A 368017-nucleotide genomic window follows, 5' to 3' on the forward strand; every position below is an offset into this window, starting at 1 on the left:
AACTAATCCATCGCGTTTATGCCTGTGTCCAAAGGAGGGAAAAATATAAAGATTTTTATTTCCCCGTTGTTGTTTGAATCATAGAAATCGGTCCGATTACAATGGGATTTTTGCCCAAGCATTGGCTGAATGGAGCATTGATCGCTCCGGCAACCCGGTTTCAGAAAGCCTCGCGGCCTGAATCGGCTCAGGGATTTGTGCCCATAGCCAAGCGGTGGGTCGTTGACCGGTCCGCCGGTGCGGGAGCATTGCATGGACTAAGCGCACGGGCGCCCCCGTTCTTCCGGCGCATCGTCAAAGACTATGATTATACGCTATCATCTTCGGCGAGTTGGCTATATTTAGCCAATATTCAGATCATGCTACAACGCATTTGACTATTTCACCAAACATAATTTCACCAAACATAATTTCCCAACATGTTCTTAAGAAATGTAGGAAACTATTTGCCAAGTATCCTTTTACGGTGACTTAGTCCCCACTCAGTCAGGTTATGGATAATTGTCTTTAGCGTTAGGCCGTGTTCTGTCAGTTCATACTCTACTGTGATCGGCTGTGTGTCTAAAACGGTTCGCTTGACCAACTGGTTTATTTCCAGTTCTTTCAATTCCTTGCTTAGCATCTTGTTAGAAATGCCAGCTACGTCAGTCAAAATGGCTGAAAATCGTCTTTTGTTGTAGTAGCAAAGAGACGATATGATCGAAATCTTCCATTTTCCACTCAGCACGTCCATAGAGTCTTGGACCGCCAACATTTCCTTTTTATGGTTTTGGCCTTCACGGGGTTCGCACGGCATAAGTTACTTGGTTACGATTAGATTACTGTTACTTTCATTCACAAAGTAACTAAAATAAACCATGTGCCGTTAGATTTGCAACGAACAAAATGATAAAAAGATGAATTTTTTAGAAAAAAATGTAGTGATCACTGGCGGTAGTACAGGAATAGGCTTTGCCGCTGCCAAAGCCTTTATCAATGCCGGTGCGCATGTTTGGATAACCGGTAGAAGTCAGGAAAAACTAAAGGCAGCCGCTGCACAGATCAATAGCTCTCAATTAACAACAGTCGTTGCCGACACCTCCAACCTGGCCGGAATCGCCGTTCTGGAAAAGGCCGTAGCCGAGAGCGGCAAACCCATCCATGTTCTTCTTCTTAATGCCGCCATTGGGGTCTTTGCTCCTATTGAATATGCGACAGAAGTAGATTTCGATTCCATGTTCAATACCAACGTTAAGGGCCCTTATTTTACATTGCAAAAGTTCCTTCCGCATCTGGCCGATGGTGCCTCTGTGCTATTCACGTCTTCCGCAGCGGCAACCGCATCAAATCTTAATTCGAGCTTATATTCTTCTACTAAAGGGGCATTGAATAAAATTGCTCAGACAGCAGCCAATGAGCTTGCCGGAAGACACATACGCGTCAATATTGTGAGTCCGGGAGCAACCGAAACCGAAGGGTTAAAAAATCTATTGCCTGAAGAAGCATTAGGTTATTTAGCCTCCCTAACGGCACTACAACGATTAGGTCGTCCTGATGAAATCGCAAAAACAGTGCTGTTTCTTGCTTCTGATGATGCTAGCTTTATAACCGGTACAGAGCTACTAGTTGACGGCGGCTATACTACTTATGTGTATAAATAAATCATTATTGTGGTATACCCAAGGTAAACAGAGAAGCTGTAAAAAAATCAAGATGCAAGGGGCTTGATAGTCTCGCTAGCACACCTGCTGACAGGAGGAGTAGAGCCATATAGTATAAGTAAAGAGCGGCCATGACTCGCCTGAAACTAGTTCCTTGCGCTAATTCAGGTGGCATATCTTTGGCAGCATCTAAATAAGCTCCCTACTGTAAATCATTCAGGAAGTGCTTAAGATTGACCATTACTAAGTTGTTCTACATGTGCCATTCGGTTAGTTAAAGCCTCTGCTCTTAGGCTAGCTACTCATATATGATTCGTCTGATCAAACGTCCTATTTAAAAAGCAAACTCGTCAACGCTCATGCGTCTCAGATGGGGGCGTTTTATAAGACTTTGACTGTCAACGGCTACCCGTTGTATACGTGTTGAATCCTGATTAGTTTTTCAGGCTAACCGGCAATTTCTGACAAGCATCAACGCTATTCAGCAGATCCATTCGTGTTTTAACCACAAACTGAAATTGACGATAAAGCCCACTCCCTCCCGTGAAGTTGTGGTGAGCCGCGAACGGGTCGCTGACTTCAAGAAGTAGATAGGGAAGTATGAATAGAATCTAAGGGCTGGAAAGAGTCCCCGATTGCGAATGATACAACCTGAAAAGAGAAAGGCCGGGCTGAAAATCATTTTCGGCTCGGCCTTTCTCTTTTCAGGTTGACTATGGATCTTTTCCACCTCGTCGGCAAATGGTTTGAACCGGGCACTGCACAGGTCAATTTTACGATCTCAAGCAAACAACATCGCCCCTATGAACACACTTGTCAAAACGGTTCTTTTACTGGCTAGTATCGCCCAGGTTCGACTCACCGCTTCGGCACAAACGTACCGCAACAGCATCGGGCTGTCTGTGGGCACATTCCGGCTTCACTCACTGGATGAGCAGGCCTCTCCGCTTCGGTATGCCGGTCTGGTTAGACCCCTGTTTGGGCTTTCCTACCGGCATCATTCCGAAAATTCACGCGTCAATGTGCGGCTGTCCGGTGGAGCGGGTACCATGAACCCCGATCGTTTCGGCGCTCGGACGTACAAAACAAAGTTCGGCGACGGTACTCCCTATACGTACCAGATTTCGTCAGAATTGTACCACATAAATCTCGAGGTGGATTACCTCCGTCGCGTTGGCCCGGCGGAACCAACCCGGTTTACTACCTGGGTAGGCGGTTCGTTTCAGGAGTCGCTACTGTATGCTGATGAAGTAGCTAATTTCCCCTGGGTCGTCAATACCGCTACGCTGTCGCCAGTTGTCCAGACTGATTATATGTTTGTCACCAATCATAGCCTGACGGTACGGATAGATATGGCTGTTGTGGGCATAATCACCCGCGCCATTTGGGCCAGCTTCCCTAAGTCCAACAGGAATAATAATGTTATCGCCTATTTTAAGCAGGGTACGCATCCCGCCACAGTGAGTAAGCTGGGCAATGTGAACGTTCAGGTTGGGTATACGTATCGCATCAGCCCACGGTTTAGTATGGGCGCCACCTACCGTGCCCGTTACCTGTCCTATCCGGACCCTCGCCCGATTCGCGCCTTAACCAGTTCTGTTTCCCTGGAGGGCGAAGTCCATTTTTAAGCAACCATCCATACGACCACGAACCATACGATCATGAAAAATTGCCGTACATTCTTCCTTTTGTTGTGGGTTAGCGCCCTGTTCACTGCCTGCTCCAACCGACTAATCGGTCCCGAGCTACCCAATACGCCCGTCACCAATTTCGACCACCTGTGGGGTGAATATGATAAACTATATGGGGCTTTTGAGCCCAAAAAGATCGACTGGAACACCCTCTATCAAACCTACCGGCCGCAGGTGAACCCGCAGACGACCGATGCTGAACTCTACCGGGTATTGGTGGCGCTTCTCAATCACCTCGATGATAACCACGTTTACCTGCGACCAACAGCCAATACGCAGCTACCCTGGTACGATGGGGGTATTCTGGGACGCACCCAGGTAACGGATTATGATGGCACCGTGGTAAAACAATACCTGACCGAAAGCCGAACCATTAGCCGTGAATTTGTCTGCGGCAAATTGGCCCACAAGGTGGGTTATGTGCTGCTGAAAGGCTTTGACCAGAATATGGATACGTATGAGAAAACAATGGATTCGGTACTAACCTACCTGCAGGATACCAGGGGCTTAGTGATTGATCTGCGGGAGAATGGGGGTGGCGAAGACCGGGTCGGGCAATACATCGCGAATCGATTTGCAACGGAACGTCATCTGTCCTTCAGCGCCCGCTTACGCAACGGTCCCCGGCATAGTGATTTTGGGCCTGAACTGCGCTTTTACACCGAGCCAGTCGGCTCGTTTCAATACACCAAACCAATCGTTGTACTCACCAACCGAACGACCTACAGCACGGGTGAAACATTCATGCTGGCCATGCTTCAGAACAAAACCGTGACGCAGGTAGGCGACGTCACGGGCGGTGCTTTTTCGGATGCGGTGACGCGTGATTTACCCAACGGCTGGAGTTTCCGGGCCCCCATTGCCGATGTACGCGACGCCAATGGCCGTAATCTCGAAGGGATCGGTATTGTGCCTAAAGTGGTCGTTCATAACAAGCCCGAAGAACTGAAGGTGGGCCACGACCGGACGCTGGAAACAGCCCTGGACTTGCTCCGCTAAGCGTACTCACGTATATTGGTTTTACAGAACGTACCCATATGATTCGTTTAAACGACCGATGGTTCCGGTTGGCCGGTATCCCGGTGATTGCTTTGCTGGGTGACTGGATTTTCTACGACCAAATTAACCGGCAGCATGGCCTTTCCTTTTGGCTCGACTATGGCGTTAGTTTAGTTGAAGTGTCGCTGCTGTGGACCATCAGTCGGTACGGTATTTACCGGTCGCGAAAGCGGTATCCAACCTTGAGCCAGACCCAGCAACGGGTTGTTTTTCAAGTCGTGTGGTTTATTCTCATCACCGGCCTGTTCCGACTGATCACGTCAACGATATACGATGTGACCATGATCTGGGGCTACCACTATACCCCCTTGCGTTATCTGTATAATATGGCTGTGGGTATCTTCTGCGTCATTCCAGTGGCGGCTATTTACGAAGGCCTGTATCTCTACCGACAGTGGCGGGTAACCTATGTTGAAGCCGAAAAACTAAAGAAAATCACGCTGCAAACCCAGCTCGAATCCCTTCGGGAACAGGTCAAACCGCACTTTCTGTTTAACAGCCTCAACACCCTGCAGGGGTTGGTGATGGAGGACGAGAAAGACCAGGCCGTCACCTTCATCATCAACCTCTCGCAGGTGTATCGCTACTTGTTACAGAGTAATGAACAATTGGTTATTCCGCTGGCGAAAGAACTGGAGTTTATACGGGCCTATGTCGATCTGCTCAAAACCCGCTTCGAAAAAGGGTTGATGTTGCAGATCGACATTGCCCCAGCTCTGCTGGCCTACCATCTTCCCCCGCTGACCATGCAGATGCTGGTTGAAAACGCCGTCAAACACAACCGGGTGTCTTCCCGTCAGCCGCTTACGATTCGGATTTATACGGATGCGGCTCAGAATGTTGTTGTCGTTAATACCCGGCAACCCAAACAATCCGCCGTGACCTCGAACCGAATGGGGCTGACTAATATTGCGGCCAAATACCGACTGTTGAATCAGGCCGATATTATTATCCACCAAACCGAGACCACGTTTCAGGTTTCCGTTCCACTTCTTAAAACGACACCGGCATGAACGTACTGATTGTCGAAGATGAAGCGGTTGCCGCCCGCCAGTTGAAAGCCATGCTGAGCCGGGCAGGCGACGATATTGTGGTCTTGACGGTAGTAGACAGCATCGAAACAACGGTTGCCTATCTGCGCCAGTCGCCCCGTCCCGACCTGATCTTGCTGGACATCGAACTATCCGATGGACAGAGTTTTGACATCTTTAGCCAGGTCACGGTAACCAGTCCCATTATTTTCACGACCGCTTACGACGAGTATGCCCGGCGGGCTTTCGAAGTAAACAGTGTGGATTATCTGCTCAAACCCATTGAGGAAGCATCCCTGACAAAAGCCCTGAATAAGTTCCGGCAGTTACGCCAAACGTATGGCGGCACTCAACCAAACCAAGGTAGCGGCACCAGCAGTCTACAGATACCCATTGAAGAACTGGTTCGCCAGATCAATCAGTACCAGCACCCGACAAACTTCTTCCGGGATCGATTTCTGGTACACATGGGTCAGCGATTAGTCCCCCTGGAGGTGGCGGAAGTGGCTTATTTTTTCTCGGCCAATAAATTAACCTATCTCAAAACGCAGTCTGACAAGCAGTACGCTATCGATTATTCGCTCGATGAACTGGAAAATTCGCTCGACCCCCGCCAGTTTTATCGCGCCAATCGGCAATTTATTGTCAGTCATAAGGCCGTGCAGAAAGTACATTTCTATTTCACCAGTAAACTGAAAGTAGATCTCAGTCCATCGTCCGAGGAGGCTGTCATTATCAGTCGGGAAAAGGCCATGGCGTTTCGTCGCTGGTTAGGAGAATAGGCCGGCAAGGGGCGGGTACACCGAAGCTTCGTGGGACGTATAGCAGCTGAGAGTTATTATCGAAACCCGCCTACTGGTGAATGGTTCCAAGAGCGTATTGTACAGTAAATGCAAAGGTATTACAGAGGCTGGTCCGTCCGGTAAGCCCTAGGAGTCAGGCCAGTCTGGTGCCGGAAGTATTTTGTAAAATTAGTTGGCTCGTTGAATGCCAGTGTGCAGGCTATCTGTGCAATCGTTAAATCGGTCTGTAGCCGTAAGGATTTAGCTTCGGCCACTAGGCGACTATCTATCCAATCCGAAACACTTTTCCCTGTTTCTTTCTTGACAACGTCTCCCAAATAGTTAGGATGTACGGCTAATAAGTGTGCAATTTCTTTCAATGTATAGATGGTGGTAACCTTACCATCAAGCACATCCCGAAAATAATCGTCTAACTATTTTCTAAACTTACTAACCAGCGACGAATACTCCCTATTTCGCCACTATCTGGAACGGTCTCTTCTAAAAGCGGCTTGATTCGATAATGAGTTGCCATCATCAAATTATTGATAGCCGGATATTTATAAGGGAGGGAGTGCGTATATTCCTGCTGCATCAAAGCAAAGCGAATTTCCAATTCATGCGCTTGCTCGAGGGAAAGTTTTATAGGAGTGATTGATTCTGCAACCAGAAACAGGACAGCGATTAAACATTGATTGTTCAGCCATACCTTTGACCGTTTTACTAAGAGATAAGATGAACCGCCCGTCTTCTCATCTAGTTTATTTCCAATCGGAGGGCGAAAGGAAGGCCCTAAAATTGACCCTTCAGTCAGCTGATCAGGAAGGCAAGTAATGAGCTGACCGCTTCCGATGACCTGATGGGCAGCCTAATTGACAAAGAATAGACAAAAATAGGGAGCTTTGGATGTACATAGGTCATTCTATTTGTCTACTTTTCATAAAACTATGAATTAACTCCTTTTCGCATGGACGCCAATGACTCGCCGGAATTGCTCCAGGCTGTCTTAGCCAATTCACTGACCAACATCTATGCCGCCAAAGCCCTGCGCCACCCTGAGTCGGGCCGCACTGTCGACTTTCAGATTATACTGGCTAATCCCACGTTCATCGACCGGAGTGGGTTCACCGGCACTCAATTACGCAGTCAGACATTATTGACGCTCTATCCGGATTTAGCCCATTCAACCCTGCTGGAACGGTTTATAGAAGTCGTGCAAACGCGACAGCCTTTTCGGGGTGAAGAATATTTCCCCAACCGAACTGCTTCATTTTGGTATGATCTATCCCTGAGTCCGTTCGGAGATGGTCTGGTGGTCAACTTTCTGGACATAACGGCCCGCCACCAGGCTCAGCAACTCATTCAGGAGCAGGCCCGCCAACTGCAGGCGACCCTCGATGGGTCACTCAGCAGCATTCTGGCTCTGACGGCCATCCGTAACGCCGAGGGCGTTATTGTTGATTTCCAGATCGATAAGGCCAATCAGGCTGTCGAACGTAGCTTAGGCAAAACCCCCGCCGAGCTGGAAGGCCGCACGCTGCTGAGCGTGTATCCTGGTAACGTGGGAAGTGGTTTTTTTGCCCTCTACGCCAAAGCGGCTGACACTGGGGAGCTACAACAAGCCACTCAGCACTACACCGACGTGAATGGGTATGAGGGCTGGTTCGAGGCCTCGGCCGTACGGTATGCCCCCGATAAACTGGTCCTCACCTTTATGAACGTGACTGACTACAAGCAAACCGAAGCTCTGGTGCGTCAGCAGGCCAATCTGGTCCAAAGCATCCTGAATGGGACGATGGATACGGTCACGACTTATGAGGCCGTTCGGGATGCGACCCACCAAATTGTCGATTTCCGCTTCACGATGGCCAATCAGGCAGCCTTAGCGGTGGTGCAGTTGTCGGCTGAGGAATTATATGCCAAAACCCTGCTGGAGGTGAGCCCCGACTTGGTCAACAGCGACGTCTTTGATCACTATGTCAGCGTAGTGGCGACGGGTAAACCGGTAACCTTGGAGCGGCATCGGCAGGATCGCTGGTTTTTAGTCAATGTGGTCGGCTTTGGGCCGGATGGTCTGCTGACCTCCTCGGTTGACATCACGTCTTTGAAGCAGGCCCAGCGTCAAATTGAGACGCTCAATCAGGAGCTTCAGCGCCGGAATGCCAGTCTGGATCAATTTGCCGCCGTGGCCAGCCACGATCTACAGGAGCCACTCCGCAAAATCAAGTCGTTCGGTGATATTCTCCTGGACCAGTATGCCTCCGGTCTTGGGGATGGAGCAGGCTTGCTTCAGCGGATGCAATCAGCCGCCGATCGCATGCAAACGCTCATCCGGTCCTTACTGACGTATTCCCGCTTGTCGCAGGCCCAGCCCATCGACGCCCAGCCCATCGACCTCAACTGGCTGGTTGGCGAAGTGATCAGTGACCTGGAAGTAGTCATTAAGGAAAAAGGGGCCATGTTGGAACTGGATTCCTTACCGATCCTGGCCGGTGATGCGCTTCAGCTACGACAGGTATTTCAGAATTTACTGAGCAATGCGGTCAAGTTTACTAAACCGGGCCGCCTACCCCACGTTCTTTTGACAGCCCGACTCCTAAACAGCAACGAGTTAGGGGAGGATCTTGCCTTAACGCCAGGTCTGTATTGGCAGGTTACGGTAGCTGACAATGGCATAGGTTTCGCGGATACCTATCGTCAGCAAATCTTCGGAGCCTTTGAGCGGCTCCATAGTAAAACCAGTCGGTATGCGGGCACGGGTATGGGTTTGGCGATCGTGCATCAGGTGATGGCGAATCACCGGGGGGGCGTGACGGCTCACGCGGTGGAGGATGAAGGGGCTACGTTTACGCTCTATTTTCCGGTTGAGGCCAATTAACTTCGCTTCCTCCCGGCGTAGGTGACTGATTGAGCCGCGGTGGCTGGTCCCGCCGTTGCGGGACCACTTGACAGATCGTAAAAAGTTAGTGTCTCGTAAAAACGCTCCCAACGCGAAATATTCTTATCCTGATTAACTCAAGGAATTTGATAGTGCTTTGATACCGAACAGGAAAGCGGTGCCGACAAACCCCAGCACCGCTTTATCGTATCCCAATGGCGTTGACCCACCTATGGACTCAGAATCCGGGATAACTTCTATTTTATTGATTAAGGCATCTTCTTAGAGTGAACTTGTCAACAAACAAACTTGGACGTTTCACCAAACCACGCCTGGCCAGCCAAAAGTACCTTTGCTCTATAAAGTTCAACATCTTATAGACATGAAAAAAACAGTTTTAGTAACGGGCGCTTCGGCAGGAATTGGCAAAGCAACAGCTATATATTTAGCACAAAACGGCTACACGGTGTATGGGGCGGCACGCAGGATGGAAAAAATGCAAGACCTGAAACCCTATGGCATTAGGCCCATTGCCCTGGACATTACTAAAGAGGAAAGTATCGAAGGGTGTATCAGCCAGATTTTGAACGAAGCAGGCAGCATCGATATTTTGGTAAACAATGCCGGTTTTGGCGCGTATGGCTCGATTGAAGATGTTTCTATGGCAGACGCACGGTATCAACTGGAAGTAAATGTCGTGGGTGCCATGCGGGTGACCCAACTGGTTTTGCCCAACATGCGGGAAAATAAATACGGCAAGATTGTCAACATTTCCTCGGTGGGGGGTAAGATTGTTTTCCCATTAGGGGGTTGGTATCACGCCACCAAGTTTGCGCTGGAAGCCCTGAGCGACAGTCTGCGCAATGAAGTGAGGGAATTTGGCGTTGACGTCATCGTGGTTGAGCCAGGGGCTACCAAATCGGAATGGGGGCCTATTGCTACAGATAGTTTGCTTAACGTATCGGGCTATACCGCCTACAAAGGCTTAGCTGCTAAAACCCACAACGTATTTACCCAATTATCCCAGAATATTGCGGAACCCATCGTGATAGCCAAACTGATTAAAAGGGGAATAGAAGCCATCCATCCCAAAACAAGATACACGACTAACCAACTGGCCTCTACGGTTTTGCTGTTCTTACGAAAGATTTTATCCGATAAGCTGATGGATCGATTAATTATGAGTCAACTCAACTAGTAACCCATGGAAAGCAACCTCATTCTTCAACATAATATCCTGTATTCACGTGGGTATCAAAAAGTACAAAGTAGCGAACATTACTTTCCCGACCACGCTTTGGGCATCATGCTATCTGGAGAATCGTCTTATTTTTCAAACGAAGGGACCTTTGTCATGAAAGAAGGAACCATAGCCTTAATGCGTAGAAATCAGTTATTCAAAAAGTTGAAAAAACCGGGTCCAACGGGTGAACCGCCTACATTAATCAGCGTATTTCTGGACCAAAACGCCTTACACCGGTACGCTACCGACAATACTATCGTTCAACAAAGTGCGTATAAAGGCAACGCGATGATTGACCTAACCGGCAATATTTTTTTGAAAGGCTTTTTTGACTCCTTGTTGCCCTATAGAGATCATCCAAAAAAACTTACAACAAGGATGGCAGCCCTTAAAACGGCTGAAGCCATTGAGTTACTGCTGCAAACCGGGGATGTGTTCCAGCCTTTTTTGTTTGATTTTCAGGAACCGTATAAGATCGATTTGGAGACGTACATGAACCATCATTATCAATATAACATTCCCCTATCCTCGTTTGCCAAACTCACGGGCCGTAGCCTTTCCACCTTTAAGCGGGATTTTACAAAGATCTTTACAACAAGCCCCGAAAAGTGGTTACAGACAAAGCGTTTGGAGCAGGCTCACTATCTGATTTCAACGAAAGGACTACGTCCCTCAGTGGTGTATCTGGAAGTTGGTTTTGAAAATCTGTCGCATTTTTCAACGGCCTTTAAAAAAATGTTTGGCGTAAACGCTTCGGATTTGTCAAACAATACAGACGTTACAATCTAGGCTGTGAGTTGAGAGTCCATAGGATACTCCCTGGAGTTGCCATTCAGTAGAAGCTAATCGGCCAACAAACGTTCAAGCCAGAAACGGATAGACCTTTTCCTCAAACAGGTGTTTTAAGCCCCAATCCTTCATGGCATAAATAATCGGCGTTAACGTATCGGCATAGGGTTCGGTTGTATAGCTAATCATAATCGGATAATCCCTTACGATGGTTTGCCTGATGAGTTTATGCGCTTTGATTTGGTTGGCCAATACTCTCGGCGTACTACCCGGAACACTCTCCTGAATTCCAAACCGCCGTTCAAGAATTTGAAACAGTAATGCAAAAAAAAGCCGCCATTTTGCTGGAAGAGTTCCTTGAAAGGATCAAAGATCTTGTATCGCCGAATGATGAATCGATCAAAAGTTTTTGCAACAGTTTAATGAGACTATTAATTATAAGACCAATAAATGGAAAAACAGGATACTGATATTGGGTTGAATTCGTATGTTAGAACTACAATTTCACATACAATAAATAAGTAGTGAACTTAACTAATCCATTTTTGAACAAGCATCCGCAGAGCATGGCTGTTTCCCAGGAAATGGCCGACAGGCTTTTCGCCAGCTTTGATCATTATCTGCCGCTTGACGCAGCAGAAAGAGCAGACCTGGCTACCAGGGTTTCCGAGCGAAAAATTAAACGCAGGCAATTCATCCTTCAGGAAAATGACATTTGCAGGCACTACACGTTTGTTGCTGAAGGCTGTTTTAAAAAATTCCAGGTAGATCAAAAGGGAACGGAGCATAACCTGCAATTTGCCGCTGAAAACGACTGGATTATGGAAATCGACAGTTTTTATAATGAAAAGCCGAGCCGTGTTTACATCGAGGCCATGGAGCCGTCGATTATTTTACAGATCAATAAAGCCGATCTGTTTGCGCTTTTTACCAGCAATCCAAAGTTTGACCGGAACTTCAGGGTGATCGTGGAGAACCGGTTTGTTGAACAGGAGAACCGTATCCTGCAAGCCATCAGTTCCTCTGCCGAGGAACGATATCGGTCTTTTTTGACCCAATACGCTAAATTAGCGCTACGTCTACCGAATACTCAAATTGCTTCGTATTTGGGCATTACACCTGAGTTTTTAAGTAAAATGCGCAGACAGCTGGCAAAAAGATAACGCGACCCTTAATGTAGATTAAGGGTATTTCTTAACCTGGGTTATAGGTGCTGCCGTTCATTTTCCAGCAACTTTGCATCGCTATGGAAACTATCAAAAAACGCAGAGAAGAGTTTGAACAGCTGGGCAAACTTTATCCTAAAGCGGCATCTGTTAACGTTCAGCAGGCCCTTATAAACGGTGTAAACTGCTATTGGTTTATCCCTGAAAATCCAGTTGCAAACAAGATTATTATTCACCTGCACGGGGGCGTATATGCCGTGGGCTCCATCCGTTCACACGAAAGCCTGGTAAGCCATATCGCGCAGAAGCTGAATACGACTGTGGTATTTGTTGAGTATGCCCTGTCACCCGAACGACCTTACCCGGCAGCTATTAATGATGTTTTCGCCGTCTATACCGCACTGTTGAAAGAGTATTCAGGCTATAAGATCGGTTTTATCGGCGACAGTGCTGGTGGCGGTTTGATCGTTTCAACCGTAGGTGACCTGCTGAAACAATATTTACCCCTGCCCTATGCGGTAGCGATGATTTCCCCGTGGATTAGCCTGCAGGACGATAACCCTTCACAGGAAACCAACCGGGCCAAAGACCCCATCCTCAGCAAGGAATATTTGCAAAGAGCGGCCAAAGATTATGTCGGTCATTTTCCTGTTGAGGCAGTAAGCCCCGATAAGGTAATCATAAGCGAATTTCCTCCTGTACTGCTCGCAGTTGGGAGCAATGAGATCCTACTAGACGATAGTATGAACTTTTATGAGGCTGTTAAAGGAATGCAGCCTGATTCCATCTTAACGATATATGAAGACCAGAACCACGTGTGGCCGCTGGCTAATATCAACAGCGAGGCATCAAGAAAATTGCTCGCGAAGATGGAAAATTTCTTCAACAACAAATAACAGCAGTAAAAGCGATAGCGAGCGAAATAAGGGATACTACTGCTTAAACGCACTCTCCCGGTCATCATTTAAAACTTGGGTCCTCATCACCAGTATCTGATGTCCTCCAACTTTACTCCATTGCATTAGCTGATTTTGGTGCACAGCCTGGCCACAACCTAATTGACGTGGCTGTTGCAAAAGTCCGGGCCAGGGACAGAAGGTCGACAAGGCGTTTAGTGTGTATGAAAGCCTGATTTCTACCTGATTGATAGTGAAATTCATCATCGGGGCCAGGCATATGCCTACCTATGCATCCTGGGCATAGAATCGCCTGCTTTCTGGGATCGCCCCCAGGTATAGTCCGCCGGTAAGCCCACAGGAATAAGCAGTTTTTACAAAAGCCTTTGCCAATCGTTATCCTGGCAAAGGCTTTTATATCGTATGCCGATGGCTATCCATCTGGTGATACCTGTTCTCCCAGAATTAGCTTTTTTATTACTTGGTGCGTGTAAAGGTCTGGGCTGACCTGGCTTCTCAGGTTTTGCTATCCTTAAAAAAGCCTCTCAATCCAACTAAACATGGGTTTCAAGAAACGTGTCTATCCTAGGACACCTATAGGATGCCTGAAAGGGCATTTTTGTTTTCTAAATTTGTCCACGTAGCAACGCCCGACTACCGATGAACACAGTGGCATACTACGTGCCAAAAGTCAATCAAAACTGCGCCAGAAATGGTAGTTTACCGCTAAGCCAACAATAATGATAGCCTCCCACCCTCCCTGTTCAATAGTTGTACTTTTCATAAGTATCGTCTATAAATGAAACGATTTTTTAAGCATGAGCGAAAAATCAGCAGGATGAATCAGTTCCAACAATTGCCAATCCTAATTTTCGGGTATACCTACCTGTCTATCGCGATTAACCGCACAGGTGACGGCACAATTTTTTTAGAATCGTTGAGTTGCTTTTTTAGTCAGTAGAAGCGATTAGGTAGTCTCATTAAGAATATGCTACCAGGGGTTCTTCTCGTTGATAAATGGCAGAACACGCCAGCTTAGGGGCCTTCTCTACCTTTATTACAACCAACCTATGAATGATTCGCTTTACCAGGCAGCTCAACAGCTGCGTCAGCATATTAATCAGTTTAGTACGCTATCTGATGAAGAATGGATGGCGCTGGAGCCCCATTTGTCTATTGTCCACCTGAAAAAACATCAACTTATGGCCACCCAAGGGGTGGTGGCTGATCAGGTCGCCTTTGTGCTGGAAGGCGTATTTCGACAATTTTACGCCAAAGACGGCGAAGACTGGACCACCTACTTTTTCTTTGACCAGCAATTGATGGCCGCTTATATGAGTTGCGTCACTGGCCGGCCATCGCCGGTTACGATTGAAGCCCTCACTGAGGCAACCTGTCTGGTCTTTCCCTACGCCGTCATAAAATCGCTGTTCGGTCAATATATGGGTTGGCAGACATTCGGCCGACTCCTTGCCGAATACCTAATGGTCGCTTTGGAAGAGCGGATGGCGGGCCTGTTGCTGCTTAGCCCCGAAGAACGCTACATGGCCCTGCTGGAAGGCGATCAGCGGCACATCCTCCAACGAGTACCCCACCACTACATTGCCAACTACCTGGGCATCACACCGGTCAGCATGAGTCGAATTCGGAACCGAATCACGCCTAAATAAAGGATTCTCTACCTGAATGCGGGGTGATCTGTTCAGGCATTAAAAAATGCCCTCCGACTCGTTCTTATCTTTTGTTATCGTTTTGGCCGGACGGGGTCCGGTAGCTTTGTTGCACATTAACATACAAAGCTATGCAGACGACAAAAGAAGTTATCCAGACAACATTCGTTAGCCAAGAAGTCGTGCTACCCGCCAAGGTGGACCCCAGCGGACTCCTTATTCGAAACAACGTACTAAACACTCCCGCAGCTGGCCAGGTGATCGTTCGGGTGGAAGCCAGTGGTATCTCCTTTGCCGAGCAGGCCATGCGCCGTGACCGCTATCCGGGCCAGCCCGCCTTCCCCTTTGTGCCGGGTTACGATCTGGTCGGCACCGTGGCCGCCATTGGGCCGGGCGTTGATGCCTCATGGATGGGCAAACGGGTGGCGGCCCTGACCAAAACCGGGGGCTGGGCCAGCTATGCCCTGCGCTCGGCCGATGAGCTGTTGCCCGTGCCGGATGAAATTGATCCGGCTGATGCGGAAGCCCTGGTTGTCAATGGGCTCACGGCCTGGCAGATGTTGCATCGTAAAGCCCAGCTTCGACCCGGTCAAACCATCGTCGTGCATGGAGCGAACGGTGGTGTAGGCACGATATTGGTACAACTGGCCCTGCACGCTGGGGTACGGGTGATCGGCCTGGCTTCGGGTCGGCATCACGCCACCCTGCAACAACAAGGTGTTGAGCCCGTGGATTATAGGGATCCTGCCTGGGCCGGGCAGATTCGGCAACTGGCGCCGGATGGGGTCGATGCCGTCTTCGATAATGTGGGTGGTGGCGGCCTTACGCACTCCTTTGGCTTACTCAAACGGGGCGGAGTGCTGGTTAGTTACGCTATTGCTTCAGCGATGCAGAAGCCGGGATCAATGTTACCGAAATTTATCCGCCTGATCGCCCAACTTACCTGGTGGAACCTGCTGCCCAATGGTCGTCGGGCCATCTTCTATGATGTCATGGCGGGTCGGGGTAGCCAGGCGTTTCAACGCCGGTTACAGGATGATTTTGCTGAACTAATGAGCTTGCTGCTCAGTGGCGTGCTCACCCCCCGGATTGCCGCGCGCTTTTCGCTGGATCACATTCAGCAAGCCATGGAACTGGCCGAATCCCGAACGGTATACGGGAAAGTGATCCTCACCCCAGCCCATGCCTAACTCACCTGAAACAGAAGAAGCCATGGAAAACGCATCGAAATACCATATTTTGATTACTGGCGGCAACGGCCTGGTCGGTAAGCCGTTAACGCAGGCCCTGCTCGCTGAGGGGTACCAGGTCAGCCACCTAAGCCGTACTCCCTCCATCATTCCGGGCGTTACAACCTACGGCTGGGACGTAGTGAAACAACAGATTGATGCGCGTTGCCTGGATGGGGTCGATACGATCATTCATCTGGCGGGGGCAGACATTGCCGGGGAGGCCTGGACACCTACCCGCAAGCAGGAGATTAGCCGCAGCCGCACCGAATCGATCCGGCTCCTTTACCGCTTGATGGGCGAACAGCCGCATGGCGTCAAATCGGTCATCTCCGCATCGGGCATCGCTTTCTACGGGGACCGATCCGATGAAATCCTGACCGAGCAAAGCCAGCCATCCCCCGATTTTCTGGGCACGGTTTGCCAGGAATGGGAGGATGCCGTGGGCGAAGGAGAAAGCCTGGGACTGCGTGTGGTTACATTTCGTACCGGAGTCGTACTCACTCAGGAGGGTGGAGCGTTGGCTTCGTTGGCGCCGATGATCCAATCGGGCTTTGGGGCGTCTCTGGGTAGCGGTCGCCAGTGGGTTCCCTGGATACACCTGCAGGATGTGGTGGGACTATATTGCCTGGCGGTTCGGGACAGCTCACTCACTGGGGTATTCAACCAAACGGCGCCGGGTCTGCTCACCAATCGACATTTTGTGGAAGCCCAGGCCCGGCACTTCCACAAACCGCTGTGGATGCCGTCCATTCCCGCTTTCATGCTAAAATTGATGATGGGGGAGCAAAGTGCGTTTGTGCTCAATAGCGCCAGAGCTGTACCATCCGAACGGCTTCTGCAAGAATATCGCTATCAGTATCCAACCCTTGATAAAGCACTGAACGCCATTTATGCGTAAGGCTCGACCATCCAGGATTTAAAACAGAATCTGTTAGACATCCCCCCTAAAAACCGCTTTTGCCGCTTCTTTTTCCCCGTATGAACCGCTTCGTTCTCTGTTCGTATTCTACTTCTTCTATTTGTTCCCGTAGCGCAACCAGCACCGGAGCAGCCGTTGCCAATTGACCACCCTATGGAGCAGGCAGTAGCTAACGTCAAGGGCGTGCCTGGTAATGCCAATTGGGAAAACAAAGGTGATTATGACATGGATGTGAACTTTGACCCGATTTCCTGTCGGCTTTCCGGCACGGTACGTATCGACTATGTCAAAAACAGTCCCGATACTCTGAAAACGATCTTGTTCAAGCTCTATCTAAACCTGTATACGGGCAACGCGATGCAGAATATCCAAATCGCCACGGCAGACTTGAGTAATAGTGTTCAAATCAATGCCCTAACAGTGGATAACTGGACCATCGACAGCACCCCGTGGCGGATCAGCGGGAGCAATATGTATGTGAGAGGCTACCCCGACTCTGAACAAAGGCTCGTTTAATCGAACGGGCCGAATTACGGAAGGAGCTTATTTTACGGCCTATTTCTTCCCGAGAATTGCGATTTACGATGACGTCGATGGCTGGAATGAATACCCCTATCTGGGAAAGGAAGAGTTTTATAAGGATTATAGCGACTTCAGGGTCAGGATTACCGTGCCGGGCACGTACCAGGTGTGAGCAAAGGGGGATCTAAAAAATACAGCCGAGGTGTATGAACCTGCGTTTGCCAAGAAAATCAGCCAGGCGGAACGGCAGGATGGCGAAATCGACATCATTACGACCGAAGACCTCAAACCCGGTCGCATCACGCAGGCCCGCCCGACGAATTCCTGGCAGTTTGAGGCCATCAACGTGACCAACTTTGCCTTTGTGGTTAGTACTACCTATGCATGGAAGGCGAATAACCTGGTCGTCGATCCACAGACCCAACGACGGACCAGGGTTGACGCCGTCTTCAACCCTGACCAAAAAACGTACGAATCGGTCGTCGGCTATGCCTGTAAAATGGTAATCCTTTTCGGCCACCTCCTTCCTACTCGGCCATCGTTCAGAAAAACGTCCTGTTTAGGATCTTGTGTACAAGTTTTAATGACTTACAATTAGTCGTATACGCTATTCTGATCCTGAATATATCAGTACGAAATTTCGACGTGGGCATGAAAGGTTCTTTCATCAGTCAAATGCGTAATGATATACTGGGCCAGGTCGGCACGGGAAATTTTTGAGGGACTTTTGATCGGTTCATTGATAGTCGTTCGGTAGTGTCCCGTAAAATTTTTGTCTGTAAGTTGGGGCGGACGAATTACTGTCCATTTCAGGGCCGATTTTCGTAACACGGCTTCCATCTGCAGCATGTCCGCGTAAAGATGACGAAGTAGGGGCTGTAGGATGTAGTTGGTCACCAATTTGATCAGCGAAGAACTCCGGGGCGGCACCTCGATACCAACGGAGGATAGACACACCAGGCGAGTAACACCGGCCGCGTTCATAGCTTGAATGATGTTAGTAATGCCCTGAGAATAACCCGTTGTAGGTTTCCATTTATGAGTACCCAAACAGGAGACAAGGGCCTCAGCTCCCTGAAAAGCCGACTCAAAACCAGCGGGTTGCAATACATCCCCCTGAAAAATGGTCAGATGAGGATGGTGCAGCGGAAACGCAGTTGGACTGCGAACCACTGCAGTCACCTGATGACCACCTTGTAAGGCTTGTTCAACAACCTGTTTACCAGTGCCACCGGTTGCTCCAAACACGATAAGTTTCATAATCCTGATTGTTGATTGGTTTTACGTCCATAGTAGATGAACAGCCCGATAAGTGGCAGGCGTAAACCGACGTGCGACCAGTAACACCACACCAGCTGCCATCGTTACAAAGGCATGGATAAGAAGCAGTCGGTTTAAGTTCATTAGGATTTTGCAGATTTGCTTTCACCGAATCACCTGAATCTGGGCCACGTCATAGAGCCTTATCCAATCCCGTTTTAAAATGGCATAGATATATTCATCCTCAAACTCGCCTTGCTCATTAATACCCGATTCACGCGAGATCCCCTCAAATTCAAAACCAGCCGTTTTCTCAATGGAGCGTTTCGAGAACCCATTCGAGACCAAACAACCCGTAGCGACACGGTTTAGGCCCAGCAACTCGAAAGCCATGTAAAACAGGTGGGGTTTACTACGTGGGGTGATGCCCCGGCCCCGCATGTGGGTAAATAGATCAGCCCCTGTCGACCCATTCCACTCGTCGGGTCTACTATCTACATTCAACAAAGTCATCCCGGCCAGTTCGTTGTCCAGCAGCACGTAGAAGCCATAGTTAGTTCGCCTACCGTTCTCGTATTGGGGCAGATAATGTCGTAAAAGCTCCTGTAGCATATCGCGCGAGTCGGGATATCCCTGAAACAGGTTGCATACGTCCGCCAGATTGTCTTCCTCAATCAGGTGGAGGGTGATCGAGTCGGAATATAGGGCTTTGATCATGAGGTGAGCCATTCAATGCGATTCGGAACGTTGCCAGTAATGCTCCCAGGGGACCAGCGTCCAGGGGTGCAGTTCGTAGGAAAAGATGGCCTGTACAACGGCGGGGTCGGTGTTGACCAGTCGTCTGGCCTGAGCTTCGTCGGGAGCTTCCAGTACCAGAGCAGCTCCGGTATCATCGCCAAAAGGACCAGCTAAACGAAGATAGCCCTGTTTGTAGAGGTCAAGAAGGTAACGGCCATGTTCAGGGATTGGTTGAGCCGCTGCGGGTTCTCCAGCTTTCCAGGCCAGACCCGGTTGGTAAACGACTAAAAAAATTTGATTCATGGTTTATCTATTTTCAGTCCAGTTGATCCAGTTTTTCCTGAATCGTTTGCCGATCTGTGACCGTCTTCGCCAGGGCATACGCCTGTTGAAAGGCGGCTTTAGCCTGCCGGGTGTCCGTTTCCCGAAGTAATTCGCCCACAAGTGTCCAGTACAGATGGTTTCTGTCCAGCCGTAGGTTGGCTGCGGCCACCAGAGCCGCTTCCGCTCCGCTCACTTTATAGAGGGCGTAGGTGCGGTTGAGGGCTGCGCTGGGTGAATTATTTACCACTAAAAGCTGATTGTAAAGAGCTAATATAGCCATCCACTTCTCCGAAGAATCGTCTTTTACGCAGTGCCAGGAGGCAATGCGGGCTTCCAGATGATAGGTACTCAGTTCGTCGCCGTGCAGGGATTGGGCTAAATAGCGAAATCCCTGCCGAATCAACGTAGTATCCCACAATGCTTCGTTTTGCTGTTCGTAGAGGAGCAGCGAGCCGTCGCCAGCCTGTCGGGCTTCAAACCGGGAGGCATGGAAACACATCAGCGCCAGCAGGGCATTGGTTTTAGGCAGGTTAGTCTGCTCATACTCGGTCAGCATCACACATAGCCGCAAGGCTTCCAGGCACAGGTCTTTCTGTAAAGTGCGGTTCTGTGTTTTCGAATAATAGCCTTCATTGAATAGTAAATAAATGACGCGCAACACCGAATCCAAGCGGTGGATTAAGGCCGCTTCCGGAGGGAGTTCCATCGTTACGTTAAGCCGCCGTAGTTTCTCTTTGGCTCGAAATAGCCGTTTGTTGATCGTTTCTTTATTGGTCAGGAACGCTTCGGCAATTTCGTCGATACCCAGTCCGCACAGGATACGGAGTGCCAGGCCAATCTGGGCTTCATCGGCAATGAGGGGTGTACAAATGGCAAACAGCATCTGTAGTTGACTATCCCGAATGGTTTGGGCCGAAAAATCCAGATCGATCCACTCCTTATCCACATCGGTTTGACGGGCTATTAGTTCGGGCATAATTTTGTCAATCAGCCGTTTATGCCTTCTAAACTGATACCGCGTTTTTTGTTTGGCTACGGCATAAAGCCAGGCCGTTGGATTGGGCGGCATACCGCGAACGCCCCAGGTTTCGACGGCCAGCAAAAATGTCTCGCTGACGAGGTCTTCAGCCAGTTCAATATGTTGCAAACCAAACTGCCTGCTGATAACGGCCACCATCCGGGCAAATTCCTGCTGAAACAGGTGCCTGAGCGATTCCCGTTCATGTTCCATGTCGGCATTTAGTTGAGGATACGCCGAATTTCAACGCTGCCCTGCCGGTCCAGTACCGGACAACCGTGCGCCAGGGCGGTGGCTTCTTCCAGGCTATCGGCTCGAACGACAAGGAAACTGCCCAGCCGCTCTTTGATCTCTACAAACGGGCCATCGGTAATGACCCCATCGGCACGCAGGACGTTGCCCTCCGTGGTCAGTTGAATTCCTCCACTGACTAATTTCCCCTGAGCAGCCAGCCCCCCCGCCCAGGCCTGCCAACGCTGCGTGATCGCTTCCAGTTCGGCGGGCGACATGGTATTGCGGTCAAGGGTGGACTGGCGAAATAATAAAACGAATTCGCTCATGATGGATATCGGTTTTGTACGGACTAAACGCGCTCGGCCTGCTGGCGACGGATGTCGCACAACTGATCAGAATGGATGTTCAGGCCAATATTGGTCAGGTTATACAAGTGTTCGCTGGCAATCAGATACACAATCTCGCAAATCTCCCGCTCCGAAAAAAACGTTAATAAACGGGCAAAGGTAGCGGGGGCAATCTCTCTGTCTTTCGTCAATTCGGTGGCGTAGTCGAGTGCAGCCCGGTCCGATTCAGTGAAAAGGGGACTGGTCGAATAGTGGTTCAGCGCATCGAACTTCGCTTCGTTCATCGACCGGGCAATCACCGCCGACCGACTGGCATCTATGCAAAACAGGCAGACGTTTAGTTGGGATACCCACACCCGAATAAGCATGGTTATTTCGGGGGCAAGTTGTAATTTCTTGTCTAGGGCGGGCAATTTTCCGTAGAACATACCAAAGGCATCGGGCAGGCGGGCCGAGTGAACTTTTAGGGGCATCAGTACTTTCCCTACCTGTCGTTTGGTAAAAAAATAAGCCAGCTTCATGCCGAATCCGCTGGGTTTTTCGATGGGTGTTAGAAAGGTATCCATTTGTTTTGATCAATTAGTTGGTAGCCCTTTAGGATTAGCACTGGGTGAATTGGACAACGGGACCTGCTATGTTTTCTCTTAGTCATGACGTCGATTGGCGGGTCTTAGCGCCCAGGAGCCGATGACCAGCAGGCCGAACAGAAGCGGCCAGACAAACTGGCCCAGGTTATCGCCCACCACTACGTGTGATACGAATGCCCCACTAAAAAGAATTGCCAAACCCGCATACGCCCATTCTTTTAACAGGCGGAAGCCGGGCAGGAGAACAACCACGACAGCGATCAGCTTGCAGGCTCCCAGGATAGGGCCTAAATACAGCGGATAGCCCAGATGGCCCAGAACGCCGTCTACGTAGCCCTTGTTGAGAAGATTAAAATCCCAAAGTGCCCCATAGATCAACTCAAAACTAATTAATACTGTGACAATCCAGTAGGCAGTTTGTTGGGCACGATTGGCTGGGCTCCTTTTATTCTCTGACAACCCGTAGGCAGGGTGTATTACGTCTAACTCTTTAATTTTCAACTCCATATTTTCCGATAATTTTGGTTTTCAACAGCCTAATGCGTGAGAAATCGAAAATTGGACAGACACGGGTAGTTTTTTTTGGATCAATGGCCTGGCCACAACCACCGACCGTATAGGACAAACCCGCACAGCATGAAAACCAGTCCGTTGAAGGCTACCGCTTTAAACTCACCCCGGCGGTAATGGATAACCCCGGCGGGCAGCATAATCAGGCCCAGACAAGATGCGCTTACGGAAGTCAGTACGGGCCAGTAATTGAGTAGTACGGGTAAAATCAGCCCCAATACGCCGGCCAGTTCGGAAATGCCGATGAACCGGATTAACGGCAAGGGCAGACTTTCTACGCCTGTTTGGCCCATTGCTACTAACTTCTGTTCGGACTGCGTCGACTTCATCAGGCCGGAGTAGAGGAAGACCGATGCCAGAAAAACCTGAATAAGCCAAAGCAGTGCGTTCATGGCCGGGGTAGCGTTAGGTAGGTTTGTCGACTGATCACAGGTGAACCGGACAGCACAAAAGCACTCCCGCTCATAGCCAGGGCCACGCAGAGACTGGTCCATTCCGGTTCACTATGCGGGTTGGTTACCACACGGGGGCCGTGGAGCAGCAATACCCACAACAAAAACATCAGCCCCAGCCCGGCCGTAGCCAGTGGTCGTTGTCGATCCAGAAAAATACTGGCAGTGGTTCCGATGAAGGCCACCCCCACGAAATAGGACCAGAACAGCGGGACCGGTATCCAGCCCGGAATGAGCGTAGCAATGTAGGACGCGTACACAAAATGGAGCACCCCGAATACCGCCAGCGAACTGGCAAATAACCATCGCCCATACCGGGTCAGGTTACCAACGTTGATTGGCGCTGCCCCCCTTCCCCAACTCACCATCGGCAAAGCCCCGCCACTCAGGGCCAGGCATTCGAACAGAGCAGTCCATTCGCCCCCGTTCGTGGGAGCCGCCACCAGGAGAGGCAAATGGACCGCTAGTACGAACAGGCCAAACAACCCACTGACGACCAGGGCCGCTAGCCGCATTTTTTGGTGCAAAAGCAAACCGGCTCCCGCTATCAGCAGGATACCACCCGTCAAGTACACCAGCACTAACCGCCCCGGCAGAGCCATTGGGACGGGCAACAGTCCCACCGGAAAATTAGCGTTGATCAGGTGTTCTGCCCCGAGGATAATGAGGGCGGTGGCATACAGCAGTCGACCCAGAGTAGTTATTAAGTTCATCGTATTTCTGATATAAAAAGTCTCCAGTACGTATTAAATCAGCCGTTTTAATAAAAAGTCTATCTGATAAAGTTGCCCTCCGCGACGAATCAGTAACCTGATAGGTTTACCCGCTCCCGCCCTGAAGAGCTGGGTCAGCGTGCTTAACCTTAGCGTTTGATTCAGGTAATTGTTCACCCCGATTAATTCGTCACCAACCCGCAAGCCGGCCCGTTCAGCAGGTGAATTGGCCATGATCAGATTTATGAAGTAGCGGTGAAAATCCTGCCCCCCTGCCCGTAGTTCCAGTCCGCTCATGTCGTGCTCAAAGGGTTCGCGCAGCAACCGGTTGACGGGTTTAAGTACGAAGTAGTGTTCGGGGTAATTGAACGTGACCCGAAACCGGCGCAACAACTCGCAACCGATGCTGCCCTGCCGTGCAGGCAACTCAGCTACTTTTTGATTGTACGTTGACCGGTCGGGGAAGGAAGCCAGTACGTTCGTCAACTCAGACCGGCCCAGCCGGACGCGGTCCAGTCGGCCCAGTTCGCCGGTAATAAAGCCATTTAGTCCCCGCCCCAGTTCAACCTGCAACACCTTATTGGGTATCGGTATAGACACCGCTTGCTGGAACCGGTCGAGCAGTAACGCCTGGCCTGCCCCCGTGTCAAGCACAACCCGTAACGGCACAAAGGCGGTACCGTCAAACACCGACAAGGCGTTGGTGAACGCTTTCCGGTCTGTGATGAACAAGGGATAGCGATCTCCTTTCCGGCGTCGATAGTGATAGTGTTGGGGTTGTATGCAGGTGATCTCCTGGCGTTGGAAGTCAATCGTAACCACCAGATTGGCAAATAGTTCGTAGCCCAGGATGCCGTGAATGGGGACGCCCGCGTTTTCCGACAGGCGCATCAGATCCTCAGTCAAGTAAACAAGGGTATGATGGTTGTCCTGCAATCCATTCAGGTATATCTTATTCCCAATAGTTATCGAGGCCATTATGGAGTTACCCTCACCGACTCCAGTCAGTTTGATCTGACGAACGACCGGTCTGAGTGGTTGCGCTATCCCCTTTGCATTAGTGATGATGGTGTAAGACACCCCCGTATCGACGATGAACCGCAGGCTATCCGATTCATTGACTCGGGCCGATATGATGATCAAGTTTGACCGGAACTCGAAGGGGATAACCGTGCGGGTCCGGTCACCGGTCAAAACGAAGCCATAGGTATCATCGCGGACAAGGTGCGGATGAAAACCGGCCCGCGCCCCCGCACTCATCAGTAAAAATAGCCAAAACAGTCGTCTTTTCATGGCAAACGAATGGCCGACGCAACCTGATCAATCGGTCAATGGGCCGAAGTTTAGCAGCCGATAGCCAACCAAGCAAGTCCATACGATACTCGTCGAGATTAGACCGACAGACAGCTGCCCAAGAGCCTCCCGGGGCGTTTGTCGCAACGAGCAGGGTGTCTGTCGGCTATCATCCGCCGTTGGTCGGATAGGGTAAGTAACGACGACAGAACGGGCGGGAAAATTGTCGAACTTTTGTTAAGTTTAAGGATACTTTCTTCGTGCCATGCCCCTACTGCAACCGTTGGTGTACCGAAAAATAGCGATCCATGTAGGCGCCTGGTTGAGCTATGGGCTGTTGCAGGTGGTGGCCATCGACCAGTTTGAACACCAGTACGTAGCCCATCTACTAGCTACTCTTGCGCAACTCCCTGCGCAACTTCTGTTTACCTACCTGACCCTGTACTGGCTCATTCCAACATATTTACTAACTGGGCAGTTGGTTCGCTTTGGCGTGCTAACTGGAGTAGCACTTCTGCTGGGGGGCTTACTCTACTGGGAAGGCACGTTTTACCTCTTCCTAACCCCTTTTGCCCCCGAGCGACTGGTGGGGGAAAGTCCCACCAGCCTGGGAAGCATCGTGCTTTGCGCGTTTTACCTGCTCTGCACCAGCAGTATTCTGATCGGTTTTTTTATGACTCGCTTCGCCTTTCAGCAGCAGCAGCTCAACCAGCAGTTAGTGATTGCTCAGCAGGTCGTTGAACTCAAATCCCTTAAGGACCAGATCAATCCCCATTTTTTGTTCAACACGCTCAACAACCTCTACGGACTGACAAGCCAAAATCCCGATAAAGCGGGTGAGGTTGTCCTGCGGCTTTCTGAGCTGATGCAGTATATGCTCTACGAGGGCAATCTGGCTACTGTGCCACTCCAGAAAGAAATTACGTACCTGGAAAATTACCTGGCCCTAGAGCGGATTCGGTACGGGCCCGATCTGCACCTGTCGTTTCAGGTAAACGGTCCCACCGAACGGGTGATGCTGGCCCCGCTGTTACTGCTGCCCTTCGTCGAGAATGCGTTCAAACACGGCTTAAGCCGTCAGTTGGGCGATGCCTGGCTCCAGATTCAGCTGGCCGTTACGGCACAGGAGCTGACGTTCAAGGTAGAAAATAGCCAGCCTGAATTGCCGGATACAGCTTCAAAGGTAGGTATCGGGCTACCCAATGTCGCCAAACGGCTAGACCTGTTGTATCCCGGCAGGCACCGGTTGCGGCAACTAAGTGGTACCGATTCATTTCTGACTACATTGACAATTACGTTGATACCCAGTGATTTGACAGTTCCTCAAGGCTATGAAGACGCGATGCCTGTTAGTCGATGACGAGCCGATTGCGCTCGATATTCTGACCGCCTACGTTCGGCAGATGCCCGTGCTCGAACTGGTGGGCCGGTGTCCGTCGGCGGTGGAAGCGTTTGGCAGGCTGCAAGCCAACTCCGTCGATTTGCTTTTTCTCGACATTCAGATGCCCCAGCTTTCGGGCCTGGAACTGCTACGTACGCTGCCCCATCCGCCCAAAACCATCATCACGTCGGCCTACCGGGAGTACGCTCTGGATGGGTACGAACTGAACGTAGTGGATTACCTTATTAAGCCGGTGGCTTTTGAGCGATTTGTGCGGGCAGTAGGCAAAGTGGTGTCATTTCCTCAACCCAAAATGCCCGACAGTAGTCCACCCATCCCTGAAGAACCGTATCTGTTTGTGCGGGAGGATCGTCGTTTGGTACGTATTGACGTACCGGATATTATCTCTCTGGAAAGTTTGCGGGACTACGTCAAAATCAGCACCTCTACCCAAACGGTTACAACCCGGCAGACGATTGGCTACTTTGAGGAACTACTGCCTGCCAACCAGTTTATTCGTATTCACCGTTCGTTTATCGTGGCCATCGCCAAAATCAGGGCTATTACCGACACGCAGATTGAGGTGCCGGGCCAGATACTGCCCATTGGCCGACATTACAAACAAGCTGTGTTTGGGCAGTTGCAGCTACGAGGGGGCGGTTGAATTGAAGTACCGCTGACAGATCCTCAAAAATACACTCCCTTACTTTCGTCTATGGACCCAGAAAATACCGTGCCGACGCAATTTTTAGTTCTCTTTCGCGAACCCGATGGCCGTTTGAATAAAGCTGAACCGGCGTTTGCCCGGCAGCACCAGCAGGATTGGAAACTTGGCTTATCCGGTGGGGGCAACGGGGCAACCTGGGATGTGGTCGGTCGTCTATATGTTCCTGCCTCATTTTTGGCGGGTGCGTTTATCCCGAAATCCGTGAAACAGCAGTTTCTGCCTTTTAACACCACATCCTTTTAGTAAACAGATATGCCCGCTACTACGACCCTCACCGATTCCCAACGCCGAACGGCCATTTTAGTAGTAGTTGTAGCCACCTGTGCTGTCAGTTACGGGGTGGCTGCCATCAGTTCGGCTCTGTTGTATATTGTCGCTTTGCCGGGAATTTTCGGGTACGGGTTCTGGTATGCTACGTACCTGCGAAATCCGACCAGACCGGCTGTTGTTTTACCTCCGTTCATGCTATCGGTAGCAGCTTTCCATTTTCATCTAGTGGAAGAATACCGGGGTGGCTACCCATTGGCCATCAGTCGGATTTTCAACTTTGCCTGGACGGATTTTGCCTTTTTCGCCACAGTCTGTGTGTTGTCAGGCGTATTGCTGATTGTCTGTATCGGCTTATATTACCAAAAACCACTGTCGGGTTTTCTGGCCATTTTGTTTCTGGTGACCCGACTGGCCGAAATCGCTCTGTTCATTTTCCCTTACGTTCGGCCCGCACTCCAGCCTGACAATCCGAATCCCATTGCGCAGTCCATACACGGTATGTTGCTTTCGAATATGCCCAGCTACTATTATTCGGCCACGCAACACTACTATTTTCCGGGTATGTATACTTTCTTGCTAGTGTTACTGCCTGCCGTTTATACGCTATACCGCATCTGGGCGGTCGATAAGAGGGAGACTCATGTTCACCGGCCGCCGTTTAACTAAACCTACAAATACGTATGAAAACACAATCGTTTCACCGGGCTCAAATTCCCAATCCGGCTCTGACCCCATTCAGCCAGTTGATCGGCGATTGGGAAACCGCAGCCACCCATCCTGCTTTTCCAGGTAAGACCGTAAAGGGTCGTTCATCCTTTAACTGGATGGAAGGGGGCGCTTTCCTGATCTGGTATTCAGCGATGGATGAGGAGCAATTTCCTGATGGGATCGCCATATTCAGCAGTGACGATGCGACGGGAGACTATTTTATGTCCTACTTCGATGAGCGGAAAGTGTCCAGAAAGTATGAGGTCTCCGTCGACGATAACGTAGTGAAATGGTGGCGGAATGCGCCTGGTTTTTCGCAACGATACCACTGGACCATCACTGATGACGGGAATACCATCGTTGGGAAAGGAGAATTATGCCAGGACGGCACCACTTGGGAGAACGATTTAGACCTGACCTTTACACGCCTAAAGTGATGGCGATTGGGCTATAACGAGTTTGGCTTAGTCAAAATCAGGTTGAACAGGAAGTACAGGGTTAGTTGGCAGCCAGAATGTATAGATACTAACCAAAGTCGATCAGGAACTATCCGACTCGCAAAAGGTAGGAATGACGCCAGTACCCTGAGTCGTGAGTATAACTAGCGATGTAGGTGCCATCAAGGCACTATTACGAGATGGGGAGACAACCAGGCTGATACCCAGCGCCTAATTGACCTGATCAGTACTCGTCACAAAATTCTTCTTCCCTCCCCTACTTTCGTTCACAAAAACGTCCTATTGATCTCAGGACACGATATTCAGCTTAAGCAATCAATTTTCGTCACCGAGAGACTTATTTTTCTTCACCTTTGCCCCATTCAGACTACCCAGCTTATAGCTGAACGTTGCCCGAACGCTGGCGTTATAGATGTATTGCCGGAAATCCTGATCAAACTGAGCCGAATTCAGGACCGATGTAAAGCCCATTCCCCGGGTGAGAAAATTCTCGGCAGCGAGTCCTAAACTGCCTCGCTTATTACTAAAATCCTTTCGCGCACCCAGCGAATACTGAGCAAAGCCAATTCGGTAGCCTTGCAGATTAATATCCTTACCCCGGTATCCGATATTGGCCTGAACGGCCCAGCCTTTATCGAGTTGCAGTTGCGTATCCATCCGACCGCCCCAGCGGAAACCCTGGTTGCTGACCAGGGTCGACAGACCGTTGACGTCCAGCGTTAATCCCTGAATAAAGCGGTACATCACGTCTATGTTGCCATTTACACTCCACCGGGGCGTAATGTTGACCGTGGCAAATACATTAGAACCATAATTATATTCTTTCCCCAGATTCGTAACGCGCGTGACAACCGCCCCCACCAACGTGTCCGACCGTTGACTGATCGATTGAATATCATCCGTGTTGAGCCGGGTATAGAGCGTAACGTTCAGATACGTTTTCTTTACCTGTGTACTATAGCCCGCTTCAATCCGATCAACGGTTTCGGGTTTTAAATACGGATTGCCGATCCGAATATTAAGGGGATTGACTGTATTGAAATTGGGATTCAGATCGTCGATGAACGGACGTCGGATGCGCCGGGTATAAGCCAGTTTCACCGTAGTGCTTTCCCCAACTTTCTTGGACAGATTGATGCTGGGTAATAGTCGTCCGTAATCGGGAATTGAGATTGGACCTTGTCCACCAGTTGTCGACCCTCCAGTCCGGGCATGAATGCTGGTATACTCATACCGCAGGCCCGTCATAATGGAAAATTTACTACGTGTCGTGAACGTAGTTGATACGTAAGCGGCCGCAATGTTCTGATCATACGTCAACGAGCCAGACGGACGGCTGTCATCAGTGGCGAAGGCTGAGGTAGGACTAGCCAGCAGATACTGGTAGAGGCTGGTTACCTGACGAAGTGTGTTTTTGCCACCGAATTCCAGCTGAAAGCGCTGACTGACCGGCAGTTGATAGTCGGCCTGGAGAATAAACTCTTTATTCGTCGCATCGTTCAGGTTTCGCTGCCGGGATTTGATCAAACCCACGGTATCCAGTTGATTCGCATCGAAATTGTTGGTCAGCGTATTCTGGCTGTATTGAGTCGACAGGCTAAACTCTTTCTTAGGCCCATCACCCGTACCTGAGTATGTATGCAGGTAGTCAACGTTGACATCAATTGAATTGGATAAATTTTGGCTATACACATCCCGTTTTGAGGGAACAGCAATAGGTTCATTGGATAGGAGGGTTGTCGCCTGGTGTTGATCCATATTTAAGTTCCGAATCCCCAGCCGCACGCCAGCCGTCAGGGATTGGTTTTTCGCCAGATCATAATCCAGCCCCAGCGCATACTGCGCAAATATCCCTTTGTCGAAGGCATCGATATGTTGATTGGTCCGAACCGGTGTGGCTCCCGATGCCAGATAGGTCGTTTGGTTTAAGTCCGATGCCGATGGATTAAAAATAACACGGCCATTTCCATTGAGGTTAAGCCCTAAGTTGCCTTTTCGGAAACTACCATTCAGGCCCAGGGTTGCATTGCGATTACCCAGACCGCTGTCCACATCGAGATGCAGTCCCTGAAGCGTATTCTTTTTGGTAATGATATTGATAATGCCACCGCTCCCTTCCGAATCATATTTGGCCGAGGGAGACGTGATGACCTCCACCGTTTTGATAAGATCGGCGGGGATTTGTCGTAAGGCATCCGCCAGATTACCGGCCAGGATGGACGACGGCTTGTTGTTAATCAAAACCCGGACGCTGGAACTTCCCTGTAGCGTTACGTTCCCCAGCAGGTCAACCGAGAGCATGGGCACTTTTTTGAGAATATCAGTGGCATCACCGCCTTTAGCCGCCAGGTCGCTATCGGCATTATAAACCAGTCGGTCTACTTTGTCTTCCACCAGGGCTTTCTTGCCCGCCACCGTCACTTCATTCAGCGTGCGGGTGCTGGCACTGAGCCGGATAACCCCCATATCTTTGGTCTGACCTTTCGTCAGCACGACGTTGTCAACCGTTTTGGCGGTGTAGCCCAAAAAGGAAATCATTAATCTATACGTACCGGGGGCCGCTAGTCTAAGGCTAAATTTCCCTTTATCATCCGCGACGGTCCCATCGACGAGTTTATTGGTGAGCGTACTGTAAACCGCAATGTTGGCAAATTCTACGGCTTTGGTCAAGGTGGAATCGACTACGTAGCCCGAAATTTTGGCGTTGCCTTTCGGGGCTATCTCACCAGTTCCCAGGGTGGTTGAGGTTGACTGACTGGTTTGGCCTGACGATTGCGCGTCGGGAGTGCCAACCGGTAGTTGTGCCAGCGTTATACCTGTAGTCAGTAAATAAAGAATGCCAGTAGTTTTAAACCACATAACGTGAGAGTGAAAATCGAATGGTACCAGATCGTACAAACTTGCCTCTGGTTCCTGATGAATTGAAAACAAACGTTCCTAATGCCTTTTATTATTGGGTGAATGACCGAAAAGATAGGTTGACCAAAAAAAGTCGTACCTACCTATCTGTGCAGATGGAGTAAGCCACGGCATGAGTGAACAGTTTTTTTACTGAATAAACGGACCTGCTTTCTGATAACTACCCTCTCTCTCCCATTTCACTGCCTTCCCACCTGTCTTTAGCCGGGCCATGGTGACTTTGGCAGCCGCTACTACATCGATCGCGACCAGGACACCGGCCGATTTGAGACCGACTGCCTAGGTAGTCAGGGTGAGGGAAGCAACGTGGTCGACGTGACTAGAATCAGGGCACTTATTGATTAAGTACACATTTGTTTTACTGGTTTAGTTGACGCATCAAAAGTACACCCGCATTCTGAAGCAACTTTGAAGTTTCAGCAGTTGGTAGCCTGTCTTTAGAAGTTTACCTAAAACAGGTGCCGATGCATTGACGCGGCCTAATCGCATTTCACCTTCATTCCATATTAGGCGATAGTTTCCCTGATTAGGGCAAAGCCCAGATGGGCAGATTGAACGAGTGCCTGATTGCGAATAAATCGCCGAAAAAGCTGATCTTCTGAAATGGTCAATCTGAACCAGTTGAGTGCTACCTATCAGTTTCAAATTAATCAGGACGTATTTGCCGACTGGGTTATTTTCGAACATCTCCATCGGGTACTTAAGCCCTTTCTGGTTCAACCAGCTGACTGGACGAATTCGGAAAGTCAGTTTCCCTGAATTTGATTTTTTATTACCACCCAAAGCGGCTAACTGAGTATGATGTGAGTAGTGATTATTTCAAGAAATCCCCTATATAACCATTTGATTTACAATGATATACATATGGTTATTGCTAAATATAGCCTCTTGCTCCGTAATCAGTTTATCGTTCTGGCAACCACTTATTTTTAATCATTATATATAGGTTCATACTTGCCACACTCTATAATTACTCAACGTAAAGATGGATAAATACTCAATCGTTTATTACTCTCTGTATTTGTATGACTCGCTATGCGTTTCTGAAATCGATGGGCTTTAGGGGGGCTGCGCTGATGGCGGCCTTAACGTCCTGCGTTCGGCCAGAGGACACCGTCGTGGATGCCTTGACGATTCCGGGCACTATGGCTACGTCACCGACAACCAGCACGGCAACATCAGGCACAACAACATCGCCGACAACAACTACCACCGCGAGTGGAGTCGACTTAAGTAAAATCACGAATCGGCTGTTGACTATTGATTTGACAGCTTCGTCAGCATCGGCGCTAAAAACGGCTGGTGGTTATCTGGTGCAGAGCGGCATCGTGGTCGCTCAGACAAGCGCAGGTATCTACGTAGCGGTAACCCAAACGTGCAGCCATGAGCCTAAAAAGGCCATTATTTTCAACAAAACCGAGTTTTACTGTACGGTACACGGTGCTCGGTATGACTTGACGGGCAAAGGTAAAAACAGCTTTGGCAGCAAGGGTATCGCTGTTTATAAGGTCGCTACCGACGGCAAAACACTCGTCGTTTACAATTAATAAAATCAACTATACAGCCAACGAATCAGACGTATCATGAAACTCCTGTTAGTATCCTTTCTCCTCAGTCTGTTGATTACCGCCCCTAACTGGGAGCTTAATTTTGATCGGGCAAAAGCCGAAGCCGCTCAGACGCACAAACTCATTTTGCTGAATTTTTCTGGATCAGACTGGTGCGGCCCCTGCATAAAACTCAAAAAAGATATATTCGAGTCGGCGGAGTTTGGTCAGTTCGCCACCGATCACCTGGTGCTGGTGCGGGCCGATTTTCCGCGTAAGTCAAAAAATCAGCTAGATGCCAGCCAGACGGCGCATAATGAAGCTTTAGCGGAGAAATATAACCAACAGGGGAAGTTCCCGTTCACGGTATTGCTCGATGCCAACGGGCGCGTATTGAAATCCTGGGATGGTTATCCCCAATCGCTCACGGTTGCATCGATGGTCGGGGACATTCAGGCGATGGGATCGTCGGCCAAATGAACCAGCCTCCTCGCATCCATCAGCGGGTACAACGGCTCATGGGTAACCGGTTCGAGCTAAGCGTCGTCAGCCCGGATGCCGACTGGGCAAACGATTGTATTACTGACGCTATTGCCGAAATCAGCCGTATCGAAGGGCTACTCACTACGTATAGCGACGATAGTCAGACCAACCAAATTAATGCCAATGCAGGAATTCGCCCCGTGCCGGTTGACGAAGAAGTGTTTGCGCTGATTGAGCGGTCGTTGCGATTGTCGGCGCTGACGCAGGGAGCGTTTGACATTACATATGGCTCGATTGACAAACGACTCTGGAATTTTGATACGACGCTCACCGCGTTACCCGATCCAAAAACGGCCCGGCAACTGGTTCGGCTGATCAATTACCGGAACGTAGTGCTCGATGCCAAGCAACGCACTGTTTTCCTCAGGGAGCGGGGAATGCGCATTGGATTCGGGGGAATTGGAAAAGGTTATGCTGCCGAACAGGCCAAACGGGTCCTGCGCCAGCGAGGGGTAGAAAGCGGCATTGTCAATGCGGCTGGCGACCTGACTACCTGGGGAACGCAACCCAACGGCCAGCCCTGGACCATTGGTATTGCCGATCCCGATCAGGCAAAACAGCAGGCATTTTCGTATCTGGTTATCAGCGATATGGCCGTAGCTACGTCCGGTAGTTACGAAAAATACGCGCTGATTAATGGCAAACGATACGCTCATACGATTGACCCTAAAACGGGTTACCCCGTATCGGGCATAAAAAGCGTAACCATTATTGCCCCAAATGCTGAACTGGCCGATGCGTTGGCAACACCCGTACTGGTTATGGGCGTTCGGGTGGGACTGAATTTGATCAACCAAATGCGGCAGATTGCCTGCATCATTATTGATGATAACGACGCACTGTACACGTCAGACAACATCCGGATTAAGGCATCTGCTGAAGCCTGATTACTTGTATAAACCTAAGCATCATGAATAGACAAATCACTCAAAAGGCGCTGCTGGTGGGCCTGCTTGTACTCGGCCTGTCGGGTTGCGTAACGGTCAAAGAATATCAGAAAAACCGCATTAACGACGCCGAAATGGAACTTTCAGCCCGAAAGTCGGAAAAGTTTGAGCAGAATTTCTATCTCTATCGGGAAGGCGCTGCCGGAGCCAACGGGGGGAAAAGTGGGGGCGGTTGCGGCTGTAATTAAGGACCCTGAACAATGAAAAAAATCTGTATATCAGTTGGCGTATTGCTTAGTTTGCTGCGGGCAGGCTATGGTCAATCGGTATCCCAGCCTGCCTATGAGTCCCGAAAACTCAAAGTGGAAGAGGTAAACATCGTGTCGAGTTATTACCAGCAGGACGGCAACAATTCTGCCGTGACCGGAGGCATCGGTTCTGAACAGTTAACTGATTTTGCCCAATCGATCGATCTGGTGCTCAAAACCACCAATCGTCGGAATCGTGAGCATACGCTGGCGTTTGATCTGAATATCGACCACTATACATCGGCCTCATCGGATCAGATAGACCCGCTGACGGTTTCGTCGGCTTCGCGCAGTGATACGCATATTTACCCGTCGGTGTCCTGGAATGTGCACAACCCGGATCAACGGACCACACGCGGCATTTCCCTGTCCTATTCGACGGAGTATGATTATAAGTCGTATGGGCTTAATCTCAATTTTGCGAAAGCATCGGCCGATAATAACCGGGAAATAAGTTTGAAAGCGGGAGCCTTCTTCGATACGTGGAAAGTCATTCTACCCGCCGAACTCCGGCCTGAAGGCTATGGGTCCGGTGCCCACGGCGACCGGGATCCGGTTGATTATAAGCCACGTAACTCCTATAATGTCGGCCTTTCAATATCACAGGTGATCAATAAACGGTTACAAGCCTTCCTGACCATAGAACCGGCGTTTCAGCAGGGATTGCTCAGTACGCCTTTCCACCGAATGTATTTTCAGGATGGGGCCGAAACTGTAGAGCGTTTACCGGGAAGCCGTCTGAAGTTACCTATTGGATTCCGACTACACTACTTCATGGGTGACCGGGTTATTATTCGAGCGTTCTATCGCTATTACATCGACAACTGGGGGATGCAGGCGCATACGGTCAACCTCGAAACGCCCATCAAACTAACTTCATTTGTATCGGTGAGCCCGTTCTACCGATTTAGCCACCAAACAGCCGTCCGGTATTTTGCCGCCTATGGCCAGCATCGCTCAACCGATCAATATTATACCAGCGATTATGACATTTCGGGATTCAATAGCCAATTTATAGGAACAGGTCTCCGGCTAGCCCCGCCCGGTGGCCTGCTGGGCATTGGGCCCTGGCAGAGCGTCGAACTACGCTATGGCCACTACGTTCGCAGCACGGGGATGGTCGCTAACAGCATAACCTTATTAGCCAAGCTAAAATAAACACATAGTCTCGCTCCGGCGTAGCGGCCGTTGCAGTTATATCGAATTGCCAACGAGTGCGCTCAGGCCTCACAGCCAGTACGATCTATTGTGGTGGTGCTGAGACTGCGAGGCCTGGGTAAATGTAAGCCACAAGTACCGGGTAGAACCGCGCTTTCGGACCCTATACGTCATCCTCTACTTTCGAAAGTCCGGGATTTGTTTTAGCTACGTAGTATACTGGACCGGCTAATAAAGCACCCAGCGTTTTCATTGCAGCCGGGCGTGTTGCATTTTCAAATAATAGCAAATTATCTTTAGCCATCGTAGCTATGATTTCAGGTCCATCTATACTATTTGGTTAGCTGAACCTATCGAAATTATTGACGCAATTGATTCCGTGAGTTAGCCATAATACGAGTATACCTTTATGTGTTGAACAAATCCTGTACCCGATAAGGATTCACTACGTTATCTTTAGAGACTCCTCACGTACCGAACGTATGTAAGTATAAATCAGGGTGAATTGCCGTTTCTTGCTCCCCAGACCATTTTTCTTATGCTACCCTCAATCAACGACTTAAATCAGACCGACCGTGTACTGCATAGTCTGGCCCAACTGATTGCCCTGACTGGAACAAACCAATTGGCGGCTCAGCCTGATGACAGCCAGGCAAATATGATGTGGAATAGTGAGCAAACCCGATTGGAGGGTCAACCTTTCGAGTACATAAGTCAACGGATTAGACTAGTCATTGACTTGCCGACTTTTAGCCTACAGTTTCTCGATGCAAACGATAATCTGTTAGCCACATTTGGGGTCGAAAACAAAACACCAATAGAAACCACGGCCTGGTGGCAGACCGTGATCCATGACTGGGGATTCAATCCGACAAAACCGCTGAATTATCAATTGGATACAGCCCCTATCCCACTGGAGACACAATACACTCATCCGGCAGGACTTAACACCTGGGCAGACTGGCGGACAGTGGCGAATCAGACGCTGGCGAGACTCAATAAGATAAGTGGCCAGACGAGCAGCATACGCATCTGGCCACACCATTTCGATACGGGGATTTATTATTCGATCGCTGATGAATTAGGCCAAGAGCGAGCCGCTATCTGGGCAGGTTATGCCATTGCCGACCGGGTAAGCCCTGAACCTTATTTTTATCTCTCCGGCTACAATCGCCAGCACCCCATTGATTTCTCTAAAGCGATTAAGCTATCGACAGGTTATTGGCTGGCAGGGGCTGAGTGGCAGGGAGCTTGCCTGCCGGTTTCCCAAATTATCGAACCGGAACAGATTACCCGGTTTTTAACTGAGAGTTACACGTGGCTCGCTATCAATGCTACCTTCACCACCGCTATCACTCCCAATGGTGGTATTGATGCTTAAGGTAAAATACTTCAACTTACCCTACCAGTTGAGGCTGGACAATCGACCGGCCTCAGCGAAAAGGCCTCCACAAATAGGATCATAATGAATTGTCCAAACGTAAATCCTGTGTAATTACTTATATTTATTAGTATAGAATTTTTAATTCTTGTTAACTGCTTATTAACTTTAACATATCATCGTAAAACTGCTTTATTTTTTGCTTACTTATTGAATGATATGATTTTCCCACCTAATGAGCATGAGCGATTAGAAGCTTTACGTCGGTATCAAATTCTAGACACGCTACCTGAAAAGGCATTTGATAGGTTAACCGAGTTGGCATCTCTGATTTGCCAAGTACCCATTTCCATGGTTTCGTTGATCGATCAGCATCGGCAATGGTTTAAGTCTAAGGTGGGACTTGACATGAAAGAAACGAGCCGGGATATCGCTTTTTGCCGATATGCTATTCTGGATAGCAACATATTCGAAGTAGAAGACACCACGCAGGATAGTCGATTCCGCGACAATCCGTTAGTTCTGTCAGATCCTCATGTCCGGTTTTACGCCGGCTATCCGCTAACTGACCCCGACGGGTATGCCTTAGGTACACTTTGCGTACTGGACCGTACAGCCCGAAAACTGACCGAAAGCCAGCAACAGTCGTTAAAACTACTGGGTGATATGGCAACGGACCTGATTGTTGAACATCGGCAGAAACAGGAACTAAACTACTTCGAAGATCTCTTTACGCTATCAAATGATTTAATCTTTGTTGCGGGAAGCGACGGGTTCCTAAAAAAAATAAATCCGGCTTTTCACCAGATACTTGGGTGGGATGAAGCCTATTTGTTACGTACGCCCTTTTTCGAGTTGGTCCACCCTGATGATTTACAAGCGACCAAGCTTGAAATTAAGCACTTAGCTGACGGCAAATCATGTGTTAATTTTACTCACCGCTTTCGGTCCCAGAATGGCACTTACCGACATCTTCAATGGGTAGCAACACCCGAACCCACAACGGGCTATTTATTTGCTATTGCCAGAGATGTTACTGATGAAAAGGAAAAGGAAATCCTGCTATATCAGTCGGAAACCAAGTTCCGCTCATTCTTTGAAAACTCTCAGGGACTTATGTGTACGCATGATCTGGAGGGAACACTCATGTCCGTGAATACGTCTGGCGCTCATGCCCTGGGCTACCAGCCGGAAGAGCTTATTGGGCATCGTTTACATGAGATCACTCCTCAACCGCTGCATGAAGAACTCGACGCTTATTTGCAAACGATTCAGAAAACCGGCAGAGCCAATGGGCTTATGCAAACACGCCACAAAGATGGCTCACTGCATATCTGGTTATTCGCCAACATACTGGAAAAGGAACTAACGGGTACATCTTATATCATTGGTAATGCCATCGACATCACTAAGCGCCACCAGCTGGAGGTCGATTTAATGAGGACCAAGCAAATGCTGGAACAAACCAATGAGGTTGCCAGAATTGGGACATGGGAGGTGGATATTATCCGGCAAACCGTATACTGGTCGGCCGTTACTAAAGCTATTCATGAAGTGCCGACCGACTTCGTGCCTACGCTTGAAACAGGTCTGTCTTATTTTAAAGGAATTAACCATAAACGGCTTGTTGAGGCTTTAGACCAGGCCATCAATCAGGGGAAGGCCTACGATTTAGAGCTGGAGATAATTACAGCGGCCAACCGGCCAACCTGGGTTCGCATTGTAGGAACGCCTAAATTTGAATCAGGAGCCTGCATACGTTTATATGGCACCTTCCAGGATATTCACGAGAGGAAAACTGCGGAACAGGCATTACTTAATGAAAAACTCAGGCTCGCGGCTTTTGTGGAACATGCCCCGGCGGCTGTGGCCATGTTTGACCGAACTGTGTCTTATTTGGCCGTTAGCCGTCGCTGGCTGGAAGTTTATGACCTATCCGAGAGCGTAATCGGTTTATCTCATTATGAGGTTTTCCCTACGTTATCCACTAGCTGGAAAGCTATCTTTGACCGTTGCATTAACGGGGCCGTTGAGAAAAACGATGAGTACGTATGGCGGCCAGAGGGATGGGATCATGACCAACATTTATGCTGGGAAGTGCGGCCCTGGTATCAGTTCGACGGGTCTATTGGGGGTATCATGATGTTTACTCAGGATATTACAGAGTCCTGTCGGCAACGGGATGAATTGAAAAAAGCCAAACTACAGGCCGAACAGGCTAGCATTACAAAATCAGAATTTCTGGCCAATATGAGCCATGAAATCAGAACGCCTTTAAACGGAGTCATTGGCTTTACTGACTTGGTACTAAAAACCTCCCTCACTGAAACCCAGCATCAGTATCTGTCTATTGTCGACCAATCAGCCAATGCTTTGTTAAGCACGATCAATGACATTCTGGATTTTTCTAAAATAGAAGCCGGTAAACTGGATTTGACGGTTGAAAAAGTGGATCTATACGAAATCAGTAGCCAGGCCGCTGATATTATTACGTATCAGGCTCAGAATAAAAGCCTGGAAGTGTTGCTTAATCTACCGACAGATTTACCCCGCTTTGTCTATCTCGATTCGGTACGCTTAAAGCAGATTCTGGTCAACCTGCTGGGTAATGCCGTAAAGTTCACCGAGAAAGGAGAAATTGAGCTAAAAATCCAGGCCTTAACCGATACGGCCCAGGAGTATGTCACTTTTCGGTTTGAGGTGCGGGATACGGGAATTGGCATTAAACCTGAGATGCAGGAACGTATTTTTGAGGCCTTCTCTCAGGAAGATGCATCTACGACTAAAAAATACGGTGGAACGGGTCTGGGACTAACAATTTCCAATAAGATATTGGACTTGATGGGTAGTCGCCTGGAGTTGTCCAGTACGGTTGGTAAAGGGAGTTGCTTCTCCTTCGACATCAGACTTAAAACGGAGCCAGGCGATCCTATCAGCTGGCATGATTTAGACCAGATCCGGAACGTACTGATTGTGGATGACAACACGAACAACCGCCTTATTTTACGGCAAATGTTCGCCCTTAAACAGATTGCCGTTGAGGAGGCCAGTAATGGATTTGAGGCCCTGCAATTAGTAAGCCAGACCAAACATTTTGATTTAATCCTGATGGATTATCACATGCCCTTTATGGATGGCCTGGAAACGATTGGAAAAATCCGGACTAATTTCCCGCCATCCGAGCGTGAACAATTCATTATTCTCCTGCACAGTTCATCGGACGACGAGCGAATCAGTACCGCTTGTGAGGCCCTGGGCATTGACCATCATCTGGTGAAACCGTTAAAGATGGTTGATTTATACCGGGCCTTATCCCGCCTGGGGCGTCAGACGAATAAGCCACTGCCAGTGATAGACAGCGAGCTGGCCCTGGTCGGCTCCAGGTCCGTTAATATACTGCTGGTGGAGGACAACATGATAAACCAGCTACTTGCCAAAACCATAGTTTCCAGAATAGTCCCAAATGCCCAGATTACAGAAGCCGTCAATGGGCAGGAAGCTGTGCAGGCTTACATACGGCAACGACCAGACTTGATTCTGATGGATATTCAAATGCCAGTTATGAATGGGTATGAGGCCACACAACAGATCCGGGAGATAGAATCAGACCTCCACATTCCAATCATCGCCTTAACGGCAGGTACTGTAAAAGGGGAACGGGAGAAGTGTCTGGCGGCCGGTATGGATGATTTTATTACGAAACCAATTATTGAAGAATCGATCGCGGCCTTGTTTCAGAAGTGGTTAGGGCCTTCATTACCTGGTAAGCAAGCGGACGCTGATTCTGGCGAGCCGGATAGTCATTTTGACCCTCAGGTGCTTAAAAGTATTGCCGGTGATGATCTGGAGATTATTCGTGAGCTACTGGATGCAGCGGAGGAAGAGCTAAGAAATTCGTCATCTATTCTCTTTTCTGAGGAAGAAAAGATGAATGTAACAGGTTTAAAGGTCGCTGGCCATAAACTTCGCGGAACCGCGCTGAGTGCCGGTATGGCCGATTTGGCTCAGCTAGCTTACAAACTGGAATATATGGAAGGTTATGACGATGATGGGATACATAACTTGTCACATCAAATTCAATCGGAAATTCAACTCGTCCTTTCTTTACTAGCTGAATGCTAACCGACTGCTCTTTTCCCTCGTCGTTGTAGTGCTATCGCTTCTTTATGAAAGTTATCAAAACCAAAATGGGCTTTAACTATTTAAGCCAGTAATTGTCAATGAATAAATTCTACTTCTATTCTGTAAAAGAGCCACCCCTGATTTAAGGAGTGGCTCTTTTACTATTTATTTTTCGGAGTCTGTTGCTCAAAGGCAGTGTTATTACCCCGACCTGGTTTCACGGCATCGTACCCGGCAATTGCGCCGCCAATACGTACCTCATCGTAATAAATGACCTTCTCGGCGTAGGTATCCTTACCCATCCAGCAGTAAAGACCACACTTCCAGTAGGGTTTATTGATTTGTGGATAGCCAATGTTAATGTTCTGCTCATTCATGATTTGTACTCCATCCTGCCAAACCTGTAGCTGTCCCGAATTTCCATCCGGCGCCCATTTGATATGCACCACATAATCAACCCAGCGGTCAAATGAAGCTAACCCCAGATCCACTCGTTTGCTGCTGGTAGGCGACTGTAGGAGTTTGACAATCGGTTTGCTCGAAGCTGCATAATATAGATACAGATGATTAGACTGGACTTCGATACATAGAGGAGGTACAGTATCTGAAAAGCCGGGATCGGGCACTCCATGCCACTGACTGACGATAGCGATTTGATCATCATTGGCCATCGACGACGAAGGCATGTAAGAGCTGTACCCGTACCAACGCTCGGTTTCGCCAACTGGCAAGGGAACAGTCGATAGTTCGGAATGCAGCATTTGATTGGTGCCATCCATCTGGCTTGGCTTCCAGCTAATGCGAATTGCATGTTTCCCAACCCGCTTCTGTTCTGAGGAAATGTAACCCGCCGTTTTTGTCCAAAATTGGGCTTTCCAGAAGGAAGCAACCCAATTACCCTCGAAACCGTCTATATCTAAAAGAGAAGCGTCTTCACGAGCGGATGCCTGGGCTAGGCTTTCAGGGGTAATTGTATCCGACTTTGTACAACTACTTAAGCTTACTACAGCCGATATAAGAATTGATAACACAACAAATCGAAGATATTGGTAGGTAGTAGCGGGATAAGTCTTCTTTCTTTCAAAATGTTTATTGAAAGCTACTGGAGGAGAGGTTAAAATAGTCACGTAGGTACATCAGTTTTATAATTTAGACTGATTAGCCTACATACTGTCACATCACCTCTTGCCAGATAAATCCAATTATATGAAAAAATTTCTCCTATAAATAGTTGATAATCTGGGGTATATAAATTACCGAATACAATTAACTCAAATTAATCCTATTCTACTAGTTACTGATATGTATATTTCAAACATAATTTATTTACTTATCAACTTTTACATATATAAAATATAGCGCTCATTTATTAATCATATATATTTTGTTTTCCCTTTTGAGAGACACTTATAACTTACAATTGGTCACTTTATATGTATCAAGGAATTGTTTAATTTTCTTATAATTTTAATCTGTTTTTAATACACCTCCAATGCTGCCAAGGCCTTTCTAATGCGTAAAGTGCTAGGTAGAACACCTAGCACTTTAGCTCTTGCCAACTCGTAGTTGAAGAAAACAGGTAGCATGTTATTGACGTCGATAGGTCGGCATCAATGTAAAAAGTATAAGTACACAACCAAGCACCATTGGCAAGTGGAAGGCTACGTAGCGTAACGAGTGTAGGACAAGGTCTGCCGAATTAATTAAATGCAGATAACTCCAAGCCAAAGTTAAGAACAGAGAAAGCCCCAACTTGGTAAGTTCTTTCCAGTCGGATGAACCCACCAGTTGATCCGTCTAAAGATCAACGTTTATTTGGTCAGCCCTAATTCCCCATCTCCATCAACCTCAGTTACTAAAAATTCTTGTTAAGATCCTTTTGTTTACTTATAATTATTTTTGTAAATAAAATATTTACTATAATCTTTTTAAACTAACTATACAATGCTATATTTGTGTTAGTCGATACGTCAATAATCATCATGTAGCTGTGTAGTTAACACATTTCAAAATAGGTATCTCTTAAGCCGGAAGCCAATGTCAACCTTATGAAAACTTAAAAGAATCTATAGTCAGTAAGTAAATAACCCGCTGGTAACCAATCTATAACTTGCATGCGTTTATTGAAAAAATTTACGAAAGTACAACTTGTAGTAACCTTATTAATACTGCAGCTAACTGTTGGATGTACCTCGTCACGTCGGTTGATATACTTTCAGGGCCCTCCATTGGCAACTGATACGTTAAAAACAGCGAGTCGATTTGTACCAGTCATACAGCCAGGAGACATTATATCTGTGCGGGTGAGTAGCTTAAGTCCGGAAGCAACTACGTTTTTCAACCCGATGGCAACCTCCCTCCTTCCATCGGACCGGTTGTTGACACCATCTACGATAAGCTCTCTACCCGAACTGTCTGGCTATCTGGTCGATCCGGCCGGTTCTATCGAGTTACCACTTATCGGTAAAATTTCAATAGGTGGATTAACTACGGCTCAGGCAGCTGATCGTATTCGTGGGCAGCTGAAGGAATACCTAAAAGAACCAACGGTAAACGTCCGAAATCAGAACTTCCGGGTTTCGGTCATGGGGGAAGTGGCTCATCCCTCCCTATTCACGATTCCGAATGAGCGAATTACACTGTTAGAAGCCCTGAGCCTTGCTGGTGACATCACCATCTATGGCCGACGTGACAATGTGCTGCTTATCCGCGAGGAGAACGGGCAACAAAGCTTCATCAGACTCGATCTTACATCACGGGATCTGTTTCATTCACCCTACTACTATTTACATCCTAATGATGTCCTATATATCGAACCTGGCAAGGCCCGTGTGGCCAATGCCGACCGAACGTATCAACTTCTACCAATTGCCCTAAGTGCTTTATCCTTTTTAGCTATCATATTCAGTCGCTTCTAACTAGTATACATATGTCTGAAAATGTTTATTCTTACACGCCTTATCAGGCTTATAGTGCTGAACAACCCAATCTACGGGTAATAATGCTTCGCTACCTGAAGCATTGGAAATGGTTCGTTTTATCATTGCTATTAACTATTGCTGGTGCCTATGTTTACTTAATGTACCAGACGCCCATCTATAAAATTCAGGCGAGTCTCCTGATCAAGGATGATAAAAAGGGGCTGGATGGCGAGAATATTCTGAAAGAGATGGACATTCTCAAGCCTAAAAAAACGGTTGAGAACGAAATTGAAGTCGTCCAATCCTATACCTTAATGGACAAGGTCGTTGAACATCTCAATCTTGATGTTCAGTATTTTAATTCAACGCCTACCATTGACAAAGAGATATATAGCGCAGTGCCAATCCGTTTGGTTGTGGAGCAGCCAACATCGGCGATCTATGAAGATAAACTTTTGCTTACGTTTATCGATGGTCAGCACATACGTATCAACAATCAAGCTTACCCAGTAAACCAGGCAATTAACACGCCATACGGCCGGTTACGGGTTATTACCCGGCAACCGCTAACAGCAGCGATCGAGCCAATCAAAGTTAAGGTATCGCCCCGAACAGAAACGGTGAATGGCTTTCTAAAGCATCTGACTGTAGAAACCACCAGTAAAGCCTCGACAGTACTGGAGATAACACTCGAAGAAGCGGTACCGGCCAAGGGGGAAGCTTTGCTGAAACAACTTATTGACGAATACAACCAGGCTGCCGTGGTCGATAAAAATCTGGTAGCAGCCACGACACTGGAGTTTATCGAAGAGCGGCTTAAACTCATTTCAGGTGAGTTGACAACGGTTGAAAAAGACGTTGAGCAGTACAAGACAAAGCAGGGAATAACGGACCTAGGCCTGCAGGCCCAATCATTTCTCGAAACGGTACAGGCCAATGATGCGCAGCTTAATCAGGTGAACATCCAGCTGAGTATGCTGAATGATATTGAAAAATACGTCAATACCAAAACCACTACCCGGGGTACCGTACCCGCTACCCTTAATTTGACTGATCCGGTTCTGATGGGCCTATTAACGAAAGTATCTGAGCTGGAACTTCAACGGGATGCCATGACAGGTGTGACGTCAGAGCGAAATCCGATCTTTCAATCGCTCAACAGTCAGATCAAACTGACTAAAGAGAGTATAGCGGAGAACATACAGACGATAAAACAACAGCTAAATAGTACACGTAGCCAACTGAGCATGACGAATCGTCGGCTTGAGGGAATGGTTCGTACGGTTCCCCACAAAGAGCGGGCGCTGCTGAATATCACCCGGCAACAGGCTATAAAAAACAACCTGTATACGTATCTGTTACAAAAGCGAGAAGAAACAGCGCTGTCATATGCATCTACGTTACCCGACAGCCGTATTATTGATATACCGCGCCACGATGCTAATCCGATCAAACCAGTTCGCAAAATGACCTTTGTGTTGTTTGGTCTTTTTGGCTTGCTGCTACCAATTGGCGCTATGGCTACCCGCGATGCCCTGAATAACCGGGTTCGTCGGCGGTCTGACGTGGAAGATGTGTCAAAGGTCCCTATTTTGGGGGAAGTCGTTCAGTCCAGTGGATCAAAAGCGCTGGTGGTGGTATCACGTAGCCGCACGGTCATTGCTGAACAGATTCGGGCGTTACGTACGAATCTGCAGTTTCTGCGAAGTAATCCGACAGGTAGCCAGGTCCTGTTGTTTACGTCGAGCATTAGTGGCGAAGGCAAGTCATTTATGTCGCTGAACCTAGGAGCCAGCCTTGCTTTAGTCGATCACCCGACGGTAATTCTGGAAATGGATCTGCGGAAACCGAAGCTGCACTCGTCACTGGGCATGCGCAATGGCATAGGCATCAGCAATTACCTGATTGGAGAAGCCACCATTGATGAGATTCTGCAGCCGATTGAGGGGTTTGATAATTACTTCCTGATCAGTAGCGGTCCCTTGCCACCGAATCCGTCTGAATTGCTCACGGGCCCTTATCTGCCTAAGCTACTGCTTGAACTACGGGAGCGCTTTTCATACGTCATTATCGACTCGCCCCCCATCGGGCTGGTCACGGATGCGCAAATCATTGCTCCTTTTGCCGACGCAACACTCTTTATGGTTCGCCATGATCTGACACCCAAGCTGTGCCTCAAAATGGTCGATACACTCTATAAAGAACACCGTTTCCAGAATCTGAATGTTATTCTGAACGCGGTTGCCGACGGTGAATCGTACTACTATAGCTATAACTATGGTGGCTATTACAATGATGCAGAAAAACCTGCCCGAGTAATTCGCAAGTAAGGCTTGACCAGAATTGTTCCCCGTAACCTCATTGTGGTAAATCAAGAGAAGCAAAACCTAGAATTCTTATGCTTAGTAATGCCTCACTCTCCAACACCAGATCGTACATAGATGAGCCAACCCAAACCTTCACAACCACCCTTTCGTATAAAGGGTGGTTAAGAAAACGGTTGTTTGACATCGTCTTCTCCTTGCTAATTAGCTTATGCATATTACTGTGGCTGATTCCGCTACTGGGCCTTGCAATAAAGTTAAATTCGCCGGGACCGATACTGTTTGTGCAATTACGCACTGGCCGCAATGGTCGACAGTTCCGGTGTTTTAAACTCCGGACGATGATCATGCGCCAGGACGTAGTATTTCAGCAAGCTACAAAAGACGACCCACGTGTCACAAAACTGGGGAGGTTGCTGCGTAGGACCAACCTGGATGAACTACCTCAGTTTATGAATGTACTGATGGGGCATATGAGTCTGGTTGGGCCACGTCCGCACCCCATCCCATTAGATGCCCAACATTGGCATACGATGCCAAACTATACGGAACGATATAGCGTGAAGCCAGGTATAACTGGGCTGGCTCAGGTGCGCGGTTGCCGGGGCGAAACCGATACACTTATGAAAATGGCGCACCGCGTTCGCCTGGACCGCTGGTATATCGCTAACCGTTCATTCGGACTTGATCTTAAAATCTGCTGGTGGACGATAGCCAAGATGCTGCAAGGCGACGATAAAGCTCACTGACAAGTACCTTCACCTATGATTACCGCCATAAGAAATCGATTCGTTAATTTTTTCATTAACGGTCATGAGCGAACGCTTACTGCGAAGAAGAACATTGCCATGTCCTTTCTGGTAAAAGGGGGTAGTATACTCATATCCTTGTCGCTGGTTCCACTGACAATTAACTACGTTACACCAGCTCAGTATGGCATTTGGCTCACGATAAGTTCTATCATTGGCTGGTTAAACTTTTTCGATATTGGACTGGGCAATGGCTTACGAAACAATCTGGCTTACTCGCTCGCAACTGGGAAAATTGACGAAGCTAAATCATACATCAGTACGACTTACGTAGCCCTGGCAGTAGTTTCCAGCCTGCTCTTTTGCTTACTTTTCATTATAAATCCTTTCGTTAACTGGCATCTGGTACTCAATATACCAGTAAATGAACTGACAAATATTCAAGCCATTACGCTTATTGTCATCGGTTGTTTTTGCATCCAGTTTGTTGTTCAGACGATAACAATAGTATTGACGGCTACGCATCAATCGGCAAAAGCTTCATTGATCTCCTTATTAAGTCAGTTTGTTGTTTTAATTATAATTTTTATCCTATCAAGGCATCAGACCGGAAGTCTGTTAACATTAGTTACCGTACTAGCAGGTGTTCCACTTTTAACACTGCTTGTAGCTACAATATATTTGTATCGGCATTCACTTAATTACATCGCGCCAACCTTAAAAAAAGTAGATCTTAAGATGGCAAAAGGCCTGCTCAAAACGGGAGGTGTTTTCTTTGCCATACAGATCGGCGCATTGGTATTATTCCAAACGGACAATATAATAATTACGCAGGTATTGGGCCCAGCACATGTAACGACGTTCAATATTTCGTATAAATTATTCTCAGTCATTACAATGGGCTTTACCATCATTGTAACGCCCCTTTGGAGTGCATTTACCGACGCCTATGCGAAAAAGGACTTTGAGTGGATTAATGCTTGTTTACAGAGAATGAAGAAAATCTGGCTTGGTTTTACTATTGCAACAGTATGCCTGCTTTTTCTATCTCCTCAAATTTATACGATCTGGATTGGCACTAGAATTCCAGTCCCGATAAGCCTTTCGGTAGCTATGGCAGTTTACGTCGTCGCTTATACGTGGCAGACAATGCACGTATTCCTTCTTAATGGGACAGGAAAGGTTCGATTACAATTAATACTGGTTACGCTAAGCGCCTTATTAAATATACCGCTGGCCATATTCCTAGGTAAATTATATGGACTACCGGGTATAATTAGCGCCAATACAATTTTCTTTATTGGCATGGGAATCACCTTCTCAATTCAGTGCAGCCTGATTACGAAACAGACAGCTACTAAAATTTGGGCACAATGAACTTTATAAAAAATTTATACAATTTCATAAAGCACCTTTCTCAACAGACTAAAATAGACTGGAGCTATAACTTACAGATAGAAAGAGAGTGCTATATAGATAAAGGAACTAGAGTTAACGGAAGTCATAATTTTTTCCGAGCAAAGATAGGTTTCGGGTCCTTGATTGGGAAGAACGCTAATATTTCCTACACAACTATTGGTAAATTTTGCTCAATCGGTCCAAACTTCCTATGTGGGTGGGGTATTCATCCAACCAATGGCATTTCAACAAATGCATCGTTTTATTCAACTGCAAAACAAAACGGATTCACTTATAGTAAAAGCGATAAAATAGAAGAGCGAGAGCCAATAAAAATCGGAAATGATGTGTTTATTGGCGCTAACGTAACAGTATTGGATGGAATAACAATAGGTGATGGAGCCGTGATAGGTGCTGGTGCTATTGTAAGCAAAGATATCCCACCATATGCAATTGCTGTTGGCGCTCCAATTAAGGTAATAAAATACCGTTTCACGCCAGAAATAATTGAGGAATTGCTATCTATTCAATGGTGGGATAAAAATGAAGAAACGTTAAGAAAAGTAGAAAAACATTTTTGGGAAGTAGATCTATTCTTAGAAGAAATGCGCGAAAAGGTATAAAGGCATTTTAAGAAAAGAGTTTCCAATAATATTTTTTTTATAATAGATATCATCTTGAGCAATAATTTAACCAAGCTAATCGAGCAGAAATATCATGAGTCTCATTAAAAATCGACCTGCAGACATTGTTTTGGCATTTTCACTAATTGCTGTATCTACCATCCCATTTTTCAAAAGCCCGATTGGTGTTTTTTTGACAATAGTATGTATAATTTATTTAAGTAAAAATCTATTGGATACTATAAAAATAGAAACATCTTCCTTTCTACTGATTATATTTATTTTAGAAATTTATCATGCCACAACTTTCAGAAATTATGAAGGCTGGGTCGTTAGACAAATTTTACTTTTTTTCTTCATAAGTATATTTACTATTTATTATTTGAAATTAAACTTTTTAAATATTTATATTAGAATAATGTATTCAATAACCCTAATCAGCTTTGCTTTCTATTTTATTTATCTAATCAGTCCAAGTATTGTAATTGGTTTTGCAAAGAGTATGCCATCACTATTTACGAAAAATTTTATAATTTATGATGACACGTATGAAAGGGTTAATCCAATAATATACAACTTTGATCATAACTTTTACAAGGGTAGAAACAATGGTCCATTTTGGGAACCTACAGTTTTTGCTTCTTTGCTTCTTATTGGACAAATATTTAATTTATTACTAAACAAATTTATTTTTAATAAAATTGGCATTGTATTTTCTATAGGAATTTTAACAACACTATCGACAACTGTCTTTATTGCCTATTTCATCCTGCTAGTAAGCTACTTTTTAATGGATAGTAGATTTAAAACAGTGTATAAAACTATCCTTCTTTTTATTAGCATTTTTATTGGATCATTTTTATTTGCAAATTTATCTTTCCTCGAAGAAAAAATTAATACTGAATTTTCGGAGATCGACAGTAATATTGACAAACGAGGTGACTCTCGTATGGCAAGCGCTTTATTAGATTTAAGTGAAGTAACTCAAGAAGATATATTTCTTCTTCTAGGAAAAGGTAGTGCTAAGTATTCTAGAATTGGTGGAACGGATAAGGATGCTTTACGAAACTGTGGTGTAACTGCGTTACTTGTGGAATGGGGAATTCCGTTTTTTCTACTTTATGTAGGACTATTATTTTATTCGTTTTATACATTAACTAAGTATTACCAAATAAATGTACTATTTTCATTCACATTTACTTTTATCATTTTACTAATGTCTTTTAGTGAAGTATTCCTAGACTTACCTTTATTTCACGCTCTAATCTTTATTGGATTAATGATGAAAAGGTATTATAAGGACAAGCATTATATACCAACCAACTATGTAGTAAGATCAGAAATTGACATTCAACATCAATTTTACAATAAACAGTTGAGTCAATAAGATTTAACACAGTTATGTTATAATTTCTTTTATAAAAACATTTTATAATACTGGAATGACTTCTGCAACAAACATACCTATGTCTGCAAAACTCCCCAAAGTTTCGATCATAACACCTTCTTTTAATCAGGGTCAGTTCATCGAGGCTACTATCCAGTCGGTATTAAACCAGACCTATCCGAATATTGAATATATAGTGGTTGATGGTGGTTCGACAGATCAAACTATGTCGATTGTAAATCAATACAAGAGTCAGATTGATATTATTATTCATGAGAAAGATAAAGGTCAGTCTGATGCTATTAATAAAGGTTTTAAACTAGCCACGGGAGAATTGGTTGGCTGGCTTAATTCCGACGACGTATTATATCCCGAGTGTGTCGCTGAGATCGTAAAGCTGTATCAGGAAAAACCGGATGGTTCGATTTATTATATTCCTCTGCAAAACGGCATTAATGCTACCGGCAAAGTTCACAATCTGGCTACCCGAAAAATTCCAGACAAGAAGTATCTGCTGAATGAAGACTTTAGTATCATACAGCCCTCCTCGTTCTATACCAGGAAGCATGTGATACAGGTGGGGTTTCTGGATGCCAAAATCCACTATTGCATGGATTTAGACCTGTGGCTACGTCTGCTGAACCTTGCCCCAATCTATTACTCCACGGTTGGCGTTCCTCTATCAGGTTTTCGAAACTGGGAACTCAGCAAGACAACAACCGGAGCCGACAAATTCCTGAAGGAAATTAAGAAAACGCTACTAAAACACGGCGCATCGGCCTATTCTCGCAACATGCGTCGAATTCAGGTTGGCCTGTTTAAGATACATCTCAAACGCTTTCTACGCTACAACCATGCAGGTAAATCTATACTATCATAAAGCCATTACTCCGCCCCATCTGAACCAGGTTTTTACGGGTTTCAAGGCTTTACAGGATTTGGGGCTGATCCAGCTTAAACTGATCCAAACCAGGGATTCGGTTTTTGCCGATCCAACGCTGCCTATCACACGAGCCTGTATTGATGGTCAGGTCAATGTTATTTACGATACGCTTGATGGTTATCGGTTCGACCATAGCTGTTCCCCGCAAGACAATGTAAAATTACTGGACAAGGTGCTGGATACCTGCGACTTTTATTTCAAGCGATCTTTTTCCAATACGTTAAATAGCTCGCTTAAGAACTCGAATATTTATAAACTCGGTTTAAACATTAAGCTTCACAACGAACTATACAGCGAACTCTTACACACAAAAGCGCTGTCTAAAGATTTTGTCAAGCTGGCTGTCGGCCACAACCGCACGCTTGCTTCGCTGTTGAATCAGGAATATTATAAAGATCACCTGTTTAGAAATCTTTATTCGCTGCCCCTGCTGAAAAATGATTATTTCTACACAAACTCCATCCTGTTTCTGACCCGCTCGCGAGACCCACATGGTCAGGCACTACCACAGGACCTGATCGACGAGCGATACGCGATGAATGAATTCCGGGCAGCCTGCATCCGGGCTTGCCGAAAAGAGTTTGGTTCATTTTTCGTTGGTGGGTTTGCGGATTCTGCCTTCAATCGGTCAACCTATCCGGATCTGATCGTTCCAAAATCGCTGACGCACCAGTCGAATTACTTCAAGCTCATGCGGGCATCCTCCATCTGTGTAGCAACGAATGGATTGCATGATTCCATTGGATGGAAGGTTGCGGAGTATGTTTCTCATGCAAAAGCTATTATTTCTGAGCCATTGAAGTATGAGCTGCCGGGTGGTTTTTCTGAACCGACCAATTACCTCACGTTTGATTCGGTTGATTCGCTGCTGAACAGACTTACTGATCTACGGGATAATCAGGCTGACATCGTCGCTATGATGAAGAACAATTACACCTACTATCAAAATTGGGTAAGGCCCGATAGTATGATTTTGAATTCTTTAATGAAAGCCACCCTACGGAAGTCTGCCCTGATCGATGTATTATGAAAATTGTTCATATCAATTTCACGCTGGAAACGGGTGGAATCGAAACGATGCTGGTGGATATTCTCAATGAGCAATGTCCACATGCTGAACTGCATTTTGTGCTGATCAATAATCAATTTGACCCTGGCCTGCTGGCACGTATTGATCCACGGGTTAAGGTCTGGCAGATAGGCAGGCCAACAGGTAGCCGAAACCCAGTGTATATTGCCCGGCTTAATGCTCTGTTACTCTGGTTACGTCCAACGGTGGTGCATTGCCATAATCACCAGATCGGCCGATTGTTATGGCAGCATACCGGACAACGCTGCCTGACCATTCACGATGTTCAGGTATCGGTCGACAACTTGGGGCGATATGATAAATTGTTTGCTATTTCTAACGTTGTTCAACAGGATATCCAGGCACGAAGCGGGTTAACTGCTCAGCGGATTTATAATGGTATCAAGACGGATGGTATAAGCAGTAAGACGGCGTACAAAAGCGACAAAACGTTTCGTATTGTTCAGATAAGCCGTCTTCAGCATGGTAAAAAAGGGCAGCATATTTTGCTCGAAGCTTTACAAAAACTAATTTATCGCGACAAGCTGACCCATATACGGGTCGAATTTGTGGGCGAGGGCGACTCACTGGCCTATCTTCAACAACTTACGCAGGATTGGCACTTGACGGACTACGTTACGTTCTCAGGCTTGAAAACGCGGGCGACGTTGTATAAAGAACTGAAGGATTATCATCTTCTGGTTCAACCCTCATTGTATGAAGGCTTTGGGTTAACTGTAGCCGAAGGCATGGCAGCGGGGGTCCCTGTGCTGGTCTCAAACATCGACGGCCCGATGGAACTCATTGACGGTGAGCTGTATGGCTACTCGTTTCCGGTAGGAGACGCCGTAGAATTAGCCCAGGCAATTCGAAAATTGGTGCTGGGATATGAATCTGCCGTGGTCCGCGCAAAAGCCACGGATGCCAGGCAGCGCATCCGGACAATTTTTGATGTACGCTACACCGCCAGACAATACCTAACCAGCTATTAACAAAGCTACCTATGCTATGATGATACGTACAACTCTTCCTAAAAATGACGACGTACTGGTATCCCGTAAAATTGCTGAACAAGTATTAAGCGTTGGACCAGATCACGTTAATTTTCGGGGTGGCATTGGTGGGGTGATGAATGTGTATGCCCGCCATTTCTCGGTTTATAAATGCATTACAACCCACAAGCCAACCACTCACAAGCGGCAATTGATTTCATTTTTCCTGAAACAGTACGGGCAATTTGTCAAAACCCTGCAGCAGGATAGTACAATTCAGATTGTTCATATACAGGCCTCTTCGCACGGCAGTTTTTACCGAAAGTTAGTCTTGTTTCTGACAGCTAAGTATGGCTTTGGCAAGCAGGTTATCTACCACATGCACGGGTCAAGATTTGAAGGGTTTTATCATAATAGTGATCCCATCAGTAAATTCCTGATCCGGTATCTGGTTGAACATGCCGACTTAGTTATTGGCCTGTCCGATTACTGGCGCGACTTTTTCAGTCAGAACTTTCGGGTACGTCGGCTGGAAGTACTTGGGAATGTCATTCATCGGCTCGATTTAGAAAAGAGCTACCCACCCAAATCGAATGATGGCTTGCTTAAGGTACTTTTTTTAGGAGCTATAGGCCAGCGTAAGGGCATATTTGACCTGCTAGATATGCTCCGTGACCATCGCGACGTATTTGAAGGACGGTTATTGTTGCGGATTGGAGGGAATGGCGAAACGGAACGACTGTTAACGTACATAGCCGACCATAAGCTGGAGAGCCTGGTACAATTTGAGGGATGGGTATCAGGTGAAAAAAAACATGAGCTCCTCAGTAGTAGCGACGTATATATATTACCGTCGTACCACGAAGGTTTGCCCATCTCCATTTTGGAAGCTATGAATTATCAACTGCCTGTAATTGCAACACCCGTGGGAGGCACAGCAGAAGCTGTTCAGGAAGGTGTCAATGGATTTCTGGTTACGCCCGGCGACAAAGACGCTCTTTATGATCGCTTGCTTCAGTTTGTGGCTCAACCCGATTTAGTTATAACAATGGGAGCGGCTTCGGGTCAGTTGGTCCGTCGCTATTTACCCGATGCTATTTTCGCTCAATTGAGCGACATCTACGAATCTATGCTGGCGAAATCGGCCTAATTAATCTCTTTATCAGTATGCAAACTGCCAAAAATTCACTTATAGACACAAGGTATGTCCCAGCTTTAGATGGTTTCCGGGGTATAGCTATTATGGCCGTTGTTATCAGTCATTATGGCCTTGGGCATCTGATTCCTGGCGGCTTTGGGGTGACCTTATTTTTCTTCATCAGCGGCTATTTGATTACCCGTCTGCTGATTGCTGAATATCAAAAAGAGCAGCGAATCGACCTTGGTCGCTTTTACCTCCGGCGCGTATTGCGGCTTTATCCGGCATTAATTTTTATGGTCGTGCTGGCAATTGGCTTCACCGTGTATATGGGGTGTGGTTTTCAACGGGGTGCCGTCCTCTCAACCCTATTTTACTACCGTAATTATTACATGCTCTATGGAGGCAGCACCGCGCTTTTCAATTGCAGCCGTATTTTCGATATAACCTGGTCACTTGCTATTGAAGAACACTTTTACCTGTTTTTTCCACTCCTGTTTATGGGCCTCTTCCCCCGGCCTAAGCTGCTGGCTTTTGTTATGGCAGCTAGTATTGTGGGCGTACTCTTGTGGAGACTGTATCTGGTAGCCACTGAAGGCTTGACAGAGTTGACGATTTATCGAATCTACCACCTTACCGATACCCGGCTCGATGCCATTATGTTTGGCTGCCTGACCAGCCTGATTCTGCACCTCGACCGGGCCGGTATATACCTGCGTCGAGTGAGCCATCCAGTTGTATTTACCGGAGCGGTTGGTCTGCTATTTTTCACCTTTCTTTACCGCGATGGCGCCTTCCGCGAGACCTGGCGTTACTCCCTGCAAGCGCTTGCGCTGAGTGGAATTATCCCCGCAGTACTCTATGCGAAACCCTATGCAAGGTTTAAGGCGATACTCAGCCGACCCAGCCTTGTCACTATTGGAAAGTTAAGTTACTCACTCTATCTGTTCCACTGGATTGGGGTTAGTGTAGCCGAGAATCTGGTCGGTGGCGAGCGGTTGACGGTGCCCTGGTTATTGACTGCCGTACCACTCGGATTGGTTCTTAGCCTGATCAGTTATCAATACGTTGAAAAACCCACGGCCGGTCTTCGCAAACGCTTTGGGTCAACCGTCGAAACAATCCAGACCAATGAAGACTCGGCCCCAAAGTCTTCCAGGCAAACGGCCATCAGTTAATCAGATTCGGTACAGTCTACCAAACGAGTCAATATCAGATCACCCGTTCAGACGCAATCATTATAGCTATTCTAGGATTCAATGCCCTTTTACCATCATGACGCCGTATTTTAATCTGCAATTACCTACCGGATAAAAGCGGGGTTATACCTGTCTCGTGACTCACATAACCATAGCCTCATGATGAATCAGTATCTGCGAAATATCGCTCGTTTATTGCGTGATATCCGCCACTTGCCCACGACACTTTATTTCAATTTTCATTATTTCCCGTTTAAGACTGCGATACGTCTTCCGGTTATGGTATCGGCGAATGTACGCTTGCTACGTACTCAGGGACGCGTTGAACTTAGTTCTCCTGTTACTCATCGAATGATACGTATTGGCTTTGGCAGTGTCGGCATCTTTGATCGCAATGGATCAAAATCTATATGGGAAGTAACGGGTACGGTTCAATTCAAAGGACGAGCCGATATTGGTCATGGCTCTAAAATATGTGTACTGGATGGTCATCTCAGCTTGGGCAATAATTTTAAGATTACGGCTGAGAGCCAATTAGTTTGCAACAAATCTATTGAGTTTGGCGATGATTGTCTGTTGTCGTGGCAGGTACTAGTAATGGATACCGACTTCCACAAGGTTTATGATACGGATGGGCGTCGCCTGAACGAAGATCGGTCAATACACATTGGCAAAAAAAATTGGATCGGTTGTCGGGCAATGGTTTTGAAGGGGGTTACCATACCCGACAATTGTGTCGTGGCGGCCGGTAGCACAGTAACCCGATCGGTAAAAACAGGGGATGCTATCCTGGCCGGATCATCGGCCGATATTATCAGAGTGGGTATTCAGTGGCAACCATAGAGTAATAAAATATGAAATAAATATAATATTAATTAGAACTTTTTAATGAATTAACTACCTGTCCATTTGCACTTTACGATATTTTAGCTATTATATAAAGTAACCTTTAGTCCTTTATGGTACATGTAGCCTATAGATAATAAAATACCTGAAACCAAGACCGCGTTTTTTGTTAACCAACTGGTTTTGTAGATTTGACAAGATTATGTAGGTATGAACGCATGGAAACGACTTCAGCAGGTGTTTTTCTCATCGGCTGGCAACGGTCCCGAATCTATCAGTGAGGCTTGTTTTTGGCAGGCAGATATGCACTCTCATTTACTTCCTGGAGTTGATGATGGCGTTCATGACTCCAGTCAGGCACTGGCTTGTCTACAGCAGCTATCGAATTGGGGGATGAAGCGTGTTATAACCACACCCCATGTCAGTCGGGATTGGTACCCCAATGATACGGCTACACTTCGGGCGGGACAGGCCAGCCTGCAAACGCTGGCCGACACTAACGATGTGCCGATCCGAGTCGACGTAGCGGCTGAGTATATGCTTGACGAGTTCTTCCCCCGTTTACTGGATACTGACGATCTGCTATCTTTTGGGGCGGAGCGATATCTGCTTATCGAAACAGGCTGGGTGGCACCTCCGCAACAATTTGATACGATGCTATTCCGTATTCAAACCCGTGGGTATATACCCGTACTGGCGCACCCAGAACGCTATACCTATTATCATAGCGACGAAGAAGCGCTCTCCCGGTTGCATGATGCTGGCTGCTTATTTCAGCTTAACTGGCTTTCACTGGTTGGCCGTTATGGCGAAAAGGTTCAGACACAGGCCCGCCTGCTACTTAAAAACAACTGGGTTGATTTTATAGGCAGTGACTTACACCGCCCTAATGACTTGTCAGCCCTTAGCTCCTTATTTACTCTTCCTGAATATAATTTACTACGTTCTCAACCGCTCCGAAACATGTCCCTGTTAGACGAACAATAAGTAGTCAAGTTGGCTTGCGGTCAAATTAGCCCTCACGCTTATTTATATACGTGATCAGTTACAGTTAGTGTATAGTCCAGCAGATCGTATACCGGCTACCATCTTAGTTTACTCCTGTTCGCCAACGGATAGCCTCAAACCGACTGGTTGAAAACGTTTATGCTGATTCTTTTGTCGATTAATGAACACGTAAGTATGGATCAAGCCACTAGCCAAATACCTGCTACGACGTCTTCTTCCGTTACTCCTGCTTAATAATTGACTTGGCGAATACCCATCATGTGATACCATTCAGCATCAAAATTTCCTTTGTTAAGAGCAACTGATTTCCCGAGACTATTTATCGATACAACCAACCTCTAAGTTATCAAAATATCTAGTTTATAAATAAAAAGATATTAAATAGTAACCATTTGCTTTGGGTTTATTCTGTAAATAAACGTACATGGGCAAGTCCAATAGCAAATTAATTTAAAAATAAGGAAATCTTATAATACTATACCCTTGTAAATCTGACAGTTAAACTCATATGTTACTTTTTTTTAAAATATTTAATATTTTATTTACTGATAAAATAAAAAGTATCTATATATTTGAAATATATTAATTGACGCTCTTTAGAAGCTACATTAATGCCCTGTATGTATTAGCATACAGTAAAAGCTGCATATTATTTATTAAATGCCCCCACGGTTATATTTCTATAGCTAGCTATCAAGTGTGGGTGATTTTATTCATTCTGTAAAACCTTTTATATAATTCATTTGCACATGAAAACTACAAACCGAAAACTCAGTTTGCTGGCTTACGGATTATGCCTGGCTGCTGTCCTGTACAACTGTAAATCGAAGGAGGTAGACCCACCAGGTTCAGGCGTATACACCTTTCCGGCACTCGACAAAGTAAAAATGCCTGATCAAAAGGTGTCAACTCCGGCTGCCGTTTCAGTTACTGCTGCAACCGTAACCTCCTCAACGCTGGCATCCGCCGTTAGCGCTGGATTAAAGAATATTGCGGCTACTGGACAGGTCCCCACCGTCGTACTGGATGCCTCAGCGAATGTAGGGAAAGCGATCCCGGCCGACAAAGCAGCCGCCATAATAGCTGCGTTTACACCCGATGTTATTAATAATCTGGTTAGCAAAGGTGAAATGCCAGCAAGCCTGAAGGCTGATGTAACTGCCGCAGCGGCAAATCCATTATTGCAAGGGTATATGCCAGCTTATACCTTACCAAAGGTGAATGGCAAACCGGTTGGCGGACGAATTGGAGCGACGGTTGCCGCAGCTTTATCACCCAATTCGGTTACCGACCTGGATGCCTGTAAAAAGGCCGCCAATGATGCCTATACAGCAGCGGTAGCAAGTTATGATGCGGTAAAAGCCACTCAGATAGCGTCAGTCAATACGGCATACACGCAAAATGAGGTGGCTGCCAATGCCGAAGTAGCAGGTTGTCAAAGTGGGATACCCGCCAAGTACAACGCGTTGATTGCATCGGCCAAAAGTGATTTCGATGCTGTTATTGCCGCTCTGGCGGCAAGCAGATCTGTTCTGGGCGAACAGGTTTATGCGCAGCAACTAGTACTGGCTTATGTGACGTTCGGTCAAATCGTGACGGTGTATAATACATTGATTGTTGCTGAAACCAGCGCCTGCACACTCACCAAAGATGCTAAAATATCGGCAGCTCAGGCAGCACGTGATGGCGACTTGAACACAATCAATGCCAATTATACGGCAACAGTAAGTGCAGCTGCGAAAGCACGTGATCAGGAAATCGCCAGCTGTCACAACCAGGGTAACGGAGGTTGATTAAGTAAGTGGTAGCCAGAGTTTTTCACTTCGGTGGTCGGTGGATAACCTATACGTTACCGATCCTGCCATCGAAGTGAATTCTCCAGGCTTCGCCGGGTTCTGGACGGGCGATGGATGTGACCAGGAGCTGCGCACCGAAATGTATCCCTTATGGCTCAACTATACTTCAGCAACTACATCAGGAACTTGGGTCGATGGCTGGTTATTGCCCTGCTTTTGGCAGGCATTAGCCCATTGGTACAGGCTCAGGTAAATATAGCGGGGAAACCAGGGCTGATTTATATTCCGTCGGCCCGTGTACTCGATGATGGTACGTTCTGGGCGGGCTGTAACTACAATCCGATCAGCTACGCTTTCCGCTTCAATAAGACTAATTCGGAAAGTATATACTTTGTCAATCTGTCGTTATTACCCCGCCTTGAGATCAACCTCAGTTTGTTACGGCCAAATGGTCCCGTTCCCTTTGGGGCCAGAGGAATTGGAGATCGGCAACTCGATCTGAAGTACGTTTTCTTAACCGAACGTAGTCGTCGTCCCGCTGTCGCCTTAATTGTATCGGCTCCATTCGGCATTGACAATTCACTGGAAACATACGCGCTTGTTGCCACTAAATCTATTACGCTGACGACTGATTTACAGGTCGAAGTTACGGGTGGCATGGGCAGTCCGTACTATATCTATCGGGATGAGAAGAATGACCAGAATTCGGGCATCTTTTCAAACTTCACCTGGCGCGACAAACGGGAGAAACCGTACTACTACCTGGCGGGTCCTTTTGGCGGACTGGTTCTCCGCTATAAAACGAAAGGTGGGTTATTGGCTGAGTGGGATTCGCAGCACCTGAACGTAGGCGCTTATACGACGCTCTGGAAACACTGGACCATCCAGGGCGGATTGATCAATGGAAATCAGGTGACACTGGGGACCTCCTACTCATTTTCACTGCATTAACGAATACAGTCTGTTGCATACCTATGGAATCAATTAGACTTTCTCACCTAACCGTTCTACTGGGCATTTTGCTTATCAGTTCGGGTACTGTGCCTTGTTTGGGTCAGCCCGCCAGCAAACGACTGGCTGACTTTGAGAACCTCCATATTGACAGTACTGACCATCGGCAAATTTATTACGAACAGCGTTTATACCGTAACCCACTAAAGGGCATGCTGAAGTTAAATGAGCTACTTACTACGTCAACAGATGCCGAATTTGTACCTCTTTTTCAAGGTGTACCGATGGCCCGCTACCGGGTAACTCCCAAGGTTTCGACGAAGCTCATCTCCCGAACAGAACGCCTGGAACTGCAAAAAACGGTTCCTTTTAGCCGGGCCAGGTATAAGCTCGATTTCCGAATACAACCTGAATTTATGGCCAATTTTGGCTACCGTGAAAAACCACTACAAAGTAAAACTAACCTATTACTACAAAGTCAATTCTATATCCGCCGTGGGCTGGTCCTGAACTGGGGCATTCTGTTCCCTCTAGTCAACGATTTAGACGCACAGGAACTTAACATTCGACCGGCTCCTGTTTTTCTAAACCAGTTTGTAGCGCTCGATCAGCAGAATTACGTGAGCGCTTCGGCAGGGCTGTTTTATACGGATCGATATGGGCTGAATGTCCAATATCGGCACAGTGACCTTACCAAACCCTGGTCTTTTGGTATCGAAACGGGGCTTACAGGGGCGTACTACTTCCCGAAAGGCGGCTTTACCTACTCGCGCCCCAGTGAACTGCTTCTGTTAGCTGACGTCGCTTATCGATTGCCCGTACATGCCATTACGCTTAAAGTATCAGGTGGGCAATACCTCTATCAGGATCGGGGGGTGCGCGTTGATTTCGTCCGCCAGTTTACCAACGTCGAGATTGGTTTCTATGCCATGAAAACGGGTAATGGTTCGACCGGTGGGTTCAATTTTGCCATACCCATTCCACCCGGACGTATTGCGCAAACACAACACGTACGACTCCGCAGTACCGAAGAATTCCGCTGGGAGTATTCGTATACCCGAGGCTATGAGATTGGCTTGCGCTATAAAGTAGGCTATCAGCTAGATGCGCTGTTACGTCAGTATCACCAGAGCTATTTAAATAGTCAACCTATCCATAACTGAACATAATGTCCAAGAATTATACCTGGCTCTACAACCGCTTACGGTCCATGTCGCTTCCGGAAATGATTTTTCGGACGAGGCAGTTTGTGCAAAAAAAGACGGAGCGATCTCGCATGGGCTGGCAGCCAACAGTTCACCTCGCGCGGTTGCCGGACCCCATTCTTCCGTTCGATCCGACCCAGACGCCTGCGGTTACCTTCGCAACCGAGCAGCCGATTTTCCGGCATACAATCGACATAAATCAGCCGATCGACTGGCACCTCGATGTCAGCACGGGGCTGCGGTTCCCAAAGACCTACGCCAAAGATGCCGACGTTCGGAGCGGGCGGAATGGAAGTGCCAAATATGTCTGGGAAATTAACCGGCTACTTTTTCTACCACAATTAGCGATACAACACCGGCAAACGGGCGACAGAAAATTTTTGACGCAGTTTGTCGCCATGAGCCGCTCGTGGTTTGCCGAAAACCCGTACCTGACGGGCGTGAACTGGTACAGTAATATTGAGGTCAATATCCGGTTGATCAACTGGTTTATCAGCTGGAATATTCTAGATGTGTCGGCGCTGGCCGAAACGGACCCCAATTTTAAGTCTTTCGTTGAGTTGCAATGGTTGCCCGTCATCTATCAGCATTGTGTCTACAGCCATAAGAATCCGTCACTGTATTCGTCGGCCAATAATCACCTGGTCTCGGAATATGCCGGGCTATTCATAGCCGCTTCGTTCTGGGAATTCCCGGAATCGGCTACCTGGCGAGCCTATGGAAAATCGGGATTGGAACGCGAGATGTTGAGGCAACACAGCCGCAACGGCGTCAACCGGGAGGAAGCAGCTGAATACATTCAGTTTATCACTGACTTTTTCCTGATTTCATACGTAGTAGGTGAACGAACGGGCAACCCGTTTTCGCTGGCATATGAGGGCCACCTGATAAAGGTATTACGCTACATTGCGCAGTTTCTGGATTGCCAGGGCACATTTCCACGGTATGGAGACGAAGACGACGGCCGGGTGTTGCTTCTTGATGATTGCCACCCGCATAATAATTTCAACTCGTTACTCCGGTCCGGAGCGATCCTGGCGCGCGATCCCTTAATGAAGCAACGGTCGGCGGAATGGGGCAAACCACCGCGCTTTGACCTGAAGAATTACGTGCTTTTCGGGCAAGCCGGACAGGCGATTTTTGAGTCTATTCCAACTCAATATGACCTCCTGGGAAGCACCTTTTATAAAGATGAGGGGCATTTTATTTTTCGGAAACAGGAGATCGATGACAGCCACGACCAGCTTCGCGAAATCTACATCCATGCAGATGCAGCTCCGCTGGGATTTCTGTCGATTGCCGCCCACGGGCATGCTGACGCACTGTCTTTTTTGATGCACGTTGATGGACAGGTATTCCTGGCCGATCCTGGCACCTATTCCTACCAGACTGACCCCGAGTGGCGAAACTATTTCGTCAGTACCCGCGCCCATAATACCGTGTGTATCGATGGCCAGAACCAGGCGCACCAGGCAGGGGCCTTGCTGTGGCTCGATCATTACGAAACGCAGACACTTTCGGCCCACACAACCAGCGAGTTTGATCAGTTAAGTGCCGTTCACAATGGGTACAAATCCCTGAACTGCCGACACCAGCGTACGTTTCTTTTTGACCGGACGATCGATACATTACAGCTCACAGACATCGTCGAGAATTATGGAAAGCAAAGCCGCCTGGTAGAGGTGCTGTTTCACTTCGGCCCTAATGTCCAGATCAACGCCACCAGCCCTAATACGTTTATCCTGACGCATCCCGCTACGACCCGAGAAGTTGGTCTTACGGTGGCCCCCGGGCTGCACACGGAAGTCGTGACAGGGCAAATTGAACCGTCACGGCTGGGCTGGTACTCAGATGGATTCTACCAGTTACAACCCACTACCACTCTTCGGGCATTTATGACGATCGAACCCGGCCAGCTTGTCACGCTTGCTCATCAGGTAATGGTTTACTCTATTTCCTCGCCTGCTATTCAGGCGCTCAATCAGCCAACGCATCAATTCGTAACTCTGTCTAATCACTCAAAACTTCATATAAGCTAATGAATATCAGCATCTTCGGTCTAGGCTATGTCGGTTGTGTAAGTTTGGGCTGTCTGGCTCAAAATGGTCACCATGTTGTGGGAGTTGATGTCAATCCAACCAAAATCGACCAGATTAACAACGGACGGGCAACCATTGTTGAAAAAGACATAGACACCATTATTGCGATTCAGCATGATTTGGGTCGCATTCGGGCAACGGCGGATTATAAGGAGGCTATCCTCAACACAGATCTGTCAATTATTGCGGTCGGTACGCCCACTACGCCACAGGGTCATCTGAACCTCAACTACATTCTGAAAGTAGCTGAACATTTTGGTGACGTGCTGCGCGAAAAAGTGGAGCTCTACCCCGATTCCTTTCACGTGATCGCCCTCCGGTCAACGGTAATGCCCGGCACTTGTGAGAAGATTGCGTCTATGATTGAAGCCCGGTCCGGGCTGACAGCCAACGTTGATTTTGCGTTGGTCAGCAATCCGGAATTCCTACGCGAAGGCACGGCCGTTCACGACTACTACCACCCGCCCCTGACACTGATTGGAGCCCAGTCTGAGCGGGCTGCCAGCGCCATACGCAGCTTATACGACGAATTACCAGCGGAAGTAGTTATTGCTGACATCCGTACTGCCGAAATTATGAAGTACGTGAACAATACGTATCACGCGCTCAAGATTTCGTTCGCCAACGAAGTCGGTAACATCTGCTCATCACTGGGTATCGACTCACATCAGGTGATGGATATTTTTTGCAAAGACAAGCAGCTTAACATTTCTAATTATTATTTCAAGCCCGGCTTCGCATACGGTGGTTCATGCCTTCCAAAAGACCTAAAAGGCCTGCAAACCCTCGCCCACGATCTGTATCTGCAGGTGCCGTTGATCAACAGCATTCATCGCACCAACGAAATTCAGATGCAACGTAGCATTAGCGTTCTGATGAAATATACCCGTCATAATATTGGCTTCCTGGGCATCGGTTTCAAGGCTGGTACTGACGACCTGCGCAACAGTCCGGCCGTCGAAATGGCCGAGACATTACTGGGTAAAGGGTTCGCTCTGAGCATTTATGACCGGAATGTGCACACATCGGAGTTAACAGGAACCAACAAAGAGTACATAGATCAGCATATTCCGCACCTTTCGCGGCTGTTAGTTAAAGATGCCAGCGCCCTGGTTAGCTGGGCCGACGTACTGGTTGTCTCGACCAAAGAGCCCGAATTCATTGACCTGTTGAGCAAAGTGACGGGCAAAATTATTGTGGACCTGGTGCGTCTGCCCATCGAGATGAATCCTACGAATGAGTATATCGGCATCAACTGGTCACTCGATGCGGTTAAATCCTCTAAGCAACTCTCATTCTGATACTTATTCATGACTACAGAACGATACAACCATATTGCGGGTAAACACATACTGGTCATTGTCGAAAACCTGCCGGTCCCATTTGACCGTCGGGTTTGGCAGGAAGCTACTACGCTACGCGAAGCCGGAGCCGACGTGAGCATTATCTGTCCTCAAATGAAAGGATACACAACCCCCTTTGAGCAACTCGACGGTATCGATATTTATCGCCATCCCCTACCGGTTGAGGCCACAGGTGCCCTGGGTTATTTAGTCGAGTATGGCACGTCCATTTTCTGGTGGTACTGGTATGCGATTAAAATCTTCGCGAAAAAACGATTCCATGTCATTCATGGCTGTAACCCGCCCGACCTGATTTTTACGGTGGCCTTACCATTCAAATTGTTTGGCGTGAAATACGTGTTCGACCATCACGATATTAACCCCGAATTTTATCTGGCTAAATTTGGTAAGAAAGACTTTTTCTACCGGCTTATGCTCCTGTTTGAACGGCTCACGTTCATGACGGCGGACTTCAGCATCGCGACGAACGAATCTTACAAGGAAATTGCCATCCGTCGGGGAAAAATGCATCCAGACAACGTAACGGTGGTACGGAGTGGCCCCAAACTCGACCGGCTTAAACTTGGTCCTGGTGATGCCAAGTACAAGAAAGGCCGAGCCTATTTGATTGGCTATTTGGGTACGATTAGTGAGTCTGAAGGGATTGATTTGCTGCTTATGAGCATCCAGCGACTTATTGCCGTTCGCCAGGATGTGCAGGTTGCTATCATTGGGGGCGGTACTGGACAGGCCGAGATGAAGGCGTTATCTGAAAAGCTTGGGTTAGCCGACTATGTTGACTTCTATGGCCGTGTGTCGGACGAACTGATGGTCGATATACTCAATACAACGGATGTCTGCGTAAATCCTGACAAGCCGAGTGAAATGAATAATCTCTCGACGATGAACAAGATTATGGAGTACATGGCCCTGAAGAAACCAATCGTTCAGTTTAACCTGAAAGAAGGCCGATTTTCGGCGCAGAAAGCCTCACTTTACGCCATCCCAAACAACCTGGATGACTTTGCCAATAAAATAAGATACCTCCTGGATCACGAAGCCATCCGCCTTGAAATGGGCAAGTTCGGCTACAAGCGGGTCCTTAACGAACTCTCCTGGACGTATGAGCGCGGCAAGTTGCTGGGGTTATATGACCGCATTCTCGCGACAGTCAGTCAGGGTGTACCGACCGTTTCGGAACCCGTAACGATGGCAATGGACTAATCCGAAAACGAGTAGTCATTTCATAGAGGAAAGCCGCGCCTGCTGACAGGCGCGGCTTTCCTGTTTCTTACGGATTCTTGACGCGCTTCCCGCTTGCTTTGGCTATGCTTATTCATGCATTCGAGCAGTACCGTCACTAAGGCCGGGCCTAACAGTATCGTAGCTGGCCGAGTGACCACCGATCCGAACTTCGTCGTAGTAGATAACTTTTTCGACGTACTTCGACTTACCTGTCCAGCAATAAAGACCACATTTCCAATAGGGTTTGTGCTGCTCAGAATAGCCAATGGTAATGCCTGTTTCATTGACAATCAGTATACCGTTCTGCCATAGCTGAAGTTGACCAGTCGTACCCATTGGGTCCCAGTTGACATGAACTACGTAATCAACCCATTGATCGAACCGAGCCTTTCCAAGGTTAAGTACCTTCTGACTGGTGGGGTGTTGCAGGAACGTAGTAATCGGCTTATTCGAGGCACGATATACGAGTTGTAAGGTATTGGCTGGTTCTACAGAAATAGCCATTGCCGGCACAGTATGGGCTCCGCCTTCATCCGGAAAACCGTGCCATTGACTAATAATCACGGTTTGGCTGTCATTCTCCATTGAAGACGAGGGCATGTATGAACTATAGCCATACCAACGCTCCGTTTCTCCAATAGGCAACGGTGACGTTAATAACTCAGCATGGAGGGTTGAATTGGTTCCGTCGTACTGACTTGGCTTCCAGGCAAAACGCATAGCCTGTTTGCCTGCACGGTGGACATCACTGGTGAGTAATCCAGCGGTAGGCGTTCGTAACTCGGCATGCCAGAACGTCGCTATTTGCTTTCCTTCAAACCCATCACTAGCTAAAACGCCTGAGTCTTCCCGAGCTACCAGTTGACTTTCACTCGTAACGTAAGGACTTGTTTTTGATAAGTAATAAGTGCTTAAAACTATACAGAAACTCAACAGTGGCAGTCTGAAAAACATAGGTATATATACAGATTTTTCAGGAAACGTATTTGACTCTTTATGGCTATAAACGGCTTTAGCTGATTGGTTAAAGATAATAATTGGCCTATTAAAATAAGTTACCTTTATGAAATTATATAAAACTTATAGTAAATTTTATTTACAAACTAGGCACAATTAACTATATTTACTGAGGTTGCTGATTAAGAATCAATTACTTATGTCGACAACGTTCTTTAAGTTAGAAAAAGTTATCTTTTTCAAATTCGTATTCTTCACTGGGCTACTATCGATCCTATTAGTAAAGTGTTCGCAATTCAACAAGCCGGGTCTAACGCTATCTACTGTCAGTAACTTTGAGGCAGATGATCAGGGGTGGCGTATCAGCGAAAATTCAGAAAATACAGTGCCTGAGTATAGTGCCAGCGGAGGCAATCCGGATGGTTATATCTACACCACGGACCGATTATCCAATGCCTGGTATTTTGTCGCATCGACTCGCTTCGCTAACGAAGTTAAAAAGGGATATGGAAAAACTCTTTACTTCGATCTGAAGCAATCGGCAACGGACGCTCAGTACGACGCAGATGATGTTATTCTGACCGATGGTACGATTGTCCTTACGTTCAATACAGCGTATAATCCATCCACTACGTGGACACACTATTCCATTAAATTAGATGAATTGAGTGGGTGGAAAAAAGGGGCTTTAGAAGCTACCAGAGCAGACATTCAGGCAGTTCTGCAAAATCTGACGGAACTAAAGATACGCGGGGAATTCAGAGCTGGAGCCGATACAGGTGGATTAGATAATGCCATTATCGAATAAGCCTTACCTGTTTGAATAAATACATAAACCTTGAGGTCTGATTAGCTTAAAAGGATCGAAAGCTACGTCTAAAACTCAGCCTTCGATCCTTCTAGGGTCTTTTTCGCTCTCCTGAATGGTTTATACGTCCGTCTGTACTTACTACGTCATGCGCTATTCGAAATAATTAAGCACCTGATGACCACTATCGGCCAGCAGCTGGTCACGACGGAATAAATTAATGTCAGCGGTCATCATGTCCTTAACAAGCGCAGGAAGGTCGTATTTCGGTTTCCAGTTCAGCTTTGTCATCGCCTTAGTTGGATCACCCAACAGCAGGTCCACTTCCGTCGGACGGAAATAACGAGGGTCAACGCATACCACTTCTTTGCCCACCTCAACCTGAAAAGCGGGATTCGTTGAGCTAACGACGGTTCCTACTTCCGAAACACCTTCTCCCGTAAACGCTAGCTCAACGCCAATCTCAGCGAAGGCCATCCGGACAAAATCCCGCACGCTGGTTGTCACGCCCGTAGCAATAACAAAATCTTCAGGCTTGTCCTGTTGCAAAATCAGATACATAGCTTCCACATAATCCTTGGCATGGCCCCAGTCGCGCAGGGAGTCGAGATTACCCAGATATACCTTATCCTGAAAACCCAGGCCAATACGTGATACGGCACGCGTAATTTTGCGCGTCACAAACGTTTCGCCACGAAGTGGTGACTCGTGGTTAAATAAAATCCCGTTGCAGGCAAACATATTATACGCTTCCCGGTAGTTGACCGTAATCCAGTACCCATAAAGTTTGGCTACGGCATAGGGCGACCGCGGATAGAATGGTGTTGTTTCTGACTGCGCATGGCCCTGAACACCCCCATAAAGTTCCGATGTCGATGCCTGATAGATACGGGTTTTTTCGGTCAGACCCAGCAGCCGGACAGCTTCCAGAATACGCAGTGTGCCGATCCCGTCTACCTGCGCGGTATACTCCGGTTCATCGAAGCTCACCCGTACGTGCGACATAGCTCCGAGATTATAAATTTCGTCGGGCTGTACTTCCTGAATAACACGAATGATATTGGTCGAGTCAGACAAATCGCCATAATGGAGCTTAAAATGTACGTGTTTTTCGTGGACGTCCTCGTACAGATGGTCAATACGTTGTGTATTGAAAAGCGAACTCCGGCGTTTGATACCGTGCACCTCGTATCCTTTTTCTAATAGCAATTCAGCCAAATAGGCTCCGTCTTGCCCGGTAACTCCGGTAATTAATGCTTTTTTCATAGATAGTTAATCAGTCAGTATTCAGAAAATAGGTGCTGTTCTAAAGTCTGTTAATGGGGCTCAGACGTTTCAGTATGGGGCGTGTGTAAGAATTTTTTACCTGCTTGTTTGTAATTAATAAGCGACCGGAACATGCCAAAAATAAGCGAAGGCAGTACCGCAAAATCACGGCCCTTTATTTTATGATACAGGGACGCGGGAACCGATATGATTAAGCTACCTAGCAACAAGCCCAGTAGCCCCAGCGCGAAGAATTGAAAGGACGCAGTACCCAACAGGCTTACCACAGCCAGTAGGCCCAAAACTGCCAGAAGAATCATCCGGGGGAGCAGCAACGATTTAATTAACGTATTAAACGCCTGCCAGTTACCCTTGAACAGTTGCTGAATGCCAATTTTGAAATAGGCTTTAATAAAATATAATTGAGCGGCAACCCACCGGGTACGCTGCCGTTGGAATACGGCAATGTTTTGCACTTTTTCATCCAGTATGACAGCGTCCTGCAAATAGCCAATTTTAATACCAGCCACCACTAATAGCATTTCAAGTTCTTTATCGTAGCCGCCCACCGTTTGAATCTGATTTAAGGATCGCTTCATTAGAGCGGGTTCAAACGCCATGCCTGAACCAATCAATGAGGCTGACAAACCCAGTGCCCGCTGCCCTGCCCGAAAAAGGTTATTGTTGATTTCTTCGTTTATAGCGTCGAAAACCGCCACGCTCGTATTCGTATTTTTAGCCGTTCGATGCCCCTGAACGGCCCGCCACCCCTGCCCAAATGCCTGATTGATCCGCATTAGAAAATCTGGCGCCATGTGATTGTCAGCATCAGAAATCAATACAATATCATAGGTATTATCCGGGAGTGTATTGAGGGCGTATAAGACGGATTTCTGAACGGTTGACTGCTCAAACTGAACGGGTAAGACCTTGATAGGATACTGAGAAAGCTTTAGTAAGGTTTCGGGTTGAAATGAATCTGCGACTACAATAAGGTCATATAGATTTGCGGGGTAGCTCTGTTGTAAATTAGTCACTATAGAGCCTAGAATTACACCATCTTCTTTATAAGCTGGAATCAACACGGCAATACGTCGTAACGGATCTGTAGCCGTTGTGATCGGTGCGTCATCAGCCTTCCCGAGACGGCCTGCCACAGCTGATACAAATAGGTAGAAAACATTAAAGGTTAGATAACCTGCCAGCAGCAGACAAGCACCAAATAGTAAAAAAGACATTATATATACGAAGCTTGCTAAAAGGTAGTAATAATTGAAGCAAAATAACATATAAAATTAAAAATCTAAACAAATCGGGCTCTTTTAATATATACTTATTAACTATTTTTAAATAAATAGTAATCTTTGCACAAATCAACTCAACCCATTGCTGTATGAAACTACTTATATTTTCTACTTACGTCTGCCTAGTGATAATTACTGGAGTACTGCCAGCCAATTGGCTTACTCTATCACCCAGTAATTCAATCTACCTCACTGACCGTACCCAACTAACTCGTCAGACAACCGCAATATTACCGGGCCACCTGGAAGCGGAGAGTTACTCCGCCATGCAGGGGGTGCAAATCGAGGCTGGCACCGATACCGACGCTAGCCCTATCATAAGCCAGATCGATGATGGGGACTGGATGGACTACGCCCTCAACGTCCCCCAGGAAGGCGCTTACAGCTTCCGCTTCCGGGTGGCCAACAGCTATAGTGATGGAGCCAGAATTGAGCTGCGCCAGGCTAACGGTACGGTGCTGGCCAGTGTGGAGGTACCCCGCACGGGGGGCTGGCAGAGCTGGGCGACCATTGGCACCACCGCCCGCTTGCAAGCGGGCAACCAGACCCTGCGCATCCAGGTGGTCAAAGGGGGCTGGAACTTCAACTGGTTCGAGGCCGCTGCGAGTCGCCCCCTGACGGGTCGCATCGAAGCGGAAAGCTATGATGTGGCCACTGACGTGCGACCCGAGCCGACTACCGATGAGGGGGGTGGGCAGAACATGGGCTACATCGATGATGGGGACTGGATGGACTACAACGTGAGTGTAGCCAGTGCCGGGTTGTACACTTTCCGGTTCCGGGTAGCCAACCAGTATGGCAACGGGCGGATCGAGATTCGCTCGGAGTCGGGGGGGGTGCTGGGCAGTGTGGATGTGCCCCAGACGGGGGGCTGGCAGGCCTGGACCACCATCAGCACCACGGCTACACTGACGGCGGGCAGCCAGGTGCTACGTCTCTTTGCCCTGCGCGGCACCTTCAACTTCAACTGGTTCGACGCGACCAAGAACGTAATACTGCCACCACCAACATTACCGGGCCACCTAGAAGCGGAGAGCTACTCCGCCATGCAGGGAGTACAAATCGAGGCTGGCACCGATACCGACGCTAGCCCTATCATAAGCCAGATCGATGATGGGGACTGGATGGACTACGCCCTCAACGTCCCCCAGGAAGGCGCTTACAGCTTCCGCTTCCGGGTGGCCAACAGCTATAGTGATGGAGCCAGAATTGAGCTGCGCCAGGCTAACGGTACGGTGCTGGCCAGTGTGGAGGTACCCCGCACGGGGGGCTGGCAGAGCTGGGCGACCATTGGCACCACCGCCCGCTTGCAAGCGGGCAACCAGACCCTGCGCATCCAGGTGGTCAAAGGGGGCTGGAACTTCAACTGGTTCGAGGCCGCTGCGAGTCGCCCCCTGACGGGTCGCATCGAAGCGGAAAGCTATGATGTGGCCACTGACGTGCGACCCGAGCCGACTACCGATGAGGGGGGTGGGCAGAACATGGGCTACATCGATGATGGGGACTGGATGGACTACAACGTGAGTGTAGCCAGTGCCGGGTTGTACACTTTCCGGTTCCGGGTAGCCAACCAGTATGGCAACGGGCGGATCGAGATTCGCTCGGAGTCGGGGGGGGTGCTGGGCAGTGTGGATGTGCCCCAGACGGGGGGCTGGCAGGCCTGGACCACCATCAGCACCACGGCTACACTGACGGCGGGCAGCCAGGTGCTACGTCTCTTTGCCCTGCGCGGCACCTTCAACTTCAATTGGTTCGACGTCACCCCCGGCGGTATTGTGCTAAGTCCGGCCGTTATTTCTTTAGCGGAACTGCCGGATAAAACCACCGACGATGGCGACTTTAGCCTGGTGGCAACCAGTACCAATATCAGTACGCCTATTACGTTTACCTCCTCGAATCCATCGGTGGTGACCGTATCTAACAGCACTGGTTCGTGGAAAGCCACCATCGTTGGTACCGGCACAACAACGATCACCGCATCACAAGGCGCTTCAGCTTCATTTCTGGCGGCTGCCGACGTAGCCCGCACACAGGTGGTTCGCGCGTCGCCGGCATCGGTCATTTCGGCTGATAAGAAAATCCCCATTGACCCGAAACGCTGGTACCAGCTTAACAACGTAAGTAACGGGCTGGACGGGCTATTTGATGGTATCACCAACGTAACGGTTGAAACGGGCTGGGGCAAAGTATTACCCCAGTATGATGCCTATTACCCACTGCTGACAGGTGAGTCGATGACGATTGAAGGGTTGCGGTTCTACGACTTTGTCGGGGATTTCAGCGCCAACCCCATGACCTTGTCGATCATCACCGAGCAGTGGGAGCGTATTCCGATTGCTACCTTCAAGGGTAAGTTATATACGGCCTGGGTAGGGCCGTATCCGGATCGGTCGATCGCGGGAAATGCTCAGTATAAACTGGACCAGCCTATTACCAACGCCCGGTATCTGGTCATTAATTCGTATGGGGCTTTCCCGACGGAGATGGAACTATACGGCGCTTACACACCCTCCAGTCAGACCTTCACGCCTACCCCGGCCAAAGCCGTGAAGCTTAAAGACATGCTGGGGGTGAACGCCTACGAATGGAATTTTGAAGATGGCAATTCGCCCTGGCAGATCAATGAGTCCAAAATGAACGTCGTCAAAAGTTTTGGCGGCATTCGTCACTATATGGACTGGCATAAACTGGAATCGGAGGAAGGTAGCTACACCTACAATCCAACCATGAGTGGGGGATGGAATTACGACGCCATTTATGAGCGCTGTAAAGCCGAAGGCATTGAGGTACTGGCCTGCTTGAAAACCATTCCCGACTGGATGGTCAATACGTATCCGCCCGCCGATCGTGACTCCGAAAACACCCCACTACGGTACGGTAAAGACTTTACGGATCCGAATTCCTACCTGGAGCAGGCGAAAGTAGCCTTCCAGTACATGGCTCGCTATGGTAGCAACACAACCGTGAACCCCGCCTTATTGAGCGTACATTCAACTCCCCGCTGGCCAGGCGACAATCCGAACACGATAAAAATTGGCCTGGGTCTGATTAAATACATCGAATGCGACAACGAACGGGACAAGTGGTGGAAAGGCCGCAAAGCGTACCAGACGGCTCGCGAGTATGCCGCTAACCTGTCTGCGTTTTACGACGGTCACAAAAACAGCATGGGGCCCGGTGTAGGCGTTAAAAATGCGGATCCATCGGCGCAGGTAGTGGTTGGTGGGCTGGCGTCAGCATCGAGCGGGTCAGACTACCTGAAAGGGATGGTTGACTGGTGCAAACAGTATCGGGGCTACAAGCCGGACGGCACCGTTAATCTATGCTGGGATGTCGTTAATTATCACATGTATTCCGATAATACATCGTCGTCGCAGAGCGGGACCTCCACGCGGGGAGCGGCTCCGGAGGTAACCCCCATCAATCGGGTTGCAAATGACTTCCGACAAACGGCCCACCGGCAGTCGTACGATATGCCCGTCTGGATTACTGAGGCAGGCTACGATGTTAACCAGGGTAGCCCGTTACGCGCCATTCCAATTGGTAATAAATCAGCGCTGGAAACCCAGGGCGACTGGATTCTGCGCACGTCGCTTTTATACGCTCGATTGGGTATTGAAAAGCTATTCTTCTACCAACTCTACGACGACAATTCAACCGGTGGTATGTTCGGTACGTCGGGGTTGGCAAATGGGGATAATATGACTCGCCGTCCGGCCGCTGATTATCTGTATCAAACCAAAAAACTTTTCGGAGAATACATCTACAAAGAAACGCTCAACCAGGATCCTATCGTGGATCGCTACGAACGAAACGGTACGTCGGCGTACATGCTGGTCGTACCCGATGAAATTGGTCGTACGGCCACCTACACGCTGGACCTGGGCAATGCCACACAAGCCCGGATTTATCGGCCTAAAGTCGGCAGCAATGATATGGAGTTGGAACTGGTCAACACCAATCAGGGTAAAGTACAAGTCACGGCAACCGAGACACCCCTGTTTGTAGTCGCGGGGAATATTGCACCAAATGCACGGCAGGCAGCGGGGTTAACAGACGTAAAAAGCCTGGCCGAGGCCGTTCAGGTGTACCCTAACCCAACGGCCGACTTTATTACCGTTCAGGCAGAACGGACCTCGGAGGCTCCGATTAAAGTTAGTGTTTTTGACGCTGGCCTCAGCCACATGCATCAGCAGGTAAAGATTCTTAAAACAAACAACCAGTTTTCAGGCCGGATTGATCTGTCCCGATTACCTGCTGGCACCTATATCCTGGAAATAAAACAGGCTGGCGAACGGGTCGTCCGAAAAATCCTAAAGTCAAACTAACAGTTCGCCTGGGCTACTTTGTGCCTATAATGCCTGGGGGTACGACCTGATCAGTTACAGCTAGTCAGGTCGAACCCCCAGGTATTATAGGCACATACTTTTGTATTCAAACTACCTCAATCACCTTCTCTAGTTAACTTTATAAATTATTCGCTAATAAATATTTAATTTTTATTTACCAGATATAATATTAATAAATATTACACTATCTTTATATATACAATGTTGAGCATGAATATAGACTAGTTTACCAAAGCACATAAACTATAGAGTCGATAAGAAATTTATTTATAAAGCTACTTTCGGCTAAGTTGATACTCTCGTGTGAAGGCTATTGGAATAATCCCTGAAAAATGCTTCGGCTAAATGAGCACAAGCCCTGGTCAAGCCTAAAAATTAACCTGAATTTCTTAGAAATACGACTTGAACCCGATGAAAATTATGTCAGCATCCATTGTTCAGATAGGCTGTTGACGAGAAGCAACAGAATCAGAATTTAACAAATTTATTTACTAAATTACCCTAACCTACCGAATAGTAAATTTTATGTTGACATGAAATCTGGTTTTAGTTTCTTTCCGTTTGTATCATCTGTTAACATGTTTGATGTTGACTATTATCAAGAACTTAATGTTCTCAGTCTTCTGAATATTGCCATTTTTAATCGATTGTGTATGGCTGTTAATGGCACAAAAGCCCACCAATGCCGTATTGCTTTGCGCCCGCTCTTCGTGTCAACTTACCTACGTCATTTACTTATTCAGCATAAGCCTAATAGCTAATCATTTCCATCAAGCTTCTAGCTTATAGACTTCTTTACCTTAATTTTTTTATGAAAACACTTTACCACGTATTGATCGCCGAAGACGATCCATTTATACGCAAAATTCTACGTCAAACGCTAAAAGATGACTTTGAGGTCATCACGAAGGAGAATGGTATAGAAGCCTTATCCTGGCTGGAAGATGGAAACCCAGTCGATATTATTCTGTCCGACATCCAGATGCCGTATATGGATGGGAAAGACCTCCTCGGCATGTTGCGGGTAAGCCCGGTATTCCAGAAAATACCGCTGATTATTCTATCATCATTTTCCGACAGCGACACCCGGATCAAATTTTTTAAGTTGGGAGCTGACGACTATATCGTTAAGCCTTTCAGCCCAATTGAAGTTAAAGCCAAGATTATCAGCGTATTGCGCCGAACTAAAGCAGATAACCCCGGAATATCTTAACCCCATCCCTAATTAAATTTCTCGTGGTCATGCAGGAAGTGATAGTGGATAGCCAACCGTTTCGTATTCTTTACGTTGAGCAGGACGACCAGCGCGTTCAGGCCTTTCAACAAGCATTTCAATCGATAATCGATGTAATTAATGTTCCCGATGTACGATCAGCTCTGGCGCATCTGGATGGACAGAATCCAGTTGATCTGGTACTGTATAATGACTCGCTGGATAGTACTGTCTTTTTAAAGAGTCTGGGAACAAGACGTAATCTGGGCAGCTTACCGGTTCTACTGTTGACGGATCGGACAGGCATTGATCTGACGGCTGATCCATTTCATGGGCATGTCATTGATGCATTCTCGCATGATTACTCCAAAGATGATCTTCGCGTTCGGTTAAATTACCTGATCCGGAAAAAGGAATACGAACAAAAAGGCCATATCAGCTCTAAATCGGCTTCCATCCGTATTCCTATTGGCAAACGCCTGTTCGACATTGGCCTTTCCTTATTAATTCTAATAATGATATCGCCTATACTGCTGGTTGTTGCCATACTGGTAAAGCTCGACTCGAAAGGGCCTGTTTTTTACAGTTCCAAACGCGTCGGTACGGGTTTCAAAATATTCGACATGTACAAGTTCCGCACCATGCGGACGGACGCCGACCAGCTACTAGCCAGTATGGCCTCTCAGAACATGTATAACAAAGTCAGCGCCGAAAAACCGGCCGACGACCGGTGCGAAGATTGCCAGTTAGCGGGTTTGGTCTGTCAGCAGCCCTTGTTTATGGACAACAAACAGGTTTGCGAACGGCTTCATCTGCGCGAACAAAAGGCGAAGGCTATGTTCACCAAGTTTAAGGAAGACCCGCGCGTGACCCGTTTAGGCAAAGTGCTACGAAACACCAGTGTTGACGAACTCCCTCAGCTATTTAACATCCTACGGGGCGATATGTCCTTCGTTGGCAATCGGCCATTGCCGCTCTACGAAGCCGAAAAACTGACGACAACCGGCTATGGACGCCGGTTTGCTGCACCCGCCGGCCTGACGGGGCTTTGGCAGGTTACCAAGCGCGGGAAGACCAAAGTGTCGGATCAGGAGCGCATCCAGCTCGATGTGCTGTATGCCAAGAGCTACTCCTTCCGTACCGACATGCTCATTCTTCTGAAAACACTTAAAGCAGTATGGCAGAAGGAGAACGTATAGATACGATGCCCCTGATCTCACTGATTACCATCAACTACAACCAGGCGGTGGTGACGTGTGATCTGCTGGAGTCGACCCGAACCCTGACCTATCCACGATACGAAATAATCGTGGTTGACAACGGCTCGCGGGAAGACCCAACCGAACTCATCCGACGGGGCAATTATCCGAACGTAACGGTAGTGGTCAGCCCCGAAAATCTGGGCTTTTCGGGTGGCAACAACCTGGGGATTCAGCATGCCCGGGGCGACTATTACTTTCTCCTGAATAACGACACCATTGTCACCCCGAATTTGCTGGAACAATTGCTGGCTCCGTTTTATCAGGATTCGACGATTGGGGTAACCTGCCCCAAGATTCGGTATTTCGATGAGCCTACCATTATTCAGTATGCGGGCTATCATCCCCTGAATCAATATACGGGCCAGACCTGGGCCATAGGCTTAAAGGAACCTGACCAGGGCCAGTACGACCAGCCGGGTCCAACTTTTTTTGCCCACGGCGCGGCAATGCTGGTTAGCCGGGCGGTGCTGAACCGGGCCGGTTCGCTCGACGATAGTTTTTTTCTGTATTACGAAGAGCTGGACTGGTCGGCGCGAATCCGGCGGGCAGGCTTTCAAATTTATTACCAGGCCAAAGCTCTGATTTACCATCGGGAATCGATGAGTGTTGGCAAAGCGAATGCCCTGAAAGTCTACTATCATACGCGCAATCGCCTGTGGTTCATGCGACGGAACGTAGCGGGTTTACCCTTACGGATTTTTTACCTGTATTATTTTGGACTGGCGTTGCCAAAAGCACTGCTCCAGTATACCCTGCACTGGCAACCCACCTACCTGAAAGCGGTAAAAGACGCCATTGTCTGGAATTTAACACATACCAGTAAGCAACCAGCTCCATCGGAATCGCCCGTGGAAATGGCTGTTTGATCGAGCTTTATCAAGACAGAACGGATGGAATTACTGCTACTTATCAGTATTGGACTTGTACTTTACACTTACCTCGGTTATGGCCTGGTGGTGTGGGGGCTTATCCAGCTACGACCCAAACGGCCAGCCGTGGCCGATATATCGGATGAGTTTACGCCAGACGTAACCCTGATCGTACCAGCCTACAACGAAGCCGATTGCCTGCCTGCCAAAGTAGCCAACTCCCTCGGGCAGCTATACCCCCGCGAACGAATTCAATACCTGTTTGTAACCGAAGGATCGACCGACGGTTCGGATGATTACTTACACACGCACTACGGCGATTCGATTGATGTGCTGGGCGGTACCGAACGGCGCGGTAAAGTAGCGGCTATGAATCGGGCCATGCAGCAGATCCAAACGCCAATCGTCATTTTCACCGATGCCAATACGCAACTAAATCCACAAGCGGTCCGGAATATCGTTCGGCATTTCCGCGACCCACAGGTGGGGGCGGTAGCTGGCGAGAAACGAATTCAAACCACCAACGCCGAATCGGCAGCCGGATCGGGTGAAGGGCTTTACTGGAAATATGAATCTCAGCTCAAGCGGTGGGATGCCGAATTACAAACCATTGTCGGAGCGGCCGGGGAGCTATTCGCCGTTCGGACCCACTTGTACGAGCCAGTGTCTACCGATACCATCCTCGACGATTTCATGATTTCACTGCTGATTGCCGGTCAGGGCTATCGGGTGGCCTATGAGCCGGAAGCCTATGCGCTGGAACGGCCATCGTTTTCGATCCTGGACGAGCAAAAGCGTAAAATCCGGATTGCCGCGGGTGGTTTCCAGTCGATGGCTCGCCTGACCGGTTTGCTCAACCCATTCCGTCATGGCTGGCTCACGTTCGAGTATGTGTCACACCGGGTTATGCGGTGGGCCGTCACCCCCCTTTGCCTGCCCCTGATTTTGCTGCTCAACACCGGGCTGGTCTTCCGTGACGGCTGGGCTTCCGGCTGGGGACTGCTTCTGATGGGGCAAATTCTGTTTTACGGAGCGGCCTGGCTCGGCTACATTCTCGAAAAGCGTCAGCTACGCTGGAAAGCCGTTTTTGTTCCGTTCTATTTCACGTTCATGAACGTCTGTGCGCTGGCGGGGCTGGTTCGCTACCTACGCGGTAATCAGTCGGGAACCTGGGAAAAAGCACGACGGGCCGATGCTGTCGACGCAGCCATTTAACTGTTTTTGTCTGGTACTGACTCGTTATGGCACAATCGACTTATTTACTGACGAACCAACCCTCGAACCGATTCTGGCTCTATAGCCTGGCAGGTGGCCTATACGCCATTGGCGCAGGCTACCTGATCAGTAAACTGGGTGGCACGGGAGCCATACTGTCCATCCTGGCCCCTGTGGTGCTAACAATGCTGATCATGGTATTGCTCGATCCCCGGTTTGGCCTGTTTCTTTATTTACAGCTTAGTTTTGTTGTTGGCTTTGTTCGCTTTGTCCAGATCGATGTTCCGGTCGGGTTATTAATCGACGGGCTGTTAGCGTTAACGCTGCTGAGTCTGTTCATAAATGGCCAGCGGATGGCCTGGCACCGACTGCGCAACCCGGCCTTCATCCTGATTGTCATCTGGTTTCTATATACAATCATCGAGCTGTTCAACCCTGAAGCTCCCTACCAACCCGCCTGGTTTTATCATGTGCGCCCGTTTTCTCTGCACTGGTTTATGGCGGCCTGCATTGCTCTTGTAGCGCCTATTACCCGAAGAGACATCAGCATCATGGTCAACTCCTGGCTAGCCTGGTCGTTTCTGGCCGCGCTCTGGGCCTTCAAACAGCAATATATTGGTCTGGCACCGGCCGAAGTAGTGTGGCTCAACAGCGGTTTCAATGCCAAAACGCACCTGCTCTTTGGCCAGCTCCGGTGTTTTTCGTTCTACTCCGATGCGGCCCAGTTTGGGGCCGAAATGGCGGGGGTTACGGTAGTGGCGGTTATCCGGGTTTTTGAAGAGAAAAAGCTGCTTTACAAGCTGGGCTTTCTGTTTCTGGCACTGGTCTACTTCTGGGGCTATGCCGTTTCAGGAACGCGCAGTGCTCTTTTTGTAATGCTTGCTGGTTTTCCCTTCTACCTACTCCTGAAACGGGATTTCCTGAAGCTTCTCATCGGTATGGTCCTGGCAGTTCCTCTGGTGCTGCTGCTGCTCTACACCAGCGTTGGCAGTTCCAACTACCAGGTGCAGCGCATGCGGTCGGCCCTGACGCCCATGAACGATCCCTCGTTCCTGTTGCGCCTACAAAATCAGGAGAAATTGGCCTTGTACCTGAAAGACCTGCCGTTTGGTGCAGGCATCGGTACGTCGGCGGATGCGGGGTCACGGTTTACACCCCAGCACTGGGCAGCCCAGATTCCACCCGATAGCTGGTACGTTGAGGTTTGGATTGAGGCTGGCCGCGTCGGCCTTACCCTATATATCCTGATGTTGCTGGGTCTGATAGGCATTGGTGTTTATCGTGTCTGGCAGTTGAAAGACCCCTGGGTGATCAAAATCATGTATGCGTTTCTGGCGGAATTCGTGGGCATCGCCGTAATGGGATATTCGAACCCGGTGTTGAGTCAGTTCCCGACAACAAGCGTCGTTTTCATCAGCACGCTGTTGATTGCGACCTGTTACCGGTGGGATGTCAATCCGGCCACTTCAGCGCTACCAACGGAACAAAAACGATTAGCCCACGGCCCGCTATGAACCAATTTGACAGCATCATCTGCATCACGCAAACGCCCTGGAAAGGTGACTTCCAGAAGGCTGCCGTTCAGCTCATGACCGAGTTGTCGGCCCGGAACCGCGTGCTGTATGTCGATTATTTATATACACTCAAGGATTTAGCCCAGGGTATGGGCGGCCGGGGAGACATACCCGTCCGGGACATAATGCGGCTGCAAAACCCCTTAACCACTCTAAAAACGGAGCAGGGCGGTGGGGAGCTATTCGTCTGGACACCCCCCATCATGCTACCTGTCAACTGGCTATCGAACGAGTCGCACGACCGGTTGCTCCAGTGGAACATTAGCCGACTGGTTAGTAAGCTGCGGGGCGTCATGCGCAAACTAGACATGCATCGGCCGTTGATTATCAATGCCTATAATCCTGTCATTGGCTTGCCCTTACTAGGCAAGCTGAATGAGTGCGCAACGATTTATTATTGTTTCGATGAAATCACAACGGCGGGGGACTGGATGAGCCGTCATGGCACGCGCTACGAAGAGGCCTTCCTCCGGCGCGTCGATGCCGTAGTCACCACATCGGAAACCTTACGTCAGGACAAATCGACGGTACAGCCTCAAACCTTCTGCGTAAAGAACGGGGCCAATTTTGAGCTATTCAACCTGGCCCGTCAACTGGCGCAGCAGCAACCTCCCGTTAAACCAGTCGTTGGTTACCTCGGCTCGGCAGACAACCGGATCAATATTGACATCATGGAGTATTGTGCCCGAACGATGTCCGACGTTGAGTTTCAGTTTATTGGCGAGGTTCATGAACTTGACTTGCCCGCCCGTTTGGCACCTTATCAGAACGTAACGTTTATTCCGCCCCATCAGCCGAACGACCTCCCTCCCCTGCTGGCCAAGCTGAGCGTGGGCATCATTCCATTTGTCTGTAACCGGCATACGTATACCATTTACCCGCTCAAAATCAATGAGTATCTGGCGGCCGGGCTCCCCGTGGTGTCGACTCCATTTTCGATACTGGACGATTTTGATGGCATCATCGAGCTGGCCGATACCCCGGAACGGTTCGCTCAGGCACTCCGTCGTGCCCTGGCCGACACGACTCCTGCACGCATTCAGCAGCGGGTCGACACAGCACAGGGCAACTCGTGGGAACAGCGGGCCCGCGAGTTCGAGGCCGTCATCCAGAAAGTACCCAAAGCCTGGCGACAGGAACAGCCAGCCTAATCGATCAATTTTCAATCTACAAACCGTAATGACTTCTTTCAGGAAACAGGAACACATGAAACAGCATCCATTTAACCGACTTATCCGCTTTAGCCAGCAGTTTCTGCCGGGGTTACTGCTGCTGGTTGCCATACACACATATGGGCAGGGCGCCCTTCCTCAGCAAGCTCCCGCGGCCAAACCAGTGGTAACAACCACGACTACCGTAGGTCTGGATAGTATGATTTTCGACTTTAACCGGGACATCGCCGTTCAGTTAATCCCGTTTGAGGACATCTACCAAATGGCCCTTAAGTATTCATCAGTCGTGAAATTTGAGGGTGGTATTGCCAGCGCTCAGCAAGCTGCTTATCAGCTATCGAAGCTACAGATTCTGCAAAACATGTCAGGCTTTGCCAATTACTCGACGGGTAATCAGGCCATTCTGTCAACAGGATCAGCTATTAACGATCAGTTAGGCCAGATTTCGAACGGATATCGGGCTGGGGTCAACATAGGCATCAGCCTGCACGATTTATTCGGGCGACCTCAGCAAATCCGCCTGGCCAGAGCCAATTATGAATCAGCGCTGGAACGGCAACGCACCTCCCAAATCGGACTCAAGAAGGAGTTATTCAACCTGTATCAGGACCTGCAACTGTCCCAGCGGATTTTACAGATACGCCTGCGCGATGAACAGGTCGCGCTCACCGCTTTCCGGATTGCCGAAGTCGAGCTGCAAAAAGGAAAAATCACGCCCGAAGCGCACGCTTTCAACAGCAGCCGCTATGCCAATACCCAGTCGTCGGTTGAGGAGTCCAAGTCGGAGTTTACCAAAAATATTTATGCCCTTGAATTGCTCGTTGGTGTACCCATTTATCAATTGAAACGCAACTAACCCTATGACACTCCAAGGACTTGGTCGGCTTCTGAAACAGCACCTCATTTGGTTTATCCTGTTTCCATGCCTGGCAGCAGGAACGGTCTATTATTTCATGCGCAATGAAGCGAAGGTATACAAAGCCAAAGCAACGCTATATACTGGCATTACGTCTGGCTACTCCATCCGATCGGCCGAAGTAGGCTCTAACGTGGATTTTTCGGCCATTAGCAATGCGTTCGACAATATCCTGACAACGCTCACCTCTAACCAGACACTCTACCAGGTGGGCGTCAAGATGTTGAGTGACCATTTACAGTTGACTAAACCTACAGCAGAACAGCTCTCGTCAGCCAGCTTTCAGCAGCTACAGCAGGCTGTTCCGGCCAGTTTACGCCAGTCGTTGATCCGGCCGGGCGACCCCGACTACACCCGCCGTCGGATAGACAGCCTCGCCCAGAGCAAAACGGACAATCCGATCAAAGCTCTGTTGCTTAATCCGAACTCCTATTATTCGGCGGACTACATCAGTAAAAAGCTGAAAGCCAGCCGGAAAAACGCCAGCGACATGCTGGATATTGAATATGAAGCGGGCGATCCGGCCGTGACACAGCAGACGCTGACGCTGGCGATCAACGAGTTAAACGAACGATACACATCGCTCAAACGAGGTGAGACCAACCCGGTCATCAAGTATTACCAGGATAAAGAGAAAGCGGCCAAGCGGCAACTCGACAACGCCGAAGCGAAACTGCGGGCGTTTAACGTACAGCACAATGTGCTCAATTTTGAGGACGAACTGAAAACCCGTTCGGCAACCCGTGATGCCCTGATAGCGGAATACAACACGGAGGTAATGCGCAATCAGGCGGCTAAAGCAGCGATGAATGCCCTGAACCAGCGGATGACTCAAGGCGGAAGCCTGCTCAAAATCAACACGGCCTTAACCGATAAGCAGGCGGAATTGACAGCCGCTGAAACGCAATTGATCAACGCCCGGACCAATGGACAGCCCCAGGCATCACTAGATCAGTACCAGGCAAAAATCAATAAAGCGTCAGCAGAACTCCAGCAGATTGCCCAGAATTACTTTGCCGCCGATAACTCCGCAGATGCGATTCCAAAAGCAAAGCTGATCAACGAATGGCTGGCCAAAGTACTGGAGTTCGAAGAATCCGGCGCCCGGATGGGCGTAGTGAAAAAACGCCTGGACGACTACCAGACCGAATCGACAAGCTTCCCCCCGCTGGAGTCTGAACAACGGCAGCTGACCCGTGAAATGACCGTGGCCGAAAAAGATTACCTGAGTCTGATACAGTCGCTGAACCAGGCCAACACACATCGGCAGGATATCGCCATCGACGGAGCTATGTCCGTACTGGACCCGCCCAATTTCCCATATGCAGCCCAGCCGTCCAAACGCATGCTGTTCACGCTGATTGGGGCGGGCGTTGGCCTGGTCATAGCCCTGCTGCTGGCAGCCATACGTTTCTGGGCCGATAAGCGGATCAATTCGCTGGAGGAGGCCGAGCAACGTATTGGTCGCCCGGTTACGGCGCTGTTTCCAACGGTTAAAAAATTCGCCGTCAATTCCCGCCCCAGCCGGGCTGCGGTCAGTATGTTCGAGCAACTGGGCAATGCCATCAACATTGACATCGAACAGCAACCGACGCCTACCCGCCCACCCCTCATTACGTTGTTCAGCATACGGTCGGAGCAGGGAAAAACCTGGTTTGCGCACGGCCTGATCCGGCTGTATGCGGAGTCGGGGGAACAGATAGCCTATTTTTATCCGCAAAAGGCAGAATCCGATCGAAAGTTTGAGCAGGATGGTATAACCTTTTTTCCGTACGAGTTACAGCCAAACTTTATGAACGTACGGGAGCCAGAAGATTTACTCCCATCCGAACACAGCCTGGCAATCAGCACATTCAATAAAATTATCCTGGAGCTCCCCGCCCTTATCGGCAGTCCGATTCCATTACATCTGGTTAACCGAAGCGCCGTTTCGCTCATGATTCTGACGGTTAGCACCGTCTGGAGCCGTCGGGATAGCCAGTTGTTTGAACTGTATGCCAAAGCCGCCAGGCATCCAATTCTGGTTGCGCTGAATAAGGTTGATGGAAGCGATACGGACGGACCAACCCTTAAAGATGTTGAACAGGGTGTGATTCGAACCAAGCGCTATGCCGAACCGAACGAGGTGACACACCGTGTAGGTGCCAATGAAACGATTCTTGATCAACAGACGAAATGAGTCATAAGCAACAGGCCGTAAGCGGTGGCAAGTGGATAAGTATGTCCACGGCGATTTCCACACTGTTTCAGTTTGGCCAGGTAGCTATTCTGGCCAGACTGCTGGAGCCGTCGGCTTTTGGTATCGTCAGCGTCAGTGCGCTGCTGATTGCGTTTTTCAGCATTTTCGCGAATCTGGGCTTCTCGAATTCCATCATCTATAAACAGGAAGAAGACCAGCAGGTACTCTCAACCATTTACCTGTTGAATCTGGCACTGGGTCTGTTTATCGGGGTAGCCCTCTTTTTTAGCTGGCCGCTCGTGGTGGCGTATTATAAAGAACCCCGGCTGGAAAAGGTCATCAAGTTCTCGTCGCTGTACTTTGTCATCGTCTACTTCGGGCAGATCTACTATTTTCTGTTGCAGAAAGAACTCCGCTTCAAGGCCATAGCCAGTATTGATATCACCGGAGCCGCTATTGGTACGGGCGTTACCATCTTACTGGCGTTCAATGGGTTCGCGGAGTTATCCCTGATTTTTGGTCAACTGGCGCAGCAGAGCGTAAAATCGGCGCTTCAGGTGGTGTTGGGGGCGTCGTTGTTTTCACCGAAACTGACATTTGACCTGAGCCTTATTAAAGAGCACCTACAGTTTGGGCTCTACAATGTGGGCGACGGTATTGTTGGGTTCATCCAGGCCAATTCCGATAACATCCTGGTCGGCGGCATGCTGGGCGTAAAACAACTGGGCTATTATACCCTGGCGTCTCAACTGGCGGTTTTCCCCATCACGCGGCTCAACCCGGTTATTTTACAGGTAGCCTACCCTATTCTGGCCAAGTTCAAAGGCGATAACAACGAACTTAAAAAATCGTACCTCACCATTCTGGACTTGCTCAGCTACATCAATTTACCCCTGCTGGCCGGGCTGTTCATCACGGCCGACAGTGTTGTTCCGCTATTCTACGGTCCCGGCTGGGAGCCCACCATTCCACTCATTCGCATCTTCGTATTTGTCAGCATTTTCACCTTTCTGAGTAACCCCCTGTTCACTCTGGCCTTTTCGAAAGGCAAGCCCAAACTGCTGTTTTTATTAAACGTAGTGACGCTTTTCATCAAGATACCTCTCGTTTACCTGTTCGCCCGTTACTGGGGCGTTACGGGTATTGCCATGGCTTTTCTGGTGGCGACGCTGGCCAATCTACTCATCAATTTCCGGGTTGTCCGGTCGCTGATTGGCCCGTTTGTGGGTGAGTTTGCGCAGAATATTCTGAAGCCGATTCTCTTCTGCCTGGTCATGGTAGGTGCGATTGCCCTATACAAATCGTATGCCGATTCGGTCAGTGTTTTCAATACATCGACGCAGGTACTCATTGGCGGGCTGATTTACATTGGCCTCACACTCCGGTATAAATTATCCTTTGCTGAACTCAAAACGATGGGAAAAGCAGCCTGATGTTTTTCCCGATCAATGCCTTATGCAACAGCTAATCCTAAAATCACTGTACGTAGTAGCCCGGCTGCGATACCCGAAACTCCGCAAGGATCTGGGTTATTTCGTGCGGGACAACTATTACTGTAAGCTGGTTCAGGGCCGTCATATAGTTCAGGATTATATCCTGAAAAAGAAATACAAGGTGATCAGCTATCATGGTGAGTTTGACCAGGAACTGCGCTACGTACTTCCCTTTGCCTACTGGCATCATCTGAATGGCACGCTCCTGAAAACGATCGGGGCTCAACATACGAAGGAGTTCTACTTTTTCAGCCCCGATCATGAGGAACGCTTTCAGCAGCGCGTCTGGCGGGAATCTTACACGCACTATGATGTGCCGAACATGACGCACAGCAACTCCTACAGTTTCCGGAACTGGACGCAGGTGCCCTATAAAGCGCATTTTCAAAACAACATGTTCGTCTACGCCAAGCCGATACTGATTATCGCCAACAAGTACAACGTCGAGTGGGATCAGCCGCCCATCAATTTCCTGGACATCCCCACACTCGACCAGATCATCAGGACGTATGGCGCCAAGTATCAGATCATTTACAACCGTCCGCTACCGAGTCAGATTGTACAGGATAACAGCGAAACCATGCAGTTGAACGAGCATGCCTGGCTACGGAAAAACCATCCTGACGTCGTGCTGATGGACGATCTGTATGCCCGTTTTTATCCGCAGATCGTCAACAATTATAATCACCTGCAACTGATGGTCTATGCCAACTGCGACCATTTTATTTCGATGCATGGCGGCACAGCCGCGCTGGCAAGCTGTTTCGGCGGAACGAATATCATTCTGTCGAATCCAAACTGGGGAATGGAACATCATTTCAATGAATACCAAACCTTGTTTCCCAAGCTCTCAGGCGCTACGATTCTGCATGCCCGCGACCGGGACGAGGTTCTTACGCACCTGAACAACTACTATTAATAGCCTCAACCAGTATGATTATCAGCAGAATAACCAGTGGCTTAGGAAATCAGCTTTTTCAGTATGCCGTTGCCCGGCATCTCGCCCTGAAAAACAAGACGGCTTTGTACCTGGATCTGAGCTATTACAAGTACCAATACGACACTGATACGCCCCGCGCGTTTAAGCTCGGACATTTTTCGGTGCCCTACCGCATTCTTCAGCAATCGCCGGTCGAGTACCTGTCCAAAGCCACCAAGCTGCTGCCCAATCGGAGTTTGCCACCCTTCTTCCTGTTTCTGAAAGAAAAACACTTTCACTTCGATGAGCAGGTGCTGGCAGCCCGTGGCCAGTGTATTACACTGGATGGATTCTGGCAATCAGAGGCTTACTTCCGGGAAAACGCAGATACCATTCGGCGTGAATTGATGCTGACCGGTGCGCCAAGTCCTGAGTTCGAGGCCTACCAACAACAGATTCGTGACGCATCAATGCCGGTTTCGGTGCATGTTCGGCGGGGCGACTACGTCAATCATCCGGAATTCAGCCAGACGTTCGGGTTTGTTGGCCTCGATTATTACAAGCAAGCCATTCGTCAGGTGACCAGCCTGCTCGAAAGTCCGCAGTTCTATGTCTTCAGCGACGATCAAGCCTGGGTACGGCAGAATTTACCATTACCCGACAATACGGTTTTTGTGCAGAATACAGGGCCAGACAGCGACGTTGCCGATCTGGTGCTGATGAGTCGGTGCCGGCATCATATCATCGCCAACAGTTCTTTTAGCTGGTGGGGGGCCTGGCTTAATCCTAACCCGGACAAAGCGGTGATCACCCCTAAACATTGGTATAAAAACAAACCTGACTGGAACACGAAAGACCTGCTTCCATCAACCTGGCTCGCCCTGTGACCACTGGCCGTATGGGCCGATTCAACCGCTGATGCACCATGACGAAAGTATTTATTGATCACCAGAAATTCACGACGCAAAAGTACGGCGGTATCAGTCGCTACTTTGCCAACATCATCCAGGGCATTAAGCGTACCGATACCATGACGTATCAGTTAGGGGTGCTGCACGCCAAGAATCACTATATCCAGAATGAACCGCTGCTTATGAAAGGTAATCTCAGCGATCGGGTGCTGAACCGGAACGAACGCTACGATTATCTGCTGAATGAGTTCTACTGCAAACGTCTGCTGGAAAAAGCGGATTTCGATGTATTTCATCCCACCTACTACGATCCTTATTTTATCAAGCCGCTCCGGAAACCGCTGGTAATCACCATTCATGACATGACCTATGAGCGGTTGCCGGAATATTTCTGGGCGCAGGACCCGCTCACGCAGCAAAAGCGGCTGAACATCGACCGGGCGGATTCCATCATTACGATCTCCAACACCACCCGGAAGGATTTGCTCAATTTTTTTAACGTAGATCCTAAAAAAGTCTCTGTTATCTACCATGGCATTGATATAGAGTCGCCCCTGCAAACGGCACCCGTAGCCAACCTGCCTGAGCAATACGTACTGTTCGTGGGAGACCGCAGCGGCTACAAGAATTTTTACCTGTTTCTGAACGCGTTTCGGCAACTGGCTCCCCGCTTTCCAGACCTGCATGTGGTGCTGGCTGGTGGTGGCAAACTGGAAATTGCCGATCGGGAATTCATTCAGCGCCTGGGCCTGACCGATCGGGTACGGCACATCAACGCGACCGACGAGCAATTGAATTTCCTGTATCAGAACACGCAGCTGTTTGTTTATCCGTCTCTGTACGAGGGGTTTGGGCTGCCCATTCTGGAAGCCTTCAAAGCAAAGAGCCCGATGCTCCTCAGCGACACCGAATGTTTCCGGGAGGTAGCCGCCGATGCAGCCGCGTATTTTAAACCCACCGATATGGATGATCTAATTGACAAGCTCGAAGCTACGCTCACCAATAGTGTCCTGAAAGCGGAGTTGGTGCAGAAGGGAACAAAGCGGCTGGCAGATTTTGCGCTTCAGAAATCCATCGATCAGACATTAGCTATTTATAAATCGTTGGCCTGATTTACGCCTGACACTATGAGATTTCGAGCAGTTGATTCATTCCGGGGTATGGCGGCCATTATGGTCATTTTATTCCATATGCAGCACCTGAGCCCGCTGGCGGGAAATGCGTTTGTGGCGAAAAGCGACATTTTTGTCGATTTCTTTTTCGTGCTGTCCGGTTTTGTGATGACCCACAGCAATTTCAAAAAAATCACAAATCTGGCCAGTATCAAACCTTTTGTCGTCAAACGATTCAACCGGTTATACCCGCTGCATCTGTTCACCCTGCTGCTGGTGTTGCTGTTCGAGATGGTCCGCTTCGGGATTGATCGATACGTAGTGCGGTTAACGAATTCCATATTCGGTGACGACAAAACATTTCTGTCGTTTCTGGCCAACCTGACCCTGACTCAGTCGCTGGACCTGTTTGACCGCGTCACCTGGAACGGCCCCAGCTGGAGTATCAGCGTTGAGTTTTATACCTACATCGTCTGGGCACTTTGCCTGGTTCTGTTTCGCAAAAATCTGCTCCTTTTCTGCGGGATCAGTTTCAGCCTGCTGGCCTGGTTCATCATACGTCATAATGGAAGCATCATCTACAATTATGATTACGGATTTGTCCGATGCCTGTATAGCTTTCTGATTGGCATGGTGGCCTATCGCCAGATGCGGCTGTTACCGAGTGGGTTAAGTTATCGGCAGAGTTCGTTCGTGGAAGTGCTGTTGCTGGGGCTGACGCTGGTTTCGATCTATTCCTTCACCCATGCCGAAAGCTGGCTGATGCCTCTTCTGTTTGCACTTGTCATCATGGTATTTTCTCAGGAGAAAGGAGCCATATCTACCTTTCTGGCGGCAGATCGGCTGTCTTTTTTGGGAAGGCTCTCGTATTCATACTACCTCAATCATACGGTTGTGCTGGCGGTGATGGACATAGCCCTGTTTAAGCTGGTCAAGCTGCCGCATACAGAAACGGGCAACCTGATTTACATCTTCGTTTGCCTGGCTTGCGTTCACCTGCTGTCCGTTTTCACCTACCGATACATCGAGCTGATTCTCCAACCCGCTTCGTCCAGCCATACCAGACCGGCCTTTGCAACTGGAGCGACGGTTCACCCTCAACCTTTAGCGCATTCCCGATATGAACATTCTGAAAGTCCCCGACTGGATTAGTGATTTCAGCTATCCATATGCTACGTTCAATGATATACCAAAATCGGTTTTCAGCACCATAAACCGTGATCTGAAACGCGTTCAACACCCAAATCCGCTGGTCAGCATTGTCATTCCGGCCTGGAACGAGGAGGTCAACGTGCTGCGTAGTATTGCGTCGCTGGCACGAATGAAAACGGATATTCCGTTCGAGATTCTGGTCGTCAACAATAACTCAACTGACCAGATGCAGGAGACGCTGGACAGCCTGCTGGTTCGGAGTGTGTTTCAACCCATTCAGGGGTGGGGCCCTGCCCGGCAAATGGGGCTGGAACAGGCACGGGGCGAGTATATCCTGACAGCCGATGCCGACTGCCTGTACCCTCCCGACTGGGTCAATGAGATGATGGCGGTGTTACGTCAGCCAGGGGTTGTCTTCGTCTATGGACGGTATTCGTTTATTCCATCGCCGGGTTTTTCGCGCTGGAAATTAGCCATGCTCGAAACGTTGAAAGATGCTATTGCGGAGGTTCGCCACCTGAAACGACCACACCTGAACGCCTACGGCATGAGTACGGGCTATGTTCGGGCGGATGCACTGAAGGTGGGGTATGTGATGCACAAAATTCGGGGTGAAGATGGTCGGCTGTGCTTCGATCTCATGCAGTACGGTACCGTGAAGCAAGTAAAAGCCGATAATGCCCGCGTCTGGACAGGCACCCGAACGCTGGCCAAAGATGGCAGCTTTTCGAGAACGCTCTTCCTAAAAATAGGGCTTGAGCTTCGTCGGCTGAAAGGCATGTTTGTTTCCCAACCACCCCACGACACAAAAACATCACTGAACCCTTAAGCCAGATCATACCCAGCGCCCTTTTTATAGCCTGAACTAAATCTCAGTTATGCCCCTTCGTCAACGCAAATCGGTTTCTTATCATTGGTTCTGCTACCTGTTCTTACTGGTACTGGCAATCAATACCGTATGCCCGGCGCAGTGCCTTGACGGATCGATCATCTGCGAAACGTTTGGGGCTGGATCACGCGGGCCGCTGCCTCAGGGGCAAACCAACTTTTTGTACCGGGTGCCACCCTGCCCCGCCGATGGAGAATATAATTTGACCGATACGGTGCCCGGCTGTGGCGGCAACGGCTGGCACGAACTCCGCCAGGATCATACCCCTAATGATGCGCGGGGGAATATGCTGGTGGTCAACGCATCTTATCAACCGAGCGAATTCTACAGCCAGAAAGCAACCGGTTTGTGCCCCGGCGTTACGTATGAATTTTCACTCTGGGTGCTGAATTTAAACCGGGAGCTGAAGGGCGGTGAATGTGACGGCTACAACCTGCGTAATCCCATTATTGCCATGCGGGTTGAACAGGCCGACGGTACCCTGATTACCGAAGTTGTTCAGCCAGCGGTTCCCCGTACGACATCACCCGTATGGGTTTCCCTGTCTATGCAGTTTGCGATCCAGACCAATAGCAATGATGTGGTGGTCAAGCTGATCAATAAAGGGCTGGGTGGCTGCGGCAACGATCTGGTTATCGATGACATTGCGTTTCGGCCTGTTCATCCGGCCTTAACCATTCAGTTTGTCAACTCGCCGGGCTCCGAACTAACCGTATGTGCTGATACCCGCCTGACCCTCAGCATTGGCAAAGCCGTTGGGTACCCTAACCCGGTTTACCTCTGGCAACAGAGCCGGGACAACATAAACTGGACTCCGGCCCCCGGCGCAGGGCAAGCAACCTACACCATTAACCCGGTTCTGGCAGGGCGTACCTATTATCGACTGCGGAACGCCCAGCCCATCAACGTAGCAGCTGTTGGCCGGGCGCAGTGTTCGGCCGAATCAAACGTCCTGGTTGTTAATGGCACACCCGACGCGCCATTCAGCCTGGGCGACGACCTTACATTTTGCGAGGACGCTTCCCATACGTTTCAGGTGCCCAACACACTGCCGCCAGGGACAACCTTTGTCTGGTCAGATCAAAGCAGCAGCCGTCAGCTAACCGTCAGCCTAGCCGGCACTTACTGGCTGGAAACCAGTTTAAACGGATGCACCTACCGCGATTCGGTGGAGGCTCTAACCCGAAACTGCCATCCGGAAGATATTTACGTACCCGAAGCCTTTTCGCCCAATAACGACACGGTGAACGATAAACTAGTCGTCTTTCACTCGGGCACATTCATTGACTATACCTTTCAGGTTTTCGATCGCTGGGGGAGTGTAATTTTTTTAAGCCGCCAGCCCGATCTGCACTGGGATGGTATGTATAAAGATTACCCTTGTTCAGAAGGGATATACGCCTGGACAATTCAGTACACTATTGCCAGCCCGGTGAACAAAGAGAATCATTTCGCCCGAAACGGCCAGGTTATGCTCATTCGGTAGGTAATCGTGCTATTTATTTTCCAAGTCATTAAATACAGTAACCATGAAGCCTATTACATGCAGCGTATTGGTCGCCACCTATAACCGCCCGGTTGCCCTGGAACGGTGTCTGCTAAGCCTGTTTGAACAAAGGCATCTGCCAACGGAAATCATTATCTGCGACGATGGATCGGGCGAACCAACCCGCCAGCTCATCGACCGCATGATGCCCATGAGCCCGGTACCGATGCACCATGTATGGCAACCCGATGATGGTTTTCAGTTGGCCCGCATTCGTAACATGGGCATGGCAGCGGCCAAGGGAACTTATATCATTCAAATAGACGGCGACGTAATCTTACATCCAGACTTTGTTGGAGATCATCTCCACCACGCCCGACCTGGGTTTTTCTTTTCAGGAACGCAGTACCACTTATCTCCTGAAACTACCCAGCGGCTTTTGGACGATTCAAGCCTATCTCTTTCCGATGCGCTACGTCAGATCAGCTGGTACCAGCCCCGACCAACGTCGATTAAAACGGCACTCCGTCAGTCCAGTTGGAACTGGAGTCGTCTTCGGATACTGCCGCTTCAGAAACTCATAGCCCAATTGTATCATTGGGATACGCACTATCACTACGTATCAGGCTGTAGTATGGGCTTCTGGTTTCAGGACCTGATCGAGGTTAATGGCTACGACGAGGAATTTACGGGCTGGGGCTGGGAGGACACCGATATTGCCCTGCGCCTGATGAACCTGGGCCGCCGATTACGGTTTATCCGCCTTGGTGCCATCCAGTATCACCTCTATCATCCTCAGGCGTCGCGTGGTCAGGAGCAGGCGAATCAGGAAAGAGCCATCCATACCATCCAGCAAAAATTAGTTGCCTGTGAGCATGGGTTGCAGCAACACTTTCAGCTTCAATCCCCGAACGAGTAAGCAAGTAGCTAAAATTGATTCCAGCCTACTTCTCAAATCTTATGCAACAAAATTACCACTTCCCTGAGGTCACCCTGTTAATCACCCACTATAACCGGAGTGCTTCGCTAGAGAATCTACTGAGAACTTACCAACGGTTGACGTGTCAGTTTGGTGACATTGTCGTATCAGACGACTGTAGCGCAGAGGTGCATCTCAATTACCTGAAAAAATTACAGAAAGAGTTTCCTTTTCGGCTCATTACGACTCCCGTGAATAAGGGGTTAGGAAATAACATCAATAAGGGGCAAGATGCGGTTACTACACCCTACACCCTGTATGTACAGGAAGATTTTGAACCTGCCCCCGAATTCCCCGCCCGGCTTGCCGAGTCGGTAGCTATAATAAAAGAGCGCTCTGATCTGGACATTATCCGCTTTTATGCTTACCTGCGGTATCCCTATTTGAAGCCTTTCAACAAGTATTTCTCGGAAATGTATTTCCCGGCCTGGGCGACGAATTATAATAAATTACACTATTACAGTGATCACCCTCACCTCCGGCGCAGCTCTTTTTTTGAGCGATTTGGCCGTTACGTAGAAGGAATAAAATCGGACCAGACGGAATATCGTATGTGTGTTTCCTTTATTCAAAATAAAGGAAAAGGATTATTCTACAACGACTATCAGCATCTGTTTTATCAAAAAAACAGCGAGGAGGAACCTAGTACTGTCAATCGCCAAAACTGGTCGACAACCACAAATCCTGTATTGGCTTTCGTGCGTTTTTTCTATAGGCAAATTAAATTCAATTACGACATTTACAGTAAACGACTACAGAAAACGCAGTAGTTTATAGCATGTGAATAAGCTATTATCCAATAGTTATCAATCTAGTTACCATATATCTCAACGAAACGCTAATTGCTAGACATAGGCTATTCACATTTTTATTTTTCAGGAAAGTTTTATGAAACACCGATTTGAAGTGCTTGATATTTTCAGGGGTATTTTTGCCTCTATGGTCGTATTTTTTCATCTGTCGGCATTTTCCGATACACCTATTCTCAACAACGAATTTATTTATAACTCTTTTATGTTCGTTGACTTCTTTTTCGTTCTAAGTGGCTTCGTAATTGCTTATAACTATCAGAGCATCTCCTCTTTTGATCAACTCAAGACCTTCTTAACGAAAAGATTGGTACGAGTTTATCCACTGCACCTGGTCATGCTTTTGATCTTCCTTGTCATAGAAGCGTCAAAGCATACGGCTTCTGCGTATGTTCACGTAAATAAGCTGGAGAATGCCAATAATAATATTTATAGTTTTTTTACCAATCTCTTCCTGATAAACTCTATACAGTTATTCAATATACACGATGTTAGCTGGAACATCCCGAGCTGGTCGATTAGTGCTGAAATGATTTCTTATATTGTTTTTGGCATAACATTAGTACTCCTTAGCCGATATAAATTACAAAGCAATAAGGGTATTTTCTTTCTCATAATCATTGTATTATGTGTACTGTTATTAGTTAATATAACCCATACGTTTAGAATTGATTACTCGTATAGTTACGGTTTTTTAAGAGGAATAATTGGTTTCTTTTCAGGAGCAATTTGTTATTCTGTTTTTTCAAATTCATATAATACAGTTAAGTCAATAAAAAAGAGCACCTTCGATATTGCCGAGATAGGCATATTACTTATTCTATTCCTAATGACTTGTTATGGCGCTTTTTTAAATAACATAAGCCTTATTTATGAAATACCTTTTTTTATGGCCATATACATTTTCTCTTTCGAAAAAGGAGCCATTTCTATTTTACTAAGAAAATCGATCTTCTTAAAACGCGTGGGCATGTATAGCTACTCCATCTATATGACGCACGCCCTATTGCTGAGTTTGTTCAATATAGTTTTTATACGAATTTTAAAATTCTCGCCTGCTTCTTACTCTTATTTATTTATTTTAAATTATTACCTCATTTACAAAGTATCACAGTGGACGTATGCAAACGTAGAGATGCGTTTTAAAATTAAAAAGCGGAGTATAGAACCTGTTACCTACTGATAGTTATTTTCAAATTATATACACCCGCAGTATCAAGCCATTATTTAGTATGAATTGATCTACCTATCCGTGTTGATTAATAGCTGACTCGCCTAATTGAACATGTTGAGATGAATAAAAATAAACGCATTCCCTTGATGATCGCCACGGGTTTACTGATTACAGTACTCATTGGTATAAACGCACGTCAGACACTTAAACAATTAATCAAAATGAACAACTGGGTAGTGCATACCCATTTGGTACTTAACAAGACGCAGCATTTATTAGCACTGCTCACTAATCTGGATAATGACTTAAGAGCCTATTTGCTAAGCAACAACTCTTATTTCAAAAAGGATTTCGATCGTAGCAGTCAGGAAATGAAAAGGGAACTCAAATTGCTACAGGCCCTGACAATTGATAATCCCATTCAAAAAAAACGGATACAATCACTGGATAAACTTCTAGAGACAAAGCTTACCCGCAGCCAATCGTTGTTTGATACAGGATTTGTAAAGAACGGGACAGCCCGACTTGATTCAATCGAACAGCTTTTAAGTTTAAGCCGACAATTCGATCAAGTGCTCAAGGCAACCGATAGCTATGAAAATGTACTGCTCGAAACACGTACTGCTCAGAGCAAACGATCGGCCGAGTATGCTACAATCAGCAATCTGATAGGTGCTATTACAGCCTTAGCCATGATCCTATGGGCTATGTATCTGATTAGCCAGGCGTTACGAAATAGTAATAGAATGAACCAAAAACTATCTGAAAGTGAACAACAATTGAAAACATTGCTGGAAGCAGTCCCAGTCCCCGTTGTTATCGTCGACCGATATGGCAAGTTTTATTTGGCAAACGGAGCGGCTACCCAGTTATTTGGTAGCCAGAAAGAGTTCGACTCATACCCACAAATGATGAACTCGGTTATGTACTACCGATTCCCGGATGGTGAACCATATCCCATTGAGCAAAGGCCTACGTACCGTGCCTTACAGGGCGAAGCGTCCAGAGTCGATGACATTGAAATTCGTATGAATGGTAAGGTGATCCAGCTACTTTGCTCATCATCACCCGTTTATAATGCAGATGGGGCTTTAGAATACGTAGTTACATCGAGCATTGACATTAGTGAACGCGTCCAGTCGCAACAACGATTGCAGGAAGCAAAAGAAATAGCGGAAAAAGCCGTGAAGCTTAAAGAGAATTTTTTAGCTAACATGAGCCATGAAATCCGTACGCCCCTGAATGCCATGCTTGGCTTTTCTGAATTACTGGGGACAACAGTCCTTGATAATGAGCAGAAAGAGTTTATTGGGCTTATAAGAACAGCAGGTAAAAATCTGCTGACTATCATTAATGACATTCTTGATATATCCAAGATTGAAGCAGGCATGATACGTCTGGAGTCCATTCCGTTCAGCATTCAACTGCTCACAGGTTCTATAAAGACAATGTTTCAGCCAACAGCAGCCGATAAAAATTTGCAGCTAACCGTTGAAACAGACCCCAACCTTCCACCGGTTTTTCTGGGAGATCCAACACGACTAACTCAAATTTTACTTAATCTGCTCAGTAATGCCATTAAGTTCACGAAAAAAGGGGGTGTAGCATTACGTGTCGAGAAAGGCGAATCAACAACCGAATCTGTTCGTGTTCGTATTATCATTCAGGATACGGGGATTGGCATTGAGCCCGATGCATTACCTCACATTTTCGAGCGCTTCCAGCAGGCCAACGATTTCACTACCAGATACTATGGTGGCACGGGCCTTGGGCTAAACATCGTCAAATCCCTAACTGAGTTACAGGGCGGCTCAATCATCGTAGATAGTACCGTGGGGGAAGGTTCGCGGTTTACGATTGAGATTCCGTACTCCATCGCCAAAGAACAGGTTAACCTTGATCAAAGTCGACGCGCTTCAGGAAAAAAAGCCGACGAACGGGACGTACGTGTTTTAGTAGTAGAGGACAACCTGATGAATCAAAAACTGGTACTTCAGGTACTAAAGCGGTTAGGATACCAGGCAAAAGTCGCTGATGATGGACAAAAAGCACTTGACATGATTCAGGAAACTGCCTTTGATGTGATCCTGATGGATATTCAAATGCCTATTATGGACGGATACGAAACGACTCGCCAAATCCGATCTAAGTTTAACAAAACCGTTCCTATCATTGCCATGACAGCGCATGCCCTGGCCAGTGAACAGGAAGAATGCCTCAAGGCAGGCATGAATGATTTCCTTTCCAAACCCTTCAAGATGGAAGAACTCCAGCAATTGATACGTAAGTACCTGCCAGTTAACAATTCGGTTGAACTAGCAACGACCATGACTGAGCCAACCGCCCAGCCCTCAAGTAACTTCTCGGCCGAGTTACTGCTGGAAGCGGTAGGAAACGATCTGGATCTAGCCATTGAGTTACTGGATATATATGTGAGCCAGACGCCCGAGGAGATCGAAAAATTACAACTGGCTCTAGATCAACAGGATACCGTAACCGTAGGCAGGTTAATTCACACGCAGAAGGTTCACACTAAAATGCTCGGCATGAGCAGAGCTACCCAATTAATTCTGGACACAGAAGCACTTGTGAGACAAAACGGAGCTATTAAGGACATCCTCCCGCTTATGAAACAGTATATAATAGAAGTAAAAGCGGTCTTACCTCATATCACCCTTTATTTAGAGTCAATGCAGACGGCTCGCTAAACTCGATTTATCGCTTTCTTTCAAGCATACACCTTACAGGGAGCCTAATTTCCATGCTCCATTTTCGTGAATATACACTTCCGGATGCCGCACCCTTCCTTTTTTATAGAGGTCCTGCATAGCCCGACACTCGCCATACACATCCCCGAACGGCTGGTGTATCAGGTATATATCCAGATAGTCCAGTTGCAGCTTTTGAAGAGAGGTCTCGAAGGCTTTCTTCGTACCCTGGTAGCCATCAGATTGAATCCAGAGCTTGGTCGTGATAAATAACTCGTCTCTGGGCAAGCTACTTTTTTTGATGGCCTGCCCCACGGCGGCCTCATTGCCATACGAAGCCGCTGTATCAATTAACCGATTAGCCAATGGCGATGGCATTCAATACGCTATGTTCACATTCGGCCAGATCGGGAACCTGGAAAACACCAAATCCCAGAAGGGGCATTTCTACCCCATTGTTCAGCATTACGTGTTGCATAGGTACTTTACGTTGACAGAGCAAAGGTCTTCTCATTTACTGGCCTGACTGGTATACAGATTACGGGGATTACAACCAATATTCCTGATTAGGCTAGACGCATCAGGCACGGTGTCAGGAAAGCGTTAATTTTGAGATAGATAACCAATAGTGCTATGGACCCTCTGCGACGGTTTGATACAATCAGTGATTACAACGTATTCAATAAGCATGAAACGCTTCACCCGCTGGTCAGTGTCATCGACTTTTCGAAGGCCAATCCGAGAAAAGGCTCAGGCATGTATTTTGGCTTTTATGCCATATTGTTAAAAGACGTAAAATGCGGAGATATGGTGTATGGCCGCCATATCTATGATTATCAGGAAGGCACTCTGGTTTTTCTGGCACCGGGCCAGATAGCTGGTCTGAACAGCCATGGCGATACGTATCAGCCCAAAGGACATGGCCTGGTTTTTCATTCGGATCTGATCCACGGCACTGCCCTGGGCCGACATATTCAGGATTACACGTTCTTCAGGTATCAATCGAACGAAGCCCTGCACTTGTCCAAACGAGAGCGGGAAATTGTGTTGGATTCCTTCTCAAAAATTCACTACGAACTGGAACACGCCATCGACAAGCACAGCAGGCGATTGATCGTGTCTACAATCGAGCTGTTCCTGAATTACTGTACCCGTTTTCACGACCGCCAGTTCATCACCCGGAACCATGTGCATGAGGGAATTTTAGAGCGGTTCGAACAGTTGCTGAACGCGTATTATCAAACCGATAAACCGCAACTTCCAGGATTGCCTTTGGTAGCCTACTGTGCCAGTGAATTGAACTTATCGGCCAACTATTTTGGCGATCTGATTAAAAAGAAAACCGGCAAAACGGCACAGGAATACATCCAATCAAAAGTGATTGACGTGGCCAAAGAGCAACTATTTGACCATAGCAAATCGGTTAGTCAGGTAGCGTATAACCTGGGTTTTAGGTACCCCCAGCATTTTATCCGGTTGTTCAAGCAACGAGTTGGCCAATCGCCCAATGAGTACCGCCGGACCGCCGAAGCAGCAAAAAGCCGTTGAACAATAGATCTATCAGCTTACTCAGGCTGACGCTCGCTTGAAAAACACCCCCGTCCGCGCGGTTGTTTGACTTGCCAGTCTCCGTTCCTGGCAGTGGGAAGTTCCAGCGGATACGTACCATTACAGAGTTATGACTCAGAACCAACGCTATCAACCTTAAGGCACCTAACCTATGACTATGCACATTAGACAAGAAACGCCGGCCGACTACATGGCGGTCTCGGCCCTGATTCAAGCCGCCTATCGCGAGGTCCCCTACAGTGACAAGAAAGAACAGCTGATGGTGGAGCGACTCCGCCGATCCAGTGCCTTTATCCCTCAGCTGTCGCTGGTGGCCCAAGCTGATACGGGCGAGTTGGTAGGTCATATCCTGATGACCAAGCTCCATATCCAACACCAGCACCAACGGTACCCAGGACTGGCTTTAGCTCCCCTGTCGATACCACCAGCCTATCAAAATCAGGGCATTGGCAGTCAACTGATTCGGTCCAGTCACGCCATCGCCCAAGCGCTGGGTTATGACTATAGCGTTGTCTTAGGCCATGCTACGTATTACCCTAAATTTGGCTATGAACAGCTTAGTCAGTATGCCATTGAGTTGCCGATTCAGGTGGCGGATGAAAACAGCATGATTATGGCATTACAGGAAAACGGCTTGGCGGGCGTACGGGGTAAGGTTGTCTACGCAACTGAATTTTTCAGCTAGCCATCGACGCGACGTCGGTGGCTTGCGCAGGGATGCCGGGTAGTCATGCGCTTTCATCCAGTCAACTCGGAGTCGGCGAAGACTATACCAGGTAGAATTTTCCAACATCGCAGAAGGCAGTCTTTACAAACCTATACGTATAGTTTGCTTCGATTTAATCAGTAAAAAAAGGTAGTAAAATCCGTAATCTGTATACCCACTATTATCCCTATAAACCAGATCTTTGTAAAGACACCATCCGGGCTAAACTGACTGATAGTGACGCTGGCGACAGTGAAACCGCTTAATCTCATCGACTAAACCTTATATACCCGTGGCAAAATTTAGCTTAAAAATTAACGAAAAAATCAGACAGGTAGACGCCGACCCATCGACGCCCATGCTTTGGGTACTCCGTGATCACCTGGACTTATCCGGCACTAAATATGGCTGTGGTATCGCCCAGTGCGGAGCCTGCACCGTTCATCTGGATGGCACGGCAGTACGTTCCTGTCAGTTGCCCGTTTCGGTCGTTGGTAAGCAGTCCATCACCACCATCGAAGGGCTGTCTGCCAACGGTGACCACCCTGTGCAAAAAGCCTGGCTGGAACATGACGTAGCGCAGTGCGGCTACTGTCAGTCGGGGCAAATGATGAGCGCGGCTTCGTTGCTAAAGACTAATCCGAAACCCACCGACGCTGATATTGATGCGGCTATGAGTGGCAATATTTGCCGGTGTGGCACGTACCTACGCATTAGAGAAGCTATTAAATCAGCCGCCAGGAAGTAATACCCGGACTCCAACCCGTAAAAAACCTTAACCATGAATACGAATAAAACTACCTATAACAGGCGATCTTTCTTGAAGGCTTCATTGCTTTCAGGCGGTGGCCTACTGCTCAGTGTTAGCTGGTTGTCGAGCTTTGCTTCGGCCGATAAAATGCGGGCGCTGAACTTGCCTGAGCAGTGGGCCCAACTCAACGGCTATATTCAGATTACACCCGACAATGTGGTTAAACTCATCTGCCCAAACCCCGAATTTGGCCAGAATGTGATGACGTCACTGCCAATGATGCTGGCCGAGGAGTTAGATGCCGACTGGAAAAACGTGGTCGTTGAGATGGGGCCGCATGACAACGCAAAATTAGGGCCACAGTTTACCGGTGGAAGTAATTCGATACGGATGTACTGGAAACCACTCCGGGAAGCCGGGGCAGCCGCCCGACAAATGCTGCGCGAGGCAGCCGCCCAAACATGGAATGTGCCTGTTGAGGAAGTGACGACCAAGGGAGGCTTGTTGCATCATTCGAGTGGTAAATCGGCGAAGTATGGCGAAATGGCTAGCAAAGCCGCCACCGTTGCTGTGCCGAAAGGCATGAAACTGAAAACCCCGAAAGAGTTTACGATCGTACGGAAATCGAAGAAAAATGTAGAGGGGCAAAAAATAATCACGGGCAAACCACTTTTTGGCTTGGACTACCGGGCTGAGGGTATGCTGATTGCCATGATTCAACATCCGCCCGCCTTTGGCATGAAGCTCAAATCGTTCGATGCTTCGCAAACCCTCAAAATGCCGGGCATCACCGATGTCTTCAGCCTGAAATTATACGAAGATGGCTTCGAACAGGGCGGTTTCGATACCCGTACCTTCAACGATCTACTGGTCGTAGTAGGCAAAACAACCTGGGAGGTTATGAATGCCCGCAAAAAGCTCGTGGCCCAGTGGGAGCCGACCGGCGACATCAAGGATACTATGGGCGGTCGGGGTGGCAAAAAAGAAGTTACAGTTCCGGGCGGGCTGGAAAGTACCACTGCCCAGCTTGAGAAAATGCAGGAAATGGCAAAAAAGCCTGCGCAGCAGTTGCGGAAAGACGGCGACCCCGAAACGGCATTCAAAAATGCGGCTCAGATTATCGAACGCACCTACAATGCCCCTTTTCTGGCCCACAATTGCATGGAACCGATGAACTTCTTCGCCCATGTGACGGATGAAAAGGCCCTATTGGTTGGCCCTTTGCAGGCACCAGGGTGGATCGAACCGACGCTGTCGAAGCTATTAAATCTTCCTGCCGACAGGATTGAGATTCAGATGACACGGATGGGTGGAGGCTTTGGTCGTCGGGCGTATGGCCATTATCTCAGCGAAGCGGCTCTGATCTCGAAGAAAGCCAAAGCGCCAATCAAATTGATTTACACCCGCGAAGACGACATGACCTATGGCATTTATCGCCCGATGTACACCGCTACGTATCGGGCTGCTTTAGATGCCAATAAAAATCTGATCGGTTTCCATGTAAAAGGGGGCGGCATACCGGAGCATGCCATACATGCCAACCGATTCCCGGCTGGAGCGGTTGAGAATTACCTGGCTGAAGGTTGGGAGATTCCATCCAATATAACCATTGGTGCCTTTCGGGCCCCGCGTTCAAACTTTAATGCAGCCGCCGAGCAATCCTTCCTAGACGAAGTGGCCGAGGCTATGGGGAAAGACCCCATTGAGTTTAGACTGGAGCTTTTGAAACGGGCAAAAGAAAATCCGGTGGGAAAAAATAATGAGTATGACGCCGACCGGTATGCGGGTGTGCTCACATTGGTTCACGACAAATCGAGCTGGAATAAGCCGGGCAGTGAGACGTACCATCGCGGGGTTGCCGCTTATTTCTGCCATAACTCGTATGCAGCGCACGTAGTCGACATGGTGACCCGTGATGGTCAACCGTATGTAGAGCGGGTATTCAGTGCTATAGACTGTGGTATTGTGATCAACCCCGATTCGGCCAGAAATATGGTGCAGGGGGCCGTTGTCGACGGGATCGGTAATGCATTCTACGGAGCTCTGACACACAAAAATGGAGCGCCCGAGCAAACCAACTTTAATAACTACCGGATCATTCGACATAACGAGGCCCCAAAAACAATTGAGGTCCACTTTGTCGAAAACGACCTCGACCCGACCGGCTTAGGCGAGCCTCCATTCCCGCCTGTGTTTGGCGCGGTGGCCAATGCGTTGTACAAAACCACCGGCAAACGGCACTACAACCAGCCGTTTAAACCTGATCTGGATAAGCGGATTTAGGCCTAATCTACCTTGGCAAGTTTTGTTACGTCAGTCGTCTGGTACGTACCTAAATCTACAAAAAAGTGTGCGGTCTTTTGGACAACCGGCTCCCGATAATCCCTTTGCAGGGCAAGCGGAAGCCCGACCTGAATTATATTCCATTGGCCACCGTCTACTGAAAAGATGAACCTCGCTTTACCTCAACACCAGATGAGTACGAGATAAGATCATGACAAGCGATGACTCCCTAGTAATCGCCTACGTCAACGCTTTTTTACGGTATAGCAGGCGATTACTAGGGAGTTATATCAGGTTGTATCCAGACAGTATGGTTACCGATCTAAGGCATTCATAAATCGCTCCGGGTAGCGGGTTCCCGAAGCGATTCCTACTGGCATAATCGCTCCAATGCTTTGCAAATCCTCCTGGGTGAATGTTACCTGTTCGGCCGCTATATTTTCCTCAAGATGGATGATGCGTTTGGAGCCGGGGATAGTAATAATATCGTCGCCCTGGGCGAGCACCCAGGCAAGCGCCAACTGAGCGGGCGTGCAGCCTTTTTCGGTGGACAGCCATTTAATTTTTTCGACTAGCTCCAGATTTTTGTAAAAATTCTCTCCCTGGTAGCGGGGCATGTTGACACGACTATCTTTGAGGTCTGTCGGCGTTTTAATGTCTCCGCTCAGAAAGCCTCGACTTAACGGGGCGTAGGCTACCAGCCCGATCCCTAACTCCCGAATGGTTGGCAGAATTTCAGCTTCAATATCGCGGCTCCAGAGCGAATACTCGATCTGCAAGGCGGTGATAGAATGGACAGTAGCCGCCTTACGAATCGAGTCGACCGACGCTTCTGAGAGGCCGATATAACGAATCAATCCCTTCTGCACTAAATCGGCTAGTGCGCCGACTATTTCTTCAATAGGAATAGCCGGATCCACCCGCGCAGGCGTGTAGAGATCGATATAGTCCGTTTCAAGACGGCGCAGACTATAAAAAACCGCGTTGCGAAGATAATCCGGATGGCCGCTAACCGGACCTGGACCTATAGCCCCGTTCAGTCCGGGCGCGTATAACTGCCCCGTTTTTACCGATAGAAAGGCTTTGTCACGCTTGTTTTTGATGGCCCGGGCAATTAGCTCCTCGTTGTGGCCAACAGCATAATAATCGGCCGTGTCCAGGAAGTTGTGTTCCCGTTCGAGGGCTCTTTCAATAGTGGCGATGGCTTCTTTTTCGTCGGATTGCCCGTAAGCTCCCGACATGCCCATGCAGCCTAATCCGATGGCCGATACCAGCGGGCCGTTGGTTCCTAGTTTTCTGTTCATCATCTTGATTATTAGTGAGAACAAAGGTCTGGGGAACAGCAGGGAATGAGCTGGACAAAACGTATTAGTTCCCTGACAAATCCTGCACGAAGGTGGCTATTGTTTGCCCCGTTACTTTTTTGAACAAACGGGAGAAGTAGTCAGGATCGTTGAAACCCAAATCGTAGGCTAGTTCCTTAATGGAGCTTTCTGCATAATACAGACGGCGTTTGGCCTCCAGAATGAGCCGGTTGGTGATGAACTCTTTGGGGGAAAGGCCGGAGTAATGCTTAACAATAGTATATAAACTGTTGGTGTTGAGCGCGAGTTTTTGGGCAATGTCGTTGACCGTTGTATGATCGGTGAGGTTGTCTTCGACGAAGAGTTTGAACCGGATGTAGGTAGAAAGTTTGTCATCGGCGGGACGTTTGTCGGTGGAAAAATAAGCCATGTTGATTTCGGTTAACAGGCTATTGAGGTGAGCTAGGATGAGTTCAGGCTCCGTGTCGGCCACACTTAATACGTTGAGCAACAGCTCGAAGATGGATTTGACTCTGGCAGCTGCCGATGGGGTAAACTGTATTTTTTGATTATTGAACGGGTTGACAAGGAAAGGATATTGTCTGGGTAGCAAGGAGAGGCAGTTTTCATCAAAACCCAGCTTGACATAGTTAGTACCTTCTTTCGTAGCTGGTAACCGATGAATCTGGTGAGGTAAAACAAAAAGGAACTCGTTGGCCCCTATATCAAACTGCTCAAGATCGACCCCGTGATGGGTGTGGCCTTCCAGCATAAATAGAAAAAAATAGTACGGCTTGCGGTGAGTAAGGCCATATTGTTGAGCAATTTCAGGTGGGAGATGACCGAACGTAGGCGAAATAATGCGGATGGCGAGTTTGTTGTTTTGTCTGTTATGAGTAAGCAGTGGGTCAATATTTTGCATTGGGCAAAAATAATGAAAATAAGTAGGGCTTGCCGAGCGACCACGACGTGATCTCACGTACAATTCTGTATTTGACTAGTAAATTCAACCGGAGCCCTTCTTGCTTTTCTGGGTAAAGAGTCGGTGAAAATCCGGACTTTCGGTATTCATCCATTTATCCCAAAACGTAAAGTAGAGACCAAAGTTATAGCGGAACTGACTGTGGTGCAGGCTATGGTGGGTAGCTCCAATTAACCAGCGGCCCAGCCAGTGTCGATCAAACGCATGCGGATATATTTCCGTATTTAAATGATTGATTGCCCCGGAAAAGGTCATGATGATCAGAATAAGACCAACAGCCGTACTATGCAAGGGTAATACAAAGGTCAACGCTGGAATGACCAGCGCTTGTAGCGTACTCTCAAGCGGGTGAAACGAAAAGGCCGTCCAGGGGGAAGTCGTCAGGCTATCATGATGAACTTTATGGACCCACCGATAGACGCCAGGGCGGTGCATCCACCGATGAAGCCAGTAGTAATAGGTTTCATGGATGAGTAAAACCAAACCGATGCTGATGGGATACCAAACTAATCCATAGGCATGGATGTCGGTGTAAATTTTCGTGTACCCGTGCTGATAAGCCACCATAACGACTGAGGCTATAGCCGTAAAAATTAGGGAGGTCAGCACCGACCAGCCAATCTCACGCCAATGCTGACCAGTTTTAACAGGACGCACCTGAATAGCCTGGTGAGTCTGCCGGGCATTCTTATCTCTCGAGAAGAGCCACCAGAAGGCCAGTGAGAACAGGACGTAACGCCCAAAAATGGCTATAAAAAACAAGAGCGCTGTCAAGCCTAGGTTAAACCAGGAGGTAATCTGAATCATGGTACGTTGATCAATCAGAGGCTGTAACCAGGGTTATCCTGTTAATGTTGAGACAAATTGCCCAACGGTTACGCTTTTCAACATTGGTGAACCTGGTTTCTTATTTTTATAATGTCAGTAACTCATTTTGTTGAGTAGGTTCGCATCAACCAGAGAGCTATCCAACTACTACGTCTAATGGTTTTTTGAAGGACTACGTTCATCGTGTTATCTGATATTTCCGGCAAAAAATAAACTTCCCTTTCTTTCCCTGGCTGCCCTTCCATAAGTCGAGCCATGCCGTCTACCAGGCTCCGGCTATCTATGTAAACGCTACGTAAACGAGTTTTTAGAGAAAGGACCACTGCCTCACATCCGATAGCCATATAGCTTGTATCGATGTTGTCCTAGAGTCAACGCAAACAAATAAACTTGACAATCGACGTATGGAAACAATGGATGATTTTTTTGAGCACACCATTCAGGATATGTATTCTGCTGAAAAACAGGCGCTGGAAGCGATGCCCCAACTCGTTGAACGAGTCCAAAGCGATCAGCTTCGGCAGGCGATGCAGGTCCATCAACGGGAATCGGAAAGCCAGTTAACCCGCCTGGAACAGATTGCCAAGCAGTTAGGTATTGACCCCGATGGGGAGACTTGTATGGCCATGCAAGGGCTTGTTGAAGAAGCTCAGGACTTACTGGATCAATTAGAAGATGGCCCCCTGGCAGATGCTGCCATCATTGGCGCTGCTCAGAAGATGGAACACTATGAGATTGCCAGTTATGGTACGGCGCGAACCCTAGCCCTGCAAACCGGCCTCGAGCAGATTGCCAATTTACTGGAGACCACCTTGAGAGAAGAGAAAGCGGCCGATCAGAAACTCACTTACATTGCGATGAGTTCGGTCAACCTCAAAGCCGCTCAACTGCAGTAGTCTTCGCCAAACCCGACTACAATCTGCTTTTTTATACCTATAAGAGGTGGTGACAACTACGTCACCACCTCTTATAGGTTAAACGTGTTTATCATTTGTTGAGACGAATACGTCTTTTGAGAAACAGGCCCATTGCCTCACAGGAAACAGCTTTTTCCAAACTATAGGCAAGTGGAGCAGGTTGCGTTGATGGACAAGTGTTCCAGACTTCTTAACTAGACCATAAGGTTATGATTTTAAAGATGGACCGGCTTCCTATTGAGCTGCCCGTACCCAAGAACCCATCGGCTAACGATGCTGCAGCCATTCAGGAACTACTAGGAGGTAAATTCGGCGAGATGTCAACGCTGATGAACTACACCTTTCAATCTTTTAACTTTCGGGGTCGGAAGAAGATTCGTCCCTTTTACGATGTAATCGCCAGTATTGCAGGCGAAGAATACGGCCATATCGAGGTGGTATCTTACGCCATTAATCTGCTCCTGACAGGTGTAACCAAACGGGGATTCGATCCCGTTACAGCCCCGTTGGCCGATGCCGCTAATGCCCGCAATACGTATCATTATATTGCCAGTGGACAAGGATCCTTACCTGTCGACTCGATGGGTAATTTCTGGAGTGGACAGAATGTATTTAGCAGCGGCAATTTGAAACTGGATCTGCTCCACAATTTCTTTCTGGAATGCGGTGCGCGGGGCAACAAAATGCGTGCTTACGAAATGGTATCAGACCCAACGGCTCGCACAATGGTAGGTTATTTGCTGGTACGTGGTGGATTACACATTGTAGCTTATGCTAAAGCGCTGGAAAAACTCACCGGTGTAGAAGTCACTAAACTTCTACCAATTCCGGATTTAAGTAATAATGCTTTTCCCGAAGCCAGGAAGTTTATGGATCAAAAGCTGCATTTGCAGCTGTACACCTTTAGCCAGGATGATTACAAGCAGGCAGGCCTTATCTGGAATGGTCCCCATCCCGATGACGGACAGGAATGCGTAGTAATCGAGGGAGCCATTCCCGGCTATCCGGTTCCTGATTTAGAGGAAGAGCCTCAACTTAATGCCCCGGGCGCTGATGATTTTGATCCCCAGGTATTTGCTGATATGGCAAAGAAAATGGGCATTAAATACGAGTATTAAGCCTACTATATTTATTTAGGGCATTGGTTTATAGCCGTGTTACGGCTATAAACCAATGCCCTATTATCATCTGCCGATATATAACGGGAGGACTCTTAAAAAAAGAATCTTTCCTGTTATATATCGGCAGATGGCTTTATAAAGGCTTGCTTCCGATTCCTTTCAGGTACAGCTGTGAATGGCCCTGAAACAATATTCGAAAGCCAAAACGCAAGCGAAAAATCATTTGATTCCTGAATCTGTATACAGCACCTATACATGCACCAGGTAATCCGTCAGCAGTTTCCACTGGATTTTTTGGTAAAATAGCCAGCCTGTCTCTGCAATGAATGTGTTGATAAGAGCGCGCTCTCCGGCCTGCGGCTGTTGGTTGTTAATCGCTTCCTGCTGGCCAATTTCAAAGGCGCTCAGGGTACACCCCACTAATTCGACCCGAAATGTGCTGCGAGCCTGCTGATTGAAAAAGTGTTCAATCTGGTCCGGCTTGTTGGCCAATGGATCCGGGCAGGGCTGAACCGTGAATTCTGCTCGTTTTTTGTCTATGGATTTATGGGTAACCCGTACCCAATTTCCTGGCGCTGGACCGGGCAATATAATTTTAACAAAATCGTCTACATCGACTGGTCTATCCAGTTTGGCTTTACCAGCCGAATCGTAGAGCGCAAAGTCTGCCGAAATGCTGGAAAGAGCCGACCAGCCGTTCACATTCAGTAGTTTATCAACAGAGCGGGCAAAGGCTTCTTCGGCCACCAATTCGTTCGGGAACGTAGCGTGACTGGCATACGTCATATCTTTGGTAGCCTCACCCTGAATTACTTTCGTTTCGTGTTGAAGCTGATCAACAATCGTCTTAAGTTTCATACATACAGGGATTTAGTAGCACTATTACGCCCGTCTCTCTACAGGGTTGATTTTCTCTTGTTTCGATTTACCAGAACTACCAGTGCGGTGGTGACAGCAACCCCGATTAGTACGTTTTTGGCCAAGCCCATGCGATTATACTTCCAGTCCGCTTTCCAGCCCTTTTCAGCGAAAATATTCGGTATATGTCCTTGTCGCAGATCATCTACGATCCCCTCCACTACGTTAATCCGATCAGCCAGCAGTAAGGGGAGCCAGTGGCCATATTCCGACTCCGACGATTTGAAGGCGTACCGGCGGATGGCACCGCTCAGGCCGGAAGGTGGTGCAGACGTACCAAAAACGGCAGTAAGATTTGGCCGCTCGTTGGATTTAAGTATTTCCACGGTTACTTCCTGAAGCGGGGGCCTTTCCCAGTTAATCCGCTGGTGATCGTCGCCCGTATAGTTTTTCATTGGGTAAGTGGGCTCATTTTTCGGGTCAGCGTCTATTCCCCACCCATTTATATGCGAATACTCGTTTGGAATCTGTTCCATGATTTGACAGTTTATTTTCTGGCGGAAGGGGGAATAAGAATAGGTTTGATACAATTGTCCAGCTTAGCCGAAAAAATATGGTAGGCATCGGCAACTTCTTCTAAAGGCACCCGATGCGTAATGATGGCCTTGGGATCAAGACGGCCAGCCTGTATATGGTCGATCAGTCGGGGTAGCAGCCGTTTAACCGACGCCTGATTGGCCCGAATAGTGATACCTTTATTCACTACGTTGCCAATGGGTACCAGATTATCAGTGGGCCCATACACGCCTACAATTGACACGATACCGCCTTTTTTAACCGAGTTTATCGCCCAGTGAAGCGCGGTGGCCGAGCCTGCCTGTAGTAATAGTTTCTTTCCCGTAATGGTTTGTAAAGGACTGCCGGAGGCATCTCCACCTACAGCATCAATACAAACGTCCGCGCCAAACCAGTCAGTCGTTTTCTTGATAAATAAAACGGGATCTTCCATTGACCGGAAGTTATAGGCTTCACAATGAGCATAGTTTCGGACGAAGTCAAGCCGATACTCCAGGTGGTCAATAACAATGACCCGGCCAGCACCAAACAACCAGGCACACTTGGCAGCCATAATACCCACGGGCCCAGCGCCGAACACTACGACCGTATCACCCGGCTTAATTCCGCCCATCTCGGCAGCCTGATAGCCTGTCGGTACTACGTCGGTTAACAGAACGGCATCATCATGATCCATCCAGTCCGGAATAATTGTTGGCCCTACATCAGCATAAGGCACACGCACAAATTCAGCTTGCCCGCCATCATAGCCACCGGCTGTGTGTGAGTACCCAAAGATACCACCCACGGCTGTAGCCTGCGGATTTGATTCATGGCAATTGCCAAAAAGGCCCTGCTTACAAAAAGCACAGGTTCCACAAGCGACGTTGAAGGGAACGATGACATTATCACCCACCGCCAGTTTCTGAACCGATGAGCCAATCTCTTCGACGACGCCGATAAACTCGTGGCCAAACGTCATGCCTACCCGAGTATCGGGAACAAGCCCATGATAGAGGTGCAGGTCCGACCCACAGATGCAGGAACGGGTGACCCGAACAATCGCGTCACCGGGGTGAAGTATTTCTGGATAAGGCTTGTGGGCGGCCCGAACTCGAAACGGCCCCCGGTAATTCATAGCAAGCATAGGCTCTAACTTTTAGTTGATTTTGTCGTTAGGAAACTTAGTGGTTACCCGTTTTTTCGGAGGAACGATCACCTGTTTCAGTCTCGTCCTTCCAGTCACCATCTTCCGATTTGGATAACCCTGGTGCAGCTAATCACGGCGACTAGCCTTGTATTTCATCCGCCGAACTGAACTCCTCAGGCGAGGGTTCGTTACGTTCAAACTCTATTCCTCCTTACGTAGCGCATCAGCTATCTCATTAATAAGGCAACGGTACTTTGGCTATAGCTGTACTGCGTTCCTGTTCTCACCGGGCTATGGATCTTCACGTAGCGGAAAGAGACGATACTCCTTTACCGATAAGTACTGATTGACACGGGCGTAAGGTTGTCGGAATTAGTATTGACCAGTCAAGAAAATTAAATCAGCCATCAACTACTTAGCTGAGTTGTCAGTTATTATTACGGTCATCTACCTTTCTTAAGGCTGCCAGCGCTGTTTTAATAACGTGTATGATCAAGCCATCTTAACGATGAACCCGTCTTTTACTACACTCTTATGAAACCTATTTTCTCTGATCTGCCCCAGTCTTTGTCGGCTATCGTTTCCTACTTATTTGCGCAACGGGAAACAATTTTAAATAACTGGCGGACCACTTGCCAGGCCGACCCAACCCTGGATATAGGTTTGTCGCTTAGCCGGGAAGAATTCAATAATCTTCTACCGCTTATTTTAGATATTCTTGAAGCACGTTTGCTGGGAAAGGAACCGGGCATTGATCCTGCCATTACAGCCCAGGCGCACGGCCTACACCGTTGGCAAAAATCCTTTGATCTCCTAAACACAATGCGGGAGCTGTCCCATTTAACCCAAGTGCTGTATAATGAACTGGCGGTATTTCAAGGGCTTTTTCCTCAGACGGAGACTACGCTCTTGCTTCAGGTACATCAACAGGTTGCCCGGGTGATGCAGGAAACCATGGAAGGCAGCATTTCTAAATTTGATGAGTTACAACGGCTGGAAGCTGTTCAGCGGGCAACAATGCTGCAGCAAGCCCTTGCCCAAATGACCGAATTATCGCAGGATCGGGTGAATCTACTACGAACATCCACCCACGATTTGCAGGGTGGCCTGGGCATCATCAACGGAGCAGCTTATATGTTGAAACTGGAAGGATTGAGCGAAGAGCAACGGGAGCAATATTTAGGGATGCTCAGCCGAAATCTGGCCAGTGTGGAAGTTATGTTAACGGAATTAATGGACTTATCCCGAATTGAAGCAGGTGAAGAAAGGCTTCAGATCCAACCCGTTGATGTGGCTCTTTTACTGAACGAACTTGTAGAAAGTGGGCAGACACTGGCCCGTGAGCGCCGGTTAGTGCTTCGAGCCAATGGCCCCGCTTCGCTATCCGTTGAAACCGATCCGATCAAATTACAACGGATTGTGCAAAACCTACTCCTGAATGCGTTGAAGTATACCCCAGCCGGCTTTATATCCATTTCCTGGTCGTTAGAGAACGAAGCCCGTTGGCTAGTCAGTATTCAGGATTCGGGGCCAGGCTTACCGTCCAATTTAACGGGCGTCTTAGGCGATCAGCTCAGGCCTACCGTTGAAGCAACCAGCGTACTGGCCGCTGACGCGGGCGAACCGGTAGCTGTTTTACCAGAACATGTGCCGACTATTCCGGACAGCGCTGAACTGAAAGAGATTGCTCAACATACGCGGCAGGGCGAAGGGATAGGCCTGCAAATCGTCAAGCGGTTATGCGAATTGTTAAAGGCGAGTCTTGAAATAGAAAGCATTACCGGTCGCGGTACGTTGTTCCGAATCCGTTTCCCGCTTCATTACAACCACTAAGCAAATTTTAGAAGCCTGATGCCCAGTTGTTGGTGGAAACAAATTGTGCTGAATCGCGACCAAGTCAACGAACGCCGAGTTAACAGCAGGCACAAAGTTGGTCAGTAAACTTGAGACCTAGTAAGGGGGCCGTTTCCTCATTCGCCGGGGGTAAGTAACGATAAATTCGGGACTGCCTGGTTGAGCTTATACATACCTACCAATAAGGCCTGGCCTTAACCAGGCAGGACCAACAAAACTCAACGTTTTCGACTATGAGCGATATTTTAAACGGGATTTCGGCACTTCCTTTGCAAGCAAGCCGAACTCAATCTGTACTTACTAAAAAATCAACTCAACTAGTAAACAACGACCCATTTAAGAAAGTAGAGTCATTACGCCCTGAATTCGATCATATACTTTGTTTTGCCCATCTGCGCTGGAACTTTGTTTATCAGCGTCCACAGCATTTGCTGAGCCGGGCCGCTCGTCAGTGTAAAGTCTGGTACGTAGAAGAACCAATCTGGCAGGATACGCTTCGTCTGGAGATCCGGTCGGTATCCGAAAACCTGTGTGTTGTGGTGCCCCACCTGCCCCGGGACATCGACGAACAAACCGCCATTCGATTACAACGGCAGCTGGTCAACCAACTAATTGACCAACAGCAGATCACCAACTATATCACCTGGTACTATACGCCGATGGCCTTTCCGTTTACGGAGCACCTTCGCCCATCGTTGGTTCTGTATGATTGCATGGATGAATTATCAGCCTTTTTGGGGGCTTCACCCCAACTTATTGAACAGGAACAACGGCTGTTGAACCGAGCAGACGTTGTGTTTACCGGCGGGTACAGCCTGTATGAGGCAAAGCAGAAGCGTCATCCAAACGTTTATGCCTTTCCAAGTTGCATCGATTATGACCACTTTGCTCAAGCTCGCTTGTGCTCCTCTGACGCAGGTTATGATAATCCCGCCGATCAGGTAGCGATTCAGGGCCCCAAAATCGGCTACAGCGGGGTTGTTGATGAACGACTCAATTTGGCCTTACTGAATGAACTGGCGAAACAACGACCCGAATGGCAGTTTATCCTATTGGGACCGATTGTCAAAATAGACCCTGCTACGTTGCCTGAAAGCCCAAATCTGCATTTCCTGGGCATGAAAAATTACAAAGAATTGCCCGCTTATTTTAGCCATTGGGATGTAGCCATGATGCCATTTGCTATCAACGAGGCAACGCGGTTTATCAGTCCAACCAAAACACCGGAGTATCTAGCGGCTGGCTTGCCCGTTGTATCTACACCCATTCGAGATGTCGTGCGGACTTACGGTAGTTGGGATCGGGTCGTTATTGCCGATTCTGTATCAGCCTTCCAGCAGGGCATCGAGTCGGCGTTGCGAAAACCACTGGGCAGCGATAACGTAGCACTGGACCTGTTTTTACGGAAACAATCCTGGGATCTGACCTGGCGGCATATGGGACGTATTCTCAGCCAACAGGTTGTTCCTGTAACTGTATAACCATGAAGCTGGTTGTAATTTGGCCGTATCGTCAGTCAATCCCGGCGTTTGCTTCAATCAGGGCCATACGCACGAAGTATAGGGTAACGTAAGCCACGATGAAAAGCAACGTACAAATTGGCACCTGTGGCCTGGGTGGCTCGAAAGCTGCGTATGCAGCGCTATTTTCCTGCGTCGAAATCCAGCAAACCTTTTATCAACCGCCCCAGCTTGCTACCCTGGACCGTTGGCGACGTGAGATGCCGCCTGACTTCGAGTTCACGCTAAAAGCCTGGCAACTCATTACGCATCCGGCAAAAAGTCCGACCTATAACCGGCTGAAACGGACCCTTTCGGAACCTGAGCGGGCAGCAGCTGGCTATTTCAAACCGACTACCCTTGTTGACGAAGCCTGGCAATTCATGTTGGCGTGTGCTCAGGCGCTGGGCGCTAAAACGGTACTGTTTCAGTCCCCGGCCAGCTTTACCCAGACGCCTGAGCATATTCAAAATCTGGTTCAGTTCTTCTCCCGCATTGAGCGAAAGGGCTTAGCCTGTTGCTGGGAGCCTCGCGGCCCATGGGATAAATCTTTGATAAAGGCATTATGTGAGGATCTTCACCTGTGGCATGTGGTTGATCCGTTTACCACCGCGACCGTAACCCCGGAACACGTTTACTTCCGGCTTCACGGGCGGCAGGGGTGGCGTTATCAATATGAGCCAGCCGAATTAGCGGAGTTAACGGAGTTATTGCCAGTCAATAAACCTGCGTACGTTTTCTTTAACAACATACACATGCGTCAGGATGCGCTGGTCTTTAAGCAGTTACTGGCAGAAACGTACCCTATCTGAAACAGCAGGTATTTATTTGGGCGTATACGTTAGCTGAACAACTACCCCCTGGTTACCGTCCTGATTGGATCGACGCCAGCCAAGGGCCAATGGCAGGTGCTTGTGCAGATAGACTTCTACTCCCAGCACCAGTTGCCCATATTCATGTGTACCAGTGGCCCAATCGCCCAGCAGGTGTACTTTTTCGTACCATATGCCGGCGTCAATTCCCAAATGCATACCCACCGTCGAGCCCTCGGCCAGATACCGCTGATTGCCTGCGTATGCCCCAATGACGGCCTGGTAGTGCTCATCGTCAAAACTGCCACCCACGTTCGCATAGCCCCATCCCTCCCAGGAACTATGTCCTGTTGGAAACAAATTTATTCCGGTCTGACCACCCAGGCCCAGGTGCAGGGCATCTGTCAGTTCAAACGTCTTCTGCGCATTGATCAGCAGTAAAGGCGCATAGGGCATCTGAATGGTTGTATCATTGCGTAGCCAACTGTGCTGCTCACGCTGATAATCTACATTGTAGAGATTAAATCCAACTTCCCAGTTTCGGCCCAGTCCAAAATCAACGGTTGTTGATGAACGTAGTTGTTCACCATTGATATCGACTTGCTGTTGAGCCAGTATTTTATGTTTTGGGGTTATATCAGATGAGGGTACACTAAAAATGGTTTGCTGAGCCAGCGTCTGTAGGCTCCAGGTGACCAAACCAAGAAGTAGATACAGGTTTTTCACGTTGATAAGTGATGAATGAGCCTTGATTACTCCCCCGTCTCGGCATGCGAAGCATCAACCGGTTTAGATTCAGGTGAGCCTTTCTGGCGCAGGTAGATAGACAGTACTACAATGGAAAGAACCGACAGAAATTCACTTTGCCAGTTTTGTAGCGATTGAAACCAAAATTCACTGGTTCCCAGAAATTGCCAAAGGCTAAGCATCTCGCTTTCCCCTTTCAACGCCTGTTCAGTGTTATACTGCTTAACACCCCCAAGCGCGTGCAGCCAAAAGGAAAGTCCGAACAGTAAAAAATAAGCGATACTAAGCGAGTTCTGGTACAGTTTCAATACCCAGCCACCTCGACGAACGGGCCAGGGAGCACCCTTTCGGGCTGGCGAGGGTATACGATCGACTTCTTCGGGTTTATCCAGGCTTTTGGATTCAGAAGACCCTTTCTGATAAAGGGATACCGTGAGGAGTACGTACAGGCCCATTTGTAAAAACTCACTTTCCCAATTTTCAAAAACAGCTTCGATGCAATGACCACTGGTGAGGTAATCCCCCAACGTGAGGGGCGCCCGCCCGTAATCACTTAGCTCATTGTTAAATTCATGCCATCCAACAATGATCTGACCCGCTAAGGTTAGCAGCGTAATGAAGGTAAACAGGAGCGAGAGCCCGTTTTCACGCAGGAACTTCTTCATTCGATACGTAGGTATGCAATTACGAAAAGACTAAACCCTACTTGCCATTGATCAATGATAAGTAGGGTCAGCAACTTTTTCCGTCGTCTTGATAGATCAGCCCACAATCACATCCTGGAGCGAACCCGCTCCAACTAATTTTTTGTATAAGGTTAAGGCCTGGGCCACTACCTGATCCATATTATAGTATCGATACGTACCTAGCCGCCCCACGAAATGAACGCCAGACTGCTGGTCGGCTAACTGCTTGTACTGGCGATACAGTTCTGCATTTTCGGGACGTGGCACAGGATAATAAGGGTCTCCCTCATCCTGCGGATACTCGAAAGTCAGGCTGGTTTTAGGATGCTCCTGACCGGTTAACTTCTTATATTCTGTAATACGTGTATATGCATGATCATTCGGATAGTTTACAACCGATACGGGTTGATAATCCGTCACATCCATCGTCTGATGATCGAATCGTAAAGAACGATACGGAAGTTTGCCATAGCAGAAGTCGAAATACTCATCGACTGGACCAGTATAAATTAGTTCATCAAACGAAAGCTGGTCTTTTACCTGCTTGAAGTCGGTGCTGAGCAATTGATGGATGTTAGGATGAGCCACCATTTTTTCGAACATCTTCGTATAGCCGTGAAGTGGCATAAACTGAAATTCGTCCGTAAAATAACGGTCATCCTGGTTGGTGCGGGTCGGAATCCGTGAGGTAACCATTTTATCCAGTTCCGATGGGTCGACACCCCACTGTTTGCGGGTATAACCCCGGAAAAACTTTTCGTACAAATCGCGGCCTACCTGACTCACGACCACATCCTCAGACGTACGAATATCATCGACGGATTCCCCTACGGTCTTGAAATAGTCGGCCAGCTCCTCGGAAGTAAAATTATAGCCGTATAATTTATTAACGGTATCAAGATTGATGGGAATAGGCAGCAATTGCCCATCCACCGATGCCAGTACCCGATGTTCATAGGGCCGCCACTCGGTAAACTGCGACAGATAAGTAAATATATCGGGGGAGTTTGTATGGAAAATATGCGGGCCGTACTGATGGATTAAAATACCATCCTCATTGAGGCAATCATAGGCGTTACCGCCGATGTGAGGACGTTTGTCGATCAATAGAACTGTTTTTCCCGACTGAGTAGCCAAGCGTTCGGCTAATACACTTCCGGCAAAACCGGCTCCAACAATGGCATAATCGTAGTGCATAAATGGGTACTAGTGTGTAAATGTTTTTTTGTACTGAGTATAACTAATTAAACCGACGTGTAAGTCATATCCTAACCATAATGATGAGGGAACGGTCCTTTTCATCGCTAATCAGTCATGAGACATTATTCCGTATGTCTGTTCAACTTAATTAAACAATCAAAGGGGCCAGCCGGTTAATTTAAATCGGCTTTTTTCACCTGAAGCGATTAGTTTATTTCATCTGCCTACCCGAACTGGCGTTTCTTCTGCTTAGCTAAGTCATAACCACTGGTTATTGCTATTATTCATTCGTTGTGGTTTGACAATCCATTCATTTGACGTCTTTTACACCTATGAATAAAAATGGACCGGTTATCATCATCGAAGATGACCTCGACGACCAGTTATTATTAGAGTTGGTTTTCAAGAAACTAGGGTATCTAAACAAAGTTATTTATTTTCTGGATGGGCACCAAGCACTGGATTACTTAGATAATACGGCTGAAGTTCCGTTTCTGATTTTATCGGATATTAATATGCCGAAGTTGAATGGGTTTGCCCTACGGGATAAAATTCATATGGACGCCCGGCTAAAAGTGAAGTGCATCCCCTATCTCTTCTTTTCCACAGCAGTCAGTCAGCAGATGGTGATCGATGCCTACAGTTTATCCGTACAGGGCTTTTTTGTCAAGCAAGCCACAATGGATGAATTAGAAAAAACCATTGTTGTGATTATGGAATACTGGAAGCGGTGCGCGGCCCCAAATAATTTTTAGCGCAATCCTCATTCCGGTAAAACGGCTCATAAAAGTAACAGAAGCCTGATTGCGACAAAGATTTACCGTTAGAGTTAGTCTAAAAATATAAAAAAGGGAGTTCTGACTACTTAGCCAGAACTCCCTTTTTTATTAAGCTAACTACTTATGCACGACCTTCTACGTAATTCGCAGGTACGTAATAAGTTTTTTAGGCACTGACAACGAATGGCCCGGCAATCGCCAACACCTTTTCCTTGGTCAGAGGTTCATCAAACGATTCGCGAACGATTTTCTCTGTCGTCATTTCAGGGTTGCCTTCCCGCTGAACAATTTTTGGGGTTACCAGCGAGATTAAATCGACAGCATCATGCTGATACAGCAGGTTTTCCCCTTCATATACGGCCGCTGGCGCACCTCCCGTCTCCTGTTCTGAAGTCCATACCCGTAACCCACGGATCAGTCGGACATCAGCCGCATGGCGAGCTTCGACGGAATGGATCTTCAGGGCTGACAGCAAGACATCCCGATTTCCTTTCAGCCGGGGAGCCTGCCCCTTGTAAGCCCGTACGCCCAGGTCTTCGAAGGCTTGAGATAACGTCAGAAAGGTTGCATAATCAGATAGGGCACCGGGATATTTTCCACCCGCGGTGAAATCGAAAGCTGGTTTAGCGATGGCCTGGCCACCCAGCGCTGACTTGAGGAAGTCAACGTGCTGTTTCTCGTGTTCGCCTATTTTCATAAATACATTCCGATCACTACCCGGAATCAGACCGGGTTGATCAAGACCCCTTGCGTAGAACTCGGCTTCCAGATATTCGAGCAGGAGGGCAAAGTTAAGCACATCCACTACGTCGCCATCAGCCGCAAACGCTTTGTTAAGCGTGGTAGTCAGTAGGGCACTCGTACCAACAGCCGCAAAGGCCGTTGTTTTTAATAATTTCCGCCGTGAAAACTCCACCCGTTCGTAGGCTTCAGCGTCGCTTTTTTCTATGTCTGATAAAATGTTAAACAAGTTCATACGAAGGCTGAGTTAGTATTTGGGAAGATTAGCAACACTGATTTTTTGTTTGATATAAGGCTGGGCTTTCTTAACGACCTCCTCTGGCGTTAAAGCCCAATCGCGTCCCTGAGGGTCGATCAATTCATGACCCAGCGAGAAGTATGACTTTGGCTGAAGCATGTAGCGGGCCAGTGTAGCATGTCGGGCTTCAATAGAAACCAGTTTTCCAGCTATCTTCAGGAGTTCCAGATCTTCAATCAGCGGACCCGTTCCATTGAAAGCAGCGATACCTACGTCCTCAAATTGCTGAGCCGCATCAAATACGGAATTGCGGTCGGAAAAGCTGATTCCACTGAAATCGAAGTCCAGCATCGGAATGCCATTGCCGTCTAACACAGCCTTGAAAAATTCGCGGTGGACCAGTTCATGGTCATGTAGTTCGGCAATGACCTTACGATCCTGCTGGCTAATCCCGTTGGCCTTTTCGAGTGCGGTGGCATAAAAAGCCGTCTCTAGCTGATCCAGGGCGTAAGCCAGGTTCGAGATGCCGAGGTCACCTGAGCCTAAATCAATAGTCCCATCGGGCAGAATTGAGGCCCCCGCCCGCGCGCCGGCATGCCCGGTGTTCGGATTGACCAAATCATCGGTTGGCCGAGTACACGAGGCAAGAAAGGCGGCTGTTGAGGCCGACAATAAACCAAGCTGGCGCATAAACATTCGGCGTTCAACCGAGGGGATCGCTGGCATACTTGGGCCACTGTTTTTGGATTGTACTTCGTTGAGTTGTTTCATTTCAGAAACTGGTTTATTGGGTAGAAATTAATTGTTTTCGGGATATAACAAAGGACCTTTTTCTTTGGATTGAAATGTGAGAATATGGTCCGATATTTACAAAAAGCCAATAAGGGTTACCTTTTCTTTCGCTAAAAAACCCAGCGCTTTCAGACTAAAAAAGTCTTATCTACAAAACAGCCCGCGTCTAAGTAGATGCGGGCTGTTCACGAAATTATCTATAGCTCATAAATTATTCATGCTTATCAAACCGGAATCTGCCGTTGATTGAAGATTAGGATTTCTATTGTTAGGAAGTGGCCCGTTTGTAGGCAGTGAAACAGGGTGGCCGGTCATATATAAATTGGTATCGGTAGAAAGGGTTTGTCTGGTATAGGTAAATCTTTTCCTGTCCATCACTCAGTAGCGTAAAACAATGGTCACGATTTGGTAACATTAAATTAACATTAAACGACAGTAGATATGCTCTCTTTGCAGCGGTAAATTTTACATGCCTGCTGTATGAAAAAACATCTTCTTCAAACTATCTTATTGCTGCTTTTTGCCTGTCTGGTTATTGAAAAAACAAGCGCACAAACGACACAGGCCTCCATTTCGGGGGTTATTTCCGATAACAAAAAGTCGCCACTGCCGGGCGCAACCGTTCAGGTACGTAACGAATCAACGGGTTTTACAACCGGAACAGTGACCAATGTCCAGGGGGAATATCTGTTCAAAGAATTGCCGCTGGGCGGGCCATACACCGTCCGCGTTACATTTGTTGGCTACGGCGACCAAAAAAGAACGGGCTATACACTCAACCAGGGTGATGCCGTCCGGGTAAGCCTCAGCATGGAGGAGAGCGGTCAATCGCTCGAAGTGGTGCAGGTGGTGGCATCCGGGCTTAAAAATAAGACGGAATACCTGGGAGCGGCTACGACCATATCAGCGCGTTCCATTGCCGCATTACCAGTCAATGGCCGGAATTTCACTTCCCTGACTGACCTATCGCCGTTGAGCCGGGGCACTAACCTGTCCGGACAGCTTGGTTCATCAACGAATTTTACCATCGACGGTACAACCGCCAAGAATCCAACATCGGCGGGTGCAACGACCAGTCGTAGTGGAGCCCCTTACTCAATTTCCATTGAGGCCGTACGGGAATTTAAAGTGGTTACCAACCAGTATGATGTGATTTACGGACGTAGCGGTGGTGGTACCATCAGCGCCGTGACCAAATCAGGAACGAACAAATTGACGGGTAGTATTTTTAATTACACCCGCGCCAATTGGTTATCCAGTAAGTACGATATCCGGGGCAACGAACGCAAGGTTCCGTTTTCGACCAACCAGTTCGGCTTTTCACTGGGTGGCCCGATCATCAAAGACAAACTCCACTTTTTTGTCGTCTGGGATCACCAGCAGGATTCGCGTCCGTTGATTATTGCCGACGTTCAGACGCCCGCCGACGAAAGCCGGTTTCTGGTGACCAGAGCCACCCTCGACCGGTTTGTGAACATTGCCCAGACCAAATATGGTACGGCCAACACACCTCAGTACGGCACGTTCAGCAAAGTCCGCCCTACGGATGCTGGTTTTGCCCGTATTGACTGGCAGATAAACGAGAAAAACCTGCTGACCGTCCGCGACAACTACACCAACGACCGCAACAAACTGGGACTGGCCGATAATACCAACATCAATATCTACGAGTCGTACGGGAACGATTTCAACATCGACAACAGCCTGCTGGCTACGTTGCGTACCTCGCTCAATTCCAAGTTTACGAATGAATTAAAAGTCCAGCATTTATATACGTATCAGAAAAGCGCCCCCGGCGATCAGCTACCGGCAGCCAACATTCCCCGGAACATCGTTGAGAACGTAGCGTCAACCATCGACGGGGTCAGTCGGGCAACTAATATTCAGATGGGTGGTCATCGTTTTGCGCAGGAAGGGTTCACTAACAACGTAATCCAGTTGGTTGACAACCTGTACTACAACACCAACAAAGCGCAGTATACATTTGGTATCGACCTGATGTATACCCACGCCAAATCACTCTATGGCAGTGAAGTGAACGGCCGTTTCCACTACAGAGAGAGTACGGTTGGTACAACCAATTTTACGGCTCTGGATAACTTTGAGCGGCTGCAACCGTACCGGTATTTCCGGGAAGTGCCTCTGGTAGCCGATCCAACGGTTGTTGGTAATACGCTCAACGCCGGTTTATACGGCCAGATGAGTACGAAGCTGGCTCCAGGACTGGACATGACCGCCGGTTTGCGCTTCGATTATGCCGTGTATCCGAAAGCCGAATTCAATCAGGTAGTCTTTGATGACCTGAAACTGCGCACCGACAATCAGCTTAAATCTTTCGTGGCCCAGCCCCGGTTGCAGTTAACCTTGGATGTCAACGAAGAGCACAAAGACTTCATCCGTTTTGGAGCCGGTGTCTTTGCGTCTGACATCAACAACTACGTCATCATCAATAACCTGACCTTCGACGGAAAACATTACGGAACAGTAGACGTACGCGGGGCGGACGTACCCACGCCGGATTTTGCCGCTTACCGGACCAACTACGCCAGCATTCCTTCTCTGGCGGCCCTCCAGCTACCTACCATCAACATGACCGGGGCCGATGCACGGACGCCAGTAATCTATAAAGCTAACCTGTCTTATACGCACTATTTGTCTGATAAGCTGAAAGTTAGCCTGACCGGGTATGCATCATTGGCCCGCCACAACTACACGTATGTTGACCGAAATATTGTTGCCGAGCCACTTTTCCGGTTAGCCAATGAAGATAACCGGGGCGTGTATGTACCGCTGAACTCAATGCCTTCTACCGGCGTAGGTGACTGGCAATTAGGCCGGGTAAGTCAGCGGCTGGGCCGGGTGTTGGAGTTGGGTAGTCAGGGCAAAGTCAACCAGTTTGCGGTTGTGCTCGATGGAACGTATCAGTATTTCCGGGATGGTGAAATCTCGGCCAGCTACACCTGGAATGATGCTAAAGACAATACGTCCTTCAATGGTAACGTAGCCAACACAGCCACGCTGGTGCAATTGGTGAAAGATGATCCGCGCGACCTGAGCCGGATGTCATACTCCGACAACCAGTTCCGAAATAAGCTGGTTATTTATGGTACGTTGCCTTCCTTCTACGGCATTTCAGTAGGGTTCCGGTATTCGGGCATTGGCGGTACGCGGTATTCACTGCTGTCGGGCGCCAATAACAATGGCGACTTTGTGACAAACAATGATCTAGCCTACGTTTTCAACAGAAACAATCCCGAAACGGCCGCCAATATACGGACCGGTTTACAGACTTTACTGGATAGTCCGACAGCCAGTCAGAGCCTTAAAGATTACATCAGCGCGTCTTCAGGCAAGATTGCCGAACGAAACGGTGGTATCAATGGGTTCTACGGTGTTTTCGATCTTCGGGCCAACAAGCGGTTCCAGATAAACAGAAAACGGCAATATCTCGACATATCGGTGGATGCCTTTAACGTGGCTAACCTGCTAAACCGAAACAAAGGAACGAACCTATCATTGGGGAACCAGACATTGTATGCGCTGGGGATTCCGGCCTCGGGGGGCAATGCGGCTGTCCCCGCATTTAGCCAGGCAACCCAGCAATTTAATTACCGTGTAAATGCGACTGGAGTGGTTACACCGTCGGGCGATCCGTTCCAGATTCAGCTTGGCGCTCGCTTCGGATTCTAAGCAGTAAACCCGCTGGTTAATGTCTTCGCGAAGTAACGTAAGCCCGTCTGATTAGATGGGCTTACGTTTTTTTGTTTCTGGCGCAGGAGGGGCCGCCGACGCAGTTCGCCCCTTACTATAGATAAATCTCGAAAACGAATACGTTTGATAACGATTTCTTAACAGCCCGAAAGAAAGGAGACCATTACTTTTGCCACTGAACCAATTGTCGTTTTTATGCGCTTCATCGCTGTTTTTAATCAACTCCAAACCACAACCAGCTTCGGGTTTGACAACCTGTCTGATGCCGTTGATTTTCTGTGCTGGGGCCACGAAGATCAGGAATTGATCCCTCAGGGCGTCTATGATGCTCTAACCGATCAGGCAATGCCTTACCTGCATGCTGGCCGCCGGATAGGCGATTTTAGCACAGCCGCCATTCGCACTATTGCGACCAATTATTTAACGAGTATCCGTCAATGGCTTGGCTTTCCGGGACCTAGTGATGGGTAATGTTAGCCGCTCTTATCAGGTTTTGCAGGAACGATTGATACCTCCGAATTAAGGCTACAAGGAGAGGCATAACTGATAATAAGGTAGCTGACGTCTATTTTGGTAAAAATGGTTTGTTTGACTCGAATCTACCTAACTATATACGTATCGTATAGTAGCTGACGTTCGGCGGACAACTAACTGACGTAGCCGTTGTAAAGGATAAACGTAGCATTGTGTAAGCAATTCCTAAAGGTCTTTTCGTAGCCACGTTGGAGGGAAGAACGCTTCATCTTTACCATCGGGAAACTACCGACAGTAAAGACCTCACGTGAAAAGCCGACTGGCAACGTCCGGTGGCAATAAAGACTTGACTTTACTAGTCCCGAACGTTTACGAGCATATGATTACGCTGACACAGAAGCGTCTGTATCTCTGGCTGTCTTTTTCGATTTTTTAGGATCAAGAGCCGCTTTATGGCCTGGCTTGTGTTTCTTTTCTTCTTTGTTAATAAGTTTTACTAGTTTCTTCGCCAGCTTCTTCGCCGACTTCTCAATAGTTTTTTTGAACTTCTTCGACTGCTCGGTGGCTTCGCCTAGTTTAGCTTCAACAGCGGTTGTAATATCCTGAGCAAGTGCCTTTTTTTTAGCTTTCATTCTGAAGTTTTGTTAGTGATGGGCAACGAGAAAAAAATCTACAAAGAAATACGAAAGAAAAGGCACAAACAAAAGGGTAATGTTAAGTTTATGTTATCATTTCGGCAATTTCTGATGCATCCATTATCAAATCGTTGAGAAGTAAGCTTCCTAAAAATAGGTTCGTTTTTCAGAAACAAACAGAATTCAGTCGGCTTGCATCAGCGAATTTTCTCCCTGAGAAAGGCAATTAATTAACCTTACCATAATTATCACGTAACATACTAGTATGGGCTACTCGCTACCTTTACAGCACACCACTCATGGTATGTATGCGCTTCATCGCCGTTTTTTATCAACAACGTAGCATCTACGGCATGGGGTTCGAGTCAGTAATTGATGCCAACGATTTTCTGTTCCGGGGCTACGAAGATAATGACCTGGTTCCTTGTGGAATCTACGACATCGTGACGGATAAGGTGACGCATTAGGAGCCTATTGGTCAACTCATTGATAATGGCAATCTTGGAAACAATCGGTCAGTTTGCCATTAAATACATGAAGCAAATTTACCAACATGTGTCTTTGCATGAGCGGTGAACATATTGCGTCGTGACTAGTTAAGGGATAGCACGTCTAGTAGTAAGAGGTTAAATGATTGATTTATACACCAACCAATGAGTTTGAACGAGCATGGGACTTGTGATGAAAGTGACAGTTGAAAATATAGCCAGGTTATGGTTTGGGGCAGATACACCCATTCGGCAATATAAAATTGCGATGAATCCGCAACTTTGGGCAGCCTGCCAGCGGGTAAACCAGGTTTTCATTGCCCCATCGGGCGCGTTAAATCGGGAGCAATATCGGAAATCGGATAAGAGTGCGTTTGCCAGAGCGGTTCAGGAGGAATTACAGTCTAGAAAGCTTTCAGTTGAAGACATTTATGAATTGGCTTAATTAACTGCTCATGGCGGTTATCCCTTAGGCGCAGCTTTATATACTTTTTATAATAAGTACTTTATCGACAGTATTCCGACAGCACCCTACAGTTGTTTATCCAATTCGTTGGGTGTCATTAAAAACAAAAATGCCAACTTCTGAAGTTGGCATTTTTGTTTTTGACTCGATACATAAGTTGCTACGTGTCGTTGGTGATCAGACAACAGTTGAAACCTTAATATAGCCTTAATAAACAAGGGCAATAGATGACACACGGGTAATATGGGATGATTTAGCTTTATGGTGTCAATATAAACGTCCTCTTTTACCATGAATAGATCCGTTTTCCCGGCTCGTTTGACCATCCTTGGTGCCCTTGTCAGTGGATTAGTCGTTACAGCCTGCCAGGACCATCTTCTGCCGTCCATTCAGTATCCGGGCTTTGCCGAAGCGAGCGACCCGAAGGTATTAGCGACCTCCCCTAACGGTACAGTTATCTATAATGGTGGGTTTGGGTCGGCCATTGCAGCTGATCCCACTGACCCAAACGTGTTTTATTTACTAACTGATCGAGGACCGAATGCCGCTGGATCGGTGGCAAATTCGATCATTTTCGGAAAAGCTGACTTTACGCCCCAAGTCGGTAAATTCCGGGTAGTTGGAGACAAGCTGGTTCTGGAACAGACTATCTTACTTAAAAATGCCGCTGGACAGCCATTGACCGGCTTGCCTAATCCCATCGGGCAAGGCAACACAGGTGAAATTGCGCTTGATTTGCAGGGTCAGACGATTGCCCCAAACGCCGATGGGCTAGATTCGGAAGGTTTGGTCATAGCGCCCGATGGTACGTTCTGGATCAGCGATGAATATGGTCCTCATATTGCCCATTTCGATGCGACCGGCAAAACCATTGAACGTATCAATCCATTTGGCTCCGGTACCGGCGGACGTACATTGCCCAAAGTGCTGGCCCGCCGTCGCCCAAACCGGGGGATGGAAGGGTTAACGATGACGCCTGACGGAAAAACCCTGGTTGGGTTGATGCAATCACCGATGTACAATCCCTCTTCAGCAGCGACAACGGGCTCTACCGTACTCCGTGTGCTGACATTCGATATTGCGACTGGTGCCACGAAACAGTATGCCTACCTCATGGAAAATGCAAGCCTGACAGGATGTAGTGACGTAGCAGCCATTACAAACACAACCTTTTTAGCGCTGGAGCGTGATGGTGATTATGGCGGAAATACTACCAAACCAGCGACCTTCAAACGCATCTACAAATTTGATCTTGCCGGAGCAACCGATATTTCGGATGCCACGAATGGTGACGGTGGCAGGCTTTTCAATGGCCTAACCGTAGAACAACTTAAAGATAAAGCTGGCCTACAGGCTGCTGGCGTTGTTCCGGTTACCAAGACGCTGGTATTTGATCTATTAAAGGACATTTCGCCGGTCTATCCGCACGATAAAGCCGAAGGGGTTGCGTTGCTTGGAGCAAATCGCCTGGCCATTTCCAACGATGATGATTTTGGGGTAGTGGATAATGGACAAAATGGGTTCATGGCGAAGATTTTACCCGCTACGGGCAAGGTTGACCTGAACCGGATTTATTTCGTTACGTTGCCAACGCCCTTGAAATAAGGGAAAACAAGTTAGCATGGCTACTCTGGAGGCTGATAAAATCGACCACGTCAGAAAGCAGTGAATAGTTAGTCTATAGATACCGCTAACCGGGCGAGCTCTTAAAAGGCTCGCCCGATTTCTTTATATAATGATAAGTGCTTACTGCGTTAATTCGTGACGCTCTACGGCCTCGGGACCAGCAATGATTATCCTGGTAAGATTACTCGATAATTCGATTCTTTTTTAGTTGCAGTCAGTGCTGTAATTCTTGAATAACTTTATTGTTAATTTACCTGTCAAGATGCCCGTCAGTTCAGAAACTGACAGAGTAGGTTAAAAATAGTACGGCACGAAAATTCAGGTTACAGTGAAACTCATGAAAAAATTCCTCATGCTTACCGGCCTTTTGCTGATGCAGGTCGTGCTTTGGGCGCAGCAGCCGTTCACGAATGGTCGGTTAAAAGTATCAGATAACAAACGATACCTGGTTCATCAGAACGATACGCCGTTTTTCTGGATGGGTGATACCGCCTGGGAACTGTTTCACCGACTTAACCGCGAAGAAGCCGATCAATACCTCAAACGTCGGGCTGAACAGGGATTTACGGTCGTCCAGGCGGTGGCACTTGCTGAATTCGATGGTCTCAAAGAACCGAATCCGTATGGAGATACACCCCTCCTGAACAACGACCCCACTACACCTAACGAAGCCTATTTCAAGCATGTTGATTACATTATCGATAAGGCAGCCCAGTACGGTATTGTCATTGGTTTTCTACCGACCTGGGGCGATAAAGTCTTCAAAAGTACGTGGGGTCAAGGACCCGAAATCTTTACCGTTGCCAATGCGAAAGTATACGGACGCTACGTGGGCGATCGCTATAAAAACCGGGAGAACATCGTCTGGATTCTGGGGGGCGATCGCAATCCGCGCGATGGTTCGCAGGACGTAGCAATTTGGCGCGCGATGGCCGCCGGTATTCAGGAGGGGGTTGGAGGAGCCAGTAAGGCACTGATAACGTATCACCCGCAACCTAACGGTCTCGACGGGGGCGCATCGAAATGGTTTCAGGCCGATGACTGGTTTGCCTTCAACATGCACCAGAATGGCCATTGCCGTTTTACGCCCATGTACGACTATATCAGCGTGTCGTACAATCGTCAGCCGATCAAGCCTACGATGGACGCCGAACCGATTTATGAAGACCACCCGGTTTGTTTTAATGTCAAAGATCTGGGCACATCCAATGCCTACGACGTACGATTGTATGCTTACCTGGACCTGTTTGCGGGGGCTCACGGCCACACCTACGGCTGTCACGATATCTGGCAGATGTACAGTACGAAACGGCCATCGGTCAACGGTCCCCACATGTATTGGCAGGAAGCGATGGATTTACCTGGTGCCAATCAGATGACATATGTCAGGCGATTGATGACCGCTCGCCCGCAGCTTGAGCGTGTCCCCGACCAGTCTTTAATTGCTGAAAACAACCTGAGTGCGGCCGAACGGGTTCAGGCTAGTCGTGGCAAAGATTATGCCTTCGTTTATTCGGCTGTAGGCAAGCCATTTACGGTAAATCCGGGCAAAATCTCCGGCAAAACTATTACTGCTACGTGGTTCGATCCGCGAACGGGCAAAACTAAATCAGCGGGTATGTTCAACAACCAGAAACCGCAACAATTTACTCCTCCCTCGAAAGGCTACGGCCAGGATTGGGTGCTGGTGCTGGACGATGCCGCAAAGAATTACCCGGCTTTATAAACGTAATTGAACCGGCGGTCACAATCGAGGAAAAAGGACGCTCATGTACAGTAGATTTCTTCACCTTGCCGTCATTACCAGTGATGAATCAGTAAACGTAACGTAGTAACCTGAATCGCTTCTTCGCCATGACGCTTCAATCTAATCGCCGGAATTTTATAAAGCAAAGCAGTGCGGCTGCGCTTAGTCTGGCCATGTTCCCCAGCCTGAAACGCAAGGTTGCCCCCAGCGATCGCCTGCGCGTCGCCCATATTGGCCTGAATGGCATGGGAACGAACCACCTGAACTGGTTTGCGAAGTTACCCGATGTGGAAGTTGTTGGGTTGTGTGATCTGGACGAAACCCATCTGAGCAAAGCCTTAAACACATTACAGACGTTACAGCCCGACACCAAGGCTAAAACCTATGCCGATTTCCGGCATCTGCTCGACCGGAAGGATATTGACGCCATCACCTGCGCCACGCCCGACCACTGGCACGCGCAGGTAGCCATCATGGCCTTTCAGGCGGGGAAAGATGTGTATGGCGAGAAACCACTCTCCTACAGCGTTCGGGAAGGGCAGAAAATGCTCAAAGCGCTAAATCGCTACGACCGTATTTTCCAGTTAGGCACCCAAATTCACGCGGGCGACAACTATCACCGCGTCGTCGAGATTATCCAGTCTGGAGCGATCGGTAAGGTGCATACGGTTCGGCTCTGGAAAACGGGATTTCCACCTGTGCTTGGCCCAGCCAATTACCAGACGCCACCTGCTACGTTGAACTGGGATATGTGGCAGGGGCCAGCTCCGGCGTCACTTTACACGCCCGAACGCTGCCATTTCACCTATCGCTATTTTCTGGATTATTCGGGCGGGGTGTTTCAGGATTTCTGGTGCCACATTGCCGACGTAGTGTGGTGGTCTATTAACCCGACGGGCCTGAAACGTATAAGCGCAAAAGGAGAAGCACCCGGAGGCATTGGCGATGCCCCGAAATGGATCGACATCGATTACGAATTCGAGGGACTAAACCTACACTGGACTAGCACACCACCGAACGTACCGGGTGCCGAAAAACGGGGTATCGGTGCTTATTTTGAAGGCGACAAAGGCACACTTCTCTGCGATTATAACACCCGTGAGATCACAATCAATGGCGTGGTTATGAACGACATTGCCGAAATACCGATTACCCTCGAACGCTCGCCGGGTCATCAGCAGAATTTTGTAAACGCCGTAAAATCGCGTAAGCAACCAGAATCAAATCTGGCTTACGCCCGCCAGATGACTATGCCCATGCACCTCGGTTTAATTTCTTACCGACTGGGTAAGCCACTGGAATGGAATGCCCACAAAGAAAAATTCAGGCACAATTCCGACGCCAACGCCTTGTTATCAAGGGAATACCGAAAAGGCTGGGATTTGATATGAGTTACAGTATACGGTATACGGTGACTGACGCGAAATCAACTTAGGCGTCAGCCACCGTATACCGTATACCGATTCAATACTTTATCATAAACTCACTCAAATTAGTCTCTGCGTCGATAGCCAGTTTTTTACGAAGTCGGTAGCGCTTCAACTCCACGCTTCGATGAGTAATGTTCAGCAATTGAGCAATCTCTTTTGTTGACAGATTCATGCGCAGGTAAGCAGCTAGTTTAAGGTCGCCCTGGCTAAGATCAGGGTAGTTTTCGATGAGGTGTTTCAAAAACTGTTCGTGTACTTTATTAAAGTTGGCTTCAAACAGTTTCCAATCCTGCTCGCTCGAAATGTTGGTATCAATCAGAACATTAATTCGCTGAAAAGCATCGCCGGATATGCCATTTCCGGCACGGACTTTCACCCGGCTTAACTCGTCTTTTAGCTGCATCAACAGCTCATTTTTCTGAATGAGCGACATGGTTGAATTAGCCAGTTCCTCCGATTTTTGGATCAGGCCCTGCTCCAGTTGTTCTTTTTGCAGCAGGATAATTTCCCGCTGACTCTCCTCCTCCTGATGACGCAATTTTTCTTCCAGTTTTTCGCGTATCTGGTTTTGCTGGGAAGCCACCCGCCTGAGATGGTACCGGTACAGGAGATTACACACATACCCCAATAAAGCCACATACAGTAACCTGCTCCAGACAGTCCAATACCAGGGCGGACGTACGTCAAACGTTAGTAAACTTTCGGCCGGGCACAGGTTTGACCTTAGGTGAAACACATAGTGGCCGGGAGGCAGGTTATTAAACTCCTTCTGATGAATGGCCGCATACGGCGACCAGCTACGCATACTGTTTTCGAGCCAGTAACTATACTTAACTGGTCGAGTATAATAAGGCGTAGCAAATGTGATCACTAGGTTGTCCTGCCGATGCGAGAAAACGAGCCCCGGTGTCGCCCGCCAAAATGTGTAATTGACTACCGGATCATCAACAACGGTTACGGTCCGAATTAAGGGTTGACGTACGGATCCCCTTACAAGGTGAGAAAGCTCCATACGAGGCAACAGGGCGAAGCCATTTTCGCGGCAAAGTGCTACGTAGTTTGTATCGAGCGACACAATATTTTCGTATTCTTCCACCCATTGGGCTTTCACCGGAATATCATTCGATAGTCGTTTGTCTGATGCCGAGAAGGCCAGGGAACCATCCTGACGGAGCAGAAATAAAGACGTATCAGTCAACGGAAAAAGCTTCCGGACACCCGTTCCAAGCCACCCATACAGTGACTCCGCAGCGATAAACTGGTCGGCAGATGCTTTGTAGATGAGCACGCCCTTCGGCGACGTTACCAGAATGCGGTGCTGAATTTGGCAAAGGTCAGCCGTAGCCCCTCTGAAATCAGCGTCATTATATGTTTTGCTGGTTTCTATCCTCCGCAAATCGGCCGACAAACGGAGCCGTTGCAAGCCTTGGTTTGGAGCTTTATTAACCCAGATCGTACCGGCCTCGTCTTCCTCCAATTGGCGAACCGGGGCCGAAAAACCATCGACCGTATGCGAAAACACCCATTGACCACGAGCATCTTTCTGGTAAATACACAACTTGGTATATGTCCCCTGAATAAGTCGATCCGGGTGACTCTTTAAGCGACGTATTACCCAGCCGCCCGTAATGCTGCTTAGTAAATGGGCCTGGCTGCCCTCTATTCGAAAGGTACCTTTGTTATGTCCGCACAAGAGTTGATTATCAATAACTTCCAGATCCCAAACCTGGCCCTGTGTACCGGGAACCAGTTGAAACGGAATCTCATCCTCACGCAACGGTTTATAATAAACGCCCTGATTCGTCCCTAAGTACAGATTATCACCATAGCGGGCGATCGTGTATACGGTGCCTAATTCACCGTCTGTATCCGTAAAATAGCGAGCTGGCGAGTTAAGATTGAGCAGGTCAATTCCTTTATCCAGGCCAAGCCAGAGATTGCCGTCCATGTCCCGTAACATGGCCAGGACTGTATTATTCTGTAGCCCATTTTTCTGGTTGATACGATAGCGAATCTGTCCATCGGCGGCTGTAATTATCACGCCATCCAGTAGCGTACCGAAAGCGTATAGATCTGGACTAATTTGCAGTCCCCGGTTAAGTCGATTCTGCTGCATAAGGCTATTCAACTGCGTATTGAATGGGTAGAACCGTAGGCCATCATAGCGATAAATAGCCCGTTCTGTCCCGATCAGGCATTCGTCATGATCAGCGGGCAATATGGTATTTACGGTTTCATGGCTAAGGAATTCACTGCCTTTTACCAGCACGTATTGATCGTTCTGTAGCTCATAAAGTCCTTTGTCAATTACCTCCAGCATCAGGCGGTTATGAACCTGATGGACAAACAGAACCGTACCAGGCGGCTGTAGTAACTGCATTTTTCCATTCTGGAACCGATAAATGAAGGCGAAGGATTGAAACAGGACGCCCTGTGGCGTAATCAGGATATTCCAGACTTCTTCATTCAGGAACGTTTTTTCCTGAATCAGGGGAGTCAGCGAGTGATACGTTAGCTCGCCAGTCGACCCCGGAGCCCAATACCCAAACTCGCCCAGTGCACCCGTATAAATTTTACCCGCCTGATCGATAGCCACCGAACGTACTTTTTGCTTATGAGGCAACTCATATACCTTCCAGCTACTTCCATCAAATTCCAGTAATCCTTTGGAATTAGCGAAGTACATGAAACGGGTTTTGGGATGCTGGGCAACACTCCAGTTCTGGTTGTAGGCTCCGTATGTCTGGCGGGTATACTGAATCAGTTCAGGTCGGCAGAAACCGTAAGGCGATTGCGCTATACACAGCGGATTAGCCCCACCGAAAAGCAGTAAGACGATGATAACCCACCCACAGCGGCCCATTCCCTTCTGCGCTCTACTATTTTTCATAAAATCAGTCCCACAGAGGTATGATGTGCTAAAAAACATCAAATACAGCTTAGAATAGCCAGTATGATGTGGTATTGATGTACCTCGATTTTAGGAGCCAAGTTAGCACTAACCTACTTTTGTGCAAAAAAATAATAGAAAGTTACTGAAACAACAATGACAAGTGGCAAGACTATTTCTTGAAAAGCTAGTCTCAGTAAAGATTTTATCCCGATGACTTATGATCAACTTTTCACTCCGTCGGAAAACAAAGCGACTTTCGCAACTGCTGGCCGGACTACTGCTCATCTCGTTCTTTAGTCCGGCAATCGCTGGCCTGGCCCCAATTCGGGTAACCGGTAAGGTGACAGATGGCACTACTACAGGTATACCCGGCGTCACCGTGCAAGTAAAAGGTACCAACACAGGTACCGTAACCGACGCAACAGGTATCTACATTATTCAGGCTGATGAGAACGCAACATTAGTCTTCTCAAGCATTGGTTTCACGAAAGTGGAACTGGCAATAAGTGGCCGAACAACCGTTAATGTCACGTTACAGGAAGACACAAAATCGTTGACGGAAGTCGTTGTGGTAGGCTACGGTACGCAACGCAAGTCCGATGTAACAGGCGCAACTGTCACGATCAAAGGCGATGAGTTAGTAAAACAGCCCGTTCTGACAGCGACCCAGGCGTTACAGGGTAAGGCCGCTGGTGTACAGATTATCAGCAGTGGTCAGCCAGGTAGTTCGCCGGTGGTCCGAATTCGGGGGACAGGCAGTGCGCTGGGTGGTACGGCGGCCCTTTTTGTTGTAGACGGTGTGTTGACGGATGATATCTCGAACATCAATACGGCTGATATTGTCAATGTAGACGTATTGAAAGACGCGTCGGCAACGGCGATTTATGGATCTCGCGGGGCTAATGGGGTTATCATCATCACCACCAAGCGCGGTACGATTGGCAAAATGACCGTGAACTATTCGGGCAATGCGGGCTTCCGAATTCCCTCCTACATTGTGCCGATGGCCAATGCTACCGAATACGCCAACTACGTCAGTGCAGCCAGCGGAAATCCCGTCAGTGCGGGCGCTACATCGACCGACTGGTACAAGCAGATTCTCCGGAATGGATTCCAGCAAAATCATGGCTTGTCAATAAACGGAGGCACCGACAAATCGACGTACTACCTCAGCGCTGGTTATTATACAGATCAGGGTCTTGTCATCGACAACTTGTACAAACGCTTTTCGGTCCGGGCTAATAACGACTTTACGTTCAATAAGCACGTTAAAGCGGGAATATCTGCCTCCTATGCCAACGGCGATAATCAGATTGCCAACTTAGGTTCGGCCTACAACAATGCGTACCGGGCAGCGCCAATCATCGACTCAAAAGTGAACGGCAAGTATGGTAATACGTCTGCCTACCAGAACGTGGGCAATCCGTTGCTGGATATTGAGAAGAACAATAACAAAGTGCTGGACAACCGCTTGCTGGGATCGGCTTATCTCGAAATCAAACCGCTTGAATGGCTAACCTTCCGGAGTAATCTTGGGGGCGACTGGGTGAATCTGAACAGCCGGGAGTATAATTATCAATTCAATAACGATACCACTACGTTCATTAACGCGGGTGGAAATCAGCGCAATCCCAATAGTAATCTGAAATTTATCAACACGCGAACGTTTCACTGGACCTGGGATAATCTCATTACGTTCAACAAGAAGTTCGATAAACACAACTTAACCGTGCTGGTAGGGACAACCGCCGAAAAATACACGCTGACCAGCTTTACGGCCTATCGGAAAGATGTTCCGGCTGCACAGAATCTGTGGTATATCAATACCGGCAACGCCAATACATCGACCAACGATGGGTCTGGCGATCAGTATAATCGCAACTCCTACATAGGTCGTCTGAATTACAATTTCAACGATAAATACCTCTTCACGGCAACTATTCGGGCGGACGGTTCATCACGCTTTCCGGCGCAAAATCGCTGGGGGTATTTCCCCTCCCTGGGTGCAGGTTGGTTGATCACGAACGAGGATTTCATGGCCAATCAGCATGTTTTCGATATGCTGAAACTACGGGCCAGTTGGGGCAAGGTCGGCAACGACCGGATTCCAACCGATGCCTATACGGTAACGGTAGCGCCTAATTTACCCTATCCGTTTGGGGGTGGCGTGGCTACGCCCGGCAGCGCCATTACCCAGATCAAAGACCCTAACATCAAATGGGAAACGACCGAAGAAGCTGACTTAGGTGTTGAGTTCACCGCCTTGAACGGCAAGCTTTCGGGCGAACTTAACTACTACAACAAGAAATCCCGCGATCTGCTGATCAACGTAAAAGTGCCTTCCGTAACGGGCGATGCCGATGGTGTCGTACTGACCAATGCGGCTTCCATTCAGAATCAAGGCTTGGAATTTACGCTTAACTGGCGGGGAAAAATCACGAACAACCTGTCGTACCGAATTGGTGGCAACGCTACGTTGAACCAGAACAAGGTCATCGGACTCAACGGAGGACAACCCATTCTCGATGGGGGTATCGGGGGAAATCAACAATACACCACCCGAACCGATAACGGCCAGCCCGTTGGTAGTTTCTACGTACTACAGGTGCTCGGCGTTTTCCAGAATGATGCTGACGTAGCCAATTATAAGAATGCAACCGGGCAAATTATTCAACCCTCGGCGGCTCCTGGCGATTTCAAATATCAGGACACCAATGGTGATGGCAAAATTGACGATAACGATCGGGTTTTTGCTGGTTCTTACCAGCCTAAAGCCTATTTCGGTCTGAATCTGGGGCTGACCTACAAAAGCTTTGATCTTAGTGTCGATTTGTACGGCAACGTAGGAAACCAGATCTATAACGGCAAAAAAGCATTCCGCCAGAGTGTGCAGGATAACGTCGAAAAGTCGATGGCGTATAATCGCTGGACACCTTCCAACGGCTCACAAACGCAACCGAAAGCCAATGGCGGTAGCTTATTGGCTTCTACTTACTTTGTGGAATCGGGAAATTTTGCCCGCGTCAATAACATATCGCTGGGTTACCGTGTACCCGATTCGGCCGTCAAGAAAGTAGGGCTTAGTAACGTTCGGGTCTTCGTAACGGGTCAGAATTTATTCACCATCAAGAAATACAGCGGATTCACCGCCGAACTGCCGGGCTTCGTAACCACCAGCAGTGCGGGGATCGTATCGAATGGCAGCCCCACCACACAAGGAATTGAATTAAACGCGTATCCGACGCCCAGCACGCTGGCGGTTGGACTAAACGTGGGCTTCTAACCAAACTCAACAGACTCAGATGAAACGGCATACATTATTATTTCTTGGCACAGGCTTTGGCGCTTTCTTACTGGCGGCATCCTGCCAGAAAAGCTTTCTGGATGTGCCCCTGCAAGGACAATCCACTACGGCAACTGACCCGAATCTGGCGGTAACGCTGGTAACCGGCGTTTATAACAGCCTGTACAATAGTGAACCGTTTGGCGGAGAAGGGGGCGATGTTCACAGCATTAGTTTTATTGCCGCCACGAATATCATATCCGACGATGCTGACAAAGGCAGTTTTGACGGCGATCAGACGGCCCTGAAAGACATTGACAATTTCACAACGACACCGACCAACAATTTTGTCGCGGCCCTCTGGAACGGCTATTACAGTGGTATTTCCCGAGCGAATCAGGCGTTGGCGGCTTTAGCTACGTCTTCTATCGATGCAGCTACGAAAACTCAGTTGACGGCTGAAGTTCGGTTCATTCGTGGCTACTACTACTTCAATCTGGTACGTTTTTTCGGTAAAGTACCCAAAGTAGTCCGGGTGCCGAAGGATGCGCAGGATGCGAACACCGACCCTGCCTTCCAGACGCGCGCTCCGGTCGATACGATCTATAATGTCATTACGCAGGACCTCCAGTTTGCGGCTAACAACTTACCGCTTCGGGCACAATCGGCGGTGGGTCATGCCAATAAAGGGGCTGCTCAGGCGCTGTTAGCCAAAACGTATATGTACCGCAAAAACTGGCAGCAGGTACAGGCGCTTACACAGGAAGTTATCAATTCGGGCCAGTATTCGCTGGTGCCCGATTATACGACCATCTGGCGCTACGTAGGGAACAACAATGCTGAATCCATTTTTGAAACCCAAAGTGGTACGTTCAACAATGGCGATATAGCCGTTGGTAGCTACTCGACCTGGCAAGGTCCGCGCGTGGGCGGCAAAGGCGGCTGGACTGACCTGGGCTTTGGCTTCGACACACCCAGCCAGGACCTGGTAAATGCTTACGAACCCGGCGATAAGCGCAAAAGCTCCACGATTATCATCATCGACACCAGCCCGAAGCACGTTGGAACGGTATTGTACGATGGGTTCAGGATACCCAGCGCCGACTCGGTACAGAATCTTTACTATAACTACAAAGCCTACTACAGCGAGAATAAAAATGTAGAACCCTATCTAGGCAACCGCGACAAGAAGCAGAAAAACGTGCATTTGCTACGTTACGCCGACGTGTTGCTGATGAACGCTGAAGCCAACAACGAACTCGGCCAGACGGCAGTGGCAGTCACTAACCTGAACATGATACGTACCCGAGCGGGTCTGGCCGCTACGAAGGCGGCTTCTCAGGCGGATGTACGTACCGCCATCTGGAAGGAACGCCGGATAGAACTGGCGATGGAGCACGACCGCTTCTTCGACTTAGTACGTACCGGCCGGGCGGCTCAGGTGATGCAGGCAGCCGGCAAGAATTTCGTAGCGGGCAAAAACGAATTGTTACCTGTACCGAGCTTACAAATCCAATTAAGCGGTGGCCAACTGGACCAGAACAGTGGGTATTAGTTGGTTTTACCCCACCCTTGACCTCTAATCTTGTAGGAGTTTCACGTGGATGAGACAAAGTCAGTTGTTGGAAGAAATTTTCACCCCTAAATCCTCTAAAGGGGACTTTATCTAAACACGAGCAAAGTCCCCTTTAGGGGATTTAGGGGTGAAACAGCCAGCACAACAAAACCTAAAAAGCATTTCCAATTACCAAGTTAATACCAATTCAAATTTCAATTACAAAACCAATTTATCATGAAAACGAGACAAATCTCAGCGTGGGTACTAGCCGGTGTGGTAATGAGCACTGTGTTTACATCCTGCTCCAAAAGCGATGACAACACGGCAACTTTACCTCCTATCGGAGGGTATAATAGTTCTAACGACGTAGCGTCAACTAATTTGTTAGCACATTGGACGTTTGAAGGAACTCAAAACGAACTAATTTCTAGCACAGCTCCCTCTAAGACGTATGGTACTGTTAGCTATACTACGAGCTTGACAGCAGGTGCGGGGCAAGCACTTAATGTTACTTCCGGAGCAGTCGTATATCCTGAAATTGCCAAACTTAACACAGCTGGCGCATTAGGAAGTTACACATTAAGTATGTGGGTAAATGTCAAAAATAATGGTAAAAGCAATGGGTTTACGTCATTTTTCGGCCTTTTCCCTATGGCAAAAAAAGATGCTTTTGGGAATTTAAGTGCTGGTGCAGAAACGGGCCAGTTTGCTCCAAGTGCTGCTGCCGATACATTGGTTTTGAAGGCTAACTACAGCTCTTTGCTCGCAGATGGCAGCTTTAATGGTCAGGACAACAGACCTGATCCAAGAGGAAAACCTCCGGTTGGCGTATTTAAAGGGGCAGGCGTATGGAGCCACTTTGTTATACGATTTGACCCAAGTACACATCTGCTACAGATATTCGCCAACGGACAATCTATAGGAGCATATAATGATAGAGGTGTTAATACAGTCGCACTCAATATGATGACTCCATGTCAGGCCATAATTGGAAGTTTGGCAGGCTCAGAAGTTGGCTTTACAAATGCTGGTCCTCTGCCATCCTATACTTCATTAGGCACATTCGCTATCGATAACATAAGAGTTTACAACAAAGCCTTATCCGATGGAGACATTGGTTCGCTATATCAACTTGAATCAGCAGGACGCTAAGTAACGCAAACGTGAGTAATAGGGGCTGTTGAACTTCAGGGATGCAGCCCCTATTTACTGCCTATTGATTTTTTTAGCCTTAGTCCAGCGTCTATTTATCCATCTTTTATGAACTCAACGAACATAGTAGTAAGTTTACTGGGGCTATTTTTCTGTCTGTCGTGCAAGACGGCGAAACAAGATCCCGAACCGGTCGAACTGTTTAATTACAAATCGGTGCAGGTGAATGGTCAAACATCCGCGAGCTTGAGCTTTCGGGATGTATCGTCGGTGCCCGCAATCAGGTTGGCGTTTAGCGTTCCCATCAGCCAGGAATCTGCAAAAACCACAATACAGTTGACCGAAAAAGCGACAGCCAAACCTGTTTCGCTTTCGTATGCGTTTGGCCCTGGCGATACTACCATTACCCTCACTCCTCAAAGTTCATTAAAATCACTCACGGCTTATACCGTTATCGTCCCGCCCACACTGACCTCGCAACGTAGCACGACATTTAACGCCAATCTGACGGTTAGCATCGTTACGTCGCTCGACAGCACCGACAAGTTTTCGCGTATTAGCGACTCGCTCCTGCTCGATCTGGCGCAGAAACAGACATTTAAATACTTCTGGGACTTTGGCCATCCCACGTCGGGTATGGCCCGCGAACGTAATTCATCGGGTGATGTCGTTACGTCCGGTGGCACTGGTTTTGGCATTATGGCCATTGTAACGGCGGTTAACCGCAACTTCATTACGCGACAGGATGGTCTGGCTCGTTTGAACAAAATAGCTAATTTCCTGAATACGAATGCAATGCGTTATCATGGGGCTTTCCCGCACTGGCTCAATGGAGCTACGGGCGCGACCGTTCCATTCAGCACGAAAGATGACGGCGCCGATCTGGTCGAAACGTCGTATTTGATGCAGGGTTTATTGACCGCCCGCCAGTATTTCAATAGTTCAACCAGCGCCGATGAAATTGCGCTTCGGAAAACGATCAATGCCCTTTGGGACGGTGTCGAATGGAACTGGTTTACCAAGAGCGGTGCCGAAACAAATCTGTACTGGCACTGGTCGCCGAACTATAACTGGGACATGAACATGCCCATTCGGGGCTGGAACGAAGCGCTCATTACGTATGTGCTGGCCGCTTCGTCGAACACAAGCTCGATTTCAAAAACGGTTTATGATGTTAGCTGGGCGCAGAACGGCAAAATGGCCAATGGGAACAGCTACTACGGCATCAAACTCCCGCTCGGTCCAGCCTACGGCGGACCACTTTTCTTCTCACAATACTCGTTTCTGGGCATCAATCCGCACGACTTAAAAGATGCATACGCCGATTACTGGCAGCAGAATACAGCCCATTCGCAGATAAATTATACGTACTGCAAAACCAATCCAAAGCAATTCAGCGGGTATAGTCAAAATTGCTGGGGACTAACGGCCAGCGATGAACAAAACGGCTACTCAGCCCACGAACCCAACAACGATAACGGCACCATTTCGCCTACCGCGGCACTGGCGTCGATGCCTTACACGCCTACTGAGTCGATGCAGGCGCTACGTTTCTTCTATTACAAACTGGGTGATAAAATCTGGAAAGATCAGGGCTTTGTCGATGCGTTTAACCTGTCGAACATATGGTTTGCGGATTCCTTTCTGGCCATCGACCAGGGGCCAATTATCGTCATGATCGAAAACCAGCGGTCGCAACTGCTCTGGAAATTATTCATGAGCTGCCCTGAAGTGAAAAAAGGAATGAAAAACCTGGGGTTCCAAAGCCCGAACCTGAATTAAATTTTAAACACGGAGACCACAGAGATTTTCACGGAGGAAACAGAAAACGCCGTGATATCAGTCAAAATCTCCGTTTCCTCTGTGTTTTGAACCCCTATGAAAACCGTACTTTTACTTCTCCTGACGCTGACTGTTGCATTCGCCCAACCGAAACCATACACCTTTACCAAATCAGACAACGCGTTTCTGGACAGCTTGCAACACGATACGTTCAAGTTCTTCTGGGAGACGGCCAATCCCGAGAATGGTCTGGTTCCCGATCGGGCGCCTACGCCCGCGTTCGCCAGCATTGCCGCGGTAGGATTTGGCTTAACGTCCTATCTGGTTGGCGTCGAGCGAGGCTACATCACACGAGCACAAGCCGCTGACCGCACGCTGAAAACGCTACGTTTCTTTGCGCAGGCACCCCAATCCGACAAGCCAACGGGCGTAACAGGCTATAAAGGTTTTTTCTATCATTTTCTGGACATGAAAACTGGAGAACGGTTCAAACAGGTGGAGTTATCGACGATTGACACCGCTTTGCTGCTTGGCGGCATCCTGAGCGCCCAAACGTATTTCGACAAGAATACACCAGCCGAAACCGAAATCCGACAGTTGGCCGAGCAGATTTATGAACGTGTCGACTGGACATGGATTCAGAATCATAGGCCTTTTGTATCAATGGGTTGGCATCCTGAAAAAGGCTTTATCCCTGCCGACTGGAAAGGTTACAATGAAGCGATGCTCCTCTACGTACTGGCACTTGGTTCGCCCACGCATCCGGTTAGTGCCGATGTATGGCCTGCCTGGACCAAGAGCTATGATTGGGCTACGTTTCAGGGTCAACAACACGTAAATTTCGATCCTCTTTTCGGGCATCAATACTCGCATGTCTGGATTGATTTCCGGGGTATAAAGGATGGTTATATGCAGAAAAAAGGCCTTGATTACGCCGAAAATTCACGCCGTGCTACTTATGCCAATCGGGCGTACTGCATGGAAAATCCAGCGAAGTGGCAGGATTATGGCCCTACTATTTGGGGACTTACGGCCTGCGATGGTCCCAAAGACACGACAGTTTCGGGTAAGACTTTTTTCTCCTATCGGGCACGAGGTGCGGCTATTCAGCAGATTGTCGATGATGGCACGATTGCACCCACGGCAGCCGGTGGCTCGATCGCTTTCGCACCAGAAATTTGCCTGCCTGCCTTACAAGCCATGAAAGCGAAGTATGGCCGCAAGCTATACGGTGAATACGGCTTCCGTGATGCCTTCAATCCAACGTATCGGTATCCATCTTCATTTGCCAATGGCTCAACAGCCAACGGATGGTTCGATATAGATTACCTTGGCATCGACCAGGGACCAATCCTGTTGATGACCGAAAATGCCCGAACGAATTTCGTCTGGAACCTAATGAAGCGTAATCCACATATTCGCAAGGGATTGGAGCGAGCGGGGTTTAGGGGCGGGTGGTTGAAATAGGGATTTGTATCATTTTTGTCATGCTGACCCAAGAAGCATCTTCAGATGAGTCTAATTATCCATTTACCGCACCGGCGACCGGCGGCCCGGCGAAGATGCTTTCTATCGTCAGCATGACAAAAAACAACCCAATCAATGCGTTTTGTTCTTAAGAACAATCAACGGCAAATGTGTGTCCCATGTTGGTTCCAGACCTTTCTGAATGATGAACGTCTTTGAAAAGTTACCAAGAACTATGTCCATGTCGCCGTCCTGATCAATGTCATTCACGTCCATGCAAATCCACCTCCCATACGTACTGACGGGCAACGCGTGTGGCTGAAATTGCAAGGGCTTTTGCTGCTCGAAATAAAGACAACTCTCGGCCGCGTTACGTTGAAAATCAGCGAAGAAAGCAATGGTGGCAATGTCTAAATCGCCATCCTGATCGAAATCGGTAGCAATGGCTTTGGTGCAACCGTTGATGGGGTAGAAATACGCCTGTTTGTACCGAAAGTTGCCTTCGTTGAGGTAGATATAGACGCCATGATACGGCTTTATTATTTTCGAATAATCGCTATTGTCGCCACAGGTGTACAGAATATCCAACAGGCCATCTTTGTTAAAATCAACGAGTTGAAAGCTGGTTGAGCCATAAACGGATGGAAAATGGAGTACATTACGTTCCTGGAATCCGCCTTTCTGATCGTTCAGAAACAGCCAGATCCCTTCGTCAGCATGGGCGAACAGAACCATCAGATCGGGCCAGCCATCGGCGTTGAAATCACTCACTGTAGCCTGACTCGCTCCGGCAACCTCCTTGATGGGCAGTTTGGTGAACTCATGATTGGGCTGTTGTTTCAGCCAGTAGAGTCCACCCACCAGATGCCCAAATCCGCACACAACCCAATCGGTTAGCCCATCTTTGTTGAAATCGGCGCTCACCGACTGAAGCGGACGGGGCAATTTAGTAGCTAACGTAGTCGAATCTGTGCCTTTTTTACCCGTTACATCCAGCGCTATCAACTCCCCTTTCGAGATGTCGGCGGCACGCATGGTGCCCAGGCAGGTGAACAACCCCTGTTCTTCTCCCCGACTGTCGCGAAAAAAGCTAGCATTGACAGCCGCTGACGTTAGCTGTTTGAACAGCGTTGGTTGCAGCCTTTGATCCCATTGCGTCAGGTCGCTACGTAGCGCATCGCTCGAGTAAAGCTGGTGGCCAATAGTATCCATCGCTACCAGCGTCGTCATGGCCGTTTGGCTCGTGTCACGATACGGTTTCTCAAGTGAAAAAATAGCCCAGTCATTTGCAGCCGACTCTGGCTTTTCGGCAGATTTTAGGCTTTCAGGGGCCAGTGTCTGATAATAAGCGATTAATTTCTGCCAGTTATCATAGGAGATAGTAGCCTTCGTTCCCGCGTAGTATTGACCACCCGGATAGACTTCCAGCCCCAGATTGGGTGCCATCGCGGGCAAAACATGCTTCACCCAGGTTCCTTTGTCCAACAACTCAGGCGATGGCACGAGGTGACAAGTAGCGCAATGTTGTTGTGCCAGTTGCTTCCCTTCAGCAAGAACCGGATCGTTCGACGCAGCATCATTGCCAGAGTGACAACTAGTAAATACAATGCATAAGGCTGTGAATGTCAACAGCCAAGGGTAGAATTTAAAAAAAAAGAGTTTTGGAAAAATCACTACGTTCAGGTAGGAGAAAGAGGATTGTTTTTGTCATTCCAACGGCAGGAGGAATCTTCGGTAGAGGAAAAAAAATATCCATTTACTGAAGATTCCTCCTGTGTCGGAATGACGGAAAATTGCGACTTTATTAATCTAGAAGAAGGTTTTTACTGCCGATCGCCAACCAAGTTCAGCATGAACGCATATTCCAGCGCGATTTCTTTCAGCGCCTGGAATCGGCCCGATGCGCCACCATGGCCGGCTTCCATGTTGGTGTGAAGCAATAACTGGTTGTTGTCCGTTTTCATGGCCCGCAGTTTGGCAACCCATTTGGCAGGCTCCCAATACTGCACCTGCGAATCGTGCAGTCCCGTCGTTACCAGTAAGTTTGGGTAGGCTTTTTTCTCGACATTGTCGTAGGGTGAGTAGGACAGCATGTAGTCGTAATATTCCTTGTTTTTTGGATTGCCCCACTCTTCAAATTCGCCGGTTGTGAGTGGGATGCTTTCGTCGAGCATCGTCGTAACTACGTCTACAAAGGGAACAGCCGCGACCACACCCCGGTACAGTTGCGGAGCCTGGTTGATAACGGCACCCATCAGCAAACCACCCGCGCTACCGCCCATCGCGAAGAGCTTGCTGGTGCTGGTGTACTTGTTTTTGATCAGGTATTCCGATACGTCTACGAAGTCGTTGAAGGTATTTTTCTTCTTCAGCATTTTGCCATCTTCGTACCACCGGCGGCCCATTTCCTGCCCACCCCGAATGTGGGCAATGGCGAAAATAAATCCCCGGTCCAGCAGGCTCAGGCGGGTTGAACTAAAACCCGGATCGGTCGAATAGCCGTACGAACCATAGGAGTATTGCAGCAATGGAGCCGAACCGTCTTTCTTCGTGCCTTTGCGATACACCAGCGAAACCGGGATTTTTACGCCATCACGGGCGATAGCATACGTCCGTTCCGATACATAGTTATTCTTGTCGAAGCCCCCCAAAATTTCCTGCTGTTTCTTCAGCGTTTTCTCCTTCGTATCCATGTTGTAGTCGAAGGTAGAACTAGGCGTGGTCAGCGACGAATAGCTGTAACGTAGTACGTTGGTGTTGAAATCAGGATTGTAACCGATGCCCGCTACGTAGGCTGGTTCACCAAAATTCAGATATTCGTCGGCTTTGGTTTTCTGGTTGATGACCCGAATGTTCGTCAGACCCGCTTTGCGCTCACCCAACACGAGGTGATTGACAAACACATCCATATTGGCCAGGTAAACATCCGGACGATGAGCAATAACTTCTTTCCAGGCAGTCCGCTCAGCGGTTTTTCCTTCCGGCACTTCCATTAAGCGGAAGTTTTCGGCCTTCCAGTTCGTGCGAACATAGAACTTGTCCTTGTAATGAACAATGTCGTACTCATGCCCTTTTTCGCGGGGCAGAAAAACCTTGAACTCACCCGTTGGCTGACTGGCATCCAATAACCGGTATTCCGTAGCTACGCCGTTATGATCAACACCGATCTCGATATATTTCTTTGATTTAGAACGGCTCAGTCCCATATAGAACTGATTATCCTTTTCTTCATAAACCAGTACGTCGGTTGCAGTAGGGCTATCCAATACATGCCGATAGACCTGATACCCAAGCAACGTTTGCGGGTCTTTCTTGATGTAGAATAGTGTCTTGTTGTCGGTTGCCCAGGCAAAACTCCCTGCTTCGGTGTCTTTAATAACTTCAGGATAAATCTTGCCGGTTTTCAGGTTTTTGATACGTAGTGTATAGAGTCGACGGCTGACGGTATCTTCCGCAAAAATGGCCAGTTCGTCATTATCCGACACTTCATAACCACCAAGCTGGTAGTAGTTATGGCCTTTCGCCAGCGCATTCCCGTCGAACATGATTTCTTCGGTGCCTTGCAGCGAGCCTTTCTTGCGACAATAAATGGGATACTCGCCCCCAGTTACGTAGCGGGTGTAGTAATAGTAATTGCCTTCTTTGTAAGGCACCGATTCATCCTGTTGCTTGATGCGTCCTTTCATCTCATCAAAGAGCTTGGTCTGCAAGTCTTTAACGGGCGCTAAAACCTGATCGAGGTAGGCATTTTCGGCGTTTAGATACTTGATGACCTCCGGGTTTTCACGCTCGTTGAGGTAGTAATAATTATCTATCCGTGTGTGCCCATTCGTGACCAGTTCTTTCGGTTTAACGGCGGCCTTCGGTGGAGTCAGTACGGGAGTTTGTGCCTGAGTCATACTATGCAGGGGAAGTAAAATAAAAAGCGTAAACCATGTTCGTTTCATAGTGGTCTGTTGATGGTTGTTTTGATAGATTGTGTAAAAATAAGATTTTCTTTAACCGCAACGACAGCCCAGCGCAAAGACGCAAAGATTTCGCAAAGGGCGCGGGTAGGCCGTTAAATTCTTTGCGTTCTTTGCGAAACCGTTACGCCTTTGTGGGTAAAACATACATGCTCGAACTTGTTGTTGCTCATTATACTGAAAACCTGAACTGGTTACGAAACCTACCAACTGGCCTGCAGAAAACCGTATACGACAAAAGTCCGGAAGGATTGACAGAATGGGAAGCCATTCCGCTGCCAAACATAGGGCGTGAAGCCCACACGTATCTGCATCATATCGTTAGTCGCTACGATTCACTAGCGGAGTGGACAATCTTCTGTCAGGGCAAACCCTTCGACCATGCGTACGATTTCAAGAAAACCCTACGTGAATTTGTCACAGAACCCTTGTTGCATTGCGCCGGGTTTAAACCCGGCGCAATGCAACAAGGGTTCTGCTGGCTTGGGCACCTGATTGATACTGACGATAAGCAAGGGCACCGCCTTTTCCAGCCGTGGAGTAAAAATGAGGATGGGCGTGGGCTCGACATGCAAGGTTTCCACCGGGCGCTTTTCGACACCGACGGACCAGAACTTTACACATTCGTTTTAGGGGCTCAATTTGCTATTCACCGCAACGTAATATGCCACAATCCAGTATCCTTTTATGAACGTGCCTTGGCCGTATCAACATCCTTTCCAGATGCCGCTCACTGTTTTGAACGTAGTTGGGATAAGATTTTCGGGATCGTCGGGCTTGATCCCGATTGGCTTGCCGGACGACTTATGATCCAACTAAAACCAATGAAGCCTAAGCTACCGTATGTATCGTCAACGTTAGATCAAATTCCTTAATTTTTCCCGATAGAATCGAACGCTTTTACCCATTAATGCGTCTAATCTTCGGCATCGAAATTTACGGCCATTTTTGTATCTTTAGCGAGGAACTCTACCACCCATATTATGGCCCGAACATTTTACGTGCCCCGTTTCCGGCTCGTGCTGTTCTGTATCGGCACTGCCGGTTGTTTAACTGCTTTCAATCCCGACAAATTTTCCCTCCAAAAGGCCTTCTCCCGTATCAACAAGGAGGTAAGTGAACACAGTCGTGCTTACGAAACGCTGGCCGATGCCTCCGAGCGGGTCGGTCACCGGCTAACAGGTAGCCCTAACGGTAGTCGGGCAGAAGCCTATGCATTTGATTTGCTGTCATCATATGGCTACAAAGACGTACGCTTTGCGCCGTTTGAGGTTGAAGCCTGGGCGCGCGACACGGTTACGCTGTCGGTGGTACCTTACCGGAGCGACAATTTCCGTGACGTACCAGTTGTAGCGCTGGCCCACTCTCCCATCGAAGCGCACATACAGGGTGAAATTGTTGATGTAGGCAATGGCCTTGAAGGCGATTTTGCTGCTGTAAAAAATAAGCTAAAGGGTAAAGTCGCTTTAGTCAATATTGGGCTGGCCGCGCCAACAAAAGGAGCCCGGAATTTACATCGTTCCGAAAAAACTGCGCTAGCCATTCAGTACGGGGCCACTGGTGTTATAATGGTCAATCTGGTACCCGGCAACGTTTTGCTCACCGGTACTGCGTCCGTAACAGGCAAACTCATACCGATTCCATCCGTTTGTATTTCTCTTGAAAGCGGTCAGGCATTACGTTCCTGGATTCAGGAAGAACACAGCCCGCTTCATGCGGTTATCGACATGACCAATACGAGCCGCAAAATTCGCGCGCGCAACGTAGTGGTTACGTTAAATGGCTCGCAATATCCCGACGAAAAAATTATCGTTGGTGGCCATCTCGATTCCTGGGATCTAGCGACGGGCGCTATCGATAATGGGATTGGCTCCTTCGCTATTATGGACATTGCCCGAACATTCAAAGCCCTGAAGCTCAAACCTAAGCGTACGATCGAATTTGTTCTGTTTATGGGCGAAGAGCAAGGATTACTAGGCTCTAAGGCGATGGTTGAAGAGCTGAAACAGACCGGGCAACTGGATAAAGTGCGGTACATGATGAACCTCGACATGACCAATGACCCCACGGGGCTAAATGCCTTTGGCCGGTCTGACATCGTGCCGTTTTTGAACACCGTTGGCGAAACGATGAAAGAAGTAGAACCCACCTTTGCCAATCAGATGCAGAATCAGGCTGGGCTACATTCCGACCACCAACCGTTTATGCTTGAGGGCGTTCCGGTGGTAGGCATGAACGGTCATCTGACCAAAGACGTGCTTGATTGCTACCACGCCAACTGCGACCGGATCAACCTTGTCAATGCCGATCAGTTGAAAAATACTGTCCGGTACTCGACCATGCTGCTGTATGCCCTTGCCGACGCCGACGACATTCCCACCCGTCGCCAGACCGACACACAAACCCGCGATTATCTGGTGACGCAGGGCCTGCGTACCTCTCTACAGATTGCCAATGAGTGGCGATGGAAAGAATAAAAATAGAAGAATCACATTTTTGTACCGTTCAAAAATCTTTCTCACAAGGATTAAAGATTTCGTCGTTATCGGGACTGGAAATAATGTTTTCGTTTCTTTGTAATTACATCGCATTCTCACCTTGTCATGGCAAAAAATACCTTTCGAGAACCCGAACGGATCGCCAAACAGAAAAAGCAACGACGTAAAATCCGTCTGGCATCGTGGCTCAATGAGTTCATTGGTTTAGATCGGCTATTTGGCGAAGACAACAGTTGGCCGATCCGCCACATTGACCGCATTTTGTGGGTTACATTCCTGATGATTGTATACATTGGCCTGAATCACAATGCCGAACGGTTGGTCCGGCGAATTCAGCGCACCAAATTGCAGGTAGACGAATTACGATCTCAGGCAACGGTTCTACAGGCAGACTTTAACAAGAGCGGCAAACAATCCGAAATCAGCCGGCGCGTGGCAGCTCTTGGCCTTGCTGAAAGCCAAACTCCACCCCACAAAATAGTTGTCAAGTCAAATGAACATTAAGCAGGACATCATTCAACGGGCAAATCACGTCTTCTACGTGGTCATTGTGCTGGCTATCTGTGTTATTGTGCGGCTTGTATCTCTGCAGTATTTTCAGAAAGATTTAAAGGGCGAATACTGGCGCGAACGGGTAGCGTCAACCCTCATCCAACGCGATACGATTCGGGCCATGCGTGGCAACATTTATGGGACTGAGGAAAAACTGCTGGCCACCTCGCTTCCGACCTACGTAGTTGGCCTGGACCCAACTATGGCTAAGCCCGACTATTTTAATAACAAGGTCGATTCGCTGGGCAAATTACTGTCTCGTATTTACAAAGACCGTTCTGCCAGAGACTATGAGGATCTTATTCGCGATGCCCGCGCCCGCAAACGTCGCTACGTATTGTTGAACCGTCGGCGCGTCACGTTTCAGGAACGTCAGGAAATGCTTAAATGGCCATTTTTTCGGTCGTCGCCAAAAGTGGCCGCTCGCGGGGGTGTGCTACGTCCCTACTATGAGCGGTATCATCCGTTCGACCGGATGGCTGAACGTACCATTGGGAACCTCGATGCTAAAACGGGCCGGGGTTTAATTGGACTCGAAGCTAGTTTTCAGCCCGAGTTAGCCGGCAAAAACGCGGTTGGTCTGGTCGAAGTACTGGCGGGGGGAATACGCAAGCCTGTCAACGATGGCCCGGATATGAAGCCCGAGCCGGGTATGGATCTGTATACAACCATTAACGTCGACTATCAGGATATAGCTGAGTCAGCGCTGCACGAAGCCCTTGTCAAATATAAAGCAGACAAAGGCTGTGTGATCGTGATGGAAGTAGCGACGGGCGAAATCAGGGCCATGGCAAACCTGACCAGACGCGGGGATCAATACGTTGAGAACTTCAATCATGCCCTGGCAGGACGTACTGACCCAGGTTCTACGTTCAAACTAGCCACGATGATGGCGTTGATGGAAGAGAAAGCCATTTCCCTAAATCAGATGGTCGCGACGGGTCAACATTCTGTCACGTATAATGGCCTTAGAATTACGGATTCAAACGGGGGCGGGTCGGGCACTATAACAGCCCGTCAGGTCTTCGAGAAGTCGTCAAACATCGGCACCCATATGCTGATGCGCACCTATTTCTACAGTCGTCCTGATCTGTATTGCCAGTATTTGCGCCAGTTTCACTTGACCGAACCAACGGGTATCCACATGAAAGGGGAAGCCCGGCCGATTATCCGTAATCCCGACATGAAAGGATGGAGCAAAGTTTCATTAACCTCTATGTCATATGGCTACGAAATGCAGATTACCCCCCTGCAGATGCTCACGTTTTATAATGCCGTAGCCAATAACGGGCACTGGGTCCGCCCCATGATCGTTAAGCAAATCCGACGTGGCAAGGAGATTCTTGAAGACAACCAGCCATACGTATCACCTACTCTTATCTGTTCCAGCGAAACGATACGCAAAGCGCAGGAACTGTTGCGGGGTGTGGTTGAACACGGAACAGCCAAACATATTAATAATCCGCATTACGGTATTTCGGGGAAAACGGGAACAGCGCAGAAAATTATTGGTGGCCTCTATCAGACGGGTCGATATTATACATCTTTTATTGGCTACTTCCCGGCTGATAAACCTAAGTATAGTGTGATTGCGGTCGTAGATAATCCCCACCAGGGCGAGAACACGGGCACGTTATACGCCGGTGCCGTATCAGCACCCGTGTTTAAAGCGGTGGCCGATCGGATTGTCGCTTCCGACATTCGCATGCACGCTCCCATCCAGCCGAATACGTCTCAACCCCAATCGTCAACGGCGGGGTTGCTGGCGGGTTATGCCGACGATCTGCACACAATTAGCTCAGCCCTGCACATACGGAATGAACCATCGACTGAAGGCTGGGTGGAAGCTACGCCAAGCGGCCGCTGGAAATCTCGTCCAACCCGCACCGACCAAGTACCCGATGTCCGGGGGCTATCGCTTCGTGATGCACTGTTCCTGCTCGAAAATCATGGGTATAAGGTGCTGACTGAGGGTCGTGGTAAGGTGAAAGAGCAATCGCTTGAGCCCGGAACAGGACCAGACAAAACGACTGGCAAGCGGATAACGCTAACGTTGGGATAATACGTACCAAGCTGCGTCTAATTCTCAGCAAACGAAACCCGTAGCGTGACAAGTCTGGTAGGCGAGAACGCATGATGGAAGCAGGTCTTATAAAAAATTAGGCAATACCGCGCCCAATCTGTTTTTTTGCGGGCCACAACGAACTGGCCGTTTGTTAAACACGAATGCAACTCAAAGACCTCTTCTATAAAATCCCCCTGCTGGCTACGTCTGGCAGCATGGAAACCGACGTAACGAGCCTGACGATGGATTCGCGAAAAGTTGGTCCCGGTAGTTTATTTATTGCCATTCGTGGGACCGTTTCCGACGGCCATTCGTTCATCGAAACGGCGGTGCAAAAAGGAGCTTCGGCTATTTTGTGCGAAGAATTTCCAGATGGTCTTGATCAGTCAACGAATACGGTTGCTTACATTCGGGTGCAGGATTCGGCCCGATCGATGGGGTTAGCAGCCGCTAATTTTTACGGTCAGCCTTCCCAGAAACTTAAGCTTGTTGGTGTAACAGGTACGAACGGTAAAACATCGGTCGCTACGTTACTTTTCCGGCTATTCCGGGCATTGGGCTATCGGTGCGGACTACTATCGACGGTTCAGAATCAGATTGACGACGAAGTCATTCCCGCTACACACACTACGCCCGACGTTATTACTACCAATCAACTGCTCACAAAAATGCGGGCACATGGTTGCACACATGTATTCATGGAAGTGAGTTCGCACGCCGTGGTGCAGGAGCGTATTGCAGGCTTGACATTTACGGGTGGGATTTTCACGAACATCACGCACGACCATCTCGATTTCCACGGTACGTTCGATAAATACATACGGGCGAAAAAAGGCTTTTTTGATCAATTACCATCATCCGCCTTTGCCTTAACGAACGTAGATGATAAACGGGGATTGGTGATGCTCCAGAATACCGCTGCCCGTAAGGAGACGTACTCCCTGCAAACGCTGGCTACTTTCAAGGGGAAAATCATTGCCGACAGCCTGTTTGGGTTGAATATGTTCGTGAACGACCACGAGGTCTGGTTTAAACTGATCGGTCGCTTCAATGCCTACAATATCCTGAGTGTGTATGGAACAGCCATGCTACTCGGCGAAGACTCAGCGGACGTATTAACGTTGCTATCTGGCCTTACGCCCCCACCCGGCCGCTTCGAACAGGTCGTTTCCGATAATAAAATTGTGGGCATTGTCGATTACGCCCATACGCCCGATGCGCTTCAGAACGTACTGGAAACTATAAATGGCCTGCGCCAGACCGACGAGCAGGATTATTTGCCGCAGGTTATTACGGTGGTGGGATGCGGAGGAAACCGTGATGCGGCCAAGCGCCCTATTATGGCCGATATTGCCTGCCGCTTTAGTAACCGCGTCATCCTGACCTCCGATAATCCCCGCAACGAAGATCCGATGGAGATTCTGGCGCAAATGCAGGCTGGCGTTTCGCCCGTTGACGTCAAAAAAACGGTAACCATTGAAGATCGTCACGAAGCCATTCGACAAGCGGTTGCTGTAGCCCGTCCGCACGATATAATTCTTATTGCGGGAAAAGGTCACGAAACGTATCAGGAGATTAAAGGAATCAAATACGATTTCGACGACCGGGCGGTATTGCGGGAAGCTTTCGCAGAACGCGGAAATCAGTAACTTTGGCACCTACAAAGAGCGAAAGAGTGGAGGAGCGCCTGTAAACCGCTATTGCTTTCCGCTCTTTCACTCTTTCGCTCTTTCGCTCTTTAAAAATGCTCTATTACCTCTTTCATTTTCTTGACGAACGTTACAATTTCCCCGGTGCCGGGGTTTTCCAATATATTTCGTTTCGGGCCCTCGGAGCTGTTATAACCTCCCTGCTAATTGCCGCTATTTTTGGGCGACGTATCATTGATACGCTTCGAAATCTTCAGATTGGCGAATCCATTCGGGATCTTGGTCTGGAAGGTCAGATGCAGAAACGCGGAACGCCAACGATGGGTGGTTTCATCATTTTAGCTTCCCTGCTCATCCCAGCGCTGTTGTTTGCCAAATTATCCAATGTATATGTCATACTCGCGCTCGTATCAACCGTTTGGACGGGCCTGATTGGCTTTTTAGACGACTACATAAAAGTCTTCAAAAAGAATAAAGAAGGGCTACAGGGTAAATTCAAAGTGGTTGGTCAGGTTGGGCTTGGCCTGATTGTAGGGCTGACTCTGTCGTTCAACGACTACGTTAAAATCCGGAAATACGCGCCCAGACTATTGAATACGTCTAACGTACCGGACGTCTATGCAGACATTAAGTCGACCCTGACAACGGTACCATTTGTTAAGAATAATGAGTTCGATTATAGCTCACTGCTGTTCGGTTTCGTCCCAGACAGCTACACTTGGATTATTTACGTACTGATCTGCATATTCATCATCACGGCCGTTTCGAATGGAGCGAACATTACCGACGGTATCGATGGACTTGCCGCTGGCACATCCGTTATCATTGGGCTAACCATTGGGGTATTGGCCTATCTGTCAGGCAACAAAGTCTTCTCGCAGTATTTGAACATTATGTACATCCCGAATTCGGGAGAGCTGGTAATTTTCTGTGCAGCTTTTGTTGGTGCCTGCGTTGGGTTTTTGTGGTATAACTCCTACCCTGCCCAGGTTTTTATGGGAGATACAGGTAGTTTGATGCTGGGTGGCGTCATTGCCGTACTATTTCTGGCCATCCGCAAAGAGCTAATGATTCCCATTATTTGCGGCATTTTTCTGGTAGAACTGGTGTCGGTGATCATGCAGGTCAGCTACTTCAAATACACCAAACGTAAGTATGGGGAGGGCAGGCGAATCTTCCTGATGTCACCCTTGCACCACCATTTTCAGAAGAAAGGATACCACGAAGCTAAGCTGGTAACACGCTTCTGGATTGTCGGCATTATGCTGGCAGTAATGGCGCTGGCCACACTGAAGTTACGGTAAGCGTGATTTCTCATTATCCCCTTGTTTTTCAGCCTAATACCTCGTATATTTGCACTCCCGTTTCAGGACGGACCTGTTTTCTATGCAGGTAAGTATTTATAAATCAAACAATTAGTCTCCATAACAGTGAATACGCTCAGTTACAAAACCATCTCTGCCAACAAAGAAACGGCGCAGAAGGAATGGATTGTGGTTGACGCTCAGGGTGAGGTACTTGGTCGGCTGGCCAGTCAAATCGCACGCCTGATTCGCGGCAAACACAAAACCAACTTCACTCCGCACGTTGACTGCGGAGATAACGTGATCGTCATCAATGCCGAAAAGGTTCGCCTGACCGGTGCCAAGATGACCGACAAAGTCTACGTCCGCCATACGGGTTATCCCGGTGGTCAACGGTTCGCATCGCCCCGGTTGCTGCTTGAGAAACACCCCGAGCGCATTATCGAACACGCCGTAAAAGGTATGTTGCCGAAAAATCGGCTCGGTCGGCGGTTGTACACCAACCTGTATGTTTACGCTGGTGAGCAACACCCGCACGAGGCTCAGCAACCCACAGCAGTTAAATTCTAAGTCATAATGGATCGTATTAATACCATTGGCCGCCGTAAAACTGCCATTTCCCGCATCTACATGTCGGCGGGCAGCGGAGCCATCTCGGTGAACGGAAAAGATTACAAACAATATTTTCCTACCGAAGTCCTGCAAATCATTTTGAACCAACCCTTTGCCACCGTAAATGGTGTTGGTGGTTACGACGTTAAAGTTAACGTTCGTGGTGGCGGTGTGGCTGGTCAGGCTGAAGCTACGCGGATGGCGATTGCCCGTGCGCTGGTTGAAATGAACGCCGATTTCCGTCCAGCACTCAAGAAAGAAGGGTTCCTGACACGAGATTCGCGTATGGTTGAGCGTAAGAAATACGGTCGTCGGAAGGCTCGTCGTCGGTTCCAGTTCTCGAAACGTTAACAGTAAAGTTGTAAGCGACCAAGTAGTAAGTTCTAAGTATCTGATTCACTTACTACTTTATCACTTAGCACTTACCCCTAATTAGTCCAGACTGCCCTTAGATGATGCCGACGGGCGGTGCTGCGTATTTTTTAAAACATTCATTTTTCATTACGAAAATGGCACAAATCGAATATAAAGACCTCTTAGACGCTGGTGTGCACTTTGGCCACCTTACGCGCAAGTGGGACCCCCGGATGGCTCCGTACATCTTTATGGAGAAGAACGGCATCCATATTATTGACCTCAACAAAACGGTTGCTGCACTGGACGAAGCAGCGAATGCTATCAAAGGCATCGTTCGCTCGGGCCGGAAAGTGATGTTTGTGGCCACGAAGAAACAGGCTCAGGAAATCGTTTCGGAAGAAGCGCGTCGCCTGAAAATGCCTTACGTAACAGACCGCTGGCAGGGCGGTATGTTAACGAACTTCGCTACGATTCGCAAGTCACTGAAAAAAATGCAAACGCTGGACAAAATGCTGAAAGACGAGGAGACCGTCAAGAGCATTGCCAAGCGGGAGCGTTTAACCCGTAGCCGTGATAAAGAAAAACTGGAACGCGTATTGGGCGGCATTGCCGATCTGACACGTTTGCCAGCCGCTTTGTTCGTCGTTGACGTGAAGCGTGAGCACATTGCTGTTGCCGAGGCACATCGGCTGGGCATTCCCGTATTTGCCATGTGCGATACGAACTCGAACCCGGAAGAAGTTGATTTCGCCATCCCAGCTAATGATGATGCTTATAAGTCGATTTCGCTGATTACGCTTGCCATTGGTAAGGCCATTGAAGAAGGTCTGATGGAGCGGAAGCAGGATAAAGACGATCAACGCATACAGGAAGAAGAAGAGGCCAAGCGCAACGAAGATCTGGCGCAGGCTAAGGCGGAAGGCGCAAGCGCTGCCCAATCTGAAGCAGATGTAGCACCTGCTGCTGTGGCGGAAGACGAAACCGAAGCATAAAATAGAGTTGTAAGGTTGCATAGTTATATAGTTGCTTAACTTATTTCAGCGTATAACTCAATAACTGTAGAACTTTACAACTCAAGGAAATAGCCCGTAGCCAGCCGCTATGGGCTATTCCGTTTCAGAGTGCAATTCACTGATTACCAATTAATTTTTGGCGTTTAAATCGATAAACACCCTTTTATTATGGCAATTACTGCTGCTGACGTAAATAAACTTCGGCAAGAGACCGGAGCTGGTATGATGGACTGTAAAAAAGCCCTTACCGAAGCCGACGGCGATTTTGAAAAAGCAAAAGAAATCCTGCGGAAGCAGGGTCAAAAAATAGCCGACAAACGGGCTGACAATACAACGGCCGAAGGTATTGTACTAGCTCATGTTAGCCCTGATGGCAAAAGCGGTAAGGTTATTGCCCTGGCTTGCGAAACCGAACCTGTTTCGAAAGTTGCTGATTTCCAAAATCTGGCCATGACCATCTTGAGCACAGCCGTTGCCACCGATGCAACAGACAAAGCTGGTCTGCTGGCTACGCCACAGGCTGACGGGCGCTCACTTCAGGATCATATTACAGACCTTATGGGCAAAATCGGTGAGAAAGTTGACGTATCGTCGTTTGAAACCGTTTCTGCAGATAAAGTGGTCTCCTATGTTCACTCGAATGGCAAACTAGGTGTATTGGTTGGTCTGGCGAATACGAATGGTACTGATGTAACAGAAGTAGGTAAAGACATTGCGATGCAGATTGCCGCCATGAAACCTGTCGCTTTAGATAAAGATGGCGTTGACGCGACGATCGTAGAACGTGAAATCGAAATTGGTAAGGAACAGGCTCGCCAGGAAGGCAAACCAGAAGCAATGCTCGAACGGATTGCGATGGGTAAGCTTAACAAATTCTATAAAGACAATACGTTGTTGAATCAGGAGTTTGTAAAAGACAATTCGTTGACGATTGCTCAACTGCTTGAAAAAACCAGCAAAGGTTTAACTGTGTCTGCCTTCAAGCGCGTATCAATTGGTTGATTGACATTACATATTGTTATTGAAATACCTGGCTCAAAAGGCTGGGTATTTTCATTTTCGACCTACCTACAAATTAGTAAGCACCCTCTACTGTGTTACTTTTCCAGCTCTTATTGGTCTAACTAGCTACACCCTATAGAATGGAGCCTTTTTCGGATGAGGAGTTAGTTCGACTGTATGTCGAGACCCAACGTAATATCTATTTTGAGCGTCTGTATGAACGGTATTGTGATAAGGTTTATCGGAAATGCCTGTCGTTCACTAAAGATCCTGTTCGTGCAGAAGATTTAACACACGACATTTTTTTAAAGCTAGTGGTAAAACTCAGTAGTTTTCGAGAGCAGGCTAAGTTTTCTACTTGGCTATACTCAATTACTTACAATTACTGCACGGATCAATTACGGTCACACAATTTGCGTCGGGAAGTATATGTGGACGAAGGATGGGAGCGGCTGGACGTTGGTACTGACGATGGATTAGCTGAAATGGCGGAGATGGAAGCTCAACAATTGGAACGGGCACTGCATCAGCTTGCGCCTGACGAACAAACGATGCTGCTAATGAAATATCAGGATGATATTAGCATTCGTGATATCGCTCAGTTGAATGGCTTGACTGAGAGTGCCGTGAAAATGCGACTCAAACGTTCTCGCGACAAACTCCGCAAATACTACGTGGAAAGCGCTTTGTTTTGGTTATTACTCGCGGTTAAGGCTGCATTGGCTTTTCGCTGGCCTTTCCGTTGATTGAATTCTCTTAAAGAACTACTATGGAAACTGTGAACCCATTTAAAGAACTTGAGCCAGATGATGTTTGCCCTCCTCATTTGAAAGCTGAGCTAGTATCCGAAATTGATCTCATCAGAAACGCTATAACTATCATAGACCTCTACGTAGGCGATCTGTTCGGACTGGCCTCCGTGCTGGTCAATCCAGACTAAGTCACCTCCGAAGAACCAAACCTTCCCTCATGAAACAACTCCCCAATCTAGCAGAAGTAGTACGTAATACATTTCAAAACTTAATTAACCAGTTTGTCGAATTTGTACCCCGTATATTTGGGGCAATGCTCATACTGTTAATTGGTATTGGCATTGCCCGACTGACGGCTTTTATTATCCAGCGGATTCTGGGCCGGGTAGGTTTCGACAAAATTGGTAATCGGCTGAATGAAATCAACATTATAAAGCAGCTTAAGACTGAAATTAAGCTGAGCGAAATCATCGCTAAAGTCCTTTATTACTACATTCTTTTGATGTTTATTACGGCTGCCACGGAGACTCTGGGGGTAGCCGCTATCACTGAAATGGTGTCGTCGCTGGTAAATTTTATTCCCAAGCTGATTGTAGCCGCTATTATGTTACAGGTGGGCGTATTATTGGCCGATGCATTACGCGGAGCGGTACTTAGCCTATGTCAATCATTCAATATTGCTTCCGGTCGATTGCTAAGCATGATTGTCTTTATTTTCTTCCTGATCATCACAGTTATCAGTGCGTTAGGTCAAGCAGGAATAAATACAGAACTACTTGAGTCAAGTTTCAACCTTATTATCGGTGGAGTCATTTTTGCATTTGCTATTGGTTACGGGATTGCTTCCCGAGACATAATGGCCAATATCCTATCGTCCTTTTATACTAAAAATAAATATAAAGAAGGTCAGACAATTCAGATCGAGGACACAACGGGTGAAATCATAAAAATTGACACGTTATCATTAACACTACGGACCGGCGCCACAACGACTGTAATTCCACTACAAGCGTTACAGACAAAAAAGGTAGAGGTGTTTGAGAATCCAGTTGCTTCGTAATTTCGTCGCCGACTACACTCAAATACTCATGAAAATAAGCATACTGTGCTTTATAGCAAGCTGTCTCTCCTTAAGCAGTGCCATAGGGCAGGATTCCACCAGAGTTACGACAAATTTTAAAGATACAATATCGGTAAAGCCTGATACGTCTTACTGGCAGCGATCTTTCTCGGGAGGGGTTAGCTTTAACCAGACTTCCTTTAGCAACTGGTCGGGTGGAGGAGTTAATTCGATGGCATTGGGAGGAGTTATTGCCGCCCGTGCCTTATACGAAAAAGGAAAAACCTCCTGGGATAATACGGCTGACTTACAGCTAGGCTATGTCAGCCAGTTAGGTACGTCGCGAAAATCGGCCGATCAGATTATCATAATTTCGGTATTTGGACACAAAATTGCCTCTAAATGGGACCTATTTATCTCAGGAACATTCAACACATTTTTTGCCCCTGGCTATCGCTACGATAAACTGCCTGCTGACCAAACACGCCTGCGTGTATCTAACTTCTTTTCACCGGCTCAGTTGACATTATCCGCGGGTATAGCCTATAAACCTAACGACTGGTTCTCGCTACGTATGAGCCCAATCGCACCACGCGTTACATTTCTGTCGGATCAGCGTGTACGGGTAAGTGTAAATTCTGCGGGCATCTACGTCCCTGACCCTACCGCGACTGTTTATGGCGTTGCACAGGGCCAAAGTACCAGAACTGAGTGGTTGGCCTTTCAATTGCAAACGGTAATAAATCGAAACCTGACCGACAATATATCGTTGAATGCCCGGTATCAACTTTTCACGGAGTATTCACATCTGGATAACATCAACCACAGGCTTGATCTTCTGCTGACAGCTAAAATAAATCGCTATCTGAACACTACGTTCGGGTTAATTGCTCTGTACAATAAAGACTTCAGTTCGTCTTTACAAATTCAGCAAACGCTGGCCATTGGGTTGGTCTATAATCTCAGTTCCTTTAAGAAAAAAGTCGATCCACTAAAAGCAACAGATCCATTACCTGGAAGATTTTAAGTAGTTTACCGCATGATATAGCTTATTTGCGCTTGATAAGCAATTATTTATCTACTCTAAACTACGCAATCCATGTTAAGTGAATTTCGCACATTCATTGCTCAAGGCAATGTTCTTGACTTGGCCGTTGGTGTTATCATTGGCGCGGCTTTCGGTAAAATTACGGCCTCTCTGGTTGAAGACATTATCAATCCGATCCTGGGTTTAGTGCTTGGTGGTGTTGATTTCAGTCAATTAAAACTTGTTCTTAAAGAAGCTGTAGGTACAGCCCCCGAAGTAGCTATTCGGTATGGTAACTTTTTGAATACGGTCATCCAGTTTTTAATCATTGCCTGGGTCGTTTTCCTTATTGTTAAAGTGGCCAACCGCGCTCGTTTATCAAGCTCCCTGGCAGCGAAACAATAAACTGAATCTAGAAAAATAAATGAAAAGCCCTGGTCTATAGCCGGGGCTTCTGTATTTATGCGTTATTTTGCCATAGTAAATTTTTATTATGTCAGTTAAGAAAATAGTCGTTCTTGGCGGGGGCGAAAGCGGTGTAGGAGCAGCGTTGCTGGCTCAGGCGAAAGGCTTTGATGTTTTTCTATCGGATAAAAGTGCGCTGAAAGACAGGTATCGAATTACACTCCAAACTGCCGGGATTCGGTTTGAAGAAGGCCAACACACTGAAGATCAAATTTTAAGAGCAACCGAAGTTATTAAAAGTCCCGGCATTCCGGCCACAGCGCCACTAGTACAAAAGCTTCGAGCGCAGGGAACGCCCATTATTTCGGAAATCGAATTTGCGGCCCGCTATACTAAAGCCAAACTTATTGGTATAACCGGAAGTAACGGCAAAACGACCACTACGTTACTCATCTATCACCTACTCAAAACAGCGGGCTTTAATGTTGGATTGGCAGGCAACATTGGTGATAGTTTTGCCGAACAGGTTATCAACGACACGTTCGATTATTATGTACTGGAACTAAGCAGTTTTCAGTTAGACGGTATGTATGATACGCATCTCGACGTAATGATCCTGCTCAATATCACACCCGATCATCTTGATCGCTACGGATATGATTTCCGGAACTATATAGCGTCTAAGTTTCGAATCTTGCAGAATGCTCATCCTGATGATCAATTTATTTATTTCGCCGAAAGCCAACCTATTCTGGACGAGTTAGCCAAACGGCAACCCATTGTTGATCGCCTGCCCATTTCATTGCAAACGAGCGTAGCGCCCGGTGGCTACTTAGCCGATGGTCAACTAATCACTCAGTATAAAGAGCACTCTTTTGCCATCGCACAGGCAGAAACGCCCCTCCGTGGTCCTCACAACGCCATTAACATGCTGGCGGCAATCTTGGCAGCACAGGCTGTAGGTATAATGAAAGAGGCCATTGAGACCGGGCTGAAAACCTTTCAGAATGCAGCCCATCGGCTTGAGCCAGCCGGAATAATCAACGGTATTACGTTCATTAACGACTCGAAAGCGACCAACGTTGACTCTGTTTTTTATGCGCTGGCGAGTATGGATGCCCCAACAATCTGGATCGCTGGCGGTCAGGATAAAGGCAACGATTATCACCAGCTTGATGAATTAGTACGCCAGAAAGTAAAAGCATTGATTTGCCTTGGTGTAGATAATCACAAATTAGTAGATTATTTCGGCGGTAAGGTTTCCGCTATTTATGAAACGCAGCTGATTACGGATGCGATAGCGAAAGGACTTGAATGGGGCCAATCCGGTGATGTCGTGCTATTATCACCTGCCTGTGCGAGTTTCGATTTATTTAAAAATTACGAAGACCGGGGCAATCAGTTTAAAGCTGCAGTAAAAAAATTAATGGTGGATGACAAATGATAAATGCTTGCGGGCCAAATCATCTATCATTCATAACTCATCATTTATCAGTAGAAACCATGGTTTTACGCGAGTGGATTCGTACGCATCTTAAAGGTGACCGCCAGATCTGGTGGATTGTCCTCTATCTGTCCATTATGAGCGTGTTGGTCGTTTATAGTGCGACCGGTACCAAGGCCTTTCGGGAACTCGATGGCAACACCGAAGTCTTTCTGCTCAAACATGGCTCACTATTGCTGATTGGAATCGCCTGTACCTATTTCGCGCATAAAATTAATTACGTCTACTACGCCCGCTTGTCGAAATATGGCCTGTGGTTGTCTGTTCCCTTATTATTATGGGCCTTTTTCAAAGGAGCAACCTTAAACGACGCATCACGCTGGGTAACAATTCCCATTATTAACCAGACATTTCAGCCATCAGATTTGGCCAAACTAGCGCTTATTTCCAATCTGGCAGCCATGTTAGCCAAACGTCAGCGCTTCATGAGTGACCCCAGTGTGTTATTTAACCTGATCATCTGGATTGCGCTTATCTGCTCGCTTATTATCCTGTCCAATACATCAACAGCACTGTTGCTGGGCGCAACCTGCTTTCTATTAATGTACATTGGCCGGGTACCGGTGCGGTATTTAGGCTATATGATTGCGGCCTGTATTCTATTTGGCGGAATAGCCTTAGCCGTTGGTCAACGCCTGGAAACAGCCGTCAACCGAGTTGCTATTTTTACTAAGTCAGATACGCTCCCTTACCAAGTGGAACAGTCATACATAGCTCTAGCCAATGGAGGGATAACGGGCCAGGGACCCGGCAACAGTCACCAGCGTAATACGTTACCAAATCCATTTTCGGACTTCATCTACGCCATCATCGTGGAAGAGTACGGTCTACTACTGGGTGGTATTCCAGTCGTACTTGCCTACATATGGTTTTTGTGGCGAGGCATGAAAACACTTCAGAAAGCCACCCGGCCTTTCGGTGGATTACTGTCGGCGGGATTAACCTTTAGCATTGTGTTTCAGGCTTTTGCCAGCATTTGCGTAGCTATTGGTTTAGCACCCGTAACAGGGCAACCATTGCCGTTATTAAGTATGGGAGGGACATCCCTCATATTCACAGGTTTAGCTATCGGCATTGTGTTGAGTGTGAGCCGCGACGAAGCCGACGAAAGCAAAATTTAAGTATGAAAGTTATCATCAGCGGGGGCGGAACCGGCGGACATATTTACCCGGCGATAGCGATCGCCAATGAGCTGAAAGCCATTGATCCAGCTACGGAAATTTTATTTGTTGGGGCCGAGGGTAAAATGGAGATGGAAAAAGTACCTCGTGCTGGCTATACCATTGTCGGGTTGCCGGTTGTTGGTATAAGACGCGAACTGACCCTGGCTAATTTGGGCTTCCCGATCAAATTAGGCCGGAGTTTACTACGTGCCCGGCAAATTGTTCGCGACTTCCAACCCGACGCAGCCGTCGGTGTAGGAGGGTACGCCAGCGGCCCATTATTACTGGCCGCTTCACTAAAGGGTATTCCCACCCTGATTCAGGAACAGAACTCTTATGCTGGTCTGACCAACAAAGTATTAGCTCGTTGGGCGAAGCGCGTTTGTGTAGCCTATCCCGGGATGGAGCAATTTTTTCCCGCCGATAAAATTAAATTAACGGGCAATCCGGTACGTAACGATATCCAACTGGCTGACCAGCAGACAGCGTCTGGCCGATTATTATTTGGGTTAGAAGCGAGCCGCCCTACCCTTTTGATTATTGGCGGTAGTCAGGGAGCTCGAACCATTAATGAGAGTATAGAAACTGGTTTACAGCGTTTTGTAGATGCAGGCATTCAGGTGGTCTGGCAAACGGGACCGGGTTTTAGTGAACGGGCTAAAGCAGCAGTAGCGGCTGTCGGTTCGCCTTTGATTAAGGCCTATGACTTTATTTACGATATGGATAAAGCCTATGCCGTTGCTGACGTAGTGGTGTCGCGGGCTGGTGCTTTGTCAGTTTCCGAATTGTGTTTAGTGGGGCGCCCGGCCATTCTGGTCCCTTTCCCAGCAGCGGCTGAAGATCATCAAACTAAAAACGCTATGAGCCTGGTAGAGCATAACGCTGCGTTGCTGGTCAATGATCGCGCTGCTCGCGAAGAACTCATTACGTCTGCCCTGAGCTTACTAAACAACCCAACGCAACAGCAACAATTACGCACCCAGATAAAGACACTGGCAAAGCCAAATGCAGCCCGCGATATTGCCGACGAAGTAATCAAATTAACAAAATAATGGGGAGCGGAGAAATGTACGTTTCTCCCTTTCCTGCCTCAAGTAATGACATTAGATCAATTCAAATACATTTATTTTCTCGGTATCGGTGGTATCGGCATGAGTGCGCTAGCTCGTTGGTTCCAAGTAAACGGGTATGACGTAGCGGGATACGACAAAACTCAAACGGCCCTTACAAATTCGTTGCAAGCTGAAGGTATGGCTATTCATTTTTCCGAAGATGTTGACCTTATACCAGCCCGCTTTCGGGAAAATCCAGCCGAAACCTTGGTGATTTATACACCGGCCGTTCCGAAAACGCATGCTGAATATATTTACTTCGTCGAAAATAGATTCACGCTTCAGAAACGCTCGCAGGTGTTAGGCTTGCTGGCAGGCCAGATGACCACCATTGGGGTAGCGGGTACACACGGCAAAACCACTACGTCGTCGATGGTTGCTCATATCCTGCGCGATGCGGGGGTCAACTGCGCGGCTTTCCTGGGAGGCATTACAAATAACTACGGCACGAATTTCCTGCTCAACGAACCTGCCGACGATCTACGGTCGGTGGTATGCGTGGTAGAGGCCGACGAATTTGACCGTTCATTTCTGACCTTGTTTCCAACATTCGCCATCGTGACCTCAACCGATGCCGATCATCTGGATATTTACGGAGCCCATGAGGCCGTACTGGAATCGTTTGGAATTTTCGTTAGCCAAATTGAATCAGACGGTGTACTGTTTATGAAAAAAGGATTATCGCTGGCGGATAAAACAAAAGCCACTGTTCGACAGTATTCATTACAGGAAGGTGAGTATCACAGCCAAAACCTGCGAATCGAACAAGCGTCCTTCATATTTGATATTGTACATCCAAAAGGCGTTATTGCAGATATTAATCTGATCGTACCTGGTTTTCACAACGTTGAAAATGCGGTTGCGGCTGGAGCAGTAGCCCTGCAAGTGGGCGTATCGCCAGAAGCCGTTCGGTCGGCACTGGCCAGTTACCGAGGTGTTCGGCGACGGTTTGAGTACGTACTTAAAACAGATTCTGCTATCCTTATTGACGACTACGCTCACCATCCGGCTGAAGTGCAGGCATTTTTATCGTCAGTTAAGGCCTTATATCCCGATCGAGAATTAACCGCCATTTTCCAACCGCACCTGTTCAGTCGAACACGCGATTTTGCCGCGGGTTTTGCCGAAAGTCTGTCCTTGGCCGATACTGTTATTCTGTTGGATATTTATCCGGCCCGTGAGCTACCTATGGAAGGTGTTACGTCGGATTTGATATTTCGGGACATACAATCGAAAACTAAAATAAAATGCACCAAAGCCGAATTACCCGACGTTGTGCAACAAATGCGACCCTCTTTGCTTGTAACCATTGGTGCAGGAGATATAGATCAACTGTTGCCAACATTAAAAAACATCGTTGAATACCAATAGATAAAAATATCTGGAAAACAATTAAGCTTATTTACAGATGTTTTCTACCTTTAAATCATCCAAAAAGTGGTTGCTTACAATCGGGGGACTTTTGAGCTTATTTGGGCTTATTGCTTTCACCGAAATCAGGCATGGACAGAAGCACGTTCGGGCCGTTATTATTCGGCTCGATCAGATTGATGGACATCAATTTCTGACGCGCCGGGACGTAATGGGCTACTTAACCAATGGAGGTGCCGATCCAATTATTGGAAAAGACTACAAAGAAGTCGATTTCCGACAGTTGGAGAAAAGATTGCAAACCCATGGATTGGTAAAAAGATGCCAGGTATCGCGTGACTTGACGGGGGACTTGCTCGTCGTGATTGAACAACCTCGTCCGCTGGCCCGATTAATGGTGGTTAGTGATGGGGTTCGAGCCGTATCTGGACAGTACGTAAGTGAGGAAGGGCATTTTTTTCCGATTTCGATGAATTATTCAGCCCGGGTGCCAATTCTGACAGGAAATTACTTTCGTCAGAATCGTTCGCTGGTTAGTGAGCGTAACCGGCCATTGTTAGATTTGCTAAAACGAATTCATGATGATCCGTTCTGGCGGGCACAAATTACTGAATTATCGGTAGATGAGCAGGGCGAAGTAATTATGTGGCCACAGATGGGCAATCACCAAATTGAGTTTGGACCGCCTACTGATCTGGACGCAAAGTTTAAGAAGCTGAAATTAGTTTACACGGACGTTTTACCGGCTAAAGGATGGGATCGTTATAGCCGAGTGAGCGTTCAATACCGAAACCAATTAGTTTGCGAATGACAACAACGGGCATGGACGAGAAAATAGTAGTGGGTCTGGACATTGGTAGCACTAAAGTGTGTGCAGTAGCTGGACGGTTGATTCGTAACAATAAAGAACAGGAAACACTCGAAGTACTGGGTGTGGGCGAAACGACACTAACCGACGGCGTAGCTAAAGGCTCGGTCGTGAATGTCAATAATACGGTGAACGCTATTCGGCGTGCAGTAGCAGAGGCTTCCAATCAATCGAACCTGAACATTCACTTAGTCAATGTCAGTTTTAGCGGTGCCCATGTAACATCGGTTAAGTCCAGTGGTAGTATTACGCGTTCTTCATCGGGCGACGAGATCCAGACCGAAGATATAGACCATCTGCTGAATGACATGTACCGCACTTCGATACCGGCCGACAAGGAGATTATCCATGTTTTGCCAATGGACTTCGTGGTCGATACAGAGACAAATGTAAACCAGCCTGTTGGTCGTAACGGCGTTAAACTGGGCGCCGATTTTCAACTGATTACGGCTCAGGCGAACGCAGCCCGAAACATTCGTAAGTGTATTACGCGCAACAATTTGGCGCAGGACACGATGATGTTGTCGGCGCTGGCTTCCGGATTGGCCGTACTGACGGACGAAGAAAAATACGCGGGTGTCGCTCTGGTAGATATTGGCGGTGGAACCACCGAAATGGCCATTTACTACCGGAATGTACTACGTCATGTTGCGGTCTTCCCCTGGGCAGGCAATAGCCTGACATCCGATATTCAGGCAGGGTGTAAAATCCTGCCCAATCAGGCAGAGCAACTCAAGAAAAAATTTGGCAGTGCCAATCCTACCGAATACAATCTCAACGAGGTTGTAGCCGTGCCTGGATTGAGTAACCGAAAACCCAAAGACGTTCTGCTAAAAAATGTGGCCCTCATTATCGAAGATCGGCTACGTGAAATTGCGGCACTGGTGCAGGCTGAAATCATTCGCTCTGGCTACGATGGCAAATTGCTGGGCGGTCTTGTACTGACGGGCGGTTCAGCCTTGATTCCAGGCGTAGAGCACATTTTTGGTCGCGTAACGGGTGTTGAAGAAGTGCGCGTTGGATTTCCTGAACATCTGGAACCTAACGGCCGTGCCGATTTAGTTGGTGATCCTGCTTATGCAACGGCCGTTGGGCTGGTATGGGCTGGCTACAAGACAATTGACAATCGTATCTCGTTCATAAGTGATCCAAATCGGGCTATTTATGATGAACAGCCTGTTACTACGCCGGTTCGGCCATCTTATGGGAATCCAAATCCTCCGATCGGCACGGCCAAACCGCCTGTTTCAAAACCACCGGTAGAACAACCGAAAGAAGCCGAAGAAGGGCAACTTATGAAATGGTTCCGTAAGTTGACGCAACCAATACGGGGGAACGAAACCGATCCATATTGATGATTGTAACAAACCGGCAGGATACCGGTTTGCTGATAAATATACAGTTTTGTAACACAAAAAGACACCACATACCGACACGATGAATAGTCAGGGCTATAGATTCGAAATACCAGACGATAATCCGATCATAATAAAGGTTGTCGGCGTTGGCGGCATGGGCGGCAATGCCGTTAAACACATGCACGAACTCAAAATGCAGGATGTGAGTTTTGCTGTTTGCAATACTGATCGTCAGGCACTTATGAGCAATCCCGTACCCACTAAGTTACAGTTGGGTGATGGCTTAGGGGCTGGTACTGAAGCGAAAGCTGGCGAAGATGCTGCACGTGCCAGCATCGAAGAAATCCGTAATCTATTAGCTCCGCCTACCAAAATGGTTTTCATTACGGCAGGTATGGGCGGTGGTACGGGTACAGGAGCAGCTCCCGTAGTTGCGGAAATGGCTCGGGAGATGGGACTGCTGACAGTTGCTGTTGTCACAGCCCCATACTGGTATGAAGGAACCGACAAAAAAGAACAGGCGCGAGAAGGTATCGAAAAGCTTAAGAAAAGCTGTGATACCGTCCTTGTTGTTTTAAATGATAAGCTGGCCGAATTATACAGTGAACTGACATGGACAGAAGCTTACGCCCATGCCGACGACGTACTGGCCAATGCTGTAAAAAGCATTGCCGAAATTATTACGACGCAGGGGGATATCAACGCTGACTTTGCCGACGTAAAGAAAGTTCTCGAAGGTGCAGGCCAGTCGGTAATGGGATCAGCAGAAGCCGCCGGTGAAGACCGGGCCATACGGGCTATTGAGGCCGCTCTGAATTCGCCACTGCTCAATGACCACGACATTCGGGGGGCCAAGCGTATTCTGCTGACTATTTCGTCAAGTAAAGCATATGCCATGCGTCTGAAAGAGCAAATGGCTATTTCAGAACACGTTGCCAAGAAAATTCAGAATGAAGCCCGAATGTTTAAATTCGGGGCGATCACCGATGAAGCGTTAGGCGAAAGTTTGCGGGTAACGATTATTGCAGCCGGTTTTGACGGTACGAATCCAGCTATTCTGGAACCAACAGAAGTCATTACTGAACCCGAGCCAGCAGAGCAGCCACAAGACGTGGTGACTGAAGAAGAGCCAGCAGGCGAATTAGTACTTGTTGATGAGAGTGGTGATGAAATTGCCCCGGAACCAACGGGCGTTAGTGTCAAAAACGACGATAAGCAGACACCAACCAGCTATAACGGTACGACGATCATTCGGCCTGAACAACCTGGCACAACGCTGCCTTTACGGGATCAGGAAAACGACGTACTGCTGCTGGATGAAGAAGAACGTCCCAGCGATGCCGAGTTGATCAAACGGACGGTTGAAGCCTTCGTTAAAGGTCAATATCTGGCCGCCGACATTGACCGACCAACGTTTGAGCGAAATAAAACGATGCTCTATACCCTGCCCTTGTTGTCGGAACAGGAGTTCGTACGTTCGAAGCTAAACGATTGATCAGAGTACGGGCACACTATAAATACTGGCAGAGATTCATACGAATCTCTGCCAGTATTTATAGCTATGAAACCAACCTATACCGATGCAAAAAATACGCTTCTGGCTTTGAAACAACCCGAACGGGCTGCGGCATTAGCGCGTTTTTTCAAGACAGGGGAAGGGCAATACGGAGAAGGTGATCAGTTTATAGGCCTTTCCATGCCACAACTACGTAAAGTTGCGAAGCAATTCCAGCATTTACCCATAGACGAAGCGGAGAAGCTAGTGCAAGATCCCTATCACGAATGCCGTATGGCAGGACTGTTAATCTGGGTTGGGCAAAACCAAAAAGCAGGATTAGCTCAAAAAGCGTTAATTCTTGAACGCTATTTAGCCAACCGTCAATACATTAATAACTGGGATTTAGTAGATGTTACTTGTCCACATATACTGGGAAAACACGTAGCAAAAGGGGATCGCTCAATTCTCTATGACCTCGCCCATGAAGACCATCTCTGGAGCCAGCGAATGGCTGTTGTCTCAACGCTGGCCTTGATTCGATTGGGGCAGTTCAGCGATACGTTTTTGATCGCAGAAATTCTGTTACCCCACAAACACGATCTTATCCACAAAGCTATTGGCTGGATGTTACGTGAAGTCGGTAAGCGCAACGCCGATGCATTGGACGAGTTTTTACACGATAACATTCAACAGATGCCACGTACAGCCCTCCGTTACGCCATCGAGCGCTTCAACCCATCCCGCCGACGCTATTATCTGGATTTATAAACATTGACTGGGCGCACAACGCGGTGCAGACAGTAATCGTTGATGGTGGAACCGTATAAGGTTATAAAGCCTTGCTACCGCGAAAAAGCCGGGTAACTTATAAAAAAGTTACCCGGCTTTTTCGCGGTAGTAGTCTGATACTATCGCATCATTTTATTCATCTTACCCGATGCCTGCATTGTATTCATTTTCTTCATCATCTTGCGCATCTCATCGAACTGTTTCAGCAAATTATTCACTTGCTGAATATTCGTGCCACTACCGGCGGCAATACGTTTTTTCCGGCTACCGTCAATGATATCAGGACGCTGACGTTCTTTAGGCGTCATAGAGCTAATGATGGCTTCGATCGGCTTAAAGGACTCGTTATCAATATCCAAGTCTTTAATCATTTTGCCCATTCCCGGAATCATCCCCAGCAGGTCTTTAACATTACCCATCTTCTTGATCTGCTGCAACTGCGACAGGAAGTCATCGAAGTCGAACTGATTCTTGCGCATCTTGGCATTAATACGCTTGGCTTCGTCCTCGTCAAAAGCTTGTTGTGCCCGCTCTACCAGCGAAATTACGTCGCCCATGCCCAGGATTCGGCTGGCCATGCGGTCGGGATAGAATACGTCGAGCGCTTCCATCTTCTCACCCGTGCTAATAAACTTGATTGGTTTATTAACGACGGTTTTGATTGAAAGAGCCGCTCCACCACGGGCATCACCATCAAGCTTGGTTAATACTACCCCATCAAAATTAAGCCGTTCGTTAAACGTCTTGGCTGTATTGACCGCATCCTGACCTGTCATTGAGTCGACAACGAACAACGTTTCCGTAGGCGAGATTGCCCGTTTAACGGCTTCAATTTCCTGCATCATGGCTTCGTCTACCGCTAAACGGCCGGCGGTATCCACAATGACGATTTTCTTACCGGTTTTGCGCGCCTGCGCAATAGCATTGAGTGCAATCTCAACGGCATTTTTATTTTCCGGTTCTGCGTATACATCCACACCAACCTGCTCACCCAATACCTTCAGCTGGTCAATGGCAGCTGGGCGATAAATGTCGGCGGCAACGAGTAATACGTTACGTCCCTGTTTTTTCAGGTATGCTGCCAGTTTACCCGAGAACGTCGTTTTACCAGACCCCTGCAATCCCGCAATCAGTAGGACGGCCGGCTCGCCTTTTATATTAATACCCTGCGCTTCGCCACCCATCAACTCGGTCAGTTCCTCCTGCACAATCTTGACAAATAGCTGGCCCGGCTCAACCGAAATTAGCACTTTACGGTCGAGTGCTTTATCGCGGATACGATCGGTAATGTCTTTTGCAACTTTGTAGTTAACGTCGGCGTCGGTAAGGGCACGACGCACCTCCTTAATCGTGGCGGCAACGTTAATTTCAGTAATGCGGCCCTGCCCCTTTAGGGTCTTGATAGCCTTATTAAGTTTATCCTGAAGATTCTCGAACATAGTCTTTTACAAACGATCTGGCAAAGATAACAGTTTCCCGTGGGCGTTAACGCACAGAATTACAGGAGAACTTAGTTAAGAGCTTATTTTGACTTACCAATCCTTATTAAAGTATATAGAAACAATTTATCATTTTTTTATTTATATCTTTATACTCCATTTTCAAAATAACCTAATAATCGTTCTGCCACTACTGTGCTTAACAATATGATTGAGGCATAAACGTTAAGAGTACCGTATAATCTTTCAAAAAATCATCACATCAACTGACGCTTTGTGCGAAAATTTTTGCTCAGCAAAATATTTCAATACAATTATATATTTCAATAATACTAATTTGCGTTATCTTCCGACAAGTGGTTCATGTATCAATGAAAAGATGATAATGAAGCTCTAGACTGACTCTTTATAAACTACTCATGAGAAATACGCCGATCAATAAAGCTATGGGCTTTCTAGCCCCTTCGTTACTGGCTACCGGTCTATTCGTGTCATCAGCAACCACGGCAATGCCATTGCAGAATACGGTTCCTACGGCGTCAAAATCTGGTCAGGAAGTAAGCGTACCGTCGAAAACAGCTGCTGGTAGTTTGGCAAAAAACCCAGCATTAGCGCGTAATACAACGGCCAAGCCTGAGCCTGTAGTCGTAGCTACGTCGGCAACCCCAAAAACTCAGGACAAGAAGACAATTAGCCGGTGCTGGAAACGTCTAATGAACATGGTCCGGGAAATAAACCATGCGCATACCAGTAAAACCAAATAAAGTATAGAAGAGATTCAAGCAGCTTGTCAAACAGCCTTCATTGGCTCTTCGGCTTTCGAGGTGGATTCCCGCCGTGGAATGTAGTGCCGAAAAAAGCTGCTGACTTTCATTTGCAGCACGCCAAATACGGCTTCTTTAAAAATCTTGGATGACATTTTAGAGACGCCTTTCGTGCGGTCAGTAAAAATAATGGGCACTTCGCGAATACGAAAACCGTATTTCCAGCACGTGAACTTCATTTCGATCTGGAAGGCGTAACCGACGAATTTTATGGGATTATGCAAGATAACTTCCAGTACTTCAGCCCGGTAGCAAATGAATCCCGCCGTTGGGTCCATAATGGACATCCCCGTAATAAACCGAACGTATACACCTGCAAAGTACGACATCAGTACGCGGCTCATTGGCCAGTTTACTACGTTAACCCCCTTGATATAGCGTGAGCCAACAGCAACATCGGCCCGAGTAGCGCCTTCGTCTGCACAGGCATGATAAAGTTTAATTAAGTCCTCAGGATTATGGGAGAAATCGGCATCCATTTCGAACAGAAACTGATAACCACGCGACAAAGCCCATTTGAACCCGTCAATGTAGGCCGTCCCCAAGCCCAGTTTCCCGCGTCGTTCGAGCAGATTAAGTCGCAAAGAAGGCCCGTTGGGCGGGAATTCTTCCTGTAAATCACGGACGCGCTGAGCAGTACCGTCGGGAGAGCCGTCGTCTACGATAAGAATATCAAATGGCTCCGGCAGGCTAAACGTCTTTCGGATTATCGCTTCGATATTCTCAATTTCATTGTATGTAGGAATAACGACTAAGCGCTCTTTCACAGATACTATAAAGGTTAACAAGGGGAGTTGTTGATATAACTATAAACCCCTCAATTTCTGCACAAAATAATCATTAAAAATTGTTAATTCCTGCTTTACCTACTAATTGCTCAGCCAGCTCGCGGGCTTTACGAATACAGTCAGACAATGAAATGCCTCCGTACCAGTTGGCGCACACATATAAATTGTCGGTTTCTGCAACCTTAACCGGCTGTCTAACAGCCACGATAGCTGCATCATACTGAGGAATTGCCCGCTCCCATCGCTGAATAGCGCGAAAAACGGGCGCATTAGCCTTAATCCCGAAGCTGTTTACTAACTCCTGATGTACATTGCGAAAAATAATATCGTCGGGCAGTCGGGCATTATCAGGATTCATTTGTCCACCAACCATCGTGGTCAGTAACACTTCGTCTTCAGGACAACGCCCGTCGAACACCGAACTACTCCAGATATGACCGCTGGAAAAACGCTTTTCACTTTTCGGATTTAATCCCCCAAACCCATCCAGGGGATGCCGCACATCAGCCCGCTTATACACTGAATGAATAGCAGTCATGGGTGGATATGTGATTTGACGTAGCGCCTTTGCGAAGGTAGGATAATTAGGCTCCACCAGATGGCTCGATACCTCAGTGCCAGTAGTTAACACCAGCGTATCAACTACTTGCGTACCAGTTACCGTTTCAACCTGCCAGCCGTCAGTAGTTTTAACGATACGTTTAACCGGACTACTAAGCGACAGGTTTTTGAGTTTGGCAGCTAACGCATTAGGCAACATCTGCATACCATCCCGAAAACTAAAGGATTGCCGACGGCCCGTTTTCGATTGGTTTTTTATCAGGCCACGTAGCACTGAACCATATTCTTTCTCATACTCAAGCAATGATGGGAACGTCTCAGAAACAAGTAGTTGCTCAGGGTCACCCGCATAAATACCGGCGACAAACGGCCCTAGAGCTGAATCGACGATCTCATCCGAAAACCGACGCCGAAAAAACTGTGCCAGCGTTTCGTTTTCGGGTGACACCGTTTTGTTGTTACGTTCCTGAAAGATGGCCCATTTGGTCTTCCAGCTAAAAAAACTACCAAACAACAAGGAAGGTGGCCCGGACGGTAACTGCTGATACTGTCCATTCCGGAAAATGTAACGGACTTTACTCACCGGTTTGCTAAATGTCAGGTCAGGGGTTAGGCCCAGTTCATCGAGCCAAAGCAATAAATCAGCATCGCCAAGTAACGAATTTGGACCCAATTCGCGCAGGTAGCTTCCTCCTTCAACCACTTCCCGGCGAGACTGAATGTAACCTCCTGCCTGATCGGCGGCTTCCCAAATATGGTAATCAACACCGCGTTTTTGTAATTCGTAGGCTAGTGTTAGGCCGGAAATTCCCGCACCGATAATACCGATTGTCATGATTTCTTCGGTTGCTTCGATTTTGTCGTATCAGCCCGTTGCTTTAGCCGCTCGGTAATTTGCTTGTACATGGCTTCCATATCGCTCGGATGCGATGAGTAGAAAATATAACTTTTCCGGTACACTGCCGTATCCACACCAAACTTTCGAAATATCTGACTTTCCAGATGCTTGTAGGCAATGTTCGACGAGTCAAGTGAACCCAAACTCAAGCGGCTAACCTGCGATTCTGCGATGTGGACTTCTGTCAGAATATCGACCATCTTGTCTTGAGCAATCAGGTTATCCGGTCGTTCATCTTCTGGAGCCGTGCAGGCTGCCATCAGCCAGCTACCTACCAGCAGAGTCCACAGATGAGATTGAAATCGGTTCCGGCGCATACGTTTAAATGATAGCTTTGTAAGCTAATCCCTGTTGGCAAAGTTCGGGATTGATTGTTAAAATAGTATAACGCCTGTTTCGTATGGACGAGTTCTTGGCTAAGCTCCGTAATTTCGATATTCGCATACGAAAGGCCGTCAACTCGCAGATGCGTGGTAGTTTTCGTTCTATATTCAAAGGAACGGGCCTGGAATTCAGCGACTTGCGCACGTATCAATACGGCGATGATGTGCGAGCTATTGATTGGAACGTATCATCGAAAGGCCACGGCACGTTCGTAAAAGTATTCCGGGAAGAGAAAGATCAGACGGTTTTCTTCGTAGTAGACGTTAGCGCATCGCAGCAGGTTGGGCCGCGCCATCGTGACAAACTGGACGCGACAAAAGAAGTATGTGGTGTATTGGCGCTCTCAGCCATCCGTGAAGCCAACTACGTAGGTATGTATTGCTTCTCGGATCAGAAGGAGCGTTACCTGAAACCAGCCAACGGCTTGAAAACAGGGTATCAGTTGATTATGAATCTCTATAAACTGCAGCCCGAATCAACCCGGACAAGCATTGCCGACGCCTTACTGTTTACGCTTAACGTACTCAAACGCCGAAGTGTGGTGATTCTGCTTTCTGATTTCATTGACCTGAGCTACGAACACAATCTTAAGGCCCTGGCGAAAAAACATGATTTGGTCGTTATTCATCTGTATGATCAGCGAGAGGTGAAATTGCCTAAGTTGGGGATTATTCCCGTACATGATACCGAGACTGGCCGAACTGTTTGGGTCAATACATCTTCGGCCTCGTTTCGGAAGGGGCTACACGATACGTTCCACCAGAACCAGACCCGGTTGGAGCGACTTTGCAAGCAGTTTAATGCGAGTTACATTGCGCTGGATTCGCAGGAAGATTTTGTACCGAAACTCGTTGAATTGTTTAGGGTGAGAAAGTATCAATGAAGGTAGTCTGCGCTTATATCCTTACTGGCTTTTTGCTTTTGACCGGTGCAGGCTGGGCGCAACCGATCCGTCAACCCCAGCAAATACAGTCTTCGCTACGGCAAGCTCCATTGCGGCAAGCTCCATTGCGGCAAGCTCCATTGTGGGGATATTTTCTGACAGATAGCATCGAGATTGGCCGCCCCTTTCAGTATGCGCTGACGTATCGACATTCACCGATACTCGACGTTTTATTTCCCGATACAGCCCGAAATTTCGCTCCATACAAGGTGCAGAACGTAGCCGTTTTTGCTACGCAGACGACGGGTAGCGGCTATAACGCAGTCAGTCGCGATAGTGCCGTTTATACGCTGGTTTCATTCGAGACAGATTCAATTCAGTTACTACGTGTACCCATCCGGATTATCAACGATGCCGACTGCACGGTTCAATGGACAGGTATTGACACCGTGTTTCTACACTCGAAACTCCCACCAATACGTAGCATAATAACCAGTTCTCAGTCGCTTACACTAGATACCGAAACCGATTTGGCTCCCTTACAACAACAATTCAATTACTCAGTGCTGGCAACTGGCTTACTCATGATTAGTCTGGTGGCACTACTTCTCTACGGATTGTTTGGCCGGGCGATCAGGCGGTTATGGCGATTGCACCAGCTCAACAGGCGACACACCCGCTTCCTGCGCGACTACAATCGGCTTAGCCAGCGACTCAATTCGTTTACGGCGGCAGAAACGGCCAACCAGGCGGTTGTGCTGTGGAAAACGTATTTAGAAAAGCTTGATTTTCAGCCCTATACGTCGCTAACAACACCCGAAATAGCCGAGCGTATGAATAACGAACGCATTGCCGATGCGCTACGTGAAGCCGATCGGATGATTTATGGTGGCACATTTTCCCCACAATCGCAGCTTGCTTTGCAGGCGCTGAGTGACGTAGCTACGCAAACCTACCACGATCGAAGGACCCGATTACAGGGCTTGGTTGATCAGAACGTAGCGAATACCCAGGAACCCGATTCAGCCGAACACTCATCTTACTCCTGATCGAATGGAACCCTGGTATTCACTTCATTGGTTTAGCCCGGCGCAGTGGCAGCAATATCACATTGCGAATCCGCTGGCCCTGTCGTTAATTCCAGCGATTCTATTGCTGTTTTCAATCCGTTATTACCTTCACCGCAACGCAACGCAACGCTTAAATATGTCGCTGGGACAACTCAACTTGCCCCGCGCTCGCGACAAGGAAATTCGTGTTCAGACGACCCGCTCGCTACTAAGCTCACTACGTTATCTCCTACCACTCAGTGTGTTCGCTGGTGTTGCCTTGGTACTGGTTGCGCTGGCCCGACCACAGATTGTGCGCGAACAACGCGATGAGCAGTCGGAAGGCATTGATATTATGATGGCTATCGACGTATCGGAATCCATGAGCGATACCGATTTGCCGCCCACTCGTCTGGCAGCGGCTCGCCGGGTGGCGCAAACGTTTGTCAATGGTCGCCAGAACGACCGGATTGGCTTAGTCGTTTTCGCAGGAGAAGCCTTTTCGCTTTGTCCGCTTACCACCGATTATGATTTAGTAAAACAGTACCTCAACGACCTCAATGACCGAATGATTCGGACTTCCGGTACGGCAATTGGCGATGCGCTGGCGCGATGCATTAATCGGATGCGCGACCAATCTAATTCACCCACCGATACAACCCGGCAGGAGGCTGCACAAGGGGATCAGGCACGTAGTAAAGTTATTATTCTGTTGAGCGACGGCGACAACACGGCCGGTAATATTGACCCGACTACAGCCGCCCGCCTGGCCAAAATTTTTAACATTCGAATCTATACGATCGCCGTTGGTCGACTCAATGCGTCGACATCACGAGCCGGTACGGTCGACGAAGGCATTCTGAAAACCATTGCTACCATCGGCAACGGCAGTTTTTTCCGGGCAACCGATACCCGACGACTACGGGCCGTATTTGCCCAAATTAGTAAGCTAGAAAAATCACCCGTTCGCGTTCGGGTTTACGAGGATGTGCAGGACTATTATCGAATTTATCTCTACTGGGCAATCTCCTTTCTGTTGTTTGCCCTATTTTTAAAAAATACAATTTTTGGAAACGTATTGGAAGATTGATAAAAGAAGAAAAAGGGAATAAAGGTGCAAAGGCGAGTAGGTAATGTTTTACATTTTCTCCTTTGCACCCCTTTCTCCCTCCACCCTTTTCCCCTAAAAAAATGCTACGTTCTTATTATAACGCCGACGTTATTGAAGCGGGGCTGGATGAAGTCGGGCGGGGCTGTCTGGCCGGGCCCGTTGTAGCCGCAGCAGTTATTCTACCGACCAACTACACACATCCGGTCCTTAATGACTCGAAGCAACTTTCTCATCGTCAGCGGGAAATACTAAAAAAAGACATTGAGCGCGATGCACTGGCATGGGCCGTAGCCGAAGTTTCGCATGAAGACATTGACCGGATTAATATTCTGAAAGCCAGTTTTCTGGCGATGCATCGGGCCGTAGATGCACTAATCATCAAGCCAGAGCACTTACTGGTAGACGGCAATCGGTTTGTGCCGTACCCCATGATTCCGCATACCTGCATAATTAAAGGCGATGCCAATTTCCTTTCCATTGCCGCAGCATCGGTGCTGGCCAAAACGTACCGCGACGATCTGATGGAGCGACTCGGCCAGGAATTTCCGGTCTATGGCTGGGCAAAGAATGTGGGCTATCCAACACCAATCCACCGGGCGGCCATCCGGGAATTTGGCCCGACGAAATATCATCGAATGAGTTTTCGATTGGTATAGAAAGCCGTGTCACGGCTCCAAACTGTGGCACAGCTTTCTATACCAATCGCGATACCTACTTCAGCCAGAAATTATCTTCCTGCGCTATGTCGGCGGAATATACTTTCGCCTTCACAATCTGGCCATCTTCTACCGTGTAAACGTCGATGTTATCCACATCCAGCATACCGCCGTTAGGCTGAACCGCTTTCCAGTGAACCAGGCAGGCGACACTGTTTCCATTAGCCGTGAGCACTTTAATATCGGTTAAGGCCAGTGAATTCTCGGAGGCAGCAAACATTCCGCCAACCATTTGAAAGACCTCGCCACTCGATTTTTTTGTACCAGAAAAGCGGTTGTTTCCGGGTTGGCTCCACTCAATATTCGGGTGAATAAGCGACCCTAGCTTTACCTGATTTCCCTGTTGAACGGCGGTTAAAAATTCACTGACGACTTGCATTGATTGCGTTTCCATAGTTTTCGTTTTTACTTGTCTAGTAATTTCCTGACGTACTGATTTTCTTGGATTTTCATTGGCTGGCTGAGGAACTGCTGAATGGCTCAGCGCTAGTAGTAAGGCGATGGCAATGGTTTTCATGGCGTTTTTTTTGACAAAGGTATCGGCAGTAGACCGGCTGCATTTTACCTTCGGACGCCAACTCATTACCACTTCACGACACAGAAAAGACTCAATTTTATATTTCGATACCTTTGCCCTATGCAAGACTATCAGCGACTTCTGGTGCTCAATCTGCTGGCCTACGCTACGCAGAAAAACATCTCCGTAGAGCAGTTGTGTACCCTTTCGGGTATCGAGTTAAATGCATTGAAAAAAGGCAAGAATCTGTCCCTGACCGATAAGCAAATGGCTGATCTCTGGCTCAACGCTACTCATCTGAGCCATGATTCTTTGTTTGGTTTACACTTCGGCGAGACATTACAAGTAGCTGCCCTCGGGGTCGTAGGAGAACTCATCCGGCATAGCCGAACCATTGGCGAAGCGTTGACGCACGCGGTTGCATTTGCTCATTTGATCACGGACATATTCATCATGGACGTAATACAAGCGGATACCTCGTTTTTCATTCGTTTCACCCCCGATGCAAGTCGACAAAAAGATTCGCCCTTATTATTCCGGCAGATGATGGATTTTTTTGTGGCTTTCACCTTACACGAAGTCGATGGGCTGGTGCTCGAAAAGATTCAGCCAACGCGTCTCAGTATGCCGCACGTGAGTGCTAATCTACCTGAATACGAACGTGTCCTTCGATGCCATTCGATTCAGGAAGCTGACTATTACGAACTTGTATTTGATGAATCGTATTGGGATGAGCCAATCCTGATGGCGAATTATGAACTGCAAAGCGTGCTGTTACAAAAAGTAAGTGCGATGGACATGGCTTTCGGCACGCGAAAGAAAATGAGTGAACGGATCGGGAGCCTTCTTCTGGTCAACGCGTATCTGGGTATTCCTACGCTGGAGTCTATTGCCGCGAACCTGAACACAAGCGCTCGCAGCCTGCAACGTAAGCTTCAGGAAGAAGGCGTAACATATCAGCAGTTGTCGGATTCGACCCGAAAATCGTTGGCCCTACATTATTTAGAGTCAGGGCAATACCCCGTAAAAGAAGTGTCGTACATCCTTGGCTACAATGAGTTGAGTGCTTTCAATCGGGCGTTCAGGCGCTGGACGGGCACGACGCCCGTCAGTTACCAGAAAAGAATGACGAATGAATGAGACATGCAAAAACAGCCTAAACGCTACGTTCCAGGCATTGAGAGCAACGTACTTTTCGGCTGATTTGAGGTAATCTGAGGAGTTTTCGAGATTTTTCTGCTTTGAAAAGGTGACGAATCTCCATGCATGATCCCGAATCAGGACTATATTCTTCAGGTACGTGGCCTAACCAAAACCTTCGCGGGTATAAAGGCGCTGAACAACGTTCAGATGAACCTCAGCAAAGGCGAGGTTCATGCGCTCATGGGCGAAAACGGTGCCGGAAAATCGACGTTTATGAAGATTTTGTCCGGTCTTGAAACCCCTGATTCTGGCGAAATAATCCTCAATGGAAAACGATTAACGAATACGACTGTCAGGGAAGCGCAACGAAACGGCATTTCGATGATCCATCAGGAAATTCTCGCCGTTCCCGAACTAACCGTCGCGCAGAATATCTTCCTGGGTCGCGAGCCTAAAGGCTGGTTTTCGGGCTGGCTCGACGACCGGCGTCTCAATCAAGAGGCCGAAAATCTGCTGAAACATATGGGGCCCACGATTAACGTACGCGCCCAAATGAAGGACCTGAGCGTAGCCGAACAGCAGATGGTCGAAATCGCAAAAGCGATTTCGAATAATGCGCAGGTGCTGATTATGGATGAGCCTACATCGGCGCTGTCGCACAAAGAAGTCGCCGTTCTTTTCACCCTCATTGACGACCTGAAGAAGAAGGGGGTAGCCATCATTTACATCTCCCACAAAATGGAGGAGATCAGCCAACTTGCCGATACGATCACCGTGCTGAGAGATGGAAATTATATTGGTACGTATCCAACGGCTGAACTGGATACGCCTTCGTTGATTACCCTGATGGTTGGCCGCGAAATTGACAATCTTTTTCCGGATTCAGCGACGGAGGTGGGAAACGCAGTGATCACCGTAAAAAACCTTAGTCGGAAAGATGTCTTTACTAACATCAGTTTCACGGTTCACGAAGGCGAAATTCTGGGGATAGGCGGCCTGATGGGGGCCGGAAGAACCGAACTGGCCCGCGCTATTTTTGGTCTGGAGCAGCCGGATAGTGGCGAAATTTCTATCAACGGTCAACTCGCTACCATTACATCTCCCCAGGAGGCCATTCGTCTGGGCATTGGCTATGTTAGCGAAGATCGAAAAGGATGGGGGTTTATTCCCGACCTGTCGATCAGGCATAACCTTACCCTGGCGAGCCTGCCTGCTCACGCTAAAGGGGTATTTGTTGATGCCAAACGCGAGACCGATTCAGCCCATCGAATGATACGTGACTTACGTATCAAAACTACTGGACCGGATCAGAAAGTGTCGAACCTGAGCGGAGGCAATCAGCAAAAAGTCATTATTGGAAAAGTGCTTCTGGCGGCACCATCGCTTATTATTTTCGATGAACCGACGCGGGGCATCGACGTGGGGGCAAAGGTTGAAATCTATAAACTTATTCGGCAATTAGCCGCTGATGGCGTAGCCATTATTGTTATCTCGTCAGAACTTCCTGAACTGCTGGGCCTCAGCGATCAAATTCTGGTACTGGAAAAGGGCAAACAAACGGCCCTGCTCAGTAAGGAAGAGGCTTCGCCAGAAACGATATTACGGTATGCCATGCCAAATTAAGAACAACCCACCCGTTTTTACGATAGATGAAAAACACGACTAATCCGTATTTCGATTTGGCTGGAGGCTCACCGAACCTGCGTATCAGTGGTTTTGGCAGGTTTGGGATTTTTGTGGCTTTTGGCCTGATTTGTCTCGCACTGTCGCTCATTACGCCCAATTTCCTGACTTGGTCGAACCTGACGATCGTCGTCACCCAGGTGTCAATCAATGCGTTACTTGCCTTTGGCGTTACGTTCGTAATTATAACAGGCGGCATTGATCTTTCGCTAGGGTCGATGGTGGCCGTGGCGGGCGTAGTGGCGGCTTCGTTTGCCCATCCTGATGCATACCCAGTAGTCGTACCTGTTTTTATGGGCTTACTGGCCGGTGTAGCGATGGGCGCGTTCAATGGGTTTGTCATTACCCGAAGCAACGTACCGCCGTTCATCGTTACGTTAGGTACGATGACAATAGGCCGGGGTCTGGCCTTGATTCTGAGTAAAGGTCGTCCTATTTCAAACTTATCCGACTCCTTCAATTTTATTGGTGGCGGACAGTTATTGGGTATACCAATGCCCATTTTCATTCTGATTATCTTCTTCATTGTCTGCGCTATTCTGCTCAACAAAACCGTATTAGGGCGGTATATGTATGCCATTGGTGGTAATGAACAGGCCGCAAGAGCTTCAGGAATTCCGCTGAACAAAATAAAGATGGTCGTTTACACACTCTGCGGAGGGCTGGCCGGGCTGGCCGGTATTTTGCTCACCTCCCGCATCACAACCGGTCAGCCAAATGCCGGAGCCGGTTTTGAACTTGACGCCATTGCGGCTGCCATTATCGGTGGAACCAGTACGTCGGGTGGAACCGGCACCATGGCGGGTGCCTTGATTGGTGCCCTGCTGATTGGCGTCATTAGCAATGGCCTCGATTTACTGAACGTAACGTCCTACTACCAGCAAGTTGTGATGGGGGCTATCATCATCGGCGCCGTCGTGCTGGACAGTCTCAATCACAAAAAATAAGTGGATTACCTACAGCTTAGCACTTATTTACTCACTGTTCTTTATCTCATTCACTCTTTATTTTTAAATGAAACTACTACGTCGAATCGGAATTACGTTTCTGTCTTCCAGTCTACTGGTCGCCTGTTCTCAATCAACCTCTTCGGATAAAAGTCAGGAAGGTGAAAAGGTCATTGTGGGCGCAACGATGCTCAGCATGCAGAATGAATTCATCGTCAATGTCCACGATGAAATGGAGAAAAAAGCACAGGAACTAGGGGTTGAGTTGATCACCGTCGATGCCGAACGGTCGGCACTTAAGCAGATCGAGCAGGTTGAAAGCTTTATTGCTCAGAAAGTGGATGTCATCATCATGAATCCCTGCGAAGTGGAAGCCAGCTCACCTGCCGTTACCAAAGCTCTTGCCGCAAAAATCCCCATTATTAACGTCAACTCCGAAACGAGTACCAAACCGTCGGCGTTTGTGGGGTCTGATGACGTAGAATCGGCAAAAATCGCGCTGAAATTCATTGCCGATAAGTTAGGTGGTAAAGGCAATATCCTGATGATGCAGGGCTACATGGGACAGGCTGCCCAGATCAAACGAGAGCAGGGGGCAAAGGACGTCCTAAAAAACTATCCGGGCCTTAAAATTATTGCCCAGCAGACCGCCGAATGGGATCGCGCCAAGGCAATGTCGCTGATGGAAAACTGGATTCAGTCTTATGGATCACAAATTAACGCCGTCTTTGCGCAAAATGACGAAATGGGACTCGGCGCGGTGAAAGCCCTGACGGCTGCTGGTTTGAAGAATAAAGTGATCGTTGTGAGTATTGACGCCATTCCCGACGCGTTACAAGCCGTAAAAAAAGGAGAGCTGGACGCCACGGTTTTCCAGAATGCTCAGCAACAGGGCGCACAAGCCATCGAGACGGCGGTTAAACTAGCCAAAGGCCAACCCTATAATAAAGAAACACTTATCCCGTTTCAACTCGTCACGAAAGAGAATCTGGCCAAGTTTCAGTAGGGAATCTGAACTTTGTTGAGACTAATCTCTGACTAGCCTGATAATTCCCGGTCGGAGACCGGATAACGCGATGGCGTAGTCCGGAGACTACGCCAAGCGTAAATCACATTAGGACTCTACTAACTCCCTTACCTGTTCCCGCAGTCGGTCCGTTGGGCGGAAGCGTTCGCCATACGTATCAGCCAGCCGGTCGAGGGTTTTCACGAACGTAGCGACACCAACGAAATCGACAAAGGATAAGGCCCCGCCCGTGTAAGCCGGAAAACCCCAGCCCAGAATTGAGCCTAAGTTGGCATCCAGTTTGGTACGCACCACATTCTCCTCAAAGCAACGGACGGCTTCAATCGCCTGCCGATAGAGCAAGCGCGTTTTCACCTCATCGAGGCTGGGTTGCTGGTCGGCACGGGGAAACAAGTCCTGTAAACCGGCCCACAGTTTCTTGCTCCGGTCATCGGCGTAGTCATAAAAGCCGGCTTTGGTTTTCTTTGCGAGCCGCCCTAAGTCAACAAATTGTTTCGCCACCTGATAGCTCGTATCGTCATCACGTAGCACGCCCTCTTTGATACCCTGAGCCGCGATTTTATAGACCAGATCAAGCGCTACTTCGTCCGTAACAGCTATCGGGCCGACTGGCATTCCAGCATCTTTACCACCGTTTTCGATCAATACCGGATTAACACCATCTTTCAATAACTCCATCCCCTCGCCCGAATACGTACCAAAGCAACGGGAGGTATAAAAACCACGAGCATCGTTGACAACGATGGGCGTCTTACGGATTTTGCGCGTATAATCCATGGCCACGGCCAGCGCATAATCGGAGGTTTGCTTCCCCACAATGATCTCCACCAGCATCATCTTGTCCACCGGCGAAAAGAAGTGGATACCGATGAAATTTTCGGGTTTGGCTGATGCTTCAGCAAGTCCGCTAATGGGCAAGGTAGACGTATTGGAACCGAAAACGCGAAGACCGTCTGCCCCCAGCATGGGTTCGGCTTCCTGGGTAACCTGCGCTTTGAGTTCCTGGTTTTCAAAGACCGCTTCGATAATAAGGTCACAACCATTCAGGTCCGCTACGTCGGCTGTAGGCTTAATCAGGGCTAGAACAGCATCCACTTTTTGCGAATCAACGTTACCCCGTTCGACACCTTTTTGGAGCAATCCCCGCGCGTAGTCTTTTCCTTTTTCGGCCGCTTCGATTGATATATCTTTCAGAATAACCTCGATACCGGCCTGCGCTGATACGTAGGCAATGCCCGCACCCATCATGCCCGCGCCCAGTACACCGAGTTTTTTAACATCGGTTTTCGGTACGTCTTTCGGGCGGCTTGCGCCTTTGTTGGCTTCATTCAATCCCAGAAACATCGTCTGGATGAGATTTTTAGCCACTTTCGACGTAGCAACTTTCACAAAATGACGCGCTTCAATGGTCAATGCCCGGTCGATATTGACTTGTAAACCTTCATAGACGCAGGACATAATCTCCAGCGGAGCCGGGTAGTTGCCTTTGGTTTTATCCATCAGCAGGGCCGTGCCAGCCGCAAATAGTTGTGCGCCCACCGGGCTCTGAACAGCACCACCGGGCACCTTAAAATTATCTTTTCCAACAATTTTCCCCGTTTTACGGTCGATTTCATCCCAGGGTTTAATGGGTTTGGGATTCGCTTCGATCCAGGAACGCGCTTTCTGGATCATCTCGGCCGGACTCTCGGCGATGTCGTCAATCATGCCCAGGGTTTTAGCTTCCTGAACGCCTACTTTTTTCCCTTCGACCAGAAGCTGTAGTGCGGCCTGAATACCAATCATACGCGGAAGCCGCTGCGTTCCACCCGCGCCGGGAAGCAAGCCAATCGTCACCTCGACCAGGCCTATGAGCGTTTTGGGATTATTGAGCGCCACACGATAATGACAGGCTAAACAGATCTCGTAGCCGCCACCGAGGGCCGTTCCGTTCATAGCCGCAACTGTCGGCTTACCTGACGTTTCGATACTGCGGAAAATCCGGTTCAACTCCGATGAGACGTTCAGCATCTCGGTTGGCTCTTTATCATTATTGCGAAGAATCATTTTCAGATCCGCCCCCGCCACAAATTCGGGCCTGGCCGACGTAATGATAATTCCCTTTACCGACTCATCAGCAAAGGCTTGCTGCAAAGCGGCTTCAAACTGTGGTATCGATTCGTCGTTGAGGACGTTCATTGGAGACGAAGTCATTTCCCAGGAAATGATCGCTACGTTTTGATCAACCGTGTAGTTTATCATGTGTGAGTTTACGGTTTACAGTTTTCGGTTTACAGTTGGCTGACGCGTCTTGTTGCTTGCGTCAGCCAACTGTAAACCGAAAACTGTAAACCCTTTTTAGTTGATCCGTTCGAAAATCGTTGCGATACCCATACCACCACCAATGCAGAGCGTCGAGAGGCCAAACTGCTTGCCACTACGTTCCAATTCATCGATCAACGTAGCGGAGATGATAGCGCCCGTTGCGCCCAGCGGATGGCCTAATGCAATGGCTCCACCGTTGACATTCAGTTTACCATGATCCACACCTAACTCCTCCATGAATAATAGGGGGATGGCAGCGAAGGCTTCGTTCACTTCAAATAAATCGATGTCGCTGATGCTCATACCCGCCCGTTTGAGGACTTTACGCGTGGCTGGAATGGGCCCTGTGAGCATGATTGTTGGTTCAGAGCCCACAACAGCAAAAGCTTTGATCCGTGCCCGGGGTTTCAGGCCGGATTGCGCACCAAATGAAGCACTGCCAACCAGAACTCCGGCAGCACCATCTACGATCTGCGATGAATTTCCAGCATGGTGAACATGGTTGATTTTATCAAATTGAGCGTATTTAAGCAGCGCCAGCGCATCTAAACCCATTTGTCCCATAGCCTCGAAAGCTGGTTTCAGTTTGCTCAGACTTTCGATAGTAGTACCCGACCGGACGCCTTCATCCCGGTCGAGGACGGTGAGGCCAATCTCGTCTTTTAGCGGAATGAGTGTTTTATGGAATCGTTTATCCGCCTGTGCTGCCACCGCCCGGCGGTAAGATTCAGCCGCGAAAGCATCGACGTCAGTACGTGAATACCCGTATTTTGTGGCAATTAAATCAGCCGAAATGCCTTGTGGCACAATGTTATGCCGGGCAATAATCTGGGGATTCATGAAAATAGCGCCCCCATCTGACCCCATTGGTACCCGCGACATAGACTCCACGCCCCCCGCCACAATCGCATCGACTTGCCCCGACATAACATAGGCGGCTGCCATGTTAATCGCTTCAAGGCCAGATGAGCAGAATCGGTTGAGTTGTACACCAGCCACCGATTCGTCATAGCCTGCTTCGAGGGCGGCTGTGCGGGCAATGTCGGCCCCCTGCTCACCAATCGGTGTCACGCACCCCATGATCACATCATCAACCAGCGACGTATCGAGTTGATTGCGGTCGCGCAGTTCCCGTAATACAGTCGTCAGGAGTTGAACAGGCTGCACGTCATGCAGCGAACCGTCGCTTTTTCCCCGCCCCCGAGGTGTTCGTACGGCATCATAAATGAAAGCATCAGCCATGATTTTGTCGACAAAATTAGTATGCAAGCATACGGCATAAAGGCAAACAAAAGTACAGGCAAAAGTCGAAGCGGGCAATAATTCTGATTGATAAACTAGTCAGTGAAAGCAAAAAAGCGGAGAAAACGTCATTGTCTCCTCCGCTTTCCTACAACTGATACGTTGCTCTATCTTACTTGTCCAGCACAACGGTCTCTCCAACCAGATAGGCACCCGACTGTGTTGCCAGATTATACACGTTCTTCACCGACCGAACTGTTTTTTCAACCTGTACAACTTTATAAGGGGCAACACCATTGGCCGTAGCATCGTAGCGATACAATATATCACCCGCTTTTACGTCGCCTAACGCCTTACGGCCGGCGGCTGTTAAAACGGGGTGATTAGTCGTGGCTTCCAGCAACGCTGGGGCAGTTAGTACGTTGCGGTTGTTTGCGGTGAGTTCATTCACGGGAGCCAGCCAAACGCCAGCCAGAGCGAAGTCGCCGTTGTGGGTATCAAGCTTGGTAACGGCAGTTGGTGTGAGTGTCTTCGCCTTCGCATCATAGCCTAGAACCATATCGCCTGCTGCTACGTCGCTAATATTTTTTACCGAACCATCCGCCATCGTTACAGGTGCATCCGGCGCAAAGCAAAAGTTGTACTCTTCTTTTTTCTTAGCCCCACCTTCGTCCGTTTTTGCACCACCGCCCGATAATAATCCGGCCATCTCGCGCGACAGCACAAACGTCAGCGTAGACATCAGCCCGGGTTCTTTTTCACCTACATACTTAAGTTCGTCGATGTAGGCATCCCAGGCCCCGCGCTCAGCCGATGCACCAGGAATTACGAACGGCTTGATCTCACCCGATTTCTCGTTTTTATAAATAGCCAGCAAGCCAAGCTCCTTGGTATCGGCAGCGGTAAAGACTTTGTACAGGTAAATCTTGCGCGTAATCCCGTCTGTGTAGTTGAATACATAGGCCGGACGTTCTTCGTAGCGGTCCAGAATAAAGCCGCCCGATTTGAAATACGTGTCTTTATCGAGGTTCGCGATTTTAATCGCCTTGACAGCTTTCCACTGATCGGCGGTCATACCGGCCGCGACAGGCGCAGCCGCTTGTCCCCAAACACGCTGACTAAGCAACTGTGTCGTGATGGCACAGCACAGGAAAATTAGAACGGAGAACAGGTTGTGTTTCATGGTTTTTAGTATTGTATTCACCGGGCGGTCGGCCGCAGCCGTTAAAACCCAGTGCAAGTGATTATACTCTGTTTAGTATGGTCTGCGCCGGACGGTCGGCCGCTGCCGTTAAAACGGCAGCGGCCGACCGTCCGGTGACTTAAGTGTAAACTATTACTTTTTCGTGTACTCTCCTACCCGAGCGTGAATGGCTTCGACGGTTCGGTGGGCGGAGGTGAACGCGCCCGCCATCCAGGCAGTCAGATACGTAGTGTGCTCCCCGGCAAAATAGATATTCCCATCGGCTTCAATCAGGGAAGGGTAGTATTTCTTTCGCGTTGCATCGTCATACGTAGCCCAGCCGCCACCGCTATAAGGCACCCGGTGCCAGGCCAGCGAGAACGAATTCTCAAATTCAGTTGGGTATTGCGGATGGATTTTTGCTCCCTGACTTAGAGCCAGCTTTTCGCGTTCGGCAATGGACATGGCGCCCACGGCTTCGGCCCGACTGTAGAAATTATAATAGCCGATCAGGACGCCCTTTTTACCCTGGAAACCGTAGGATGGATACCATATCTGATTGATATCCATGTTAGTACGCGAGATTCCACCGTAAATCCAATCGTCCTCCTCCCAGAAACGACGTTTGAATTGCAGACCGATTTTACCCGTTTTGATATACGGCACAAAGTCGGCCGCCCGCTTCACCGTACCCGACAGATCAGATTCGAGGTTCTTCAGCATCGGCAACGGCAGTGTACAGACGCAGAATTCGCCCGTAACTTCTACGGGTTTGCCCTCTTTCTGATAGACAACCCGAACGCCATTTTCGGTCTTCCGTAATTCTGACACCGGCGCATTGAAAATAATTTTGCCAATCAGTTTTTTCTCCAATGCTTTTGGGATGGCATCCATACCGCCAACGGGCTGTAACAGCGTCGTTTGCTGCTCATAAATGTAATCGCCGACGTTGTAGAATACAGGCTGCATAAACCCCGAACGTAGTAGATCGGTCAGGCCGAAGGGATCGGTCGTACTACCGGGTTTGTGCCCTGCACCGGGATGTTCTTTCGTTTTATAGCCGCGTCGGTTCGTGCCTTTATAAAGATGCGCCGTGTTCAGATCGCCCTCGTTTTTCAGGAAATCGACTAGTTTCTCGATATCTTCCTTGGTCAACTGCTGATCCAGGCCGGGCTGATCCAGGGCTTTGGCCAGCAATTCGGCGGTGTAGCCCCGCATGTCGTTATGATACTCCTTGATACGTAACCGCCGATTGGCCAGATCACCCGTTCCACCGTCATTGTAGAGATAGCCCGCTTCGTTATTGCCGTTGAACATTTGCAGTGGAACGCCCAACTCGCGGCAATAGTGGAGTGTCAGCTGATGGTGGTGCGGGATCCGGGCCGCGCCCCCATTGAAATACAGACCTTCTTCGAAGGAAGACGTTTGCCCGTTGCTCTCCCCTATTTCGGTTTCTTTGGTGCCGCCCCGGATTGTCCAGACTCGTCCGCCCGAGCGGGAGCGTGCTTCCAGTACGGTGCAATCATAGCCAAGTTTGCCGAGTTCGTAGGCTGTTGCCATGCCCGCTAGCCCCGCCCCTAACACTAACACTTTACGGCCTTTACCATCCTCCCGCCGACCGTTGGCAGGTAAATTAAGCGCCGTTGCCGGCGCGGGTTGTAACATTCCCCACGCCAACAGACTGGCATAACTGGCACTTGTTGAATTGATGAAGTCTCTTCGAGTCATAGAAACAGTTATAAGTCATAAGTCGTCAGTCAATAGTGGCAGAAGCGAAACTGATATTGATGGCTACTAACAACTATCGACTATTGACTATCGACTGCTTTTACCCAACTACTTTTTTGAAGCTATCCATGAACATAGCCATTTCGTCCATTGTGCCCACGCTCACCCGGCAATACGGTTGTCCGTTGAAGTCGCGGGTTTGAATGCCAATGCCTTGGCCGAACATCTGCGTCTCGAACGTTTTGGTTTTCATACGTATCGGAAACAGAATGAAATTTGTGGCCGATGGAATGACTTCGTAGCCCATATCGGTCAGGGCTTTTGTCGTATACGCACGGGCTTTGGCGTTTTCGGCGCGGCAGTGATTTTGCCAATCGATGTCTTTGTAGCTGGCAATACCCGCCATGAGCGTTGTAATGCTGACGGCGAAATCACCATTCGTATAGGCATGCAGGATCTTTAGCATATCGGGCTGAGCGATGGCGTAGCCCAGACGAAGACCGGCAAAGCCGTGAATTTTGGAGAACGTACGCGCCAGAATTACATTCAATCCTTCGCCGACGAGTTTACCCAGTTGGGGGCGTTCGGCGGGTTCGTAGAAATCAATATATGCTTCGTCGATAAAGACGGGCACTTTCGGCGCTACTTCCCGAATGAAGGCTTCCAGTTCAGCCGTTGGAATAATGGTGCCGGTTGGATTGTTCGGATTAACAATATAGACCATTTTCACCTCGGGCGTAATAGCGGCCTTAATGGCGTTGAGGTCAAATTTGTAGTCTTTCGTCATCGGCAATGCTACAATCTTGGCACCGAACTTCTGTGCTCGTTGCAGAAGATCATCATACGTCATGGCGCTGGTCAGAATCGTACCGCCACCTTTCGCAAAATGATCGGCTGCGGCCATCAGAATATCTGACGAGCCGGGCGACATCATGATGTTCGTAGGTTTCACCGAGTTGTCATTCGCCAGGAGGGTTTTCAGTTCCCCAAATTCCATCCAGGCGTAGCGGTTGCCAAGGTCAGCTGCCTTAATGAGCGCTTCTTTGGCGCTAGGCGCAATACCCAATGGATTCTCATTCGCTAACAGACGCGCTCTTAATTTAGGCATCTTATCGAACGGATCTGCCGCAAAGGCAAACTCATTCGTGAAGCCTGACACAAGTGGAGCAGTAGGGTGTGCGGCCGCAGCAGTGGTAAACCGGCTCAGACCGAGACCAGCTGTCAGGAGGCCGCTGGCACGAAGCCAGTCTCGGCGAGTTAGTTGTGATGACATGAGTGTATTTTTGTATTTATCTGAGATAAAATAAAAGTAAAGTACAATATAACTTCCTAGTAGATAGGGTTTTGTGAAAGTACGAATTAATGGCAACAAAGAGATGCTTTTCTCCGCAAAAACACCTTTTAATTTATTTTGACATTTTTCACATTGGCGAATTTATATAGCTTTTAGGCGGCCATTATCAATAGAAAAAATTTCATTAGTTCCTAAATTCACCTTTAAAGGCAATTTAGTGAACGGTAAATGAGGCTCGGTCAAACGAGCCATTACTACGTTGTTGTGCGAGAAAGTAAACGAGTTGAAAACCTCAGATACGTAGCGTGCGGAGGTAAGGCGTTTGTTGCTAGTAAAAGAGCTAGCAAGAATGTACGACAAAACGCAAATTATAGATACACGTATAGTTAATCCATTATTAGTCAATTAGTTAATTTTATCATCCTGGCGGCAGGAGGGATCTTCGGTAAGGCGAAGCTACTCCACCTTACCGAAGATCCCTCCTGCCGCCAGGATGATAAAATCGTCTATAATTAATGACAATCATCCGTACTTCACGTTACGTAGTAGACACAAAAAAAGCCGGTGGATGATCCAACCGGCTCGAACATGATTTGAATAGCTATTTATTTCCTATAAACATATTGAAGCTTGCCTGGTGCTGTTGCTGTACTACTAATTGGGAAATTTATAGTAGCAGTCGTAGAAGTTAATTCTTCGACGCCTTTATTGGAAGTATATGTGTAAGTTTCCTTATCACCATTATCATAACTTAATGTTAACGAAGTATTTGTATAATCCCAGGTACCCGTAGCATCACCTACGCCACCGTCTGATTTAATATTTTCAAGAAACGATTTATCTGTACGAATATCAATTCTCGATGAATAGGAGCCGAAATCATAATTGTAGAGGTCTAGCCCCGCACCATTAAGGGCAGTATTTGGGGCAACAAAACCACTCAACAGCCCTCTATTCAACTCCCATCGTCCCACTACGGGTGAAACAGGTTCAGGATCATTATTTTTACTACAGGAGGATAGTCCAGCAAAGGCGACAGCTAAGCAAAGTACATATACGTAACGCTTCATAATCAGTTGAATTTTAATGAGTCAAAGTAAAAAACAGGATAAGTGTTGGTAAACTACACAAAAAACGAATAGACCACTACGTTCAGTACGCTGAAATCTGACTTATTGATGCATTTTCCAGATAAGCTTCGCTATTTTTTAGCCCGCCAGTTCCTTTAACGCTTTTACGAATTGGTCTAACTCAGCAGTGGTCGTGTATAAATGCGGTGTCACGCGTACGCCATGTACGTTGGCCCCGTCAATTGCCACGGTGAAAATTTTGTACTTGTCAAACAGGAGCTTAGCCAGTTCGGCGGGCTCTTTTCCGGTCACTCCCACGTTAGCGATGGCGCAGGCACGCGTAGGTGTTTCGGGCGTATTGAGTGTGATAGTGGGGTTGTTACGTACCTGATCGGTCCAGTATCGTTGCAGGTACCGAAGTCGGGCTTCTTTGCGCTCGATACCAATGCCTTCGTGAAACTTGATCGCATCCTGAATGGCCAGATCCGTGGCTACCGGGTGGGTACCGGTGTGGTTTAGCTTCCGAATATCGTCGTCGGGAACGCTACTGTCAGCAAAGAGGGGCCAGAGCGCTGCAATTTTTTCTTTACGCACATAGAGCACACCTGCGCCGAGGGGTGTTCCGAGCCATTTGTGCAAACTACTGGCATAGTAATCGCAGCCACCGAGGTCGGGGAGTTTAAACGCTAGCTGTGCAAAGGCGTGCGCGCCATCGACCAAGACTTCGACGCCGTGTTTATGCGCCATCTCTACCAACTGACGAACGGGCATTATCTGTCCTGTGATGTTGACCATGTGGCAAATCATCAGCAACCGGGTTTTAGACGTAATGGCTTTCTCGTACAGATTGACAATTTCTGCGTCAGATTTTGGGTGGTTGGGCAGCGAAATAACCCGGTTTACAACCCCGTGCCGCCGGGCCTGAAGCCGGAACATATCGAGCATGGCACCGTAATCCTGCTCGGCCATTACGGCTTCGTCGCCCGCTTTCCAGGGTAGACCACCAATGACCGTGTCCAGCGATTCAGTAGTGTTTCGGGTAATGATCAACTCGTCGGGTGAACAACCCAACAGAGCCGCCAGTTTCGTTTGAGATTCCCGTTTGTCGCTGAACTGCCGCGTCCGCATGTAATAGGACGATACGCTGTTTATGGCCCGAATGTGCTGTACATAGCTATCCATCACGGGCTGTGCCGCCAATGAATAGTAGCCATTTTCGAGTTGAATAAATTCGTTGGTCACCGGATATACCGCCCGGATTTTAGCCCAGAAATCCTCTTTCGTCGCCAGTTCCGCAGGTGATACGTGTTTGACCTGCGCCAAAGCTTCGTTCCAATCAAACCAGTTCCCTGTCGAGAGGGCCGTTGCTCCGACGATACTTTTCAAAAATTGCCGTTTAGAAAGAGTCGACATGGTTCGTTAGCAGGATTTAGCCCATGGAACAGGCGCTTGTTAACCAATGAGCGAACTGATTATGGCTTAACGGTCAACAGGTTACCAATTTGCCAGGCAGTACGGATCAAATTCTCCCGGGCGTATTTAAGGGCATTCGTAATATCGGCAGGCCCATTGCCAATAGCCAATAATACGTCGAAATATTGATTTAATTTTTCGTTTTGTTCCAGCGGAATCTTGCCCGCAATACCGATTACGGGTAGATTTTTTTGTTTTGCCTGATACGCTACACCAAAAGGACCCTTGCCATGCAGCGTTTGTTCATCGATGCTACCCTCGCCGGTGATGACAATATCTGCTTTGGCGACGGATTCGCTAAATCCCGTGAACTCCAGAAAGAAGTCGATACCATTGACAAGTTTCGCATTCAGGAACGTATAAAGTCCCGCAGCGACACCACCCGCAGCCCCACCGTGAATGATGGTTGTCATGTCAATACCAGTCTGTGTCAACGCGACTTCGGCAAATTTACTCAAACTGGCATCCAGTTTTTTGACGCCTTCGGGTGTCGCTCCTTTTTGCGGACCAAACACAGCTGCCGCCCCATGTTCACCGATCAGCGTATTATCGACATCGCACAGGATGTTTATAGTACACTCCAAAATTCGCTGATCAAGTCCGGAAACATCAATTTTGGCTAGCTCCATCAGCTTTTCGGGTGCTATGATCTCATTGCCAGCGGCATCTAAAAACCGAATGCCCAGTGCCCTCAAAATGCCCGTACCCCCATCGACCGTAGCCGAACCCCCAATAGCCAGCACGAACTGGGTGACGCCTTTATCCAGCGCCAGCTTCATCAGTTCGCCCGTGCCGAACGACGTAGCACGGAGCGGATCTAAGTCTTCATGTTTTACCAGATGAAGCCCCGATGCACTCGCCATTTCGATAACGGCCGTTTTGCCGTCATTGACCAATCCAAACGAGGACGTTATTTTTCGGTCAAACGGGTCATTCACCTCGGCCGAACTAATCAATCCGTTGTGTTTTTTGATCATTAATTCGCCCGTACCATCGCCCCCGTCGCCCACCGGAAAGCATTCGCAAACACAATCGAGAGTGCTCTTCTGCAATCCTTCCTGAATGGCAAGAGCCACGTCGGTGGCATTGAGGCTGTGTTTAAACGCATTGGGGGCAATGAGAATGCGGGTTGGTTGCATTGGTCTGATTCTTTGAATTTTAAGTATTTCAGTGAAAATACATTATGCGTTTTGTCCTGCTGACGCAGGAAGCATATTCGGTAAAAACATGCTAGAACGCCTACCGAAGATGCTTCCTGCGTCAGCAGGACAAAACGCCGATTTAGAATAAGCTAAACTGTCTTTAGTTGAGCCCTTAATTATTCCTATCTATTCACTACGTTAACCGGCTTTCCATCCAGAAAGGCAGCCAGATTATCGACCGTAATGGCCATTAATCGGGTTCTGGCTTCCAGCGTCGCCCAGGCTATGTGTGGGGTGATCAGGCAATTTTTGGCGGTAAACAGGGGGTTATCGGCGTTCGGTGGCTCCTTGGACAAAACATCAATGCCCGCTCCGGCAATGACGCCATTGTTCAGCGCATCGGCCAGGTCCTGATCCACAATAATGGGCCCTCGGGACGTATTCAGCAGGAAGGCCGAGGGTTTCATCAGCGCTAAATTTTCCTTGTTCATGAGTCCCTGCGTTTCAGGCACCAACGGCGTATGGATGCTCACAACGTCCGATTCGGCCAGCAGTTCGGGAATCTCAGCCCACTTGAAATTTTTCCGGTGCGACTGATCGGTACGATGCCGTTTAGAACCGATAACGTTCATACCAAAGGCCGTAGCAATGTCGGCGACTTTCTCTCCAATACTGCCAAAACCAATGATTCCCATCGTTTTGCCTTCCAGCTCAACCAGCGGATAATCCCAGAAACACCAGTCGATGGACTTCGCCCATTTCCCCGCCCGAACCACGTCGCTGTGATGTTTGACGTGTTGAGTGAGTTCAAGGAGCAAGGCAAACGTCAGCTGAACCACCGACGCAGTCCCGTAACCCGGTACGTTGCTGACAATGATCCCGTTCTTTTTCGCTACGTCCGTATTGATAATATTATAGCCGGTAGCCAGAACGCCAATAAATTTCAGCCTGAGTAACTGGGTTAAAATGTCCTCACCCAGTGGCGTTTTGTTTGTAAAAACGATTTCGGCATCCTGCGCCCGTTCCACCACTTGATCGGCGGGGGTTCGGTCATATACCGTTACATCGCCCAACTTCTCCAAACCGTCCCAGGATAAGTCGCCGGGATTCAGCGTATAACCATCTAATACGACAATCTTCATCGTTGAATTTTTCTTATTTTATATTTTTTGTCATTCCGAGGAACGAGAAATCTTCGGGAATAGCGGAAAGTATCCTCACCCGAAGATTCCTCGTTCCTCGGAATGACAAAAAAACTAAACAGCATCAATACTAAACCTTCGCCCAGGCGGCATTCAGGGTGCGTTTTGCATTAGCAATAACGACATCCGGGTCTTCATCACCAAACGGCTTCACCTCGAAACTGACGATCGGCGGGTTTTCGGTATTCAAATAACCGATGTCCAGCAGCACTTTCAGGTAATGCGTCACTTCCGCTACGTTGTTTTCGCCGTTGGGGAACCCAAAGCGAGGGTGAACGTCACCGTAGGCAGGCATGTCCGGGCTCTTGACCACGCAGTTGCCAATGTGGGCGTGGGTGATGTACTCTTTAACCGGCAACAGCGATTCCTCGATCGTTTCATGAATGAGCGGTATATGGCTCAAATCGACCATCAGTCCGAAATGGTCGTGTTCTTTCCGGACTTCCTGAACGTAGCGCAACGCCAGATCGGCCGGTCCAATGAGCGATCGTTTATCAACGTCGAAATCAAACACTTCCAGCGAAACGTTCATATCGCCTTTGCTTTTCGTGTAGGCACAGATTTCATTCGTCGATTTCACCAGCAGGTCGAAGGCTTCTTCTTTTCGGGCTTCATCGTATTGGCCGCTCAGAAACGAATAACCCGTAGCACCAATCTCATAAGCTTCGTCGATGCCTTCTTTCACATTCGCCAGTGCCTGCTGGCGACCTTCTTCGTTGGTATCGTTCAGATTAAGGCCCGTGGTGAGAAGCCGGGGTTGTGCCGCATAGGCAACCGTCATGTGCGACGAATCGAGCAGGCTTTTTACTTTCTTCCGAACATCAGGGTTTTTAACCGTAGTGATTTCTATAGCTGTGAAATACTCATCCAGTACGACTTTTTTAATGGTTTCCAGCACGGGACCTTCGCCTTTCATGGTTTCAGGAAATGCCATAAAATGGACCAGACCAACTTTCATATAATTGCAAAGGGGGGCATTCATGCTTATTCAGGGGGCAAGCGTTAATTGACTAAATCGGGGGTTGGGTCTTTCTTACGGGCGGTTGCCATAATGGTTGTGGCCAGTACGGCTAATAAGACGCCCAATAGCAGCAGGTAGGTGTAGCCTTTTGTGAGATCGGGCAGCGCGGTTGCTTTCTTGCTACCGATCATTTCGTAGACTGGAATAACCCATTTCACCACGTAGGCCTGAGCCAGTACGATGAAGCAGATAAAAATCAGCATGTAGAAGCTGTGCTTCACCGTGAAGCGGAACAGTTCAGATTCTTTGCCCACCAGGTTACCCGCGGCCGCGGCTACGGCAATGGATTGTGGCGAAATCATTTTACCCACCACGCCACCCGAAATATTGGCGGCCACGGTTACCACCGGATCAACCCCAATGGATTGGGCCGTTGCGTACTGAAGTTTACTGAACAAAGCATTGGCCGATGTGTCGGAGCCGGTAATGAATACGCCCAGCCAACCCAGCACAGGCGCGAAAAATGGGAAAAGAAAGCCGGTATTGGCAAGCACTTCGGCCAACGTGAGCGTAATACCGGAATCGTTCAGGATGTAAGCGAAAGCCAATACCGCAGCAATCGTAAGAATCGGAAACTTCAGTTGATTCAACGTAGCGCTGAACACTTTCAGCCCTTCACGATACGTTAGTCCCACCAGCGGAATGGCAATCAGACCCGCAACCATAATGGCCGTTCCGGCCGCCGATAAGTAATTGAATTTAAATAGCTTGGGTAACAGATTCCCATCTTCTCCCTGAATGGCGTTGTGCAATCCCGGAAATTCAAACTGAACCATCCCGGATGCGTTCAGTACGTCCTTGATCGGTTGTACACCCCAGGCAATCACCATAATCGTCAGGACAATAAAGGGTGACCAAGCCCGGATAAGTTGCCCATTTGTATAACTGATATCGGGATTGAACGTAGCAGCGGGTTCGTTAGCAAAACGCCAGACGGTTTTAGGTTTCCAGACCCTCAGAAAGGCCATCAGACACACAATGGAACCCAGGCCCGCAATCACGTCGGGTAAAGCTGGCCCCAGGAAATTCGACGAGACATATTGAAGGAAAGCGAATGAGATACCCGATACCAACACGGCGGGCCATATTTCCTGCGCTTTTTTGAGTCCGGCAATGATCGTCACCAGATAAAAAGGGAGCATGATCGACAAGATCGGCAGCGTGCGTCCCACCATCTGCGAAATGGGTAATTCGGGAATACCCGACACCTGCGAAGCTACGGTGATGGGAATGCCGATGGAGCCAAATGCCACCGGAGCCGTATTGGCTATCAGACAGATACCCGACGCATACAACGGATTGAACCCCAGGCCAACCAGCATGGCGGCTGTGATGGCGACCGGTGCCCCAAAACCGGCCGTTCCTTCCAGAAACGAGCCGAACGAAAACGCAATCAGTAACGCCTGCAATCGCCGGTCGGACGTAATGGACGCCATGAAGAACTTAATGATCTCGAACTGCCCGCTCTTTACGGTGATGTTGAAGAGAAAAACTGCCATCAGCACCAGCCAGCAAATAGGAAACAAGCCATAAACTGCACCATGCGTCGCCGACAGCAGTGCCAGCTTTACCGGCATGCCATAGACCAGAATGGCAATGATCATGGCCAGTCCTGTAGCGATCAGACTAGCCTGATACCCTTTCATTTTCCGGATGATCAGCGCCCAGAAAATGAACAGGATAGGCACGGCCGCCACTAATACGGATAAAGCGATGCTGTTAAATGGATCAATAACTTGTTTCCAAACCATGAGGTGTATGCAGTTTAAATGAACTTGAATTCATCGAAGCAAACTAATTATCAGTACGTTATGCCAAATCCAGGGCCACAATCTCGTGATCGAGAATCCGGGGAACAGCTACCGTCACTTTTCCACCTTTAAGTTCGAATTTAGGGCTTTGGCCGCTCATCAGCAGCTTCACCCCCGTCACTTTTGCACCCGCCGGCACCTGAACGGAAACTTGTGCTTCCACAGGAATTAGCTCCCGGAACGGCCCTTTCATCATCATGGGGTTGGTCAGGTTGACCAGATGGACCGTCATCGACTTATCCTGACGCCATACGTTGATATCAATTACGCCCGGCCCCGCTACGTCCACAATAGACTCTTCGTTAAGCGCCCAGTTGATGACGTTGCTCAGCAGTTGCCCGTGGTCAACGCCCAGCATCTGCCAGAACGACCGGTCTAAGTCGCCGGGAATGTAGGCCACCCGCCCTCTGCCAACCTGCCGCAGGTATAATTCGCGCGTGTCGGTTTCGGCAACACGCGGATAGACATCTTCCATCGGCAGATCGGGGTAGGTAGGAATCAGGGTAACTGGACTGGGAAATGTAACATTAGCCGTTGGCTTGACATTGACTTTATAAATCGTATTGATGATACGAGGTGTATCGTCCAGCCCTTTCAGGATCAGTTGGGTATGGCTGTTTTTGACATCGTTCCGTAGCTGTAAGTAGCTGTTACGTAGCGGTCCTTCCACTTTCCGGTCATACGAAACACCGAACAAACTGGCCAGGCCAAAATCAGGGCGTTGTTTGCCTTCTTCGTCGTAAAGCGATGTTTCAAAGGTTGATACGATACTGCCGCCATTGTCCACAAACGCCTGTATCTGCTTGCATTGCGCATCGGAAAGGGCGGCAATGTTGGGCAGAATCAGCAACTTGAACCGCTTCAGGTCGTCCGGCGTCAGCAACCGGTCGTTCACCATATCGAACGGAATCCGGCTTTCGACCAGAGCATGATACATGCCATCCAGGTGATCACTGCTTTTTTGCTGCCAAGGTTTGCCACCGTAGTTGCGGTCGGTTTGCTCCGAATACACAACACCAACACGGGCCATTGGGGCCGTGTTGCGCAGGTATTTTTCGTTTTTATAATAGCCTTCGTAGAGTTTCGCCACCGCTTCCATCCACCGTTTATCGTAGATGTCGCCACCGAATTTCACAAAGCAGGGACGCATACCATTGGCCGTACCTTCGGCTACCCAAATCCGAATTTCAGCATCGCTTTGCACCGAATCCTTCCAGCGATATTCCTCTTCGATACCCACGCTAAAAATGCCAATCAGCGGTTTCAGGCCCAGTGTCGAACGTAGCTCTTTGGCTCCTTTACCGTTTGCCCAGGGCGCAGTCAATCCCTTCCGGGCCTGTTGGTCAGCGAAGAAGAGATCGGCTTCCTTCCCAGTCATAACTTTGTCGGGGAAACCGTTGGGAATGAACCGGGCCGAAGGTTTTTGTTTACGGATGCCCGCATCCCACACCGACCAAACCTCCCGCAGGCGTTTCATTTTCCAGTCGGCCCATTTCCGATACGTTGGATCGAGTTTGTCGGCAGCCTTGGGCAGCTCCAGCCCGGAAGCCGCCTTAAAATTGGTTTTGCAATGTTCACAGTAACAGATGTCATGCCCATGCCAGCGGTTTGAGAAGATGCCTTCCGGCTGAAATTTCTCCATGATTTCCGTATTCACCTGCGTCATGAAATCAAAATTATACGGCCCCAGTGCGCAGGTAACCCACAAATCCGGATTTGCCCAATGACGGCGTTTCTGTCCGTCGACAGTGACGGCAATCCAGTCGGGGTGCGCGTCGTATACATCCTGTCGGGCAGCATGGGGGTCGGTACGGAGCATGATCTTCATACCCTGCTTCTTGCAGCCTTCCACCAGATACCCCAACGTATCGGAATTGCCCATAAAGTCGCTACGGTGATGGAGCGGAATTTTTGTCGGATAAAATGCTACGATGCCACCAGCACTCAGCAAGGCACCATCGGCATGAATTTTCTTGAAGTAGTTGAGCCAGAAATCAGGATCATAATGGCCGGGATCACGTTCGACAAAGGCGAGCTGTGCCCAGCGCATCGGCCCGTCGAGCCAGAATGCTGCTCCCGGCGCTACGGCGTTGGGCATGGATGACGTAGTAGCCAGCGCAGCAGAACCGGCCAGCGCATAGGCCCCGCCGATAAGGCCGGTGGTTTTGATAAAATTTCTTCTTTCCATAGTTAAGAGCAAAGGGTTAAAACCCTGAAGGGGAATTTATCTAAGTGCGAACAAAGTCCGGCAGCGGCCGACCGCCCTTCAGGGGATTTAGGAGTAACTTCCCGTGTTCGGCGTAGTCTCTGGCTACGTCGCAGCGTTAGCCGGTCTCCGACCGGAGTTTAAAAGACTATCTAAAACCGGTCGGAGACCGGGTAACACGGCGACGTAGTCAGAGACTACGCTCAACTCACGACTCACAAACTCCGCGCTTTTAATTGCGCGACAGCGTGGTTAGCTGCGCGAGCAGTCAGCGCCATATAGGTCAGCGATGGGTTCACATTTGAGGACGAAGCCATGGCTGATCCGTCCGTAACGAACACGTTTTTGCAGGTATGCACCTGATTAAACTTGTTCAGAATTGATGTTTTGGGATCTTTACCCATGCGTGCGGTGCCCATTTCGTGGATGCCCAGACCCATGTGGGCGACGGGATTGTCATAGGCCACTACGTTCTTGAAACCAGCCGCTTCCAGCATTTCGGCGCCATCGTTCATGATGTCTTTCCGCATGGCCAGTTCATTTTCGCCAAAGTCAGCATCAAAAACGACCTGCGGTAAGCCCCATTTATCTTTCTGGTCCTCGCTGAGTGTGAAGCGATTATTTGGATTCGGCAACACTTCGCCAAAACCACTGAGGTTGATTTTCCAGGGACCCGGCTGCGTCATTCTTTTCTTAAAATCGGCCCCGAAACCCGGTTCGGTTGCGCCACGCGAGTAGTCGGCGCGGCTGGCTCCACCCTGGTAACCAAAACCCCGGAGGTAGCTGCGTTTGTCGTTGCCCCAGTTCCGGAAGCGGGGAATGTATAAACTGCCCGGACGCGCTCCGAAGAAATAGTCATTTTCAAACCCTTCGATGTCGGCCCTTGCGCCAATCGCCAGGTGGTGATCCATCAGGTTACGCCCTAACTGATCGCTGTCGTTACCAAGTCCGTTGGGAAACCGCGCGGATTTCGAGTTCATCAGGATAGACGTAGAGCCGATGGTACCCGCATTCAGGAAAATTACTTTGGCGTAAAACTCCCGCACTTCCATCGTGTTCTGATCGATCACCCGTACACCTTTGGCTTTCTGCGCCTTATCGTCCAGGATAATCTCCTTCACGATGGCATTGTGTACCATCGTCACCCGGTTAGTTTGGCGAGCGGCTGGCAACGTAGCGGCCAGCGAGCTGAAATACGCCCCAAACGGGCAACCCCGCGAACAGCGGTTCCGGAACTGGCAGGTCGCCCGACCCACGGCCGTATGCTGTGGTCCGGGCTTGGTTAAATGCGCTACCCGGCCAATGGTGATAGGGCGATTGAGTTTTTGTGCTACCGATTTTTTTAAATGAATTTCGGGAGCGGTCATGGCCATGGGCGGCAGGAAATTACTGTCCGGCAACACGGCCAAACCCTCGGTCTGCCCGCTGATACCGACGAATTTTTCAACGTAATTATACCAGGGCACGAGTTCATTGTACCCAATCGGCCACTCGACACCAAGCCCCTGCTTGGCGTTTGCCAGAAAATCTTCCTGATTCCAGCGGTACGTATGTTTTCCCCACAACAGCGACTTGCCGCCGGTATGATACGCCCGAATCCAGTTGAACGGTCGCTTCTGGATGTACGGATTTTCTTTATCGTTCGTGTACAGATATTGCGAACCTTCTTTAGCCGAAAAATACATCGTAGCGTAATGTTCCTCAGCCGCTATGTTAGAGATTTTACCCCGATGCTCAAACTCCCAGGGATCTTTGAACGCTGTTTTATAATCTTCGACGTGTTTGAGTTCATAGCCCCGTTCGAGCACCAGCACCTTCAATCCTTTTTCGGCTAGTTCCTTGGCGGCCCAGCCACCGGTCATGCCCGATCCAACGACAATAGCATCGTAGGTCTGGTCCTTTTCTGCTTGTATGTTCAGATTCATAGTCTTGGCTTTTGTTACGGTTGATGACTGGGTTTATGCCTGGTTGCCGTACATGAAATCTTTCTGGCCGGGCTTGATCTTAATGGCCTCGAATCTGCCCGGAATGGGCTGATAATCAAAGGATGCTTTGATCCCACCTTCCGAGGTGAAATAGCCCAGTAATGTCTGCTCTTTAATCAGTTGCCAGAACGATGGATTCGTATTTTTCTGCGCTTCAGCCTCGACCTTCGTTAACGTAGCCATCTGTTGATCAGGCGACAGGGTCAGAAAACCTTTCTGATCAAGATCGCCAAGACCAGCCAGGAACAGATCCTGCGCAGGTTTTTTGTAACAGTCACGAAGCATGATTTCAATAAAGTCAGGTACGCCCACATCGAGTGCGCCCGGCGTGTCGGTTTGAGGTATGATTAAGTCGGCGACGCGGGCCATAATGGCATGTTGCGTCTCGTTCAGAAACGATCCCATGTGACTGCGTGGCGATCCTGACGTAGTGATTTGCTCCCACCTGGTCATAGCCTGTAGCGTTGGTGCCGAAAAAACTCCTCCCAGCATCCAGGCAACCCGCGTTACTGCTTCCCGTCTGTTCATGCGTGTATCAATTACGTTTGGTTAGTACAATTGCCATAAAAGACCGGCGTCTCTATTTAATACCCCGGATTTTGCCTGATTTTATCTTTATTTATGTCAATCTGGCTTTGCGGAATAGGAAACACCAAATTATTGTCGGTCAGGAGGTTGACCAGGCGGATTTGGTCTTTCTTGCCATTCATAACCGTAATCGCCCGACCGGTACGTACTAAATCGAACCAACGCTGCCCTTCGAAAGCAAACTCCACCCGCCGTTCCTGCTCCATCGCCAGCCGGAATGCCTGCTGATCTGGAAGATCCGTTGCGGTCTTAGGCTTCAAACCGGCGCGCGCCCGAATATGATTCAGATAGGTAAGCGCCTGACCTGTTGCCTGATAACCGACTTCATTCAAGCTTTCGGCATACATCAGCAAAACATCGGCATACCGGATAACCGGGATGTTGTTGCCGTTGTCGTTGTTGACAACCGGCGTATCAAAATACTTTTTCACATAGCTGGCCTGTATTGTCTGCCCACTGGCGTTGACATAGGACGTAGCGAGCGATAAATCTTTGCGAACGTCGCCTGCTTCGAAGGATTTTACCAGGTCGTCGGTGGGTTGGTTGTTTCCGTTTCCACTAAAGTTAATGACCGCGTTTCCCGAATTTTGTGGGGCAAACAGGTTTGGCCAGGCATTACCTTCGCCCGCTCCACCCGATTTGTATTGCACATCAAACACCGACTCTTTGTGGTTTTTATTGGCTACTTTGAACACGTCGGCATAGCTGGGCAGAAGGGTATAAACGTTCAGATCAATGACCTCCTTAAGTTTGGCAACTGCCTGCGGATATTTCTTTTCCGTCAGGTACACTTTGCCCAGCAGGGCTTTGGCAGCGCCCTTCGTCGCCCGACCAATATCGGCTCCGGTATACGTAGTGGGTAAGGCGGCATCAGCCTCTGATAGATCTTTCTCAATTTGGGCGTATACGTCTGCTTTCGGATTGCGTGTGTACGCATAGCCTTCATCGGGGTCGTTGATGGCTTTGGTTACCAGCGGCACATCCCCGAACGTTTGAACCAGGTAGAAATAAACCAGACCCCGTAGGAATTTCACTTCACCAACGTAGCGACTCCTGAGACTTTCGTCCATCGTGATACCGCCAATCTTGTCCAGAATGGTGTTGAAACGGGCAATAGCCGAATACGAATCATTCCACCGGCCATTGATATACGGATTGGTTGTTTTGATGTAAAACCGGTCAAATTCATCCTGATCGGTAATGGAGCCAGATGCAACAGGCAGCGTATTGTCGGACGCTATTTCACTGAATACGTAACTGTTACCAATAATTCCGTCGGCCTGTAGTGCGGCATAACTACCACTGACGGCGTTTCGAATGTCGTCGCCCGTTTTGTAAAAATTGTCCGTTGTGGCGTTTGAGATGGGATTTAAATCCAGGTATTGCTGGCTGCATGAAGCAACGAACAGGCTGATCAGCAGGAGGCTAAGAATTTTATATGTCTTCATGATTGAAAGGGCGTTGCCTGGTTAAAATCCTGCACTGATACCAAAGGTTACGGTTCGGGCCAGGGGGTAAGCCCCGTAGTCGATCCCTGCGGATAGCGGACTTTCGTAGTTGCTCACTTCGGGACTGTAATTCAAGTATTTGGTGAACGTGTGCAGATTCTGCGCCGATACATAGACGCGTACCTGCTGAAGTTTGGCTTTGTTGATCAGCGCCGTTGGTAGCCGGTAGCCTAAGCTGACGTTCTGAATCCGCAGGTAGCTTGCATCTTCAACCCAGCGCGATGAGATGGCATTGTTGTTGCCGGTGCTCCGTTCGTTGGCGCGGGGTGTGATTCCGTCGCCCGGCTCACTTTCCGAACGCCAGCGACGCAGGGCCGTCGTCATCTGGTTCTGGTTGCCTTCCATGTTGTCATAATACCGACGCCCCAGATTGAGAATTTTGCCTCCCTGCGTCCCCTGAATGGTGATGTTCAGGTCAAAGCCTTTGTAGCTGAAGGAATTCGTTAAGCCGTAAATAAAATCGGGCTGGTTGTTGCCAAGAATCGTCCGGTCATTCGCGGTGATTTTACCATCGCCATCAATGTCGGCGTATTTTACATCGCCAGGATGGGACGTAGCATCGTGTGGATTCACGTCCAGATCAGCCTGATTCTGGAAAATTCCGAGTTGTTTGTAGCCATAAAAACTACCAATGGGCGAACCGATCTGCGTAATATTCAGATCGCTGATGCTGCCACTTGCCGTTCGAATCGGATCACCATTGGGGCCAAGTGCCAGGACTTTATTTCGGTTGAAAGACAGATTTGCCGTCGTATTCCAGATAAATCCTTTGGTGAAATTGCGCGTATTGATGGCAAACTCCCACCCCTGATTTTCCATTTTACCGATGTTTTTGTAGGCTGTCGTGAACCCCGTAAGCGACGGCACATTCACCGATAAGAGCAAATCTTTCGTGATACGGTGGTAGTAATCGACAATCAGGTAGATGCGGTTATTCAAAAGACCTACGTCGATACCAACGTCAAACTGCTGATTTTTCTCCCAGCCTAGTTTGGCATTGCCTAATGTAGATGGGGCTAACCCGTTGACCAGGTTGTTGTTAAAACTGTAGTTATCAGGCCGTAACAGCGCTACGTACGGGTAATTATCGGCGAAGGCGTTATTCCCGGAAAGACCATAACTAGCCCGCAACTTAGTTTCGGAGATGGCCCGTACGTTTTTCATGAACGGCTCTTCGCTAAGGCGCCAGCCCAGCGAACCCGCCGGAAACGTACCCCAGCGATTTTCGGGTCCGAAGATGGATGAACCATCCCGACGAACCGAGATATTGGCTAGATACTTGCCTTTGTAATTGTAGTTAGCGCGCGCAAAATAGGAAACCGAGGCATTGGCTGCTTTGAAGGACCAGGCCGTTGTTGTCGAGCCCGATGCACTGGCATTCAGGGTCTCGACAACATCATTGGCATATGAACTGGCCGACGCACTGCTCGACTGAAATTTAGTCGACGTCGACTCCATCCCGACCAGCGCTTCCAGATTATGGACGGAATTGATGTTCTTGGTGTAACTGATTACCTGGTTGAACAACAGGTTTATGTTCTGGTCAGAATAGGTCGTTCCCATGGCCGTAGTTGGCGGCAACAGGTTGCTCAACGGCATCCGGGAGCTGCGATACGTATTACGCCGGTTGTCGCCGAAGTTGATGTTGGCCGAGGCCCGGTAATTGAAATGGGTCAGAAAGCCGTAGTCAGCATATACGTTTCCCAACAGATTAGGCGAGGTGTAAGGACTGTTGTACTCCATAATGTTTGCCAGCGGATTTGTCACGCCCGGCAGGTTGTAGGGAGCGGCCAGTGCCAGTTGCGACGAATACGACCCATCGGCGGCATAGGTTGGGGCCATCGGAATAGCGGCCAGCGCAGCCGTAATGATGCCCTGATTGAACCACTGATTCTCGGCCGTAACTTCCTGCGTTGTCTTGAACGACGGGTTCAGATTCAGCCCAACCTTAAGTTTCGGCAGTAGATTTACTTCGACATTAGCCCGAAAAATATAGCGATCCAGCGATGATTTCAGAATGATCCCGTCCTGTTTGAGATAGCTACCACTCACCAGATAACGCGCCTTTTCGGTGCCGCCCGAAATCGACAGTTGATAACTGCTCATTTTAGCTTTACGGAAAATCTGATCCTGAAAATCGGTATATGGTAAAGCCGCTACCTTGGCGGGGTCATCGAAATTGAACCAGTCAAACAGATCGCCCCGTGGATACCGATAGCGAAGGTAACTCGCTGGCCGAACGTTATTTGGATCAGTTATTTTCGCCCCCGGCACGTTATCCAGGTAAGCGTTATTAGAACCTTCCTTAGCAAAGTCAGCATACTGTTGTGAGTTCAGCAGGTCTATTTTCTTGCTTACTTGCTGAAAGCCCGTGTATACGTCGAAGTTGACGTTCATGCGCCCCGCTTTACCGCGCTTCGTGGTCACCAGCAACACACCGTTGGAGCCTTTCGACCCATAAATCGCGGTAGACGACGCATCTTTCAATACGTCGATACTTTCGATATCAATGCTGTTCAGCAAGCCGAACACACCAGAGCCCACAATATTCCCATCGACAACAATCAACGGCGACGTACCGGCACTGATGGAGCCAAATCCTCTGACTTTAATGGCGGGCGTACTGCCCGGCGCACCGCTGCTTTGCTGAATAATCACCCCCGGAATCTTCCCCTGCAAAGCATTTGCTACGTTCGAAACGGGCATATCCCGAATTTCACCCATCGGCACTGACGCAATAGCCGAGGTAACGTCAGACCGTTTTTGCGTGCCATACCCCACCACAACGACTTCGCCCAACGACTTGGTATCCGTTGCCAGAATGACCGACAACGCTGTTTGGTTACCCACCGCTACTTCCTGTTTCAGGTAACCGACAAAGCTGAAAACCAGCGTCGTTTCGGTATCGGCCATATCTATCTTAAACTGGCCTTGCGCATCGGTGGTCGTGCCTCGCTGGGTACCCTTCACCAGTACGTTGACACCCGGTAGCGTTTCTCCTTTCGGGTCGGTTACCGTTCCGGCAATCGACCGCAGTACCGCTTCTTTTACAGCAGGCACCGCAGCCTGATCGGCGTCGGCCGGAGCGGATTTCGCCGGGCGATCAGGTCGGATAATGATGTTGTTCCCACTGACTTCATACGTTAACTGAAGTGTCTTAAGAACACGGTTCAAGAGGTCGGCCAGCGGTTCGGCCTGGCTACGTACGGATATTTTACGATCGGATTGAATAAGTTGAGAACTGAATACAAATCGCACATCAGCCTGTTTTTCAATCTGATGCAATACTTTTTTAACATTCTGGCCCTCAACCAGAATTGTAATTTTCTGGTCCAGGAGTTGCTGGGCCTTCCCATCACGTGCCCACGAAATTCCGGCTAACGCACAGACCAGGAACCATTGGATAAAAGTGATACGCATGAGTGCTAGAAGACGATCATCTGCCAGTTGTAGTTTTTTCATACATTTGTATGGATTTGTTGGGTGAACGAAAAATTCGGCAAAATCCCCCCTAATCCATTCATTGTCAGTGAATGACTTCGGCTTGTCAGGTCAGTAAGTAAGGGGAGTTATTGAGGTCAGCTATGCGGGAACATAGCTGACCTTTTTTAATAGAGAGAGATGTTCATGTACGTTTGAAAAGAGTTAAGGTTTAGGAAAATACAGGAATTACTGGCAACGTTGACCACCCGTAATGACTACTTGACTGCCCTGGATTGTGTACTGGGCTTCCAGCGCTTTGCAGATTACCGATAGTTTTTCATCGAGCGGTTGCCCAACGAGCGACGCCGATAACGGGCATTTCCCCAGCAATGATTTATCATAGCTGATGTGAACACCGTAGGCAAGTTCAAGCGTATTAAATACGTCGGATATGGGAGTTTCGTCAAAGTCAAACGACTGTTTGGCCACCACCTGTATGTCGGGTTGCGTGAACGCTGAAACCGTGTCAGGCGTACGGACGAGACGATGACTTTCGGCCACGTATTCCGCGCTCTGGTTGGGCGTCAATACCAGGCCATCCAACGATGGATCAATGGCTTTTTCACGAATAGACGGCAATTCTGTCAGGGCATATACAGCTACTTTACCCGTTTTTACCGCCACTTTTATGGGTTGATCTGACTCAGGCGCATCGACCATAAAACTGGTTCCCAGTACTTTGGTAGTAATCCCTCGTGTATATACCAAAAATGGTCGACCCGGATCTTTAACGATTTCAAAGAAGGCTTTTCCAACCAGATACACTTCACGTCGCTGGAACGTATCGGGATAACTCAACCGACTGCCTGCCTGAAGCACAACCGAGCTGCCATCGCTCAACAAAATCGTCAGTGGTTTGTCGGTATCATTGCGTGTTTCATTTAGGGAGCTACCTTTCGGAGCCGCCTGCACGAACTGCTGATAGCCTTCGGGTTGTGTCAGGTTCCTATGTCTGTACCAGTAAGCTGTTACGCCCAAACCCAGCACGAGTACAACCGTAGCGGCCATCTGCATCCAGTTCCAGTTGGTTCTGGTCGTTCGCACGAACGGCGTATTCCTTTTTTCTTCCTGTATCCGTGTCTGAATTGTCTGACGCATCGATTGGCTTTGAGCCGCTGATGGCAGATTTTTACCCGTTTGCTCCGCTAACACCAGTACGTACTGACGAGCGGTATCCACAACTGGTTGTTTATCTGGATAGGCCATCAGGAATTGCTGCCAATACGCGTCCTGATTCTCGTCAGGATGCTTCACCCAGGCGATAAAATCCGGGTCTTCCAGAAAGTCTACCAGCGAAAAGGAGGCTTGTTTCATAGCTTGAGCAAAGGGTATCTACACAAGAAGTTATAGAACTATTCCCCTTTACTAAGAAAGAGGAAGAAAACGGCCGGTTGACCTCTTTTTTAGAGAGAAATTTTTCTAACTAATTTCACATGCTTAGCAAAAGCCAGGAAATCAGGAGCGAGCCGATAAGCCAGTTGCGATTTTGACGTAGCGACGTGAGCGCCCGGTGAATGAAATTACGAACCGACTTCTCATTGACGTCCATAATCTGGGCGATCTGGCTGATGCTAAAATCGTCGTAATAATATAGCGTGAGGGCTTCTACCTGACGTTTGGGCAGATGGGCTAACAGCTCCTGAATCCGTCGGGTGAGCATCGCTTTAGACTCCTGTTCAATCTGCACCGTTTCTTCAGCCGTTGACGTTGGCGTGCCGTCTTCATTAGCAATCTCATCAATATTTTCGCTGGATTGGTATTTTCCCTGAATCCGCTGAATCCGACGACGCAGTGACCGGTATAAATAAAATTTGATTGATACAATCTCTTCGGCCAAGGAAGCCCTCATGCGCCAGACATCAATAAATACCTCCTGAACGGCATCTTCGATAAGCGCCGAATCAGCCACGAGTTTGCTTCCGTAATTATAGAGTGTGCGGTGGTAACGGTCAAAAATAGCCGTAAATGCCAACTCATTCCCTTCGCGCAGGCCGCGCCAAAGTTGCTGATCGTTGGAATTGATCCAGGAAGAGGGTAGACTGGCCACTGTTGATTAAAACAACTGATTTCTATAGAGGCTATAATTAGATAAACTTAATTATAGATTCGCAAAATACAATTAGTTTATAAAAAGTGGCTGGCCAATGATGGGATAAAATTGGCTATCCCGGGCGGTGAATAATTAACGAACACCCGTGCTGTCAGTTTTACACGCATAGACAGCCGGGTTCACGATTGTCGGTATAATGACTGCCGGAGGGAAGTACACCGTTTGTTGCGGTGCTCGGATTCGGGCTGAATATTCACCCGCGCCCACGGTCAAATCACGCTCGCTACTGCCTGTACTCCAGTTATATTCGTAGCCAGCGGGCGCGGTCAAGGTGAGTTGTTGATTCTCTGAGCAGGTGATCGTATTCAACGGCTGGGTTTGTGCCGTATAGGGCTGAATCGTTTGCAGATACGTATCCGTGATCGCATTGGCCCAAGCTTCGCCAACCTTCCTTTGACCAGACGGTGAATAATGACCGCCATCGGGCATATCCTCCCGTGAATTGATGCTGTCTAGGTCCGGGCCCTGGTAGGTTTGGTAATCAGACCTATTGATAACCTGAAATTGAGCCTTTCGTACATTTTCATGCGGTACGTTGAAAAATGACGCCAGTGCTACAATCCAGCCCAAATTAGGCATCGTAAACTCCTGGCGTACTTTGTCGATAACGCCATAATGCCATGTCACAATGTCGTCGGTAGCACTCGCCTGGTCGTTGGCACCATGATTGAGCAGGATAGCCCGAAGCCCCGTTGCTGGGACGTAAAGATTCATCAGATTGCGAATATTGACATAGGGCATCCGCAGATCATAGACGACAAAGTCGTGTTTAAAGGGAATGTCATAAGCTGACTTGTAGGTCTGCTCCATATTAGAGCCGCCAAATCCAGCATTGTAGAGCAGAACCGGTACGTTAATCCGTTGCACGAGTACATCACCCATATGGCCCCAGAACCAGGCTATTTTAGCAAAAGGGGCAATCCCGCTGAAAGTTGTCAATTGGCTGAAAGTCAATCCCGGCAGGTAACGGGAATCGGCGGTTTCGAGGTATTTTTTGAAGGCTGGACTGGATTGATCAAGACCAATCACTGTTACCCGGTCATCGGTCGCCCCTTCCAGCGTTGGACACCGATTGACACCATTTATAATACAGTCCGATCCCTGCGCATCCGAATGACCGACGATGGCGAATACTTCACCAACCCCAAACCGATCCAGGGTATCTGAACCGATCTGCCGATTGCCTTTTAATGCCCGTACCTCAAGCTGGTACCAGCCGCCCTTTACGGGGAAGCCTCCCGAAAACTGCCCCTTGCTGGTGGTTAGTGGAGCCCAGTCAGTTGTTGTTCCCTGACCAGCCACCCTGGGAACGGCACGTGCCTGAACTACGTCGATGGGCTGATCATAACTCCCGACAACCTGAACAGAAGCCTGGTTATTGTTGTCCCGCTGAACGACCATCCGAGACACGGGATAAGTTATATGTAGATGAACGAGCGTGTCCTGAGCGTATCCATACATCGGATTCAACACCAAACTAAGTAGCCAAAGCCCCGGAAACCAGCCAAACGAATGTTGTTTTTTGAGAGCTGAAAAAATGGGCATAGTCTATTCCAAAATTTGAAGCCCGACAATTGTGTTAACCGGGCCGGTATTAAAAGAACGCACAAGAGAATAGGTTGTTTTATCTGGCTGACAATCGATCGGATAAGCCACAGCGCATATTTATTTCCACAATTGATACGTCCTGCTGTAAATTAGCCAGCTAAAATCGCTCAACGGAATGTCAATCCCTTGCCGCCTTCATTTTCTCATCGTCTGTTTATTTTTTCTTACTAAGACCACAATGGCTCAGACACCCAAGCGTCCCCGCGACTACGGCATCCGGTTTGGTGTGTTACCCACGGGTCTACTCAACGCCATCACCGACGTAGCGGGCGTTCGGGTAGGGCAGGTAACGCTGAAACAAGGTCAGAACATTCGCACGGGTGTCACGGCGATTTTACCGCATGACGGAAATCAATTCCAGCAAAAGAGTCCGGCAGCTATTTATATTGGAAATGGCTTTGGCAAACTGGCAGGCTACAGTCAGGTAGAAGAACTCGGCACGCTCGAAACGCCCATTATTTTGACAAATACGCTGAGCGTTCCCACCGCTTCCGACGCCCTGATCGACTATACGTTGACGATGCAAGGCAACGAAAACGTTCGCTCGGTCAATTCGGTGGTGGGCGAAACCAACGATGGCTCGCTGAATGATATCCGGGGGCGACACGTAACGAAGCAACACGTACTGGATGCACTTCGGCACGCTAAAACGGGTCCCGTTGAAGAAGGCAATGTTGGGGCCGGAACAGGAACAATTTGTTTTGGTTTCAAAGGCGGCATTGGTACGTCGTCCCGGAAATTACCCGCATCGCTAGGCGGTTATACCGTTGGTGCGCTGGTGCAAACGAACTTTGGTGGTGAGCTAAAAATCGCCGGGGTTCCCATTGGAGTCGCTTTAGGGAAATTTGAGTTCAAAGAAAATCTGGACGGTTCCTGCATGATGGTCGTCCTGACCGACGCACCGCTGGATGCCCGTAATTTAAAACGGTTAGCCAAACGGGCGTTTATGGGCCTGGCTCGTACAGGTGGCATCGCGTCTAACGGCAGCGGAGATTACGTCATCGCGGTATCAACCGCATATACCATACCTCATACAACGACAAGCACAGTTGATACTCTGAAAGTGCTACGTAATGATAACGTATCACCCCTGTTTATGGCCGCAATCGAAGCTACTGAAGAAGCGATTATCAATTCTTTATTTGCCGCCCAAACGCTTACGGGTGATCAGAATCACACCGTGGAGCAACTTCCGGTTGAAAAAGTGGTGGAGTTGTTGAAGAAAGCGGGGCAGGCGCGGTAGGCAAGCCTGTTACGAATTCTGTCTTCCCTCCGCAATTCTCCACAACAAACCCGCCAGACCCATAAAGGCTAGGGCGCCTAATAACATATAACCTCCTTCGCCCAGCGCACCAGCCAGCGCGGGCTCCAGTGTCAATGAGGCCAGTCCGTTGTAGATCGAATCATTAACCGATAGCAAGGCGACGGCTACCCCCGCCAGGGCGCCACCGGCCACTAGACCCGTAGCGAAAAGATTGCCTTTCCCTAAATCCGCATCTTCTTCGACAGTTCCCTTACGCTTGGCATTCCAGTCAACAATGTACTTGACAAGTCCGCCTGCAAAAATGGGCAACGTAGTGGAAAGCGGCAGATAAAGCCCCACAGCAAAAGCCAGTGCACTGACGCCAACCAGTTCAAAGACAAAGGCAATGAACGCCCCCACCAGCACAAATTGCCAGTCGAGATTGAACGACAGCAGCCCTTTGATAAGCGTAGCCATGAGTGTTCCCTGCGGAGCCGGAAATTTGTCGGAGCCAATGGCATGGGTAATACCCTGCGCCAGTAAATCAGGGGTAGGCGTGTCCAGAATTTTAACGGTTGCTCCAACCACCAGCGAGGAAACGATAACGCCAATGAACAGCGCCATCTGCTGATATTTAGGCGTTGCACCGACCAGATAGCCCGTTTTAAGGTCCTGCGACGTACCACCCGCGTTAGCAGCGGCCACGCAAATCATGCTACCCACCACCAGAACGGCCGGTTCGTAGACTTTACCCGTCAGCCCGAAGCCGATAAAGACAAGCGACGTTCCCATAATCGTGGCAATGGTCATGCCCGATACCGGCGACGAACTCGACCCGATGAGGCCTACAATCCGGCTGGCGACGGTGACGAAGAAGAAACCGAAGACAATAACGAGTATAGCAATCAGCAATTTAGTCAGGATTGAGTCGCCGGGTATTTGCGGAAGTACCACCATCAAAGCCGTTAGCACAATACTGCCAATAATAACGATACGTACACTCAGATCCTGTTCCGTACGGGGTGTTCGATTGCTTTCGCTCAACGCTTCTTCCGTTTCCATGGCGCTCACAGATGATCTGGTAAAGCTTTGCTTAAACGACGACACTATCGTTGGAATGGTTTTAATCAGCGTCATAAAACCACCGGCGGTAACAGCTCCTGCGCCAATTTGCCGGATGTAAGCTCGATAAATAGCAGCAGCCGTGTCAGCAAACGTATGCGTAGCGGGGTTCCAGCCACCCGGTCCACCCGCTTTTTGCAGATCATCAAGATAACCGAGTTTCTGAAGCTGTAAGGCGATCGTATCGCCCGGCACGACAGATGCCAGTAAAGGAATCAGCCCCAGCCAGGCCAGAATACCACCACCCACCAATACGGCCGAGATTCGGAAGCCGATGATATAGCCAACGCCCAGATATTCCGGGGTGATCTCGCCAGCGACCTGCGCCGATGGAAAATACCGATTCGCTTGTTTTGTGGCCCAAACAGGCACTTCGGCAATTACGTGTAATACCTTTTGCAATAAGGCATACAGCAAAGCCGCCCCCAGACCCTGATAGGCCGTTTTAGCAAAATCACCGCCTTTTTCCCCCGCAATCAGCACCGACGCGCAAGCTGTACCTTCAGGGTATGGCAACGTACCATGCTCCTGCACAATCAGCGACCGACGTAATGGAATCATCATCAGCGTACCGATCAGGCCACCCAGGATCGCCAGCGTCAGAATGGTCCAGTAGTTGAAGAAATCAGCGCCGGAGCCATTCGTCAGGAATAAGAAACCCGGCATCGTAAAAACCACCCCCGACGCAATGCTTTCGCCCGCCGAGCCGGTTGTCTGGATAATATTATTTTCGAGAATAGTCGTGTTCAAAAATCGCCGACCAAGCGAAATAGCGAGGACCGCAATGGGGATGGAAGCCGATACCGACAGCCCGGCCTTGAGGGATAAATAGACCGTTGCCGCCCCGAATAACACACCGAAGACCGCACCGGTAATAATGGCTTTAAGTGTAAACTCAGCGGGCGATTCTGTGGCAGGGACGAAGGGTTTATGAGCAGGAACGGTCGGGGACATAGTCGTTTGATTTGGTATGCTTCATTCGTAAGCATACCAAAGTAAGACTTTCCCAACATTTACGGTACTTTTTCAAAAAATCACTGCACCGCACGCGGTGTATATTGGTCCACTACGTCGCTCGGGTGGATTTCGAGCACATTCGCCAGCACCAGCAGCACAAGCGTCCGGGAGGCAATCCGGCGGGAAACGCCTGCGATGGATGCGAATAGATCGACCGTAATGCTGTTATGTTCGCCGAGGTGCTGCATGAGCTTGTGCTCTTTCTCGCCGTAGTTAAACCGGATGTCGCGGTCTGCCTGTTCGCCCTTCAGAATTTCCCGAACTTCGCGGCTGGCCTGCACCGATTTGTCGCCGACTCGTACATACGCCTTTTTGTCGTCGGGATTATCCGGATCGGGAATAATATAGTGGGGACGAGTGGGGCTTCGAGGCACCCGAATAACAAGCACTTCGCGCTCGTCGTAGAGTTGTACACGATCGATCGTGTAGGAAATTCGCGGAAAACAAAATTTATTAATCGCCCGGACGAGCAGGTATTCGTCCTCATCGGCGTATTTCAATCCCGGAATCTTTTTGTCGTCGCCGACGCCGATAAGCATGATGCCGCCGTTGGTATTAGCGAAGGCAACCACGCCCCGAATGATTTTCTCGGGATGATTTGTTTTCAGCTTGAACTCTAAATTGCTACCCTCTCCCCGTTTCACCAGGTTTTTGAGTGCTTGATAGTCCATAACCGATGGGGTCATCTGGTTGAGTACCGAATTGGGATAAAGATACAGCTTTCCCACAATCTTGCAAGTATTCGGTCAGCTTCCTCTCGTAAACGTGAAAAGTCGGTAAACTGACCTCAACTTTTCGGTTCGCTAAACCGTTAATGGATATATATTAAGTAGCTGGTGATAAGGTTAGATTAGCTAGCCTATTTACCACTGTACTCCTATTAGAAACGCAAAAATGCTGGTAAACGTTGTTTTAGTTGTAGGGACTTTCCTCTTTATGGAAGGCGTTGCGTGGTTTACGCACAAGTACGTTATGCACGGTTTTTTGTGGAGCTGGCACCGCGATCATCACAATCACCACAAAGGCTTTTTTGAACTTAACGATTTATTTGCGGTTGTGTTCGCGGCAACGGCAATCGGGCTGATTGGTACGGGGGTTGCTTATCCTGAGTTAGACTTTCTGACCTGGATTGGCGCGGGTGTAACGCTCTACGGCGTCTTCTACTTTATATTCCACGACGTTATCGTTCACCGGCGTGTGAAAGTCAAGATTGACACAACTGGTCGGTACATGCAGCGTATTATGCGGGCGCACTATGTCCACCATAAGGTCCATTCTAAAGAAGGTGCGCAGGCATTCGGCTTTCTATACGCGCCTAAGAGATATGATAAACCGATGAAGAACCCAGCGCCTGAGAGCCAGTCTAAAGCAACGACATAATTTGGCTTGTATGAAGCAAAAAAGGCGTAATCCGATGGTTCGGGATTACGCCTTTTTTTGTGGGAAATTCCCAAGCGATTAATATTCGTCTTCGTTGAAAAAGAAATCATCTTTGGTTGGATAATCCGGCCAGATTTCTTCAATGCTTTCATAAGGTTGACCATCATCTTCGAGTTCCTGTAGGTTCTCTACAACTTCAAGTGGGGCACCAGAGCGAATTGAATAGTCAATCAATTCGTCTTTGGTTGCAGGCCAGGGGGCATCTTCCAGATAAGATGCTAGTTCGAGTGTCCAGTACATAGTTGTGTTCCGTATTTTAATGACTCTATTTCCAATGAGGGTGCAAAAGTAAAAAAACAGTTAATATCCAAGCTATTTTTCGCAAAAATGTTTCTCAGCCTTTATTCTCCAGGGATTTAGGCCATTAACGTACTGTAACGGCGTTTGTTTGTTTCAATTAAATAAATTTTTAGATACAAAACTTATCCACGCGTCTGTTTATTTCGTACTGCGGCTAATTTCCTATTTTCAATCCTCTTATTATCTGCTCATGATTATTGAAGTATGTGCATACTCGCTTGAATCGTGTCTAAGGGCTCAACGGGCAGGAGCCGGGCGAATTGAGTTGTGCGGTGGCCTGGCCGAAGGGGGCACTACGCCAAGTGCGGGTTTGATTCAGTTAGCCCGCCAGCACCTGTCAATCCCACTATATGTTATGATTCGACCGCGTGGGGGGGACTTTGTTTACTCCGAAACGGAATTGGCCGTCATGAAAGCCGATATGTTAATGGCAAAATCAGTTGGAGCCGATGGGCTTGTGCTGGGCGTATTAAAACCTGACGGCACCATTGATGAAGCTCAAACCCGATACCTTGTTGACGTAGCCAAGCCGCTACCCGTCACGTTCCACCGTGCCTTCGACATGACCCGCGATCCGCTGGAAGCGTTGGAAGCAACCATACGTACAGGTGCCGCCAGGATTCTGACATCCGGCCAGCATCAAACTGCTGAAGCGGGGTTATTTATAGTAAAACAGTTGGCAGATGCCGCAACAGGACGTATTGAAATTATGGCAGGCGCGGGCGTAAATGCCCAAAATGCCCAGCAATTTATTGACGCGGGCGTTGATGCGCTTCATCTGAGTGGTAGTACAAAGGAAGATAGCCAGATGATTTATCGTCAACCGGCCGTATCTATGGCGTCAAGCTTACCTGGTGAATATGAGTACATCGAAACTGATGAGGCAAAGATTCGGGCCATTGTTTCAATAACGCGATTCCCTAATCTGCAGTCTTTAGGGACTGCTTTCAAGGCCTGAGATGAGAAATTTTTCTCTACGCCATTGCTGACCGCACAAAAATTCACCCCAATAGACTACGGATACTAGTTAACCATGCCCGAACAGGACCCCTGTTCCATAGTGAATCAAGTCCTAATTATCAGGGTCGTTCGTAAGCACTATCTGTTTGCTGGGAACCGGCCTATAGGGTTGTGAAGAAATCGTCCAAAAGTAGTAAATGCCAACTGTTTATTCCTTTATTTTGGGCCACAACACCCCTACCTATGGTTAATCGACGCCGTTTTCTAACCCTTAGCTCACTGGCTGGGCTACTGCCTTCCTTATCCTTTAGCTCCTTTAAACCAGTTCATAGTCGCCTAAAGGCTAATGCTCTTGTGGTTAGCCCATTGGCCATTGCAACCTGGGATCGAGCTAAAGCTACAGAGGCCGCTCAAGTTGTGTTAGAGCGCGGTGGCAGGGCCTTAGATGCCGTTGAAGCAGGGGTTCGTGTTCCCGAAGCAGATCCTAATGACATGACTGTCGGTTACGGCGGTCGACCGGACCGGGACGGACACGTAACACTCGATGCCTGCATCATGGACGACAAAGGGAATGCGGGCTCCGTAACGTTCCTGGAGCATATTATGCACCCTATTTCTGTGGCACGGGCTGTTATGGAAAAAACACCCCATGTTATGCTCAGTGGCGAAGGTGCGCTGAACTTTGCATTATCTCAGGGGTTTAAGAAAGAGAATCTGCTTACTAAAAAGGCAGAAAAGGAATGGCGCGAATGGCTGAAAACAGCTCAATACAAGCCCATAGTGAATGTTGAACGGCACGATACCATAGGTATGCTGGCCCTTGACAGCCAGGGTAATATTTCGGGGGCCTGTACAACAAGTGGGTTGGCCTACAAGATGCGTGGCCGGGTAGGCGATTCGCCGATTATTGGTGCGGGTTTATTTGTCGATAATGAAATTGGTGGCGCTTGTGCTACGGGGCTGGGTGAATTGGTGATGCGTACCTGTGGCTCATTTCTGGTCGTAGAGCTAATGCGCCAGGGACGAACTCCTCAACAAGCTTGTGAGGAAGCGGCCCTGCGCATTGTTAAAAAGCAGGACTTCAAGGATATACAGGTCGGTTTTGTGGCCATAAACAAACAGGGTGAACATGGTGCCTTCAGTATTCAGCCTGGATTTAGCTATACCTTGTCACAGAATAAAAAAACGCAGGTAACGGACGCAAAGTCTTATTTGAAATAAACAAGTTTTTCTTTTATTGTTTATAGTGTTTAATTGCCCTATAAAGGCGGTATAATTTAGAAACACTACGCATACAAGAACTCAAAAAACCACAACTACATTGGAATCGGTATTTTCAACATCGAAGCGGAAGTTACTCCTCGAAATCGCCTGGGAGGTGTGCAATCAAGTAGGCGGGATTTATACGGTTATCCGGTCGAAAGTACCAGCAATGGTCGAAAAGTGGGATGATAATTATGTAGCGCTGGGTCCTTATTTTCCGCAACGATCAGCGGCTGAGTTCGAGCCAATTACCGAGTCCGATGAAACGGAGATTGGACAAACAGTTCGCAAGATGCGGCAATTAGGCTACCGGGTTGAGTATGGTTACTGGCTCGTTACGGGTCGCCCTCGAGTTGTGCTATTTGATATTACCAGCATCGGCAGTGATCAACTCAATGTTATTAAAACACAGCTCTGGTTAAACCATCAACTCTCAACGCTTTATGTTGAAGACCTTGTCAATCAGACGATTGCCTTTGGCGAGATGGTTCGGATGTTCATTACACTTCTAGCCGACGGTCATGCCAAACGAGTCGATTTTGTTGCCCATTTTCACGAGTGGATGGCCAGCACCGGCCTACCCGATCTACGTCGGGATAATGTTAAAGTAGCTACAGTATTCACAACCCACGCTACCATGCTGGGGCGCTACCTAGCCCAAAATGAGCCAGGGTTTTATGGGAAACTGCCTTTTTTTGATTGGAAGCGGGAAGCACAGCATTATAATATCGAAACACAGGCTACTATTGAGCGCCTGGCGGCTTTACAATCGCATGTCTTCACAACGGTTAGCGACGTAACAGCTCGTGAATGTGAGGTGTTTTTAGGCCGAAACCCTGATCTGGTCTTACCGAACGGTTTGAACGTAACGCGATTTGCGGCTGTCCATGAATTTCAGAATCTACACGTTCAGTATAAGCAAAAGATTCATGAATTTGTCATGGGGCACTTTTTTCAGAGCTATTCTTTTGATCTGGAAAAGACGCTTTATTTCTTTACATCGGGTCGGTTTGAGTTTTCAAACAAAGGGTATGACCTTACCCTCGAAGCACTCGCTCGTCTGAATTATCGGATGCGGGAAGCGAACATGGACATGACCATTGTGATGTTCATGGTCACAAAACAGCCCTATACATCGATCAACCCAGATGTGCTTCACTCGCGGGCCTTACTCGACGAAATTCAGGAAACCTGCGAAAGCATTGAAAAACAGGTAGGTGACCGCTTATTTCATGCAGCCGCTTCGAATACACAATCGACGACGTTGCCCGATCTGAACAATTTTGTGGATGAATACTGGCGGCTTCGGCTCCGGCGCACTGTGCAAAGCTGGAAAACCAAGCATCTTCCACCTTACGTCACCCACAATCTGGTTCAGGAAGACGACATGACGCGGTTTATTGAGAAGGCCAACCTGGTAAATAATGAGTATGACCGGGTTAAGATCGTTTATCACCCCGACTTCATTGCCTCAACTAATCCTTTATTTGGTTTAGATTACAGCCAGTTTGTACGAGGCTGCCACCTTGGCGTGTTCCCGAGCTATTACGAGCCCTGGGGCTATACACCTCTGGAATGCGTTGTGCGGGGCATCCCTACCGTTACAAGCGACCAGTCGGGTTTTGGTGATTTCATCATGCAAATCATGCGCGACTATGAGAATCGGGGTATTTATGTGATCAACCGCCGGACGCAGTCGTTCAACGAGGCCGCCGATCAATTAACCGACGTGCTGTTCCGGTTCGTCAGAATGGCCCAGCGTGATCGTATCAAGCAACGGAATTTCGTCGAAAGCATTGCCGAAGTATTCGACTGGAGCAGTCTCCGTTCGTACTACGACACGGCTCATGATTTAGCCCTGAAACGGAAAAAACCTTAATTTTTTCAGTGAAAATGAAGCGTGAAAAACATAGAATAGAACTGCAAAGCCAGAATTAGCCTACACGTTTCACGCTTCATGTTTCATTCACCTCCCATGATTAAAATCGGTATTATTAATGTTTCGGACCGGGCTAGTGCAGGTGTATACGAAGATATTCCGGGTAAAGCTGTTGTCCGTTTGCTTACTGAATGGCTAACGTCTCCCTGGGAGCCCGTTTATCGGGTTATTCCCGACGAACAGGATCAGCTTGAAGCGACAATGATTGAGTTGGCCGACGCCGAAGGTTGTTGTTTAGTTGTTACAACGGGGGGCACCGGTCCAGCCCTCCGCGACGTAACGCCTGAAGCCACGGAAGCCGTTTGTCAGAAGATGCTGCCCGGTTTCGGCGAGTTAATGCGCCAGGAAAGTCTCCGCTACGTGCCAACAGCCATTTTATCACGCCAAACGGCTGGCATCCGTAATCAAACACTTATTCTGAATTTGCCTGGAAAACCGACGGCTATTGGGCAATGCTTATCCGTCGTGTTTCCCGCGATTCCCTATTGCATCGACCTGATTGGCGGCCCATTTCTTACAACCCATGAAACCTTGATGAAGGTCTTCCGGCCGAAAAGCTAACGAGGGAAACTCACTTTCCCCATCGAAACGGTCGGAACGCCCTGCCGTTCTCCAAAAGAGGTGGTGCCACCAACTAGGCTTTCATTCGCTAAGACTGCGAATAGTACCGCTTCTTTTGCATCCCCATTAATGCCCAGATCATCTGTATTACCAAACGTGCAGTTTGGCAATTGTTGCTGAATGGCATTTATAAGGGCAGGATTATGCACTCCTCCTCCACTCATGTAAACCCAATAGTGTTCATACTGACGTATCACTCGCTTGATGGCATCAGCAATCGTATCAGCACTAAATTGAACGAGCGTTGCCATTAAGTCGGCGGGTGCTACGTTGGTAGTCTGACTTTTGATTTGAGCAGCCTCAACGTAGTTAATATTGAACACTTCAGGACCCGTTGTTTTAGGAAAGGGCGCGTCGAAAAAGGGGTTCGTTTTTAGGGCTAACAGCAAGGCAGTATTAACTTGTCCCTGAGTGGCTAGCTTGCCGTCTTCGTCGTAGGCTCTGTTTAGAAACTTCCGGGCATAGGCATCCAAAAGGGTATTACCAGGACCTGTGTCAGTCGTAAACACATTACTGGCATCCTCATCGGCAGGTAGGTACGTAAAGTTGGCGATGCCGCCCATATTGAGGAGCAGCCGATTTTCACTCGCTTTGGAAAACATAAAATAATCGCCATACACGGCGAGTGGCGCTCCTTCGCCACCGTGTGCTACGTGTTTCTGTCGAAAATCGCTAAACGTAATGATGTCCGTTACAGCCGCTACGTGGTCACCATCGCCAATTTGCAACGTAGCATTAGGAAACTTATCCTGCCGGTGCTGACTTTTAGGAGCATGATAAACCGTTTGACCATGGCTAGCAACTACGTCTATTTCAGCAGGTTTAACGCCCCATTCGCTTAAACAGTCGAGAACCACCTGGCCATGCAACCGTCCAATATAGGGATTTAGTAAACAAAGCTGCTCAAATTCGATTGTGTCTTTGGCAAATATGGTCCGTATATCAGCCTTTAAATCCTCATTATAGGGCACGGTTGCGAAGCGTTCAATAACTACCCGCGTTTCAGGACCGCTGCCCGAAATACGGCATAACGCTACGTCGAGACCATCGAGTGATGTACCCGACATGAGACCAATAATCCGACGTTCGGGCTTTTGGGCGATAGCATACAGGTGTTGAATTTGTTGGTTCATGTACGATTTACGGGAATATGATTTGCAGGTCAAAGTACGTTAATCACGCCAACGATGCGCAACTTTACACCTTACTAGCCGTAAACCGAACATTGTAAACCTTTATACCGAATGAATTTCTGGGGCGACGAGCAATTTTCCTTCTTTGAAAGCATCCTGTTTCTGGCCCTGGGCCAAACGGTCGAGGTGATTGAAATGCAATTTCTGTCAGGAGGAGATATCAATACGTCGGCTCAGGTCTTTTCGTCTGAAGGGGTTTTCTTTGTCAAGTGGAATCAGATGGATCAGAGCCAGCACGTATTGGGCAAGCCGACTATGTTCGAAGCCGAAGCTCGCGGTCTGGACCTACTCCGACATACCGGCGCACTTCATATTCCGAAGGTCATTGGTCATGGTCAGCATCAGGATAAAGCGTATCTGATCCTCGACTACATCGATCCTGGTAAACCAACCGAAACTTATTGGGAAACCCTTGGTCAATCGCTGGCTGTGTTACACTCGCATACACAGCCTAAGTTCGGCTTGCATTTTGACAATTACATTGGCTCCTTACCACAGGATAACACCTTAACAACCAATGGCCTCGATTTCTTTTTCGAGCACCGGTTATTACCCCAGGCTGGCTTGGCTTTATACAAAGAGTTATTACCCAAGCAGGCTTATGATGCTTTGTTTCGACTCCGCGCCCGGCTTCCTGATCTGATTCCGAATGAACGTCCTGCGCTGCTTCACGGCGATTTGTGGTCGGGCAACGTACTGGTCGACGAAGATGGACAACCCGCCCTGATTGACCCAGCGGTTCACTACGGTCTTCGCGAAGCCGAACTTGCTTTCACCAAATTATTCGGCGGATTTGATGACCGCTTTTACAATGCTTACAATGAAGCATTTCCCCTTGAAGACGGTTTCTACGATCGCGTAGGTTTATATAATCTGTATCCGCTGCTCGTTCATGTGAATCTGTTTGGCTCCGGTTACGTTAGCGGTGTGGAACGCATACTGAAACAGTTCTAAAAGTCGATAGTCAAGAGTCGTTAGCAGACAGTACAGACTCTGTTCGAAGACTAACACTACTATCTGTTGACTATCGACCATTGACTATACTTTATGGAAATTACGTCTTTCGAGCAGTTCGAATTAAATCGGCAGTTGCTCAACGCCGTGGCCGACCTTGGCTATACTGAGCCGACACCCATCCAGCAAAAAACAATTCCGCTGAGTTTGGGCAACCATGATGTACTGGGTATTGCGCAAACGGGTACGGGCAAAACAGCGGCTTACCTGTTACCGCTGCTCATGAAAATAAAATACCCTCAGGGTACCAATCCCAGGGCGCTGATTCTGGCACCAACGCGTGAATTGGCCATGCAGATTAACGAAGCCGTTAGCGAGCTGGGCAAATATACGGGCCTACGCCATTTGGCACTTTATGGTGGTTTGGGGCCAAAAACGCAGATTGAAACACTGCGAAATGGAGTCGATATTATTGTAGCAACCCCCGGCCGGTTTATGGACCTCTATCGACTCGGCGAAATTGTGACGAAAGATATCCGTACGATGGTCATGGATGAAGCCGACAAAATGATGGATATGGGCTTCATGCCTCAGATACGGTCAATTCTGGAGGTTATTCCGACCAAGCGGCAAAATCTGCTGTTTTCGGCAACGTTTGGTGGGCGAGTCGAACGGTTGTCAGGCGAGTTTCTGGAGGCTCCTATTAAAGTGGAAGTTACGCCCCAGGCATCAACGGCAGATATGGTTAGTCAAGTGATTTACGAGGTGCCGAACTTCCGTACCAAAATCAACCTGCTGGATTATCTGATCAGTAAGGATACGTTTCAACGAGTCATCATTTTTGCCCGAACGAAGGGCACTGCGGATAACATTTATAAGTTTCTAGCCCGTAAAGTAGTCGAAACCGAGAAGATTCGGGTTATTCACGCTAACAAAGGCCAGAATACCCGTATGAATGCGATGGATGCGTTCAAAGAAGGCAGCGTTCAGGTACTGGTGGCTACAGACGTAGCGGCACGGGGCATCGACGTAGCCGAGGTGAGTCATGTCATCAACTTCGACTTACCATTAATTTATGAGGATTACGTACATCGAATCGGGCGGACGGGCCGCGCAAACCACACGGGCGAGGCCATTACGTTCCTGACGATGGCAGAGGAGTATCATGTGCAGAAGATTGAACGTATCATCCGCATGACGATTCCCCGGATGCCTTTACCGCCTTTGGTAGAAGTTGTTGAAACACCTTTTGACGAACAGCAGGAAATGCTGCGCGAGATTGACGAGCAACGCCGAAAGGATGATCCTACTTTTAAAGGAGCTTTCCACGAAAAAAAGGCATCAAATCTCCCCCCGGCTGGCCGGGATCGTTTGAAAAGTAAATCAAAAGTAACGGGTCCGAAGAAAGCTTCGGCACAGCCGACAGGTGGACGGCCAAAGGCAGGTGTAGGTCGTAAGGCAAACGTAGCGGCAGCGAGCAAAGCGGGGGGGTCAAAAAAGGCGGGGCCACGCGGAGGACGGCGGTAATTTATAGGTTATGTACTAATTTAGATTCGCGTTTCGTTTTATCGAGACACAGACTCCCGTAGTGTATTCCCTCTTTATGAACGTTCGAATAAATCTGATCCACTGGACTTTAGTTGCGTTACCGCTTTTGTCGGCAGCTCAGCCTAAACAGTTCATTACATCGGCACGTTCGGGCGATACCGTTGGGCACTCCAGCACAACCATACAAAAGACTGACGAGCTTACACCGCAGGCGGAATCAACTATTTCCAATGGGTCTGATACGGCAGGGGGGTCTGTCAATACGTTGCCGCTTTTCGGCGAACGCCCTAAAACTGCGGCTCAGATTAGCGAGGAAATTCATTTTTTAAACGATTGCGACCGCAATTTTTCCAGCCGCCCTGAAGCTAGTGAGTTTTTTGCCGCTCGCGGCTGGGATTATGTCACCAAAGGTCAATTAGATACGGCAACTCACCGCTTCAATTTATCGTGGCTACTCAACGACAAAAACGCTGATTCGTATTGGGGACTGGGTGTTGTGTGTTACCAGAAAAACCAGTTGCCCAGTGCCATCCGAATGTTGAAAAAAGGGCTGGCGCTAGCCGACAGCAACATTGCTTTAATGACTGATCTGGCGACACTGGAGATTAAGCACTACCAGGAAAAGCCAGATATAAACGTACTCTCTGACGCACAGAGTCATTTACAGAAGTCTATTGCACTCAGCCCAAACAACGCAATAGCCTATCAGAAACTCTCGGTAGTTTACTATCTGCAAGCCGACTATCCAAAGGCCTGGGACTATTTCCACCAGGCCTATAAGCTTGACCTTTCTGGCCTCGATTTAGCTTACCTTAACGAGTTATCAGCTAAATTACCCGATCCGAAGGGAATATTTAAGTAAGTCGTAATGGGGTCGCGCCCGGTCGGAAAGCAAGTCAGTAATTGCTAACATCAGTTACTGACATGACTCTTTTTCCTAATTCTCCGTTTCTTCGTCCTGAATAACTTTCTTCTTCGTTTGTTCGAAGGTTACCTTGCCTTTTTCGTCCCACTCAGTGACCGTATAAGGCTCAAATTCAGTGTCCCATTGATCACTCGCGTACTGTGTAAGTTTTCGGCGCATCCGGCGGCCATTTGGGTTAATGGGATAAAATTCCGTCCACCGGCCAACTTTCACACCATTATCATACTTCCCTTCTTCTGCCAACGTACCGTTTTCGTGAAAAGCCATGTATGTCCCTTTCACTTTACCGTACTCCACAGGAATAATTTCTTTGATTTTATGATGAGTTGAATCGAAGTAGGTCAACCGCGAATCGGCGGGAACACCCCGGTGCCATCGGGTTTTGTCGACCAGTATAAATTTCGTGTCGTACTTCTCCCAGCGTCCATCCTTCATCCCGGCATAATAATAACCCTCTTCTACCAGCAGGTCGTTCTGGTAACGCTTGTAAGGCCCATGCAGTAATAAGCCACCTTCGTCCTTAATAATGGAACTCGACACGCGACCAGATTTCTGGTAATACTTGAATACATCCCGAACATAGGGCAGCGGCTTCGCAGCATCGTTGTCACGTAGCACAAAAAACTCTTCTATAATTGTTCGGTCACCGCTACCAAATTTCGTGATAGCTTTAACCATGGATAAACCTTCGTATTCGGTCTTAGACAGTTTGTGCTTGGTTTTCTTATCAGCCTTCAGTTTTTTTAACTGCTTAACTTTTAGCCCCAAATCAGGCATGATACCCGCCACATAGGCATCCTTCTGCTCCTTCAGCGACGACATTGTAGGCAAACCGAGCGTAGTAAGTGATGAGGGGACCGATGAGAAGGCCGACAACGGCGACGGCGGTGCTCCCGATGGAGCCAGCACAGGTTTTGATGCCGTCGTCAATGAAGACGGGGCAGATGGTTCTATTTGCGCTTGCGCCCACGTAGTAGTCACGAACGTAACTAATAGGAGCTGTAGCGAAATCAGTAGTTTCAATTTAGACGCAAACATGACGTTGGCAAACGATTGATGCCTTAAGTTTGTTAGTTTTGCAACGCTTAATCAAGCCTAATTATTTTATCAACTCGTCCGCCCACTAGTCCGGCGGTTTCTTTATAACTAATTCCTGTGGAAAAACACTCCCGTATTTATGTTGCCGGACACCGGGGTATGGTCGGTTCGGCTATCGTTCGTAAACTTCACACTGAAGGCTATACAGATATCATCACCCGTACATCCTCCGAATTGGATTTGCGTAATCAAGCTGCTGTTGTCGATTTTTTTGCACAGGAACGGCCTGAGTATGTATTCCTGGCTGCGGCTAAAGTAGGTGGCATTTGGGCCAATAATGTTTACCGAGCCGATTTTTTGTATGATAACCTCATGATTGAGTCAAACATCATTCACAGTGCTTATCAAACAGAAGTTAAAAAATTACTGTTCCTTGGCTCGTCGTGTATTTACCCTAAAATGGCACCACAGCCGCTTAAAGAGGAATATTTACTGAGCGGCTTCCTTGAGGAAACAAACGAGCCCTATGCCATCGCGAAAATTACGGGTATTAAACTCTGCGAAGCCTATCGGACGCAATATGGCTGTAATTTCATTTCGGCCATGCCAACGAATTTATACGGTCCTAATGACAATTATGACCTACAGGGTTCGCACGTGCTGCCCGCGCTGATTCGGAAATTCCACGAAGCTAAAATCAACGATCAGCCTTCGGTAGAAGTATGGGGCACAGGTTCACCCCGACGTGAATTTCTTCATGCCGATGATCTTGCCAATGCTTGTTTCTACCTGATGGAGCACTATAACGATGCTTTATTTGTCAATATCGGCACTGGCGAGGACGTAACGATTCGCGAAGTGGCCGAGTTGATTAAGGAAACGGTTGGTTTCACCGGTGAACTTCGCTGGAACACGGAAAAGCCAGACGGCACCCCACGTAAACTCATGGATGTTTCGCGACTTCATGCCATGGGTTGGAAACACACAACCGAATTGAAAGACGGCCTCGAACGCACGTACCAGGATTTCCTCGCAAACGAGGTACTGTACATCGAATAAAAGTCGTAAGTCGTAAGTCAGTAACCGCCAACATTAGAAACTGGCGGGTATTGACTTACGACTTTTACTATCTACATTTTTTTCGCTGGGTTGCCGAATACGGTGGCTCCGGCCGCTACGTCCTCTACAACAACTGAGCCTGCGCCAACACGGGCATTTTTGCCTATTGTTACGCCAGCCACAACAATTGCTCCTGTGCCAATAAAAGCTCCTTCCTCTATCGTTACACCACTGTTTATTATAGTGCCCGTCCCAATCTGAACGTAATCACTGAGTTTGGCTTTGCTCTCAATAACGGCACCGGACTGAAGTATGCAATGCTGGCCTACTTCAGCAAATGGATTTATAACCACGCGGGCCGCAATCAGATTCCCGTGACCGATAGTAGCCATTCCAGAAACCGTTGCCGTATCGTGAATGGCATTGACTGGTTGTACTTTGCGCCGTTCGTTAAGCAGTTTAACCAACCGTTTCCGTACCCGGCCATCACTGATGGCAATAAATGCTTCGCACTTGTGACCAATCAACTTCAGGAAGCCGTCATCGTCCGTTTCGCCTAATACCGACACATCGCCAAACTCTTTACCGTGCAATTCTTTGTTATCGTCCAGCAGGCCATACACTACTACGTTGTTACGTTGAAACAAGTCTAAAGCCGTCAGCCCCAGACTACCTGCCCCGAAAATAAGCACCGGATTCTCCATTAGTTGTCGTTTGTTAAGTCAATATGAATAACTACAGCCGTAAAGCTATAGTCTTGTCAATTTGGTAACAGTTCGGTAAATCTTACTTCATAACTGAACTGTAGTTTCGTTCATGCAATCAAGTACGCAATTCCGAACAATTGTGCTCTCTGATATTCATCTGGGAACAACCGGGTCGAAAGCCAAAGAAGCCACCGAGTTTCTGCGAAATTACTCCTGCCAGAAACTTATTCTCAATGGCGACATCGTTGATGGCTGGCAACTGAAACAGTATGGTACCTGGAAGAAAAAACATACTGCTTTTTTTAAAACGGTTTTAAAGCAAATCGTTCACTACAATACGAAAGTTGTTTACCTGCGTGGTAACCATGATGATTTTCTGGACCAGATAATGCCGCTTAAAGTGGGGAGAAACTTCTCTATCCGCAAAGATTATACGCTAACCTCTGGTGACAAAAAGTTTTACATAACCCACGGCGATGTATTTGATTCTATTACGTCGCATATGAAATGGCTCGCTTACCTGGGCGATATAGGGTACACGTTTCTCCTGTGGATCAACAAGTTTTACAATACCTACCGCACCTGGCGAGGATTGCCGTATTACTCACTCTCCCAGCAGATTAAGTCCCGAATCAAACACGCAGTAAACTTTATCTCTGACTACGAGCAGAAACTAACGGAACTGGCCCGTGCCCGGAATTGCGATGGCGTCATCTGCGGTCATATTCATCAGCCCGCAATCCGAGAATTCCACGGAATTATCTATATGAACTCCGGTGACTGGGTTGAATCTCTGAGCGCCTTAGTAGAAGATCATGAAGGCAACTGGAGCCTGCTATACTACACATCTGATCTAGCCAATGATGACAAGGGAAAACCAACCGGGCAAGAGATCAGTGAGCCACTAACCTTCAGCAACTTATCCACCAAAATACATTAATTCTTCTGCATCATGCGCGTTTTATTTTTGATTCAAGGTGAAGGTAGAGGGCATTTGACGCAGGCACTGGCACTGGCTCAGATTTTGAAGATAGCTGGTCACGAAGTCATTGGTGCCATAGTTGGCGTTACGCCTGAGCGAGGTGTTGCCTCCTTTTTCAGCGAGAAATTTACGGCGCCCATCACGCCCATTTTCAGTCCGGGATTGGTCTATAACACGGGTACAAACGCCCTGGAACCCACTAAAACAACGCTCTATGCCATTCAGCAAATTCGACCTTTCTGGCGAAGTCTGAAGCAGGTTCGCGACAGTATAGAAACGCAGCGACCCGACGTGGTGGTCAATTTTTTCGAGATGCTGGGCGGAATGACCTATGCGCTTTTACGGCCATCGGTACCCATGATCTGTATTGCGCATCAATACATGGCGTTTCACCCGGATTTTCAGCGGCCACAAGGACAGTGGTTTTACCGGCAGGCGTTCAAGCTAAACACCCGCCTGACCTGCTTTGGTGCGACTGAGTTGTTGGCGCTCTCGTTTGACAAACAGGCCAACGAACCTCGCCAAAGATTACGGGTCGTGCCCCCCTTGTTGCGTCAGGAAGTAACCGATATGAAACCAACGTCAGGCGATTCACTTCTGGCTTATGTTACTCAGCCTGGCCTGAAGATCGAACTGGTTAAAGCACACCAGCAGCATCCTGCTATTCGAATGGATGCGTTTCATGCAGATGCTACCGGGCCAGATCAGGTAGTTGACGGGACATTAACATATCATGCCATTGATGGCAAGCTATTCCTGGAGTTCATGGGCCGTTGCAAGGCCATTGTTACTACGGCGGGCTTTGAGTCGGTTTGCGAAGCAGCTTATTTAGGTAAACCGGCCCTAATGATTCCACAACCGAATCACTTTGAGCAGGCTTGTAATGCCATCGACGGGCAACGTGCCGGGGTGGGTTTGGCCAGCGACCGTTTTGATCTGGATCAACTGTTAACGTACATGCCTCAACACGATGTACAGGTGAGTGACCGGTTTCGAGAATGGCATGCACAGGGGTATTTTATGTTTCTGGGAGCGCTGAATCGAGCTATTGCCCCCAAAAGGAAGCCATCTTCGGGCGGATTTTTCTGGACACGGATGCGGCATTTACTACGTTCCTAGTCGATAGAAGAACTGCAAAGGATCAGGATATTTATACGAATAACTTGTGGCCTGAATCAGCTTCGCAGGGCTAATGACCTTATAGGGAATTGGTTCAGCAGGCGTAACAAACGTTGGCAGCTCATAGCCGAAATCAGCGCAGTTTTTTCGGTAAATAGCTTCCCGCGTAGGATGTTCGGGCGAAACGGCATTGAACGTGCCGGTTATGTTTCTCTGAATAATGAGTAAGAGAATACCAATAGCATCGTCGGGATGAAGGTAGTTGACTGGCACAGCTCCGGTGTCTACCGTCTTGCCAGCAACATACTTCCCCGGCATACGATCATAGCCAAGCAATCCACCACAGCGTAAAATAGTCACCTGACGGATTGGTTCAAGACTTTGTACTAACTGTTCAGCCTGAACCAGCGCCTGTGAAGCCGACTGTTCGGGTTTTGTTACATCCTCCTCAACTATAACCCGATTTAAGTCGAGATAAACTGACGTAGAACTAACATAGATTACATGCTTTACGGACGTCTTACGTATCGCGTCAGTCAAATATTGAATCTGCTGTGGGTGGAAACCAGCCCCTAATTTTCCCGCTTTGGGTGGAATATCAATAATTAACGTATCGGCTTGCACAAGAGCGGCCAGCTTGCCAATAGGATCAGGATTAAGCTGAAGCTGATGGGCCTCTATTCCTTTCTGACGTAGTAAACCAACTTTCTCCACCGATGTGGTACTGCCTTTGACGGTATAACCAGTTTTTATAAGTTGTTCCGCCAGGGGCAAGCCAAGCCATCCACAGCCAATGATAGAAATGATTTTGTCCGACATACATTAGAAACCAAGCCCAAATGTAAGGGTTCGAACGTCAGGTCCTTTACCAACTTCAAATAATGGGCTAAGATCGTATTTTACAAAAAAGGCTAAACTCTGGATACCTAAATGTGCCATGACACCGTACCGAATATTGCTCAAATCATAATCTGAATGCCGACGGTCTTTACTGCCATCTGCTTCCTTTATTTTTCGATAACTGTCGAGTCGATAGTTTACATAACCACCCAAACCGATGTGGCATACTTTCTTGCCATCGTTGTTATAGAACGTAACACGCGGCACAACCGGAATACCAATGGTACAAACCGTTAGCTTGCTTTTTTGTAAATCCCGGCCTGCATCCGGGAAGGCTACACCGGTCGGCGTCTTTTCTGCTACGTTGTTTCCCTCAAACATAAAGTTGTTCCAGGCTACTTCCAACCCGTAGTACAGCTTCAAAGACGCATATTTACCCCGAGCAATTGTTGGCATGGCTCCTATAGATAAGGCTACGTAGCGAGAACCTAGCGGTCGCAAATCGTAACTATCTTCGGGATATGCCGGAGAGGCACTTTGCTGGATGAAGTTATTTAAACCAATACTTAGCCCATAATCAAAGCGCCCGCTATTTCCCCGATTCCGGCGCTTGGTCCATTCATAGTCTTTCTTATTGGTATCTTTATTCTGAGTGCTTGCCTGGGTTGTGTCGCTTTTCCCGTTGATTACAATGGTAGTTACACCGTCTTTTTTCTGCGTAACCACCAATACGGTATCTTTCAAAAACCGATTCCCATCCTGCGAAATCGCCGTTGGGCCACCTGGCACAGAGTCTAGTTTCATGCCCATTTCGCGCACAATTTTATTCAGATCGTAATTTGATAAGGCCTGAATACCAGCCTTATCGGGCGCATAAATAACCAGGCGGGTTCGGTTCGCGAATCGAATAACGAGGGAGTCGGCAGGATGCGCAGAGGCTGCCTGAACACCTGTAATCATCGTCAAGACTAGGCTTGCCACAGCGCCTATACGTAATAAACCGTTCATTGTTTAGCTGATTTATCTTTTTCCAAACTGTGCTTCAGCCCACTATAGGCACGTCCCAGTAAGCTACTTTCATTATCATTATTGTCTCCACGGGCCAATACTTCACCCTGTTTGATTCGTTTTACCTGTTGCCACAGGCTATTCCCTTTGGCTTCTTTCGCTGGTTTATCAGCAACAGCTACAGTTGATTTCTCTTCTATTGACGCGACTACAGCCTGTCGGGCGGCCACTAAGGCTTCTGGCTCGGCGATGGTTACGACCAAAACACGCTCAGCAGCCGGAGCTGGCTTGGGCACTGTTTTATTTTCAGCCAGTTGCTCAGACGTTGCCACAGTCACAGTAGTCGGATTGACACTAGGAGATGTAGTGGGCTCAGGCTTCTTCTCCACCGATTTTATTTGCGCCAAAACAGGCTCGTTAGCGACTGGCGCTACGTTTCTAAGGTTTGATTTAGCTGCCTTTTGTGACTGTTTTATCGGACGGTCTGTATCTGATTTGTTTACAGAAGGTTTATCAGCCTTGGCCACTTGTTCAACTTTGGCTTTTTGTTCAAGCAGATCGGGTGCTTTTACGCCAGGCCCCTCGCTTTCTATGAGCTGGACTTTCTCCTTTTGGTTTTGGATGGGCACTTGTTTAGGTACAACCGATTTATTGACGGCCATTTGTGCGTCATCAGACACTGTTTCCTCACCAGCAGGCCAATAGAGCCATCCAAAAAGACATACCAGAATAAGGCAAGCTGCTGTCGCCATATATCGCTGAACAGATGGATTCTGCCAGAATACGATTTTCGCTTCGGGTTTACCCTGCCCCATTCGCGCCTGTAACCGCTCAAAACCATCAGCTTTGGGCGGTAATGACATGTTGCCTAATTTCCGGGCAAATAGCTCGTCAATTGGCAGTTTTTCTATAGGCTTTTTCATAGTTTTCAGTTTGTCCAGGTCGCCGTTGTGCAATCGCTTCCTGCTCTAATTTCTTCAAGTTCGCTTGCAACATGGTTCGGGCACGACTTAGCTGTGATTTCGAGGTGCCCTCTGAAATACCCAGCATCTCGGCAATTTCGGCATGGGCGTAACCTTCAATGGCATATAGGTTAAAGACTGTACGATATCCGTCAGGAAGTTGATTCACAATACGTAATAAATCATTTTCATTAACGGCTGTATCAGCCCATTCATAATCTGGCTCGACGGTTACTTCTTCCATAGATACTTCCTGCCGCCATTGTTTCGATTTCCGCAGAAACATCAGCGACTCAGTAACCATAACGCGACGTATCCATCCCTCAAAGCTGCCATCTTCGCGGAACTGCGCAACCTTTTCAAATACCCGCATAAACCCATCCAGCATTACTTCTTCGGCATCAGCGCGGTTGGCGCAATAACGAGTACATACGGCTAACATTTTGCCCGAAAATCGCTCATATACGATCTTGTGAGCGCGGCTTTCGCCCCGCTTCAAGGCAGCAATTAACTGCGCTTCAGTCGTAAAAAACGGTATAAGTCGAAGCATGTCTGTTTAGGTTCTTTGACAAGATGCAAGATTGTGTGGAGGAGGTTGCACGGAGTCACTGTTTTTTTTCAAATCTTTCTTATCTATGGTTGAGAGGATTTTTTAGCCATAAAAAAAGGGCTTTTACAGCCCTTTAATATATTTTATGCCGGCTACGTAATATAGCCAGATGACACGTGATATTCGAAAATTGATTGGCGCAATGACAAGCATTACAGGTGCCACAACCGCGGCATATACCCAGCCTTCAGGATCTCCTCCGAAGTAGAATAATAAAAAGCCAATTACTAAAGCGACTCCACCAGATATAGCGTAGCTAACGTACATTGCCCCTACAAAATACCCTGGCTCGACTTCATACCGGAGTCCACAGTGTGGGCAATGCTCATACATTTCATCAAAGCCACGCGGGGAATAGAAAGGTTTACTGAAAATCTTCCCTTTTCTACATCTGGGACAAAGCCCGTTTAACGCGGCCTGCAATTTCGAGACGTCTTCCATGCTCACGCTTACTGTTTCGGTACCATAGGTATCCAATTGAAGCTACAATCAGATAAGGCGCAACTAATAAATACAAGATACCCAAATTTAACTGGGAGGCAACGGTACTACGCCCATTACTGACCGTACTCTCAACTGTTCCCCGGCACATAGCGCACTGAGCCATCAAATCTGGCGTAATAGCCAGAAAAACAAAGATTATCAACCACACTTTCCAACTTCTCATGGCTTTTTTAATTTAATGAACGTAATAAGGTCTAATCATCAGATAGACAATCACACCTGTAATACTAACGTATAACCAAATTGGGAACGCATACTTTACGGTTTGTTTATGTTTAGCTATTTGGCCACTTAACGCGAAGTAAACGGCTCTCAATACAAACCAAACTACGACTATCGACAGGACGATGTGGGATACCAAAAGGAAATAATAAATCGGTCGGATAATGCCTTCCCCACCAAATGGTGTTGATTCATTGGTTAAATGGTACAGTATATAGCAAACCAGAAACAGCGACCCTAAACTAAATGCAGTCAGCATAATTATTCTATGAGCCCGCACGTTTTTCTGCTTAATGAAATATAATCCCACTAACAGTAAAACCGACGTAATAGAATTAATAAGACCATTCAAATGTGGCAAATAAGTTGTCCAGTGGCCTAAATCAACTTTTTGTCGAATTCCTAGCAGCACCGCAACAGCAACCGGAATAGCTATGGAGAGAATATTAATGACTCGGTTTGCTTTCTGTTCCTGGACGGGTTGCAATGTTTGCATACTTGCCATATTATTCCTTATTATAAATATCCAGTAACACTCGAATTTCAAGTACTAGACGATCCACATCTTCTTTGTTGGTACCGTCATAAAACCCTCTGACAATACCCTCTTTATCTACTAGTACCAACTTTTCACTATGGATAAAAGTTTCGTCGGGTTTACCCTCCTTTACGGCCGCATCTACCGTTGGCAGATAATACCCATGCATAGCCAAGTCATAGATCTCGGTTTTACTTCCCGTTAAAAAATACCACTTTCCAGGTATTGCTTCGTATTTCTGTGCGTAAGCTTTTAGCTGTGCAGGCCGGTCATGTTCGGGGTCTACGGTATGCGACAGGAAAACGATAGTAGGATTAGCCCGAAAAATGTCCTGTACACGGGAGAGTTGTGAAGCGATTCTTGGACAAATCGTCCCGCAGCGCGTAAAGAAAAAATCCGCTACGTATATCTTGCCCTTTACAATTGATTGATCCACCGTTTTTCCATCCTGATCAATCAATCTGAATGGCGGAATGTGATTATATATCGTATCGGTCACTTCACGACCGTCGGGCAACATAACCTTTCCCATTAATGGCTCCCCTATAGTTGAGTCAATTTTGGGCAAGTACCGAGGAAGAACAAAGTGATTTTGTGTGCCAAACCGCAGGAATAAATACAGCAAAGCCGGGACCAGCAGCGTAGCGAGCAGGATCCCGGCTTTTCGAGTGACCGTCATGGATTATCGTAATTCAAAAATCGAACCGCCTTCGGTCAATAATGCAACAAGTAACCAGACGATGAAAATTACAGGTATAACAATGGCCCATATTAAGCTTTTTACTTCATGCTTAAGGTGCATAAATTCGCCTACAATGTAGAAAGCTTTCACCAATGTCATTAGTACGAAAATAGAGGTTCTGAATCCTCCAGCTTTCATAAAATAAGCCAGCGTAAATTCGAAGGCTGTAATAACAGACAGGATAACAAATGTGCGCCAGATAAGACCCGTATTTGCGGGTGGTATCTCGCCAACTTCGTGAGTTCCGTGTGTATGATCAGACATGACAGAAAAGTAATTAGACCAGATAGAAGAATGTAAAGACAAATACCCAAACCAAATCGACAAAGTGCCAGTATAAACCTACTTTCTCAACCATTTCATAATGACCACGTTTTGCATACAAGCCCGTAGCCGCTCTGTAAAAAATCAGGATATTTAATACGACACCACTAAATACGTGCGTACCGTGAAAGCCAGTTATGAAAAAGAACAGATCGGCAAAAGCTGGAGGACCATATTGATTTTCAACCAGATTGGCGCCGAAAATAGTCCTTTGAATCGTTTGCCCGTTAACAAGTTCACTAATAGTGGTTCCAGTTTCAGTCCCATGAATAAAGTGACTCCATTCCCAAGCTTGGCTTCCCAAAAAGGTAAAACCGCCTAAAATCGTCCATAACATGTATTTCTCAACGTCAGCCTGATCCATCCGGTGACCTGCTTCAACTGCCAGCACCATTGTAACGCTACTGAAGATGAGGATAAATGTCATAATACCGACAAAAATCAGCGGTAGGTCTACGCCATGCAGGAATGGAACAGAGTTGTATACATGCTCTGGTGAAGGCCAGTAAAGGTTCGAGAATTTGAATACTTCACCATAAATGGCAGGGTCCCAAGCAGGATAGCTATACCGAATCAGACCGTAGGTTACCAGCAATGCTGAGAATGTAAACGTATCTGAGATCAGGAAGAACCACATCATCAGCTTGCCGTAGCTCACTTTCATGGGCTCGACACCACCCATCCAGGTTTTTTTGTCGAACACTTGCTCCGAGTCGGTTGTCAGGGTATCGTGTGTTACAGTAGCCGCCATGCGTCTAAGAGATTATCAATGAAAATAGACTAAAAAGAAAAACAAATACAACCACAAAATGTCTAAAAAATGCCAGTATGTTGCAGCAATTTCAATCTGATTCAGACTTTTAGCATGAATCCGAAGTCGAAATGAAGCTATTAAAGCAACAACTAGCACAAGCAAACCCGAAATTAGGTGAAATCCGTGCAAGCCAGTAAAAATATACATGAATGAACCTGCTGGATTGCCAACAAAAAATACATTTTCGTTAACTAACTCAACCCAACCCTGGAACTGCATGTACAGAAAAACTGCTCCGAGCACAAAAGTAATGCTTATCGCTATCTTCAGGCTGCCAAAGTTATCTTTTTTTGCAGCCAGATAGGCCCAGTGCATAGTTAGGCTGCTAACTACTAGAACCACCGAACTATACGTAAATATTGACGGAATATCATATTCTAGCCAATTTCCTTCCGCCCTACGAACCAGATAGGCGCTGGTCATAGCGGCAAAAAGCATAATAATACTGACGATGAATAACCACAGAATAAATTTTCTGGGGTTCATCGAGAGCGTTTCCTCTGGTTCTTCGATTATCGAAATATCGTTTACTAATTCACTCATGATTTGTTGTTATACTTTATCTAAAAGGTAAACAATCTGCACAATGGGCAAGTAGAGCAATGATCCAAACATCATTTGCAAAGCTGCCTTATCGGTACAGGTTCTCATCAAGTGAAACGTTTGCGCTAAGAACAAGATTCCGCCAATCATGGCGACAAAGGCTGAATTAATGCCAGTCATGCCGAGCAGATAAGGCAACCAGCCAACCGGGATTAGAAACAGCGTGTAAATCATAATCCGGAAAGCTGTTTCTGTTGTTTTGCCGTTGCCAGGCATCATTTGAATACCTGCTTTCTTATATTCGTCAAATGCCAGCCAGCCAATAGCCCAGAAATGTGGAAATTGCCAAAAAAACTGAATAGCGAATAAAATACCTGGTGCCCAACCAAAATGATTAGTCGCTGCTACCCAACCGATCATTGGTGGAAATGCGCCGGGTAAAGCACCCACAAAAACAGCGATCTGACCCTTACGCTTTAAGGGCGTATAGACAAAGCCATACAATAACAATGATAAAACAGCTAAGGCAGCTGCCCGAATATTGAAAACCTCAACGAATAAATAACAAGCTATACTGAATAAAATAAATGCAAAAATAGCCGCTTCTCGTACCGTTAATCGTCCTGTTGGCAGAGGACGGACAGCGGTGCGCTTCATTACTTTATCCGAGTCTTTCTCTATGATTTGATTAATTATGTTTGCGGCACCAGTTATGCTTATTGAAGCAATAACTAGAACTACAATTTTCCACCAGTCAATATGATCTATAGCAAGACAATAACCAAATACACCAGAAAAGACAACTGCCAGTGTAAGTTTCAATTTTACTAACTCAATATATGCTTTCGCTTTTTCGTTAAACGTAGCTACAGCTAATGTCTTTTCCATACTATACTTCTACGAGTCTTGATATTTCTCTATTACGTGCAGATGATATCAAGCCAGGGTTCATTAATAACCATGCTACAAACTGTAAACCGATTATCAGTACCGCTAATACTAAATGAATGGGTTGAGCTATGGCTGGTACGGCTAAATAAGCCATAATTACACCGGTAGCAATTTCAGTAATGACCAACGAAATGATTGAGTTGATCAATTTTGACAATACACTTGACCTAGTTAGCTTGCGAAGCTGATAAATAACCGCTAAATGAAAGGCTAATATTACGAGTGAGAACGAGCGGTGGATATAGAAACTTAGATCTAAATTACTGATCCAATTCTCTCGCTGAGCATATCCTATTTGTTTAACCACCTTATCTAACTCACCCCGAACTTGCGTTCCAAACACGACTTGGCCAAATGTAAATATTATCACTATTACAAGTAACCAACGTACCGAGGCAGTTTTTCCGCTTGTTGGCCCAGCATTTAAATGATTTGCATTCGAACGAATTAACACGAAAAGCAACGCAAAGACAACGGCAATGGCTAATAATAAGTGTAAGGTAATCATGTACTGAGCTAATTCTGTAGCTACCACACGTGAGCCAAGCCATCCATTTGCTCCAATAAGTAAAAAGCCAGCTAAACTACCCCAGAATATAACTTTGTCTTTACGCAGATAGGATAAGGAAGCGATTAGTGTTGCAAAGACAAGAAATCCTGACAAAACACCTAACAGCCTGTTGATATACTCTATCCAAGTTTTAACCGCGTTAAACTCAACTTCCCCTTTAAGTTTTGCTCCAAAAATCGCCTGATAGTTTGGCGGTAATTGAGAAACTTCAGTAGGAGGAATCCAACGGCCAAAACATTTAGGCCAGTCAGGACAACCCATTCCAGAACCGGTGCCTCTAACAATACCGCCTGCCAGAATAAGCAGATAAATAACGATTACTGTCAGAAGCACCAGTCGCCGGAAGCGTTGCTCTTGTTTATTAATGAGGTTGATTGAACTGGTCATTCAGGTTTTGTGCCTGAATCTCTTTTTCCAGACCAATCAACTCATTTTCATGTGGAAGATTGGATTCTGGGGTTTGCGAGTACGGCACGTTTTGAGGAATGAAGTCATCCTTAGCACCTGGTTTACTATAATCGTAAGGCCAACGATAAACTGCAGGAATTTCGCCAGGCCAATTACCGTGACCTGGTTGAATTGGTGTTGTCCATTCCAGCGTGTTAGATTTCCACGGATTTTGTGGAGATTTCTTGCCTTTAATTAAGCTATAAACGAAGTTATAAATGAAAATCCACTGCGCTGTAAACGTAAAGATGGCGGCTAGGCTGATGAAAGCATTCATATCAGCGAAGATATTCTTCGTAAAATCATAGCTTGTGAAAGCATAGTATCGACGTGGGAAACCCGCAATACCAACGTAGTGCATTGGAAAGAATACCAGATATATACCAATAAATGTTAGCCAAAAGTGAATATACCCAAGCTTTTCATTCAAAAGTCTGCCGAACATTTTAGGGAACCAGTGGTATACACCAGCAAGTAACCCAAAAGCTGAAGCTGCGCCCATTACTAAGTGGAAGTGAGCTACCACAAAATATGTATCGTGTAGCTGAATATCCAGCGCAGAATTCCCCAAAATAAGACCCGTAAGACCACCCGATATAAAGAATGATACTAGTCCAATTGAGAAAAGCATAGCTGGTGTAAACCGTATATTCCCCCGCCATAAAGTTGTGATGTAATTGAAAGCCTTAACCGCTGATGGAACCGCGATGATTAGCGTCAAGAACATAAATATTGAGCCGAGGAACGGATTCATACCCGTCACAAACATATGGTGAGCCCATACAATGAACGCGAGAAAGGCAATACCCATCATAGACGCAATCATAGCACGATATCCAAAAATAGGCTTACGGGAATTCGTAGCAATAATTTCTGAGGTCATACCCAACGCTGGAAGTAATACAATGTATACCTCTGGGTGCCCCAGGAACCAGAATAAATGCTGAAAAAGGATTGGACTACCCCCTACATTCGGCAATGCTTCACCTTTGATGTAAATCTCAGATAAATAGAAGCTGGTCCCAAAGCTGCGATCGAATATGAGCAGCAATGCAGCCGATAATAGTACTGGGAAAGAAATTAAGCCTAATACAGCTGTCAGGAAAAAGGCCCAAATCGTTAATGGAAGTTTGCTAAATGACATACCACGCGTCCGTAAATTAATTACGGTAGTGATATAATTGATGCCTCCCAACAGTTGCGATACAATGAATAGTGCCATACTAAGCAACCATAACGTCATGCCCAATTCTGAGCCCTTATGAGCTTGTGGTAAGGCACTTAATGGAGGATAAATCACCCATCCACCAGCAGCAGGTCCTGTTTCAATAAACATGGATGAAAACATTATCACGCTGGCTACAAAGAAGAACCAGTATGATAACATATTCAAGAATCCTGAAGCCATATCCCGTGCACCAACTTGTAATGGAATAAGGAAGTTGGAGAACGTACCACTTAAACCAGCGGTCAATACAAAGAATACCATAATAGTACCATGCATAGTAACCAGCGCAAGGTAAAAATCAGGGTCTAATTTGTCCGTTTCATTAATCCAGCTACCAAGAATTGGTCGCAAAAAGCCTAACTTCATATTAGGGAAGCCCAATTGAAGCCGGAACATTACCGATAAGCTAATCCCAATGATTGACCAAATTATACCCGAAATAAGGTATTGCTTAGCAATAGTTTTGTGATCTTCGGAGAAAATGTATGTGCGCCAAAAACTTTGCGGCTCATGATGGTCATGCTCCACTGCATGTACCACGTTTGCCGAATCAGCTGATATAGTCGCCATAGTATTTGGGTTGTTGTAGTTTTAGAAATTAACGGCGCGCAGCACTAGCTATTGATGCACCCCCTCCTGTTTGTTTTACTGAAACTGTTGAGCTATCTGCCGGGGCGGGTGCCGCATCTGCTGGTAAATATTTAGCGGCTTTGGCCTTTAAATTTGTCGGAATACGTACTGCCAACTCAGGCGTTGACGTCAACAGCGGCTTTTGTTCTTTACACCAAGCCTGCCACGAAGCCTCATCTTCAACAATCAATCGAATACGCATCGAAAAATGACCTTGGCCACAAACTTCTGTGCAGGCAATTTCATAGCCGAAATTTGGATTCCCTGTTATGTTGCGCATTTCATCTGTGGTTTTATCAGCCATGAACTGGAAGCGCGTCGGCATACCTGGTACGGCATCCATCTTCACACGTAGATGAGGAATGAATACGCTGTGTAATACGTCACGAGCACGTATTTTTAAAAGAATAGGCTTATTGACAGGGATGTGTAACTCAGACGTAGACGTAAAATCATCGAACGAAGCCTCATCTGTATAATCAATACCCGTATCGTTATTGTTATCAATCAGCTTATAATTGTAAGCACCAAGCTTGTTGTTGTCAACACCTGGGTATCGTACAATCCAGTTGAACTGTTTACCAACGATTTCAAAAACCTGCGCATTCTCGGGCGCTTCTGCCATAATATCGCGCCATGCCCGCCATCCTGTAAATACCATAACAGCCATTACAATAGCCGGAATAACTGTCCATATTAACTCCAATTTATGGTTCTCGGGATAATAAGCAGCCTTACGGCCTTCTTTATGCTGATACATCCATGCGAAAATAAACAGCAATGCATTTGTCACAACGAATGCAACCGTAATAATGCTCATTGAAAGCCAGAACAAGAAATCTGTCCGACGACCGTGAGGAGACGATGCTTCAGGTAAGAAAAACTGCTTGGCATACAGGAACGACCAAGTAGCAGCGATTAAACCAACAACGAAGAAGACAACGAACAATATACCATTAATGCGGTTACTAAGCCCAATACGACCTTCTTCTACCGGGCCGTTTGCGTTCTTCACAACGGTAGCCATCCGGGATATAACCATTGCGGCTAAGCCCAGAAAGATTACCGATAATAGAGCGACTATATAAACCATGTTTTTGCGGGTTGTTAATTAAATATCGTGGTGTAAGGTCTCTTCCAGCATCGGGTGATTCTTAGGTACCAAGTTAGCTTTCGTCAATTGCGAATAAAGGCTCCAAACAAACCCACACGCAAAGATCAAAATCATACCGAACTCAATCGGTCCAAAGCCTCCATGCTCACCTACTGTCCCCGGCATGATATTAGTATAAAAATCAAAATAGTGGCCTATTATGATTCCCCAAGCAGCCACCTTCAAAATGATGTTAGTTCGCTTGGCATCCCGTGTCATTAGAACGAGAAAAGGAAATACAAAATTCAAAAAGATTGTTATCCAGAATGGTGCTTTGTATATCCCACCAAAGCCACTAAAACGCTCCCGATAATAGATGGTTTCTTCAGGCAGGTTGGCGTAATAAATCAGCATAAACTGAGCAAACCATACATACGTCCAGAAAATACTGAAAGCAAACATAAACTTACCAAGGTCCTGCAAATGGCTTTCATTGACCCATTGCATGTAACCCCGCTCTTTCAGGGTTACAACTGTCAAGGTAATGATAGCCAAACCCGTTACATGCCAACTAGCTAACGTATACCAACCAAACATCGTGCTGAACCAGTGCGTGTCAATAGACATTACAAAATCCCAGGCAGATGTAGAAGAGGTTACGCCGAATACTAGCAAAAAAGCAACTCCAAACTTAATGCTTTTTTCGTAGTAAGCTGTACCACCATATAAATCCTCTTGGAGGGAGAAAGTTCGCAATCTATTCCACAGGAAATACCAAAGACCAAAATAGGCAACTATACGACCAACGTAAAATGGCGTATTTAGAAACCCTTTTTTACCATTGATAATTGGATCAAATTCTGGACTGGTTTTATCATATAAGCCTGGATGAGTCCAGTGAAATAGATCATGTCCAGCGATAAAGAATGTAAGAAGTACTGCCAATCCCATAAAGGGCAAATAGGCCGGCATTGCTTCAGGAATACGCTTGAAAGCTACTGACCAACCAGCTTGAGCCAAATAGTTATAAGACATGAAAAACATGCCAATAACTGCTGCACCTGTAAAGTAAATGGCGTTCAACCATACGTTTGCCCACAAACGGTTAGTCCATTTATAAGCGTGGTGTCCACCACCTTCATGGGCACCAGCTCCATGAGCAGCAGCAGCATGAGTTTCGTGCGATCCTACTCCTGATGCCAGTAAATAGGCACCAATCGCAACTAAAGCAACACCGGTTCCAATGCCGATCAATAACCGACGTTTGGATTCGGCAGTAAATTCAAATTCTTCGTCTAAGGACGGTATTGCGTGAGCCGATGCCATTCTTACTTATTAGTCAATTTATAAAAAGACGTTAGACACTAACTTGTCTGAAAATTATCAGTTGTTTGAGTCTATTGCCAAATGTTAAATTTATCCTTGTTGAAGTTTGTGTACATACTGTACGATCTTCCATCGATCTTCTGGAGTGATTTGTGAGCCGTGTGGCCACATCCTACCTTTTCCATGCGTGATAACATGGAAAATATGACCGTCATTCATAGTTTTATAGGCATCGGTCGAGTAGTTTGGCACACCCTTGTATTCCTTAGCTACCGGGCCATCGCCTTTACCCGTGGCACCATGACAGTGGCTACAATAACGTGTGTATAAAACTTGGCCCTCAGCCTGCGTTTTCTCTGATTCTGCAATCGGGTTCGTCAATACTCGCTCTGCAATACCAATACTATCTGCCGGAATGTTGTACATCATTAGGTCCGTCGTTTTGTTTGCTCCAGAACCAAATGTGGTATGATAGTTAGGTCGGGCCACAGTGCCGCGTGCCGGAAGACGCATGTTTAGACCGTTTTCCCGCACATTGATAGTATTTGCGCGACTCTGCTTGTAAGGTTCGTAACCTACAGGCTCATACATTTGCGGTGCATAAACAACTCCTGTATTATCGTGCCCTTTCTTACAGGCGCTTCCTATAAACAGAACTCCAACGATAGCTAGTGCTGTTATGCTCGTATGTTTAGTAATCATTTTCATTCTGAACATTAGAACTGCTTAACATTTACTTCGGCAGCACCTGATTTTTTCAGAATCTGCTCAATAGAACTCTCATCAATATTGTTTTTACCCATATCTATAGCCATAGCAAACTTATTATCGGTCGTCCTAAGGTCATACATCAATGGCTTTACAGTTGGCCCAAGTCCGTTCGAAACAAGGAACGTACCAACCATGCCTAACGCACAGAAAAGAACAGTCAATTCAAAAATAACCGGTACGTATACAACTGGTGAATACGAGTCTTTACCACCAACAATCATCGGCCAGTCATAACCTTCCGTATAGAATGTAAGTGCTAATGCCGTTAAAGTACCAGATAAGCCAAATAGAAAAGCAGCAATTCCTAGCCGGGTGCGTGGATGGCCAAGTGCAACATCTAGTCCATGAATAGGAAAGGGCGTATAAACTTCATGAATTCGTACACCTGCATTTTTTACATCTTTAACGGCCTTTAATACTACGTCGTCATCGTCGTAGATGCCGACTAAGAATTTACCGCTACCATTTACGTCTGACATGATCAGTAGTTATTATTTAATGTTTGCACCGGATAGCCGGGTCAGAATTACGTTTACTCTATGTTTTTGTTAAACGTAGGGTTTGCAACCCGTTCTCCTTTAGCAACTCCAGACACTGAAACCGGCAATCTTTCAGAAGACGATTTAATTACTGTTTTCACTTCCGCCATATTTACCACTGGCAAAAATTTCGAGAATAACAGAAATAACGTGAAGAAGAAACCGAATGAGAAAATATAATCGCTAATGTCAAACAGGGTTGGGTGGAACATAGCCCAGCTCGATGGCAGGTAATCGCGGTGAAGTGACGTCACGATAATTACAAACCGCTCAAACCACATACCAATATTTACAATAACAGATAGAACAAAGGTCCAGACAATACTACGGCGAATAGCCCGTGACCAGAATAGCTGTGGTGTAATTACGTTACAGGTCATCATAGCCCAGTATGCCCACCAATATGGTCCTGTCGCCCGGTTAATAAATGCGTAGCTTTCAAACTCAACCCCAGAGTACCAAGCGATAAAGAATTCGGTCAAGTAAGCAACACCTACAATGGAGCCAGTCAATGTAATGACTTTATTCATTGATTCGATGTGCTCGATCGTGATATAATCTTCCAGTTTGAAAACAACCCGGATAATAAGAACCAAGTTTTGCACCATTGCAAAACCCGAGAAAATAGCACCAGCAACAAAGTAAGGAGGAAAGATAGTCGTGTGCCAACCTGGAATAACCGAGGTAGCGAAGTCCATACTCACAATCGTGTGTACAGATAGTACGAGAGGAGTAGACAGACCAGCCAGGATTAAGCTCATATACTCATATCGTGCCCAGGTTTTAGCAGAGCCATTCCATCCCAAAGAAAACGCACCATAGATGTAACGGGATACTTTACTCCGAGCCCGATCACGAATCGTGGCCAAATCTGGCAATAGACCCATGTACCAGAATACTAACGATACAGTAAAATATGTGCTGATAGCAAATACGTCCCATACAAGTGGTGATTTGAAATTAACCCACAAAGAACCAAAGGTATTTGGCAATGGTAGTGCCCAATAAGCTAACCATGGACGACCCATGTGCATTAAGATAAAACTGGCAGCACATAGAACGGCGAAGATAGTCATGGCTTCAGCAGCTCGGTTCACCGCCGTCCGCCATTTCTGACGAAAAAGGAGCAAAATCGCTGAAATGAGCGTACCGGCATGACCGATACCAACCCACCAAACGAAGTTCGTGATATCCCACGCCCAGCCAACAGTTTTGTTTAGGCCCCAAACGCCTAATCCTTCCCACCAAGTCCAAAATACACAGGCGGTTCCGTAAAGTAGCACAACCACCGAGATGGTAAAGGCAATAGTCCACTCACGGGTGGGGGCTCCCTCAACCTGTCTGCTGATATCTTCCGTCACATCGGCATAGGTTTTGCCACCGGTGACTAGAGGAGTTCTAACGGCTGATGTTACATGCGACATATATCTTACTAATTTACGATGTATGATTTATGATGTACAAATTTACGATTTGTGATAGCATATTGTTCAAAATCAATTAGCTACCTCCGTCAACCGTAATTAGCTTACTTCGTTTGATTCTTGTGTAGCATTCTTATTTTGCTTCGGCTCTTCATCCTTATTACGAATTTTCGTCAGATATGAGATTTGTGGCCTTACGTTAATTTCTTCCAGCACATGGAAAGCACGGCCTTCAACTTCAACTTCACGTATCTTAGAAATTGTGCTTTCTGGGTTATTCATGTCACCGAAAATAATGGCACTTGTAGGACAAGCCTGGGCGCAAGCCGTTTGAACTTCATCGGGTAACAACCGACGGCGTTCTTTTTTCGCCGTTAATTTGGTTTCCTGAATCCGTTGTACGCAGAATGAGCACTTTTCGATAACACCACGGGAACGAACCGTTACGTCTGGGTTAATGACCATTTTACCCAGGTCATTATTAAAATGATAATCGTAATTATCATTATCATGGTACTTAAACCAGTTGAACCGGCGTACTTTATATGGGCAGTTGTTCGCACAGTAACGCGTACCAATACAACGGTTGTAGGTCATTTGGTTCAACCCTTCTGTACTATGCGTCGTTGCAAGAACTGGACAAACCGTTTCGCAAGGAGCATTGCTACAATGCTGACAAAGCATTGGCTGGAATGTAACTTCTGGATTAGCTGAAGCGACTTCCAAAGCCGAGTAATCTTCGGCTTCAGCATCACTACTATAATAACGATCAATCCGCATCCAGTGCATCTCGCGACGGTTAATCACTTCCTGGCGACCTACAACCTGGATGTTGTTTTCCGCATTACAGGCAACAACACAAGTTCCGCACCCAATACAGGAGTTTAGGTCAATGACCATACCCCATGAGTGATTAGGTTTACCGTAGCCATTCCAGAGCGTAATATCTGTAGGATCAGTTGGTCCTACAGACGTTTGCACTTTAGGCTCGTAACGACCAGCTTTCGGATCTTTCTGATAGGCGGCCAGTCTAGCTTCCTGTAAGACTGCCCGGCGACCCATAACCGTATCGTGCGTTTGCGTCTGGGCTATTTCGTGCTTACCACTTGCTTTTTCTACCTTAGCATTAATGGCTGAGTAGGTAGCATATCCATCCGTAATAGTCACGAATGGGAAAGCGTTTTTGCCTACACCGTTTGCCGACTTGCCTGCCTTATCACGTCCGTAACCAATGGCAACTGAAACTGTATCGTCTGCCTGACCAGGTTGAATCAACACGGGCAACTCTATTGACTTGCCGTTTACAGAAACACTAACCATGTCATTCTGGGCAACGCCCATTGCTTTGGCCGTTTTTTGCGAAATAGCGGCATAATTGTCCCAGCAAGCTTTGGAAACAGGATCTGGCAACTCTTGTAACCAGGGATTGTTAGCCATTGCACCTGTACCAACACCTACTTTTTCATATAAACCCAACTCCATACCGGTCGTTGGCTTATAGCGTTGAGCAATTCCTGCTGCAGCCTGCGCTACGTTTCCAGCAAATGTAACAGCACCCGCAACAACCTGATTTTTACCGGGTTCGAACACGCCATCGTTCAAGCATTGTACCCAGAAAGCTTCAAATGAGCTAAAGCCAGAGGCTTTTGGATACTGTGTTGAAAGCCAATGACTTTTCAGATAAGCTTGGTAATCACTTGGCTTGCCGCTCCAGGTTAGCAAGCTAGATTCAAACTGACGGGTTTTGAAAATAAGGGTGATAGCAGGCTGCATGACGCTATAAAAACCCTGCTTTGGCTCAGCGTCACCCCAGCATTCCAGAAAATGCGGTGCTGGCGTAATATACTTTGACAACGACGCTGTTTCATCGGCGCGATCAGCGAATGAAACGGATAAGGCTATTTTTGGTAACGCTTCTGCAAGCTCAGCCCCTCGGGGATGATTATATACTGGATTAGCCGCAAAAAAAAGAACGGCCCCCACCTGACCAGCTTTTGCCTCGTTGATAAAGGCATTCATCTGCTGATCGTTGCCCTGGCGGTAATTGACCGGTAAGTTAATATCAATCGTTGTGCCATAGCTCCCTAATAGGTTGTTCAGCGCATTGACGATAATTTGTACATTAGGATCATTGGAGCCAGATACCACTAATGCCTTACCTCGCGAATTAGCAAGATCAGTAGCTGCTTTATCCAGGTGAGGAATTGTGACAGATGCAGTACCAACAGGTGTTCCACCCAGCTTAGCAGCGACCTTATTGTAAAGTGCAGCTACAACTAAACCTTCCTGTGATGGCTTGATGGGTGACCGATAATCGGCATTAGACCCCGTTAATGAAAGCCCGGTTTCAAATTGATAGTGCCGCGACATGGTTTTCTTTCCACCACCGATGGCGCCTATCTTCCTACCTTTAGCATAAGCTCCCATGTATTCGATGGGCGCTATCCAGGTACCTAGAAAATCAGCATTTATACCAACAATCGTATTGGCTTTGCTGAAATCATACGTTGGAACAACAGCTTTGCCAAATGATGCCTGATTTGCCTGAATAAGGCCAAAAACAGAGTTAGCATCATACGTAATATGCTGAGCAGTTGGATATTTCGCTACAAAATCAGCAATGACTGCTTTCGTCGTGGGACTGAGTATTGTTGATGTAACGATACGTATGGCACCCCCTTTCCCAGCAACTGAGTTCAGTTGATTAACTATTTCGCGATCAGCAGTAGCCCAGTCGATGTCTGTTTCACCCCGTTTAGGCCCTTTAAGCTTATCTATATCGTAAAGAGAAAGCACTGATGCCTGTGTACGGGCAGTAGTGGCTCCTTTAGATACGCTAGATGATGGATTACCTTCTATTTTTATTGGACGCCCTTCACGGGTTTCAACCAGAATAGCCGTATAATCGCCACCTTCACTAAATGTAGATGCGTAGTAATCAGATATTGAAGGGAATGTAAATTCCGGCTTGCTAATATACGGAATGGCTTTATGGACGGGCGTTTCGCAGGCAGCCAGTGATACAGCAGCCATACCAAAGCCCATTACTTTCAAAAAGTCACGGCGTTGGGTATTTGAACCCCCAAGTAACCCTTCCAGGTCATTTGATGATTCGCTCAGGTCAGGGTTAGCAAATTCGCTATTCGCGTTTTTTACAAACGTAGCATCATTGCGTAACTCTTCAACCCCTTTCCAATACCGTTTAGATGTATTTTCCATGCGTGTTGTATGCGGTAAGTACCTATTGGTTGAGCTGCCCTATCCAGGCACGGTGGGTTAATAGTGGCATTTGGAGCATTCCAGACCACCAATATTAGCTACTTTCAGTGGTTCTTTACTTTCTTTCCGGTGAAGAGCTACCAATTTGTCGTAATAGGCATTGTCTTTGGTATTTACTTCGGTCCGGCGGTGGCAATCGATACACCAACCCATCGTCAATGACGAACGTGCTTCAACTACCTCCATCTTCTCAATTTCACCGTGGCAAGTCTGACATGCTACGTTACCTACGTTTACATGTTGAGCGTGGTTAAAGTAAGCCAAATCGGGTAGGTTGTGAACACGAATCCATTCAATTGGCTGGTTATTCTCGATCGCTGTATAAATCTTTTGAATTTCCGGAGACTCCTTCTTAATGACGCCATGGCAGTTCATACAGATGTTAGCCGCAGGTATAGTAGCACTCTTGCCCTTCTGAGCGCCTGTGTGACAGTAATTACAGTCGATTTTATATTGACCAGCGTGAAGTTTATGCGAATAAGCAATCGGTTGCTTTGGCGCATAGCCCTGTTGTATACCCACACTATAGGCACCGTCAATTGTCGCTTTTGTTACCACCAGAAGAAACAACCAGATTATGACTGAACGTAGTGTCGGATTGTTAAAGGCATCCGACAGACCAGTTTTCATGCGCTGGCCAAAAGAAGAAGGAATCTGAGTGCCATCGGTTGTCGTTACGGGCGACACCGCTTTCGACAAAATTGTTACGATCACGAGCAGAACGCCCAAAACCAGCAACATAATTACCAGCAGAGCGATCAATACAAAAGTAAAGAGTTCAGATGGACCACCAACCGATGTAGTCCCCGCATCTGCACCTGCATTATTTTTACCGGTATCACCTCCCCCCGTAGAAGCGATTGCTGGCTTATCACCTTGAGCAATGTAGGCCAGAATCCCATCGATATCGGCGTCCGATAAGCTTGGGAAACTCGACATCTGAACTTTACCATTGGCGTTGAACACCTGATTGGCGTATGCATCACCAGACGCAATTACAGCTGACGAATTCCGAATCCATTTGTGTAACCAATCTTTTCCAGGTGCCCGACTCTCGATTCCCTTCAAACCAGGCCCAACAACTTTTTCGGCCGTTATTGAATGGCATTGGGCGCAGTTATTGGTAAACAACGTCTTTCCTTTTTCTACATCACCACCACCGCCGGCTGGAGCCGCTGCGGCTGGGGCACTAGCTGAGTCTTGTGCTTTTACCTGACTGTTGGAAAGCAACAGCATCAGCGATAAAACAACGACTCCGCAAAGCTTATATAAACAACTCATTTTTTGAACTATATTAATTGAGTGAATCAACATAATCACCAATGCTTTTTATCAGCGACCAAAAGTACGACACGATTACTGTATAGGCAAAAGTTGGCGTTTAGTTATTTGAACCGTCGTTTTTATTTATATTCTTTCTAATTAACGAACAATCTAAAGAGAGTTCATGTCAGCTAATTAATCTCTTAGGAGTGATGTTTATACTAAAAAAAAGCCATTTTGCCTGAACTCAACCAGAGTAGCAGCAAAATGGCAAATGAGATAGATAACTACTTGTATCCGGAGGTTCCGAGCGGATTCGAACCGCTGTACGAGGTTTTGCAGACCTCTGCCTAGCCACTCGGCCACGGAACCTTACTTGTTTCCGTATAAATGACAGGTCACGTATTCGGGAGTGCAAAGATAGGATTTTATCGTTTACGTCAATGAGATTAGCGTAAAAAAATACCCCTGAGCTTTTCAGTTCAGGGGTATTTCATCATATTATCAGGAGTAACTTAGTTACGTCCTTCCATCTGCTCTTTTAACGCAGCCAGTGCATCAAGATCACCTAATGTAGCACCACGCTCAGCCGTAGCCGATGTAGTAGCTGCTTTCGCAGTGGCAGCTTTAGGCGCTTTCTGTTCTTTAACAGGCTCGTTCTTCTCCTGCCACGTTTTCGTGTGCGAGAGCATAATCCGCTTCTCTTCTTTCGAGAACTCGGTTACTTTGAAATCAAGCGTTTCACCTACCTCAGCAAAGGTACCGTCTTCTTTACCCAGGTTCTTGAGCGACGAGAAACCTTCGATGCCATAAGGCAGTTCGAGTGTAGCCATCTTGTCATTTTTGCTCAGAATCGTGCATCGGTGAATTGTGCCAACGGCAAACACGGTTTCAAACGTATCCCATGGATTCTCTTCAAGCTGCTTGTGACCTAGGGCCAGACGACGGTTGTCAACGTCCAGTTCCAGTACAACAACTTCGAGCTCATCACCAACTTTGATGAAGTCCGATGGATGTTTGATTTTCTTGGTCCACGAAAGATCCGATACGTGTACCAGCCCATCGATACCTTCTTCCAACTCAAGGAACAGGCCGAAGTTGGTCAGGTTACGTACCATACCTTTATGCTTCGTACCAACTGCGTATTTAGTACGTAGTTCTGGACGAGTCCAGGGATCTTCAGTCAATTGTTTGATGCCCAACGACATTTTGCGGTCGTTCCGGTCAAGCGTCAGCACTTGTGCTTCCACTTCATCACCCACTTTCAGGAATTCCTGTGGGTTACGCAGATGCTGCGACCACGACATTTCTGATACGTGGATCAGGCCTTCGACACCCGGCTGGATTTCCAGGAATGCGCCATAATCGGCTACGTTAACAATTTTGCCTTTTACCTTCGAACCAACCTGAATGTCTTCGGCAAGTGCATCCCATGGGTGAGCCTGAAGTTGTTTCATGCCCAATGAGATACGTTTCTTGTCTTCGTCGAAGTCCAGAACAACCACGTTGACCTTCTGGTCGAGGTGAAGTACTTCGGATGGATGACTGATGCGACCCCACGAAATATCCGTGATATGCAACAGACCATCTACACCACCCAAATCGATGAACACACCGAAGTTGGTCATGTTTTTGATAACGCCTTCCAATACCTGCCCTTTTTCAAGGTTGTTCAGGATTTGAGCGCGTTGGGCTTCGAGGTCTTTCTCGATTAGGACTTTATGCGAAACGACTACGTTGTCGTTAGCATAATTGATCTTGACGACTTTAACCTCCATTTTCTTGCCAACGAAAATGTCGAAATCCCGAATCGGCTTCACGTCGATCTGTGAACCTGGCAAGAAAGCTTCTATGCTGAAAATATCGACAATCAGACCACCCTTCGTCCGGCGCTTCACGAAACCATCGATAACGAGGTCTTCGTCCAGTGCACGCTGGATTTTCTGCCAAGCCGTGATAACCTTCGCTTTCTTGCGCGAAAGCACCAACTGACCATTGGGGTCTTCCTGATTTTCTACGTAAACTTCAATTTCATCACCCATCTTCAACTCCGGCATATCCCGGAATTCAGAAGCTGGTACCAAGCCGTCCGACTTGAATCCAATATTGAGTAATACTTCCCGATCTGTTATCCCAACGACGGTTCCCATTACTACTTCTTTCTCTTTAACTTCCGACAGCGTGTTGTCGTAAAGTTCCAACATCCGGTTGTGTTCTTCAACCGAATAGCCACTACCAAACCCTTTGTTGTCTGCCCGGTCCCAATCAAATGCCGGCAGTTCGCGTTGCTGCGTTTTGCTCATAAAAAAATTTGTCCTGACCCACTCGGTACATCAGCCCGTGGGTCAATGGCGGGCTGACTTTTAGTTGTAGAAATATTTCCTTCAAAAAAGGACTGCAAAGATAGCAATTGCTTTTTGAAAAAAGTTTCGAAATAACCAAAAGTCTTTGACATAGAGGCTGAAAGAGAAGACGGGCAGCATAAGGATAAAGGATTTGCTCTAAGCATTTCCCATTTCCTTTTGCTGCCCGTCTTCCCTTTTCGTTTTGTTTATTTAAACGCTTTTTCCTTTTTGGTCAAAAATGGCATCCAGCTTTGTTCCAGAGAACCCGAAAACTCGCGCAGAAAGACCAGAAACGTTGGTTTGAAAGGCTTCTGGCGCAGTTTTAGATTGGCTTCTTCTGGGGTGTAATCGCCTTTTCGTGAATTGCACCGTTTACAAGCAGTAGTGAGGTTATCCCAGCTGGTTTTTCCTCCCCTTGACTTTGGCAATACGTGGTCGAGTGTTAGATCCTCGGTCGTCCCGCAGTACTGACAATGATGGCCGTCGCGCTTGAAGATATTTTGCCGGGTAAGCATCACACCTTTGTAAGGTAGACTTATGTACCGATGCAGACGAATGACGGTTGGCATCGGAAACTCGGCAGAGACGGTTCGGAGCATAAACTGCTCCGATTCGGCAACTAATTCTGCTTTGTCTAAATAAACCAGCAAGAATGCTTTAGGAACGGAGCAGATGCTGAAGGCACTGTAATCTTGATTTAAGACTAATACTTTCCTACCCATATCGCGTTTGAATGCCTCTGTACGGTAGCAAGTTACAGAGTTATCCACATAACGGCAATAGTTACGAAAAATTTAGTCACTAGTCTATAGTCAACAGTCGTCAGTCATTAGTCAAGAGATTTCGGCCAGTTAATCACTATCGACTGGCAACTTTTGACCATAGACTAAAATCAATACCGTTCCCGCTGCATCTCCCGCTCTACGTCGCGCTCTTTTATACTATCACGTTTATCGTAGAGTTTTTTGCCTTTTGCCAATGCGATCTCCACTTTGGCAAAGCCGCGCTCATTCGTAAAAAGCCGAGTGGGTACGATAGTAAGTCCCTGATCTTTTAGCTTTTCAGTGAGTCGTCTAATCTCCCGTTTGGTTAACAGAAGTTTGCGGTCGCGAAGTGGTTCATGGTTGTAATGAGTACCTTCGGTATAAATTGAAATGCTCATTTGTCGAATAAAAAGCTCTTCCCCATGAATCAGACAATAAGCGTCCTGTAAATTCACTTTCCCCTGCCTGACTGATTTAATTTCGGTTCCGGTTAAGACAATACCGGCCGTATACGTTTCTAGAAACGCATATTCAAATGACGCCCGTCGATTGCGGATATCAACTTGTTTAACAATAGAAGCAGAGGCCATATACTGATATATAATACATGACGTATGATACAAGTATTGATACGTCAAAATAGGTTAATAGGGTCACAAAGGTAACCGGGTAAGTGAAAGAACATCGGAAACTCTAAGGAGGTTTACTCCGGGAAAAGAAATTTGAAGCTGATTTATAAACAAATCCGGCTTGTTAAACACTGCTGTTCAACAAGCCGGATTTTGATTATCGGAAGCTACTGGTGTAGCCTGAAAAGATTATTTTTTCGTTTGCTTGGCGGTGTACTCTTTGTTCAAACCATCCAGAATCGCTTTCGTCTGATCAACCGATGGGTCGGCGAACAGGATGCCGCCCCCTTTAGTGTACCCCAATACGAACTCATATTTGTTCTGGCCGTTTATTTTTTTCAAATAATCGTAGATCTGATCGTATAACTGCTTGTTTTTGCTTTGCTCTTCAGCAGCCAGATTTTGGGCCGCCCGTTCACGATAAGCCAAAATATCCTGCTGCTCTTTCTGAAGGGCAGCTTCGGTTGCCCGGCCTTGTTCCTGCGTCATGGTAGCAGCCCGCTGTTGAAAGAACGCTACTTTATTTTGAAGATTCCGACCCTTTCCGGCAAGGTCATTCTCTAATTGGAACCGCTTACTTTCGAGTACTTTCTGCGTATCTTTAAAATAGTCATATTTAGTTAGCAGCGAATCGACGTTCACGTATACAATAGATCTGCCTTTTGCTTCGGCTGGTGCTTTTACCGGAGAAGCCGCGTCGGGTTGGCGGTCTTTAAAATGTAGATAATACAGAACAGCTACGGCAATTGTCAGGACGACATTCAGAACTAACGAGGCATTCTTCACAGGAAACGGATTGGTTAGTGACAAGTTTATCTTACAAAGGTAGAGGAAATTACGAACGGTTGACACAAGCTACCCCGCGCCATAGCAACTACGCCCTATGATTTATAAGTTGATTTCCGGTCGCCTGTCTGACAAAGTGGCCCGATAGTCCAGCAAATCCACCGACCAAACCACCTACAATAGCTGTTATGAGGCCTGGAAGAACTTTACTGTTCATCTTAAATAGCAATTCACTCATACGACCCGTAAAAATGCCATCTGTTCGTAGATGGATGAGCAAAGCGTAAATCAACCAAACAATTGCAATACCATAAAAGCCAGCAAAAAATGCCTGGCCTGCACTCTTGCTACGCCAGAAACAGACAAGAAAAGAAACGACGGCCAGACTCCACCAGGGAAGCGTTAATTGAGCTAACAGACTCAGAATAGCAATAAGCAGGATTTGAACCATATCTGTAAAGCGGCTTCCCAGCCGCTTGATTATATTATTTAGTTTTAGATAATATGAGTTTTCGTCGGAACGTGTCTGGGCTACTTTAGCGTCATTCTTCGTTTGATACGTGGATTTTTATCCTGCGCCGACTGTAGAAAGAGCAGCTCATTCAGCTTGCCCATTCGCCAGGTTTCAATCATATCCTGATAATAAGGACTACCCGGATTACCCGACTGCCCGCCCGGATAAACGCCATAGGCTTTGGGTTGCGGCCCCAGTTCAACAACCATTCGCCAGGACGGTCCTGTGCGCTCGGTCGTAGCATTGACAATCCCAGCTCCCCCTCCCATCTGGACATTTAATGCACTAAAAGCATCCAAACCGGGCACCAAGTGTCGGATCGCGGTGGCTTTATGCTTCCCCCAGGACCAGGTCGGGCCAATGGAGCCATGTTTTTTAGCTAGCGTGTCACAGGAAGTTCGGAAACTCTGAACTAGTACGTCGACTAAAGACTCATGAGCCGGTGTATTTACATTATCAAACCAGTGCGCAGTGGGCTCACGCTGAATTAATCGCATCGTTCGGTCAAAACTGGGTAAACGGGTCAATAATGTATCGCCATGGTCAAACTCGTCTTTCCAGATAGCATCCATCAGTTGCCGGTTCCATTCGGTAAAAATCGTTGCTCCAATCGAACTCGTATCATTTTGGTATGCCCAGGTAGTCAACGTATTTAATGCTTTTGCATACTCGCCTTTTAATCCAGACGCTTTCAAGGGGGGAAGCAGCACAGGCAACGTAGTAGCCGCCCGAAGATTATACAAGTCATTCTGCAACTGACGCATGCTATCGACCGTAACGCGTGGCATAGCCGTAAGCCGCTGATTGATACGCATACCGCGTTCGGCAGGGGCAAACTGCCAGTTAATATAATACGGATAGGTTGGATCAGTAGAGAATTGATTGGCTGAACTCACAAAGCCTCTCGGTGGATTCTTGACACAGGGATTTTGAGCAGGTGGAATCCAACCCTGCCAATCGTGAGCGGGGTTGGTACCATCGAGCAAGTACTTACCCTGTTCTTTCCATTTTAATGGGTATTTACCATTGGGCGAGATAGCGATATCTTTGTTAACATCGGCAAAGACAAAGTTTTGAGCGGGCGCCCCATAATAGGCCAGAGCCGCTACGTACTCATCATAATTTTTAGCCCGGTTCAGTAAATAATAGGCTTGAAGTTCATTCGTAGGTTCGTGCGCAATCCAGCGGGCCGCATAACCCGAGGGGATATTAGCCCGAAATCCACGCTGCCCCGCCTGATTAACAATGGGACCGTGGTGCGTATAATAAACCGTGTCAATAATATCTAGCTTGCCCTTCACTTTGATCACTTCCAGTCGACGACGCACAGGCTTCCACTTCCCACCATGCAGGTATTCCTGCTTACTGGCATCCCGAAAACGGATTTTGTAAAAATCCAGTACGTCGGCGCCAACGTTCGTAACGCCCCAGGCAATGTCTTTATTAAAGCCGATAATCACGCCCGGCGATCCCGGCAATGACGTACCACAGGCATTCATTGTAGGCGAAACCAGTTGAATCTGGTACCAGATTGAGGGTAGGCTAAGCGTTAAATGTGGGTCATTCGCCAGGATTGGGTAGCCCGTTGCGGATTTCTGTGCGCCAACCGCCCAGTTATTGCTGCCGATGGCCGGGTCGCGAGCAGGCCAGTTCAGGACAAGAGGCTCTCCAGTCGGCAACGAATCTGCGGAATCTGGTATATTTAGTGGCTTAAACTCCCATTTGGTACCCGGCGGAATAATTGGGTCTTCGTGGTCGGGGTAATCAGGAAAGAGGTCGTCGGTAACAGCGGCTCCGAACACACGCCGGACATTACTCATTTGCAGATCATCCGCGCCACTGGCCAACGTACTGGTCATCGCTTTAAGTAGCAAGGCACATTTCAACGTTGTCCAGGGTTCGGGCGCATACCCCAGCAATTTGTATTCAATGGGATAATTGGCAGGGCTCAGATTTGAAATCCAGGCATTTACCCCAGCCGTGTAGGCCTCAGCAATCAGCTTTGAATTAGGATCGCTCAGCATGGCTTTCTGAGCCTGCTCAGCGCCGTAGACCATGCCAATCTCCCGGTTAAATTTGTCGAGTGGAAGCGCCCGTTCGCCAACTAATTCGGAAAGTCGTCCGGCAGCGGCATGTGTCTGAAACTCCATTTGCCAGAGCCGGTCGCGGGCGGTGAGGTACCCCTGTGCAAAATAGGCATCATGGTCATTCTGAGCGAATACGTGCGGAATAGCCAGATCGTCAAAAATGACCGTGATGGGTGCTTCTGTACCCTTAACCGTTACGTCTTCATCGGCCGTATTAATGGCTTCGGCGTTTTGCCAGAAGCCCACAAATGGGCTCAGTAATGGGCCAAACGCTGGAATACTTCCCCAAGGCCGGTTAAGTGCCCAAACAAGTGCTACTGTTAATACGGATACAAGTATAGCCTTCGTGTAGTGCATAGAAATAGAGAAACAATAGAACGTATTGTCAATGCAAGTTTAGCATTGCACCCACCAAATAAAAAGTATTCTTTTCCTAACCTGAACAATTCTTTTTTACGTTAATTGGTACCAGCGATTCAAAAGATAACTTTTGATTATTGTCTGAGTAAATTCTCTCGAAATGAAAAATATGGAACTGACAGACAAGGCATTAGTGCTTCGTTCGAAATAGTATGCCGAAGTAGCGTTGGAAACATTCTTTCGGCGAAATTATCATTATCTGTACAAGGCTGCTATTCAGGGTGTTAAAGACCATGCGTTAATTCCACAACCGGAGTTGGACAATACCGCAGGAAGTTCAGAATCTGGCTTATTAAAAGTTTAGCTGCTCAATTAAAAACGGGAAATTCCCAGCGGGCGGGCGTTGCCAAGCCAAGGAATTTATTTACATTTCGCCCATGCGTTACTTCCTCTGGCTGACCGGCATAGCTTTGTCCGCACTGGTCAGTTGTACCCACCCTTCAGCTCGATTTGAACGTCTGACCGCTAGTCAGACCGGTATTGACTTTGCCAATACCATTACCGAAAGTGACTCTTTGAACGTACTGGAGTTCGAGTACATCTACAATGGTGGGGGCGTTGGGGTGGGCGATTTCAACGGGGATGGCCTTCAGGATGTGTTCTTTGCCGGAAATCAGGTGTCAAGCCGACTTTATCTGAACAAAGGCGATTTCAAATTTGAGGACGTAACCATTCCAGCCGGTGTCTCAACAACGTTCTGGTGTACAGGTGTAGCCGTAGCTGACATCAATCAGGATGGACGACAGGATATCTACGTATCAACTATTCACCCCAATCGGAATCAGTCGGTGCCCAATCTCCTTTTTCTTAACCAGGGCAACGACGCCAATGGCATTCCCCATTTTGAGGAATCAGCACAGGCAGTCGGTTTAGCCGACTCGAGTTATTCTACCCAGGCCACCTTTCTGGATTACGATCACGATGGCGATTTAGACGTTTTTCTATTGACAAATGCACTGGAAATCTTCAACCGAAATAACGTCATCGGGGCCCATAACGACGGTTCAGCCAGAAGCCGGGATAAACTCTTCAGGAATGATGGTATACAGCAAGGGGCAGGACGCAAGGAGCAGGACGCGTCAAATCATGCCCCACGCCCCCTGCCCCTTGCCCTACCCCACTTCACCGACGTATCAACGCAAGCGGGCTTATTGCATGAAGGCTGGGGATTGGGCGTAATCGTCAATGATGTGAATCAGGATGGCTGGACCGATATTTACGTAGCGAATGACTTTCAGTCAAACGATGTCTGGCTCGTGAACAACCGCGATGGAACATTCAGCAATCGCATTACCGAAACACTTAAGCACCAGAGCCACAACAGTATGGGCATGGACATGGCCGACATCAACAACGATGGGCTGAACGATCTGGCCGTAGTGGATATGCTGCCCGACGACAACCAGCGGCAGAAAACGATGTTCTCGACAATCCCCTACGATCGTTTTCAAATGGCCCGGCGACTCGGTTACCAACCTCAATACATTCGCAACGTACTGCAACTGAACAGAGGGTTTTGGGAAGGGGCAAGGAGCGTGGGACCCGGAGCAGGGAGTAAGGAGCAGGGAGTCAGACCTCCAAGTACCAAGCTCCAGGCCATAAATACCGCGTCCCTTTCTCAAAACCTAGTGCGCCATGCTCCACGCTCCTTGCCCCTCTTTAGTGACATTGGCTATCTGGCCGGAACAGCGGCAACCGACTGGAGTTGGAGCGCTCTCTTCGCTGATCTGGACAATGATAGTTTTCGGGATTTACTGATCACAAACGGATATCGAAAAGACATAACTGATCTGGATTTCACCAGCTACAACCGGGATGCGGGCATGTTTGGCACCAATGCGGGTCGACGTACGCAGATACTAAAACGTATTGATGATTTAGAGCCCGTTTACAAGCCAAATTTCCTATTCCATAATAATGCCAATGGTCACCCCGACAGCCTGCACTTTTCAAATGTTGCCCCTGACTGGGGTCTGACGGAGCCTTCATTTACAAATGGGACCGCCTACGCCGACTTCGACAATGACGGCGATATGGATCTGGTTATGAACAACATCAATGATCCTGCTTTCATCTATCGGAATCAAACCATTGAGCAGGCAAAAGACGCGTCGGCAAACCATTTCTTAAAAATAAATCTATTGGGGAAAGCGGGCAATCTGGAAGGAGTGGGTGCTAAAGTCGCCATTTGGGCGAGTGGTCATTTGCAATACACGGAGTATACCCGCCAGCGCGGTTACCAGTCCACAATGGCGTCGGGCATTCATCTTGGGCTGGGATCGGTTGAACGTATTGATTCGCTAAAAATTCTATGGTCAAATGGTAATGGCCAGACAATCACGAACGTAGCAACCAATCAAATTCTAACGCTGGACGAGCGCAAGGCTGTTTCTCAGCCAGCTACATTTATGCAATTGCAGCCGCCAGCGAAGCCATTACTAACCGAAGTAACTGATTTACCTGGGCTCAACTTTCAGCATAAGGAAGACGATTTTGTCGACTATAAAGCTCAGCAAACGCTTCTGCCGCATAAACATTCGCAACTTGGGCCCGGCATGGCCATTGGTGACGTTGATGGAAACGGGTTGGATGACATTTATATAGCGGGAAGTACAAATAAAGGCGGTACTTTTTTTCTGCAACAGGCAGGCCGGAATTCCAAACCAGCCATGTTCATACGGAAAGGCCGACCGGCTAAGAAACCGGAAGAAACCGGTGTGTTGCTGTTTGATGCCGATAGCGACGGCGACCTTGACCTATATGCCGTTCACGGCAGCACCGAATTTGGCAAAAATGAAGCGATGTATCAGGATAGCCTATACCTGAATGATGGAAGAGGCAATTTTCGGGCCTCGCCCAAGGCACTTCCCAACACGACGTCCAGCGGATCGTGCGTCATTGCTACCGACTTCGACCACGACGGCGATCTGGACTTGTTTGTGGGTGGCCGCGTGGTACCGCAGCGCTACCCGGAACCCGCCCGAAGTTATTTGCTACGTAACGATAGCCGACCCGGTCAACCAGACCACGTGCATTTCACGGACATAACGGACCAACTGGCACCCGGTCTTGGTCAGGCCGGTTTGATTTGTGCGGCTCTCTGGACCGATGTTGACAACGATACCTGGCCCGACCTGATGCTGGCAGGTGAGTTTATGCCAATTACCGTATTCAAAAACCAACAGGGCCAACGATTCACGCCTATGCAAACGCCTGAACTTGACAAAGCGGCTGGCTTCTGGAACAGTCTGACAGCGGGCGATTTTGACAACGACGGCGACATAGACTATGTAGCAGGCAACCTGGGTCTGAACAGTCGATTACAGGCGGCAGTTGACCATCCTGTATCCGTATATGCGGCTGACTACGACAAAAATGGTACGTTAGACCCAATCCTGAGCGTGTTTAATGGGGACGTTGAGTATCCATTCCATCCCCGCGATGTACTGACCGATCAGATTCCCTCTTTCAAAAAGAAGATGACGTCCTATGCCGCTTATGGCCAGACAACCTTGAGCAGCCTACTGTCGGCGGAGGAACAGAAGCAGGCCATTGTCAAGCGAGCGACCTACCTATCAACAGCTTACATCGAAAATCGGGCAGGTACGCTGGTAGTGCATACGCTACCGATCGAGGCCCAATTCTCGCCCGTGTTTGGCAGTTTGGCAACGGACCTCAACCACGACGGCAATCTGGATATCCTTCTGGTTGGTAACGACTATGCTACAGAGGTGCTATCCGGTTGGCAGGATGCAGGCCTCGGTTTATGCCTGATCGGCGATGGCAAAGGACATTTCAAATCCCTAACGCCCGCAAATTCGGGGTTGGTAGTCGATGGCGATGCAAAGGCGCTGGGCTCTCTTTTATTAGCCAATGGAGAGCTTTATTACGTAGCAACCCAAAACAACGGACCACTACGTGTGTTTAAGGAAGCAAACAACCCGGTGACGTATCAGCGGGTGAAACCAGCCGATACACAGCTAGTTCAACCTATGTCGGATGGAAGAAAACGAAAAATCGAGTTCAACTATGGCAGTGGTTATTTGTCACAATCCTCGCGGATTGTTCCCGTCCGAGTTGTAGAAAAGAATTTCAACTAGAAAAGAAAGTGTACTTTTGGTAGCATTTCCCCTACCCCATGCGTTTTTCAGTACTCTTGTTTTGTATGATCAATGCTGCTATTAATGAGGCAGTTCCGCCGGCCTTTGATCTGCAGGGGCACCGGGGCTGCCGGGGGTTAATGCCCGAAAATACCATCCCTGCTTTCCTGAAAGCCCTCGACCTAGGCGTCACAACGCTGGAAATGGACGTAGTGATTAGCAAAGACAAGCACGTGGTGGTTTCACACGAACCATACCTCAATGCAGCCTATAGTATTGCACCGGATGGAAAACCCGTTGACAAGAAAGAGCAGAAACGGTTGGTAATTTATCAGATGGACTATGCCGACGTTAAACGCTACGATGTTGGATCAAACGGCAATACGTCCTTTCCCGAACAACAAAAAATAAAGACGTATAAACCACTCTTAAGCGAGGTGATTGAACAAGCCGAAGCTTATCGAAAAAGCAGAAACTTACCTAACTTTTCGTACAATATCGAAATCAAAAGTGAGCCCTCTGAGTATAATAAAAGTCAGCCGGAACCAGCCGCGTTTTGTGAGTTGGTGAAGGCAGTCTTAAAAGATCGAATAGAGCCGGATCGGGTAGTTATTCAAAGTTTTGACTTTGCTACGCTAAAGCACTGGAAACAGCAAGCCGACGCAGGCAAGTATCCAGACGTACGGTTGGCGGCTTTAGTCGAAAATTTGCGCAGTCCGGAGAAGAACCTAGAAGAACTTGGCTTTAAACCAGCTATTTACAGTCCGCATTTCCGGTTAATTAGCCAGGATAAAATTGCGAGGCTACACGATCAGGGTATTAAAGTTATCCCGTGGACCGTGAACCAGCGCGACGACATGAAACGGCTGAAAAAATGGGGTGTCGATGGACTAATCTCTGATTATCCGGATCGGGCCACCAACTTATAAAGCAACCAGTATATTTATAAATTTGTATCACTGACCCACTCAATACGGTTGGTTTATGCTTATTTAGCCTTATGACCTTTCTCAACACCACGCTTAAATGGCTCCTGCAACGGCGATTGCCACGCATTGAGGCAATTATGAAGCAGCCCGGCGCGATGCAGCAGAAAGTTTTTGCTCAACTCATTCGCGCGGGTAGCCGAACTGAGTGGGGTCGATTACATGGGTATAAGTCGATCAAAACTATTCAGGATTTTCAGCAGCAGGTACCTGTTTCAAGCTACGAAGATCTGTTTCCTTATATTGAGCGGGTCATGAAAGGCGAAAGCAAGGTGCTCTGGCCCTCGCCTGTTCGCTGGTTTGCCAAATCGTCGGGTACGACAAACGCCCGTAGTAAGTTCATTCCCATTACGACCGAATCACTGGACGAAAGCCATTTTAAAGGTGGCAAGGACATGATGGCGCTTTACATAGCCAACAACCCAGACAGTAAGGCATTTGAGGGCAAAGGGCTTTCCATTGGCGGAAGTCTGCATCAGAATCCATACAGCACCAACAGCGCGGCTGGTGACGTATCGGCGGTTGTCATGAAAAACTTGCCGAGTTGGGCGCAATTCATCCGCACACCCACCATCGACGTTGCGCTCATGGACGAATGGGAAGCTAAAATGGAGCGGATGGCTGAGATCACATCGCAGGAAAACGTGACCAGCCTATTGGGAACACCCACCTGGGGGCTGGTGCTGATCGACAAAATTCTGGCTCGAACAGGAAAATCAAACATTCTGGACGTATGGCCAAATTTTGAGGTAATGATGCACGGCGCCGTTAATTTCCAGCCTTATCGAGAGTTGTTTCAGCAACAGGTTTTTCCGTCCAGAACCGTTCGCTATCAGGAAGTATACAACGCTTCAGAAGGATTCTTCGCTATCCAGGACGATCTGAATCGGATTGGCGAAATGCTCCTGATGCTCGATTATGGCATATTTTATGAGTTTGTGCCCACTCAGGAAGCGGATCAGCCTTTTCCAAAAGCCCTGACAATCGATGAGGTAGAACTAAATAAAAATTATGCGCTGGTTGTCTCGACCAACGGGGGTTTGTGGCGTTATAAAGTCGGCGATACAGTTCGATTTACCTCGCTTTATCCGCATCGTCTGAAAGTGAGCGGCCGGACGAAACATTATATTAATGCATTTGGGGAGGAAGTAATCGTTGAAAACGCCGAAAATGCCATTACGAAGGCTTGCGAAGCAACCGGAGCCATTATTGCTGACTACACAGCCGGACCAATTTATATGGGTAACGGCGCCAATGGCTCTCATGAATGGGTAATCGAATTTGTTCAGGAACCGACTAGCCAGCAACGGTTTAACCAAATCCTGGACGATACGCTTCGGCAAATCAACTCCGACTACGACGCCAAACGTTACAATGACATGGTGCTTAAACGTCCTCGGATTCACGTAGTACCGCCCGGTACGTTCTACGCCTGGATGAAACAACGCGGTAAGCTTGGTGGCCAGCATAAAGTCCCTCGCCTGGCCAATTCACGGGAGTATCTGGACGATATTCTGGGGCAGTTGACAGTCGGTCGCTAGCCTGGCATCGAACGAAGCGTTTTCCTCTTCTGTTCTATCCATGAAACTATCATTGAGTTAAGCGTGATGGGTTGTCCTCATTGTTTCAACAGTCGGCCTTTCACTCATTCACTCATTCACTCATTCACTCATTGAGTCAATGAAATCCTTCGATATACCAGACTATTACCGCAGTAGCATTATTTCACCCCTGAAAGAATTTCGGCGGAAGCGAGATAAACTAAAGCGGGATTTTACCCCTACGGTTCTCGATTTCGGCCCTATTCGCGTCCTGATTGCTCGTCATTTTGGTTTCTGTTATGGTGTTGAAAATGCCGTTGAGATCGCCTATAAAGCCATCGCTGAAAACCCGGACAAGCGCATTTTTTTGCTTAGTGAAATGATCCATAACCCCGACGTCAATGCTGATTTGCAGGACCGGGGGGTACGGTTTATTATGGACACCAGCGGTCGGCAACTCACGCCCTGGGCTGACCTTTCGTCTGAAGATGTTGTGATTATTCCAGCTTTCGGAACGACACTGGAGACGCAAAATCAGCTGGCTGAATTAGGGTTGGATGTAGCGAAATATGATACTACCTGCCCTTTTGTCGAAAAGGTTTGGAATAAAGCAGGCCAGATTGGGCAGAAAAATTATTCAGTGGTCGTACATGGAAAGCCAAGCCATGAAGAAACCCGCGCTACGTTCTCGCATAGTAAAGAAGCGGCCCCAACGGTTGTCGTAAAAGATATGGCCCAGGCTCGGCGACTGGGCATGTACATTACTGGCGAATTACCTGCCGAGCAGTTTTATACCGAGTTTACTGGTCAATATTCCGTTGGCTTTAACCCAATTCGCGATTTACAACGTATCGGTGTCGTGAATCAGACAACTATGCTGGCGTCTGATACCCAGAGTATTGCCGATTATCTGAAGCAGATTATGATTCAGAAATATGCATTGACTAGTGAAGATGTAGAGGCTCACTTTGCGAATACCCGCGATACGCTGTGTTATGCTACAAATGACAATCAGGATGCTACGTATGCCCTGCTAAACTATCCAGCCAATTTTGCCCTTGTGGCGGGCGGCTATAACTCGTCCAATACGTCGCATATCGTCGAACTTTGTGAAGAAAAATTACCAACCTACTTCATTGAGTCGGAGCAAAAAATCCTGTCTGACACCCTCATTCGCCACTTCGACGCCCGTGCGAAACAGGAAATTGTGACAGAAAACTTTATTCCCGGCCTAAAAGGGTCAAGATTAGACAATCCAATTACAGTTCTATTGACGTGTGGCGCTTCTTGCCCCGATGCCGTAGTAGAAGGTATTCTGCTCAAACTGGTCAGCTTTTTCCCCGATGCCCGACCAATTGATCAGGTGATGAATGACGTCATGGAGTAACGTTACCTTACCCGTATCGCTACTTCGTGGCTCTCGTTATGCAACCGATCAACGGATGTTATCACGTATACGTAGCGCTTTCTGGGATCGGCCGTTTTGTCTACGAAATGAGTAGATGACTCGCCAATGCATTTCCCCACAATATAACGCGGATCGTCTAAATGTACAGGCAAACGTCGTCCTTCGAAGCGGTAAACAAGGTATGCGTTGGCACCATCCCCATCGAGGGCTTCGGCTGGTTGATTCCAGAACAGCTCAACGCCTTCGGGCGACGTAGTAACTTTCAAATCACGAGGGGGTAAGGGAGGAATGCTGTCTAACCAGGGCATGGCCGGAACCAGCGCTGGATGTCGGTAAAAATTAGTTTGTAACGAATCCCGAATCGACAACGGATTCATTTGCAAGTTTCTAGCGCTAAAAAACACGCTTCCCAACACGGCTCGCTGCTGACGGTTGTAACGCATCTGATCAGGAAACTCCGTCGCCCGCCACCAACCGGGATCGCGCTCAGATCCCCGACCGACACGATAAGCGCCATGCCCGACATACAGATGACAATTTCCCGAATTTCGGGTCCACCAGTCCACCAGCGTTTTATAGGGAACCCGCCCAAATTCAGAACTAAAGTATACCTGAGGAACGATGTAATCAATTAAGCCCTCCCGCACCCATTTACGGGTATCGGCATAAATATCGTAGTAAGACTGACCACCGTTTGTAGCTGAGCCTTGCGGATCATTGGCCTGATTTTTCCAGATACCAAACGGACTGATACCAAATTTAACCCACGGCTTATTGGCCCGGATGGAGTCACGTAACTCGACAACAAGCTTGTTCACATTATCACGGCGCCAATCGCCTTTTGTCATGCCATTTCCGTAGGCTCGATACGTACTGTCGTCACGTAACACCTGGCCTGGTTCGGAATATGGATAAAAATAATCATCAAAATGAATGCCATCCACATCGTATTCGCGCACTACGTTGGCAACGATACCGGCAATGTAAGACCGGACGGCCGGTAGGCCCAGATTAAACAGCTTACGTCCACCATAGGTTAGCATCCATTCTGGTTTCCGATGGATGATGTTCGTTGGGGCCACACTGGATGCTTTACTAAACGTTGCCCGATCCAGGTTAAACCACGCATGGAATTCCAGGCCGCGCTGGTGTGCCTGCTCAATCATGAACTCCAGCGGATCGTAGAAAGGCTGTGGGGCAAGCCCCTGTTGTCCCGTCAACCATTCGGACCAGGGTTCCGAACTTTTGGCATAGAAGGCATCAGCCGCTGACCGAACCTGCACCACAACAGCATTCAGGCCCATTTGCTGATGCTGATCAAACATATTCACAAGTTCCCGCTGCTGATCGGCAACGGGTAGGCCTTTTTTGCTCGGCCAGTCAATATTGTCAATGGTTGCTATCCACACAGCCCGAAACTCACGCTTAGGCGGTGCCGGAGTACTTTGCCGGAATATCCGATTTGCAATTTCCTCTTCTGTTTCGACCGTATCTATAGCTGGTAACACAACGAGAGGTACCGTTGGCTTCACCGGGGCGGGTTTAACGGCTACAGATTTCGGGGGATTAGCTGCCACCGGTCTAGTCGAAGCCACAGGTGGCCTCCTAACAACAACGGGTTTAGCTTCCCGGCAACTATTTTCTATAAGAGCAACTAGAAACAGAAGACTAAGGCTATAAATGATTGGGCGCATCAACGGGCGTAGGTTAATTAACAAAATTAACGATAGTCCGGCACACCTACGTTTACTCGGAAGTCGTTTTTTGTCGTTTGCTAGCTGCCCGGCAGGCATCGCTGCAATAAATAACACTCGTCCAGTCTCGCTCCCACTTCTTACGCCAACCAAACGGCTTGTTACAACTTGGACAAATTTTCGTCGGAAGGTCTGACTTCTTGCGCATTTTCATAGGCCAAAAACTCTTGGTTGAAACAGTAAGTTTAAAACACCATGAAATCAACCGACCGAATAAAGCAGATAACAGATAGTGATATCGACCGTATTATTGAGATGGCCTGGGAAGACCGCACCCCCTTTGAGGCCATTGACAGGCAGTTTGGATTTTCGGAGCAGGAAGTCATTGAGCTTATGCGCCGAGAGCTAAAACCTGCCTCATGGCGCAGGTGGCGGGCTCGCGTACAAGGGCGACCAACCAAACATGCGACTCGTTCAGCAGTAGATGATTCGCGGTTCAAATCAGATCAGCAACGGCAGATAACGCTGAATAAGATTAAAAAACGATAAATATCAGATTTGGCACCTGTTGAAATTAGTTCAATATTGTGCCGTTTAATAAGATGATATACGCTATTTATTTCGCAAAAACGGAAATTTCATCATCTTTAAAGAATTTTCTATCGTAAAAGGTAGTAGCTTTGTCCCATCCCATAATAAATTACAACAGACTTTTTTATTTATGTCGACCCAAAAATTAGATCAGATAGATCGTAACGTATTAGAGATTCTGCAAGCAAACGCTAAAATTACCAACGCCCAACTTTCCAAAGAAATTGGCCTTTCGCCTGCTCCAACACTGGAACGCGTAAAAAAACTTGAAACTTCGGGTATCATTCAGAGCTATCACGCCCAGCTTAATCGGGAGAAAATTGGCCTCGGCGTAACAACCTTCGTTATGGTTACGCTGGTGGGTCACAAGAAGGAAACGACCATGATGTTTGTGGCTCGGGTTAATGAAATTCCCGAAATCATCGAATGCCACCACATCACCGGTTCTGGAGATTTTTTATTGAAGGTGATTTCCAAAGACATTGCCTCGTATCAGGCGCTTATGCTCGACGTCATCAATGAAATTGACGAAGTCGCCAGTACGCAAACGATGGTAATCATGTCAACCTTCAAGGAAAGCAAGGTTTTGCCAATCCCGTGATAAATTCTAAATGATGAATTATAAATGATGAATCCGTTGATTAGAAGATCATTCATCATTTATGATTCATCATTACGTTTCACTCCTTCCGTTTCCTGCGCTCCTCCCGCCGAGATTTCTTAGCGTCGTCCAGGGCTTTTTTAGCTTCTTTGTACTGATTGGACTTACGTTCCGCTTTGTCCATCACTTCTTTGAAGTACGTTTGGGCCAGGTCATAATTCTTCTCTTCGGTCGCAATCTTCGCTAATCCCAGTACCGACGACCAGTAATAGCCTGCATTGGTCGAATTCGTCTGTTTAGCGAAATCAATCGATTGCTGATAGTATTTTTTAGCTTCCGGTATGTTCTTGTAAAACAGGTGATTAATGTAAGCAAGAATGTAGGCCGCTGTCCTGCCGCTAACGCCCTCGTACCCCGATTGCGTGCGACTTACCTTCTCCAGAATGTTCTTCGAAACACGTTCAGCTTCTGGCAAATGGCCGATGACAAAAGCTGACCGAGCGTAGTAGCGCTCGAAAAAAGGGTTGTCAGGGTACTGCTCATTCATGTATTTCGACATCTGGTACGCTTTATCATACTGGTTTTCCATGCTGTAGATTTGAACCAGAAAGTACCGGGCTTCCACGCGGGTGTAAAAGGCTGAGTTAGCTGTTTTCTCCAGTTCCTTGATTCCATTCACTTTATTTCCTTTTGGAAAAAACATAAGAATGGGCTTCAGCAACGGGTAATTTTCGGGAATCCACTGTGCGTAGTAATTATACATGCCGTCGCCAAAAAGCAGCTCAGGACTAAAGTCAGCATTGCCCTTGCACTTCTCAAAATACTTCAGCGCGTTTTTTCCCGCAAACGTCGCCTTGGTCCATTTTTTTCGCTCTGAATATAATCGTCCCTTAAAGGCATAAGCAGCCGCCAGAAAAAATGCCGGTTCCAGCTTATTTTCGCTGTTGTCATAGAGCTTCTCGGCCATAGTAATGGTCGTGTCCATATACGCCAGGCATTTATCGTCATAATCCGTTACGTCGGTATTAGGCACAATTTTCCACCATTCCGATAGACCCATCAGGAAATAAGGCATTGGGTGCTTCGGATAACGCAATTGCAGCCAGCGAAACTCCTTATCGGCATCGTAGAATTTATAATTATACATCTGGTTGATAGCCTCCGCCGATTCAATCTGAACGCCGGGATGCTTTAATAAACCATCGTATTTCTTATCAAACGCCGACGGATCGTAGAGTTGAGCCTGTGCCAGCGCAGCAAACCCTACTAGCCATACCGTCAACAATGTCTTCTTCATTTCAGAATACATATATGTGGGCTTTAGCCCGGTTGATTCAGTCATAAATGGGCTTCGACCCATCGATACGTTCATTCCTAGTAAACAACGTAATAGACAGATAGTACGTTTACGGATGGTTATTTTTACAATATTTTTTTGCCTGCTACCTAAGGATCAGTCGTATCTTTACCCCCCCAGATGTCTCTATGATGACAATTAAAGACAAAACGTTCGTCCCGTTTATTACCGAAGAAGCCATTCAGTCACGAGTTCAGGAATTGGCGGAACAAATCAATCAGGCCTATGCCGACAAAAAACCGCTCATTGTGGTCGTGTTGAATGGCGCCTTTCTTTTTGCCGCCGATTTAGCCAAACACCTGACTATTTCCTGTGAGATTACGTTTATTCGAGTTGCTTCCTACACGGCAACCCAGTCGAGCGGACAGCTTAAAGAGATCCTCGGTTTGAACGAATCCATTGCAGGCCGCGATCTGATTGTTGTAGAAGACATTGTAGATACTGGCTTTACTCTTTATGAGGTCTGTCAGCAACTTCAGGAAAAAGAACCGGCGTCGATTGCCATCGCTACATTGCTATTCAAACCAACGGCACTGAAAAAGCACCTCGATCTTCACTACGTTGGTTTTGAAATCGAAAATCGATTTGTTCTGGGCTATGGCCTGGATTATGATGGCTTAGGGCGAAACACGCCGAATATTCTGGTGCTGGAATAGTACTTAAACAGGGGCTGATTTTCTTGTTTTACGGACAAACAACTAGAGACTGCTCTGGCCTAAAACTACCGATCTACTTCGCCCATCACTACGTCGATTGACCCAATAATAGCGACCAGATCGGCCAGCATAGCTCCTTTACTGATTTCGCTGATCACCGACAGGTTATGAAAACAGCATGACCGCGCCTTGCAACGTACTGGTATATCCGATCGGCCATCGGTGCGAAAAAAGAAGCCCAGTTCACCTTTTGCGCTTTCGGCACGGGCATAAAAATCCATAGCCTTTGGTCGTATCTTTTTCGGGACAACCGCCTGTGGATCATACTCTCGGGTACGTTTATGATCGCCCAGCAGTTTGTCAAGACACTGTTCAATAATACGGATGGACTCATGACACTCCAATACCCGAACGTTGTTCCGATCCCAGCAATCACCGACGGTTCCCATTTGACCTTGCCCAATGGGAATATCAAAATCCAGTTCGGGATAAACTGAGTAGCCATCTACCCGGCGAAGGTCGTAACGCAGGCCGGAACCCCGTAACATGGGGCCCGTACAGCCATAATTAATAGCAACGGGCAGCGGTAAAACGCCTACGTTGGCCGTACGTTTGATAAATATCTCATTTTCGATGACCACTTGCTGCAACTCGGCCAGCTTGGGTTTCAGATATGTTATAAACTCACGGCATCGCTCCTCAAAGCCAACCGGCAGGTCATAAAATAAGCCACCTATCCACATGTAATTGTATAGCATCCGGGCTCCGCTCACCCATTCGAGCAGGCGCTGAATATGCTCGCGGTCGCGCATGAGCCACAAGAAGGGCGTGTAGGCACCCATATCAAGTGCATACGTACCGATACCGACAAAATGAGCCGCAATTCGATTCAGTTCGGCAACCAGCACCCGGATGTATTCGGTTCGTTTCGGAATATCATGCTGGATGCCCAGCATTTTTTCAACGCCCATCACAAACGCATGTTCAGAATTCATCGCAGCCAGATAATCAAGCCGGTCTACGAACGGTATTGTCTGATTAAACGGCAGCGACTGAGCATGTTTCTCGAAACATCGGTGTAGATAACCTAAATGCGGCACTACGTCCATTACAATCTCACCATCCGTCACGACTTCAAATCGCAATACGCCGTGAGTTGACGGATGCTGGGGCCCCATGTTCAGAATCATCTCACCTTCTTCCAGCATATCGGGTCGATACAGGCTAGGTTCAGATGCCCGAAAATGGCCGGGAGCGTATTCGTATTGAATTGTTTGCATAGTCATTCTTTGCCAAAGGTCGAAAGCCAGCGACCGAAAGCCAAAAAATACGGGTATTTTCTCAGATAACCAGCTACAAATCATTACTTTTTCCGGATTTCGTATTTGTTAAATAAAAGTAATTTCGTACCTTTGCGCTCCTTATCGAGAAAACGAACTTCAGCAATGGCAAAGAAAGGCGCCAATAGAATCCAGGTTATTCTGGAATGCACCGAGCAAAAAGACAGCGGTGTTCCCGGCATGTCCCGGTATATCACTACGAAAAACCGGAAGAACACGCCGGCTCGTATTGAGCGGAAGAAATACAATCCGTTCCTTAAGAAAGTAACGCTGCATAAAGAAATTAAATAAGTTTCTGGTTTATAGCTTTCGGAGTACGGTGAGTGAGCACAGGCTCATGAGCTTCCGAAAACCGAAAACCATAAACCCTAGACAAACAACGACATGGCAAAAAAGGTAGTTGCAACCCTGAAAACAAAGGATAACGGCAAGGCTTTCGCTAAAATCATCAGAGCCGTTAAGTCGCCTAAAACCGGCGCTTATACATTTAAAGAAGAAATGGTTCCGGTTGATGAGGTACAGGCTGCGCTGAAAAGCTAGTCTCTGCCTTAGTCGACTTTCCGCACAACGACTTACAATAGGTCCCACAGCCTTAACTGGCCCTGTGGGACTTTTTTTCGTTAAAAAATAGTTACCTCAGTTAGTGAATCAGCCAGTAGATGACTAATGTACTAATTAAGCCGCTGCCTGCCTGATAATTGACCACCTCACTGACCGCACGGCGGCCCCATATAATATGGCTCTATTTGGTTTATTTTCGAAGGAAAAGAAAGAAACACTGGACAAAGGCTTAGAAAAAACAAAAGACAGTTTTTTTTCTAAACTTGGCCGGGCAGTGGTTGGTAAATCCACTGTTGATGAAGAGGTGTTAGACGAAGTGGAAAACGTCCTTATTTCGTCGGATGTGGGCGTTGAAACAACGGTTAAAATAATTAAGCGGATCGAAGAGCGCGTTGCCCGCGATAAATATATGGGCACTGATGAGCTTGACCGTATTCTACGTGAAGAGATTGCCGCCTTACTCTCCACCACCAATCCTGGCGATACGTTGCAGCGAGACGATTTTGACGTACCAGCCGGCAAGAAGCCGTATGTCATTATGGTTGTGGGTGTTAACGGGGTGGGTAAAACAACGACGATTGGTAAGCTGGCTGCCCAGTTCCATAAACGAGGCAAAAAAGTGGTGCTTGGTGCGGGCGATACGTTCCGGGCTGCTGCCGTTGACCAGCTCAAGCTCTGGGGCGACCGTGTGGGGGTACCTGTCATTTCACACGGCATGAATACTGACCCTTCAGCGGTCGCGTTCGACGCCGTAAAAAAAGCCACTGAAACAGGCGCCGACGTAGTGATTATTGACACCGCCGGACGACTGCATACGAAGGTCAATTTAATGAATGAGCTGACCAAAATTAAACGGGTGATGCAGAAGTTCACGCCAGACGCTCCTCACGAGGTTCTTTTGGTATTAGACGGATCAACTGGTCAGAACGCATTTATTCAGGCAACTGAGTTTACGAAAGCTACTGAGGTGACGGCGTTGGCCATCACGAAATTAGACGGCACGGCAAAAGGTGGCGTTGTGATTGGCATTTCGGATCAGTTCAAGATTCCGGTTAAATACATTGGTGTCGGGGAAAAAATTGACGACTTACAAACATTCAATAAGATGGAGTTTGTGGATTCGTTTTTCAAGAAATAAATGAGCAAGACGTTCATCTACCTAGCGCTTTTTCTATTTGGCTTTTCGTTAGCAACCTGCGCACAGAAGCCAACCCGCAAAAAAAACAGTAAAGCCACTACGTTCCAGGGTATTTGTGGAAATGTCGTTGAAAAACGGGGAAACCAGATGCCTGGGCCTGGCGCTTCTAAGTCCGGCGGTACTCCGATTGAACGTGAGGTGCTGATTTTTCCCCTTCTAAATATGAATCAGGTGGACGCGGGCGACAACGGATTTATTAATTCGGTTCGCGAAGCCAAACCTGTCAAGACGACCAAATCGGATAAAAACGGCAAGTTTTGTGTCTATCTGCCGGTGGGCCGCTATTCCGTGATCATTAAAGAACCGAAAGGCTTGTACGCTAACCTTTCTGATACGCACAATAATATTTTTCCTGTTAGCGTGGCAAAAGGAAAGATGGCCAGCGTAACGGCTGAGATTTCCCATCAAGCTGTATTTTAAGTAAAGCGGACGATCCTCCGTAGCGGTGAAAGCCCGCGATTTTGCTATTCAAAGCGGGTTTTCACCCGCATTACCAGATGAAAACCAAAGGAGTACGTACTAACAAAATCAATATTGTCACGCTCGGTTGCTCGAAGAACCTTGTAGATTCGGAGGTGCTGTTTACACAGCTCAAGGGCAACGGCATGGACGTAACGCACGAATCGAAAAAGGACGACGCCAACATCGTTGTCATCAATACATGTGGCTTTATTGATAATGCCAAAGAAGAATCGATCAATACAATCCTTCGCTACGTTGATGCAAAGGAAGCGGGTATCGTGGATAAAGTTTATGTAACGGGTTGTCTATCACATCGCTACAAAGACGAGTTGGAAATTGAAATGCCAACTGTTGATGCCTGGTTTGGTACCAACGAGCTACCCCGAATGCTGAAAACACTTCGTGCTGATTACAAACACGAACTCGTTGGCGAACGTCTGCTCACCACGCCTGCTCACTACGCTTACCTTAAAATTGCCGAAGGTTGCGACCGGCCCTGCTCGTTCTGCGCCATTCCGCTCATGCGCGGAGGTCACGTATCACGCCCGATGGACGAGCTGGTAACGGAAGCAAAATCACTGGCTCGGCGTGGCACGAAGGAATTAATTCTGATCGCCCAGGACTTGACATACTACGGGCTGGATCTGTACAGAAAGCGTAATCTGGCCGATCTTATTAACCAGCTAGCTGATGTTGAAGGAATTGACTGGATTCGCTTGCAGTATGCTTATCCGTCAGGCTTTCCACTGGAAGTACTGGACGTAATACGTGACCGGCCAAACGTTTGTAATTATCTGGACATGCCGCTTCAAACCGGTTCGACGGAGTTATTGAAGATCATGCGTCGGGGCATCACCCGCGAAAAAACGGAAGCCCTGATTTATACCATTCGGGAGCGGATACCCAATATTACACTACGTACCACCCTGATTGTAGGTCATCCCGGCGAGACGGAAGCCATGTTTGAAGAAACTTATGACTTCGTGGAGCGGATGCGCTTCGACCGTTTGGGCGTTTTCACCTATTCACACGAAGACGACACGCACTCATTCTCCATGCCTGATGACATTGCCGACGAAGTGAAGCAAGCACGTGCCGACGAACTAATGGACATTCAACAGGGCATTTCGCAGGAATTGAATCAGCAGAAAGTTGGACAGACGTATAAAGTGCTGTTTGATCGGAAAGAAGGCGGTTATTTTATTGGACGCACTGAAGCTGATTCTCCGGAAGTTGATAATGAAGTCCTCGTCCCAGCAAGTCAGTACGTACGACTCGGTGATTTTGCCAACGTGCGGATCAATCGTGCGGAGGAATTTGATTTATATGGAGAGGTTGTCGCCTAAGTTCACATTAACCCGCAAGACCATCGCGCTGTACCCGAACCTTGCGGGTTTTTTCGTTGTTAAAATCCGGTAAACGCAACCCTACCCTTCTGCATGGACTGTAAGTACCTGCCGCTTGCTTCAACCGGCCAGTTTTCCCCTCTTTTTCTCGATTACATCAACAAAAAAGATAGTCTAAAACCTTTCTACAGTCGCTTTCCAGAGTTATCGGCCTTTCACGAACAGTTACTTGATAAGACGTTTGATGAATCGAAGCGACAGATTTTGGTGGATGCGCTTGAGCGGCAATACGCGAATCTTAGTCATAAACCCGACTTTTCGGTACTTCTTCAGCCCAATACGTTTACGGTTACAACGGGGCATCAGCTTAATATTTTTACGGGACCGCTTTACATTATCTACAAGCTGATCACAACGATAAATCTTGCGAAGCAGCTAAAAAAAGCATACCCGGATTATCATTTCGTACCCATTTACTGGATGGCGACCGAAGACCACGACTTTGCCGAAATCAACCATTTCTCGTTGATGGGCAAGAACTATGCCTGGCAAACAGAACAACGTGGGGCTGTCGGACGCATGAACCCACAAGAATTAAAAACACTTTTCAACCAGATTCCTGAAAAGCTAGCGCTGTTTGAAGAAGCCTACCTGAAAAACAATACGTTAGCTGATGCCGCCCGATACTATGTCAATGAACTATTTGGGGCCGAGGGACTGGTTTGTTTAGATGCTGATGACGCTGCCTTGAAGCGTGTTTTCGCGCCCGTTATGCACGATGAGCTTGTCAATCAGAAATCAGGCGAGTTGGTGCACAAGCAAACGGAGGCACTGGAAACCTTGGGCTATAAAACTGTTATTGCCCCCCGCGACATCAACTTATTCTATCTCGATGATCAAATCCGCGAACGTATTGAGCGGAAAGAAGATGGCACGTATCGGGTTGTACATAAAAAGCTAACGTTCTCGGAAAGTGAGATTCTTACACTGCTTGACGAGCATCCTGAGCGATTCAGCCCGAACGTAGTGCTACGCCCTTTGTACCAGGAAACGATTCTGCCCAATCTAGCCTACATTGGCGGGCCCTCGGAAGTGCCTTACTGGTTGCAGTTGAAGCCTGTCTTTGATTACTACCAGACAACATTTCCGATGCTGATGCCCCGCAATTTTGCGATGTACGTACCATCCGTAAGTAACAAACGCATCTGCAAGCTAGGGCTGACGCCAGAGGATTTATTTGAGGATACACTCAAGCTCAAACGCGAATACGTCGAGCACCATGCGCGCCATACGCTGAAATTTGACAACGAGAATAAGACCGTAAATAAAGCATTGGACGCCATTCTGCACAAAGCACAAATGGTTGACCCAACGCTCGAAAAGGCGGTTCTGGCCGAAACAAAGCGGTTTGCCAACGCCGTTGCCCGACTTGAAAAGAAAATGCGACGAGCAGAAGAACGCAATCAGGAGACGGGTGTTCGGCAATTATTAGCTGTCAAAGAATCTCTCTTCCCTAATGGTAGCTTACAGGAACGTAGCGAAAACTTCCTGTCCTTCTACCTGAACGATAAGACATTTCTGCAAAAGATGCTGTCCGCCTTTGATCCGTTCGATTACCGGATGCAGCTTTGCCTGGAATAGTTTGATGCGGTAGCTGTAAATAACCTAAATCCAGCATGACCAAAGCTACGTTACGTCGGCAGTTCCTTGCCCAACGACGGGCGCTGTCGACGGATGAAGTTTCTATCCGTAATCAGCTTATTACGCAGCATTTTTTCAATTGGCTGGAGAAAAGCAAATTTGCCGGAGAACCGGGGATTGTTCACACATTTCTTCCAATCATTCGTCAACATGAAGTCGATACGTGGCCTATTATTCGGGAGCTCTGGACGAAATTCTACCATCTTCAAGTTGCCGTCCCAGTTACGAACGCTTCCACGCATTCATTAAGCCACTACCTGCTGTCTCCGGCCACACCACTCGTTGAAAACCGCTGGGGCATTCCAGAACCTATACCAACTGATACTCAGTCACTACCGTCGGACGCATTCAGCCTTGTCTTTGTTCCCTTACTGGTTTTCGACCAACAGGGGCATCGCGTTGGCTACGGTGGCGGCTTCTACGATCGCTTTCTGGCTGAATGTCGGTCGGATTGCCTAAAAATTGGTCTATCCTTGTTTGAGTCCATCGAACGTATCGACGATGTCGAGCCAACGGACATACGACTGGATGCCTGTATCACACCGCAGCAACTTCATTGTTTTTCTCCCGCCAGCAAGTAATCATATACTAACATATGAGCTACATCTGAAACTTGAGATGACTCATATGTTAGTTTGATCTGTAGATTGAGCCAATAGTCAACCAAAATGGTCTTCTGACTGTTATGCTGCTAATGAAGTGGTAACCAACAAAAAGTCAATAAAAACAGAAAATTTTGCAGTCAACTGTTTGACCGAAACGCTACCTTTGCGGGTCATAACAACGACGCGTCCCCGTCATGGATCAGTACTCATATATCGCCAATTCTGATGCGGCTTACGTAGATCAACTCTATCAGTCTTATAAGCAAGACCCTCAAGCAGTTGACGAAAGCTGGCAGCAATTTTTCAAAGGATTTGAATTTTCGCTGACATACGGCGAAAAACCCAATGGAAACACCGGACCGGGCAAATCAAACGGTAACGGTGCTACACTGAACGGAAATGGAGCCGCTGCAACGGGCCAGGCCGCAGCCAAACCTGTCGATGCGCTTCATGCAGAAAAAGAAGTTTCGGTAGCAAGCTTAATTAAGGCATACCGGTCTCGTGGTCACTTGCTGGCTAAAACTAACCCACTTAAAGAACGTAAAGACCGACAACCCCGGGTTGATTTGCCGGACTACGCGCTGTCGGAGGCTGATTTAGATACGGTATTTGATTCGGGTAAATTACTCGGCATCGGACCGGCAACGCTACGTGTTATTATGGAGTCGCTACGCAAAATATATGCGGGCGACATTGGTTTCGAATACATGTATATCCGCGAGCTGGACGTTAAAAACTGGCTCCGGAACAAGATTGAAAAAGAAGCGCTCGTTTTTGAACCTTCACTTGACGAGAAAAAACGTATTCTCGAAAAGCTGAACGAAGCAACAGTTTTCGAGAACTTTCTGGCTACTAAATACTTAGGCCAAAAACGCTTCTCTCTCGAAGGTGGTGAAGTAACAATTCCGGCTCTGGATACAATCATTAGCCAGGCGGCCGACATGGGCGTTGAGGAAGTGATGATCGGTATGGCTCACCGAGGACGCCTGAACGTGCTGGCCAACATTCTGGGTAAATCTTATGAGTCTATTTTTGATGGATTCGAAGGAAACGTACCCGAACAGGTCCACGGCGATGGCGACGTTAAATACCACCTCGGCTATTCGAGTTTGACAGAAACGAAGTCAGGGAAGCAGATTAGCGTAAAATTGGCCCCAAACCCATCACACTTAGAAGCCGTTAACCCGGTAGTTGAAGGGTTCGTGCGGGCACAGGCCGACGAAGAATATCACGGTGATTTCACGAAAATCATGCCTATTCTGATTCACGGCGATGCGGCTGTGGCAGGACAAGGTATTGTATATGAGGTGACGCAGATGGCTAAACTTGCGGGGTATAAAACCGGCGGTACGGTCCATTTTGTCATTAATAACCAGATTGGCTTTACTACCGATTTTGACGACGCCCGTTCCTCTATTTACTGCTCGGACGTAGCCAAAATCATTGATGCGCCAATTTTTCACGTCAACGGCGACGATCCAGAAGCGGTTATTTTCTGCTCTAAATTAGCCGTAGAGTTTCGCGAGAAATTCAACCGCGACGTGTTTATCGATATGGTCTGCTACCGGCGATACGGTCACAACGAGGCTGATGAGCCCAAGTTTACGCAGCCAACGATGTATAACATCATCGAGAAGCATGCTAACCCTCGTGAGTTGTACAAAGACCTACTCATTAAGCGAGGTGATGTTGATGCCGAACTGGCCCAACGCATGGATACGGAGTTCAAAAAGCAGCTACAGGATCGGCTTGACCGGGTAAAGCAGAAAGCAGAGATCCCCTATAAACCGCTACGTCTGGACCTTGACTGGGCTGAGCTACGTTTTAGTGAACCAAAAGATTTCGAGAAATCGCCTGAAACAGGTGTCTCGGCTGATGTTTTGGAAAAAGTGGGCAAAGCGCTGGTGAAAATCCCAGAGGGCTTTAAGCCACTAAAGCAAATTGACAAATTGCTGAAAGACCGTCAGGCAATGCTTACCGACACCAAAATGGTGAACTGGGGTACTGCCGAACTTCTGGCGTACGGCTCTTTACTGGTCGAAGGCAAGCCCGTCCGGCTTAGCGGTCAGGATGTACAACGGGGTACGTTCTCGCACCGTCACGCCGTACTGCACGATTCTGAAACGAACAAGTCATACTCATCTCTCGATTTTATTGAGGAAGGTCAGCAGAAGTTTCAGGTCTACAATTCGCTGCTATCAGAATACGGCGTATTGGGCTTTGAATACGGGTATGCAATGGCAAACCCTCACGCGCTGGTTATCTGGGAAGCTCAGTTTGGTGATTTCTCGAACGGTGCCCAATTGATTATTGATCAGTTTATTGCAGCTGCCGAGTCAAAGTGGGGTATTCAGAATGGGGTAACGATGTTGCTTCCGCACGGCTATGAAGGTCAGGGACCTGAGCACTCCAATGCTCGGCCTGAGCGGTATCTGCAACTATATGCTGAGTATAACATGGTCGTTGCCAACATAACAACGCCAGCGAACTTCTTCCACCTGATGCGTCGGCAGTTGACATGGGCGTTCCGGAAGCCGCTTGCCGTGATGTCGCCAAAGTCGTTACTACGTCATCCAAAGTGCATTTCGCCTTTAGAGGATCTGACGAAAGGCCATTTCCAGGAAGTCATTGGTGATAGTTATGCGCAAGCTAAAAAAGTGAAACGTGTGCTGCTGTGTACCGGTAAGGTTTATTACGACCTCCTGGAGAAACAGCAGACCGACCAACGTGATGACATAGCCATTGTGCGGCTGGAACAAATCGCTCCGTTGCCTAAACAGCAGTTGGATGATATACTGGCGCAATACAAAAAGGTCGAAATATTCTGGGTACAGGAAGAGCCCGATAATATGGGCTACTGGACTTTCTTACTACGTAACGGCCTGAATCTACCGGTTATCTCGCGTAAGGCTTCAGCATCACCGGCAACCGGTTACGCTAAAATACATACTCAGGAACAAGCCGATATTGTTCGGAGAGCGTTTGAATAAAAAAACAGCCGATAGCCGTCAGTTGATAGCCATTAGGAAATACTGATACTATCGACTGCCGACTATCGACTAACTACTATCTTATATGGCCGTTGATATGAAAATTCCTCCCGTGGGGGAATCTATTACCGAAGTAACCGTTGGCACCTGGTATAAAAAAGAAGGTGATAGCGTAAAGATGGACGATGTTCTTTGTGGACTCGATTCCGATAAAGCGACCTTTGAGTTAACCGCCGAAGCGGATGGAATTTTACACATTCTGGCTCAGGAAGGCGACGTTCTACCCATTGGCGCTAGTATTTGTACGATTGATAATGGTAGTAGCGCACCGGCTGCACCACCAGCGGCAGAGCCAGCTAAATCGGAAGTGCCTAAAGCTGAGACGCCAGCACCTGCACCAGCGCCAGAAACCCCGCTACCGGCGGCATCACCTGCTTCTGCACCTGCTGCAACGGGTTCAAGTGTAATAGAAATGAAGGTTCCGGCAGTCGGTGAATCGGTTACGGAAGTTACCATTGCTTCATGGAGTAAGAAAGATGGCGACCAAGTTGCCCTTGACGAAGTTCTGTGTGAACTGGAATCTGACAAAGCAACGTTCGAACTTCCTGCTGAAGCGGCTGGAACGCTACGTATCGTAGCGCAGGCGGGCGAAACATTACCCATCGGTGCGTTAATTGCTAAAATAGAAGTAGGTTCAAGTGCAGTTGCTACCTCAGCCCCTGCGAATACACTAGCTCCGCAACCATCGGCAAATGGATCAGCTCCCGTTCCTGAACCTACTGCCAGCAATGGCCAGAATGGCTATGCGGCTCATTATCCATCACCCGCAGCCGCTAAAATTCTGGACGAAAAAGGCGTTGATGCCCAGCAGGTTCAAGGATCGGGTGTAGGTGGTCGTATTACAAAGGAAGATGCGCAAAAGGCATCGACTGCTCCGGCGCCCGTTGCTCCCCCAGCGCCACAGCGGTCCGACGTATCAGCTGCTCCGACCGCCCCCAAACCGGCAGCTCCTGCACCAGCGCCAGTTGTTGCAGGTGAACGCGGTCAACGTCGGGAAAAAATGACATCGCTACGTCGGACAATCGCCCGGCGGTTAGTAGCCGTGAAAAACGAAACGGCTATGTTGACTACGTTTAATGAGGTCGACATGAAGGCGGTTATGGATCTTCGGAACAAGTACAAAGACAAGTTCAAGGAGAAAAATGGCGTTGGCCTTGGCTTTATGTCATTCTTCACGAAGGCGGTTTGTATCGCGCTGAAAGACTTCCCGGCGGTAAACGCCCAGATCGACGGCGATCAGATGATTTTCAACGATTTCTGCGATATTTCTATCGCCGTTTCGACCGACCGGGGCTTAGTAGTACCGGTTATTCGGAATGCGGAGAAATTGAGCTTTGCCGGCGTTGAAAAAGAAATCGTTCGGTTGGCGGGATTAGCTCGTGACAATAAACTGACGATTGACCAGATGACGGGTGGTACGTTTACGATCACTAACGGTGGTACGTTCGGTTCGATGCTCTCGACACCAATCATCAACGCGCCACAGTCGGCTATCCTTGGTATGCACAATATTGTTGAGCGGGCGGTCGTCATCAACGGCGAGATTGTTGTCCGGCCAATTATGTACCTGGCTTTGTCATACGATCACCGTATTATTGACGGGAAAGAATCCGTTAGCTTCCTGGTCCGTGTGAAGCAGATCCTGGAAGATCCATCCCGGATTTTGTTTGATATGTAAGTATATAGCGCTCTAATAAGGCAGAAGTGGCTGATTTACAAAGATTTTATCTAAGTAAATCAGCCACTTCTGCCTTATCAGGGCTCCAACCTTTCCCTCTAGGCTTCTTCGACGTAATCCAAGTCTTTCTTAAACGTCTCATCCAGGAAAGATAACGCGATTAAAGCGACTCCGAGCGTAAGTAACCCAACCGTTAAGGCGCTGTAAATAGTACCTAACGACGGCTTGAGTTGAATAAATAGTGCACTTAGTGGAATGGTAGCTCCTCGTACGAAGTTGGGTACAGTCGTCGCGACAGTTGCCCGAAGGTTGGTACCGAACAGTTCGGCGGCAATCGTTACAAACAATGTCCAATAACCATTGGCGAACCCAAGACAGACACAAATCGCGTAAAAGAGGGTTGTATCGCTTACGGGGGCCAGCAAGTAAATCAGCATAAATACCAGGGACAAGAGCATAAATAGCCGGATAGCTTTCTTCCGACTTTGAAGGCACTGGCTTAAAAAACCGCTGACTATATCGCCCAGTACCTGCCCCGAAAAACTTAGCATGACTGCTTTACCCGCCACAACGGGCGCGCTTAAACCAAGGGCTTTCCCAAACTCCGGCGAGAATGTAATAAGGATGCCGACGACAAACCAGATAGGCAGCCCTACCAGGATGCACTGAAAATATTTAAGTAGCCGGGTCTTATCGGAAACAAGCATTAAGACACTTCCACGGCTCAAATCCCGTTGTTTTGTCTTGACAAAAAGACCAGATTCCAGTACGTTCACCCGCAGAACGAGCAGCAATAGTCCTAATCCACCACCGATGAAATAGGAAATGCGCCAATCGAACAAGTCCGCCATAAAATACGCCAGGATAGCCCCTAACACACCCATTGTAGCCACGAGTGTGGTGCCGTACCCCCGAATCTGTTTCGGCAGAATCTCAGTAACCAACGTAATACCGGCCCCTAACTCACCCGCTAACCCTAGTCCAGCCACGAACCGGAGCCATACGTATTGATCCAGCGACGTAACGAACCCATTGGCAATATTGGCCAGCGAATAGATCAGAATAGAGCCAAACAGCACAGAAAGACGCCCTTTTTTATCGCCCAAAATACCCCAGAATATTCCGCCAATTAGCAATCCAGCCATCTGTGCATTCAACAGCAGGAGGCCATCACTCAATAATCTGTCCCCATCAATGCCTAATCCTTTGAGGCTCGGAACACGTACAACGCTGAATAAAAACAGGTCGTACATATCTACCAGATAACCCAGAGCAGCAACTAATACTGGCAGTTGCAGAAGTTGGCTGATAACCGGGCGGTTTGTTGAGGTTACTTCAGTAGTCGAGATTGGCTTCATCAGGTATGTTAGGCGTTCATTTTTGTCATTCTGACGCAGGAGGAATCGTCGGTATTAGCTGAATAGAGCCTCACTCGAAGATTCTTCCTGCGTCAGAATGACAAAGAATTCATGGACCAAAATCTAGTTGAAAATCAAACCTTTACACCTTTTCCGGCACTATAAACGGAGCGCGGTACTTACGGGTTAGCATTTGGTTCGCATCTTTGTCCCCAATAAATACTTCATTTTTTGGGTCAAAATGTAGTGTCCGACCTAAGCGATAAGCGATATTTCCCAGGTGCGCAATGCCTGACGCCAAGTGGGCAGTTTCGACCGGGCCGTTCTGCTTCGATTTATCCCGCGATCGGACAGCTTCGATAAAATTAGCGTAGTGGTCGCCACCGGCTTTACGCGCTGGTCCCGGTGCACGCTCTTTACCCAGAAACGTCTTATAATCATCATACCCATTGATGACCATGTAGCCTTTATCACCATAAAAAAGGTTGCCAATTTCGACACCATCTTCTTTGTTCGTCATCCAGGGCCGGACCTCAAACTGGATCACTTTGCCTGATGATGGATATTTGTAAACCGACGTGAGAGTCTCCGGTGTTTCCTTGCAGTCGTTCCAGAGAAATTTACCGCCTGCCGATGTGATTTCTTCAGGCAGCCCTACATCCAGGCCCCACATACATAAGTCAGTTTCGTGGATACCCTGGTTACCAATATCGCCGTTGCCGTAATCCCAGAACCAATGCCAGTTATAATGAACGTAGTTCTTACTGAATTCCTTTTCCTGCGCCGGTCCTTGCCACATATTCCAGTTTAGTTCAGACGGAACGGGCGAGGGGCCTTTATTGCCAATGTCTGGACGCCACTTGTAAACCAGGCCGCGCGCCATATATACCTTACCAATCAGCCCATCCCGCAGGTGTTTGATTGCTTCCTGAATAGCCTCAGAACTACGTAATTGTACCCCATGCTGCACGATACGATTGTAGCGGGTAGCCGCTTCGATGAGTTTACGGCCTTCGTGCAGGTTGTGCGCACCCGGTTTTTCAACGTAAACGTCTTTGCCCGCCTGACACGCCCAGATAGCCGCCAGTGCATGCCAGTGATTTGGCGTAGCAATACTTACAGCATCAATATTTTTATCATCGTAGACCTGTCGAAGATCACCCATGGTCTGAACTTTCCGGTTGTATTTTTTCTCAAAATCAGCCGCACCTGCTTGCAGGACATTGCTATCTACATCGCATAGGGTGACTACTTCCACATCCTTTTGCTTTGATAACCCCTGAATATGGTCTTTGCCGCGCCCATTGATACCAATGACGGCCATCCGAACACGATCATTGGCCCCAAACGCATGCGCTGGGATATAGGTGGGCAGACCAATAGCTGCCAGCGAACCAACAGCGCCTGCCTTAAGGACGTAGCGCCGGGAAACTTGTTTTGAGTCCATGAGTTTGACTTGGTTTAGGAACTGATTTTAGGATTACAATTTTCGGTTTATGGACGTCGTCATTACGTTGACTGACACATGAGTGCTTTCATATCAACCACTGTGGGGACGGACCGCCGTCAGCCATTTATAGTCTCGGTACCGTCATTCCGCCGTCAACCATAATGACCTGACCTGTTGAATAGGGAAAAGCGCCTGTGGCAAGTGAAGCTACTGCTTTGCCTACATCGTCTGGGAGACCCCAGCGTTTCTGTAAGCATAATCCACTATTAATCAAAGCGTTGTATTTGCTTGTTACGCCCGCCGTCATATCCGTTTTTATAATTCCCGGCCGAACCTCATAAACCGGAATGTTGTATTCGCCGAGTCGGGTGGCGAACAATTGGGTGGCCATACTTAAACCCGCTTTCGCTACGCAGTATTCACCCCGGTTAACGGAGGCAACAGTTGCCGAAACAGATGATACGTTGATAATACATCCCCAAAAATCAGGTTCCTCTGTTTGTTGGGCAATCATCCAGTTGGCGGCTGCCTGGGTCAGAAAATACGCTCCCTGTAAGTTGGTTGACAGTACATATTGAAAACTTTCCTCTGTCGCTTCAAGAATATCCCGACGTTCTTTTGGTGCCACACCTGCGTTATTGACCAGTACGGTTAATCGTCCAAAATGCGTTTTGATACGTTGTATTATTTCTGTTCGTGCTTCTGTTGACGCAACATCGCCCTGGCAGTAAATGACATCGCATCCATATTGCCTTAGTTTATCCAGCGCATTACTGGCCGCTTCTTCGGGCCGAACACCATTGATGGCCAGAGCGAATCCGGCCTTGGCTAACTGTTCAGCAATGCCGTATCCAATGCCCCGGCTTCCCCCTGTAACAAGTGCTACCGGTCTGGTGCGCCAGTGCGAGCGTTCCGTGTTTCTCACAAGTTCTCTTTTATCGCTTTGAGTTGCTCGGCTTCGGGCCGTTTTTTATAGAGTATATCCAACGGATAACAACCCGAAATGAGCCCATTACGTGGTGCCGTCGTGCAGTCAGAAAACGTGCGACATATCTGGTTTCGGACGAGTGCCCGACCAGCGACCATATGGGCGGGCATCGTTGGATGGGACAACACCATACGCCCGAAGCCTACGCTATCGGCCATACCGTTACGCAAAACGTACTGCGCTACGTTAGGAAGCCACTCCTGCAAATACGAATAGCCCGATCCAATAACCACCAATTCAGGAAAAGCCTGCTTCAGCTCGTACGTCACATCAATTTGCCGCTTTACGCCCAATAATGGATCTTCGGGAGGTAAGTAGCCATCAGAAGGCGGGAATAGAGCCGGGCGCATCAGATGTGGATTGTAATAGGGACTTCCGCCGGTGATGCATACCAGTTGTATTCCGAGTGATTCGACTAGCGACAGCAACGCTTTCGTTTCGGTTAGATCAAATCCCAGCCCGTTTGACTTCCCTCCAAAAGCAAATGGATACTGTTCAGCGGCTTCTGGAATGCCCGTACCAGCAGGCCCTTTTTTGAAGGGGAGCATATCGAACGCACTCAGGCGAATACCGATTTCTAGTTCGGGAGCAGCCTGACGGATGCCCGCAACGATATTTCGAAGATAACGCGTTCGGTTCTCAAAAGACCCTCCATAGCGTCCTTCCCGATGCACTGCACTTAGAAACTCGTGGCCCAGATAACCATGGCAATGTTTTACATCAACAAAATCAAAACCTGCTTTTTGAGCCAGCACAGCCGCTTCGACGTAGTGGTCGACAATCTGATCAATGTCCTCATCAGTAAGCGTCGGATAATCGGCAGACATGCCGAACTTGCTATTCAGAAATGGATGGCTGTAAAGAATCTTCGGCTCAAAAGCTTTGTGACTCTTAGGCTTACAGAAACGCCCCGAATGGGTTAGCTGAAGCCCGATCAATAAATCATCGGTTTTTCCGAACGCTTTGGTGTGTTCATCAAGAATCAATTGCCGCAATTCGACAAAGTCCGGGAACGTATCAGCGTTCAGCACCAACTGATTAGGATTGGCTTTCCCTGAATGGCAGACGGCTACAGCCTCACAACCGAACAGTAATTTGGCACCACTAACGGCAAATTTCTTCCAGCGGTTTCGGGTAAAATCCGTTGGTCGGCCATCGGTCGTACCATCCCAGCCTTCCATTGGCAAAATACAAAGACTATTGCCAATCGTTTTGCCTGACTTGAGCTGAATGGATCGACTGAAAGGACTTTCGGCAGCAGGCAGCAATGCATCGTCAAACGGCAGATCGATGTTGTTCTTTTCCAGATAATTCCGCAAATCAGCCGCCGTTTTCAGCTGGGCCATGCGCGGAAATTGGGGTTTATATTTCTCACTCATGGTAGGTACGGTTCGGCGATCCGGTTGAAGAAAGTGTAGTACGGCTCATTGCGAACGATACGTTGCAGATATAGGGCTACCTCGCGCGCATGGTAATCTCCCCACATACTCGATTCACCGTTGGCTATTTTGCTTCCGGGCGGCACGTAGTCCCAACCATTAGGCTGGTGGTAAATCGAGTGTAGAATCAGTCCCTGATGCGTTGGGTTTGTACTAAGATAAGGTTCATCAAACAGGGTATTGAGGACGGTCAAGCCTGCCTGATGGTATCGTTTTCCAGCTTCGGCGTCGCCTTTCCTGGTCAGGTAATTGCCCAGACGTAGCAATCCTTGCGCTCCAATGGCAGCTGCAGAACTGTCTACAGGCTCAAAATCATTGTGAGGGTCAGCAGGTCTGTTCAGGTAATCACCTAAGCGGTGTAAGTTTGGCGCACCCGTATCCCAGTAAGGAATACCATCCGTGGGTGTATAATCAATGTAAAAGTCGCAGGTAGCGGTAGCGGCTTTCAGCATGTAAGCTTCAATGATGCTACGCCCTCCCAAAGGTTCTAATTCGGCATCGTCGCACGTAGTGAGCCACTCCAGTTGTTCAGCAAAACCACACATGGCCCAGGCTAAACCGCGCGTCCAGGTGGTGAAGCCTGAATAACCCTGCTGCGAATTAGGACATCGAAAATTACCATCTTTGACGTTAAAGACGCTTTCGTGAGCAGTACGTCCCCATAGATCGTATGAATCACGCCCTTCGCCGTAAAAAACAGAATAGTCGGCAGTGGCTTTGATATGTTGTAAAGCCCGTTCCAGCAGATTGATTTTCACATCACCTTCCCCTTGGAAAATGTGTCCCAATGCATGACTCAGCACTAATACCCGACATGAACGTATTGTATCGACAAAAAGCGAATGCGGACCATTGAATGAGCTTATAAAACCTCCGTTTTTGACACTCGTCCAGCGACTGGCCTGCACGGCCCCAGAGATTTTTAGGGCCAGTTCATAAAAATTAGCCTCCCAGTCATTGTGTGGAATTCGGCCCTCCCGCATTAGCCGAAGCAGGTTCCCATACGTACTGACATTATTGAAACCGTGGTCATGCACACCAATGTGACTAATGTGGGGAGCCATGACAGCCAATGTATTATGGCGGCCTATTTCCAGAAATTCGTCCTCGTTCGTGGCGTCGAACTGTAAGATTGCCGAGCCAAATTGAAAGCCTTGTGTCCACTCTGTCCAGCCACGCGTGGTGTATTGACCGGCAACGGTGAAAACGGGCGAGCCTTTTGCTACGTCGTACTCTTTCTCTATCAGGCTAATTTTCTGTCCTGAGAGCGTCCAGAATTGGTCAAGTTTTGCCGAAAGATCAGAAGGTGTTAAGGAATTGTCAATCTGCATATTAGATAAAGGCCACAAATTTATCGGTTACCTTTCCTAAAGTGCAATTAGGGTATCTGGCTACTGTAGCCTGGTTGCTCCGGCAACGCATAAAAAAGCCGCGCACTGATATAACAGGCACGGCTTTTTTACTACGTTAATAAAATGGCTATTCCTTAATCAAGCTCACCCCACCCATTTCAGGCGGTTGTGGAATACCCATCAGTTGGAGAATCGTGGGGGCAATGTCAGCGAGTTTGCCATTATTGAGAACCGGATGATAGTCTTTATCAATAAGAATACAGGGCACTAAATTGATTGTGTGGGCCGTGTTGGGTGTCCCATCGTCATTAGTCATGTATTCGGCGTTACCGTGGTCGGCAATGATAATTGTCGTGTAACCATGCGCCAAGGCAGCTTCGGTGACAGCTTGTGCGCAGGCATCAGCGGTTTCGGCCGCTTTCACCACGGCTTCAAATACGCCCGTGTGCCCAACCATGTCGGTGTTGGCAAAGTTCAGGCAAATGAAATCCGTTTCTTCTTTCTCTAATTCAGGAATAATAGCATTTCGGATGTCGTAAGCTGACATTTCAGGTATCTGGTCGTAGGTTTTCACGGGTATGGTCACCTCTACACCCCTGTCGTCGAGAACAACCATTTCTTTCGGTGAAGGGCAAAGCAGCCGCTTTTCGCCCGGAAACGGTTCCTCACGACCACCCGAGAAGAAGAATGTAACGTGCGGATACTTCTCCGTTTCAGCAATACGAATCTGCTTTCTGCCCACTGACGAAATAACTTCACCAAGGGTTTTTTCGAGATTATCTTTTTCGAATATGACCTTCACACCTACGAAATCATCGTCGTATTTAGTCATCGTGATGTATTCCAGATTGAGTTTTTTCATACCCTGCTCCGGAAAATCCTTCTGCGTCAGCGCCTGCGTGATTTCCCGACCGCGATCCGTGCGAAAGTTGAAGCAAAGCACTACATCCCCATCTTCGATAACGGCTATTGGCGTTCCATTGGCGTTCGCAACAATAATGGGCTTTATAAACTCATCGGTTACACCCGCGTCGTAAGATTCCTGAAGCGCTTTAGTTACGTTGGTCGCAGCTACTTTCTCTCCTTCGCCATATACAATCGCATCATAAGCGATTTTGACACGTTCCCAGCGATTGTCGCGATCCATCGCGTAATAGCGGCCAATAACGCTCGCGATCTGTCCGGTCGAAACGGCCATATGATCCTGCAAGTCAGTTAAATAGCCAATACCGCCTTTGGGATCAGTATCGCGGCCATCCGTGAAGGCATGGACAAAAACATCTGTCAAACCATGTGCGTGCGCAATGGACAGCAAGCCTTTCACGTGCTCAATATGCGCGTGAACGCCACCATCGGAAACCAGACCAATAAAGTGAACTTTCTTACCATTGGTTTTAGCATACGTCAATGCATCGACCAGAACAGGTTCATTATCAAGCGTATGCTCTTCAACAGCCAGGTTAACTTTAACCAAGTCCTGATAGACCACGCGGCCTGCTCCGAGGTTCATATGGCCAACTTCGGAGTTACCCATTTGACCGGCTGGCAAACCAACCGCCAAGCCCGACGCTTCCAACGTACTATTCGGATACTTAGGGTATAACGAGTTCATAAACGGCGTATGAGCCGCTTCAATAGCCGACACTTCAGGTTTCAGTGGAATCCCCCAGCCATCAAGGATGATAAGAATGACTTTTTTGTTCATAGGTTCAGTGAACGATTTTAAAGGTGATATCTGACCCCCGAAGCGGAGCGAATAATGAGCATGTGAATTGAACCGGGTGGTTTTTCACTCTTTCATCTTTCGCTCCGCTTCGGGGGTCTGATCTCGCTCCTTAAGATTATGCTGTTGCCTCAGGTACGTCAGTAATTGACGGCAACAACGTAGTGTGATTTGATAAACTTCTTCAAAAACCTCCGGGCCTTCGTAATAGGGATCGGGCACGTTCGGCTCGTCGCTAATATCCGGATCAAACTCCCGCAACAGGAAAATCGTGTCGGTGGTGTATAGGCCTGTGCTGCGGTAATTCAGCTTTTCGATGGCTTCGAGATTCTTTTCATCCATGGCCACTAAGTAATTAAACTCGGCCAAATCTTCGCCAATTAAGCGTCGCGCTCGGTGGGTAATCGTTAACCCATGTTCAAGGGCGTTTTCCCGGGTGCGCCGGTCGGCCAGTTGGCCGATGTGAAAGGAGGCCGTTCCAGCAGAATCAGCCTGAATCTGCTTATCCAGGCCGGCCTCAGCAACCAATTGCCTGAACACGCCCTCGGCTACTGGCGACCGGCAAATATTGCCATAACAAACGAAGAGAACGTTTATCATTCGGAATGATGAATGATACGTAATACATGATGAATAAATAGTAGTGCTCTAATCATTCATCATGTATTATGTATCATTATTTTTCTAGCGGTTCATTGTGTTCGTCCACGATGACAAATACGTCTTCACCCTCTTTTTTCATCAGGTACTTTTCGCGGGCGAATTTCTCCCGAAGCCGGTCATTGCCCAGCAACTCTTTCCGTTCCGTCTGCACCAGTTTTATTTTATCCTGATAATACCGGGTGTCCTGATCTAATTCATGCAGCTTCCAGTAGTTCCGAATTTGCGTCGGTAAGTCATTAGCATCAAAAAACGTCATCCACGCCAACAGTCCTAAGCCAGTCGCTACGTAGAAATTTCGGCCGTAATGAAGGAGTTTTTGGAACATGGGAGCAGAGGGCATGGGGCGAAGGGCATGGGGCATTCAGATTTGTTAACCCTCTGCCCCACCCCCTCGGCTCTATGCTAAAATTTAAGTCCTGGGAAATACGCTACTTCGCCTAATTCTTCTTCGATACGTAGCAGTTGGTTGTATTTTGCCATCCGGTCTGAGCGCGATGCCGAACCCGTTTTGATTTGGCCCGTATTAAGGGCTACCGCCAGGTCAGCAATGGTTGCATCTTCGGTTTCGCCCGAACGGTGCGACATAATGTTCTTGTACGAATTCCGTTTAGCCAGGTTTACCGTATCAATCGTCTCGGTTAGCGAACCAATCTGGTTTACTTTCACCAGAATGGCATTGGCAATGCCTTTGTCGATACCTTCCTGAAGGCGCGTTACGTTGGTAACAAACAAATCGTCGCCCACCAGTTGCACTTTAGTGCCTTTCAGTTCGTCGGTGTGTAATTTCCAGCCAGCCCAATCATCTTCAGCCATGCCATCTTCAATCGACAGGATTGGGTATTTGGCCGCCCAATCTTTCCAGAAGCCCGCCATTTCAGACGACGTCAATTTGTCGCCAGTTGATTTTTTGAAGTGGTAAACACCTGCTTCAGCATCGTAGAACTCCGACGAAGCAGCATCCATCGCAATCCAGACATCTTCGCCTGGACGATAGCCTGCTTTCTCAATAGCCTGAATAATGGTTTGAATCGCTTCTTCGTTCGATTTGATGTTAGGCGCAAAACCACCTTCATCACCTACGTTGGTGGCAAGGCCCATCTTTTTCAGAACGCCTTTGAGCGTATGAAAAATTTCGGTACCCATACGTAGTGCTTCCGAGAAACTCGATGCGTTGGCTGGCATAACCATAAACTCTTGAAAATCAATGGAATTATCGGCATGGGAGCCTCCATTGAGGATGTTCATCATTGGCACGGGCAGCGTATTTGCATTAACGCCACCGATGTAGCGATAAAGTGGCAAACCGGCTTCCTGTGCAGCAGCTTTAGACACGGCCAGCGATACCCCTAAAATTGCATTTGCCCCTAAACGGCCTTTATTTGGCGTACCGTCCAGTTCAAGCATGATTTTATCAATGATGCTTTGTTCAAAAACCGAAATGCCAACCAGTTCCGGAAAAATCAGCTCGTTAACATTCGAAACGGCTTTCAGCACGCCCTTGCCTACATAGACCTTTGGATCATCATCACGAAGTTCAACAGCTTCGTGGGTGCCGGTCGATGCGCCCGAGGGGACGGCGGCCCGACCCAGATAACCGTTTTCGGTACGGACGTCCACTTCGACAGTTGGGTTACCACGTGAATCCAGAATCTGCCGGGCATGAATGCTTTGGATGGTACTCATTGTAGAGAAATAAGAAGGGTTAACAACGAAATATTTTATCGCACCGGCGTACCGGTTTGTCGGATTTGGCTGACAGCGGGTAAGCTGCACAGCTAATCAGGCGCAAAGTAACGAAATACAGGGCAAAACTTCAGGCGTGACGGGTTAAAAGACAGTACGTTACTCAGTGACGCAACGAATAATTCCCGGTCAATACAGACCTGAAACAGAAGTTGTCAGAAAATGTTGTCTATTTGTGTGCTTATAAACTGCCACCAAACCAATCATACCCATGCGAGGAATATTGTATTTCCTATTGTTCTTATTAGTTGTTTTCGGTGTTCTGTACGCCCTTACTGGCTGGAGTTACAGCGACGGTGAACGCGCCGGAACAGTCTCTAAATTCAGCCGTCGTGGCTTTCTTTTCAAAACGTATGAAGGTGTTTTGAATGTAGGCGGCTTCTCGGGAGAAACGGGTTCGCTGACACCGCAATATTTTGACTTTTCGGTGGACGACGATGCGGTAGCTGCTCAGATCACACAGGCCGTTAAGTCTGGCCAACGGGTAACGCTCCATTATGAAGAGAAAATTCTGAAATTTCCCTGGAATGGCGAAACAAAATACTACATCACAGGGGTAGAAATCGTTGGTCCGGCTGCTCGTCCATATGGTGATGGATCGGCCTATCCGGGCTATCAGCCAGGTCAAAACCAACCAGCTCAACCCCAGGCCGGGCAACCTCAAACGCAGCAGCCAACACCAGCTCAGCAACCCGCTATGGCTGATTCTACGCTGTAAGTAAAAGTAGACTCAAAAGTCCATCTATTAACCTGAAAAACAGGCCATTGATGGACTTTCATTTTATCCATTATCTTTCTGCAAATCAGTCCAAAAAAGGGCTCAACTATTTTAAAAACCCATTTGGTTATCTGACCATTTTTGGGTAATTTTATCTGTTTAAACAACCGTCCTAACATGGCAAAATCAGATACGGCGCAAGCCATAGCATCTGCTAATGACAACAAATTAAAAGCCCTCCAAACCACCATCGAGAAGCTCGACAAGGCATTCGGAAAAGGTACAGTAATGCGCCTTAGCGAAACCAAAGTTGTCGACGTCCCCGTCATCTCGACTGGCTCACTTGGTCTGGATTTAGCCCTCGGTATTGGTGGCCTACCACGTGGCCGTGTCGTTGAAATCTACGGGCCAGAATCATCCGGTAAAACGACATTGACAATGCACGCCATTGCCGAAGCTCAAAAGGCGGGTGGTCTGGCCGCGTTCATTGATGCTGAACATGCCTTTGATCGCACATACGCCGAAAAGCTCGGAATTGATGTTAAAAACCTGCTGATTTCTCAGCCAGACAATGGTGAACAGGCGCTTGAAATTGCGGAACACTTAATTAGCTCTGGTGCTATTGACATTATCGTTATTGACTCAGTAGCAGCTCTCGTACCAAAAGCTGAAATCGAAGGTGAAATGGGCGAAAGTAAAATGGGCTTACAGGCTCGTTTGATGTCGCAGGCGCTACGTAAATTGACCGGTACAATCAACAAAACGGGTTGCTGCTGTATTTTCATCAACCAGTTACGTGAGAAAATTGGTGTGATGTTCGGTAACCCCGAAACTACTACGGGTGGTAACGCGCTGAAGTTCTACGCATCGGTTCGTCTGGATATTCGCCGTATTGGTCAGATCAAAGAAGGTGCCGACAACATTGTGGGTAACCGGACTAAGGTGAAGGTCGTCAAAAACAAGCTGGCGGCCCCTTTCAAAGTTGTTGAGTTCGACATTATGTATGGTCAGGGCATCTCGAAAGTAGGTGAGATCCTTGACTTAGCAGTTGAGATGGAAATTGTTAAGAAGTCTGGTTCCTGGTTCTCTTATGGCACGAGCCGTCTGGCTCAAGGCCGTGATGCCGTGAAGGAACTGCTGCTTGACAACCCTGAATTAATGGCGGAACTGGAAGGTAAGATCCGAGCTAAGATCAGTGAAGATTCAGACGCCCTGCTCGATCCTATCGGTGGTACAGAAGATGATGACGAAGGTGCAATTGATGATTAATCAGTTGTAACGTGTTCTAATCGACGTATTGATATAAAAAAGGCAGCTACTGAATCAGTAGCTGCCTTTTTTATGATTGAATTAAAGCAAGCAATTAATGCTACCGCTCATCTATTGACTTAAACTCGCGCAACGTTGCACCAGTATAGATCTGGCGTGGGCGACCGATGGGTTCTTTCTGCTCCCGCATTTCCTTCCACTGCGCAATCCAGCCCGGTAGGCGGCCAATAGCAAACAGCACCGTAAACATGTTGGTTGGAATGCCAAGGGCGCGGTAAATGATTCCAGAATAGAAATCTACGTTTGGATACAGCTTACGCGACACAAAATAATCGTCGTGCAAGGCAGCCTCTTCCAAACCTTTAGCAATTTCTAGTACCGGGTCGTTAACGCCAAGTTTGCTTAGTACATCGTCGGCCGCTTTCTTGATAATTTTAGCGCGTGGATCAAAGTTTTTATAAACCCGATGCCCAAATCCAAACAGCCGGAAGCCCGTTGTTTTCGCGTTTTTGGCCATCTCAACGTATTTCGATACGTCGCCACCATCGGCTTTAATGTCTTCAAGCATTTCAATTACTTCCTGGTTGGCGCCACCGTGCAGCGGTCCCCATAAAGCACTGATACCAGCCGAAATAGACGAATAGATATTTGCCTGCGACGAACCAACAAGCCGCACCGTTGAGGTTGAGCAATTCTGTTCATGGTCGGCATGCAGAATAAGCAGTACGTTCAGGGCTTCAGCGACGACCGGATCGACTTTATAGTCTTCGACCGGCAGCGAGAACATCATGTTCAGGAAGTTGGGAATGTAGTCCAACTGGTTTTTAGGGTAGTTCATCGGATGACCCAACGACCGCTTGTATGACCAGGTAGCAATAGTCGGGATCTTGGCCAGCAACCGAATAATATGCAAATCGGTCTTATCTTCGTCACTACCACCCTGCAAATCAGGGTAGAAAGCGCTCATAGCGCTTACCAGCGACGACAACACACCCATTGGGTGCGCATTAACCGGAAAACCGTCGAAGATTTTCCGCATGTCTTCGTTCACTAACGTATGCCGACGAATAGCCGTCTCGAACGTAGTAAACTCTTCTTTAGTTGGCAATTCGCCGTATATAAGCAGATAGGCTACTTCCAGAAATGATGCTTTTGCGGCCAGATCCTCAATGGAATACCCCCGATATTGCAGGATGCCCAGTTCGCCATCTAAAAATGTAATGGCGCTCTTTGTTGCACCGGTGTTTTTATAACCCCGGTCTAATGTAACATAGCCGGTTTGGTCACGGAGGTTAGAAATGTCAAAGGCTTTCTCGTGTTCCGTTCCTTCAAGAGTGGGGAAGGAATAAGACTTACCATCGACAGTTAATTCAGCGGTGTTTGCCATACAAGAAATCGGGGTAGAGTATTCAGAAATAATGAATTAACGGCTTAATGAACATCGGGGTGCGTCCATGCTGGGCGAAATTAGCCCAAAAACATAAACGACAGATGAATTTGCGCTAAAAAAGCCGCATTACGTTTTTATTAAGTTGTAACCTGCAGAAAGCACAATAAGTTTTACGAGCCTACTTGTAAAGAAGGCCCCCTTTCATGACTACTCTAACCCGACGTACATCGGCAATAGTTTTTGTGGGATCACCTTCTACAGCAACCAGATCAGCCAGCAATCCAGCCCTGACACGGCCCCGGTCAGCCAGGTGAAACACGTCGGCATTAACAGACGTAGCAGAACGCATAACGGCAAGTGGTTTCATGCCATAATCAACCATCATGATCAACTCGCGGGCATTGTCGCCGTGGCTAAAAACACCTACGTCCCCACCAGCACACATCGTTACGTCAGCATCAAGGGCCTGTTTAAATGTTACTCTTTTTTGTTTGATACGTTCAGGTTCTGGTTCCTGGCCTTTTTTCCAGCCGCGATACTGGCTAACTGCATCGCCAGCTGCCAGCGTTGGGCAGAGCGCCGTGCCATGTTGCTTCATAAGCGCAAAGATTTCGGGGGTTCCAGCATCACCATGTTCAACGGTTTCGCAACCACCCAAAATGGCCCGACGCATCCCTTCGGCGGTACTGGCGTGAGCCACAACACCGCGACCACTGCTTTTCGCGACGTCCACAATAAGCTTAATTTCGTCAACAGTGTAGGTTGGTCGGGCTTCGGCCATGAGTCCCCAGCGGTAGTCAGCATAGATTTTTATGGCGTCGGCGCCTTTGCCGATTTGTCGTCGAACGGCTTGAATCAAGGCATCGTGTCCATCAGCCTCTTCAGCACCCTGTGGCACATCAATATCCGGGCTAAAGCCTTTGGGGGCGTAGCTGCCTGTTGCAATGAGTGCCCGCGTGACAATGACCATGCGCGGACCTGGAATTATGCCCTTATTGATAGCTTGTTTCAGGCCTACATCATCATAATCGGCACCTTCGGTTCCAAGATCACGAACGGTTGTAAAACCCGCCAGTAACGTTTTCTGCGCATGAACGGTCGCCCGAGCCACGCGTAATGACCGGGCTTCTTTCAGAACCTGATCGTCCCAGGGCGTTTCATTATAGGGGTGCAACAACAAATGAGAATGCCCTTCTATCAAACCGGGCATCAGCGTCTGGCCCTTTAACTCGATAACTTCTGCCCCATTTGCCGAAACGGCCGATGTTGGTCCAGCGGCTTCAATTTTATCATCTTTTACCCGCACGACCCAGCCTTCATGGATGGACTCACCGTCAAAAACGCGGTCGGGTTTGAGAAGATACGTTGATTGAGCAAAAAGGGATACCGGAAACCAGACGAATAGCAGGTATAATTTGTTCATGAGAGCGGGAGATGAAGTACCTCAAAAATACGCAAAAAACAGCGAAGAGAGGCCTTTCTTAAACACGGCTACGATAACACTGCCAGAGAGAAAACGATCGGATGCAGTACATTCGGAAATGACCTTGTGCTCAACCATCCCGAAGGATCTTTACATAGGCCGTTTTGATGGATTGTTTAACCGAGATTGCGGGAGCACAGGATTGGTAAACTAGATGGAACTATCTCGCTTAGAATTAACCAGATGGGGTAAAAAATGGAGTTAATGAAATCAGCTTCGTCTGTTTGAAATCGCGTCCCACGTGCTTTTCCCCAATATTAGCACCACTAAACCCGGCAGTAGAATTGCCCCCGCCCGAAAACCGGCACCCGTAAGTTTATAAATACCCGTATTGTACTGCGTGAAACTCTGAAATAGATAGTAGATCGATGCGGCCAGTAAGGCAACCGATATAATCAATGCTACTGCCTGACTAAGTCGCCCAGCAAACCAGGAAATAAGCAAGGTTACGCCCACCACCAGTGAAACCGTACCGATGGCTTTTGGAAACGTTTCAATGGACTCGTAATTGAAAAAGAACACCCCAGCCTGACCAATCAGATTGGGGTGTGCCAATAGCCAGGCGTCTAAAACGACGAGCACCAGAAGCAAAACATAAAAGAATGGGGTACGCATAAACTGTTTTCGCAGGTTGTTTTTAGACCAGCGAAGTTAATAGCTTTTACTTTTTTACCCAGCCAATTCCATCTTCAAAAACTTGCCCGTATAGCTTCCCTTGACTTCAGCTACCTTTTCGGGAGTACCTTCGGCGACAATGTAACCACCTTTGTTGCCGCCTTCAGGACCCAGGTCGATGAGGTGATCAGAGACTTTAATTACGTCCAGATTGTGTTCGATGATTAGGACCGTATTGCCTTTGTCGGCCAGTTTGTTCAGTACGTCGAGCAGGTGAGCGATGTCCTGAAAATGTAAACCAGTGGTTGGCTCATCGAGAATGTACATCGTCTTGCCCGTGTCTTTTTTAGATAATTCTTCGGCAAGTTTTACGCGTTGCGCTTCGCCCCCCGACAACGTAGTAGCGTGTTGCCCAAGCGTGATATAGCCAAGTCCAACATCATTCAGGGTTGTTACTTTTCGGAGAATTTTGGGCTGACTGGCGAAGAAGTCCAATGACTGCTCAACCGTCATATCAAGAACGTCAGCAATGGACTTACCTTTGAAGCGCACTTCGAGCGTTTCGCGATTGAAGCGTTTCCCTTTACAGGTTTCGCACATGATGTGAACATCGGGCAGAAACTCCATCTCGATTTTCTTCATACCCGCGCCTTCGCAATCCTCACAACGACCACCTTTAACGTTGAATGAAAACCGACCAGGCTTGTAACCCCGAATTTTAGCTTCCGGCAATTCGGCAAAGAGCGTTCGAATCTCCGAAAACATGCCCGTATATGTAGCAGGATTCGAGCGGGGCGTCCGGCCAATTGGCGATTGATCGACCTCAATTACCTTGTCTAAATACTCCAGCCCTTCCACCGTTTTGAAGGGTAATGGCTCGCGCTTCGACTTGTAGAAATGTCGATTTAGCACCGGAAACAGCGTTTCGTGAATCAACGACGACTTTCCGCTACCAGATACACCCGTAATGGTTACCATCCGGCCGAGCGGCAGTTTTAGCGTTACATTCTTTAGATTGTTGCCTGTAGCATTCTTGATAATCAAAAATTTGCCGTTGCCTTTACGTCGTTCAGATGGCACTTCGATGCTACGTCGCCCACTTAAGTAATCAGCGGTTGTACTGCTGCCTGCCACGCCAACGTACTGATTTTTCAGAAACTCATCGGGCGTTCCCTGATTAACGACCTGACCACCATGCCGACCCGCACCGGGACCGATATCAAGGATAAAATCTGATTCGAGCATCATGTCCTTATCGTGCTCAACCACCAGAACCGTGTTGCCTAAGTCACGCAGGTTTTTCAGCGAATCAATCAGTTTGACGTTGTCGCGCTGGTGCAACCCAATACTTGGCTCATCCATAATGTACAGCACACCAACCAGTTGCGTACCAATTTGCGTAGCTAACCGAATACGTTGGGCTTCACCACCCGACAAGGTACGTAGCGGCCGGTCAAGCGTGAGGTAATCCAAACCAATGTCGAGCAGGAAACCAATGCGTTTCCGAATTTCTTTCAGAATTTCTTTCCCGATGACGTTCTGACGATCAGTTAAGCGACTTTCCAGCCCCTCAAACCATACCGTCAGTTCCGAAATGTCCATCCGGGCCAATTCGGAGATGTTCTTCTGAGCAATTTTGAAGTAAAGAGACTCCTTTTTTAGTCGTGCACCAGCGCACTCTGGACAGGGTTTCACGACCATAAAGTCTTTGAGCCAGTCCAGAATTTTGTCAGTGCTATTTTCCTGCTGACGCTTCAGAAAGTTAACGATGCCCTCAAACTTAAAGCTGTAATAATCCTCACCAACGTACTTCTTCGACGGCACCGTTGCTTCCTCTTCCGTGCCATACATGAGCGCGTGTAGCAGATCGTCGGGAAACTTCGCAACGGGCGTCGTGAGGTTGAGTTTGTATTTTTTCAGAATCGCTTCGATCTCCTTGAAAATCCACAATTCGCGATACTCGCCCAATGGCGCAATTGCTCCTCGGCTGATACTGAGCGATTTATCCGGAATAACCGACTCTTCTGTAATTTCTTCTACTACGCCCAGGCCATTACAAACCGGGCAAGCACCGTAAGGCGAGTTGAATGAAAACGAGTTGGGTGACGGCTCATCATAACTTATGCCCGATTCAGGGTCCATCAGATTCTGCGAGAAATAGACCAATTGCCCGTTTCCATCAAGCATCTGCATAGCGCCCTTCCCTTGTTTGAGCGCCGTTTGGATCGACTGACTCAGCCGATAGCGATCTTCTACCTTAGGTACGAGCCGGTCAATGACGATTTCGATGTCGTGAATTTTGTAACGGTCTAACTGCATCTTCGGCACAATATCCTGCACGATCCCATCAACCCGCACCTTCGTATAGCCCGTCTTGGCAATCTGCACAAACAGCTCGCGATAGTGTCCTTTCCGGCTTTTGATGATTGGAGCCATCAACGTGAGTTTCTGACCAGCATATTGCTCCAGAATTGTATCAATAATCTGGTCCTGCGACTGACGCTCCATTTTACGACCCGTTACGTAGGAAAACGCTTCACCCGCGCGAGCGTAGAGCAATCGCAGAAAATCGTAAATCTCGGTCGTAGTTCCGACCGTTGAACGAGGATTCTTGGATGTAGTTTTCTGCTCTATGGAAATCACCGGACTCAAACCGTTGATTTTGTCCACATCAGGCCGTTCCATATCGCCAATAAACGAACGGGCGTAGGCCGAAAAACTCTCCATATAGCGCCGTTGGCCTTCGGCATAAATCGTATCGAACGCTAGTGACGATTTGCCACTTCCGCTGATACCCGTCACGACCACCAGCTTGTTGCGGGGAATGGTAACGTCAATATTTTTGAGGTTATGTTCACGGGCGCCCAGCACTTCAATCTGGTCATACCCTGTCAGGTCAATATCGGTAAGTGTTCCCTTTTCTTCTGTCGTCACGTTGCCACGGGCTTATTCTAAAGAACAACGTAAAACAGGTGGGGGTAGTTTCCGGGAAATGTAGAAACGCGACCGCACTGGCGAACCGGCCTTCGCGTCTCATGACCGGATGGTTTTTTCGCGTCTTATAGGCTAATGCCAAAATGACCATCTTACCAATTGCTGACGCGAATAAGACGCGAAGGGTCGCGTCTCTACAAAAATGTGTAACGTCAAGGCGCGGTACCTGTCCACATCACGGCGGTGTAGAATGATAGTTTTAGACAAACGGCGGGGCAACGGTGTTATATGTTCATCAACTCAACGCTCTTGAATTGTAGAGCTTAGTTCTCACCTAGCCCTTTTCAATCCTAAACTATTCCAAGAACTTCGCTAACCATCCTCACACTAACCATCTGACTACGTTAATCTTAGTCAAATAAGAAATTTGACTAATAACATTGATTCTATCTAGTCACCTTGCAGAAGCGGGCAGAACGCTTAAATTTGTTAGACTGAACTTACTGCTCAGCCTTCGTACTAACCTGAGCTTTTCATATAAACCGCATACGTAGCACCATGATACAAAATGATGTGATCGAACCGATCTTAGAAGAAGACAAAGGCCGCTTTGTGCTGTTCCCAATCCAGCACTGGGATATTTGGGAATACTACAAAACCCATCAGGCGTCGTTCTGGACCGCCGAAGAGATTGACCTCGGCCAGGACATGAAAGATTGGAACAGCCTCAATGATGGGGAACGCCACTTCATTTCGCACGTACTGGCCTTCTTTGCAGCATCAGATGGGATCGTGAATGAAAATCTGGCCGTCAATTTTCTATCGGAAGTACAGTACGCCGAAGCCAAATGTTTCTACGGGTTTCAGATTATGATGGAGAATATCCACTCCGAAACTTACTCGTTGTTGATTGATACGTACATTAAAGATAGCGCAGAAAAAGATCGGCTCCTGAACGCGATTGACACAATTCCGTGCGTCAAGAAAAAAGCCGACTGGGCGTTGCGCTGGATTGATAATGGTACGTTTGCCGAGCGGCTTATTGCCTTTGCCGTTGTAGAAGGCATTTTCTTTTCGGGTTCCTTCTGCTCTATTTACTGGCTTAAGAAGCGGGGTATGATGCCCGGCCTGACTTTCTCGAACGAACTCATCTCACGTGACGAAGGCCTGCATCGCGATTTCGCCTGTATGCTCTACACCGACCATATTGCCAACAAGCTTCCTGAGTCGCAGATTTATGATATTATTAGCAATGCTGTTGAAATCGAGCAGGAGTTTGTAGCCGATGCGTTACCCGTGTCGCTTATCGGGATGAACGCCGAGTTGATGAAGCAGTACATCGCCTTTGTAGCCGACCACTTGCTGACTACGCTTGGCCTGCGCAAACTATACAACGTAGCAAATCCATTTGATTTCATGGACATGATTTCGTTGCAGGGCAAGACTAACTTTTTCGAGAAACGCGTTGGTGAATACCAGCGTGGCGAAGTGATGGCCAAATTCAAGGCTATGAAAGCAGCCGCTACTCAGCCACAGGATACCACCAGCCCAACGCCCGTAACGGTACAGGAAGAACCTAAAGGCATTACGTTCGACGCTGACTTTTAAGTTATTATTGGTACGCTTATTTTAGTGTAATAGCTTATCGAGCTTACGTTAAAAAGACCAAAGTCTGACAGACTTTGGTCTTTTTAACGTAGTAACTCATCGACTACTTCTTAGATCGAGTAAGAGGAACAGCGTAGAAATTAAAATTCTTCCACCGATTCATATCTGGGGGACTAATTTGAATGATTTCTGCCTCATCAAAGAAATCCTCGAAATAATACAGCGTATAATCATGATCAGCTACGATCTGATATAATTCCATCCGCTCATCCAGCGTAGACTCACTAAAGCACTCGGCAATAAGCGTTGGCTTATATTCATCAATCAACGAAGAAATGGAGCGTAGTACGTCCTTATCGTGCCCTTCTACATCCACTTTAATAAGTGATAGCCTGGGCAGGAATTCTTTATAATTGTCGATTAAGTATGTACTCAGGTTGATTCCTTTTACCTTTTCCGCGAGTTTAAATTTTCCATGTTGATCCGCTTCACTGGCAGTAGCCGATACGCCACCGTTGCCAAAGGATGCTTCAGACGACGAATAAAAGAACTCACCCTCCTCTTCAGTAATGGCATACCGCAAAGGGACAATGTTGGTTTTTGCCTTATTTAACCGAGCGTTAGCTTCTAGAATTTCATACGTTACCGGGTTCGGTTCAAAGCCTAGTGTCAGCCCATCTTTACCGACAGCCAGCGCCATCGGCACAGTCGTATCGCCGATATTCGCCCCTACGTCAATACTAAAGCTGCCAGGTGTGGCAAACCGGCGGAAGAAATTTATTTCACTCTGTGTGATATTTTGTGGAGGAATCAACGGATTTCGCCAGTTAGCGAATTGTACTTCACCCTCTGTAGCTAGTTGAAAGGAATCTATTTCATATGGATATTTAGCCGTAACACGTCTTGCCTTTTTTCTGGCAAATGATTCCTTCAAATATTTGAACATGGCGAGTAGAGTTAAGATAAAGTAATTTTATCCGTAAAGGTATTGCAGCGAGTTGTATACCTACAAGATAGTAGCATTTACTCATTTTCAGATAACGATTTGCAGACAATTGATTTGCTAAAAATGGATTTTGAAGGAAGCGAGTATGATATCCTATACCATACAGCACCCGGCCTAATCAGGCGAGTAAGGCAACTGGCCATTGAGGTACATAACCTGGATGATGACCGTAATAATATCAACGCGTTCAATAAGTAATCATCAGAATATACAACTACATGTTCACTAACTAATTCGTTTTGCTACGCGCTGGAAGCTAAGCGAGTGGAAGCTAATGGATAATTTATCATTTTACATTATCCATTAAACCCTGATAAAGTTGCCAGTATTGAGAAGCGGCAATTTCCCATCGAAACTTCTGGCTTTGCAAACGTAGTCGATCTGGCATAGCTGTATCCTTTTGATAGATTTCCATACCCTCTTTAAATGTCCTACTGACCGTTTCGGCGTCGAATGAAGGGAAATAGAAAGCTTCGGAACCACCAACTTCGGGTAAACTTGTTAGGGCTGAACTAAAAACGGGCTTCCCAAAAGACATTGCTTCGACGACGGGAATGCCAAAGCCTTCCAGTAATGAGGGGAACAAAAACGCATCGCAGTGGGCGTAATACCACCATTTTGTTGATTCATCAATGGGTCCCGGCATCAAAAGCCGATCGGCTACGCCCAAGTGCCGGGCTTGCTCCCAAATCTGCTGGCTGTACTCAGGCTTGTCGGGACCCGCCAATACCAACCAATGGCCGGGGTTCGCGACCAACAAGGGGAGCATCGTATGAACGTTTTTATAGGATTGCAGCATCCCAATAAAAAACAAAAATGGCCCATTGGGTCTAACGACTGGCGGAGCCATCAATACGTTGTCGGGAATATCGACGCCACAGTAAATAGTTCGCGCTGGCGTCTGAGACGGCACAACCAACTGTCGGCGAACATCCTGAGCTACGTAAGAAGAAATGGTCGTTATAACCGATGCCTGATTGATACGTGCCTGATAGCGTTTTCGTTGGCGGGCTTTTCGCAGGGCCGAATATTCGACCATCGACAAATAATTGAGATCCAGAATTGTATAGACGAATCGGGTAGGACGCGTCGGATAAATTCGGGAGCCCTGATGCAGGCAGTGCCAGACATCGAACTTCCATGGTCGCCAAATTCGTTGCCATTTGCTGGCTACAATATACTTTACAGACGAGCCAAACACACCAACCTGCTCTTTAGAAACCAAAAATGTTAGCTCCCAATCAGTTGGTTTTTGACGAACCAGTTCGCGTCCCAGATGTAGACAGAGCTGTCCAAAACCACTGGTCAGGTTGGCCATCTGTTCCATTTCCAGAAATAATCGGGGCATAAGCAAAGCAGACAGGGGACTTACAAAATAGAATAAAAAGGCTAGCTGACGAAAGAAGGAGTTATTCCTCGCGCCCTAATACCGAAAAAATCAGTTCTGACTCGTAGCCTTTACTAAGGGCATATCGCACCAGTTTTTGCTTGACAACCAGTGGATTTTCGTCACGTAGGCTCCGGCGTTTCTTATCCAGTAAATCGGTTAGCGTTTCGCGATAATCGTCTGGGGCGATATCTTTCATGGCCTGGTCGAGATTATAACCCGAAATGCCCCGCTGCTGCAAATGCTGCTTGATTTTGCGTTTTCCCCAGCCTTTCACACGGAACTTACCCCCGGCAAACGCCTTTGCAAATCGTTCTTCATTTAGGTAATTCTGCTGAATAAGCTCCGCAATAACTTCTTCGGCATCGTCGCCAAAAATACCCCATTCTTTCAACCGGTCGCGCACTTCCTGCTGGGTACGTTCCTGATAGGCGCAAAACATGGCCGCTTTTCGAAGCCCTTCTTTCAATGAATTAGTCATATAAACACAACAAAAAAAGACCCGAAAGCACCCGATGTTAGCGTACGTTTTCCAGCTTTTTTCAATTACTGCTTCCTGGGTTGATGCTGCATGAGTTTATTGATCAATACTTCAACCTGCGGTGTCGGCATCTTCACGATTAAATACTGATGACCTTTGCCCGCATTGTCCCAGCCATTGGAACCGTCGGCGTTGATTGTCAACCGACCCGATTTGACAGTATAATAGGGTGCATAGCCGCTCACACCCACCAGCACGGCCGTTTGATCCCAACTCATCCGACCGTCTTTATCTTCTTTCGATTTGGGCAAAGAAATCGTAAAGACGTCTTTAACCGGACTGTGTTGAATACGGGTATTCTTCGTTAACGGCAAACCGGAATGGATCTGCTCTCCAATTTCGAAACCGCTGAGCAACAGGGGTGTTGGCCAGTTGGCAAACACAGCTTTTGAGGCTGGCGTATCTCTAAATACGTTGTATTCCCGACCGCTCGGAAACTTACCAGCCATGCTTACTACGTTCTTTACTTTTTGAGCCACCAATTCCTTACCCGGTAACTTAGAATACTGGTCGGGTTTAGACGCAAGCAAATTGGCCAAATTTGTCAGAAACCCTACCGTAATAATCGTTACGCTATGGTCAGGCTGTTTGGCCAGAATTTGCCGATAAAGCGCGATGGCATTAGGAACCTCGCTATTCGATTTGATCTTATGCGGATAACGTGCCGTAATCGTATCCGACCAATGCTGACTGTCTTTATCACTTACTGCTTTCCCTTTAGGTACGCCAAGGGGGATGTCTGGCCGCTTGAAATACGTATTCAGTACACTTAATACTTGGGTTACCTTAGGATAATTCGTGCTGGCAATGGTTGCCAGAATATTGGCTTTTCCTTCGTCGGCAAAAGCGTGGAGCAGGGTAATCGCCCCTACGTCATCATAATCTGGTCCCATATCGGTATCGAAAATAACGGAGACGGGCGATTTGCGGGGGACCGATTGTCCACTCACGGCACCAATCGTCAGGGTTAGCAGCACGCCAACAAAAAGTAAGTCGGTTCGGGTCATAGGAATAGGCGAGATTTATAACATGATACCATTCCGGCAGGAATTAACAACTACTTTCGAACGAATTATCATTCACAACGTACTGGAACGGCACTCTCTCATAAATCACCAACTAACATGATTTTACTCAAAACACTCACAACACCACCTGATGCGCAACTCAGTAATCTTGGATGGGACTGGATGCTGGGCAAAGATACCCTTCCTTATTTAAGCAATGAAGTGGTGATTGTAACGCCCGCAGAAACAGATATGTATTACGAAGCCGCCAATGAATTATTTGAGATGTTCGTAGCGGCTGGGCAGCACGTTATTGATGAGAACCGGTTTGCCGAACTGGGCATTCCCGCCAACTTGATTGATCTTATCAAATTATCCTGGAACGACGACCGGAATATTCACCTGTACGGCCGCTTTGATCTGGCTGGGGGCATAGATGGGCGCCCGATTAAGCTTATTGAGTTCAATGCCGATACGGCTACCTGCCTGCCCGAAACAGCCGTGGTTCAGTATGCTCACCTCAAAGCGAATGGTCTTGACGATAGTCATCAATTCAATGCTGTGTTTGAGACCTTAACCGATCAGTTTGAGGAGTTACTGGCTCTCAATCCCGATTTACAGCCAACGCTGTTACTATCAGCCATGCGGGGTTTTCCTGAAGACGATGCCAACGTAGCACTCATTGGCGAGGCAGCCCGTGAAGCTGATTTCGAACTCGAATTCGATTTTGTGGATAATGTCGAATTTTCGGCTGAGGAAGGCATTTTCTGGCAAAACCCTAAAAATGGCGAATTCGAAAAACTGGACTTCTGGTTTAAGCTAGTACCCTGGGAATCCATTGCCGAAGATGAACCTGAATTGACAAAAATCCTGACGGAAATCGTACGGAAACGGCTGGCCGTTATCCTAAATCCAGCTTATACGCTTCTTTTTCAGTCAAAATACATTTTAAAAATTCTGTGGGAGCTTTACCCGGACCATCCCCTACTACTCGAAACAGACACCAAAGTTTTGGCAGGCAAAGCCTGTGTCGAGAAAGTATTGTTCGGGCGCGAAGGTGCCAATGTTCGCATCCTGAACGCCGATGGTAGTGAACGGCTGACAGCTGATGGTGATTACGGTGAATACCCAAAAATTTACCAGGAATACGTCGAGTTTCCTCAGGACTCAAACGGATACACGTATCAGGCGGGCGTTTTCTACGCGGGCGAAGCCTGTGGGTTAGGCTTCCGGCGAGGAGGGCTAATTCTGGACAACACTGCTGGCTTTGTTGGGCACGTGGTGGAGTAAATTGAGCAAACCGAGAACTCATGAACAACCTCAGTCTTTACATTCAGGCGCTTGTTTACGTAGCAGCCGGGCTAAATCATTTCATCAGTCCTAAAATGTATTTAGCCATTATGCCACCCTACGTACCGGCGCATCAGCTCATGGTTACGCTAAGTGGTATAGCTGAGATAGTCCTGGGAGTCGGTCTTTTGTTTCCGGCTACACGTTCATTATCAGCTTGGGGACTTGTTTTATTGCTTATTGCCGTTTTTCCTGCCAACGTGTACATGGCAACAGCGGATCAATTTCAGACCATCTCAGGAATTATACGCTGGGGCCGATTACCCTTGCAAGGCATTTTGATTTGGTGGGCCTACCGGTACACATAGTACGAGCAAAACCAAATGGTCTGTTAGCAGAAATTAGCTAACAGACCACAGTATGTAGAAATGTACGTTTGAGCTATTCTTCTTCAGTTGGCAACGTATGGCGCTCCCTCAGTTTCAACTAATTTGAATGGTATTTTTTATTGGCTTTAACGCCCACGCTGACCAATACACCACTTACAATTGACTTAATCCAGTAGCCTAAAATAAACTTCTTCTGATCCCTATCGTAGAAGATGCGTGCTTCCTGTTGATTCTTTTTGTGCAGGCCTTTTCTTCTTGCGCAGGGCCTTGCCAGCCAAGGATTTTCAAATTTTACCGTCAACGAACGTCGGGTAGTACCCCTATGACCAAGCAACCGAAGTTTTAAATCCATATCACCGATCGAATCCACATCAAACGGTATTTTGATTCCAGAGATTAACTGCATAGGCATCAGCTTACGCGGCAGGACGGCTGGTCCGGCAATCGTTTACCACGCGAACGTAGCATCCTCCTGTTTCTTTGCATATAACGAGGCAACCTACACATCAACTATGGTTTGTACTCGTTGTTTCCGGCCTTCTCTAGTGATTAAATTTACACGAGCTTGGCTCACATTAGATCATGTAGGACAAGATTCAGTGGAGCAGAAAACGCTTTGACTGGACTCACCGACTGTTGTTTCACGGTAGTTCACTCAGAAACCCTTGTTAGTTGAGGGCGCTCTATCCGAATCAAAGTCAGATTACCTTACCCAAATACACACATCAATGGCAACGTAGTCCACAGTTTTATTTGTATTATAAAACTAGTTCGACTTTACCTCTGATTGCGTATATGTTACCGGATAGATTGATTCCGCGTTAGAAAACTCCAAAAAAATAGGGGCTCTGTTCCGTTCAACAGATTTAATAAGGCTCTATCCCTAGTATTAGAAATAGTAGAACCGGGGTCATAAGGCCCCGTCTATAATATGATGACTAATAGTTTGAATCATAAGCAATAGCTTCCTGGAAACTAAGTTTAATAAATAAAAATAAGACAGCAGCATGTAGTATCTAAGCTGATTCTAAACAGAGTAACTGTTTTGGCGATTAACTTCAGTTATCGACCAATGTTCTTTAAATAAGTTCTTTAAGGCCGGGGATATTGTAGAGGGCAAGCGTTAAAACAACTCCCCATATCAGGGAGAAGATGACCATCCACGTAATGATTTTAACAGGAGCAATCTTGAACGATGTAGCAATCAGTGTTCCCCCAATCGGTGTAAAGAGGAGCGGGGTTAGACAGGCAATACCAGCCATACCAAATTTGCGATATACCTGCACCGCTCGGCGACTACTTTTGGTAAAACGTCTAGGTGTCGATTTTCTGAATTTTTGCCAGCTATCCATTATTACTTTGCCTAAGAAAGTGAATATGACAACACTGGCCATCATACCGATGAAAGTACAAAGCGCTGTTTCCCACCAAGTTAACTTTAGAGCTATACCTGCTAACGGGCCAAGCACAAACTTAAGCATTGAAGGAAGAATAACAGAAATGTACTTGCCATAGTCATTCATAGCCAGAAAATAAATTTGATAATGGCGATAGTTCCATTTTATCTCTAACAAAAAACCTGCTTAAAAGCTTTTATAATAGTTCTTGTATCGAGAAGGAAGCGAATAGATTAAAAATGCACCTTAACACCAAATTTAATATGTTCAATAAGAAATTAGTCGAATTGTAAATTTTAGCTCGTAGTTTGGTAGCATTGATAGAAAAGGAATGTATAAAGGCTAATCGTCTTATAAAACCTGCCTATTTCTTCGCATGCTTAAAATAGATTTATATACTACCTGTCTAAAAATAGCTGGAAATAAGTGACTAATAAAGATGCTAGTTTTTCTTATTTTCTAACTATTTACTTACATATACTATCCAAACAGTAAGTTTCACAAACATATTTGGATAAATACCTCATTATAAGTAACTTTAGCCACACAAATCAAGTCCATATAGCGTTATTAGTACGTTTGACAAGTACCTGATTCGCTTAGATGAACTGACAGTGTAGTTACCTATTAATTTATTAGTAATCAAAGTGCGATATATTAATTAAAAAGTGTTCACTAAAGTGACTTTCAGCGATAATCATAGTCAAAGGAACAACGCGTATTTAAATTACAAATAATAAAGCACATCGCTATTATGGAGAAAGATGAAAAAGTCAGGCGAAACCGCGCAAAAACCACGCAACGGATTGTCGAAGCATTAGAAGAAGTAATTGCAGAACGTGGCTTGGAGGGTGTTGGTGTCAATCGCGTGGCCGAAAAAGCGGATGTAAGTAAAGTATTGATTTACCGGTATTTTGGTGGTATGGAAGGCCTGCTGGAATATTATGTAAAAATGGGTAAGCTATTTCCTGTCTTCACCCCTGCACTGTTAGATCAGATTCGCCCGTTACACGAATCTGATGTAGCCCGCATATGGTATCGGCAGGTTATTCAGACCTATCGGTATTTCCGTACGTTCAAGACCGCCCGCGAAGTGCTTAAAGCAAGCGTTATTGAAAATGACTCTATTGCCGAAACAACAGCCCGGGCGCAGGATGAAGAAATGACGCGTTTAGTCCGCCAGCTTTCTTTCGTAAAAGGAGCCGATACCGAAGCTATTTCAGCAGTGATACTTGGTGCAATGACCTATCTGACCATCATGGCTCAGAATGATCGCACCATGATTAGTATTGACTTAAGAAGTGAAGAAGGCTGGGAGCGCATTGAAAATGCAGTCAAGGCCATTTATATTTCATTAAACAAGATGGCAATTAGCTCAAAAGATGTTGAACTGGAACTCCAATCGGCTCATTTGCCAATTGCACAATGGTAAAATTTAAAAGCAGTTTACAATAGCTTCTCAACTAACGAACTAGTTTGGAGCAACCTATTGTAAACTGCTTTTTTTACTGAACCTGAAGCGTTTTTACCTCAGTTCCAACTCCTTTAATTGTTAACGACTTCCACTTCTTTGGCAGTTTCGTTTTAAGTTGTATAATGCCGCTGTCGGTAAACTCTATACCACCAAAACCATTCAAAACGGCTTGTAACATGCCGCCCGCCCCTGTAGCAAAGTAAGGATTCGTTCCACCTGCTGTTTCAGCCAATACCCTAAAAGGCGGTACTTCATTTGGCTTATAACTCTTCACAAACCAGTCATACGCTTTCTCCGGCTCTCCTAGCCGCGCATGCAACGTCGATAATACTGACCAGCCCATCGCTGGGCCTTCTGGCGAATAGCGGGGTTCGTAATAGCTTAAATCTTTCTTTACAGCTGCTTCGTCCGCTACAATATGGAGCGGATAGGCCAGCAGATTAACGTCGGCTTGCTTGATCATCACGCCATCATACGTACGATTTTCTTTCGTCACGCCATCTGGGAATTTCAATATTGGAATATTGTCTGCCACAAGTTTCCAATCAGGGTTAGCCGTTATGCCTAACTCCTGAGCGGCCTGTGTGGCATACGACAAAACCGTTTTAGCCATCCCGTTTGTGAACGCATTATCGTCAATATTTTCCTGCCATTCATTGGCACCAATGACATTGTTGATGTGATACTTTCCGGCACCTTCCCGCTCTACACGGCTCGTCCAGAAATCCGCCACTTCTTTCAGCATTGGGTAACCGCGTGTGCGCAACCATTCCTTGTCTTTCGTAACCTGATAGTACTTCCAGAACGACCACCCAACACAGCCAGAAATATGTTGCTGGAATGGACCCGTCAAAGCCCAGACAGGTGTCGCTTCCTGCCCATCGGCATCTGACTCCCAAGGAAACATTACGCCCTTATAGCCATGACTAAATGCATTTTGCCGAGCCATTTGCATCCGTTCGAATCGGTATTCGAGCATGGATTTAGCAATTTCAGGCTTAAGGGCTAAAATGGGCGGATACATCCACAATTCAGTATCCCAGAAAACGTGACCATTATAGCCAAGGCCTGACAAACCCATCGGCGACAAACTGTAGCCCGTACCTTCGCGAACAAATGAATAAAGATGGTATAAGGCTGAACGAACAGCCTGTTGTGCATCGACGTCACCGTCGATAATAATGTCGCTCTGCCAAAGCTTACTCCATTCAGCATTATGTCGCACCAAGAGACGTTCGATACGTTCGAGCGCAGCAAAAAGTGTTAGTCGCTCGGCTTCGTTCTGTGGATCAGCAGTATGAGCCGTCGACGATACTGAGCCGACCACACTAAAGCGGTAGGTTTCGCCAGCTTTCAGCCGTTTCTTAAACTTAGCCAAGTGCATGTTGTAATCCCAATCCTCATGAATCACATCGGGCTCCTGACCATGTGGTTCCTCAAAAATAAAACTCGTGGAAGCCGCTACCGTATGCCGTCCAGTTGGACTTTTCGCAACAGAGGTCAACAAACGAATCGTCACGTGCGCGCGATCTATCTCCGAATAGAAATTCTTAACTTCTTTCAGATTTTCGGGTGTTTCGATAACACTCATTGGACTGATTTCGCAGTCTTTTTTAGCCGTGATCTCAACCATTGTCAGTTCGGAAAAGGGCAGATGACGCAGTGCCATTATTGTCTGCCGAACACTGACTTTATCAGTATAATCGAACGTAGTGGTCAGCGCTGCTTTTTGCATATCAAGTACTTGGCGGTAGTTGGCAATATTTTTGGGGCCAATACGCTGTCCATCTACCTCAAGATTCATGTTAGCAAAGTTGAACACTTTCAGAATATTTGAGACGCGGCCACGACCATACGTATCAAATGCCCCATTTAGTACCACGTCTTTTACCTTCATTGGCTCAGACGAAGAAACCAGACCGATCATGCCATTGGCAACAGTGATGCCATAATAATTTGCGGGGTTAATAGTCTGGGCAACAATCTGCCAGGCAGCCTTGTCGGTTTGAGCGGAAACAGGAACCGCATGCCAGCCAGAAAGTAGCAGACAAGCAAACAACACGTACTTTCTATTCATAAATATTCCATAGGTTAAATAAAGACTAAAAATAATACCATTATTCTTAGTAACCCAATTCCTAAGACTCGTTGCTTACAAGTGCCTCTATAGTAAAGCATATCCATTCAATGATTAGGTAGTTGCAAAGAAGGATTAGACTGTTTTATAAAATTTATATCTACCGATGTAACAATCTGCCGCGTATGGTTTCCAATGATTGAAACTCGCTACTCGATCGCGACGACGCAGTCATACTAGTTCACTCATTAAACCATTATCTGCTGTTATGAAAAGGTCCCTATTGTTCATACCACTCTTTGTTAGCGCCCATTTTCTGATTGCGCAGCCGACATCGTTTAGTGTAACCATTACGGGTAAGGGCCAGTCGATTATTCTAATTCCAGGTTATTCGTGCAGTGGCAATGTCTGGCATGAAACCGTTGCCCATTTAAGTGATCATTATCAATGCCATGTGTTGACACTACCAGGTTTTGCAGGTGTAGAGCCTATCAGGACCCCAATACTACAGACGGTTCGCGACGAAATTATCCGGTACATTAAGGAAAAACATCTGGGAAAGCCTATCCTGATGGGCCATAGCCTTGGTGCGTTTATGAGCCTCTGGGTTGCCAGTACAGAACCAGCCCTGATCAGCAAACTTATTTGCGTAGATGGCGTACCGTTTATTTCGGCCATGACTAATCCAGCGATCAAAGCCGATTCACTGCGAAAAAGCCCGGTTTACAATCCTGACGTAGTAGCTCAGAATTTCGTAAACCTACCAACCGTCAATTACGAAGCTAACATGACCAAATCTATGCTCACGCAGGTAAGTGACTCATCGCGGGCACGTCAGATAGCACACTGGTCGGCCTTGAGCGACCGTAGAACACTCGGTTATACACTCGTAGAAATGAGTACAACGGATCTACGTAGCGACATTGCCGCCATTAAGTCGCCAACGCTGGTGCTGGGCAGTTTATACTTTACTAGTGAAGTAACAACCGAACGTATTTTGAATGAACAGTACAAACAGTTACAAAACAAGACGATAGCAGTGGCTCATACCAAGCACTTTATCATGTACGACAATCCAACGTGGTTTTATCAGCAGATAGATCAATTCCTGAACGGATCTAATTGATTGACAGGAACGCATGACATCGCTCCCAGACTTTGACTCGCTTTATCAAACCTATTATCCGAAAGTCCTGAAACTCTGCCTGGGCTATACCGGCGACTATCCGCAGGCACAGGATCTGGCTCAGGAGACTTTTGTGAAGGTTTGGCAGAACGTATCAACTTTTAAGGGTGAGTCATTGGTAAGCACGTGGTTATATCGGATAGCGGTCAATACGTGCCTGAATCATTTACGAACAGTGAAAAAACGACCAACCGATTCTCTGCAGACATCTCATGCCGAACGGATCGCTGATGAAACCAGTGAATTAGATCAACAAATCAGCTTATTACATCTCTGTATCAGTAAACTTGCCGAAACTGACCGGCTTATTATCATGCTCGTGTTAGACGATACGACTTATTCAGAGATTGCGCAGATTGTAGGTATTTCGGAGGGCAACTTACGGGTAAAAATTCACCGCATCAAGCAACAACTAACTGATATCTACCACCATCATGGACGACTTTGAGCAACTCAAACACGTATGGCAGCAACAGGCAGTCCCAGCAAGCATGCCTGACGTGGATGAGCTAAAAAAAAGCAATGCCAATACGCAGCGAAAGCTGGAACGATTGCAGTTATTATCGGCTAGTACGTTACTGCTTACATCTGCTTTCATTATCTGGATAGGCTTTTTCACTAGTATTCATTTCCAGTCAACTCTTACCTACGTAGCAGTTGTGCTCCTGGCATTGATCCCTGCCATTCAGGGAGGCATTAGTCTGGGCGTTTATGTCCGCTTGCGCCGGATTGACGTAGGAGCATCCGTAGCGCAACACCTTGATCAATGGGAGCGGTATTATGCGTTTCGGAAGCAACTAATTCGAATAAATCTGCCGGTTTACTACATCCTCTTAAATGGCGCATTTGGCCTTTATTTCATTGAAATTTTGGGCTATTTCTCGCTAACAGGCCGAATTCTTGCGCTAGTTCCCTACGTTGCCTGGATGATGTATGCTTATTTTGTGTTGGGCAAACGATCGCTTCACAAAGAAAATGAACGCTTAGAATCTATAATTAGCAACTTAAAGATGCTACAGGATCAATTAAATAGAGAAGTTTAACGCCCATGCCGGTGAGGCCGACCAATCCGGACTGGTCGTCCACGACCACGGGAACCTCCTCCCAGTAAGCCGCCGGAGTCCGTTCGCATGATGCCAAAACGCAGGTAGATTCCATAAAAAGTCTTGGAGCTATCTGTTACTTCGTTGCTAAAGTCGTAGTAACCCGTCGTGAGACCAATTCCCAGACGAGGGGCAACCTGCGCAATGATACTGTAGGTCAGTTCAAGCATCAGGCTACCTTGTTTATCGAAAACCCGACCCGCTCCTATGGTCATTTCATTCGCAAAAATGCCGTAATTCGCTACGTCCATGGTGACCCGGCCTTCCAGAAAAAGCGTAGAATCGGGACGTAGTGAATTGCGGCCAAACGCAACGCCCAAATCAATCACATTGAATGATTTACCAATTTCAATGCTCTGCGCAATACGGTCTCGCGGATTTCCCGCTCCCGTATAAATTGAGAAAGGTGTCGTGCGGACATAGATAGGAGCCGCCTTGAAATTAAAAATTGACCGGGACGAGTCTTCAGAAGATCGGCTTATTAAGTAGTAGGACTGAGCAACCTTGTCGGGCTGTTTGTGCGTAGTATCGGTTTTTGCGGTTTGAGCCAATATCTTCAGGCTGACCATCAGCATCATAGCGGGTAGTATCAGACGTATAGGTAGTATCATAGTATAAAAGTTAGAAATAGGTTTACGACTTGCCAGTTACCAAAAAAAATCCCCACTTTTCATAAGCGGGGATTTTTTAACTAGCTTTTAACAACTATCGGCTTGCTAAGCCGGATTTTCGAGAGTGGATTTTTTCAATCACTAATTTGCCAACTTTCTCTCCCTCAATCTGACCATTGACCAGAGCTGACCGGTAGTGAATACCGCCGTAAAGACGACTAATGGAGGCCTCGTCAGCCGCATTTCTAAACGACGAAAACGACCGGACACCATGCCCATACTGAAACTCGGTTGAGTCGGTAAAAGCGATGTTATCACCCATCAGTTCGGTAAGTACGGTAGCGGCTGCCGTCGATATCACACTGTGCCCACTTGGGTACTCGGGGAACGGGGGGGTTTGTAGAAATGGCGTCCATTTGGGATCAATTGATTTATTGATAACAGTTTCAGGCCGGATGGTTTTGCTTCTATATTTTTCGTCCCAGCACGAGATAAAGCCATCACTCAGTGCGAATGAGGTAAGCGCATATGCTTCGACGGTATGCATCATGTCCAGCTTTTTCTGCCGGGCAACAGTCTGGGCAATGGCCAGCCAATGTCCCCCTGGCGTCATTTTTTTGCTTGCGTACATAACGTGTCCCGCTACGTTCATCACAAAAGCGTTATCATCCCAGAAATAGGCGATATCCTGTTTCGTCTTGTCAAGATTTTTACCGGCCTGATAGACTTCATCAAGTTCTTTTTCGTAAGGGCTTCCTTTTACCAGACTGTAGGGAAATGGCCGCGGTGGCATAAATTGATTACACGTATCCATGACCCAGCAACGTAGCTTGTTCCACTGAGGCTCGGCAGCATCCATGTAGGCTGGTGGTGTTGGTACCCAGGTACCTTCCTCATTCGTAACCGTGTGTTTAAAGCCTCGTGTTTGTTTGTAACTATCCTTGGCACCATAATCCAGTACGTGCTTGGCAACCGCTTCACCATACGCCATCGATCGCTCATATACGTCATCAGGAACACCGTCTTTTTTGTATTGCTCATAAAACGGCTTTTCAAATTCATCATAGAAATCGACCGAAAATGTTAACGCACGGGCAACCGTCAGAAAAGCCCGAACACTAGCCAGCGGAAAACAATATTCCTTTCCAGCTTCTGGCTTTGGACTAGCCTGAAATCGCTTCAGTTTACCACCCAGCGACTCATAATTTGGGGCGAAAGGTACCAGAGCCTCATACCCAGCCAGATTGGCATACGAATAAATCCGGCTGGCAACGGGGGGCGAAAAAATGTCGTGAATAATAACCTGCGTCAGTTTATTCAAAGCTGCGTTGTATTTCTCGACATTGGCGGCTTTAGCATTGTATTCGGCAGGTGAAGCAGGTTTCTTGCAACCAGTAGCCATAACCAGCAGAAGAGCTAGAAAATAGCTTAAGCGAAGCGAAGATTTCATAGGATAAGAACCAGATTAAAGAGTAACATACCGACTTACGGTTATCAGTATTTGCAAAATTAGTGGAATTGCAGTACCAACTTAAACCTTAAACGTAAAGCAAGCCTACTTCATGCCTAATGGTTTAAACACCTGCAAACCAGCTCCGTTTCGAGCGACTACGATCAAGGTTCCCTGCGCCGTTTTCACTGGCCGAATGTCACGTATTTCGCCATCAAGCAGGAAACCGCAATCGACTGGTGACAAGGCAGTGAATTGGGCTTGGTTATGCCCTGTTTTATTAACTCCACGTCGGCCATTGTTACGTAGCACCAAGCCATAGCTGGCATCATAACGCCCCTGATACGTACCAACTCCGTATAAATTACCTCCTCCCACTACGTCAAGGTCACCGTCGTGGTCAATATCCATTGCTTGCAGGGCAAACAGTTTTGAAACCTGCGCCAACATAGGTAATTCATGCACAACAAACTTCGGTTCACGGCCACCCTGATTTTCCAGATAAACGGATGCGAACTGGTTAAGCGTAAACTCCTCCGCTCCTTTTAGGTCATCGGATGTAAGCACATCATTCATCGTCTTGCCGGCAAACGATACGTAGTCCGTGAAGCGTTTATTAATAATACTCGGAATTTGCTTACCCAATTCGTCTTTAAAGGCTACTGGATACCATTCTTTTCCACGGTTGTAGGCTATAATTGGCTCCGTACTCTGATTATTATCTACGTCTTTTATCCACATCCGCAACTGCGAATCCGGTGTTTTACGGAATTTGGTATTTGTCCCAAGATTACCCGCCATCAGATCCATATCACCGTCGCTGTCGAAATCGGCAGCGATGATACGTTGATAAAAACCGCTTAACGGCGTATTATTGGATGTAATGGAAGTGACTTCTTCAAATTTACCATTGCTATTCGCAAAAATTCGGATCGGCATCCAGTCGCCAGCCAAAATCAGATCAATGTCTTTATCACCGTCATAATCGGCCCAAACGGCATCGGTAATCATGCCTGCTTTCCGCAGACCGGTAGACAACTTTTCCGTCTGATCTGAAAACTGACCTTTGCCGTTATTGATGAGCAAATAGGAGTTTGGGGATTTCCCATACCCAAACGCCACTACACGACCACCAACGAATAGATCGAGGTCACCGTCGTGATCAATATCGTAGGGGCGAACGCAGCTTTTATTATCAAACATGGGTGGCAGCGCATTTATCGAACGGTTGAAATTGCCCTTCCCATCATTCAAATAAAGACGGTCAAACTGCTCCGTCATTTTTCCGTAGAATTCGTTTCCGCCCGACACTACGTATAAATCCAGATCCTTATCGCCGTCAGCATCGAAGAAAGCTGCGTCTACGTCTTCATACGTTGAATCAATTACAAAGGCGGGTTGAGAGCTGGCTTTGAACGTACCATTTGGTTGTTGTATCAATAAACTCCCCGACTGCCACCTGGCTCCTCCGGCGTACATATCCTCTAAACCATCACCATTCACATCTCCAGTTGCTAAATGAGGACCTTCGGTCGACATTTTGAACGGCATCAAGGATTCCCGGACAAAATCGAAGTACTCACTATTTTCGAGGTGTCTGTAAGGAATTGAATCAACCCTTGTAACGTCCAAGAAAAGTGGTTTCATTGCCGGAACTGTATATGAAAAATGCGTGCCATCAAGTTTAGCGTCAGCCTGTTTGACTACTAGCGACTGATTGGTTTTGACGTTGGTGCGAATCTCCATTTGCTGATTTGGCCAAATAACGATCAGCGAATCGACTACATTTCGCTCGCCAAGACCGAACAATAACTCCGGCGCGACAGATGATTCGAAGCCACGCGTCGGCATCAATTGCTGCATCTGCAAGGAGTCTTTGTATTTAAGAATCACCTTGGCACCCACCCCAAACGTATTAAGCCCATTTCCTTCCAATTTTATTGTCAGGTGCCTGTTGGCGGGAAAAATTACATTGGCATCGTTACGATATAACCCGGCGGGATCATTGACGTTATTCGTAATAAGGTCCAGATCACCATCATTATCGAGGTCAGCGTAGGCAGCTCCGCACGAAAGCGTTGGCGTTGAAAACCCCCAATCCATCGACTTATCCTCAAATTGAAGGCCAGGCGTTCCACGATATAAATAATTATGCACTTTGCCTTCGGGCATAAGCTGGATGGCTTTCTCATCAAGTTTTGATGATGCCCCCAGTTCGTTCTGCAAAGACTCGTTGGAAATGTACTTTACGTAGTCAAGATTATTAGGCCGACGGGCAATACCATTCGCAACGAACAGATCCTTCACGCCATCGTTATCATAATCGGCTAATAGAGGAGACCAGCTCCAGTCGGTTGCAGCAACCCCCGCTAGTACACCGACATCTATAAACCGCTTCCCTGACAAGCTGATTTGCAAACAATTGCGACTATATTGATTCATATAGCCATACGAAAGTTTATATCGATAAATATCTAATGGATCTTCCCCCTGCGAGGACTTTTCAACAGCCTCCTCAGCCGGATACATATCGAGCGTCATTACGTCAGGATAACCATCATTGTTAACATCGGCCACATCGTTTCCCATCGAAAATCGACTGGTATGCGCAAACGCCTGTCGAATACTTTCGGTGAAACCACCTTTGTGATTGTTAACGTAGTAGTAATCGTCTTCGTGAAAATCGTTCGAAACGTAGAGGTCCTCCCAACCATCGTTATTCAGATCGGCTACAGATATCCCCAGCCCATAGCCCATAGCCGCCCCAAAGATGCCCGCCTTCTCACTTACATCCGTAAACTTGCCCCCATCATTTCGAAACAAGTAATCACCCGATTCGCGATCGCGATTGTTCCGGGTTGAAACTTGGTCGAAACTACGTGAGGTATGAACGGCATGATTGAGCAGGAAACAATCAAGGTCACCATCATGATCGTAGTCGAAGAAGGCTGCCTGAGTCGAGAAACCAGCAAAGGCCAGCCCATACTCGGCTGCCCGTTCGGTAAAGGTTGGTACTCCATTGGCATCTGGACCATTGTTAATGTATAATTCGTTGGTACCTGTAAGTCCTCTGAATTTACTGACCGCACACACGTATATATCGAGTTGACTATCGCCATTTACATCGGCCATCGTCACGCCAGTCTGCCAGTTTGCTAAACCTAACACCCCTGCTTTCACCGTTACGTCGGTGAAGGTGAACTTACCTTTGTTGAGGTATAATTTGTTCGGCCCTTGATTTGAGATAAAATAAAGATCTGTCAGGCCATCGTTGTTGAGATCACCAGCCGCCACGCCCCCCCCATTGTAAAAATACAGGTAATCTAAAATGGATAAGCTGTCAGTATTATGTAGCTGATTATTAAAGCCCACACCCGTTTGCGTCGAATCCAGTGACTCAAATAATGATTTCTCCGTCGATGGTAATGTACTCTGCGAACAGCCTGCCAGTAAGCTTATACTCATGCTAAAAAGAGTAAGCAATTTCCTCATGGCTTACCCCCTTTTGTGACCCTAAAAATCTGCGCCTTGTCATTATTCTTAGCCAGCACAATAAATTGCTTTCCATTCGCCCCACGAACGGGCAGCATCCTACGCACTTGACCGTGCACAAAAAAACCAGTCTGCGAAGGTTTCGTTGCGACAAAATCACCCTTGCCGTTTCCAGTAAGCAGTAAACCATAGTTGGCATCATAACGACCTACTTCGGTCAATACGTCAAAGAAGTTACCAGCCAATAGAATATCCATTTTCCCATCTTTATTGTAATCGTCTGTCAGGATCGCATGGATAGGTGAGGTCTGTGCCTGAACCGGTAATGCTTTCATCGTAAAATTGCCTTTACCATCATTGATTAGCACGGATGTTTCGGCTGTTTGTACGGTTTTGACACTCATGCCCTCCCGCTGTTGCGGAGAGAAAATATCCTCAAAACTGGCTTTAGCGTAATCAGTATGCTTAATATATTTGGTTTTAATAGATGGAATACGCTTTTGTAAATCAGGTTTCTGTACCATTACACATTCGCGGGGCTCCCCGTCAGAACCCGGTCTAAAACATGTAATTATTTGATCATATCCCCCATTGTGATCAAAATCATTGCTATAGAGATGAGCGGGCTCTTTCACCGTTGCTACCATACGACTATTCAGACCAAGGTTCCCAACCACGAAGTCGGTATCACCATCGTTATCAAGATCAGTAGCCCGAATGGCATTCCACCAACCACCCGTATTGGCAAGCGTCTCGTTATCAATACGTTCAAATCCTTTCCCCTGCTTATTTTTCAGAATCGTAATAGGCATCCAGTCACCTACCAGTATCAAATCAGGATATCGGTCGTTGTCTATATCCGCCCATACAGCATCGGTTACCATGCCAATATCTTTCGAAAATGGCATGAGTTCTTTGGTCGCCTTACGGAAATTGCCTCTGCCATCATTGACCAGGATTAATTGATCGGGATTCTGGCCGTATTGTCCTGAAATCATTCGTCCACCAACAAACAGATCCTGGTCACCGTCTAAATCAAAATCAGCAGCGATCACGCATGAGTTATTTTCCAAGCTACGGGGCATGGTTCTGTCCCAGGTAAAATTCCCCTTGCCATCATTGCGGTAAAGCCGGTCTGCCAGATACGTTAGGTCTTCAAATTCATTGCCGCCGGTGGCAATGTACAGATCAAGATCTTTATCACCATCTGCATCAAAAAACGTAGCTCCTATGTCTTCGGTATAATTGGCATCCAGTAAAAATGGTTGCTTTTGCAAACTGAACGTACCATCAGATTTCTGAACATATAATGAGCGCGGCATGTTAGCTGCTCCGCCTAAAAATACATCTTCCAAGCCGTCACCATTAACGTCGCCTACAGCCAGTGCAGGCCCCTCACGAGATAGCATTTGCTTCAATAACCCATCACGGTTGTAATCGACAAATTCATTTTCTTTGTGTACATAATCCAGTTTCGTTGCTCCTGTCACATCTTCAAATACACGGTTAACGGCCATTGTAGGCGCAACGAATATCGCCATCTGATTAGCATTTTTGTAATCCAATGTTAGGGTTGTATTGGCTTTAGGGTGCCATATAACCTGTTTCTTGTCATCAGGCCAGATCACGACCAACGAGTCAGTTCTGGGATTTTCATCTAGCCCGAATATCATTGTCAAATCCACGGAGGACTCGAATCCTCGATTGGGCATCTGCTGTAAATACTGAATTTGTGGTTTCCCATCCATTCCTTTTTGATGAATATATACTTTAGCACCAATAGCATTCAGGTTGTGCCCGTAGCCGTTGAGTTTTACCCGAAGAAAATTCTTGTGTTTTTTCTCGACGGATGTGTTTTTGAAGATCGATACGGGTGAGTTATTATTATTGACCACCAGGTCTAAATCGCCATCATTATCCAGATCACCATATGCTGAACCATTCGAAAACGAGGGGTCACCCAAGCCCCATTCAGCCGCTTTATTTTCATATTTCATGCCATCGCCCATATTCCGGAACGCATAGTTTGGCAATGGGCTGGAACCCATTTTATCGACGTATTCTTTATAATCAAATTTCTTGGTGCCCTCTATCATCGATCGCAAGTCTGGATTGTCGGCCAGAAACGCTACGTAATCCTGATCGGTAAGGTCTTTTAGAATGCCATTCGCCACGAAAATGTCTTTCTTACCATCCATATCCATATCGAAGAGTAAGGCCCCCCAACTCCAGTCGGTGGCTGACGTACCAGCCATTCTCCCGATTTCAGAGAAGGTTCCATCGCCATTGTTGAGGTGTAGCATATTTCGGGAATCCTGATAGAAAAAATCCCGCGATTCTTTTAATTGTCCCAGCTCGTAGCTTTCAAAAGCGGTCGTTGTTTTCAGACGGTAGTCATCGTCCGGCAGCATATCTGTTACAAAAATATCAAGGTTCCCATCATTGTTCACATCGGCAATATCAGCTCCCATTGATGCCAGACTGATATGCCCCATTTCGTTCTCAATATCTTCTTTAAACGTACCATCCTTCTGATTGATGTACAGATAGTCCCGTTCGTAGAAATCATTGGATATATAAATATCCAGCCAATTATCGTTATTGACATCACCAATAGTAATACCCAATCCGAACCCAATTAAACTACCATAAATCCCAGCCTGCGCACTAACATCCGTAAATGACTTATCTGGTCCTTCGTTTCGAAACAATTTGTGTCCACCTAATTTATCCCGAATGTTACGCATGTTTTCGTACCCTAGGCGATCCATCGGTGTGAAGCTGTTATTGAGCAGATACATGTCCAGATCACCATCCCGGTCGTAATCAAAAAAGGCAGCGTGAGTCGAGAAGCCACCATCCCATAGGCCATAATCTTTAGCCTTTTCGACAAACGTAGGAAGTCCACTTTTGACTCCCTGATTAATATATAATTGATTTCCACGCTCGTCGCGGCTTCCTGAGTTACAGACGTATATATCCATTAATCCGTCACCATTAACATCAGCAAACGTGACACCTGTTGACCAGAATTTTTTACCAACAATCCCTGCTTTTTGAGTTACGTCCTCAAACTTCATCCCGCCTTTGTTTAGATAAAGTTTATTCTCCTCAAAATTGGATGTTAGAAAGAGATCAGGAAGACCATCATTATTGACATCACCAATAGCGACACCACCACCGTTATAGAAATTCCGGTAATTAAATATGTTAAAGTTCTTCTTATCCAGACTCCGGTTTATAAAGTCAACTCCGGTTTCTGTGGCAGGCAAGTTCTCAAATAATGTATCAGTATTTTTATGGCACGATAGCAGTCCACACAGACTGATAGCCAACAGGCCAAATTTCTTTATCATTCGTTACGTGTAATTAATTCAGCAGGTGGTATATACTCTAAATTTCCAGCAATAGTAGCTACTTAAATATCTCCTTTTGGCTACTATGTATTAATTCCTATTTGACTTATAAGACCCCCTCTAGTAGGTAGAAAACAAACAGCAGCCCATTTAGAGCTGCTGTTTATAACTGGTACAGAAAACAAAATTAGTAGCCAGGGTTTTGCTTCAGATTTGGATTACTATCAACAGCCCGTTGCGGAATTGGGAATAATACTTTCGTATCAGCTGATTTAATAGGCCGGTTATCAACTGGATCGAGAAATGTACCAAAGCGAATTTGGTCATTCCGGCGCCAGCCTTCCCAATAAAGTTCAAAGCCACGCTCGGCTAAAATAGCCTTGGCATCGATTGGCGTCTTAGCAGTAACACCACGCGTTGTACGCAGATTGTTTACAATTTTCTCCGCCGTCTCACCCATGGGGTCCGTGCCACCACGTAAAATTGCTTCAGCTTTCATCAATAGCAAATCAGCATAACGGAAGAAAACGTAGTCGTTAGCTGGATTATCTAAGAAGCCGGGTTGGGGAGCGTATTTTACAACCCGTATGCCCTTTGCTTCCAGAGCATACGATAGATTAACATCTGGCGTAAAGATTAGTGGATTTCCACTACGATCTTTTAAGGGCGCTCCTTTTTCATCATACTGCTGACCAATCTGGAATCCAACTCGTACACCAATTTTATCTGTTACACCTGGGAGAGCTTTACCTATTCGCTCATCAGCTTTATCGAAACTATTATAAAAATCGGCTAATGTTGTGAAACCATTCCAGCTACTAGGCTGCTGGTTATAGTGCATCGTCATATAATAACGGTTTCGCACATTACCTGGCTGAGAAGCATTATCGTTAGCAATGACATAAATATTCTCTTTAGCAAGCGCCGAGTTATCAGGAGAGAACATGTTAAAGTAATCTCCTTTTGGTTGCAGCGAGAATTTGCCGGATGCAATAACTGTATTACAAGCAGCAATGACGGCATCCATATCAGCTTTTGCAAATGTGAATGGCCCAGCTGGTGTTGCTGCTGGTTGTGTATAAACTGCTTTATTAAGCAACACTTTGGCTAACAGAAACTGAGCGGCCTCCTTAGTTGCTTTATTGTTAGTAGTAGCCGTTACACTTGGCAGATTCGGTATAGCCGCGGTCAAATCGGCAACAATATAATCGGTAGCTGCCGAACGACTGAGCACTTTCGGGTTTGCATCAGCAGCGTCTGTTACTTCACGAACGGGAACCTGACCATATAAATCAACAACATAGAACATGAAGAATGCCCGCAAAAATTGTGCTTGCGCTTTAATAGCGGCATCGCTACCAGCCACTGAGATGGTCTGTGTAGCCTTGAAAGCTCCACTGTTCAGATTGTCCCAGGCATTGTTAATTTCGGTGTGCACAGGTGTCCATGTATGCTGGTGCAGTTTCCGCCAGGTACCGAAGTCATCCCAGTCCGTTCCTCTAGTAGGACCTTGCATTTCGTCGGTTGGATGCTCTTCCATTGCATAAGCTCCACCCTGTCCATTAGCGATGCTATTAAGAGCTGAAACAGCTCCCTGCAACGAACTAGCTGGGTCAATCGGAACTGAAGTAGTACTAGCCGTCTCCGAAGATAGTTTCCCCAGAACAGTGTCGTCTAGTTTAGAGCAACCCGCCGTACCAAGCAACAGCGTGGCACTCAACAGCGAGATTGTTTGATATTTAGTAAAATCCATGAATCGTATTGTTAAATGGTTTTCGTCTAATCTCGAACACTTCGTACCTCCCATAAAACAGGCTTACTACTCTATAAAGCGATACAAAATGTTCATATAATTAGTTTTTAAAATCCAACATTTAATCCCAGCGTAACTGTCCGTGGCGATGGGAATGGCGTATAATCAATCGCTAACGACGGAATATTATTCAGCGTTTTGATCGTGTTCACTTCTGGGTCAAGGCCTGTATAGCTTGTGATTAGCAATAGGTTCTGTCCAGATAGCGACAGGTTCAGCGTTTTTGCAAAACCGCCCTGTGGCAGTGTGAAGGTGTAGCCAATCGAAGCATTGGACAGGCGAACGAAATCACTCTTTTCCAGGAAACGGGTTGATACCGAACCAGAATTCAGCGGGCTTTCGCTGCTGCTGGCTACGTCCTTCGTTACGTTACGACCGTTTTTTAACGAGCCTTTCAGGAAGAGCGCGTTGGCGGTATTGTTATATACATAACCACCAAACTGGCTGTTAAAGAATATGCTGGCGTTAAATTTTCCAAACGAAAAATTGTTGGTTAAACCAAAACGCATTCGAGGGAACGGATCGCCCTGAATTCTATCAGCACCACCATCAGCATAAGTACCTAGTCCAGCAGCATCTAAGCCGGTGTAGGTTGGTATGATGAACGAGAATGGCGCATAGCCATCCCGAATAGTTTGAGCGAAAGCACCTGAAAGGCCTTGTCCGTCAATTGGCCCCGTAGGAATGGATGTTCCAATACCCTTCACAATAGGCTTTAGGAAAGTAGCATTAGCTGCGATGTCCCAAGCAAATTTTTGCGTTTGAACCGCCTGAAAATTAAGCGAGACTTCTACCCCTTTGTTGATAACTTCACCTGGCAGATTTACCCATTTGTAAGTAACAGGAGCTGGCTGAGCGTAGAATACCTGAAAAAGCAGGTTAGTCGTCGATTTATTGAAGTAATCGACCGAGCCACTTAATCGACCTTTCAAGATGGTAAAGTCAATACCAGCGCCATAGGTTGTATTTTGTTCCCACTTAATATCAGGGTTTGGGTTGTTGTCTTGAGTCGTAGAACCATCTGTGCCTCGGGTGAAAATGATTTTCGATACTCCACCGGCAAAGTCCTGGTTACCTGTTACTCCATAGTTAGCCCGCAGTTTGAGATCGTCGAAAATACTCTTCGGTACGAAACTCTCCTGCGACAAACGCCAAGCGCCTGCCAGCGACGGGAAATAGCCATATTTGTTATTAACCCCAAAACGCGACGACCCATCAGCCCGCAAAGTAGCCGTTATCAGGTATTTATCCTGAATATTGTAATTAACACGGCCAAAATACGATTGGAGGTCATTCTTCGAGTGGTCGGATGTTGCACCAAAGGCTTTATACGTTAATCCATTAGCTCCACCTAGGTTATCCGTATAGCTAATCAGATCTAGGTTATAGCCAAAATAGCTAGCCAAGGTTGTATTCTGCTGGTTGTTAAAGTTCTGATACGAAAAACCAGCTAGAGCTTCTAACGAATTGCCAGCTATCTTCGTGTTATAATTCAGTGTGTATTCAACCAGTTTAGAGGTACGGTATTTGTTGTTGATAATGGCAGCTCCGTTACCTTGAACGTTAACTTGGTTATTACTAATTCCTAAGCTAAAGTTACCACCCAGACGAGAATCAAGTTCAGTACGACGCACAGCAGTCGAATTATCGATGCCAAAGTTAGCCTTGAACTGTAGCCCATCAAGAATCTGCCAGGTAAGACTAGCATTAGCTAGCGTCCGGTTTGTTTCACCCCGGTCACGGTCATAAGCAAGTATAGCAGCTGGGTTACGAAAGTCACCACCAGGCTGATAGAACGTGCCGTCAGGATTTGTAACCGGGTAGGTTGGGTTAGCCTGAATAGCCGCGCCAATCAGGTTACCCTGAGCACCGGCATTCGTAGTATTCAAGACGTACTGATCTTGTAAGTTCGAGGTTGTGGCATTCAGAGCTAGTGTTACTTTGTGATTAAACAAATCATGACTAGCATTAATCCGTCCGGTTATGCGTTTTTGGCCAGAATTTTTGACGATACCTTGTTGATCCTGATAACCAAGTGAGAAGCGGTAACGAGTATTTTCGTTTCCACCACCAAAGCCTACGTTATAGTTCTGCGTAACGCCTGTCCGTAAGATCTGATCCTGCCAGTCGGTGTTAGCTTTTTTATCAACCTGAGTCAGATCACCACCAGCAGCTGTTACACCTGCCAAAAACTCTTGTGTAGTCAGCAGATTATACCGCTTGTAAGCAGAAGCTACGCTGGCAGAAGCAGAGAAAGTAAGATCGCTCTGACCAACTTTCCCTTTTTTGGTGGTAATCAGCACCACGCCATTTGCACCCCGGGCACCATAAATTGCTGAGGCCGAAGCATCTTTCAAGACGGAGATGTTCTCAATGTCAGATGGGTTCAGGAAGCTTAATGGGTTACGTGGTGGTGATGTACCTCCACCAAAATCTGTCGTTGTACCACTGTCACCACCATCTAAAGGGACGCCATCAATAACGAACAATGGGTTATTACCTGCCCGCAAAGAAACAGCTCCCCGAATTGAAACATTAATACCGGCTCCCGGCTCACCGCTGGAGGGTGTAATCTGTACACCAGATACACGTCCCTGCAATAATTGTTCTGGCGAAGAAATAACCCCTTTGTTAAAATCTTTGGCCCCTAAAGACGCTACAGATCCCGTTGCATCTTTAATTTTCTGAGTACCATAACCAACTACTACTACTTCCTGCAAAGACTTTGCATCGTCAGCCAGTTTAACATCCACAGTCGAACGGGTACCTACAGGTACTTCCTGCGTAGTATAACCAATAAAACTAAATATTAGTGTACCATTATCTGGTACGTCAGATAGTGTATAAACACCGTCTCCATTCGTGTTGGTACCACGTGTTGTTCCTTTTAACTGAACACTTACGCCTGGTAAACCAAAGCCCGTTGGGTCTGTTACTTTCCCCGTTACGGTTCTTCCTTGTGCCCATGCCACCGAATTGCCCAGCAGCAGTATCATTGTCAGCATCGTCAGAAAGCCGAATAGTGCTTTCTGCCCAATTGACTGGGATTGGGAACTCCCAATCTGACCTACGTAGCCACCGAAGCGGTTCATTTTGTAGGATTTGTCCATCATAGGTTTACAGTAAAAATTTAGCTATTTAATAATTGTCTGGTTAAAGGTGAGTTCTCATATTTTTTCGCTCATATACTAGCATAGAGGCATCATAATTTGCCTTATGAGTCTCTTTTTTAGAAAAATGACGAGAAATTATAGAATGTAAACTTGAACCATTCGGCGAATTACATCATGTTATAATCAAAATACAAGAGGTGTCAGGTTAAAATTGGGGCACTTAGCATCAAAATCGTATCATAATATTTCTTAAATAAGTAATGTCAAAATAAATTATTCTAACATAAAGAAACAGCTTTAAAGCGCTTTCAGCCTATCTACCAAGTTATTACCCTATAATATTCTGTTACTTATTTATAAATTTACCAATATTCGAGATTATGCATTTTTTAAGTCCCCAGTCAAAAAATTTGTAGTATTTACAGCTATTTTTGTCTCTCTATTTTAAGAGGCTACGTATTACTACGTAGTCTATATGCTTTTATGAGTGCAGAACCTCTCAATAACTTAGCCAGTCAGTTATCCGGCGACCTTTTCTACGACGATACGTACCGCACTTTATATGCCACCGACGCGTCTGCTTATCGGGAAATGCCCGCTGCCGTAGCCATACCCAAAACACTTGATGACCTAAAGACACTGATTGCTTTTGCACGCTTATATAAGACCTCATTAATTCCACGAACAGCCGGTACGTCACTGGCGGGTCAGGTAGTAGGCAGTGGTATTGTGGTCGATGTGTCGAAACATTTTACCAAGATTCTGGAAATCAACCCGGAGGAGCGCTGGGTACGGGTGCAACCTGGTGTCATCCGTGATGAGCTAAACCAGTTTTTGAAACCTTACGGTCTGTATTTCGGCCCTGAAACCTCGACCGCCAATCGAGCCATGATTGGCGGTATGGTCGGTAATAATTCTTGCGGCTCGAATTCCGTTGTCTACCGGGCTACACGAGAACACACACTGGCGGTTAAAGCCTTGCTGGCTGATGGCTCTGAAGTAGAATTTGGTCCAATGAGCGGTTGGGATTTAAAGAAATCAGTAAGTGAAGCAAGCCGCAAGAACGGATCGGCGACGCTAGCCGACAAAATTCTGCTTAAGACAAACGCTATCTTATCCGACTCAGCTAATCAGGAAGAAATACGACGCAACTTTCCAAAGAAAAGTATCGAACGACGTAATACGGGTTACGCGCTGGATGCGTTGCTCGATATGGAACCGTTTACAACGGGTGGCGAGCCATTTAACATAGCAAAATTCATTGCGGGTTCAGAAGGGACGCTGTGTTTCCTAACCGAAATTAAATTGAATTTAGTGCCACTACCACCAAAAGAAAGCGGTCTGGTTTGTGTACACTGCCATTCGATTGATGAAGCGCTACGGGCAACGTTGGTGGCCCTAAAATATAAGCCTTACGCGGTTGAACTGATTGACGACATCATTCTGGAGCGGGCCGATTCCAACCCTGAACAACGTAAAAACAGCTTTTTCGTCCAGAAAACACCCACCGATCATTTCCCGATTATTCTGGTCGTTGACCTTTCACGTAGTACACGAGCGGAGATTGAAGCGCTGGCGACAGAGATGATTGCCGATATGCAGATAGCCGGTATGGGCTACCATTATCCATTACTTTTTGGTGAGGATACCAAGAAGATATGGACGCTCCGGAAAGCAGGATTAGGCCTATTGGGCAATCTTCCCGGCGATGCAAAAGCCGTAGCCGTTATTGAAGATACCGCCGTCGATGTGGCCGACCTGCCCGAATTTATTCGTGACTTCAATGAGATTCTTACCGCTCATAATATGCATGCAGTGCATTACGCCCATGCGGGTTCGGGCGAGTTGCATCTGCGGCCAATCATCAACCTTAAAACAGAGGAAGGTCACCAGCAATACCGGATGATTGCGGAAGAAATTGCTACGTTGGTCAAGAAATATAATGGTTCGCTATCTGGGGAGCATGGTGATGGTCGTTTACGGGGTGAGTTTATCCCACAAATGGTGGGAGCGCACAACTACGAGTTGATGCGGCAGATCAAGCACACCTGGGACCCCGACGGCATTTTCAATCCCGGAAAAATTGTTGAAACGCCCCCGATGGATACGTTTCTTCGCTATGAAGCGGGCCAGCAAACACCAGAATTTCAGACCTATTTCCGATACAAGGATCAGAACGTACTGCAACATGCCGAGCAGTGCAATGGCTCAGGTGATTGCCGAAAGACCGAGGCTTCGGGCGGAACAATGTGCCCAAGTTACATGGCGACCCGCGACGAGAAAGACACGACGCGGGCACGGGCAAACATCCTGCGGGAGATGTTAACCCGATCACCGAAAGAAAACCGTTTCGACCACGAAGAAATCAAAGACGTTTATGATCTATGTCTGTCGTGCAAAGCCTGCAAAAGCGAATGCCCATCGAACGTAGACGTAGCCAAGTTAAAAGCCGAATTCTTACAACATTATTACGATGCGAATGGTGTTCCGATCCGCTCTCGACTAATAGCGAACTTCGCCCGGCTGTCGAGTCTGGCTTCTCTTGTCCCCTGGGCCTGGAATGGTATACTGGGAACGCCCTCGCTCCGACGGATTGCTAACCGCATGGTCGGCTTTCACCCCGATCGAACCATGCCGTTGATGGAGAACACGACGTTACGGCGTTGGGCAGAGGGCAGGAGGCAGGGGGTAAGCAGCGAGGTGCATGGTCTTTCTTCCCCTATGCCCTCTGCCCAACGTACCATTCTTCTCTTCTGCGATGAATTTACCAATTTCAACGATGTCGAAGTTGGGCAGAAAGCGATCCAACTTTTTGAGCGACTGGGCTATACCGTAGTGATTCCTGAACATGGCGAAAGCGGCCGGGCAGCACTATCAAAAGGCATGCTTAAATATGCCAAAACACTGGCTGAACGTAACGTTCAACTCTTGAAAGACGTAGTAACTGCGGAAACACCTTTGGTTGGTCTGGAACCATCGGCCATTTTAACCTTCCGCGATGAATACCCTGATTTGGTCGGCGAATCACTCATGGCCGACGCCCGACGCATTGCCGAAAATACGCTGACGTTCGAGGAGTTTATAGCCCGTGAACTGGATGCCAACCGTATCAACCCGGATCAGTTCACCGAAGAAAGCCGTATGGTTAAGCTGCACAGCCACTGCCAGCAAAAGGCTGTCTCGTCGCAGGTGCCCGGTAAGAAAGCGTTATCACTACCTAAAAATTATACGGTTCAATTGATTCCATCCGGTTGCTGTGGTATGGCGGGATCATTCGGTTACGAGGCTGAGCACTACGATGTTTCCATGAAAGTAGGCGAACTGGTCTTGTTCCCCACGGTGCGTCAACAGCCCGACGAAGTAATTATTGCAGCGCCCGGAACCTCCTGCCGTCACCAGATTAAAGATGGTACGTCCCGCAAAGCGAAACATCCAGCAGAGATTCTGTTTGAGGCTTTGAAATAGTCTTGGTCGTGGGTGTGTGTGGAAACCCGTGTAGCCGAAGGCTACGTTTTTTCGAAAGGCCATTGTTTCCTGACTCCAGCCGATACCAGAAACGCTACGATGCCTAATCCGATAACGGTCAGGCCAGATAGCATAAAGGTTAGACCCGTTGAGAAGAAAACAAACAGCCAAACACCGATCGCTAAGAGTACGGGCAATGGATAAAGTGGCATTCGGAAAGGAAATTCCGACGCTGCCCGTCGACGATGGAGTAGCAGCAAACCGATTGCCTGCCCAACAAACTGAATCACAATACGCATAGCCAGGATAGCCGTTATTACGTCGCCTAGTCGGAACAAAAGGCTGAATACAAAGCCCAGACCACCCAGAAACAGAAGTGATACGTATGGAAACTGACGCGTCGGATGTAGTTTGGCAAAAATTCGAAAAAACTGACCGTCGGCCGCAGCGGCATAGGGTACGCGGGAGTACCCCAGCAAAACGGCAAACAGCGACGAAAAGGCTACAAGCAAGACTAAAACTGTTGCCAGCCGGGCGGCCCCAGGTCCATATAGCGTTTCTACGAACGTACTGACAATAAAATTACTGTCTTGCGCAATTTGCCACGGCACTACGCTTACTACACTCAGGTTCATCAGCAAATACAACCCCGCAATTCCCACAATCGAAATGAACATGCTGGCCGGGATGTTACGTGTGGGCCGCTGAATCTCGCTCCCCAGATGGCAAACGTTGTAATAGCCGAGATAGCAGTAAATCGTCTTGACGGAAGCTTGGCCCAGGCCAGCCGCGATGAGTCCACCACTAGCCGAGCTCATGGACTGGAACGTATCAGCTAATGGAATTCGGGCATTACTCAATCCACCAACAATAATCCAGCCCAACGTCAGGAGTACCGCTCCCCACATAACCAGCCCAATTTTGCCGATTGAATCAATCTTTCGATACAATAAAGCGATGATAATCAGGACAACTCCTCCCGAAACGGCTTTACGCTGCCACTCGTCCAGGGGCATCAGATAAGATGCATATTGAGCAAACCCAATGGCGCCCGAAGCCATGACTAACGGAGCCTGGATGAGCGTTTGCCAAACGTACAGAAAGGATAGTAAACGTCCCCATCGTCGCTCACCGTACGAAATCTTAAGAAAGTTATAACTGCCCCCTGCCTGAGGAAAAGCCGCTCCTAACTCAGCCCAGACAAACGCATCGATCAGTGATACAAAGGCTCCCAGTATCCAGGCCCACAAAAACAGCGGCCCACCAAGCGTTTTGATAACTAAGGGTAAAACAACAAATGGTCCAATACCGACCATGTCGATCATGTTCAGGGCCGTACCTTGCAGTAGATTTAACCGCCGGGGAAGAGCGTCGGGAAGTTGATCAGAAGACGTAACGTTGCTCAATAGCGTACGAGATAACAGATTCGTTAGATGCAGGCTTCTTTGGTTAAGGACAGAATGGCCCTAAAAGTTCGACCGACCAGACGCCTGATACAACAAAAATGCCCGGCCTTTAGGGGAAAGCCGGGCATTTTATAAACTGATTCATTTCCTAGTTCATCAACTGATCGAACGTCAGGCTAACGTAGTACATTGACCCAACTGTCGGGTTTCCCCAGCCGGTAGTATATTCTTTCTGAAGAATATTACTGCCTCCTATTTTGAAGATCGAGTGAATCGAAGAAATTCGTTTACTGACTTGCGCGTCGAGGGTGCCAAAAGCTGCAATAATCGGTCGATTAGTGATATCAGACGTGATATTGATATTCGGGTTTCCTAACGACGACTGCCATTCAAAAGCATCTTGGTAGCGATAAACTATGTTAAAGCCAAAACCGCTACCCATAATATTTCGGTTTCCAAGGCTAACATTATAGCGATATTTAGGGGTGTTGTATCTAACCTGAAAACCGTCTTCCAGCGTATTTTTATTCATTTCACTACTGAACAAGCTAACACCACCCGTATTTAACGTATTGTTCGATACGTTCCCTCCTATCTGGAAATTACCAGGCAGGGAATAATCCAACCCAATACCAAAACCCTGTGTTTTGATAGGACTCGTATAATTTTTCGTTATTGCATACACATTACGCGTGGTGGCACCTGTCGGTTGAATTAAGGTGACTGTTCCAATAAAGTCATGATATGTACTATTGTAATAATAGGCATCAATCAATAAACGCCTATTAATCAAACCTTTATAACCAAACTCGACAGTGGAAACGCGTTCAGGCTTAAAGGTGGGAAAGTCATATGCTTTGGGCTGACCAGCCAAAATTGATTCGTAGGTGAATGTATTGGCTGGCGTAAGATTATATTTTTGAAGTAAAGGAGACAAGGATCCAATTAACCGAGCCTGGGGAGTTAAGAGGTCAATGTACTGATCTTGCGTGGTTGGAATTCTAAACCCTGTCTGAAACGAAGCCCTTATATTGTTATTCCGGTCTACACTATATACCGCCGACAAACGTGGATTAAACTGCCCTTTAAAATTCTCATTTTTATCAAACCGCAAAGCACCAGTTAACCGCAATTTTTCAGCAATACTTTTTTGCACCTGTGCATATAAGCCAAACTCGCTAATCGTCGGTTCTTTGCCATTGTTGCTGTAGAAGATGGTACCGCCAGAGTTTAGCTCATAGACCCGATAATTACCTCCAACAATAATCTCGGCTGTTTTAGGATCAATAACCTTATTAAAGTTATACATAGCTTCAGTGTGGTACAAATTGGTACGATCCTGAAACTTGGCTCCTACTCCATTAGCATCTCCCGGAATTGCTTTGCCGGTAACTTCCCGAAGTTTTGCCTCGAATTCGGGCGATCCAGGCTTATAAACCTGTCCATTTCCAACCAATTGCTGAACTTGATTAAAATAGGTAGCAGAATTAGCCTGACTTGCCAACACTGCACCCTGATAAGCCACCAATGGATTTACCCCAGGAACGGCTAAACGGGTTTGAAGGTCCGTTACAAAAGCGGGAAAACTAACACCTGCATACGTACCTGCCACCGTGCCAAAATAGGTAGCTGTTGGTGCTGTATTAACAACAGGACCGTTTGCTGTTTGATCGACTATCCACGTATTATTCATACCTAGTCCTGCAATACCAACCGCATAAGCATCGCCCGACCGTTCCTGAGTTGTATAGGCGCGAACAAAGAAATTTGAACCCCGTATTTCTGCTTTATACTGACCTATGTTAAATTTATTTAGATAATACCGGTCAGCACCTGTATAAACAGTTGTTCCCGTTCCCCAATTGGCTTGTAAAATTGCTTCTGCATTTTCTCCGATTCGATAATGCAGTGAACCATTTAACTTCAAGCTACGAGCCGAATAGTCGACCAGGTCACGCTCGCGATAACCAGTTCTGGTGTAGTTAAAGCCCAGTGGAGTAGAATATAAATCGGTTAGCACCCGATCGTAAGCCTGCGTGGGAGTTAATCCAGCCGCTGGTCCAAACTGGGTAGCTAATTGCATAATGCCCTGATTGAGTGGCAACAGTGGAGAACCCGAACCCGGAGTAGCCTGTGCCAGCGCACTTCTCAAAATTTGATATTGGGAGAACCCAGGATCGACATCGCCATAAATATTGATTCCGTCATAACCCCGGTTTGTGGCACGTGTACCCGACAGACCAGCTCCATTTACCAGACTTTGATCCCGATAATCAGTCGCCTGCCAATCTTGAGCCGTTAAATAATCTACATTCACTTTGAAGGCAAATTTGTTGTTAAATGCCTTGGCATAACGTATAGCGAAATTGTTGTAAGGTGTGGCGCCAAGTTTCTCCTCGCTGTATCGCTTGGTTCGGTTACTGGCATTCATTAGACCAACCTTTGCATTAGCACTAAGTCCCTGATATAAAAAAGGGCTTTTACTTGTGGTTAACAATAGACCGTTGATAGCGTTTGGCCCATAAAGAGCCGAAGCCGCTCCTGGCAATAATTCGACGCTTTCAACATCCAGTTCCGACATTCCGACAATGTTCGCTACGGAAAAATTCAGACCAGGCGCTTGGTTATCCATACCGTCCATCATTTGCACAACTCGCGTGTTACCATTACCTGAAAAGCCCCGTGTATTGAAGTTGCTAAACGTAACGCTTTGCGTTGACATCTCTACACCTTTTAAGTTCCGCAAAGCATCATAAAAACTCGGCGCGGGCGTGTTCTGAATCGCGCGAATGTCCATTTTTTCGATTGAAACGGGCGATTGCATAACGCTTTCCTCCACTCTTGACGCAGCTACTACTACCTCTTGGCCAAGAATGGGCTGTTCTTTCAAATTCACGGTAAGATCTGTCCGGTCACCATTGATCACGAACTCCTGCCGCTGGTAACCAACAGCTGATATAGCAATTGTAAACGGCGTTGGCGTGTTTGTTGTAAATGAAAAATTGCCTTTCTGGTCGGTAATCGTACCAACGACCTTACCTATGACGACAATACTGATCCCCGACAAGGTTTCTTTTTTGCTCTCGTCGGTCACTTTTCCGGCGATCCGCGTTTGGGCTAATGCTGCGATACTCAGCAACCAAAAGAGCAGTATTGAGCACGCTGAATAAGTAAATGATTTCTTCATAGGTATAGCGTATAAAGAGATTGAAGTAAAACCTACTGGCTTTGAGGTTAAACATAGGAATAACTCTTCATTTCGTGCAAATTTTTCTTGACATTAATGAATTTGAAATATGATTTGGTAAACTTCAGCCTTTTATATTTTCAATTTAAATAGTAAATTATTAGTCGTACAGACTTCTGTATCAGACAACTTTCTCACCCGAAAATTTTCTCCAGAACATGAAGAACGAGTCGAATCAGGATCGCCGGGAATTTTTAAGAAATTCTGGCTTACTCACAGGTGGCGCACTTTTAAGCAGTCTCCCTTTCGGCGCTAACGCAGCTGACCAGCCAAATCGAGGCTATCACTTCTCCGTAAATGACACCATCAAGGTGGCCCTCATTGGCTGTGGCGGCCGTGGTACTGGCGCGGCTCAACAGGCGCTCAGTACAAAACAGAATGTCAAAATCGTGGCACTGGCTGATGCTTACCGCGATCGTTTGGATGGTGCTTATAAAGCCTTGACCGAGCGCGGTCTTAAAGCAGCTGACGGTTCACCCAAAGTGGACGTACCGGAAGATCATAAATTTGTAGGGTTTGATGCTTACAAACAAGCGATGGCTTTAGCGGATGTGGTGATTCTTGCTACACCGCCAGGTTTCCGACCGAGTCATTTTGAAGAAGCCGTTAAACAAAACAAGCAGGTTTTCATGGAAAAACCAGTAGCAACCGACGCGCCCGGAATTCGGCGGGTGCTGGCCGCTGCGGAAGAAGCCAAAAAGAAAAAACTTAACGTAGTGGTTGGCTTACAACGGCGTTACCAGCCCAGCTACCGCGACATGATCAAGCGCATCCACGATGGGGCTTTGGGCGAGATTGTGGGTGGACAGGTTTACTGGGTCAGCGGGGGCGTGTGGCAAAAGCCTCGCCAGCCAAACCAAACCGAAATGGATTATCAGATGCGTAACTGGTACTATTTCAACTGGTTATGTGGCGATCACATCAATGAGCAGCACGTCCATAATATTGACGTAGCCAACTGGGTGAAAAATAGCTACCCGGTATCCTGCCAGGGAACAGGTGGGCGGCAGGTACGGACGGGAAAAGATTACGGTGAAATTTTTGATCACCACATCGTCGATTTCGTTTATGCGGATGGCACAACCATCAATAGCCAATGCCGTCATTACGAAGGCACCTACAGCCGGGTAGACGAAATGTTCCTCGGAACAAAAGGCAAAGTTGAAGGAATGGAAAAGAAGAGTAGCGCCTTGATGGGTTACAATGGGCAACCAATGTACACCCACGATGCCAAAGCCGATGGCAATCCGTATCAGATTGAACACGATGAATTGTTCGATGCCATTGCCAAAGGCCAATACAAATTTGCTGACGCCGAACGCGTAGCCAAAAGCACAATGACCGCGATCATGGGCCGTATGGCTACGTACTCTGGCAAAGTCGTGAAGTGGGACGAAGCCTTAAATTCGCAAATTGACTTATTTCCCACTACGTTGGCGTGGGATGCCATGCCCAAAAGCCTGCCTGATGCCAACGGTCTTTATCAAATTGCCGTACCAGGCAAAACGGTAACGGTGTAGGCATTCAATACGTTGTCAGAACGAGGTCGATTGCCATTTATGCAACCGACCTCGTTTATTTTCCAGCAAGAGCAGTTTGGCGCCCGGAAAACGACGTAGTAATCGACGACTTTTGCGCATACCTGCTACACTGAACACCTTGGTAAGCGCATCAGCATGGTATCCATCAGGCGCTAAAACAGTTGCCCGAACAAAGTGCTTCAGTCCCAGGCCCGAGCGTGGATTCATGATGTGTGAGTAACGTCGGCCATTATGTTCCAGGAAACGATACGTGTCCCCGGAGGTAGTGATTGCTGCATTTTTCAGCAGAATCGTTGTCGTGTCCGCATCACCAGCTTCACCAGATCCAAGGCCTACTCGCCAGCCAGTTGTGCCCGGTGGTGGATTATCGGCTAAAATATCTCCGCCAATATCGAGTAAGGCAGATCGGATGCCGAATCGGTGAAGGACTAGCAGCGCTTCGTCGATAGCAAAGCCCTGCCCAATACCGCCAACATCCAGGCGCATCCCGGCTCGGCGTAAACGTACTGATTGCGTTGTACTATCCAGCTCCAGCAGCCTGTAACCCACTGACCGCCTGGCTAGCCGACGTTCTTTGGCAGTTGGAAATTCCTTCCGGCGAACGGCCCTACGCCATAGCAACGACAGCGGGCCAATAGTCGGATCGAAGTGGCCATTCGACAAGTGGGCTATCGTTTGAGCTTTTTGTAATACATTAAATAAGTCTACTGATACCGGGACCCATTTACCAGAACCAGCTGTTTTCGATACCCGATTGATCTCTGATCCATCCATATAATCGCTCATGATCTGGTTCAATAAGTCCATTCGGCCAGAAACGGCTGTGTAGGCCCGTTGGGCGATCAGACTGTCGGGCGCGTAGAAAATAACGTTAAACTGCGTTCCCATCAGTCCCCGGCGGAACGAAAACCGAGCTAGATCAGGTTGGGCAATAACTAGCCCCGGCAGCAAAATAGCCATCGTAAAGCCCACTAGAAAGCAAAAAGATAAACGGGCGCTCAAGGTGTTTTAATGGAGCCGTCTCAACAACATCGACGTACCAATGGTTACGCTAAAAAATAAATACATACTTCTGGCAGCTGGGTTCTGGCTATCGGGCCTTGCCTTAACGCTGTTGGGCGCTTACGGCAAGAACCATCAATGGGAAGCAACCGCTACGTTGTTGACAATTGGCATTTCGGCCCAGGCGATTGGTTTCGCTTTTTTAGGGTTTGCCATTATGCAAGCCGTTTTTAAAAAGAAATAAGACTTTCAGTCATTTTCATACCTGCGCTACCTTATTCCGGAGATACATATCAGCCAGCACCAATGCGGCCATCGCTTCAATAATAGGAACGGCACGGGGAACGACACAAGGATCGTGGCGACCTTTGCCCGAAACGGTTACCGGCTGCCCATTCACGTCAACGCTATCCTGATCCTGCATAATCGTAGCTACGGGCTTGAACGCTGTGCGGAAGTAGATATCTTCCCCATTGCTTATCCCGCCCTGAATTCCGCCTGACTGGTTTGTTTTCGTTCGAACCCGACCCTGTTCATCGGTGTAAAATTCGTCGTTGTGCTGGGAGCCGTACAACTCTGCCCCAGCAAACCCGCTTCCGTATTCAAAACCCTTCACCGCATTAATACTCAACATGGCTTTGCCCAATTCGGCATGAAGCTTATCGAAGACGGGCTCACCCCAACCTACGGGTACACCGGTTACAACACAATCGACGATGCCCCCAATCGAGTCGCCCCGTTTTCGAGTTTCGTCAATGTACTGAAACATTTGTTCGGCCGTCTCTGGATCGGGACAACGTACGGCATTTTCTTCGGCAAGGGCCAGATTTAATTCCGTGTATGATTTTTCAAGTTTGAGCTTGCCAACCTGCGAGACATAAGCCTGTATCTGAACGCCCTGTTGCGCCAGCAGTAATTTGGCAATGGCGCCGGCTGCAACTCTGGCTGCAGTTTCGCGGGCCGACGACCGCCCGCCACCCCGATAATCGCGGGAACCGTATTTCGTCTGATACGTGTAGTCAGCATGAGATGGTCGGAACTGTTCGGCAATGTGGCCATAATCTTTGCTACGTTGGTCGGTATTGCGAATGAGTATAGCAATGGGCGTCCCCTGCGTTTTACCGTCAAATACACCTGACAGCACTTCAAACTCATCGGCTTCACGTCGTTGGGTCGTAATGCGCGACTGGCCGGGCTTGCGCCGATCCAGTTCATGCTGAATGAAATCAACGTCGAACGGCAAACCGGCTGGACATCCATCAATCACAACACCTATACCGGTTCCGTGCGATTCGCCGAATGTAGAAATCTTGAATAGTATTCCGTAAGTACTGCTCATGCTGGTGAATTTCGCCCGGTACTGTTACGCTTTGGTTCATACCTGGCAGCTCTACTTTTTTATAAACACAAAAATCATTCCCAATAACATTATCACGATCAGCACATTGGCTATAGCCCTAATCAAAGCCGAGACACTGATTGGCTGGCGGGAGCTGTCCATGGCTTCGATACCGGTATAGAACGAATTACCAACAGGCGTGCCTTGACCAATTTCACCATTGCCTGAGGCTGATAACGTAGCATCCAGTGTACTTCTGCCACCTACCTGTAGTACCAATCGAGGCCGAAGGGTATCATAACGTATGGTTTGCGGGTCGAAGTAAATCCATTGAAAGTGATTTGCCAACGATACCGCCCCATTTTGGTGCGGTACAATAAAATAAGTGAACGTTTTACTACCTGTCACCTGATTTCCATCCTGACTAAGTACATGACGTTCTTCTGGGGGAAATACATCAACATCCGTATTTTCATTCACTATGGTGGGGGCTGGGAGCGTAGCAATATTACCCATTCCTGCGATTGTAAACGTATAGCGAACACTTTGCCCGGCACCAATACGTTGCCGTTCCAACCGCTCTTCCAGCCGGAACGTTCCGATCGGTACTCGACTCCGTAAGGGATGTATGGGTAATGGCCTGACAACAATAGTCAACGGCTTGCTGGTAAACACGACTTTTTCGGCGTCTGACTGTGGTGGACCAATAACAGGTCGTCGTCCTAGCTGAAGCGATACAGCCGGCAAGCTCAACACCTGATTTGACAGAGGAAAAAAGACAGACTGGTAGAGTCGGTACTCACGAAATTTCTTTCCGTTAATGATTGCCGGAATGGGCTTCAACTCATTAATAGCCAGATTTTCCTCCCATGAATTAACCGGACGTACTTTTTTAATGATGGTCTGCAATTGAGCATTGAGCGCCGTGAAATTGAGTTCAAAGGGGTAATTATCTGCGACGAAAAATGACAGTACAAGCGCAACTGCCTCGCCCGTATAGATCACTGCCTTCGACGATCTGAGCGACAGGAAAGCCGCGCCAGTTGGCACGATATTGTTCGTACTTAACGTAGCACTAAGCGGTGGCGAAGTTGTCGATGAAGGCTGAACCGTAAGCATAGCACCTTCGGAATCCACCGTTTCGTTATTGACGATTATGGAAAAAGGAGGTAAGCGATACCGACCCGGTAAACGAGCCTGATAATTTTGCGTAATTACTTGATTAGTAATTGTTTTTCCGCTTAATTCACTGGTCGTTATACTTGCTGATGTTCCCTTTTTCGTAAAACCAATGATATCTGGAAAGTTGATCGTTGGGCGCGTTTCACTATTGGCGATAATGACTGAGATAGTAAAAGACCGTTCAATCGGAAAATCGGTTTCGCTTAATTCTATAGTGGCAACGTTATCAGCAACTTGCCCAAAAACAGCAAATCCACAATAAAAGTATAGTACAAAAAATTTGCGGAATATGTCAAAAAACATTGGTAATTTTAAGCAACAAATTGCTGGATAAGTCGTTACGCTTAATAAGAACGAACCAAGTCACCTCTTTTAATATCCATAGGCTTCCTTAACTAGAAAAATGACGTATTATGCTCTCTATGCTTGAATACATCAAAACAATCCTTCAGAAGGTAAGTTTTGATAGATCCCTCTTTGAAAAAGAACTGGCGAAAGCCATCAAAATGCTTATTCCTAAGGAGCTTAAGCAACTTAAACGGTGGTGTTACGCTCAATTTGGCAAAGTATATCGTGTTGTGTTAAATCACTGTTTCTCACGGGTTCCTTTCGCTCGTGCTCGTTTTACCTGACATGACAACTCATTTTCCTGGAAAGAAATGCCCCCGGTTTTTAGCAGCCAGGGGCATTTCTTTTATATACCTTTCCTCTAAGCCTTACTACAGTGTAACCTTCTCCCGCATTTCCGGTATCTCGATATGCTGAAATCCAGCTACCTGCAGATGATCCCTCCAGATTAGCTGCTTATCATACTCGCCGTGAACCAGAAAAACACGCTGAACACGGGAGGCATCCTGACAGCTCAAAACCTGGAGCATCTCGCGGTAATCGCCGTGGGCCGAGAATGAATCCATAATGGCTACCTGCGCAACAACCGGATAGCGTTCACCAAAAATAGTCACTTCTTTATCACCTCGTTTTAAGGCACCGCCCAAACTGTTGGGAGATGCATAGCCAACCATTAAAATAGTCGTATTTGGCTTGGTAATGTTATTCTTAATATGGTGCTTAATACGCCCGGCTTCGGCCATACCTGAGGGCGCGATAATGATACATGGCTCCTGGCTGTTGTTGATCGCCTTCGATTCTTCGACATCTGTGATATAATGCAGATTTGGGAAGTCGAACGCGTCGCCATCTTTTTTAATATAAGTCAGAATTTCAGGGTTGAAATCCTCTTCATGATCCCGCATGACCTGCGTTGCTTTCACCGACATCGGGCTATCAATATAAACGGATAATTGAGGCAACTGTCCTTCGCTCGACAGTTGATCCAGCGCATAAATGATCTCCTGCGTGCGGTCAACCGCGAAAGCAGGAATAATAAGTTTTCCTCGACCTTCTACGCAGGTTTGCTGAACGATACGTAGCAAATGCGCCTTCATATCGGGTTCAGCTTCGTGGAGCCGGTCGCCGTAGGTCGATTCGCAAATGATATAGTCGGCTTGTGGAAACGGTTGAGGTGAACGTAGTATTTTATCGTCAGGCCGACCAATGTCGCCACTGAAGAAGAGGTGCTTTTCGACCCCGTTTTCTTTAATAGTCAGGCTAACCGATGCACTGCCTAATAAGTGACCAGCATCGGTCAGCAAACCTGTTACTTCATTACAGACAGCGAATGGCATATTGTAGTCGACAGGCCGCATTTGGTCAAGTGCCTGCTGTACGTCTTTTTCGTCGTATAAGGCTTCGATTGCTGGCTCATTACGTCGTTTGCGCCGTTCGTTGACGCGTTCAAGATCGCGCTCCTGGATGCGGGCACTGTCCATGAGCATTACTTCACAGAGATCAATGGTTGAGGCCGTCGTGTAAATGGGCCCTTTATAACCTTGTCGAACAAGCCGCGGGATCAGGCCCGTATGGTCGATGTGTGCGTGTGATAGCACCATATAATCAACCTTTGCTGGATCAAAACCAAATTGCTGGTTCAGTTCATCCGTATTGATACCCTGAAAAAGCCCGCAATCGAGCAAAACTTGTGTACCGCTGGCGGTTGTAATGAGGTGCTTGCTGCCAGTTACGGTTCGGGCTGCGCCAAAGAATTGAATGGTCATTTTTAATTACACCGGTAACCCGGTACGGTTTCGTTGATTAAGGGATTTCACTGATTTTTGCAGTCAAATGAACTTCGCTCCGACACAAGCGTACAGTGGGAAGTCACCGGAAAGGCACTGATGTTTAGATCAATATTGGAAAACATTCGCGGTATCGCCAAACGAATCTGGAAATCACGTCTGGTGAAAACCCTGGCCGTTGCCATATTGATTTTTTTGGGGCTGGATTTTTTCTTTCCCGTTCAGACTACTATTTCCTATTCGACCATTATCACTGCCCGCGACGGGTCCATTTTACATGCATTTCTGAGTCGGGACGATAAATGGCGGATGTATGCCGAACTACCCGAAATTACGCCTACCCTTCGCGAGGCTATTCTCTTCAAAGAGGATAAATATTTCTGGTACCATCCCGGTTTCAATCCCGTCGCCATGATACGGGCCGCAGGCAGAAATTTGCTCACGGGCCGACGAACGTCGGGCGCGTCAACCATTACCATGCAAACCGTCCGGCTGTTGGAGCCGCGCGAACGTACCTACGGTAGTAAACTTATTGAATTATTCCAGGCGATTCAGTTGGAGGTTCATTATTCCAAAGACGAGATCCTGCAACTCTACCTGAATCTGATTCCGTATGGGGGCAATATTGAAGGGCTGAAATCGGCTTCGCTGCTCTATTTTGGCAAGCCGCCCGTTTTACTCAGTTTGGCCGAGCTTACTACGTTAACAATTATCCCCAACCGGCCATCGAGCCTGCGGTTGGGTATGCATAATGCGCTCGTCGTGCAGGAACGTAATCGCTGGCTCACCCGCTTCCGCTCGGCTCAGCTCTTCGATAAGGCCACCATTACCGATGCTATTAATGAGCCACTTTCTGCCTACCGGCGCGACGCTCCTCAACTGGCTCCTCACCTATCGCGCCGGTTGCGGGCGGAGAATCCAAATGCACCCATTATTCGTTCAACGCTCAACCCAACGGCCCAGTCAACTGCCGAACGTCTGATACAGCATTATTCAGATCGACTGCGAGCCAGCAATATCCACAATGCGGCCGTACTGATTGTGGATAACCAATCGCAGGAAGTAATCGCCTACGTTGGTTCTGCCGATTTTGGAAATAGATTTGACGGCGGACAAGTGGACGGGGTTCGGGCAGTACGTTCCCCAGGGAGCGCATTGAAACCCGTGCTCTACGGCCTGGCCTTCGATGCCGGTATTATTACGCCGAAAACCAAACTGGCCGACGTACCTACCAATTTCAGCGGCTATGAGCCGGACAACTACGACCGTCGATTTAACGGACCAGTCACAGCTGAGTTCGCGCTGGCCAACTCGCTCAATATCCCGGCAGTAGCCTTGCTGAAAGAGATAGGCACACCATCGCTTGTTTCGACGCTTCAGAAAGCAGGTTTTTCAACGATAAAAAAACAGGCCAAGGAATTAGGGCTTTCCATGATTTTGGGCGGCTGTGGCGTTACGCTCGAAGAGATGACACGCCTGTATACGGGACTGGCCAACGGGGGGAAATTGGGGGCGTTAAAGTTGTATTACCCTTCCAACCCGTCGAACCGCCCCTTAAAAGCAGCTCAGTCTCTGCTTCTCTCCCCCGAAGCGGCTTACCTTGTTACACACACACTTACCCAAATAACCCGACCTGATCTGCCTAACAATTTTGATAATAGCTATCACCTACCCCGCATTGCCTGGAAAACCGGTACGTCCTACGGGCGACGGGATGCCTGGAGCATTGGCTACAATCAACGCTATACCATTGGCGTATGGATCGGAAATTTTTCGGGCGTGGGCGTGGCCGAACTTAGTGGAGCGAATACTGCAACACCCCTTCTATTTCAATTATTTAACGTAATGGATTACAATTCGCCAAGCGGTTGGTTCAAAGCACCTAAAACGGCCACTAAATTGGCAATGCGGCTAATCTGCCCCGAAACCGGAGATATTCCCGGCGAATTTTGCACCAACCCCGTAGCCGATTATTGCATCATGGGTGTGTCACGTTACCGACGCTGTCAGCATCGAAAGGCTGTTTTTACGAATGCCGCCGGAACAATTTCATACTGCGCCCACTGCCGCCCCGACTCAGGTGCCATAACCCGTTCTTACCCAAACTTAGCGCCAGAAATGGCTGCATTTTATCAAAGTCGCCATATCCCCTTTGAGGCCGTGCCACCGCATAATCCAGCCTGTGAGCGCGTATTCGGAAGTACGGGAGCGGGTCAAACGGGACCGTTGATAACGAGTTTAAACGACGGGAGCGACTATTTCATCAACGCAAAGCACCCTGCCGAAATGGAGTTGGGCTGCCTGGCTGCCAACGACGTACAAACCGTCTTCTGGTATCTGAACGACAAATTATATCGCCGGGCCAAGCCGACAGAGGCCGTTTTTTTCCAACCCCGGCCGGGTACATTAAAAGTGTCCTGCGCCGACGACAAAGGACGTAGCAGTAACATCCGACTAGTTATTAAAATTGAGTAGGTGACGTTTCTGAAAAATGTTGCAACGATACCTACAAATTCCGTCCGAATACTAACCCGTTCGTCTATTTTGAACGGGTTTTTCATTAATATACGGCTCTTCTCCAATAACCCCATGAAAACTCGTTTTCTTGCTTCTTTCCTCTTCTTACCACTCGTTGTTTTTATCCTTTTAAACTGTTCCCGATTACCATTTAATGAAGTCTCCGTAGTGGGTCGAAACTTTGACGACGAGATTCAACAGACTCAAAACCTGACCTTTACATTTAATAAAAACGTTGGATCCGACAATCAACTCAATGAGTGGGATTCAACGCAGTACGTTCGCTTTATACCAGCGGTTCGGGGAAAATTCAAGTGGACAGCGCCTAATGAATTAGTCTTCTCCCCTGCTCTTGCCTTCGATCCTGCTACCGACTACCGCGCCGAGTTAACCGATAATTTGTTGAAACGTTCTGCTAAAAAAGACCTGAACGTATCGGGCGATGACATTTTGTTTCACACTCCATACCTACAACTAACCAGCATCGAGAACTGGTGGTCCCGTTCGCGCGAAACCGGCCAGCCAGTCGCCAAATCACGGCTCAATTTCAACTACCCAATTTCTACCGCAGATGTAGCCGGGAAATTGATCATTTCCACTGAAGGCAAATCCATTACGTCGCAAACGTCGTCCAGTGATTCGCCGAATACGCTTGCGTTAACGTTGCCTAATGCGCCAGCGGTCAAAAATGAACAGCCACTTACCGTAAAGCTGGACAAAGGACTCAAAGTACCCAACACGGCCTATGTCAGCAAAGAATCTATTGAACAAACCACTACGTTACCCTCCCGTTACAAAATTGAGGTTACCGATGTGCAGGCGCATTTCGAGACTAACCGCGACGGCGGACCGCGGGGCGTAGTGCGCATCATCACGACGCAGGAATTACAGCCGGGTGAGCTGAGCCAGTATTATTCAATCCAGCCACAGGTTACCACTACGGCCGAACTAACCGACAATGGCTTTATCATCCGGGGAGATTTTAACGAAACGGACACGTATGTATTGACGCTGACTGAGCAGGTTCAGGGTGTTTTGGGAACGAAACTGGATGAGCCGGTAACCCGCGATCTGTTCTTCGGCAAAATGCCTGCCAGTATCCAGTTTGCCAGTAAAAAGGCCTTGTATCTGTCATCAAAAGGGGCAAGGAACATTGGCCTGACTATCGTTAATGTGCCTAAAGTGCAGGTCAAAATCGCGAAGGTTTATGAGAATAATATTCTAAATTATCTGCGCTCGAATCGGTACGAGGAGTACAAGGAAAACGCAAACGGCGAATGGGGACCGTCGGGAGCTTTCAATTATGGCAACGACGACTCAGGCGAGGTAAGCGATGTACTGGTTAACAAAACCGTTGAGACGGCCGACTTACCGAAAGTGGGGGGCGTTTCGGCCTTAAATCTGGCCCTGCCCGATCAGAGTAATAATTTTAGAGGAGTTTATCTAGTTTCCGTTGACTCCAAAGATGAGGCTTATCTGCAAGCCAGTCAATTAGTGTCGATATCTGACATTGGGCTGATAGCCCGACAAACGAAGGATGAAGTACTGGTCTGGGCGAATTCGATACGTACTACTGAACCTCTACAGGGCGTAGAGATAACCCTGGTGAGCAGCAACAACCAATCTGTTTATACGCTCGAAACCGATGGCACTGGTTTCGCCAGGTTCGACAAAGTGGGCGAGAAAGCACCCGGTTTCAAGGTTGCCTTGCTCACTGCCCGAACCTCCGGCAAACCCAATAGCGACGATTTCAATTTTCTCTTTTTGCCGGATACGCAGGTCGAAACATCGCGCTTTGAGGTGGAAGGAAAACGAGACAACGAATCAGGTTTCGATGCCTTCGTATACGGCGACCGTGACATTTACCGCCCCGGCGAAACGATCCATTTTAACACCGTCATCCGATCACAGACCTGGCAGAGTGTTGGCGAAATTCCGGTTTTAATTCGTGTGCTGATGCCCAATGGCCGTGAATTGCTGGCGTTTCGTAAAACGACCAATGCCCAGGGGGCCGTTACAACTGACGTACCGCTCAACCCAGCCGCCGTTACAGGAAGCTACTCCATTGAAGTCCTGAACGCCAATAATGTATTGCTGACATCGCAGACAGTAAGTGTTGAGGAATTTGTTCCTGACCGAATTAAAGTAGACGTACTGACGGATAGAACCAGCTACAAATCAGGACAAATCATCACCCTTTCCGCTACAGCCCTGAACCTGTTTGGGCCACCCGCGTCCGATCGGGCATATGAAATGGAATTACAGTTGAAACGGAAAGTTTTTGCGCCCAAAGGATTCGGTGACTATGACTTTACTATTCCCAGCGATAACGTTACAGCTACAGGCGACGCTACGAGTAAGGCGGGCGTTTTTCCGAAAGAGCTTCGGCAGGGACGTACTAACGCGAATGGACAGGCAACCGAGAAATTTCCCATTTCCCCTCTTTATCAAGACATTGGCCTACTGGAAGGCAAATTATTTATCACCGTATTTGATGAGAATGGTCGTCCTGTCAATCGACTCCGGCGCTTTGACGTACTCACGCAGGACACGTTTTTCGGCGTTCGATTGCCCGACCGATACGTAGCGACCAACGCACCCGTTGCCGTCGACCTTGTAGCTCTTGACCCCAACGGCGCGCTACGGCCCTCGGCTTCGGCTATGGTTGAAGTGGTGCGCTATGATTATCAAACGGTTATCGAGAAGAAAGATCAGCAGGTTAAGTACACAACGAAACGGCGGGAGAAGCAAGTTTACGCGAATACGATGCAATTCAAAGCGGGAAAATCAGCATTTCGCTACGTACCAACTGTTTCGGGTGAGTACGAAATACGGGTTCGCAGGCCATCCGCTTTGGGTTACGCAGCCACTACGTTTTATGCCTATGGCTACGGCAGTACGTCCGCGTCGTCCTTTGAAGTGAGTCAGGAAGGGCAAATTCTAATGACGCTCGACAAACCAATGTACCAAACCGGCGATAAAGCCAAAGTTCTATTTAAAGCCCCCTTCGACGGCAAATTGCTCGTGACTGTTGAACGCAATCGTGTGCTTGAGCAACATTGGTTGACAACAAATAATAAGTCGGCAGAGTGGAGTTTTCCGATCGGCAGCGAGCATTTACCGAACGTTTATGTAACGGCAACGCTCATTCGGGCTATTGATAACCGGGGTGCTGGTACCCAACATCTCCCATTAACCGTAGCGCATGGATTTGCGCCGGTGGCGGTTCAGGATGCCGACACGAAGTTACCCGTAACGATTACGGCGACTACGCAATCCCGCTCAAAAACAAAGCAGGTGATACGTATCAAAACAGTCAGTAACGCCCAGGTAACGGTGGCGGTTGTGGACGAGGGGATTCTACAACTTAAGAATTTCAAGACGCCTGATCCCTACGGCTTTTTTTATCAGAAGCGGGCGCTCGAAGTGGGTAGCCACGACCTTTATGCCCTGCTTTATCCCGAACTTTCGCTAAAATCTACATCCAGTTTTGGGGGCGATGGCTACGATCTCGAACGACGGGTTAATCCGCTTAGCAATGGTCGTGTGCGGTTGGTGGCGCTCTGGAGCGGGATTTTAAATACGGGTTCCGATGGTGAAGCTGAATTTTCGGTCGATGTGCCGCAGTTTTCGGGGGATTTGCGCCTAATGGCCGTCGCGTACAAAGACAATGCATTCGGGTCGGCCAACAGCAACATGAAGGTGGCTGATCCTATTGTCATTAGTACGGGGGTACCTCGTTTCCTTACCCCCGGCGATCAGCTCGAATTGCCTGTTAATCTTAGCAATACGACGAAACAAACGGCGGTCGTGACAGCAAAATTAAGTTTGACTGGCCCGCTGATTGCCGATAGTTTGAGTACACAAAAGCTGACGCTTCAACCCGGTCGGGAGAGTCGCGCAATTTTTAAAATCTCGTCCAAACAGGCGATTGGTGCAGCATCTATTACGGTAACAGTCAATGGCTTGAACGAGACATTTACCGAAAAAACGGACGTAACGGTTCGCCCGGCGGCTTCCCTGCAGAAAACGACGATGGCCGGCGCCGTGGCGGGCGGTAAGGTACAAACGTTAAAACTGGCAGGCAATTTTTTGCCTGGTACGTCCAAAGCAAGCATAACCTTGAGCCGGTCTCCAGCATTGCAATATGGTCGTGAGTTGTCGTATTTGCTCGGTTATCCGCATGGATGCATTGAGCAGACGATTTCAAAAGCCTTCCCGCAGCTATACTTCGCGGATTTGGCGAAGCAGTTAGCCACCAATACGTATTTCGTTCGTGCGGGTGACAGTGACCTCAACCCAACAACCAATGTCCGGCAGGCAGTTCAGACCGTCGAAGGGTTGCAGACGCAGAACGGCGGCTTTACGATGTGGCCGGGCATGGTAGCCGTGTCGGACGAATCCACGCGGGGTCGGTCGAACGTCGATGAATGGGCAACTGCTTACGCCCTGCATTTCCTGGCCGAAGCGCAGGAAGCAGGCTACGAAGTACGGGCGTCAGTACTAAGCTCGGCCATTGACTTTTTGACTACCTACACTAATAGTCCAGCTACCGAAAATGTCGTTGCATTCGATGAGGCTGGCACCAGGACACTTCATAAAGTAGCTAGCCGAACCAGTATTTATTCGTTGTATGCGTTGGCTGTAGCGGGAAAACCCAACCGATCGGCCATGAATTATTACAAACAGAATTCCGGATTGCTCACGCCCGACAGTCGTTATCTGCTGGCATCGACTTTCTTCCGGGTGGGCGACAGCCGGAGCTATACAAGCCTCCTCCCCAAACGATTTACGGATACCACAACCGGGCGGCAAACAGGCGGCAGTTATGCATCACCACTACGTAATCTGGCCCTCGTTCTCGATGCTCTTGTCGGCACTGACCGCGACAACATTCAGATTCCAGCGTTGGCCCGTCAGCTATCTACCGCGCTCAATCAAACCAGTTACCTCAACACGCAGGAAGCCGCGTTTGCTTTTCTGGCTCTTGGTAAACTAGCCCGGAAAACCGCCACCAGTACGGCTACGGCTACGCTTACGGCAGGGAATGCTTCGCTTGGAACAATGTCCAATGAGCTATTGAACCTTAAACGAATACCCACCAACGTACCGCTGACGCTAACAGTGAAAGGGTCTGGTAATGTGTATTACTTTGCACAAAGTGAAGGCGTTCCTGCCCGGCCTGGATTGGCCAGTGGTAAAATCGCCGAAGAAGACAACGGCTTGCGCGTGCGTCGGGAGTATCTGAACCGCGATGGCAAAACAATGGGCGAGATTCGGCAGAATGATCTGGTGGTTGTGAAAATCACGTTGAGCAGCACCAATGGCCTGAATGTCAACAACGTAGTGGTAACCGATTTGCTACCGGCTGGACTTGAGGTCGAAAATCCGCGTTTAACGGAACCGCGCGATATGCCCTGGATAAATAAGCCAGACGTTCCGGACCATTTCGATCTACGTGACGACCGGATCAATTTTTATACCTCTGCTACAGGCACGGAACGAACGTTTTATTACTTAGCCAGAGCGATTTCGAAAGGCCGCTTCATAGTAGGTCCTGTCTCGGCTGATGCGATGTACAATGGAGAGTACAGAAGTTATAATGGAGCCAGGAACGTAACGATTCGATAAGTTTTCCCTCAATTCATTGGTGGCCAATTAATTGAAGAAGTTCGAGATATCGTACTTGCCCTTAATTATCCAACAAAATCCCAACATTTGTTTTGCTCCGCTGGTTATACCAATCAAAATGGCGTGAATCCGCTTTTTTAATCTAATTTATTGGTATTTGCCACAAATGATACAACGTTATGAAACGGAAAATATGGATAGTAGGGGCTTTTCTGGCAGCTACGATTGGTTTATCGTCCTGCGCATCAACCGAGCGCTGGCTCTACGGAAATTCTAAAAATAGCCAGGAAGACATCGTACAACAGGATCGAACGAGCAATACACGCATGTCGCGTGATCGGAATGACCGGGACGATGACAACGATAACAGCTTGTTCAGCCGTAGGGATCGGGATGATCAGCGGATGAGTCGCAACGATTCCCGCGGTAGTTCATACCGTAATCCTTACAGTAATTCGTATCGTTCATCAGACGATGATCGCTATAGTTCATCCAGCCGAATGTCGGGCAGTTCGTACAACAATCCGTACAGAAGCCGGTCGGATGATAGCCGGAGTTCGTACAACGATCGCTACAACGATTCCAATGATCGCTATGAACGATCGAGCAACAGCCGCTATTCCGACAATGACCGTACGTATAGCGACCGCGATTCGTATAATGATCGTAATGATCGTTACTCTGACAGCCGCAACTCGTACAACGACCGTGATTCCTACGATAGCCGGTCTAATGATGACAGGAATCGTTATGACAACCGGAATGGTGATCGCCGGAACGATGATCGGAATTCGTCTTATTCCTACAACGATCGGAATGATGACCGACGACGGAATGACGACAGAGATTCGTACAATGATCGGAACGACAATCGATCGAACAATGACCGGTATTCATCCAATGATCGCTACGATAATCGGAATAATGACCGTCGAAATGACGATCGGAGTTCAAACAACGATCGGTATGACAATCGGTCGAATGATAACCGAAATTATTCCGACAATAGCCGGAATGACGATCGCAACAGTCGTCAGATGAATGATCGGGATGATCGTGACAACCGCAATAATTCGGATAACCGTCAGGATAACAACCGCTCGGACGATCGTCGGAATAACAACATGGATGATCGGGACAGCCGACGTAATTCATCTGATCAAAACCAGGATAGCCGCGATAACCGGAATAACTCCGACATGCGCGACAACAACCGGAATGATCGGGACAATGACCGGAATAACGGAGCGGATAAAGATCGTCGTGATCTGAGCGACCGCATTTCGGAACAGATGGATAAAGTTGACAAACAGCTTGACGACGCTAAGGCCGAAGTAAAGAACGAAAGCCGGAAAGATCGGAAGAAACGGGAAGATCGTATCAAAGATCTGGAAGACAAACGAAATCAGTTATCGGACTCCTATATTAAAGTACAACGGTCAAGTGCCGATGATTTCGATAAAGTGAAGAAACAAGCAAACAAAGTTGTCGACGATATTTCGGACTCGATCGAGAAAGCTGCCGATAAGATTGACAAAAAATAACCAGTATATTGTTACGTTAAAGGGCTGATTCGATCGAATCAGCCCTTCTTTTTTTATGTAAGTACGAACTGAGGATACAAACTATTTGCCTCCGCCTATATTTGCGTTATGGCACTTATTAAATCTGTTCATAACATCCATCCTCAATTTGGCGCGAATTGCTGGTTCGCCGAAAATGCCACCATCGTTGGTAACGTAACGATGGGCCGCGATTGCACAGTCTGGTTCAATGCGGTGGTTCGGGGTGACGTTAATTCCATCACCATCGGCGACCGCACCAATATTCAGGACGGAGCGGTTATTCACTGCACCTACCAGAAATACAAAACGACTATCGGTAACTACGTTTCTATTGCTCACAATGCTATCGTTCATGGGTGCACCCTCGAAGACAATGTGCTGATCGGGATGGGCGCCATCGTGATGGATGGAGCGGTTATTGGCCAAGGAAGTATTATTGCGGCAGGAGCCATTATCACACAGCATACCGTTGTACCACCCGGTTCTATTTACGCAGGAAATCCTGGCCGCTTCCTGAAAGCCGTTTCGCCGGAGCAGGAAGAGATTTTCAAACGCACTGCCAACAACTATGTCATGTATGCCAGTTGGTTTACCGAATAGCCTATGGATGAATTTTTTATCTACCTCCGCTTAGGTTTCGACCATATTACGGACCCGAAAGGGTACGATCATATTTTATTCGTAATAGCCCTTTGCGCCGTATATACAATCCGGCAATGGCGGCAGGTACTCATTCTGGTTACGGCCTTTACAATTGGACATTCGATTACATTGGCGTTAGCTACCCTGAATCTCATCCACTACAAAACGGACTTGATTGAACTGCTTATCCCGATTACTATTCTTATTACGGCCATCACCAATTTCTTTTTTCAGCAATCTAAAAGCAGGTCATCGTTAAAGCCGCAGACGTCCAACCGTTCGTGGCGCTACGGGCTGGCCTTAACGTTCGGCTTAATTCATGGTATGGGGTTTTCTAACTATCTACGTAGTTTACTGGGTCGTGAAGCCGCTATCGTTAAGCCATTGCTGGCGTTTAACATTGGGCTGGAAATTGGTCAACTGGTTATTGTAGGATTGATACTGTCACTGGCTTTCGTCTTGGTTGATATACTACGTAGCAGTCAATTACGCTGGACCCTCATCGTGTCTGGAATCGTCGCAGGCATGTCGTTATCGCTCATTATCAACAATGAATACTTAGGTGAGTTGCTGAAATAGAGCCATTATTTGTAAATAAACTACTTGCCATTTTTTTATAATAAAATTATTTAAAGGCCCTTTTCTGTAACTTTACCCTTTTTATCAACAACTATACGTTTAGTATGCAAAAGATAATTTTGCTAGTGGCGAGTTTAGCCATTTCGACAGGCTATACCCAGGGGCAAACACCAACGCAACGAGCTAATACGCGTTTTGAGCAGCTTGGTCCGACATTACCTACGCCTAATACATTCCGCACAGCCTCGGGCGCACCCGGCAAAGATTACTTCCAAAACCGAGCCGACTATGACATTAAAGCCTCTCTTGATGATATTAAGCAAAAAATAACGGCATCTGAAACCGTTACGTATCACAATAACTCGACGGATGCCCTCCCCTATCTCTGGCTACAGTTGGATCAAAATCTATTCCGGCCCGATGTTATTGGCCGAACGGCTTCAACTAGCAGCATTAGTGCTGAACGGGGTGCTTCTCTTCAACAAATTGACCCGGCTGGAGCGCTCAAAGGCAAAGATTACGGCCATAAAATTACGTCGGTACGGGACCAGGCAGGAAAACCCTTGAAGTACACCATCAACGAGACGATGATGCGTATTGACTTGCCGCAGGCTGTAGCGCCGGGCAAAACTGTGACATTTTCGATTGACTGGAATTTTCAAATCGTAGATGTTAAGGGGATAGGTGCCCGGGGAGGGTATGAATATTTTCCGAAAGACGGTAATTACATCTACGAAATAGCCCAATGGTTTCCGCGGCTATGTGCTTATAGCGATGTAACTGGCTGGCAAAACAAGCAGTTCCTAGGGCAGGGTGAGTTCACGTTGATCTTTGGCAATTACAAACTAGCCCTAACGGTACCTAACGATCACATTGTTGGTGCCACGGGCGAGTTGCAGAATCCAACGCAGGTCTTGACCCCCACACAGCAAAAACGCTGGAATGAAGCTAAAGGCAAGGGCGACAAACCCGGCGAAAATCCCGTTGTAATTGTTACGCAGGCCGAAGCCGAAGCGGCAGAAAAAGGTAAACCGACTGGCACGAAAACATGGATTTATAAAGCCGATAACGTGCGTGATTTTTCCTTCGCCACCAGTCGAAAATTCATCTGGGACGCCCTGCAACCTAATGTAGAAGGAAAACGTGTCTGGGCTATGTCTTTGTATCCTAAAGAGGGCAATCCACTTTGGGGGCAATACTCGACCCGGCTTGTAGCTCATACACTTCGTTCCTACTCGCGCCGAACAATTGCTTATCCATATCCAGTGGCTTATTCCGTTCATGGCCCGGTTGGTGGTATGGAATACCCAATGATCAGCTTTAATGGGGCTCGCCCAGAAGCAGACGGCACTTACTCGGTAGGGACCAAAAATGGACTTATTGGGGTAATCATTCATGAAGTTGGTCACAACTTTTTTCCAATGATCGTCAATTCTGATGAACGACAATGGTCCTGGATGGACGAAGGGTTGAATAGCTTTCTTGAAGGGTTAGCTTGTCTGGAGTGGGACGCTAACTATCCGGCTCATGTTATCGATCCTCAATACATCGTGCCGTATATGCAACTCGATTCCAGCCAGCAGGTTCCCATTATGAGCAGTTCGGATAATATTCCCCGAGGTACGTTTGGAGGGAATGCCTACGCAAAACCCGCCACAGCTCTTAACATATTGCGCGAAACGGTGATGGGTCGTGACCTGTTTGACTATGCTTTTAAGGAGTTCTCGCGTCGGTGGGCATTCAAAAGTCCTGAACCGGCTGATTTCTTCCGCACCCTGGAAGATGCCTCGGGCGTTGACCTGGATTGGTTCTGGAAAGGCTGGTTCTACGGTGTTCAACCAGTTGATCAGTCGCTCGTGAAAGTTGACTGGTTCCAGGCGAATTCACAAAACCCTGAGATCACAAAAGCCGAAGCCCGCACAGCCGCTCAACGCCGATTGAACACGATCAGCAAACAGCGTGATGCCCTTAGTAAAGACCAGAGCGTAGTAGCCGAAGACAGTACGATGCGGGATTTCTATAACCGCTACGATCCCTATGCAGTCACAGAAGAAGACAAGAAAAAGTATCAGGATTACCTAGCCTCCCTATCGGCAGAGGAACGCCTGTTGGCCGAAGCCGGAACAAACTTCTACACGCTGTCGCTACAGAACAAGGGGGGTATTCCAATGCCCGTTATCCTCCGCATGGAATTTGAAGACGGCACAGATTCCGTGGCTCGCTTTCCGGCCGAAATCTGGCGCTTCAATGACGTATCGATCAAGAAAGTTATTGCCACTAACAAAAAAGTGAAGCAATGGACGCTAGATCCCTATTACGAAATAGCCGATATTAACACCGCAGACAATTCGTTTCCACCGGTTGCACAACCAACACGTTTCCAATTATTTAAGCAACAGCGTGGTGGAGCGGCAACAGGGCCAAATCCCATGCAGCAACAACGTCAACAGTCACCTGCCAGGCAAGGTAGTGGCAAAAATTAGGTAGCGTCTTAACTTACAACAGACTATGAAAAAAGTAGTATTACTGGCTAGCTTGACTATCTGGTCGTCAGCTTTGCTAGCGCAGGCACCAGCGGCTCCAACCCAAAGCGCCAACACGCGTTTTGAGCAACTCGGCCCCACCTTACCCACGCCCAATACGTTCCGCACGGCCTCGGGCGCACCCGGCAAAGATTACTTCCAGAACCGCGCCGACTATGACATTAAAGTCGAGCTGGACGATGCCAATCAGAAAATCATTGGCTCAGAAACGGTAACGTATCACAACAATTCAACTGACGAATTGCCATTCATCTGGCTCCAGCTTGATCAAAATCTATTTGCGAAAGGCTCTATTGGCAGCGTAACCCGAACGGGTGGGGTCAACGAAAGCGGGATGAGTTTCGCTCAGTTGCAAAACCTGACCTCCGTTCGGGAACGTAGCAGTCAGCAGGCTTCCGATAAATTCGGCTATCATATTACGGCGGTTAAAGATGCGAAATCCGGCACGGCGCTGAAGTACACGATCAACCAGACCATGATGCGCGTTGATCTGCCAGCGGCCATAAAGCCCGGTGGTACGTACTCGTTCAACGTTGACTGGAATTACTTCGTCACTGAATATTACGGTCGGAGTGGTATGGAGTTTTTCGCCAAAGACGGTAATTATAACTACTTCATTGCGCACTGGTTCCCGCGTTTGTGCGCCTACAATGACGTCAACGGCTGGCAGAACAAGCAATTCCTGGGTCAGGGTGAGTTCACCCTTATTTTTGGTAATTATAAAGTGGCTATTACTGCCCCCAGTGATCACATTGTTGGCGCCACGGGCGAGTGCCAAAATTACAAACAAGTGCTAACTGCTGCGCAACAAAAGCGTATGGCGCAGGCCGCTACGTCTAAAAAACCGGTGGTAATCGTGACACAAGACGAAGCTGAAGCCGCGTTGAAAACCAAGCCAACTGACAAAGTAGGTAAGAAAACGTGGGTATTTGCTGCATCGAATGTACGTGATTTTGCCTTTGCAAGCAGCCGCCGGTTTATCTGGGATGCGATGCAGACAGATGTTTATGGTGATGGGCATAAAATCTGGTCTATGTCATACTATGCTAAAGAAGGCAACCCACTTTGGGGGCAATATTCCACTCGCGTAGTTGAACATACGTTGAAATCGTACGGCAACCGTACAATCAAATATCCATACCCTGTTGCTATCTCTTGTCACGCTACGGCGGGGGGCGGTATGGAGTATCCAATGATTTCGTTCAATGGTGGCCGGCCTGAGCCCGATGGTACGTATTCGGAGCAAGTCAAAGCAGGTATGATTGGCGTGATTATCCACGAAGTAGGGCATAACTTCTTTCCGATGATTGTCAACTCCGACGAGCGGCAATGGACCTGGATGGATGAGGGACTCAATACGTTCTGCCAATACTTAGCGGAAAAAGAGTGGGATTATAACTTCCCCAGTCGTCGGGGAGAGCCTCAGTATATTGTCGATTATATGAAATCAGACAAGTCGGTGCTGTCGCCAATCATGACTTCCTCCGATAACGTCATTAGCCTCGGACCAAATGCCTATGCTAAGCCTGCTACAGCCCTTAACATATTACGCGAGACGGTTATGGGCCGTGACCTGTTCGATTATGCCTTTAAAGAATACGCCCGTCGGTGGGCCTTCAAATCGCCCGAGCCTGCTGATTTCTTCCGTACCCTGGAAGATGCGTCAGGTGTCGACCTGGATTGGTTCTGGAAAGGCTGGTTTTATGGTGTTGAACCCGTCGATCAGGATCTAGTTGAAGTGGATTGGTTTCAGGTTGACTCGGGCGATCCTGTAGCTACTAAAGCAGCCGCTGCGGCTGAAGCCAAGCGTCGTGCTGGTACGATCAGCAAACAGCGTGACGCAGCTACACAAGCGGAGACGGTCGTGGCAAAGGATTCAACAATGAAGGATTTCTACAACAGCTACAACCCTTACGCTGTTACGGACGCTGATAAAAAGAGGTACCAGGATTATCTCGCTACGTTAAGCGATGAAGAACGTAAATCTCTTGAGAAAAGCGCTGGCACAAACTTCTATACGCTTTCGCTAAAGAACAAAGGGGGCGTTCCTATGCCTGTGATCATTCGGATGCAGTTTGAAGACGGCACAGATTCCGTAGCTCGTTTCCCGGCCGAAATCTGGCGTTTCAATGACGTATCGATCAAAAAAGTAATCGCCAGCAGTAAGAAAGTAACGCAGTGGACACTCGATCCTTATCAGGAAATAGCTGACATCGATACAGAGAATAACTCATTCCCGCGCGTTGCTCAGCCTACCCGTTTTCAGTTGTTTAAGCAACAGCAACGCGGGGGCGGGCAGGGGCCAAATCCCATGCAGCAACAACGACGAGCTACGCCACCACCCGCAGCCCAAGGCAGCGGCAAAAATTAATGGATAATGTACAGTGGATAATGATGCACTAGAATTTCCATCATTATCCATTGTACATTATCCATTATACACTACTTTTGCAAACCGATTCGGGATGTAGCGCAGTCCGGTAGCGTGCTTGCATGGGGTGCAAGAGGTCGTGGGTTCGAATCCCGCCTTCCCGACACTAATTATCAGCCACTTACAAATTTTGTAAGTGGCTTTTTTTCGGGAGTCGGGCATATTTACGGTAAAGCCATGATCTCGCTTGCCCTGAACGGTGATGCGAAGTTGCAGGGTGGCTATTCTCCCACAGGCTGTCCATTGGCCTTCGCAATGGCGTAGTGGACCGGGTGTATTTCTCGGGATTTAACACCCTGCGGAGGGTCTAGGCGAAGTCTGAACTGCACCGAAACGGGCTTTTTAGCACGTCGTGATATTGGCGTCTGACCAGAAGTTTCCTTGATCAAAAAATTTCCTTCGACCCTCTTCCTGTGACCGTACCCATCCAAGATTGGAAGCCTGACAATGGGCTGTTATGCCATCAAGATGCATTACTTCTGTATATCCTTCGGGGTTGGGCACGAAAGCGGTGGCTACGGCATAATCAATATTAACATCCGCAAAGTACCAATCTCGCTACCGATAGGGCGAAGACTGATAAAGCTAGCACCTGTATTACTGACTTGAGGGGTAATCATACGGCCACTCTGGATACTACGTACTTTGCCCAAGCTTGACACTTCGCAATGTCCCTCAAAATCGGCCAAAGGCATCCAGGTTTCGGTTACGATCACTGAGCGCACTTTTTTGACTGTTCGCCCAAGCGGGGTTTCTGTATTGCCCTTATAGATTGAGTTTATTGTGTTAGTCATGGCGTTAGGAGGCTTTACAGGTGCGGATAAATGGACGAGATGGGTTACAGGTAGCCTTGGGGAGCGTTTGGCTTAGTGACACTGACACTATTCACAAAGCCAGCTACCACTTCTACGGAATTGCCTACATACTTCTCAGCATAGGTGGGCTTTGACCATCCCGCCATTTTAGACAGCTGTATTTCATTAGCCCCCTCAATCGCTCGCTGAGTTAACCCTGTATCGCGCCCTTGCCCAAACTGCAAGCCAATGATTTCGCCATCACTATCACGTAAATCTGCATAGTCGGCGATCTGCTTTAGTGCTGTGCTAAATTGTGAACTTTGCTTGTAGTACAAGCCAGCAGGACCACCCCACTTTTGCAATATTCGTTGAGCACGGTCGGTTACATTCACCGTTTGCGTTAGGGTGCTATCAGCCTGCTTGCATCGCTGATGCTGCATATACGGGTGGCCTTCATGACTGATAAACGTCAGGGTTGGTAGTTCCATGTAGTCAGAATAGTGCAGACACAGCTCAGACGCTACCAGCCAGGAATCACATATATGGCGAAGCAGGTACGGCAATTCGCACGTTTCCAAGTGGTCAATTTGTGCCCTGGTTGGTGGCCTGGGATTGGCGGAAGAGCTGCCGCTCCAAGGGAATGTATTGACAGCACTGTATTCAACATACCCTTTACTGAGGGCGTAATTCATCAGCATTTTCAATAATGAAATTACCTTGTCCACCGTCGCGGGGCTGTA

The 368017-nt window shown here is 47.7% G+C and carries 305 protein-coding genes, 2 tRNA genes and 2 pseudogenes; 176 read left to right on the forward strand and 133 right to left on the reverse strand.

The window, feature by feature from the left end; translation table 11 throughout:
* The first annotated feature begins 101 nt into the window (after positions 1 to 101).
* Positions 102 to 377 (forward strand): hypothetical protein, encoded by a 276-nt coding sequence (locus ACYVEA_RS21240; protein WP_461115451.1) that lies wholly within the window; start codon positions 102 to 104, stop codon positions 375 to 377.
* 65 nt (positions 378 to 442) lie between these two features.
* On the opposite strand, the gene ACYVEA_RS21245 is transcribed toward ACYVEA_RS21240, so the two are convergent.
* Positions 443 to 754, reverse strand: a complete 312-nt coding sequence (locus tag ACYVEA_RS21245) for a winged helix-turn-helix transcriptional regulator (RefSeq protein ID WP_461115452.1) — start codon at positions 752 to 754, stop codon at positions 443 to 445.
* 142 nt (positions 755 to 896) lie between these two features.
* Here ACYVEA_RS21245 and ACYVEA_RS21250 point away from each other — a divergent pair, with 142 nt between their 5' ends.
* The 6 genes and pseudogenes from ACYVEA_RS21250 (at position 897) to ACYVEA_RS21275 (ending at position 6203) form a co-directional block, all read left to right on the forward strand.
* The gene (locus ACYVEA_RS21250) at positions 897 to 1640 is read left to right on the forward strand and encodes an SDR family NAD(P)-dependent oxidoreductase (RefSeq protein WP_461115453.1); all 744 of its coding nucleotides are present in this window, start codon (positions 897 to 899) and stop codon (positions 1638 to 1640) included.
* 452 nt (positions 1641 to 2092) lie between these two features.
* Positions 2093 to 2230: pseudogene (locus ACYVEA_RS21255) on the forward strand (LytTR family transcriptional regulator DNA-binding domain-containing protein); the annotation flags it as partial.
* Positions 2231 to 2443: 213 nt separating this feature from the next.
* Positions 2444 to 3268, forward strand: coding sequence for a hypothetical protein (locus ACYVEA_RS21260; RefSeq protein WP_461115454.1), 825 nt, complete (start codon positions 2444 to 2446; stop codon positions 3266 to 3268).
* 33 nt (positions 3269 to 3301) lie between these two features.
* Positions 3302 to 4330 (forward strand): S41 family peptidase, encoded by a 1029-nt coding sequence (locus ACYVEA_RS21265; RefSeq protein ID WP_461115455.1) that lies wholly within the window; start codon positions 3302 to 3304, stop codon positions 4328 to 4330.
* Between the two features lie 38 nt (positions 4331 to 4368).
* The gene (locus tag ACYVEA_RS21270) at positions 4369 to 5403 is read left to right on the forward strand and encodes a sensor histidine kinase (protein ID WP_461115456.1); all 1035 of its coding nucleotides are present in this window, start codon (positions 4369 to 4371) and stop codon (positions 5401 to 5403) included.
* A complete protein-coding gene (locus ACYVEA_RS21275) occupies positions 5400 to 6203 on the forward strand; it encodes a LytR/AlgR family response regulator transcription factor (RefSeq protein WP_461115457.1) in 804 nt (267 codons plus the stop codon). The genes ACYVEA_RS21270 and ACYVEA_RS21275 overlap by 4 nt, the downstream gene beginning before the upstream one ends.
* Positions 6204 to 6322: 119 nt before the next feature.
* Here the strand turns inward: ACYVEA_RS21275 and ACYVEA_RS21280 are convergent, their stop codons facing one another.
* Entirely contained in the window at positions 6323 to 6583 is a 261-nt protein-coding gene (locus ACYVEA_RS21280; RefSeq protein WP_461115458.1) for a helix-turn-helix domain-containing protein, read from the reverse strand.
* 50 nt (positions 6584 to 6633) lie between these two features.
* On the reverse strand, positions 6634 to 6819 hold the full coding sequence (locus ACYVEA_RS21285; RefSeq protein ID WP_461115459.1) for a hypothetical protein: 186 nt from the start codon (positions 6817 to 6819) through the stop codon (positions 6634 to 6636).
* A gap of 351 nt (positions 6820 to 7170) precedes the next feature.
* Here ACYVEA_RS21285 and ACYVEA_RS21290 point away from each other — a divergent pair, with 351 nt between their 5' ends.
* The 3 genes from ACYVEA_RS21290 to ACYVEA_RS21300 all read left to right on the forward strand — a co-directional run bounded on the left by ACYVEA_RS21290 (position 7171) and on the right by ACYVEA_RS21300 (position 11113).
* On the forward strand, positions 7171 to 9081 hold the full coding sequence (locus tag ACYVEA_RS21290; protein WP_461115460.1) for a sensor histidine kinase: 1911 nt from the start codon (positions 7171 to 7173) through the stop codon (positions 9079 to 9081).
* A gap of 382 nt (positions 9082 to 9463) precedes the next feature.
* A complete protein-coding gene (locus tag ACYVEA_RS21295) occupies positions 9464 to 10279 on the forward strand; it encodes an oxidoreductase (protein ID WP_461115461.1) in 816 nt (271 codons plus the stop codon).
* Between the two features lie 6 nt (positions 10280 to 10285).
* Positions 10286 to 11113 (forward strand): AraC family transcriptional regulator, encoded by an 828-nt coding sequence (locus tag ACYVEA_RS21300; RefSeq protein WP_461115462.1) that lies wholly within the window; start codon positions 10286 to 10288, stop codon positions 11111 to 11113.
* Positions 11114 to 11185: 72 nt separating this feature from the next.
* Here the strand turns inward: ACYVEA_RS21300 and ACYVEA_RS21305 are convergent.
* Positions 11186 to 11443: pseudogene (locus ACYVEA_RS21305) on the reverse strand (winged helix-turn-helix transcriptional regulator); the annotation flags it as partial.
* A 215-nt stretch (positions 11444 to 11658) separates the two neighbouring features.
* Between ACYVEA_RS21305 and ACYVEA_RS21310 the strand changes: the two are divergent.
* From ACYVEA_RS21310 to ACYVEA_RS21345, 8 genes are all read left to right on the forward strand, one after another.
* Positions 11659 to 12276 carry a Crp/Fnr family transcriptional regulator gene (locus ACYVEA_RS21310; RefSeq protein WP_461115463.1) on the forward strand — a complete coding sequence of 206 codons (618 nt, stop codon included), beginning with the start codon at positions 11659 to 11661 and terminating at the stop codon, positions 12274 to 12276.
* A gap of 83 nt (positions 12277 to 12359) precedes the next feature.
* Entirely contained in the window at positions 12360 to 13175 is an 816-nt protein-coding gene (locus tag ACYVEA_RS21315) for an alpha/beta hydrolase fold domain-containing protein (RefSeq protein WP_461115464.1), read from the forward strand.
* 258 nt (positions 13176 to 13433) lie between these two features.
* Entirely contained in the window at positions 13434 to 13517 is an 84-nt protein-coding gene (locus ACYVEA_RS21320; RefSeq protein WP_461115742.1) for a hypothetical protein, read from the forward strand.
* 728 nt (positions 13518 to 14245) lie between these two features.
* Entirely contained in the window at positions 14246 to 14845 is a 600-nt protein-coding gene (locus tag ACYVEA_RS21325; protein ID WP_461115465.1) for a Crp/Fnr family transcriptional regulator, read from the forward strand.
* Between the two features lie 131 nt (positions 14846 to 14976).
* On the forward strand, positions 14977 to 16035 hold the full coding sequence (locus tag ACYVEA_RS21330) for a medium chain dehydrogenase/reductase family protein (protein ID WP_461115466.1): 1059 nt from the start codon (positions 14977 to 14979) through the stop codon (positions 16033 to 16035).
* Positions 16028 to 16975 (forward strand): TIGR01777 family oxidoreductase, encoded by a 948-nt coding sequence (locus ACYVEA_RS21335; RefSeq protein WP_461115467.1) that lies wholly within the window; start codon positions 16028 to 16030, stop codon positions 16973 to 16975. Before ACYVEA_RS21330 ends, ACYVEA_RS21335 begins: the two co-directional genes overlap by 8 nt.
* 174 nt (positions 16976 to 17149) lie before the next feature.
* The gene (locus ACYVEA_RS21340; protein ID WP_461115468.1) at positions 17150 to 17512 is read left to right on the forward strand and encodes a hypothetical protein; all 363 of its coding nucleotides are present in this window, start codon (positions 17150 to 17152) and stop codon (positions 17510 to 17512) included.
* Between the two features lie 208 nt (positions 17513 to 17720).
* Positions 17721 to 18116 (forward strand): hypothetical protein, encoded by a 396-nt coding sequence (locus ACYVEA_RS21345; protein ID WP_461115469.1) that lies wholly within the window; start codon positions 17721 to 17723, stop codon positions 18114 to 18116.
* A 29-nt stretch (positions 18117 to 18145) separates the two neighbouring features.
* Here the strand turns inward: ACYVEA_RS21345 and ACYVEA_RS21350 are convergent, their stop codons facing one another.
* The 11 genes from ACYVEA_RS21350 to ACYVEA_RS21400 form a co-directional block, all read right to left on the reverse strand.
* Complete coding sequence (locus tag ACYVEA_RS21350; protein WP_461115470.1) at positions 18146 to 18778, reverse strand: NAD(P)-dependent oxidoreductase; 633 nt, start codon at positions 18776 to 18778, stop codon at positions 18146 to 18148.
* Between the two features lie 21 nt (positions 18779 to 18799).
* Positions 18800 to 18922 (reverse strand): hypothetical protein, encoded by a 123-nt coding sequence (locus ACYVEA_RS21355; RefSeq protein WP_461115471.1) that lies wholly within the window; start codon positions 18920 to 18922, stop codon positions 18800 to 18802.
* A gap of 21 nt (positions 18923 to 18943) precedes the next feature.
* Positions 18944 to 19495 (reverse strand): GNAT family N-acetyltransferase, encoded by a 552-nt coding sequence (locus tag ACYVEA_RS21360; RefSeq protein ID WP_461115472.1) that lies wholly within the window; start codon positions 19493 to 19495, stop codon positions 18944 to 18946.
* A gap of 12 nt (positions 19496 to 19507) precedes the next feature.
* Positions 19508 to 19819, reverse strand: coding sequence for a YciI family protein (locus tag ACYVEA_RS21365; protein ID WP_461115473.1), 312 nt, complete (start codon positions 19817 to 19819; stop codon positions 19508 to 19510).
* Between the two features lie 13 nt (positions 19820 to 19832).
* A complete protein-coding gene (locus ACYVEA_RS21370; RefSeq protein ID WP_461115474.1) occupies positions 19833 to 21071 on the reverse strand; it encodes an RNA polymerase sigma factor in 1239 nt (412 codons plus the stop codon).
* Between the two features lie 8 nt (positions 21072 to 21079).
* Positions 21080 to 21418, reverse strand: a complete 339-nt coding sequence (locus tag ACYVEA_RS21375; protein WP_461115475.1) for a YciI family protein — start codon at positions 21416 to 21418, stop codon at positions 21080 to 21082.
* A 23-nt stretch (positions 21419 to 21441) separates the two neighbouring features.
* The gene (locus tag ACYVEA_RS21380) at positions 21442 to 22005 is read right to left on the reverse strand and encodes a carboxymuconolactone decarboxylase family protein (protein WP_461115476.1); all 564 of its coding nucleotides are present in this window, start codon (positions 22003 to 22005) and stop codon (positions 21442 to 21444) included.
* A 78-nt stretch (positions 22006 to 22083) separates the two neighbouring features.
* Positions 22084 to 22533, reverse strand: coding sequence for a DoxX family protein (locus ACYVEA_RS21385; protein ID WP_461115477.1), 450 nt, complete (start codon positions 22531 to 22533; stop codon positions 22084 to 22086).
* A gap of 80 nt (positions 22534 to 22613) precedes the next feature.
* Entirely contained in the window at positions 22614 to 22988 is a 375-nt protein-coding gene (locus ACYVEA_RS21390; protein WP_461115478.1) for a DoxX family protein, read from the reverse strand.
* Complete coding sequence (locus ACYVEA_RS21395) at positions 22985 to 23761, reverse strand: DoxX family protein (RefSeq protein ID WP_461115479.1); 777 nt, start codon at positions 23759 to 23761, stop codon at positions 22985 to 22987. The genes ACYVEA_RS21390 and ACYVEA_RS21395 overlap by 4 nt, the downstream gene beginning before the upstream one ends.
* A 33-nt stretch (positions 23762 to 23794) precedes the next feature.
* Positions 23795 to 25054 carry an aspartyl protease family protein gene (locus ACYVEA_RS21400; protein WP_461115480.1) on the reverse strand — a complete coding sequence of 420 codons (1260 nt, stop codon included), beginning with the start codon at positions 25052 to 25054 and terminating at the stop codon, positions 23795 to 23797.
* 265 nt (positions 25055 to 25319) lie between these two features.
* On the opposite strand from ACYVEA_RS21400, the gene ACYVEA_RS21405 reads away from it, so the two are divergent.
* The 5 genes from ACYVEA_RS21405 to ACYVEA_RS21425 are packed head-to-tail and all read left to right on the forward strand — an operon-like array spanning position 25320 to position 28577.
* Positions 25320 to 26414, forward strand: coding sequence for a sensor histidine kinase (locus ACYVEA_RS21405; RefSeq protein ID WP_461115481.1), 1095 nt, complete (start codon positions 25320 to 25322; stop codon positions 26412 to 26414).
* A complete protein-coding gene (locus ACYVEA_RS21410) occupies positions 26386 to 27099 on the forward strand; it encodes a LytR/AlgR family response regulator transcription factor (protein ID WP_461115482.1) in 714 nt (237 codons plus the stop codon). Before ACYVEA_RS21405 ends, ACYVEA_RS21410 begins: the two co-directional genes overlap by 29 nt.
* 51 nt (positions 27100 to 27150) lie before the next feature.
* A complete protein-coding gene (locus tag ACYVEA_RS21415) occupies positions 27151 to 27405 on the forward strand; it encodes a hypothetical protein (protein WP_461115483.1) in 255 nt (84 codons plus the stop codon).
* A gap of 9 nt (positions 27406 to 27414) precedes the next feature.
* Complete coding sequence (locus ACYVEA_RS21420; protein WP_461115484.1) at positions 27415 to 28098, forward strand: hypothetical protein; 684 nt, start codon at positions 27415 to 27417, stop codon at positions 28096 to 28098.
* 14 nt (positions 28099 to 28112) lie between these two features.
* Positions 28113 to 28577, forward strand: coding sequence for a hypothetical protein (locus ACYVEA_RS21425; protein ID WP_461115485.1), 465 nt, complete (start codon positions 28113 to 28115; stop codon positions 28575 to 28577).
* A 336-nt stretch (positions 28578 to 28913) separates the two neighbouring features.
* On the opposite strand, the gene ACYVEA_RS21430 is transcribed toward ACYVEA_RS21425, so the two are convergent.
* On the reverse strand, positions 28914 to 31457 hold the full coding sequence (locus tag ACYVEA_RS21430; RefSeq protein WP_461115486.1) for a TonB-dependent receptor: 2544 nt from the start codon (positions 31455 to 31457) through the stop codon (positions 28914 to 28916).
* A gap of 663 nt (positions 31458 to 32120) precedes the next feature.
* Here ACYVEA_RS21430 and ACYVEA_RS21435 point away from each other — a divergent pair.
* The 6 genes from ACYVEA_RS21435 (at position 32121) to ACYVEA_RS21460 (ending at position 35960) form a co-directional block, all read left to right on the forward strand.
* Positions 32121 to 32276 carry a hypothetical protein gene (locus ACYVEA_RS21435; RefSeq protein WP_461115487.1) on the forward strand — a complete coding sequence of 52 codons (156 nt, stop codon included), beginning with the start codon at positions 32121 to 32123 and terminating at the stop codon, positions 32274 to 32276.
* 266 nt (positions 32277 to 32542) lie between these two features.
* Positions 32543 to 33064: a Rieske (2Fe-2S) protein gene (locus ACYVEA_RS21440; RefSeq protein WP_461115488.1), complete on the forward strand. Its 522-nt coding sequence runs from the start codon at positions 32543 to 32545 to the stop codon at positions 33062 to 33064.
* Positions 33065 to 33100: 36 nt separating this feature from the next.
* Positions 33101 to 33544 (forward strand): thioredoxin family protein, encoded by a 444-nt coding sequence (locus ACYVEA_RS21445; protein WP_461115489.1) that lies wholly within the window; start codon positions 33101 to 33103, stop codon positions 33542 to 33544.
* Positions 33541 to 34494 (forward strand): FAD:protein FMN transferase, encoded by a 954-nt coding sequence (locus tag ACYVEA_RS21450; RefSeq protein WP_461115490.1) that lies wholly within the window; start codon positions 33541 to 33543, stop codon positions 34492 to 34494. The genes ACYVEA_RS21445 and ACYVEA_RS21450 overlap by 4 nt, the downstream gene beginning before the upstream one ends.
* A 23-nt stretch (positions 34495 to 34517) precedes the next feature.
* Positions 34518 to 34742, forward strand: a complete 225-nt coding sequence (locus ACYVEA_RS21455) for a DUF4266 domain-containing protein (protein WP_461115491.1) — start codon at positions 34518 to 34520, stop codon at positions 34740 to 34742.
* A 12-nt stretch (positions 34743 to 34754) separates the two neighbouring features.
* A complete protein-coding gene (locus ACYVEA_RS21460; protein WP_461115492.1) occupies positions 34755 to 35960 on the forward strand; it encodes a DUF3570 domain-containing protein in 1206 nt (401 codons plus the stop codon).
* Positions 35961 to 36123: 163 nt separating this feature from the next.
* On the opposite strand, the gene ACYVEA_RS21465 is transcribed toward ACYVEA_RS21460, so the two are convergent.
* On the reverse strand, positions 36124 to 36264 hold the full coding sequence (locus tag ACYVEA_RS21465) for a hypothetical protein (RefSeq protein ID WP_461115493.1): 141 nt from the start codon (positions 36262 to 36264) through the stop codon (positions 36124 to 36126).
* 234 nt (positions 36265 to 36498) lie between these two features.
* On the opposite strand from ACYVEA_RS21465, the gene ACYVEA_RS21470 reads away from it, so the two are divergent.
* Entirely contained in the window at positions 36499 to 37341 is an 843-nt protein-coding gene (locus ACYVEA_RS21470) for a hypothetical protein (protein WP_461115494.1), read from the forward strand.
* 219 nt (positions 37342 to 37560) lie between these two features.
* Positions 37561 to 41463 carry a PAS domain S-box protein gene (locus tag ACYVEA_RS21475; RefSeq protein WP_461115495.1) on the forward strand — a complete coding sequence of 1301 codons (3903 nt, stop codon included), beginning with the start codon at positions 37561 to 37563 and terminating at the stop codon, positions 41461 to 41463.
* A 161-nt stretch (positions 41464 to 41624) separates the two neighbouring features.
* Here the strand turns inward: ACYVEA_RS21475 and ACYVEA_RS21480 are convergent, their stop codons facing one another.
* Positions 41625 to 42494 carry a polysaccharide lyase gene (locus tag ACYVEA_RS21480; RefSeq protein ID WP_461115496.1) on the reverse strand — a complete coding sequence of 290 codons (870 nt, stop codon included), beginning with the start codon at positions 42492 to 42494 and terminating at the stop codon, positions 41625 to 41627.
* A gap of 1197 nt (positions 42495 to 43691) precedes the next feature.
* Here ACYVEA_RS21480 and ACYVEA_RS21485 point away from each other — a divergent pair.
* The 19 genes from ACYVEA_RS21485 to ACYVEA_RS21575 all read left to right on the forward strand — a co-directional run bounded on the left by ACYVEA_RS21485 (position 43692) and on the right by ACYVEA_RS21575 (position 66678).
* Entirely contained in the window at positions 43692 to 44381 is a 690-nt protein-coding gene (locus ACYVEA_RS21485) for a polysaccharide biosynthesis/export family protein (protein WP_461115497.1), read from the forward strand.
* Positions 44382 to 44392: 11 nt separating this feature from the next.
* Positions 44393 to 46714, forward strand: coding sequence for a GumC family protein (locus ACYVEA_RS21490; protein ID WP_461115498.1), 2322 nt, complete (start codon positions 44393 to 44395; stop codon positions 46712 to 46714).
* Between the two features lie 170 nt (positions 46715 to 46884).
* On the forward strand, positions 46885 to 47457 hold the full coding sequence (locus ACYVEA_RS21495) for a sugar transferase (RefSeq protein WP_461115743.1): 573 nt from the start codon (positions 46885 to 46887) through the stop codon (positions 47455 to 47457).
* Positions 47458 to 47472: 15 nt separating this feature from the next.
* The gene (locus ACYVEA_RS21500; protein ID WP_461115499.1) at positions 47473 to 48834 is read left to right on the forward strand and encodes a lipopolysaccharide biosynthesis protein; all 1362 of its coding nucleotides are present in this window, start codon (positions 47473 to 47475) and stop codon (positions 48832 to 48834) included.
* A complete protein-coding gene (locus ACYVEA_RS21505) occupies positions 48831 to 49478 on the forward strand; it encodes a CatB-related O-acetyltransferase (RefSeq protein ID WP_461115500.1) in 648 nt (215 codons plus the stop codon). The genes ACYVEA_RS21500 and ACYVEA_RS21505 overlap by 4 nt, the downstream gene beginning before the upstream one ends.
* A 94-nt stretch (positions 49479 to 49572) precedes the next feature.
* A complete protein-coding gene (locus ACYVEA_RS21510; RefSeq protein WP_461115501.1) occupies positions 49573 to 50865 on the forward strand; it encodes a hypothetical protein in 1293 nt (430 codons plus the stop codon).
* A gap of 79 nt (positions 50866 to 50944) precedes the next feature.
* Entirely contained in the window at positions 50945 to 51745 is an 801-nt protein-coding gene (locus tag ACYVEA_RS21515) for a glycosyltransferase family 2 protein (RefSeq protein WP_461115502.1), read from the forward strand.
* The gene (locus ACYVEA_RS21520; RefSeq protein WP_461115503.1) at positions 51720 to 52838 is read left to right on the forward strand and encodes a hypothetical protein; all 1119 of its coding nucleotides are present in this window, start codon (positions 51720 to 51722) and stop codon (positions 52836 to 52838) included. Before ACYVEA_RS21515 ends, ACYVEA_RS21520 begins: the two co-directional genes overlap by 26 nt.
* The gene (locus ACYVEA_RS21525) at positions 52835 to 53869 is read left to right on the forward strand and encodes a glycosyltransferase (RefSeq protein ID WP_461115504.1); all 1035 of its coding nucleotides are present in this window, start codon (positions 52835 to 52837) and stop codon (positions 53867 to 53869) included. Before ACYVEA_RS21520 ends, ACYVEA_RS21525 begins: the two co-directional genes overlap by 4 nt.
* 16 nt (positions 53870 to 53885) lie before the next feature.
* The gene (locus tag ACYVEA_RS21530) at positions 53886 to 55019 is read left to right on the forward strand and encodes a glycosyltransferase family 4 protein (RefSeq protein WP_461115505.1); all 1134 of its coding nucleotides are present in this window, start codon (positions 53886 to 53888) and stop codon (positions 55017 to 55019) included.
* A 17-nt stretch (positions 55020 to 55036) separates the two neighbouring features.
* Positions 55037 to 56185, forward strand: a complete 1149-nt coding sequence (locus ACYVEA_RS21535; protein WP_461115506.1) for an acyltransferase family protein — start codon at positions 55037 to 55039, stop codon at positions 56183 to 56185.
* Between the two features lie 180 nt (positions 56186 to 56365).
* The gene (locus ACYVEA_RS21540) at positions 56366 to 57049 is read left to right on the forward strand and encodes an acyltransferase (RefSeq protein WP_461115507.1); all 684 of its coding nucleotides are present in this window, start codon (positions 56366 to 56368) and stop codon (positions 57047 to 57049) included.
* A gap of 213 nt (positions 57050 to 57262) precedes the next feature.
* Entirely contained in the window at positions 57263 to 58039 is a 777-nt protein-coding gene (locus tag ACYVEA_RS21545; RefSeq protein WP_461115508.1) for a tyrosine-protein phosphatase, read from the forward strand.
* A 770-nt stretch (positions 58040 to 58809) separates the two neighbouring features.
* A complete protein-coding gene (locus ACYVEA_RS21550) occupies positions 58810 to 59853 on the forward strand; it encodes a hypothetical protein (RefSeq protein WP_461115509.1) in 1044 nt (347 codons plus the stop codon).
* A 153-nt stretch (positions 59854 to 60006) separates the two neighbouring features.
* Positions 60007 to 60807, forward strand: a complete 801-nt coding sequence (locus tag ACYVEA_RS21555; RefSeq protein WP_461115510.1) for a YjbH domain-containing protein — start codon at positions 60007 to 60009, stop codon at positions 60805 to 60807.
* Positions 60808 to 60830: 23 nt separating this feature from the next.
* Complete coding sequence (locus tag ACYVEA_RS21560; protein ID WP_461115511.1) at positions 60831 to 61970, forward strand: YjbH domain-containing protein; 1140 nt, start codon at positions 60831 to 60833, stop codon at positions 61968 to 61970.
* A gap of 5 nt (positions 61971 to 61975) precedes the next feature.
* Complete coding sequence (locus ACYVEA_RS21565; RefSeq protein WP_461115512.1) at positions 61976 to 64051, forward strand: alginate lyase family protein; 2076 nt, start codon at positions 61976 to 61978, stop codon at positions 64049 to 64051.
* Entirely contained in the window at positions 64051 to 65412 is a 1362-nt protein-coding gene (locus ACYVEA_RS21570; protein ID WP_461115513.1) for a nucleotide sugar dehydrogenase, read from the forward strand. The genes ACYVEA_RS21565 and ACYVEA_RS21570 overlap by 1 nt, the downstream gene beginning before the upstream one ends.
* A 9-nt stretch (positions 65413 to 65421) precedes the next feature.
* Entirely contained in the window at positions 65422 to 66678 is a 1257-nt protein-coding gene (locus ACYVEA_RS21575) for a glycosyltransferase family 4 protein (RefSeq protein WP_461115514.1), read from the forward strand.
* Between the two features lie 108 nt (positions 66679 to 66786).
* Here ACYVEA_RS21575 and ACYVEA_RS21580 read toward each other — a convergent pair whose 3' ends face one another.
* Positions 66787 to 67632, reverse strand: a complete 846-nt coding sequence (locus ACYVEA_RS21580; protein WP_461115515.1) for a polysaccharide lyase — start codon at positions 67630 to 67632, stop codon at positions 66787 to 66789.
* Between the two features lie 409 nt (positions 67633 to 68041).
* Between ACYVEA_RS21580 and ACYVEA_RS21585 the strand changes: the two genes are divergently transcribed.
* Positions 68042 to 68464 (forward strand): laminin B domain-containing protein, encoded by a 423-nt coding sequence (locus ACYVEA_RS21585; protein ID WP_461115516.1) that lies wholly within the window; start codon positions 68042 to 68044, stop codon positions 68462 to 68464.
* A gap of 153 nt (positions 68465 to 68617) precedes the next feature.
* Here ACYVEA_RS21585 and gmd read toward each other — a convergent pair whose 3' ends face one another.
* On the reverse strand, positions 68618 to 69730 hold the full coding sequence (gmd, locus tag ACYVEA_RS21590) for a GDP-mannose 4,6-dehydratase (RefSeq protein ID WP_461115517.1): 1113 nt from the start codon (positions 69728 to 69730) through the stop codon (positions 68618 to 68620).
* Positions 69731 to 69780: 50 nt separating this feature from the next.
* Positions 69781 to 70968: a glycosyltransferase family 2 protein gene (locus tag ACYVEA_RS21595; protein WP_461115518.1), complete on the reverse strand. Its 1188-nt coding sequence runs from the start codon at positions 70966 to 70968 to the stop codon at positions 69781 to 69783.
* Positions 70969 to 71123: 155 nt separating this feature from the next.
* On the opposite strand from ACYVEA_RS21595, the gene ACYVEA_RS21600 reads away from it, so the two are divergent.
* The 20 genes from ACYVEA_RS21600 (at position 71124) to ACYVEA_RS21695 (ending at position 99415) form a co-directional block, all read left to right on the forward strand.
* Positions 71124 to 75362 carry a carbohydrate-binding protein gene (locus ACYVEA_RS21600; RefSeq protein WP_461115519.1) on the forward strand — a complete coding sequence of 1413 codons (4239 nt, stop codon included), beginning with the start codon at positions 71124 to 71126 and terminating at the stop codon, positions 75360 to 75362.
* Between the two features lie 832 nt (positions 75363 to 76194).
* Positions 76195 to 76596 (forward strand): response regulator, encoded by a 402-nt coding sequence (locus tag ACYVEA_RS21605; protein WP_461115520.1) that lies wholly within the window; start codon positions 76195 to 76197, stop codon positions 76594 to 76596.
* A gap of 29 nt (positions 76597 to 76625) precedes the next feature.
* Positions 76626 to 77795 carry a sugar transferase gene (locus tag ACYVEA_RS21610; RefSeq protein WP_461115521.1) on the forward strand — a complete coding sequence of 390 codons (1170 nt, stop codon included), beginning with the start codon at positions 76626 to 76628 and terminating at the stop codon, positions 77793 to 77795.
* Entirely contained in the window at positions 77774 to 78724 is a 951-nt protein-coding gene (locus ACYVEA_RS21615) for a glycosyltransferase family 2 protein (RefSeq protein ID WP_461115522.1), read from the forward strand. Before ACYVEA_RS21610 ends, ACYVEA_RS21615 begins: the two co-directional genes overlap by 22 nt.
* A 24-nt stretch (positions 78725 to 78748) precedes the next feature.
* Positions 78749 to 79942, forward strand: a complete 1194-nt coding sequence (locus tag ACYVEA_RS21620) for a glycosyltransferase family 2 protein (protein ID WP_461115523.1) — start codon at positions 78749 to 78751, stop codon at positions 79940 to 79942.
* Between the two features lie 26 nt (positions 79943 to 79968).
* Positions 79969 to 81456, forward strand: a complete 1488-nt coding sequence (locus ACYVEA_RS21625; protein WP_461115524.1) for an O-antigen ligase family protein — start codon at positions 79969 to 79971, stop codon at positions 81454 to 81456.
* Positions 81453 to 82667, forward strand: a complete 1215-nt coding sequence (locus tag ACYVEA_RS21630; RefSeq protein WP_461115525.1) for a glycosyltransferase — start codon at positions 81453 to 81455, stop codon at positions 82665 to 82667. Before ACYVEA_RS21625 ends, ACYVEA_RS21630 begins: the two co-directional genes overlap by 4 nt.
* Positions 82668 to 82695: 28 nt before the next feature.
* Positions 82696 to 83544, forward strand: coding sequence for a TolC family protein (locus ACYVEA_RS21635; protein ID WP_461115526.1), 849 nt, complete (start codon positions 82696 to 82698; stop codon positions 83542 to 83544).
* 4 nt (positions 83545 to 83548) lie between these two features.
* Positions 83549 to 85783, forward strand: coding sequence for a GumC family protein (locus ACYVEA_RS21640; protein WP_461115527.1), 2235 nt, complete (start codon positions 83549 to 83551; stop codon positions 85781 to 85783).
* On the forward strand, positions 85780 to 87216 hold the full coding sequence (locus tag ACYVEA_RS21645) for an MOP flippase family protein (RefSeq protein ID WP_461115528.1): 1437 nt from the start codon (positions 85780 to 85782) through the stop codon (positions 87214 to 87216). The genes ACYVEA_RS21640 and ACYVEA_RS21645 overlap by 4 nt, the downstream gene beginning before the upstream one ends.
* A 22-nt stretch (positions 87217 to 87238) precedes the next feature.
* Positions 87239 to 88195: a hypothetical protein gene (locus ACYVEA_RS21650; protein ID WP_461115529.1), complete on the forward strand. Its 957-nt coding sequence runs from the start codon at positions 87239 to 87241 to the stop codon at positions 88193 to 88195.
* Between the two features lie 14 nt (positions 88196 to 88209).
* Positions 88210 to 89082, forward strand: coding sequence for an alpha-1,2-fucosyltransferase (locus tag ACYVEA_RS21655; protein ID WP_461115530.1), 873 nt, complete (start codon positions 88210 to 88212; stop codon positions 89080 to 89082).
* A gap of 38 nt (positions 89083 to 89120) precedes the next feature.
* Positions 89121 to 90218 (forward strand): glycosyltransferase family 4 protein, encoded by a 1098-nt coding sequence (locus tag ACYVEA_RS21660; RefSeq protein WP_461115531.1) that lies wholly within the window; start codon positions 89121 to 89123, stop codon positions 90216 to 90218.
* 15 nt (positions 90219 to 90233) lie between these two features.
* Positions 90234 to 91370, forward strand: coding sequence for an acyltransferase family protein (locus ACYVEA_RS21665; protein ID WP_461115532.1), 1137 nt, complete (start codon positions 90234 to 90236; stop codon positions 91368 to 91370).
* On the forward strand, positions 91339 to 92199 hold the full coding sequence (locus ACYVEA_RS21670; RefSeq protein WP_461115533.1) for a glycosyltransferase family 2 protein: 861 nt from the start codon (positions 91339 to 91341) through the stop codon (positions 92197 to 92199). The genes ACYVEA_RS21665 and ACYVEA_RS21670 overlap by 32 nt, the downstream gene beginning before the upstream one ends.
* 49 nt (positions 92200 to 92248) lie before the next feature.
* Complete coding sequence (locus tag ACYVEA_RS21675) at positions 92249 to 93745, forward strand: T9SS type B sorting domain-containing protein (protein WP_461115534.1); 1497 nt, start codon at positions 92249 to 92251, stop codon at positions 93743 to 93745.
* A gap of 43 nt (positions 93746 to 93788) precedes the next feature.
* On the forward strand, positions 93789 to 94664 hold the full coding sequence (locus ACYVEA_RS21680; RefSeq protein WP_461115535.1) for a glycosyltransferase family 2 protein: 876 nt from the start codon (positions 93789 to 93791) through the stop codon (positions 94662 to 94664).
* 41 nt (positions 94665 to 94705) lie between these two features.
* Positions 94706 to 95494 carry a glycosyltransferase gene (locus ACYVEA_RS21685; RefSeq protein WP_461115536.1) on the forward strand — a complete coding sequence of 263 codons (789 nt, stop codon included), beginning with the start codon at positions 94706 to 94708 and terminating at the stop codon, positions 95492 to 95494.
* A 118-nt stretch (positions 95495 to 95612) separates the two neighbouring features.
* On the forward strand, positions 95613 to 96716 hold the full coding sequence (locus ACYVEA_RS21690) for an acyltransferase family protein (protein WP_461115537.1): 1104 nt from the start codon (positions 95613 to 95615) through the stop codon (positions 96714 to 96716).
* A 110-nt stretch (positions 96717 to 96826) separates the two neighbouring features.
* Complete coding sequence (locus tag ACYVEA_RS21695; RefSeq protein WP_461115538.1) at positions 96827 to 99415, forward strand: response regulator; 2589 nt, start codon at positions 96827 to 96829, stop codon at positions 99413 to 99415.
* Positions 99416 to 99448: 33 nt separating this feature from the next.
* On the opposite strand, the gene ACYVEA_RS21700 is transcribed toward ACYVEA_RS21695, so the two are convergent.
* The gene (locus ACYVEA_RS21700) at positions 99449 to 99793 is read right to left on the reverse strand and encodes an aldo/keto reductase (RefSeq protein ID WP_461115539.1); all 345 of its coding nucleotides are present in this window, start codon (positions 99791 to 99793) and stop codon (positions 99449 to 99451) included.
* A 255-nt stretch (positions 99794 to 100048) separates the two neighbouring features.
* Here ACYVEA_RS21700 and ACYVEA_RS21705 point away from each other — a divergent pair, with 255 nt between their 5' ends.
* The 4 genes from ACYVEA_RS21705 (at position 100049) to ACYVEA_RS21720 (ending at position 104724) form a co-directional block, all read left to right on the forward strand.
* Entirely contained in the window at positions 100049 to 100963 is a 915-nt protein-coding gene (locus ACYVEA_RS21705) for a helix-turn-helix domain-containing protein (protein WP_461115540.1), read from the forward strand.
* Between the two features lie 178 nt (positions 100964 to 101141).
* Positions 101142 to 101669, forward strand: a complete 528-nt coding sequence (locus tag ACYVEA_RS21710; protein WP_461115541.1) for a GNAT family N-acetyltransferase — start codon at positions 101142 to 101144, stop codon at positions 101667 to 101669.
* A 313-nt stretch (positions 101670 to 101982) separates the two neighbouring features.
* Positions 101983 to 102438: a (2Fe-2S)-binding protein gene (locus ACYVEA_RS21715; protein ID WP_461115542.1), complete on the forward strand. Its 456-nt coding sequence runs from the start codon at positions 101983 to 101985 to the stop codon at positions 102436 to 102438.
* A 33-nt stretch (positions 102439 to 102471) separates the two neighbouring features.
* Positions 102472 to 104724 carry a xanthine dehydrogenase family protein molybdopterin-binding subunit gene (locus ACYVEA_RS21720; protein ID WP_461115543.1) on the forward strand — a complete coding sequence of 751 codons (2253 nt, stop codon included), beginning with the start codon at positions 102472 to 102474 and terminating at the stop codon, positions 104722 to 104724.
* A gap of 314 nt (positions 104725 to 105038) precedes the next feature.
* Here the strand turns inward: ACYVEA_RS21720 and ACYVEA_RS21725 are convergent, their stop codons facing one another.
* From ACYVEA_RS21725 to ACYVEA_RS21735, 3 genes are all read right to left on the reverse strand, one after another.
* Positions 105039 to 106028, reverse strand: a complete 990-nt coding sequence (locus tag ACYVEA_RS21725; protein ID WP_461115544.1) for an aldo/keto reductase — start codon at positions 106026 to 106028, stop codon at positions 105039 to 105041.
* Positions 106029 to 106092: 64 nt separating this feature from the next.
* A complete protein-coding gene (locus ACYVEA_RS21730; protein ID WP_461115545.1) occupies positions 106093 to 106950 on the reverse strand; it encodes a helix-turn-helix domain-containing protein in 858 nt (285 codons plus the stop codon).
* An 84-nt stretch (positions 106951 to 107034) separates the two neighbouring features.
* A complete protein-coding gene (locus tag ACYVEA_RS21735) occupies positions 107035 to 107817 on the reverse strand; it encodes a sterol desaturase family protein (protein WP_461115546.1) in 783 nt (260 codons plus the stop codon).
* 425 nt (positions 107818 to 108242) lie between these two features.
* On the opposite strand from ACYVEA_RS21735, the gene ACYVEA_RS21740 reads away from it, so the two are divergent.
* Together ACYVEA_RS21740 and ACYVEA_RS21745 are read left to right on the forward strand one after the other, a co-directional pair.
* Positions 108243 to 108734 carry a ferritin-like domain-containing protein gene (locus ACYVEA_RS21740; protein WP_461115547.1) on the forward strand — a complete coding sequence of 164 codons (492 nt, stop codon included), beginning with the start codon at positions 108243 to 108245 and terminating at the stop codon, positions 108732 to 108734.
* A gap of 230 nt (positions 108735 to 108964) precedes the next feature.
* Positions 108965 to 109873, forward strand: a complete 909-nt coding sequence (locus tag ACYVEA_RS21745; RefSeq protein ID WP_461115548.1) for a manganese catalase family protein — start codon at positions 108965 to 108967, stop codon at positions 109871 to 109873.
* Between the two features lie 252 nt (positions 109874 to 110125).
* On the opposite strand, the gene ACYVEA_RS21750 is transcribed toward ACYVEA_RS21745, so the two are convergent.
* From ACYVEA_RS21750 to ACYVEA_RS21760, 3 genes are read right to left on the reverse strand one after another with little or no spacing between them, the layout of a single operon-like run.
* The gene (locus ACYVEA_RS21750) at positions 110126 to 110734 is read right to left on the reverse strand and encodes a hypothetical protein (protein WP_461115549.1); all 609 of its coding nucleotides are present in this window, start codon (positions 110732 to 110734) and stop codon (positions 110126 to 110128) included.
* Positions 110735 to 110772: 38 nt separating this feature from the next.
* A complete protein-coding gene (locus ACYVEA_RS21755) occupies positions 110773 to 111270 on the reverse strand; it encodes a hypothetical protein (protein WP_461115550.1) in 498 nt (165 codons plus the stop codon).
* An 11-nt stretch (positions 111271 to 111281) separates the two neighbouring features.
* Positions 111282 to 112436, reverse strand: coding sequence for a zinc-dependent alcohol dehydrogenase (locus ACYVEA_RS21760; RefSeq protein ID WP_461115551.1), 1155 nt, complete (start codon positions 112434 to 112436; stop codon positions 111282 to 111284).
* A gap of 537 nt (positions 112437 to 112973) precedes the next feature.
* Between ACYVEA_RS21760 and ACYVEA_RS21765 the strand changes: the two genes are divergently transcribed.
* The 3 genes from ACYVEA_RS21765 (at position 112974) to ACYVEA_RS21775 (ending at position 116604) form a co-directional block, all read left to right on the forward strand.
* Positions 112974 to 114272, forward strand: coding sequence for a sensor histidine kinase (locus ACYVEA_RS21765; protein ID WP_461115552.1), 1299 nt, complete (start codon positions 112974 to 112976; stop codon positions 114270 to 114272).
* A gap of 254 nt (positions 114273 to 114526) precedes the next feature.
* On the forward strand, positions 114527 to 115774 hold the full coding sequence (locus ACYVEA_RS21770) for a glycosyltransferase (protein ID WP_461115553.1): 1248 nt from the start codon (positions 114527 to 114529) through the stop codon (positions 115772 to 115774).
* 98 nt (positions 115775 to 115872) lie between these two features.
* A complete protein-coding gene (locus ACYVEA_RS21775) occupies positions 115873 to 116604 on the forward strand; it encodes a DUF72 domain-containing protein (protein ID WP_461115554.1) in 732 nt (243 codons plus the stop codon).
* A 12-nt stretch (positions 116605 to 116616) separates the two neighbouring features.
* On the opposite strand, the gene ACYVEA_RS21780 is transcribed toward ACYVEA_RS21775, so the two are convergent.
* The 3 genes from ACYVEA_RS21780 to glf form a co-directional block, all read right to left on the reverse strand.
* A complete protein-coding gene (locus tag ACYVEA_RS21780; RefSeq protein ID WP_461115555.1) occupies positions 116617 to 117330 on the reverse strand; it encodes a dsRNA-binding motif domain-containing protein in 714 nt (237 codons plus the stop codon).
* 26 nt (positions 117331 to 117356) lie between these two features.
* On the reverse strand, positions 117357 to 118016 hold the full coding sequence (locus tag ACYVEA_RS21785; RefSeq protein WP_461115556.1) for a DUF6766 family protein: 660 nt from the start codon (positions 118014 to 118016) through the stop codon (positions 117357 to 117359).
* A gap of 96 nt (positions 118017 to 118112) precedes the next feature.
* Positions 118113 to 119234 (reverse strand): UDP-galactopyranose mutase, encoded by a 1122-nt coding sequence (glf, locus tag ACYVEA_RS21790; RefSeq protein WP_461115557.1) that lies wholly within the window; start codon positions 119232 to 119234, stop codon positions 118113 to 118115.
* Between the two features lie 335 nt (positions 119235 to 119569).
* On the opposite strand from glf, the gene ACYVEA_RS21795 reads away from it, so the two are divergent.
* Positions 119570 to 119992 (forward strand): response regulator, encoded by a 423-nt coding sequence (locus ACYVEA_RS21795; RefSeq protein WP_461115558.1) that lies wholly within the window; start codon positions 119570 to 119572, stop codon positions 119990 to 119992.
* A 190-nt stretch (positions 119993 to 120182) separates the two neighbouring features.
* Here ACYVEA_RS21795 and ACYVEA_RS21800 read toward each other — a convergent pair whose 3' ends face one another.
* Together ACYVEA_RS21800 and ACYVEA_RS21805 are read right to left on the reverse strand one after the other, a co-directional pair.
* Positions 120183 to 120992 (reverse strand): ferritin-like domain-containing protein, encoded by an 810-nt coding sequence (locus ACYVEA_RS21800; RefSeq protein ID WP_461115559.1) that lies wholly within the window; start codon positions 120990 to 120992, stop codon positions 120183 to 120185.
* 12 nt (positions 120993 to 121004) lie between these two features.
* Entirely contained in the window at positions 121005 to 121766 is a 762-nt protein-coding gene (locus ACYVEA_RS21805) for a ferritin-like domain-containing protein (protein WP_461115560.1), read from the reverse strand.
* Between the two features lie 501 nt (positions 121767 to 122267).
* On the opposite strand from ACYVEA_RS21805, the gene ACYVEA_RS21810 reads away from it, so the two are divergent.
* Positions 122268 to 125477 (forward strand): TonB-dependent receptor, encoded by a 3210-nt coding sequence (locus ACYVEA_RS21810; RefSeq protein WP_461115561.1) that lies wholly within the window; start codon positions 122268 to 122270, stop codon positions 125475 to 125477.
* A 216-nt stretch (positions 125478 to 125693) separates the two neighbouring features.
* Entirely contained in the window at positions 125694 to 125969 is a 276-nt protein-coding gene (locus tag ACYVEA_RS21815; RefSeq protein ID WP_461115562.1) for a hypothetical protein, read from the forward strand.
* A 386-nt stretch (positions 125970 to 126355) separates the two neighbouring features.
* Here the strand turns inward: ACYVEA_RS21815 and ACYVEA_RS21820 are convergent, their stop codons facing one another.
* On the reverse strand, positions 126356 to 126604 hold the full coding sequence (locus tag ACYVEA_RS21820) for a hypothetical protein (protein ID WP_461115563.1): 249 nt from the start codon (positions 126602 to 126604) through the stop codon (positions 126356 to 126358).
* A 311-nt stretch (positions 126605 to 126915) separates the two neighbouring features.
* On the opposite strand from ACYVEA_RS21820, the gene ACYVEA_RS21825 reads away from it, so the two are divergent.
* From ACYVEA_RS21825 to ACYVEA_RS21845, 5 genes are all read left to right on the forward strand, one after another.
* The gene (locus ACYVEA_RS21825; protein ID WP_461115564.1) at positions 126916 to 127074 is read left to right on the forward strand and encodes a hypothetical protein; all 159 of its coding nucleotides are present in this window, start codon (positions 126916 to 126918) and stop codon (positions 127072 to 127074) included.
* 202 nt (positions 127075 to 127276) lie between these two features.
* The gene (locus ACYVEA_RS21830; RefSeq protein WP_461115565.1) at positions 127277 to 127540 is read left to right on the forward strand and encodes a hypothetical protein; all 264 of its coding nucleotides are present in this window, start codon (positions 127277 to 127279) and stop codon (positions 127538 to 127540) included.
* A 312-nt stretch (positions 127541 to 127852) separates the two neighbouring features.
* Complete coding sequence (locus tag ACYVEA_RS21835; RefSeq protein ID WP_461115566.1) at positions 127853 to 129166, forward strand: esterase-like activity of phytase family protein; 1314 nt, start codon at positions 127853 to 127855, stop codon at positions 129164 to 129166.
* A 358-nt stretch (positions 129167 to 129524) separates the two neighbouring features.
* Positions 129525 to 130913 (forward strand): glycoside hydrolase family 140 protein, encoded by a 1389-nt coding sequence (locus tag ACYVEA_RS21840; RefSeq protein ID WP_461115567.1) that lies wholly within the window; start codon positions 129525 to 129527, stop codon positions 130911 to 130913.
* A 128-nt stretch (positions 130914 to 131041) separates the two neighbouring features.
* Entirely contained in the window at positions 131042 to 132325 is a 1284-nt protein-coding gene (locus ACYVEA_RS21845; protein WP_461115568.1) for a Gfo/Idh/MocA family protein, read from the forward strand.
* A gap of 73 nt (positions 132326 to 132398) precedes the next feature.
* On the opposite strand, the gene ACYVEA_RS21850 is transcribed toward ACYVEA_RS21845, so the two are convergent.
* Positions 132399 to 135254 (reverse strand): two-component regulator propeller domain-containing protein, encoded by a 2856-nt coding sequence (locus tag ACYVEA_RS21850; protein WP_461115569.1) that lies wholly within the window; start codon positions 135252 to 135254, stop codon positions 132399 to 132401.
* Between the two features lie 220 nt (positions 135255 to 135474).
* Here ACYVEA_RS21850 and ACYVEA_RS21855 point away from each other — a divergent pair, with 220 nt between their 5' ends.
* From ACYVEA_RS21855 to ACYVEA_RS21880, 6 genes are all read left to right on the forward strand, one after another.
* A complete protein-coding gene (locus ACYVEA_RS21855; protein ID WP_461115570.1) occupies positions 135475 to 138540 on the forward strand; it encodes a SusC/RagA family TonB-linked outer membrane protein in 3066 nt (1021 codons plus the stop codon).
* Between the two features lie 19 nt (positions 138541 to 138559).
* Positions 138560 to 140095 (forward strand): RagB/SusD family nutrient uptake outer membrane protein, encoded by a 1536-nt coding sequence (locus tag ACYVEA_RS21860; protein ID WP_461115571.1) that lies wholly within the window; start codon positions 138560 to 138562, stop codon positions 140093 to 140095.
* A gap of 237 nt (positions 140096 to 140332) precedes the next feature.
* Positions 140333 to 141250, forward strand: a complete 918-nt coding sequence (locus ACYVEA_RS21865) for a hypothetical protein (RefSeq protein ID WP_461115572.1) — start codon at positions 140333 to 140335, stop codon at positions 141248 to 141250.
* A gap of 108 nt (positions 141251 to 141358) precedes the next feature.
* On the forward strand, positions 141359 to 143032 hold the full coding sequence (locus tag ACYVEA_RS21870) for a glucoamylase family protein (RefSeq protein WP_461115573.1): 1674 nt from the start codon (positions 141359 to 141361) through the stop codon (positions 143030 to 143032).
* 96 nt (positions 143033 to 143128) lie between these two features.
* Entirely contained in the window at positions 143129 to 144499 is a 1371-nt protein-coding gene (locus ACYVEA_RS21875) for a glucoamylase family protein (RefSeq protein ID WP_461115574.1), read from the forward strand.
* A 20-nt stretch (positions 144500 to 144519) separates the two neighbouring features.
* Positions 144520 to 144651, forward strand: a complete 132-nt coding sequence (locus tag ACYVEA_RS21880; protein ID WP_461115575.1) for a hypothetical protein — start codon at positions 144520 to 144522, stop codon at positions 144649 to 144651.
* On the opposite strand, the gene ACYVEA_RS21885 is transcribed toward ACYVEA_RS21880, so the two are convergent.
* Both ACYVEA_RS21885 and ACYVEA_RS21890 read right to left on the reverse strand, forming a co-directional pair.
* Positions 144632 to 146128 carry an FG-GAP-like repeat-containing protein gene (locus ACYVEA_RS21885; RefSeq protein WP_461115576.1) on the reverse strand — a complete coding sequence of 499 codons (1497 nt, stop codon included), beginning with the start codon at positions 146126 to 146128 and terminating at the stop codon, positions 144632 to 144634. The genes ACYVEA_RS21880 and ACYVEA_RS21885 overlap by 20 nt on opposite strands.
* Positions 146129 to 146322: 194 nt before the next feature.
* Positions 146323 to 148446, reverse strand: coding sequence for a S9 family peptidase (locus tag ACYVEA_RS21890; RefSeq protein ID WP_461115577.1), 2124 nt, complete (start codon positions 148444 to 148446; stop codon positions 146323 to 146325).
* Between the two features lie 131 nt (positions 148447 to 148577).
* On the opposite strand from ACYVEA_RS21890, the gene ACYVEA_RS21895 reads away from it, so the two are divergent.
* The 23 genes from ACYVEA_RS21895 to ACYVEA_RS22005 all read left to right on the forward strand — a co-directional run bounded on the left by ACYVEA_RS21895 (position 148578) and on the right by ACYVEA_RS22005 (position 172402).
* A complete protein-coding gene (locus ACYVEA_RS21895) occupies positions 148578 to 149339 on the forward strand; it encodes a DUF3431 domain-containing protein (protein ID WP_461115578.1) in 762 nt (253 codons plus the stop codon).
* Positions 149340 to 149447: 108 nt separating this feature from the next.
* Entirely contained in the window at positions 149448 to 150941 is a 1494-nt protein-coding gene (locus ACYVEA_RS21900; protein ID WP_461115579.1) for a M20/M25/M40 family metallo-hydrolase, read from the forward strand.
* A 126-nt stretch (positions 150942 to 151067) separates the two neighbouring features.
* The gene (locus ACYVEA_RS21905; RefSeq protein ID WP_461115580.1) at positions 151068 to 151466 is read left to right on the forward strand and encodes an FtsL-like putative cell division protein; all 399 of its coding nucleotides are present in this window, start codon (positions 151068 to 151070) and stop codon (positions 151464 to 151466) included.
* Positions 151456 to 153576, forward strand: a complete 2121-nt coding sequence (locus ACYVEA_RS21910) for a penicillin-binding protein (RefSeq protein WP_461115581.1) — start codon at positions 151456 to 151458, stop codon at positions 153574 to 153576. The genes ACYVEA_RS21905 and ACYVEA_RS21910 overlap by 11 nt, the downstream gene beginning before the upstream one ends.
* 164 nt (positions 153577 to 153740) lie before the next feature.
* Complete coding sequence (locus tag ACYVEA_RS21915) at positions 153741 to 155228, forward strand: UDP-N-acetylmuramoyl-L-alanyl-D-glutamate--2,6-diaminopimelate ligase (protein ID WP_461115582.1); 1488 nt, start codon at positions 153741 to 153743, stop codon at positions 155226 to 155228.
* A 95-nt stretch (positions 155229 to 155323) separates the two neighbouring features.
* Positions 155324 to 156532 (forward strand): phospho-N-acetylmuramoyl-pentapeptide-transferase, encoded by a 1209-nt coding sequence (mraY, locus tag ACYVEA_RS21920; RefSeq protein ID WP_461115583.1) that lies wholly within the window; start codon positions 155324 to 155326, stop codon positions 156530 to 156532.
* A gap of 126 nt (positions 156533 to 156658) precedes the next feature.
* On the forward strand, positions 156659 to 157102 hold the full coding sequence (rplM, locus tag ACYVEA_RS21925; protein ID WP_461115584.1) for a 50S ribosomal protein L13: 444 nt from the start codon (positions 156659 to 156661) through the stop codon (positions 157100 to 157102).
* A gap of 6 nt (positions 157103 to 157108) precedes the next feature.
* The gene (gene rpsI, locus ACYVEA_RS21930; RefSeq protein WP_191037359.1) at positions 157109 to 157495 is read left to right on the forward strand and encodes a 30S ribosomal protein S9; all 387 of its coding nucleotides are present in this window, start codon (positions 157109 to 157111) and stop codon (positions 157493 to 157495) included.
* Positions 157496 to 157653: 158 nt separating this feature from the next.
* Positions 157654 to 158493 (forward strand): 30S ribosomal protein S2, encoded by an 840-nt coding sequence (gene rpsB, locus ACYVEA_RS21935; protein WP_461115585.1) that lies wholly within the window; start codon positions 157654 to 157656, stop codon positions 158491 to 158493.
* A 189-nt stretch (positions 158494 to 158682) separates the two neighbouring features.
* Positions 158683 to 159516 (forward strand): translation elongation factor Ts, encoded by an 834-nt coding sequence (gene tsf / locus ACYVEA_RS21940; RefSeq protein ID WP_461115586.1) that lies wholly within the window; start codon positions 158683 to 158685, stop codon positions 159514 to 159516.
* 140 nt (positions 159517 to 159656) lie between these two features.
* On the forward strand, positions 159657 to 160262 hold the full coding sequence (locus tag ACYVEA_RS21945) for an RNA polymerase sigma factor (protein ID WP_461115587.1): 606 nt from the start codon (positions 159657 to 159659) through the stop codon (positions 160260 to 160262).
* 23 nt (positions 160263 to 160285) lie between these two features.
* Entirely contained in the window at positions 160286 to 160456 is a 171-nt protein-coding gene (locus ACYVEA_RS21950; RefSeq protein WP_461115588.1) for a hypothetical protein, read from the forward strand.
* A 29-nt stretch (positions 160457 to 160485) separates the two neighbouring features.
* Entirely contained in the window at positions 160486 to 161328 is an 843-nt protein-coding gene (locus ACYVEA_RS21955) for a mechanosensitive ion channel family protein (RefSeq protein ID WP_461115589.1), read from the forward strand.
* A 28-nt stretch (positions 161329 to 161356) separates the two neighbouring features.
* Positions 161357 to 162355, forward strand: a complete 999-nt coding sequence (locus tag ACYVEA_RS21960; RefSeq protein ID WP_461115590.1) for a DUF3078 domain-containing protein — start codon at positions 161357 to 161359, stop codon at positions 162353 to 162355.
* A 72-nt stretch (positions 162356 to 162427) separates the two neighbouring features.
* On the forward strand, positions 162428 to 162760 hold the full coding sequence (gene mscL, locus ACYVEA_RS21965) for a large-conductance mechanosensitive channel protein MscL (RefSeq protein ID WP_461115591.1): 333 nt from the start codon (positions 162428 to 162430) through the stop codon (positions 162758 to 162760).
* Between the two features lie 88 nt (positions 162761 to 162848).
* Positions 162849 to 164204, forward strand: coding sequence for a UDP-N-acetylmuramoyl-L-alanine--D-glutamate ligase (murD, locus tag ACYVEA_RS21970; RefSeq protein WP_461115592.1), 1356 nt, complete (start codon positions 162849 to 162851; stop codon positions 164202 to 164204).
* Between the two features lie 59 nt (positions 164205 to 164263).
* Positions 164264 to 165385: an FtsW/RodA/SpoVE family cell cycle protein gene (locus tag ACYVEA_RS21975; protein WP_461115593.1), complete on the forward strand. Its 1122-nt coding sequence runs from the start codon at positions 164264 to 164266 to the stop codon at positions 165383 to 165385.
* 2 nt (positions 165386 to 165387) lie between these two features.
* Complete coding sequence (gene murG / locus ACYVEA_RS21980) at positions 165388 to 166479, forward strand: undecaprenyldiphospho-muramoylpentapeptide beta-N-acetylglucosaminyltransferase (RefSeq protein ID WP_461115594.1); 1092 nt, start codon at positions 165388 to 165390, stop codon at positions 166477 to 166479.
* A 45-nt stretch (positions 166480 to 166524) separates the two neighbouring features.
* On the forward strand, positions 166525 to 167910 hold the full coding sequence (gene murC, locus ACYVEA_RS21985; protein WP_461115595.1) for a UDP-N-acetylmuramate--L-alanine ligase: 1386 nt from the start codon (positions 166525 to 166527) through the stop codon (positions 167908 to 167910).
* Positions 167911 to 167947: 37 nt separating this feature from the next.
* Positions 167948 to 168721 carry a cell division protein FtsQ/DivIB gene (locus tag ACYVEA_RS21990; RefSeq protein ID WP_461115596.1) on the forward strand — a complete coding sequence of 258 codons (774 nt, stop codon included), beginning with the start codon at positions 167948 to 167950 and terminating at the stop codon, positions 168719 to 168721.
* Entirely contained in the window at positions 168718 to 170133 is a 1416-nt protein-coding gene (gene ftsA / locus ACYVEA_RS21995) for a cell division protein FtsA (RefSeq protein WP_461115597.1), read from the forward strand. The genes ACYVEA_RS21990 and ftsA overlap by 4 nt, the downstream gene beginning before the upstream one ends.
* Positions 170134 to 170215: 82 nt before the next feature.
* On the forward strand, positions 170216 to 171631 hold the full coding sequence (gene ftsZ / locus ACYVEA_RS22000; RefSeq protein WP_461115598.1) for a cell division protein FtsZ: 1416 nt from the start codon (positions 170216 to 170218) through the stop codon (positions 171629 to 171631).
* Positions 171632 to 171697: 66 nt separating this feature from the next.
* Complete coding sequence (locus tag ACYVEA_RS22005) at positions 171698 to 172402, forward strand: DNA alkylation repair protein (protein ID WP_461115599.1); 705 nt, start codon at positions 171698 to 171700, stop codon at positions 172400 to 172402.
* Positions 172403 to 172542: 140 nt separating this feature from the next.
* On the opposite strand, the gene ffh is transcribed toward ACYVEA_RS22005, so the two are convergent.
* Positions 172543 to 173862, reverse strand: coding sequence for a signal recognition particle protein (gene ffh / locus ACYVEA_RS22010; RefSeq protein WP_461115600.1), 1320 nt, complete (start codon positions 173860 to 173862; stop codon positions 172543 to 172545).
* A gap of 419 nt (positions 173863 to 174281) precedes the next feature.
* Here ffh and ACYVEA_RS22015 point away from each other — a divergent pair, with 419 nt between their 5' ends.
* Complete coding sequence (locus tag ACYVEA_RS22015) at positions 174282 to 174626, forward strand: hypothetical protein (RefSeq protein WP_461115601.1); 345 nt, start codon at positions 174282 to 174284, stop codon at positions 174624 to 174626.
* A gap of 26 nt (positions 174627 to 174652) precedes the next feature.
* On the opposite strand, the gene ACYVEA_RS22020 is transcribed toward ACYVEA_RS22015, so the two are convergent.
* The 3 genes from ACYVEA_RS22020 to ACYVEA_RS22030 all read right to left on the reverse strand — a co-directional run bounded on the left by ACYVEA_RS22020 (position 174653) and on the right by ACYVEA_RS22030 (position 177250).
* On the reverse strand, positions 174653 to 175453 hold the full coding sequence (locus tag ACYVEA_RS22020) for a polyprenol monophosphomannose synthase (protein ID WP_461115602.1): 801 nt from the start codon (positions 175451 to 175453) through the stop codon (positions 174653 to 174655).
* Between the two features lie 73 nt (positions 175454 to 175526).
* Positions 175527 to 176870 (reverse strand): protoporphyrinogen oxidase, encoded by a 1344-nt coding sequence (gene hemG, locus ACYVEA_RS22025; protein ID WP_461115603.1) that lies wholly within the window; start codon positions 176868 to 176870, stop codon positions 175527 to 175529.
* Positions 176867 to 177250 (reverse strand): DUF4296 domain-containing protein, encoded by a 384-nt coding sequence (locus ACYVEA_RS22030; RefSeq protein WP_461115604.1) that lies wholly within the window; start codon positions 177248 to 177250, stop codon positions 176867 to 176869. The genes hemG and ACYVEA_RS22030 overlap by 4 nt, the downstream gene beginning before the upstream one ends.
* Positions 177251 to 177333: 83 nt before the next feature.
* On the opposite strand from ACYVEA_RS22030, the gene ACYVEA_RS22035 reads away from it, so the two are divergent.
* From ACYVEA_RS22035 to ACYVEA_RS22050, 4 genes are all read left to right on the forward strand, one after another.
* Positions 177334 to 178200 carry a DUF58 domain-containing protein gene (locus ACYVEA_RS22035; protein WP_093825783.1) on the forward strand — a complete coding sequence of 289 codons (867 nt, stop codon included), beginning with the start codon at positions 177334 to 177336 and terminating at the stop codon, positions 178198 to 178200.
* On the forward strand, positions 178197 to 179249 hold the full coding sequence (locus tag ACYVEA_RS22040) for a hypothetical protein (RefSeq protein ID WP_461115605.1): 1053 nt from the start codon (positions 178197 to 178199) through the stop codon (positions 179247 to 179249). Before ACYVEA_RS22035 ends, ACYVEA_RS22040 begins: the two co-directional genes overlap by 4 nt.
* Before the next feature lie 4 nt (positions 179250 to 179253).
* Positions 179254 to 180339, forward strand: coding sequence for a VWA domain-containing protein (locus tag ACYVEA_RS22045; protein ID WP_461115606.1), 1086 nt, complete (start codon positions 179254 to 179256; stop codon positions 180337 to 180339).
* A gap of 101 nt (positions 180340 to 180440) precedes the next feature.
* Positions 180441 to 181016, forward strand: coding sequence for a ribonuclease HII (locus ACYVEA_RS22050; protein WP_461115607.1), 576 nt, complete (start codon positions 180441 to 180443; stop codon positions 181014 to 181016).
* A 55-nt stretch (positions 181017 to 181071) separates the two neighbouring features.
* Here the strand turns inward: ACYVEA_RS22050 and ACYVEA_RS22055 are convergent, their stop codons facing one another.
* Entirely contained in the window at positions 181072 to 181470 is a 399-nt protein-coding gene (locus ACYVEA_RS22055; protein WP_461115608.1) for a nuclear transport factor 2 family protein, read from the reverse strand.
* Positions 181471 to 181713: 243 nt separating this feature from the next.
* Between ACYVEA_RS22055 and ACYVEA_RS22060 the strand changes: the two genes are divergently transcribed.
* The 4 genes from ACYVEA_RS22060 (at position 181714) to ACYVEA_RS22075 (ending at position 186372) form a co-directional block, all read left to right on the forward strand.
* Positions 181714 to 182733 (forward strand): AraC family transcriptional regulator, encoded by a 1020-nt coding sequence (locus ACYVEA_RS22060; RefSeq protein WP_461115609.1) that lies wholly within the window; start codon positions 181714 to 181716, stop codon positions 182731 to 182733.
* A 126-nt stretch (positions 182734 to 182859) separates the two neighbouring features.
* Positions 182860 to 184359, forward strand: a complete 1500-nt coding sequence (locus tag ACYVEA_RS22065) for a sugar ABC transporter ATP-binding protein (protein WP_461115610.1) — start codon at positions 182860 to 182862, stop codon at positions 184357 to 184359.
* 26 nt (positions 184360 to 184385) lie between these two features.
* Positions 184386 to 185366 carry an ABC transporter permease gene (locus ACYVEA_RS22070; RefSeq protein ID WP_461115611.1) on the forward strand — a complete coding sequence of 327 codons (981 nt, stop codon included), beginning with the start codon at positions 184386 to 184388 and terminating at the stop codon, positions 185364 to 185366.
* Between the two features lie 67 nt (positions 185367 to 185433).
* Positions 185434 to 186372 (forward strand): substrate-binding domain-containing protein, encoded by a 939-nt coding sequence (locus ACYVEA_RS22075; RefSeq protein ID WP_461115612.1) that lies wholly within the window; start codon positions 185434 to 185436, stop codon positions 186370 to 186372.
* A gap of 108 nt (positions 186373 to 186480) precedes the next feature.
* On the opposite strand, the gene ACYVEA_RS22080 is transcribed toward ACYVEA_RS22075, so the two are convergent.
* The 19 genes from ACYVEA_RS22080 to ACYVEA_RS22170 all read right to left on the reverse strand — a co-directional run bounded on the left by ACYVEA_RS22080 (position 186481) and on the right by ACYVEA_RS22170 (position 215288).
* Positions 186481 to 188634 carry a 3-hydroxyacyl-CoA dehydrogenase NAD-binding domain-containing protein gene (locus tag ACYVEA_RS22080; protein WP_461115613.1) on the reverse strand — a complete coding sequence of 718 codons (2154 nt, stop codon included), beginning with the start codon at positions 188632 to 188634 and terminating at the stop codon, positions 186481 to 186483.
* 96 nt (positions 188635 to 188730) lie between these two features.
* Entirely contained in the window at positions 188731 to 189939 is a 1209-nt protein-coding gene (locus tag ACYVEA_RS22085) for an acetyl-CoA C-acetyltransferase (protein ID WP_461115614.1), read from the reverse strand.
* Between the two features lie 172 nt (positions 189940 to 190111).
* Complete coding sequence (locus ACYVEA_RS22090; RefSeq protein WP_461115615.1) at positions 190112 to 191122, reverse strand: Hint domain-containing protein; 1011 nt, start codon at positions 191120 to 191122, stop codon at positions 190112 to 190114.
* 153 nt (positions 191123 to 191275) lie between these two features.
* Positions 191276 to 192850 (reverse strand): flavin monoamine oxidase family protein, encoded by a 1575-nt coding sequence (locus ACYVEA_RS22095; RefSeq protein WP_461115616.1) that lies wholly within the window; start codon positions 192848 to 192850, stop codon positions 191276 to 191278.
* A gap of 100 nt (positions 192851 to 192950) precedes the next feature.
* The gene (locus ACYVEA_RS22100) at positions 192951 to 194123 is read right to left on the reverse strand and encodes a pyridoxal phosphate-dependent aminotransferase (RefSeq protein ID WP_461115617.1); all 1173 of its coding nucleotides are present in this window, start codon (positions 194121 to 194123) and stop codon (positions 192951 to 192953) included.
* Between the two features lie 626 nt (positions 194124 to 194749).
* Positions 194750 to 195214 carry a hypothetical protein gene (locus ACYVEA_RS22105; RefSeq protein ID WP_461115618.1) on the reverse strand — a complete coding sequence of 155 codons (465 nt, stop codon included), beginning with the start codon at positions 195212 to 195214 and terminating at the stop codon, positions 194750 to 194752.
* 138 nt (positions 195215 to 195352) lie between these two features.
* The gene (locus ACYVEA_RS22110) at positions 195353 to 196627 is read right to left on the reverse strand and encodes an aminotransferase class V-fold PLP-dependent enzyme (protein WP_461115619.1); all 1275 of its coding nucleotides are present in this window, start codon (positions 196625 to 196627) and stop codon (positions 195353 to 195355) included.
* A 59-nt stretch (positions 196628 to 196686) separates the two neighbouring features.
* The gene (locus ACYVEA_RS22115; protein ID WP_461115620.1) at positions 196687 to 197826 is read right to left on the reverse strand and encodes a glycerate kinase; all 1140 of its coding nucleotides are present in this window, start codon (positions 197824 to 197826) and stop codon (positions 196687 to 196689) included.
* A gap of 185 nt (positions 197827 to 198011) precedes the next feature.
* Positions 198012 to 198971 (reverse strand): D-2-hydroxyacid dehydrogenase, encoded by a 960-nt coding sequence (locus ACYVEA_RS22120; protein ID WP_461115621.1) that lies wholly within the window; start codon positions 198969 to 198971, stop codon positions 198012 to 198014.
* A 130-nt stretch (positions 198972 to 199101) separates the two neighbouring features.
* A complete protein-coding gene (locus ACYVEA_RS22125; protein WP_461115622.1) occupies positions 199102 to 200013 on the reverse strand; it encodes a sugar phosphate isomerase/epimerase family protein in 912 nt (303 codons plus the stop codon).
* Positions 200014 to 200033: 20 nt separating this feature from the next.
* A complete protein-coding gene (locus ACYVEA_RS22130) occupies positions 200034 to 201803 on the reverse strand; it encodes an L-lactate permease (protein WP_461115623.1) in 1770 nt (589 codons plus the stop codon).
* A gap of 58 nt (positions 201804 to 201861) precedes the next feature.
* Positions 201862 to 204051 (reverse strand): alpha-amylase family protein, encoded by a 2190-nt coding sequence (locus ACYVEA_RS22135; RefSeq protein ID WP_461115624.1) that lies wholly within the window; start codon positions 204049 to 204051, stop codon positions 201862 to 201864.
* 233 nt (positions 204052 to 204284) lie between these two features.
* Positions 204285 to 205994, reverse strand: coding sequence for a GMC oxidoreductase (locus tag ACYVEA_RS22140; RefSeq protein ID WP_461115625.1), 1710 nt, complete (start codon positions 205992 to 205994; stop codon positions 204285 to 204287).
* Positions 205995 to 206027: 33 nt separating this feature from the next.
* Complete coding sequence (locus tag ACYVEA_RS22145) at positions 206028 to 206582, reverse strand: gluconate 2-dehydrogenase subunit 3 family protein (protein WP_461115626.1); 555 nt, start codon at positions 206580 to 206582, stop codon at positions 206028 to 206030.
* 56 nt (positions 206583 to 206638) lie between these two features.
* The gene (locus ACYVEA_RS22150) at positions 206639 to 208090 is read right to left on the reverse strand and encodes a RagB/SusD family nutrient uptake outer membrane protein (RefSeq protein ID WP_461115627.1); all 1452 of its coding nucleotides are present in this window, start codon (positions 208088 to 208090) and stop codon (positions 206639 to 206641) included.
* 21 nt (positions 208091 to 208111) lie between these two features.
* Positions 208112 to 211612, reverse strand: a complete 3501-nt coding sequence (locus tag ACYVEA_RS22155; RefSeq protein ID WP_461115628.1) for a TonB-dependent receptor — start codon at positions 211610 to 211612, stop codon at positions 208112 to 208114.
* A gap of 207 nt (positions 211613 to 211819) precedes the next feature.
* Entirely contained in the window at positions 211820 to 212947 is a 1128-nt protein-coding gene (locus ACYVEA_RS22160; protein WP_461115629.1) for a FecR family protein, read from the reverse strand.
* 115 nt (positions 212948 to 213062) lie between these two features.
* Positions 213063 to 213680 carry an RNA polymerase sigma factor gene (locus ACYVEA_RS22165; protein WP_461115630.1) on the reverse strand — a complete coding sequence of 206 codons (618 nt, stop codon included), beginning with the start codon at positions 213678 to 213680 and terminating at the stop codon, positions 213063 to 213065.
* A 135-nt stretch (positions 213681 to 213815) separates the two neighbouring features.
* Positions 213816 to 215288 (reverse strand): hypothetical protein, encoded by a 1473-nt coding sequence (locus ACYVEA_RS22170; protein WP_461115631.1) that lies wholly within the window; start codon positions 215286 to 215288, stop codon positions 213816 to 213818.
* Between the two features lie 178 nt (positions 215289 to 215466).
* On the opposite strand from ACYVEA_RS22170, the gene ACYVEA_RS22175 reads away from it, so the two are divergent.
* The gene (locus tag ACYVEA_RS22175) at positions 215467 to 216594 is read left to right on the forward strand and encodes a DmpA family aminopeptidase (protein ID WP_461115632.1); all 1128 of its coding nucleotides are present in this window, start codon (positions 215467 to 215469) and stop codon (positions 216592 to 216594) included.
* 9 nt (positions 216595 to 216603) lie between these two features.
* Here ACYVEA_RS22175 and ACYVEA_RS22180 read toward each other — a convergent pair whose 3' ends face one another.
* Entirely contained in the window at positions 216604 to 218670 is a 2067-nt protein-coding gene (locus tag ACYVEA_RS22180) for an OPT family oligopeptide transporter (protein ID WP_461115633.1), read from the reverse strand.
* An 80-nt stretch (positions 218671 to 218750) separates the two neighbouring features.
* Entirely contained in the window at positions 218751 to 219419 is a 669-nt protein-coding gene (locus ACYVEA_RS22185) for an AlbA family DNA-binding domain-containing protein (protein ID WP_093825728.1), read from the reverse strand.
* 208 nt (positions 219420 to 219627) lie between these two features.
* On the opposite strand from ACYVEA_RS22185, the gene ACYVEA_RS22190 reads away from it, so the two are divergent.
* Positions 219628 to 220113, forward strand: a complete 486-nt coding sequence (locus ACYVEA_RS22190) for a sterol desaturase family protein (RefSeq protein WP_461115634.1) — start codon at positions 219628 to 219630, stop codon at positions 220111 to 220113.
* Positions 220114 to 220191: 78 nt separating this feature from the next.
* Here ACYVEA_RS22190 and ACYVEA_RS22195 read toward each other — a convergent pair whose 3' ends face one another.
* Positions 220192 to 220413 carry a DUF2795 domain-containing protein gene (locus ACYVEA_RS22195; protein WP_009284883.1) on the reverse strand — a complete coding sequence of 74 codons (222 nt, stop codon included), beginning with the start codon at positions 220411 to 220413 and terminating at the stop codon, positions 220192 to 220194.
* A gap of 250 nt (positions 220414 to 220663) precedes the next feature.
* Between ACYVEA_RS22195 and ACYVEA_RS22200 the strand changes: the two genes are divergently transcribed.
* The 4 genes from ACYVEA_RS22200 to mog all read left to right on the forward strand — a co-directional run bounded on the left by ACYVEA_RS22200 (position 220664) and on the right by mog (position 225196).
* Positions 220664 to 221431, forward strand: coding sequence for a copper homeostasis protein CutC (locus tag ACYVEA_RS22200; RefSeq protein WP_461115635.1), 768 nt, complete (start codon positions 220664 to 220666; stop codon positions 221429 to 221431).
* Positions 221432 to 221676: 245 nt separating this feature from the next.
* A complete protein-coding gene (locus ACYVEA_RS22205) occupies positions 221677 to 222654 on the forward strand; it encodes an isoaspartyl peptidase/L-asparaginase family protein (protein ID WP_461115636.1) in 978 nt (325 codons plus the stop codon).
* Positions 222655 to 222754: 100 nt separating this feature from the next.
* Positions 222755 to 224575, forward strand: coding sequence for a glycosyltransferase (locus tag ACYVEA_RS22210; RefSeq protein WP_461115637.1), 1821 nt, complete (start codon positions 222755 to 222757; stop codon positions 224573 to 224575).
* Between the two features lie 96 nt (positions 224576 to 224671).
* Entirely contained in the window at positions 224672 to 225196 is a 525-nt protein-coding gene (mog, locus tag ACYVEA_RS22215; RefSeq protein WP_461115744.1) for a molybdopterin adenylyltransferase, read from the forward strand.
* Here mog and ACYVEA_RS22220 read toward each other — a convergent pair.
* The gene (locus ACYVEA_RS22220; RefSeq protein ID WP_461115638.1) at positions 225193 to 226389 is read right to left on the reverse strand and encodes an anhydro-N-acetylmuramic acid kinase; all 1197 of its coding nucleotides are present in this window, start codon (positions 226387 to 226389) and stop codon (positions 225193 to 225195) included. The two genes, mog and ACYVEA_RS22220, sit on opposite strands and share 4 nt — an antisense overlap.
* Before the next feature lie 111 nt (positions 226390 to 226500).
* Between ACYVEA_RS22220 and ACYVEA_RS22225 the strand changes: the two genes are divergently transcribed.
* The 3 genes from ACYVEA_RS22225 to ACYVEA_RS22235 all read left to right on the forward strand — a co-directional run bounded on the left by ACYVEA_RS22225 (position 226501) and on the right by ACYVEA_RS22235 (position 229813).
* Positions 226501 to 227403: a fructosamine kinase family protein gene (locus ACYVEA_RS22225; RefSeq protein ID WP_461115639.1), complete on the forward strand. Its 903-nt coding sequence runs from the start codon at positions 226501 to 226503 to the stop codon at positions 227401 to 227403.
* 93 nt (positions 227404 to 227496) lie between these two features.
* Positions 227497 to 228930, forward strand: a complete 1434-nt coding sequence (locus tag ACYVEA_RS22230) for a DEAD/DEAH box helicase (RefSeq protein ID WP_461115640.1) — start codon at positions 227497 to 227499, stop codon at positions 228928 to 228930.
* A 76-nt stretch (positions 228931 to 229006) separates the two neighbouring features.
* Positions 229007 to 229813 carry a tetratricopeptide repeat protein gene (locus tag ACYVEA_RS22235; RefSeq protein WP_461115641.1) on the forward strand — a complete coding sequence of 269 codons (807 nt, stop codon included), beginning with the start codon at positions 229007 to 229009 and terminating at the stop codon, positions 229811 to 229813.
* A 75-nt stretch (positions 229814 to 229888) separates the two neighbouring features.
* On the opposite strand, the gene ACYVEA_RS22240 is transcribed toward ACYVEA_RS22235, so the two are convergent.
* Positions 229889 to 230914, reverse strand: a complete 1026-nt coding sequence (locus tag ACYVEA_RS22240) for a toxin-antitoxin system YwqK family antitoxin (RefSeq protein ID WP_461115642.1) — start codon at positions 230912 to 230914, stop codon at positions 229889 to 229891.
* A gap of 117 nt (positions 230915 to 231031) precedes the next feature.
* Between ACYVEA_RS22240 and fcl the strand changes: the two genes are divergently transcribed.
* The gene (gene fcl / locus ACYVEA_RS22245) at positions 231032 to 231973 is read left to right on the forward strand and encodes a GDP-L-fucose synthase (protein ID WP_461115643.1); all 942 of its coding nucleotides are present in this window, start codon (positions 231032 to 231034) and stop codon (positions 231971 to 231973) included.
* Positions 231974 to 232044: 71 nt separating this feature from the next.
* Here the strand turns inward: fcl and ACYVEA_RS22250 are convergent, their stop codons facing one another.
* Entirely contained in the window at positions 232045 to 232677 is a 633-nt protein-coding gene (locus ACYVEA_RS22250; RefSeq protein ID WP_461115644.1) for an acetyltransferase, read from the reverse strand.
* 112 nt (positions 232678 to 232789) lie between these two features.
* Here ACYVEA_RS22250 and ACYVEA_RS22255 point away from each other — a divergent pair, with 112 nt between their 5' ends.
* Both ACYVEA_RS22255 and ACYVEA_RS22260 read left to right on the forward strand, forming a co-directional pair.
* Positions 232790 to 233620 carry a UDP-2,3-diacylglucosamine diphosphatase gene (locus ACYVEA_RS22255; protein ID WP_461115645.1) on the forward strand — a complete coding sequence of 277 codons (831 nt, stop codon included), beginning with the start codon at positions 232790 to 232792 and terminating at the stop codon, positions 233618 to 233620.
* A 12-nt stretch (positions 233621 to 233632) separates the two neighbouring features.
* Positions 233633 to 234781 (forward strand): glycosyltransferase family protein, encoded by a 1149-nt coding sequence (locus ACYVEA_RS22260; RefSeq protein WP_461115646.1) that lies wholly within the window; start codon positions 233633 to 233635, stop codon positions 234779 to 234781.
* Here ACYVEA_RS22260 and ACYVEA_RS22265 read toward each other — a convergent pair.
* From ACYVEA_RS22265 to ACYVEA_RS22400, 28 genes are all read right to left on the reverse strand, one after another.
* Positions 234770 to 235600 carry a Rossmann-fold NAD(P)-binding domain-containing protein gene (locus ACYVEA_RS22265; protein ID WP_461115647.1) on the reverse strand — a complete coding sequence of 277 codons (831 nt, stop codon included), beginning with the start codon at positions 235598 to 235600 and terminating at the stop codon, positions 234770 to 234772. The genes ACYVEA_RS22260 and ACYVEA_RS22265 overlap by 12 nt on opposite strands.
* Positions 235601 to 235603: 3 nt before the next feature.
* The gene (locus tag ACYVEA_RS22270; protein ID WP_461115648.1) at positions 235604 to 236629 is read right to left on the reverse strand and encodes an outer membrane beta-barrel protein; all 1026 of its coding nucleotides are present in this window, start codon (positions 236627 to 236629) and stop codon (positions 235604 to 235606) included.
* Entirely contained in the window at positions 236626 to 237552 is a 927-nt protein-coding gene (locus ACYVEA_RS22275; protein ID WP_461115649.1) for a hypothetical protein, read from the reverse strand. Before ACYVEA_RS22275 ends, ACYVEA_RS22270 begins: the two co-directional genes overlap by 4 nt.
* Positions 237521 to 238141 (reverse strand): RNA polymerase sigma factor, encoded by a 621-nt coding sequence (locus tag ACYVEA_RS22280; RefSeq protein ID WP_461115650.1) that lies wholly within the window; start codon positions 238139 to 238141, stop codon positions 237521 to 237523. Before ACYVEA_RS22280 ends, ACYVEA_RS22275 begins: the two co-directional genes overlap by 32 nt.
* Positions 238142 to 238264: 123 nt before the next feature.
* Entirely contained in the window at positions 238265 to 238642 is a 378-nt protein-coding gene (locus ACYVEA_RS22285; RefSeq protein WP_461115651.1) for a DUF983 domain-containing protein, read from the reverse strand.
* Entirely contained in the window at positions 238587 to 238868 is a 282-nt protein-coding gene (locus ACYVEA_RS22290; RefSeq protein WP_461115652.1) for a hypothetical protein, read from the reverse strand. The genes ACYVEA_RS22285 and ACYVEA_RS22290 overlap by 56 nt, the downstream gene beginning before the upstream one ends.
* A gap of 12 nt (positions 238869 to 238880) precedes the next feature.
* Complete coding sequence (locus ACYVEA_RS22295) at positions 238881 to 239423, reverse strand: DUF420 domain-containing protein (protein ID WP_461115653.1); 543 nt, start codon at positions 239421 to 239423, stop codon at positions 238881 to 238883.
* Positions 239424 to 239433: 10 nt separating this feature from the next.
* Positions 239434 to 240144 (reverse strand): SCO family protein, encoded by a 711-nt coding sequence (locus ACYVEA_RS22300; RefSeq protein WP_461115654.1) that lies wholly within the window; start codon positions 240142 to 240144, stop codon positions 239434 to 239436.
* A gap of 3 nt (positions 240145 to 240147) precedes the next feature.
* Positions 240148 to 240471: a cytochrome C oxidase subunit IV family protein gene (locus ACYVEA_RS22305; protein ID WP_461115655.1), complete on the reverse strand. Its 324-nt coding sequence runs from the start codon at positions 240469 to 240471 to the stop codon at positions 240148 to 240150.
* 13 nt (positions 240472 to 240484) lie between these two features.
* Positions 240485 to 241282 (reverse strand): cytochrome c oxidase subunit 3, encoded by a 798-nt coding sequence (locus ACYVEA_RS22310; protein WP_461115656.1) that lies wholly within the window; start codon positions 241280 to 241282, stop codon positions 240485 to 240487.
* A 15-nt stretch (positions 241283 to 241297) separates the two neighbouring features.
* Positions 241298 to 241888, reverse strand: coding sequence for a cytochrome c oxidase subunit 3 (locus tag ACYVEA_RS22315; protein ID WP_461115657.1), 591 nt, complete (start codon positions 241886 to 241888; stop codon positions 241298 to 241300).
* Between the two features lie 9 nt (positions 241889 to 241897).
* Positions 241898 to 242776, reverse strand: coding sequence for a heme o synthase (cyoE, locus tag ACYVEA_RS22320; RefSeq protein ID WP_461115658.1), 879 nt, complete (start codon positions 242774 to 242776; stop codon positions 241898 to 241900).
* A gap of 1 nt (position 242777) precedes the next feature.
* On the reverse strand, positions 242778 to 243797 hold the full coding sequence (locus ACYVEA_RS22325) for a COX15/CtaA family protein (RefSeq protein WP_461115659.1): 1020 nt from the start codon (positions 243795 to 243797) through the stop codon (positions 242778 to 242780).
* Complete coding sequence (locus tag ACYVEA_RS22330; RefSeq protein WP_461115660.1) at positions 243772 to 245655, reverse strand: cytochrome c oxidase subunit I; 1884 nt, start codon at positions 245653 to 245655, stop codon at positions 243772 to 243774. Before ACYVEA_RS22330 ends, ACYVEA_RS22325 begins: the two co-directional genes overlap by 26 nt.
* Before the next feature lie 28 nt (positions 245656 to 245683).
* Positions 245684 to 246808, reverse strand: coding sequence for a cytochrome c oxidase subunit II (locus ACYVEA_RS22335; protein WP_461115661.1), 1125 nt, complete (start codon positions 246806 to 246808; stop codon positions 245684 to 245686).
* An 18-nt stretch (positions 246809 to 246826) separates the two neighbouring features.
* Positions 246827 to 248134, reverse strand: coding sequence for a quinol:cytochrome C oxidoreductase (locus ACYVEA_RS22340; RefSeq protein WP_461115662.1), 1308 nt, complete (start codon positions 248132 to 248134; stop codon positions 246827 to 246829).
* A 90-nt stretch (positions 248135 to 248224) separates the two neighbouring features.
* On the reverse strand, positions 248225 to 248836 hold the full coding sequence (locus tag ACYVEA_RS22345) for a c-type cytochrome (RefSeq protein WP_461115745.1): 612 nt from the start codon (positions 248834 to 248836) through the stop codon (positions 248225 to 248227).
* 14 nt (positions 248837 to 248850) lie between these two features.
* Entirely contained in the window at positions 248851 to 249384 is a 534-nt protein-coding gene (locus ACYVEA_RS22350; protein WP_461115663.1) for a DUF3341 domain-containing protein, read from the reverse strand.
* Between the two features lie 53 nt (positions 249385 to 249437).
* A complete protein-coding gene (gene nrfD, locus ACYVEA_RS22355; protein WP_093825666.1) occupies positions 249438 to 250868 on the reverse strand; it encodes an NrfD/PsrC family molybdoenzyme membrane anchor subunit in 1431 nt (476 codons plus the stop codon).
* A gap of 99 nt (positions 250869 to 250967) precedes the next feature.
* A complete protein-coding gene (locus ACYVEA_RS22360; RefSeq protein ID WP_461115664.1) occupies positions 250968 to 254087 on the reverse strand; it encodes a TAT-variant-translocated molybdopterin oxidoreductase in 3120 nt (1039 codons plus the stop codon).
* A 57-nt stretch (positions 254088 to 254144) separates the two neighbouring features.
* The gene (locus tag ACYVEA_RS22365; RefSeq protein WP_461115665.1) at positions 254145 to 255461 is read right to left on the reverse strand and encodes a c-type cytochrome; all 1317 of its coding nucleotides are present in this window, start codon (positions 255459 to 255461) and stop codon (positions 254145 to 254147) included.
* Between the two features lie 250 nt (positions 255462 to 255711).
* Positions 255712 to 255782, reverse strand: a tRNA-Cys gene (locus ACYVEA_RS22370).
* A gap of 143 nt (positions 255783 to 255925) precedes the next feature.
* Positions 255926 to 257713: a 30S ribosomal protein S1 gene (rpsA, locus tag ACYVEA_RS22375; RefSeq protein ID WP_461115666.1), complete on the reverse strand. Its 1788-nt coding sequence runs from the start codon at positions 257711 to 257713 to the stop codon at positions 255926 to 255928.
* Between the two features lie 248 nt (positions 257714 to 257961).
* Positions 257962 to 258477: an HNH endonuclease gene (locus tag ACYVEA_RS22380; protein WP_461115667.1), complete on the reverse strand. Its 516-nt coding sequence runs from the start codon at positions 258475 to 258477 to the stop codon at positions 257962 to 257964.
* 170 nt (positions 258478 to 258647) lie between these two features.
* Positions 258648 to 259109, reverse strand: a complete 462-nt coding sequence (gene smpB / locus ACYVEA_RS22385) for an SsrA-binding protein SmpB (protein ID WP_461115668.1) — start codon at positions 259107 to 259109, stop codon at positions 258648 to 258650.
* A gap of 228 nt (positions 259110 to 259337) precedes the next feature.
* On the reverse strand, positions 259338 to 259934 hold the full coding sequence (locus tag ACYVEA_RS22390; protein WP_461115669.1) for an OmpH/Skp family outer membrane protein: 597 nt from the start codon (positions 259932 to 259934) through the stop codon (positions 259338 to 259340).
* An 88-nt stretch (positions 259935 to 260022) separates the two neighbouring features.
* Entirely contained in the window at positions 260023 to 260385 is a 363-nt protein-coding gene (locus ACYVEA_RS22395) for a hypothetical protein (protein WP_461115670.1), read from the reverse strand.
* 80 nt (positions 260386 to 260465) lie between these two features.
* Entirely contained in the window at positions 260466 to 262892 is a 2427-nt protein-coding gene (locus ACYVEA_RS22400) for a penicillin acylase family protein (protein WP_461115671.1), read from the reverse strand.
* A 440-nt stretch (positions 262893 to 263332) separates the two neighbouring features.
* On the opposite strand from ACYVEA_RS22400, the gene ACYVEA_RS22405 reads away from it, so the two are divergent.
* From ACYVEA_RS22405 to ACYVEA_RS22420, 4 genes are all read left to right on the forward strand, one after another.
* Positions 263333 to 267055, forward strand: coding sequence for a VCBS repeat-containing protein (locus tag ACYVEA_RS22405; protein WP_461115672.1), 3723 nt, complete (start codon positions 263333 to 263335; stop codon positions 267053 to 267055).
* Positions 267056 to 267093: 38 nt separating this feature from the next.
* On the forward strand, positions 267094 to 267984 hold the full coding sequence (locus tag ACYVEA_RS22410) for a glycerophosphodiester phosphodiesterase family protein (RefSeq protein ID WP_461115673.1): 891 nt from the start codon (positions 267094 to 267096) through the stop codon (positions 267982 to 267984).
* 71 nt (positions 267985 to 268055) lie between these two features.
* On the forward strand, positions 268056 to 269582 hold the full coding sequence (locus ACYVEA_RS22415; protein WP_461115674.1) for a GH3 auxin-responsive promoter family protein: 1527 nt from the start codon (positions 268056 to 268058) through the stop codon (positions 269580 to 269582).
* Positions 269583 to 269721: 139 nt separating this feature from the next.
* On the forward strand, positions 269722 to 270969 hold the full coding sequence (locus ACYVEA_RS22420) for a 4-hydroxy-3-methylbut-2-enyl diphosphate reductase (protein ID WP_461115675.1): 1248 nt from the start codon (positions 269722 to 269724) through the stop codon (positions 270967 to 270969).
* A 2-nt stretch (positions 270970 to 270971) separates the two neighbouring features.
* On the opposite strand, the gene ACYVEA_RS22425 is transcribed toward ACYVEA_RS22420, so the two are convergent.
* Both ACYVEA_RS22425 and ACYVEA_RS22430 read right to left on the reverse strand, forming a co-directional pair.
* Entirely contained in the window at positions 270972 to 272684 is a 1713-nt protein-coding gene (locus tag ACYVEA_RS22425; protein ID WP_461115676.1) for a glycoside hydrolase family 10 protein, read from the reverse strand.
* A 52-nt stretch (positions 272685 to 272736) separates the two neighbouring features.
* The gene (locus ACYVEA_RS22430; protein ID WP_461115677.1) at positions 272737 to 272898 is read right to left on the reverse strand and encodes a DUF2256 domain-containing protein; all 162 of its coding nucleotides are present in this window, start codon (positions 272896 to 272898) and stop codon (positions 272737 to 272739) included.
* Between the two features lie 41 nt (positions 272899 to 272939).
* Between ACYVEA_RS22430 and ACYVEA_RS22435 the strand changes: the two genes are divergently transcribed.
* Together ACYVEA_RS22435 and ACYVEA_RS22440 are read left to right on the forward strand one after the other, a co-directional pair.
* Positions 272940 to 273233 (forward strand): TIGR03643 family protein, encoded by a 294-nt coding sequence (locus ACYVEA_RS22435; protein WP_461115678.1) that lies wholly within the window; start codon positions 272940 to 272942, stop codon positions 273231 to 273233.
* A gap of 172 nt (positions 273234 to 273405) precedes the next feature.
* Positions 273406 to 273876 (forward strand): Lrp/AsnC family transcriptional regulator, encoded by a 471-nt coding sequence (locus tag ACYVEA_RS22440; protein ID WP_461115679.1) that lies wholly within the window; start codon positions 273406 to 273408, stop codon positions 273874 to 273876.
* 79 nt (positions 273877 to 273955) lie between these two features.
* Here ACYVEA_RS22440 and ACYVEA_RS22445 read toward each other — a convergent pair whose 3' ends face one another.
* Positions 273956 to 275173, reverse strand: coding sequence for a tetratricopeptide repeat protein (locus ACYVEA_RS22445; protein ID WP_461115680.1), 1218 nt, complete (start codon positions 275171 to 275173; stop codon positions 273956 to 273958).
* A gap of 188 nt (positions 275174 to 275361) precedes the next feature.
* Between ACYVEA_RS22445 and hpt the strand changes: the two genes are divergently transcribed.
* A complete protein-coding gene (gene hpt / locus ACYVEA_RS22450) occupies positions 275362 to 275889 on the forward strand; it encodes a hypoxanthine phosphoribosyltransferase (RefSeq protein WP_461115681.1) in 528 nt (175 codons plus the stop codon).
* A 65-nt stretch (positions 275890 to 275954) separates the two neighbouring features.
* Here hpt and ACYVEA_RS22455 read toward each other — a convergent pair whose 3' ends face one another.
* Positions 275955 to 277175 (reverse strand): NADH-quinone oxidoreductase subunit D, encoded by a 1221-nt coding sequence (locus ACYVEA_RS22455; RefSeq protein WP_461115682.1) that lies wholly within the window; start codon positions 277173 to 277175, stop codon positions 275955 to 275957.
* Between the two features lie 159 nt (positions 277176 to 277334).
* Between ACYVEA_RS22455 and rpmG the strand changes: the two genes are divergently transcribed.
* From rpmG to odhB, 9 genes are all read left to right on the forward strand, one after another.
* Complete coding sequence (gene rpmG / locus ACYVEA_RS22460; RefSeq protein ID WP_012929817.1) at positions 277335 to 277520, forward strand: 50S ribosomal protein L33; 186 nt, start codon at positions 277335 to 277337, stop codon at positions 277518 to 277520.
* Between the two features lie 93 nt (positions 277521 to 277613).
* Positions 277614 to 277769: a DUF4295 domain-containing protein gene (locus tag ACYVEA_RS22465; RefSeq protein WP_093825626.1), complete on the forward strand. Its 156-nt coding sequence runs from the start codon at positions 277614 to 277616 to the stop codon at positions 277767 to 277769.
* Between the two features lie 196 nt (positions 277770 to 277965).
* Positions 277966 to 278928, forward strand: coding sequence for a signal recognition particle-docking protein FtsY (gene ftsY / locus ACYVEA_RS22470; RefSeq protein ID WP_461115683.1), 963 nt, complete (start codon positions 277966 to 277968; stop codon positions 278926 to 278928).
* On the forward strand, positions 278929 to 279408 hold the full coding sequence (locus ACYVEA_RS22475) for a hypothetical protein (RefSeq protein WP_461115684.1): 480 nt from the start codon (positions 278929 to 278931) through the stop codon (positions 279406 to 279408).
* A 77-nt stretch (positions 279409 to 279485) separates the two neighbouring features.
* The gene (rimO, locus tag ACYVEA_RS22480) at positions 279486 to 280796 is read left to right on the forward strand and encodes a 30S ribosomal protein S12 methylthiotransferase RimO (protein WP_461115685.1); all 1311 of its coding nucleotides are present in this window, start codon (positions 279486 to 279488) and stop codon (positions 280794 to 280796) included.
* A gap of 93 nt (positions 280797 to 280889) precedes the next feature.
* Positions 280890 to 282437: a bacillithiol biosynthesis cysteine-adding enzyme BshC gene (gene bshC / locus ACYVEA_RS22485; protein ID WP_461115686.1), complete on the forward strand. Its 1548-nt coding sequence runs from the start codon at positions 280890 to 280892 to the stop codon at positions 282435 to 282437.
* A 35-nt stretch (positions 282438 to 282472) separates the two neighbouring features.
* Positions 282473 to 283078, forward strand: a complete 606-nt coding sequence (locus ACYVEA_RS22490) for a 5-formyltetrahydrofolate cyclo-ligase (RefSeq protein ID WP_461115687.1) — start codon at positions 282473 to 282475, stop codon at positions 283076 to 283078.
* A 218-nt stretch (positions 283079 to 283296) separates the two neighbouring features.
* Positions 283297 to 286092 carry a 2-oxoglutarate dehydrogenase E1 component gene (locus ACYVEA_RS22495; protein WP_461115688.1) on the forward strand — a complete coding sequence of 932 codons (2796 nt, stop codon included), beginning with the start codon at positions 283297 to 283299 and terminating at the stop codon, positions 286090 to 286092.
* A gap of 85 nt (positions 286093 to 286177) precedes the next feature.
* Positions 286178 to 287830 (forward strand): 2-oxoglutarate dehydrogenase complex dihydrolipoyllysine-residue succinyltransferase, encoded by a 1653-nt coding sequence (gene odhB, locus ACYVEA_RS22500; RefSeq protein WP_461115689.1) that lies wholly within the window; start codon positions 286178 to 286180, stop codon positions 287828 to 287830.
* Positions 287831 to 287928: 98 nt separating this feature from the next.
* Here odhB and ACYVEA_RS22505 read toward each other — a convergent pair whose 3' ends face one another.
* The 9 genes from ACYVEA_RS22505 to eno form a co-directional block, all read right to left on the reverse strand.
* Positions 287929 to 289188, reverse strand: a complete 1260-nt coding sequence (locus ACYVEA_RS22505; RefSeq protein WP_461115690.1) for an MFS transporter — start codon at positions 289186 to 289188, stop codon at positions 287929 to 287931.
* Between the two features lie 142 nt (positions 289189 to 289330).
* The gene (locus ACYVEA_RS22510) at positions 289331 to 290635 is read right to left on the reverse strand and encodes a Gfo/Idh/MocA family protein (protein ID WP_461115691.1); all 1305 of its coding nucleotides are present in this window, start codon (positions 290633 to 290635) and stop codon (positions 289331 to 289333) included.
* 127 nt (positions 290636 to 290762) lie between these two features.
* The gene (locus ACYVEA_RS22515; protein WP_461115692.1) at positions 290763 to 291563 is read right to left on the reverse strand and encodes a 3-ketoacyl-ACP reductase; all 801 of its coding nucleotides are present in this window, start codon (positions 291561 to 291563) and stop codon (positions 290763 to 290765) included.
* Positions 291560 to 293005, reverse strand: a complete 1446-nt coding sequence (locus ACYVEA_RS22520; RefSeq protein ID WP_461115693.1) for an oxidoreductase — start codon at positions 293003 to 293005, stop codon at positions 291560 to 291562. Before ACYVEA_RS22520 ends, ACYVEA_RS22515 begins: the two co-directional genes overlap by 4 nt.
* Complete coding sequence (locus ACYVEA_RS22525; protein ID WP_461115694.1) at positions 293002 to 294396, reverse strand: glycosyl hydrolase; 1395 nt, start codon at positions 294394 to 294396, stop codon at positions 293002 to 293004. The genes ACYVEA_RS22520 and ACYVEA_RS22525 overlap by 4 nt, the downstream gene beginning before the upstream one ends.
* Positions 294397 to 294544: 148 nt before the next feature.
* Positions 294545 to 296122 carry a 2,3-bisphosphoglycerate-independent phosphoglycerate mutase gene (gene gpmI, locus ACYVEA_RS22530; RefSeq protein ID WP_461115695.1) on the reverse strand — a complete coding sequence of 526 codons (1578 nt, stop codon included), beginning with the start codon at positions 296120 to 296122 and terminating at the stop codon, positions 294545 to 294547.
* Positions 296123 to 296206: 84 nt separating this feature from the next.
* On the reverse strand, positions 296207 to 296740 hold the full coding sequence (locus tag ACYVEA_RS22535) for a low molecular weight protein-tyrosine-phosphatase (RefSeq protein WP_461115696.1): 534 nt from the start codon (positions 296738 to 296740) through the stop codon (positions 296207 to 296209).
* 76 nt (positions 296741 to 296816) lie between these two features.
* Positions 296817 to 297164 carry an FtsB family cell division protein gene (locus tag ACYVEA_RS22540; protein ID WP_461115697.1) on the reverse strand — a complete coding sequence of 116 codons (348 nt, stop codon included), beginning with the start codon at positions 297162 to 297164 and terminating at the stop codon, positions 296817 to 296819.
* A 41-nt stretch (positions 297165 to 297205) separates the two neighbouring features.
* The gene (gene eno, locus ACYVEA_RS22545; RefSeq protein WP_461115698.1) at positions 297206 to 298486 is read right to left on the reverse strand and encodes a phosphopyruvate hydratase; all 1281 of its coding nucleotides are present in this window, start codon (positions 298484 to 298486) and stop codon (positions 297206 to 297208) included.
* A 271-nt stretch (positions 298487 to 298757) separates the two neighbouring features.
* Here eno and ACYVEA_RS22550 point away from each other — a divergent pair, with 271 nt between their 5' ends.
* Complete coding sequence (locus ACYVEA_RS22550; protein WP_461115699.1) at positions 298758 to 299264, forward strand: hypothetical protein; 507 nt, start codon at positions 298758 to 298760, stop codon at positions 299262 to 299264.
* A gap of 177 nt (positions 299265 to 299441) precedes the next feature.
* Positions 299442 to 300533, forward strand: coding sequence for a recombinase RecA (recA, locus tag ACYVEA_RS22555; RefSeq protein WP_093825591.1), 1092 nt, complete (start codon positions 299442 to 299444; stop codon positions 300531 to 300533).
* Between the two features lie 100 nt (positions 300534 to 300633).
* On the opposite strand, the gene ACYVEA_RS22560 is transcribed toward recA, so the two are convergent.
* The 4 genes from ACYVEA_RS22560 to uvrA form a co-directional block, all read right to left on the reverse strand.
* Positions 300634 to 301920: a citrate synthase gene (locus ACYVEA_RS22560; RefSeq protein WP_461115700.1), complete on the reverse strand. Its 1287-nt coding sequence runs from the start codon at positions 301918 to 301920 to the stop codon at positions 300634 to 300636.
* A gap of 181 nt (positions 301921 to 302101) precedes the next feature.
* Positions 302102 to 303346, reverse strand: coding sequence for a metal-dependent hydrolase family protein (locus tag ACYVEA_RS22565; RefSeq protein ID WP_461115701.1), 1245 nt, complete (start codon positions 303344 to 303346; stop codon positions 302102 to 302104).
* Between the two features lie 270 nt (positions 303347 to 303616).
* Entirely contained in the window at positions 303617 to 304021 is a 405-nt protein-coding gene (locus ACYVEA_RS22570) for a hypothetical protein (protein WP_461115702.1), read from the reverse strand.
* Positions 304022 to 304075: 54 nt separating this feature from the next.
* A complete protein-coding gene (uvrA, locus tag ACYVEA_RS22575) occupies positions 304076 to 306955 on the reverse strand; it encodes an excinuclease ABC subunit UvrA (protein ID WP_461115703.1) in 2880 nt (959 codons plus the stop codon).
* A 558-nt stretch (positions 306956 to 307513) separates the two neighbouring features.
* Here uvrA and ACYVEA_RS22580 point away from each other — a divergent pair.
* The gene (locus ACYVEA_RS22580) at positions 307514 to 308563 is read left to right on the forward strand and encodes a ribonucleotide-diphosphate reductase subunit beta (protein WP_461115704.1); all 1050 of its coding nucleotides are present in this window, start codon (positions 307514 to 307516) and stop codon (positions 308561 to 308563) included.
* A 103-nt stretch (positions 308564 to 308666) separates the two neighbouring features.
* Here the strand turns inward: ACYVEA_RS22580 and ACYVEA_RS22585 are convergent, their stop codons facing one another.
* Positions 308667 to 309509 (reverse strand): FkbM family methyltransferase, encoded by an 843-nt coding sequence (locus ACYVEA_RS22585; protein ID WP_461115705.1) that lies wholly within the window; start codon positions 309507 to 309509, stop codon positions 308667 to 308669.
* 42 nt (positions 309510 to 309551) lie between these two features.
* On the opposite strand from ACYVEA_RS22585, the gene ACYVEA_RS22590 reads away from it, so the two are divergent.
* Positions 309552 to 309767, forward strand: a complete 216-nt coding sequence (locus ACYVEA_RS22590) for an FkbM family methyltransferase (RefSeq protein WP_461115706.1) — start codon at positions 309552 to 309554, stop codon at positions 309765 to 309767.
* Between the two features lie 88 nt (positions 309768 to 309855).
* Here ACYVEA_RS22590 and ACYVEA_RS22595 read toward each other — a convergent pair whose 3' ends face one another.
* The 3 genes from ACYVEA_RS22595 to ACYVEA_RS22605 all read right to left on the reverse strand — a co-directional run bounded on the left by ACYVEA_RS22595 (position 309856) and on the right by ACYVEA_RS22605 (position 312504).
* Entirely contained in the window at positions 309856 to 310917 is a 1062-nt protein-coding gene (locus ACYVEA_RS22595; RefSeq protein ID WP_461115707.1) for a glycosyltransferase family 4 protein, read from the reverse strand.
* Positions 310918 to 310978: 61 nt separating this feature from the next.
* Entirely contained in the window at positions 310979 to 311437 is a 459-nt protein-coding gene (locus ACYVEA_RS22600; RefSeq protein WP_461115708.1) for a regulatory protein RecX, read from the reverse strand.
* A gap of 65 nt (positions 311438 to 311502) precedes the next feature.
* The gene (locus ACYVEA_RS22605) at positions 311503 to 312504 is read right to left on the reverse strand and encodes a nucleoside hydrolase (RefSeq protein ID WP_461115709.1); all 1002 of its coding nucleotides are present in this window, start codon (positions 312502 to 312504) and stop codon (positions 311503 to 311505) included.
* 117 nt (positions 312505 to 312621) lie between these two features.
* Here ACYVEA_RS22605 and ACYVEA_RS22610 point away from each other — a divergent pair, with 117 nt between their 5' ends.
* Together ACYVEA_RS22610 and ACYVEA_RS22615 are read left to right on the forward strand one after the other, a co-directional pair.
* Positions 312622 to 313794: a glutathionylspermidine synthase family protein gene (locus ACYVEA_RS22610; protein ID WP_461115710.1), complete on the forward strand. Its 1173-nt coding sequence runs from the start codon at positions 312622 to 312624 to the stop codon at positions 313792 to 313794.
* 20 nt (positions 313795 to 313814) lie between these two features.
* Positions 313815 to 314162, forward strand: coding sequence for a DoxX family protein (locus tag ACYVEA_RS22615; RefSeq protein ID WP_461115711.1), 348 nt, complete (start codon positions 313815 to 313817; stop codon positions 314160 to 314162).
* A 118-nt stretch (positions 314163 to 314280) separates the two neighbouring features.
* Here the strand turns inward: ACYVEA_RS22615 and ACYVEA_RS22620 are convergent, their stop codons facing one another.
* Both ACYVEA_RS22620 and ACYVEA_RS22625 read right to left on the reverse strand, forming a co-directional pair.
* Complete coding sequence (locus tag ACYVEA_RS22620) at positions 314281 to 314589, reverse strand: hypothetical protein (protein WP_461115712.1); 309 nt, start codon at positions 314587 to 314589, stop codon at positions 314281 to 314283.
* 673 nt (positions 314590 to 315262) lie between these two features.
* Positions 315263 to 315706 (reverse strand): hypothetical protein, encoded by a 444-nt coding sequence (locus ACYVEA_RS22625; RefSeq protein WP_461115713.1) that lies wholly within the window; start codon positions 315704 to 315706, stop codon positions 315263 to 315265.
* 628 nt (positions 315707 to 316334) lie between these two features.
* On the opposite strand from ACYVEA_RS22625, the gene ACYVEA_RS22630 reads away from it, so the two are divergent.
* Positions 316335 to 317012, forward strand: coding sequence for a TetR/AcrR family transcriptional regulator (locus ACYVEA_RS22630; protein ID WP_093825556.1), 678 nt, complete (start codon positions 316335 to 316337; stop codon positions 317010 to 317012).
* Positions 317013 to 317085: 73 nt separating this feature from the next.
* Here ACYVEA_RS22630 and ACYVEA_RS22635 read toward each other — a convergent pair whose 3' ends face one another.
* Entirely contained in the window at positions 317086 to 319131 is a 2046-nt protein-coding gene (locus ACYVEA_RS22635) for a glycosyl hydrolase family 95 catalytic domain-containing protein (RefSeq protein WP_461115714.1), read from the reverse strand.
* Positions 319132 to 319399: 268 nt separating this feature from the next.
* On the opposite strand from ACYVEA_RS22635, the gene ACYVEA_RS22640 reads away from it, so the two are divergent.
* Genes ACYVEA_RS22640 through ACYVEA_RS22650 form a run of 3 tightly spaced genes read left to right on the forward strand, consistent with a single transcriptional unit; the run spans position 319400 to position 321360 of the window.
* The gene (locus ACYVEA_RS22640; protein WP_461115715.1) at positions 319400 to 320257 is read left to right on the forward strand and encodes an alpha/beta fold hydrolase; all 858 of its coding nucleotides are present in this window, start codon (positions 319400 to 319402) and stop codon (positions 320255 to 320257) included.
* Positions 320258 to 320270: 13 nt separating this feature from the next.
* Positions 320271 to 320765 carry an RNA polymerase sigma factor gene (locus tag ACYVEA_RS22645; RefSeq protein ID WP_461115716.1) on the forward strand — a complete coding sequence of 165 codons (495 nt, stop codon included), beginning with the start codon at positions 320271 to 320273 and terminating at the stop codon, positions 320763 to 320765.
* Positions 320752 to 321360 carry a hypothetical protein gene (locus ACYVEA_RS22650; protein WP_461115717.1) on the forward strand — a complete coding sequence of 203 codons (609 nt, stop codon included), beginning with the start codon at positions 320752 to 320754 and terminating at the stop codon, positions 321358 to 321360. The genes ACYVEA_RS22645 and ACYVEA_RS22650 overlap by 14 nt, the downstream gene beginning before the upstream one ends.
* Here the strand turns inward: ACYVEA_RS22650 and ACYVEA_RS22655 are convergent.
* The 6 genes from ACYVEA_RS22655 to ACYVEA_RS22680 form a co-directional block, all read right to left on the reverse strand.
* Positions 321357 to 322031: a hypothetical protein gene (locus tag ACYVEA_RS22655; RefSeq protein WP_461115718.1), complete on the reverse strand. Its 675-nt coding sequence runs from the start codon at positions 322029 to 322031 to the stop codon at positions 321357 to 321359. The two genes, ACYVEA_RS22650 and ACYVEA_RS22655, sit on opposite strands and share 4 nt — an antisense overlap.
* Before the next feature lie 94 nt (positions 322032 to 322125).
* Positions 322126 to 323481 carry a vanadium-dependent haloperoxidase gene (locus tag ACYVEA_RS22660; protein ID WP_461115719.1) on the reverse strand — a complete coding sequence of 452 codons (1356 nt, stop codon included), beginning with the start codon at positions 323479 to 323481 and terminating at the stop codon, positions 322126 to 322128.
* 105 nt (positions 323482 to 323586) lie between these two features.
* Positions 323587 to 326946 (reverse strand): VCBS repeat-containing protein, encoded by a 3360-nt coding sequence (locus ACYVEA_RS22665; RefSeq protein WP_461115720.1) that lies wholly within the window; start codon positions 326944 to 326946, stop codon positions 323587 to 323589.
* 23 nt (positions 326947 to 326969) lie between these two features.
* On the reverse strand, positions 326970 to 330329 hold the full coding sequence (locus ACYVEA_RS22670; protein ID WP_461115721.1) for a VCBS repeat-containing protein: 3360 nt from the start codon (positions 330327 to 330329) through the stop codon (positions 326970 to 326972).
* A gap of 187 nt (positions 330330 to 330516) precedes the next feature.
* Positions 330517 to 332082, reverse strand: a complete 1566-nt coding sequence (locus ACYVEA_RS22675; RefSeq protein ID WP_461115722.1) for a RagB/SusD family nutrient uptake outer membrane protein — start codon at positions 332080 to 332082, stop codon at positions 330517 to 330519.
* 107 nt (positions 332083 to 332189) lie between these two features.
* Positions 332190 to 335255, reverse strand: coding sequence for a SusC/RagA family TonB-linked outer membrane protein (locus ACYVEA_RS22680; RefSeq protein WP_461115723.1), 3066 nt, complete (start codon positions 335253 to 335255; stop codon positions 332190 to 332192).
* 483 nt (positions 335256 to 335738) lie between these two features.
* On the opposite strand from ACYVEA_RS22680, the gene ACYVEA_RS22685 reads away from it, so the two are divergent.
* Positions 335739 to 338720, forward strand: a complete 2982-nt coding sequence (locus tag ACYVEA_RS22685) for an FAD-binding and (Fe-S)-binding domain-containing protein (RefSeq protein ID WP_461115724.1) — start codon at positions 335739 to 335741, stop codon at positions 338718 to 338720.
* Between the two features lie 41 nt (positions 338721 to 338761).
* Here the strand turns inward: ACYVEA_RS22685 and ACYVEA_RS22690 are convergent, their stop codons facing one another.
* Both ACYVEA_RS22690 and ACYVEA_RS22695 read right to left on the reverse strand, forming a co-directional pair.
* A complete protein-coding gene (locus ACYVEA_RS22690; protein WP_461115725.1) occupies positions 338762 to 340126 on the reverse strand; it encodes an APC family permease in 1365 nt (454 codons plus the stop codon).
* A 148-nt stretch (positions 340127 to 340274) separates the two neighbouring features.
* A complete protein-coding gene (locus tag ACYVEA_RS22695; protein WP_461115726.1) occupies positions 340275 to 343313 on the reverse strand; it encodes a TonB-dependent receptor in 3039 nt (1012 codons plus the stop codon).
* Positions 343314 to 343531: 218 nt separating this feature from the next.
* Between ACYVEA_RS22695 and ACYVEA_RS22700 the strand changes: the two genes are divergently transcribed.
* Positions 343532 to 344893, forward strand: coding sequence for a Gfo/Idh/MocA family protein (locus tag ACYVEA_RS22700; RefSeq protein WP_461115727.1), 1362 nt, complete (start codon positions 343532 to 343534; stop codon positions 344891 to 344893).
* 15 nt (positions 344894 to 344908) lie between these two features.
* On the opposite strand, the gene ACYVEA_RS22705 is transcribed toward ACYVEA_RS22700, so the two are convergent.
* The gene (locus tag ACYVEA_RS22705; protein ID WP_461115728.1) at positions 344909 to 345916 is read right to left on the reverse strand and encodes an FAD:protein FMN transferase; all 1008 of its coding nucleotides are present in this window, start codon (positions 345914 to 345916) and stop codon (positions 344909 to 344911) included.
* A gap of 40 nt (positions 345917 to 345956) precedes the next feature.
* On the opposite strand from ACYVEA_RS22705, the gene ACYVEA_RS22710 reads away from it, so the two are divergent.
* Positions 345957 to 346160: a hypothetical protein gene (locus ACYVEA_RS22710; RefSeq protein ID WP_461115729.1), complete on the forward strand. Its 204-nt coding sequence runs from the start codon at positions 345957 to 345959 to the stop codon at positions 346158 to 346160.
* A 15-nt stretch (positions 346161 to 346175) separates the two neighbouring features.
* Here the strand turns inward: ACYVEA_RS22710 and aroC are convergent, their stop codons facing one another.
* Positions 346176 to 347255: a chorismate synthase gene (gene aroC / locus ACYVEA_RS22715; protein WP_461115730.1), complete on the reverse strand. Its 1080-nt coding sequence runs from the start codon at positions 347253 to 347255 to the stop codon at positions 346176 to 346178.
* Between the two features lie 51 nt (positions 347256 to 347306).
* Positions 347307 to 348740 (reverse strand): BatD family protein, encoded by a 1434-nt coding sequence (locus tag ACYVEA_RS22720; RefSeq protein WP_461115731.1) that lies wholly within the window; start codon positions 348738 to 348740, stop codon positions 347307 to 347309.
* Positions 348741 to 348850: 110 nt separating this feature from the next.
* On the opposite strand from ACYVEA_RS22720, the gene ACYVEA_RS22725 reads away from it, so the two are divergent.
* Positions 348851 to 349069, forward strand: coding sequence for a hypothetical protein (locus ACYVEA_RS22725; RefSeq protein WP_093825526.1), 219 nt, complete (start codon positions 348851 to 348853; stop codon positions 349067 to 349069).
* Between the two features lie 87 nt (positions 349070 to 349156).
* On the opposite strand, the gene ACYVEA_RS22730 is transcribed toward ACYVEA_RS22725, so the two are convergent.
* Positions 349157 to 350551 carry an MBL fold metallo-hydrolase RNA specificity domain-containing protein gene (locus ACYVEA_RS22730; protein ID WP_461115732.1) on the reverse strand — a complete coding sequence of 465 codons (1395 nt, stop codon included), beginning with the start codon at positions 350549 to 350551 and terminating at the stop codon, positions 349157 to 349159.
* Positions 350552 to 350671: 120 nt separating this feature from the next.
* On the opposite strand from ACYVEA_RS22730, the gene pbpC reads away from it, so the two are divergent.
* The 8 genes from pbpC (at position 350672) to ACYVEA_RS22770 (ending at position 366584) form a co-directional block, all read left to right on the forward strand.
* A complete protein-coding gene (gene pbpC / locus ACYVEA_RS22735) occupies positions 350672 to 353047 on the forward strand; it encodes a penicillin-binding protein 1C (protein WP_461115733.1) in 2376 nt (791 codons plus the stop codon).
* Between the two features lie 114 nt (positions 353048 to 353161).
* Positions 353162 to 358720 (forward strand): alpha-2-macroglobulin family protein, encoded by a 5559-nt coding sequence (locus ACYVEA_RS22740; protein ID WP_461115734.1) that lies wholly within the window; start codon positions 353162 to 353164, stop codon positions 358718 to 358720.
* A 179-nt stretch (positions 358721 to 358899) separates the two neighbouring features.
* Positions 358900 to 360264 (forward strand): sll1863 family stress response protein, encoded by a 1365-nt coding sequence (locus ACYVEA_RS22745; protein WP_461115735.1) that lies wholly within the window; start codon positions 358900 to 358902, stop codon positions 360262 to 360264.
* A 108-nt stretch (positions 360265 to 360372) separates the two neighbouring features.
* Positions 360373 to 360885, forward strand: a complete 513-nt coding sequence (locus tag ACYVEA_RS22750; RefSeq protein WP_461115736.1) for a gamma carbonic anhydrase family protein — start codon at positions 360373 to 360375, stop codon at positions 360883 to 360885.
* Between the two features lie 3 nt (positions 360886 to 360888).
* Positions 360889 to 361506, forward strand: coding sequence for a HupE/UreJ family protein (locus ACYVEA_RS22755; RefSeq protein WP_461115737.1), 618 nt, complete (start codon positions 360889 to 360891; stop codon positions 361504 to 361506).
* Positions 361507 to 361610: 104 nt separating this feature from the next.
* Positions 361611 to 363989: a M1 family metallopeptidase gene (locus ACYVEA_RS22760; RefSeq protein ID WP_461115738.1), complete on the forward strand. Its 2379-nt coding sequence runs from the start codon at positions 361611 to 361613 to the stop codon at positions 363987 to 363989.
* Positions 363990 to 364014: 25 nt separating this feature from the next.
* The gene (locus tag ACYVEA_RS22765) at positions 364015 to 366420 is read left to right on the forward strand and encodes a M1 family metallopeptidase (RefSeq protein ID WP_461115739.1); all 2406 of its coding nucleotides are present in this window, start codon (positions 364015 to 364017) and stop codon (positions 366418 to 366420) included.
* Between the two features lie 90 nt (positions 366421 to 366510).
* Positions 366511 to 366584 (forward strand) — tRNA-Pro (locus tag ACYVEA_RS22770).
* 411 nt (positions 366585 to 366995) lie between these two features.
* Here the strand turns inward: ACYVEA_RS22770 and ACYVEA_RS22775 are convergent.
* Both ACYVEA_RS22775 and ACYVEA_RS22780 read right to left on the reverse strand, forming a co-directional pair.
* A complete protein-coding gene (locus ACYVEA_RS22775) occupies positions 366996 to 367274 on the reverse strand; it encodes an NUMOD4 domain-containing protein (protein ID WP_461115740.1) in 279 nt (92 codons plus the stop codon).
* Positions 367275 to 367318: 44 nt separating this feature from the next.
* Positions 367319 to 368017, reverse strand: a 699-nt coding sequence (locus ACYVEA_RS22780; protein ID WP_461115741.1) for a hypothetical protein, incomplete at its 5' end; no start/stop codon positions are given.

Source organism: Spirosoma jeollabukense, from assembly GCF_054777855.1.

Excerpts from the sequence above, each read along its gene's own strand:
- ACYVEA_RS21390 (WP_461115478.1), bottom strand. The coding sequence starts at position 22,988 with ATGAACGCACTGCTTTGGCTTATTCAGGTTTTTCTGGCATCGGTCTTC.
- ACYVEA_RS22720 (WP_461115731.1), bottom strand. The coding sequence starts at position 348,740 with ATGTTTTTTGACATATTCCGCAAATTTTTTGTACTATACTTTTATTGT.
- ACYVEA_RS21630 (WP_461115525.1), top strand. The coding sequence starts at position 81,453 with ATGAACCAATTTGACAGCATCATCTGCATCACGCAAACGCCCTGGAAA.
- ACYVEA_RS22295 (WP_461115653.1), bottom strand. The coding sequence starts at position 239,423 with ATGCAAACATTGCAACCCGTCCAGGAACAGAAAGCAAACCGAGTCATT.
- ACYVEA_RS22755 (WP_461115737.1), top strand. The coding sequence starts at position 360,889 with ATGGATGAATTTTTTATCTACCTCCGCTTAGGTTTCGACCATATTACG.
- ACYVEA_RS22455 (WP_461115682.1), bottom strand. The coding sequence starts at position 277,175 with ATGACTATGCAAACAATTCAATACGAATACGCTCCCGGCCATTTTCGG.
- ACYVEA_RS21865 (WP_461115572.1), top strand. The coding sequence starts at position 140,333 with ATGAAAACGAGACAAATCTCAGCGTGGGTACTAGCCGGTGTGGTAATG.
- ACYVEA_RS21445 (WP_461115489.1), top strand. The coding sequence starts at position 33,101 with ATGAAACTCCTGTTAGTATCCTTTCTCCTCAGTCTGTTGATTACCGCC.
- ACYVEA_RS21740 (WP_461115547.1), top strand. The coding sequence starts at position 108,243 with ATGGAAACAATGGATGATTTTTTTGAGCACACCATTCAGGATATGTAT.
- ACYVEA_RS21710 (WP_461115541.1), top strand. The coding sequence starts at position 101,142 with ATGCACATTAGACAAGAAACGCCGGCCGACTACATGGCGGTCTCGGCC.
- ACYVEA_RS21545 (WP_461115508.1), top strand. The coding sequence starts at position 57,263 with ATGAACGCATGGAAACGACTTCAGCAGGTGTTTTTCTCATCGGCTGGC.
- ACYVEA_RS21375 (WP_461115475.1), bottom strand. The coding sequence starts at position 21,418 with ATGAGCGAATTCGTTTTATTATTTCGCCAGTCCACCCTTGACCGCAAT.
- ACYVEA_RS21615 (WP_461115522.1), top strand. The coding sequence starts at position 77,774 with ATGGCAGAAGGAGAACGTATAGATACGATGCCCCTGATCTCACTGATT.
- ACYVEA_RS21860 (WP_461115571.1), top strand. The coding sequence starts at position 138,560 with ATGAAACGGCATACATTATTATTTCTTGGCACAGGCTTTGGCGCTTTC.
- ACYVEA_RS22615 (WP_461115711.1), top strand. The coding sequence starts at position 313,815 with ATGAACAACCTCAGTCTTTACATTCAGGCGCTTGTTTACGTAGCAGCC.
- ACYVEA_RS22565 (WP_461115701.1), bottom strand. The coding sequence starts at position 303,346 with ATGAACAAATTATACCTGCTATTCGTCTGGTTTCCGGTATCCCTTTTT.
- ACYVEA_RS21870 (WP_461115573.1), top strand. The coding sequence starts at position 141,359 with ATGAACTCAACGAACATAGTAGTAAGTTTACTGGGGCTATTTTTCTGT.
- ACYVEA_RS22405 (WP_461115672.1), top strand. The coding sequence starts at position 263,333 with ATGCGTTACTTCCTCTGGCTGACCGGCATAGCTTTGTCCGCACTGGTC.
- ACYVEA_RS21505 (WP_461115500.1), top strand. The coding sequence starts at position 48,831 with ATGAACTTTATAAAAAATTTATACAATTTCATAAAGCACCTTTCTCAA.
- odhB (WP_461115689.1), top strand. The coding sequence starts at position 286,178 with ATGGCCGTTGATATGAAAATTCCTCCCGTGGGGGAATCTATTACCGAA.
- ACYVEA_RS22400 (WP_461115671.1), bottom strand. The coding sequence starts at position 262,892 with ATGCACTACACGAAGGCTATACTTGTATCCGTATTAACAGTAGCACTT.
- ACYVEA_RS21655 (WP_461115530.1), top strand. The coding sequence starts at position 88,210 with ATGATTATCAGCAGAATAACCAGTGGCTTAGGAAATCAGCTTTTTCAG.
- ACYVEA_RS22695 (WP_461115726.1), bottom strand. The coding sequence starts at position 343,313 with ATGAAGAAATCATTTACTTATTCAGCGTGCTCAATACTGCTCTTTTGG.
- aroC (WP_461115730.1), bottom strand. The coding sequence starts at position 347,255 with ATGAGCAGTACTTACGGAATACTATTCAAGATTTCTACATTCGGCGAA.
- ACYVEA_RS21745 (WP_461115548.1), top strand. The coding sequence starts at position 108,965 with ATGATTTTAAAGATGGACCGGCTTCCTATTGAGCTGCCCGTACCCAAG.
- ACYVEA_RS22765 (WP_461115739.1), top strand. The coding sequence starts at position 364,015 with ATGAAAAAAGTAGTATTACTGGCTAGCTTGACTATCTGGTCGTCAGCT.
- ACYVEA_RS21700 (WP_461115539.1), bottom strand. The coding sequence starts at position 99,793 with ATGCCATCGCCATTGGCTAATCGGTTAATTGATACAGCGGCTTCGTAT.
- ACYVEA_RS22350 (WP_461115663.1), bottom strand. The coding sequence starts at position 249,384 with ATGTCAGACGTAAATGGTAGCGGTAAATTCTTAGTCGGCATCTACGAC.
- murG (WP_461115594.1), top strand. The coding sequence starts at position 165,388 with ATGAAAGTTATCATCAGCGGGGGCGGAACCGGCGGACATATTTACCCG.
- ftsY (WP_461115683.1), top strand. The coding sequence starts at position 277,966 with ATGGCTCTATTTGGTTTATTTTCGAAGGAAAAGAAAGAAACACTGGAC.
- ACYVEA_RS22090 (WP_461115615.1), bottom strand. The coding sequence starts at position 191,122 with ATGAAACACAACCTGTTCTCCGTTCTAATTTTCCTGTGCTGTGCCATC.
- ACYVEA_RS22280 (WP_461115650.1), bottom strand. The coding sequence starts at position 238,141 with ATGCTTCGACTTATACCGTTTTTTACGACTGAAGCGCAGTTAATTGCT.
- ACYVEA_RS21820 (WP_461115563.1), bottom strand. The coding sequence starts at position 126,604 with ATGAAAGCTAAAAAAAAGGCACTTGCTCAGGATATTACAACCGCTGTT.
- ACYVEA_RS21275 (WP_461115457.1), top strand. The coding sequence starts at position 5,400 with ATGAACGTACTGATTGTCGAAGATGAAGCGGTTGCCGCCCGCCAGTTG.
- ACYVEA_RS22115 (WP_461115620.1), bottom strand. The coding sequence starts at position 197,826 with ATGCAACCAACCCGCATTCTCATTGCCCCCAATGCGTTTAAACACAGC.
- ACYVEA_RS21835 (WP_461115566.1), top strand. The coding sequence starts at position 127,853 with ATGAATAGATCCGTTTTCCCGGCTCGTTTGACCATCCTTGGTGCCCTT.
- ACYVEA_RS21270 (WP_461115456.1), top strand. The coding sequence starts at position 4,369 with ATGATTCGTTTAAACGACCGATGGTTCCGGTTGGCCGGTATCCCGGTG.
- ACYVEA_RS21540 (WP_461115507.1), top strand. The coding sequence starts at position 56,366 with ATGATGAATCAGTATCTGCGAAATATCGCTCGTTTATTGCGTGATATC.
- ACYVEA_RS21675 (WP_461115534.1), top strand. The coding sequence starts at position 92,249 with ATGCCCCTTCGTCAACGCAAATCGGTTTCTTATCATTGGTTCTGCTAC.
- ACYVEA_RS22670 (WP_461115721.1), bottom strand. The coding sequence starts at position 330,329 with ATGATAAAGAAATTTGGCCTGTTGGCTATCAGTCTGTGTGGACTGCTA.
- ftsZ (WP_461115598.1), top strand. The coding sequence starts at position 170,216 with ATGAATAGTCAGGGCTATAGATTCGAAATACCAGACGATAATCCGATC.
- gpmI (WP_461115695.1), bottom strand. The coding sequence starts at position 296,122 with ATGAACAAAAAAGTCATTCTTATCATCCTTGATGGCTGGGGGATTCCA.
- ACYVEA_RS21635 (WP_461115526.1), top strand. The coding sequence starts at position 82,696 with ATGACTTCTTTCAGGAAACAGGAACACATGAAACAGCATCCATTTAAC.
- ACYVEA_RS22045 (WP_461115606.1), top strand. The coding sequence starts at position 179,254 with ATGGAACCCTGGTATTCACTTCATTGGTTTAGCCCGGCGCAGTGGCAG.
- ACYVEA_RS21890 (WP_461115577.1), bottom strand. The coding sequence starts at position 148,446 with ATGAAACGAACATGGTTTACGCTTTTTATTTTACTTCCCCTGCATAGT.
- ACYVEA_RS22365 (WP_461115665.1), bottom strand. The coding sequence starts at position 255,461 with ATGTTGATTCACTCAATTAATATAGTTCAAAAAATGAGTTGTTTATAT.
- ACYVEA_RS22230 (WP_461115640.1), top strand. The coding sequence starts at position 227,497 with ATGGAAATTACGTCTTTCGAGCAGTTCGAATTAAATCGGCAGTTGCTC.
- ACYVEA_RS21520 (WP_461115503.1), top strand. The coding sequence starts at position 51,720 with ATGCAGGTAAATCTATACTATCATAAAGCCATTACTCCGCCCCATCTG.
- ACYVEA_RS22130 (WP_461115623.1), bottom strand. The coding sequence starts at position 201,803 with ATGGTTTGGAAACAAGTTATTGATCCATTTAACAGCATCGCTTTATCC.
- ACYVEA_RS22420 (WP_461115675.1), top strand. The coding sequence starts at position 269,722 with ATGAAATCCTTCGATATACCAGACTATTACCGCAGTAGCATTATTTCA.
- ACYVEA_RS22250 (WP_461115644.1), bottom strand. The coding sequence starts at position 232,677 with ATGGAGAATCCGGTGCTTATTTTCGGGGCAGGTAGTCTGGGGCTGACG.
- ACYVEA_RS22160 (WP_461115629.1), bottom strand. The coding sequence starts at position 212,947 with ATGAAACAAGCCTCCTTTTCGCTGGTAGACTTTCTGGAAGACCCGGAT.
- ACYVEA_RS21990 (WP_461115596.1), top strand. The coding sequence starts at position 167,948 with ATGTTTTCTACCTTTAAATCATCCAAAAAGTGGTTGCTTACAATCGGG.
- ACYVEA_RS22175 (WP_461115632.1), top strand. The coding sequence starts at position 215,467 with ATGTCAATCCCTTGCCGCCTTCATTTTCTCATCGTCTGTTTATTTTTT.
- ACYVEA_RS21535 (WP_461115506.1), top strand. The coding sequence starts at position 55,037 with ATGCAAACTGCCAAAAATTCACTTATAGACACAAGGTATGTCCCAGCT.
- ACYVEA_RS22570 (WP_461115702.1), bottom strand. The coding sequence starts at position 304,021 with ATGCGTACCCCATTCTTTTATGTTTTGCTTCTGGTGCTCGTCGTTTTA.
- ACYVEA_RS22265 (WP_461115647.1), bottom strand. The coding sequence starts at position 235,600 with ATGTCGGACAAAATCATTTCTATCATTGGCTGTGGATGGCTTGGCTTG.
- ACYVEA_RS22655 (WP_461115718.1), bottom strand. The coding sequence starts at position 322,031 with ATGATACTACCTATACGTCTGATACTACCCGCTATGATGCTGATGGTC.
- ACYVEA_RS21370 (WP_461115474.1), bottom strand. The coding sequence starts at position 21,071 with ATGGAACATGAACGGGAATCGCTCAGGCACCTGTTTCAGCAGGAATTT.
- ACYVEA_RS22760 (WP_461115738.1), top strand. The coding sequence starts at position 361,611 with ATGCAAAAGATAATTTTGCTAGTGGCGAGTTTAGCCATTTCGACAGGC.
- ACYVEA_RS21570 (WP_461115513.1), top strand. The coding sequence starts at position 64,051 with ATGAATATCAGCATCTTCGGTCTAGGCTATGTCGGTTGTGTAAGTTTG.
- ACYVEA_RS21465 (WP_461115493.1), bottom strand. The coding sequence starts at position 36,264 with ATGGCTAAAGATAATTTGCTATTATTTGAAAATGCAACACGCCCGGCT.
- ACYVEA_RS22325 (WP_461115659.1), bottom strand. The coding sequence starts at position 243,797 with ATGACCAGTTCAATCAACCTCATTAATAAACAAGAGCAACGCTTCCGG.
- ACYVEA_RS22630 (WP_093825556.1), top strand. The coding sequence starts at position 316,335 with ATGGAGAAAGATGAAAAAGTCAGGCGAAACCGCGCAAAAACCACGCAA.
- ACYVEA_RS21355 (WP_461115471.1), bottom strand. The coding sequence starts at position 18,922 with ATGAACTTAAACCGACTGCTTCTTATCCATGCCTTTGTAACGATGGCA.
- ACYVEA_RS22465 (WP_093825626.1), top strand. The coding sequence starts at position 277,614 with ATGGCAAAAAAGGTAGTTGCAACCCTGAAAACAAAGGATAACGGCAAG.
- ACYVEA_RS22235 (WP_461115641.1), top strand. The coding sequence starts at position 229,007 with ATGAACGTTCGAATAAATCTGATCCACTGGACTTTAGTTGCGTTACCG.
- ACYVEA_RS21360 (WP_461115472.1), bottom strand. The coding sequence starts at position 19,495 with ATGATCAAAGCCCTATATTCCGACTCGATCACCCTCCACCTGATTGAG.
- ACYVEA_RS21975 (WP_461115593.1), top strand. The coding sequence starts at position 164,264 with ATGGTTTTACGCGAGTGGATTCGTACGCATCTTAAAGGTGACCGCCAG.
- ACYVEA_RS22415 (WP_461115674.1), top strand. The coding sequence starts at position 268,056 with ATGACCTTTCTCAACACCACGCTTAAATGGCTCCTGCAACGGCGATTG.
- hpt (WP_461115681.1), top strand. The coding sequence starts at position 275,362 with ATGATGACAATTAAAGACAAAACGTTCGTCCCGTTTATTACCGAAGAA.
- ACYVEA_RS22145 (WP_461115626.1), bottom strand. The coding sequence starts at position 206,582 with ATGAACAGACGGGAAGCAGTAACGCGGGTTGCCTGGATGCTGGGAGGA.
- ACYVEA_RS21515 (WP_461115502.1), top strand. The coding sequence starts at position 50,945 with ATGTCTGCAAAACTCCCCAAAGTTTCGATCATAACACCTTCTTTTAAT.
- ACYVEA_RS22360 (WP_461115664.1), bottom strand. The coding sequence starts at position 254,087 with ATGGAAAATACATCTAAACGGTATTGGAAAGGGGTTGAAGAGTTACGC.
- ACYVEA_RS21660 (WP_461115531.1), top strand. The coding sequence starts at position 89,121 with ATGACGAAAGTATTTATTGATCACCAGAAATTCACGACGCAAAAGTAC.
- ACYVEA_RS21640 (WP_461115527.1), top strand. The coding sequence starts at position 83,549 with ATGACACTCCAAGGACTTGGTCGGCTTCTGAAACAGCACCTCATTTGG.
- ACYVEA_RS22275 (WP_461115649.1), bottom strand. The coding sequence starts at position 237,552 with ATGAAAAAGCCTATAGAAAAACTGCCAATTGACGAGCTATTTGCCCGG.
- ACYVEA_RS21395 (WP_461115479.1), bottom strand. The coding sequence starts at position 23,761 with ATGAACTTAATAACTACTCTGGGTCGACTGCTGTATGCCACCGCCCTC.
- ACYVEA_RS21245 (WP_461115452.1), bottom strand. The coding sequence starts at position 754 with ATGTTGGCGGTCCAAGACTCTATGGACGTGCTGAGTGGAAAATGGAAG.
- ACYVEA_RS21250 (WP_461115453.1), top strand. The coding sequence starts at position 897 with ATGAATTTTTTAGAAAAAAATGTAGTGATCACTGGCGGTAGTACAGGA.
- ACYVEA_RS22150 (WP_461115627.1), bottom strand. The coding sequence starts at position 208,090 with ATGAAGACATATAAAATTCTTAGCCTCCTGCTGATCAGCCTGTTCGTT.
- ACYVEA_RS21800 (WP_461115559.1), bottom strand. The coding sequence starts at position 120,992 with ATGAACTTGTTTAACATTTTATCAGACATAGAAAAAAGCGACGCTGAA.
- ACYVEA_RS21955 (WP_461115589.1), top strand. The coding sequence starts at position 160,486 with ATGAAACAACTCCCCAATCTAGCAGAAGTAGTACGTAATACATTTCAA.
- ACYVEA_RS22775 (WP_461115740.1), bottom strand. The coding sequence starts at position 367,274 with ATGACTAACACAATAAACTCAATCTATAAGGGCAATACAGAAACCCCG.
- ACYVEA_RS22185 (WP_093825728.1), bottom strand. The coding sequence starts at position 219,419 with ATGACCCCATCGGTTATGGACTATCAAGCACTCAAAAACCTGGTGAAA.
- pbpC (WP_461115733.1), top strand. The coding sequence starts at position 350,672 with ATGTTTAGATCAATATTGGAAAACATTCGCGGTATCGCCAAACGAATC.
- ACYVEA_RS21720 (WP_461115543.1), top strand. The coding sequence starts at position 102,472 with ATGAATACGAATAAAACTACCTATAACAGGCGATCTTTCTTGAAGGCT.
- ACYVEA_RS21705 (WP_461115540.1), top strand. The coding sequence starts at position 100,049 with ATGGACCCTCTGCGACGGTTTGATACAATCAGTGATTACAACGTATTC.
- ACYVEA_RS22525 (WP_461115694.1), bottom strand. The coding sequence starts at position 294,396 with ATGCAGATTGACAATTCCTTAACACCTTCTGATCTTTCGGCAAAACTT.
- ACYVEA_RS22290 (WP_461115652.1), bottom strand. The coding sequence starts at position 238,868 with ATGAGAAGTTGGAAAGTGTGGTTGATAATCTTTGTTTTTCTGGCTATT.
- smpB (WP_461115668.1), bottom strand. The coding sequence starts at position 259,109 with ATGGCCTCTGCTTCTATTGTTAAACAAGTTGATATCCGCAATCGACGG.
- ACYVEA_RS21695 (WP_461115538.1), top strand. The coding sequence starts at position 96,827 with ATGAATAAAAATAAACGCATTCCCTTGATGATCGCCACGGGTTTACTG.
- ACYVEA_RS21340 (WP_461115468.1), top strand. The coding sequence starts at position 17,150 with ATGGAGCAGGCAGTAGCTAACGTCAAGGGCGTGCCTGGTAATGCCAAT.
- rpsI (WP_191037359.1), top strand. The coding sequence starts at position 157,109 with ATGGATCGTATTAATACCATTGGCCGCCGTAAAACTGCCATTTCCCGC.
- ACYVEA_RS22335 (WP_461115661.1), bottom strand. The coding sequence starts at position 246,808 with ATGGTTTATATAGTCGCTCTATTATCGGTAATCTTTCTGGGCTTAGCC.
- ACYVEA_RS21315 (WP_461115464.1), top strand. The coding sequence starts at position 12,360 with ATGGAAACTATCAAAAAACGCAGAGAAGAGTTTGAACAGCTGGGCAAA.
- ACYVEA_RS21960 (WP_461115590.1), top strand. The coding sequence starts at position 161,357 with ATGAAAATAAGCATACTGTGCTTTATAGCAAGCTGTCTCTCCTTAAGC.
- ACYVEA_RS22550 (WP_461115699.1), top strand. The coding sequence starts at position 298,758 with ATGCGAGGAATATTGTATTTCCTATTGTTCTTATTAGTTGTTTTCGGT.
- ACYVEA_RS21850 (WP_461115569.1), bottom strand. The coding sequence starts at position 135,254 with ATGAAAAATAGTAGAGCGCAGAAGGGAATGGGCCGCTGTGGGTGGGTT.
- ACYVEA_RS22180 (WP_461115633.1), bottom strand. The coding sequence starts at position 218,670 with ATGTCCCCGACCGTTCCTGCTCATAAACCCTTCGTCCCTGCCACAGAA.
- ACYVEA_RS21735 (WP_461115546.1), bottom strand. The coding sequence starts at position 107,817 with ATGATTCAGATTACCTCCTGGTTTAACCTAGGCTTGACAGCGCTCTTG.
- ACYVEA_RS21470 (WP_461115494.1), top strand. The coding sequence starts at position 36,499 with ATGCTACCCTCAATCAACGACTTAAATCAGACCGACCGTGTACTGCAT.
- ACYVEA_RS21620 (WP_461115523.1), top strand. The coding sequence starts at position 78,749 with ATGGAATTACTGCTACTTATCAGTATTGGACTTGTACTTTACACTTAC.
- ACYVEA_RS21685 (WP_461115536.1), top strand. The coding sequence starts at position 94,706 with ATGCAACAAAATTACCACTTCCCTGAGGTCACCCTGTTAATCACCCAC.
- ACYVEA_RS21260 (WP_461115454.1), top strand. The coding sequence starts at position 2,444 with ATGAACACACTTGTCAAAACGGTTCTTTTACTGGCTAGTATCGCCCAG.
- ACYVEA_RS21350 (WP_461115470.1), bottom strand. The coding sequence starts at position 18,778 with ATGAAACTTATCGTGTTTGGAGCAACCGGTGGCACTGGTAAACAGGTT.
- ACYVEA_RS22475 (WP_461115684.1), top strand. The coding sequence starts at position 278,929 with ATGAGCAAGACGTTCATCTACCTAGCGCTTTTTCTATTTGGCTTTTCG.
- ACYVEA_RS21435 (WP_461115487.1), top strand. The coding sequence starts at position 32,121 with ATGGTCAATCTGAACCAGTTGAGTGCTACCTATCAGTTTCAAATTAAT.
- ACYVEA_RS22270 (WP_461115648.1), bottom strand. The coding sequence starts at position 236,629 with ATGAACGGTTTATTACGTATAGGCGCTGTGGCAAGCCTAGTCTTGACG.
- ACYVEA_RS21400 (WP_461115480.1), bottom strand. The coding sequence starts at position 25,054 with ATGAAAAGACGACTGTTTTGGCTATTTTTACTGATGAGTGCGGGGGCG.
- ACYVEA_RS21575 (WP_461115514.1), top strand. The coding sequence starts at position 65,422 with ATGACTACAGAACGATACAACCATATTGCGGGTAAACACATACTGGTC.
- ACYVEA_RS22610 (WP_461115710.1), top strand. The coding sequence starts at position 312,622 with ATGATTTTACTCAAAACACTCACAACACCACCTGATGCGCAACTCAGT.
- ACYVEA_RS22635 (WP_461115714.1), bottom strand. The coding sequence starts at position 319,131 with ATGAATAGAAAGTACGTGTTGTTTGCTTGTCTGCTACTTTCTGGCTGG.
- ACYVEA_RS22440 (WP_461115679.1), top strand. The coding sequence starts at position 273,406 with ATGTCGACCCAAAAATTAGATCAGATAGATCGTAACGTATTAGAGATT.
- ACYVEA_RS21290 (WP_461115460.1), top strand. The coding sequence starts at position 7,171 with ATGGACGCCAATGACTCGCCGGAATTGCTCCAGGCTGTCTTAGCCAAT.
- ACYVEA_RS22035 (WP_093825783.1), top strand. The coding sequence starts at position 177,334 with ATGGACGAGTTCTTGGCTAAGCTCCGTAATTTCGATATTCGCATACGA.
- ACYVEA_RS22255 (WP_461115645.1), top strand. The coding sequence starts at position 232,790 with ATGCAATCAAGTACGCAATTCCGAACAATTGTGCTCTCTGATATTCAT.
- eno (WP_461115698.1), bottom strand. The coding sequence starts at position 298,486 with ATGAGTACCATCCAAAGCATTCATGCCCGGCAGATTCTGGATTCACGT.
- ACYVEA_RS22625 (WP_461115713.1), bottom strand. The coding sequence starts at position 315,706 with ATGAATGACTATGGCAAGTACATTTCTGTTATTCTTCCTTCAATGCTT.
- ACYVEA_RS22125 (WP_461115622.1), bottom strand. The coding sequence starts at position 200,013 with ATGAATGCCCCCCTTTGCAATTATATGAAAGTTGGTCTGGTCCATTTT.
- ACYVEA_RS21265 (WP_461115455.1), top strand. The coding sequence starts at position 3,302 with ATGAAAAATTGCCGTACATTCTTCCTTTTGTTGTGGGTTAGCGCCCTG.
- ACYVEA_RS21440 (WP_461115488.1), top strand. The coding sequence starts at position 32,543 with ATGACTCGCTATGCGTTTCTGAAATCGATGGGCTTTAGGGGGGCTGCG.
- ACYVEA_RS21880 (WP_461115575.1), top strand. The coding sequence starts at position 144,520 with ATGCTGACCCAAGAAGCATCTTCAGATGAGTCTAATTATCCATTTACC.
- ACYVEA_RS22430 (WP_461115677.1), bottom strand. The coding sequence starts at position 272,898 with ATGAAAATGCGCAAGAAGTCAGACCTTCCGACGAAAATTTGTCCAAGT.
- ACYVEA_RS21565 (WP_461115512.1), top strand. The coding sequence starts at position 61,976 with ATGTCCAAGAATTATACCTGGCTCTACAACCGCTTACGGTCCATGTCG.
- ACYVEA_RS21365 (WP_461115473.1), bottom strand. The coding sequence starts at position 19,819 with ATGAATCAAATTTTTTTAGTCGTTTACCAACCGGGTCTGGCCTGGAAA.
- ACYVEA_RS22260 (WP_461115646.1), top strand. The coding sequence starts at position 233,633 with ATGCGCGTTTTATTTTTGATTCAAGGTGAAGGTAGAGGGCATTTGACG.
- ACYVEA_RS22620 (WP_461115712.1), bottom strand. The coding sequence starts at position 314,589 with ATGCAGTTAATCTCTGGAATCAAAATACCGTTTGATGTGGATTCGATC.
- ACYVEA_RS22700 (WP_461115727.1), top strand. The coding sequence starts at position 343,532 with ATGAAGAACGAGTCGAATCAGGATCGCCGGGAATTTTTAAGAAATTCT.
- nrfD (WP_093825666.1), bottom strand. The coding sequence starts at position 250,868 with ATGTCGCATGTAACATCAGCCGTTAGAACTCCTCTAGTCACCGGTGGC.
- ACYVEA_RS21385 (WP_461115477.1), bottom strand. The coding sequence starts at position 22,533 with ATGGAGTTGAAAATTAAAGAGTTAGACGTAATACACCCTGCCTACGGG.
- ACYVEA_RS21550 (WP_461115509.1), top strand. The coding sequence starts at position 58,810 with ATGAAAACTACAAACCGAAAACTCAGTTTGCTGGCTTACGGATTATGC.
- ACYVEA_RS21845 (WP_461115568.1), top strand. The coding sequence starts at position 131,042 with ATGACGCTTCAATCTAATCGCCGGAATTTTATAAAGCAAAGCAGTGCG.
- rpmG (WP_012929817.1), top strand. The coding sequence starts at position 277,335 with ATGGCAAAGAAAGGCGCCAATAGAATCCAGGTTATTCTGGAATGCACC.
- ACYVEA_RS21650 (WP_461115529.1), top strand. The coding sequence starts at position 87,239 with ATGCAACAGCTAATCCTAAAATCACTGTACGTAGTAGCCCGGCTGCGA.
- ACYVEA_RS22395 (WP_461115670.1), bottom strand. The coding sequence starts at position 260,385 with ATGGTTCAAATCCTGCTTATTGCTATTCTGAGTCTGTTAGCTCAATTA.
- ACYVEA_RS22155 (WP_461115628.1), bottom strand. The coding sequence starts at position 211,612 with ATGAAAAAACTACAACTGGCAGATGATCGTCTTCTAGCACTCATGCGT.
- ACYVEA_RS22005 (WP_461115599.1), top strand. The coding sequence starts at position 171,698 with ATGAAACCAACCTATACCGATGCAAAAAATACGCTTCTGGCTTTGAAA.
- ACYVEA_RS22750 (WP_461115736.1), top strand. The coding sequence starts at position 360,373 with ATGGCACTTATTAAATCTGTTCATAACATCCATCCTCAATTTGGCGCG.
- ACYVEA_RS22170 (WP_461115631.1), bottom strand. The coding sequence starts at position 215,288 with ATGCCCATTTTTTCAGCTCTCAAAAAACAACATTCGTTTGGCTGGTTT.
- ACYVEA_RS22595 (WP_461115707.1), bottom strand. The coding sequence starts at position 310,917 with ATGCCCCGATTATTTCTGGAAATGGAACAGATGGCCAACCTGACCAGT.
- ACYVEA_RS22075 (WP_461115612.1), top strand. The coding sequence starts at position 185,434 with ATGAAACTACTACGTCGAATCGGAATTACGTTTCTGTCTTCCAGTCTA.
- ACYVEA_RS21905 (WP_461115580.1), top strand. The coding sequence starts at position 151,068 with ATGGCAAAAAATACCTTTCGAGAACCCGAACGGATCGCCAAACAGAAA.
- ACYVEA_RS22685 (WP_461115724.1), top strand. The coding sequence starts at position 335,739 with ATGAGTGCAGAACCTCTCAATAACTTAGCCAGTCAGTTATCCGGCGAC.
- ACYVEA_RS22095 (WP_461115616.1), bottom strand. The coding sequence starts at position 192,850 with ATGACTCGAAGAGACTTCATCAATTCAACAAGTGCCAGTTATGCCAGT.
- glf (WP_461115557.1), bottom strand. The coding sequence starts at position 119,234 with ATGCACTACGATTATGCCATTGTTGGAGCCGGTTTTGCCGGAAGTGTA.
- murD (WP_461115592.1), top strand. The coding sequence starts at position 162,849 with ATGTCAGTTAAGAAAATAGTCGTTCTTGGCGGGGGCGAAAGCGGTGTA.
- ACYVEA_RS22520 (WP_461115693.1), bottom strand. The coding sequence starts at position 293,005 with ATGAGTGAGAAATATAAACCCCAATTTCCGCGCATGGCCCAGCTGAAA.
- ACYVEA_RS22055 (WP_461115608.1), bottom strand. The coding sequence starts at position 181,470 with ATGGAAACGCAATCAATGCAAGTCGTCAGTGAATTTTTAACCGCCGTT.
- ACYVEA_RS22600 (WP_461115708.1), bottom strand. The coding sequence starts at position 311,437 with ATGACTAATTCATTGAAAGAAGGGCTTCGAAAAGCGGCCATGTTTTGC.
- ACYVEA_RS21430 (WP_461115486.1), bottom strand. The coding sequence starts at position 31,457 with ATGTGGTTTAAAACTACTGGCATTCTTTATTTACTGACTACAGGTATA.
- ACYVEA_RS21760 (WP_461115551.1), bottom strand. The coding sequence starts at position 112,436 with ATGCTTGCTATGAATTACCGGGGGCCGTTTCGAGTTCGGGCCGCCCAC.
- ACYVEA_RS22505 (WP_461115690.1), bottom strand. The coding sequence starts at position 289,188 with ATGAAGCCAATCTCGACTACTGAAGTAACCTCAACAAACCGCCCGGTT.
- ACYVEA_RS22540 (WP_461115697.1), bottom strand. The coding sequence starts at position 297,164 with ATGCCCCATGCCCTTCGCCCCATGCCCTCTGCTCCCATGTTCCAAAAA.
- rpsA (WP_461115666.1), bottom strand. The coding sequence starts at position 257,713 with ATGAGCAAAACGCAGCAACGCGAACTGCCGGCATTTGATTGGGACCGG.
- ACYVEA_RS21425 (WP_461115485.1), top strand. The coding sequence starts at position 28,113 with ATGAAAACACAATCGTTTCACCGGGCTCAAATTCCCAATCCGGCTCTG.
- ACYVEA_RS21830 (WP_461115565.1), top strand. The coding sequence starts at position 127,277 with ATGGGACTTGTGATGAAAGTGACAGTTGAAAATATAGCCAGGTTATGG.
- ACYVEA_RS22060 (WP_461115609.1), top strand. The coding sequence starts at position 181,714 with ATGCAAGACTATCAGCGACTTCTGGTGCTCAATCTGCTGGCCTACGCT.
- ACYVEA_RS22730 (WP_461115732.1), bottom strand. The coding sequence starts at position 350,551 with ATGACCATTCAATTCTTTGGCGCAGCCCGAACCGTAACTGGCAGCAAG.
- ACYVEA_RS22285 (WP_461115651.1), bottom strand. The coding sequence starts at position 238,642 with ATGGAAGACGTCTCGAAATTGCAGGCCGCGTTAAACGGGCTTTGTCCC.
- ACYVEA_RS22740 (WP_461115734.1), top strand. The coding sequence starts at position 353,162 with ATGAAAACTCGTTTTCTTGCTTCTTTCCTCTTCTTACCACTCGTTGTT.
- ACYVEA_RS21775 (WP_461115554.1), top strand. The coding sequence starts at position 115,873 with ATGAAAAGCAACGTACAAATTGGCACCTGTGGCCTGGGTGGCTCGAAA.
- ACYVEA_RS21755 (WP_461115550.1), bottom strand. The coding sequence starts at position 111,270 with ATGGAACAGATTCCAAACGAGTATTCGCATATAAATGGGTGGGGAATA.
- ACYVEA_RS21915 (WP_461115582.1), top strand. The coding sequence starts at position 153,741 with ATGCAACTCAAAGACCTCTTCTATAAAATCCCCCTGCTGGCTACGTCT.
- ACYVEA_RS22120 (WP_461115621.1), bottom strand. The coding sequence starts at position 198,971 with ATGAAGATTGTCGTATTAGATGGTTATACGCTGAATCCCGGCGACTTA.
- ACYVEA_RS22315 (WP_461115657.1), bottom strand. The coding sequence starts at position 241,888 with ATGAGTGAATTAGTAAACGATATTTCGATAATCGAAGAACCAGAGGAA.
- ACYVEA_RS22205 (WP_461115636.1), top strand. The coding sequence starts at position 221,677 with ATGGTTAATCGACGCCGTTTTCTAACCCTTAGCTCACTGGCTGGGCTA.
- ACYVEA_RS22340 (WP_461115662.1), bottom strand. The coding sequence starts at position 248,134 with ATGGCATCGGCTCACGCAATACCGTCCTTAGACGAAGAATTTGAATTT.
- ACYVEA_RS22495 (WP_461115688.1), top strand. The coding sequence starts at position 283,297 with ATGGATCAGTACTCATATATCGCCAATTCTGATGCGGCTTACGTAGAT.
- ACYVEA_RS22015 (WP_461115601.1), top strand. The coding sequence starts at position 174,282 with ATGAGAAATACGCCGATCAATAAAGCTATGGGCTTTCTAGCCCCTTCG.
- ACYVEA_RS22585 (WP_461115705.1), bottom strand. The coding sequence starts at position 309,509 with ATGTTCAAATATTTGAAGGAATCATTTGCCAGAAAAAAGGCAAGACGT.
- ACYVEA_RS22085 (WP_461115614.1), bottom strand. The coding sequence starts at position 189,939 with ATGGCTGATGCTTTCATTTATGATGCCGTACGAACACCTCGGGGGCGG.
- ACYVEA_RS22065 (WP_461115610.1), top strand. The coding sequence starts at position 182,860 with ATGATCCCGAATCAGGACTATATTCTTCAGGTACGTGGCCTAACCAAA.
- ACYVEA_RS22040 (WP_461115605.1), top strand. The coding sequence starts at position 178,197 with ATGAAGGTAGTCTGCGCTTATATCCTTACTGGCTTTTTGCTTTTGACC.
- ACYVEA_RS22510 (WP_461115691.1), bottom strand. The coding sequence starts at position 290,635 with ATGGACTCAAAACAAGTTTCCCGGCGCTACGTCCTTAAGGCAGGCGCT.
- ACYVEA_RS22435 (WP_461115678.1), top strand. The coding sequence starts at position 272,940 with ATGAAATCAACCGACCGAATAAAGCAGATAACAGATAGTGATATCGAC.
- ACYVEA_RS21455 (WP_461115491.1), top strand. The coding sequence starts at position 34,518 with ATGAATAGACAAATCACTCAAAAGGCGCTGCTGGTGGGCCTGCTTGTA.
- ACYVEA_RS21855 (WP_461115570.1), top strand. The coding sequence starts at position 135,475 with ATGATCAACTTTTCACTCCGTCGGAAAACAAAGCGACTTTCGCAACTG.
- murC (WP_461115595.1), top strand. The coding sequence starts at position 166,525 with ATGACATTAGATCAATTCAAATACATTTATTTTCTCGGTATCGGTGGT.
- ACYVEA_RS22310 (WP_461115656.1), bottom strand. The coding sequence starts at position 241,282 with ATGGCGGCTACTGTAACACACGATACCCTGACAACCGACTCGGAGCAA.
- mraY (WP_461115583.1), top strand. The coding sequence starts at position 155,324 with ATGCTCTATTACCTCTTTCATTTTCTTGACGAACGTTACAATTTCCCC.
- ACYVEA_RS22560 (WP_461115700.1), bottom strand. The coding sequence starts at position 301,920 with ATGGCAAACACCGCTGAATTAACTGTCGATGGTAAGTCTTATTCCTTC.
- ACYVEA_RS21240 (WP_461115451.1), top strand. The coding sequence starts at position 102 with ATGGGATTTTTGCCCAAGCATTGGCTGAATGGAGCATTGATCGCTCCG.
- ACYVEA_RS21475 (WP_461115495.1), top strand. The coding sequence starts at position 37,561 with ATGATTTTCCCACCTAATGAGCATGAGCGATTAGAAGCTTTACGTCGG.
- ACYVEA_RS22345 (WP_461115745.1), bottom strand. The coding sequence starts at position 248,836 with ATGATTACTAAACATACGAGCATAACAGCACTAGCTATCGTTGGAGTT.
- ffh (WP_461115600.1), bottom strand. The coding sequence starts at position 173,862 with ATGTTCGAGAATCTTCAGGATAAACTTAATAAGGCTATCAAGACCCTA.
- ACYVEA_RS22110 (WP_461115619.1), bottom strand. The coding sequence starts at position 196,627 with ATGTCGACTCTTTCTAAACGGCAATTTTTGAAAAGTATCGTCGGAGCA.
- mog (WP_461115744.1), top strand. The coding sequence starts at position 224,672 with ATGATTAAAATCGGTATTATTAATGTTTCGGACCGGGCTAGTGCAGGT.
- ACYVEA_RS21665 (WP_461115532.1), top strand. The coding sequence starts at position 90,234 with ATGAGATTTCGAGCAGTTGATTCATTCCGGGGTATGGCGGCCATTATG.
- ACYVEA_RS22710 (WP_461115729.1), top strand. The coding sequence starts at position 345,957 with ATGGTTACGCTAAAAAATAAATACATACTTCTGGCAGCTGGGTTCTGG.
- ACYVEA_RS21380 (WP_461115476.1), bottom strand. The coding sequence starts at position 22,005 with ATGGATACCTTTCTAACACCCATCGAAAAACCCAGCGGATTCGGCATG.
- ACYVEA_RS22660 (WP_461115719.1), bottom strand. The coding sequence starts at position 323,481 with ATGAAATCTTCGCTTCGCTTAAGCTATTTTCTAGCTCTTCTGCTGGTT.
- ACYVEA_RS21530 (WP_461115505.1), top strand. The coding sequence starts at position 53,886 with ATGATGATACGTACAACTCTTCCTAAAAATGACGACGTACTGGTATCC.
- gmd (WP_461115517.1), bottom strand. The coding sequence starts at position 69,730 with ATGAAAAAAGCATTAATTACCGGAGTTACCGGGCAAGACGGAGCCTAT.
- ACYVEA_RS22240 (WP_461115642.1), bottom strand. The coding sequence starts at position 230,914 with ATGTTTGCGTCTAAATTGAAACTACTGATTTCGCTACAGCTCCTATTA.
- ACYVEA_RS22135 (WP_461115624.1), bottom strand. The coding sequence starts at position 204,051 with ATGGAAAGAAGAAATTTTATCAAAACCACCGGCCTTATCGGCGGGGCC.
- ACYVEA_RS21945 (WP_461115587.1), top strand. The coding sequence starts at position 159,657 with ATGGAGCCTTTTTCGGATGAGGAGTTAGTTCGACTGTATGTCGAGACC.
- ACYVEA_RS22665 (WP_461115720.1), bottom strand. The coding sequence starts at position 326,946 with ATGAGTATAAGCTTACTGGCAGGCTGTTCGCAGAGTACATTACCATCG.
- ACYVEA_RS22645 (WP_461115716.1), top strand. The coding sequence starts at position 320,271 with ATGACATCGCTCCCAGACTTTGACTCGCTTTATCAAACCTATTATCCG.
- ACYVEA_RS21725 (WP_461115544.1), bottom strand. The coding sequence starts at position 106,028 with ATGAACAGAAAACTAGGAACCAACGGCCCGCTGGTATCGGCCATCGGA.
- ACYVEA_RS21330 (WP_461115466.1), top strand. The coding sequence starts at position 14,977 with ATGCAGACGACAAAAGAAGTTATCCAGACAACATTCGTTAGCCAAGAA.
- ACYVEA_RS21690 (WP_461115537.1), top strand. The coding sequence starts at position 95,613 with ATGAAACACCGATTTGAAGTGCTTGATATTTTCAGGGGTATTTTTGCC.
- ACYVEA_RS21560 (WP_461115511.1), top strand. The coding sequence starts at position 60,831 with ATGGAATCAATTAGACTTTCTCACCTAACCGTTCTACTGGGCATTTTG.
- ACYVEA_RS22425 (WP_461115676.1), bottom strand. The coding sequence starts at position 272,684 with ATGCGCCCAATCATTTATAGCCTTAGTCTTCTGTTTCTAGTTGCTCTT.
- ACYVEA_RS21950 (WP_461115588.1), top strand. The coding sequence starts at position 160,286 with ATGGAAACTGTGAACCCATTTAAAGAACTTGAGCCAGATGATGTTTGC.
- ACYVEA_RS22070 (WP_461115611.1), top strand. The coding sequence starts at position 184,386 with ATGAAAAACACGACTAATCCGTATTTCGATTTGGCTGGAGGCTCACCG.
- ACYVEA_RS21625 (WP_461115524.1), top strand. The coding sequence starts at position 79,969 with ATGGCACAATCGACTTATTTACTGACGAACCAACCCTCGAACCGATTC.
- ACYVEA_RS21415 (WP_461115483.1), top strand. The coding sequence starts at position 27,151 with ATGGACCCAGAAAATACCGTGCCGACGCAATTTTTAGTTCTCTTTCGC.
- ACYVEA_RS21875 (WP_461115574.1), top strand. The coding sequence starts at position 143,129 with ATGAAAACCGTACTTTTACTTCTCCTGACGCTGACTGTTGCATTCGCC.
- ACYVEA_RS22100 (WP_461115617.1), bottom strand. The coding sequence starts at position 194,123 with ATGTCATCACAACTAACTCGCCGAGACTGGCTTCGTGCCAGCGGCCTC.
- ACYVEA_RS22490 (WP_461115687.1), top strand. The coding sequence starts at position 282,473 with ATGACCAAAGCTACGTTACGTCGGCAGTTCCTTGCCCAACGACGGGCG.
- ACYVEA_RS22330 (WP_461115660.1), bottom strand. The coding sequence starts at position 245,655 with ATGGCGACTATATCAGCTGATTCGGCAAACGTGGTACATGCAGTGGAG.
- ACYVEA_RS21420 (WP_461115484.1), top strand. The coding sequence starts at position 27,415 with ATGCCCGCTACTACGACCCTCACCGATTCCCAACGCCGAACGGCCATT.
- ACYVEA_RS21840 (WP_461115567.1), top strand. The coding sequence starts at position 129,525 with ATGAAAAAATTCCTCATGCTTACCGGCCTTTTGCTGATGCAGGTCGTG.
- bshC (WP_461115686.1), top strand. The coding sequence starts at position 280,890 with ATGGACTGTAAGTACCTGCCGCTTGCTTCAACCGGCCAGTTTTCCCCT.
- ACYVEA_RS21510 (WP_461115501.1), top strand. The coding sequence starts at position 49,573 with ATGAGTCTCATTAAAAATCGACCTGCAGACATTGTTTTGGCATTTTCA.
- ACYVEA_RS21450 (WP_461115490.1), top strand. The coding sequence starts at position 33,541 with ATGAACCAGCCTCCTCGCATCCATCAGCGGGTACAACGGCTCATGGGT.
- ACYVEA_RS22580 (WP_461115704.1), top strand. The coding sequence starts at position 307,514 with ATGATACAAAATGATGTGATCGAACCGATCTTAGAAGAAGACAAAGGC.
- ACYVEA_RS22300 (WP_461115654.1), bottom strand. The coding sequence starts at position 240,144 with ATGACGGTCACTCGAAAAGCCGGGATCCTGCTCGCTACGCTGCTGGTC.
- ACYVEA_RS21730 (WP_461115545.1), bottom strand. The coding sequence starts at position 106,950 with ATGCAAAATATTGACCCACTGCTTACTCATAACAGACAAAACAACAAA.
- ACYVEA_RS22190 (WP_461115634.1), top strand. The coding sequence starts at position 219,628 with ATGCTGGTAAACGTTGTTTTAGTTGTAGGGACTTTCCTCTTTATGGAA.
- ACYVEA_RS21555 (WP_461115510.1), top strand. The coding sequence starts at position 60,007 with ATGGCTCAACTATACTTCAGCAACTACATCAGGAACTTGGGTCGATGG.
- ACYVEA_RS21900 (WP_461115579.1), top strand. The coding sequence starts at position 149,448 with ATGGCCCGAACATTTTACGTGCCCCGTTTCCGGCTCGTGCTGTTCTGT.
- ACYVEA_RS22410 (WP_461115673.1), top strand. The coding sequence starts at position 267,094 with ATGCGTTTTTCAGTACTCTTGTTTTGTATGATCAATGCTGCTATTAAT.
- hemG (WP_461115603.1), bottom strand. The coding sequence starts at position 176,870 with ATGACAATCGGTATTATCGGTGCGGGAATTTCCGGCCTAACACTAGCC.
- ACYVEA_RS21805 (WP_461115560.1), bottom strand. The coding sequence starts at position 121,766 with ATGAAACAACTCAACGAAGTACAATCCAAAAACAGTGGCCCAAGTATG.
- ACYVEA_RS21300 (WP_461115462.1), top strand. The coding sequence starts at position 10,286 with ATGGAAAGCAACCTCATTCTTCAACATAATATCCTGTATTCACGTGGG.
- ACYVEA_RS22050 (WP_461115607.1), top strand. The coding sequence starts at position 180,441 with ATGCTACGTTCTTATTATAACGCCGACGTTATTGAAGCGGGGCTGGAT.
- ACYVEA_RS21770 (WP_461115553.1), top strand. The coding sequence starts at position 114,527 with ATGAGCGATATTTTAAACGGGATTTCGGCACTTCCTTTGCAAGCAAGC.
- tsf (WP_461115586.1), top strand. The coding sequence starts at position 158,683 with ATGGCAATTACTGCTGCTGACGTAAATAAACTTCGGCAAGAGACCGGA.
- ACYVEA_RS22535 (WP_461115696.1), bottom strand. The coding sequence starts at position 296,740 with ATGATAAACGTTCTCTTCGTTTGTTATGGCAATATTTGCCGGTCGCCA.
- ACYVEA_RS21325 (WP_461115465.1), top strand. The coding sequence starts at position 14,246 with ATGAATGATTCGCTTTACCAGGCAGCTCAACAGCTGCGTCAGCATATT.
- ACYVEA_RS22195 (WP_009284883.1), bottom strand. The coding sequence starts at position 220,413 with ATGTACTGGACACTCGAACTAGCATCTTATCTGGAAGATGCCCCCTGG.
- ACYVEA_RS21335 (WP_461115467.1), top strand. The coding sequence starts at position 16,028 with ATGCCTAACTCACCTGAAACAGAAGAAGCCATGGAAAACGCATCGAAA.
- ACYVEA_RS22445 (WP_461115680.1), bottom strand. The coding sequence starts at position 275,173 with ATGAAGAAGACATTGTTGACGGTATGGCTAGTAGGGTTTGCTGCGCTG.
- ACYVEA_RS22200 (WP_461115635.1), top strand. The coding sequence starts at position 220,664 with ATGATTATTGAAGTATGTGCATACTCGCTTGAATCGTGTCTAAGGGCT.
- recA (WP_093825591.1), top strand. The coding sequence starts at position 299,442 with ATGGCAAAATCAGATACGGCGCAAGCCATAGCATCTGCTAATGACAAC.
- ACYVEA_RS21600 (WP_461115519.1), top strand. The coding sequence starts at position 71,124 with ATGAAACTACTTATATTTTCTACTTACGTCTGCCTAGTGATAATTACT.
- ACYVEA_RS21460 (WP_461115492.1), top strand. The coding sequence starts at position 34,755 with ATGAAAAAAATCTGTATATCAGTTGGCGTATTGCTTAGTTTGCTGCGG.
- ACYVEA_RS22080 (WP_461115613.1), bottom strand. The coding sequence starts at position 188,634 with ATGATAAACTACACGGTTGATCAAAACGTAGCGATCATTTCCTGGGAA.
- ACYVEA_RS21410 (WP_461115482.1), top strand. The coding sequence starts at position 26,386 with ATGAAGACGCGATGCCTGTTAGTCGATGACGAGCCGATTGCGCTCGAT.
- ACYVEA_RS22305 (WP_461115655.1), bottom strand. The coding sequence starts at position 240,471 with ATGTCTGATCATACACACGGAACTCACGAAGTTGGCGAGATACCACCC.
- ACYVEA_RS21295 (WP_461115461.1), top strand. The coding sequence starts at position 9,464 with ATGAAAAAAACAGTTTTAGTAACGGGCGCTTCGGCAGGAATTGGCAAA.
- ACYVEA_RS21500 (WP_461115499.1), top strand. The coding sequence starts at position 47,473 with ATGATTACCGCCATAAGAAATCGATTCGTTAATTTTTTCATTAACGGT.
- rpsB (WP_461115585.1), top strand. The coding sequence starts at position 157,654 with ATGGCACAAATCGAATATAAAGACCTCTTAGACGCTGGTGTGCACTTT.
- ACYVEA_RS21910 (WP_461115581.1), top strand. The coding sequence starts at position 151,456 with ATGAACATTAAGCAGGACATCATTCAACGGGCAAATCACGTCTTCTAC.
- ACYVEA_RS21810 (WP_461115561.1), top strand. The coding sequence starts at position 122,268 with ATGAAAAAACATCTTCTTCAAACTATCTTATTGCTGCTTTTTGCCTGT.
- ACYVEA_RS21610 (WP_461115521.1), top strand. The coding sequence starts at position 76,626 with ATGCAGGAAGTGATAGTGGATAGCCAACCGTTTCGTATTCTTTACGTT.
- ACYVEA_RS21785 (WP_461115556.1), bottom strand. The coding sequence starts at position 118,016 with ATGAAGAAGTTCCTGCGTGAAAACGGGCTCTCGCTCCTGTTTACCTTC.
- ACYVEA_RS22675 (WP_461115722.1), bottom strand. The coding sequence starts at position 332,082 with ATGGATTTTACTAAATATCAAACAATCTCGCTGTTGAGTGCCACGCTG.
- ACYVEA_RS21490 (WP_461115498.1), top strand. The coding sequence starts at position 44,393 with ATGTCTGAAAATGTTTATTCTTACACGCCTTATCAGGCTTATAGTGCT.
- ACYVEA_RS22725 (WP_093825526.1), top strand. The coding sequence starts at position 348,851 with ATGCTCTCTATGCTTGAATACATCAAAACAATCCTTCAGAAGGTAAGT.
- ACYVEA_RS21815 (WP_461115562.1), top strand. The coding sequence starts at position 125,694 with ATGCGCTTCATCGCTGTTTTTAATCAACTCCAAACCACAACCAGCTTC.
- rimO (WP_461115685.1), top strand. The coding sequence starts at position 279,486 with ATGAAAACCAAAGGAGTACGTACTAACAAAATCAATATTGTCACGCTC.
- ACYVEA_RS22140 (WP_461115625.1), bottom strand. The coding sequence starts at position 205,994 with ATGAATCTGAACATACAAGCAGAAAAGGACCAGACCTACGATGCTATT.
- ACYVEA_RS22225 (WP_461115639.1), top strand. The coding sequence starts at position 226,501 with ATGAATTTCTGGGGCGACGAGCAATTTTCCTTCTTTGAAAGCATCCTG.
- cyoE (WP_461115658.1), bottom strand. The coding sequence starts at position 242,776 with ATGGAAAAGACATTAGCTGTAGCTACGTTTAACGAAAAAGCGAAAGCA.
- ACYVEA_RS21670 (WP_461115533.1), top strand. The coding sequence starts at position 91,339 with ATGAACATTCTGAAAGTCCCCGACTGGATTAGTGATTTCAGCTATCCA.
- ACYVEA_RS21645 (WP_461115528.1), top strand. The coding sequence starts at position 85,780 with ATGAGTCATAAGCAACAGGCCGTAAGCGGTGGCAAGTGGATAAGTATG.
- ACYVEA_RS21765 (WP_461115552.1), top strand. The coding sequence starts at position 112,974 with ATGAAACCTATTTTCTCTGATCTGCCCCAGTCTTTGTCGGCTATCGTT.
- ACYVEA_RS21680 (WP_461115535.1), top strand. The coding sequence starts at position 93,789 with ATGAAGCCTATTACATGCAGCGTATTGGTCGCCACCTATAACCGCCCG.
- ACYVEA_RS22380 (WP_461115667.1), bottom strand. The coding sequence starts at position 258,477 with ATGGGTAGGAAAGTATTAGTCTTAAATCAAGATTACAGTGCCTTCAGC.
- ACYVEA_RS22680 (WP_461115723.1), bottom strand. The coding sequence starts at position 335,255 with ATGATGGACAAATCCTACAAAATGAACCGCTTCGGTGGCTACGTAGGT.
- ACYVEA_RS22640 (WP_461115715.1), top strand. The coding sequence starts at position 319,400 with ATGAAAAGGTCCCTATTGTTCATACCACTCTTTGTTAGCGCCCATTTT.
- mscL (WP_461115591.1), top strand. The coding sequence starts at position 162,428 with ATGTTAAGTGAATTTCGCACATTCATTGCTCAAGGCAATGTTCTTGAC.
- ACYVEA_RS21825 (WP_461115564.1), top strand. The coding sequence starts at position 126,916 with ATGCGCTTCATCGCCGTTTTTTATCAACAACGTAGCATCTACGGCATG.
- ACYVEA_RS21605 (WP_461115520.1), top strand. The coding sequence starts at position 76,195 with ATGAAAACACTTTACCACGTATTGATCGCCGAAGACGATCCATTTATA.
- ACYVEA_RS22650 (WP_461115717.1), top strand. The coding sequence starts at position 320,752 with ATGGACGACTTTGAGCAACTCAAACACGTATGGCAGCAACAGGCAGTC.
- ACYVEA_RS22105 (WP_461115618.1), bottom strand. The coding sequence starts at position 195,214 with ATGAAGCGTTACGTATATGTACTTTGCTTAGCTGTCGCCTTTGCTGGA.
- ftsA (WP_461115597.1), top strand. The coding sequence starts at position 168,718 with ATGACAACAACGGGCATGGACGAGAAAATAGTAGTGGGTCTGGACATT.
- ACYVEA_RS22220 (WP_461115638.1), bottom strand. The coding sequence starts at position 226,389 with ATGAACCAACAAATTCAACACCTGTATGCTATCGCCCAAAAGCCCGAA.
- ACYVEA_RS21525 (WP_461115504.1), top strand. The coding sequence starts at position 52,835 with ATGAAAATTGTTCATATCAATTTCACGCTGGAAACGGGTGGAATCGAA.
- ACYVEA_RS21750 (WP_461115549.1), bottom strand. The coding sequence starts at position 110,734 with ATGAAACTTAAGACGATTGTTGATCAGCTTCAACACGAAACGAAAGTA.
- ACYVEA_RS21405 (WP_461115481.1), top strand. The coding sequence starts at position 25,320 with ATGCCCCTACTGCAACCGTTGGTGTACCGAAAAATAGCGATCCATGTA.
- ACYVEA_RS22745 (WP_461115735.1), top strand. The coding sequence starts at position 358,900 with ATGAAACGGAAAATATGGATAGTAGGGGCTTTTCTGGCAGCTACGATT.
- ACYVEA_RS22030 (WP_461115604.1), bottom strand. The coding sequence starts at position 177,250 with ATGCGCCGGAACCGATTTCAATCTCATCTGTGGACTCTGCTGGTAGGT.
- ACYVEA_RS21595 (WP_461115518.1), bottom strand. The coding sequence starts at position 70,968 with ATGTCTTTTTTACTATTTGGTGCTTGTCTGCTGCTGGCAGGTTATCTA.
- ACYVEA_RS22605 (WP_461115709.1), bottom strand. The coding sequence starts at position 312,504 with ATGACCCGAACCGACTTACTTTTTGTTGGCGTGCTGCTAACCCTGACG.
- ACYVEA_RS21795 (WP_461115558.1), top strand. The coding sequence starts at position 119,570 with ATGAATAAAAATGGACCGGTTATCATCATCGAAGATGACCTCGACGAC.